This is a genomic window from Kitasatospora sp. NPDC005751 (assembly GCF_040630835.1).
Classification (GTDB): Bacteria; Actinomycetota; Actinomycetes; order Streptomycetales; family Streptomycetaceae; genus Kitasatospora.
The window spans coordinates 1-457,665 of the sequence record NZ_JBEXYC010000001.1; the positions used below are offsets into that span (position 1 = coordinate 1).

A 457,665-nucleotide genomic window follows, 5' to 3' on the forward strand; every position below is an offset into this window, starting at 1 on the left:
CACCATCTGGATGTTGCGCCGCACCGCCTTCAGGGCGGAGCCGGAGAGCCGGGAGATCTCCTCCCCCTTGTAGCGCACCGATCCGCCGGTGACCGCCGACGGCGGCTCAGGGCGCCGCCGCCGCGGCGTTCGAGCGGTCCGCCACGAGCCGCACCGCGAAGCCGGCCAGCGCCGTGCCCATCAGGTACCGGTGGACCCGCTGCCAGGTCGGGCGACGCGCGAAGAAGGCCGACACCGAGCCCGCCATCAGCACGAAGACCGCGTTGCCGGCCACGCCGACCGCGATCTGCGTCAGGCCCAGCAGCAGGCTCTGCACCGCGACGTGGCCGCGGTCCGGATCGACGAACTGCGGCAGCAGCGAGACGTACAGGATCGCGATCTTCGGGTTCAGCAGGCAGGTCAGCAGGCCCATGCCGAACAGCCGGGCGGGCCGGTCGGCCGCCAGTTCCTTCGGCGCGAACGCCGAAGTGCCGCCCGGCCGGACGGCCTTCCAGGCCAGCCAGAGCAGGTAGCCCGCGCCCGCCAGCTTGAGCGCCAGATAGACCTCCGGCACCAGCGCGAACACCGCCGCGATCCCGGCCGTCGCCGCGACCAGGTAGACCAGGAAGCCGACGAAGACGCCCGCCAGCGAGGTCAGCCCGGCCCGGCGGCCTTGGGCGACCGAGCGGGACACCAGGTAGATCATGTTCGGACCGGGGGACAGGACCATCCCCAGTTCCACCATCGCGATGCCGGCTATCGCGCCGAGACTCACCATCGTGCCGCGCTCCCCGTTCCCTTCGTGGCCGCGGTGCGGACACCGCGGGCCGGCGGCCGGCCCGCCGCGAGGCCGCGACGCGCAACCGCCTCGATCCCGCCGCGCACCGCGCCGCGGGCTCGCAGCACATCCGCCGCGATCAAGGTCTCATCCTACGAATAATGCGATCTCACTTGTCGGGCGCAGCCGCTACAGTCCTCACCACCGCCCGGGGGCGGCACCGCGGCGGGCACGCCGGTCCGCGTCCGGCCTCCCCGGCGGGCCCTGGTCCTGGTCCTGGCCCTGGTCCTGGTCCTGGTCCGGCCCTGGTCTGGTCCTCGTCCTGGTCCGGTGGCACGACGGCAGGCGCACCGCCCGCTCGCCTCCGGCCGCGACCACCGGGGCGCCGCAGCGCGGACATCCCAGCACAGGGCATCCCAGCGCAGGGCACCGCAGCACAGGGCACCGCAGTACAGGACAGCGCAGCACACGGCATCGCAGCACAGCGCACGAGGGGGAGGACATGACGGTCCGGAGCGACGAGCGGACAGCGGCCGACGAGATAGGCCCGGAGGAGCTGGCGGCCTTCGGCCGCACCCTCGGACGCCTGCGCGCCCTCCCCGCCGACCACTCGGTCCGCCGGCACGCCGAGCGCCAACTGGAGTCCTTCGTCCGGGAGAGTCGCAAGCGCCGTCGCCAGGACGCCCGGGACGAGGACCGCCTGGCCGATGCCGGCCTGCTCGCCGCCACCGCCACCGGCGCGCCGGACCGCCGCGAGGACGCGCCGCTGACCGCCGCCGCCTCGGCCGCCCCGCTCGGCGAGCTCCGGCTCGGCCGCCGCTGCTACGTCTGCAAGCAGCACTACCGCCGGGTGGACGCCTTCTACCACATGCTCTGCCCCGACTGCGCCGTCGACAACACCGCCCGTCGCGGCCTCAGCACCGACCTGCGCGGGCGCCGGGCACTGCTCACCGGCGGCCGGGTGAAGATCGGCTTCCAGCTCGCCCTGATGATGCTGCGCGACGGCGCCGAACTGATCGTCACCAGCCGCTTCCCGCACGACACCGTACGGCGCTTCCACGCCGCCGCCGGCAGCGCCGAGTGGCGCGACCGCCTCACCGTGGTCGGCATCGACCTGCGCGACCCGCGCCAGGTGCTCGGCCTCACCGAGCAACTCCGCGCCGACGGCCGCCCGCTGGACATCCTGGTCAACAACGCCGCGCAGACCCTGCGCCGCCCGCCCGGGTCCTACGCCCTGCTGGCCGCCGGTGAGCGGGCCGCCCTGCCCGCCGCGCCCACCGCGGTCGTCCACGCCCCGGGGTTCCGACCGATGCCCGCCCTCGCCCCGGCCTGGCCCGCCGCCGAACTCGACACCGCCGCCGACCGGTCGGCCCTCGCCCTGCCCTCCGAGTGGGCCGACGAGGCGGGCCTGCTGCCCGACCCCGCGCCGGTCAACTCCTGGTCGGCCCGGCTCGGTGCGCTGGATCCGGCGGAGCTCCTGGAGACCCAGCTGGTCAACGCGCTCGCGCCCGCGCTGCTCTGCGACCGCCTGCTGCCGCTGCTGCTGGCCGCGCCGCACGCCCGCCGCTACATCGTCAACGTCACCGCGGTGGAGGGCCGGTTCGCCGTCCGCAACAAGACCGCCGGCCACCCGCACACCAACATGGCCAAGGCCGCCCTCAACATGCTCACCCGCACCAGCGCCGAGGAACTCGCCGCTCAGGGCGTCCACATGTGCGCGGTCGACACCGGCTGGATCACCGACGAGAACCCGGCCCCCAAGAAGGCCCGGCTGGCCGCCGACGGGTTCCGCACCCCGCTCGACATCGTCGACGGCGCCGCGCGCGTCTACGACCCGATCGTCCGCGGCGAGGCCGGGGCGCCGGTGTCGGGCGTCTTCCTCAAGGACTGCCGCGAGGCGGCTTGGTGACTCCCGGGGGCCGGCCGGCCACCGGGCCGGACCTCACCCGTGCGCGGCGCGGGCCGGCCGGACCTCGCCCGCCCGCACGACAACTCGCCCGCCGCTGACGGCCGGAGGTGCGACCGCGCGCCGTCGCGGGGCTGGGCAGGGCGGGCCGATCTCTCCACAATGGACATGCCATTGTCGTGATCCGGCCACCACACCCGACGGGGGTACCAGACCGTGCCCGTGACCTCGCACGCGCCGATCAGCCGGCGCACCTTCACCCGAACCGCCCTGCTGGGCGCCCTCACCGCCGCCGGCCTCGGGGCGGCCACGCCCCGGGCCGGCGCGCTCGCCGTCCCGGCGGGAGCCGACTGGCTGGCCGCCGTCGACGGCGGAGCCCCGCTCTCCCGGCTCACCCTCCCCGGCACGCACGACAGCTGCGCGCTGTACGGCGGCCCGCTGACACAGACCCAGACGCTCGCCCTGCCCGACCAGTTCGCGGCCGGCGTGCGCTTCCTGGACATCCGCTGCCGCGCGATCGACGGCGTGCTCGCGATCCACCACGGCCCGGTCTTCCAGCAGATCTTCTTCGGCGACGTCCTCAACCACTGCCTGGCCTTCCTCGCCGCCCACCCGGGCGAGACCCTGGTCATGCGGGTCAAACAGGAGTACTCCACGGTCTCCGACAACGAGTTCGGCGCACTCTTCGCCGGCTACCAGGCGCGCTGGCCGGGCCTGTTCTGGAGCGAGGACCGGATCCCCCGGCTCGCCGAGGTGCGCGGGCGGGTGGTCCTGCTGGCCGACAACTCCGGTCTGCCCGGCCTCCGTTGGGGCGGTACCCGGACGGACATCGAGGACGACTACGACATCGGCACCATCTTCGAGCTCAACTCCCGCAAGTGGCCCGAGGTCTCCGCCCACCTGGACGCCGCCCGCGCCGCCGCCGACCCGGGCCGCCTGTTCCTCACCTTCACCTCCAGCTCCGGCTGGGGCCTCTGGCCGCGCCAGGCCGCGGACGCGATCACGCCGAAGCTCCGCTCCTACCTGGGCGCCCTCGACCGCCCCGCCCGCCCGGTGCTCGGCACCGTCCCGCTGGACTTCGTGACCCCGGACCTCGCGCGCTCGCTGTACGCGCTCAACTTCGGCGGCTGACCGGGCGGGGCGCGCCCGACCGCCCGGGCGCGCCCCGCTCGCCCGGGCATCCGCGCGCCCTCAACTCCCGCATATCGCACGACAATCATCAATCTCGCTCGATCGAGCGAACTATCTTCCTTATCCACATTTTTGCCTTTCCATGGGGGAACATCAGCACGTCCGCGCCCGAACGATCCCCCGGTCGGGCGGCACCAACTCCGGCCATTGGGATAACCCGTGACTACCTCCGCCCCCGTGTGGGACTGCCCCTTCAACCACACCGAAGGCCTGGAGTTCGACCCCCTCCTCAAGCGACTGCTCACCGAGGACCCGGTCGCCAGGATCCGGCTGCCGCACGGCGAGGGCGAGGCCTGGCTGGCCACCCGCTACGAGGACGTCCGCGTCGTCACCACCGACCGCCGGTTCAGCCGCGCCGCCGGCATCGGCCGCGACCTCCCCCGGATGACGCCCGCCCCGATCGCCCAGGCCGAGGCGATCAACCTGATGGACCCGCCGGCCCACAACCGGCTGCGCCGGCTGGTCGCCAAGGGGTTCACCAACCGGCAGGTCGAGCAGTTGCGGCCGAATACCCAGCGCACGGTCGACGGCTTCCTGGACGAGATGGCGGAGCACGGCTCCCCCGCCGACTTCGTCCACCACCTCGCCTCCCGGCTCCCCATGGTCACCATCTGCGAGCTGCTCGACATCCCCGAGGAGGACCGCGCCGAGCTGCGCGGCCACGCCGTCGCGATGATGTCGATGGGCCCCGGCAGCGGCGACGGCCAGGTCCGGGCCAAGGCCGCACTGCGCGCCTACTTCTCCGAGCTGACCGCCGCCCGCCGCCGCTCCCCCGGCGAGGACCTGATCAGCGCCCTGGCCACCGCCCGGGACGAGGAGGAGCTGCTGGACGACCAGGAGCTCGCCGTGATGGCCATGGTCCTGCTGGTCACCGGCCACGACACCAGCACCTACCAGCTGAGCAACATCACCTACACCCTGCTCACCCACCCCGAGCAGCTCGGCAAGCTCCGCGCCCAGCCGGAGCTGCTGCCGCGCGCCATCGAGGAGCTGCTCCGCTTCATCCCGTTCCGCCAGGGCGTCGGCATCGCCCGGGTCGCCACCGAGGACGTCGAACTCGGCGGCGTGCGGATCAGGGCCGGCGAGGCCGTCCACGTCTCCTACCTGGCCGCCAACCGCGACCCGGAGATGTTCGAGCGGCCCGACGAGCTGGACCTCGACCGCGGCTCGGCCAACCACATGGCCTTCGGCTACGGGACGCACCACTGCGCGGGCGCCCACCTCGCCCGGATGGAGCTCCAGGTGGCCATCGGCACCCTGCTGCGCCGCTTCCCCGACCTGCGGCTCGCCGTGCCGGCCGCCGAGCTGGACTGGCGGACGGGCTCGATCTGGCGCTATCCGCGGACCCTGCCGGTCGCCTGGTGACCAGCTCCCCGCCGCGCCGGCCCGGCGCCCCTCCGACGCACCCGTAGGCCCTCCAGGGGAGATCCGTACCCATGGCAACACTCTGCCGACCCGCCATCGCCGTCCCCGAACACGTCATCACCCTGGAGCAGACCCTCGACCTGGCCCGCGGCCTGCACGCCGACCATCCACAGCTCGGCCTCGCCCTGCGTCTGATCGAGAACACCGGCGTCCGGACCAGGCACCTGGTCCAGCCCATCGACGAGACCCTGCGCCACCCCGGCTTCACCGGCCGCAACGCGGTCTACGAGCGGGAGGCCAAGCGCAGGGTCCCCGAGGTGGTCGAACGCGCCCTGGCCAACGCCGAGCTGTCCGCCCGCGAGATCGACCTGATCATCTACGTGTCCTGCACCGGCTTCATGATGCCGTCGCTGACCGCCTGGCTGATCAACACCATGGGCTTCCGCTCCGACACCCGCCAGGTGCCGATCGCCCAGCTCGGCTGCGCGGCCGGCGGCGCCGCCGTCAACCGGGCGCACGACTTCTGCCGCGCCTACCCCGGCGCCAACGTGCTCATCGTGGCCTGCGAGTTCTGCTCGCTCTGCTACCAGCCGACCGACCTCGGCGTCGGGTCGCTGCTCTCCAACGGCCTGTTCGGGGACGCCGTCGCCGCCGCCGTGATGCGCGGCCGAGGCGGCACCGGCGTGCACATCGAGCGCAACGGCTCGCACCTCGTCCCGCACACCGAGGACTGGATCTCCTACGGCGTCAGGGACACCGGCTTCCACTTCCAGCTCGACAAACGCGTCCCCGGCACCATGGAGATGCTCGCGCCCGCCCTGCGCACGCTGGCCACCGAACACAGCTGGGACATCTCGGGCCTGGGCTTCTACATCGTGCACGCCGGCGGCCCGCGGATCCTCGACGACCTCTGCCACTACCTCGACCTGGAGCCCGCGGCCTTCCGCTTCAGCCGCGCCACCCTCACCGAGCGCGGGAACATCGCCAGTGCGGTCGTCTTCGACGCCCTCGCCCGGCTCTTCGATGAGGGCGGGGTCGCGGACGGCACCCACGGCCTGATCGCGGGCTTCGGACCGGGCATCACCGCCGAGATCTCGCTCGGCAGTTGGGCCGGCGTCCCGATCGAGGCGACCATCCCGCGCCGCCCCCGGGCGATCGACGTGGCCGACCTCGCACTCGTCCAGGCGACCACCCCCCTGCTGCGTCCGGCCGGGACTACGATCACCGAATGACCGACACCACGGACCGATCCGACGTCTCTGCCAGAGCGGCCGAACTGGCCGCGCGCTTCCCCGCGTTGCACGCACCGCAGTACTGGCCCTGGGGCCGGTACGACGCGCAGTTCTCCCTCGCGCTGCCACCGGACGAACTCATCACCAACATCCACCTGGTGGGCTTCTCCGCCGGGCTGGTGGTGCTCTGCCGGGACGACCGCGACCACTGGTTCCTGCCGGGCGGGACGCGGGAGAGCGGCGAGTCGATCGAGTCCTGCCTGGTCCGCGAGCTGCGTGAGGAGGCCGGCGCGCGCCTGCTCGGCGAGCCGTCCTGGCTGGGGGCCCACCGCTGCGTGACGGACAGCGCGGAGCCGTACCGGCCGTGGCAGCCGCACCCCGAGAAGGCCTGGCTCTGGGGCTGGGCGGAGGTGTCGGTGGACTCCACCCCGACCAACCCGGACGACGGCGAGCAGGTGGTCGAGGTCCGTGCGGTGGAGCCGGCCGAGGCGCAGCGGCTGCTGGTCGGCAGCCACGAGCCGTGGTGGGGCGAGCTGGTCGGCCTGGCCGTGGAGCTGCGCGGGCGGACGTCCGCCGGATAGCGAAGCGGAGCGGCGGCCGGGGCGAGCCGGGGCCGGGGCGTGGGCCGGGGCACGGGCGCGGGTGGGGCCCGGGCGGGGCTCACACCCGGCGGCGGCGAAGATCACTGGGATGGCCGATCACAGCGGCGCCATGCTCTTCATGCGGTGATATGACTCGTTTGACCTGGGTCGTCACCGACGGGAGCGTCATGGACAACTACCCGCTGCTCAACATCTTCTGGACGATGTTCGAGCTGTTCCTCTGGATCCTCTGGTTCTTCCTGCTGTTCAAGATCATCACGGACATCTTCCGCAGCCAGGACCTCAGCGGTTGGGGCCGGGCCGGCTGGCTGATCCTGGTGATCCTGCTGCCCCTGATCGGCGTCCTCGTCTACGTGATCGCCCGTGGCACGTCGATGAGCAAGCGGGACGTGGCCGAGGCCCGGCAGAACGAGGCCGCGTTCAAGGCGTACATCCGGGAGGCAGCCGCCGAGGCGCCCGGGAGCGGTCCGCCGGGCGCGGGTGCCCCGGGTGCCACGGGCTCGACGGGTTCCACCGCGAGCGCCGCCGCGGCCGGCGGGCGCAGCCACGTCGACGACCTCGCCAAGCTCGCCGACCTCAAGGCCGGCGGTGCGATCACCGAGGTCGAGTACCAGCGGGCCAAGGAGAAGCTCCTGGCCTGAGCGGCGACCGGCCTGAGCCGGGACCGACCGGGGCGGCGGGCCGGTGGACCGCACGTCCACCGGCCCGCCGCCGCGTCACGTCCGAACGGCGGAACCGGGCCCCGGCGACCCCAGCAGGGGCGGCTGCCTCAGCGGCGCCCGGAGCGCCGGCCGCCCTCGGAGCCGGACCCGCCCGCCAGACCGGCCCGGCGCAACGCGTCCGCCATCGCCCCGCTGCCCAGCGGGGCCTGGCCGCCCGAACCGGAGCCGCCGGAGCCCGCACCCGAGCCACCGCCCGAGCCCCGCCGGTCCTGGCGCGGCGGACGCGCCTGCCGGCCGCCGCGGTCGCCCCCGCGGTCGCCGCCCCGGTCACCCCGGTCACCCCGGTCACCCCGGTCACCCCCGCGCTCCCGGCCGACCTCGTCGTCGAGGCGCAGCGTCAGCCCGATCCGCTTGCGCGGCACGTCCACCGTGGTCACCCGCACGGTGACGATGTCACCCGGCTTGACCACCTCGCGCGGGTCCTTGACGAAGTTCTTCGACAGCGCCGAGACGTGCACCAGCCCGTCCTGGTGCACGCCCACGTCGACGAAGGCCCCGAAGGCCGCGACGTTGGTGACCACGCCCTCCAGCACCATGCCGACCTCCAGGTCGCCGATCTTGTCGACACCCTCCTTGAAGGTGGCCGTGCGGAAGGCCGGGCGCGGGTCGCGGCCCGGCTTGTCCAGCTCGCCGAGGATGTCGGTCACGGTCGGGATGCCGAAGGTCTCGTCGGCGAAGTCCCCCGGCCGCAGGCCCCGCAGCGCGGTGCTGTTGCCGATCAGCTCGCGCAGCTGACCGCCGGTGCCGGCGAGGATCCGGCGCACCACCGGGTACGCCTCCGGGTGGACCCCGGAGGCGTCCAGCGGGTCGTCGCCGTCCGGGATCCGCAGGAAGCCCGCGCACTGCTCGAACGCCTTCGGACCGAGCCGGGCGACGTCCTTGAGCGCCTTGCGGGTCCGGAACGGGCCGTTGGCGTCGCGGTGCGCGACGATGTTGTCCGCGAGCGTGCCGGTGATCCCGGAGACCCGGGTGAGCAGCGGCGCGGAGGCGGTGTTGACGTCCACCCCGACCGCGTTGACGCAGTCCTCGACCACCGCGTCCAGCGAGCGGGACAGCTTCACCTCGCTGAGGTCGTGCTGGTACTGGCCGACCCCGATCGACTTGGGGTCGATCTTGACCAGCTCGGCCAGCGGGTCCTGGAGGCGGCGGGCGATGGAGACCGCGCCGCGGATCGACACATCCAGCTCGGGCAGCTCCTGGGACGCGAACGCCGAGGCCGAGTAGACCGAGGCGCCGGCCTCGCTGACCATCGCCTTGGTGAGGTTCAGCTCCGGGTGGCGCTTGATGAGGTCCTCGGCGAGCTTGTCCGTCTCGCGGGAGGCGGTGCCGTTGCCGATCGCGACCAGGTCCACGCCGTGCTTCCTCGCCAGCGCCGCCAGGGTGGCCAGCGCGGCGTCCCACTTGTTGGCGGGCTGGTGCGGGTAGATCGTGTCGAACGCGACGACCTTCCCGGTGGCGTCCACGACCGCGACCTTCACGCCCGTCCGGAAGCCCGGGTCCAGGCCCATCGTGGCGCGGGTGCCCGCCGGTGCGGCGAGCAGCAGGTCGCGCAGGTTGGCGGCGAAGACGCGCACCGCCTCGTCCTCGGCCTCCTGCCGGAGCCGGCCGCGCAGGTCGATGCCGAGCCGCACCAGGATGCGGGTGCGCCAGGCCCAGCGGACGGTGTCGCCGAGCCACTTGTCGGCCGGACGGCCGTGGTCGGCGATGCCGAAGCGGGCGGCGATCCGCTGCTCGTAGTCGCTCGCGCCGGGGAGGTCACCGGCCTCCTCGCCGTCGTAGGGGGAGAGTTCGAGGTCCAGCACCTCCTCCTTCTCGCCGCGCAGCATCGCCAGGATCCGGTGCGAGGGGAGCTTGGTGTACGGCTCGGCGAAGTCGAAGTAGTCGGCGAACTTGGCGCCTTCCTGCTCCTTGCCCGCACGGACGGTGGCGACCACCCGGCCCCGGGTCCACATCCGCTCGCGCAGCGAGCCCACCAGGTCGGCGTCCTCGCCGAACCGCTCGACCAGGATGGACCGGGCGCCCTCCAGCGCGGCGGCCCGGTCGGCCACCGCCTCGTTCAGATAGGCGTCCGCCACCGCCGCCGGGTCCTGCGTCGGGTCCGCGAGCAGGGTGTCGGCGAGCGGCTCCAGACCGGCCTCGCGGGCGATCTGCGCCTTCGTCCGACGCTTCGGCTTGAACGGGAGGTAGATGTCCTCCAGGCGGGCCTTGGAGTCGGCGGCGAGGATCTGCCCGCGCAGCGCCTCGTCGAGCTTGCCCTGGGACTCGATCGACTCCAGGACGGCCGTGCGCCGCTCCTCCAGCTCCCGCAGGTAGCGCAGCCGCTCCTCCAGGGTGCGCAGCTGGGTGTCGTCGAGCGAGCCGGTCGCCTCCTTGCGGTAGCGGGCCACGAACGGCACGGTCGCGCCGCCGTCGAGCAGATCGACGGCCGCCTTCACCTGCCCGCCGCGGACACCCAGCTCCTCGGCGATCTTGCGCTCGATCGCCTGCTGGGCCTGCTGGGCCACCTGTTCGTCTGGCGTGCTCACGAAGCCGGTCACCTTCTCCAGAGTTGCTTTCCCCGTACCCCCGCATTCTGGCACTGACCGGCGACACCTCCCGGCCGCCCCCGGAGCGAGCGGGCGTGGCGCGGCGGCGGAGTTCAGCCGTTGACGGTCGGGGAGGGGCGGCCGTCGGCGGCGATCCGGACGACGTCGGTCCGGCCCGCCGCGGCGGCACCCACCGCGCGACCGCACCGCCGAGCGCCCCCACCCGACCCGACGTCCCCACCTGATCGTCACCGCCCCACCCCGGTGTTCGAAATACGGTGAACGGCCGTGGAACCCGGGAGTACAGTGCCGGGCATGTGCGCTGCAGCCCGGATGCATGACGACGAACCGGACATCGACACCGCCCTGGTACGGCGGTTGCTCGCCGCCCAGTTCCCGCACTGGGCCGGGCTGCCGCTCGAACGGGTCGCCTCCTCCGGGACGGACAACGCGATGTTCCGGCTCGGTCCCGAACTCGCCGTACGGCTGCCCCGGGTGGGGTGGGCGGCCGGGAGCGTCGAACGCGAGCAGCGTTGGCTGCCGAAGCTGGCACCGCACCTGCCGCTCCCCATCCCCGCCCCGCTGGCACTCGGCCGGCCCGCCGCCGGCTACCCGTGGGCGTGGTCGGTGCTGCGCTGGATCGACGGTGCCAACCCGGTGGTCGGCGCGACCACCGCGCCGATCCAACTCGCCCAGGACCTCGCCGGGTTCATCACCGCGCTGCGTGCGGTCGACCCGGCGGACGGCCCACCGGGCTCCCGGGGCGTGCCGCTGGCCTCCCGTGACGCCTCCACCCGGGCCGCCATCGGCCGGCTCCGCGGATCGATCGACACGGAGGCGGCAACCACCGTGTGGGAGAAGGCACTTCGCCTGCCGGAGCACGCCGGGAGACCCGCCTGGATGCACGGCGACCTGTCCCCCGGGAACCTCCTGCTCGGCAACCGCCGGCTGCGCGCCGTCATCGACTTCGGCGTCATGGGCGTCGGCGACCCGACCGTGGACCAGATCGTCGCCTGGAACCTGCTCCCCGCCGCGGCCCGGCCCGCCTTCCGCGCCGCACTCGCCGCCGACGACGCCACCTGGGCCCGCGGCCGCGCCTGGGCCCTGTCCATCGCCCTGATCCAACTCCCCTACTACCGCACCACCAACCCCGCCCTGGCGGCCAACGCCCGCCACGTGATCCGCGAGGTCCTCGCCGACCGCAGCGTGTGAAGCGGCGCGCCGACGCCCGTACCGGTCAGAGTTCGGCCCGCGCCTCGTCGATCGAGTGCAGGACGGCCTTCGCCCCGGCGCCGGCGGCCAGTTCGGCGGACTCGTCGAGCAGCGCCCGCGCATCGGCGGGGCGGTTCTCGGCGGCGGCGAGGTACGCGAGACCGACCAGGTTGGCGGCCACCCCCTCGGGGAACGCGAGTTCGCGGCGCAGCCGGGTCGACTCGTCCAGCAGGTCACGGGCGGCCGGCAGGACATCCGCCTCGCCCCCGAACACCGGGTGACGGCAGAGACGTCGCGCGTGCTCGATTCGTTCGTCCGCGCGGCGGACGCGGAGGAGAGATGACGCGGGAGGGAGCAGACTCGGTCCCCAGGCGTGCTGTCAAGCGATTCGGGCATGACGATGCCACCTTCTGATGCATTGGGGGGTCCGTGCGCGGGCAGGGCGCTTCGTGCACTCACTAGCGCGGGCGCCCGTTCCGTTCCACGCTTAGCGTCGACGGTTCCGAATTCGGTGACGAGCGATCAGCCGGTTCCAGGGAACGTCTTGACACAGGGGGGCCTGAACCATGACTCGTCAGAAGTCCGTCCATCCGGACCTGCGGTCGAGCGCGGGAGCGGTGTTCGGTGCCGTCCTGCGGCGATTCCGCGACGCGAAGGGAATCTCGCAGGGTGAGCTCGCCGCACTCGTCCCGTGCAGCCGCCCGCACATCTCCCGCATCGAGGCGGGCACCCGCAACCCGCAGGAGGACTTCGTCCTCGCGGCCGACCGGCTGCTGGACACCGGCGGACAGCTGATGGACCTCTGGAGAGAGATCGACTGGTACGCCCGGGTGGAGCACCCGGACTGGTTCCGGCGCTACGCGGGGTTCGAGGAGCGGGCTTCGACGATCTGCGAGTTCCAGGTCGCCCACATCTCAGGCCTCCTGCAGACCGAGGCCTACGCCCGTGCGCTGCTCGCATCGGGCGACGCCGCGGGCAACCCCGACCTGATCGAGGAACGCGTCGTCTCTCGACTGGCTCGCCAGCACCGCCTGACCGCGCCGGACGGCCCTCTCTTCAAGGTCGTCCACTCCGAGGCCGCGATCCGCTCACTCGTGGGCGGCGAGGCGGTCATGCACGAACAGCTCGGACGCCTGCTGACGCTCGGACAGCTCCCCAACGTCGTCCTCCAGGTCGCGCCCCTCAGCCTCGGCGAACGAGTACCGTTCGCCACCATCGTCTCGCTGGTCACCTCACCCGACGGCAGGACTCGGATCTACTCCGAGAGCCTGGATCAGGGCCACTTCATCGAGGATCCGAGAGTCGTCCAACGCAGGCAGCGCGCCTATGATCTGCTCCAGGCGGACGCGCTCTCCCCCCGCGAGAGCGCCGCGCTGATCCGCAGTGTGAGGGAAGGACTTCTCAACGTCATGCCTGCCAACCCCACCATCTCGTGGCGCAAGTCCAGCTACAGCGGGAACAACGGCGGCAACTGCATCGAGGTGGCCGAAGGCCACCCCTTCCTGCTCGTCCGCGACTCCAAGGACCCCGAGGGCCCCGTCCTCTCCTTCCCCTCCACCACCTGGCACTCCTTCATCGACGCCGTCCGCACCGACACCTTCCCGACGCCCGGCCGCTGAACGACCGCATCCGAATCCCCTCCTCCGGGCCACCGGGGAGGGGATTCGCCCGTTCTCGCCGGGAGGCGCCCGGCCGGCGGTCGGTAGGGTGCGGCCATGACGCGACACATCGCCTTCGACGCCCTGCACAACTTCCGTGACATGGGCGGATACCGGAACTCTGACGGATTGTCGGTCCGGTGGGGCCGGCTCTACCGGTCGGACTCGCTGGGCAAGCTCTCCTCGCCCGAGGACCTCGCGGTGTTCCGGGGCCTCGGCATCGGCACCGTGATCGACCTGCGCTACCCGTGGGAGATCGCCGCCAAGGGGCGGATACCCGTGCTGGACGGCGTGGCCTACCACAACCTCTCGATCGAGCACCGGCCGTACGACCAGGCGGAGATCGACCCGGACGTCGATCCCTGGCGCTACCTCGCGGACCGGTTCGCCGAGGTGACCGAGGACGGGGTGGCGGAGATCCGCCAGGTGATCGAACTGGTCGCGGCCGCGGACCACCCGGTGGTCTTCCACTGCGCCTCCGGCAAGGACCGCACCGGGCTGATCGCCGCACTGCTCCTCACCCTGCTCGACGTCCCCGAGGCCGACATCGCGGCCGACTTCGCCCTCACCGAACTGGCCACGCCGCACCTCGTCGCCGACTGGCACGCCGCCCACCCCGGGCGCACGCTGCGCTGGCCGGGGTACGGGCGCGCGCCGGAGGACGTGATCCGGCACGTGCTCGCCGACCTCACCGCCGCCCACGGCTCGGTGCGTGCCTATGCCACCGGCACACTCGGTGTCGACGAGGAACTGATCGGCGCACTGCGCTCCCGGCTGCTCACCGAATAGCCGACGGGCGGCGGGAACTGGCCACCCCATTTTGCAAATGACAATCCTACAAAATCAGACCCGAACAACCTTTCGCTCATCCGAGGACATCTGCGGAAATGCTTGGCCGACTTCCCGTCAGCCAAGCAAATCTTCGAGCACTTCGTATCACCGACTTGCCAAACCCCGGCCCCATCAACCCCACCCTCCGAATGGCCGGAAATAATAGTTCTTGGCAGCTGTTCGTGCACGCTAAGGTCGTTCCCGCGGCGGCTCGTCCGATCGGGTGATCAAGGCCGATGGCAGTCGAACCTCCGCTCGCTTCTTTTTGCCTGTATGACGCCCCCCGTGGCGTCACCGAAAAGATCGGACGGGATATGCACGCAAAGCACCGCACGCTCGTGCGCGGCATTCTGGTGGCCGGCGCGCTGCTCGGGTTCGCCGGCGCGACGCCGGCCCTCGCCGAGGGCTCCTGGACGTCCCACATCAGCAACTGGGGGCCCGGCTCCGAGTCCCGCCGGTGGACGGACTACGACCGGGACGACGCCGTGACGACGGTGTCGTTCAAGGGCTGCACCACCGACACCAACGAGTTCAAGAACGCCGATCTCCAGCTCTACAAGGACGTCGTCGGCCCCGACCGGGCCTACGGGTACCGGCTGAACCGGTGCGACACCTCCGTCTGGGGCGACCAGAGCTCCGGCGAGTACTACTTCGCGCTGGAGGGCGTGCGCGCCGGCGGCAAGCTCTGGGTCGACTCGGTGAGCACCCAGTACTGAGCCCGGCCCACCCACCGGCGTCCCGGGAAGTCCGGGCGTTCCCCGACTTCCCGGGACTCCCCGGCCTCCCGACGACCCGGTGGGCCGGTGGAGACCCCGCCCGCCGACCCGCCTCCCTCCCCTCCCCGGTATCGCCCCGCACCCACCGAGCGAAATGCGTCGACCCCGCCATGTCCCTTGAGTTCCACCACGTCGACTTCCAGTACAGCCGGAAAGCCGGACTCTTCGCCGGCTTCGCCCTGCGGATCGACGATCCGGCCACCGTCCTGCTCGGCCCCAACGGCGCCGGCAAGTCCACCCTGATGGCCCTGGCCTCCTCCCAACTCGCCCCGCGCCGGGGCTCGGTCTCCTGGCGCGGACGCACCCCGACCGGGCACGGCGACCGGGCGGCCTACCGGCGGGCGGTGGCCTGGCTGCCGCAACAGGTCACCCCGGTCCCGGGGCTCAGCGTGCGCGAACAGGTCGCGTACAGCGGGTGGTTGAAGGGCATGTCGCGCGCCGACGCCTGGCACGCGTCGGCCGGCGCGCTGGACCGGGTCGGGCTGGCCTCGCTCGCCGACCGGCGCAGCCACCGGCTCTCCGGCGGGCAGCTGCGCCGGCTGGGCATCGCCGGCTGCCTGGCGCACCGCAGCGAACTGATCCTGATGGACGAGCCGACCGCCGGGCTCGACCCGGCGCAGCGCGGCATGTTCCGCACCCTCGTCGAGGACTTGACCACCGAGGTGAGCGTGATCGTCTCCACCCACCAGACCGAGGACCTCGCCACGAGCTACCGGCACGTGGTGGTGCTGGACCAGGGCCGGGTCCGGTTCCAGGGCGGCATCGACGAGTTCCACGCCGTCGCCCCCGGCCGGGGCGAGGGCGCCGAGGCCGCCTACACGCACCTGGTCGAGCGGGAGGCCTGACGTGCTGCTGCGCACCGTCCTCCGCACCTCCGCCGGACTGCGGGCACTGCCGTTCCTGGTCGGATTCCTGCTCGTCGCGCTCGGCGACGAGATCACCGACTGGGTCACCCCCGGCTACGGCCTCTCCGCCACCGGACACGCGAGCATCGCGCTGCCGTTCGCCGGCGCGGCCTGCGCGGCCGCCGGGGCCTGGGAGGGCGGCCGACTGCACCGGGGGCGGGTCTTCGACCGCTCACCGGTCCGGTCGCCGCTGGCGATCACGGCGCCCGTCCTGCTCCCGGTGGTGGTGATGGGCGGACTCGGCATGGCCGCGGCCGTCGGCGCCGCCGCGGTCGCCGGCGGCACGGCGGCCGGCACGCCGCAGCCCGGCCTGTTCGCCGCCTGGGCCGGGCTGCTGCTCGCCAACACCCTGGTCGGCTCGATCGTCGGGCAGGTCCTGGTACCGGTGGTCGCGGTGCCGCTGGCCCTGGTCAGCAGCTTCGTGCTGAACGCCTACCCGGCCTCGTCCACCACCTACTGGTTGCGGCACCTGGTCGGCGGCGGGCTCTCCGACTGCTGCGCCGTGGACCAGGTCCTCGACCAGAAGGCCGTGCTCAGCGCCCTGGCGTTCTCGGGCGCGGTGTGCGCGGCGGCCGTCCTGGTGATCCGGTACCGCGGCGCGCCGGCCGCGCTCGCCGTCGCGCTGGCGGTGACGGCCGGCGGGATCACGCTCGCCACCCACCTCGCCCGGGGGCTCGGACCCGAGCCCGTACTGGACCGGCCCGGCACCGCACTGGTCTGCGACCACGGCCGGCCGCGGATCTGCCTCTGGCCGGAGCTGGGCACCGCCCGTGCGGACCTGGTCCGGACGGAGGCCCGACGGGTCGTCACCACCCTGGCCGAGCGGGGCGTCCCGGTACCCGCGACGCTCACCATGGCGGCCCGGCCGGGGCCGGGCGAGGCCAAGCTGGGCGTCCCGACCACGGCCCGCGCGCAGGACGTGGCACCCGGCGTGGTCGGCGGGCTGCTCCCCCGCACCCCGGACTGCGCCCGGGCGGGCGCCCCCTACCCGGCCGCCGCGGCCGCCGGACCGGTGGCCGCGTGGCTCACCGCCGAGGCCGCCCCGGACGGAGCGGCGCCCGCCGCCCGGGGTCGGTTCGGCGCGGAGGACGCCGCGCTCGCCGGGCACCTGCTGCGGCTCCCCCGGGAAGCCCAACTCGACTGGTACCGGGCGGCCACCGAGGCCCTGCGCCACTGCGACACCCCGGCACCCGCACTGCCCCCGGGCGGTGACCGGTGATCTGGTGGTGCAAGGCACGCGCGGTACCCGCCGTCGTCGCCGCCCTGGCCGGGACGTTCGCGGTGGGCCTGCTCATCGGCGACGGCGAACTGCCGGTGCCCGCACTGCACGGGCATGCGGGCCACTTCCTGGTGGGGCACATCATCACGCTGCTGCCCGCCGCGTTCCTGCTGCACGGCCTCGGCCGGGGCGACCTGCGGACGGAGGCCGTCGCCGGACGCTTCCTGCGGGGGCTGGACACCGCACTCGCCCTGGCCGTCGCGACGGCGGGCGCGGCGCTGGGCCTGCTCACCCACGCGGCCGGCCAGGACGACCTCGCCCTCGTCCTCGCCCGCAACATCGCCGGCTACCTCGGTGCGGCGCTGCTGCTGCACCCGTTGATCGGTCACCGCCCGGCCGCCGCCGCGATCGCCGCCGTCCCGCTGCTCTGCGCGGCGGCCGGCTGGCACCCCGACGGCCGCCCCCAACCCTGGGCCTGGCCCCTCCACCCCGCCGCATCCACCCAGGCGCTCACCGCCGTCACCCTCACCCTCCTGGCCGGCACCACCTGCGCCCTCCTGCGCCCCCGCCCCCTGACAGACCAGAACGTCCTGACCTGACACCCCGCGCAGGAAATCGGCCCGTCCGACTTCCTGCGCAGTACTGACCAGGAATCCCGCCCTCCGGCCGTCCACGTCCGTGCGTGGGAAGTCGACCCACTCGACTTCCCACGCACCACCGATCAGAGCGAAGCACCCGCACTCGGAGCCGCGACGAAACACTCCCGCCGCGACGATCCGGCTCCGGTACCGGCACCCGCACCGGGCCTCTGCATCAGGATCCCGTGCGCAGCCGGTCGGCCCGCTCGACGTTCCGTGCCCGCGCCCGTCGCCCCCCGGCTGGCCGTCAGCGGCGGCGGGGGCGGCTGCCGGGGCTGCCGGGGCGGGGCTTGCGCGGGGAGCGGCGGTCGGCGGCCGCCGGGGTGGTGGCCGTGGCGGGCCAGTGGGTGGGGCGGGCGAGGGCGGGGGGCAGCTTGGTGGCGGCGTCCCCGCGGGCCGCGTTGAGCTGGGCCTGGGTGAGGAAGAGCGCATCGGTGAGGTCGGCGCCGGCCAGGTTGGCGTCCCGCAGGTCCGCGCCGATCAGGTCGGCGGTCCGCAGGTCCGCGCCCGAGAGGTCGGCCGCGACGAGCAGCGCCCCGCGCAGGTTGGCGCCCCGCAGGTCGGCGCCGCGCAGGCGGGCACCGAAGAGGTCCGCGCCCCGGTGCTCCTTGCGGCGCGGGACGGCGGCCCGGACCAGCTCGCTCGCCTTCAGCAGCAGCTCGCTCACCTCCTGGCGGTGGGCGGGCACGTCCACCGCCAGGATCTCCGCCGGGGTGCCGGCCGCGAGCCGGTCGGTCTCCGCGAGCGCCCGGCGCAGCTCGGCACGGAGCGGGCGGGCGGGCTCGTAGGAGAGCGCCTCGGTGAGGTACCAGAGCAGTTCGTGCAGCTGCCGCACCACCGGGAACACGTCGGTCATCCGCCGGGTGTCCTCCGGTGCCTCGCGCCAGCTCCGGCCGCCGAAGGTGACCTGGGAGACCCGCTGACCGGCCCCGAAACAGTCGTAGACCGTGCAGCCCTGAAAACCGCGGTCGCGCAGCTGGGCGTGGATGCCGCAACCGAAGTCGGTCCGCAGGTTGCGGCACGGGGTGCCGGCCGCCTTGGCGACGGCGAAGTCGGCGCCGGCCGCGAACGGCAGCGCGACGCAGCACAGCCCGAAACAGCTCCCGCAGTCGGACAGCAGGCTGATCGGGGCGGGCGTGGGCTCGGTCACTGTGCTGGTGTTCCTCCGTACGGCGGCGCCCGGGCGGTCCGGGTCCGCGGGGCGGCAGGGGCGGCCAGGGGCTGCCGGGCCTGCCGGGGGCTCGCGCGCAGTGCGTGGGGCCCGTCGTAGAGCGTACCGACACCGGCGCCGGGGCCGGGGCGGCCCGGGAACCGGGGGGCGGTGAGCGGCAGTCCGTTAGTGTGGTCGGCCGGTGTCGGTTCGGGATCTGTACGAAGGTCCGTACGAATCGGGGGCACCGCAGGCACCGGAGCAACCGAACAGTGGAGGAATCAGGCATGTCCCGGCACGACGTCACGCCGTACCCGGACACCGAGAGCGAGGACGCCCGCACCGCGGGCGACCCCGCCCCCGCGAAGGCGGCGGCGGCCCTGCGCCTCCCGCCCCGCGCCCGTACCGCCGCCCTCACCCTGCTCTGCTTCGCCGTCTGCCTGGCGATCGGTGCCCAGCAGTGGATCACCGCCCAGCTGGGCGGCTTCGACCTCGGCATCTTCGACCAGGGCGTGCGCGGCTACGCGCACTTCGGTCTGCCGGTGTCGTCGCTGAAGAGCTTCCACCACGAGTTCCCGCCGGACTTCTCGCTCCTCGGCGACCACTTCTCCCCCGTGATCGCGCTGCTGTCGCCGCTGTACTGGCTCTGGGACGACCCGCGCTCGCTGCTCGTGGGCCAGGCACTGCTGTTCGCCACCGGGGTCCCGCTGGTCCGCCGGGTCGCCGACCGCTGCTTCGCGGACGCCGACCCGCGCACCGCCCGCCGCGCCGCCGACCTGGCGGGCCTCGCCTACGGGCTGGGCTGGCCGCTGCTGGTGGCCTCGCGCGGCGGCTTCCACGAGGTCGCCTTCGCCGTCCCGCTCACCCTGCTGATGCTGGAGCGCGGGCCGGCCCGCCGCTACGGCACGGCGGCGCTGGCCGGTCTGCTGCTCTGCTGCACCAAGGAGGACCTGGGGCTGGCGGTCGGCGCGTACGGGCTGGTGCTGCTGCTGCGGGCCCGCCGGGACGAGGACCGCGACCGGCGCCGGCGGACCCTCCGCTGGGGCACCGGCTTCCTGCTCGGCGGACCGCTCGCCTCGGTGGTGGCGATCGCCTGGCTGGTACCGGCGATGGGCGGGGTGCCCGGCTACTACTGGAACTACGGCTCGCTGGGGACGGACGCCGGCGACGCCGCCTCCAGCGTGCTCGCGGACCCGACGCTGCTGGTGTCGGCCGCCTTCGACGCCCCGCTGAAGCCGCTGCTGCTGCTCTGGATCTTCGGCACCCTGTTCCTTCTGCCGCTGCGCTCCGCCACGGTGCTCTGCGCCCTGCCGCTGCTGGCGGAGCGGGTGCTCTCCAGCAACCCGAACCACTGGTCGATCGCCCGGCACTACGACGCGTTCCTCTGGCCGGTCCTGCTGGTCGCGGCACTGGAGGTGCTGGGCCGCCGGCACGACCGCGTGCGCACCCGCCGCCTCGGCGTGGCGGCGGCCGCCGTGACGATCGCGGCCGCGCTGCCGCTCGGGGCGGCCGGCCTGTTCGTCCCCGCCTACTGGCAGGCGAAGCCGAGCGAGGCGGCGCTGATCCGGGGCGCCGAGCGGATCCCGGACGGCGTCACGGTCGAGGCCGACAACCAGGCCGCCCCCCGGCTGACCGCCCGCACCGACGTGGTGCTGGTGGACGGCACCCCGCGCGGGCGCGAGTACGTGCTGATCCGCGCCGACAAGCGCGCGTTCCCGTTCAAGACCGACCGCGAGCAGGCGGCCCGGATCGAGCTGCTGCTGGCACACGGCTACCGGCAGGTCTGGTCCGAGGACGGCGTGGTGCTGCTGCACCGGGAGAGCTCCGAGCCGGTCCCCGGCGAGCACGTGCCCGGCCCGGGCAGCACGGGGTACCAGGACGAGGTGCCGTCGGACGTCGGCCACAACCTCTTCCGGGGCTGACCGGGTTCCGGGGCCGACCGGGCCGACCCCAGGAGGCCGCGGCGGCCCCGCCTGCGGTCGTCCGGTGAACCGGGACCCCTCCCCGGCGGACCTCGAACCCGACCGCGACCCGACCGCGAACCCGACCGCGAGAGCGGCCGTGGGCCGGACCTCCCGGTCGGCGCGACCCGGCTGGTGGCGACCGCGCACGCCCCGCGGCGCAAGCCGGTCGGCGAGCTGACCGTCGAGGACCTGCGTCTGCTGATCCGGCAGGACGTGGGCCTGCCGCACCTCCTGCCACGGGCGCTGGACGTCCTGCGGGACGACCCGATGGTGGCGGGCGACCTCTACGAGGGCGACCTGCTCCACGCCGTGCTCACCAGGAGTCCGGGCGTCTGGAGCCGTCAGCCCGCACTCGGGCACCGGCTCCGGCGGATCCTCGCGGAATCGGTCGGGCTGCCCCCACCGCTCCGTCGGGAGGCCGAGCGGTTCCCGGCCTGGTCGGTGCCCGGGGAGCCGGGAACCGCTCAGCCCTCGTAGCGCGACCGCTCCGCACGCTCCGGCGCCCGGCCGCCACCCGGCCGCCACCCGGGCGGCGGCCGGGCCACGGCCGGTGCGGCGACGGCCGACCCGGGTGCCCGGGCACCCGGGAAACGCTCAGCCCTCGTACGGCAGCAGCTCCGCGCGCTTCGGCGGGCGGCCGTCGCCCGAGGAGCGGCCGGTGATGCGGCGGCCGATCCAGGGGCCGAGGTGTGTCCGGGCCCAGCGGGCGTCGGCGGCCAGCTTCTCCGCCCGGCCTGGCAGGGCGGCGGCCGGCAACGGGGCGCGCCAGTCGAAGGCGGCGGGGCGGCCGAGCGCCTCCAGGACGGCCTCGGCGACCCGGCGGTGGCCCTCGGGGCCGAGGTGCAGGCGGTCCTCGGCCCAGAGGCGGCGGTCGTCGAAGCACGGTGCGGAGAAGAGGTCGACCACCGCGATCCCCCGGTCCTGGCCGAGCTCGTGCACGAAGGCCTTCATCCGCAGGATCGCCGGGAGCAGCCGGGTGCTGCCCGCCATCCGGCGGGTGGGGTCGGTACTGGTGAACAGCACCACGGTGGCGCCGGTGGCGCGCAGCGCGGTGGCGGAGCGGCCGAGCAGGTCCTCGACCTGGGCGATGTCGCAGCGCGGCCGCAGCACGTCGTTGAGGCCGCCGGCCAGGGTGACGAGGTCGGCGCGCATCGCGGCGGCGGTGGCCAGTTGCTCGTCGTGGATCTGGCCGATCAGCTTGCCCCGGACGGCGAGGTTGGCGTACCGGAAGGCGCCGGCCGGCTGCTCGGCGGCGAGCCGGTCGGCGACCCGGTCGGCCCAGCCCCGGTAGTGGCCGTCGGGGAGCAGGTCGTCGCACATGCCCTCGGTGAAGGAGTCCCCGACGGCGACGTAACTGGTGTACCCGGTGGGCTCGGTGGGCGCGCCGGGCGCGCTCTTCTCCATTGTGTTCTCCATGGCCCGACGATCGTACGCGCACCTCCACCGGCTGCCGGGGACACCCCCGGCACCGCGCAAGCCCGACAGCCGGACCGGGGCAACGGACCGGACCGGCCCGAATCAACGGTGGCGGCAACCGAACGCCGACCGGCCGTTTATCGGCCGGCGCCAGAGTGGGTCGGGCCGGGAGGGGACGCCCGGCAGGCACCGCCCGCCGAGGAGGGCACCCGGAGCGCAGGACCGGCCGCAGCCCGTGCACCACAGCGGCCGCACTCGTCCGGGTCACCCGACCGCCGGCGCGGAGCGACGACCAGCAACGGGGGAGCTGGTCGCCGGAGCCGTCACGGATCCGCCGCCGGTACGGAGGGGTTCGCGCAGCTCTCGCGGAGAGCTGCGCGAGCCCGGTCCGTGACCGGGCTCCGCCGGACCGGGAGGTCGGCCGGCAGCCACGCGTCGTCGGGGATCCGGTACCCGGTCGCGTACCCGCCCTCCTCCGTCAGCGGCCGGCGGAAGCCGTCAGCGCGGGCGTCGACGGGCTTGAGGGGCGAAGGCGCCGTCCACGCGAGGTGCGCCGGGACGGCACCCGCGGATCGCCTCCCGCGGCACCCTAGCCCGCCACCACCGCGCCGTCCGCCGACAGTTCGCGCCCGCCGTCCGGTCCGGCCACCCCGCCGGCCGCCTCCGCGCCACCCGCGCCGTCCGCACCCGTGACCCAGTGCTCCCGCACCGCGTCCGTCGGCCGCTGCTCGCCGAGCAGGTCGAGGCCCCAGGCACCCAGGGCGTCGACCACCCGGCGCAGCGTCGCGCCCCGCTCGGTGAGCTCGTACACGGTGGCGTTGGCCGGCCGTTCCAGCCGCCGGCGCAGCACCAGGCCCTCGCCCTCCAGCTGCTTGAGCCGGGCGGCGAGGATGTCGGTGGAGACGCCGGGCAGGTCGGCGTGCAGGTCGGTGTAGCGGCGCGGGCCGGCGAGGAGTTCACGGACGATCAGGAGACTCCAGCGCTCCCCCACCGCGTCCAGGGCGCGGGCGACGGCGCAGTACTGGTCGTAGCTTCGGCGTGACATGTGGATCAGCATAGCCAAAAGGTTGGACTTTCCAAGTGCTTACTTGGTAGAACAAAGCGAGCAGAACGTGCGGGTTGACCGGTCGGGAGGCCTCAGATGGAGTTTCGGCAGTCCAGCAAGCTGACGGGTGTGTGCTACGAGATCCGGGGCCCGGTGGTCGACCAGGCCAATGCGCTGGAGGCGGCCGGGCACAGTGTGCTGCGTCTGAACACCGGCAACCCGGCGCCGTTCGGCTTCGAGGCGCCGGAGGAGATCCTCCAGGACATCATCCGCAACCTGCCCAACGCCCACGGCTACAGCGACTCGCGCGGCATCCTGCCGGCCCGTCGCGCGGTGGTGCAGTACTACCAGCAGCGCGGCGTCGCCGGAGTGACCGTCAACGACGTCTACCTCGGCAACGGCGTCTCCGAGCTGATCCAGATGGCCGTCACGGCCCTGGTCGACGACGGCGACGAGGTGCTCGTCCCGATGCCCGACTACCCGCTCTGGACGGCCGTGGTCCGGCTGGCCGGCGGCAAGGCCGTCCACTACGCCTGCGACGAGCAGGCGGACTGGTACCCGGACCTCGACGACATCGCGGCCAAGATCACCCACCGCACCAAGGCCATCGTCGTCATCAACCCCAACAACCCGACCGGCGCGGTCTATCCGAAGGAACTGCTGGAGGGCATCCTCGACCTCGCCCGCCGGCACCAGCTGATGGTGCTGGCCGACGAGATCTACGACAAGATCCTCTACGACGACACCGAGCACCACTGCCTGGCCGCACTCGCCGAGGACGTGCTGACGCTCACCTTCAACGGCCTCTCCAAGTCCTACCGGGTGGCCGGCTTCCGCAGCGGCTGGCTGGTCGTCTCCGGGCCCAAGCAGCACGCCACCGACTACCTGGAGGGCCTCACCATGCTCTCCGGCATGCGGCTCTGCCCCAACGTCCCGGCCCAGTACGCCGTCCAGGCCGCACTCGGCGGCCACCAGTCCATCAACGACCTCGTCCTGCCCGCCGGCCGGCTCACCGAGCAGCGCGACGTCGCGTACAAGGCGCTGAACGAGATCCCCGGCGTCAGCTGTGTGAAGCCCAAGGGCGCGCTGTACGCGTTCGCCCGGCTGGACCCGGCGGTGCACCGGATCGTCGACGACGAGCGGTTCGTCCTGGACCTGCTGCTCCGCGAGAAGATCCACGTCGTCCAGGGCACCGGCTTCAACTGGCCGCGCCCGGACCACTTCCGCTTCGTCACCCTCCCCCGGGCCGACGACCTGGAGACCGCGATCAACCGGATCGGCCGCTTCCTCGCCACCTACCGACAGACCTGACGCCCCGGTCGCCGGCTGACCTGACGCCCCGGCCGCCGGCGGCCCGGGAGCCCCCGCACCCCCGGCGACGCGGGCACGGCCCCGCCCGCCGCGGCTCGTAGGCTTGGCGACCATGACGGTCCTGCGCTCCGCCGCCCTGTTCGCCCTCGCCGCCCTCGCCGAGATCGGCGGCTGCTGGCTGATCTGGCAGAGCGTGCGGGAGGAGCGGCCGTGGTGGCTGGCCGGCCTCGGGGTGGTGGTGCTCGGCGGGTACGGCTTCGTCGCCGCGCTCCAGCCGGACAGCGACTTCGGCCGGGTGCTGGCCGCGTACGGCGGCGTCTTCGTGGCCGGCTCGCTGCTCTGGGGCATGGCGGTGGACGGCTTCCGGCCCACCCGCTACGACGTGGCCGGGGCGCTGGTCTGCCTGGCCGGGGTCGCCGTGATCATGTACGGCCCCCGGCGCTGAGCGGCGGCGCTGCCGCACAGCACCGGGGCGGGCGGACGCCGGCGGACGCCGGCACCCCCGCCTACTTGACGCCGGCCGCCGCGCAGGCGTCCGCGAACGGCGCGGTGCAGATGTCGGCCGCCTTGTACAGGCCGCCGCCGACCACCGTGGCCTGCACCTTCGCCTTGGTCACCACGATCGGGGTGAGCAGCAGCGAGGGGATCCGCTGCCCGCCGCTGTCGACCCCCGCGTTGGCCGCCGCGTTGATGTCCATCCCCTTCAGCAGCTGGACGGCGATGCTCCCGGCGGCGTCCGCCTCGGGCTTGTACGGCTTGTAGACGGTGAAGGACTGCTCGCCGGTCAGCACCCGGCGCACCGCGTCGATGGAGGCGTCCTGGCCGCCGACCGGGACGTTCTTGATCCCGGCCGCCTTGAGCGCCTCGATGACGGACGCGGCCATGCCGTCGTTGGCCGCGTACACGGCCTGGAAACCGTCCTTGCCGAGGGCCTGGATGGCCTCGTTGGTCTTCGCCAGGGCCACCTCCGGCTTCCACTCGCCGGACTGCTCGTAGCCGATCTTCTTGACCCGGCCGTCGAGCGACCGGTGCGCGCCGGCCTTGAACATCGCCGCGTTGGGGTCGGACTCGGCGCCGTTGATCATCACGACCGTGGCGGCGGCGGCCTTCGGGCCGAGCGCGTCGAGCAGGGCCTGGCCCTGGATCTCGCCGGTGCGCTGGTTGTCGAAGGACACGTAGGCGGCGACCTTGCCCTCCGCCAGCCGGTCGTAGGCGACGACCTTCACGCCCTTGGCGGCGGCGGCCTCCACCCAGGGGGCGGTGACCTTGGCGTTCACCGGGTCGAGCAGGACGACCTTGACGCCCTTGGCCAGCAGGTCGTCGAACTGCCTCTTCTGGACGGTCTCGTCGCCGTCGGCGTTGGCGTAGTCGACGACGCAGCCGGTGCAGAGGGACTCCACCGTGGCCTCGATCAGCGGCTTGTCGAAGGCCTCGTACCGGGTCGAGGAGGTCTTCTCGGGCAGCAGCAGCCCGATGGTCTTGCCGGCGACGCCGTCCGAGTGCGGTGCCGCTCCGTCGCTCTGGCCGCAGGCTGCGAGGGCGAGGGCCAGCGCGAGCGTGGCCGTGCCCGCGCCCGCGCGACGGGTCGTTCTGTTCATGGTGGGTGCTGCCTCCTGACTGCGCCGCGGCTTTGCGGCAGAGGTCGGAGTCAAGCCGCGCTCGGCGATTCCGTCAATAACTGAATGGAAACTCGATACCTTGCTGCTCGATTCGTTATGAAGTGAAGGTCCGTCGGATATTCCCGCACGACAGTCGCGAAGCCTTCGCAGACCGGCGTCAACTCTTCAACATCACGAGCCCGGCCGCCACCCGGGCATAGGGTGGGCGGCGACCCCCCCGCCCACCCGTGAGGACCGCACAGCGATGGCCAAACCCCCCGAAATCGGCTCCCTCGCCCCCGAGTTCACCCTGCCCGGCCTGCTGTTCGACGAGCAGGCCGGCACCGCCGAACGCCGCGAGTACCGCCTCGCCGAAGCCAAGGGCGCCCCGCTGCTCCTGGTCTTCTACCCCGGCGACGACACCGCGGTCTGCACCAAGCAGCTCTGCTCGTACAGCTCCGACCTGGACCGCTTCCGCGGCCTGGGCGCCACCGTGTGGGGCATCAGCCCGCAGGGGCTGGACAGCCACGAGCAGTTCGCCCGCAAGCACCGCCTGGGCTTCCCGCTGCTCGCCGACCCGGACCGGACCGTCGTCCGCGCCTACGGCATCGCGGTGCCCGGGCTCGGGCTGCGCCGCTCGGTGTTCGTCCTGGACGGCGACGGCACGGTCCGCTGGAAGCACGTCGCGCTCGCCGGGCTGACCTTCCAGCACAGCGACACCCTCGCGGCGCAACTGGCCGCACTCGGCTAGACCGGCCCGCCGGCGGGGAGCCCGGGCGGCGCACGCGGCAGTCCCCGGGCCGGGCCGGACACGCCGGTGGCCCGGCCGGGAGTTCCCGGCCGGGCCACCGGGCCCCGTGGGGCCGGTCTCCGCGCCCCCTGGCGCGCGGGACGGACTACCAGCCCCAGCCGCCGCCCTCGCCGTCGTCGTCGGTGGTGCCGTCCCAGCCCTCGCCGACCTTGCGCAGGATCGTGTAGTGGTCGACCTGCGTGCCGTTCTCGGCGAGCGCGGTGACCTTCATCGACGACTTCTGCCCCAGGTGCGCCGGGGTGACGTCGACCTTGATGAACGAGTAGCCGGTGTAGCGGACCCGCGACCACTCGACCTTCTCGGTCACCTTCACCCCGCCCTTGGCGAAGTGGTAGGTGTCCACCGAGTCCAGCCGGTTCTCGTGGCCCTCGTAGGTGTCCGGGGCGTCGAAGCTGTACAGGCTGCGGCCGGCCGCGCCCGCCGTCACGTACACCACGCCGTCGGTGGCCGGCTCGACGGTGGCGCCGCTCGGCACCGCCTTGGAGACCTTGTTGCCGAGGATCGCGTCGGTCCGCTCGTAGACGTGGTTGTGACCGTTGATCACCAGGTCCACCCGGTACTTCTCGAACAGCGGCACCCACGCCTCGCGCACCCCGCCCTCGGAGGCGTGCTGGTGGGTGGTGGAGAAGGCGCAGTGGTGGAAGAAGACCACGACGAAGTCGACGGTCTCGTCGTTGCGGAGGTCCTTCAGGGTGCGCTGCAGCCACGCGGTCTGCTTGCCCGCCGAGATGCCCAGGTTGGCCGGGATCTCGTAGGAGACGTCGTTGGCGTCCAGCGAGATGACGCCGACGTTCTTGTAGCGGAAGCTGTAGACGCCGGGGACGGTCCGCGGGTCCGGGCCGTTGTCCGGCAGGAAGAAGCGGTTGTTCTCGCCGCCGTACCCGTGGTGCGAGTACCAGGCCTCCATGTCGTGGTTGCCGTAGGAGACCATCCACGGGACCTTCGAGGCGACCGTCTCGGTCTGGACCAGGAAGTCGTCCCAGGTGCGGGCGTTGTACACCGACTTGTCGGCGTCCTGGCCGGAGCCGGCCGGGTCGGCGTAGCAGATGTCGCCGGCGTGCAGGTGGAAGGCCGGGTTCTGGGCCAGGATCACGTGGTCGTTGCCGGCCGCGTGCGCGCTGACGCCCTGGTCACCGAAGGCGGTGAAGGTGAACGGCTCGTACACCTTGCCCCAGCGGTGGTCGCGCGAGGGCGCGGTGCGGAAGGTGCTCAGGGTGGAGATCGCCTGCTGCGAGGCCGGGTCGAAGCCCTGGTGGCCGACGCCGTAGTAGTACGTGGTGTCGGGCTGGAGGTCCTCCAGTGCGACGTGCAGGTAGTACTGGTCCACCGGCTGGCCGGTCGGGGTCAGCGCGGGGGTGTGCAGGGCGCGCACCTCGGCCTGGACCTTGTGGCCGAGGTCCCACGGGTTCCTGCCGTAGCGCAGGAACGGCTTCTTCACCGGGGCCGGGACCTGCCAGGAGACCCGGAACTGGGTGTCCGGCTCGGGGCCGAACGCGAGGTGACGGCCGATCGGGGCGACGAGCGAGCCGTCGACGCCGTCGGCCGTGCCGCCGGTCAGCAGCTGCGGGGAGGCCGGCGCGGCCGTCGCGACACCGCTGCCCAGCGAACCGCCCACGGCCAGGGCGCCGACGCCGACGGCACCGGCGGTCAGCATCCGGCGGCGGGAGAAACGGGCCCGCAGGTACTCGTGCTGCTCGGCCATGCTCATGCGGTCGGCGAGCTTCGCGGGCACGCCCATGTGGGGGATATCCATGGGCGGGACTCTTCCAGCGCAGCGTTGACCGCACACCTACAGGCGGTGAACGCACCCCGGCGTGCCGGTCAGTCGAACGCCAATGTTCGACCATGTCTCGGCAAAGTCGCCCCGGGCGGCCGGAGGCCGCCGGATCATCCGGCCCGGCCCGGGTCCTGATCCCCCGGGTCCTGATCCCCCGTCGCCGGCTCCGCCGTACCGGCCGGGGCGCACGCGGACCGGCCGGGGCCCTGCGCTACCGGCCGGGGCCCCGGCAGACGAAGGGCTCCGCCGGCCGACGGCCTCAGCGCGGCGGCGGGGCGATCTCGTCCCAGGTGGAGGGGGCGCGGTTGCCGGTGCCGTCGCACGTCCGGCAGACCTCGTCGCGGTAGGCGTGCTTGGCGCCGGCCGCGTCGACCCGGTAGCGGACGTAGACACCGGTGCCGTCGCAGAGGAAGCAGTTGCCACCACCGCCGCCGACCTCGGTGGTGCCGGTGCCCTGGCAGGTGCGGCAGCTGAGACCGGCGGTGCGGCCGGTGCCCGCGCAGATGCGGCAGACCGTGGTCACGTCGTGATTCCTCCCAAGCCGGGGCGCCCGGTAAATGGTAGTGCCCCGGCCCGCCGGACGGACCGCCCCGGAGCCGGGCACCCGCACCGGGCCCGGTGCGGGCCGCCGGACCGGGCTCCCGGCGCCTCAGCCCGGGAGGCCGTCGCGGATCCGGCGGGAGACGGTGACCTGCTGGAGGTCGAGCAGCCCCGGCGGCTCGGCCAGGCCCGGGCCGCCGGCGTGCACCCACTCGGCTATCTCCTCGACCATGTCGTCCGCCAGCACCCAGCCCAGCCAGACCGGGCGGCCGCCGGCCGCGCGGCCCTCGCTGGACGGGCCGACCACCACGACGTTGGAGTGCGCGCACGCGTCCAGGCACTTGACCGCGCGGACCTTGCCCGCTCCACCGACGGCCTCGCGCAACCGCTCGTACTGGCCCGCGTGGTCGACGCCCGGGTGCTTCTCCTGGGTGCCGCAGCAGCAGCCCCGGCAGACGGTGACGGTCACCGGGGCCGCGGGCCCCTTCCCGCCACCGCGCTCGCGGTCTCGACGGCTCATCGGCTCAGCGCTCCTCGTGGTTCCCGGCCCCGGCGCCCGGGGCTTCCTGGTGGAGGGCCCGCAGCCACGCCCGTTCGCGCAGCAGCCGCAGGCCGTTGAGGCCGACGATCACGGTGGAGCCCTCGTGCCCGGCGACACCGAGCGGCAGTGGCAGCGTACCGGCCAGGTCCCAGACCACCAGGACGGTGATGAACGCCCCGGCGATCGCCAGGTTCTGCACGACCAGCCGGCGGGCCCGCCGGGAGAGCGCCACCACGGCCGCCACCGCGGTCAGTTCGTCGCGCACCACCACCGCGTCCGCGGTCTCCAGGGCGAGGTCGGACCCGGCCCGGCCCATCGCGACGCCGCTGTGCGCGGCGGCCAGCGCGGGGGCGTCGTTGACGCCGTCCCCGACCATCAGCACCCGGTGCCCGCCGACGGCCAGTTCGCGGACCGCCGCCACCTTGTCCTGGGGCAACAGCGCGCCCCGGACGTCGGTCAGACCGACCTCCCGGGCGAGGTGCTCGGCGGCGAGCCGGTTGTCGCCGGTGAGCAGCACCGGTGGGCGGCCGGTGAGCGCGGCCAGGCCCCGGACGGCGGCCGCGGCCTGCTCGCGCGGGCGGTCGGCGAGGCCGAGCACGCCGACCGGCTCCCCGTCGCGCAGCACCAGGACGGCGGTGCGGCCGGCCGCCTCCAGCTCGGCGACCGCGGGGTGCCCGCGGTACGGACCGGGGGCGCCCACCGCGACCACCGCGCCGCCGACCACGGCCCGCACGCCGATCCCCGGGGTGGCGGTGAAGTCGGTGGCCGCGGGCGGCACCAGGCCGCGCTCGCGGGCGGCGGCGACCACCGCCCGGGCCAACGGGTGCTCGCTGGGGTGCTCGGCACCGGCCGCGAGGGAGAGCAGCTCGGCCTCGGTGACGCCCAGCGGGCGCAGCTCGACGACCTTCGGCGTGCCCTCGGTGAGGGTGCCGGTCTTGTCCAGGGCGACGGTGTCCACCTGGCCGAGCCGCTCCATCACCACGGCGGACTTGACCAGCACGCCGTGCCGGCCGGCGTTGGCGATGGCGGAGAGCAGCGGCGGCATGGTGGCCAGTACCACGGCGCACGGCGAGGCGACGATCATGAACGTCATGGCGCGCAGCAGGGTGGCGGTCAGCTCCGCGCCGAGGGCGAGCGGGACGGCGAAGAGCAGCAGCGTGGCGGCCACCAGAGCGGCGGCGTAGCGCTGTTCGACCTTCTCGACGAAGAGCTGGGTGGGCGCCTTGGTCTCGGAGGCCTCCTGCACCATGGCGACGATCCGGGCGATCACGGAGTCGGCGGCGTCCCGTTCGACCCGGATCCGCAGGGCGCCGCCGCCGTTGAGGGTGCCCGCGTACACCTCGTCGCCGGCGGACCGGGCGGCGGGCAGCGGTTCGCCGGTGATGGTGGCCTGGTCGACCTCGCTGCTGCCGTCGAGGACCCGGCCGTCGGCGCCGATCCGCTCGCCGGGGCGGACCAGCACGGTGTCGCCGACGGCGAGTGCGGCGGTGGGGACGGTCTCCTCCCGGCCGTCGGCGGTGAGCCGGCAGGCCGTGGCGGGGGCGAGGTCGAGCAGGCCCCGGACGGAATCGGCGGTGCGGGCGGTGGCCAGCGCCTCCAGGGCGCCGCTGGTCGCGAAGATCACGATCAGCAGGGCGCCGTCCAGCGGCTGACCGATGGCCGCGGCGCCGAGGGCGGCGACCACCATCAGCAGGTCGACGTCCAGGGTCCGCTCGCGCAGCGCCCGCAGCCCGGCCAGGGCGGGTTCCCAGCCGCCGGCCAGGTACGCGGCCGCGTACAGCGCCCCGGACGCCCACCCGGGGCCGTCGAGCAACCGCACGGCGAGGGCGGCCAGGAAGGCCGCGGTGGCGGCGGCCGCCCAGCGGGCCTCGGGCAGCGCGAGCACCCGGGTGCGGCGCGGGGGCGCCGTCGCGGGGGCGGTGGGGACCGGCGGTCGGGTGAGCACGGTGGCGGACATGTCCGCCACGATACAGGAACATATGAACACACTTTCATTCGTTCCTGCGTGCCGGGCCCCGCCTGAGCCCCGACCCGTAGGATGCCCCCATGGGACACGCAGCCGCCGAGAACGCCGTGCCGCAGATGCGCCTGGACGCGTCGAACGCGGCCAAGGTGGCGAACACCCTCCAGGCCCTGGCCACCCCCTCCCGCCTGCTGATACTCGCCCAGCTGCGGGAGGGCCCGCGGGCCGCCACCGAACTCGCCGACGCCGTCGGCATGGAGCAGTCCGCCTGCTCCCACCAGCTCCGCCTGCTGCGCAACCTCGGCCTGGTCGTCGGCGAGCGCCGCGGCCGCTCGGTGGTCTACTCCCTCCACGACGACCACGTCGCCGCACTCCTCGACCACGCCGTCTACCACGTCGACCACCTGCGCCTCGGCGTCACCGACGACCGGTAGGGCTCACTCCGGAGCCCCGCGGCTCAGGGCATCCGCCACTGCTGGTAGGCGTTGCCCGGCGTGCAGGCCGTCATGGTGGCCTGCCTGCCCGCGCCGTTGTCGGTCAGGCAGGTCGACCCCATGTAGTCCTTGAGGTAGTAGACGCCCTGGGCGCCCGCGCCGACCACCGACCAGTTGGCCATGAAGCTGAACCCCGGTGAGAGCAGCACCTTCTGACTCGACGTGTTCGAGAAGTCGGTGTCCTGGACGAGGGCCGGCCCGCTCAGGCCGCACGCGTGGATCTCGTACCAGCCGCCCGGGTTCGGGTCCGAGCGCACCCAGCCGTAGGCGGTCGTCCCGCCCACCACGACGGCGCCGCCCGGCGACGGGCCGGCGGCGGCCAGGCCGAGCTTCTGGCCGTCGGCCACGTTGACGATGTCGCCCCACCGGCTGCCGCCGCACCCCGCGGGCACGGTCGGCGCCGACGGCTTGGGCTCCGGCGGCTTGGGAGCCTCGGGGCTGGGCGCCGGCTGGTTCGGCGCGGGTGCCGACGGGGCGGGCTGGTTGGGTGCGGGGGCCTGCGGCGCGGGCTGGTTCGGCGCGGGAGCCGCCCCACCGCCCCCACCGCCCCCACCGCTGCCGCTGCCGCCCGTCTTCGGCGAGGTGCCGCCCGACCCGCCGGAGGACCCGCCGGCCGACCCCGTACCGCCCGACCCCGTGCCGCCGCCCGGCTTCGGTGCCGCGCCCGGTGCCGGGACCTCCGGCACGCCGCCGGCGGGCGGCACGGGCGCTCCGCCGGCCTCGGGCTCCGCGGCCGGTGGAGCGCCCGGCGCGGGCTCCGCGCCCGGCGCCGGCGTGGCCGGGAGCTCCCCGGTCGGCGAGGCGGTCGCCGCCGGGCTGTCGGTGAGCGGGCCGGCGGACACCGACACCGCCGGCTGCGCACCGGGCTGTTGCGTCTGCGTCTGCGTGTGGAACGGGCCCCGCTCCACCAGCACGACCGTGGCCGCGCCACCGGTGATGACCACCGGAATGATGACGGGCACCAGGAGGCGGCGCCACCGCCGGCCCGCACCGGGCTCGGCGCCGGTCCGGCGTGCCACCCGGGCGACCTCGGCCGCCGGGGCGCCGGCCACCGGAGTCCCGGGCACGGCGGGCGGGACGGGGCGCACCACCGCGGCGACCGGCGCCGACCTGTCGCCGACCGCCTCCCGTGCCGCGGCCGCCATCGCGGCCGCGTCGGCGAACCGGTCCCCCGGCTGCTTGGCCAGCGCCCGGGCGACGAACTCCCGCACGGCCGGCGCGAACTCACCGGGCAGCTCCGGCGCCGGCTGCTGGACGTGCTTGAGCGCCACCTCGACCACGCTCTCGCCGGTGAACGGCGGCGTGCCGGTCAGCAGTTCGTAGCAGACCACACCGAGCGAGTAGAGGTCCGAGGCCGGCGTGACTCCGCCGCCGCCGGCCTGCTCCGGGGCCATGTACAGGGCGGTGCCGACCACCACGTTGGTCGCCGTGAGCGTGGTGCTCACCAGCGCCCGCGCGATGCCGAAGTCCGTCACCGTCACCCGGCCGTCGTCCCCCAGCATCAGGTTGGACGGCTTGACGTCCCGGTGCACGATCTCCTGCTGGTGGGCGGCGTGCAGCGCGTCGAGCGCCCTGGCGAGCAGGCTCAGCGCCCGCTCGGGCGGCATCGGGCCGTCCTCGGCGAGGGCCTTGTCCAGCGGCCGCCCCTCGACGAGCTCCATCACGATGTAGGCGATCCGCTCGCCCTCGGCTCCGTGGCCGGCGTCGCCGCCCTGCTCCCCGTAGTCGTGGACCTCCACGATGCCCGGGTGGCTGATCGCCGCGAGCAGTTGGGCCTCGCGCCGGAACCGCGACGCGAACGTCCCCTCCTCCAGCAGTCCCGCGTGCAGGACCTTGACGGCGACCTGCCGCTCCAGCACCCGGTCGTCGGCGCGCCAGACGGCGCCCATGCCGCCGCCACCGATCCACTCGGTCAGCGCGTACCGACCTCCGAGTACGGTCCCCCGACCATTCATGCCCCGCCCCTTCGCAGTGCCCCGCCCCAACGGGTCGTCACCAACACGGCCTGTGCTGCCACCACTCTCCCCCGCCCGCCGCGCCACCGGTACCGGTCGGACCCGGCCGTTCGGGCCGCGGCGAGCATCAGACGCTACCGGGCAGGGTCGGCACGGCCCCGCCCGGGGCCGGGTGGTGGCCGCCGAACGGCCGTCGAACGGCCGGTGACGGGCGCGTGGGTGCGGGCACCCGGGACCGACCGGTGCAGCCCGGATCCACGCCGGCCGCAGCACGCTCCCGGGCCGACTCGACGGCGGTCCTGGCACGTTGAGGTGCGACGGACCCGCTTCCGCCCGTTACGCCGTCGCGGCCGCCGCCGCCCGGCCCGCCGTGCGGCCGGAGAAGAGGCAGCCCCCGAGGAAGGTCCCCTCCAGCGAGCGGTAGCCGTGCACCCCGCCGCCGCCGAAGCCGGCGGCCTCGCCGGCCGCGTACACGCCCTCCAGCACCTCGCCGCCGGGCCGCAGCACCCGGGCGGAGAGGTCGGTCTCCAGCCCGCCGAGCGACTTGCGGGTCAGGATGCTCAGCCGGACGGCGATCAGCGGGGCGGCCGCCGGGTCGAGGATGCGGTGCGGAGCGGCCGTGCGGATCAGCTTGTCGCCCAGGTAGCGGCGGGCGCCGTGGATGGCGGTGACCTGGAGGTCCTTGGCGAACGGGTTGGCGAGCTGCCGGTCCCGGGCCTCGACGGTGCGGCGCAGCTCGTCCGGGTCGATCAGCGCCTCGCGCGTGCGGGCGTTCATGCCGCGGGCGAGGTCCGCCAGGTTGCCGGCGACCACGAAGTCGGGTCCGTGCCGCAGATGGGCGCGGACCGGGCCTGGGGCGCCGGGCAGCGCGCGGCCGAGCACGCCGCGCACCGAGCGGCCGGTGAGGTCGGGGTTCTGCTCGGAGCCGGAGAGGGTGAACTCCTTCTCGATGATCTTCTGGCTGAGCACGAACCAGGTGTGGTCGTGCCCGGTGGTCCGGAGGTGTTCGAGGGTGCCGAGGGTGTCGAAGCCGGGGAAGAGCGGGACGGGCAGCCGGCGGCCGCGGGCGTCCAGCCAGAGCGAGGACGGGCCGGGCAGGATGCGGATGCCGTGCCGGGCCCAGATCGGGTCCCAGTTCTCGATGCCCTCGGTGTAGTGCCACATCCGGTCGCCGTTGATCAGGTTGCCGCCCGCCTCGCCGGTGATGCCGAGCATCAGGCCGTCGACGTGGGCGGGGACGCCGGAGAGCATCCGCTCGGGCGGGGTGCCGAGCCGGGCGGGCCAGGCCTTGCGGACCAGGTCGTGGTTGCCGCCGATGCCGCCGGAGGTGACGATCACGGCCTGCGCGCGGAGTTCGAACTGGCCGGCGACCTCGCGCGAACTGGCTTCGCCGCGCGCCGCGTTGCTGGGCACCAGCACCTCGCCGGCGACGGTGTCGGTGACCCCGGCGTGCGCGGAGAGGCCGGTGACGCGGTGGCGGAACCGCAGGTCGACCAGGCCGCGTTCGGCGGCGGCCCGGACCCGGCGGACGAAGGGTTCGAGCAGGCCGGGACCGGTGCCCCAGGTGATGTGGAAGCGGGGGACGGAGTTGCCGGGTCCGTCGGCCAGCAGCCCGCCGCGCTCGGCCCAGCCGACGACCGGGAAGAACCGCACGCCCTGGGCGCGCAGCCAGGCCCGCTTCTCCCCCGCCGCGAAGTCGACGTAGGCCTCGGCCCAGCGGCGCGGCCAGGCGTCCTCGGCGCGGTCGAAGCCGGCGGTGCCCTGCCAGTCCTGGAGGGCGAGCGCGTGCGAGTCGCGGATCCGCATCCGGCGCTGCTCGGGCGAGTCGACCAGGAAGAGACCGCCGAAGGACCAGTGCGCCTGCCCGCCGAAGGAGGCCGCGGGCTCCTGGTCGAGCAGGATCACCCGCCGTCCGGCGTCGGCGAGTTCGGCGGTCGCGGCGAGGCCCGCGAGACCGGCTCCGATGACGATGACATCGGCGTCCAGGGCCATGCGCTCTCCTCCATCAGTGGTCCGGCGGTGCGGCCGGTGGTCCTGCGGTGCGGCGTTCGGGCGGTGCGGCGTGCGCCCGATACTGCGGCCTGCGGCGGGGCGCGTCAACCGGTGGGTAACAAGCTGCGGCGGCAATTCCGCTCCGGGGCGTTTCGGAAATACCTCCGATACACGGTGGAGCGTTATTCCGAAATGCTTCTGACGGGTTTTCGGGAATTTCCGCGCCGGGCATGGACGCATTCGAAACCTGGCGGTAACTTACCTGTCAGTAGTAAAGCTGTGGCCCGGCTGGCGCGACCCCCCACTCGTTCTCTCTCCCCCAGGAGGAACCCGTGCTCAGCCCTGCCCGGAAACGCCGTACGACCCGGACTTCCCGGAAGCCCGCCCTGCTCGCCGCCGCCGCACTGGGCGCGGCCCTCGCCCTGACCTCCACCAGCGCGCAGGCCGCCACGCCCGCCCCCCGCCACTACGTCGCCCTCGGCGACTCCTACGCCGCCGGCGCCGGGGTGCCCGGCCAGTCGGCCGGCCTGTGCCTGCGCTCCGACCGCAACTACGGCCACCTGGTGGCGGCCGCCCTCAAGGCCACCGCCTACACCGACGTCACCTGCGCCGCCGCCAAGGTGAAGGCGATGACGCAGCCCCAGTACGACGCGTTCATCCGGGTCAACGACCCGCAGTTGGACGCCGTCACCGCCGACACCGACCTGGTGACCCTCGGCATCGGCGGCAACGACCTCGGCGCCACCGACCTCGGCCTCGGCGAACTGGTCGGGGTCTGCATCGCCGGCGCGGCGGTCAACCCGCTGGGCACGCCCTGCAAGGACGTCTTCCACCACGGCTACTGGGACTGGTCCAGCTGGTCCTGGCAGTACGGCAACGACGACCTGGCCGACCGGATCGCCGCCGCCCGGCCGCAGATCGCCGACACCCTGAAGCGCATCCACGCCAAGGCCCCCGGCGCCAGGGTCCTGCTGGTGGGCTACCCGTCCGTGCTGCCGGCCGACGGCTCCGCGTGCTTCCTGCGCCAGCCCGTCACGGCGGGGGACGTCGAGTACATGTACGGCGTGCTCGGCCGGTTGAACGCCATGCTCAGGTCCACCGCGGCCGCGGGCGGCGCCACCTACGTGGACACCGCCACCCCGACCGCCGGCCACGACGTCTGCTCGGACGACCGCTGGATCGAGGGCGCGCTGCCGGGCTCCCCGGCCGTCCCGTTCCACCCCAACGCCACCGGCGAGAAGGTGATGGCGGACGCCGTGCTCGCCGCCCTGAAGTAGCCGCGGGCGCGGGCGGGAACCCCGAGGGGGCGGTGACCGGACTCCGGTCACCGCCCCCTCGGTCGTGCCGCGGGCCCTACGGCTTGATGCGGACCACCTGCGGGTCGTGGTCGCTCGCCTGGACGGCGAACTCGCTGTTGATGTGCACCACGTCGTACTTGGCGTACCCGACCTCGGGGCTGACCAGGACGTGGTCCAGCACCTGCGAGTTGCCCTGGTAGACGTAGGAGTACTGCTCCTTCTCCGGCAGCTCGTTCACCAGGTCGCGCAGCACGCCGTCCTTGGTCAGCGCGGCCAGCGCGGGCGAGAACTGGTAGTCGTTGAAGTCACCGAGCGAGACCACCTTGGCCTCCTTGTCGGCGGCCAGCAGCTTGGCGACGAAGGCCTGCTCGACCGTGGCCTGCTTGAGGCGCTGCACCTCGGAGCTGCGGGCCGGGGCCTGGAAGCGGCTGTCGATGCCCTGGTCGCCGCCCTTGCTGTTGAAGTGGTTGGCGATGACGAAGACCTTCTTGCCGCGGAAGGAGAACTGGCCCACCAGCGGCTTGCGGCTGTTCACCCAGGCCTCGTCGGCCGGGGCGATCCGGCCGGGCGAGGCGGTCAGCGCGGTGGCCGCACCGGTGCCGGCCACGTCCACCGCGGCGGTGGCGCTGCCGCCGGCGATGTCGGTGAAGGAGACCCGCTGCGGGTTGAAGAGGAAGACCTGGCGGATGTTGCCGCCGGGCTCGCCGCCGTCCTTGCCGTCCTCCGGGTCGATCGAGCGCCAGTCGTACGCCGGACCGCCGGCCGCCTTGATGGCGGCGACGAACTTGGCGACGGTCTGGCTCGCGTCCACCGTGCCGTCGCTCTTGGCGCCGTTGTTGTCCTGGATCTCCTCCAGGGCGAGGACGTCGGGCGAGCGCAGGTTGGTGACAACGGCCTGGGCCAGCTCGGCGAACTTGGCGTCCGGGTTGCCGGGCGCCAGGTTCTCCACGTTGTAGGTGGCGATGGTCAGCTCGCGGTCGGCCGGCTGCGCGGTCACCTCGCGGGCCAGGTGGTTGTCCTGGAGCGCGCCGAGGGCACCGGCGACCAGGGTGTAACCGCCGAAGCCGTTGTAGTCCAGCGGGCCGTCGGTGGTGCCGGTCAGCACGTCGCCGACGTTGGCGACCGGGAACGGCTGCTGGGCGGCCGGCGCCTGCTGCTGCACCATCAGGCGGCCGACGTTCGGCTCCTCGTACGACTCGTACAGCACGCCGCCGCGCCGGCTCTTCTGGTCCTGCTTGTCGGCCGCGACCCAGAGCTCGTTGTACTTGTCGGTCGCCTGGATCACCCGGACGTCCTTGACCTGGACGCGCATGCCCTCCAGCGACTCGTAGAAGTCCAGGGTGTACTTCTCCGGCTGGAGCGGCAGGGACTCGACGGTGCCGCCGGCCGGGGCCTGCGGGGTGTAGGTGCCGGGGATGTTGCGGGTGTCGACCTCGACCGCGGCCGGCAGCGGGTTGCCCGAGGAGAGCACGGTGACGGCCGGGCCGCTGAGCTGGGTGAGCGACTGCGAGCCGCCGTTGAAGTTCGGGTAGTACTCCGTCACCTTGCCGGTGACCAGCACCGAGTCGCCGACCTTGACGGTCGGGTTGGCGCTGCCGGTGTAGACGAAGACGCCCTCGCTGGTGGCCGGGTCGGCGTCCGGGTCCGGGTCCTGGATCCAGAAGCCCTTGGAACCGTAGCCGCGCACGCCGGTGACGATGCCGGGCACGCCCGCGACCGTCTTGCCGGTCCGGCTCGACAGCCGGGTGGTGCCCTGGATGTCGTGGATCCGGACGGTGCCCGGCTCGGTCGGACCGGTCGGGGTGGAGCCCTCGGCGACCTCGCCCTTGCTGTTGGTCGGGCTCGGGGCGCCGGCGGCGAGGTCCGCCGCGTTGTCGTCGGTGTCCGCGAGGCCCGCCTTGCGGGCCACCGAGGCGGTGTTGGAGGCGCCGGCGGCGGCGGCCGAGCCCTCGTGGACGACGGCGGTGCCGAAGCCGACCAGGTCCCGCACGCGCGGGTCGGCGGCGCAGTCGGCGGCGGTCCTGCAGGTCAGCGGGTCGGTGCCGCGGACCAGCGCGACGGTGCCGCTGGTGCCCGACAGGGCCAGCGAGCCGGCCGCGTCCGGGGTGGGCAGGTCGACCGTGCCGGCCGCGCCGGCCGCCTCGGCGACCAGGTAGCGGGTGCCGGGGGCGATCGCACCGGTCAGCGGGGTGACGCCCCACTGGGAGTTCGCGCCGGGCGTGCCGGATATGTACTGCACGCTCCAGCCGTCCAGGCCGAAGGCGGCGCCGCCCTTGTTGGCCAGCTCGATGAAGTCGTTCTTCAGCGTGGCACCCGAGTTGCCACCGCCGCCGTACACCTCGGCGATCACCGCGTCGGCCGAGGGCGCGGCCACCGCGGCCGGCAGCGGGACGAGCACCAGCGAGACGGCCAGGCCGGCCGGAAGGAGGGTCGCGCGGAGCAGGGTGCGGCGCGACCGCGGGCGGGAAGCGGGGGAGGTGGTCACCTGGACGGGACTCCTTGGTTCGTCGTGGCGCGCAGCGGCACGGCAACGGGGGTGGCACGAGTGGCCCGGCAGTCGTGGGGCTGCCGGGACGTGAGGGTGGGTCAGACGGGCGCGAGTGCGCTACCCGCGTAGAGGCGCGGGCCCGGGGATCCTGGACGGCCCCCCGCAGCGCCTTAAGATACGCGCGTAGAAAATGACGCGACAAGACCTCGGCGGTGAACAATCGAGACCGTCGGCGAGATCACACCCGAAGCTGTGACGCGCGCGACAGGTTGGGCGCCCGACGGGGTCCCGCCGCCGCCCTGACGGTCACTCCCGGGGCCGAGGGGATGCCGCTCCCGGCACTGCCGGGCCGCCCCGGCCGACGGGCCACCCCGGCGGCCCGTCACGGTGGGGCCGACCGCCGCGACCGCGACCGCCGCTACAGCCAGCCGCGCTGAGCGGCCTTCAGGCCCGCCTCGAACCGGCTGCCCGCGTCCAGCCGCTCCATCAGCGCGGCCATCTGCCGGCGCACCGTCCGCACCGAGACCCCGAGCCGCTTGGCCGCCGCGTCGTCGGTGAGCCCCGTGGAGAGCAGTCGCAGCAGTTCCCGCTCACCGGCGCTCAGGCCCGTGCCGGCGTCCTCGGCCCGGTGGGTGCCGAGCGGGACGGCCGTCTCCCAGGTCTGCTCGAAGAGCGCGACCAGCGAGGCGACGATGCCCGGCTCCTCGGTGCACAGGGCGCCGAGCCGGGTGTTCTCCGGGTCGATCGGCACCACGGCGGTGGAGCGGTCGAAGACCAGCATCCGGGGCGGCAGCACCGGCGCGGTGCGCACCCGCCCGCCGAGACCGGTCATCCACTGCGCGTACCCGAGGGTCTCCGGGTCGTTGCGGACGCTGTCCTGGTAGATGGTGCGCAGGCTCACCCCGCGCACCAGGGCGTCCTCGTCCAGCGGCCGGGAGGCGGCCAGGCTGGCCGCGGACTGCGCGCCGCCGGGCATCACCGCGAGGCACTCGGAGGTCAGCCGGGCCGTCAGCACCTCCAGCTTGGCCTGGATGGCGTCCAGGCCGACCAGCCGCTCGCCGCCGTCCACCAGGGTGCTGGCGCGCAGCGTCGCGTACTCGGCCACCGCCCGCGCCACGGCCGCCTTGGAGACGGCCAGCTCCTGCTGGCGCCGGGCGAGGTCCTCCTCCTGACGGCGCAGCAGGAGCTCCAGTCCGCGTTCCGGGCTGACCGGCCAGAACGCCCCGGGGCGGTCCCGCGAGGCGCGCAGCAGGGTGAGGTCGGCGAGCCGGTCGAGTGCCTCCCGGACGGCGCGTTCGGGCAGCCGGAGCCGCTGGCACAGTTCGACCACGCCACCCTCGGGGTCGGCCAGCATCTCGCGGTAGACGGCCTCCGCGGTGGTGTCGAGGCCCAGCAGTTCCAGCACTTCAATGACCCCTGCTCGTCGCAATGGGATTATCGGGCGATCTGCGGCTCGATCCTTGCGCCGTGGCACCGGCCTCACAAGGCATGATCCGGTCAAGCGACTCGGGTGTACGCCGGTCCCCGGCGGGGAACCACGCCGACAGCCCCGCCGGAACGGTACCGGGGGTGTCGCCCGAGGGGCACCGGCAGCGGCCCTGGCGAGCGGCACGCTACCGCGCCCACGGCCCCGCCGGCGGACCGGCCCACGGGGGCGGGCCGGCCGGTGGGCGCATCCGCGGGGATTTCGCCAGGAGGTTGCAGCTTGCTGCCTGGCCTGTTGCTGCCCGCCGCCGCCCCTCCCGCCCGGGGGCCGCCACCGGGGAGGATTCCCCGTGCGTGCACCCTCCCCCGCGCTCCAACGCCCCGCGCTCGCACACCTCCCCCGCGCTCTGCCCCTTCGCGCCCTGAACCACTGTGCCCAGAACAGGAACCGCCGTGCCCAAGACCGTCCGGCTGCTCGCCGCCGCCGCCCTCGCACTCTCCCTCGCCGGCATCTCCGCGCCCGCCTTCGCCGCCCAGCCGGCCGCCGTCACCGCCGGCGTGGCCGCCGACACCGGCATCGGCTGGGACCACCCGCTGCCCGCGGCGATCGGCTGGGACACCACCCCTACCGGGAACCCGGGCATCGGCTGGGACTGACCCTTCGGTGTTCCCCGTCCACCTGACCCTCCTGGACGTCTCCGCCGCGCCGACGGGCGAGGCGGGGGCCGCCGACGTCCAGGCAGCTGTGTGGGGGTGCGCGGGGCCGGGCGACGGTCTGGAGCACGTGCGCGCCTGCGCCGTCCCGGGGGGTGTGGGACTGGTGCTGTACGTCCGCGCGCCGGACCAGGGCGTGGCCGAGCTGCGGGCGCTGTCCCTGCTCGACCGCACCCTGGCGGCCGGCCCGACCGGCCGCTTCGCGCCCGCGATGCCCTGACGGCACCGCCGGCGCCGCTTTCCGGCCTTCCGTAGGGGTTTCCACCGATCCCCATCCCTCGTAAATTTGGCCGATTTCGAGCGCTCGCCGCTCCGCCCGGGTGCCCGGCACCCGCGCTCCGTCCCCCGGGGCGGGTCGGCCGGCCGGTCCGGGCAGGCTGCGAGCGAGCTCCGGGCGGGCTCCGAGCGGAGCCGGGACGATGCGGACGGACACAGCCGGTCAGACAGACGGACGGACGGACCGAACGACGAAACGGCGGGCCGGTCCGGGGGAGAACCCCGGACCGGCCCGCCGTTCGCGCGCTCCGGGCGGCCGGCGCCGACCGCCCACCCGCGGAGCCCCGCCGCTACTCGGCCTTCTCCGCCGCGCTCGCCAGGCCCGCCGACCACTTCTCCTCGACCCGGCCGAGCTTCCAGTAGGCGATCGCCGCCGCCCAGGTGAGCACGAAGAGGCCGACGATGGCGTAGCCGACGAAGTTGAGGTCCAGCTCACCGATCCAGGCGACCGGCCCGCTGGTGATGTCCAGCTTCTCGCCGAGCAGCCCGATCAGCTCGATCGAGCCGATGACCAGCGCGACCAGGACGGAGAGACCGGTGACGGTCAGGTTGTAGTAGATCTTGCGGACGGGCTTCGAGAACGCCCACTCGTAGGCGAAGTTCATGAACGAGCCGTCGATGGTGTCCAGCAGGCTCATCCCCGCCGCGAACAGCACCGGCAGCACCAGCAGCGCGTACCAGGGCAGCTGGAACGCGGCCGCGCCGCCCGCCAGGACCAGCAGCGAGACCTCGGTCGCGGTGTCGAAGCCGAGGCCGAACAGCAGGCCGACCGGGTACATGTGCCAGGGCTTGGTGACGGCCCTGGTCACCCGGCCCAGGATGCGGTTCATGAAGCCGCGCTTGTCGAGCTGCTGCTCCAGCTCGGCCTCGTCGAACTCGCCCTCGCGCATCTTGCGGAAGACCTTGAGGATGCCGTTGAAGGCACCGAGGTTGATCAGGCCGATGAGCAGCAGGAACGTCCCGGAGACGGAGACGCCGATCAGGCCGGTCGTGTCGTGCAGGGTGGAGTCGTCGGACTCGACCTGGCCGGCCAGCGACTGGATGCCGAAGGCGAGCAGCGCGCAGAGGCCGAAGACGATCGAGGAGTGCCCCAGCGAGAACCAGAAGCCGACCGAGAGCGGTCGCTTGCCCTGGCCCATCAGCTTGCGGGTGGTGTTGTCGATGGCCGCGATGTGGTCCGCGTCGAAGGCGTGCCGCATGCCGAGGGTGTAGGCGGTGAGGCCCATCCCGGCGCCGAACACCTGCCCGCCGACGTCGTAGTGCTCGGGTGCGATGACCGCGAGGAGGGTGAACCAGCCGATCACGTGCAGCGCGAGGATGAAGCCGCCCATGCCGGCCAGGCGGATCCACTCCTCACGGGTGAGCCGGTCGCGCCATCTGACGGCGGTGGCACCTGCGGCGGGGCTGGACATCGTGTCGTCCTTTCGGGGGAGCGGGCGGAGCTGGGCCATCTTTCCCTCGGCGAGGAAGTACTTGCAAGTCATACGCAAGTACTGGTCCGGGGCGGTCGGGACGTGACGGCGCGCGGAGGGCGCATTCCGGAAGCGCTCCGGTCCTCCCAAAGATCGCCATGTACCGTACAAATACCCGTAACCTCCGGAGGCTTTCACCGGACGGACCGCACGCGGATACTCGGATCTACGCGCGAATACTCGGGCGCCGACACCTCAACTCCCCACGGAGGAACGGCACATGATCCGCATGAGAACGGCTGCCGCCCTGGTCGCCCCGGCCCTCCTCGCGGCCGGCCTCTCCGGCCTGGCCCCCACCGCCTCGGCCTCCCCCACCGCCCGCACCGCGGCCGGCCTCGCACCCGCCCCCACCGCGGCCACCGCCGCCGCCCCCCACCGGGTGCTGTTCGACAACACCAAGGCCGAGACCGCCGGCAACGCCGACTGGATCATCTCCACCAGCCAGCCCGACCCGCTGGCCCAGAACGCCAGTCCCAGCACCGAGAAGAGCTGGACGGGCGCGCTCTCCGCCTGGGGCGTCGCCCTGCAGAAGACCGGCCAGTACAGCCTCAAGACCCTCCCGGCCGGCTCCACCATCAGCTACGGCACCGGGGCCGCGCTCGACCTCGCCAATTTCGACACCTTCGTGGTGCCCGAGCCGAACGTCCGCTTCAGCGCCGCCGAGAAGGCCGCCCTGATCCGCTTCGTGCAGAACGGCGGCGGGCTCTTCCTGATCTCCGACCACAACCAGAGCGACCGCAACAACGACGGCTGGGACTCCCCCGCCGTCATCAACGACCTGCTCACCAACAACGGGGTGGACAACAACGACCCCTTCGGCTTCAGCGTCGACGTCAAGAACATCTCCACCGACAACCCTCGCGCCGTCAACGACCCCGCCGACCCCGTCCTGCACGGCGCCTTCGGCACCGTCACTGGCTCGATCCTGCGCTCCGGCACCACCTTCACCCTGAAGCCCGCCGACAACCCCTCCGTCAAGGGCCTGCTCTACCGGACCGGCTACAGCGGCACCACCGGCGCCTTCTTCGTCACCAGCGGCTACGGCAGCGGCCGGGTCGCGATCTGGGGCGACAGCTCCCCGGCCGACGACGGCACCGGGCAGTCCGGCAACACCCTCTTCAACGGCTGGAACGACCCGGCCGGCACCAACGCCGCCCTCGCCCTCAACGCCACCGCCTGGCTCAGCAAGGCCTGACGCCCCCGTCGCGCCCCCGCCGGGGCCCGCTCACCAGGACAGTGCCGGCATCCTCCCCCAGGGTCGGACTGCCGACGCCTGCGGCGTGGGCGGGCTCCGGCCCGCCCCGCACCGTGGCCCGCGGAGCGGGCCCCGGCGAGACGGCCTACGCCGACCGGCCAGGCCAACGCGTCTGCAAAACAAGGAACTTGGGCGGCACTCCGACCCCCGGGCCGGTCTCGGGCGGTACCCTGGCTCACCCGCGGCGGGCGCGGGCGGCAGGGGGGACGTATGGGAGTCAGGAATCCGTCGATCGAGGAGCGGTACTCGATCGCGCTGGGGTGCCGGGTGAGCGTCGAGGCCGGGTTCACCGCCACGAGGGTCAACTGGAACATCGGCATCATCTCGGGCGAGGACCGCAAGCGCCCTCAACAGGGCAGCGCGGTGGCGTCGTTCACCTGCGACCGGTGCCGGCGGGCGTTCTGCGCCAGGGTCGAGAGCCGCCCCACGGCGCGCCGGAAGCGGTGGATCTACCTGGTGGTGGGGGCGGTGCTGCTGCTCTCGCTGGCGGTCGTCGTTCCGATGCTGGTCCAGCTGGGCGGGCAGACCGTGGACGAGAACGACCCGGACGCGACGGACGGCTTCGGCCTCCTGTTCCTGTGGGCCTTCCTCGCGTTCGTCTTCGGGCTGAGCTTCTTCCGGGTCGGCTGGTCCTACCCCGGCATCAACAAGTTCCGGCTGGTGGGCGCCGACGGCAGGCGCAGCGTCTGGGTGAAGGGGCACCGGCTGTTCTGACCCGCGAACGGCCGCCCGGTCGGGGACCGGGCGGCCGAGGGGACTACGGCGCAGGCGTCAGCTGGTCTGCAGCGCCGTGTCGTCGATCACGAAGCTGGTCTGCAGCGAGGCGTCCTCGGTGCCCGCGAACTTCACGGTGACCGTCTGGCCCGCGTAGGACGAGAGGTCGAAGGTCCGCAGCTGGTAGCCGGCCGCCGCGTCCACGTTGGAGTAGGTCTTCAGCGCGGTGCCGTTCACCGAGACGGTCAGCTTGTCGTACGCCGTCGAGCCGGTCTCCGCCGTGTCGATGTGCAGGTAGAAGCTCAGCGACGCCTTGCAGCCGGCCGGGACGGCCACCGCCTGCGAGAGGTTGTCCGAGTGGGCGGAGCCGTAGCCGTTCAGCCAGGACTTCCACGAACCGCCGTGCGCGGCCTGCGAGGCGCTGTTGTCCACGACACCGCTGGACGCCGTCCAGGGCGCGGCGCTGCCGGTCTCGAAGCCCGCGTTGCCGAGCAGCTGCGCCGGGGTGCAGGTGCCGCCACCGCCGCCGGTGACCGTCCAGGTGAAGGAGGCGGTGCCGGTCTTGTTGGCGGCGTCCTTCGCGGTCACGGTCACGTTGTAGGTGCCCGCGGCCGTGGCGGTGCCGGTGATCTTGCCGCTGGAGCTGATCGACAGGCCGGTCGGCAGGCCGGTGGCCGTGAAGGTCAGCGGCGCGGTGCCGCCGGAGGCCGAGATCTGCAGGTTGACCGAGCCGTTCAGCGCGGTGCTCTGGCTGCCCGGGTTGGTCACCGAGACGCTGGTGCCGGCCGGCTTGGTGAGCAGGCAGCCGCTGACGTTGAGGTCGATGACCCGGCCGGCACCGAGGCAGGTGGTGAACCAGTACGTCTCCTGGCCGTAGCTCTGGCCCTTGGTGGCCTTGGTGGTGCCGTCGGCCGCCACCTCGCACGGGTTGTTGAGGGTGCACATCTGGCCGTCGTCGTTGCCGGTGTTGTTGATGCCGACGACCTTCTTCGTGGCGGCGTCGACGATCGGCGAACCGGACGTGCCGTGCGTGGTGTTGCAGCCCGCGCTGTAGCGCAGCGAGTCGTGCCAGGTCCACTCGTCCTCGCGCAGCGTGTCGACGAACCCGTTGACCGAGCAGTTCCACACCTGCTTCCAGTACGACGAGGGTATGTACATCGCCGAGCCGTCGGCCGGGTGCGTGTCACTGATCGTCAGCGCCGTGGCGCTGAACTTCGAGGTGATGGACGCGAAGGTGTCGGTCAGCTGGTACAGGGCGACGTCGGTGCCGGTCATGGTCGCGTAGAGGACCTTGTCCGCCTGGACGGTGCCGAGCGAGTTGCCCGAGGAGCCGAGCAGCGTGCCGCTGCGGCTGGCGCTCTGGTTCTGGATGACCTGTCCGGCCGACGGCATCGTCGGCAGGCAGTGGCCGTTGGTGAGCATCAGGGCCCGGTCGGTGTCCACCGACGAGGGGTAACGGACCAGCGAGGCCGAGCAGTTGCTCAGCGCGATGGTGGACGTCAGATCGCCGGCCTGAACCGCCTGGGCGGGGGTGGCGGCGAGGGTCAGCCCACCCGCGACGACGGCGCTTGCGCCGACGAGGGCGGCAAGTCTCTTGAACATGCTTCTCCTTGTGGGGGATTGCGGGGCGTACGACCGGTCGCGGACGCCCGCGCCGCACGAAAGTGCCATGACCACCTCAACGGGTCAACCATGCCGACAGAACTCGCGCCACCGATTCCGCGCCGCTGCCACGGCCTTCGCCGCCTCAGGCCCCATCACCCGAGGTCGCAGCACGCGCCCCGGCCCAAACCTGCTACCCGGGAGGCAGGTTCGAGATGTGCACCACATGTCCGCGGCGCCACCCGCGAGCCTGCCCGGCGGTGCGACGGCAGGACCGGTGCCACCGGGTGAACCGTCAGGTGTCGCGGATTCCGAGGCCCACCCGGGACCTGCCCGCCCCCGCCGGCACCACCTGCACCTGGATCTGCCCGTCCTCGTCGGCACACCGCTCGCCGCCCTGGCGCGCGTCGCCCGCGACCCGGGACGGCGCCCCACGCAGGACAACGCCGCCGGCCGGATCGGCCGACGGCGCCGCGGGCTCCCGGCCCGCCGCGGGTACTTCTTCCGCTACGGCTGCGGGAAGGTGTCCTCGTCCACGTCGCTGGTCTTGGCGTTGCCGCCGACCGCCGGCTGGAGGGTGATGGACCACGAGGTGTAGGTGCGACCGGTCTCGAAGGCCATGCTGTCGTCGAACTTGCTGAAGTCGCAGCTCTGGGTGAACGCCTTCAGGGTCGGGTCCCAGTCGACGCCACCGGCGAAGTAGACGTCGTAGGTGCCGTCCTCGACACCCTCGATGGACGCCTTCTTCCCCTTGCCGACGTAGACCGAGTGGATCGACTTGCCGTTCTGGGCGAGCGAGACCACCGCGTCGGAGCTGCCGCCGTTGTCGACGTTGAGGACGCCCTCGCCCTTGAGGCGGCCCGAGCGGACCATGGTGCCGCTCTCCAGCGACCGGGTCTGGAGCTGCGGGGTCTGCGGGACGTTGAAGGTGGTGGGATACCCGGCGGCGGCCATCTGGGCGAGGGCGGGGGGCACCGCCTTGAGGCCCTCGGAGAGGCCGACCTGGGCGAAGGCCGAGGTGGTGGCGCAGAGGTTCTTCGCCTTGATGTCGCTGCGGACCTTGGTCAGGTCGGTGGAGAGCTGGCCGAGCGCCGTCACCAGCTGGCGCCGCGCCGTGCTGACGGCCGCCGGCTCGCCCGCGAGGCCCAGGCCGCTGCCGGCCGAGGACGCGGCGGTGGCCGCCTCCTGGAGCGTGGTGGCGAAGGCGTCCAGACCGGCGGAGGCGTTGAGCTTGCCGAGCGCGGCGCTGACCGGGTCGATGTAGCTCACCAGGACCGGCCCGTACGGCGGCTTGGTCGGCGTCGGGGTCGGGGTGGGTGTCGGGCTGGGGCTCGCACTGGCGCTCGCCGACGCCGGGGCGCTCTTGCCCGGGCCCAGGCCGAAGGAGTCCGCCCCTCCGGACCCTCCACTGGAGCACGCCGCCAGCAGCAGCGTTGTGCCGGCCGCCAGGCCGACCTTGACGAAGGACTTCATGCCCGCTCCCCCGGTGATCTCTCATGCACGCTCCGTGCATTCCCCGCGGACATGATCCCGAGCCTTTGTCACGCGGTCAACAGGGCGCACAAGAGGCGTGTTGAGGCGCAGGCGGGGCGCAGAGAGGGGCGCACGGGACGCCACCGCGCGTCAACTACGATCGGTCACGTGCTCAGGCTTACGGGACTCCCCCTCCAGATCATCGCGTCCCTCCTCGCGATCGGCGTCTTCGCCGCCACGATGTGGCTCTGGCCGAGATTCGGCGGGCGCGGCTGGCAGGCCTGGCTCGGGCGGATCGGCGCCTTCCTCGCCACCCAGATCTCGGTGCTGGTCGCGATGGGGCTGATCGCCAACGGCTACTTCGGCTTCTACAGCTCCTGGACCGACCTCCTGGGCACCAACGGCGGGCCGGGCACGGTGGTCGACCACCAGCCGAACGCCTCCGTCGCCATCACCGGCGAGCAGAAGTTCTACGCCCAGCAGGGCTCCAACCCGGAGCGGGTCGGCCTGATCCACAAGGTCTCCGTCAAAGGAGCGGGCAGCGGCCTGAGCACCGACGGGTTCGTCTACCTGCCGCCGCAGTACTTCCAGCCCGACTTCGCGCAGCAGAAGTTCCCGATGGCCCTGGTCCTGGCCGGCTACCCCGGCACTCCCGAGAAGCTGATCTCGCTGATGCAGTACCCGGCCTCCGCGCTGGAGGCGATCGACCAGAAGAAGCTCCCGCCGACCATCCTGGTGATGATGCGGCCGACCCTCGTCAACAACCGGGACACCGAGTGCGTGGACGTCCCGAACGGCCCGCAGGTGGAGACCTTCTTCACCAGCGACCTGCCCAAGGCGCTCGGCACCACCTACCGGATCGGCACCGACCCGGCCAACCGGGCCGTGATCGGCAACTCCACCGGCGGCTACTGCGCGCTGAAGTTCGCGCTGCGCAAGCCGGACGCCTACCGGGCCGCCGTCTCCCTCTCCGGCTACTACACCGCGCCGATCGACGAGACCACCGGTGACCTCTTCGGCGGCGACAGCCGGCTGAAGCAGGAGAACGACCTGCTGTGGCGGCTGCAGAACCAACCGGCCGCGCCGGTCTCGCTGCTGCTGGCCACCGCCCACGACGAGAACAACTACGCCGCCACCCAGGACATGGTGAAGGCGTTCAAGGCGCCGACCAAGCTCTCCACGATCACCCTGGACACCGGCGGCCACAACTTCCACACCTGGACGCGGGAGATCCCGCCGGCGATGGAGTGGCTGGGCAAGCACCTGACGATGCCCCAGGCCGCGTAGCACCCGCCGCGCACTCCCCGCCGCGCACCGACCCGCCGCGGCCGCCGGGGGCGTGCGCACGCGGCCGTCCGCACGGCCCCCGGCAGGATTAGAGACGGCTCACAGCCCGGTCTCACGGTCCTCTCAGCCGGGCGGCCGAGCGTAGCGTCCATGACCACGACCAGCTTCTCCCCTCCGGCCGGCGAACCGTGGCCGGAGGCCGCGAACTATCCGCCGCCGGAGGTGCCGCAGCCGGCCCCCGGGCTCCCCGGCCCCGCCCCCGTCCCCGGAGCGGCTCCCGCCCCCGCGCCGGCCGAGGCGCTCTTCCCGCCGTGCCCGCCACCCGCCGCCGGTCCCAAGGGCCCGGCGTCCTGGGCCGGCCGGCTGCGCACCCTGGCGGCCCGGTCCTGGCGCGGCCGCGCCGACGACCCGCGCTGGGTGCGCCCCGCGCTGCTGGCGCTGCTGGCCGCCACCGCCGTCCTCTACCTCTGGGGCCTGAGCGCCTCCGGCTGGGCCAACTCCTTCTACTCGGCGGCCGCCCAGGCGGGCAGCCAGAGCTGGAAGGCCTTCTTCTACGGCTCCTCGGACGCCGGGAACTTCATCACCGTCGACAAGCCGCCGCTCGCGCTCTGGCCGATGGCGCTCTCCGCCCGCCTCTTCGGCCTCTCCTCCTGGTCGGTGCTGGCCCCGCAGGCGCTGATGGCGGTCGCCACGGTGGCCACCCTGTACGCGACGGTGCGCCGCCGGTTCTCGCCGCTCGGCGGCCTGCTGGCCGGGGGTGCGCTGGCGCTGACGCCGGTGGCGGCGCTGATGTTCCGGTTCAACAACCCGGACGCGCTGCTGGTGCTGCTGCTCACGCTGGCCGCGTACGGCCTGCTGCGGGCCACCGAGGCGGCCGGTACCCGGTGGCTGGTGTTCACCGGGGTGATGTTCGGGCTGGCCTTCCTCACCAAGACGCTCCAGGCCTTCCTCGTGCTGCCCGCGTTCGCGCTGGTCTACCTGGTGGTCGCGCCGACCGGGCTCTGGCGGCGGGTGCGGCAACTGCTGGCCGCCGGCCTGGCCATGGTGGTGGCGGGCGGCTGGTGGGTGGCGGTGGTCGAGCTGGTGCCGGCCTCGGCCCGCCCGTACATCGGCGGCTCGCAGGACAACAGCTTCCTCTCGCTCACCTTCGGCTACAACGGCTTCGGCCGGCTCAACGGCGACGAGACCGGCAGTGTCGGCGGCGGTGGCGCCCGGCTGATGGGCGGGGCCGAGGCACCGCCCGGCGGCGGCCGCGCGATGGGCGGCGGCGGCTGGGGCGAGACCGGCATCACCCGGCTGTTCGACGGCGACATCGGCGGGCAGATCGCCTGGCTGATGCCGGCCGCGCTGATCCTGCTGCTGCTCGGGCTCTGGGCGACCCGCCGCTACGCCCGCACCGACACCGCCCGGGCGGCCTTCCTGGTCTGGGGCGGCTGGCTGGTCTGCACCGCGCTGACCTTCAGCTTCATGTCCGGCATCTTCCACCAGTACTACACGGTGGCGCTGGCCCCGGCGGTCGCGGCGCTGGTCGGCATGGGCGTCGACGGCCTCTGGCGGGTCCGGCACCGGCTGCCCTACGCCGCGGTGCTGGGCGCCACGCTGGCGGTCACGGCGGTCTGGGCGTACGTCCTGCTCGGGCGCAGCGCGGACTTCCTGCCGTGGCTGCGCTGGGCGGTCCTGGTCGGCGGGCTCGCCGCCGGGGCGGCGCTGCTGCTGGCCGGGCGGCTGGCGGCCCGACTCGCCACGACGGTCGGGCTGGTGGGTCTGGCGGCGGCGCTGGGCGGTCCGGCGGCGTACGCGGTGGACACCGTGAACACGCCGCACACCGGCTCGATCGTGACGGCCGGTCCGGCGGTCGCGGGCGGGCGGGGAATGGGCCCGGGCGGGATGCGCGGGATGCCGCCCGGCGGCGACGGCCGGTTCTTCCTCAACGGGCAGCAGGGCTCGCCCGGTCAGGGCGGCGCGCCCGGGCAGCTGCCCGGCGGCGCCGCGAACGGCGCGGGCGGCACGGGCAGCGACGGAACGGGCACCGGCGGAACGGGCGGCGGCCGCAACGGACGCGGCGCCGCCGGCGGCTTCGGCGGCACGGGTGGCTTCGGCGGCGGCGGAATGGCCGGCGGCGCCCCCGGCGGCATCGGCGGGCTGCTGAACGGCGCCACCGTGAGCGACGAGGCCGCCGCCCTGCTCCGGCAGGACGCCGACCGCTACACCTGGGCCGCCGCGACCGGCGGCTCGCAGACCGCCGCCAGCTACCAACTCGCCTCGGGCGAACCGGTGATGGCCCTAGGCGGCTTCAACGGCACCGACCCGTCGCTCGGCCTGGACGCCTTCCGGCAGTACGTCCGGGAGGGCAAGGTGCACTGGTTCATCAGCGGCGGCTCCCGCCGGACGGCCGGCCCCGGGACGGGCACCGGGACCGGCACCAGCACCGATCCCGCCGCGACCGCCGGTGCCGACGGCGGCGCCCAGGAGTCGCAGACCGCCCGGATCGAGACCTGGGTGGCGAGCCACTTCACCGCGAAGACGGTGGGCGGCACCACCTTCTACGACCTGACACAGACGCCCGCCCCCTGAGCAGCGCCCCTGAGCCAGGAGCCGCGGGAGGACGACGGAGGGGACGCGCCGCCGCTGGGCGGTGCGTCCCCTCCGTCGCCGTTCGGCGCGGATCAGTCGGTCGGGCAGCGCGTTCCGGCGGCCGGCGCGGTGCCGTCCGTCAGGAAGGCGTCGACCGCGGCCCGGACGCACGTGCTCCGCCCGTAGCCGATGTGGCCCTCGCCCTCGCGGGTGAGCAGGACGGCGTTGCCGAGCTGGGCGGCGAGCTTCTCGGCCGAGGCGTAGGGCGTCGCCGCGTCACCGGTCGAGCCGACCACCACGATCGGGGCCTCGCTCTTCGAGACGATCGGGTGCGGCTGCTCGGCGGAACGGAACGGCCAGGCACGGCAGTCGGGGTCGAACAGCGCCAGGCTCGGCTCGTGCCGGGTGATCAGCGGGGCCTTCGCCGCCAGGTCGGCGTACGCGGCCTGGAGGGCCTCGCCGGTCGGGACGGCGGTCGCGCCGTCGGCGCAGTGGATGGCGGTGTAGGCGTCGGCGGAGTCTCCGTAGTGGCCCTTCTCGTCACGGCCGTAGGCGCCGTCGGCGCGGGCGAGCAGGTTGTCGCCCTTGCTCCGGACCATGGCCCAGCCGAGGTCGTCGCGCAGCGCGTCCCAGGTCTTCTCGTCGCCGTAGAGGCTGTCGAGCACGCCGGCCCAGGCGGCGTTGGCGGTGAGGGCGCGCCCGCTCGTGGTGGTGAGCGGCTTCGCCTTGAGCCCGTCGAGGAACTCCGCGAGCTTGTCGGCCGCCTTGGCCGGGTCCTTGCCGAGCGGGCACTGGTCCTGCTTAGCGCAGTACGCGGCGAAGAGCCGCAGCGAGCGCTCGAACCCCGCGTACTGCACGGTGTTGTGCTGGGCCAGCGGCACGGACGGGTCGACCGCACCGTCCAGCACCAGCCGCCCGACCCGGTCGGGGAACTCCTCGGCGTAGAGGCTGCCGAGGTAGGTGCCGTAGGACATGCCGAAGTAGTTGAGCTTCTGGTCGCCCAGCGCGGCGCGCAGGACGTCCATGTCGCGGGCGGTGTCGCGGGTGCCGATGAACGGCAGCAGCTTGGCGAACTTGGCCTGGCAGGCGTCGGCGAGCACCTTGCCGTGGTCGTCGCCCGGGGTGTCGGTGGCGAGCCACTCGTCGCGGGCCTTGTCGTCCAGGCAGTTCAGCGGCGTGGTCAGACCGACGCCGCGCGGGTCGAAGCCGACCACGTCGAAGCGGTCGTGCATCGGGCCGTCGAACTGCGCGGGGGCGGCCTTGACCATGCCGACGCCGGAGCCGCCGGGCCCGCCGGGGTTGACCAGCAGGGAGCCGAGCCGCTGGTCCTGCCTGGCGACGGGGACCCGGACGACGGCCACGGCCAGCGGGTCGCCGGCCGGATGGGCGTAGTCCAGCGGGACGTTGAGCGAGCCGCACTGCAGCACCGACTCGTCGACCTTGGCGGTCTTCGGGTCGTCGGCGCAGGGCGCCCAGGCGATCTGCTGGCCGTAGAAGGGCTTGAGTGCCGGGTCGGCCGCGCCGGTGGGCCTGGGCGTCGGCGTGGGCGGGGTGGTCGGCGACGCGCTGGGCGCGGCCGGGGCGGCGGCCGGTGACGGCGTGCCGGAGGCCGCGTCGGTGGCGGTGGATCCGCCCGAGCCGGCGCAGCCGGCCAGGAGGGCGGCGGCGACGGCCGCGGGCAGGGCGCGCCGGGAGAACCGGGTGATCATCGAATGCACCGCACACGAATATCACCTGACCGTCACACCGGTCATCTCGTGATCGACCGGCGGACGGCGAAGGGGGGGGCAAAGCGTGACGGAACGTTTCCTCAACCGCCGCACTGCTGGAGCATGGCCTTCTTGTCCGCCTCGGTGACGGGCAGTCGGTACTTCAGCGAGACCTGGGCGAAGCGCACCGCGTACGAGCAGCGGACGGCGGTGTTGGCCGGGAGCCAGGCGGCCGGACCGGAGTCGCCCTTGGAGGCGTTCTGCGAGCCGTCGGCCGGGACGAGGTTGAGCGGATCGTTGGCGATCTGCACGCGCTTGGCCTTGTCCCACGTCGACGCGCCCATCTGCCAGTCGTAGGACAGCGGCATCACATGGTCGATCTGGATCTTCGAGGCCTGCTGTTTGCTCCACCGGACGGTCTTCCCGGTGTACGGGTCGTCGATGGTCATCGCGGTGACGGTGCAGGCCGAACCGTCCTTGCGCTCGACCGAGCGGCCGTCCCGGGCCAGCAGGTCGTTGCGGGTGTCGCAGTTGTTGTGGCCGCCCGGGACGCCGTCGACGTTGTCCGTCCAGGCCGGGCCGAACTCGTCGCGGTCGTAGCCGTCCTTGGGTCCGGCGGCGGCGGTGGCGACCCCGGCGATGATGTCGCGGCCGGCCTTCCGTTCCTCGGGCGTGGTCAGCGGCGCCAGGCCGGGCCTGGTGCCGTCGGGATTCTGCAGCGGGCTGGTGCCCGCGCCGGCGGGCCCGGCCGCCTCGGTGGCCGGCTTCCCGGCACCCCCGGTGCAACCGGCCAGCGCCGGCGTGGATATCAGGAAGGCGGCGGCGGCGAGCAGGGCGGTGCGGCGGGCGGGCACGGGGACTCCCGGACTGGGGGGTGGCTGACGGCGCCCCAGCAGACCAGTCGCCCCACGGGCCGTCAAGGCGGCGCGGCACGGAGCGTTCGAGCATGTCGAAGCTCACACCCCGGCGCCCGCCCGGGCCCCGCCCCGCCTCCTCCCGCCGGGCTCAGCCCCCGATCGCGGACATCGGCCGGTCCGGCTGGACGAAGTCGGCCGAATTGATCGCGTGGCCGGGGCCCTTGCGCCCGATGGTGGCCCGCCAGGCGGCCTCGATCCGGTCGTCGTCCGCGCCGCCGCGCAGCAGTGCCCGCAGGTCGGACTCCTCGGTGGCGAACAGGCAGTTGCGCAACTGGCCGTCGGCGGTGAGGCGGACGCGGTCGCAGCCGCCGCAGAACGGGCGGGTGACGGACGCGATCACACCGACCACGGTGCCGGTGCCGGCGATCCGCCACTCCTCGGCCGGCGCGTTCCCGTGCCGGCCGACCGGGACGAGGTCCCACCGGGTGCCGAGGACGGCGAGGATCTCGTCGGCGGTGACCATCGTCGCCCGGTCCCAGGCGCCCTGCGCGTCCAGCGGCATGGACTCGATGAACCGCATCCGGTAGCCGTGCTCGGCGGCGAACTCCACCAGGTCGAGGATCTCGTCGTCGTTGACCCCGCGCACCGGCACCGCGTTGACCTTCACCGGCGCGAGCCCGGCGGCCTGCGCGGCGGCCAGGCCGGCGAGGACGTCGGCGAGCCGGTCCCGGCGGGTGATCGCCGCGTACCGCTCGGGGCGCAGGGTGTCCAGGCTGACGTTCACCCGGTGCAGGCCGGCCCGGTGCAGCGCGTCGGCGGTGCGGGCCAGGCCGATGCCGTTGGTGGTCAGCGAGACCTCGGGGCCGAGGGCGGTGATCCGCCGGACCAGGTCGGGCAGGCCGCGGCGCAGCAGCGGCTCACCCCCGGTCAGCCGGACGGAGCCGATGCCCAGCCGCCCGGCGGCGATCCGCACCAGCCGGACCACCTCGTCGTCGCTCAGCACCTCGGCCTTCGGCAGCCAGTTCAGGCCCTCGGTCGGCATGCAGTAGGTGCAGCGCAGGTTGCAGCGGTCGGTGAGGGAGACCCGCAGGTCGGTGTGGACCCTGCCGAAGCGGTCCGACAGCGGGCGCGGTGCGGTGTTCATCGGCCCAGTACAGGGGCAGCCGGGCCGGGATACCAGCGGCCGAACCACCGGGGAGCTGCCCCGACCTGCGGGTTCTCCTTGTGCGTTCGTCCAACTGTGGCTTCCTACGGCTGCGCCGGGGCACCCCGGACGGGCAGGCTGGGTCCATGCGCGACAGCACGGGGACCAGCGGCCGGACGGGGAGCAGCGGCCCGACGGGGACCAGTGGCCGGACGGGTGGCGATCGGCCGGTCGCCGCCCTGGTGCTGGCCGCCGGGGGCGGGCGGCGGCTCGGCGGCCGGCCGAAGGCGCTGATCCGGTACCGGGGCCGGCCGCTGGTCGAGCACGCGGCGGGGGTGGTCCGGGCCGGCGGCTGCGCCTCGGTGACGGTGGTGCTGGGCGCGGCCGGGGACCGGGTCCGCTCCACCGCCCATCTGCCGGGCTGCCGGCTGGTGGCCAATCCGGACTGGGCCGGCGGGATGGGCTCCTCGCTGCGGGCCGGGCTGGCCGCCCTGGCGCCGGAGGCCTCGGCCGTCCTGGTGATGCTGGTGGACACCCCCGGTGTCACCCCGGCGGCGGTGGCCCGGCTGCTCGCCGCCCACCGGGCCGGCGCCGAGCTGGCGGCGGCGGCCTACGCGGGGCGGCGCGGGCACCCCGTCCTGATCGGCGCCCGGCACTTCGCCGAGGCTGCGGCGGGCGCCACCGGCGACTCCGGCGCGCGGGCTCTGCTGGCGGCGCACGCCGACGGGATCACGCTCGTCGAGTGCGCCGACATCGCCGTCCCCGACGACCTGGACACCCCCGCCGACCTCGCCCGTTGGACGACGGGGTGATCCTCTCCCGGTCCGGACCGGCGGCCGGTCCCCCCACGGGGTGGGGCGGGCTCCTCCTCCCCGACGAGGGATCGACCGCACACCCCTGATCTGTCCCTGAGGATTGCCCCATTCCGCGCCGCGGCCCCCGCGTTTCGGGGAGCATGGGACACGTCCTTCCCCTCGATTCGAACGGACGGTGCCCGCGATGTCCGGACTGCCCGACGACTTCACCGGACGCGACCCCGCACAGCACGGGCCGGTGGCGGGTGGTGGCGCCCGGGCGATCCGCTGCCCCGCCTGTCGGCGCGAGCACCTGTACGAGCCGCCGTCGCTGCCCTGCCCGTGCGGCGCCTCGCTCAAGGTGCCGCTGCTGCGCGGCGGCGTGCCGGTCCAGGTGCGGTTCCGGTCCTGGGAGGACTCCTGGCTGAACATGCGCTGCCCGCACTGCGGCCGCTCCGACCAGTGGCCGCAGCCCGAGTTCACCTGCAACTGCGGCGCGACCGTGCGACTGCCGGTGGACCGCACCACCCGCCTCGGCGGCAGCGCGACCACCGGCCAGCTCGGCACCGCCGGCCCGCAGAACTCCCGCCCGCACCCCGCCCACCCGCTCAACGCGCCCGTCCCGGCCCCGCCCGGCGGCTCCGGTGCCGCGGCCACCCCCTGGCGGCGGCGCGCGCCGTTCCGCCCGCACCCGGTGCGCACTTCGCAGGACGCCGTGTTCACCGCCGCCCGCTACCTGGAGTGGCTGGGCTTCGACGACCTTGAGCTGACGGAGGCCCAGGAGCGCGACGGCGTCACCCTGCTCGGCAGCCGGATGGTCGCCCAGGTGGACACCTGGACCGAGCCGGCCGACGTGAAGTCGGTGGAGTGCCTCTGGCTGCAGACCCTGCACGCCGAGGAGATGGCCGCCGCGATGTTCACCCTGGCCGGCTACTCGCACCAGGCCACCGTGCGCGGCGAGCAGTTGCTGGTCGCCCTGTTCAGCCTCGACCTCGCCGGAGTGCCCCAGCCCGCCAACGGCGCCGCCGAGGCGCTGATGGAGACCGGCTGGACGTCCTGACCCCGCTCCGACCGGCCCGGCCCGCCTGACACCGTCCGCCCGCGGCCCGGGCCGTCGGCCTGCCCGGCCCACCGGCCCCGGCCGTCCCGGTGGCCCCGCCCGCCCCCGGGAGCGATCGGCGCGGAACCGGTTCGCCCGCAACAACCTGCGCTCGTGATCTGGTGCACAAGCTCACCCCCGTGTTGAATTGCCGCCACAACGCGGGCCTTGGGGGCAGAGGCCGGCGTCCTGCTGGATGGCGCACACAAGGAGGTGGCGTTGTCGGAGCACGGATGGGGCCCGAGTGGCCAGGGCGGGCGCGACGGCCGGGGGCGGCCGGCGCCCCGCGAACCGGGGGACACCGTATGGCGGCTGCGGTCCCGGGCGTGCTGGCAGGAGGCCGCGGAGCTGTTACGCCCGGCCGCCGAACGCGACCCCGAGGCCGCCCTCGGCCGGGCCGAACTCCTCATCGAGCAGTGCCTGTTCACCGCGGCCAACTGGACCCAGGCGGAACAGGCGCTGCGCCTCGCCGAGGCGTTGGTGACCAGCACCGAGCAGCGCGCGGGCGCCTCCTGCGCCCGCGGGTTCCTCGCCTACGTCTCCAGCGTGCTCGGCGCACGCGACCGGCTGGACGAAGCACAGGCGGCGCTCGGACGCACCTCGGCGCTGCTGCCGCCGGACGCCCCCGGGCGTCCGCTGCTGGACTTCCGCCGGGGGCTGGTCGCGGAGAACCTGCTGCGCGACCCGACGGCGGCCTGGATCGCCTACCGCCGCGCGCACGAGGGGGCCGACGAGCGCGGGGACGAGCTGCTGCGCTCCTACACCTGGCGGCACCTGGCCGCACTGGCCCAGGCCGCCGGGGACCACGACCGGGCCCGGGAGGGGTTCGACGCCTCGCTGCGGCTGCGCGAGCAGCTCGGCTTCACGGTCGGGGTGGCACCCGCGCTGGCGGCGCTTGCCGAGGTCTCCGAACCGGACGAGGCGGTCCGGCTGCGGGCCGAGGCGACCAGGCTGGTCCAGGCGCTCGGGGGCGTACCGGTCTGGCTCGCGCGCCAGTTGAGCGCGGTGCGTACGCCGGGCGCTCCCCCGGACGGACGCGTCGAACGGGAACCCCGGGGAACAATCAGCTAAGGTGAGCCTAACCTGGCCGGGGTGAGCAGTACTCCGGCCAGGTTCGCCTTGCCGTTCCCGGGCTCCGCCAGGCCCCGGCCGGCCGGGCCCGGCCGCCGCCGAACCCGGCCGGGTACGGGTCGGACGGTCCGGCACGGGGCCGGTCGACCCGATAGGGCCCGCACCATGACCGCGAGCAGCACCCGACCCGGCCCCGCGCCGTACGCCCCCCGCACCACCCCCGCGCACGCTGTCACCCGCACGCCGGCGCCATGCACGACCAGCTACCGCAGACTCGGCCGGCTCTTCCCGGCACTGCGGGTGCACAGCGCCCCTCCCCGCACCGGCGACGGCTGGATCAGCGGCGCCGACCTCCTCACCGACCCGGACGCACTGGCCGAACTGATCGCCCACGACGCCCGGGAGGGGATCGCCCGGTACGGCCGCCCGCTGCGCCCCGACGTCGCGGCCGGCTTCGGCCTGCACCGCTTCAGCTGGCCGACGGCGCTGCTGTTCACCCTGCCCTGGTTCCTGGAGCGCCGGGTGCCGCTGCTCACCCCCGAGGACGTCTCGATCCGCCGCGCCACCGGCGAACTCACCGCCCGCCCGGGGGTGTTCGTCTGCCTGCCGGACGACCCGGCGGCCGGGCTGCCCGGCGCCCGGACGGTGGCCGACGAGGCGGCACTGGCCGCCGAACTGCGCACCGCGCTGGCCGGCTTCCTGGCCCCGGTGCTGACCGCCTTCCGCCCGGCGGTGCGGCGCAGCCCGCGGATGCTCTGGGCGATGGCGACCGACGCGGTGGTGGAGGGCCTCTGGTACGTCGGCGGGCTGCTCGGCGAGGAGGAACGGGCCCGGGCGGAGCTCTCGGACCTGCTGGCACCGGACCGGGCGGACGACGGGCCAGCGGCAGCCCCGGCGCTCCCGGTGGCCAGGGCGTGCACGCCCGGCGTGTGCGCGCCGTCCTTCACCCCCGGCGCGGGCTTCGCGACCGGAGGTGCTTCGGGCACCGACCGTGCCCGGGCCAGTTGCTGCCTCGTCTACACCGTGCGGCCGGAGGAGATGTGCGGCGGCTGCCCCCGCGTCACGCGAAGTTGACGGCATCGGCCTTCGGACGGCCCCCGGAATCCCCGGAATTCCGGGGAATAGCACCCCTTAATTAATACGACAATGGGACTTCTCCCACGTCAGAAATCCCTCTCCTCAGCGCATTGACGGAGAATCGGCCATTCTCGGGCCGAGCATCCGCCATGATGGTCCCCGCCATCACGACGCAGGAAAGCGAGGCTGGTCCAGGCGATGAAATTGTCCGACATACCGCTCGGTTGGGCCGTCACCGGCGTTGCGGTGCTGCTGGTCACCGCCCTGCTGGTGGCCCTGGTCCGAAATCGGGGATCCGCCGGCCCGCGCGGCTCGGATTCCTGGGAGCGTTCCGAGGAACGCCGCCGCCGCAAGGAATCCCTGTACGGCGCGGCCTCGTACACGCTGCTGTTCTGCTGCGCCGGCGTCGCGGCCGCGCTGTCGTTCCACGGCCTGGTCGGCTTCGGGATGCAGAACCTCAACCTCTCCGGTGGCTGGGAATACCTCGTCCCGTTCGGCCTGGACGGGGCGGCGATGTTCTGCTCGGTGCTCGCCGTCCGCGAGGCCAGCCACGGTGACGCCGCACTCGGCTCGCGCCTGCTGGTCTGGCTGTTCGCCGGTGCCTCCGCCTGGTTCAACTGGGTGCACGCCCCGCGCGGCTTCGGCCACGCCGGTGCCCCGCAGTTCTTCGCGGGGATGTCGCTCTCGGCCGCCGTGCTGTTCGACCGGGCGCTCAAGCAGACCCGCCGGGCCGCGCTGCGCGAGCAGGGCCTCGTCCCGCGCCCGCTGCCGCAGATCCGGATCGTCCGCTGGATGCGCGCCCCGCGCGAGACCTACGCGGCCTGGTCGCTGATGCTGCTGGAGGGCGTGCGCAGCCTGGACGAGGCGGTGGACGAGGTCCGCGACGACAAGCGGGAGAAGATCATGGAGAAGGAGCGCCGCAGGCTGGCCGGGCGCCGCGAACGGGCCGAGATCCGGGCCATCAACCGCTCCAACAGTGCCTGGCGCGGCCGCGGCGCCGCCCGGCAGCTGGAGGCCGGCCAGGAGTCCGCCATAACCGGCGGGCCCATGGCGGAGCGCCCCGCCGTGGAGCCGCCCGCCGTGGAGCCGCCCGCGCCGGCCGCCGAGGGCCCGGTGGTGCAGACCGGGCTGCCGGCCCGCCCGGAGCGGCGCACCATCGACCTCACGATGGAGGAGGACACCGTCGCGCTGCCCCGGCTCGACTCGCTGGAGCGCAAGCTGAAGGACCTGGAGCAGCAGTTCGGCTGAGGCCGCCCGCCGGCCGGCGCTCCACCGGCCGGCCCCGGGCCGCTCGGACGCCGCAGGGCCGACGGTCGTGCGCCGGACGGCAGCGCCCGGCGCACGACCCGCGCCCGGCTCAGGGGCGCCGGGCGGCCCGGGGCCGGCCGGCGCCGGTGAGCCGGGCCGGTCAGGCCGTCGGCGTCGTCGCGGTGAGCTCGAACCACATCCGCTTGCCCGAGCCGCGCGGCTCCACGCCCCAGCCGTCCGCCAGCGCCTCGACCAGCATCAGCCCGCGCCCGGAGGAAGCCTGCTCCCCCGGTGTCCGGCGGGTCGGCCAGAGGTCGGACTCGTCCTCCACCTCGACCCGCAGCCGGGCCCGGCCGCCGTCCGCCGCCGCCTCGCGGTAGAGCCGGGCGGTGAACATGGCGTCCCGGTCGGTGTGCCGGATCGCGTTGGTGACCAGCTCCGAGGCGAGCAGCTCGGCGGTGTCCACCAGCTCGGCCACGCCCCAGCGGCGCAGCGCGTCCCGCAGCTCGGCCCGCACCTCGGAGATCCGTTCGAGGTCGGCCTGCCCGATCCGGCGGCGCAGCTGCTGGGCGGCGAGGCCGCCCTCCGGGCCGTCCCAGCGCAGCAGCAGGAGCGCTATGTCGTCCTCGCGCTCGCTGGAGTCGGCGACCTGGGAGGAGATCCGGTCGGCCAGTTCCTCCAGCGGGTCGGCGTGGCCCTCCCGGCGCTCGGCCAGCGGGCCGGCGACCACCTCGGCCAGCCGGGCGATCCCGTCGTCGAGGTCCATGCCGCGCGCCTCGACCAGGCCGTCGGTGCAGAGCAGCACCGTCTCACCCGGGTCCAGGCTGAACCGGGTGACCCGGTACTCCTCGTCCGGGGCGATGCCCAGCGGCAGCCCGCCGGCCACCTGGACCACGGTGGCGGTGCCGTCGGCCCGGCGGACCAGCGGGTCGAGGTGGCCGGCCCGGACGGCGTAGACCACGCCGTAGTCGACGTTGACCTCGGCGTAGGTACAGGTGGCGAAGTGGTCGGTGTCCAGGTCGGCGAGGAAGCGGGAGGCGCGGGCCATCACCGCCGCCGGCGGGTGGCCCTCGGCCGCGTACGCGCGCAGCGCGATCCGCAGCTGGCCCATGATCCCGGCGGCGTGCACGTCGTGCCCCTGGACGTCGCCGATCACCAGTCCGACGTGCCCGCCGGGCAGCGGGACGACGTCGTACCAGTCGCCGCCGATCTGCAGGCCGGAGCCGGCCGCCAGGTAGCGGACGGCGGTGGTCACGCCGGGCACCGACGGGACATTGCGCGGCAGCATCACCCGCTGCAGGCCGGCCGCCAGCTCGTGCTCGGCGTCGTGCAGCCGGGCCCGGGCCAGCGACTGGGCGACCAGGCCACCGAGGGTGGAGAGCAGGGTGCGCTCGTCGGTGTCCAGCTGGCGGTCGTCGTCGAAGCTGACCAGGCAGACGCCGATCGGCCGGCCGCTGGCGACCAGCGGCAGGAAGGCCCAGGAGCTGCGGCCGGTCCGGCTGGTCGGCGTCCAAACCTTCGCGTAGCGCTCCAGGAACTCCTCGCGGCTGGCGATGAAGACCGGCGCCCGGTTGCGCAGCGCCTCGGCCGCCGGATGGTCGGCGGGCAGCACCGAGCGGTCCCAGAAGGTGAGCTCCTCGGGCCGGTAGCCGGAGGCGCCGAGGATCTGTACCCGGCCGGACTCGAAGGAGGCCAGCACCAGGCCGTCCGGCGGCAGCCCGGGCAGCGGGAGCTCCGTGAAGACCCGGGCGACGTCACGGACGGTGACGGCTTCGGAGAGCGCGCGGGCGGCCTCCTTGATGAACCGCGAGCGCTCCTCCCGCAGCAGGGCCATCCGGTCGGCGCGGTCGCGCTTGCGCAGCTCGACCGTGGCGTCCCAGATGAAGCCCACCATCCGCGAGGCCCGGCCGAAGGCGTCCGCGAGGACCCGGCCGCGGAACCGCACGGCACGCATCGTCCCGCTCGGCCCGACGGTGCGGTAGTAGGCGCCGCACTGGCCCAGCTCGGCGACCGCGCGCTCGACCCGGCGGCGCACCACCGGCGCGTCCTCGGGGTGCAGCAGGGCCAGGAAGGAGGACGAGGTGCGGTCGAAGCGGTCCCGCTCGGCCGCGTCCAGGCCCATGATCGCGCAGGCCCGCTGGTCGCCCTCCAGGACGTCGCGGCGGATGTCCCAGTCGAAGGAGCCGATGCCGTTGGCGGCCATCGCGGGCTCCAGCCAGTCCGGCGTGGAGTCCCCGGAGGCGACGGGCAGGCCACCCGAGAGCATCGGCGCCAGCCGGCCCCCGGCGAGTCCGGGCGTCGTCCGCAGTGCGTGCCTGCGCACCGCCTGGGCGGGTGGTCTCGCCCGCCCCGACCCGGCCGTGGACTGACCGGGAGGAAGCGCCGGCCCCGGCGACTCGGGCTCAGTGGGCATGCTGCTCCTGCCGCTGCCGTGGCGAGCCGCGCCGGGTGTCCGGCCTGGCCGCGGGGCAGTGTGAGTGGGTGGTGCTCGATCGGACCGTGCGGCCGGGCGGCGACCAGTCGAGGTGAGGTCTCCCCGCTGTTTGCCGCACGTGGACACACATTCCCACCATCCTCGCCAATGTTCGGCCGAGCGGCAATGGCACCGGACCGGGAATCTTCGGCTCGCCCTTCGCCCGGAGGTGCCGTTCGGCGGCGAACGACCTGGTCCTCCCGGCTCGGACGCCGGGTCGGCCGGGGTCCGGAACTGCGCCGAACGGGTGGAGCCGGGGCCACCGGAGCGGCGCGGCGGCGGGCGGGCGCGGAGGCGCGGCGACGGCGGGCGCGGAGGCGGGCGGGCGTCACGCGGCGGGAGCGCGGGCGGCGACCAGCCCGAACAGCTCAGGCGGTGACCAGCTCGAACCAGGTGACCTTGCCGTCCCCGCGCAGCTGGACCCCCCAGGAGTCGGCCAGCGCCTCGACCAGCAGCAGCCCGCGCCCCGAGGTGGCGTACTCGGCGTCCGCGTCCCGGCGCCGGCCGGGCAGCCGGGTGACGCTGTCCTGGACCTCGATCCGCAACCGCAGGTCGGCGGTGAGCACCGCGTCGAAGACCGCACCCTGGCCGGTGTGCAGCAACGCGTTGGTGACCAGCTCGGAGGAGAGCAGCTCCGCCGTGTCGGCCAGCTCGGGCACCCCCCAGTGGCCGAGCGCGGAGCGCAGCCGCCGGCGGACCGCGCCGACCGCGACCAGGTCGGCCGCGTCGAGCGTCACGTGCAGCCGGCGGTTCAACGCACACCCCGGGGCCGGAATGCTCGGCAGTGCCTGGCCCGCCGTGCCCGTGGCCGCCGACGCACCCGGCGCACCCCCCTGGGGCCTGGCTCGGAAGGCGTCCCCCGAGCCCGTCCGCTGCCGCGGGAATCGCGACTGACCGTCCATCACCACTTGCCCCCGCCCTCAATCCGGGCACCCGCTGCCGGATCCCCCGCCGGTCGGGTGGCCGCCTCGTTCTGACCACCATCCTCATGCCCAGCTTTCGCCGTTTGGAACAGTGTGCGTCCGATCACCTGGGGTGAAAGGGGCACGGCGCGGCACTCGTGATCCAACTGCCCGCGCCGGACAGGTTTGCGATGCGTACGAGTCGTTTTCGGGCAACGCTGGACAGAGCGGCCGGGTCCGGGTTCAATGACCCGAGATGTTTGAACGCCGTTCTAACTTCACCCCCAGTACCCCCAGCACCCCCAGCACCCATCGGCACCCCCCCCGGCGACCGCGAGCGAGGAACCGTGCGACTGACCCCCACCGAGCGGGACCGGCTGCTGATCTTCACAGCAGCCGAGCTGGCCCGCGCCCGGCGCGCCCGAGGCGTACGCCTCAACGTCCCCGAAGCGCACGCCCTGATCGCCGACACCGTCTGCGAGGCCGCGCGCGACGGCCGGCGGCTCGCCGAGGCCATCGAGGCCGGGCGCAGCGTGCTCACCGCCGACGACGTGCTCCCCGGCGTCCCGGACGTGGTCACCGTGGTCCAGGTCGAGGCGGTGTTCGACGACGGCACCCGGCTGGCCGTGGTGAACGACCCGTTCAAGGGCGCCGGCTCGCTCGGTGACGACGCGCCCGGCGGCGCGCTGATCGGCGCGGGCACGGGCTACGACCCCGTCGAGGAGACGGTGGTGCTGCCCGTCCACAACACCTCCGGGGTGCCGATCTCGGTCACCTCGCACTTCCACTTCTTCGAGGCCAACCCGCGCCTGGCCTTCGACCGCGCCGCCGCCTACGGGACCCACCTCGCGGTACCGGCCGGCTCCTCGGTCCGCTTCGACCCGGGCGCCACCGTCGAGGTCGGCCTGGTGCCGATCGGCGGCGAGCGGGTCGCGATCGGCTTCGCCGGGCTGGTGGACGGCCCGCTGGACGCGCCCGGCGCCAAGGAGGCCGCCCTGGCCAAGGCCCGCGCGACCGGCTACCTGACCAACTTCGACGACGCCGAGGTGGAATCGTGACCGCCATCACCCCGCACGACTACATCGCGGTGCACGGTCCGCGCGCCGGGGACCGGATCCGGCTCGGCGACTCCGGTCTGATCGTCCGGGTCGAGTCCGACTCGCAGGCGCCCGGCGAGGAGTTCCTGGCCGGCTTCGGCAAGACCGCCCGGGACGGCCTGCACCTCAAGGCCGCCGCCGTCCGCGACACCTGCGACGTGGTGATCAGCAACGTGCTGGTGATCGACGCGATCCAGGGCATCCGGAAGACCTCGATCGGTCTGATCGACGGCCGGATCGCCGCCATCGGCCGCGCCGGCAACCCGGACACCCTGGCCGGCGTGGAGGTCGTCGTCGGCACCGGGACGACCATCGTCTCCGGCGAGGGCATGATCGCCACCGCCGGCGCCATCGACACCCACGTCCACCTGCTCTCGCCGCGGATCATGGAGGCCTCGCTCGCCTCCGGCGTCACCACGATCATCGGCCAGGAGTTCGGCCCGGTCTGGGGCGTGGGCGTGAACTCGCCCTGGGCGCTGCGGCACGCCTTCAACGCCTTCGACGCCTGGCCGGTCAACATCGGCTTCCTCGGCCGCGGCTCCTCCTCCGACCCGGCCCCGCTGGTCGAGGCCCTCGCCGAGGGCGGCGCCTCCGGCTTCAAGGTGCACGAGGACATGGGCGCCCACACCCGCGCCCTGGACACCGCCCTGCGGGTCGCCGAGGAGTACGACGTCCAGGTCGCCCTGCACACCGACGGCCTCAACGAGTGCCTCTCCGTGGAGGACACCCTCAAGGTCCTGGCAGGCCGCACCATCCACGCCTTCCACATCGAGGGCTGCGGCGGCGGGCACGTCCCCAACGTCCTCAAGATGGCGGGCGTCGAGAACGTCATCGGCTCCTCCACCAACCCCACCCTGCCGTTCGGCCGCGACGCCCTCGGCGAGCACTTCGGCATGATCGTCTCCGCCCACGACCTCAAGGTCGACCTCCCCGGCGACGCCGCGATGGCCCGCGACCGCATCCGGGCCGGCACCATGGGCGCCGAGGACGTCCTGCACGACCTCGGCGTCATCGGCATCACCTCCTCCGACGCCCAGGGCATGGGCCGGGCAGGCGAGACCGTGCGCCGCACCTTCGCCATGGCCGGCAAGATGAAGGCCGAGCTCGGCGCCCTCGACGGCACCGGCTCCTACGGGACGGCCGAGGGCGGCGACGACAACGAGCGCGTCCTGCGCTACATCGCCAAGCTCACCATCAACCCGGCGATCGCCCACGGCCTGGCCCACGAGGTCGGCTCGATCGAGGTCGGCAAGCTCGCCGACATCGTCCTGTGGCGCCCCGACCACTTCGGCGCCAAGCCGCAGCTCGTCCTGAAGGCCGGCTTCCCCGCCTACGGCGTCGTGGGCGACCCCAACGCCTCCACCGACCGCTGCGAACCCCTCGTACTGGGCCCCCAGTTCGGCGCCCACGGCGCCACCGCCGCCGACCTCTCGGTCGCCTTCGTCGCCCAGGCCGCCGCCGACGGCGCCTACCTGGACCGGGCCGCCGACGGCATGCCCACCCGGCGCCGCCGGGTCGGCGTCCGCAACACCCGCGGCATCGGCCCGCGCGACATGGTCCGCAACGCCCGGATCGGCGACGTGCAGGTCACCGAGACCGGCCTGGTCTCGCTGGACGGCGACCCGCTGCGCTCCGAGCCCGCCGACAGCGTCTCGCTCAGCCGCCTGTACTTCCTCTGACCCACCCTCACCTCCCCTCCAAGGACGCGAAGATGACCCCCACCCCCGCCTCGCTCGGCTACCGGATGCCCGCCGAGTGGCACCCGCACGAGCGGACCTGGATGGCGTTCCCCACCACCAACCCGACCTTCGACAGCCCGGAGCACCTGCACGCCGGGCGCGAGGCCTGGGCCGCGGTGGCCAACACCATCGTCCGGTACGAGCCGGTGACGCTGGTGGTCAACACCGGCGAGACCGAGGAGGCGCGCAAGTACGTCGCCCCCGAGGTCGAGATCGTCGAGCGCCCGCTGGACGACGCCTGGATGCGCGACATCGGCCCGTCCTTCCTGATCGACGGCAAGGGCTCGCTGGCCGCCGCCGACTGGATCTTCAACGGCTGGGGGGCGCAGTCCTGGGCCCGCTGGGACAACGACCAGCACATCGCCGAGCACATCAGCGAACTGACGGGTGTTCAGCGTTTCGCCTCCCGCCTGATCAACGAGGGCGGCGGCATCCACGTCGACGGCGAGGGCACCGTGCTCGTCACCGACACCGTGCAGCTCGGCGAGGGCCGCAACTCCGACTGGACCCGCGAGGAGGTCGAGGCCGAGCTGCACGCCCACCTCGGCACCACCAAGGCGATCTGGCTGCCGCGCGGACTCACCCGCGACTACGACGAGTTCGGCACCCGTGGCCACATCGACATCGTCGCCTCCTTCGTCCGCCCCGGCGTCGTGGTCGCCCACGTCCAGCCGGACCCGGCCCACCCCGACCACGAGGTGTGCCAGGAGCTGGTGGCGATCCTGCGCGCGTCCACCGACGCCCGGGGCCGCGCCCTGGAGGTCATCGAACTCCCCGCCCCCACCGTCCTGTCGGACGAGGACGGCGAGCCGGTCGACTACTCCTACATCAACCACTACGTGGCCAACGGCGCCGTGGTGCTCTGCGCCTTCGACGACCCCCGCGACCAGGAGGCCGCCGCCGTCCTCGGCCAGGCCTACCCCGGCCGCACCGTCGAACTGGTCGACGCCCGCGAGATCTTCGCCAACGGCGGCGGCATCCACTGCATCACCCAGCAGCAGCCCAAGGTGTGACGTTCCGGCAGGTCAGAGCACTGGCCTGGGACTTCCCCGTTTCGTGACCCACTAGGATCCAGCAGTAGCCAGCAGCGGTTCACGAAGATCATCTCCCACTATTCTCCCACTTGATCTTGGCAGGAGCCGGAGTCGGGCCGCCGCGCACTTCTTGGGAGTGCCTGGTTAGAGCTCGACTCCGGCCGCCTGCGTTACGGAACTGGGAGTGACCGATGCGGCCGCGCGCCTCGGTATGGCCGAGTTACGGCGTGCCGGAGAACTCGAAGGAACTCGGCGGACGCGGCTCTTCGTAGCGCATCCTCCTGCTGTGTGCGCACTCTCCTCGACCCGATGGAGCCTGGCCCTACCCCCGCGGGAAAGGGCCACCGGCAGCTGCCGAGCAGACGCCGGCCTTGCCAGCCGGCTCGACCTGCCCGAGCGAACCCGGCTTCGCTGGCACCGCGAGGAGATGCTCGACCCAGACCTCAGACCCAGCCACCTCATCACCACCTGGTGGGCCGGAGAACGCGCCAGCGCCTGGCACGAGTGCCGCGCGGACGCACAGCTACACCACCTGACAGGCCCCGAAGCAGACCAGCTCGGCCTGCCTCAGGGCGTGCCCGCCTGGCTGATCCAGCGCACCCGGTACACGGCCTCTGGTCGACCGGTGGAGACCGCCGACATGGTGCTCCGCGCTGATCGGTGGCGAGTGAGGCTGCGGTAGCCCTGGCCGGCGCACCGCCGTACGCCGGCCAGGGCGATCAGGAGACGGCGATCCGATGGTCCGGGTGGTGCCAGGACTGGTGTCCGCGCATCCAGATACGCACGTCCACGGCCGCCGAGTAGTCGAACCGTTTCGAGGCGTCGGCGTGCTGCCGCGTCAGCTCGGCGCAGGTCTGGCACCCGTCGCACGCGGCCGGCATCTCCCCGGGGTCCTCGCGCTCGATCGCCTGGCCGCTGGCAGCGCTCACGCGGCACCGCCAGCTGCGATGCTGCGGGTCGACTGGTAGCCGGCCAGATTGCTCTGGCGTGCAATCCACCCGCGGGCGCCGTCCTCGATGCCGAACCGGAGCTCGGCGTCGTCCTCGACCTCGCGGACCAGGCGGCCGGTCTGCGTGTCCTGTACGGCCCACAGGCCCGGGCAGCGGCTGGTCCCCGGCAGCTGCACCGGGACGTACCGGTCGCCTATGCGCTGCTGCGGCGATCGCGCGCCGGGCCGGGACACCCGCATCACCAGCCGGGCGCCGCGGCGGAGATCCAGCGTCCAGTCCATGCTGCCCTCGACGGCCAGCGCAGGCAGGACTCCAGGGTTGTCCCCGCAGAGCTGCCGCCGCATCGCCTCGTGCTGGGTCTCGCACAGGTCCAGCTCGACCACGATCCGCCACAACCTGCGGAGCGCCTCATCCTGCACAAGGGTCTGCGAGGGCAGCCGCCCCGGTACCTCGATCGTCAGGTCACTGCTCACTGCTCCTCCTCAGGGGCGGTTCGGCAGTCAGGGTGTGCGACGACAGGCCAACCGAGCGGCGACGTCTTCTCACCGGTCTTTGTGTAGCGGTGGCCGGCCGGCACCAGCGGCGGTTCCGGAGAACCGCAGGTGATACACGCCTCCCCATGCAGCCGCGCGGGGCTGATCGTTCCCGGTTCAACCGCAGCCGGGACCTGTGTCTCTGTCACGCCCACTACGATCCCCACCTGGAACCCCCAGAAGTGCCACAACCTGTGGCACTCCGGCGTCCTGCCTCAGACGGCCTTCGCCCAGCGGGCCAGAGCGAGCACCTTCTGGTCCCGCCCCCGTGTCAGCCGCACCATCGTGGCCAGCTCCGCCCGCACCTGCCCGTGCTCCCGGACATGCTGCGGCGCAATCTGCCTCGCCACCAGCAGACTCTCGGCAGCGTGCTGCGGGCGGCCGAGTTGCACCTGGGCCCTGCCGAGGTCGATGTAGTAGTGGCTACGGCGCTCAGCCGGAAGACCGCGGGGCGGCGCCCACCTCGCAGCCGCGTCCACCGCAGCGCGCAGATCCCCCGGCTCGCCCAGCTCAACGGCCACCGACAGACGGTGGATCTCCAGCGAGTCCGGGCCCACTGCGGTGCCGTCGTAAAGCCGCTCCCGCACCTCGGCCGCGAGCCGCTCGGCCTCCCGAAGGTGAGCCCGGGCATCGTCCGCCTGCCCCATCCGGCCCGCAGCTACAGCGGCCCGCATGTGCAGCGCTGCAGCGGCTGCGGCCAGCGGCTCAGTGGTGGGGGCCGGCATACGGTCCACCGCCGCACGCAGAGACCGCAGCCCCGGGCCGAGCCGATTCGCCGAGAAGAAGATCTCCATGCGCACATAGTCCGCAGCCGCCGATAGCGCCCGGTCGCCTGCCAGCTCAGCTGCCCATCTCATCAGCTCCACCAGGCGGCCGCTGAGGTCGCGGTAGCCGTACTTGTAGGCGACGGCATCCGCCGACCGGACGGCCAGGGCCAGGAGGTGCGCGGCCCGCTCCCGATCGCGGCCACTGGCCTGATCGACCGCGCGGAACAACTCCTCCAGCAGCCCAGTCACCTGCTGAGCGAGGCGGGCGTACTGGGACTGGACGCGGTCTTCCACCACCGCGACGACGGCCGTCGCCAGTTCGTCGAGCGGGCGGGTGGGCCCGTCCTCAGGCAGGTCGTAGCCAGCGATCGCACGCTGCAAGGACGGAATGGCGAGGTGAACGCGACTGTCCGTCCGGGCTGGCCCGCCTGTCAGTTCCTCCGGGCTGGTGCGCATCGTCCGGGCCAGGGCCCCCAGGACATCGTCGCTCGGGGCCCGCTCTCCCGTCTCGACCTTACGGAGCATGCTGACGCTGACACCCGATGCGTCGTACACCTGCTGCCGCGTCAGACCAGCGGCAAGCCGGGCGGTTTTGATGCGCAAGCCGAGTGCGGTAGCGCTGGTGCCGGGCATACTGGACTCCGTTCCGTGGTCGCACTCGGAACGGTACCGGCGCCCGCGCAGCGCCGGGCTTGATCGCCCCGACGACCACGCCGTCGGGGCGATCCTGCTATCGACTGACCAGCAGATCGGCCAGCTCGGTGAGCGAGGAGACCGTCCAGTTTGCGTCGGGCGCCGAGGTGGTCAGCCCGATCGGACCGCGACGGAGGTGCGCGGTCCGCAGCCCGGCGCGCGCTGCCGGGGCCACGTCGTTGGCGGGGTGGTCGCCGACGTACACGATCTCGCTGGGGTCCCCCGGCGCCCAATCGATGACCCGCTCGAAGAACCCGGGCGCCGGCTTGGACACGCCCCACTCACCCGACGTCGCAATGGCGTCGGCAGGCAGGGCAAGACCACGTAGCAACCCTGTCACCTGCTCGTTCTGGTTTCCGGCGATGCCCACCCACCAGCCGCACGACTGCAGCCGAGCCAGGGCCGGACGGACATCGGGGTAGAGGTCCGACTCGTCGAGGAAATCGCCTCGGCCGGCCGCCTGGCGGGCCCGCCACTCCGCGCCGACATCTATGCCCGGCCTGATGATCCGAATCGCGTCGGCGTTGTCCCGGCCCTCCGCCACCACCGCTCCGACCAGAGCCGACATGGTGTGCGCCGGCACTCCAAGCCACCGGGCCCAGTCCGCCCAGTAGCGGGTGTCACTGGTCAGGGTCTCGCCGATGTCGAACACCACGGATCTCACCATGCGCCGAGCCTATCGGCCCTGTCGGTGGCCTCTCGTACGATGGCGGCATGCCCAGCCGTTGCCGCTGCCCGACGAACTGCCGCCCCTCCACGTCGCCGTCGTTCAGGCCGACCGCGGCATGACCGAGGCCCGGCTCGCCGACGGGGACGTCGACGCCGCCCGCGACCTGTACGTCCAGGCGATGCTCGCCCTACGCGCGCACCCCATCTGGGAGCAGGCCCGCACCGCGGCCGAGCCCTGCTACGCGCAGACCTGGCAGGCCTCGCTCGACCGCGCGAAGCGGCAGCTGGACGGGCAGGCGGCCGCAGCGTAGGCGCTACCAGTCCAGGCCAGCCGCGCGGAGCACGACCACCAGGGCGCAGGCGTTCTCCGCAGTCGGCCGCTGCATCACCTCGCGGATCGCGGCGGTCACCTGGGCCCGCGGCTCTGGCGCCAGCCCTTGTGCCATGTTCGACAGCTCGCCGAGCCGCCAGGCGGAGGCCGGTGACAGCGGATCATCGAAAGCCATGCCGCCATGATGCCCACCGCTGCTGTCGCGGCGGGCCGAAATGCGAGAAGCGCCCCGCCATCCTGGAGGAGGGCGGGGCGCTACGTCATCGACTGACCACCCGGAAGACTCGCTGGCTGATGCCAGCAGTAGCTACGAGAGTCGTTTCGCCTACTTCCCTCCAGTTCCGCCAGTAGGCAGCGCCACCGTGGTTCTCGCCCATGCACTGGCAATCGCAGTCGTCACCCTCCGCATCGCGGCAACGGTCGTCGCATCGGCTGTTCGTGCGGAAGTCGATGGTCACGTCCACTGAGCCGAAGCGTTCCGCGAGGGCCTCAACCAGCGTGCGCATGTGCTGGCGCGAGATGTCCCAGGACTTGTCCTCCCGGTTCCACTCCGGTCGGGTCAGATCCCCGAGAATGCTGTGGATCCACGCCCGGTTGCCGACGGCATAGGGCAGGCGGACCTTGATCCGGGCGGTGCCAACGGGCCGATAGACCGTGGCTGCTGTCACGATGCCTCCTTGGCGAGGAGGTGAGCGAGGGCTGCAAGGGCATCGGGGGTCAGGTGTTTCCGCAAAGCGCGCGCGGTTGCCTCGGCGTCGTCAACGGGCACGCTCACGGTCCGGCGCCGGAACCCGGCCTGGATCATTGCTGCGTGCGCGGACAAGCGGCCAGCCAGCACTTCGGCATGTAGCTCGGGGGTGTCCTTCCGGAGACGGCGGAGTGCGGCTGCTCGTGAAGTGCCGTCCGGTTGAGCAAGGTTGATAATATCAACCTTGCTTCTGTCGCCCCCATGCTGCACTTGCAGGGCCTGGTCGAGCAGGTCGAGTGCCACCGGGTCGTCGTCCACCACCCGACGGACCAGGGCCACTGTCGCGCCCAGTCCCTTCAACGGTGGAGTGGTCACGAAATCGGCGAGCCGCTCATACTCCACCAGCTCGCCGCGAACGGTGACGAAGGACCGCCAGGACCCGTCGGTCAGCAACCGCCGCAGCAGTTCCGGAGCGTTGTCCAGGCCGCTGCCGCCCCGATCCAGTGCCGAGGACAGCGCCTCCACGAGCGTTCCCCGCGCGCGGCCCTCTTCCTGGGCGGTCACTGCGCCTCACGGAGCATCTGCTCCACGAACTCCAAGCCCTTCTGGAGCTGCTGGACACTTGCATCGGCACGCTTTCGCACGCCCATGATCTGGTTGACCCGCCACTGTACGTCCATGTGCTCCAGCCCGAGCTTGAACACCGCATGGCGTGACCGCTTCGTCAGCTGGTCCGCCAACGCCTTCCGCTTCCGGTGGAGCGGCTCGTCTGCGGCCCCAGCCGCCAGCTGGGTGCCCTGCGCCGGAATAGGCATCGGCACGGTCCCCACCTTGGTCAGCTCGCTGAGCTCCTCCCGTACGAGCTTGCGCATCGACGCCAGCACGCTCGGCGGGAAGTCGTGCTTCTTCAGCAGTTCCTCGGCGCGCTCGTTCTCCTCCGCAGTCCACTCGGTCCCGCCATGGATTGCACCATGAAACGTGGGCTGGGACGCCGCGAGCGGGATGCGTGCGAAGAGGTCCAGCATCTGCTGCCCGTTGCCATCGCTCAGCTCGCGCTCGATCTCCTCGTCTTCGAGTTCGAGTTCGTGCCGAATCTCCTGCTCGATCTGTGCCGCCATGATCCGGAGACCTGAGAGGGCCGGGGCGAAGACCATCGCAATCTGCTCGTCATCCTTGCCCTGGCGTCGGACGAACCGCCCCACGGCCTGGCGAAAGAACATCTCCGTCTTCGTCTTCGTGGCGTACACCCCGAGCGCCAGCCGCGGGACATCGACACCCTCCGACACCATGCGCACCGCGACCAGCCACCGCTGATCGCCGTCGGAGAACCGGTCGATGCCCAGCTTGGCCTCCGGCCCGTCCTCGGACAGCACCACCACGGGCTCCTCCCCGGTGATGGCCTTCAGCATCTTGGCGTAGGCCTTTGCCTGAGGAGCCCGGTAAGCGATGACCAGCCCGCCAGCCCGGGGCGCCTCGACCCGCATGGCGGTGAGGGTGCTGTCAGCCTTGATCAGCAGCCCCTTCATCCAGCCGGTCACCGGGTCGAGTGCAGTTTCCAGGACGGCAGAGACGTCGCCTCGCTCAAGCTCGGCCGAGAGGTTGGCGCTGGAGGTCACCGACCCCGAGTCCATCCACTTCATCTCGCCGTCGTAGAAGTGGAAGTCGACTTGACGGCACACCTTGTCCCGGATCGCCCGGCCGTAGCCATAGGTGTAGTCGGCGATCGAACGCGGCACCCCGTCGCTGTCTTTCTCGTACCGTACGAAGGGGATGGGGTTGTTGTCGGATCGGAACGGCGTGCCGGACAGTGCGAGCCGGCGGGTGGCTTCCCCGAAGGCGTGCTTGACGGCGGCGCCCCACGCCTTCTCGTCTCCCGCGTGATGGACCTCGTCGAGAATCACCAGCGTGCGCCGGTTGCAGCCCATTCGGTGCAGGTCTGGCTGGGCGGCGACCTGGGCATAGGTGACAGCCGCTCCACGGTAGTCGGTCTGATTCTCCAGGCCATTGCCGTTCTTGGTCGTCGGGTCGATCGCCATCCCGCACTCGTGGGCGGCGCCAGCCCACTGGACCTTAAGGTGATCGCTGGGTACGACGATGACCACCCGCTGGATCTGGCCGGACTCAAGGAGGTCGCTCGCCAGACGAAGGGCGAACTTCGTCTTGCCGGCGCCCGGGGTCGCCACCACCAGAAAGTCGCGGGCGTCACGCGTGACGTATGTCGTCAGGGCAGCACGCTGCCACTCGCGGAGGTCCGGGCCAGTCCATGCCATGCGCTTTGAGCCCTTCTGCAGGTTGCAGTCTCGGCAGAGTGCCTGCCCGTTGATCACATCGGTGGGGCCGTCGGCAGACCAGGGGGTGATGTGGTCGCCGTGCCAGCCAGGGAGAAGCTTGGTGCCGCACTTCGTGCAGTTGCCGCCAGCAGCTAGGTACATGGCCACGCGCTCGGAGGAGTTGAAGCGGCGTCGTTCAGCGGGAGGGGTCACCACGCGGTGGCGGTGGCGCGGAGGACGGCGTTACGTTGAGCCTGAGCCATGGGAGGTTGCTCTCCTCTGGTCGGCGCCCTCGTCGGGAATCGGAAGTTCCCGGTCGGGGGCATCGTTGTGCCTTCACCGAGTCGACGTGGACTCGGCATGGACAGATTACTCCGAGTGTCTGACAATCTGACGAAATGTCACTCTGTGCCACTGCTAGTCATATGCCGCAGCCCACAGTGACACCCAGTGCCGCCCTGACCCCCGGCATGACGAAGCGCCCCCGCCCGGGAGTCCGGGCGGGGGCGCAGTCGATCAGCGGTCGTCGTCGGGAGGGTGATCGGACCGGTCGGGTTGGTCGCGCTGGGTGTCCGTCATCAGCATGACCCGGGTTCCCACCGGACCACGGGACCCCCGTTCGATCCGGCTCGCCCCGGGGCACCCGCCCGCGCCACGAGGGCCGGGGGCAGGGCGTCGGCCCGGTGGGCTCCTGGTCAGGGGGGCTTCGGGCGCCGCCGGTATCGTGGGTGCCGCTGCGGCGCGGTCGCAGCGGCACAGAGGAGAGCAGCACATGGCGGACGCCCGCCCGCGCCGGCCGGCGCGGCCCCGCGAGGAGGTCTTCGCCACCGCGCGGGCCGCCATCGCCGAACACGGGCTCGCCAAGCTGACCATGGCCGGCCTCGGCAAGCAGCTGCAGATGAGCGCCGGTCACCTGCTCTACTACTTCGGCAGCAAGGACCAACTGCTGCTGGAGACGCTGCGCTGGAGCGAGGACCAGCTCGGGGCCCGCCGCCGCACCGCGCTGGCCGACGGCGACCGGGACGTCTGGGAGCGGCTGGGCGACTACACCCGGCTCTACCTGCCCGAGGGCGCGGGCGATCCGCGCTGGATCCTCTGGGTGGAGGTGTGGGGGCGCTCCCCCGCCAGCGAGGAGCTGCGGCAGGGGCAGTTGGAGATCGAGGCCCCCTGGGACGCCGACCTGGTCGCCCTGCTCGACGAAGGCGCCGCCTCCGGTTCCTTCGCCGCGGCGCCCGGAGCGACCACCGAGCGGGCCGCCCAGATCCGCGCGCTGCTGGACGGTCTCGCCGTACCGCTCGCGCTCGGCCTGCCCGGCGCGCTCCGCGCGAGGGCCCTGCACCTCGCGGAGTCGGCCTGCCGGACCCTGCTGGCGCCCGCCTGACGGAGGGACTCCGGCAGCGTCACTCCGTCCAGATCGCGGCCGCCGTGCGGTCGTCGGCGTACCCCTTGGCACGGACCTGGACCTGGCGCAGGAAGTCCACGGTGCCCGGCGGGTGCGGGTGTGCCCAGTGGGCGGCGAGGAAGTGCGCGACGGCCGGCTCGTCGGCGATCGGCCGGGCCAGACCCGGGGTGCAGAGCAGCAGGATGTCGCCCGGAGTGGCCGGGACCATCCGGAACCGGAACGGGCGGGGGTCCGGCGCCGGACCGTCCGGCAGCGGGGGCTGACCGTCCGGGTGGTGCAGCAGCCGGGCCGCGTAGGCGTCGATCCAGTGACCGGAGCGCAGCAGGTAGAGCCCGCCGGGGCCGACCCCGAAGGCCGCCCGGTAGGAGGCCGACGGGTCGAGCGAGAGCAGCAGGCAGTGCAGCGAGGCCGGGAAGACCGGGTCCTCGCCGGCCGCCCGGGGGGCCAGGCCGCGCAGCGGGGCGGCGGCGGCCGTCGCGAGCCGTTGGAGGCCGTAGCGGAGGCGGTCCCGCGCGCCGTCGCGCAGGTCGGCGGCGAGGCCGGCCCGACTGCGGCCGATCGCGGCGGCGAGCTGGCGGCACGCCTCGGCGGAGGCCGTCGCGACCGCCTCCGGGGCGATGTCGGCGAGGCCGGCAAGCGTCTCGGCGGAGCCCGCGCCCGTGCGGTCGAAGCCGCCGAGCACGGCGAGCAGCAGGCCGTCCGTGCCCTCGCCGAACCTGGTCACCAGCAGCGCGTCCCGGCGGGGCTCGCCGCGGTAGCGGGCGGAGTCGCCGCGGACCGAGACGGCGCGCACGGTGGCGGTGGCGTACTGGGCCCCCTCCAGCACGGTGTCCGGCACCACGGCGCCGAGCGAGCCCGGGTCGGCCTCCGGTACGGCGGTCGGCTCGGGCCCGTACGTGGGCGGGCGCTCGCCGACGTGCGGGACGGCGGGCCCGGCGTCGGCGAGTACCGACCGGGCGGCGGGGCGGGCGACGGCCACCGCCGCAGCCGGGGGGACGGGGTCGGGTTCGGGCTCGGGCGCAGGAGCGGGCTCGGGCTCGGGCTCGACGGCGGGCTCGGGGCCGGCACTCGTCGGCTCGGGCTCGGGCTCGGGCTCGGGCTCGGGCTCCACCACGGGGTCCGGCTCCGGTGCCGGCTCCGGGCCCTTCCGGAGAACGGGCTCCTCCACCGCCTCCGGACCCGGACCCGGCTCCGGCTCGGGCCCCGCCTCCGCCTCGGGCGCGGCCGCCCAGGCCGGGGCCGGGAACCGGTGCGTCTCCTCCGGCCCGCGCTGCTGCCCGATCACCCCGACCGCGGTGTCGAACCAGTCGTCGATGCTGTCCCGCTCCAGCAGGTCGGGCTCCGGCACGGCCCGCTCCGACGCCTCGGGGGCCGACCCCTCGGGCACCGGCGCCGCCGGCGCCGCAGGTTCCGCCACCTCGGGCGCCATCGCGGGCTTCGCCTCGCCCTCCGGCCCACCCGTGCGCTGCTGGCCGATCAGCCCGGCCGCCGTGTCGAACCAGTCGTCGACGCTACCCTCCCCCGGTACCGCGTCCGGAGTGTCGGGGAGGGTGCCCGCCGGCCCTTCGTAGACCGTTTCCCACCAACCGTCGTCCGGTCGGGGCTGCTGTGCGGGTGCACCCTTTTTGCTCATCTGGCGGCTCCTGGTCGGTCCGTGGTCGCGCCGCCCCCGGCGGGGCCGGACTCGACGTCATTGTCTCCGAGTGCAACGACGGTGTCCGGGTTTCGGCGACAACCGCACACTGATCGGATGATCCCAATGACCGGGTTCGCCCCATGTTTCGTTTCCGTTCCGTCCGCGCTTGCCGGAACTGCCCCGAGCAGGGCGTTTCCGGGGTATTCAGGAGGTTCGGGGGCCGAAAATGGGGGCCTAGGAGGGGCATCGCTTCACCCGTTCGGCTGATTAAATGTGCGCATGACCGCGTCGGCCCCCAGATCGCTCCGACCGGGGAGGACCGCGTTCGCGGGCCGCCCGGTGGGCGCCCTGTGGTTCCTCCTGCTGGTCGGGCTGCTGGCGGCGCTCCCGTGCGCGGGCCAGGCCCAGGCGGTCTCGGTGGACCGGTCCGCCCCCGCGTCCGTTCCGGACGGCGCCGCCGGCCCGGCCCTCGCGGCCGCCCCGACGACGGGGACACCGCGGACCGCCGGGACACCTCCGACCGCCGGAGCGCCGCGGACGCCGGCGGCGGAGCACGCGTCCCGGCAGGCCGGAGCCCCGCGCACCGGTCCGGCCGGCACGCTCGCCGACCGGCTCGCCGAGCAGAAGCGGCACCGGACGTGGTGCTCCGCCGACGGTGAGCCGCCGCACCGCGACAACGGCTGCTCCGGTCACCCGTACTGCGCCCAGGACGCCCAGCTGCCCAATCCGCCGCCCCAGCAGCAGCCCGCCCTGACGCCCCGCCCGGAGACTCCCGGGGCCCGGCCCCGGATGCTTCCGCGCGGGCTCCCGGACGGTCCGCGCCCGGCACCCGACCTGCACGAGCTCCAAGTTCACCGGTCCTGAGCGGAACCCACCGCCGGTCCTCCCCCCGCCCGTCCGAACGGACGGCGGCCGGGGCGGCACCGACGGATCCGCCCCTCCGCCCTCTCATCTGACCGCCGCGCCCGAAGCGCGCGGCGGGGACAAGGACACCTCATGGGTTCCGCCTCGAAGCAGTCCAACAAGCCGAGCGGCAAGCAGGCCGGTCTCGACCGTCGTGCCCGGATAGCCGAGCTGCGCGCCGCCGAGCAGCGCCGCGACCGCCGCAACAAGATCATCGCCTCGGTGGTCGCCGGGACCCTGGTGATCGCCGCGATCGCCACCGGCACCTGGATCGTGGTCGACGCCAACAACGACAAGAAGGCCAAGGAGACCGCGGCCGCCGCGCCGATCGACGGCGTCCAGACCTTCGGCGACCTGAGCCGCAACCACGTCAAGGAGAAGGTCACCTACCCGCAGACCCCGCCGGTCGGCGGCGACCACAACGCGATCTGGCTGGACTGCATGGGCCACGTCTACGACCAGCCGGTCGAGAACGAGCGCGCCGTCCACTCGCTGGAGCACGGCGCGGTCTGGGTGACCTACAACGGCAAGGCCACGCCGGACGACATCAAGACCCTCTCCGACAAGGTCAAGGCCACCCCGTACTCGCTGATGAGCCCGTACCCGGACGAGAAGGGCACCATCACCCTCAGCGCCTGGAGCACCCAGCTGGTCGTGGACAGCGCCAGTGACCCCCGGGTGGGCGAGTTCTTCACCAAGTACGTGCAGGGCAAGCAGACCCAGGAGCCGGGCGCGTCCTGCACCATGGGGGCGATGTGACCGCCGACGCGGCGGTGTCCGGGGCGCACGACGACGGCCGGGACACCGGCCACGGCGACGCCCTGGACGACACCCCGGACGCGGCGCCCCGGCCCGGCCGCAAGCGGCTCTGGTGGCCGGCGGCGCTGGCCGCCGCGCTCGCCCTCGCGCTCGGGGTCCCCGCGCTGGTGGCGAGCGGGACGTCGGCGTCCGGCTCGTCCTCGATCGCGGCACCGGCGGACGACTCGCCCGAGGCCGGGTTCGCCCGTGACATGGCGACCCACCACCAGCAGGCCGTGGACCTGTCGTTCATCGTCCGGGACCGGACCGGCGACGCGTCGGTGCGCACCCTCGCCTTCGACATCATCAACACCCAGGCGAACCAGCGCGGGATGATGATGGGCTGGCTCGACCAGTGGGGGCTCCCGCAGCACTCGGCGGCCAAGCCGATGGCCTGGATGAAGATGGGCCACGACTATGCGGCGCACGACGGTTCGCTGATGCCCGGCATGGCCACCAACACCCAGCTCGCCAAGCTGGGCTCGCTCAGCGGGCGGGACGCCGAGGTGCTCTACCTGCAGCTGATGCTGGAGCACCACAAGGGCGGGGTGGAGATGGCCCAGGGCTACGTCGACCTGGCGAAGAACGAGACCGAGAAGCGGCTCGCCCAGTCGATGGTGGTCGGGCAGACCTCGGAGATCCAGCTGATCACCGACATGCTCACCGAGCGCGGCGCCACCCCTGGTGTGCCCGCGTCCTGATCGACCCGCAGCACCCGGCCGGGGGCGGTGGACGGATTCCGTCCACCGCCCCCGGCCGTCTCAGCCCTGGCCGTCTCAGCCCCGACCGTCTCAGCCCCGGCCCTCTCGGAGGGTGTTCGACAGGGGATTCCCCCCAACTGTCCGGCTTTGATTCTTGGGGCACGGACTCGGTTCCAGGATCTCGTGGCGGCCGGATCCGTGTCCGCGACATTGATCAGTTGTGACGGAACGACGCAGGTCTCCCTGGGACCTGAAGGGCGGTCAGGGGGGAGCTCATCGAGCCGATGCTGGTGGAGTGGCGACGCAGCCGCGCTGAAGGCATCACCCAACACCCCGGCCGACAGCCAGGGTTACGACGGCGGCAAGCGGGTCGAGGGCCGCAAGCGGCACATCGCCACCGACACCCTCGGCCTGCTCCTGGTCCTGATCGTCACCGCCGCCGGTGTCCAGGACTCTGCCGGCGGCAAGCAGGTCCTGGACACCCTCGCCGGCCAGTGACCCACGGTGACGAAGGTCTGGGTGGACGCCGGCTACCACAACGCCGTCGTCAGGCACGGCGCCGCGCTCGCCTTCGCGCTGGTCCTGAGCGCGGGCGCGCTGCGCCGCGCCGAACGTCCCGCCGTGCCGGCCGGCTCCGGCCGCCCGCACCCCGCCCCGGTCCTGACAGAGTGAAACACGCTTCCCGCCCGTCCCCGCGGTGTGATCCAATACGCGCGGCCGTGCAGGGAGCACGCCACCGATCCACAGGGGGGCCATTGATCAGAGCCATCGACACCAGACGCATCGCCTCCGCCGCCGCGGTGCTCGCCGCGACCGCGGGGCTCGCCGTGGCCGCGCCCGCCGCCCCGGCCCGGGCCGACACCCCGAGCGTGTTCCAGCTCGTCAACGCCGCCAGCGGTAAGTGCCTGGACGTCTCCGGCGGGTCCACCGCCGACGGCGCCGCGGTGATCCAGTGGAGCTGCCACGGCGGGGCCAACCAGAAGTGGACCTGGGACCGGGGCCTGCTGGTCAACGTCCTCACCGGCAAGTGCCTGGACATCCCCGGCGGAAGCACCGCGTGGGGCACCCAGGCCGTCCAGTGGACCTGCCACGGCGGCGACAACCAGTGGTGGTTCGAGGAGTCCGACGGCACCAACGACTCCGCCCGCCGGTTCCCCAACCTGAACAGCGGGCTGCTGCTCGACGTGTCCGGCGCCAGCACCGCCGACGGCGCCGCGGTGATCCAGTGGGCCCGCACCGGCGGCACGAACCAGGGCTGGCACTACGTGGCCTCCTGATCCGGAACACCACCGGAGCCCCGGCCGAAGGGCGCCGTCGGCCGGGGCTTGCGTCTGTCGCGCACCCACCGGTCCGCCGACGGCCGGCAAATCCACCGGAGCGACGCACAACCTTTTCGAACGACGCACGTCCAATCACATGACGCCTCCGGCCACCCGGCGCCCGATCCGCGCAACCGGCCGCCGGCCGGACCGGGGCGGTCCGTCCTGCCCGATCTCTGCACAGCTCCGTCCCAGGGGGACTCATGAACAGCATCAAGCGACACCTCGGCTCCGCCGCCGCAGCCCTTCTCCTCGGCGCGGCAGGCACGGCCGGCATCGCCGCACCCGCCTCGGCCACGACCGCCTACCGGCCCGTCAACAGCACGGGCGACGTCGAGATCCGGGCCACCTTCAGCGACAAGTGCCTGGAGGTGGCCGACTGGCGCACCGACGACGGCGCCCCCGTCCGCCAGTGGACGTGCACCGGCGGCGACAACCAGAAGTGGCGCTTCACCGACGGCTACGCCGTCAACGTGCACAGCGGCAAGTGCTTGGAGGTCCCCGGCTGGAGCACCGCCCCGGCCGCCCCGATCGGCCAGTGGACCTGCACCGGCGGCGACAACCAGCGCTGGGGGGCCGTCAACGTCGGCAACGGGGGCCTGGGCGTCAGCGACCGGAGCATGGCCGTCGTCAACTTCCACAGCGACCTCGTCCTGGACGTCAACGGCGGGGACTTCGCCGACGGCGCCCCGGTGATCCAGTGGTACTCGACCGGGGTGCGCAACCAGCGCCTGCTCCTCACCCCGCCCGCGACCGCCGCGCGCTGATCCTGAACGTCCGGGGTGGGGAGTCGGCGGACTTCCCACCCCGGACCCACCCCGCCCCTCCTGCCGCCCGGCTGCCACACACACCCTGCCGCCCTCCTCGTGCCCCGTCACCAGGAGGAAAGCCATGACCACCCGCCTCACCCCCGCCCGCCGACGTCTCGGCGCCGCCGCCGTCCTCGCCCGCCCCGGCCGTCGCTCCCATCGGACGGGGCCGCCCGGTGGGCGGGCGTCACGAGGTGAGGGAGGCCACCTCGGCGGCGTAGAGCAGCTCCGGGTCGAGGTCCATCCCGGTGAAGTGGCCCGCCAGTTCCAGCGAGAGCGTGCCGTGCAGGCGGGTCCAGAAGGCGAGCGCGCGGCGCAGCTCGGCCGGGCGGGCGCCGGGGTGTCCGGCGGCCCAGGGGCGGTGGTGCTCCAGGTGGGCGTCGAGCGCGGCGGCCGGCCCCGCCGGCTCCGGCCCCGGACCGGCGGCGACACAGGCGTCGAGCAGGGTCGACATGATCTCCGAGGCGATCACGGTGGTGTCCTCGGGAGCGTGGTAGCCCGGGACCGGGGTGCCGTAGACGAGGAAGTAGCGGTGCGGGTCGGCCAGCGCCCAGCGGCGCAGGGTCCGGGTCAGCTCCAGCAGGTCCGCCGGGTGGGTGCCCCCGGCGGAGCCGGTGGCCAGCAGGGCGTCGGCGAGGCTGCGGTAGGCGTCCCGGACGAGCTCCGTGATCAGCTCGTCGCGGTTGGCGAAGTACCGGTACAGCGCGGGTCCGCTCAGGCCCATCTGCTTGGCGATCGCGTTCAGTGAGAGCGCGGACGCGCCCACCCCGGCGATCTGCTCCCAGGCCCGTTCCTTGACCTCCGCGCGGACCTGCTGCCGGTACCGCTCGCGTGGGGTCGGCGCCTTGTCGGCCATGTCTGTCTCCTTCTTCCGCTCGCCCCGGGATCCGCCCGTCCCGGGATCGGTCCCTCCCTGGATCAATCCGTCCCGGGATCGGTCCGTCGCCGTACCCGGCCGCCCGCCCCCGTCCGGCCCGCTCGCCCGCCCCCGCCGCCCGCCGGGTACGGGGACCACAGCACGGGTTAGACGGTATCACTCACGGCAGAGGCGCTCACGATCGATGGATTCGCTCGCTTGACACGACCCTCGGCGGCATTCATTCTAGTTATAGCTTCTAACGGAAGCGAGACCATCAAACGCAGAGGAGATCACCATGGTTGCCACCGAGTACGTCGAGGTCGTCCTGCCGGGCAAGGTCGAGCCGGAAGGCCTGGAGGTTCGTTCGGGGCTGCCGCTCCCGGTGCCCGCCGCCGGTCAGGTGCTGGTCGGGGTGGAGGCCACCGGGGTCTCGTTCGCCGAGCAGCAGATGCGGCGCGGCCGCTACTACGACCAGCCGGCGTTCCCCTTCGTCCCCGGGTACGACCTGGTCGGTACGGTCCTGGCGGCCGGCCCCGGCGTCGGGCCCGAGCTGGTCGGCCGTCGGGTCGCCGCCATGACCAAGACCGGCGGCTGGGCGAGCCACGTCGCGCTGGACGCCGCGGACCTCGTCGAGGTGCCGGACGGCGTCGGCGCGGCGGAGGCCGAGACCGCGGTCGTCAACGGCCTGACCGCCTGGCAGATGCTGCACCGCAAGGCCCGGGTGCGGGCCGGTCAGACCGTCCTGGTCCACGGCGCCAACGGCGGGGTCGGCTCGGTGCTGGTCCAGCTGGCGCTCGGCGCCGGCGCCCGGGTGATCGGCACCGCCTCGGGCCGCCACCACGACGCCCTGCGGGCCCTCGGCGTCACGCCCGTGGACTACCGCCGCGAGGATGTCCCCGCCCGGGTCCGGGAGCTGGCCCCGGGCGGCGTGGACGCCGTGTTCGACCACGTCGGCGGCCCCGGCATCACCGACTCCTGGCGGCTGCTCGCCCCCGGCGGCACGCTCGTCTCCTACGGCAGCGCCGCCACCCGCGACGCCGAGGGCTCCAAGCAGCTGCCCGTGCTCGCGCTGCTCGGCCGGGTGTGGCTGTGGAACCTGCTGCCCAACGGGCGCCACGCCTACTTCTTCAACGTCTGGGCCGGCCGCGCGTTCGCCCCGAACCGGTTCCGGGCCCGCCTGCGCGCCGACCTCTCCCAGGTGTTCGCGGCCCTGCACCGGGGCGAGATCACGGCCCGGATCGCCGCCGAACTGCCGCTGGCGCGCGCCGCCGAGGCGATGCGCCTGGCGGAGTCCGGCACCGTCGCCGGAAAGGTCGTCCTCGTCCCGTAGGCGCGGCCCCGCCCGATCGCCCCCAGGCATCCCCCCTAGGCATCCCCCTCAGGCACCCCGACCAGGAGACCCACCGTGTTCACCACCCTCGCCGCCAGGGCCGCCGCCCTGCCCGTCGCCGTCGTCACCGGGCTCTGCGGAGGCGGCGGGCAGCAGCCTGCCGTCCGGATCGACCCCCGGGCCCCGGTGATCACCCGCGACGACATCGTCATCCACGCGCCGCTGGAACGGATCTGGCGGATCCAGACGGACATCGGGGCCTGGCCGTCCTGGCAGCCCGACGTCACCCGCACCGAGTGGCTGACTCCCGGCCCGCTGCGCACCGGCTCGGTGTTCCGCTGGTCGGTGCACGGCCTGAGCGACATCACCTCCACCGTCCGGGAGGTGCGCCCGCCGCACCGGATCGTCTGGGGCGGCCCGGCCCAGGGGATCACCGCCGTGCACGTCTGGACCTTCACCCCGGTCCGGGACGGCGTGCGCGTCCACACCGAGGAGTCCTGGGCCGGGGCGCCGGTGGAGGCCGCCCGGCCGGAACTCCAGGCGGCGCTGGATGCCTCGCTGGACGCCTGGCTGCACCACCTCAAGGCCCGGGCCGAGGAGTGACGGGCCACCGGGGCCGGCGCCCCGGGCCCCCTCCGCGGCGCCACCGGTCAGGCCCCGCCCGGCTCCGGCCGCCCCGGCGTGCGCCCGGCCGGGCGGACCAGCGCCACCGCGAGGACGGCCACGGCGGCGAGCGCGAGCAGGACCGTCCGCCCGCCGGACGCCGCGCCCGCCAGATGGACACCGAGGACGGGCAGCGCGGTGCCGAGCGCCGTCCCCAGGCTGCGGGCCATGTTGACCATGCCGCCGCCGACCGCCGAGCACTGCGGCGGGACCGCCCGCATCACCAGCGCGTTGTTGGCCGGCAGCAGCAGCCCCAGCCCGTACCCGGCGACCAGCAGCGGGCCCGCCGCCGTCGCCGCCCCCACCGGCAGCAGCGCGAGCAGCAGCAGCCCGGCGCCCGCGACGGCGGCGCCCAACCGGCAGCGGTCGACGTCCGACCAGCCCCGCGGCAGCAGCGCGCCGCCGACGGTCGCGGCGAGCGCGAAGGCGGCCGGGAGCAGGGTGATCACCAGGCCGGCCCGGACCACCGGGACGCCCGCCCCGGCGAGCAGCACCGGGCCGAGCACCAGCGGGCAGAACAGCAGCAGATAGCCGATCAGCGCGACGGCCAGCCCGGGCCGCACGCCCGGGGTGTTGACCAGCCCCGGCGCCAGGATCGGCCGGGCGGCCCGCCGCTCCTGGCGGACCAGGCCGAGGGTGAGCAGCGCCGAGGCGAGTAGCAGGGCCGCCGCGGCCCAGCCGGGCAGGGGCAGGCCGGAGGCGGTGGAGAGGGCGAGCAGCAGCGCGGTGGTGGCTCCGGTGAGCAGCAGCAGCCCGGACAGGTCGAACCGGCCGCCCCCGGTAACGCCCCCGCCCCCGCCCCCACCCCCGTCGCCGTCGGCGACACCGGGGACCCACGCCCGGGCGCGGGTGCGGGGCAGCAGGAACCAGCCCGCCAGGATGCCGAACAGTCCGATCGGCACATTGATCCAGAACACCCAGCGCCAGGAGGCGTGTTCGACCAGCAGCCCGCCGAGGCTGGGCCCGAGCGCCAGGCCGAGGCCCTGGGCGGCCGCCTGGATGCCCAGCGCCCGGCGCATCGCGTGGCCGGGGACGCCGCGGGCCACCAGGGCGACGCTGTTGGCCTGCATCATCGCGCCGCCGACCGCCTGCACGGCCCGGCAGGCCACCAGGATCCAGAGGCCGCCGGCGAACCCCGCGCCGAGTGAGGCCAGTGCGAAGACGGCGAAGCCGCCGAGGTACATCGTCTTGCGCCCGACCAGGTCGGAGAGCCGGCCGACCGGGGCCAGCAGGGCCACCAGCACCAGCAGGTAGGCCAGCGCGACCCATTCCACCGCGGCGAAGTCGGCCCGGAAGTGCCCGCCGAGCGCGGGCAGCACCAGGGCGGTGATGCCGGCGGTGAGCTGGCCGAGGAACGCCCCTAGGCAGACGGTGCCGACGGCCAGCCAGTGGGCGTGCCGCCACCCGGCGATGCCGCGCGGCCGGGGGCGCTCGGCGAGCAGCCTGGCGGCGAGGGCGGTGGCGTTCATACGGCGAAATATATCGGATGCAGATATGTTCCTTCTACGAGCTGATCGGCCACCGATGGGTGTCGGCCCGGTGTCGAGACGGTACGCGACCGGCGGCCGCGGCCTCCGGCGGGCGGCCGGGGGTGGGCGGTCGGTGGGCGGCCTGGGGTGGGCGATCGCCCCCTTCTCGGCAGGTGATCGGGCCGACGGCGCGGCCGCCACCAGGCGCTACGCTGTCCGCCATGCCGTTGTCACCCCCCGTTCCCGACCCCGCCGCCGCGCCTGCCGACACCCAGGCCGCCCCCGGGGTCCCGGCGGAGCTCCCCGCTCCGGCGATCGAACGCGCCCGGCGGCTGACCGACGTGGTCACCCGGCTGCGCCGCGCCCTGCGCAGCAGCATCCGTACCGAGTACCCGTGGGAGTCCCTGCCGATGGCGCAGGTCGAGCTCCTCCAGACGCTCGCCGCCGCGCCGCTGCGGGTCGGCGAACTCGCCGCCCGCCAGCGGCTGGCCCCGAACACCGTCAGCGGCCTGGTCGGCAAGCTGCTGGAGGCCGGCTTCGTCGACCGCCAGGCCGATCCCGGCGACCGCCGCACCGCCCGGATCGCGCTCACCCCGGCGGGCCTGCGCCAGCTGGACGACTGGCGGCACGCCCACGAGCGCCGCATCGCCACCGCCCTCGCCACCCTGACCGCCGCCGACCGCGAGGCCGTCATGCAGGCGCTCCCCGCCCTCGACCGGCTCGCCCGCGCGCTGGCCGACCCGGGTGCGCCCGAGCAGCGGACCGGGCCCGAATAGTCGGGTGACGAGCGGGCCCGGCGGCGGCTACCGTCCGTGGGTGGAGAGCACTCGGGCGGACGCCGCACGGATACGGATCGAGCCCTGGACGGACGCCGATCTGGCGCTGCTCCGCCAGGTCAACACCCCGGAGATGAAACGGCACGTCGGCGGCCCGGAGACGGAGCGGCAACTCCTCCACCGGCACCGCCGCTACCTCGACTTCGTCCCCTCCGGCGTCGGCTGCATGTACCGCATCGTGCTGCTCCCCGGCGGCGAGCCGGTCGGCACCGTCGGCTACGGCACCCGGACGTGGCAGGGCGCGACCGTCCACGAGATGGGCTGGAACGTCCTGCCCGCCCACCAGGGCCGGGGCATCGCGGTGGCCGCCACCAGGGCCGCCGTCGCCGCGGCCCGCCGCGAGGCCCGCCACCCCCATCTGCACGCCTTCCCCGACGTGGCCAACCCCGCCTCGAACGCCGTCTGCCGCAAGGCCGGCTTCACCCTCCTCGGCGAGACCGCCTTCGAGTTCCCGCCCGGGCGCCCCATGCGCAGCAACGACTGGCGGGTGGACCTCCGCGCGGACCCCGCCTAGCCCCGCCCACCGGGGAGTTGCGGACCCCGCCTAGCCCCGCCCGCCGGGGAGTTGACGGGTGCGGTAACGGCCCGGGGTCTCGCCGACGAGAGCGGCGAAAGCCTCGATGAAGGTCGTCGGATTGGCCCAGCCGCAGGCGAGAGCGGTCTCGGTGACGGACTTCCCCGCGGCGAGCCGGGTGAGCGCGTGGTGGACGCGGAGCTGAGTGCGCCACTGGTGGAAACTCATCCGCAGCTCCTGCCCGAAGAGCCGGCTGAGCGTGCGCTCACTCGCCCCGACCCGCGTCCCGAGCTCGGCGAGCGTCTGCTGGTTGGCCGGGTCGGCGTAGAGGATGCCGGTCAGCGCCCGGAGCCGGTCGTCGGCCGGCTCGGGCAGGTGCAGCGGCTGCTCGGGCGCCAGGGCGAGCTCGTCGACGACGACGGCGTGCAGCCGGTCGACCGCCTCCGGCGCCCGCCCGCCGGCGGCAGCCTCCTCGGCCGTGAGGGCGAGCAGGGCTTCGCGGGCGAGCCCGGAGACGCTGAGCACGGCCGGGCGCGCGGGCAGCCGGGCGGCGAGCGCGTCGACCAGGAACAGGATCCGCATGTCCGCGTTGCCGTGCGCGGTGTGGTGGTGCTCGAAGGCCGCGGGAGTCCACGCCACCCGGGTCGGCGGGGCGATCCACGTGCCCCCGACGGTGGTCACGGACAGCACGCCGGTGGCCGGATAGACCAGGTGACCGCGGTCGTGGGCGTGGACGGGCAGCCGCTGCCCGTGCGCCAGGGCGATGCGGCCGCGTGCCGCGGGATCGAGATGGCGGGTTTCCCTCATAGCTTGGCATCCTATCGGTGGCCCGCCACGCCGGCTCCGCCCGAGAGTGGACGGCATGACCAGCCCAGTGACCCATCAGGCCCCGGCGGCCCACCCGTCGGCGTCCCGGCGGCCGTCCCTCCCCGGACCGGCCGGAGCACGCGCCGTACAAGCCGCTCTCGCGTTCAGCCTGGCCGCGCTGAACCTGCGCATCGCCGTCGCGTCCCTGTCCCCCGTCCTCGCGGAGGTCGAGCACGACGAACACCTCTCGTCCTTCGGCGCCGGAGCCCTCTCGACGGTGCCGGTCGTCTGCTTCGGGGCGTTCGCGTTCCTCGCGCCCCGGCTCACCCGCCGCTTCGGCCCCCACCACCTGCTCTGGTACGCGCTGCTCGCGCTGGCCGGCGGCATCGTGCTGCGCTCCGTCCCGGGAGTGCCCGCCCTGTTCGGCGGGACCCTGATCGCCGGGGTGGCGATCGCGGTCGGCAACGTCCTCATGCCGCAGCTCATCAAGCACGACTTCGCCGGCCGCGCCGGGCTGATGCTCGGCTGCTACTCCCTGGCCCTGTCCGGCGGAGCCGCGCTCGCCGCGGGCCTGGTCGTCCCGCTGGTGTCGGCCACCGGCTGGGGCTGGCGGCCGGTGCTCGCGCTGTGGGCGGTCCCCGCCCTCCTGGCCGCTCTCGCCTGGCTTCCCGAACTGCTCGCGCCGGACCGGCGTTCCGCGAACCGCCGGCGACCGGAGCCGGTGCAGCGGGGAGGAGCCGATACCGCCGCACGCGGGTCGCTGTGGCGCGACCGGACCGCCTGGGCGGTGACCCTGTACATGGGTCTGCAGTCCCTCGGCTACTACGCGATCCTCTCCTGGCTGCCGACGCTCCTGCGGGACCACGGCATGAGCGACAGCCAGGCCGGATGGATGCTCTCCTTCTCCAGCTTCCCCGGGATGGCCGCGTCCTTCGCGGCCCCCTGGCTGCAGCACCGCCTGCGCCCGGCCTTCATCCCGCCCCTGGCGGCGTCCCTGCTGTGCGCCACCGGCTTCGTCGGCCTGCTCACCTCCCCCGTGTCGGGCGCCTACCTCTGGATGACCGCGCTCGGGCTGGGCCAGGGCCTCGCCATCGGTCTCGCCCTCGGCTACATCGTCGCCCGCTCGCCCGACGCGCACCACACCGGCCGGCTCTCGACCATGGCCCAGGGGATCGGCTACCTCGTCGCCTGCCTGGGCCCGCTCGGTCTCGGCCTGCTGCACTCCGCGAGCGGGGGATGGTCGCTGCCGGTCGCCGCGCTGCTCGCCGTGCTCGTCGCCCAGACCGTCGCGGCCTTCGGCGCGAGCCGTGACCGCCACGTCCTGGCGTCCTCCTGACGGACCGGAGCGGTCCTCCTGAAAGACCGGAGCGGTCCTCCTGACGGACCGGGCCCGGCGGGGACCGCGCCGGGCACGGTCCCCGCCAGGCTCAGAACAGCGTGCCGCCCTCCAGCTCCAGCAGCCAGCGCTTGCGGTCCACCCCGGCGGCGAAGCCGGTGAGGGAGCCGCTGGCCCCGATCACGCGGTGGCAGGGCCGGACGATCAGCAGCGGGTTGGCCCCCACGGCGCCGCCCACCGCGCGGACGGCGTTCGGCGAGGCACCGGCCAGCTCGGCGAGCCGGCCGTAGGTGACCGTCTCGCCGTACGGGATGCCGTCCAGCGCCGCCCAGACGCTCCGGCGGAAGTCGGTCCCGACCGGGGCCAGCGGGAGGTCGAAGGCGGTGCGCTCACCGGCGAAGTAGGCGGTGAGCTGGGCGACCGGCTCGACCAGCGCGTCCGGGTCGTGGACCCAGTGGTCGGCGGGCTCGGCCAGCGCGTACTTCTGGCCGGGGACGGTGACGGTGGACAGCGCGGCCGGTCCGCCGTCCGTCGGCAGGACGCCGCTGAGCAGCAGCCGGCCGAACGGGCTCTCCATGAAGGTGAAGACGGTGGTGCTCATGCTCGGGTGTTCTCCGTTCCAGTGCTGAGGTCACTCGCGGCGCCCGCCCAGAGGCGGTGGACGGCGTAGGAGCGCCAGGGGGCCCAGGCCTCGGCGGCGCGGTCGGCGGATCTCGGGTCGCCGGGGGCGCCGAGCCGGACGAGGCCGTGGCGCACGCCGACGTCGCTCGGCAGGAAGACGTCCGGGTCGGCGAGGGCCCGCATCCGCAGGTAGCCGACGGTCCAGGGGCCGATGCCGGGGAGGGCGAGCAGCTGCGCCGCCGCCTCCTCCCGGTCGACGCCGCCGTCCAGCCGGACGACGCCCTCGGCCAGCGCCGCGCAGAGACCGGTGAGCGCCCGGCGGCGGGCCGCCGGCATCGCGAAGTCCTCGGGGTCGGCCACCGCCAGGGCGGCGGCGGTCGGGAAGAGCAGCCGCAGCCCGCCGTTCGGCTCAGGAAGGACGGCGCCGTACTTCTCGGCGAGCCGCCCGGCCAGGGTGCGGGCCGCGCCGACGGTGATCTGCTGGCCGAGGACGGCGCGGACCGCCAGCTCGTGCGGGTCGACGTGACCGGGCGAACGCAGCCCGGGGCGGGCGCGGACCAGCGCGCCGAGCACCGGGTCGGTGCCGAGCCGGCCGTCCACCGCGTCCGGGTCGGCGTCCAGGTCGAACAGGATCCGCAGCCGCTGGACGGCGGTCGGCAGGTCCCGCAGGTCGGTCAGGAAGAGGCGGCAGTCCAGCCAGCCGCGGGTCCGGGGTTCGTCGGCCGCCAGCCCGTCCACCTCGGCGATGCCGTGGCCGTACGGAAGCGTGAGGGTGCGGCGGTAGGTGCGCAGGCCCGGGCGCGTGCCGGTGACCACCTCCTCCACCCCGGGCACGGCGCGCAGGGCCAGGAAGCCGATCAGGTGGTCGCTGTCCAGCGCGCCCCGGTAGGCCAGCCGCAGGGTGAGCCCGCCGGCCGGGGTCGCGGTGCGCCGCCCCGCCGTGACCTCGGCGCGCAGCCCGCTGGGGGTGCGGTCGTAGACCTCGCGGACGGTGTCGTTGAACTGCCGGACGGAGGCGAACCCGGCCGCGAAGGCGATCTCGGTGACCGGCAGCTCGGTGGTCTGCAGCAGCAGCCGGGCGGTCTGGGCGCGGCGGGCCCTGGCCAGCGCGATCGGCCCGGCGCCGAGTTCGGCGGTGAGCTGGCGCTGGAGCTGGCGGGAGCTGTAGCCGAGGCGGTGGGCCAGACCGGCGACGCCCTCGCGGTCCACGATGCCGTCGCCGATCAGCCGCATCGCCCGGCCGACCAGGTCGGCGCGGTGGTTCCACTCGGGCGAGCCGGGCACCGCGTCGGGGCGGCAGCGCCGGCAGGCGCGGAAGCCCGCGCCCTGGGCGGCGGCGGCGCTGGGGTAGAAGGTGCAGTTGACGCGCTTGGGGGTCACGGCGGGGCAGCTCGGCCGGCAGTAGATGCCGGTCGAGGTGACGGCCGTGAAGAAGACGCCGTCGAAGCGGGAGTCCCTGCTGTCCACGGCTCGGTACCGGATGTCGTCGTCAATCACGCTGTCCAGTCTGCGGCACTCGGCGGGGTGGGACTGGCGGGAATCGGACATGGGCGTGCGGGTCCGCCGGAGCGGCTTCCGACCGCTCGCCCGCGCCGGGAAAACCACGAGCCGTGCGGCCGGGCCCGCGGCTACCCTGGCCGGGCCGGGCACCCGATCCGCCCGACCGACTGACCCATTCTCCCCGCGACTAGGAGCCTCCCGTGACCGAGCAGCCGTACACCGGCCCGGACGATCCCCGGGTCACCGCGCTACGGGTGGAGCAGTTCGCCTTCCCCGGGCCGCTGCGCGACCGGCTGGTCGCGGCCGTCGTCAGCGGCGCCAAGACCAGCACCACCGGCCTGCTCGCCGAGTACGAGCACGAGGACGAACCGCTGCCGAGGGTGGGCGTCCGCTCGGCGGTGATCGACTCGGACGGCCGGGCGGTGGCGGTGACCGAGACCACGGACGTCCGGGTCGTCCCGCTCGCGGAGGTCGACCTGCGGCACGCCGTGGACGAGGGCGAGGGCTTCACCACGGTGGCCGCGTGGCGCGCGGGCCACGAGGACTTCTGGCACAGCGAGGAGCTGCGGGCGGCGCTGGGCGATCCCGGCTTCACCGTCGACGACTCCACTCCCGTCGTGCTGGAGCGGTTCCGCGTGGTGGCCGACCTCCTGCGCTGACGGAGCTCCGACCGGCCGCCGACGCCGCCCGCTCGGCGTCGCGCCGCACCGGCCGCCGACCGCTACGCCGCCGGGCCGCCGTCGCCCGTCAGCCGCTGCAGCGCCCGGTCGAGCCGGTCCCGCCGGGCCAGCGGGGTGAGCGCCTGGAGCAGCGGGAGGACGAGCCGGTAGCGCGCCGTCCGGTCGAGTGCCTCGAACGCCCGCCGGGCCCGCGGGTCCGCCTCCAGCGCCGCAGCCGGCTCCGGCGGCACGGTCGCGGCCCGCTGCGAGGCGTAGGCCGCCGCCCACCGGCCGTCCGCCTGGGCACGGCGCACCTCGGCGGGCCCGGGTCGGCGCATCCGGCCCTCGGCCGTGAGGGCCGCCACCCGGTCGACGTTCACCTGCGACCAGAGGCTCCTGGGCCGGCGCGGTACGTACTTCTGCAGGTAGTACCGCTCGTCGAGCGCGCGGCGCTGCCCGGAGATCCAGCCGTAGCAGAGGCCGATGTCGACCAGTTCGTCGTCGGTGACCGACGCGATGCCGGACTTCCGCCTGGCCATCCTGATCCACACGCCTTCGTGGCGCGGGTGGTTGGCGGCCAGCCAGTCCTCGAAGGCCCGGGCGTCCACGAAGGCGAGGACCTCCACCCCGTCGATCTCGTCCACGCGGTCGAGCGTAGCGGCACGCGCCCGGCGGGGCGACGGGCCGCCGCAGCGCGCCCGCCGCCCCGCCGGTCCGCCGTCACCGCTTGACGACGCCCCGGGCGCGCACCGACTTGGTGATGGTCTTCCACTTCTTCAGCCGGGCCGAGGCCAGCCGGGCGTCCGAACGGGAGGCGATCCACTCGCTCTCGCGCTGGAGCTTGAGGTAGCTGTCCATCCGCCGCTGCGGGAGCGTGCCGTCCTCCAGCGCGGCCCGCACCGCGCAGCCGGGCTCGGTGTGGTGACCGCAGTCGTGGAAGCGGCAGCCCTCGGCCAGCTCCTCGATGTCGGAGAAGGCCATCGCCACGCCCTCGCCGCCGTAGAGGCCGACCTCGCGCAGGCCGGGCGTGTCGATCAGCACGCCGCCGCCGGGCAGCGGGATCAGCTCACGGGTGGTCGTGGTGTGACGGCCCTTCTGGTCGACCGCCCGGGCCTGCTGAACGGTCATCACCTCGGCACCGGCCAGCACGTTGGTGAGCGTGGACTTGCCGACGCCGGACTGGCCGATCACGGCGGTGGTGCCGGGCGTGCAGGCGCGCAGCACGTCCACCCCCTCGCCGGTCTCGGCGCTGACCACCAGCACCGTGACGCCGGGGGCGATGGCCTCGACGTCGGCCCGGATGAAGTCGGCGTCGTCCACCAGGTCGGCCTTGGTGAGGACGACCACCGGATCGGCGCCGGACTCCCAGGCCAGGGCCAGGAAGCGCTCGATCCGGCCCAGGTCGGGCTCGGCGGCGAGCGAGGCGGCGATCAGGACGGTGTCGACGTTGGCCGCCAGCACCTGGCCGTCCGAACGCTTGCCGGCCACCTTGCGGATGATCGCGGTGGAGCGCGGCAGCAGCGCCGCGACGGCCGGCATGGGCTGGGCCGCGAGGTCCACGGCCGCCCAGTCGCCGGTGCAGGGGCAGTTGATCATGTCGACGTCGCCGACCGACCGGGTGTCGGCCCGGACGGTGCGCGGCTCGCCGGTCGACGGGTCGGCCAGGACGACGTCGCACTGGCCGCGGTCCACCCGGACGATCCGGGCGGGCGTCAGCCCGGCCTCGGCGAGCGGGGCGAAGAGCTCCTCGGACTCGGCCGTCCAGCCGTAGTCGGCCAGCGGGAAGTCACAGGAGTCGGAATCGGAGGAGAGGAGGGACGAAACGGAGGCAGCGTTGAACAACGCAGTGGGCCCTTCGGGAGGAAAGTGATCCCGCCGGGCTACGGCTGCGCGCGCGAAGGCGGCGTCAGCCGACGGCCGGGAGGGAGAGGTGGTGGGTGCGAGCGCTGCCCAGGGCAGCCGTGACGGCAAAGACGGTCACAAGGCTCACCTCGCTTCTCTTCTCCGTGGACCGGTACAGCGGTCCCCTCAAACCGAACTGGTCACACCGTAGCGGCCGTCTCCGGCGCTGCCAACCGGTTTTTCACCTGCGCCGATCCGGTCGCCGACGACCCGGTCGCCGACGGCCGGCGCCGCGCCGACCGCCCGGCGCCGCGGCGCGTCAGCGCTGTTCCCACGGCGGCCGCGGCGGGTGGCTGGGCAGCGTGCGCTCGGGCGGCGGCGCGGTCGGCCGGTCGCTGTCCGGCGGGGGCGGGGTCGGCCGGTGGTGCGGACCGCTCCGGCTGGTGAGCCGGGCCCGGACGTTGTCGGCGGCGAGCACGTCGGCCCAGCGCTCGGGGTACTCGGAGGGCACGTCGACGTCATCCCCCTCCTCGGCGTACTCCTCCTCGGCCCCCTCGGCGAGGCCGAGCTCGCGCGCCCGCCGGGCGCGCTCGGCGGCGCGCCGGGCGGCCACCTCGCGGACCACGGCGGCGGCGGCCTCCTCCTGCGCGCGCTCGTTCTCGGCGCGGGCGTCGGCGGTCTCCAGGGTCGGCCAGCGGCGGTCTATGGCGGCGTTCATCGCGGCGCCGATCAGCACCGCGAGCGCGACCACGAAGATCCAGAGCAGCACGGCCACCGGCGCGGCCAGCGAGCCGTACACCGAGGGGCCCTCGACCGAGCTGACCAGGTACAGCCGCAGTCCGACGCTGCAGAAGACCAGCACCACCAGCGCGACCAGCGCGCCCGGGATGTCCTCCCGCCAGGGCGTCGAGACGGGTACGGCCAGGTGGTACAGGGTGGTCAGGAAGACGATCAGCAACAGGATCGCGACCGGCCAGTAGAGCGCGTTGACCACGGTCGCGAGGTCCTGGACGGTGTTCTGGACCAGCCCGGGCCCGACCAGCAGCAGCGGCAGGACCAGGGAGCCGATCACCAGGGCGCCGAGGTAGAGGCCGAGCGACATCAGCCGGGTCTTGACGATGCCGCGCTTCCCGTCGAGCCCGTACATCACGGTGATGGTGTCGATGAAGATGTACAGCGCCCGGGACCCGGACCAGAGCGAGAGCAGGAAGCCGATCGAGACCAGGTCCGGGCGGGTGTGCTTGAAGACCTCGTCCAGCAGCGGGATCACCACGTCCTGGATGGACGAGTCCGAGAGGACCGTCCCGGAGGCCTTGAGGATGTCCTGCTTCAGCTTGTCGATCGTGCCCGCGCCGAGGAGGTCGTCCAGGTAGCCGAGGGTGCCGGCCAGGCAGAGCAGCAGCGGCGGGATGGACAGCAGGGTGAAGAACGCCGCCTCCGCCGCGAGCCCGGTGACCCGGTACTCGACGCAGGTGTTGGTGGTGTCCCTGACCAGCGCCCAGGCCGTCGTGCGCCAGGTGGCCTTGGCCGCCCGTCGGGAGCCCTTGCCCCGACGACGGGAGGGCCGCTCCGGGTTCGGTCTCGTCGTTTCGCCTGCTGCTTGCACAGGGCTAACGGTATCGGGCCGGGGCAGGTCCGTTGATCTCCCGTGTCGCGGGCCGTTCGACGGGGGTCCGATCCGGGGAGCGGCGGGAACGTCTCGGCATCTCGGTATGCGAAACCTTTGCGTCCATCATTCGGACGTTAGTGGACCTCGCGTCGTGCTCCGTGCGAATCTCTTGCCATGCCTAGCGCCGGAACCACCCTAGTAGGTCGACTCCACGTCGATCTCCTTCGCGTGTCCAGCGCCATCTGTCCGGTGATCTGAGCCCCACCCCGCCGCCACCCACCGCACCCGGCGCCACCACCCCGCCATCCCCGCCGACGCGGATGCGCAGGCGCCCGCCCGGCCACGGTCACTGCTCTCCCGGCCTTGAGAAACCCGCAGGTCACAGCAGCAGCGCCCGGCCGAGCACGCCCAGCGACCGATCCGGCGTCAGAGCCACCTGCCCCGAAGGACTTCACCATGGCCACCACCCCCGAGACCGCCGAGCCGACGGCCGATCGCGCCGAGGCACGCCGCCCCGCCGCGCCTCGCAAGGTGACCCGCCACCGCGGTGAGGGCCAGTGGGGCATGGGCCACTTCACTCCTCTGAACGCCAACGAGCAGTTCAAGAAGGACGACGACGGTCTCAATGTGCGGACACGTATTGAGACGATCTACTCGCAGCGCGGCTTCGACTCGATCGACCCCGCCGACCTGCGCGGCCGGATGCGCTGGTGGGGCCTCTACACCCAGCGCAAGGAAGGCATCGACGGCGGCAAGACCGCGATCCTGGACCCGCACGAGCTGGACGCCGAGTACTTCATGCTCCGCGTCCGCATCGACGGCGGCCGGCTGACCGTCGCCCAGCTCAAGGCGATCGCCGAGGTCTCCGAGCTCTACGGCCGGAACACCGCCGACCTGACCGACCGGCAGAACGTCCAGTACCACTGGATCCGGATCGAGGACGTCCCCGCGATCTGGCAGAAGCTGGAGGCCGTCGGCCTGTCCACCACCGAGGCCTGCGGCGACACCCCGCGCGTCATCCTCGGCTCCCCGGTGGCCGGCATCGCCGAGGACGAGATCATCGACGGCACCTCCGCCATCGAGGAGATCCAGCGCCGCTTCATCGGCAACAAGGACTTCTCCAACCTGCCGCGCAAGTTCAAGTCCGCCGTCTCCGGCTCCCCGCTGCTGGACGTCGCGCACGAGATCAACGACGTCGCCTTCGTCGGCGTCGAGCACCCCGAACACGGCCCCGGCTTCGACCTCTGGGTCGGCGGCGGCCTCTCCACCAACCCCAAGCTCGGCGTCCGCCTGGGCGCCTGGGTCCCGCTCGACGAGGTCGCGGACGTCTACGGCGGCGTCATCGGCATCTTCCGCGACTACGGCTACCGCCGGCTGCGCAACCGCGCCCGGCTGAAGTTCCTGGTCGCCGACTGGGGCGTGCAGAAGTTCCGCCAGGTCCTGGAGGACGAGTACCTCAAGTACCAGCTGGTGGACGGCCCCGCACCGAAGGAGCCCGCCGGCCGCTGGCGCGACCACGTCGGCGTGCACCGGCAGAAGGACGGCAACTACTACGTCGGCTTCGCGCCGCGGGTCGGCCGGGTCGACGGCGCCCTGCTCGGGCGGATCGCCGACCTCGCCGCCGCCCACGGCAGCGACCGGCTGCGCACCACCGCCGAGCAGAAGATGCTCGTCCTCGACATCGCCGAGGACCGGGTCGAGTCGCTGGTGGCCGGCCTGGAGGCGCTGGACCTGCGGGTCACCCCCTCGCCCTTCCGCCGCGGCACCATGGCCTGCACCGGCATCGAGTACTGCAAGCTCGCCATCGTCGAGACCAAGGAGCGCGGCCGCACGCTCATCGACGAGCTGGAGAAGCGCCTGCCGGACTTCGAGGAGCCGCTGACCATCAACATCAACGGCTGCCCGAACGCCTGCGCCCGCATCCAGGTCGCGGACATCGGCCTCAAGGGCCAGCTGGTGACCGACACCGACGGCCGGCAGGTCGAGGGCTACCAGGTGCACCTGGGCGGCGCGCTCGGCCTGGAGGCCGGCTTCGGCCGCAAGGTCCGCGGCCTCAAGGTCACCAAGGACGGCCTGCCGGACTACGTCGAGCGGGTGCTGACGCGCTACCAGGCCGACCGCGCCGAAGGCGAGCGCTTCGCCCAGTGGGCCGCCCGCGCCAGCGAGGAGCAGCTGTCATGAGTGAGCGGGCGGCACCGTTCTTCTGCCCGTACTGCGGCGACGAGGACCTTCGCCCCTCCGAGGCCGGGCACGGCGCCTGGGAGTGCCACGGCTGCCGCCGGGCCTTCCAGTTGAAGTTCCTCGGCCTGCTCTCGGCACCCGACAGGACCACGGCGACCGACGGGGGTACGTCACATGACCGGCACGACGACTGACTACGAGGCGATCGCGACCGCCGCCGGCCGCGAGCTGGAGGAGGCGACCCCCCAGGAGATCCTGGCCTGGGCCGCAGACACCTTCGGCGCGCGGTTCTGCGTCACCTCCTCGATGGAGGACGCGGTCGTCGCCCACCTCGCCTCCTCGGTCCTCCCCGGCGTGGACGTGGTCTTCCTGGACACCGGCTACCACTTCCCCGAGACCATCGGGACCAGGGACGCGGTGGCCGCGGTGATGCCGGTCAACCTCATCACCCTCAAGCCGCTGCAGACGGTCGCCGAGCAGGACGCCCAGTACGGGCCCGCCCTGCACGACCGCGACCCGGACCTCTGCTGCTCGCTGCGCAAGGTCGAGCCGCTGAACCGCGGCCTCGGCGGCTACGACGCCTGGGCCACCGGGCTGCGCCGCGACGAGTCGCCCACCCGGGCCGGCACCCCGGTGGTCGCCTGGGACGCCAAGCGCCGCAAGGTCAAGATCGCCCCGATCGCCCGCTGGACGCAGGAGGACGTGGACGCCTACGTCAACGCCAACGGCGTCCTGCTCAACCCGCTGCTGTGGGAGGGCTACACGTCGGTCGGCTGCTCGCCGCTGTCGTGCACCCGCAAGCCCGAGGAGGGCGAGGACGCCAGGGCCGGCCGCTGGTCCGGCTCCGGCAAGACCGAGTGCGGCATCCACCTCTGAGCGAGCCACCGCCCCACCACCGATCCACCGTCACTACCCGTCTGGAGAACCCACCGTGAGCACAGCCACCACCCTGGCCGCCGACGGAGCCGCGGAGGCGGCCCCCGCGGCCGCCCCCTGCGAGCGCGGCGCCACCGTGTGGCTGACCGGGCTCCCGAGTGCGGGCAAGACCACGCTCGCCTTCGCCCTGGCCGAGCGGCTGCGGGCCGAGGGCCACAAGGTCGAGGTCCTGGACGGCGACGAGATCCGCGAGTTCCTCTCCAAGGGCCTCGGCTTCACCCGGGAGGACCGGCACACCAACGTCACCCGGATCGGCTTCGTCGCCGAGAAGCTCGCCGCCAACGGCGTCAAGGTGCTCGCCCCGGTGATCGCCCCCTACGCGGACTCCCGGGCGGCGGTCCGCGAGCGGCACGCCGCCCACGGCACCGGCTTCCTGGAGATCCACGTCGCCACCCCCGTCGAGCTCTGCGCCGAGCGCGACGTCAAGGGCCTGTACGCCAAGCAGGCGGCCGGCGAGCTCTCCGGCCTGACCGGCGTCGACGACCCGTACGAGGCCCCCGTGGACCCGGAGCTGCGGCTCCAGACCCAGGGCCGCGAGGTGGCCGAGAGCGCCGCCGAACTCCACGCCTTCCTGACCGAGAGGGGTCTCGCGTGACCACCGCGACCGACAGCCTGGTCCCCACCGAAGAGAGCGGCTTCGCGCTGTCCCACCTGGACGCGCTGGAGGCCGAGTCGGTGCACATCTTCCGCGAGGTCGCGGGGGAGTTCGAGCGCCCGGTGATCCTGTTCTCCGGCGGCAAGGACTCCATCGTCATGCTGCACCTGGCGCTCAAGGCCTTCTGGCCGGCCGCCGTCCCGTTCTCGTTGCTGCACGTCGACACCGGCCACAACTTCCCCGAGGTCATCGAGTACCGCGACCGGGTGGCGGCCGAGCACAACCTGCGCCTGCACGTCGCCCACGTCCAGGACTTCATCGACGACGGCCGGCTGCGCGAGCGCCCCGACGGCACCCGCAATCCGCTGCAGACCGTCCCGCTGCTGGACGCCATCGAGCGCAACCGCTTCGACGCCGTCTTCGGCGGCGGCCGCCGCGACGAGGAGAAGGCCCGCGCCAAGGAGCGCGTCTTCTCCCTGCGCGACGAGTTCGGCGCCTGGGACCCGCGCCGCCAGCGCCCCGAGCTCTGGTCGCTGTACAACGGCCGGCACGCGGTCGGCGAGCACGTGCGCGTCTTCCCGCTCTCCAACTGGACCGAGCTGGACGTCTGGCAGTACATCGAGCGCGAGGGCATCGAGCTCCCGGAGATCTACTACGCGCACGAGCGCGACGTCTTCTCCCGCAGCGGCATGTGGCTGACCGCGGGCGAGTGGGGCGGCCCCAAGGAGCACGAGCCGGTCGAGCGGCGCCTGATCCGCTACCGCACGGTCGGCGACATGTCCTGCACCGGCGCCGTCGACTCCGACGCCGCCGACATCGGGGCCGTGATCGCCGAGATCGCCGCCAGCCGCCTCACCGAACGCGGCGCCACCCGGGCCGACGACAAGCTTTCCGAGGCCGCGATGGAAGACCGCAAGCGCGAGGGATACTTCTAAATGAGCACCACCACCCGGACCAGCGCCACCGCCCTGCTGCGCTTCGCCACCGCCGGCTCCGTCGACGACGGCAAGTCCACCCTGGTCGGCCGGCTGCTGCACGACTCCAAGTCGGTGCTCGCCGACCAGCTGGAGGCCGTCGAGCGCGCCTCCCTGAGCCGCGGCCAGGAAGCGCCCGACCTCGCACTGCTCACCGACGGCCTGCGCGCCGAGCGCGAGCAGGGCATCACCATCGACGTCGCGTACCGCTACTTCGCCACCCCCCGCCGGCGGTTCATCCTCGCCGACACCCCCGGGCACGTGCAGTACACCCGCAACATGGTGACCGGCGCCTCCACCGCCGAACTCGCCGTCGTCCTGGTGGACGCCCGCAACGGCGTGGTCGAGCAGACCCGCCGGCACGCCGCCGTCGCCGCGCTGCTGCGGGTGCCGCACGTGGTGCTGGCCGTCAACAAGATGGACCTCGTCGAGTACGCGGAGCCCGTCTTCGCCGCCATCGCCGAGGAGTTCACCGCCTACGCCGCCTCGCTCGGCGTCCGGGACGTGGTCGCGGTCCCGATCTCCGCCCTCGCCGGGGACAACGTGGTCGAGCCGTCCGCCCACATGGACTGGTACGGCGGCCCGACCCTGCTGGAGCACCTGGAGACGGTGCCGGTCGGCAGCGACCCGAGCGTCGAGCCGGCCCGCTTCCCGGTCCAGTACGTGATCCGCCCGCAGAGCGACGAGCACCCCGACTACCGCGGCTACGCGGGCCAGTTGGCCTCCGGCGTGCTGCGGGTCGGCGACCCGGTGACGGTGCTGCCCTCGGGCCACACCACCACCGTCGCCGGCATCGACGCGCTCGGCGCGGAGACCGACCTCGCCTGGGCCCCCCAGTCGGTGACCGTCCGCCTCGCCGACGACATCGACGTCTCCCGCGGCGACCTGATCGCGGCCGGCCCGGTCCCGGTGCCCACCAAGGACATCGAGGCCACCGTCAGCCACCTCAGTGAGCGCCCGCTGCGCGCCGGTGACAAGGTGCTGCTCAAGCACACCACCCGCACCGTGCGCGCGCTGGTCAAGGCGATCTCCTACCGCATCGACATCGACAGCCTCGAACAGCGCTCCGGCGCCCAGGGGCTGGAGGTCAACGACATCGGCCACGTGGTGCTGCGCACCGCCGAGCCGCTGGCCCTCGACGACTACCGCGTGAACCGCCGGACCGGTTCGTTCCTGCTGATCGACCCGGCCGACGGCACCACCCTCACCGCCGGCATGGCGGGCGAGGCCTTCGACACCGTGCGCCCCGACGCGTCCGGCGCACCCGACGAGGAGGACTGGGTCTGATGCCCCGCGAGGCGTTCTCGGGCATGGACAAGGAAGGCGGCCGCATCGGCAGCGGCGTCCTCGGCAGCGGCCAGGGCGGCCTGACCCGATGTGCGGGCCGACAGGGCTGACCGGAGCCCTGTCACCGGGCCGGCCGCTGTCCCACCCCACAGCTGGTGCGGCGCACCGACCCGGCTTGCCCGGCATCCCCCGATGCCGCGAGCACGACCCGCCCCTTCCCGCCCGGGACCGTCCCCGCGACGGTCCGCCCGTGAACAGGACTTCGCCCATGGCACCGAACCACGCACTCGCGCCCGCCACCCTCCCCGATCGGCCGACACACCCGGCCGCCGGCCGGATCAGACGCTCCGCCGCGGCCGCCGTCGCCGGCCTCACCGCGGTGGCGCTGCTCTCCGCCTGCGGCTACGGCTCGAAGAGCGAGGACGACAAGCCCGCCGCGGCCGCCGCCGCCGGCGGTTCCGCCTCCGGCGTGAAGCTCTCCGCCGACACGGTCAAGATCGGCTACTTCGCCAACCTGACCCACGGCACCCCGCTGGTCGGGCTCCAGGAGGGCCTCTTCCAGAAGGAGCTCGGGACCACCCAGATCAAGACCCAGGTCTTCAACGCGGGTCCGGCCGAGATCGAGGCGCTGAACGCCGGCTCCATCGACATCGGCTGGATCGGCCCCTCCCCCGCGATCAACGGCTACAGCCAGTCCAACGGCGAGTCGCTGAAGATCATCAGCGGTTCGGCCTCCGGCGGCGTCAAGCTGGTGGTCAACCCCGAGAAGATCCAGAGCCTGGACGACCTCAAGGGCAAGAAGATCGCCACCCCGCAGCGCGGCAACACCCAGGACGTGGCGCTGCTCAACTACCTGGCGGGCAAGGGGCTGAAGGTCAACCCCGACACCGGCGCCGGCGACGTCTCGGTGGTGCGGAGCGACAACAAGGTCACCCCGGACGCCTACAGCTCCGGCTCGATCGACGGCGCCTGGGTGCCCGAGCCGACCGCGTCCAAGCTGGTCACCCTCGGTGCGAAGGTCCTGCTCAACGAGAAGGACGTCTGGCCGGACAAGAAGTTCGTGATCACCAACATCATCGTCTCGCAGAAGTTCCTCAAGGAGCACGCCGACGTGGTGGAGGCCGTGCTGCGCGGCTCGGTGAACACCAACACCTTCATCAAGGCCAACTCCGACAAGGCCAAGGCCGACGCCAACGCCGCCATCAAGAAGGAGGCCGGCAACGCCCTGCCGGCCGAGATCCTCGACCCGGCCTGGGCCGACATCGACTTCCTGGACGACCCGCTGGCCGGCACCCTGCAGGCCGAGGCCGACCACGCCGTCACCGCCGGCCTGCTCAAGAAGCCGAACCTGGCCGGGATCTACGACCTGACGCTGCTCAACAAGGTGCTCAAGGAGAAGGGCCAGGCTCCCGTGGCGGACGCCGGGCTCGGCGCCAAGTAGCACCGCGCGGCACCCGCGCCACCCACGGCGCACGGAAGCCCCGCCGCACCCAAGCCCCGAGGTCCGGTTCCCCGCCCGCCCGGTCGATGCCCGATCGATGCCCCCAGAGCACACGGGACGGGCGGGGCCGGACCCCGGCCCCGATTCCTTCGCCACCCGCCCTCCTCGCCCGCCGACCGGCAGGAGGGGCCCATGACCGCCCCCGGCCCCCGGCCGGGAGCTGCCCCCAGATGCAGGAGGTGCCCGGATGACCCCGGCACTGACCACCTCGGACGACGCCGTCGGCGTCGACACCCGCGGCGGCTCGCCCGCCGTCCGGATCTCGCACGTGCACAAGTCCTTCGGCCGCCCGGGTGCCGCCACGCACGTCCTGGACGACATCACGCTCGATGTCGCGCCCGGCGAGTTCGTCACGCTGCTCGGCGCCTCGGGCTGCGGAAAGTCCACCCTGCTCAACCTGGTCGCCGGCCTCGACAAGCCCACCGCGGGCTCGATCGAGGTGACCGGCGGACGCCCCGCGCTGATGTTCCAGGAGCACGCGCTGTTCCCCTGGCTCACCGCCGGCAAGAACATCGAACTCGCGCTCAAGCTCGCCGGCGTGCCCCGCCCCGAGCGCCGCCCCGAGGCCGAGCGGCTGCTCGAACTCGTCCGGCTGGGCGGCTCCTACGGCAAGCGCGTGCACGAGCTGTCCGGCGGCATGCGCCAGCGCGTCGCACTGGCCCGCGCGCTCGCCCAGGGCGCCTCGGTCCTGCTGATGGACGAGCCGTTCGCCGCGCTCGACGCCATCACCCGGGACGTGCTGCACGACGAGATCACCCGGATCTGGGCCGAGCACAAGCTCTCCGTCCTGTTCGTCACGCACAACGTGCGGGAGGCCGTCCGGCTCGCCCAGCGCGTGGTGCTGCTCTCCTCGCGCCCCGGCCGGGTCGCCCGCGAGTGGCGGATCGACCTGCCGCAGCCGCGCCGGATCGAGTCCGCCGGCGTCGCCGACCTGTCCATCGAGATCACCGAAGAACTGCGTGGGGAGATCCGCCGCCATGGCCAGCACTGACAGCACCACCACCCTGGCCAAGGACCGGCCGGCGGACATCGCCGACGTCGGCGCCGGCCTGGACGCGCTGGACGCCGTCCAGGTGCGGCGCGTGCCGCTCGGCGAGATCCTGCGGACGAAGGCGCTGCCGCCGCTGCTCGGGCTGCTGCTCGTGCTGGCGCTCTGGCAGGGCGCCTACAGCCTCGAACTGACCTCCTCCTACAAGCTGCCCAGCCCGGCCGACGTCTGGCGCTCGCTGGTCGAGCTCTGGGAGGCCGGGACACTGTTCAGCATCATCTGGACGAGCGTCTGGCGCGGTATCTCCGGCTTCCTGATCGCGGTCGTGATCGGCACCCCGATCGGTCTGCTGGTCGCCCGGGTCAAGCCGGTCCGGGCCGCGCTCGGGCCGGTGCTCTCCGGCCTGCAGTCGCTGCCCTCGGTCGCCTGGGTGCCCGCCGCCGTCATCTGGCTCGGCATCAACGACTCGATGATGTACGCCGTCATCCTGCTCGGCGCCGTCCCCTCCATCGCCAACGGCCTGGTGGCCGGCATCGACCAGGTGCCGCCGCTGTTCCTCCGGGCCGGCCGCACCCTGGGCGCCACCGGCCTGTCGAACGCCCGCCACATCCTGCTGCCGGCCGCCCTCCCCGGTTACCTGGCCGGCCTCAAGCAGGGCTGGGCGTTCTCCTGGCGCTCGCTGATGGCCGCCGAACTCGTCGCGTCCTCCCCCGACCTGGGCCTGGGCCTGGGCCGGTTCCTGGAGAACCAGCGGGAGTCGGCCAGCATGTCCGGCGTCCTCCTCGGCATCATCCTCGTCCTGTTCGTCGGCATCGCCATCGACCTCCTGCTCTTCGCCCCGCTGGAGCGCCGGGTGCTGCGCAACCGGGGCCTGGTGGGCACGGCCCGCTGACCATCGAGGTTCCTGTGATCATGTCTGCACCGGATCGACCGCTCCTGCTGATCGCCCACGGCAGCCGCGACCCCCGCCACGCCGCGACCGTGGCGGGGGTGGTCGAGCAGGTCCGGGCGCTGCGCCCCGGGCTGGAGGTCGCCACCGCGTACCTGGACCACTGCGCGCCGCGGATCCCGCAGGTGGCCGGCCGGCTGCCGGCGGCCGTGGCCGTTCCGCTGCTGCTGAACCGGGCCTTCCACGCCAAGCACGACATCCCCGCCGCCCTGCGCGCCGCCGGCGCCGACCTGCCGGTCGCGGACGTGCTGGGCCCGGCGCGACCGCGCGTCGCGGACGCGGCGCCGGCGACCGGGCCGCTCCCCGTCCCCTCCCCACTGCTGCTCGCCGCGCTGGACCGCCGCCTCGCCGGGGCCGGGCTGGCCGTCGGCTCCCCCGCCGTCCGCGCCCGCACCGGTGTCGTGCTGGCCGCGGCCGGCTCCTCCGACCCGGCCGCCGACGCCGCCACCCGGGCGGTGGCCGCCGAGTGGCGCCGGACCCGCGGCTGGGCCGGCGTCGAGGTCGCGTACGCCTCCGCCGGCGGCCCGCGCGTCCCCGCCGCCGCCGCCGCGCTGCGGGCGGCCGGGGCCCGCCGGGTGGCCGTCGCGCCCTACCTGCTCGCCCCGGGTCTGCTGCCGGACCGGATCGTGGACGCCGCGGCCGAGGCGGAGGCGGACGTCCTCGCCGAGGTCCTCGGCGCCGCCCCCGAGATCGCCCGCCTGGTGCTCGGGCGCTACCTCGGGGCCTGCCGCGAGGCCGTCGCCGCACCGGCGCTCAGCGCCAGCGCCTGAGCGGCCCGGCCGGCACGCCCCCTCCGGCGCACGCGAACGGCCCGGCTCCCCCACCGAGGGGAGCCGGGCCGTTCGTCCTCGTCCGCGTCCGGAAGGACTCAGTCGGTCTTGCGGCGCTGGCGGCCGGTGCCGTAGTTGGCGCCGGTCTTGGAGCCCGAGCCGGGCGCCGGGCGGCCGGAGGAGCGGCCGATGAAGCCCGCGGCCTGGCGGCTGCCACCGCCGCCCTGGCCGCCGCCGGCACCGCCGAGGCGCTGCTTCGGACGGGGGCGGCGCGGGTTGCCGTTCATGTCGACGTCGGTGGGCAGGCCCGAGCGCTTGGCGGGGCGGCGGCGCGGGGCGCCGGCCTTGGCCTCGGCGGCCGGAGCGGCGGCCGGGGCCGGGACGACCACCGCGACGGGTACGCCGCTGGGAGTGCGGGCACCGGTGATCCGGGTCAGCTCGGCGTCGCCCGGGCGGATCTTGGTCGTGGTCGGGCGGATGCCGGCGACCGTCATCAGCCGGTTGACCTCGCGCCGCTGGTCGGGCAGGACCAGGGTGACGACCGTGCCGGACTCGCCGGCCCGGGCGGTGCGGCCGCCGCGGTGCAGGTAGTCCTTGTGGTCGATCGGCGGGTCCACGTTGACGACCAGGTCGAGGCCCTCGATGTGGATGCCGCGGGCGGCCACGTTGGTGGCGATCAGCGCGGTCACCAGACCGTCGCGGAACTGGTCGAGCACCCGGTTGCGCTGGGGCTGGGACTTGCCGCCGTGCAGGGCCGCCGCCTTCACGCCGTTGGCCAGCAGCTGCTTGGCGAGGCGGTCGGCGCCGTGCTTGGTGTGCACGAACATGATCACGCGGCCGTCGCGCGAGGCGATGTGCGCGGTCGCGGAGGCCTTGTCGGCCGGGTCCAGCTGGAGCACGTGGTGGTCCATGGTGGTCACCGCGCCGGCCGACGGGTCGACCGAGTGGGTGACCGGGTCGGTCAGGAAGCGCTTGACCAGCCGGTCGACGTTGCGGTCCAGGGTGGCGGAGAACAGCATCCGCTGCCCGCCCTCGGCGACCTGCTCCAGCAGCTTGGTGACCTGCGGCAGGAAGCCCATGTCGGCCATCTGGTCGGCCTCGTCGAGGACGGTGATGGCCACGTCGCCCAGTCGGACGTCGCCGCGGTTGATCAGGTCGTCCAGCCGGCCCGGGGTGGCGACCAGGACCTCGGCGCCCCGGCGCACGGCGTTGGCCTGCCGGGTGATCGACATACCGCCGACGACGGTGGCGATCCGCAGGTTCACGGCGGTGGCGTACGGGGTGAGCGCGTCGGTGACCTGCTGGGCCAGCTCACGGGTGGGCACCAGGACGAGGGCCAGCGGGTGCCGGGAGTCGGCGCGCTTGCCGGCCGTGCGGGCCAGCAGCGGCAGGCCGAAGGCGAGCGTCTTGCCGGAGCCGGTGCGGCCGCGGCCGAGCACGTCGCGGCCGGCGATGGAGTCCGGCAGGGTGGCGCCCTGGATCGGGAACGGCTCGGTGACGCCCTCGCGGGTGAGCGCGCTGAGGATGCCCTTGGGCAGGTCCAGCTCGCCGAAGGTGGCCGCCGGGGGCCGCGGCGGGGTGCCCCCCTGGACGACGGTGAAGTCGGCGGGCGCCTGGGCGGCGCGCGGGGCGCTGTTGCGCGGGGCGCCGCCGCGGGAGGCACGGGGGGCGCCGCCGTTGCGGGCGCCGCCGCCGGTGCGGGGCTTGCGCGAACGGTCGCCGCCGCGCTCGTTGTCACGGGGTGCGCGGGCAGGGGTGGTCATGGATTCTCCATCCGATGGGAGGCACAGCCCGGTCGGGGCTGGTCGGCCGTCGGGTGGGAATTCGCCGCCCCGGCCGTTCGGCGGCATGCACGAGGGCCCGCACCGTGCGGTACGGGCCCTCGCTACGCGAGATCGCGAGTCAGCTCGGAAGCTGGACTCAGATGACGCGGATGTTCTCGGCCTGCGGGCCCTTCTGGCCCTGCGTGACGTCGAACTCGACCTTCTGGCCCTCGACGAGCTCACGGAAGCCCTGAGCGCTGATGTTCGAGTAGTGGGCGAACACGTCAGCGCCGCCACCATCCTGCTCGATGAAGCCGAAGCCCTTTTCGCTGTTGAACCACTTCACGGTGCCGGTAGCCATAACCGTCTCCTCAAAAAACTGGGGCATCAGAGCCCACACTTCGTGGACCCCAAGTAGCCGCGATCCCCATCCGGAGACTGAAACACCGGACAAAACAAATGCGCCTGTTGGGTTGAACCAGCAGGCGCACACAAACGTTCATGGGAACCAAAACTGCAACTGAGTCGACTGTAGCACGGCGCCACCCCGATTGACCGGGGACTTTTTGCCTGGCACGTCACGTTTGCCCGCGCCGCAAAGCGGGCACGCGGCGCCCGCCGAAGCGGACGCCGCGTGCCGTGCGGTGCGACGGGGCGGTCAGTGCCGTCCGGCCGGCTCCGGCACACCGTGCGAACCGGCCACCGGGGCCGGGCCGGACTGGTGCTGGTCGTCGGCGCCGTGGCCGGGCCACCAGGCGGCGCGGCCGATCAGCGCGGTGAGCGCCGGGGTGAAGAAGAGCGCCATCACGAAGGCCGCCAGGGCGATGCCGAAGGCCATCGCGAAGCCGAACTCCAGCATGAACACGTTGCCCGCGAGCATGAAGGTCGCGAACGACGCCGCCAGGATGAACCCGGCCGCCGCGACGGTCGGGCCGCCGTGGCGCAGCGCCTCACGGGCCGCCTCACGCGGGTTGCGGCCCGCGCGGGCCTCCTCCCGCAGGCGGGCGATGATCAGGATGTTGTAGTCCGTCCCGATCGCCACCACGAAGAGGTAGATCAGGATCGGCAGCATGAACATCAGACCGCTCTCGCTGCCCAGCTTCTGGAAGAGCAGCGTGGCGGAGCCGAGGGTGGCCGTGAAGCCGAGCCCGACCGAGACCATCAGGTACCACGGGGCGACCACGCTGCGCAGCTGCAGGCCCAGGATCAGCAGGATCAGCAGACCCGCGACCGGGAACACCAGCTTGTAGTCGTGGTTCATCGCGAGGTTGATGTCCTTGTAGACGGCGGTCAGACCGCCGACCTTCGCCTCCGTGCCCGTCGGCGCCTGGCTGTGCGCGACCTCCCGCAGCTCGGTGAGCGAGTCGATCGCCGCGTTGCTGGACGGCTCGTTGTTGAGCAGCACGGTGAAGTCGGCCGTCGTGCCGTCCTCGCTGAGCTGGGGCTTCGCCGCGACCGGGGACACCCCGTGGACGCCGCCGAGCTTGGCCGCGAAGCCCTCGAACGCGGCCGGGTCGAGCTTGGCGCCCGCGGTGCTGGTCAGGTAGACGTGGCTCGGGTCGGCCGCGCCGGCCGAGAAGCCGTTCATCAGCTTGTCCTGGACGACCATCGACTCCTTGTCCTTGGGCATGGAGCTGCCCGCGAGGTCGAAGGTGCCGTTGTAGCCCAGGGCGCCGGCCGACAGCGCCACCAGCACGCCGCCGGAGGCCAGGGCGACCAGGGCGGGGCGCTTCTCGACCATGCGGCCGAGCGCGGTGAAGCGGGCGTTGCCCGGCTCGTTCATCCACTTCTTGCCCGGCCAGAACACACCGCGCGCCGGGATGACCGCGAGCACGGCGGGGGCCAGGGTGAGCGAGGCGAGCGCGGTGACGATCACCGCGATGGCCAGCGCCGGGCCGAGGGCCTTGAACATGCCGAGGCTGGAGAGGATCAGCACCGCGAAGGCGACGGTGACGGCGCCGGCCGCCGAAGCGATCGCCTCACCGACCCGGCCGACGGCGTTGGCCACGGCCTCCTTGCGGTCGTCCCCGGCCCGCAGCCGCTCGCGGTAGCGGAACGCCAGGAAGAGGAAGTAGTCGGTGCCGACACCGAGCACGACGACGATCAGGATCGCCGACAGCACCGGGGTGCTCTCCAGGCCGAACGCCTTGGTGGCGTAGGCGATCACGCCGTTGGCGGTCGGCATGGCGACCACCAGCGAGATCAGGATCGGCAGGAGTCCGGCCAGGACGCTGCGGAAGATGATTCCGACGATGAGCGCGACCAGGACGACCGTGGACATCGCGATGAGCGCGTCGGCCGAGCCGGAGGACTCCTTCTGGTCCAGCGCCTGGGCGGCGGCGCCACCGAGCTGGAACTTCAGGTCGGTCCCCGAGGTGAGCGACTTGCCCTCCTCGCGGAGGTGCTTGGCGGCCTCGCCGAAGTCCTCGGACTGCTGCTTGGCCTTGTCGATGGCTATCGGCGCGAGCGCGTACTTGCCGTCCTTGGACGTCGTCTGCTCGCTGACCGGGATGACCTTCTCGACGTCCGCGATCTTCTTGTCCGAGAGACCCTGGACGATCTTGGCCATGGCGGCCTTGTCGGCGTCGTTCATCGCGGCGCCGTCGTTGCGCTCGAAGAGCACCATCGCGGAGGGCGTGAAGTTGGCCGGGAACGCCTTCTCCTGGAGCGCCGAGGCCTGGATGGACTCGTAGTGCTTGGGAAGGAAGGAAGCCTCGTCGGTCTGTGCGGTGATCGTCGGCGCGCCGGCCACGATCGCGATCATCGCGACAACCCATGCCGCGATCACCCACCAGGCGCGACGGACGACGAAATGTCCGAGTCGGTGGAACATGCTCGTGATGCCTCCTGGGCATGGTTCACCGCCAGCCCTTGGGGGACGGGACTCCGGGCGACGGAGGACCGGGCAGGGCATGGCGACGAGGCCCGCCCCTAGCCGGTCGGCAGGTAAGTGAGATGAGGACATCATCATACGAGAACTTGCTTGCCGACCGGCAAGCAAATATCCCCCGTAGACCAACCCCCTCAGGGACGCCGTCCAGCCGCCCCGCACCATCTTCACCCGCCGGGCGGCCCTCTCACCTCGTGCTCGGGGTGGAGACCACTCCCCCTCAGGGTGGAGTTCGCACCCACTCTGAGGGAGGAGAAGTCAGGGTTCCCCGGTAGGGATGACCCCACCCCGTTCCCGTGGCCGACCCCCCGGACGACTCCCCCGCCAGCCGGATGCCTGCTCAACGGCCCCTTCCCGGCCAGGTCTCCCGAGCCGCGCGGATCCTCGACGACGCGGGGCTGACCGCCCCGGCGAGCGAGACCGTGCTGGTCCAGGGTGCCACCACGACCGCCGACGCACCGGCCTTCCGTGCCGCCGTCGACCAGGTGCTCGCCGGAGTGACCGGCACCGGCCGGGCCACCTACGTCCGCTCCCCGTACGACACCGGGGCGGTCTCGGCGGACGGCCGCTCCGTCCTCGTCCGGTTCGACGTCGCCGGCGGCGACGAGGTGCCTGTGAAGAACGTCACGGCCGTGCTGGACGCCGTCGCCGCCGCCGCCAGCCGCCGGGCCGTGCTGGTCTCCGGGGTCGCCGTGGTGGTCGCGATGGCCGGCATGTTCCTCACCGGCATGGCCGAGTTCCAGGCGATGGCCTACGCCACCATCGTGGTCGTGGTCACCGCCGTGCTCGGCTCGCTCACCGTGCTGCCCGCCCTGCTGTCCATGCTGGGCGACCGGGTCGAGAAGGGCCGCGTCCCGCTGCTCGGCCGGCTGCGCCGCCCCGGCACCGCCGGGGTGGTCACCAGCGCGGTAGTGATCATGGTCGCGGTGTTCGCGGTCTTCGGCACCCTCTCCATGCGGGCGATGAAGCAGATGGGCGCCGGCCTCGCCGTCGCGGTACTGATCGACGCGACGGTGGTCCGCGCGGTGCTGCTGCCCGCGGTGATGACCCTGCTCGGCGAGCGCACCTGGTACCTGCCGACCTGGCTGCGGTGGCTGCCCGGGCTCTCGCACGGCGGGAGCCTCCCGCCGGTCGGCGCAGCGGTCCACGGCCCCGGAACCACCACCGGGCCGGCCGAACCCGAGCGGCCCCGGCACCGCCGGGTCGGGGTCTGACACCACCGCCGGCACCCCGCCGTCCACCGGCCGCCACCCGCCCGTCGCCCGCCGGCCGCCGGCCGTGACCGGGCCCCGCGTCGCGCGGGGCCCGGCCCGCGTGCGTCATGATGATCACCGTCCAGGCGTCCCGCGGAACGGAGCAGCCCCATGATCCCCTTCGACGAGGGCCGCGCCCGGCTGCTGCTCGCCCGGGCCTGCGCGTCCGCCGGCCTGCCCGAGCCCGGCGGCGCCCGGCTGCTCGCCCTGGGCGAGAACGCCGTCTTCGACCTCGGCGACCCGGCCGTGGTGGCCAAGGTCGGCCGCGGCCCCGAGCTGTCCGACCGGGCCGGGCGGGAGCTCGGCTTCGCCCGCTGGCTGGCCGACCGGGGCATCCCGGTGGTCCGCCCGTACGACGCCGTCCCGCCCGAGCCGAACGTCGTCGACGGCCACCCCGTGACCTTCTGGGAGCGGCTGGCCCCCGCCGAACGGCCCGCCCGGCCGGTGGACCTCGCGCCGCTGCTGCTCGCCCTCCACCGGCTGCCGCTGCCGCCCTTCCCGCTCGCCCGCCGGGACCTCCTCGCCCCTGTCGAGCGCTGGCTGGCCTCCGCCGAGGGGCACGTCGACCCCGCCGACGTCGCCTTCCTCCGGGACCGCCGCGACGACTTCGCCGCCGCGCTGCCCGGCCTGCCCGCGCAGCTGCCGACCGGCGTGATCCACGGCGACGCGCTGCCGCGCAACGTCCACATCGGGGCCGACGGGCCCGTCCTGCTCGACCTGGAGTACGCCTCGCACGACCTGCGCGAGCACGACCTGGTGGTGCTCGCGCTCAGCCACGACCGGTACGGCGTCCCGGCCGAGGAGTACCGGGCGTTCACCGAGGCGTACGGCTGGGACGTCCGGGAGTGGGCGGGCTTCGCGGTGCTGCGCGGCGCCCGCGAGACGGCGAGCGCCTCCTGGGTGGCCCAGCAGGCGCCGGGCAACCCGGCCGCGCTGGCGGAGTTCCGCCGGCGGGTCGATTCGCTGCGCGAGGGCGCCACCGGGGTGCGCTGGTACCCGTTCTGAGCCTGCCGTCTTCCGCGTGGGATCGGCGGCTCCGGCGTGCAACCGGGGCGGTCCGACGGGCGTCTTGTCGGACAGTCTCCCTGATCGGGGACCGGTAGCCGCCCAGTGCCTCAGGAGCCGCAGCCATGCCGGAGCACACCACCTCGCAGCGTCCCTCCCCCTCCGTCCGACGCCGCCGCCGGCTGCTCGCGGGCTGCGTGGCGGTGGTCGCCTCACTCGCCCTGGCCGCCTGCGGCACCGCCAACGGGGCGCTGCAGCCGCAGCCGGACACCACCGCGTCGGGGAACGCCTCGGGCACCACCGCGTCGGGCACCGGCGCCCCGGCTCCGTCCGCCTCGCCCGCCGGGTCCCCCTCCGGCTCCTCTTCGGCGTCCTCCTCCCCGTCCTCGTCCCCGCCGTCGGGCAGCGCCCCCGCCGCCACCCCGCCGGGCGACGCCGTGCCGGCTTCGAAGCCCGCGACCGGCGGACCGGCCACGCCCAAGCCACCGGCTCCTCCCCGGACCCCGGCTCCCTCGAAGACCCCGGTGCCCGCCAAGACCCCGTCCACCGCACCGGCCGCCCGGCCGCCCACGACGACACCGGCCCCGCCGGCCCCGCCCGCCCCGCCCGCGACCGGGGTGTCCACCTCGGTCGTCCGCTCCACCGCCTCCGGCGGGCGGACGGTGGCGCTCACCTTCGACGACGGGCCGGGCCCCGCCACCGGCGAGGTCCTGGACCTGCTGGCCCGGTACGGCGTCAAGGCGACGTTCTGCCAGATCGGCCAGCAGGCCGCCGCCCAACCCGCCATGGTCAAGCGGATCCGGGCGGCCGGCCACCGGCTCTGCGACCACACCGTGAGCCACCCGCTGCCGTTCGCCCCGCTCTCGCACGACAACGCCGCGTCCCAGATCTCCGGCGGCCGGGACATGATCGTGCGGGCCGGCGGGCCGGGCACCGAGGTCGCCTGGTTCCGGGCCCCCGGCGGCGGGTTCACTACCGACAACCAGCACCTCGCCGCGGCCGAGGGCCTGCGCCCGCTCGGCTGGTCGGTCGACCCGCGCGACTGGTCCCGCCCGGGCGTCGCCTCGATCGTCTCCACCGTGCAGAGCCAACTCCGGCCCGGCGGCGTGATCCTGATGCACGACGGCGGCGGCGACCGGAGCCAGACCGTCGCCGCGCTGAAGCAGCTGCTCCCCTGGCTGATCGCCCAGGGCTACCGCTTCGACCTCCCCGCGCGCTGACCCGGCCGACCGGCCGAACACCTCGCGACAGCCCGGCCGGTGATCACCGGGCCGCACCGGGCGACCGATCAACCCGACGCGCCCGGACAGCGGTTGACCACCGGGTACGGGGTGCGACGGCCTCCCCACCGCCGGCCACCCGGTCGGCGGACCTGATCACCGTCCCGCACGACCGGCCGGTGCCCGACGCGGCGCGAGGCCCGGTCGGCCCGGCCCGCGCGGCCGGGTGCTCCGGCGGTCAGGCCCTCAGCGCAGGGGCCAGCGCGGGTCGATGACGGCCTGCGGGTCCTTGCCGCGGCGGAGCCAGGCCTCCAGGCCCTCCGCCCAGCTCCGGTACCAGTCGATCTGGCGGGTGTGCAGGACGGCGAGCGGCACCTCGCCGACCTCGGCCGGGTACCGCTCCGCGAGGGCGACGGCGACCCGGACGGCGGCGAGGGCGTCGCTGCCGGCCTCGTGGGCGTCGGTCAGCTCGACCCCGTACACCTCGCAGACCCGCTGGAGGGTGCGCGAGCCCTTGCGGTACTTGTCGACGGCCCGGTCGATGACCAGGGCGTCGAGGACCGGCGCGACCGGACCGCCGAGGCGCTCGGCCAAGGGGGCCAGGCCGTGGCGGCGCAGCTCGGCGTCGAGCAGCGAGAGGTCGAAGGGGGCGTTGAAGGCGACCACCGGGTGACCGGCCGCGAGCCGCTCGCACAGGGCGGTGGCTATCTCGTCGACCGCCGCCTTGGCCGGGCGGCCCTTGCTGCGGACGAGCTCGTCGCCGATGCCGTGGATCGCCTCCGCCTCGGCGGGGATCGGGACGCCCGGGTCGACCAGCCAGCCGGTGGCGCTCAGCCGGCGGGCTCCGACGGTGTCCACGAGGGCGGCCGTGACGATGCGGTCCACGGTCGGGTCGGTGCCCGTGGTCTCCAGGTCGAAGCCGACCAGTGGCTGCTGCCACCAGCTCATAGGGGTGCGTCCTTCCGTCCTGCTGGTCGAAACAGCCCCTATCATCGCCCGGGCCACCGACAACGCCGCCGGTGGGGCGGTCGGGCACCGCCCCCGGGCCCCGCCGGGCAGGCTCCGGCCCGGCCCGCCGGCACCGTCCCGGGCCCGGTGGAGACCGGCGAAGTGCCCAGCGGCGGTGGCCCGCCGCGAGTGGCCCGGCGACCGGTCCGGACCGCCGCTGACCGACGCGGGCCATGACGGCTCCGCCCCTGGCCCAGGGCCGGTCGACAGCCCGCCGGGACCGACGCGGCGGCGGCGCTTCGGCGGTGGTGGCGGGACGCCCGGCGCCCGCGGGTCAGTTCGCCGCCGCGGCCGACGCCCCGGCCGCCGCCCCGGCCCCGGCCCCCGCGTGCGCGGTCAGCCGGCGGGCCTCGGCCCACACCTCCTCGTCGAGTTCGCCGGGCGTCCGGGTGCTGCGGCCGAGCAGGTCGTAGTCGTCGTCGAGGAGGGCGAGCGCCTCGGCCGGCCCGTCCTCGTGCCCCCACCGCCGGTGCGCCGCGTGCGCCAGCTCCCTCGGCGTCAGCTCGCCGGTCAGCAGCCGGGCGGCCAGCGCCACCAGCCCCGCCCGCTGGGCGGAGCGGCTGTCGACCGGCGGGAGGTCGAGTCCGAGCTCCGCGAGCGCCGGCGCCAGCAGCTCGGCGACCGAGGCGTCCGCCTCCCCGTAGGTGCGGGCGGCGAGGGTCCGCAGGGCCGGGGTGTCGAGCCCGGCGGCCAGGGCCCCGCAGGCCGCCTCCACCACCTCGCGGGCCCGCAGCTCACCGATGGTCCAGAGCAGGGCCCGGTCCCGCAGCCGGGCGGCGGCGGGCGAGCCGACGGGCCGGCGGAGCAGCCGGACGTCGACCGGGTCCTCGGAGACCAGGGTGAAGCCGTGCCGCTCGTAGAGGCGGCGGGCGGGGCTGCCCCGGAGGACGTCGAGCCGCACCGGCTCGCCGGCGGCGTCGGCCTCGGCCAGGACGGACCGCAGGACGCCGGAGCCGACGCCCCGGCCCTGGAGCTCCGGGGCGAGGTAGAAGTGCTCCAGCAGCCGCCCGCCCAACCCGTCGGGGCGGACGGTGACGCAGCCGGCGAGGGCGCCGTCGACCAGCACGGCCGACGTCCAGCGGGTGGAGAAGGAGTCGCGCAGCCGCCGCCGGACCCGGTGCTCGTCGTAGCGGCCGAGCCGTTCGAGGTCGGGGCGCAGCACCACGGCGCGCAGCTCGACCAGGGGTTCGAGGTCGGCGGTCGTGGCGGGGCGCTTCGTCCAGGCGGGGGTGGTGGTCACCGGGGCAGTCTTCCAGCGGCCCGGCCGGCCGGGCCAGCCGGTTTCGCGGCGGCCCCTGCGCGCCAACCGGCCCGCCGGCCGCTCAGGAGACCGGCCGGGAGTCCCCCCAGATGCCCTCGAACTCCTCGCGGTAGACCTCCAGCAGCCCGGCGTCGGTGCCGCCCGGCTGCTGGCCGGCGCCGCCGCGCAGGACCAGGGCGGGCGACTCCATGCCGCGGGCCCGGCGCAGGTAGGGCTGGACCACCCCGAGGTCCCGGGTCTGCCGGCGGGGGCCGCCGGTCTGGCCGGACGGGCGCGGGCCCTCGACCAGGTAGGCGGTGAAGCGCGGGGTCTCGTCGAAGACCCGGATCTCGAAGCCGCCCTGGTCGCGCAACCGGGCCCGGACCCGGCGCACGTGCATGATGTTCATCTCGATCGAACGGGCCAGCTCGCCGCGGCCGAGGCCCAGTTCGCGTTCCCGGCGGCGGACGGCGCTGCTCGCCGGGTTGAGGAAGAGCAGCCGGACCCGGCAGCCGTCGGTGGCGAGGCGGACCAGGCGCTTGCCGGTGTAGTTCTGGCAGAGCATGCCGAGGCCGATGCCGAGCGCGTCCAGCCGCCGGGCGCCGTCCAGCAGGTCCTCCACCGGCAGGTCGCGCTGGAGCCGGACCCGGTCGGCGTGCACCGCGACCACGTCCGCGTACCGGCCGGCCACCAGGGACTCGACGACGTCGGCGGGGACGCCGCCGGTGCCGCCGTCCAGCACGGCGAGCAGCCGGGCGGCGGCGCGTTCGGTCTGGGCGAGCACGGTCGGGGTCAGGACGCGGTTGCGGGAGACGACGTGCCGGGCCACCTCCAGTTCGTCCAGCGCCAGCTCGATCTCCCGGCGGTCGGCCAGGTAGGGGTCGAAGCAGGGCCAGTGCTGGACCATCAGCTCGCGCAGCTGGGGCAGGGTGAGGAAGACCAGCGGGTCGTCGTCGGCCGGGTCGAGCAGGTAGCCCTTGCGGCGGCTGACCTCGCGGACGGCGCCGGCCCGGTGGGCCCACTCCTCGCCGGCCGGGCCGGCCGCGGCCGTCACCCAGTCCTCGCCGTGGGCGGGCGCGTAGATGGGGTAGAGCACCTCGTCGACGAGGGAGCGCAGCCGCTGCTCGACCAGGTTGAGCCAGACGTACGCCCGCCCGGCCAGCCGGACCCGCTGGTAGGCGTCCTCCCACTCGGCGCCGGACCAGGCGAGGGCCGGTATCTCGACCGGGCCGCCCTGGGCCGGCACCACGGCCCGGCCGGTCATGGCGGGGCGCATGACGACCGTCGGGGCCTCGCTGCGGGCGCCGCCCCGGTCGGGGCCGCCGGGCCCACCGCCACGGCCGCCGGCGGGGTACACCATGCGCCACCTCACCTGGTTGCTGCCGGAGCCGGTGGTCTGCCGGATCGTCTGTCGGGTCTTCTGTCGGGTGCTGCCGGTCCTGCCGCGTCCGCCGGCGCCGCACTCCCTGATGGATCGCCACGGCGCGGGAAGCGGCCGGACGATCAAGGGTACTGCCCGCCGCGAGGCGCCCGCAGCCGGTTGGCCGAGGGGGGCGCGTGCGCCCCGGCCGCCCCGTGCGTCCCGGCGGCCCCGGGGGTACCCGGCGGACACCCGTTCGGGCGAACACGCGGCGAATGGCCCCGCCCTCGGGGGCGGCGTCGGGGAGTATGCGGACTGTGCCGTGCGTCACGGCGCGCGACCGTCGCACATGCCCGGCCGCCCAGCCGGGAAGAGAGCGTCGGGGTCCGGGCTGATAGTCGGACTACCTGTCAGTTTCCCTTCGACACAAGGAAGTTGAGGACTCATGCAGGTCTGGCCAGGGAAGCCCTACCCCCTCGGTGCCACCTTCGACGGGGCCGGTACCAACTTCGCGGTGTTCTCCGAGAGCGCCGACCGCATCGAGCTCTGCCTGCTCGACGAGGACGGGTCGGAGACGGCCGTCGAGCTGCGCGAGACGGACGCCTTCGTCCGGCACGCCTACCTCCCCGGGGTCCAGCCCGGCCGGCGGTACGGCTTCCGCGTCCACGGACCGTACAACCCGGGCCTCGGCCAGCGGCACAACAGCGCCAAACTGCTGCTGGACCCGTACGCCAAGGCGATGAGCGGGAACATCGACTGGGACGAGTCGGTCTACGGCTACCACTTCGGCGCGCCCGAGCGCCGCAACGACCTCGACTCCGCCCCGCACACCATGCACTCGGTGGTCGTCAATCCGTACTTCGACTGGGGCACCGACCGGCCGCCGCGCACGGACTACCACCGCACGGTGGTCTACGAGGCCCATGTGAAGGGCCTCACCAAGCTCCACCCCGGCATCCCCGAGGAGATCCGCGGCACCTACGCGGGGCTGGCCCACCCGGCGGTGATCGAGCACCTGGCCAAGCTCGGCGTCACCGCGATCGAGCTGATGCCGGTGCACCAGTTCGTCCGCGACCACCGGCTGCGCGACCTCGGCCTGGCCAACTACTGGGGCTACAACACGGTCGGCTTCTTCGCCCCGCACTCCTCCTACTCCTCCACCGGGGACAGAGGCCAGCAGGTGCAGGAGTTCAAGTCGATGGTGAAGGCGCTGCACGCGGCCGGCATCGAGGTGATCCTGGACGTCGTCTACAACCACACCGCCGAGGGCAACCACCTCGGGCCCACCCTCTCGCTGCGCGGCCTGGACAACGTCTCCTACTACCGGCTCGCCCAGGACCAGCGGTTCTACGAGGACACCACGGGCACCGGCAACAGCCTGCTGATGCGCAGCCCGCACGTCCTCCAGCTGATCATGGACTCGCTGCGCTACTGGGTCACCGAGATGCACGTCGACGGCTTCCGCTTCGACCTCGCCGCCACGCTGGCCCGGCAGTTCCACGAGGTGGACCGGCTCTCCTCGTTCTTCGACCTCGTCCAGCAGGACCCGGTGGTCTCCCAGGCCAAGCTGATCGCCGAGCCGTGGGACCTCGGCGAGGGCGGCTACCAGGTGGGCAACTTCCCTCCGCTGTGGACGGAGTGGAACGGCATGTACCGGGACACCGTGCGCGACCTGTGGCGCGGCGAGAACGCCACGCTCGCCGAGTTCGGCTCCCGGCTCACCGGCTCCTCCGACCTCTACCAGGACGACGGCCGCCGCCCGATCGCCTCGATCAACTTCGTCACCTGCCACGACGGCTTCACCCTGCGCGACCTGGTCTCCTACAACGACAAGCACAACGAGGCCAACGGCGAGGACAACCGGGACGGCGAATCCTTCAACCGCTCCTGGAACTGCGGCGCCGAGGGCCCGAGCACCGACCCGGCCATCGAGGAACTGCGCGCCCGCCAGCAGCGGAACCTGATCGCCACCCTGATGCTCTCCCAGGGCGTGCCGATGCTCTCGCACGGCGACGAGCTCGGCCGCACCCAGGAGGGCAACAACAACGCCTACTGCCAGGACAACGAACTCGCCTGGGTGCACTGGCCCGAGGGCGACGGCCCCGAGTCCCGGCTGCTCGAATTCACCCAGGGCATGATCTGGCTCCGCCGCGACCACCCCGTCTTCCGGCGGCGCCGCTTCTTCCACGGCCGCCCGGTCTCGGGCCGCCCGGCCAACGGCCTCTACGAGGACCTCACCGACATCGCCTGGTTCACCCCCGGCGGGGAGGAGATGACCAAGCGCAACTGGGGTGCCAGCTACGCGAAGTCGCTCACCGTCTTCCTCAACGGCTACGCCATCTCGGAGCCGGACCGGCGCGGCGGGCGGATCGTCGACGACTCCTTCCTGCTGATGTTCAACGCCCACTTCGAACCGCTGGAGTTCACCGTCCCGGCCGACCACGGCCAGGAGTGGCAGGTCGTGGTCGACACCGCCCAGCCCCGGCTGCCCGCCCCCGGCGCCGGCGCCCGGGTCAAGGCAGGGGACGCGCTCTCGCTCGTCGACCGCTCGCTGATGGTGCTCCAGCGGCCGGCCTAGGCCGGGCGCCGGACGCCCGGCCGCGGGGCGGCGCTCGGGGTCCGCGGACGGGCCCCACGGCGTGCCGCGGTCACCACGTTCACCTGTTCGGATCAGCAACGGGTCTTGGCCGCGGGCTCGCACGGGTAGTCATGGACACATGACCTACGCCGCCGAGCCCGCCCAGCCCCGCCCGGCCGCAGTACCGTCCGCCACCTACCGCCTCCAGCTGCAGCCCGGCTTCACCCTCCACGACGCCACCGCCGCGGTGCCCTACCTCGCCGCCCTCGGCGTCTCCCACCTCCACCTGTCCCCGCTGCTGGAGGCCGCCCCCGGATCCACCCACGGCTACGACACCGTCGACCACGGCCGGATCAGCGCCCAGCTCGGCGGCGAACCGGCGTTGCGCGCGCTGGCCGCCGAAGCCCACCGGCACGGCCTGCGGCTGCTCGCCGACGTGGTGCCCAACCACATGGCCGTCCCCGTCCCCGAACGGCTCAACCGGCCGCTCTGGCACGTCCTGCGGGACGGCCCCGACTCGCCGTACGCACCCTGGTTCGACATCGACTGGACCGCCCAGCCGGGCCCCCCGGACTCCCCCGGCCGCGGCCGGGTGCTGCTGCCGCTGCTCGGCGACCGGCTCGGGGCCGTCCTCGGCGACCTCGTGGTCGACGGCGAGGAGCTCCGCTACCACGACCACGCCCTCCCGCTGCGGCCCGGCACCGCCGGCCTCCCGCTCCCCGAGCTGCTCAGCCGGCAGTGGTACCGGCTCGCCTGGTGGCGGCTGGCCCGCACCGAGCTGAACTACCGGCGGTTCTTCACCGTCAACGAGCTGATCGCCGTCCGGGTCGAAGTCCCCGAGGTGTTCGAGGCGACCCACGGCGTGCTGCTGCGGCTGCACCGCGAGGGCGTCCTGGACGGGTTCCGGATCGACCACCCGGACGGCCTGGCCGACCCGCGCGGCTACCTGCGCCGGCTCGCCGGGGCCACCGGCGGCGCCTACACGGTCGTGGAGAAGATCCTCACCGGTGAGGAGCGCCTCCCCGGGGACTGGCCGTGCGCCGGCACCACCGGGTACGACGCGCTGCGCCGCATCGACGGCGTGCTCACCGACCACGCCGGCGCCTGCCGGCTGGCCGGCGCCTACGAGCACGCGGTCAGCGGGGCCGGGTCCGGCGGGGAGCCGTGCGCCGACCCGCACCCGGCCGTCGCCGCCGCCCGGCGCGGGCGGGCCGACATGACCGGCCCGCGCGGCGAGCTGGCCGCCGAGGTCGAGCGGCTGGTCCGGCTCGCCGTGCGGATCGGCGCCGCCGAACCCGCCCACGCCGACCACGCGCCCTGGCAGCTGCGGGACGCCCTGCGGCGGGTGCTCACCGGCTACCCCGCGTACCGCCCGTACGTCCGGCCCGGCGAGCCCGCCCCGGCGGTCTCCGAGGAGCAGGTGCGGGCGGCCCTCGACGGCTCCGAGGACGCCACCGGGCGGCTGGTCGCCGACCTCGCCCTCGGGCGGCTCGGCAGCGGGCCCGAGAAGGACGAGTTCTGCGCCCGCTTCGCGCAGACCGCCGCCGCCGTCGCCGCCAAGGGCGTCGAGGACACCGCCTTCTACCGGTGGAACGCGCTGCTCGCGCTGAACGAGGTCGGCGGCGAGCCGGCCCGGCCCGGGCTCCCGCCCGCCGCGTTCCACGCCTGGTGCCGATACGTCGAGGAGCACTGGCCGGCCACCATGACGGTGCTCTCCACCCACGACACCAAGCGCAGCGCCGACGCCCGCGCCCGCCTCGCCGTGCTCGCCGAGCAGCCGCGGGCCTGGGCCGACGAGGCCGCCGCCTGGTCCACCGCCGCCGGCCCGGGCGGCGACCCGAACAGCGACTGGCTGCTCTGGCAGACGCTGGTCGCGGCCTGGCCGATCACGCCGGACCGGCTCGTCCCCGCGCTGCTCAAGGCCGCCCGCGAGGCCAAGCTGCGGACCTCCTGGACGGCCCCCGACGCCCGCTTCGAGCAGGCCCTGGCCGACCGGGCCCGGGCCGCCTACGCCAACCCGGGGCTGCTCCCGCGGATCGAGGGCTTCGTCCGGGCCCTCGCGCCCCACGCCCGGGCCAACACCCTCTCCGCCGCCCTGCTGCACCTGACCGTGCCCGGCGTGCCGGACCTCTACCAGGGCAGCGAGGAGCCGCTGTACACCCTGGTCGACCCGGACAACCGGGGCGTGGTGGACCTCGGCGCGCTCGCCGTCCGGCTCACCGACTCGGCCACCCCCCGGGCGGGCGACCTCGCCCGGGAGAAGCTGCACCTGACCGCGACGGCGCTGCACCTGCGCCGCCGCCGGCCGCTGGGCGCCTACCGGCCGCTGGCCGCCCGGGGCCCGGCCGCCGACCACCTGCTCGCCTTCGCCCGCGGCGACGACGTGATCACGGCGGTGACCCGGCTGCCGTACGGGCTCGCCCGGGCCGGCGGCTGGCAGGACACCGCGCTGGACCTGCCGGCCGGCGGCGCGTGGACGGACGAACTGACCGGGCACCGCCACCCGGCCGGCCCGGTACCGGTGGCGGAGCTGCTGACCGCGCAGCCCGTGGCGCTGCTGACCAGGAGGGGCGAGGCGTGACGACGCACGAGGTCCGGACCTACGGGGTGTGGGCCCCGGCGGCCACCGAACGGGTCGAGGTGGAGGTCGACGGCGCGCGGCACCCGCTGGCCCGGGACGACGGCCGGCCCGGCTGGTGGCACGGGCCGGCGCCGGCCGGGGACTACGCGTTCCGGCTGGACGGCGGCCGCCCGTTGCCCGACCCTCGCTCGCCCTGGCAGCCGCACGGACCGGACGGGCCCAGCCGGTCCGTCGACCACGCCGCGTTCCGCTGGTCGCAGACCGGCTGGCGCGGCCGCCCGCTGCCCGGCGCCGTGCTGTACGAACTGCACGTCGGCACCTTCACGGCCGCCGGTACCTTCGACGCCGCCGCCGAACACCTCGACCACCTCGTCGAGCTGGGTGTCGACTTCGTCGAACTGCTGCCGGTCTGCCCGTTCCCCGGCCGGCACGGCTGGGGCTACGACGGGGTCTCGCTCTGGGCCGTGCACGAGCCCTACGGCGGTCCGGAGGGGCTGAAGCGCTTCGTGGACGCCGCGCACCGCAAGGGCCTCGGCGTCGTGCTGGACGTGGTGCACAACCACCTCGGCCCGTCCGGCAACCACCTGCCCGCCTTCGGGCCGTACTTCACCGACCGGCACCACACGCCGTGGGGCTCGGCGGTCAACCTGGACGCCCCCGGCTCGGACGAGGTGCGCCGGTACCTGATCGGCAGCGCGCTGGCCTGGCTGCGCGACTACCGGATCGACGGCCTGCGGCTGGACGCCGTGCACGCCCTCGCGGACGACCGCGCCGTCCACTTCCTGGAGGAACTCTCCTGCGAGGTGGACCGGTTGGCGACCGCCACCAACCGGCCGCTGTTCCTGGTCGCCGAGTCCGACCTCAACTCCCCCCGCACCACCACCCCCCGCGAGGCCGGCGGCCAGGGCCTCACCGCCCAGTGGAGCGACGACTTCCACCACGCGCTGCACACCGCGCTCACCGGCGAGTCCCAGGGCTACTACGGGGACTTCGCCCGCGCCCCGCTGGCCGCCGTGGCCCGGACGCTCACCCGCGGCTTCTTCCACGACGGCACCTGGTCCTCGTTCCGGGAGCGCAGCCACGGCCGGCCCTTCCCGCCCGCGCACGGCCACCGGCTGCTCGGTTACCTGCAGACCCACGACCAGATCGGCAACCGGGCCCTCGGCGACCGGCTCTCCCCCGGTCTCTCCCCCGGGCGGCTCGCCTGCGGGGCCGCCCTGGTGCTCGCCTCGCCGTTCACCCCGATGCTGTTCATGGGCGAGGAGTGGGGCGCGGCCACCCCGTGGCAGTACTTCACCGACCACACCGACCCGAACCTGGCCGAGGCCGTCCGCCAGGGCCGGCGGCGGGAGTTCGCCGAGCACGGCTGGCGGGCCGACGCGGTGCCGGACCCGCAGGAGCCGGCCACCGTGCTGCGCTCCGTCCTCGACTGGACCGAGCCGGGGCGCGCCCCGCACGCCGAACTGCTCACCTGGTACCGGACGCTGATCCGGCTGCGGCGCACCCGGCCGGAGCTCTCCGACCCGGACCTCGCGGCCGTCCGGACCGAGTACGACGAGGCGGCCCGGTGGCTGGTGCTGCACCGGGGGGCCCACCGGGTGGCGGTCAACCTGGGCGGCGCCCCCGCCGCGCTGCCGCTCGGGGGGCCGGGGCGGGAGGTGGTGGCGTCCTTCGGCGAGTGCGCGCTCGACGGGACGGCGGTGCGGCTGGGGCCGGACTCCGTCGCGGTCGTCCGGCTGTGAGCGGCGCGGCCGGGGCCGGCCCGCGCCTCGGTCCGCCCGCCGGATCACCAGAGGAAGGTGCCGATCCGCTCCCGCAGCCCGGGCGCGTCCAGGCCGTAGGCGGCCAGGTGCTCGGCCATCGAGCCGTAGTGCCGGTGCTCCGCGCGCGGCACCCCGAGGGCGAGCACCCGGTGCGCCCGGTCCGCCAGCGCCGCGTGCACCTCCCCGGCGGACGTCCCGGCCAGGTAGGGCTCGACCACCACCACGTCCGCGCGTCCGCCGACCACCGCCCGGAGCCCGGCCGCGTCGAACGGCCGCACGGTGGCCGCGTACAGCACCGAGACGTCCAGCCCCTCGGTGGCCGCCAGCACGGCGTCCAGCATCGGGCCGACCGCGAGCACCACGCCCTTGGCGCCCCGGCGCAGGACGGTGAACCGCCCCGCCTCGACCGGTACCGCCGAGGCGTTGCGGTGCTCGGACAGCCGCACGTACACATTGCGGTCGCCGTCGGCCACCGCGTGCCGCAGCAACCGCTCCGCCTCGTCGGGGTGCCCCGGGACGTGGACCGTCCAGTCCGGCAGGGTGTCCAGCAGCGCGACGTCGCCCGGCGACATGTGGGTCCGGCCGCCGGCGGGCCAGTCGTAGGAGCCGACGGCGCTCACCAGCACCGCGCCGACGCCCTGGTGGACGAGGTCCAACTTGACCTGCTCGAAGGGGCGTTCGATCAGGAAGCTGGCGAAGGTGTGGGCGATCGGCCGCATCCCGGTGAGCGCCAGTCCGCCGGCCGCGCCGATCAGCAGCTGCTCGCGGATGCCCACGTTGACCACCCGGTCGGGGTGGCGCTCGGCGGCGGTGGCGAAGCCCGAGGCGCTGATGTCGGCCAGCACGACGGCCAGCCGCGGGTCGTCGTCGAGCAGCCGGGCGGTCACGTCGACGAAGCGCTCGCGCATGGTGTCCATGGAGGTGAAGTCCCTTACTGGTGAGAGGTCTTGTCGGGGCGGCGGACGGACGCGGCGCTCAGGGGTTCTTCGGCTCCACCCGGGCCACCACGACGCGCGGGCGCCCCGGGTGCTCGGCGGTGAACGCCGCGTACAGCGCCTCGTGGTCGCGCCCGTCCACGGTCTCGGCCGACCAGCCCTCGCCCGCGAAGCGCGCCGCGATGCCGCCCCGCCACCCGTGCGTGGCCGAGGAGTTGTCGATGACGACGACGTGCAGCCGGTCCAGCCCGTACGCGCCGGCGAAGGCCAGCGCCTCGTGGTTCGAGCCCTCGTCGAACTCCGCGTCCCCGAGCAGGACCCAGACCGCCGGGTCGTCGAGCCCCTGGGCGCGCAGCCCGAGCGCGGTCCCGACCGCCAGCGGCAGACCGTGCCCGAGCGAGCCGGAACTGATCTCCACCCCGGGGATCAGCAGGCGGTCCGGGTGGTGGCCGAGCGGCGAGTCGTAGGCGCCGAAGCTCGGGAGCAGCTCCGGGTCGATGAAGCCCTTCGCCGCCAGCACCGCGTAGTACGCCATCGGGCCGTGGCCCTTGGAGAGCAGGAAGCGGTCCCGCTCCCGGTCCTCCGCGGTGCCCGGGGTGACCCGCAGGACGCGGTCGTACAGCACCCAGAGCACGTCCAGGGTGGAGGTGGCGGCCGGGCCGTGCTTCTCGGCGCCGGTCATCCGCCCGATCAGGTCCGGGAGTTGCTCGAAGCCGGCCGCGGTGGCGGTGTTCGTCGTCATGCCCACGATCCTGCAACTTGAAGTCAGCTTGAAGTCAAGCGGCTACAGTGAGCGGCATGACCGCCCCCGCATCCGCCCGCGGCGAGAACTCCGGAGCCTCCACCGGACCGAGCCGGCACGACCTGCTCACCATCGGCCAGCTCTCCGAACGCAGCGGCCTCGCCACCTCCGCGCTGCGCTACTACGAGAAGCTCGAACTGATCCACGCCACCCGCACCACCGGCGGCCAGCGCCGCTTCACCCGCGGCACGCTGCGCCGGATCGCGTTCGTCCGCGCCGCCCAGCGCGTCGGCCTCTCCCTCGACGAGGCCAGGGTCGCCCTGGACCGGCTCCCCGAGCACCGCGCCCCCACCGGCACCGAGTGGGACGGCGTCGCCCGGTCCTGGCAGAACCGGATCGACGAGCAGATCGCCGAGCTGGAGCGACTCAGGGCCAAGCTCACCGGCTGCATCGGCTGCGGCTGCCTCTCGCTCTCCCGCTGCGCCCTGTACAACGCCGCCGACCGTGCCGCCGCGGCCGGCCCGGGCGCGCGCTACCTGCTCACCCGCGACCCGGCCACCGGCCCCGAACCGGGCACCGACGACTGACCGCGCTCCCACTACGCACGCCGAGGGCGGCCGCACCGGGCGCCGTGACGGCGAACGGCCCGGGCCTCACCCTCCGAGCAACCGCTCCAGGTCGGCGCGGCCCGGCACGGCGCCGCGGGCGCCGAGCGCGGTGACGGCGAAGGCCCCGGCGGCCACCGCGGTGGCCGCCGCCCGGGCGAGCGGGAGGCCGCGGGCGAGTTCGGCGGCGAGCGCGCCGCAGAAGACGTCACCGGCGCCGGTGCTGTCGACGACGGCCACCGGCGGCGCCGTCACGCGTTCGCCGCGGCCGTCCTCGGCGACCAGCGCGCCGTCGCCGCCGAGGGTGACCACCGCGGCCCCGCCGAGCGCCGCCAGCGCCCGGGCCGCCCCGGCCGGATCGTCGTCGCCGGTGAGCTGCCGGGCCTCGACCGCGTTGGCGACGAGCAGGGTGCCCGGTCCGGCCGCCCCGGCCGGGAGCGTCCCGGCCGGCGCGGCGTTGTGCACCCATCGCGCACCCGGCACCGCGGCGACGGCCGCGGCCGCCGCTTCGAGGCACGGCGGCGGGACTTCGCCGCTGGTCAGCACCACGTCGCCGGCGCGCAGCCGCAGCGCGGCGAGGGCGTCGGTGACGTGCCCGGCCGAGAGCAGCGCGTTCGCGCCCGGCAGCACCAGGATGCTGTTCTCCCCGCCGGGATCCACCATGACCAGGGCCTGCCCCGTCGCGGCCGCGCCCTCGGTGCCCACCGTGCCGGTGCCGACCACGCGGCGCCGCAGCTCGGCGAGTGCCCGGCGGCCGGCGTCGTCCGCGCCGACCCTCGCGACCAGGTGGGTGGCGGCCCCCAGCGCGGCGGCGGCGACCGCCTGGTTGGCACCCTTGCCCCCGAAGCCCTCGTCGACGGAGGTCACCAGCACCGTCTCACCGGGCGCGGGCAGGACGGGACAGCGCAGGATCCGGTCGGCGTTCACCGATCCGACGGCCACCACACGGCCGGGAGTCTCTCTGTTCACCCCTCCTGTCTAGACGGTCGGACGCCCGCGTGCCAGGCCGCCACGGACGGGTCGCGTGCGGAGTGAATATCCGGGCCGGCCGACTTCCCACTCCCGGCACGACCACCACCCCGGCATTCCGGCTATTCACCGGCATCACTCCCGCCGGAATTCCGCCGAACCCCGAGCCTTCCGCACATTCGCACGCATGGAATTGCGCGGACTGGTAAGACTCTTGTGATCACGAGAGGAGGTGGCAGACTGTGACTCGACGTCAACTGACAAGGAGCGGCCAGAGTGGACAGCCCGACCGTGCTCCGGCGTAGGCTCGGATCCGAGTTCCGCCGCCTGCGCGAGCAGACCGGGCTGCAGGCGAAAACCGTCGCCGACACCCTGGGATTCAGCGCCGCAAAGGTCTCGCGCATCGAATCGGGCCAGACCACCCTGAAGGAATCGGACGTCCGCGCACTGCTCGAACTGTACGGCGTCCGGGACGATTTCGAGCGGCGGCAGTTCATCTCACTGACCCGCCGCAGCACCCAGCGGGGTTGGTGGCACGACTACGGGGACGCCCTCCCCGACTGGTTCCAGACCTACGTCGGGCTGGAGGCCGATGCCGCCCGCATACGCGCCTACGAGACCGAGTTGATCCCCGGGCTGCTGCAGACGCCGGACTACGCCCGCGCCATGTTCCGGATCTCGCCGTCGGAGCAGGGGCACGGTGAGATCGAACGCCGGGTCAGACTCCGGATCCAGCGCCAGGAGGTCTTCCAGCGCGCCGATCCGCCGGTCGTCCAGGCGGTCCTCAACGAGTCCGCCCTGCGCCGCGCGGTCGGCGGGGCAGAGGTCATGCGCGCCCAGGTGCGCCATCTCGCCGAGTTGGCGCACAAGCCCAGCGTCACGATCCAGGTGCTTCCCTTCAGCACCGGAACGCACCCCGCCATGAGCATGGCCTTCCACATTCTCTCCTTCGCCGACGTACCGGGCGACATCGTCTATGTCGAGGCATTGACGAGCAGCCTCTACCTGGAGAAGGAGTCGGACATCGCGCGTCATGTGCTCGTGTTCGACCAGCTCGCGTCGACCGCCATGAACGCCGAGGAGTCCCTGTCCTGGATGCACGATCTCGTCGCGGAGGGGTACGGAAATGACGACTGACCTGGTGTGGCGCAAGAGCAGCTTCAGCGGCAGCGAGGGCGGGAACTGCGTGGAGGTCGCGGACGGTGCCCCCGGTGCGGTGCCGGTGCGGGACAGCAAGGACCCGTACGGCCCCTCCCTCACCTTCACCGCCGACGCCTGGTGCTCCTTCCTGACCGCCCTGCACAGCGGTGAGCTGCCCGTCCGGCCCTGAAGTCGCCGGCGACGCCTGTGGTCTACTGCCGGTCATGCCGCTGCTGATGCTGGACCTCGACAACACCCTGATCGACCGTGATGCCGCCTTCCTGGCCTCCGCCCGGGCGTTCCTGGCCGAGCACGGCCTGCCCGGCAGCGACCTCGGCTGGATCGCGGAACTCGACGCGAGCGGGTACACCCCGGAGGACCGGATGGCCGCCGCCCTGGCGGCCCGGTACGGGAGTTCGGTACCGGCGCGCGCCGTCGACGCCCTGCTCGACAACGGTGGAGCCGACCTCGTGGAGGTCGCCGCTCCCACCCGCCGGGCACTGGCCCGGGCCCGGGCCGACGGCTGGGCGTGCGTCATCGTCACCAACGGCCGTACCGGGCAGCAGGAGGCGAAGATCCGCCGTACCGGGCTCGACCGGATCGTCCAGGGCTGGGTGGTCTCCGAGGCCGTCGGCCACAAGAAGCCCGCTCCGGAGATCTTCCGGGCCGCGGCCGAGACGGTGGGGCAGCCGCTCGGCGGCGCCTGGATGGTCGGCGACTCGGCGCACGCCGACATCGCGGGCGCGCACGCGCTCGGCCTGGGCAGCGTCTGGGTGTCGGCCGGCCGCCCGTGGGCGCAGGACGCGTACCGGCCCACCCTGGTCGCCGAGGACGTCGCCACCGCGATCGGCCACGCGCTCGACCACGCCTGCGGCGGGGCGACCGGCGGCGGGGCGACCGGCGGCCGGTGACGGCCCGGAAAGCTTTACCTCCTGCTGGGGAAACGGCCCCCTCCGCCGAGCTCCCCACGCCCCCTCGACGGCCGCCGGAGGCACCCCCGGCGGGCGGACGCGGCGGGCCGCGAGGGGTGGGGCCAGAGCCGTCCGACGGGCCGTCGGGGCCGCCCCGGCGGGCTTCCGGCACGGCCTCCACCGGCCGGGAAATGGCCTCTCACCAGCCACTTTCTCTCTTCCGGCGACTAGAATCGAGGGGACCGGACGGCCCCGCGTCCGCCCGTGGAGAGGACCAGATGCACCGCGACATCCGCACCACCGACGACGTCCTGGACCTGCTGGACCAGCTCTTCCTCCCCGCCGCCGACCGGTGGACGGACCAGGCCCGCGACTGGTGGGACCAGTTCTACGCGGACCGCTCCGCGCCGCGCCCCTTCTTCGTCCCCAAGCCCGACGAGAACCTCGTCTCCTACCTGGACCGCGGCCTGCTCACCCCCGGCCGTGCCCTGGACCTCGGCGCCGGCCCGGGACGCAACGCCATCCACCTCGCCTCGCAGGGCTTCGAGGTGGACGCCGTCGACCTCTCCCCCACCGCCGTCGCCTGGGCCGGCGAACGGGCCCGCGAGGCCGGCGCCGACGTGCGCTTCCACTGCGGCAACATCTTCACCGTCGAACTCCCGCACCGGCAGTACGACCTGGTGTACGACTCGGGCTGCCTGCACCACCTCCCGCCGCATCGGCGGATCAGCTACCTCGCCCTCCTGGAACGGGTGTTGAAGCCCGGCGGGCACCTCGTCGTGAACGCCTTCGCGGCCGGCGCCATGGGCTCCGAACTCCCCGACCGGGAGCTCTACCGCAACGGCCGGCTGGACGGCGGCCTCGCCTACACCCCGGACGAACTGCGCCACCTTTTCTCGGAGTTCACCGAGATCGAGATCCGCCCGATGGTGCCGCACGGGCCCGAGTCGCCGCTCTTCGGCATCCCGGTGCTGCTGAGCGCCCTGTTCCGGCGCCCGGCCGAGTAGGCCCGGGCGCCGGGGTTCGCGTGGTGCCGGGGGCGCGTGGTGCCGGGGGCGCGTGGTGCCGCTACGCCACGACGGCGAGCGGCATCACCCGCCCACCGTCGGTCAGCAGCATCGCCACCGCGCTCACCGCGCCGGTGGCGAGGTCGACCCGCAGGACCAGCACCCGCTGCCCCTGGTCCTCCGAGCCGTGCTGGACGGTGGTGTACGCCGCGTTGGCGGCGCGGTCGACCACGAACGCCTCCTCCTGGACGGCGGGCCCCCAGAACTGCTCGGGGATGGTGGCGAGCGGCTTGAGCGCGATCCGCGGGTGGGCCGGGTCGGCGGTGTCCACGGTGGCCAGCGCGAGTTCGCGCCCGTCGGCGCTGAGCACCTGGCGGTCGCCCACCAGCGCCTTGGGGTTGAGCACTCCGCCGCTGACCTCCGCGACCGGGTTGGCGGCGAGCGTGGCCACCGGGCCGACCCGGACGGTCCGCCGGTCGTCCGCGGCGACCGTCAGCGAGCCGTCGCCGTTGGCCACCGCCCGCTTCGCCACCTGCGCCGACACCACCCGGCCGCCGAGGAAGGCGAGCGCCTCGGGGGCGCGCACGCCGATCCCCTCGACCGGGTGCTCCCCGGTGCCGTCCGGCCGGACGGCCCGCAGGCGCCCGTCGGCCGCCGGACCGCTCGACTCGGTCCAGTGCACGACCTCGCCGCTCACCGGGTCGACGACCGGGGCGCTCTGGCGGGTGCCCGCACCGGCGGCGGGCAGGCCGGAGATGTCCTTGAGGTCGGCCGGGCCGCCCTGGCCGAGCACGGAGACGCGGGGCTCACCGGGGTGGTCCGCGTCCTGGAAGCCGTACTGCGCGGTGCCGACCATCCCGGCGAAGCCGGCGGTGAAGCCGGCCGGGGTCGCACAGCCGCGGATGTTGGTCGGCGGCTTGGCGAGCCCGTTGCTGACCGCGAAGCTGCGCACCTTCCGCGCCGCGCCGTCCGCGCCGACGGTGACCAGGACGCAGCGCTCGTCCGGCGTCCCGGCGTGCGTGCTCACCGAGAGGACCAGCCCGCCGACCTCGGTCGCGGTGGGCAGCGTGTCGAGGAGCACCTTCTCCGGGAACCGCACCTCGGCCGTCGGCCCGCCGGTGCCCGTCGTGGCACCCGCCGACGGGGTGGCCTCCCCCGTCCCCGTACCGCCGCTCTGGCACGCCGTCAGCGCCAGCAGCGGCACGGCGGCCGCCGCCAGGACAGCCCTGCGCAAGGGCTTCATGCCCCCCACCTCCACCCGTTCGGTTCCGGCCCAGGGTAGCCGGGCCCGGTTCCGGGCCGTACGGCGGCGGCCGGTCGGTCCGGCGGGCGGCCGGGGGCGGTCCCGCCGACCACCGGGCGCGGGCGCGGCCGCGGCAGCTCAGGACCGCGCCGGGGCAGTGGTCCCGCGAGGGGTACCGGAAGGCGGACTCCTCGTCGCCGCCCCCCTGGCCGTCGCCGGACGCCGATGCCCTACGGTGGGCGCCGGAAGGGGTGACACATGACCGACGACCGACCGACGAACTCGGCTCCACCGCCCGCGCCTTGGCCGCTGATCGGGACCGGGAAGCCGTTCGCCGACCGGGTCGGCGACCTGGTCCGGGCCTGGGAGGCCGGCGGGCGGGCCCCGGACCGGCTGGTGGACGGGAAGCCGTTCTTCGCCCTGTACTGCTGGCACCTGTGGACCATCCGCGAGGGCCGGCCGCACGACGCCGCCACGGCCGCGTACGTGGCGAGCGCCCACCGGGCGAACGGCGGCGCGGCCGGCTGGGACGCCCTGCTGCGCGGCCGGGCGTACTGCTCCTGCCACGGCGAGCGCTGGCGGCTGGAGAACCTCTCGATCTGCCTCGGCTGCCTGGAGTACGTCTGCTTCGAGCTCGGCCGGCCGTGCTGCCACGGCGCGCCGGTCGTCGGCTGAGACTCGGCCGGGACCGGACCCGCCGGACCGCCCCACCGCCAAGCCCGCCCGGGTTCCGCCCGGGTTCCGCCCGACCGACAGTCCGTCAGCCGGCCAGCAGCCGGGCCAGCAGCGCCGCCGGACCCTCCGGCAGGCTGCCGTGCACCAGCTCCGTCCGGTGGACCAGCCGCGGCTCCCGGACCGGCACGGCGACGACACCCGCCGCGCCCTCCGCCGCCGGGGCCGGGAGGACGACCAGGCCGTGCCCGGCGGCGACCAGGGCGAGCAGGCCACGGACGTCCGTACCCAGGTAGCGCGCGGCCGGGCGGAACCCGTCGACGGCGGTGGCTGCCCGCAGCCGGGCCGCGTCCGGCGCCAGGTCGGGAGCGTCCAGCCAGCGCGCGGCGGACCTCCCTCTTCCAGCCCGAACTGGCCGGGGACGGCACCCGGGCGCACCCCTTCGTCCGGGCGCTGGCCGCCGCGGCGGCCGAGCACGCCGGCGAGGCCGCCCGCGCCTGAACCGCCCGCGCCTGAACCGGCCGCCGGGGTGCGGGCGGGAACGGCGGGCTCACATCGGCAACGACCGCAGCCGCACCGGCCCGTCGGGCAGCCGCGCCCCCTCGGTCAGCGGTGTCCACATGGTCCGCAGCGGCATCGGCACGACCCGCCCGCCCGGCTGCTCCACCAGCACCTCACCCGCCGCCTCCCGCCAGCCGAGCCGCTCGTAGAGCGCGACCAGCGGCGGCCGGCAGAACAGCAGCGCGTACCGCGGGCCCAGCGTCCGGGCGTGCGCCAGGGCCGCGCCGACCACTACCCGGGCCAGGCCCCGGCCCCGGGCGTCGGGGGCGACGGCCACGCCGCCGACCCCCACCGCCTCGGTGTCCGTCCCGCCGACCGTCAGCGGCAGCGGCAGCAGGCCGGCGTGGGCGACCAGGCGGCCGTCCGCCGCCCGGACGCCGAAGTGGATCTCCTTCGGCAGCCAGGTCAGGCCGGTGTGCGCGACCCCGAAGGGATCGTCACCGGCGCCCAGGATCTCTTCGAGGTCGCGTCGGGCGTACTCGGCGAGGCGAACGGCAGCGGGTGCGGATGCGGCGGCGGGTGCGGCAGCGGCGGCGGGAGCGGGGTGATCGGCCATCCCCCCATGATCGCCTTCCCGGCCGGCTTCGAGAAGGGTCAGCCCTGACGGGTCTTCAACGCGTTCCAGACCTCGTCGACCCGGGGGGCGAGTGCTTCCAGCGGTCCGCTGTTGTCGATCACCACGCCCGCGACGGCCAGCCGGTCGGCCCGGGAGGCCTGCGCGGCCATCCGGGCCCGGGCCTCCTCCTCGGTCATGCCGCGCAGCCGGACCAGCCGGTCGATCCGCACCTCGTCGTCGGCGTCGACCACCAGGACCAGGTCGTACAGCGGGGCGAGACCGTTCTCCGCCAGCAGCGGGACGTCGTGCACCACCACCGCGTCCGGGGCGGCGGCCGCCTCCAGCTCGGCGGACCGGGCCCGGACCAGCGGGTGGACGATCGCGTTCAGCGCCCGCAGCCGCTCGGGGTCGGCGAAGACGACGGCGCCGAGCGCCGGGCGGTCCAGCGCACCGTCCGGCCGCAGCACGCCCTCGCCGAACTCGGCCACCACGGCGCCCAGGCCGTCCGTCCCGGGGGCGACCACCTCACGGGCGATCACGTCCGAGTCCACGATCACCGCGCCGTGGGCGGCGAGCAGCCGCGACACCTCGCTCTTGCCCGCACCGATGCCACCCGTCAGTCCGATCTTCAGCATGGCGCCAGGCTACCGGCGGCCCCGGCCCGCGGTCAGCCCCGACCCGGTTCAGTCCAGGTCGAGGCTCTCGCCGTCCCCGAGGGTGCGCAGCTCGGCGCCCGTCCCCGGGCCGCCGGGGCCGACCAGGCGGGTGTGCACGGCCAGGCCCGCCGGGCTGAGCACCGCGTCGTGGATCGGCAGCGCCCGGCGCGGGCCCGCCTCCCGGACGTAGTCGACCAGTTCGGAGACCTTGGTCCAGGGGGCGGCGATCGGGAGCAGCAGCGTCTCCACGACGTGCGGCGGCACGGTCAGCGCGTCACCGGGGTGGAAGAGCCGGCCGTCGAAGAGGAAGCCGATGTTCTTCACCGGCGGGATGTCCGGGTGGATCACCGCGTGCCACTCGCCGTGCACGGAGACCTCGATCCCGCCGATCTCGAAGGCGTCGCCCTCGCCGACCACCGCGACCCGAGGGGCGACGCCCTCCAGCTGGTCGGCGACCGCTCGGTTGGTCCAGACCCGCAGCGCCGGGTCGGCCTCCAGAGCGGCGCGCAGCCGGGCCTCCTCGAAGTGGTCGGCGTGCTCGTGGGTGATCAGCACCGCGTCCGCGCCTATGAAGGCGGCGGGGTCGGTGAACATCCCGGGGTCGACGACGACGGTGGTGCCGCCGTGCTCCAGGCGGACGCAGGCATGGCCGAACTTGGTGATTCGCATGGGAAAACCGTACAGCAAGGCTGTGCAGTTTCGCTGCACACCTGAGCGATAGACTTCTCCCATGACCAGCGACACCGCAGGCGGCCGCGACACCGCCGCCGCTCCGCGTCCGGAGACCCTCGAACTGGCCGCCGACCTCCGCGCCGCCGTCGGCGACCTGGTCCGCGCGCTCCGCCCCGGCGACACCCTGCCGCAGAACCAGGCGGGCGTCCTCGGCCTGCTGATCCGCGACGGGCAGGCCCTCACCGTCAGCGAACTCGCCACCCGCCAGCGCGTCCGCCACCAGTCGATGGCCCGCACGGTCGCGCTGCTCACCGGGGCCGGCCTGGTCACCCAGGAGCCGCACGCCACCGACGGACGCAAGCTGCTCGTCTCCCCCACCGGGGCCGGCCGCGCCGCCCTCGCCGAGCAGCGCGCCCGCCGCGAGGCCCGGATCGCCACCGCCATCGAGGCCCGACTCACCCCCGGGGAGCGGGAGACCCTCCGCGACGCCGTCGCCCTGCTGCGCCGCCTGCCCTGACCGCCGCGCACGGCGGCGGGCCGCCGCTGGCCGCCGCCTCCTCCGACGCGCGCCAGCGCTTCGCCAACCTGGTCGACGTCTGCTGCGACCGAGACACCCGCCTGGTGCTGATCGGCGCCGACCCGCTCGCCGGACTGCCCGCCGGCTCCGGTCCGCTGCGCGACCTCGACCGCACCGCCGGCCGGCTCGCCCTGCTCCGGCAGCCCGGCTGATCAGGTGTTCGCGGCCACCCCGGCGCCGGCCAGGTCGTGGACGGGGGTCCGCTGCACCGGCAGCACGGCCGGCTCGATGGCCGGCAGTTCGACGTGCTCGCTGAGGCCGAACCGCCGGTGCAGCCGCCGTAGCGGAGCCGGGGCCCACCAGTTGAACTCGCCGAAGAGGCTCATCGCGGCGGGCACCAGCAGGCAGCGGACCAGGGTGGCGTCCACCGCCACGGCGACGGCCAGCGCGATGCCCATCTGCTTGACCATCAGCATGTCGCCGAGCGCGAATCCGGCGAAGACGATCACCATCAGCAGGGCCGCCGAGGTGATGATCTTCCCGCTGCGCTGGACGCCCAGTTCGACCGCCCGGGTACAGCTGTGCCCCTTGTCCCGCAGTTCCTTGATCCGGGCGAGCAGGAACACCTCGTAGTCCATCGACAGGCCGAACGCGAAGGCGAAGACCAGCACCGGGATGAACGTCTCCAGCCCGCCCGTGGGGCTGAAGCCGAGCAGACCGCTGAACCAGCCGTCCTGGAAGACCAGGGTGAGCGCGCCCAGGGAGGCGCCGAGCGAGAGCAGGTTCATCAGCAGGGCCTTGACCGGCATCACCAGCGATCCCGTCATCAGGAAGAGCAGCACCAGCGTCCCGAGCGCCACCAGGCCGAGCGCGATCGGGCCCCGGGTGAGCAGTTCGTGCTGGAAGTCGACCACCGAGGCGGCCCCGCCCGTGACGTAGGTGGCGAGCCCGCTCCGGTCGGCGCGCAGCTCCTTGACCACCTGTTCGGCCTCGGCGCCCTGGGGATCGCCGTGCACCAGCACGTCGATGGTGGAGAGCCGGTCGCCGACCGGGGTCACCGCCCGGACGCCGTCCACTCCGGGCAGCTTGGCGACCACGTCGTCCGCGTACGCCTGGGCCACCGGCGCGCCGCCCTCGACGACCACGGTGATCGGGGCCTGGGCGGACTGCGGGAAGCGCTGGTCGATGGTCTCGGCGACCTGCCGGCCGGCCGAGGAGGCGGGCAGCACGGCGGCCCCGGAGGTCCGCATGTCGGCGTGCAGGAACGGCGCCCCGGCGGCCATCAGCAGCGCGGTGCAGGCGAGGGCGACGGGGACGGCGCGCTTGCGGACCCGGCGGACGGTGCGACTGAAGAAGCCCTCGTCGGGGACGGGCGCGCTCGGTGCCTTGATCCGGCTCCCGGCGAAGCCGAGCAGCGCGGGTATCAGGGTCAGCGCCGCGGCCACGGCGATCACCACCACGCTGACTCCGGCGGCGGCGACCGCGCCGAGCACCGGGCTGGTGAAGACGAAGAGGCCGGAGAGCGCCACGGCGACGGTCAGTCCGGAGAAGGCCACCGTCCGGCCCGCGGTGGCGGCGGTCCGTTCGACGGCGGCGGCGATGCCCGCGCCGTGCCCGCGTTCCTCGCGGAAACGATTCACCATGAGCAGTGCGTAGTCGATCGACAGGCCCAGTCCCAGCACGGTGGCGATCGGCAGCACGCTGGTGTCGATGTCCATGATCCTGCTGAACCCGAACATGGCCAGCAGCGCGCCGCCCACCGAGGCGACCGCGCCGATCACCGGCAGGCTGGCGGCGGCCAGGCCGCCGAAGACCAGCACCATGACGACCAGGGTGAGCGGCAGGGTGACGATCTCGCCGAACCGGGTGTCCTTCTCGGTCTGCTTCTTGACCTCCTGCTCCAGCACGAGGTCGCCGCCGACGGTGACCTCGGCCCCGTCCGCCCGGATCCCGGCGAGGCGCCGGCCGACGGCGTCGGTCTGCGCGGCGGTGCTGTCGTCGGCCATCCGGACCGAGACCAGGCCGGCGTCGCCGTCGGCCGAGCGCAGCGCGACGGCGGCCGGGCCGGGGCCGTAGGCGTCGCTGACCGAGGAGACCCCCGGCAGTGCGGCGATCTCGGCGGTGGCGCGGGTGACGGCGTCCCGGACCCCCGGGTCGTCGACGGGCCTGCCGTCCACCACCGCGGTCACCGTGCCCCGGGCCGGGTCGGCCGCGGTGACCACCGCGCTGCCGCGGTCGGCCTCGGAACTGGCCGAGGAGGCACCGGCGACGGACCCCTCGAACACCCGGCCGCCGATCAGGACCCCGACCACCAGGACGACGGCCCAGAGACCGAGGACCCACCGCCGGTGCCGGAAGCAGAACCGGCCGAGGGCAGCGAGCCGCCCGTCGACCTGACGGCCGACGGACGTGCGGGTGGGGGGCGTCACTGCGGTGCTACGGCGCATGTGCGGGGGGTGCCTAGCGTGTGGGGCCGGAGTGAACGACCCGTCGGGCAACTCATCCCAAGGTAGGGCCTAGGTCCCGAATCACCCATAGGCACCCGATGAGCCCCTTATCACAAAAATCCAGCGGATAAGGAACAAATAAGTGAATGCCCAAAACAATGAGCCCCACCCGGAGTTCCGGGTGGGGCTCATCGATCAAGCGGCTATGCGCAGGGCACTAGCGAAGGGCGAGAGCTCAGCTCTGGCCGCCCGCCAGCTTCTCGCGCAGGGCAGCCAGGGCCTCGTCCGAAGCGAGAGCGCCGGAGCCCTCGTCGCTGCTGGAGGAGTACGAGCCACCGGCGGCGGCGGCGACAGCGTCGCCACCCTCGGCAGCGGCCTCGGCGTCGGCCTCGCGGCTCTTGATGACCTGGGCCTGGTGCTGCTCGAAGCGGGACTGCGCCTCGGCGTACTGGCGCTCCCACTCCTCACGCTGCTTCTCGAAGCCGGGCAGCCAGTCGTTCGCCTCGGGGTCGAAGCCCTCCGGGTAGATGTAGTTGCCCTGGTCGTCGTACGAAGCGGCCATGCCGTACAGGGTCGGGTCGAACTCGACCTCGGCCGGGTTGGCACCGAGGGCCTCGTTGGCCTGCTTCAGCGAGAGGCTGATGCGACGACGCTCGAGGTCGATGTCGATGACCTTGACGAAGATCTCGTCGCCGACCTGGACGACCTGCTCCGGGATCTCGACGTGGCGCTCGGCCAGCTCGGAGATGTGGACCAGACCCTCGATGCCCTCGTCCACGCGGACGAACGCACCGAACGGAACCAGCTTGGTGACCTTACCCGGAACGACCTGGCCGATCTGGTGGGTACGGGCGAACTGCTGCCACGGGTCCTCCTGGGTCGCCTTCAGCGACAGGGAGACGCGCTCGCGGTCCATGTCAACGTCGAGAACCTCGACGGTGACCTCCTGGCCGACCTCGACAACCTCGGACGGGTGGTCGATGTGCTTCCAGGACAGCTCGGAGACGTGAACCAGACCGTCGACGCCGCCGAGGTCCACGAACGCACCGAAGTTGACGATCGAGGAGACGACGCCGGAGCGCACCTGACCCTTCTGCAGGGTGGTGAGGAAGGTCTGGCGGACCTCGCTCTGGGTCTGCTCCAGCCAGGCACGGCGGGACAGGACCACGTTGTTGCGGTTCTTGTCCAGCTCGATGATCTTGGCCTCGAGCTCCTTGCCCACGTAGGGCTGGAGGTCGCGGACGCGGCGCATCTCGACGAGCGAGGCCGGCAGGAAGCCACGGAGGCCGATGTCGAGGATGAGACCACCCTTGACGACCTCGATGACGGTACCGGTGACGATGCCGTCCTCTTCCTTGATCTTCTCGATCGTGCCCCAGGCGCGCTCGTACTGAGCACGCTTCTTGGACAGGATGAGACGACCCTCCTTGTCCTCCTTCTGGAGAACCAGGGCCTCGATGTTGTCCCCGACGGAGACGACCTCGTGCGGGTCGACGTCGTGCTTGATCGAGAGCTCACGGGACGGGATGACGCCCTCGGTCTTGTAACCGATGTCGAGGAGCACCTCGTCACGGTCGACCTTCACGATGACGCCCTCGACGATGTCGCCATCGTTGAAGTACTTGATGGTCTCGTCGATCGCGGCGAGGAACGCTTCCGCGTCGCCGATGTCGTTGACCGCGACCTGCGGGGTGGTGCTGAGGGAGGAGTCGGTGGGGCTCGTCATTAGGAAAAGGGCTCCGGTGCGGACATGAAGTCGTAGGTAATGCCACGCGGAGGGCCCGTATCGCTCCCACCGAAAGCCGGACAGCCAAGAACACGGCGCACCGAAACATCCCGCACAGCGAGAAATCGGTGTCCGTCTTGCGACCGTGGGGTCTTCGACAGATGCGAGCGCGACCTGCTCCGTCCGAGGCGCGCAGGCCCGCAGCGCAACTTGTAGCATACGGGGACGGCCAGGCACGGTCAACGCCAAGGGCGCCAAGACGGTGGAGGCCGGTATGGATCAGGCCATATCCTCCGATTGCGCACCTATGGTGGCGTCCGCAGGAAGCCCTTCCCCGGATGCCACCGCCTGGATCCGGGCCCTGACGGGCCGGCTCGCGGCAGCGGCGCTTCCGCAGACCACACCCTACGCGATGGGCTCTATCACCGTGGCCACCACCCCCCTGTCCGACCCGCATGATCTTGACGACGACGGCGACGACGCGCTAAGGCGCGAGGCCGAGGCCGGCGAGAGCAGCCGGGCCAGCCGGCACTGGTGGGACCGCAACGCGGACGAATACCAGGACGAGCACGGCGAGTTCCTCGGCGACGACCGCTTCACCTGGTGCCCGGAGGGCCTGGACGAGGCCGACGCGCGACTGCTCGGGGAGGTCGCGGACCGCCGCGTCCTGGAGATCGGCGCCGGCGCCGCCCAGTGCTCCCGCTGGCTGGCCGCCCGGGGCGCCCGGCCGGTCGCGCTGGACATCTCGCACCGCCAGCTCCAGCACTCCCGCCGGATCGACCTCGCCCGCGGCGGCACGCCCGTACCGGTCGTCCAGGCCGACGCGGCGGTGCTGCCGTTCGCCGACGGCGCCTTCGACCTGGCCTGCTCGGCGTACGGGGCGGTGCCGTTCAGCGCCGACACCGGCGCGCTGATGCGCGAGGTGCACCGGGTGCTGCGGCCCGGCGGGCGCTGGGTGTTCTCGGTGACCCACCCGATCCGCTGGGCGTTCCCGGACGAGCCCGGCGTCGAGGGGCTGACCGCCACCGCCTCGTACTTCGACCGCACCCCCTACGTCGAGCAGGACGAGCGGGGCCGGGCCACCTACGTCGAGCACCACCGCACGATCGGGGACCGGGTGCGCGAGCTGGTCGGCGCCGGGTTCCGGCTGCTGGACGTGGTGGAGCCGGAGTGGCCGGCCGGACTCGACCAGGAGTGGGGCGGCTGGTCGCCGCTGCGCGGGCGGCTGATCCCGGGCACGGCGATCTTCGTCTCCGAACGGGACTGAGCGGGCCGCCGGGGCCGTCGGACCGGCACCCGTCGCGGCCGGGCCGGGGAATCGGGGCCGCCGCGGCCGGGCCGGGCCGGGGCGTCCGGGAGTCGGGGAGACTGTCCGGGTGAACCCCGCCTGGCGCGATCTGCCCGTCCGTACCGCCCTGCCGGCCCTGCACCGCGCGCTCGACCGGCGCGGGGTGGCCGCGCTGGCCGCCCCGCCCGGCACCGGCAAGACCACCCTGGTGCCGCTGGCCCTCGCCGGGCTGCTCACCGAGGAGGGCGACCGCCCGGTCCGCCGGGTGCTGGTCGCCGAGCCGCGCCGGCTCGCGGTGCGGGCGGCGGCCCGGCGGATGGCCTGGCTGCTCGGCTCGACGGTGGGGGCCGAGGTCGGCCACACCGTGCGCGGCGAGCGCCGGGTCGGGCCGGACACCGTGGTCGAGGTGGTGACCACCGGCGTCCTGCTCCAGCGCCTCCAGCGCGACCAGGAACTTCCCGGGGTGGACGTGGTGGTGCTGGACGAGTGCCACGAACGGCACCTGGACGCCGACACCGCGCTCGCCTTCCTGCTGGACGTCCGGGCGGCGCTGCGGCCGGAGCTGCGGATCGTCTGCGCCTCGGCGACCTCGGACACCGCCGCCTGGGCCGAGCTGCTCGGCGGCGCCGAGGGCCCGGCACCCGTCGTCGAGGCGCACGGCGTCTCGCACCCGGTCGACGTGGTGTGGGCGCCGCCGCCCCGGGCCGTCCGGCCCGCGCACGGCACCCGGGTCGACCCGGCGCTGCTGGAGCACGTCGCGGCCACCGTCCGGCGGGCGCTCACCGAGTGCCGGGGCGACGTGCTCTGCTTCCTGCCGGGCGTCGGCGAGATCACCCGGGTCGCCGGGCTGCTCGCGGACGCCCCGGCGCAGGTGCTCCAGTTGCACGGCCGGGCCCCGCAGTCGGTGCAGGACGCGGCGCTCGCGGCGGGCGAGGGCCGCCGGGTGGTGCTGTCCACCGCCGTCGCCGAGTCCTCCCTGACCGTGCCGGGGGTGCGCGTCGTGGTCGACGCCGGCCTGGCGCGCGAGCCGCGCACCGACCACGCGCGCGGCCTGGCCGGCCTGGTGACCGTCCGGGCCTCGCTGGCCGCCGCCCGGCAGCGCGCCGGGCGGGCCGGGCGCGAGGCGCCGGGCACCGTCTACCGCTGCTGGGCGGAGGCCGAGGACGCCCTCGCCGCACGCTGGCCGACGCCCGAGATCGCGCTCGCCGACCTGACGCCGTTCGCCCTCCAGGCCTCCTGCTGGGGCGACCCGGACGCGACCGGGCTCGCGCTGCCCGACCGGCCCCCGGCCGGGGCGATGGCCGCCGCCCGGCAGACCCTGCGGGCGCTCGGCGCGGTGGACGCCGACGGCCGGGCCACCGCGCGCGGCGTCCGGCTGGCCCGGACGGGGCTCCACCCCCGGCTCGCCCGCGCCCTGGTGGACGGCGCACCGGCGGTCGGCGCGCGGCGCGCCGCCGAGGTGGTGGCCCTGCTGTCGGAGGAGCCGCCGCGCGCCCTCGGGGACGACCTGGGCGCCGTGCTGCGGACCGTCCGGGACGGCCGCGACCCGTACCCGGGCCGCTGGCGCGAGGAGGTGCGGCGACTGCTGCGCGGGGTGGACGGGAGCCCGGCGACCCCGCTGCCGGACGCGACGGCGGTCGGTCTGGTGGTGGCGCTGGCCTTCCCCGAGCGAATCGCCCGGGCCCGGGTGGAGAAGCCCGAACCGGGAGCCCGCAGCCCGTACCTGATGGCCTCGGGCACCGCCGCCGAGCTGGCGCCGGGCACCGCGCTCGGCTCGGTGCCCTGGCTGGCCGTCGCGGCGGCGGACCGGCCGGCCGGCTCGCCGTCCGCGCGGGTGCTGCACGCGGCCGCACTGGACGAGGAGACGGCCCGGCTGGCGGGGGCCCCGCTGCTGACCACCCGGGAGGAGGTGCGCTGGGACGTCCGGCGCCGCGAGGTGACCGCCCGACGGGTGGAGTCGCTGGGCGCCGTCGAGCTGGCCGCGGCGACGCTGGACCGGCCCCGGCCGGCGCTGCTGCGGGCCGCGCTGCTGGAGGGGCTGGCCCGGGAGGGCGTCGGTGAGCTGCTGAGCTGGCCGGCCGGGGCGGCCGGCCTGCGCGAGCGGCTGGCCTTCCTGCACGCGGCGCTCGGCGAGCCCTGGCCGGCGGTCTCGGACGAGGCCCTGCTGGCCCGGGCGGACGACTGGCTGGAGCCCGAACTCTCGCGCGCCCGGCGGCGCTCCGACCTCGCCCGGATCGACACCGCGGGCGCCCTGCAGCGGCTGCTGCCCTGGGCGGGCGGCGCGGCCGGGCGGCTCGACGAACTGGCGCCGGAGCGGATCGCGGTGCCGTCCGGCTCCCGGATCCGGGTCGACTACAGCGGCGAACGGCCGGTGCTGGCGGCCAAGTTGCAGGAGCTGTTCGGCTGGGCCGCCGCGCCCGCGCTGGCCGGCGGGCGGGTGCCGCTCACCGTCCACCTGCTCTCCCCCGCCGGGCGCCCGGCCGCCGTGACCGGCGACCTCGCCTCGTTCTGGCGCGAGGGCTACCGGGCCGTCCGGGCCGAGCTGCGGGGCCGCTACCCGCGCCACCCGTGGCCGGAGGACCCGAGCACCGCCGAGCCGACCCGGCGCCTGAACGCCCGGCGCTGACCGGCCGGGTGGCCGCCCGCGGGGTTGCGCCCCGCGGGCGGCCGCCGGTCGGAACCGTCGGAACGTCAGAACTGCTCGACGAAGTACGGCTCGACGGTCATCCAGCCGTTGCCGCGGGCCCCGTTGAGCCGGCCCGAACTGGTCCGGGCGAGGGTGTACCAGGACTCCACGTAGTCCGGGTCGTCGACCCACCAGGAGGTCGGCAGGGCCGCCAGGACGGCGTTGACCAGCGGGATGTAGGCACCCTGGTCGGCGATGGTGAGCAGGACGGCGGCCACCGCCTGGGCCAGCGCCAGGTAGTTGGTGTCGCCGTCGTCCTCCATCAGGACGACGTCGGCCAGGTTGTACTTGTAGTTCGACCAGTTCACCAGGATCTGGTTCGGGTAGTACACCGTGCCGTCGTACTGGAGGTACGGCATGGCGACCGAGTCGACCCGGACCTTGCCGTCCTGGCCGAAGCCGGTCACCAGGCCGAACATCTCGGCGGCGCCCTTGAACCAGGGCTCCTCGTCGTCGGCGACCTCGATGCCACTGATCTTGGTGGCCCACCAGCCGCCGGCCGCCTGCGCCGCGCCCGGTCCCTGCGCCGTCGCCGGTCCGTTCGCCGCCCCCGGCCCGTTCGCCGCGGCGGCACCGCCGGCGGTGTCGAGACCGCGTGCGGCGAACTCCCGCTGGAGGACGGCCATACCAGCGGCCAGCGTCCTGGCGGTGTCGATGTCCACCAGGTAGACCGGCTGCCCGGGCACCGCCGCGGCGTCGAGCGCGTGGGCCCGGCCTGCGGTGTCGTAGGCGCGGACGGTGCGGGCGTGGTCGTCGGCGACGGCGGTGGCCACCAGCGGCGCGGCGCCCGCGTCCAGCGCGGCCCGCATCGACGGGTCGGCCAACTGGACGCGCAGCAGCGGGCCGAGGTCGCCGAGGCCCTTGGCGGCGGCGATCCGGCGGTCCGCCTGCGCGGTGGCGGCGGCGAGCCGGCCGGCGGAGCCCTGGGCGGCCGCGGCCAGCGGGCCGAGGTCGGCGGCGCCGGAGGCCGCGTCGGCGGTCGCGGACCGCAGCCGGTCACGCAGCGCGGCGTCGGTGAGGGCGCCGGCCAGCGCGCGGGCGACCTCGTCCTCGATCGCGGACACCTGGGTGGCGGTGGCGATGGCCCGGGCGGCGGGCGCCTGGGCGGGAGCGGTGGGGTTCGGTGCCGGGGCCGGGGCGGCCAGCGCCTGGCCGGCACCGAGCGTCAGCAGCGGCAGGGCCGCGAGCGCCACGACGGCGCGCCGCAGAGGGGGCACGGACATGAGGGGATCTCCAGACTCGTCGGGTGAGGCGTCGGAGCGGGTGGAGCGGCACGGCGCGCGGATCATGGACGTCGGTGCCATGACAAGTGAAGAGCTCTCCTGACGCCGGATCAACCCCCGGTACGAAGCAATCGCCCGCCGGGCGGCCCGGTCGGCCGCCGGACGGCGAGAAGGCGGTGGGCGCGGCCCGATCCGGACCGCGCCCACCGCCTTCTCGCCGGCCGTCAGTGCGCGGCGGCCTCCCAGTTCGCGCCAACGCCCACCGAGACGTCGAGCGGGGCGCGCAGCGGGTAGGCGCCGGCCATCTGCGCGCGGACGATCGCCTCGACCTGCTCGCGCTCACCGGGCGCCAGCTCCAGCACGATTTCGTCGTGCACCTGGAGCAGCATCCGGGAGGTGAGGCCGGCGGCGGTCAGCGCCTCGTCCACCCGGAGCATGGCGATCTTGACGATGTCGGCGGCCGAGCCCTGGATCGGGGCGTTGAGGGCCATCCGCTCGGCCATCTCGCGGCGCTGGCGGTTGTCGCTGTTGAGGTCCGGCAGGTAGCGGCGGCGGCCGAGCAGGGTCTCGGTGTAGCCGGTGGCGCGGGCCTCGTCGACGACCCGGCGCAGGTAGTCGCGCACGCCGCCGAAGCGCTCGAAGTAGGTGTCCATCAGGCCCTGGGCCTCGGCGGGCTTGATGCCGAGCTGCTGGGAGAGCCCGTACGCGGAGAGCCCGTACGCCAGACCGTAGGACATCGCCTTGATCTTGCGGCGCATCTCGGCGTCCACCGCGTCGCCGGGGACTTCGAAGACCTGGGAGGCGACGGTGGTGTGCAGGTCCTCGCCGGTGGCGAAGGCCTCGATCAGGGCCTCGTCCTCGGAGAGGTGGGCCATGATGCGCAGTTCGATCTGGGAGTAGTCGGCCGTCAGCAGCGCCTCGTAGCCCGCGCCGACGACGAAGGCGCGGCGGATGGCGCGGCCCTCCTCGGTGCGGACCGGGATGTTCTGCAGGTTCGGGTCCTGCGAGGAGAGCCGGCCGGTGGCGGCGACCATCTGGTTGAAGGTGGTGTGGATCCGGCCGGCCGGCGAGACCGTCTTGAGCAGGCCCTCGACGGTGGTGCGCAGCTTGGCCTGGTCGCGGTGGCGGAGCAGGATGACCGGCAGCTCGTTGTCGGTCTGGCCGGCCAGCCAGGTGAGCGCGTCGGCGTCGGTGGTGTAGCCGGTCTTGATCTTCTTGGTCTTGGGCAGGGCCAGCTCGCCGAAGAGGATCTCCTGGAGCTGCTTGGGCGAGCCGAGGTTGAACTCGTGGCCGGCGGCGGCGTGCGCCTCCTCCACCACGCGCTGGATCTCGGTGGCGAACTGGGCCTCCAGGCCGGTGAGCCAGGGGCGGTCGGCGGCGATGCCGGTGCGCTCCATCCGGGCCAGCAGGGCGGCGATCGGCAGCTCCATGTCGCGCAGCAGCTCGGTGGCGCCGACCTCGGCGAGGCGGGTGTCGAAGAGGACGGCGAGGTCGAGCACGGCGCGGGCCTGGAGCATCAGCGCCTGGGCGCGGGCGGCCACCGCGTCGACCTCGTCCGGCTCCTCGGGGGCGTCGAAGGCGAGCTGGCCGCTCTCGGCGACCGCGGCCGGGGCGAGCGAACGGGCCAGGTACTCCTCGGCGAGCACCTCCAGGGTGAAGGTGCGGCGGCCGGGCTTCTCCAGGTACGCGGCGAGGGCGGTGTCGGCGACGACGCCCGCGATCGTCCAGCCGCGCTCGGCGAAGGCGCGCATCACCTGCTTGGCGATGTGCAGGGCCTTGGGGGCGGCCGGGTCGGCCAGCCAGTCGGCGAAGGCGCGTTCGTCCTCCTCGGCGAGCAGCGCCGGGTCGAACCAGGCGGCGGTCTCGCCGGCGGCCAGCGCGATCTCGGTGACCTCGCCGGTGCCGAGCGCCCACCGGTAGACGGCGGCCAGCGCGACCGGGGCCTTGCCGTCGGAGTGCCCGCGCAGCCACCCGGCCAGCGTGCCCGGGTCGGTGAGCAGTTCGCCGTCCACCTCGACGCCGGGGGCGAGTTCGACGGCGGCTTCGGGCTCGGCGGCGGCCGGGTCGATGCCGAAGACCCGGTCGCGGAAGTTGGCGTTGCGGAACTCCAGCGACTCCATCAGACCGGCGACCGCCTCGCGGTCGAACGCGGCGCGCTCCAGGTCGGCGACCGCGAGCGGGAGTTCGACGTCGCGGACCAGCTCGGTGAGGACGCGGTTGCGCTTGACCGAGTCCAGGTGGTCGCGCAGCTTCTCGCCGATCTTGCCCTTCACCTCGTCGGCGCGGGAGACGAGTTCGTCGAAGGAGCCGAACTGGTTGACCCACTTGGCGGCCGTCTTCTCGCCGACGCCCGGGATGCCGGGCAGGTTGTCGGACGGGTCACCGCGCAGCGCCGCGAGGTCGGGGTACTGGCGGGGGGTGACGCCGTACTTCTCGGCGACCTTCTCCGGGGTGTAGCGGGTGAGCTCGGAGACGCCCTTGGTCGGGTAGAGGACGGTGATGTGGTCGGTGACCAGCTGGAGCGAGTCCCGGTCGCCGGTGACGATGTCGACGTCGAAGCCGGCCGCCTCGGCGGCGGTGGCCAGGGTGGCGATGATGTCGTCGGCCTCGAAGCCCTCGACCGTCATCCGCGGCACCCGCATGGCGTCCAGCAGTTCGCCGATCAGGCCGATCTGGCTGCGGAACTCGTCCGGCGTCTTGGCCCGGTTGGCCTTGTAGTCGGGGAACTCGACGGAGCGGAACGTCTGCCGGGAGAGGTCGAAGGCCACCGCGAGGTGGGTGGGCCGCTCGTCCCGGACGGTGTTGGCGAGCATCGAGGCGAAGCCGTACACCGCGTTGGTGGGCTGGCCGGTGGAGGTGTTGAAGTTCTCCACGGGCAGCGCGTAGAACGCCCGGTAGGCCATCGAGTGCCCGTCGAGCAGCATCAGCCGGGGCCGCGCCCCGCCGCCACCCGCCGCGCCCTTGTCCGTACTCTGCGTAGCCACGTCAACGTCCGTTCCTGCCGATTCCACTACCGGCCACCGATCCTATGGCCCGGCACCGACAAAAAGGGCGCCGCGCGGTCCGGGCGCCGGGCCCGGGGGCGTGCCTGGGCGGGCGCGCACCCGCGCGGGCGCGCCCGTGCGCGAGCAGCCGGGTCCGACCGGCGGGGGGCGGGTCCCGGCCGACGGGGGTCGGCCCGGGCGCACCCGCCACGCCAACTCCCCCACGCGATCACTACCGCCGAGTAGGACGGTCGTACGATCGCAGGCAGCACGACGACGTGACACCCGAGCGGCAGGAGCTCCCCCATGACCGAAGCGGCCCCCGGCGCGACCACCCCCGAACCGGCCCCCGCCCTGAACATCCCGCAGGAGGTGCTGGACCACTTCGCGAAGCTCGGCGTCGACCCGGCCACCTTCTCCGGCGGCCACCTCGGCGACAAGCTCGGGATCCGGGTCGTCGAGGCCTCCGGCGACCGGGTGGTCGGCACGATGCCGGTCGAGGGGAACCAGCAGCCGTACGGGCTGCTGCACGGCGGCGCCTCGGCGGCGCTGGCCGAGACCCTCGGGTCGGTCGGCGCGATGCTGCACGCCGGCCCCGGCCGGTACGCGGTGGGCGTGGACCTGAACGCCACCCACCACCGCTCGGCCACCTCCGGCCTGATCACCGGGGTCGCCACCGCCGTGTTCAAGGGACGCACCGCCGCCACCTACGAGATCGCGATCACCGACGACACCGGCAAGCGGATCACCAGCTGCCGCCTGACCTGCATGCTCCGCGACCTCTGACGCCCCGTCGGCCCGGCCGACCCGTCAATGGCCCGCCGGTCGGGCCGACCGATCATCAATTCCCTTGTCCGCCCCCTTGTTTGACCTTCGACTGCCCTGGGCAGGCGTTGGTCCAGACAAGGGGGCGGACGCGTTTGCGCGCACTGCGAGGGATGTAACACTGCGTAACAAGCAGGAAATCCGAACTTTCGACCGCTTCCGGACCCACATCGACCCGGGGGTGCTTCGCCATTCCCGGGAATGTCCGATATTCGGACGCACACGCCCGACACCAGCACGGCGGACAGTCGCGTCCGATTATCGGTGAGGCCAGGAGTCACCCGCAATTCTGGCCCTTACATGCACCTACCAGCGAGTAGACGCCCGTCAGTACAGGATCGATCGGGCCAGAACGACCACATAGTGAGACGGTCGCTCCGTGTGCTCATAACAAGAGAATCACAGCCTCGCCACAGCACTGCCCGAGCCGCCCAGAGGCATCTAGAGTCACGGCCAGTCACCGCGCCACCGGATTGGGCCAGGCCCATTGCGCATCCCGGCTCCCGCCACTCAGGCGCGGCGCCCTCCTGAACCGAAGGGGACCCCTGTGCGTCACCGTTCAGCAGTTGTCGTGAGCATTGCCGTGATCGGCGCCCTCAGCATCAGCGCCTGCGGATCCCGCGGCGAGAAGAAGTCCGGGGACGGCAACGCCGGGGCCACCACCGTCACCATCGGCGTGGACGCGCCGCTCACCGGCGACCTCTCCGCCCTCGGCCTCGGCATCCGCAACTCCGTCGAGCTCGCGGTCAAGCAGGCCAACGAGAAGAACGAGGTCCCCGGCGTCAAGTTCGAGATCAAGGCCCTCGACGACACCGGCAAGCCCGCCCCGGGCCAGCAGAACGCCACCCAGCTGGTCGCCGACAAGAACGTCATCGGCGTCGTCGGCCCGCTGAACTCCAGCGTCGCCCAGTCGATGCAGCAGATCTTCAACGACGCCAACCTCGTCCAGATCTCCCCCGCCAACACCGGCGTCGCGCTCAGCCAGGGCGAGAAGTGGGCCAGCGGCGACAAGGCCCGCCCCTTCAAGTCCTACTTCCGCACCGCCACCACCGACGCCGTCCAGGGCCCCTTCGCGGCCCAGTTCCTGGCCAAGGACGCCAAGAAGACCAAGGTCTTCCTCATCGACGACCAGAAGACCTACGGCGCCGGCCTCGCCGCCACCTTCAAGGGCGAGTTCGTCAAGCAGGGCGGCACCATCGTCGGCGAGGAGCACGTCAACCCCGACGACCGCGACTTCGCCGCCGTCGTCACCAAGGTCAAGAGCTCCGGCGCCGAAGCCGTCTACTACGGCGGCGAGTACCCCGCCGCCGGCCCGCTCTCCCTCCAGCTCAAGGACGCCGGCCTCACCATCCCCCTGATGGGCGGCGACGGCATCCAGAGCGGCGACTTCATCAAGCTCAACCCCAAGAGCGCGGGCGACTACGCCACCGCCGTCGGCCTGCCCGTCGAGGCGCTCCCCACCGCCGCCAAGTTCATCGCCGACTACAAGACCGCCGGCTACAAGGACGCCTACGAGACCTACGGCGGCTACTCCTACGACAGCGGCTGGGCGATCATCGAGGCCGTCAAGAACGTCGTCAAGGACAACGGCGGCAAGCTCCCCAGCAACCCCCGCGCCAAGGTCGTCGAGGCCGTCCAGAAGGTCTCCTTCGACGGCGTGACCGGCAAGGTCTCCTTCGACGAGTTCGGCGACACCACCAACAAGCAGCTCACCGTCTACACCGTCAAGGACGGCAAGTGGGCCGTGGAGAAGTCCGGCACCTTCAGCGGCTGACCTGACCACCCGTCAGGCACAGTCCGGAACACCGGAGTCATCCCGCGCGGGGGCGCCACCAGTGCCCCCGCGCGCGCCCACATCCCCCACCCACGCGGACTTCACGCAACGCACAACGGAGGCCCAGCGGTGCACGACCTACCGCAGCAGCTGGCCAACGGCCTGATCCTCGGCGCCCTCTACGGGCTCGTCGCGATCGGCTACACGATGGTCTACGGCATCGTCCAGCTCATCAACTTCGCCCACGGCGAGATCGTCATGGTCGGCGGCTTCGGCGCCCTGACCGCCTACCTCGCCCTCCCCGGCGGCACCACACTCTGGCTGGCCCTACCGCTGATGCTGATAGCCGGCATCCTGGTCTCCACGCTCACCGCCGTCGCCGCCGAGCGCTTCGCCTACCGGCCGCTGCGCACCGCGCCCCGACTGGCCCCCCTGATCACCGCGATCGGCCTGTCGATCGTCCTGCAGCAGCTCGTCTTCTCGTTCTACCCCGACGCGAAGAAGGCCCGGGTCTTCCCGAAGATCCCCGGCGACCCGTTCGAGCTCGGCTCCGTCACCGTCCAGCGCAGCGACATCTTCCTGATCATCGCCGCCCCGCTCTGCATGCTCGCCCTCGGCTGGTTCGTCACCCGCACCCGCTCCGGCCGCGCCATGCAGGCCACCAGCCAGGACCCCGACACCGCCAAGCTCATGGGCATCGACACCGACCGGATCATCGTCATGGCCTTCGCCATCGGTGCCGCGTTCGCCGCCGTCGCCGCCGTCGCCTACGGCCTGCGCAGCGGCCAGATCGACTTCCGGATGGGCTTCCTGCTCGGCCTCAAGGCCTTCACCGCAGCCGTCCTCGGCGGCATCGGCAACATCTACGGCGCCATGCTCGGCGGCGTCGCCCTCGGCCTCGCCGAAGCCCTCGCCACCGGCTACATCCAGCACCTGCCCGGCATGCACCTCTTCGGAGGCGGCGCCTGGAAGGACGTCTGGGCCTTCGTACTCCTCATCCTCGTCCTGCTCGTCCGACCCCAGGGCCTGCTCGGCGAACGCGTCGCGGACAGGGCGTGAGCACCATGACCACCACCTCGACCACCGAGACCACCCCGGTCATCCCGCTGCCGGCCCGCGCCGCCGCCCTCCTCACCGGCCTCGGCGCCCTCGCCACCGCCGGCTCCGCCCTGATGTCCTGGACGTACACCGACGAGTTCCCCGGCGACCTCACCTACTACGGCTCCCCCGCCGGCCTCCAGTGGCTCGCCCTCACCGCGGGCCTGCTCACCCTCGCCCTGCTGCTCGCCACCCACGGCGTCCGCGGCCTGCGCTGGGCCGCCCCCACCCGCAGCCACAACGCCGTCCTGCTCGCCGCCGCCGGCGCCTTCGCCGTCAGCTGGTTCTCCGTCATCGCCATCGCGGTCGACCTCGGCGGCCTCGCCAACCTCGACCCCGGCGGCTGGGTCGCCGCCCTCGGCTCGCTGCTCGCCGTCGTCGGCACCCTCGGCCTGCCGCTCGACCGGCGCACCCACGTCCCGGTGCGGATCCTCGACCGGCGGCTGTTCCTGCTCCTCCCCGCCGCCCCGGTCGTCTGGTTCGCCACCCACGCCGTCCCCGAGGACAAGCCCGTCGCCCCGGTGCTGACCGCCCTCGCCGGCGCCCTGGTGATCGCCGCCGCCGTCGTCCTGCTCCTGCAGATCGGCCACCTCGCCAACAGCGGGCTCCGCCTCGGCACCGTCGAGCGGCCACTGCCCGCCGCCCGCGAACTGCCCTCCTGGGCCGAGGTCCTGCTCATCGTGCTGGCCTTCGCCATCGGCCTGTTCGCGATCACCTTCGGCATCGACACCGAGTACGGCGAACTCTTCACCGCCTACCTGCTGCTCGCCGCCGCCGTCGTCCCCGCCCTGGCCAAGGGCGGCCTGCTGGCCCGGCTGCGCGCGCTGACCGTCAAGTACCGCCCGGTCACCACCGGCGCCGCCTTCGCCGCCGCCGCCAGCTTCCCGTTCACCCAGACCAGCGACCAGTACACCTCGGTCGCCGCCAACATCCTGATCTTCGCCACGGTCGCCCTCGGCCTCAACATCGTGGTGGGCCTGGCCGGCCTGCTCGACCTCGGCTACGTCGCCTTCCTCGGCGTCGGCGCCTACGCCGCCGCCCTGGTCTCCGGCTCCCCCGCCTCGCCGATCCACGTCCAGTTCCCCTTCTGGGCCGCGATGCTGACCGGCGCCGTGGTGTCGATGATCTTCGGTGTGCTGATCGGCGCCCCCACCCTGCGGCTGCGCGGCGACTACCTCGCCATCGTCACCCTCGGCTTCGGCGAGATCTTCCGCATCACCATGCTCAACCTCAACGGCACCACCGGCCCCAAGATCACCAACGGCTCCAACGGCATCCCGCGGATCCCCGACCTCCAGATCCTCGGCTTCGACCTCGGCAAGCCGCACACCGTCCTCGGCGTCGAACTCGGCCGGTTCTCCAACTACTACCTGCTGATGCTCCTGGTCACCGCCCTCGTCGTACTGGTCTTCGCCCGGGTCGGCAACTCCCGCATCGGCCGCGCCTGGGTCGCCATCCGCGAGGACGAGACCGCCGCCGAGGCCATGGGCATCAACGGCTTCCGGCTCAAGCTCCTCGCCTTCGCCCTCGGCGCCTGCCTCGCCGGCCTCGCCGGCACCGTCCAGGCCCACGTCAGCTACACCGTCACCCCCGACCAGTACACCTTCGCCGAGGCCCTGCCGCCCAACTCCGCCTTCCTGCTCGCCGCCGTCATCCTCGGCGGCATGGGCACCATCAGCGGCCCGCTGGCCGGCGCCACCCTCCTCTTCCTCATCCCGAAGAAGCTGGAATTCCTCTCCAACTACCAGCTGCTCGCCTTCGGCATCGCCCTCATCGTGCTGATGCGCGTCCGCCCCGAAGGGCTCATCCCCAACCGGCGCAACCAGCTGGAATTCCACGAGGCCGCGATCCCCGCGCAGCTCTCCGGCGACACCGTCGCCCTCACCAAGGCAGGGGCGTGACCAGCCAGATGACCACCACCGACGCCCCCGCCGCCGTCTCCGGGCCCGGCCCCGCCAAGCCCCTGCTCGAAGTCTCCGGCGTCACCATGCGGTTCGGCGGCCTCACCGCCGTCAACAACGTCTCCCTCACCGTCGGCGAAGGCGAGATCATCGGCCTGATCGGCCCCAACGGCGCCGGCAAGACCACCTTCTTCAACTGCCTCACCGGCCTCTACGTCCCCACCGAGGGACGCGTCGCCTACCGCGGCACCGTCCTGCCGCCCAAGCCCCACCTCGTCACCCAGGCCGGCATCGCCCGCACCTTCCAGAACATCCGGCTCTTCGCCAACATGACCGTCCTGGAGAACGTCCTCGTCGGCCGGCACAGCCGCACCAAGGAAGGCATCTTCTCCGCCATCCTGCGCGGCCCCGGCTACCACCGCGCCGAAGCCGAGAGCCGCGCCCGCGCCATGGAACTGCTGGCGTTCACCGGACTCGCCGACAAGGCCGACCACCTCGCCCGCAACCTCCCCTACGGCGAACAGCGCAAGCTGGAGATCGCCCGGGCCCTCGCCTCCGACCCCGGCCTGCTGCTCCTCGACGAGCCCACCGCCGGCATGAACCCGCAGGAGACCCGGGCCGCCGAGGAACTCGTCTTCGCCATCCGTGACAAGGGCATCTCCATCCTCGTCATCGAGCACGACATGCGGTTCATCTTCAACCTGTGCGACCGCACCGCCGTCCTGGTCCAGGGCCAGAAGATCGTCGAAGGCGACCGCGAGACCGTCCAGAGCGACGAACGCGTCATCACCGCCTACCTCGGCGCACCGCTCGAAGGCACCGCCCCCGCAGCAACGGAGACCGACCAGTGACCGCACTCCTCGAGGTCAAGGACCTCCGCGTCGCCTACGGCAAGATCGAAGCCGTCAAGGGCATCAGCTTCACCGTCAACCAGGGCGAGGTCACCACCCTGATCGGCACCAACGGCGCCGGCAAGACCACCACCCTGCGCACCCTGTCCGGCCTGCTCAAGCCCACCGGCGGCACGGTCACCTTCGACGGCCAGGCCCTCACCACCGTCCCCGCCCACAAGATCGTCGCGCTCGGGCTCGCCCACTCCCCCGAGGGCCGGCACATCTTCCCGCGGATGACCATCGAGGAGAACCTGCTGCTCGGCGCGTTCCTGCGCACCGACACGGCCGGCATCGCGGCGGACGTCGAGCGGGCCTACGGCCTCTTCCCGATCCTCGGCGAGCGGCGCAAGCAGGCCGCCGGCACCCTGTCCGGCGGCGAGCAGCAGATGCTCGCCATGGGCCGGGCACTGATGTCCCAGCCGAAGCTGCTGATGCTGGACGAGCCCTCGATGGGGCTCTCCCCGCTGATGATGCAGAAGATCATGGCGACCATCGTGGAGCTGAAGGCCAGCGGCACGACCATCCTGCTGGTCGAGCAGAACGCCCAGGCGGCGCTCTCGCTGTCCGACCAGGGCTACGTGATGGAGACCGGCCGCATCGTGCTCAAGGGCACCGGCGCCGACCTCCTGCACGACGAGTCCGTGCGGAAGGCCTACCTCGGCGAGGACTGACCTCCCGCCCGGGCGGCACGTGGAAGGGCCCGGCAGCGTGCGCTGCCGGGCCCTTCCACGTGCCTGTCGGCCCACGGGCCGCTACTGCTCGCCCTTGGCCTCGTCGGCCTTCTTCTTGTCCTGGGCCTCGCCCTCTTCGATCACGGCCTCCGCGACCGCGGCCATCGTCATCCGACGGTCCATCGAGGTCTTCTGGATCCACCGGAACGCGGCCGGCTCGTTCAGCCCGAACTTGGTCTGCAGCACGCTCTTCGCCCGGTCCACCAGCTTCCGGGTCTCCAGCCGCTGGGTGAGGTCCTGGATCTCCTCCTCCAGCGTCCGCATCTCGGTGTACCGGGAGACGGCCATCTCGATCGCGGGGACCAGGTCGCTCTTGCTGAACGGCTTCACGATGTACGCCATCGCGCCCGCGTCCCGCGCCCGGTCCACCAGCTCGCGCTGCGAGAACGCTGTCAGCATCAGCACGGGCGCCAGGTGCGCCTCGTGGATCTGCTCGGCGGCGGAGAGCCCGTCCAGGACGGGCATCTTCACGTCCAGGATCGCCAGGTCGGGCCGCAGCTCCTCGACCAGTTTCAGCGCCGTCGCCCCGTCCCCGGCCTCGCCGACGACCGTGTACCCCTCCTCTTCGAGCATCTCCTTCAGGTCGAGGCGGATCAACGCCTCGTCCTCGGCGATCACAATTCGGGTGATCTGGGGCATGTCGGTCTCAAGCGGCTCTGCCTGCTCGTCGGCGGTGCTCACGGGGCTCCTCGTTCCGGCGGGGTACTGCATGCACGAGGGTACCCAGACACGGTATGTTTGACTTCAAGCAGGGTCGGGGGAAACCTTCGAATCTGTGGGCGCCCCGGTAGCCCAGCGGAAGAGGCAATGGTCTCAAACACCATCCAGCGTGGGTTCGAATCCCACCCGGGGTACTTTTCCTTCGATTAAAGGCTGAGACGGCGAGCGCCGGATCTCGACCCCGACACAGGTCCCGCACTCGCGACCCCTCCGCACGGTCAGCCCGCCTTGTCCAAGGGCTCCAACTCGACCGTGAGACGCATCCCCAGTGCCGAGGCCAACCGTTCCAGGACGACGATGGTGGGCATCGTCCCGCCCGCTTCGAAACGGGCCACCGCTGGCTGCTGCATACCGGCCGCCGCCGCGAGTCGGGACTGGGTCATACCGAGGGCCTCCCGGCGAAGTCGCACCTTCTCCCCGAGTTCGAACCTGATCCGGGCGGCCTCGTAGGCCGCACCGGCACCTGGACGGTCGAGGATCTCCTCCCGCATCGCACGCCAGGACGTCCGCTCACTCATGTCGCCCACTCCTCCTCGTCGTCGACGGTGTGCTGCTCGGCCGCGCAGCGGCGCAGCGCACGCCGGGCCCGGTCGACCTCGGAGCTCTCGCGCATCCGCGTCTTGCGGAACACCGTGAGCAGGATGATCCTTCTGCCGGTCGCGATCCAGTAAGTGATCCGCATGTCGAGCTCACCGAGATGGAAGCGGAGCTCACGGAGCTTCCCGTCCAGTTGCCTGGTGTAGGGCTCCCCGAGCAGCGGGCCACGGTCGGCGAGCAGGTCCACGTAGAAGGCGACCGTTCCCCGCCCGTCCGACCCGAGGCCGAGGATCCAGTCCCGGACTTCCGGTTCGAGCTCTACTTCTCCCCAAGTCATAACACGGATGGTATGAAGGCGCCAGAGCGCGTCGGGTCGGGAGGAACGGCGAACGGGCGGCATTCCCCAGGATGGGGGATGCCGCCCGTGGACCCGTGTACGAAGCCCGGTCAGCTGTCCAGTGTTCCCACGTGGTGGACGCGGACGAGGTTGGTGGAGCCGGCGAGGCCGGGTGGGGAGCCGGCGGTGATGACGACGATGTCGCCCTTGCGGCAGCGGCCGAGGGAGAGCAGCGCGGCGTCGACCTGTTCGACCATCTCGTCCGTGGTGGCGGCGAAGGGGCCGAGGAAGGTCTCCACGCCCCAGGTGAGGGCGAGTTGGCTGCGGACGGCCGGTTCGTAGGTGAAGGCGAGCACCGGGATCGGCGAGCGGGAGCGGGAGAGCCGGCGGGCGGTGTCGCCGGACTGGGTGAAGGCGATCAGGTACTTGGCGCCCAGGAAGTCGCCGATCTCGGTGGCCGCGCGGGCGACGGCGCCGCCCTGGGTGCGCGGCTTGGTGCCGGCAGTGAGCGGCGGGAGGCCGTCGGCGAGGACGTCCTGTTCGGCGGCCTCGATGATGCGGCCCATGGTCCGGACCGTCTCGACGGGGTACTTGCCGACGGAGGTCTCGCCGGAGAGCATCACCGCGTCGCTGCCGTCGAGGACGGCGTTGGCGACGTCGGAGGCCTCGGCCCGGGTGGGGCGGGAGGCGTTGATCATCGAGTCCAGCATCTGGGTGGCGACGATGACCGGCTTGGCGTTGCGCTTGGCCAGCTTGACGGCGCGCTTCTGGACCATCGGGACCTGTTCGAGGGGCATCTCCACGCCCAGGTCGCCGCGGGCCACCATGATGCCGTCGAAGGCGTCCACGATGGATTCCAGGTTCTCGACCGCCTGCGGCTTCTCGATCTTGGCGATGACCGGGACGGAGCGCCCCTCCTCCGCCATCACGCGGTGGACGTCCTCGATGTCGCGGCCGCTGCGGACGAAGGAGAGCGCGATCAGGTCGGCGCCGGTCCGCAGGGCCCAGCGCAGGTCGGCGATGTCCTTCTCGCTCAGCGCGGGCACGGAGACGGCGACGCCGGGGAGGTTGAGGCCCTTGTGGTCGGAGACCAGGCCGCCCTCGACGACGGTGCAGCGGACCAGCGGGCCGGCCACCTCGACGACCTCCAGGGTGACCCGGCCGTCGTCGACGAGGATCCGCTCGCCGCTGGTGACGTCGGCGGCGAGGCCCGGGTAGGTGGTGCCGCAGAGGTTCTGGTCTCCGACGACGCCCTTGTCGGTGGAGATCGTGAACTCGTCGCCGCGTTCGAGAAGTACCGGACCTTCGGCGAAGGTCTCCAGTCGGATCTTCGGGCCTTGAAGGTCGGCGAGCACGCCGACGCTGCGGCCGGTCTCGTCGGCGGCCTTGCGGACCCGGCGGTAGCGCTCCTCGTGCTCGGCGTGGGAGCCGTGGCTCAGGTTGAAGCGGGCGATGTCCATCCCGGCGTCGACCAGCGTCTTGATCTGGTCGTACGAGTCGGTGGCTGGCCCGAGAGTACAGACGATTTTTGCTCGGCGCATACCCCTGAGCGTAGGCATTACCGGCGCGTAACATCGACGCCCGTCCGACCGGCGGGATGACCTTTGCAGGAAGGTGAGTTGAACAATCTGACACCCGCTCGGACTGGTGTGCGCGCGGCGCCCCGCGGGCGTCCGCCGATGCGATTCCGTGAAGGGGTGTTCACCCCCGGTTCACCACGCCTTCGACCGCCGCTCGCGGCCCGGCGGGACGCTCGTCACCCGGGTGGGAGCCCGGACACGGGTCCGACGAGGGGGAATCGCCCGGTATGAAGCGTGCGTTCGGGGTGATCGCGGCACTGGTGCTGCTCGGCGGGGTGGCGTTCGCGCTGCTCAAACCCACCGGCCGGGACGATCCGGGCTCGAAGGTCGTCACGGTGACCGGCGTGATCGGCTCCGAGAAGCGAGACTTCTTCAAGGATCCGGACGTCGTGGCCGCGCTGGCGGAGCAGGGCCTCAAGGTCGATGTGCAGACCACCGGATCGTGGCTGATGAGCGAGAGCGACCTCGGCCGGCTCGACTTCGCGTTCCCGGCCAGCCTGTCGCCGGCCGAGGCGATCCGCCGGCAGCTGCAGCTCAAGGACGGGCCGGTCCGCCCGTTCTACTCGCCCCTGGTGGTGCTGGCCCACCAGTCGACGGCCAAGGTGCTGGCGCAGAACGGGCTGGCCTCCCAGGACCAGAACTCCCGGGTGTGGACGTTCAGGATGGACGAGTACGTCAACGTGGTCAGGGCCGGCCGCCGGTGGGAGGAGCTCACCGGCGCGAAGGACCAGGCGGACCTCAGCGGTGCGGTCTTCATGACCACCACGGACCCCGCCGAGTCCTCCTCCGGGGCGCTGTACCTCGCGCTGGTCTCCTACCTGCTCAACAACCACCAGGTGGTGTCGAGCGACGCCGAGGTGCAGCAGGTGAAGGCCGTGCTGTCCTCGCTGACCAGCAAGCAGGGCATCCAGAAGAGCAGCAGCGACGAGCCGTTCCGGGACTTCCTCTCGAACGTGGGCAATCCGCTGGTGCTCGCCTACGAGTCGCAGGCGGCGCAGCTGGCGGTGGAGGGCAAGGGCACCGGCGACATGGTGGTGCTGTACCCGGACACCACCATCTCCTCCGACCACACCATCGTCGGGCGCACGGCGGCCGGGCAGAAGCTGGCCGCGCTGCTGAACGACGACCAGAAGCTCCGCAAGCTGGAGGCCAGGTACGGGTTCCGGCCGCAGTCGGATCCGGCCGCCTTCGGTCTGCAGACCGCCGGGCGGGAGAATCCGGCCTTCGCGGCGGACCTGACGGCGGCGCGGGTGAAACAGGCGCCGGTGCCGTCCTCGGAGGCGCTGGCCAAGCTGGTCGACGCGGCGAAGGGGAAGTGACCGGCCGATGGCGGGCGGGACGGTGGCGGGGCGAACGGGACCGCCCGAAGCGGTACACGACGGCACGACGGACGGGGCGACGATGAGGACGACCAGGGTGGGGGCCGCGGCGGGGCGCGGCGGGCGGGTGCTGGTGGCGGGGCTCGCCCTGCTGGTGGCGGCGACGGCGTGCACGTCCTCGCCGGCGCCGGCTCCGCAGCAGAGCGACGCGCCGGCGCCGACCGCGCGGGCGGGGGTGCTGCGGGTGCTGGCCGGCAGCGAACTGCAGGACATGGCGCCGGTGCTGGAGGAGGCGCAGAAGGCGACCGGGGTGACCGTCCAGTTCGCCTGGACCGGGTCGCTGGACGGTGCGGACGCCGTGGCCTCGGGCCGGGCGGACGGCAAGTACGACGCGGTCTGGTTCCCCTCGAACCACTATCTGCGGCTGGACGACGCGGGGAAGTCGAAGCTGCTGTCGGAGACGCCGGTGATGGTGTCGCCGGTGGCGGTGGGTGTGCGGTCGTCCGCGCTCGACGAGCTGGGCTGGGGCGACGGTTCCAAGGTGAGCTGGGGGCAGCTGGCGGACGCGGCGTCGACCGGCAGGCTGGCGTACGGGATGGCCGACCCGTCGCGGTCCAACTCGGGCTTCTCGGCGCTGGTGGCGGTGGCGGCGGCGTTCTCGGGGGCGGATTCGGCGCTCACCGAGGCGGACGTGCGGAAGGCGACGCCGTCGTTGAAGCAGTTCTTCACGGGGCAGAAGCTGACGTCGGGTTCGTCCGGCTGGCTGGCGCAGGCGTACGCGCGGGCGGAGCAGGGCCGGGTCGGGGCGCTGGTCAACTACGAGTCGGTCCTGCTGTCGATGAACAAGACGCTGGCGGCGGACCAGCAGCTGACGGTGATCCGGCCGACCGACGGCGTGGTGTCGGCGAACTATCCGCTGACGCTGCTCAGTTCCTCGGCCGAGCGGGAGCGGGACTCGTTCCGGCGGCTGACCGACTACCTGCTGAAGGACGATGTGCAGAAGCGCGTCTCGGAGTTGACGCTGCGTCACCCGGTGTCGGCGGGGGTGGCGGCGGCGCCGTCGCTGCCGGCCGACCGGCGGCACGAGTTGCCGTTCCCGGGCAGCAAGGCGGTCGCGGACGGCCTGTTGGCCTCGTACCAGGACGAGCTGCGCCGGCCGTCGCGGACGGTGTACGTGCTGGACACCTCGGGGTCGATGGCGGGGGCCCGGCTGGCGGCGCTGAAGTCGGCGCTGGGGCGGCTGACCGGGGCGGAGGACACCCGGGGGGTGCGGCGGTTCCGCAACCGCGAGGAGGTGACGCTGCTGTCGTTCGCCTCCAAGGTGAAGTCGACGAAGACGCACACGGTGCCGGCGGCCGGTGCGCAGCAGGAGCTGGCGTCGATCAACGCGGATGTGCAGGCGCTGTCGGCGGACGGCGGGACGGCGGTGTACAGCTCGCTGCAGGAGGCGTACCGGTTCCTGGACCGGCAGCAGGCGGCGGCGCAGGACGACCGGTTCACGTCGATCGTGGTGATGACGGACGGTGAGAGCAACGAGGGCGCGTCGGACAAGGACTTCCGGAACTTCTACAACGGGTTGTCGGCGGCGCAGAAGGCGGTGCCGGTGTTCCCGATCCTGTTCGGGGACGCGGCGAAGAACCAGTTGCAGGGGATCGCGGAGCTGACCGGGGGCAAGCTGTTCGACGGGACGGCGTCGCTGGACGGGGCGTTCGAGGAGATCCGTGGGTACCAGTAGCCGCGGGGGTCCCGGCGGGCGGCGGATGGTGGGGTATCTGGAGTCCACCCGCAATCTGGTCGGCTGCGGGGGCGGGGCGGTCGGGCTGGGGCTGCATTTCGCGGGGCTCGGCGGTGCGTGGTGGCCGGGGATCGTGGCGGCGTTGTACGTCGTGGGTGTGCTGCTGGCGCCGGCGCCGCGCCCGGTGACCCCGGGGCGGGTGCCGGACGTGCCGGTGCCGGACGTGCCGGTGCCCGCGCCGCCGGTGCGCTGGGTGGAGCTGGACGCGCTGGCGGGTTATCTGGGGACGGTGGCCCTGCCGTCGTCGGTGAAGCTGGACGACCTGGTGGAGCGGTTGCGGGTGGTCGGTCCGGGGCCGGTGGCGGAGCGGATCGTGCTGCGGCGGCTGCCGGTGGCGGTGGACGGCTATCTGCGGGCGCGGACCTGGGAGCGCTGGACGCCGGACGGGGAGGATCCGGGGGTGGCGCTCGCGCGGGAGGTGGAGCGGATGGCGGCGGTGCTGGCGGGTTGAGCGAGGGAGGCCCGCGCCGGGTGTCGGCGCGGGCCGGTCACGTCTCCAGGGCGCCGGCGAGTTCCGCCCGGCGGCGGACGCCGAGTTTGCGGAAGCTGTTGGTCAGGTGGGTCTCCACGGTCCGGACGGCCAGGTGCAGCATGGCGGCGATCTCGGCGTTGGAGTGTCCGGCCGTGGCCAGGCGGCAGATCCGCAGTTCGCTGTCGGTGAGTGCCTCGGCGCCGGCGTGCTCGCCGCGGCCGCGCCGGGCGCCGCTGGCGCGGAGCGCCTCGACGGCGACGGCCCGCAGTCGTATCGCGCCGAGCCGTTCGGCGCGGCCGGCGGCCTCGCGCAGGGCGCGGCGGGCGGCGCCGCGGCGGCCGCCGTCGGCGAGCAGGCGGCCGTGGGTGATCAGTGCGGGGATGAGTTCGGTCTCGATCTCGGCGGTGCGCAGGAGCTCGACGGCCTCGGCGGCGAGGTCGAGTCCGTGGCGGCCGCCGGTGGCGGCGCCGAGGGCGCGCAGGGCGCGGCCGACGGTGCGCGGGGTGCCCCAGATCCGGGCGAGCCGCAGTTCCTCCTCGGCGAGGGCGACGGCGGGGCCGGGTTCGCCGAGGGCGGTGTGGCAGTCGGCGGCGGCGGAGCGCCAGGGGGTGACGATGGGGCTGAGGACGTGCCGTTCGCCTTGGCGGCGGCCGCATTCCATCAGGTCGACGAGGGCTTCGGCCGGTTCGCCGGTGGCGAGTCGGAGCAGGCCGCGGGCGTACAGGTACTCGTTCCACTCCCAGGAGCCCTGGGCGCGGTCGGCGGCGACGGCGCGGGCGAGGCCGTGGGCCTGCCAGTAGCGGCCGGTCTCGGTGAGGGCGATGACGGCCTGGGCGACGAGGTGGGCGTTCTGCTGGCCGAGCAGGCCGGCGTAGGTGGCGGGGGCCTGCGCGTCGGCTTCGGCCGGTTCACCGGGCGCGGTCGCGGCGCCCGGGGTGGTGACGTCGCGGTCCACGAGGTGCGGGTCCGCGGTGCCCGGGGCGCAGGCGCCCGGGTGGCCCGGTCCGGTGGCGCCCGGGCCGGTGTCCGCCGGTGTCCCGCACCACCAGGACCAGACGGAGCGCTCGTGGCGTTCGGGCCGCTCGGCGCTCTCGCCGCCGGACCGGCCGCGGGCGCCGGTCCGCAGCCCCTGACGGACGGCCTGGGCGGGGGCGGGCGGGGCCGCCTGGGCGGGGGCGGGCGGGGCCGCCTGGGCGGGGGCGGGCGCCGGTCCCGGGAGCGCGGCGGGCCCCGCGCAGGCGGCGGGCGCGGACGCGGCGGCGGCCGACGCGGCGGACGATCCGGTCAGCGCGAGGTCGTCGAGCAGCGCCTGGTACTCGCCGCGCATCACCCGGCTCTCGGCGCGCACGCTCAGCAGGCACTGGTAGCCGGGGTCCAGCGAGGGCCCCCGGTACGCGGCCAGGCCGCGCGCCACCAGCCGGTCCGCCTCGGGCAGCAGGTCCGCCCACTGGGCCAGGGTGGCGGCGGAGACCAGGACGTAGGAGCGGCAGAGCGGGTCGACCGGGGCGTCGAGCAGGTCCTTGACCCGGGCGGCGACCTCGGCCGCGGAGAGCACCCCGCTGGTCGAGTCGAACTCGGTGAGCAGCGCGTACGCGGGCGGTGCGAGCCGGTGCTGGGTGCGGGCGGCGAACCGCTGGACGCCCTCGACCACCTGGAGCCAGCTGTGGCCGTCGTGCGCGGCGATCAGTGCGGCGGCGGCCTGGACGGCGTGGACGAGGTCGTCGCGGTCGGCGAAGCGTTCGGCCAGTTCCTCCATCAGTTCCAGCGCCGCGGGGGCGTCGCCGCGGGCGGCCAGTACGGCGCCGAGCGTGTTGGCGGTCTGGAAGACGCCTTCGTCGGACTGCTGGAGGTGCACGGCCTCGGCGAGGTGGCGGACGCCCGCGGTGCGCTCGGCCGGGCCGAGGGTGACCTCCAGGCCGCCGAGCTCGGTGAGCAGCAGGCCGCGCCGGCGGTCGTTGAGCGGCTCGGTGAGGACCCGGCGCAGCAGGGTGACGGCGTCCTCGGGGCGGTCGGCCTCGGCGGCCTTGCGGGCGGCGCGGCGCAGGGCTTCCGCGGCCCAGCGCGGGGCGGGGGCGGGGGTGAGCAGGAGGTGTCCGGCGACGCGTTCATCGGGTGCTCCGGTGCGGTGCAGGAACTCGGCGGCGGCGCGGTGGACGCGGGCGCGGTGGCCGGGTTCGTGGCCGGCCAGGACGGCGTCGGTGAGCAGCGGGTGGGCGAAGCGGGGCCAGCGGCCGGGGCCGGGGTCGTCGAGCAGCTTCTGGGTGGTGAGCTCGGCGAGCCAGCCGGTGATCTGGTCGGGGTCGGCGCCGGCGAGTTCGGCGAGCATCGGTACCGGGTCGAAGTCCCCGGCGCCGGGCAGGGGGGCGGTGCGGGCGGCGGGGTGTTCCTGCATCCGGGCGAGGACGCGGGCGGCGGTGAGGGCGCGGTCGCCGCCGCCGCGCAGCCACTGTTCGACGGCCTCGGGGAAGGCGCCGCCGGGCATCCGGGCGCAGCTGTCGGGCAGGGCGCGGAGGGTGGTGAGGGCGCGGGGCGCGGGCAGGGCCGGGAGGGCGACGAGGGCGGGCGGGGCGGGCAGGGCGGTGAAGGCGGCGGGGCAGCACTCGTCGGGGTGGTCGCGCAGGTCGGCGAGGAGTGCGGTGAGCAGCAGCGGGTTGCCGCCGGTGGCGCGGACGCAGTCGTCGGCGAGGGCGGGCGGGGCGCCGAGGCCGAGGTGGAGTTCGGCGAGCCGGGTGGCGGCGGTGGTGTCGAGGGGGTCGAGCCGGGTGGTGTCGGCCAGTCCGGGGGGCAGGCCGCGGCCGAAGCGGGCGGGCGGGCTGCCGAGGGCGCTCTGGCGGCGTTCGGTGGCCAGCAGGAGGACGGGCAGCCGGTCGATCCGGCGGGCGAGCTGGAGCAGCCAGTCCCGGGAGGCCCGGTCGGCGAGGTGGATGTCGTCGACGGCGAGCAGGACGGGGCTGTGGGCGGCGTGCAGGCGCAGCAGGGCCCAGAGGTCGGTGTCGGTGTCGGTGTCGGTGCCGGGGGCGGTGCGGCCGGCCCCGGGGGGCGGTGTGCCCTGGCCGGGGGCGGCCTCGAACAGCTGGCGGGCGGCGGCGTAGGGGGTGGTGGCCTCGTCGACGGAGCAGCGGGCCCACAGCACGGTGGTGCCGTGGGCGGCCTCGCGACGGGCGGCTTCGGCGAGCAGGGCGCTGCGGCCGGTGCCGGCGGCGCCGGTGACCAGCAGGACGCCGCCGGTGCCGGTCCGGGCACGGGTGGCGAGGGCGGCGATCCGGCGCAGCTGGGGGTCGCGGGCCGCGAGGTGCGGTGGTGCGGCGACGGTCCGGTCCTGCTGGTGTCGGCGCGTCCTGACGGTACTCATCTGCTTCCCTCCCGCGACGCCCGCCGATGACCGGACGGGCACTTTTCCCCGTTGTGCAGGGAAACGGCTTGACGCCGTGTCAGCGGCTCGGTTAGAGCTGTGATTCTCGTCGCACCCCTTTCGGAGCCGCTCCGCACCCCACCCCCGCCCGATCCGTCCGGCTGCCCTCCGCGCCCCGCACCGCCCCCGCCCGGGCCGGGGCCGCGCCCGTCGTCCGCGTGTCCGCGCGGCGCTGCGCTGCTCCGTTGCCGTCGGGTGGCCGATCTCGTGGTGGACCACGATGGCCGTGGCCGCCCGTGGCGGGGACCATGGAGCCTACCGGGGGGCCGTCGTCGTTCCCGCATCGCACGCCGCACGCCTGTGCCCGCCGGGCCCGCAAGGGCCTGGTCGCGGCGCACCGCCGTCCGGCCGCGAGCCGGGGATTTTCCAGGAGGGGGCCAGCTTGACTGTCCTGCACACCGACCACGAACGCCGGGCCGTGCCCAGGCACGCTCCCGCGTCGGCGGGCCAGCGGATGGTGCCGCCGCAGCGTCCGATGTCCGCCCGGCACGTCGCCCCGTCCGCCGCTCCCCCGTCCAGCGGTGGCCGGACCAGCGTCGTCGTCCAGGCCGCGGACCCGATCTCGCGGGCCGGGGCGGAGGCGCAGCTGCGCCGTCACCCGGGGCTGGAGCTGTTGGATCCGGCGCCGGGTGCGCCGACCACACCGGGGGCGGTCACCGTGCTGCTGGCCGAGTCGGCGGACGCCGCCGTGATGGCGAACCTGCGGCGGCTGGTGCGCGGTGCCGAGCAGCGGGTGGTGCTGGTCGTCGAGCGGATGCGCGAGGCCGAGCTGCTGGAGGCGGTGGAGTGCGGCGTGGCCGCGATCATCTGGCGCCGGGAGGCCACCGCCGAGCGGCTGGGCCGGGCGGTGCTGGCGGCGGCCCGGGGTGACGGTGATCTGCCGGCGGACCTGCTGGGGCGGCTGATCAGCCAGGTGGGCCGGTTGCAGCGGAGCGTCCAGGGGATGCCGGGCCATGCGCCGTCGGGGCTGTCCGAGCGGGAGTCGGACGTGCTGCGGCTGGTCGCCGAGGGCTGGGACACGGGTGAGATCGCGGCCCGGTTGTCGTACTCCGAGCGCACGGTCAAGAACGTCCTGCACGGGTTGACGACCCGGCTGCAGTTGCGCAATCGGGCCCACGCGGTCGCCCACGCGGTCCGCGAGGGGTACATCTAGGCCCCGCGCCCGTCCTTCGGCCACCCGCCCGCCGCGTCCCGTCCGCCGGCGCGGCGGGTGGCCGCCTTTCCGGCCGCGGCGGGTGACCTGTTCTGCGGCCGCGGCGGGTACGGTGCGCGATGCCGGTGCGGGGGTGTCACGAACGAGTCGCCAAGATCTCACCTGCTGGAAACGTTTCGGGGCTACCCATCGGCCGGGTCGCGCGGCACACTTCTACGCGCGTACCTCTACGCGCGTCACCACACCTGACGACCCATTCGCCGTCCCCACCCGGGAGAGCCGTCCATGCCTCTGAACCGTCGTGACTTCGTCGCCCGGTCCGCCGCCACCGCCGCCGGCGCCGCCCTGGCCGGCGGCGCCGGCCTCGTCGCCGCCACGCCCGCCGCGGCGGCGGGCCCGGACGAGGCCCGCGCCAAGGGGCGGGCCAAGAAGCAGGCCTTCACCGTCATGGGCACCACCGACCTGCACGGCCGGGTGCTCAACTGGGACTACTTCACCGACGCGGTCTACGCCGACAAGGCGCACAACGAGGTCGGCCTCGCCAAGATCTCCACGCTGGCCAAGCAGGTCCGCGAGGAGAAGGGCTGGGACCGCACCCTGCTGATCGACGCCGGCGACACCATCCAGGGCACCCAGCTGACCTACTACTACGCCCGGGTCGACCCGATCGCCACCGAGGCCGACACCGCGCCCGAGCACCCGATGGCGCTCGCCATGAACACCATGGAGTACACGGCCGCGGCGCTCGGCAACCACGAGTTCAACTACGGCATCGACACCCTGCGCGCCTACGAGGAGCAGCTGGACTTCCCGCTGCTGGGCGCCAACGCGCTGAACGCCCGCACCGACAAGCCGGCCTTCCCGCCGTACGTGATCCGCAAGCTGCGGCTGGGCAACGGGCCGGCCCTCAAGGTCGGCATCCTGGGCCTGACCAACCCGGGCATCGCGATCTGGGACAAGGCGAACGTCGCCGGCAAGATGACCTTCCCCGGCATCGTGGAGACCGCGAAGGTCTGGGTGCCCAAGGTCCGCGCGGCCGGCGCGGACGTCGTCGTGGTGGCCTGCCACTCCGGCATGGACGAGGCCACCTCCTACGGCGACCAGCTGCCGTGGGCGGAGAACGCCTCGGTCGCGCTGGCCGAGCAGGTCGCGGGCATCGACGCCGTCCTGGTGGGCCACGCGCACAAGGAGATCCCGCAGCGGCTGGTCGTCAACAAGGAGACCGGCCGGACGGTCGTGCTCTCCGAGCCGCTCTGCTGGGGCCAGCGGCTGACCTGCTTCGACTTCGAGGTGGAGCTGGACAACGGCGCCTGGAAGGTGGTCTCGCTCTCCTCCCGGGTGCTGAACTCCAACACCGTCCCGGAGGACCCGGAGATCGTCGGCCTGATGACCGACCAGCACAAGAAGGTGGTCGAGTACGTCAACCAGGTCATCGGCACCGCGAAGATCGAGCTGTCGATCGCCGAGGCGCCGTTCCGGGACGTCCCGATCATCGACCTGATCGGCCGCGTCCAGGCCGACGTGGTCAAGGAGGCGCTGGCCGGCGGCCAGTACGCCAAGCTGCCGGTGCTCGCGCAGGCCGCGCCCTTCAACCGCACCGCCGTGATCCCGTCCGGCCAGGTCAAGCTGCGCGACGCGGCGGGCCTGTACATCTACGAGAACACCCTGGAGGCCCGCATCCTGACGGGCGCCCAGCTCAAGGACTACCTGGAGTTCTCGGCCCGGTACTACAACCAGCTCGCCCCGGACGCGCCGGTCGACAAGGCCACCCTGACCAACGCGCAGAACACCCCGGACTACAACTACGACTCGGTGTACGGCCTGGGCTACGACATCGACATCGCCCAGCCGGCCGGCTCGCGGATCGTCAACCTCACCTTCGAGGGCAAGCCGGTCGACCCCGCCGCCCAGTTCGTCCTCGCGGTGAACAACTACCGTGCCAACGGCGGCGGCAACTTCCCGCACGTCGCGGCCGCCCCGAAGGTGTGGGCCAACTCGGACGAGATCCGCAACGCGATGATCGCCTGGGTGAAGGCCCGGGGCGTCATCGACCCGGCCGACTTCGCCGCCGAGTCCTGGCGCCTGGTCCGGGCCGGCCGCCCGGTGTTCTGACCCCGCCCGCCCCACGACCGCCGCGACCGCCCCGCCACCCCTTCCCCGGTGGCGGGGCGCCCGCGTCCGGCCCGGCGGGCCCGTCGCGGTGGGAGGATGGCGGCATGACCGAGTTCCGTGTCCCCGAACGACATGCCCAGCTCCTGGCGTACGCGCAGGGCCTGACTCCGCCGTCGGGGTGGAAGATCGAGATCTCCGGCGACGAGATCATCATGATGGCGGGGCCGTCGGTGATCCACCAACGCAACCTGCTGATCGTCCGGGAGCAGTTCGACGCGCACCGGCCGTCCGACCTGATGCCCAGCGAGAACACCGACCTCGCCTCGCCGAACGTCGGCAAGCTGCGCAATCCGGACCTCACCTACATCCCGGTCTCGGTGGTCGAGCTCGGCGGCAACGACGTCCCGGCAGAGCTGGCGGCGATCGCGGTCGAGATCGTCTCGCCCTCGAATCCGGAGAACGACCTGGTCGGCAAGGTCCGCGACTACCCGCTGATGCAGATCCCGCTGTACCTGGTGATCGACCCGCGCGACGGCACGCTCACCCTCCACTCCGAACCCGGCAACGGCGTCTACCGCCGCCGGTGGAGCGGCGGGTTCGGCGACCGGGTGCCCGTCCCGGAGCCGTTCGCCTTCGAGCTCACCACCACCGAGCTGATCCGCTACCCCCGCTGAGCCCGGGCGCCCGCGCGGCGGGTTGGGCCCCCGCCACCGGTGGTCCGGGTGGCGGGGCGCCCGCGTCCGGCCCGGCGGGCCCGAGGGGTCAGAACGGGAAGCGGCTGCGCCCGTGCTGGATGGAGATCCACTTCACCGTGGTGAAGGCGTCCACCGTGGACTCGCCGTTGAGGCGGCCCACCCCGGAGTTCTTCTCGCCGCCGAACGGCACCACGGCCTCGTCGGCGATGGTCCCGTCGTTGACGTGGATCATGCCGGTCTCGATCCGCTGCGCCACCCGCACACCGCGCTCCACGTCCGCCGTGTGCACGGCGCCGCTGAGCCCGAAGGGGGTGTCGTTGGCGATCCGGACCGCCTCGTCCTCACCGTCGAACGGCACCACCAGGACGACCGGGCCGAAGAGTTCGCGCTGCAGGATCGGCGCGCCGGCCGGCAGGCCGCCGAGCACGACCGGGTCCATCAGGCTGCCGTTGGTCTCACCGCGCAGCAGGGCGGTGGCCCCGCCGGCGATCGCCTGGTCGACCTGGGCGGTGATGGCGTCGGCCTGCACCGGGTTGATCAGCGGGCCGATCTGGGTGGCCGGGTCCTTCGGGTCGCCGACCCGCAGCGTGGCGACCTTGCGGACGAACCGCTCGGTGAACTCCGCCTCGACGCTGCGGTCGACCAGCACCCGGTTGGCCGCCATGCAGACCTGGCCCTGGTGGGCGAAGCGGCTGAACACCGCGGCGTCGACCGCGTAGTCCAGGTCGGCGTCGTCGAGCACGATCAGCGCGCTGTTGCCGCCGAGCTCCAGCACCGTGCGCTTGAAGTGCGAGGCGGCGACGGTGGCGACGTGCCGGCCGACCTTGTCCGAGCCGGTGAAGGAGATCACCTTGGGGACGGGGTGCTCGATGAAGGCGTCCCCGATCTCGGCGATGTCGGTGATGACGACGTTCAGCAGACCGGCCGGCAGGCCCGCCTCCTCGAAGATCCTGGCGATCAGCGTGCCACCGACCACCGGGGTCTCCTGGTGCGGCTTGAGCACCACGCCGTTGCCGAGCGCGAGGGCCGGCGCGACCGCCTTCAGCGACAGGAACAGCGGGAAGTTGAACGGGCTGATCACACCGACCACGCCGACCGGGAGGCGGTACAGGCGGTTCTCCTTGCCCTCCACCGGCGAGGGCAGCAGCCGGCCCTCGGCGCGCAGCGACAGCTGCATCGACTCGCGCAGCATGTCCTTGGTGAGGGAGAGTTCGAACCCGGCCTTGAGGGCGGTGCCGCCCAGCTCGGCCATGATCGCCTCGGTGATCTCCGCCTCGCGCTCCTCGACGATGCGCAGCGCGCGCTCGAAGACCAGCCGGCGCGCGTAGGGGTTGGTGGCGGCCCACTCCTTCTGCGCCCGCTCGGCCGCGCGGTACGCCCGGTCGACCTCCTCGACGGTGGCGACGGTGATGGTGGCGAGCTTGTCGCCGGTGTAGGGGTCGACGTCGACGATGTCCCAGGAGCCGCTGCCGGTCCGCCACTCGCCGTCGATGTACTGCAGCACCAACTCGGAAAGGTACGACATCTGATCCCTCTCGTGCTGATTCGGGAAAGCTGCGGGAAAGCCCGCAGGCTCTCCTCGATCAGATCTGATCAGGGCTCATCGTACTGACGCCTCACAGTTCTTGGCGTACGGAGCGAAGAAGTTCCCGGGTCAGCTCGGGGGTGAGGCTGTCGGCCACCAGACCGTCCGCCGCGCCGGAGTACTCGGCCACCTCGGCGGGCTTGTCCAGGTAGAGCGCGGTGGTGAACTGCTCCAGGTAGACGACGTCCGCGAGCTCCGGTTCGGCGAAGCTCAGTACCGAGAAGGCGCCGCCCTCGGCGCGCAGCCCGCCGAAGCGCAGCGGCATCACCTGGAGCACGACGTTGGGCAGTTCGGTCAGCTCCAGCAGCCGGTCGATCTGCGCCCGCATCAGCTCGGGCCCGCCCCAGGGGCGGCGCAGTGCGGCCTCGTCCAGGACGGCGAGCAGTCGCGGCGCCCGGTCGGCGGTGAGCACCCGCTGGCGTTTCAGCCGGACCTCGACCCGCCGCTCGACCTCGTCGGCCTCGGTGACGTGGCCGCCGTGGGTGATCACCGCCCGCGCGTAGTCGGCGGTCTGCAGCAACCCGTGGACGAACTGCACCTCGTAGCTGCGGATCTCGGTGGCGGCCTCCTCCAGGCCGAGGTAGGTCTGGAACCAGCCCGGCAGCACGTCGCCGTAACCGTGCCACCAGGACGTCGCGTTGGCGTCGCGGACCAGCCCGAGCACCGAGGCCCGCTCCTGCTCGGCCTCGACCCCGTACAGCGTGAGCAGGTCGGCGACGTCGCGCTCCTTGAAGCCGACCCGGCCGAGTTCCATCCGGCTGATCTTCGACTCGGAGGCGCGGATCGAGTACCCGGCCTCCTCCCGGCTGACGCCTCTGGCCTCCCGCAGCCTTCGCAGTTGGGACCCCAGTAGCAGGCGCCGTACCGTGGCACCTCCGCCTGCCTGAGTCATGCTCATCGCGTCACCCTCCGCACGTCGCGCAGCCCCCCGGCCGTCGGCCGCAGTCTGCCATCTGACACGGACAAACAACAGTCCGTCAGCGATCGCGTTCCAGGCGTAGCAGCCCGGGTACCGCGGCCAGGCTCAGGACCAGCAGGAACAGCCACGGCCAGGCGGCGCCGCGCCCCAGCAGCAGGGTGAGCAGGGCGGGAGCGACGGCCTGGCCGATGTTCCAGGACAGTTGGTAGACCGCCAGGTAGCGGCCGCGCAGCCCGGGGTCGGCGAGCGAGACGCTGAGCTCCTCCCGGAAGGGGGTGGCCATGGTCTCGGCGAGGTTGTAGAGGAACATCGCGGCGTAGAGCGCGGCGAGGACGGCCCAGCCGGGGGCGGCGGCCACCAGGGCGAAGGCGCCGAAGGCGAGGGCGTTGAGGAGCGAGGCGGCGGCGAGCACCCTGGTCGGCCGGAACCGCTCCAGCCGCCCGGCCACCAGGTTGCCGGTGAGGACGACCTGGAGGCCGTTGAGCACCAGCAGCGAACCGGCCACCCAGGCCTCGCGGTGCAGGCCCTCGGTGAGGTAGACGGCGAGCAGCATGCTCAGGATCATCGAGCCGAAGACGAAGGTGAGGTTGACGGCGACCAGCAGCAGGTACCGGCGGTCGCGCAGCACCGCGCGGTAGCCGCCCGCCTCCTCGGCCGGGGCCGTCTCCTCCGCCGGGGCCGTCTCCTCCGCCGGCGCGGCCGCCGGGGCCGGCCGCCAGGTGGCCAGCAGGACGGTCGCGACGACGTAGCTGACGCCGTTGAGCGCCACCAGCAGCCGCAGGCTCCCGGTGCCGCCGCCGGCCACCAGGAGGGCGCCCAGCGCCCCGCCGAGGCCGAGCCCGGCGTTGCGCAGCGTCTGCACCAGCGCGAACCAGCGGGTCCGCTCCCCCTCGGCGGAGGCCAGCACCACCAGGCCGGTGCTGGCGGTCCAGTAGGCGACGTGGCCGATCTGGGCGAGCAGGCAGACCAGCACGATCTGCCAGAGCTGCTGGGCGAGCAGGTAGCCGCCGAAGGCGAGCGCGGAGAGCGCGTTGCCGGCGGCCGCCACCACCCGGGCCCCGTAGCGGTCGATCAGCGGGCCGACGCCGATCGCGGTGGGCAGGGCGAGCAGCCGGGCGGCGGTGATCGCGGCGCCGACGGCGGCGACGGCCAGGCCGGTGGTGCGGGCGAAGTAGACGAGGGTGAAGGCGAGGATCAGCCCGGTGCCGAGGCTGTCGATCAGGTGGGCGCCGACCAGCCCGGTCCGGCCGGAGGTGTCCGGCAGGCCCAGTCGGTCGCGCAGCGGGGCGGGTGTGGCGGTCGCGGTGGTCATGGCCCCAGGTTCTCGGGCATGATCATCCCTGCCCAGAGATTCCATCCTGCTCGAATCCTCGCCGGAGGCCGCCATGCTCGTCTGGGAGTTCTCGGCCCAGGACCTCGCCCGGACGCGCTTCGCCTGCTCCCCGCTGTCCGAGGTCGCCACCAGCGTCGAGGTGCTGAAGGAGCCGGGCCGGCACGCCGTCCACCTGCCGTGGGTGCGGCAGGCCCGGCGGCGGCTGGAGGGCGTCGGCTGGGAGCTGCTGTCCGAGCTGATCCGGCTGCCCACGGTGTACGTACCGGACTTCCTGACCCCGGTGCCGACCCACTCCTCGCCCACCATCGAGCAGTCGGTGGCCGCGCTGGCCGCCACCGACCCGGCCGTCGTCCGCCGGGACCTCGACCGGCTCGGCGGGGAACTCCCGCCACTGGTCGCCGAACTGCGGGCCGATCCGGAGGCGGGCACGGCCCGGCTGGCCGCCGAGGTGCGGGCCTACTGGACGGCGGCGATCGCCCCCCACTGGCCGCGCATCCAGCGCCTCACCGAGGGCGAGATCCTGCGGCGGGCCCGCCAGATGTCGACGGGCGGCCCGGCCGCGCTCTTCGCCGACCTGCACCCCCAGGTGAGCTGGGAGCGCGACACCCTGCGGATCGACCACCGCCGGGTGGACGTGCAGCGACGGCTGGACGGCGAGCGGGGCCTGGTCCTGGCCCCCACCGTGTTCGCCTGGCCGGGCGTCTTCTCCCAGCAGAACCCGCCCTGGCAGCCCGGCCTGGTCTACCCGCCGCGCGGGGTGGCCACGCTCTGGGAGACCTCCGGCGCCACCGTGCCCGACGGCCTGGCCCGGGTGATCGGGCGGACCAGGGCCCGGCTGCTCGCCGAACTCGACGCCCCCGCCTCGACCACCGAACTCGCCGCCCGGACCGGCCTGTCGGCCGCCAACGTGTCGCACCACCTCACGGCCCTGCGCGGAGCGGGCCTGGCCGCCCGCCACCGCGCCGGCCGCACCGTCCTCTACCTGCGCACCGAGGCCGCGGAACTGCTGCTGCGCGGCTGAGCCCCGAGAACCGCCGCCGCGCGGCTGAGGCACGAAGACCGCCGCGCGGCCGGGGCCCGGAACCGCCGCGGCCCCCGGCCCGTCCAAGCGCCATGCGCCGACGCCGCCCGAGCCCCGCCGCCCTGCTGCTCACCGTGCTGGCCCTCACGGCCCTGGTGTTCGCCGTCCTGACGGTCACCGCTGGGGGGAACAACCGGGGGCTGCCGCCCCGGCCCGGCGATCCGGGCCTCCCCCGCCCCACCGTCACGATCGCCCCGGCGACGCCCCGGGTCTGAACCGCCACCGCGGCGGGCGCACGAAAGCGGCACCTGCCCTCAACTTGGTCGGGGAGAGGGCAGGCGCCGTGGGACCGCGTTTGGCCCGGCGACACTGGCGGGAGGAGCGGCTCGTACTCCCGGCGTTGCGGTGCCGGGCGCTCTGGGGGTGGACGGGTCCACCGGCGGGAGTGGCCGCCGGCGGTCCGGCCGGGGGTCAGACCACCAGCGGGCGGTCCGTCGGGCGGATCGGGGCGGGCAGCGGGGTCTTGCCGCCCAGGTACTTGTCCACCGCGGCGGCGGCCGAACGGCCCTCCGCGATGGCCCAGACGATCAGCGACTGGCCACGACCGGCGTCCCCGCAGACGTAGACGCCATCGACATTGGTGGCGAACTTCCCGTCCCGGGCCACATTACCCCTAGCGTCCAGGTCGACGCCAAGCTGCTCGACCAGGCCGTTCTTCACGTCCGTGCCGGTGAAGCCCATGGCCAGGGTGACCAGCTGGGCCGGGATCGCCCGCTCGGTGCCGGGGACCGGCTCGAAGCGGCCGTCCCGGAACTCGACCTCGACCAGGTGCAGCTCCTGGACGTTGCCGTCCTCGTCGCCCGTGAAGTGGGTGGTGTTGACGGCGTAGACCCGCTCGCCGCCCTCCTCGTGGGCCGAGGTGACCTTGTAGGTCATCGGCATGGTCGGCCAGGGCTGGTGGCCGGGGCGCTCGTCGCTGGGGCGCGGCATGATCTCCAGCTGGGTGACCGAGGCCGCCCCCTGGCGCAGCGCGGTGCCGAGGCAGTCCGCGCCGGTGTCGCCGCCGCCGATGACGATGACGTGCTTGCCCTTGGCGCTGATCGGCGAGTCGACGAAGTCGCCCTCCTGCACCTTGTTGGCCAGCGGCAGGTACTCCATCGCCTGGTGGATGCCCTTGAGCTCGCGCCCGGGCACCGGCAGGTCGCGGGCGGTCGTCGCACCGGCGGCCACGACCACCGCGTCGAAGCGCTCGCGCAGCTGCTGGCCGGTGATGTCCTCGCCCACGTGGACGCCGGTGCGGAACCGGGTGCCCTCCGCCCGCATCTGCTCGATGCGGCGGTTGATGTGGCGCTTCTCCATCTTGAACTCGGGGATGCCGTAGCGCAGCAGGCCGCCCACGCGGTCGGCGCGCTCGTACACCACCACGGTGTGCCCGGCCCGGGTGAGCTGCTGGGCGACGGCCAGGCCGGCCGGGCCGGAGCCCACCACGGCGACCGTCTTGCCGGAGAGCCGCTCGGGGATCTGCGGCGTGACGCCGCCCCGGTCCCAGGCCTTGTCGATGATGGTGACCTCGACGTTCTTGATGGTCACCGCGTCCTGGTTGATGCCCAGCACGCACGCGGACTCGCAGGGAGCCGGGCAGAGCCGCCCGGTGAACTCCGGGAAGTTGTTGGTCGCGTGCAGCCGCTCGATCGCGCCGACGAAGTCGTCCCGGTAGGCCAGGTCGTTCCACTCGGGGATGAGGTTCCCGAGCGGGCAGCCGTTGTGGCAGAACGGGATGCCGCAGTCCATGCAGCGGCCGGCCTGCTTGCTGATGATCGGCAGGAGGCTGCGTTCGACGTAGACCTCGTTCCAGTCCCGCAGACGGACGTCCACGGGCCGGCGCTCGGCCAGCTGCTTGCCGGTGGTCAGGAAGCCCTTGGGGTCAGCCACGTGCCGCCTCCATCATCTTGCGAGTGGTCTCGGACTCGGAGAGTCCATCGCGCTCAGCGGCGTCCTTGGCGGCGAGCACAGCCTTGTAGTCGGTCGGCATGATCGTGGAGAAGCGGGAGACCCCGCTGCCCCAGTCGGCCAGGAGCTCGGCGGCGACGGTGGAGCCGGTCTCCTCGTAGTGCTGCTGCACGGTCTCCCGCAGCCATTCGCGGTCGGCGGCACTCGGGGCCTCGATGCCCACCATGCCGTCGTTGACGTTCGCGGGCCGCAGGTCCAGCACGTAGGCGACGCCGCCGGACATGCCCGCCGCCAGGTTGCGCCCGGTCTCGCCGAGGATGACGACCCGGCCGCCGGTCATGTACTCCAGACCGTGGTCGCCGACGCCCTCGACCACCAGGGTGGCACCGGAGTTGCGGACGGCGAAGCGCTCGCCGGCCTTGCCGCGCAGGTGCACGCGGCCGCTGGTGGCGCCGTAGCCGATGGTGTTGCCGGCGATCACGTGGCTCTGCGCGTCGGCGCCGATCGCGGCCGCCTCGCGGGCCGGGCGGACGATCACCACGCCGCCGGAGAGGCCCTTGCCGACGTAGTCGTTGGCGTCGCCCTCCAGGCGCAGCGTGATGCCCTTCGGCAGGAAGGCGCCGAACGACTGCCCGGCCGAGCCGGTGAAGGTGACGTCGATGGTCCCCTCCGGCAGGCCCTCGCCGCGGTACCGCTTGGTCACCTCGTGGCCGAGCATGGTGCCGACCGTGCGGTTGACGTTGCGGATCGGCAGCTGGATGCGGACGGCGTCGCCGCGCTCCAGGGCGTCCTGGGCGAGGTCGATCAGCTGGTTGTCCAGCGCCTTGTCGAGCGCGTGGTCCTGCGTGGTGGTGCGGTGCAGGGCCGCGCCCTCGGGCAGCTCGGGGACGTGGAACAGCGGCGCCAGGTCGAGCCCGGCGGCCTTCCAGTGCTCGATCGCGGCCTGGGCGTTGATGTGCTCGGCGTGGCCGACCGCTTCCTCGATCGAGCGGAAGCCCAGCTCGGCGAGGATCTCGCGGACCTCCTCGGCGATGAACTCGAAGAAGTTGACGACGAACTCGGGCTTGCCGGAGAAGCGCTCGCGCAGCACCGGGTTCTGGGTGGCGACGCCGACCGGGCAGGTGTCCAGGTGGCAGACGCGCATCATGATGCAGCCGGAGACGACCAGCGGGGCGGTGGCGAAGCCGAACTCCTCGGCGCCCAGCAGCGCGGCGATGACGACGTCGCGGCCGGTCTTCAGCTGGCCGTCGGTCTGCACCACGATGCGGTCGCGCAGGCCGTTGAGCAGCAGGGTCTGCTGGGTCTCGGCGAGGCCGAGCTCCCAGGGACCGCCCGCGTGCTTGAGCGAGGTGAGCGGCGAGGCGCCGGTGCCGCCGTCATGGCCGGAGACCAGCACGACGTCCGCGTGCGCCTTGGAGACGCCGGCCGCGACCGTGCCGACGCCGACCTCGGAGACCAGCTTCACGTGGATGCGGGCCGCCGGGTTGGCGTTCTTGAGGTCGTGGATCAGCTGGGCGAGGTCCTCGATGGAGTAGATGTCGTGGTGCGGCGGCGGGGAGATCAGGCCGACACCCGGGGTGGAGTGCCGGGTCTTGGCGACCCACGGGTAGACCTTGTGGCCGGGCAGCTGGCCGCCCTCGCCGGGCTTGGCGCCCTGGGCCATCTTGATCTGGATGTCGTCCGCGTTGACCAGGTACTCGGAGGTGACGCCGAACCGGCCGGAGGCGACCTGCTTGATCGCCGAGCGGCGCTCGGGGTCGTAGAGGCGGTCCGGGTCCTCGCCGCCCTCACCGGTGTTGGACTTGCCGCCGAGCCGGTTCATCGCGATGGCCAGCGTCTCGTGCGCCTCCAGCGAGATGGAGCCGTAGGACATGGCACCGGTGGAGAAGCGCTTGACGATCTCGGAGACCGGCTCGACCTCGTCGACGGAGATCGGGGTGCGGCCGAGGGTGTCGAGGCGGAACAGGCCGCGCAGCGTCATCAGGCGCTCGGACTGCTCGTTCACCCGGTCGGTGTACTGCTTGAAGATGTCGTACCGGCGGTTGCGGGTGGAGTGCTGCAGCCGGAAGACGGTGTCCGGGTCGAACAGGTGCGGCTCTCCCTCGCGGCGCCACTGGTACTCGCCGCCGATCTCCAGCGCGCGGTGCGCGGCGGGGATGCCGGAGGCGGGGTACGCCTTGGCGTGGCGGGCGGCCACCTCCTTGGCGATCTCGTCGAGGCCGATGCCGCCGAGCTTGGTGGTGGTGCCCGCGAAGTAGGAGCCGACCAGCTCCTGGGAGAGGCCGATCGCCTCGAAGACCTGCGCGCCGCGGTAGGAGGCGACGGTGGAGATGCCCATCTTGGACATGACCTTGAGCACGCCCTTGCCGAGCGCCTTGATCAGGTTCTTGATGGCCCGCTCGGGCTCGACGCCCTCGATGAAGACTCCCTGGGCGACGAGGTCCTCGACGGACTCCATGGCCAGGTACGGGTTGACCGCGCCGGCGCCGTAGCCGATCAGCAGCGCGACGTGGTGCACCTCGCGGACGTCGCCGGCCTCGACCAGCAGCGACACCTGGGTGCGCTGCTTGGTGCGGATCAGGTGGTGGTGGATCGCGGAGGTGAGCAGCAGCGAGGGGATCGGCGCGTGCTCGGCGTCCGAGTGCCGGTCCGAGAGCACCACGATCCGGGCGCCGTCGGCGATCGCGGCGTCGGCCTCGGCGGCGATCTCGGCCAGCCGCGCGGCCAGGCCCTCGCCGCCGGTGGCGACCTTGTACAGGCCGGAGAGCGTGACGGCCTTGAGGCCGGGCTGGTCCCCGTCGTGGTTGATGTGGACGAGCTTGGCCAGCTCGTCGTTGTCGATCACCGGGAAGGTGATGCCGACCGAGCGGCAGGAGGCGGCCTCGGCGGTCAGCAGGTTGCCCTCGGGGCCGAGGTTGCTCAGCAGCGAGGTGACGAGCTCCTCGCGGATGGCGTCCAGCGGCGGGTTGGTGACCTGCGCGAAGAGCTGCACGAAGTAGTCGAACAGCAGCCGCGGCTTCTCGGAGAGCGCCGCGATCGGGCTGTCGGTGCCCATCGAGCCGAGCGCCTCGCCACCGGTGCGGGCCATCGGCGCGAGGATGACCCGCAGCTCCTCCTCGGTGTACCCGAAGGTCTGCTGGCGGCGGGTCACCGACGCGTGGGTGTGCGCGATGTGCTCGCGCTCGGGCAGCTTGGCGAGCTGGATCTGGCCGCCGTCGACCCACTCCGCGTAGGGGTGCTCGGACGCCAGCGCGGACTTGATCTCCTCGTCCTCGACGATGCGGTGCTCCGCGGTGTCGATGAGGAACATCTTGCCGGGCTGCAGCCGGCCCTTGCGGGCGACCTTCTCCTGCTCGATGTCGAGCACGCCGACCTCGGAGGAGAGGACGACCAGGCCGTCCTCGGTGATCCAGTAGCGGGCCGGGCGCAGGCCGTTGCGGTCCAGCACGGCGCCGATCTGGGTGCCGTCGGTGAAGGTGACGCAGGCCGGGCCGTCCCAGGGCTCCATCAGGTTGGAGTGGTACTGGTAGAACGCGCGGCGGGCCGGCTCCATGGTGGCGTGGTTCTCCCACGCCTCCGGGATCATCATCAGCACCGAGTGCGGCAGCGAGCGTCCGCCGAGGTGGAGCAGCTCCAGGACCTCGTCGAAGGAGGCCGAGTCGGAGTGGTCCGGGGTGCAGATCGGGAAGATCCGGTCGAGCCCCTGCCCGTTCTTGTTGGCCGGGATGAGGTCGGTGGCGAGCTGGGACTCGCGGGCGGTCATCCAGTTCCGGTTGCCCTTGACCGTGTTGATCTCGCCGTTGTGCGCGACGAAGCGGTACGGGTGGGCGAGCGGCCAGCTCGGGAAGGTGTTGGTGGAGAAGCGCGAGTGCACCAGACCGAGCGCGGAGGCGTAGAGCCGGTCCGACAGGTCGGGGAAGAAGGGCTCCAGCTGGCCGGTGGTCAGCATGCCCTTGTAGACGATGGTGCGCGCGGAGAGCGACGGGAAGTACACGCCGGCCTCGCGCTCGGAGCGCTTGCGGACGACGAACGCGAGCCGGTCGAGGGTGATGCCCTCGCTGCCGTCCTTGGCCAGGAACACCTGGCGGAAGCGCGGCATCACCGAGCGGGCGGTGGCGCCCAGCAGGTCGGGGGTGACCGGGACGTCGCGCCAGCCGAGGACGGTGAGGTCCTCCTCCGCGGCGATGGCCTCGATCTGCGCGACGGCGGCGGCGGCGGCCTCGTCCTCGTCGGGCAGGAAGGCGATGCCGACCGCGTAGGAGCCGGCGGCGGGCAGCTCGAAGGAGACCTTGGCGCGCAGGAAGGCGTCGGGGACCTGGGTCAGGATGCCCGCGCCGTCACCGGAGTCCGGCTCGGCGCCGGTGGCACCCCGGTGCTCCAGGTTGCGCAGGACGGTGAGCGCCTGCTCGACGATCGTGTGGTCGGCGATGCCGGTCAGCGTGGCGACGAAGCCGACGCCACAGGCGTCGTGCTCGTTCCTCGGGTCGTACAGGCCCTGAGCAGCAGGTCGCGCATCCGGAACGAGCGCGTACGGCGGGCGGGCGGCGCCGGCCTGGGGCTCGTTGGCGGAGTGCATGGATGCAGACAGCATCGGCTCTCCCGTCGTCGTCTTGAGCAATGAGCTTCGTGCAATAGGGACGACGTTGGCCCTCTGCGATTTCGTGCAGGTTACATGATGCCGGAGATCCCGAGAAGTGGAACATCTCGTCCATATGGCGGACATGACCCCAGGTCAGGGGCTATTACCGGCGAGTAGTGCGAGCGGGAGGAGTCGGTTTGCCGACTGCGCGCTCCCTCCAGTGTGCCCGTGCCGCGGAGGACCGAAACGGGACCGAAATCCCCCGTCGACAAGATCGCCACGAGCGCGCCTGCGATTCGATCCTCCGAGGCCGATCGGACCGAAGGAATCCTCGGACCGGCGGCTCTTCGGCCGATACTAGGACGACCGCGCATCCGGGCCCATGTGCGGAACGTCACGCGCTGCACGGCATAACCATGCAGCCTGCTGTAGCAATCGACGATTCCCCCGCCCCGGCCGCCACAGAGCCCCGGCAGGCCCCGGTCAGCGGCCCCCGGCGCGCCCCGGTCAGCCGACCTGCCCGCCGATGAGCATGCCCAGCAGATACGTCACCGCGGCCGCCGCCCCGCCCAGCACCAGCTGCCGCAGCCCGCTGAACCACCAGGTCCGCGCCGTCACCCGGGCGACCACCGCACCGCAGAGGAAGAGGCCGCCCGTCGCGAGCAGCACCGCGGGCAGCAGCGAGGTCGCGCCCAGCAGGTACGGCAGCAGCGGCAGCAGCGCGCCGACCGCGAAGCAGACGAACGAGGACCCGGCCGCGACCCACGGCGAGGGCAGGTCGTTGGGGTCCACCCCCAGCTCCTCCCGGGCGTGGACCTCCAGGGTCCGCTCCGGATCCGCGGAGAGCTGCCGGGCCACCTCGCGCGCCAGCTCCGGATCGACCCCGCGCGAGGCGTAGAGCTCGGCCAGCTCGGCCAGCTCCCCCTGCGGGTTGCGGCGCAGCTCCAGCCGCTCGGCCTCGATCTCCGCCTGCACCAGCTCGCGCTGCGAGGCCACCGAGGTGTACTCCCCCGCCGCCATCGAGCAGGCACCGGCCGCCAGACCGGCGAGGCCGGTGATCACCACCGTGCCGCTGGAGGCCGCGCCCCCGACGACGCCGGTCATCAGCGCGAAGTTGGAGACCAGCCCGTCCATCGCACCGAACACCGCCGGCCGCAGCCAACCGCCGTTCACATCGCGGTGGTGCCCTGCGGCGGGCACGCGGGGGTGTTGCCCGGCCTCGGGTTCAAGGGTGGTCACGCTCACGGTCCCGGCTCTCCGTCCGATCGTCCGACGACCCGAACGTAGTCCTTCCGGCCTGGGCACTTCCAGCAAAGTAAGGCTGTCCGAACACACCTCCGGCCGCCCTCCGCGGAAGTCGGGAGAGCGGCCGGTGGCAGGGGAAAGAGCTGGTCAGGTGAGGTTCTTGGCGTCCTTGTCGGCACTCCCGGCGACGGACCGGGCCGACTCGCCGTCCACCTTTTTGTCCGAGGGGCGAGACGCCGCCGGGCTGTCACCCGAGGAACCCGGAGCCTCCACGGGCTCGGCGGCGTCGGACGGGCCGGTCGCGGTCGGGTCGATGGTCGCCGGGTCCTCCCGGCCGGGGTGCTTCTTGCCGACGATCACGAGGTAGACGACGGCGGAGATGAAGACCGCGATCGCCACCCAGTCGTTGAGCCGCAGCCCGAAGAAGGTGTGCGCCTCGTCGATCCGCAGCCACTCGGTCCAGAACCGGCCGACCGTGTACGCGGCCACGTACAGCGCGAAGGCCCGGCCGTGGCCGAGGGTGAACCGGCGGTCCGCCCAGATCACCAGCGCCGCGACGCCCACGCACCAGAGCGACTCGTAGAGGAAGGTCGGGTGGTAGATCCCGGTGACCACCTCGCCGTTGGGCAGCGTCTTGTCGATCTCCAGGCCCCACGGCAGCGTGGTCTCCCGGCCGTACAGCTCCTGGTTGAACCAGTTGCCCCAGCGGCCGAGCGCCTGGGCCAGCGCGATGCCCGGCGCGATGGCGTCGGCGTAGGCGGGCAGCGGCACGCCCCGGCGGCGGGCACCGATCCAGGCACCGACCGCGCCGAACGCGATCGCACCCCAGATCCCGAGGCCGCCCTCCCAGATCTTGAAGGCGTTCCAGGGGTTCTTCCCCTCGCCGAAGTAGAGCTGGTTGTCGGTGATCACGTGGTAGAGCCGGCCGCCGACCAGGCCGAACGGCACGGCCCAGACGGCGATGTCGCCGACCGTGTGCTTGCCGCCACCACGGGCGACCCAGCGCTTGCTGCCGAGCCAGACGGCGACGACGACACCGAGGATGATGCAGAAGGCGTAGGCGCGCAGCGGGATCGGTCCGATGTAGAGGACACCCCGCGACGGGCTGGGAATGTAGGCGATATCCATGGCAGCTCCGACGCTACAGGGTCGGCGGCCCGCCCCGGTCACCCCGCGGGTCACAGATCCCGAACAACAGGGTGCCGGACGCCGGGCCGGACGCCGGACGCACCGCCGCCCGCTCCGGACGGGGAGGGGCGGCGGGCGACCGGCCGGGGCCGGCCTCAGCCGGCTTTCGGCGACGGGTTGTTGCTCTCCGGCGCGGTGCCGGTCGGCGCAGGGGACTGCCCGTGCGAACCCGGTGTGCCCAGCTTCTTGCCCTGGTTGGCGGCGTCCACCCACGTGACCAGGTTCTGCGGGGTGATCTCCTCGTTGCCGTTCTTCGGGTAGATCGGCTGGCCGTTGAGCAGCACCGTCGGCGTCGACTTGTAGCTGGACTTGTCGAAGTCCTGCTGCACCGCGGAGACCCAGCCGCCGTAGGTGTTGTCGTTGACGCAGGCCTCGAAGGCCGGCGTGGCCAGGCCGTCGACCTGCTTGGCGAGGTTGATCAGGGTGGCCTTGTCGCCGAAGGCGTCGTTGGTCTCGTCCGGCTGGTTGCGGTAGAGCACGTCGTGGTAGTCGCGGAAGTGCCCGGCCTGCTGGGCGCAGCCCAGCGCGTTGGCCCCGTACTTGGAGCCCTTGCCGGGCACCGCCCGGTCGATGAACGAGACGATGTGGTAGTTGGTGTAGATCTTGCCCGCGTCTTCCAACTGGTCGATGGTGGAGGCGAATTCACGCTCGAAGGTGCCGCAGGCGGGGCAGCGCGGGTCCTCGTAGACGGTGAGCACGGCCGGGGCGTCGGCGGCGCCCACCGGGACGACGAGGTTCTTGTCGCCGATGGTGCCGGCCGGCGCGGCGGTCGGGGTCTCCGGCTTGGAGCGCTCGTTCTGCACCACGACGCCGGTCACCACGGCGGCGGCGATCACCGCCAGCACCACACCGCCGATCACCAGCTTCTTCTTGCGCCGGCCGCGGGCCTCGTCGGCCGCCCGGTCCGCCAGCATCCGCTCGCGGGCGGTGCGCTTGCCTTCTCGGTTCTTCTCGCTCATCGCCTTGACATCCACTGTTCGCCTTGACATCCACTAGCGGGGAAAGGGGTGTGGGGATGGGTGCCCGCGGCCGCTCAGGCCGCCAGCCAGCCGTCCACCGAGAACTTGGTGCGGGGGCGCCAGATCAGCCAGCCGGCCAGGAGCAGGAACCCGGTGTCGCGCAGGATCTCCTGGAGGTACTCGGTCTGCGAGGCGTCCACCGCCCCGCCGCCGCCGAAGCAGCCGCAGTCGATCGAGATGCCGCGCGCCCAGGCCGAGGCGATCCCGGCGATGAAGGCGAGCAGCAGCAGCGCCGACACGCCCGCGACCAGCCGGACACCGAGCCCGATCACCAGCAGCAGCGCGAGCGCCAGCTCCAGGAAGGGCAGGGCGTAGCCGACCGGCTTGACCAGCGACTCGGGCAGGATCTCGTACGCGCGGACCGCCTGGGCCGCCTCCGCCGGATCGGCGATCTTGGCCAGTCCGGCCCAGCCCCAGACCACGGCGAGGCCGAGCCGGGCGGCGGTGCCGATCCACTCCGTCCAGGCCGGCCACGGACGCCGGGCCGCCGGCTCGGTCTGGCTGAGGTGCGCTGCCGGGCCGGCCATCGGGAAACCCCCCTCGGGAAACACGTTCACTTCCTGAGGAACCGTAAGGGATGAAGGGTGGTTCCTCCATATTCAGGAATTAAGCCGGATGAGTGACGTCTGATGGCGTTCTGCCCGAATGTGTTCTAGTGCCCGTTCGGGTCGCAGCCCGGCGGGCGCCCGGGGTCGTGGAGGTCCGGGCGGCTCTCGTGCGCCGAGCGCGTCGCCCGCGCCACCGCGTCCACCCGGGCCGCCTCGGCGCAGACGTACGCGTCCCGCTCGGCCCGCTCCGCCCCCCGCCTGGCCAGCGCGTGTCCCACCGCGGTGTCCGCCCCGACCGCCGCGGACAGGGCCAGCACGGCGGCCGCCGCCCGCAGCAGGACGGCTCGCTGCAGACCCGGCACCGGCGGACCCCTTCCGTTCGCTTCACGCCCGCGTACACGTGGTTCGTGCACTCGTCCCTCCACTCAACGCCGGTCAACCCCACCTGATGCGTCGGAGCCGCCTTGTTCACCCGTTCGGGTCCGGCCGGGCACGCCGACGGCCCGCCGCCCCCTCCGGTGGGGGCGACGGGCCGTCGGTGTCGGACGCGGGTGCCTACCGGCGGCGGACGCCCCGGGCCAGCTCGCCGGCCAGCTCGCGGACGGCGGCCAGCGCGGCCGGCTCGTCCCCGTCGGCGTCCAGGATCCGCTGGACGAAGGCCGAGCCGACGATCACGCCGTCCGCGAAGCCCGCCACCTCGGCGGCCTGGGCGGCGGTCGAGACGCCGAGGCCGACGCAGACCGGCAGGTCGGTGGTGGCCCTGGTCCGGGCGACCAGGTCCTCGGCGAGGTTGCCGACCTGCGCCCGGGTACCGGTCACCCCCATCACCGCGGCCGCGTAGACGAAGCCGGAGCCCGCCGCGGTGACCTCGGCGAGGCGCTTGTCCCTGCTGCTGGGGGCGACCACGAAGACGGTGTCGAGGCCGTGCTCGCCCGCCGCCTTGCGCCACTCCTCGGACTCCTCGACCGGCAGGTCCGGCAGGATGCAGCCGGCCCCGCCGGCGGCGGCCAGGTCGGCGGCGAAGCGCGCCGTGCCGTAGCGGTCGACCGGGTTCCAGTAGGTCATGACCAGCACCGCCGCCGCGGGGTGGGCGGTGGCCACCTCCTGGACGGTGCGCAGCACGTCCTTGATCTTCACCCCGGCCCGCAGCGCGATGTCGTCGGCGGTCTGGATGGTCGGGCCGTCCAGGACCGGGTCGGAGTGCGGCAGACCGATCTCGACGACGTCGCAGCCGCCCTCGATCAGCGCGTTGACGGCGCGCACGCCGCCGTCGACGGTCGGGAAGCCGGCCGGCAGGTAGCCGATCAGCGCGGCGCGGTTCTCCGCCTTGGCCCCGGCCAGGACGTCACTGAGCTTCGAAGCCATGGTCACTTACCCCCGTTGCCGGTGCCGTCGCCGGCGTTGCCGGCCGCCTTGCCGCCGGTCTCGTCGTACAGGCCGAAGTACTCGGCCGCGGTGTGCATGTCCTTGTCGCCGCGCCCGGAGAGCGAGACCAGGATGGTGGCCTCCGGTCCGAGTTCGCGGCCCAGCTCCAGGGCGCCGGCCAGCGCGTGGGCGCTCTCGATGGCCGGGATGATGCCCTCGGTGCGGGACAGCAGCCGCAGGGCCTGCATGGCGGCGTCGTCGGTGACCGGGCGGTACTCGGCCCGGCCGGTGTCCTTCAGCCAGGCGTGCTCCGGGCCGACGCCCGGGTAGTCCAGACCGGCCGAGATGGAGTGCGACTCGATGGTCTGGCCGTCCTCGTCCTGCAGGACGTAGGTGCGCGAGCCGTGCAGCACCCCGGGGTCGCCCTTGGTGAGGGTGGCGGCGTGCTTCGGGGTCTCGGCGCCCTCGCCGGCCGCCTCGCAGCCGATCAGGCGCACCGCGGCGTCCGGGATGAACTCGTGGAAGATGCCCATCGCGTTGGAGCCGCCGCCGACGCAGGCGACCACGGCGTCCGGCAGCCGTCCGGTCCGCTCCAGCACCTGCTCGCGGGCCTCGACGCCGATGACCCGGTGGAAGTCGCGGACCATCATCGGGAACGGGTGCGGGCCGGCCACCGTGCCGAACAGGTAGTGGGTGGAGTCCACGTTGGCGACCCAGTCGCGGAACGCCTCGTTGATGGCGTCCTTGAGGGTGCGGCTGCCGGAGGTCACGGACACCACCTCGGCGCCGAGCATCCGCATCCGCGCCACGTTCAGCGCCTGGCGCTGGGTGTCGACCTCGCCCATGTAGATGGTGCAGTCGAAGCCGAACAGCGCGCAGGCGGTGGCGGTGGCCACGCCGTGCTGGCCGGCGCCGGTCTCGGCGATGATCCGGGTCTTGCCCATCCGCCGGGTCAGCAGGGCCTGGCCCAGCACGTTGTTGATCTTGTGCGAGCCGGTGTGGTTGAGGTCCTCGCGCTTGAGCAGGACGCGCGCGCCGCCCGCCTCGGCGGAGAAGCGGTGCACATCGGTCAGCGGGGAGGGGCGGCCGGTGTAGTCCTTCAGCAGCCCGTCCAGCTCGGCCGCGAAGGCCGGGTCGGCCTTGGCCTTCTCGTACTCGTCGGCGACCTGTTCGACGGCGGCGACCAGCGCCTCCGGGATGAAGCGGCCCCCGTAGGCGCCGAAGTAACCGCGGGCGTCCGGCACCTCGGCGCCGGGCAGGTAGTCCTTCTCGGACATGGTGGAGTCCTTCTCGCAGATGACGGCAGTGACGTCGGAACGGCCTAGCGGCCGTGCGTCCTGCGCCATCGGCGGCCCTGCACCTGCCCGGGCTCGCAGCCGATCACGTAGCGCACCCGCCTGCCCAGCACCCGGCGTGCGGGCGCGCGGCAGCCGCGCGGGCGGCAACCGGGAGCGAGACGGGAGGCGAGTTTCATGGCGGCGGGATCAGTCCTTGTGCCGCAGGGCGGGGTGCGCACCGGCGGCGACCAGGTCGGCCACCGCGGCGCGCGGGTCCCGGCCGGTCACCAGGGTCTCGCCGACCAGCACCGCGTCGGCGCCCAGGTTGGCGTAGGAGATGACGTCCAGCGGGCCGCGCACACCGGACTCGGCGATCTTGACCACGTGGGACGGGATCGCGTGCACGATGTTGCCGAAGGTGTTGCGGTCCACCTCAAGGGTCTTGAGGTTGCGGGCGTTCACGCCGATGATCTTCGCACCGGCGTCCACCGCGCGGGCGATCTCCTCCTCGTCGTGCACCTCGACCAGCGGGGTGAGGCCGATCGACTCGGCACGCTCGATCAGCGACACCAGGGCCGGCTGGTCGAGCGCGGCGACGATCAGCAGCGCGAGGTCGGCGCCGTGCGCGCGGGCCTCCCAGAGCTGGTAGGCGGTGACGATGAAGTCCTTGCGCAGCAGCGGGGTGTCCACCGCGGCGCGGACGGCGTCCAGGTCCGCCAGCGAGCCGCCGAAGCGGCGCTGCTCGGTCAGCACGCTGATCGCCGCGGCGCCGCCCGCCGCGTAGTCGGTCGCCAGGGCGGCCGGATCGGCGATGGCGGCCAGCGCTCCCTTGGACGGGCTGGAGCGCTTGACCTCGCAGATCACCCGCACCCCGTCGCCCTTGAGGGCGGCGACGCCGTCCTTGGCGTCCGGGGCCTTGGCGGCGAGCTCCTTGAGCTGGTCCAGTGAGACCTCGGCCTGCCGCTCGGCGAGGTCCTCGCGGACCCCTTCGATGATCGTGTCGAGCACACTCACGCGAGCGCCCCCATCAGTTCTGCTAGTTCTGCTAGCGAGGAGCCGGACGGCCAATGGGCCCGCCGGCCCTTCGATGGTATCGGCACCGGGGAGCGCGAGGCGCATCCACCCGGCGCGCGTCTCGCGGAACGGACGCCCCCCGACATGCCCCCCGACACGCCTCCCAACTGCGGCTTCACACCGTCCACACCGCGCCGGGTCAGATCAGCGGCGGCGCCAGCCCCACGCCCACCGACAGGTTGCGCACCACGGTGAACACCAGGACCAGCAGCGCGACCAGCGCCCAGCGGCGGGCGCCCAGCGCGACCCGGGGCGCCGGTCCCCCGGTCAGCGCCGCCCACACCCAGCGCACCCAGAGCAGCGCCAGCACCGCGAAGAGCAGCACCGCGGCCGCGTTGTCGTGCAGCGCGCCGCTGAGGTCGCCGTGGGCGAGGGCGTGGACGCAGCGCAGGCCGCCGCAGCCCGGGCACCACCAGCCGGTGGCCGCCAGGAACGGGCAGGTCGGGTAGTGGCCGGGGGCGTTCGGGTCGACCACCGCGAGGTACACGGTGGGGACGGCCGCCGCGGCCAGGGCGGCCAGCGGCGGACCGAGCCGGCGCAGGACGGACGGCCGGGCGGAGACGAGGGGTGCGGCGTTCACGCCCACGATTGTGCCGGTACGACGCGGCCGCCGGGGGCACGAAACGGCCTCCGGCGGCGAAACGTTCCGGCCGGGACGACGAAACGGCGGGCGTGGCGCCCGCCGTTCGGTACCGCGCGGGGCTTCGTCAGGCGGCGGCGACGACGGCGGCGGCCGCGGCGCGGTCCTCCACGGTCTCGACGTGCGGGCTGGGCTGCTTGCCCATGCCGGCCATCGACATGGCCTTGCCGATCACGCCGCCCAGCACGACGACCGCCAGGCCGCCCCAGACGACCGGCACCGACGGGAGGATCATCGCCACGCCCGCGATCGCGAAGCCGACGAAGGAGATGGTCACGCCGGTCCAGGCGGCGGGGTTGTGGCCGTGTGCTGCTGCCGACATCTGCGGTGCTCCTTGGTTCTCCGGGGCCCGGCCGGGCCCCGGCGGGCCCCTGGCGGGTTGACGTGTTCCATTGTGCCGGGCCACACACCGTCGGCCCAAAGGGGGTGCTCGTCTATCGGGTCACATCGGGGGCGGGGCGGGGGCGGGTCAGCCCGCGGTCGGGTCCTCGCCGCGGTCGAGCGCCTTCCAGAGGTCCGCCGGCGTCTCGGCCGCCTTCGCCGGCGCCGTCCGGGTGGGGGCGTCGTAGCGGCTGCCCATGGCCGGCCAACTCCGCCCGTACCGGACGACCAGCAGCCCGGCCAGGGCCAGCAGCAGCCCGCCGACCAGGGCCACCCAGGGCCAGCCGGTGTGGCCGACCTCGGTGGCGGTGGTGCCGGAGAGCGCCAGCTTGCGGGCCGCCTCGCCGTCCAGCGCGGCGCTGTCGCCCGCCCCCGCGGCCGCGGTCGCCGCCGCGCCGAGGCCGGCCAGCAGGGTGAGCAGGCCGACGGCGATCCGGCCGGCGCCGCGCACCGCGAACACCGCCAGCGCCGCCGCCATCGCCACCAGGGCCAGCCCGCCGGGCAGTTCGGAGATCCGGCTGCCGGTGACGGACACCTCCAGGGTGCCGGCCACGCCGTCGGCCCAGACCCGGCCGACGGCGGTCAGCACCAGCACCGCGCCCAGCACGGTCAGCAGCAGCATCAGGCCGAGCGTACGGCGCCCGGACCTGGCGGGGGCGGCGGATACGGCTTCGGCACGCGACTGGGTAGGAACGCTCACCCGTCCACTATCCCCCGGCCGCCGCCCGGCTCCGCACCCGGGGTCGGCGACTCGACCGGAAAGTCGTCGGTCCGCAGCACCAGGGTCCGCCCCGCCAGCGGCAGGAACAGGTCGTTGCCGAACGGCACCCGCTCCGCCTCCCGGTACGTCCCGGCCGGCTGCGGCGCGCTGTACACCGTGCAGACCGCCTCCGCCGGGTCCACCAGCACGTACAGCGGGATCCCGCACTCCGCGTAGAAGCGGTGCTTGCGCACGAAGTCCTCGTCCTGCTGACCGCGCGGGACGGCCTCCAGCACCGCCTCCAGGTCGCGCCAGCCGTACCGGCCCCCGGCCCCGGGGCGCGCGCCCGGGGCGACCAGGGCCACGTCCGGCGCGTAGCCGTACCGCGCGGACGGGAAGTCCACGACGGCCTGGGCCAGCACCGTGCCGCGCCCGGCCGACTGCTCCCCGGCCTGCGCGGCGACGGCCCGCGCGATCGCCGCCGAGGCGGCCGTGCGCGGCGTCATGGTGACCTTCCCGGCGGTGATCTCCACCCGGTGGCCGGGCGGCAGCCGGGTGCCCGCCAGGACGTCCCAGGCCGATCCGGTGGGCTGCCGGTCGTCCGACATCGTGGCCTCCTCGCTGCTGGGCGTCGCTAGAGCGTCGGCGTGCGCAGGGTGTTGGCGGTCGCCACGGCGCGCAGGACGGCGGCGGCCTTGTTGCGGCACTCGGTGTCCTCGCCGTGCGGGTCCGAGTCGGCGACCACGCCCGCGCCCGCCTGGACGTAGGCGGTGCCGTCGCGCAGGACGGCGGTGCGGATCGCGATCGCGGTGTCGGAGTCCCCGGCGAAGTCCAGGTAGCCGACGCAGCCGCCGTACAGGCCCCGACGGGTGGGCTCCAGCTCCTCGATGATGCGCATCGCGCGCGGCTTCGGCGCGCCGGAGAGCGTCCCGGCCGGGAAGCAGGCGGTCAGCACGTCGAACGCGGTCCGGCCGGGCGCCACCCGCCCGGTGACCGTCGAGACGATGTGCATGACGTGGCTGTACCGCTCGATCTGCATGAAGTCGACCACCTCGACGCTGCCCGGCTCGCAGACCCGCCCGAGGTCGTTGCGGCCGAGGTCGACCAGCATCAGGTGCTCGGCCCGCTCCTTGGGGTCGGCGAGCAGCTCGGCGGCCAGCTCGGCGTCCTCGTGCGGGGTGGCGCCGCGGTGCCGGGTACCGGCGATCGGGTGCAGCATCGCCTCGCCCTCGGTGACCTTGACCAGCGCCTCGGGGCTGGAGCCGACCACGTCGAAGCCGCCCTCGGCGGCGCCGTCCGGACCGGGGAAGCGGAACAGGTACATGTAGGGGCTGGGGTTGGTGGTGCGCAGCACCCGGTAGACGTCCAGCGCGGAGGCCGGGCAGGGCGCCTCGAACCGCTGCGAGGGCACCACCTGGAAGGCCTCGCCGGCCCGGATCCGCTCCTTGATCTCCTCCACGGCCGCCCGGTACGGCGCGCCGCCGAACGGCGAGCGGACCTCCCCGGGGCCGGCCGGGGTGAAGGTGGCGAGGCCGGGGTCGACCGGCTTCAGCAGGTCGGCCTCCATCACGTCGAGGCGGGCCACCGCGTCCGCGTAGGCCTCGTCCACGCCGCTGGCCAGGTCGTTGTGGTTGACCGCGTTGGCGATCAGCAGCACCGTGCCGTCGGCGTGGTCGAGCACGGCGAGGTCGGTGGCGAGCAGCATGGTCAGCTCGGGGAGCCGCAGGTCGTCCGGGTTGAGGTCGGGCAGCTTCTCCAGCCGGCGGACGACGTCGTAGCCGAGGTAGCCGACCAGGCCGCCGGTCAGCGGGGGCAGGCCGTCGTCGGTGCGGCGCGGGGTGTGCAGCGCCTCCAGCGCGGCGCGCAGCACCTGGAGCGGGTCGCCGGTGGTGGGGATGCCGACCGGCGGGGCGCCGAGCCAGCGGGCGTTGCCGTCGGCGCCGGCGGTCAGCGTGGCGGCGCTGCGCACGCCCACGAAGGAGTAGCGGGACCAGCTGCGGCCCTGCTCCGCGGACTCCAGCAGGAAGGTGCCGGGGCGCTCGCCGGCGAGGCTGCGGTAGAGGCCGATCGGGGTGAGGCCGTCCGCGAGGAGCCTGCGGGTGACCGGGATGACCCGGGTGTCGACGGCGAGCTTGCGGAAGGCTTCGAGGTCCATGGCGGGCGGCACCTTCTGGTCGTGGTGGGCTGGGGGATCAGGCGAGCGGGAGCACGTCGGCGTCGAAGCAGGTGCGGTCGCCGGTGTGGCAGGCCGCGCCGCTCTGGTCGACCTTGACGAGCAGGGTGTCGCCGTCGCAGTCCAGCGCCACCGAGACGACCCGCTGGACGTGGCCCGAGGTGTCGCCCTTGACCCAGTACTCCCGGCGGCTGCGGCTCCAGTAGGTGCAGCGGCCGGTGGTGAGGGTGCGGTGCAGCGCCTCGTCGTCCATCCACCCCAGCATCAGCACCTCGCCGGTGTCGTACTGCTGCGCGACGGCCGGGAGCAGGCCGTCGTCGGTGCGCTTGAGCCGGGCGGCGATCTCGGGGGCCAGGGCGGTGGAGCCGGGGGCGGCGGGTGTGGTGGACATGGGGCCATTGTGTCAGCCCGGCCCCGGCCGCCGGGCCGCCGTCCGGATCGCGGCCCGGCCCGCGCGGCGGCGCGCCCGGCCCGCCCCCGGCCGCGGCTCAGGCGGGCCGCTCGCAGCCCTGCGGCCAGATCCGGTGGACGAACAGCCCGGCCCGCCGGGCCAGTTCGGCGACGTGGGCGGGCTCGCTGCCGGGCTCGCCGTCCCAGACCGCGATCACCTCGTCGACCATGCCGACCAGGGCGCGGGCGGTGTCGTCGCCGAGGCCGCCGTGCTCGACGGCGGCGAGCCGGTGGACGGCGCCGGCCTCGTTCATCAGCCGCAGCCGGGTGCCCCGGTGCCGGTCCTCGGCGCGGCCCACCGGCGCCGCCCCGGCGGGGACGATCACCTCCAGCTTGCCGCCGTGGTCCAGCACGGACCGGGCGAACCAGCTCTCCGGGCCCTCGCCGGCGCAGGTGACGCCGACCAGGTCGTAGGAGCCGAAGGTGGTGACGAGGTTCCAGAGGTCCCCGCGGACCAGCATCTCGGTGATGCCACCCGACAGGCCGTGGTGACCGGTGATTCCGACGCGCATCCGCAACTCCTGGGATCGTGTCGTGCCGGGGCGAGCCTAACCGACCCCCTCCGCGGCCGGGCTCCGCTCGGCCGCACCGGACCGGTCTGCTCGTACGAGTTGTGCCAACCGCCTGTCACCGGGCCCCGGAGTGGGCCATTCTCGTGGCCATGACCTCCGAGCAGCCCCCCGCAGCCGCCTCCCGTCCGTCGCGGGGCCTGGTCCTCGCCGTCTCGGCGGTGCTGGCCGTCCTGCTCGCGGTGGTGGCCACCGTGCTGCTCTGGCCCGAGAAGAAGCCGGTCGCGCCGGCGCCGCCGCCCGCTCCCAGCACGGCCGCCCCGACGCCCACGCCCACCCCGACCCCCACCCCGACACCGACCAGGACGGTGCCGTACACCTTCCTCCCGGTGGGCTCCTGCTTCGACCACCCGCAGCTGAACAAGACGGTCACCAAGCCGGAGGCCCGCCCCTGCGAGGGCGAGCACGACGGCGAGGCGATCGCCGACCTGCTGCTGCCGGACGGGCTGACCGGCGACAGCCAGATCGGCAAGGCGATGCGGGAGGGCTGCCAGCCGGCGCAGGCCGCCGCCGAGGCCCGCCAGGGCGGCGGCGGCCCCTACTACGGGTACCCGTTCGGTCCGTCCATGACCTACTACCAGCAGGGCTGGCGGGACTTCACCTGCACCCTGACGGCGAGCAACCGCCCGGGCGGCGTCCGGCTCTCCGGACACCTGCGCTGACGGCCCGGCCCGGGGCCGGGCCCCTAGGCTGTCCGCATGTCGAACCACGCCCTCGCCGAGCGCCACCGGCTGGCCGGACTCCTCGCCGCCGCCGGACCGGACGCCCCCACCCTTTGCGCCGGGTGGACCACCCGCGACCTCGCCGCCCACCTGGTCCTGCGCGAGCACCGGCCGGACGCCGCCGCCGGCATCCGGATCGGCCCGCTGGCCGGCTGGACCGAGCGGGTGCGCACCGGCTACGCCGAGCGCCCGTACGAGGAGTTGCTGCGGACGTTCCGCGCCGGCCCGCCACTGCTCTCCCCCTTCGCGCTGCCCGGCGCCGACGAGGCGGCGAACACCGTGGAGTACTTCGTGCACGCCGAGGACGTCGTGCGGGCGGGCGACCCCTGGCAGGCGCGGCCGGTGCCGCCCGGGCGGGGCGAGGCGCTCTGGCGCCGCCTGCCGCTGCTCGCCCGGCTGGAGGGCCGCCGCTCCCCCGCCCGGCTGGAGCTGTGCCACCCGGACGGCCGGAGCCTGACGGCCGGCCCCGCGGGGGCGCCGACGGTGCGGATCACCGGCGAGCCGGGCGAGCTGGTGCTGTTCGTCCACGGCCGGGGCGCCCGCACCGAGCTGTCGGTGGACGGCCCGCCGGACGCGCTCGCCGCGCTGCACCACCTGTTCCCGCTGCCGGCGGCCCGGGGGTAGGGCCCGGGCGGGCGGCCGCGGGGACGTGCCCGCGGCCGCCCCGGCTGCGGATGTCAGTGGCGGGGTGCAGACTCGCAACGGGCCGGGAAGAGGCGCGGCCGCGCCTCCGGAACGCCGCCCGGCCGTCTTTCCGTCGAAGGAGCACCACCTCATGCTCACCACCGACTTTCCCATCGGCTCGCCCTGCTGGATCGACCTCGGCAGTCCGGACCCGGCCGCGGCCGCCGCCTTCTACGGCGCGGTGTTCGGCTGGACGTTCCAGGACCTCGGCCCGGAGACGGGCGGCTACGGCTTCCTGCAGGCCGACGGCAAGACCGTGGGCGCGATCGGGCCGCTCACCGAGGAGGGTGCGAAGTCCGCCTGGACGACGTACTTCAAGACCGCGGACGCGGACGCCACCGCCAGGGCCGTCGAGCAGGCCGGCGGCACCGTCCGGGCCGCGCCGTTCGACGTCATGGACGCCGGGCGGATGGCCCAGCTGACCGACCCGCAGGGCGCGCAGTTCGCGATCTGGCAGGCCGGCACCACCAAGGGCCTGGACGCGGTGTCCGCGGACAACGCGCTGGTCTGGTCCGAGCTGCACACCACCGACACGGAGGCCGGATTCGGCTTCTACGAGAAGGTCTTCGGCTGGCGCAACGAGAAGTTCCCGGCCCCGGGGATGACGTACCTGGTGCTCTCCCCCGCCGAGGGCGACCTGCGGGCCACCAGCTTCGGCGGCGTCGCCCCGGTGAGGGACGAGGGGCAGCCGCCGTCCTGGACGCCGTACTTCGCCACCGACACGGTGGACGAGCTGGTGCGCCGCGCCCAGTCGGCCGGCGGCGCGGTGCTGATGCCCGCCGCGGACGTCCCGGAGGTCGGCCGGATCGCGTGGCTGGCGGACCCGTTCGGCGCGCCGTTCGCCCTGATCAAGGGCGACCCGCGGCAGGACGCCTGAGCGGAGCCGCCCGGGCCGGCCGCGCACCCGGGCGGCCCGGGCGGCGCGTCCTCAGCGGACGGGGTGCCCGGCCGCCCGCAGCGCGTCCTTGACCTCGCCGATCCGCAGGTCGCCGAAGTGGAAGACGCTGGCGGCCAGGACGGCGTCCGCGCCGGCCTCCACCGCCGGGGCGAAGTCGGCGAGCTTGCCGGCGCCGCCGGAGGCGATCACCGGGACGGCCACGGTCTTGCGGACGGCCCGGACCAGCTCCAGGTCGTAGCCGTCCTTGGTGCCGTCCGCGTCCATCGAGTTGAGCAGGATCTCGCCCGCGCCCAGCTCGGCCGCGCGGCCCGCCCACTCGACGGCGTCCAGGCCGGTGCCGCGGCGCCCGCCGTGCGTGGTGACCTCGAAGCCCGAGGCGGTCTCGGTGCCCTCGGGGCAGCGCCGGGCGTCCACCGACAGCACCAGCACCTGCCGGCCGAAGCGCTGGGCGATCTCCCGGACCAGCTCCGGGCGGGCGATGGCCGCGGTGTTGACGCCCACCTTGTCCGCCCCGGCCCGCAGCAGCCTGTCGACGTCGTCGACGGCCCGGATGCCGCCGCCGACGGTGAGCGGGATGAAGACCTGCTCGGCGGTGCGGCGGACCACGTCGTAGGTGGTCTCGCGGTCGCCGGAGGAGGCGGTGATGTCGAGGAAGGTCAGCTCGTCGGCACCCTCGGCGTCGTAGAGCTTGGCCATCTCGACGGGGTCACCGGCGTCGCGCAGGTTCTGGAAGTTGACGCCCTTCACCACCCGGCCGGCGTCGACGTCCAGGCAGGGGATGACACGTACGGCGAGGGTCACGGCTGTTTGCCTTCCAGAGTGCGTGCGAGCCCGGCGCGGTAGGCGTCGAGTTCGACCTCGACCATCATCCGGGAGTCGATCAGGCCGTCGACCACCACCATGGTGGCCGCCGGGCGGGCGGCGTCGAAGAGCGCGCGGTGGGCGCGGCCCACCTCGTCGGCGTCGCGGGAGTGGGTGATGTACATCCGGGTACGGACCACGTCGTCCGTCGTCAGGCCGTACGCGGCCAGGGCCTTGAGGCCCACGCCGAACGCGGCGAGGGTCTGCAGGTACGGGTCGCCCTCGTGCTCGATCTTCCCGTCCACCCAGGCGGTGGAGCCGGCCACGTGCACGTGGTCTCCCGCGGCGACCGCCCGCGAGTAGCCGAACTCGTCCTCCTTGGGGGAGAACCCGGCCACCCGACCGCGTACGACCTGACGTTCCGTCATCCTGAAACCGCCTCCAGGGCCTCTTCGAGGGTGAACTTCTGCTCGTAGAGTGCCTTGCCCACGATGGCTCCCTCGACACCCTCGCCGACGAGAGTGGCGATGGCGCGCAGGTCGTCCAGCGAGGAGACGCCGCCGGAGGCGACCACCGGCTTGTCGGTGGCGGCGCAGACGTCGCGCAGCAGCCGCAGGTTGGGGCCGGTCAGGGTGCCGTCCCGGTTGACGTCGGTGACCACGTAGCGGGCGCAGCCCTCGGCGTCCAGGCGGGCCAGCACGTCGAAGAGCTGGCCGCCGTCGCGGGTCCAGCCGCGGCCGCGCAGGGTGGTGCCGACCACGTCCAGGCCGACGGCGATCTTGTCGCCGTGCTCGGCGATGACCTTGGCGACCCACTCGGGGCTCTCCAGGGCGGCGGTGCCCAGGTTGACCCGGGTGCAGCCGGTGGCGAGGGCCGCGGCCAGCGACTCGTCGTCGCGGATGCCGCCGGACAGCTCGACCTTGATGTCCAGCGCGGCGGTCACCTCGCGGAGCAGGTCGCGGTTGCTGCCGGTGCCGAACGCGGCGTCCAGGTCGACCAGGTGGAGCCACTCGGCACCGGCGTTCTGCCAGGCGAGGGCGGCGGCGAGCGGCTCGCCGAAGGAGGTCTCGGTGCCGGAGGCTCCCTTGACCAGGCGGACGGCCTGGCCGTCCCGGACGTCGACGGCGGGGAGCAGTTCGAGGCGGCTCATGATGGTGGCAACTCTCAGATCGTCAGAGGGTGTTGACCCAGTTGGTCAGGAGGGCGGCGCCGGCGTCGCCGGACTTCTCGGGGTGGAACTGGGTGGCCCAGAGCGGGCCGTTCTCGACGGCCGCGACGAACGGCTGCCCGTGCGTGGCCCAGGTCACCAGCGGGGCGTGCAGCCGCGCGCTGTGGACCTCCAGCTCCCAGCGGCGCACCGCGTAGGAGTGCACGAAGTAGAAGCGGGTGTCGGCGTCCAGGCCGGCGAAGAGCCGGCTGCCCTCGGGGGCGTCGACGGTGTTCCAGCCCATGTGCGGGACGACCGGCGCGTCCAGCGGCTCGACGGTGCCCGGCCACTCGTCGCAGCCGGGCGTCTCCACGCCGTGCTCGACCCCCTTCTCGAAGAGGATCTGCATGCCGACGCAGATGCCCAGCACCGGGCGGCCGCCGGCGAGGCGGCGGCCGATGATCTGCTCGCCGCGGACGGCCTTCAGCCCGCGCATGCAGGCCTCGAAGGCCCCGACGCCGGGGACGAGCAGGCCGTCCGCGTCCATCGCGGCCTGGAAGTCCGACGTGACGGTGACGGTCGCGCCGGTGCGCTCGACGGCGCGCTGGGCCGAGCGGAGGTTGCCCGACCCGTAGTCGAGTACGACGACGTTCTTGCCCATGTTCAGGTGTCCAAGTCTCTCGGCTGTTCCGAAGCGGCTCTGTGCGGCGCCGTCCCGCGGGGCGGCGCCGGGGGCGGGTCTACAGCCGCATGAGGCCGGAGGCCAGGCAGAGCACCGAGCCTATGGCGAGCACGGCGATGACGCCCTTCGGGATCTTCTGCTTCCAGAACGAGATGACGCCGCCGGCCAGGAACAGGCCGACGAAGAGGAGGACGATCGCGGACTTGCTCACAGCGCACCCTTGGTCGAGGGGAGGATGCCGACCGCGCGCGGGTCGCGCTCGGAGGCGTAGCGCAGGGCCCGGGCCAGCGCCTTGAACTGGCACTCCACGATGTGGTGCGCGTTTCGCCCGTACGGCACGTGGACGTGCAGGGCGACCTGCGCCTGGGCCACGAAGGACTCCAGGATGTGCCGGGTCATGGTGGTGTCGTAGCTGCCGATCATCGGCGCCATCGACTCCGGCTCGGTGTGCACCAGGTAGGGGCGGCCGGAGAGGTCCACCGTGACCTGGGCGAGCGACTCGTCCAGCGGCACCGTGCAGTTGCCGAACCGGTAGATGCCGACCTTGTCGCCGAGCGCCTGCTTGAAGGCGGCGCCCAGCGCGAGGGCGGTGTCCTCGATGGTGTGGTGGGTGTCGATGTGCAGGTCGCCGTCGGTCTTCACGGTGAGGTCGAAGAGGCCGTGGCGGCCGAGCTGGTCGAGCATGTGGTCGTAGAACCCGACGCCCGTGGAGATCTCGGTCCGGCCGGTGCCGTCGAGATCGATCTCGACCAGGACCGAGGTCTCCTTGGTGGTGCGTTCAACGCGTCCGATGCGGGACATGCGGGTTACAGCTCCTGACTGGCCGCGCGCGCGGAGCGCGCCGCTGCGGGGGTGGGGGCGGGCGACGGGAGGGCGGAGCGGACGGCGTCCAGGAAGGAGTCGTTCTCGGCCGGGGTGCCGGCGGTGACGCGCAGCCACCCGGGCACGCCGTTGTCCCGGACCAGGACGCCCCGGTCGAGGATCGCCTGCCAGACGGCGTGGGTGTCCGCGAAGCGGCCGAACTGGACGAAGTTGGCGTCCGACTCGGTCACCTCCAGGCCCAGCCCGCGCAGCGCGTCGACCAGCCGGTCCCGCTCGGCCTTGAGCCGGCCCACGTACCCGAGCAGGGTGTCGGTGTGCTCCAGGCAGGCCAGCGCGGTGGCCTGGGTGACGGCCGACAGGTGGTACGGCAGCCGGACCAGCTGCACCGCGTCCACCACAGCCGCGTCGGCGGCCAGGTAGCCCAGCCGCAGGCCCGCCGCGCCGAAGGCCTTGGACATGGTGCGGGTGACCACCAGGTTGGGGCGGCCCTCCAGCAGCGGCAGCAGCGAGGCGCGGTGCGAGAACTCGACGTACGCCTCGTCCACGACCACCAGGCTGGGCCGGGCGGCCTGCGCGGCGTCGTAGAGCCGCAGCACCACGTCGGCGGCGACGGCGGTGCCGGTCGGGTTGTTCGGCGAGCAGACGAAGACGACGTTCGGCCGGTGCTCGGCGATCGCCGCGACGGCGGCGTCCACGTCGATGGTGAAGTCCGCGTTTCGCGGCCCGGAGAGCCAGCCGGTGCCGGTGCCCCGGGAGATCAGCGCGTGCATCGAGTAGGAGGGCTCGAAGCCCAGCGCCGTGCGGCCGGGGCCGCCGAAGGTCTGGAGCAGCTGCTGCAGGATCTCGTTGGAGCCGTTGGCGGCCCAGACCTGCTCGCGGGTGCGCGCGAAACCGGTCGTCGTGGTCAGGTAGGCGGCCAGGCCCTCGCGCAGCTCGACCGCGTCCCGGTCGGGGTAGCGGTTGAGGCCGCGGGCGGCCTCGGCCACCCGCTCGGCGATCCGGGCCACCAGCTCCGCGGGCAGCGGGTACGGGTTCTCGTTGGTGTTCAGCTGGACGGGGACGTCCAACTGCGGTGCGCCGTACGGGGACTGTCCGCGCAGTTCGGCGCGGATGGGGAGGTCGTCGATCTTCACGAGCGGGGAACCGTCCAGTCGCTGTGCCAGTTCTGTTCGTCTCCCACGAAACGTGCCTTGACGGCGTCGCCGTGACCGGGGAGGTCCTCGGCGTCCGCGAGGTTGACGACGTGCGCGGCGATGCCGGCCAGCGCCTCCCGGTCGTACTCGACGACCTGGACGCCGCGCAGGAAGGTCTGCACGGAGAGTCCGGAGGAGTGGCAGGCGCAGCCGCCGGTCGGCAGCACGTGGTTGGAGCCGGCCGCGTAGTCGCCCAGCGAGACCGGGGTGTAGCGGCCGATGAAGATCGCGCCGGCGTTGCGGACCCGGTCGGCGACCGCGTGGGCGTCCCGGGTCTGGATCTCCAGGTGCTCGGCGGCGTAGGCGTTCACCACCGCCAGGCCCTGCGTCAGGTCGTCGACCAGGATGACGCCGGACTGCCGGCCGCCCAGCGCCTCGGCCACCCGCGCGCTGTGCTTCGTCCGGGCGACCTGCGTCTTCAGCTCGGCTTCGACCGCCTCGGCCAGCTCGGGCGAGTCGGTGACCAGCACCGAGCCGGAGGTCGGGCCGTGCTCGGCCTGGCTGATCAGGTCGGCCGCGACCTCCGCCGGGTCGGCGCTGTCGTCGGCGAGGACGGCGATCTCGGTCGGACCGGCCTCGGAGTCGATGCCGATCCGGCCCGCGAAGTACCGCTTGGCCGCCGCCACGTAGATGTTGCCCGGACCGGTGACCATGTTGACCGGCTCGCACTCCTCGGTGCCGAGCGCGAACATGGCGACCGCCTGGGCGCCGCCGACCGCGTACACCTCGGTGACGCCGAGCAGCGCGCAGGCCGCCAGGATCGTCGGGTGCACCCGGCCGCCGAAGGCCTTCTGCGGCGGCGAGGTCACCGCGATGCCGGTCACCCCGGCCTCCTGCGCGGGCACCACGTTCATCACGACGGAGGACGGGTAGACGGCGAGGCCGCCCGGCACGTACAGGCCGACCCGGTCCACCGGCACCCAGCGCTGGGTGACCGTGCCACCCGGCACGACCTGGGTGGTGTGCCCGGTGCGGCGCTGGTCGGCGTGGACGAGGCGGGCGCGGCGGATCGACTCCTCCAGCGCGGCGCGGACCTTCGGGTCCAGCGTCTCCAGGGCCTCGGCGAGCTGCTCGGCGGGCACCCGGGTGGACTCCAGCCGCACGCCGTCGAAACGCTCGGTGATGTCGATCAGCGCCGCGACCCCGCGATGATGCACGTCCTCGGCGATCGGGCGCACCGTCTCCAGGGCGGCCGCGACGTCGAAGTCGGCACGGGGCAGCAGGTCGCGCGGGTCGTCGAGGGATCCGCGCAGGTCGATTCGAGAGATCACGCCACCCAGTGTAAGGAGTGGCCGGAACCGGCGGCCCCGCATTTCAGTCCGTGATACGAAAGGCGAGACGACCGGGGGAGACGGGGGAACGATGGCGGAGCGTGCGCCGGACGGCTGGACGCGGACCGAGCAGGGGCTCTGGGAGGCGTTCCGCCAGGGCGAGGTGTACGACCTGCGGGCCCGCGGCGCCGAACCGGAGAACGGCGCCGGCGGCCGGACCGGCACCCCGCTGGACGACCCCTTCGGCGACGCGCCCTGGGGCCCCGGGCGCACCGTCCGCGCCGAGGTCCTGGCCCACCTGCTGCTGGACGGCCCGCCGGCCGCCCCCGGCCGGGTCGCCTCGCTCAAGCTGACCGGCGCCCGGGTCACCGGCCCGCTGGTGCTGGCCGGCGGCACCATCGGCCACTACGTCGAGGTGCACGACTGCCGCTTCGAGCGGAAGGTCCTGGTGTCCGAGGCCGACGCCGGCACCCTGCGCTTCGTCAGCTGCGCGATCCCCCGGCTGGAGGCCTCCCGCCTGACCACCTCCGGCGACCTGCACCTGGCCCGCTGCCGAATACCGGGCGGCGTCCGGCTCACCGACTCCCGGATCGGCACCGACCTGCTGCTCAACCAGGCCGTCCTCGGCGGCGACCGGTTCGGCCGGGCGCTGTCCGCCGACGGCCTGGCCGTCAGCCAGGACTTCGAGGCGGACCGGCTGGAGTCGCGCGGCGAGGTCAGCCTGCGCTCCGCCCGGATCGGCGGCCGGCTCTCGCTGCGCGGCGCCCAGCTGTACGCCGTCCCGGAGAACCCGAACGCCCTCAACGCCGTCCGGGTCACCGTCGGCCACACCCTGTACCTCAGCGGCTCGGCGGACGGCGGCTGGTCCTCCTCCGGCTCGTACTACGGCTCCGGCTACGGCCAGGTCGTCACGGCCGGCGTGGCCGGCACGCCGTTCCGCGCGCACGGCGCCGTCCGGCTCTCGGACAGCCGCTTCGACAACGCCTGCCTGATCTCCGACGCCGAGTTCCATCTGGGCACGGACGACGAGCTGGCGCTGCGCCGGATCCAGACCCCCGAGCTGCGCTTCACCTGCCGCACCCCGCCCACCGGCAAGGTCTCGCTCTCGCGCGCCCGGGTGGGCAACCTGGTCGACGCCCCGGACTCCTGGCCGCACGGCAGGCACCTCGGCCTCACCGGCTTCACCTACGAGTGCCTGCGCCCGGCCGCGCCCTTCACCGTCCCGCAGCGGATCGCCTGGCTGGAGGGCTCCTCGGTGGAGTTCCAGCCCGAGTCCTACGAGCAGCTGGCCGCCGCCCTGCGCCGCGACGGCGCCGACGACGACGCCCGCGAGGTGCTGTACGCCAAGCAGCGCCGCCGCCGGCAGACCCTGCCGCTGCCGGCCCGGCTCTGGGGCCGGGTCCAGGACGTCACCGTCGGCTACGGCTTCCGCCCCGGCCGGGCCGCGCTCTGGCTGCTGCTCGCCTGGGCGCTCGGCAGCGGCTACTTCGCCGCCCACCGGCTCCAGCCGCTCAAGGCCGACGAGAGCCCGCACTGGAACCCGGTGCTGTACGCGCTCGGCCAGCTGCTGCCGGTCGTCGACCTCGGTCAGCAGGGCTGGAACCCCGGCGGGTTCAGCCAGTGGGTGGCCTCCGGGCTGGTGATCGTCGGCTGGATCCTCGCCACCACGGTCGCCGCGGGCGCGACCCGGATGCTCCAGCGCGGATAACCCGGGCGCGAGGCGGCCGTCCGGGGAACTACGCTGTCGGCCGTGACAGAACGGCTGCCGCTCTTCCCGCTGAACACCGTGCTCTACCCGGGCCTGGTGATGCCCCTGAACATCTTCGAGGAGCGTTATCGCCGTCTGGTCGCCGACCTGCTCGCCCTCCCCGAGGACCAGCCGCGGCGGTTCGGCGTGCTCGCCATCAAGGACGGCCGCGAGGTCGCGCCGGTCCGGCCCGAGGAGGGCCCGGCCGGTCCGCTGGACGGCCTGGGCACCGTCACCGGGGACCCTCTGGAGGCGCTGTACCACGTCGGCTGCGTGGCCGACGTCGCCTCGGCCCAGGAGCAGCCGGACGGCCGGTACGAGCTGCTGGTCACCGGGACCACCCGGTTCCGGCTGCGCTCGGTGGACACCGGCGGCGCGTACCTGAACGGCGAGATCGAGACGCTCGAGGAGTTGCCCGGCGAGGGCGCCGGGGCACTGGCCTCCGGCGTCGAGCGGGCGTTCCGGGCGTACCAGAAGCGGCTGGCCGGCGCCCGCGAGGCCAGCACGGTCGGCCGCCAGGAGCTGCCGGACGACCCGCAGGTGCTCTCCTACCTGGTGGCCGCGGCCTCGGTGTTCGGGACGCCGGTCAAGCAGGAGCTGCTGGCCTGCCCCGACACCGCCCGGCGGCTGACCTCCGAGCTGGAGCTGCTGCGCCGCGAGACGGCGGTGCTCAGCTGGCTGCCGTCGCTGCCCGCGGTCGATCTGACCCGGCAGTCGTTCAGTCCCAACTGATTACGCTCACCCACGCGTTCGAAGAGGTCCCGATGGCCAGGAAGCCGAAGAAGGCCGGCGGGGGAACGCCCGCCACCGTCGCCCTGGAGAACGCCGCGGTGGCGTTCACCGTGCACTCCTACCCGCACGATCCGGCCGCCGCCTCCTACGGCGGCGAGGCCGCCGAGGTGCTCGGCGTGCCGCCCGAGCGGGTCTTCAAGACCCTGGTCGCCGATGTCGACGGGGTGCTCACGGTGGGCGTCGTCCCGGTCGCGGGCCGGCTGGACCTCAAGGCGCTCGCCACCGCCGTCGGCGGCAAGCGGGCCGCGATGGCGGACCCGGCGGCCGCCGAGCGCAGCAGCGGCTACGTCCTCGGCGGGATCTCCCCGCTCGGTCAGCGCCGCCCGCTGCGCACCGTGGTGGACGACAGCGCGCTCGCCCACGCCACGGTGTACGTCTCGGCCGGCCGGCGCGGGCTGGAGGTCGAGCTGGCCCCGGCCGACCTGGTCGGCGTCACCGGCGCGCTGACCGCCCCGATCGGCCGCTGACCGCCGGGGCGCACCGGGCGGGTCCGGCGAAGGCCGCCCCCGCCCGGTGTGCCGTCACGGCGTGCGGCCCTGCGGCGGCTGGTCCTGCGACGGCTGGTCCTGCGACGGCTGGTCCTGCGGCGTGCGGTCGCCCGGGTGCTCCCCCGCCGGGCCCGGGTGGAACGGCCCGCCGGGCAGCGGACCGGCCGCGCCGGGCGGCCCGGCCACCGGCCGCTGCGGGTCGTACGGGCCCGCCCAGTACGGCGGCGGGTCCTCCTCGCGCTTGCCGAAGGCGGCCGAGAGCGCCAGCAGCACCACCATCGCGGCCATCGGCCAGGCCAGCAGCGCGCCGTAGGCCCCGAGGTCGATGTCCGCGTCGAAGTGGCCGCCGTTGCCGACCCGCCGCGCCTCGGCGACGAGGTCGCTCGCCGGGCCGAGCCGCCGGCCCAGGCCCCAGGCGCCCACCGAGGCCAGCAGGCCGCCGACCGCGAGGCCGGTCGCCACCGCGATCCCGCCGCCGCGCCGCCGGGTGAACAGGAAGGCGCCGAGCGCGGTCACGATGCCCATGCCCAGCCCGATCAGCACGAAGACGCTGTCCGCCCCGGCCCGCTGCTCGCCCTCCGGGTCGCCGTAGAGGATCTTGTTGCCGTCGACCACCAGCGGCACCTTCGGCGCCAGCCAGGCCCAGAGCACCGCCATCAGCAGACCCAGCGCCAGACAGGCCAGCACCGTGACCGCACCGACCTTCAGCTCGGGCAGCAGCCGCTCCAGCGGCGCCCGCCGGTCCGCGGCCCGCACGACGGCCTGGTCCACGGGCGGCGGCGCGTACGGGTCCCGGCCGGCGGCCGGACCAGGGGCGGTGGCGTCCGCGTCGGTGCCCGCGGCGGCACGCAGGGGGTCCGGAGGTGTGTTCGGTACGGTCACGGGCCCCATCGTTTCACGACCGCCGCCCGAACGGACCCGCCACCCGTACCGGCCCGCGCCCGGAGCCCGCCCGGCCTGGCGCGGCGGGACCGTCGCACGGGCCCGGGGCTTGCCCGGCACCTCCCGCCGCCCGCCGGTGCGACGCGAATTGATCGGAGAAGCCCTAGCGGGTGGTGGCCCGCCGGTACGCCCAGGTGGCCACCGCGAGCGACGCCACGCCGACCCCGGCGCAGACCGCCAGGTCGCCCGCCACCGCCGCCCAGTCCGGGTCGGCCGCGAAGGTCCGCGCGAACGCCTCCACGCCGTACGTGGAGGGCAGCAGCTCGCGCAGCCAGAGCACCGGCTGCGGCAGGTTGTCCACCGGGAGCACGCCCAGCAGCAGCGCCGCCGACATGCCGAGCTGCCCCAGCATGGTGGCGATCTCCTGCTTGGGCGCCAGCAGCCCGCAGGCCGCGCCCAGCCCGGAGAGCGCCGCCCCAGCCAGCGGCACCACCGCGAGCAGCGCCCAGAGCTGCCCCATCGGCAGCCCGAACATCCAGGCCCCGGCGACGGCCGTCACCAGGGTGCCCGGCAGCGTGAAGGAGGCGTACGCGGCGGCCGCGCCGAGGACCACCGAGGCCGCCGGAACGGGCAGCGTCGCGTAGTGGTCGAGGCCGCCGGTGGCCCGCAGCCGGCCGAAGTACTGGGCCAGCAGGTTGAGCGCGACGAAAGCCACCACCAGCACGCTGGAGCCGGCCACCACCGACCGCGCGGCCGAGGTCTGCCCCGGGTCGACGACGCCCCGCATCATCACCAGGATGCCGAGCGACTGGAAGGTCGCCACGAACAGCAGCGGAATGCGGGCCACCTTGGCCCGGGCCAGCTGCGCCCGGTAGACGGCGGCCAGCGCGGGCAGCAGCCGGGCGGCGGGGGCCAGCGGGGCGGGCCCGCCGGCCAGGGCCCCGGCGGTCTGCGGCGGCACCGAGAGCAGCGTCACTTGGCCAGTCCTCCATGGCGGCCGCCCAGCTTGAGGTAGGCGTCCTCAAGGCTCGGGGTGGCCAGGGTGAAGTCGTCCAGCGCGGCGAAGGCCGGGCCGGTGGTGACGGCGGCGACCAGTTCGCGGGCCCGCTCGGGGCTGGTGCGCACGGTCCAGCGCCGGCCGGTGCGCTCGGCCCGCTCGGCGAGCGCGGCGACGGCGGGCACCGCCATCGGTGCCTCGTCCCGCCAGACCAGGTCCAGCCGGACGTCACCGTCCACCAGTGCCTTGAGTCCGCCGGGGGTGTCGCAGGCGATCACCCGGCCCTCGTCCACGACCGCGACGCGGTCCAGCACGGTCTCGGCCTCGATGACGTTGTGGGTGACCAGCAGCACGGTGGTCCGCCGTTCGGCGCGCCGGCGGTCGACGGCGCTCCAGACCGCGCGGCGGGCGACCGGGTCCATGCCGGTGGTCGGCTCGTCCAGCACCAGCAGCGGCCGCTCCCCCACCAGCGCGGCGGCGAAGCAGGCGAGGCGGCGCTGGCCGCCCGAGAGCTTGGCGAGCGGCCGGTGGGCGAGCGGTTCCAGGGCGAGTTCGGTCAGCACGTCAGCGGCCTCGGCCCGGGCCCGGGCCCGGCTGAGGCCGCGCAGCCGGCCGGTGGTCTCGGCGGCGAGCGCGACGGTCAGCTCGTCCAGCGCGCTGGACTCCTGGCCGAGGTAGCCCAGCAGGCGGGCGGCCCGCTCGGGGTGGCGGACGACGTCGTGGCCGAGCAGCTCGATGGAGCCCGAGTCGGGCCGCAGCAGGCCGGTGAGCTGGCGGACCAGCGTGGACTTGCCGGCTCCGTTCGGCCCCAGCAGCCCGAAGATCTCGCCCTGCCGGACGGTCAGGCTGATGCCGTCGTTGGCCCGGATCCCACCGGCGGCCCCGGTGCCGCGTCCGGCGCGGTAGGTCTTGACCAGGTCGCGTACGGCACAGCACGGCGAGGCCTCCCCGGGTGCCCGCCCGGCCGTCTCGCTCATCCGCCCGCCTCGCTCCACCGAGCGGTCGCACCACGGATCGCGTCCCTGTCGACGCTCCGCTCCTTGCCCTCGCTCACGAGCGAAGACTCTACGCGGTGGACGCGGTCGGCCGGACAAGGGGGCCCGGCCGCCCGGGGCGGTTGGGCGGGTCAGTCGTCGACGACGAGGTCCCCGCCCGGCACCCGGCCGGCGAGCTCCTTCCAGAATCCCGCCCGGATGGCGTACCGGTCGTGCTCGTCGATCTGGTCGTCCTTGTGCGCGAGCAGCCCGAACCGGGCCGCGTAGCGGAGCAGCTCGCCGTCGACCCGGTGCGGGATGCGCGGGTAGTCGGGCCAGAGCACGGTGAGGCGTTCGACGTCGCCGAGCCGCTCCGTCCAGCGGCGGGCGAACACCTGGCCGACCTCGTGGGCGTCCCCGCCGATGGTGGTGATGTCCTCCTCGCGGTCGGCCCAGCGCTGCTCGGCGGTGGTCAGCTGGGCCAGCGTGGGCAGGCCGTCCCCGGCGGTGACGGCCTGTTCGGCGGCGGGCCGCTCGACCCAGCCCCGGTCCGACGACCAGCGCAGCACCGGGCCGGTGGGGTGCGCCGCCGTCGCCGGCAGCTGGGGGGTGCGCCCGGCGAGGTCCTTGGGCGTCGGCACGACCTTCAGCGCGGTGGCCGTCCCGGTGGCGCGCCCGTTCGCCACCGGCACCTGCTCGGCCGCGGGGACGGCGGCGGGCCGGGCGGCGGACGCGACGGCGGCGGGCGGGGCGGCCAGGATCTTGGCGATCTCGTGGCGCGGCCCGGGGGCGGGGAAGGCGGTGGCGGTGTCGCGCAGGGTGAACGAGCCCTCGATCCACTCCCGGTCGAGCACCCGCCGCTCGTCCGCCTCGCCGACCAGGTCCTCGGACTGGTTGAAGTCGCCGTCGGCGGCCTGCAGCGCCCAGAGGTGCACGACCACGCCGTGCTCCTTGGCGGACATCATGCCGGGCAGCAGGTCCCCGTCGCCGGTGATCAGGACGACGTCCGCGCAGGCCCGGTTGCGGGCGAGCTCGGAGAGCTCGGCGTGCATCGCGGCGTCCACGCCCTTCTGCACCCAGCGGCCCTCCGCCCTGGTCAGGGCGCCCAGCCGGACGGTGACCCGCGGCAGGACCCGGAGCCGGCGGTGCTCGGGCATCGGGCGGCGGTCGGGGGCGGCGTCGAACCAGTAGATCCGCAGCAGCGGCAGCCCGGTCTCGGCCTCGGCGCGCTCGCGCAGCGCGGTGATGAGCGCGGTGTGGTCGACACTGACCCGGGAACGGCTCGGGTCGCCGGCGAGCAGGCTGGCGGCGGCGCCCAGCAGGTAACCGGCGTCCACCAGGACGACACAGCGGTCCATCGCGCACCTCTTTTCGCTCGCCCTCGGGGATCCGGCGGCGCCGGTGTGCGGCGCTGCCGGGTGGGCGCGGTCGGCCCGGCGCTCGGGCCCGTGGGGTGAGGGTGCCCGTGGCCGCCCGATCGTTGGGTCACCTTTACCCCTGGTTCGCCCGCCGAATCTCGGCGGATGTCGCGGTCCGGCAACATCCGGCGGCGGTGCGGCCGGGGCGCGGGCGAGGTGCGCGCGAGGTGAGGCCGGGGCGCGGGCGAGGGCCGGGAACGCGCGGCGGGCCCCGTCCGAGGACGGGGCCCGCCGCGTGCGACCGCGTGCTCAGCCCTTGAGCTCGGCGGCGACGAGTTCGGCCAGCTGGACGGCGTTGAGCGCGGCGCCCTTGCGCAGGTTGTCGTTGGAGACGAACAGCGACAACCCGTTCTCCACCGTCTCGTCGACGCGGACGCGGCCGACGAAGCTCGGGTCCTTGCCCGCGGCCTGGAGCGGGGTGGGGATCTCGCTCAGCTCGACGCCGGGGGCGGCGGCGAGCAGCTCGACGGCGCGCTCGGGGCTGATCGGGCGCTCGAAGCGGGCGTTGATCTGCAGCGAGTGGCCGGAGAAGACCGGGACGCGCACGCAGGTACCGGCCACCTTCAGCCCGGGGATGCCGAGGATCTTGCGGCTCTCGTGGCGGAGCTTCTGCTCCTCGTCGGTCTCGTTGGAGCCGTCCTCGACGATGGAGCCGGCCAGCGGCAGCACGTTGAAGGCGATCGGGCGCTTGTAGACCTTGGGCTCGGGGAACTCGACCGCGGAGCCGTCGTGGGCGAGCGCCGAGGCGCCGTCGACGACCTTGGCGGCCTGGTCCTGGAGCTCGGCCACCCCGGCCACGCCGCTGCCCGAGACGGCCTGGTAGGTGGAGACGACCAGCCCGGCGAGGCCGGCCTCGTCGTGCAGCGGGCGCAGCACCGGCATGGCCGCCATGGTGGTGCAGTTCGGGTTGGCGATGATGCCCTTGGGGCGGTTCGCGATGGCCTCGGGGTTGACCTCGGAGACGACCAGCGGGACGTCGGGGTCACGGCGCCAGGCCGAGGAGTTGTCGATCACGACGGCGCCGGCCGCGGCCGCCTTGGGGGCGAGTTCCCTGGAGGTGGAGCCGCCCGCCGAGAAGATCACGATGTCCAGGCCGGTGTAGTCGGCCGTGGCCGCGTCCTCGACGGTGATGTCGGTGCCCTGCCAGGGCAGCGTGCGCCCGGCCGAACGGGCCGAGGCGAACAGCCGCAGCTGCTCCACCGGACCCACGCCTCCGGGAAGTCCTGCGCGCTCCGCCAGGATCTCGCGGACCACGCCGCCGACCTGGCCGGTGGCCCCGACAATGCCGATCTTCATTCCGAGTACTCCTCTTGATGGTGCTGGTCACAGCCGCCCTCCGCCCATCATGCCTTGTGACCCGGGCGGGGCGACCTGGTATTCCACGGTGTGAGAGCCCGGCCCCGGTCCGGCAGGTCCCGCTGGGCGCCGATCCGGCCGGATCGGCCCGGGCCGGACTAGTGGTCCAGACCGGTGGCGAGTGCGAGCGCCACCGCCACCTCGTCCGCCCCCGCCGGCAGCAGCGGCAGCCGGACGTCCGGGGTGGGGATCCGGCCCTGCGCGTGCAGCACGCCCTTGACCACCGCGGGGTTGGGCGCGGCGAAGGCGGCCGTCGCCAACGCGGTCAGCCGGTGCCCCAGGGCCCGCGCCCGCGGTACGTCCCCGCGCTCCCAGGCGTCGGTCAGCTCGACGAACCGGGCGGTGGCCAGGTGGGCCGAGGCCGGGATGCCGCCGGCGCCGCCGAGCGCCAGCACCGGCGCGAGGAAGGCGTCCTCGCCGGACAGCACCGCGAACCCGTCCGGGGCCTGCGCGAGCAGCTCGACGGCCGCCTGGTCCAGCCCGCCGGTCGCGTACTTGACGCCGACCACGCCGTCGATCGCGGCGAGTTCGAGCAGCGCGCCGGCCGACAGCTGCTGCCCGGTCCGGTACGGGATGTGGTAGACGACCAGCGGCACCGCGCTCGCCGCGGCCAGCGCCCGGAAGTGCGCGACCGTCCCGGCCTCGCCCGGGCGGACGAAGGCCGGGACGGTGACCAGCGCGGCCGCCGCCCCCGGCACCCGCGCGCCCAGCCCGGCCAGCTCCTCGGCGGCGGCCCGGGTGTCGGCCCCGCCCGCGCCGACCACCAGCTGGGCGCCGCGATCGGCGCAGACCGCCGCGCAGACGTCGACCACCGCGCGCCGCTCGGCCGCGTCCAGCGTGGCCGGTTCGCCGGTGGTGCCGAGCGCGACCAGCCCGGCCGCGCCGTCGTCCAGCAGCGAACCGGCCAGCTTCTCCAGTGCGTCCAGCGCCACCGAGCCGTCCTCGGCGAACGGGGTGACCAGCGGGACGTAGATGCCCTTGAGAACCGTGTGTTCCATGGCCACGATCCTGCGGCCCGGTCATCACTCAGGTCCAGTTCACATTTCTGACGCTTCTCGTAAGCTGGGCCGATGCTCGATGTCCGACGCCTGCGCCTGCTGCGCGAACTCGCCCACCTCGGCACCATCGCCGCCGTCGCCGAGTCGCTCTCGTTCAGCCCTTCGGCGGTCTCCCAGCAGCTGTCCGTCCTGGAGAAGGAGGCCGGTGTCCCGCTGCTGGAGCGCACCGGGCGGCGGGTCGCGCTGACCCCGGCCGGGCTGGGCCTGGTCCGGCACGCCGAGGCGGTGCTGGCACGGCTGGAACAGGCCGGCGCCGAACTCGCCCACGCCAGGGAGGGGCTGGCCGGTCCCCTGCGGATCGGCACCTATCCTTCGGCGGCCCGGGCGGTGATCCCGGCGGTGCTCGCCGAGCTGTCCGGCTGGCACCCGGGGCTGGAGCCGATGGTGGCGGAGGTGGACCCGGCGGACGTGGCGGCGGCGCTGCGCGCGGGCGAGCTGGACGTCGCGCTGGTGCACGAGTACGACCTGGTGCCGACCGACCCGGAGCCCGGCCTGGCGGTGACCCGCCCGGTGTTCACCGAGCCGATGTACCTGGCGGCCCGGGCGGCCGGCACCGTCGCCGAGCAGCGCGCCGCGCCCTGGATCATGGCGCCGCGCGGCACGCTCTGCCACAGCATGGCCGTCCGGGCCTGCGAGAGCGCCGGCTTCGCCCCCCGGATCCGGCACCAGATCGACGACTTCGCGACGGTGCTGGCCCTGGTGGCGGCCGGCCAGGGGGTGGCGCTGGTCCCGCAGCTGGGCACGGAGCGGACCCCGCCCGGGGTGGTGCTGACCCGGCTGCCGATGTACCGCCGGACCCGCGCCGCCTTCCGGGCGGGCGCGGGCTCGCACCCGGCGATCTCGGCCTTCGTCTCGGCCCTGCACACCGCCGTCCCGCCCGCCCTCGGCGGCGCGGTGCTCTGACCTCGCCCCGGGGCGTCTCCCGGGGCCGGTCTCAGTTCGCCAGGCAGCTCGGCCCGAGCAGCTGCTTGAGGTCCCCGAACAGCGCCGGGTCGGACTTCACCCGGTGCCGGTCCAGCCGCAGCACCGTGGTGGTGCCGCCGCGCCGGAGGTGGACGTGCACCTCGGTGGTCCCCTTGTGGTGGGCCAGTACCTCGCCGAGCCGGGTCACCACCTGCGGGTTGAGCCGGCTCTCCGCGATGGTGAGGGTGATCGGGAGCTGGGCGGCGACGTTCGACAGGTCCGGCACCGACAGCTCCATCCCCATCAGCCGCGGCACGTCCTCCCGCTTGTCCAGCTTGCCTCGGACGAACACCACGGAGTCCTCGACGAGTTGCGAGGAGACCAGCTGGTAGCTGGCGGGGAAGAACATGCAGTCGATCGAGCCCGCCAGGTCCTCGACGGTGGCGATCGCCCAGGCGTTGCCCTGCTTGGTCATCTTCCGCTGGAGGCCCGAGATGATGCCGCCGATGGTGACGATCGAGCCGTCCGGCCGCTCCGCGAGGTCGGCCACCGCGCAGTCCGCCCTGTCGGCGAGGAGGTGCTCGATGCCGTGCAGCGGGTGCGAGGAGACGTAGAGGCCGAGCATCTCCCGCTCCTGGGTGAGCAGGAAGGCCTTGTCCCACTCCTCCTCGGAGAAGACCACGTCCAGCCCGAAGCTCGGCTCGTCGGCGACCGCGTCGCCTCCGAACAGGTCGAACTGGCCCTCCGCCTCCTTGCGCTTGACCCCGACCACGTTGTCGATCATCGGCTCGAACTCCGCGGTCAGCCCCTTGCGGGTGTGCCCGAGCGAGTCGAACGCGCCCGCCTTGATGAGCGATTCGACGGTCCGCTTGTTGCAGACCACCGACTCCACCTTCTCCAGGAAGTCGGGGAAGGAGGTGAACTTCCCCTTCGCCTTCCGGGTGCGGATCATCGACTCCACCACCGGCCCGCCGACGTTGCGGATGGCGGTGAGACCGAACCGGACGAGGGTGTCCCCGTGCGGGGTGAAGTCGGAGTCGGACTCGTTGACGTCCGGCGGGAGCACCTGGATGCCCATCTTCCGGCACTCGTTGAGGTAGACCGCCGACTTGTCCTTGTCGTCCTTCACCGAGGTCAGCAGCCCGGACATGTACTCGGCCGGGTAGTTGGCCTTGAGGTACGCCGTCCAGTACGAGACCAGCCCGTACCCGGCGGTGTGCGCCTTGTTGAAGGCGTAGCCGGAGAAGGGGACGAGGACGTCCCACACCGCCTGGATCGCCGCGTCCGAGTAGCCGCGCTCGCGGCAGCCCCGCTGGAACGGGACGAACTCGGCCTCCAGGATCTCCTTCTTCTTCTTGCCCATCGCGCGGCGCAGCAGGTCGGCCTGGCCGAGCGAGTAGCCGGCCAGGATCTGGGCGGCCTTCTGCACCTGCTCCTGGTAGACGATCAGGCCGTACGTCGGCTTGAGGATCTCCTCCAGGGGCTTCTCCAGCTCCGGGTGGATCGGGGTGATCTCCTGCTGGCCGTTCTTGCGCAGCGCGTAGTTGGTGTGCGAGTTGACGCCCATCGGGCCCGGTCGGTACAGCGCGAGGACGGCGGAGATGTCCTCGAAGTTGTCGGGCTTCATCAGGCGCAGCAGCGAGCGCATCGGGCCGCCGTCGAGCTGGAAGACGCCGAGCGTGTCGCCGCGGGCCAGCAGCTCGTAGGCGGGCTTGTCGTCCAGGGGCAGGTCGAGCAGGTTGATCCTGACGCCCTTGTTCCGCTCGATCGCCTTGACGGCATCGTCCATGATCGTCAGGTTGCGCAGGCCGAGGAAGTCCATCTTGAGAAGGCCGAGGCCCTCGCAGGTGGGGTAGTCGAACTGCGTGATGGTGACGCCGTCGGTGTGCCGGGTCCAGACCGGGATGTGGTCGGTGAGCGGCTCGGCGGACATGATGACGCCGGCCGCGTGCACCCCGGGCTGGCGGATCAGGCCCTCGATGCCGCGCGCGGTGTCGATCACCTTGCGGACGTCCGGGTCGTTCTCGTACAGCCCGCGGATCTCGCCGGCCTCGCCGTAGCGCGGGTGCGAGGGGTCGGTGATGCCGGAGAGCGGGATGCCCTTGCCCATGACGTCCGGCGGCATCGCCTTGGTGATCCGGTCGCCCATCGCGTACGGGTAGCCGAGGACGCGCGAGGAGTCCTTGATGGCGGCCTTCGCCTTGATGGTGCCGTACGTGACGATCATGGCGACCTTGTCGGAGCCCCACTTGTCCGTCACGTACCGGATCACGTCACCGCGCCGGCGCTCGTCGAAGTCGATGTCGACGTCGGGCATGGAGACGCGCTCGGGGTTGAGGAAGCGCTCGAAGATCAGGCCGTGCGGGATCGGGTCGAGGTCGGTGATGCCCATCGCGTAGGCGACCAGCGAGCCGGCCGCCGAGCCGCGGCCCGGGCCCACCGCGATGCCCTGCTCCTTGGCCCACATGATGAAGTCGGCGACCACCAGGAAGTACGCCGGGAACCCCATCTGGATGATGGTGTCCATCTCGTACTCGGCGAGCTTCTTGTGCTCCTCGTCGTACCCGCCCGGGAAGCGCCGGTCCATGCCCTGCCAGACCTGGGCCTTGAAGAAGTCCGCCTCCGACGCGAAGCCCGCCGGGATCGGGAAGCGCGGCATCAGGTTCTTGAACTCGAACATGCCCTCGGTGTCGACCCGCGAGGCGACCAGCAGCTGGCTGTTGCGGCAGCCCTCCTGCCAGGCGTCCGAGGAGTCCAGCGCGTACATCTCGGCGGCCGACTTGATGTAGTAGCCGGTGCCGTCGAAGCGGAAGCGGTCCGGGTCCGAGAGGTTCTTGCCGGTCTGGACGCAGAGCAGCAGGTCGTGCGCGCCGGCGTCGGACTCGGTGGTGTAGTGCGAGTCATTGGTGACCACCGGCGGGATGTCCAGCTTCCGGCCGATCTCCAGCAGCCCGTCGCGGACCCGCTTCTCGATGTCCAGGCCGTGGTCCATCAGCTCCAGGAAGTAGTTCTCCCGGCCGAAGATCTCCCGGTAGTCGGCGGCGGACCGGAGCGCCTCGTCGAACTGGCCGAGCCGCAGCCTGGTCTGCACCTCGCCGGAGGGGCAGCCGGTGGTGGCCATCAGGCCGGCCGCGTGCTCGGCGATGATCTCCTTGTCCATCCGGGGCCACTTCACCAGCCAGCCCTCGGCGTAGGAGCGCGAGGTCAGCTTGAAGAGGTTGTGCAGGCCCTGCTTGTTGCGGGCCCAGATGGTCTTGTGGGTGTAGGCCCCGGACGCCGAGACGTCGTCCCGCTTCTGGTGCGGCTGCCCCCAGAGGACGCGCTTGGTGTTGGTGCGCGACTCGGGCGCGACGTACGCCTCGATGCCGATCACCGGCGTGATCCCGGCGGCGGTGGCCTGCTTGTGGAACTCCGCCGCGCCGTACATGTTGCCGTGGTCGGTCATCGCGACATGGGTCTGGCCCAGCCGCTCGACCTCCTTGAAGAGCTGCTTCAGCCGGGCGGCGCCGTCCAGCATCGAGTACTCGGTGTGGACGTGCAGGTGCGCGTACGGCTGGTCGCTCAAGGCGGGGCCTCCGGAGGCTGGTGCTGTCTGTTTGGCCGGCGAACGCACAGGTCACGGAGGTGCCTGGAAACAGCTGTGGTCCGAGCCGCCATCGGGGCCCGGACCAGCTCTCACACGTTCACGGTCCTACTCTAGCCTCCGGCCCCAGAAGTGCCCGGCCGCCCACCACGCCGCAAAGGACCCTTCCATGTCCCACCCGCAGCCCATCGCCGACCACCGCGCCGAGACCGTCCTGAGCGTCTTCGACACGGCCTTCGGCGACCTGCTCGCCAAGGACCCGGCGGCGTTCCGGGTGAAGTTCCGGAAGATGGCCGCCTCGGCGTTCGCCTTCTACCGCGGCACCGCCGGGCTCTACTACGCCGACCTCGCCGACGGCCCGTTCGCCGGGTACGGCGCCACCTTCCTGGACGAGCGCACCAGCCGGGTCTGGATCCACGGGGACCTGCACGCCGAGAACTTCGGCACCTACCTGAACGCCGAGGGCCGGCTGGTCTTCAACGTCAACGACTTCGACGAGGCCTACGTCGGCGCCTTCACCTGGGACGTCCAGCGCCTCGCCGCCTCGCTGGCCCTGATCGGCTACGCCAAGGCACTGTCCGACACCACGATCACCCAGCTGGTCACCGCCTTCGCCACCGCCTACCGGGCCCAGATCGCCGCCCACGTCTCCTCCGGCGACGCCGACCCCTTCACCCTGGACACCGCCACCGGCCCGATCCTGGACACCCTGCGCCGGGCCCGGCTGCAGACCCGGGTCGCGCTGCTCGACGGCGACACCGTCGTCGAGGGCTACGAGCGCCGCTTCCGCCTCGGCGGAGGCGCGATCGAGCTGGACGAAGCGACCCGCGCCGAGGTGCTCGCCGCCTTCGAGGCGTACGTCGCGACCCTGCCGCCCGCCTCCCGCACCCGGCCGGAGTCGCTGAAGGTCAAGGACGTCGTCGGCCGCCGCGGCATCGGCATCGGCAGCGCCGGCCTGCCCTCCTACAACCTGCTGTTGGAGGGGCACACCGACGCGCTGGAGAACGACGTCGTCATCTACATGAAGCAGGGCCAGACCCCGGCCGTGTCGCGGCACGTCACCGACCCGGCGATCGCCGGGTACTTCGCGCACGAGGGCCACCGCACGGTCATCTCCCAGCGCGCCCTCCAGGCGCACAGCGACCCGTGGCTCGGCCACACCACCCTGCGCGGGCGCGGCCAGCTGGTCGCCGAGGTCTCCCCCTACACCACCGACCTCGACTGGACCGACCTCAACGAGCTGTCCGACCTGCTCGCCGTCACCGAGTACCTCGGCCGCGCCACCGCCACCATGCACGCGGCCGCCGACGAGTCCTCCAGCGGCCACACCCTGGTGCCGTTCTCCACCGAGCACGCCATCGACGCCGCCATCACCCGCGACGAGGCCGGCTTCACGGCGATGCTGGTCGACTTCGCGCACGCCTACGGGGCGCAGGCCCGCCAGGACCACCAGCTCTTCGTCGACCTCTACCGCAACGGCCGCATCCCCGGCCTGTAGGGCTACCCGGCCAGGGCCGCCAGCCGTTCCCCGGCGGCGGCCCTGACCTCCGCCTCCTCCATCGGGTCGTCCCGCAGGTAGGCCAGCCGCTCCCGCACCTCCGGCCCGTCCGGCGCCTGCCCGACGGCCAGCAGCCGCGCCGCCGCCTCGCAGTCCCGGAGCGACTCGGTGTACACCGCGCCCAGCCCGGCCGGGCCGATCGCGGCCAGCGCCTCCAGGTAGGCGGTCCGCTCGTACGAGTGCGGCGTCCACAGCCAGAACCGGCGCAGCAGCGAGACGGCGTCCCCGGCCTCCGCCGGCCCGAACCGGGCGAGCGCCTGGGCCTGCCTCCCCGGCCCGCACCAGTGCCGCCGCACCCAGTGCCGTTCCAGCTCCGCCACCAGCACCGGGACGTCCTCGGCCGCCCCGTACTCGGCCAGTACCCACTGCCCCTGCGCCCGCAGCCAGTCCGGCTCCGTGACCGCGGCCCACTCCCGCGCGGCGGGCACCGCCCGGGCGCCGAGCTTCTCCAGCACCCCGGTCAGTGGCCACAGCACGTACCTGCCGTCCGCCGTCCCCAGCGACGGCACCAGCGGAAGCACCCCGGGCTCCGGCCCCCGGTCGTCGAGCACGTCCAGCGCGGCGGTCCGGCGCTCCTGCGACTCGGCCGGATCCGCCAGCAGCTCCAGCAGCTCCGCGTTCCCCGTCCTCGCCAACGGCTTCGCCTCCCGGGGCCCGTGCACCGGCCCCGGCCCCGGCCGGACCCACCCCCAACGCGTCCACGGCTCGCCCCACCGGTCCGCCGGATCCCGCCGCGCCCGTTCCCCGGCCGTCTCCGCCAGGTCCTCCCACCACTCCACCGGCCACCGGTCCGCCATCGCCTCCAGCACCGGCGCCCAGTGCCGCCCCACCCGCACATACGCCCGCAGCGCCTCCCGGGCCTGCGCCGACCCGTCGAGCGCCAGCAGCACCAGCACCGCGCCGGCCCGCTCACAGGCGTCCTCGTCCCCCGCCAGCAGCTCGACCACCGGCCCGACCGGCAGCGCGAGGTCCCTGACCAGTCGTGCCAGGTAGAGCGCCCGCTGATCGACGGGCTCCCATCGCCAGTCCCACCGCACGCACCCGTACACCAGCTCGGCGGCCGCCGCCGGGTCCTCCTCGGCCATCCGCGCCCCGAGCCCCCGGCCCCGCTGCAACAGCCCCGGCAGCGTCGCCGCCGGTGCGTACTCGTATCTCCGCTGTGTCACCCCGCCATCCTCCCCCAGCCCCCGCCGAGGAGGGGTTCCTCCACGTCCGGCGCACCCAGCACCCCACGAAGGGCACCTGGACGACCAGGGTCCTCGTCAGCAGCGTGCCGCTCACGGAGCCCGAGCAGATCGACGCGGCGTGGCGAAGCACGGTCCGGAACCCGGCACTCGGTGAAGGGGAAGGCCGGGGCCTCGGCACTTCCCTCCAGGGGGAGAAGAACGAGGGGAAGACCCCCCTCCCTGCCGAGGCCCCCGCCGAGAACTCCGCCGAGAACGGCGACGGGGAGGCCCGGGCCGCTGCGGCCGGGCTGCTGGGGAGGCTGACCGCCCGCGACGGTCGCCTGCGGCTCGGCGCGCTCGAAGCCCTCGATCTGGCGCCGCTCGTGGCGGACCGGCTCGCCAGGGATCCCGATGTCGAGCGGCTGCGGGCGGCGCTCCTGGACGGCCTGCCCCCGCAGGTGCCCGCGCCGGCGGGCTTCCTGCGGTCGCGCCTGGAACGGAAGATGCCGGAGCCGACCGGCCCCACTCCCCCGGCCGCGATCGGGGAGTGCGTCCGTTGCGCGGCCCCGGTGACGCCCGGCGGCGGGACGATCTGCCGCCGCTGTGCGGGGCTCATGCCTCCTGCCGCAGCGCCGGACAGGGCCGCCGCCGAGCGGAACCGGATCGGCGCCGAGTTCGCGCGCGGCCTGCTGCGCGGCGCAGCGCCGGTGCCGGTACCAGCGCCGGTGCCGTAGCAGCCGAGCCAGGCTCGATACACAGGAAGTCGGCCGGGCCGACTTCCTGCGCACGGGGCGCGTCTCAGGCCGCCTGGTCGTCCAGCTCGGCGAGGAAGTCCAGGGCCACCGCCCAGGTCCGCTCGGCCGCCTCGGCGTCGTAGTCGGGCAGCTCGGGGTCTGTGTAGACGTGACCGGCGCCCCGGTAGCGGTGGACCTCGACGTCGGCGCCGGCCCGGCGCAGCTGCAGGTACCAGGCGTTCAGCCAGTCCTCGGACTCGAACGGGTCCGGCTCGGCCACGTGCAGCTGGACGGGGATCGAGGTCGCCGCGTCCTCCCGGATGTCCGAGGTGCCGTGCAGCAGGAGCAGCCCGAGCGCCTTCTCGTCGGCCAGCGCGAGGTTCTGGGCGAGCGAGCCGCCGAGCGAGAGGCCCGCGTAGACGAGCGAGGCTCCCGACCCCAGCAGCGGGGCGGCGGCGCCGACGGCCCGGCGCAGCAGCTCGTCACTGCCGAGCTCCTCCTTGTACGCCATGCCCTCCTCGACGTCGTCGAAGGTCTTCCCGTCGAACAGGTCCGGGGTGTGCACGGTGTGCCCGGCGGCGCGCAGCCGGTCGGCGGCGTCGTGGACGGCGGGGCGCAGTCCGTAGACGGAGTGGAGGAGCAGGATCTGGGCCACGGTCGGACTTCCTTGCAGGGCGGGCGGAGACTCCCCCCATCATCGCTCATGGCCACCGGGTGGCCTCGCGCCCGCGCGGCGGTGGCGGAGGCCACGCGTCGGTGAAGCGGCGACGAACAGTCAGTCCGACCTATGGAGCGGCGCGTTACCGACCGGTAGCCTGTCCGCCGTGACTGACCTTGTCGATGACATGACCGCTGCCCGCCCGCACCGCCGCCAGGTGCTGAAGGCCACCGCGATCGTGGCGGGCGCCGCCGCCCTGCCGCTCGCCCTCGGCTCCGCGGCCTCGGCCGCGACCGCCCCGCAGTTCCTGCACGGCGTCGCCTCCGGCGACCCGCTCCCCGACGGCATCCTGCTCTGGACCCGGGTCACCCCGACCCCCGACGCCGTTCCCGGCTCCGCCACGGGCCCGGCCACCGAGGTCCGCTGGGAGCTCGCCACCGACAAGGGCTTCACCCGGATCGCGGCGAGCGGCACGGTGACCGCCACCGCCGCCTCCGACCACACCGTCAAGGCCGACGTCCGCGGCCTGACCCCGGACACCCTCTACTGGTACCGCTTCACCGCCGGCGCCGCCGTCTCCCCGGTCGGCCGCACCCACACCACCCCGGCCGCCGACGCCGCCCTCTCCCGTCTGCGCCTGGGCGTCGCGTCCTGCGCCAACTGGGAGGCCGGCTACTTCTCCGCCTACCGCCACCTCGCCGCCCGCGGCGACCTGGACGCCTTCCTCTTCCTCGGCGACTACATCTACGAGTACAAGACCGGCGAGTTCTGCGCCCGCGGCTCGGTCGTGCGCCCGCACGCCCCCACCCACGAGATCCTCACCCTCGCCGACTACCGGACCAGGCACGGCCGCTACAAGACCGACGAGGACCTCCAGGGGCTGCACGCGCAGGTCCCGACCATCGCGATCTGGGACGACCACGAGTTCGCCAACGACGCCTGGTCCGGCGGCGCCGAGAACCACACCCCCGGCACCGAGGGCGACTGGGCCGACCGGATGGCCGCCGCCAAGCAGGCCTACTTCGAGTGGATGCCGGTCCGCCCGTCGATCGCCGGCACCACCTACCGCCGCCTGCGCTACGGCAAGCTCGCCGACTTCCACCTGATGGACCAGCGCTCGTTCCGCTCGGAGCAGGTGAAGGTCGGCAACGGCGACGTCGACTCGGCCGACCGCAGCATCACCGGTCGCGCCCAGATGGACTGGCTGAAGGCCGGGCTCACCGCCTCCGACGCCACCTGGCGGCTGATCGGCAATGAGGTGATGATCTCCCCGGTCGCCTTCTTCTCGCTGCCGGACTACCTGCTGCGCCCGCTGGCCAAGCTGCTCGGCCTGCCGGGCGAGGGCCTCGCGGTCAACACCGACCAGTGGGACGGCTACACCCACGACCGCCGCGAGCTGCTCGGCCACCTCAAGACGAACGGCATCACCAACACCGTCTTCCTGACCGGTGACATCCACTCCGCCTGGGCGTCGGACGTCCCCAACGAGGCCGCCACCTACCCGCTCTCGGGCAGCGCGGCCACCGAGTTCGTGGTGACCTCGGTGACGTCGGACAACATCGACGACGTCCTCAAGGTCGCCCCGCAGACCCTCTCGCTGGTGGCGGCCGCGGCGATCAAGTCGGCCAACCCGCACGTCAAGTGGGTCGACCTGGACTCGCACGGCTACGGCGTCCTGGACATCACCCCGAGCCAGACCCAGATGGACTACTACGTCCTCTCCGACCGCACCCGCAAGGACGCCACCACCAAGTGGACGCGCTCCTACCGCACCCGGTCCGGCACCCAGCAGATCGAGCGGGTCTACTCTCCCGTCAAGTAGGCCGCGCCCCGGAGGGGGTACGCCACCCAGGCGCACCCCCTCCGCGGACGCCCTTCCGCAGGCTCCTCAGGACACCACGTCCTTGCGCGCGAACCCGCGGAACGCCAGCGCCAGCAGCACCACCGCGTAGGAGAGCGACAGCGAGACGCCCTGCACCATGCCGCCCCACTCCAACTGCGGCTGCAGGGCGTCCGCCCAGGCGTACTGCCAGTGCGCGGGAAGCCATTCCCGCAGGTCACCGAGGGCGGTGACGGCGTCCAGCACCCCGGTGACGATGGAGGCGAACACCGCGCCGCCGACCGCGCCCAGCGGCGCGTCGGTCGCGGTGGAGAGCCAGAACGCCAGCGCCGCGATCACGACCTCGCTCAGGAACACGAACGCCACCGCGAGCGCCAGCCGCGGCAGTGCCTCCGTCGCCGACAGGGTCGCGCCGGTGGGCAGCTTCAGGTCCCCCCAGCCGTACGCGGCGGTGCCGACCAGCAGCCCGATCGTCGGCAGCAGCACCACGGCCGCCGCCGAGAAGGCCAGCCCCACCACGAACTTGCGGGCCAGCAGCCGGGCCCGGGGCACCGGCGCGGCCAGCAGGTAGCGCAGCGAGGACCAGCTGGCCTCCGAGGCCACGGTGTCCCCGCAGAACAGCGCCACCGGGATCACCAGCAGGAAGCCGGTGCCCATGAAGAGCAGGGTGGTCGCGAAGTTCGGGCCGGAGGCGGTGGCCAGCTCGATGAAGCTGGTCCGGTCGGCCCGCCCCGGCGTGCCGCCGATCTGGAACGCCGCCAGGATCACGAACGGCATCGCGGCCAGCACCCCGCCGATCACCAGGGTGCGCCGGCGCCGCAGCTGGCGCAGGGCCTCGATCCGCAGCGGCAGCGTCCGCCCGGGCCGGTACCCGGGCGCGTGGTCCGGTGAGACGTGGTCCGGTGACACAACGGCGCTCACGCCGCACCTCCGATCAGCGACAGGAACGCGTCCTCCAGCCGGCGGTGCGGTCCGGCCCGCTCCACCGGCACTCCCAGGCGCACCAGCTCGGCCAGCAGTTGGCTGGCCGCCATGCCGTCCAGCCGCACCAGCAGCCCGCCCTCGACCACCTCCACCGAGCCCACGCCGGCCAGCGCGCCCGCCTTGTCGGCGGCCACCGCCAGCTCCGACGGCCCGAACGAGTCGGGTGTGCCGATCAGCAGGTGCTCGCCCGCGCCGATGATCTCGGCGACGGCGCCCGCCGTGACCAGCCGGCCGCGGTCCATCACCACCAGGTCGGTGCAGCTCTGCTCGACCTCCGCCAGCAGGTGGCTGGAGACGATGACGGTCCGTCCGGCGGCGGCGTAGCGCACCATCACCTCGCGCATCTCACGGATCTGCGGCGGGTCGAGCCCGTTGGTCGGCTCGTCCAGGATCAGCAGGTCCGGCAGGCCGAGCATGGCCTGGGCGATGGCCAGGCGCTGCCGCATGCCCTGCGAGTAGGTCCGCACCGCCCGGTCCAGCGCCTCGCCGAGCCCGGCGATGGCGAGCGCCTCCGCCAGGTGCGCGTCCGCCTCCGGGCGGCCGGTGGCCTGCCAGTACAGCCGCAGGTTGGCCCGACCGCTCAGGTGCGGCAGGAACCCGGCGCCCTCGACGAAGGCCCCGACCCGCGACAGCACCGGCGCGCCGGGCCGCACCAGGTGGCCGAAGATCCTGATCTCGCCGGCGTCGGGCCGGATCAGGCCCATCAGCATCCTCAGCGTGGTGGTCTTGCCGGCGCCGTTGGGCCCGAGCAGCCCGAGCACCTGGCCCTGCTCCACCCGGAAGCCCACGTCCCGGACGGCGTACCGGTCGGTGGCGCCCTTGTAGCGCTTGCCGAGGCCGGTGATCTGCAGCGGCACCTCGGCCAGCGCCGGGTCGTAGGCCGGCCCGCGGGCGGTCCGGCCGCGCCGGCGCAGCCGCGGCAGGAGCAGCAGCGCGGCCGCCACCGCGACGGCGATCAGCGGCAGCACCCAGGTCCGGGCCGGCAGCGGGGTGGCCTCGGTGACCAGCTCGGCGACGGTCGGCGCGGTGACCGGGCCGGCCAGGGAGACCCGGTAGGTGGCCGGCTCGGCCGGCGAGGCGTACGCCAGGTCGGTCGCGGCGAGCACCAGCCGCAGCCGGTGCCCGGCCGCGAAGGTGTGGTCGACGGTGGGCAGCGCCACCGTGACGGTCCGGCCGCCGGGCGCGTCCGCGCCGGTCACCCGGAGCGGGGCGGACAGCTGCTGCGGCAGGGTCTGCTTGCCGTCCGGCGCGACGTCGTACAGCTTGGCGAAGAGCACCGCGTCCGGCCGGTCGGCCGCGACCTTCACCGTGACCGTCGGCTGCCCGGTCAGGTGCAGTTGCCCGTCCAGCGGCGCCGAGTCGAACCCGGCGTACTGTCCGGGGAAGTCGAGCGAGAGCCCGGCCCCGAGCGAGGCGGCCTGGCTGAGCGCGCCGATGCCGGGCAGCGCGGAGATGTTGGGCGGCGCGCCGCCGGGCGGGTTGGCGAAGGTCTGCTCGGCGCCCGCCTTGCCGCCGGTCAGCTCCACCTGCCGCGAGCCGGTGCCCGCCAGACCGGGGTAGGCGTCGGCGGAGGCGCCGCGCAGCACGGCCTGGAAGCCGGTGGAGTCCACCCCGCCGGTGCGGGTCACCCGGAACGCCGGCCCGGTGGAGCCGGCCGGGTCCTGCCCGGCCGGCTCCTTCAGGTACCGGTCGAACCAGGCACCGACCCGGTCGTCCACCCGGGCGCTGGTGTCGGTGCCGCCGTCGTGCCCGCCGGCGAACCAGTCCACCGCGACCGGCGCGCCGTTGGCCGCGACCGCCCGGGCGATCGCATCGCCCTGGTCGAGCGGGAACAGCGAGTCCTGCTGGCCCTGGACGACCAGGGTGGGCGCCTTGAGCCGCCCGGCCACCGAGGACGGGCTGGAGCGGTCCAGCAGGGCCACGGCTTCCGGATCGGCGTGACCGGCGGTCGCCACCCGGTCGTACATCCGGCAGAGCTCGTCCAGGAAGCGGCCGCAGCCGACCGTCGCGTCCGCCGAATCGCCCGGGGCCTGCTGCGGCCCGGTGCCACCGCGCGGGGCCTCGCCCGAGGGGCCGAGGTCCCCCGCCGAGCCGGTGGTGAAGAAGATGCCGGCCCAGAGCTTCTTGAACACGCCGTCCACCGCGCCCGAGCCCCGCACACCCTGCGGGAACAGCGCGTCGGCCAGGTTCCACCAGGTGATCTGGCTGGCCACCGCGTCGATCCGGGTGTCGTAGGCGGAGCCGAGCAGCGACACCGCCCCGCCGTACGAGGCACCGGTGATGCCGACCCGCGGGTCGCCCGGCCCGTCGAGGCGCACCTCGGGCCGCTGGGCCAGCCAGTCGACCAGGTGCCGGACGTCCTCGACCTCGCGGTCGGGGGCGTTGAGGCCGATCCGGCCGCCGGAGTGGCCGAAGCCGCGCGCCGACCAGGTCAGCACCGCGTAGCCCTGCCGGGCGAGCTGCTGGGCGCGCTCGCGCTCACCCTCCTTGGAACCGCCGAAGCCGTGGGCGAGCAGGACCGCCGGGCGGGGGGCCGTCCCGGTCGTGAAGAACGAGGTGTCCAGCTGGACCGTGGCGTCGCTGCCGGGCGTCTCCGGCATGCTGAGGAAACGATCCTCCTGCCGGACGGGCTCGTCCCCGCCGGCGGCCACCGCCACCGCCGTGCCGACTCCGGCCACCACCAGGGCCACCGCCGCGGCCAGCACTCTTCGTCCGACAGCCGTTCCGCGGCCGCGCCACCGACGCCACGCCCCACCGAGCTCCATGGTCGGTGATCGTATCCGCCGTGCCGGTAGGCGTCCGATAAGGCCGCCCGGGCCGTGCCGTACCGAAACGCCCGATTCATCCGACTATGCCCGGGTGTCGTCCGCCCGTCCCGTCCCACCGCCCGACGACGAGGTGTCTGTGCTCCGGCCGCTGACCGCCCTGCTCGCCGCCATCGCCGCCTCCCTGGTGGTCGGCCGGATCGTCGACCAGGTCCTCCAGCGCGTCGCCGCGCGCCACCCGGACGACGCCGTCTGGGCACTGCTGCGCCGCTGCCGGATCCCCCTGTAGCTGGGGGCCGGTCGGCGCTGACGCTCGCCGCCGCCCCGCGGGAGCGGATCTTCCACCGGCACGACGACGGCCTGCACCACCTGGTGCCGCCGTTCCTGCTCGGCTCCGCCGGCCGGCTCACCGTCCGGGTGGTGGCGGCCGGCCTGGAGGCGGTGCTCAGCCGGTACGAGACGGCGCCGACGACTGCGCACGGGGAGCACCCCGGTCCCGGCGCGGCCCGGGACCGGGACCGGGACCGGCCCTAGAGCACCCGGGTCATGGTCCGGTGCGGGATCCCGGCGTCGTCGTAGACCGGCCCCTCCGCCGTGTAGCCGAGCCGCTCGTAGAAGCCCAGCGCCTGCACCTGCGCGTGCAGCTCGACCTCACGGGCGCCCCGCCCGCGCCCGGCCGCCTCGACGGCGCGGACCAGCTCGGCGCCCAGCCCGGTGCCGCGCGCCGCCTTCACCACCGCGAGCCGGCCGAGCAGCACCCGGCCCGCCGTCCCGCCGGTGAGGGCGAGCGCCTGCGGGCCGTGGATCAGCCGGGCGGTGCCGAGCGGCTCGCCCTCCGGGCCGACCGCCAGCAGGTGCTCGGAGGTCGCGTCGAGGTCGTCGTACTCCAGTTCCTCGGGCACGCCCTGCTCGGCGATGAACACCTCGTGCCGGACGCCCCGCACCAGTGCCAGGTCGTCCGCGCCCTCGGCCACCCGGATCCGCGCCGCGAAGGAGCTCATGTCAGCTCTCCGCCGAGATGATGTCCAGCGCCCTGCGCAGGTCCTCGGGGTACTCGCTGCCGAACTGCACCCACTCGCCGTCGGCCGGGTGCTCGAAGGCGAGCGAGACCGCGTGCAGCCACTGCCGGGTCAGCCCGAGCCGCTTGGCCAGCGTCGGGTCGGCGCCGTAGGTCAGGTCGCCCACGCAGGGGTGGCGCAGCGCCGACATGTGCACCCGGATCTGGTGGGTCCGGCCGGTCTCCAGCTTGATGTCCAGCAGCGAGGCGGCCCGGTAGGCCTCGATGAGGTCGTAGTGGGTGACGGAGGGCTTGCCCTCCTGGATGACCGCCCACTTCCAGTCGGAGCTGGGGTGGCGCCCGATCGGCGCGTCCACGGTGCCGCTCATCGGGTCCGGGTGGCCCTGCACCAGCGTGTGGTACTTCTTCTCGGTCACCCGGTCGTGGAACTGGCGCTTGAGGTCGGTGTAGGCGCGCTCGGACTTGGCGACCACCATCAGCCCGGAGGTGCCCACGTCGAGCCGGTGCACGACGCCCTGGCGCTCCGCGGCGCCCGAGGTGGAGATCCGGTAGCCGGCCGCGGCCAGGCCGCCGATCACGGTCGGACCGGTCCAGCCGGGGCTGGGGTGGGCGGCGACGCCGACCGGCTTGTCGACGAGCACGATGTCCTCGTCGTCGTGGACGATGCGCATGCCCTCGACATGCTCGGCGACGATCCGCACGGGCGCGGCGGGGGCCGGGATCTCGACCTCCAGCCAGGAGCCGGCGGTGACCCGGTCCGACTTGCCGGCCAGGGCGCCGTCGAGCGTCACCTTGCCGTCGGCTGCCAACTCGGCGGCCTTCGTCCGGGAGAAACCGAACATCCGGGCGAGGGCGGCGTCGAGACGCTCGCCCTCCAGGCCGTCGGGTACGGGGAGGCTGCGGATCTGCGCTGCGGTACTCACCCGTACGAGTATGCCGGACGCGGGAGCCGCCCCTTACGCGGTCGGGCCGGGCCGGTCCCCGTCGGCGTCGCCCCCGGCCGCCCCTGCCACCCCGTCCTTACCGCTCGCGTCCTTGCCGGCCGGCTGGTGGACCGTGCCGTCCGGGTTGCTGCCGCGGAAGGAGAGCAGCACCACCAGGATGCCGCCGCAGACGATCGCCGAGTCGGCGAGGTTGAAGACGGCGAAGTGCTGGACGGAGATGAAGTCCACGACGTGGCCGCGGAAGGCGCTCGGCGAGCGGAACAGCCGGTCGGTCAGGTTGCCCAGCGCCCCGCCGAGCAGCAGCCCGAGCGCGATCGCCCAGGGGAGGCTGTACAGCCGGCGGGCGATCCGCCAGATGACCACGATGACCGACGCCGCGATCACGGTGAAGACGATGGTCAGCGCCTGGCCCATGCCGAACGCGGCGCCGGAGTTGCGGATCACCTGGAAGGTCACCACGTCGCCGATCACCTTGATCGCCGCGTGGTTCTCCAGGCGGGCGACCACCAGCAGCTTGGTCCCCAGGTCGATCAGGAAGGCGACCAGCGCGACGCCCAGCAGGACACCGATCCGCCGGCGCCCCTTCGATGCCTCCTGCTCGACCGGAGCGGTCACCTCACCGGGCTCGGCCACGGCCTCCTCCAGGGCTTCGGCGGGGGTCGGGACGGACTCGTCCCGCGTCTGGGGGGAACCTTGCGTACTGATGATCCGCTCCGCTGCCGATGAGGGTCCCCCGGGGCCGAAGGTCGGGGGAGAGTGGGCCGGTGGTCGCCGACCTCGACGAGTCAGGCGACGTTACGGGGTCGAGCGTACGGCAAGCCCGACCCCCCGCGTCGCCCCGGTCAGCGGCGTTCCTGCTTGGCCTTGCACTGGACGCAGAGCGTCGCCCGGGGGAAGGCCTGCATGCGGGCCTTGCCGATGGCCTGGCCGCAGGACTCGCAGGTCCCGAAGCCGACGCCCTCCAGTCGGCCCAGGGCCCGCTCGACCTGCGCGAGGCTCTCCCTGGCGTTGTTGGCCAGCGCCAGCTCGCTCTCCCGCGAGATGTTCTTCGTACCGGCGTCGACCTGGTCGTCGCCGGCTCCGTCGTTGGAGTCCCGCATCAGCCCGGTGATCGCGGCCTCGGCGGCGCCGATCTCGTTCTGCAGCCGGTCCAGCTCGCTGATCAGCTCGGCGTGTAGTTCGTGCACCTCCTGCGAGGTCCACGGGTCCTCGCCCGGGCGGACGGGAAGCTCGGCCGGGTCCACGGCCTCCGCGCCGCCGCCGCGGACCGCCGCGGCGGGGGTGCGGGTGCGGCCGGGGGCCACGAGCGCGGAATCGTTGCTGGTCTTGTGCCGTGCGGTAGTGGTCACGGTCCCCTCCCCTGGTTCGCCTGCCACGGCCTTGCGGGCCCGCTTGGTGGCGGTACCCGCGCCGGTTGCCTCATCAGCCATGGCTTCGACCCCATCTACGAACGAATCGAGCCGCCGGTTCCCGGCGGCCTCCAGTGCCGGAACGATAATCCCCATCAAAACCGGTCACAACATGACATACCGACGCCTCACAATGATCCCACCCAGGCAGCCGTCACAACCGCCCCGCCCCGCGCGCTGACCTGAGTTGTGCCCAGAACACCTCCGCCTAACCGCCTCCGCGCGCCGTCGCGGCGGCGGACAAACCGACTTGCGGCTGCCGATAGACTGGGCCGGCAAGGCGCAGATGGGACGAGTACCGACGTACGCAGCCACCAGCGACCCGGGGACGGTGCGAGCCCGGGGGTGTGCGCGGCGGGAAGATCACCCCGGAGCCGCCGGAAGAACGGCCGCTGGTCAGCCCAGCGGCCCGGTAGAACCGGCAGCAAGCCCAAACAAGAGGGTCGCAGCAGCACCGCGGCCAAGGAGGGTGGTACCGCGGGGCGGCTCGCCGTCTCGTCCCTCCGTCGGATCCAGCCGATATCCGCCGGAGGTTTGACACCGCGATGACCACCTACAACGCCGTCCCCGCGCAGGTGGACCTGCCTGCCCTCGAACACCAGATCCTCTCCTTCTGGCAGGACAGCAAGATCTTCCAGCGCAGCCTGGAGCAGTCCGAGGGCCGCCCCGAGTGGGTGTTCTACGAGGGCCCGCCGACCGCCAACGGCATGCCCGGCGCCCACCACATCGAGGCCCGCGTCTTCAAGGACGTCTTCCCCCGCTACCGGACGATGAAGGGCTACCACGTCGCCCGCAAGGCCGGCTGGGACTGCCACGGCCTCCCCGTCGAGCTGGCCGTCGAGAAGGAGCTGGGCTTCTCCGGCAAGCAGGACATCGAGGCGTACGGCATCGCCGAGTTCAACGCCAAGTGCCGCGAGTCGGTGACCCGCCACACCGACGCCTTCACCGAGCTCACCACCCGGATGGGCTACTGGGTCGACCTCGACGACGCCTACCGGACGATGGACCCGTCCTACGTCCAGTCGGTCTGGTGGTCGCTCAAGCAGATCTTCGACAAGGGCCTGCTGGTCCAGGACCACCGGGTCGCCCCCTGGTGCCCGCGCTGCGGCACCGGCCTGTCCGACCACGAGCTGGCCCAGGGCTACGAGACCGTCGTCGACCCCTCGGTCTTCGTCCGCTTCCCGCTCACCTCCGGCCCGCTGGCCGGCGGGGCCGCGCTGCTGGTCTGGACGACCACGCCGTGGACCCTGGTCTCCAACACCGCCGCCGCCGTCCACCCCGAGGTCACCTACGTGGTGGCCACCGACGGCACCGAGCGGCTGGTCGTCGCGGAGCCGCTGCTGGCCAAGGCGCTCGGCGAGGGCTGGGAGGCCACCGGCGAGTCCTTCACCGGCGCCGAGATGGAGCGCTGGGCGTACCGCCGCCCCTTCGACCTGGTCGAGATCGAGGACGCGCACTACGTCCTCAACGCCGACTACGTCACCACCGAGGACGGCACCGGCATCGTCCACCAGTCCCCCGCCTTCGGCGCGGACGACCTCGCGACCTGCCGCCGCTACGGCCTGCCGGTGGTCAACCCGGTGCTCGCCGACGGCACCTTCGCGCCCGAGGTCCCGCTGGTCGGCGGCCAGTTCTTCAAGAAGGCCGACGAGGCCCTGGTCGCGGACCTCCAGGAGCGCGGCCTGCTCTTCCGCCACCTGCCGTACGAGCACAGCTACCCGCACTGCTGGCGCTGCCACACCGCGCTGCTCTACTACGCGCAGCCGTCCTGGTACATCCGGACCACCGCCGTCAAGGACGCGATGATCCGCGAGAACGAGGCCACCAACTGGTACCCGGAGACGGTCAAGCACGGCCGCTTCGGCGACTGGCTGAACAACAACATCGACTGGGCGCTCAGCCGCAACCGCTACTGGGGCACCCCGCTGCCGATCTGGCGCTGCGAGGAGAACCACCTCACCTGCGTCGGCTCGCTGGCCGAGCTCTCCGAGCTCACCGGCACCGACCAGAGCGGCCTGGACCCGCACCGCCCGTACATCGACGACGTCACCTTCGCCTGCCGCGAGTGCTCCGGCACCGCCACCCGGGTGCCCGAGGTGATCGACGCCTGGTACGACTCCGGCTCGATGCCCTTCGCCCAGTACGGCTACCCGTACCAGAACAAGGAGCTCTTCGAGAAGCGCTACCCGGCGCAGTTCATCTCGGAGGCGATCGACCAGACCCGCGGCTGGTTCTACACGCTGATGGCCGTCGGCACCCTGGTGTTCGACAGGAGCAGCTACCAGAACGTCGTCTGCCTGGGCCACATCCTGGCCGAGGACGGCCGCAAGATGTCCAAGCACCTGGGCAACATCCTGCAGCCGATCCCGCTCATGGACCAGCACGGCGCGGACGCGGTGCGCTGGTTCATGGCGGCCGGCGGTTCGCCCTGGTCGGCCCGCCGGGTCGGCCACGGCACCATCCAGGAAGTGGTCCGCAAGACCCTCCTCACCTACTGGAACACCGTCGCCTTCCAGGCCCTGTACGCCCGTACCTCCGGCTGGGCGCCGTCCGCGAGCGACCCGGCCCCGGCGGCGCGGCCGCAGCTGGACCGCTGGGTGCTCTCCGAGCTGAACACCCTGGTCCGCGAGGTCGACGCGGCCTTCGAGGCGTACGACACCCAGCGCGCCGGCAAGCTGCTCTCCGGCTTCGTCGACGACCTCTCCAACTGGTACGTCCGCCGCGGCCGCCGCCGCTTCTGGCAGGGCGACGCCGCCGCGCTCGCCACGCTGCACGAGGCGCTGGAGACGGTCACCCGGCTGATGGCCCCGCTGACGCCGTTCATCACCGAGCGGATCTGGCAGGACCTTGTCGTCCCGGTCGCCCCGCAGGCCCCAGCCTCGGTCCACCTGGCGGGCTGGCCGGAGGCCGACGAGGCGCTGATCGACGCCGACCTCTCGCGCCACATGGCGCTGGTGCGGCGGCTGGTCGAGCTGGGCCGGGCCACCCGCGCCGAGTCCGGCGTGAAGACCCGTCAGCCGCTCTCCCGCGCGCTGATCGCCGCCCAGGGCTGGGAGGAGCTGCCGGCCGACCTGCGCGCGCAGATCGCCGAGGAGCTCAACGTCTCCACCCTGGAGTCGCTGGCCGAGGTCGGCGGCTCGCTGGTCGACACCACCGCCAAGGCGAACTTCCGGGCGCTCGGCAAGCGCTTCGGCAAGGGCGTGCAGGACGTGGCCAAGGTGGTCGCGGCCGCCGACGCCGCGGTGCTCGCCGCCGAGCTGCGCGCCACCGGCAGCACCGGGGTGGAGCTGAACGGCGAGCGGATCGAGCTGGGCCCGGACGAGGTGATCATCACCGAGACCCCGCGCGAGGGCTGGGCGGTCGCCAACGAGTCCGGTGCCACCGTCGCCCTCGACCTGGCCATCACCCCGGAGCTCAAGCGCCTCGGCATCGCCCGCGACGCGATCCGGCAGATCCAGGAGGCCCGGAAGAACTCCGGTCTGGAGGTCTCCGACCGGATCGTGCTGCGCTGGCAGGCCGCCTCCGACGAGACCACCGAGGCGATCACCGAGCACGGCTCGCTGGTCGCCGAGGAGGTGCTGGCCACCGACTTCGCGGCGGGCGCCGCCGACTGGGAGTCCGAGACCTTCTCGGACGAGGGCCTCGGCCTGACCTTCCGGCTCCGCAAGGCCTGACCCGCACGGCCCGACCCGCACGGCGAAGCCGCCGCCGCCCCACCCGGGGTGGCGGCGGCTTCGCCGTCTCCGGAGCCCGCGCCCCGGCGCCCGGTCGCACCGGCGCTCACCCGGGCGGGCACACCGACGAGGGCGCCCCCGTCATGACCCGGAAGTCACGGCAGGGGCGCCCTCGAAATGCCTGGCTACAACCTCAGTTGTCGCCGTCCTCGTCGATCAGGAAACCGCGCATCGGCGCCGGCGCCTGCTGCATCGGCTGCGGCGGCTGCGGGCGGACGGCGGCCATCGGCTGCGTCATCCCGGCCGGCTGCATCTGCGGGGCACCGGAGTTGCCACCGGAGGACTGCCCGCCGAAGCTCGGCGCACCGTTGTTGCCGCCGAAGGAGCTCTGGCCGCCGAACGAGGGCTGGTTCCCGCCGAAGGACGGCTGGTTGCCACCGAAGCCCGGAGCACCCCCGCTCATCGCGGACGCACCGGCCGGAGCCATCGACGACGCGGCCGGCGGCAGCGAGGCGGTGGCCGGGATGCGCGGCGGAGCGAGCGAGTCGTCCGCCTGCGACTCCAGCTGGCGCAGCTGGGTCTCCAGGTAGGACTTCAGACGCGTGCGGTACTCACGCTCGAACGCCCGCAGGTCCTCGACCTTGCGCTCCAGCGTGGCCCGCGCGGACTCCAGGGAGCCCATCGCGACGCGGTGCTTCTCCTGCGCGTCCCGCTCCAGGGCGTCGGCCTTGGCACGGGCGTCGCGCTCCAGACCCTCGGCCCGGCTGCGCGCCTCGCCGACGATCTTGTTGGCCTCGGAACGGGCCTCCGAGATCGCCTGGTCCGCGGTCTGCTGGGCGAGCGCCAGCACGCGGGCCGCGCTGTCGCCGCCGGGGCCCTGCTGCTGCTGCATCGGAGCGCCCATCGGGCCGCCCATCTGCTGCGGCTGGCCCATCGGGCCACCCATCTGCTGCATCTGCTGCTGGCCCATGCCCTGGCCCATCGGGTTGCCCATCTGCTGCGGGCCACCCGGACCGCCCATGGGCTGGAGCATCTGACCGCCCATCGGCTGCACCAGCTGCTGCTGGCCGCCCATGGTCTGGTTCATCTGCTGCTGCTGGCCGCCCATCGGGCCGCCCTGGCCGGACGGGAGCTGCGGGGCACCGGACGGCAGGCCGAGGGGCTGGTTGCCCATCTGCTGCTGCTGCTGCGGGCCGCCCATCTGCTGCGGACCGCCGGGGCCGCCCATCTGCTGCGGGCCGGGGCCCTGCTGCTGCCCGGGCACCGGCGGGCCGGATATGGCGGCCGGCACCGGGGCGCCGGGACGCGAGTCCTGCGGCGGCTCCTTGCGCATGTTGGCCTGGTTCTGCGCGGCGGCACGGGTCGCGGCGGCCAGCTTGGCGCGCAGGTCCTCGTTCTCGCGGAGGAGGCGGGTCAGCTCCGCCTCGACCTCGTCGAGGAAGGCATCGACCTCGTCCTCGTCATAGCCTTCGCGCAGGCGGACGGTCGTGAACTGCTTGTTCCGAACGTCCTCGGGGGTCAATGGCATCTCTTCACCTCAACGTGATCGTCGGCACACCGGCATCCTGTCGCATCGCTCACCTACGACTAGGGCCGCACAAGCGAGATCAGGACATACACAATGATCATCAGTACGAAGAAGGACAGGTCGAGCGCCACGCCCCCGAGACGCAACGGCGGAATGAACCGCCGAAGAAGCTTGAGCGGCGGATCCGTGACAGTGTACGTGGCCTCCAGGACCAGGACCATGGCCTTGCCGGGCCGCCACGAACGTGCGAACTGGAAGACCCAGTCCATCACCAGCCGCACAAGCAGGAACACCAGGAAGACGGTCAGCGCGTAATAGAGCACCGCCCACACGATCCCCATCGCGCTTCCCTCTCCCCGGTTCTCGGCCCTACGGCCGTGCCGCCTGTCACTAACTCACTGTCGATCAGATCCACACGTAAAGTCGTGGCCGGGTCAGCTCTGGTTGAAGAACCCACCCTCGGCGATCCGAGCCTTGTCCTCCGCCGTGACATCGACGTTAGCAGGCGACAGCAGGAACACCTTCTGTGTCACGCGCTCGATACTGCCGTGCAGACCGAAGACGAGTCCAGCGGCGAAGTCTACGAGCCGCTTGGCATCGGTGTCGTCCATCTCGGTGAGATTCATGATCACCGGGGTCCCGCCACGGAACTGTTCCCCGATCGTACGGGCCTCGTTGTAGGTCCGGGGGTGCAGCGTGGTGATGCGGTAGGGCTCTCGTTCGTTCACTACCTTGGGCATGATCACCGGGGCGCTCTTCTCCAGGTTGTGGCGGCGTTCGGGTGTGATGGACGACACTGGGGCCATCCTCGGGGTCTCCTGGCGGATCGGGACCGCGGCCGGGACCGGCTGCGGCGTGATCGAGGAGACCGGGGCGGGTGCCGCGGCGGGCCGGGGGATGTCCTCCGTCCGCCCCGTTCGGATCGGCTCGGGGTCCGCGTCGTAGTCGTCGTCGGGGTCGTACCCCTGGCCGTCGTACGTCTCGTCCTCCACGAGGCCGAGGTAGACCGCCATCTTGCGCATTGCGCCGGCCATGCTCCTGTCTCCTCCGCTCATGCCCACCTCGCTGTCCGCGCGGTGGTCGCTTCGCGAACGCGCGCCTCTCGATGGTCGCTCGCCCTGCCCGCTCCGTGGTGGACCGGCGCTCCGTACCGACGGCCGGGCCGTCCGGCCCCGGCTGCGGATTCCGCGGTCCGCCCACGACGAGCCGACGGGCCGACGGCCGGTCAGAACTCGTGGGTGGGGGCCGCGGAGCTACGATCCACGGTTCGCCAGCGCTCTGGAAAGCTGCTAGCTTCTGTCCTATTTTGTCCTGCAGTCTGATCTACTACCCGGTGACGTTACCCGAGGGGTGACCGCACTCCGAGTACCGCCGTTCCGACGCGCACATGTGTCGCCCCGGCGGCAACGGCCTGCTCCAGGTCACCGCTCATTCCTGCGGAAACCATGGTGGCAGCAGGATGGGCCGCCCGTACGGCGGTTGCGATTTCCGTCAACCGCTCGAAGGCCCGGGCCGGATCGCCGGCGAGCGGACCGGAGAGCGGAGCGACGGTCATCACACCGTCCAGTCGCAGCCCGGGCGCGTCGGCGATCGCGTCGGCCAGCGCCTCGACCTCCGACGGGGTCGCCCCGGCCCGGCCCTCGCCCTCGCCGTGCTCCTTCTCCAGCGCGACCTGCACCAGGCAGCCCAGCTCGGGCCGCTCGGCCTTGAGCACCGCCGCGGAGAGCGACTCCACCAGCCGCGGCCGGTCCACCGAGTGCACGTGGTTCGCGTACCGGACCACCGAGCGGACCTTGTTGGTCTGCAGCTGGCCGACGAAGTGCCAGTCCAGCGGAAGGTTTCTGCACTGCTCCGCCTTGGGCGCCGCGTCCTGGTCGCGGTTCTCCGCGACGTCGGTGACGCCCAGTGCGGCCAGCAGTGCGCTGTCCTGAGCCGGGTAGGTCTTGGTGACGACGATCAGCCGCACCTCGTCACGCGCCCGCCCCGCGGCCGCGCAGGCGTCGGCGATCCGGCGTTCGACCACGTCGAGGTTGGTCCCGAGTTCCTCGTACCGGGCCCGCTGGCCCGGCGTCAGGGCGGCGAGGAAATCCGCACCGCCCGGGAACGGTCCGTAGATGTCGTTCGTCATGAGTGATCAGAGCCCAACCAGACGTAGCTCGCGAGCCGGCCCGTGCGCCGCTCGCGGCGATAGGAGTAGTGATCGGCGGATTCGAGGGTGCAGACCGATGATCGCACCAACTCGGTGACGCCCGCAGCGGTCAGCTGCGCCGCCACTCCCTCCGGCACGTCCAGGGCCGGGGTGCCCCAGGAGGTCTCGGCGTGCGCGGCCGGCACCAGCCGGGCCACCTCCGCACGCAGTTCCGCCGGCACCTCGTAGCAGCGGCCGCAGACCGCGGGCCCGGTCGCGGCGGCGATCCGCCCCGGCTCGGCGCCCAGTTCCACCATCGCCCGGACCGCCGCCGGCACCACCCCGGCCGCGAGGCCGGGCCGGCCCGCGTGGGCCGCGCCCACCACGCCCGCCACCGGATCGGCCAGCAGGACGGGCGTGCAGTCCGCGGTCAGCACCGCCAGCGCCAGCGGCCGGTCGGTGACCACCGCGTCGACGGTCGGCGCCTCCCCCGCGGACTGGCGCCGCGTCACCACGGCCACCTCCGCGCCGTGGACCTGGTTCATCCAGACCACGTCCGCCGGGTCGAGGCCCAGCGCGCCGGCCGCGATCGCCCGGTTGCGCCGGACGGCGGCCGGGTCGTCCCCCACCGCGCCGCCGAGGTTCAGCTCCCCGTACGGCGAAGTGCTCACCCCGCCCCACCGGTCGGTGAAGGCGAAGTGAGCACCGTTGCGTACTGCGTGATCGACCACTGCTTACTTCAGGAAGTCCGGCACGTCGAGCTCCTCGGCGGGGCTCTCCACGTACGGCTGGCGGGCCGGCTGCACCTGCGGCGGCACCGGAGCGGCGGTCGTGGTGGCCGGGCTCTCCGTCGAACGCGCCGGGGCGTCGCCCTCGGAGCGGGCCGTCACCGACCCGATGCTCCCGTACGAGGGCCGGGTCGCCGGACGCTCGGGGGCGGCCGGCGGCGGCGTGGCCGGGGTGGCCTTGACCACCGGGTCGCGGACGATCGCCGGGGGCTGGCCGCCGTCGAAGCCGGCCGCGATCACGGTGACCCGCACCTCGTCGCCGAGCGCGTCGTCGATCACCGCACCGAAGATGATGTTGGCCTCGGGGTGCGCGGCCTCGCTGACCAGCTGGGCGGACTCGTTGATCTCGAACAGGCCGAGGTCGGAGCCGCCGGAGATGGACAGCAGCACGCCGCGGGCGCCGTCGATCGAGGCTTCCAGCAGCGGCGAGGAGATCGCCATCACGGCGGCCGCCTTGGCGCGGTCCTCGCCCCGGGCCGAACCGATGCCCATGAGCGCCGAACCGGCCTCCGACATGACGGACTTGACGTCCGCGAAGTCGAGGTTGATCAGACCGGGGGTGGTGATCAGGTCGGTGATGCCCTGGACGCCGGAGAGCAGCACCTGGTCGGCGGAGCGGAACGCGTCCAGCACGCTGACCTGGCGGTCCGAGATGGACAGCAGGCGGTCGTTGGGGATCACGATGAGGGTGTCGACCTCTTCGCGCAGGCCGGCGATGCCGTCCTCGGCCTGGTTCGCGCGGCGACGGCCCTCGAAGGTGAAGGGGCGGGTGACCACGCCGATGGTCAGCGCGCCGAGCGAGCGGGCGATGTTGGCGACGACCGGCGCGCCGCCCGTGCCGGTACCACCGCCCTCGCCCGCGGTCACGAAGACCATGTCGGCCCCCTTGAGGACCTCCTCGATCTCCTCGCGGTGGTCCTCGGCGGCCTTGCGGCCGACCTCGGGGTTGGCGCCGGCGCCGAGGCCCCGGGTGAGTTCACGGCCCACATCGAGCTTGACGTCGGCGTCGCTCATCAGGAGGGCCTGCGCATCGGTGTTGATCGCGATGAACTCGACGCCCTTGAGACCGACCTCGATCATCCGGTTGATGGCGTTGACACCACCGCCGCCGATGCCGACAACCTTGATGACTGCGAGGTAGTTCTGCGGTGCTGCCACGTCGAAGGCCTCTCGCCTCGAATTTCCGGGTCGGCCGGCCCCGGTGGGGTGCCGTACCGACGGATGTCGATGGGTAGGGAGCCTGGTTTCTGACTGAATGTCCGAAATGCCGACCGCCGACCCCAACCCTAAACTTGACGTTTAGGGTTAGTGCTGTGCCTCCGTCACATCACCAGGAAGCACAGTCTGGTGACACAGGACACTAGGTGGCCCCGGGCACGTGTTTCAACGAACACGCCGAGCTTCCCTTTTTCTTTTGAGCCTATGTGATCATCAACCAGCTTATGAAACCGGGGTGACCACCAAGGGTCGGGCCGTCACCGAAAGGCGTCAACCCCTCCCCCAGGGAGAGAACCTACCGGATCATCCCGACACCGCCGGCGCGTCCGGCGCACTGACGTCGAAGTTCGTACCCTTCTGACTCATCAGTGCCACCAGCACCCGGGCTTTTCGATCGATCTGGTCCGGACTCCCCCAGCGGACCGTGACACCCCCGCCGAGCTGCAGCTGGATGTCGTCGTAGGAGTGCACCAGCACCGCCCCGGCCCGCTGCCGGACCTCGGCGGGCAGCCCGGCGGCGACCGCCACCGCCCCCTGGACCAACTGCGGACGGGAAATCACCCCGGCCGCGTCGTTCGCCTGCTGACTGAGCCGCAGTTCGACCACCGGCACTCCGGCCGGGGCGGCGTCCTCGGTGGCGAAGCTCACGCCACCTGCGTCCACCTGGGTGAATCTGCCGTCGTCCCCCTTGACGGCGGCCACCGCGGTGCGCTGGGTGATCTTCACCCGCAGGGTGTGCGGCCAGCCCCGCCAGACCTCGGCCCGGGCCACCCGCGGGATCGCCTCCACCCGCCGGGTGGCGGCGTCCAGGTCGACCCGGGCCAGCGGGCCGGCGCCGACCGTGCCGATCGCCGCGCGGACCTGGTCGACCGTCAGCCGGTCGTCCTGCGCCCCCTGCACCGCGACGCTGCGCACGTCCAGGGCCGAGGAGAGGAAGACCAGCCAGGCCAGCCCGCCCAGCACCGAGGCGCCGAGCGCGGCCAGCACCGCGATGCCCCGCCGGGAGAGCCGGAGCCGGGGCGAGTACTCCTCGTCCCCGAACTCCACCTCCTCCCGCGGGTACCCCCGGCCGGAGGCCGGGGGTTGATCGGCGGGCCGACCGTCAGCCACGGCGGCGGCCACCCCTGGCGGCCTCGATCGCTTCGTAGACCATGCCGACCAGCAGGTCGTCGGCGTCCCGGCGGCCGAACTCGGCGGCGGCCCGGCTCATGTCCCAGAGCCGCTGCGGGTCGGTGAGCACCGGCAGGACGTTCTGCAGGACCCACTCCGGGGTCAGTTCCGCGTCGTCGACCAGCAGCCCGCCGCCGGCCTTGACCATCGGCTGGGCGTTCAGCCGCTGCTCGCCGTTGCCGATCGGCAGCGGGACGAAGGCGGCCGGCAGGCCCACCGCCGCCAGCTCGGCCACCGTCATGGCGCCGGCCCGGCAGAGCATCAGGTCGGCGGCGGCGTACGCGAGGTCCATCCGGTCCACGTACGGCACGGCGCGGTAGGGCGGCATCCCGGGGATGTCGTCCACCTGCGGCAGCTCGTTCTTCGGCCCGACCGCGTGCAGGATCTGCACGCCGTACTGCTGGAGCCGGGGCGCGATGGCGGTGACGGTCTCGTTGAGCCGGCGGGCGCCCTGCGAGCCGCCGGAGACCAGCAGCGTGGGCAGCCGCTGGTCGAGGCCGAAGTAGTGCCGGGCCTCCGGCCGGGCCGCGTTGCGGTCCAGGGTGGCGATGGTCCGGCGCAGCGGGATGCCGATGTACCGGGAGTCGCGCAGCTTGCTGTCCGGCGTGGAGACGGCGACGAAGTCGCTGTACCGGGCACCGATCTTGTTGGCCAGGCCGGGCCGGGCGTTGGCCTCGTGGACCACGATCGGCACCCCGGCCCGCTTGGCGGCCAGGTAGGCCGGCATCGCGACGTAGCCGCCGAAGCCGACCACGACATCCGCCTTGACCCGCTCGATGATCTCCTGGGCGGCCCGGACGGTGCCGCGCAGCCGGCCCGGGACGGTGATCAGCTCGGGGGTGGGCTTGCGGGGCAGCGGAACGGCCGGGATCAGCTCCAGGTGGTAGCCCCGCTCGGGCACCAGCCGGGTCTCCAGGCCGCGCTCGGTGCCCAGGGCGGTGATCCCGATGGACGGGTCGTGCCTGCGGAGGGCGTCCGCGAGGGCGAGGGCCGGCTCGATGTGACCGGCGGTCCCCCCGCCGGCGAGTACGACATGCACCGAAATTCACCGCTCCCTGCGTGCCGGCACCGGGGCCGGGCGCGCTGTGGTTCGTCGTCGTGGCAGCACCCGGGCCAGTCGTCTCCTGATCCGGGAGTTCTTGCTCCGGGCGGCCAGGGCCGCCTTCGCGCCCGAGGTGCTGCGCGCGAGGCACAGCAGCACACCGATCACGGACATGGCCGACAGCATGGCGGAACCGCCGTAGGAGAACAGCGGGAGCGGGACGCCCGCGATGGGCAGCAGTCCCAGTGCCGACCCCAGGTTGATCACGGCCTGCGCCATGATCCACGTGGTGGCGGCCCCCGCGGCGTACCTGACGAAGGGGTCCTTCGTACCGATGGCCACACGGATACCCGCGTAGCCTAGTGCCGCGAAGAGACCGATCACCGACAGCGTCCCCACCAGACCGAGTTCCTCGCCCGTCGTGGCGAAGATGAAGTCGGTGTGCGCCTCCGGGAGCTGGCCCCATTTCTCGACGCCGGCGCCAAGGCCGGAACCGAACAGACCGCCCAGTCCGAACGAGTACACCCCGTGCAGCGCCTGGAAGCACGCGCCGGCCGGGTCGAGCTTGGTCACCCCGATGCAGGAGAGCCGTTCGGCCCGGTGCGGGACGGTGACCACCAGGGCGGTGCAGACCACGACGGCGACGCCGAGGGTGGCGACGAACAGCCGCATCGGGGCGCCGACCATCCAGAGCAGGCCGAACAGCATGGCGACCAGGATCATCGAGGTGCCCATGTCGCCGCCGAGCATGATCATCGCGAGCAGCAGCAGCGCGCCCGGCACCAGCGGGACCAGCAGGTGCTTCCACTGGTCGAGGGTGCCGGTCCGCTGCTTGCGGGCGAGCAGGTCGGCCCCCCAGAGCACCAGCGCGAGCTTGGCGAACTCGGACGGCTGGAACTGGAAGAAGCCCAGATCCAGCCAGTTCCGGTTGCCGTTGACCTCCACCCCGACCCCGGGGATCGCGACCAGCGCGAGCGCACCGATCACGCCGAACATCACGGGGTAGACGATCACCCGGAGCACCGCCACCGGGACCAGCGCGAAGCCGACCAGCAGCGAGAAGCCGAGCAGCACCGCGACCAGCTGCTTGAAGAAGTAGAACTGGGTGGACCGGTGCTGGCCCAGCGCGAGGATCTGCGAGGCCGAGAAGACCATCATCAGGCCGAGCACCACGAGCAGCAGCGTCGCGCCGATGATCAGCAGATAGGGCGTGAGCGGCCGGTCCAGGGTGTACCGCAGACGGGCCCGGAAGGCCTGCAGACGGGCCAACGGGCCGGCCGACTTGTAGGCGGTCGTGGTCGCCGAGAGCACCCGCCACGGATCGCCGGAGCCCTTTCCCGGCGTACCGGAACCGCCCTCCCTGCCCTGCCCCGCCACCACGCTGCCCCTCATTCCTTATCGAGGCTCGGCGCGCCCCTTCGGCTCGCTCGCCCGTGCACCGGTCGGCGGGCCGAGCCGGACGTCCGTTCGAACGGGACGGGCCGCCGTGCACGGGCGGATGAGCCGAGTCGGGCGTCCGGGCGAACGGGCCGGCCGGCCGGCCGTCAGCTGTCCGCGAGCTCCCGGACCGCCGCGGCGAAGAGGTCGCCGCGCTCGCCGTAGTTGGTGAACATGTCCATCGAGGCGCAGGCCGGGGCCAGCAGCACCGTGTCACCCGATCGGGCGAGTGACGCGGCCGTACGGACCACCTCGGTCATCGCCACCGCGCCAGTCTGGCCCTCGGCCGCCTCGATCACCGGGACATCCGGCGCGTGTCGCGCCAGCGCGTCCCGGATCACCCCGCGGTCCTCGCCGATCAGCACCACGGCGCGCAGCCGCTCGGCCGCGCCCTGGACCAGGTCGTCGAACGCGGCGCCCTTGGCCAGCCCGCCGGCGATCCAGACCACCGGCCGGTACGCGGCCAGCGAGGCCGCGGCGGCATGGGTGTTGGTGGCCTTGGAGTCATCGATGTACGTGACCCCGGCGACCACGCCGACCTCGGCGATCCGGTGGGCGTCCGGGCGGAAGGCCCGCAGCCCCTCCCGGACGGCCGCGGCGTCCACCCCGTACGCCCGGGCGAGGGCGGCGGCGGCGAGCGCGTTGGCGATGTTGTGCGGGGCCGGCGGGTGGACGTCGGCGACCGAGCCCAGCTCGGCGGCGTTCTTGTCCCGGTCCGGCACGAAGGCGCGGTCCACCAGCAGGCCGTCGACGACACCGAGGTTCGACAGGCCGGGCGAGCCGAGGCCGAATCCGATCGCCCGGCAGCCCTCCTCGACGTCGGCCTCGCGGACCAGCGCCTCGGTGGCCGGGTCGGCCAGGTTGTACACGCAGGCGACGACGTTGCCCTCGTAGATCCGGCCCTTGTCGGCGGCGTACGCCTCCATCGAGCCGTGCCAGTCGAGGTGGTCGGGTGCCAGGTTGAGCACGGCCGCCGCGTACGGGCGCAGCGAGGGCGCCCAGTGCAGCTGGTAGCTGGAGAGCTCGACGGCGAGCACGTCGTACGGCTCCTCGGCGAGCACCGCGTCCAGCACCGAGACCCCGACGTTGCCGACTGCGGCGGTGCGCCGGCCGGCGGCGGTGAGGATCGAGGCGAGCATCTGGACGGTGGTGGTCTTGCCGTTGGTGCCGGTGACGGCCAGCCAGGGGGCCGGCTCGCCGGTGGACGCCAGCGGCGCGCGCAGGCGCCAGGCCAGTTCGACGTCGCCCCAGACCTCGACGCCGGCCGCCTCGGCGGCGGCGAACAGCGGGCTGCTGGGCGGCCAGCCCGGCGAGGTGACGACCAGCCGGGTGCCCTCGGGCAGGCTGTCGCCGTCGCCGAGGCGGACGGTGACGCCCAGTGCCCGCAGCTCGGCGGCGCGGGCCTCCAGGCCCGGGCCGGAGCCGCCGTCCACGACCGTGACCAGCGCGCCGAGGCCGTGCAGCACCCGGGCGGCGCTGATGCCGGAGACGCCCAGGCCGGCGACGGCGACCGGCAGTCCGGCCCACACCGGTCCGGTCATCCCGTCACCCATCCCGCGTAGAAGAGGCCGAGACCGACGGCCACGCAGAGGCCCTGGATGATCCAGAACCGGACCACGATCAGGACTTCGGTCCAGCCCTTGAGTTCGAAGTGGTGCTGCAGCGGGGCCATCTTGAAGACCCGCTTGCCGGTCATCCGGAAGGAGCCGACCTGGATGATCACCGAGAGGGTGATGATCACGTAGAGGCCGCCGAGCAGCGCGAGCAGCAGCTCGGTGCGCGAGCAGATCGCCAGACCGGCCAGGGCGCCGCCGAGGGCGAGCGAGCCGGTGTCACCCATGAAGATCTTGGCGGGCGAGGTGTTCCACCAGAGGAAGCCGAAGCAGGAGCCCATCAGGGCGGCGGCGACCACCGCGAGGTCCAGCGGGTCGCGGACGTCGTAGCAGCTGGAGGTGGCCGAGATCGCGTAGGCGCAGCTCTGGCCGTACTCCCAGACGCCGATGAAGGTGTAGGCGCCGAAGACCATCACCGAGGCGCCGGTGGCCAGGCCGTCGAGACCGTCCGTCAGGTTCACGCCGTTCGACATCGCGGCGATCATGAAGTACGCGAAGATGACGAACAGCACCGGGCCGATCGACCAGCCGAAGTCCCGGACGAAGGAGAGGTGCTGGGAGGCCGGGGAGAGCCCGCGGTCGTCGCTGAACTGCAGCGCGAGGATCGCGAAGGCGAGGCCCACGAACGACTGGCCGAAGAGCTTGGCCTTGGCCCGCAGGCCGAGCGAACGGCGCTTGACGACCTTGATGTAGTCGTCCAGGAAGCCGACCAGGCCCAGACCGACCGTCAGGAACAGCACCAGCAGACCGGAGGCGGTCGGCGAGTCGCCCGTTATCGCCTTGGTCGCGAAGTAGGCGATCAGCGTCGCCAGGATGAAGGCGATGCCGCCCATGGTGGGCGTGCCCTTCTTGCTGTGGTGCGCCTTGGGGCCGTCGTCGCGGATGTACTGGCCGTAGCCGCGCTTGGCGAGCAGCTTGATCAGGGCCGGGGTCCCGAGCAGCGAGAGGACGAGGCCGATCATGCCGGAGAAGAGGATCTGCTTCATTACTCGGCCGCACCGTCCGCGAGCAGTGCCTCGGCCACCTTCTCGAGCCCCACCGAACGGGAAGCCTTCACCAGGACCACATCCCCCGGCCGAAGCTGACTGCGCAGCAGTTCGACCGCCGCGTCCGCGTCGGACACCAGCACCGACTCCTCACCCCACGAACCTTCGTTCCTAGCGCCCAGTTCCATGCAGGCCGCCTCGCGTCCGCCGACCGCCACCAGCTTGGTGACGTCCAGCCGTACCGCGAGCCGCCCGATGGCGTCGTGCTCGGCCAGGCTGTCCTCGCCGAGCTCCCGCATCTCGCCGAGCACCGCCCAGGTGCGGCGGCGCTCCGGGCCGCGCCCTCCGATCGAGACCAGCGCCCGCAGCGCGGCCCGCATCGAGTCGGGGTTCGCGTTGTAGGCGTCGTTCACGACGGTGAGACCATCGGCCCGGTCGACGACCTCCATGCGCCAGCGGGACAGCGCACCCGCCTCGCTCAGCGCTTCGGCGGTGTCATCGACGGACATCCCGAGCTCCACCGCCACCGCTGCGGCGGCGAGGGCGTTCGAGACGTGGTGCTCACCGTACAGGCGCAGCTGCACGGGTGCGGAACCGGCCGGGGTGGTCAGCGTGAACGATGGCCGTCCGGTGGAGTCCAGGCGAACATCCTGTGCCCGGACGTGCGCCTCGCGGGACTCCCCGAAGTACACCACCCGGGCCCTGGTGCGGGAGGCCATCGCGCGCACCAGCGGGTCGTCGGCGTTGAGGATCGCCGCACCGTCCGCCGGCAGCGCCTCGACCAGCTCGCCCTTCGCCTCGGCGATCGCCTGCTGGGAGCCGAACTCGCCGACGTGGGCGGTGCCGACGTTCAGCACCAGGCCGATCCGGGGCGGGGTGATCGAGGTGAGGTACTCGATGTCGCCCTTGTGCCGGGCGCCCATCTCCATCACCAGGTGCCGGGTGCCGGCCTCGACCCGCAGCGCCGTCATCGGGTGCCCGATCTCGTTGTTGAGCGAGCCGGGCGGGTAGACGGTGTCGCCGAGCCGCTGGAGCAGCTGGGCGATCAGGTCCTTGGTGCTGGTCTTGCCGGCCGAGCCGGTCAGCGCGACCACGGTGGTGGATTCGGCGCGGGCCACCACCGCCCGGGCCAGCTTGCCGAGTGCGTCCACCACGCTGTCGACCAGGACGGCGGGCACCCCGACCGGGCGGGCGGCCAGCACCGCGACGGCGCCGGCGGCGACCGCCTTCTCGGCATAGTCGTGGCCGTCCACGTGTTCGCCGGCGAAGGCCGCGAACAGGCAGCCGGGGCGCACCTTGCGGGAGTCGACCTCGACCGGGCCGGTGACCGGGGTGTCGGGGTCGGCGCCGTCCAGGGTGCCTCCGACGGCTGCGGCCACCTCGGCGAGGGTCAGTGCGATCACGGCTGCTCTACTCCTCCGGTGCCCCGGGCGGCCGTGGTCCGCGTGATCGAGTCCCGCAGTACCTCCCGGTCGTCGAAGGGGCGGATCTCGTCTCTTACGTACTGGCCGAGCTCATGGCCCTTGCCGGCCACCAGCACGGTGTCACCGGCCTGGGCGCGGGCCACCGCGAGGTGGACCGCCTCGGCCCGGTCGGGCACGACCAGGACGGCGCCGCGCTCGGCCTCGGGCACCGAGGCGGCGCCCGTGAGCATGGTGGCGAGGATCGCCAACGGGTCCTCGCTGCGCGGGTTGTCGCTGGTCAGCAGGGCGGTGTCGGCGAGCTCGGCGGCGATGGCGCCCATCGGGGCGCGCTTGTGCGGGTCGCGGTCGCCGCCGCAGCCCACCACGACGTGCAGCCGGCCCTTGGTGACCTCGCGCAGCGAGGCGAGGACGGCGCGCAGGGCGTCCGGCTTGTGGGCGTAGTCGACCACCGCGACGAACGGCTGCCCGGCGTCCACCCGCTCCAGCCGGCCCGGCACCCCGGGCACCTCGGCGATCCCGGCGACGACCTGCTCCAGCGGCAGCCCGGCGGTCACCAGCACGGTGATCGCGGCCAGCGCGTTGGCGACGTTGAACGGGCCCGGCAGCGGGACGGACGCGTCGGCCTCGGCGCCGTCCGGTCCGAGCACCCGGAAGGTCGAGCCGATCGGGCCGAGCTGGACGTCCACCGCGCGCCAGTCGGCCTCGGCCGCACCGGTCGCGGAGAACGAGGTGACCGGGATCTTCGCCTCGGCGACCAGCCGGCGCCCGTAGGCGTCGTCCAGGTTGGCCACGCCGAGCCGGGACTTGCCGGGCTGGAAGAGCCGGGCCTTCGCCTGGAAGTAGTCCTCCATGTCCGGGTGGAAGTCGAGGTGCTCCGGCGTGAGGTTGTTGAACAGCGCGACGTCGTAGACGACGCCGTCGGTCCGGCCGAAGACCAGCGCGTGGCTGGAGACCTCCATGGTCACCGCGTCCGCGCCGCGCTCCCCCATCACGCCGAGGATCGCGTGCAGGTCGGTGGCCTCGGGGGTGGTGCGCTCGCTCTTGATCCGCTCGTCGCCGACCCGCATCTCGACGGTGCCGATCACGCCGGGGCTGTGCCCGGCGCCGCGCAGACCGCCCTCGACCAGGTAGGAGGTGGTGGTCTTGCCGTTGGTACCGGTCAGCCCGATCATCAGCAGCCGGTCGGCGGGGCGGCCGTAGACCGCGGCGGCCAGTTCGCCCATCCGGGCCCGCGGCCGGTCGACCACCAGCGACGGCAGACCGCTGCCGGCCGCCTGTTCGGCACCGGCCGGGTCGGTGAGCAGCGCCACCGCGCCGGCGGCCGCGGCCTGGGCCGCGAAGGCCGCGCCGTGGTGGTTGGCGCCCGGGAAGGCCACGTAGACGTCGCCGGGGCGCACCGCGCGGGAGTCGTGGGTGACGCCGGTGACCGGGCCCCCCTCGACCGGCGCGAGGCCGAGCAGACGGGCCAGCTCGGCGAGCGGCAGGGCCTTCACCCCGGCGGGGCGGGGCGGGCTCACGGTGATTTGATCGGGTTTCGGCACGGCGGGCAGGCTATCCGCCGAAGGGCGTCCAGGGCCAAACCGGGCCCTCGCCGTGCCGTCGTCCCGCCCGGCCCGCTCGTTGCTCATGGTCGATCACGGCTTCCACTCGACGGGCAGGTTGGGTGCCTCGCTGCCGCTCGGCGGCACCTGCAGGGTCTTCAGGGTGAACTCCATCACCTGCTTGAACACCGGACCGCAGAGCTGGCCGCCGAAGTGGCCGTTGACCGGGTCCTGGATCACGCAGGAGACGGTGACCCGGGGCGCGTCGGCCGGCGCGAAGCCGATGAACGAGGCGGTGTACCCGCGGTATCCGCCGGTCTTCGGGTCCACCCGGTTGGCGGTGCCGGTCTTGCCGGCCACCCGGTAGCCGGGGACGGCGGCCTTGCCGCCGGTGCCCTGCTCGTCGGTGACGACCGACTCCAGCATCTCGGTGAGCGTCTTCGCGGTCTGCTCGCTGACCACCCGGGTCTGGGGCCCCGGCGCGGCCGGGGTGTACCTGCCGTCCGGCGAGATGGTGCCTTGGACCACGCTCGGCGCCACGCGCACGCCCCCGTTGGCGATCGTGGAGTAGACCGAGGTGGCCTGGAGGGCGCTGAGGGTCATCGGGCCCTGCCCGAAGGTGATGTTGTACTTCTCCGAGGCCACGAGGTCCTCCGGCTTCTTCAGCTTCCCGGCGGCCTCGCCCGGGAAGCCCAGCCCGGTGGGCTGCGCCACCCCGAACTTGCGCAGGTAGCCGTCGAGCACCCGGTTGGCCTCCGGCTGGTCGGCGCCGAGCGTCTCGAAGGCCTCGATGGTGCCGATGTTGGAGGACTTGGCCAGCACCCCGGCCAGGGTCAGGTACCAGGTGCCGTGGTCGACGTCGTCCTGGAAGTTGACGTCGGCCCGCTGGAGCCGCCCGGGCACCGTCACCTTGGTGTCCCAGGTGGCCTTGCCGCTGTCCAGCACCGCGGCCATCGTCATCAGCTTCGCCGTGCTGCCCGGCTCGTAGGAGTCCTGCAGGGCCGGGTTGCCGAGCTGGGAGGACTTGGCCGTGCTCAGGTCGTTGGGGTTGAAGCCGGGCGAGGTGGCCATCGCCAGGACCTGACCGGTCTTCACGTCCTGGACGACGACGTAGCCCTTCTCCGCCCCGGCGTTGGCGACCTGGTCGGTGATGGCGCGCTGGGCGGCCCACTGGATGTCCCGGTTGACGGTCAGCCGCAGGTCGGTGCCGGGCACGGCCTGGTCCAGCGAACCCCCGGCGGTGGGCACCAGCCGGCCGCCCGCCTGGGCGTAGCTGCTGTGGCCGTCCTTGCCGGCGAGCTGCTTCTGGTACTGCTGCTCCAGGCCGCCGGCGCCCTCGCCCTCGGCGTTGACGAAGCCGACCAGGTTGGAGGCCAGCCCGTCCGAGGGGTAGACGCGCTTCTGGGTGTCCCGGTTGAAGACGCCGGCCAGCGGGTTGGCGCACTCGTTGTCCACCCTGGTCCGGCCGCCCTCCTCGGCCGACTTGGTCAGCAGGCGCTTCTGGGCCAGGCAGGCCTTGGAGTTCGCCTGCTTCTCCAGACCCGACTTGAGGTCGCTGATCTGGTTCTTGACGTCCGGGCTCTGCTGGGCGGCGAGCCGCTTGTAGCGGGTCTTGGGGGTGTGCAGGTCGGCGGCGAGCTTCTCCTTGGACAGGCCGAGGATCGGCGCGAGCAGCGCGGCCGCCTGCTCGGGGGCGTCCGGGACGCCCGCGGCCTCCGGGGTGAACATGGCCGGGTCCGCGGTGATGTCGTAGGCGTCGACGGTGGTGGCGAGGGCGACGCCGTCGGCGGACGTTATCGAGCCGCGCTCGGCGGTGATCGGGATGCTCAGGTAGCGGTTGGTGTTGGCGTCGGCGGCCAGCGCGTCGGAGTCCAGCAGTTGGAGCTGGACGAGGCGGCCGGCGAAGACCGAGAACACCAGGAACAGCGCGACGGTGACCACCCGCAGCCGGCGGCGCGGGTCGGCCAGCCGGATCGCCCTGGCCTGGGGGCGCTGCGGCGGGCGGGACTTCGGGCGCGGGCGGCCGGGCAGCCGGCCCTCCGGGCGGCGCTGGCCCGGGGTGCGGAGCGGTCGGCGGGCGGCCTTGGGGTCGCCGGTCCCGGCCGACTGCGCCCGCGGGGGCCGCGGCATAGCCGACTGGGCCTTGACGGACTGGGCCTTCCGGGGTGCTGCCGCCTTCGGCGGCTGGGCCTTCGGGGGCTGCTTCGCCCGGGCGGGCTGCGGCTTGGCGGGCTGTGGCTTGGCCGGCTGTGCCTTCGCGGGCTGCGCCTTGCCGGGCTCGGCCCGGCCGGCCTGGCCGCGCGGGGTCTGCCGCGGAGCGGCGCCCTTGGCGACGAATCGGCGGCCACCGGCGCCGCCGGTCCCGCCGGTGGGCTGTCGGGGCGTGCTCATCGGCCCGCACCTCCGGTCGCGGTCGGCGCCGGCTGGGGCGCGGCCGGCGAACCGGCGGGGGCGGGGGCGGCCGGAGCGGCCGGGTTGATCTGGACGGTGGTGTCACCGCCGGGCGCCGGCGCGGCCGGCGCACCCGGCTGGGCACTCGGCGACGGCTGCTTCCCGGGCCACGGCTCGGCGGTGGACCGTTTCACCGGGGGGCTGTCCTGGGCCGGTCCGGGCGTGCCGAGCACCTTGCCGCCGTTCGGGACGTCCAGGAAGGCCATCCCCCCGGCGGGCACCATGCCCAGCTCGGTGGCCCGGCGGGCGAGCGCGTCCGGTGCGGAGTTCTGGTCGATCTGGTGCTGCAGGCCCTGCTGCTCGTCGGTGAGCACGGTGGTCTGCCGCTGCAGTCTGGACAGCTCGAAGGAGCCCTCGTTGAGGGCGGTGTTCAACGCCAGCAGGCCGAGCAGCCCGGCCGCGAGCAGCACCACGACCAGGACCGCGAACGGTGTCCTCCCCCGTACCGGGCGCCGCCCGGGCCGCACCGTGATCCGCGCCCTGCCGCCCTGCCCGGGGAGCACCGCGCTCCTCGCCCCGCCTCCGGCCACCGGCCCCACGCTGTTCCCTCCGCCCTTCGGACCGCCCCGTGAACCTGGTCAGCCCCGGGTGCTTCGGTCCCTGATCCTCTCCGCCACCCGCAGCCGCACGGGCGCGGCGCGCCGGTTCTCCTCGATCTCCTGCTCGGTGGCCAGCTCGGCACCGCGGGTGATCAGCTTCAGCCAGGGCTGGTGCTCCTCCGGGACGAACGGCAGCCCGGGCGGGGCGGTGGTGGTCGCGCCCGCCGCCAGGTACTGCTTGACCAGGCGGTCCTCCAGCGACTGGTAGGACATCACCACGATCCGCCCGCCCAGCGCCAGCGCGTCCAGGGCGCCCGGGATCGCCCGGTCCAGCACCTCCAGCTCGCCGTTGACCTCGATCCGCAGCGCCTGGAAGGTGCGCTTGGCCGGGTTCCCGCCGGTGCGGCGGGTCGCGGCCGGAATGGCGTTGCGCACCAGATCGACCAGACGCGCGCTGTTGGTGAACGGTTCCTTCTCCCGCTCGCGCAGGATCACCGAGGCGATCTTCCCGGCGAACCGCTCCTCGCCGTACACCTTGAGGATCCGGGCCAGCTGCCCGTGGGTGTAGGTGTTGAGCACCTCGGCCGCGCTGAGGCCCCGGGTCTGGTCCATCCGCATGTCCAGCGGGGCGTCCTGGGAGTAGGCGAAACCGCGCTCGGCCTCGTCCAGCTGCATCGAGGAGACCCCGAGGTCGAACAGGACGCCCTGCACCCGGGGGATCTCCAGGCGCTCCAGCACCTCGGGGATCTCGTCGTAGACGGCGTGCACCAGGGTGGCCCGGTCGCCGAACGGGGCGAGCCGCCGCGCGGAGAGCTTCAGGGCCGCCGGGTCACGGTCCACCGCGACCAGCCGGACCTCCGGGAACTGGGTCAGCAGGGCCTCGCTGTGCCCGCCCAGGCCGAGGGTGGCGTCCACCACCACCGCGCCGGGCTGCGAGATCGCCGGGGCCAGCGCGTCCATGCACCGCTGCAGCATCACGGGGACGTGCTTGGGGGCCGGATCGTTGGTGCTCATGCGCGGTGGCGCCCTTCTTCGGTGCGGAGCAGCCCGACGTCCGGGAGCTCCGACCTATTTTGGCCCACTGTGCGCCGGAGTCGCCGCGTGGGGCGGCGGGTGGCAGCCGCCGGCGGCCGGAACGCGGCCCGTGGTCCCCGCCCGCTCAGGGGGAAGATCGTGACCGCCCGGCGCCGGGGAAGGTGCGCCAGGTGGCACGGGAGCGGGTGGAGGCCACCGGCCGGTTGACGGGCGCCGGCGGGTGTGCTTCTACTTCTTCTCCACTGCGCCGCAACTCTATCGCGGACACCCCGTCAGTCAACGGTCCGCTCCGGCGCACCACCCGGGCGGCGGTACGGATCACCGCAGGTCGCGGCCGTCCGGCGGGCTGCCGGGGGCACCGTCCGGGGGTCGCGCGGCACGGCCGCGCGCCCCGACCCCGACGAGGCCGGACAAACCCGCTCGGAACACCTCGGCCACCGGCACGCCGCTCCACCCGGTTGTCGATATGCACTCGGTCACAGCCGCCCGGTCTGTAGCCCTCCGCCCCACCACGGAAGCCGGATTCGCACTAACGTCTTCACCATGACAGTGACCCCCGACCGGCCCACGCCGACAGCCGCTGCCGACACCACCGAACCGAAGATCATCGACCGCTTCGTGGCGGCCAACCGCGAGTACGCGGTGACCTTCCGCGACGGCGGCATGGACGCCCGCCCCGTCCAGCGCATCGCCGTGGTGGCGTGCATGGACGCCCGACTCGACCTGTTCGCCGCACTCGGCCTCGAACTGGGCGACGCCCACGTCATCCGCAACGCGGGCGGTGTCGTCACCGACGACACCATCCGCTCGCTCACCATCAGCCAGCGTGCCCTCGGCACGCGCTCGGTCGCGCTGATCCACCACACCGGCTGCGGTCTGCTCGGCCTCACCGAGGACTTCCGGCGCGAGCTGGAGCTGGAGGTCGGCCAGCGCCCGCAGTGGGCGGTGGAGTCCTTCATCGACCTCGACGGCGACGTCCGGCAGTCCATGCAGCGGGTCCGCACCTCCCCCTTCCTGTTGCACACCGACGACGTCCGGGGCTTCGTCTTCGACGTCCACACCGGTCTGCTCCGCGAGATCGACTGACCCACCCCGTCCACCGGCCGTCTCCGGCCCGGCCAACGTCGTCCGGGCCCCCGCCGGCACGCCCGCCGACGGCCTCCGTACCCGTCCCGAGCCCCCGCGCGGGCGCCCCACCTCCCCGCGGCTTCCCGGGCGCTTTCGGCCGGGTGGTGACTTCTGGTCACCACCCGGGGGAGAATGCGCCTGCCGGTCGGACCCCGAACCACCTGGGGCGGCCGGCCGCAGGCCCCCACGACGGCACCGGCTCCCGCCACGGAACCGCTTCCCGAGGAGCCGCGTCCAGCATGGGGTGGGGGCCCGCCTCGGGGTGAGGCGGGCGCAGTGTGCCAGGGAGCGTACGGGTGACGAGCTACAACGATCAGGCCGGTCTCGAAGGTCGTCCGGGGGGCGACCGGGGGACGAAGGGGTACCACCCGGTCGGCCTGCCCGAGCTCGCCGCCGTGGTGGAACGGGTCCGGGCCAACATCGAGAGCGTGATCGAGGGCAAGCCGGAGGCCGTCCGGATCGCGCTGACGGTGCTGCTCGCCGAGGGCCACCTGCTGCTGGAGGACGTGCCCGGCGTCGGCAAGACCATGCTGGCCAAGGCACTCGCCCGGTCCGTCGACTGCACGGTGCGCCGCATCCAGTTCACGCCGGACCTGCTGCCCTCCGACGTCACCGGCACCAACATCTTCGACCAGCACCAGCGCGACTTCGAGTTCCGCCCGGGCGCGATCTTCGCGCAGATCGTGGTCGGCGACGAGATCAACCGGGCCTCGCCGAAGACCCAGTCCGCGCTGCTGGAGTCGATGGAGGAGCGCCAGGTCACCATCGACGGCACCAGCTACGAGCTGCCGTCGCCGTTCATGGTGGTCGCCACCCAGAACCCGGTCGAGATGGAGGGTACCTACCCTCTCCCGGAGGCCCAGCGGGACCGCTTCATGGCCCGGATCTCGATCGGCTACCCGAGCCCCGAGGCCGAGTTCGCGATGCTCGACGTGCACGGCGGCGCCAGCCCGCTGGACGACCTCCAGCCGGTCGCGCACGCCGCCGACATCCTCAAGCTGATCGACCTGGTGCGCACCGTGCACGTCGCCGACCCGGTCCGCCGCTACGCCGTCGACCTGGTCGGCGCCACCCGGAACAGCCACGAGCTGCGGCTCGGCGCCTCGCCGCGCGCCACCCTGCACCTGGTGCGGGCCGCCCGCGCCGCCGCCGCGCTGGACGGGCGCGACTACGTCACCCCGGACGACATCCAGCGCCTGGCCGTCCCGGTGCTCGCGCACCGCCTGATGCCGACCGCCGAGACCCAGCTGAGCCGGCGCACCGCCGAGCAGATCGTGACCGACCTGGTCGCCCGGCTGCCGCTGCCGCGCCCGCAGGGCCAGGCCGGCCCGGCCCTGCGGAGGGGCTGAGGTGGGACCGTCCGACGCACCGTCGGGCCTGCGCGCCGGCCTGAACGGCCTCACCACCCGGGGTCGCTCCTTCCTCGCCGCCGGGGCCACCTCGGTGGTCTGCGCCTACGTGCTCGACCAGGACGCGCTGCTGCGCGTCGGCGTCCTGCTCGCGGCGCTGCCGCTGGCCGCCGCGCTGCTGCTGGCCAACACCCGCTACCGGGTGGCCAGCGGACGCCGGCTCAACCCGCGCCGGGCCGTCGCCGGCCACGAGGCCCGCGTCCACCTGCGGGTGGACAACGTCTCCCGGGTGCCCACCGGCCTGCTGCTGCTGGAGGACAAGGTCCCGTACGTGCTCGGGCCGCGCCCGCGCTTCGTCCTGGACCGGGTCGAGCCGCACGGCCACCGCGAGGTGTCCTACCGGGTCCGCTCCGACCTGCGCGGCCGCTACCCGCTCGGCCCGCTCCAGCTGCGGCTCTCCGACCCGTTCGGGATGTGCGAGGTCAATCGTTCCTTCACCGCCTCGGACGTCCTCACCGTCGTGCCGCAGGTGCAGCAGCTGCCGCAGGTGCGGCTCAGCGGCGAGTGGGTCGGCCAGGGCGAGAGCCGCACCCGCACCCTGGCGCTGGCCGGTGACGACGACGTCATCCTGCGCGAGTACCGGCACGGCGACGACCTGCGCCGGGTGCACTGGAAGTCCACCGCCCGGTACGGCGAGCTGATGGTCCGCCGCGAGGAGCAGCCGAAGAAGGCCCGGGCCACCGTCCTGCTGGACACCCGGGAGTCCGGCCACCGGGGCAGCGGCCCGGCGTCCTCCTTCGAATGGGCGGTCGGCTGCGCGGCCTCGGTCGCCGCGCACCTGCTGGAGCGCGGCTACCAGACCCGGCTGCTCACCGACACCGGCCACTGCGTGCCCGGCCCGGACGCCGGCGGCGGCAACACCGCCGCCGACGCCTCCGGCCTGATCCTGGACGCGCTCGCGGTGGTCGACCTCTCCGACGGCGGCGGGCTCTCCCGGGCCGAGGAGCCCCTGCGCAGCGCCGGCGAGGGCCTGCTGGTCGCCGTGCTCGGCGAGCTGGACGAGGCCCAGACCGCCCGGCTGGCCCGGTTGCGGGGCCGGACCGGCGGCGCCGTCGTCTTCCTGCTCGACACCGGCACCTGGTCCGGCCTGCGGATGCTCGCGCCCGACACCGGCGGGGACGAGTTCCGTGCCCGGGTGCGGCAGCTGCGCGAGGCCGGCTGGACCGTCCTGCCGGTCCGCGCCGGGGACTCCGCGCCGGAGCTCTGGCAGGCCGCCGACCGGACCGAGTCGCCCTCCCCCTACCGAGATGAGGCCGGCGCGTGACCACCCGGGCCAAACTGACCGTCTACTCGGCGCTGGCCACCGCCCTGGCCTCGCTCTGCCTGCTCCCGCTGCTCACCACCAAGGGCTGGATCACCCACGCCTACCTGGTCGTCACCGTGGTCGCGGCGGCCGGCGCGGGCCTGCGCCGGACCCCGTTCTACCGCTGGACGGTGCCGCTCGGGCAGCTGCTCGTGCTGACCGTCCTGCTGCTGGTCGGCTTCGCCAGCTCGACCGCGCTCTGGGGCGGCGTGCTGCCCGGCACCCAGTCGGCGCACACCCTGGCGCAGGTCCTCGGCCAGGGGCTGGACGACATCCGGGAGTACAGCATCCCCGCGCCGCCCAACCCGGGCCTGCGGCTGATCCTGGTCGCCTCCGTCGGTCTGATCGCCATCGCGGTGGACACCGTCGCGGTCACCTACCGCCGCTCCGCGCTGGCCGGGCTGCCGCTGCTGGCGCTCTACTCGGTGGGCAACGGGCTGGCCGGCGACGGCGGCAGCTGGGCCTGGTTCGGCCTCGCCGCCGCCGGCTACCTGGTGCTGCTCTTCGCGGAGGGCCAGGACCGGGTCTCCCGCTGGGGCCGGATCTTCCGCGGCACCTCGCGCCAGGGCGAGGGCTCCGGCGCGCTCAGCCAGGGCGGCCGCCGGATCGGCGTCCTGGCCCTCGCGGTGGCCATACTGGTCCCGGCCTTCCTGCCGCGCTGGGAGGGCGGACTGATCCACACCGGTCCGTCCGGCGGCACGGCCGCCGGCGGCGCCGGCGGCGGCATCACCACCCTCGACCCGCTGGTGACCCTGGAGGCGGCCCTGGCCACCCCCAGCAACGTCGAGCTGCTCACCTACCGGATGGACAGCAGCCTCGCCGACACCGCCTACCTGCGCACCGGCTCGCTGGACGAGTTCGACGGCACCGCGTGGAAGCTCAGCAACCCCGGGGTGACCGAGCTCAAGACCACCTTCGCCCCGCCGGAAGGCCTGGCGAGCACCAACGTCCCGTCGGAGTCGGGCGACTTCCAGGCCTCCGACAAGCTGGAGTCGGGCTGGCTGCCGCTGCCGTACCCGGCCGCCGGCGTCAGCGTCCCCAACCCCGGCGACTGGCGGGTGGACACCCTCACCGGCACCGTGCTCCCGGACCGGGACAAGGCCATCAAGGGCCTGCGCTACCAGGCCACCGCACTCGACATCCGGCCCACCGCGGCCGAGCTGCGCAGCGTGGGACCGGTACCGCCGAAGATCTCCGACCACTACACCCAGCTGCCCAAGGACCTGCCGGCGTCGGTCCGGGAGAAGGCGCAGGAGGTCACCCGGAACGCGTCCACCGCGTACGACCGCGCGCTCGCGCTGCAGGACTGGTTCACCAGCTCCGAGTTCACCTACAGCACCAAGATCAAGGCCGGTACCGGCAGCACCGCGATCGAGACCTTCCTGCGCGACCGCAAGGGCTTCTGCGTGCACTTCGCCTCCACGATGGCGGCGATGTCCCGCACCCTGGGCATCCCCGCCCGGGTCGCGGTCGGCTTCACCCCGGGCGACGCCAAGGGCAACGACCGGTACTCGGTGAACGGGCTGATGTACCACGCCTGGCCCGAGCTCTACTTCCAGGGCTTCGGCTGGCTGCGCTTCGAGCCCACGCCGACCCGCGGCGTGCAGCCCCGCTACACCGCGCCGGTCGCCGCACCCGCCACCGCGCCGACCCAGCAGCCGACCGCCGCCGCGCAGAGCACCGCGCCGGTCGCGGCGCCCTCCAGCAGCAGCGACTGCGACCCCAAGCTGCGCCGGATGGGCGAGTGCGGGAACGACGGCAAGGCCGCGGCCGGCGCCCACCAGGACTCCTGGCTGCTGTCCTGGCAGGTGCTGACCACCCTGGCCGCCGTGCTGGCGCTGCTCGCCCTGCTGTTCACCCCGATGATCTGGCGGGAGCGGCTGCGCCGCCGCCGGCTCGGCACGGGCGGACGGCGCCGGCCCGGCGAGGACGGCCCGGCCGGGCCGACCGACGCCCAGGTGCTCGCCGCCTGGGACGAGCTGATCGACTCCGCCTGGGACCTCGGCATCCCGCCGGTCGATTCGCAGACCCCGCGCGCCGCCGCCCGCCGGATCGCCGAGGCCGCCGAGCTGGACGAGGCCTCGGCGGCCGCCGCCGGGCGGGTGGCGCTGGCCACCGAACGGGTGCTCTACGCCCGCTCCGCCGAGGTGTCCGAGCCCCTGGCGGCGGACGTCCGGACCGCCCGGGACGGCCTGCGGGCCGGCGTCGGCAGGGTCGGCCGGACGAAGGCGGCGCTGCTGCCGCCGTCCGCCGCCACGCTCTGGTGGCGGTTCTCGGACGCGGTCGTGGCCGCCCGGCTCGCGACGCGCGGCCTGGCCTCCCGGGCGGCCGCGCCGTCGCGGCGGGTGCTGGGCCGGCTGCGCCGCCGCGGCGGGGGCGACCGGACGCCGTCCTGACACCGGACGCACACGGAACGCCGACACCGGGCACACGAGGGGAACGCCGAGGGCGGGCAGTCGGATCGACTGCCCGCCCTCGTGGCGTTACGGTTCGGCCGGTGGCTCAGAAGCCGCCGGTCTGTTCGTCCCGGCGGCGCTGCCAGCGCTGCTCCACCCGGTCCATCACCCCCGCCTTGCGGCGCGGTGCCGCGGCCGGCCGCGGGCCGGAAGCCTGTCCCGCGGGCCCGCGCCGCCAGCCGGTGACGGCGAAGACGGCGCACCCCAGCATCACCAGGAACCCGACCACGCTGACCCAGATCTGGTCCGGCACGACCATGCCGCCCATCAGCAGCCCGATGCCCACGACGAAGCCGCCGACAGCCAGGTAGACCCGCCGACGGGTGTAGGCGCGCAGCCCGGTTCCCTCAAGCGCCGTCGCGAATTTGGGATCTTCGGCATACAGCGCTCGCTCCATCTGGTCGAGCAGTCGCTGCTCGTGCTCCGAGAGCGGCACGGAGTCCTCCTACTCGTCGGTCGCCGGTGCGACCGGTCCGCCGCCCCGGTCGGGGAGGCAAAGTCCAATCAGCCTTCAGAACACGCGGTCGGACGCCTGTACGGGGGCCCAGGCCCGTGTCGTCCATATGCCCCATGCATCCGGCTGTCATGCTTTCCGGCTTTACCCAGATCATACGGTCCACGGGCTCGTTGCGGGGCGGTCGGCCACGCGTGGGCCGGGCCGTACCGGGCCGTACCCGGCCGCACAGGGCTCAACGCGGCCGACACCGGACAAGTGCCCGACGGCGTGGAATCGGCCGGGACCTGGGGAGCTCCCGCGCGGATCGCGAGGAGACCCGCCGGAGAACGGCGGGAGGAACCGGGGTCAGGCCAGCGTGGCCAGCAGGTGGAGCTGGGTCGCCACGGCGTGGAAGGCCGGCTGCTCGGCGGCGGCCTCCTCCAGCTTGAGCAGCGCCTCCAGCGCGCCCGGCTCGGTGTCCACCAGGACGCCGGGCACCAGGTCGGCGAAGACCCGGACGCCGTGCACCGAGTCCACCCGCAGGCCGGCGCCGGCGGCCAGCCGGCCGAGCTCCTCGCCGCTGAAGCGGCGCGGCATCGGGTCGCTCGCGCCCCAGCGGCCGTCGTCGGCCTCCAGGACGGTACGGGCGTCGGTGAAGTGGCCGGCCAGGGCGCGGGCCAGCACCGCGCCGTTGCGGTTGGCGGCGAGCAGGCTGACGAAGCCGCCGCGGCGCAGGGCGGCGGCCAGGCTGCCGAGCGCCTCGGCCGGGTCGTCCACGACCTCCAGCACCCCGTGGCAGAGCACCGCGTCGACGGTGCCGGGGGCGACCAGCTCGGGCAGCGTCTGGGTGTCGCCCTGGACGGCGCGGACGAGGTCGGTGACCCCGGCCTCGGCGGCCCGGCGCTCCAGCGCGAACAGCGCGTCGGGGCTCGGGTCGACCACGGTGACCCGGTGGCCGAGCCGGGCGACCGGCACCGCGAAGTTGCCGGTGCCGCCGCCGGTGTCGACCACGTCGAGCACGGGCTGGTCCAGCTCGGCCGCCCGCTTCTCCAGGGCTGCCCGCACCACCTCCCACACCACGGCGGTACGCAGGGCGCTGCGGGGACGCGTCGGGTACAAGGTCGGGCTCCTTGGCACGTGCAGATGGATCAGGATGCCTCCACCTTAGACCGGGCCGGGAGCCGGACCGTTCCGCCGGTCACCGCCGCGGCCCCGGGTCGCGGCCGTCGCCCGGGCCGTCGTCCAGGGGCAGCCGCGGGGCGGGCGGCACCGGGTGCAGGCCGAGCAGCCGTTCGACCAGCCGCAGGAAGAGCGCGGAGTTGCGGATCAGGTCGTCGGCCTCGCGGGCCGAGGCGGCGCCCCGGATCCCGGCCTCGGCCGCGGCCCGGCGGCGGGCGCCGGCCGCGTAGTACACCGCCCATTCGGCGAGCTCCGGGGCGATCTCGGGCAGCACCTCCCAGGCGCTGCGGATGGCCTGGCGGCGCCGGGCGTTCTTCTCCGGCCGGCCGCGCGCGGCGAGCACCGCGGCGACGGTGCGCAGCGCGGCGAGGTGGGCGGCGGCGTACCGCTCCAGCGGGTCCTCCCGGGCGCGGGCTCCGGCGAGGGTGCGGTGCGCGTCGGCGAGCAGGTCGAGGGCGGCGGGCGGCGCGGCGATCCGGCGCACCACCGGGTGGACGTCCCCGGTGGCGGGGCGGTGGGCGTCCGGGCGGTGGGCGGCGGAGTGGAGGCGGGTGGTGACGGGCTCAGGACGGCTGATGGTCATGGTCTCCCCCGGTCCGAGGCAGCGCGCGGACCGGGTGGTCCGTGCTCCTCCATCGTGACCGGGGCCACTGACAACGCGGCCGCGCGGCGGATCCGCGTGCGGGCGGCGGCCCGCCGGCCGCCCCCGTCGGCCCCGCGCCCCACCGCCCCGCACCCCGCCGGAGCGCCGCCCCCCACGGTCGCCGCTCCGGAGCCCCCTCCGGGTCACCGGTTCCCCCCTGACCGCGCTCCGCCGCCCCGTGTCGGCGGTGCGCGGCCTGCGACCGGCTCCCGTACGGACCTTCCGGTGACGTCCGCGGCCCCCGTGCCCGCTGGACGGCACCTGTCCGCCGTCCCGGGACCTCAGCGCCCGACGCGCCGTCGTCCCGGTGCCCCTACTGTCCCGTCTCCGCAGGTCGGGGGCCATCCGTTCAGGTACTCAACCGGGTTTCTGAGTATCCGTACTCAGTCCGTCCGGGGCGGGAACCGCGGGCCGCCCGGCCGGCGTCCCGGTACGGTACGGCGAGCCGGGCGGATCCGGCGGGCGCCACGAGGAGGAACGGATGACGATCGTTCCGCTGATCTTCACCAGCGGGCTAGCGAGCGGGATCAACGCGTACGCGGTGGTGCTGCTGCTCGGGCTGCTCGGCCGGTTCGGCGGCGCCGAGTCGGTGCCGGCCGCGCTGGAGCGCACCGATGTGCTGGCCGCCGCCGCGGTGCTGTTCCTGCTGGAGGCGGTGGCCGACAAGATCCCGTACGTGGACAGCGTCTGGGACGGCGTCCACACCGTGATCCGCCCGATCGCGGGCGCCACCGTCGGCGCGCTGCTGGCCAGTGCCGACCCGGGCTCCCTGGGCGAGGTCGCGGCGGGGGCGATGGGCGGGACCACGGCGCTGGTCAGCCACCTGGTGAAGGCCTCGCTGCGGATGGCGGTCAACACCTCGCCCGAGCCGGCCAGCAACATCGTGGTGAGCCTGGCCGAGGACCTCTCGGTCGCCGGTCTGGTCACGCTGGCGATCTTCCACCCGTGGGTGGCCGCCTCGATCTCCGCCGTGCTGCTGGCCGTCGGCCTGCTGCTGGTCTGGTTCGCGATCAGCCGGATCCGCCGCTTCCGGGACCGCCGCCGCGAGCGCCGGGCCGCCCGTGCGGCGGGCGTGCGACCGGCGCGGGAGGTGCCCGTCCCCCGGCCGTAGGATGCGGTCCATGGCACGGATCGTCATCATCGGCGCAGGAATGAGCGGGCTCGCGACGGCCTCCCGGCTGGCGACGCTCGGCCACCGGGTGACGGTCTGCGAGGCGACCGGGACGTACGGCGGCATGGTCGGCCGCTACGAGCGGGACGGCTTCGCCTTCGACACCGGACCCGGGCTGCTCACCCTTCCGGCCGTCTACCGCGACCTCGCGCTGAAGACCGGCCGGGAGCCGCTGGAGCAGCTGGTCGAGCTGGCGCCGGTGGATCCGGAGAGCCGGCACCTGCTCCCCGACGGCACCGACCTGCTGCTGCCCAACGCCTCCCGCGGCGGGGTGATCCAGGCGCTGGACACGGCGTTCGGCACCGGCGCGGGCGCCCGCTGGGCCGAGGTGATGAACCACGGCCGCACGGTCTGGGAGGCCACCCGCCGCCCGCTGCTGGAGGAGCCGCTGCCGGCCGACACCGCGCCGCTGCGCACCGATCCGTACCCGGCGCCGCGGCCCGGACGCCTCGCCCGCCTGTTCGGTGCCAGGGCGTGGACCCTCGCCGACGTGGCCGCCCGTGGACTCGGCGGCCACGACGGGCTGACCGCCCTGCTGCACGAGCACGCCCTGCGCTTCGGCCTCGACCCGCGCACCGCGCCGGCCGGGGCCACCGTGCTGCCGTACATGGAGCAGTCCTTCGGCGTCTGGTACGTCCGGGGCGGCATCCGGGCGCTGGCCGACGCGGTGTACCGGCGGTGCGAGCGGCGCGGGGTGGAGTTCCGCTTCGACACCCGGGTCGAGGAGGTGCTGGAGAAGGACGGCCGGGCCTGCGGCGTCGATACCGCGGCCGGCCGGATCGACGCCGACGTGGTGGTCTCCGCGATGGACGCCCGGGTGGTCTTCTCGGAGTACCTCGGCACGGCCGGCTCCCAGGACGACTGGCCGTCGTCGATGGAACGGCTGCACGACGCCCCCGGCCGCGTCGTGGTGCTGCTCGCCCTGCGCGGGGAGCGCCCCGCCGGGACGGCGCACCGGACGGTGGTGCACGCCGCCGACCGCGCCGCCGAACTGGACGGGATCTTCCGCGCCGGCGCCCCGCTCGCCCAGCGGCCGACCGTCCAGGTGCTGCGCCCGGACGACGCCTCGCTGCACCCCGCCGGCCACGAGGCCGTGGTGCTCACCGCGACCACGCCGGCGATGGGTTTCGACTGGACCGGACCGGGCGTCGCCGAGCGCTTCGCCGACCGGATGGTCGCGCAGGCGGACGCGGCCGGTCTGGGCCTCGGTGAACGGGTGCTCTGGCGGGTGGTGCGGACCCCGGCGGACACCGCGCGGGAGACCGGTTCCTTCCTCGGCTCCGTCCCGCTGCCCGCCCTGGCGGGCGCGCGCGGCGCCTACCTCCAGGCGCCGACCGAGGAGGCGCCCGGCTTCTACCTGGTGGGCGGCGCCGCCCACCCCGGCGGCGGGCTGGCCCGGGTCGGCATGTCGGCCTGCATCGCGGCCAACCTCATCGGCCCGGCCTGAGCCGCTCCGGGCCGGCCCGGCGGGCGGGGGCTCAGCCCTGCTGCTGCCAGGTCGGCTGCTGCTGGTAGCCGTACTGGTCGTACTGCGGCTGCTGGGGGATGCCCTGCTGCTGCGGGTAGGGCTGGTGCTGCTGGTCGGCCTGCTGCTGCCACTGCTGCTGCTGGGCCTGCTGCGCCTGCTGCGCCTGGTCGTAGCCGTACTGGTCGGGCTGCTGCTGGTAACCGCCGTACGCGTCCACCTGCGGCTGCTGCTGGTAGCCCGCGTACGGGTCCGGCTGCTGCTGGTAGGTGCCGTAGCCCTGGTCGTAGGCGAAGGCCGGCTGCTGCTGGGCCTGCCACTGCTGCTGGCCGTTCGCGTCCCAGCCGGGCTGCTGCTGCGAGGTGTCGTAGCCGGCCTGGTAGGCCTCGGCGTACGGGTCGGGCTGGGCCTGTGGCGCGGGCTGCTGCTGCTCGTAGTAGCCGGGGGTGTAGACGCCGTCGGCGGCGATCTCCTGCATCTCGAAGGCGGCGGTCTGCTCGACGGCCGGGACGTCCTCGGCCACCGGGGCCGGGGCCGGGCTCTCCTCGACCGCGCTGACCGTGCCGATCCGGTCGGCCGCCACCGCGGTGGCCACCACCGCGCCACCGGTCAGCGCGCCCAGCAGGGGCACCCTGGCCAGCGGGCCGGGCAGTCCGCCGTCGGACCGGCGCAGCGACCAGCCGGCCGCGTAGCCGCGTTTCACGGAGAGGGTGACGAGGGTCTGGCCGACCGCGAAGAGGGCCGCGCCCGCGCCGATCAGCGGGACCGAACCGGCAGCCATCCCGGCCGGCACGCCGAGGAAGCCGGTCAGGGCGAGGGCGCGCCAGTGCACCGGCGCGCGGTTCTGCAGCAGCAGCTCGGCCAGCAGCCAGAGCGCCACGACCGCCAACGCGCCGTACAGCAGCAGGTATCCGATGCCCATCCGCCCGCTACCTCCAGTCGCGTGCCCGCGCGCGCCGCGCGTGTTCGGCGACTGTACCGGTTGAACGGTCCGGGTACCGCATTGCGTTCCCGGCCGGAACGGCGGGCCCGGCCGGCCGGGAACGGCGGCCCGCTCAGCGCTGGTGCAGGCCGAGGTTCTGGTAGATCTCCAGCGTCGCGGTCGAGTGGTTGAGCGTGATGAAGTGCAGCCCGGGGGCGCCCTCCGCCAGCAGCCGCTCGGACATCGCGGTGGCGTGCTCCATGCCGATCGCGCGCAGCGCGGCCGGGTCGTCGATCGCGGCGCGCAGCCGCTCCTCCAGGTCGGGCGGGAAGGCCGAGCCGCTCAGCTGGGGGAAGCGCTCCAGCTGCTTGGCGTTGGTGACCGGCATGATCTCCGGGATGATCGGCGCCTCGCAGCCCGCCGCCGCGACCCGGTCACGCAGCCGCAGGTAGTCGTCGACCTCGAAGAACATCTGGGTGATCGCGTAGTCGGCCCCGGAGCGGATCTTCGCCACGAAGTGCCGGATGTCCTCGTCCCAGTCGGTCGAGCGCGGGTGCATGTTCGGCGAGGCCGCGACGCCCACGCAGAAGTCGCCGATCCCCTTGATCAGCTCCACCAGCTCGTAGGCGTAGGTGACGCCGTCCGGGTGGCTGACCCACTCGCCCGTCGGGTCGCCGGGCGGGTCGCCGCGCACCGCGAGGACGTTGCGCACGCCCTGGTCGGCGTACTGGCCGATGATGTTGCGCAGCTCGGCGACCGAGTGGTCCACCGCGGTCAGGTGGGCCACCGGGGTGAGGGTGGTCTCGGTGGCGATCCGCCCGACCATGTTGACCGTGCGCTCGCGCGAGGAGCCGCCGGCTCCGTACGTCATGCAGACGAAGTTGGGGTCGAGCGGTTCGAGGCGGCGGATGGCGTCCCAGAGGCGCTGCTCACCGACCTCGGTCCGCGGGGGCATGAACTCGAAGGAGAAGGACCGCTTGCCGGCCGCCAGAAGCTCGCGGACCGTCGAAGCGCGGTCTGTTCTGGTGGAAGCGATGCCGAGTGCCATGGGGGCAGGTTAACCGTCGGCCGAAGGACACGGACAACCCGGTTCCAGGTATTGAGACAACTGGTGGACGACCGTCCGCTTTCCGTCCGAACGGGTGCACGGCCCTGCCCGACGGCCGTTCGCGGCCGTCCGGCTAGGCTTGCCGGACCCCCAGCGAACCCTCCGGAGCCTCATCGTGACCTCGTCCAGCAACCGGCCGGCCAACCCGATCGACGTGGAGGACGTGCGCGAGCGCGTCAACGCCGCGCTCGCCGGGTTCATGGACGGCCAGTCGGCCCTGCTCGGGAAGATCTCCCCGCAGCTGGCGCCCGCCGTCGAGGCCCTGCGCGACTTCCTGCTGGACGGCGGCAAGCGGCTGCGCCCGGCGTTCTGCTACTGGGGCTGGCGCGGCGCCGGCGGCCCGGCCGCCGGCGAGGCCATCGCGCACGCCGCGGCCGCCCTGGAGCTGCTGCAGGCCAGCGCGCTGGTCCACGACGACCTGATGGACCGCAGCGACACCCGGCGCGGCCTGCCCTCCGTGCACCGCCGCTTCGAGGCGCTGCACCGCGCGAGCGGCTGGCGGGGCGACCGCGAGCAGTTCGGCGCCTCGGCGGCCGTGCTCCTCGGCGACCTGCTGCTGATCTGGTGCGACGAGCTGTTCCTGCGCTCGGGCCTGGACCCGGCGGCCGTGCTGGCCGCCAAGCCGGTGTTCGACCTGATGCGCACCGAGGTCATGGTCGGCCAGTACCTGGACGTCCTGGAGCCGGTCGCCGGGGACTCCACCGACGAGGGCGCGCTGGACCGGGCACGGACCGTGCTGCACTACAAGTCGGCCAAGTACACGATCGAGCGGCCGCTGCAGGTCGGCGCACTGCTGGCGGGCGCCGGGCCGGAGCTGGTCGAGGCGTACGGCGCGTTCGGCCTGCCGCTGGGCGAGGCCTTCCAGCTCCGTGACGACCTGCTCGGCGTCTTCGGGGACCCGGCGGTCACCGGCAAGCCGGCCGGTGACGACCTGCGCGAGGGCAAGCGGACGCTGCTGGTCGCGCACGCCATGCGGGGGCTGCCCGCCGCCGACGCCCGCCACCTGGACGACCGGCTCGGCGCGCCGGACCTGGCGCCCGAGGAGGTGTCCCGGCTGCGCGAGCTGGTCGGGCGCAGCGGCGCGCCCGAGCTGGTGGAGTGGCGGATCGAGGAGCTGATGCGGCAGTCGCTGGCCGCGCTGGAGGCGGCCCCGCTGGCCGACCGGCGGGCCCGCGAGGTGCTGCTGGCACTGGCCGAGGCCGCCACCGTCCGCAAGTACTGAGCCGGGTGTCCGAAAAACGGGCACCCGGACGTACCGGGAACGGCGGCAGCCGTCCGGGTCAGACCGCGCGCAGCCGCCGGGCGAACGCGGCGGCCGCCGCCCGCGGGTCGTCCGCGGCGGTGATCGCGCGGACCACCACGACCCGGCTCGCCCCGGCCGCCAGCACCTCGTCCAGGTTGCCGAGGTCGATGCCGCCGATCGCGAACCACGGCCGGTCGGTGCTCTGCTTCGCCGCGTACGAGACCAGGCCGAGGCCGGGCGCGTGGCGGCCCGGCTTGGTCGGGGTGGGCCAGACCGGGCCGGTGCAGAAGTAGTCGACGCCGGGCTCGACGACCGCCGCGTCCACCTCGGACTCGGCGTGGCAGGACCGGCCGATCAGTACGTCCTCGCCGAGGATCGCCCGGGCGGCGGGCACCGGCAGGTCGTCCTGCCCGAGGTGCAGCACGTCGGGCCGGGCCGCGTGCGCGACGTCGGCGCGGTCGTTGACGGCGAGCAGCTTGCCGTGGCGGCGGCAGGCGTCGGCGAGGACCTCCAGGGCCGCCAGTTCCTGCTTGGCCTCCAGGCCCTTGTCGCGGAGCTGGACGATGTCCACCCCGCCGCCCAGCGCCGCGTCCAGGAACGCGGCGAGGTCGCCCTGCTCGCGGCGCGCGTCGGTGCAGAGGTAGAGCCGGGCGTCGGCGAGGCGCCGGCGCGGTGTGTCCGCCGCCATCAGATCAGCATCGCCTGGGCGCGGCGCTTCACCTCGGTGCCGCGGTTCTCCTGCAGCGCCTGGATCGGGCTGCCGGGCAGCGACGGGTCCTCGGTGAAGAGCCACTCCAGGATCTCCGCGTCGTTGTACCCGCAGTCGCGCAGCACCGTCAGGGTGCCGGACAGGTGCTTGACCAGGCCCGGGCCGTCGATGAAGGCGGCCGGCACCTGGAGCGACCTGTTCGGGCCGCGGCGGACGGCGATCAGCCCGCCGTTCTTGACCAGGTCGCGCACCTCGGTGACCCGGACCCCCCACTGCTCCGAGATGTCGGGCAGGTACATCCAGTCGGTGACCAGGGATTCAATCTTGCTTTCGATCTCACTCACGTCACCAGACTGCCACCTCCAGGGCCCGCCGCGCACCAACCGGCCCCGCGGACTACCCCGCGACGGCCGACTTCAGGGCCACCGCCGGGTCCGCCGCGCGCACCGGATCGAGCACCGCGGCGCGCTCGACCAGCCGGCGGCCCTGGGTGAGATCGCGCGGGCGGTCCACCGTCAGCAGGGCCCGCAGCACGCCGTCCCGCAGCCAGAGCACCGCCCAGGACGGGTCCTGCGGGGAGCCGCGCCAGAGCAGTTCGTCACCCTCGCCGTGCCGCCCGGCGTACTGCACCGTCCGGCCGAACTGCTCCGACCAGAAGTAGGGCACCGGGTCGTACGCCACCTCCGCGCCGAGCACGGCGGCGGCCGCCGCCGCACCGGACTGCAGCGCGTGGTCCCAGTGCTGGACGGTCAGCCGGGCGCCGGCGCGGGCCGACGGGTAGCTCACGCAGTCGCCGGCCGCGTGGACGCCCGGCAGCGTGGTGCGCAGCCGCTCGTCGACCAGGATCGCGCCGGCGGCGTCCAGCGCGACCCCGGAGCCGGCCAGCCAGCCGGTCGCCGGGCGGGCGCCGATGCCGACCACCACCTCGTCGGCGGGCAGGTGCGAGCCGTCCGCCAGCAGCACCGCGCCGGGCTCGACCGCCGCGACGCCCACCCCGCAGCGCAGCTCCACCCCGGCCTCGGCGTACCAGGCCGCCATCGCCCCGCCGATCACGGCCGGCAGCGCGCCGGGCACGGGCGCCGGGCCGGCCTCGACGACGGTGACCTCGCAGCCGGCCGCCCGGGCGGCGGTGGCCACCTCGGCGCCGATCCAGCCCGCGCCCACCAGGACCAGGCGCAGGCCGGGCCGGAGCAGGGCGCGCAGCGCCAGCGCGTCGTCCAGGGTGTGCAGCAGGTGGGCGCGCTCGGCGCCGGGCAGGGCGCGCGGGGCGGCGCCGGTGGCGATCACCAGGGCGTCGTACGGCAGGTCGCCGCCGTCGGTGCGCAGCACGCCGGGGGTGAGGCCGGTGGCGCGGCGGCCGGTGAGCAGTTCGACGCCGAGCTGCGCGAGGTCGAGGTCGAGCGGGGTGGCGTCGGCCTTGCCGAGCAGCACCTCCTTGGAGAGCGGCGGCCGGTCGTACGGGGTGTGCGGCTCCTCGCCGACCACCACGATCCGCCCCCGCCAGCCGCCCTGCCGCAGGCCCGCGGCGCAGTGCGCCCCGGCCAGCCCGGCCCCCACCACGACCACCTGATCCGTCCCGCTCAGCTCTGCCACGCCCGTCACTGTACTGGCGGGCGCACGGGGCGCCAGAGGGCCTCGGGCGCCCCGCGTCCGCCCCTCGTACTCGCCTTCGGTGGCGGCGACCCCCGGAGTTATGGTGGGGGCACCATCACGGGAGCCCGGCGGACCGGGCTGAGAGGCGGGCTTGCACGGCCTGCGACCGTCCGAACCTGATCCGGGTCATACCGGCGAAGGGAGAGCAGCGACTTTGACACGCATGGCAGCAGGTACCCATGCCCACGTGCTGGTCGTCGGCGGCGGCATCATCGGCCTCGCCGTCGCCTGGCGGGCGGCCCGGCGCGGACTGACGGACATCGCGGTGGTCGACCCCGACCCGGGCGGCGGGGCCGCCCGGGTGGCCGCGGGCATGCTGGCCCCCGTCACCGAACTCCAGTACGGCGAGGAGCCGTTGCTGCGCCTCGGGATGGCCTCCAACGAGCGGTACGCGGCCTTCGCCGACGAGCTCACCGAGGCTTCGGGCGGCCGGGACACCGGCTACCGCCGGTGCGGCACCGTCGCCGTCGCCCTCGACTCCGACGACCGCGAGGAGCTGCGCGAGCTGCACGCCTTCCACGGGCGGCTCGGCCTCGACTCGCAGTGGCTGACCGGCCGGGAGGCCCGCAAGCTGGAGCCGATGCTCGCCCCCGGCGTCCGCGGCGGCCTGCACGTCACCGACGACCACCAGGTGGACGGCCGCCGGCTGGCCGCGGCGCTGGTCCTCGCCTGCGAGCGGGCCGACGTGCGGCTGCACCGCACCGAGGCCACCGAGCTGCTGGTCGAGGGCGACCGGGCCGTCGGCGTCCGGCTCGGCACCGGGGAGACCCTGACCGCCGACCGGGTGGTGCTCGCCGCCGGCTCCCGCAGCCATCTGCTGCCCGGCCTGCCCGCCGGTGTGCTGCCGGCGATCCGCCCGGTGAAGGGCCAGATCCTGCGGCTGCGGATCCCCCCGGCCTACCGGCCGTTCCTCTCCCGCAACGTCCGCGCGGTGGTGCGCGGCCAACACCTCTACCTGGTGCCGCGCGAGGACGGCGAGCTGGTGATCGGCGCCACCAGCGAGGAGCAGGGCTACGACACCACCGTCACCGCCGGCGGGGTGTACGAGCTGCTGCGCGACGCCCACGAGCTGGTCCCCGGCATCACCGAGCTGCCGCTGGTGGAGACCTCCGCCGGGCTGCGGCCGGGCTCGCCGGACAACGCACCGCTGCTCGGGCCGACCGCCCTGCCCGGCCTGGTCGCCGCCACCGGCCACTACCGCAACGGCGTGCTGCTCACCCCGGTGACGGCCGACCTGCTCGCCGAGTACCTGGTCACCGGCACGACGCCCGCGCTCGCCGAGCCGTTCTCCCCCACCCGCTTCACCACGAAGGTCCCCGCATGAGCGAGATCGAACTCACCGTCAACGGCGAGCCCCGCCGGGTGCCCGCCGCCACCACCCTGGCCGAGGTGGTGACCACCCTCAGCCGGGCCAACTCCGGCGTCGCCGCCGCCCTCAACGAGGCCGTGGTGCCGCGCGGCTCGTGGCCGCTGACGCGGCTGGCCGCGGGCGACCGGGTCGAGATCCTCACCGCCGTCCAGGGAGGCTGACCATGGCCGACGACGTGTTCACCATCGCCGGGACGGCCTTCGGCTCACGCCTGATCATGGGCACCGGCGGCGCCCCCAGCCTGGACGTCCTGGAACAGGCGCTGCGGGTCTCCGGCACCGAGCTGACCACCGTGGCGATGCGCCGGGTCGACGCCACCACCCAGGGCTCCGTCCTGGACGTGCTGACCCGCAACGGCATCCGCGTGCTGCCCAACACCGCCGGCTGCTTCACCGCCGGTGAGGCCGTGCTGACGGCCCGGCTGGCCCGTGAGGCGCTCGGCACCGACTGGGTGAAGCTGGAGGTGATCGCCGACGAGCGGACCCTGCTGCCCGACCCGATCGAGCTGCTGGACGCGGCCGAGACGCTGGTCGACGACGGCTTCACCGTCCTGCCCTACACCAACGACGACCCGGTGCTGGCCCGGAAGCTGGAGGACGTCGGCTGTGCGGCGATCATGCCGCTGGGCTCGCCGATCGGCTCCGGCCTGGGCATCCGCAACCCGCACAACTTCCAGCTGATCGTGGAGAGCGCGACCGTCCCGGTGATCCTGGACGCGGGCGCCGGCACCGCCTCGGACGTGGCCCTGGCGATGGAGCTGGGCTGCGCCGCGGTGATGCTCGCCTCGGCGGTGACCCGGGCCCAGGAGCCGGTGCTGATGGCCGACGCGATGCGGCACGCCGTGGAGGCCGGCCGGCTCGCCCACCGGGCGGGCCGGATCCCGCGCCGCTTCCACGCCGAGGCCTCCTCGGCGATGGCCGGCCGGGCCGCGCTGGACACCCGCGAGCGCCCGGCGTTCTAGGCGGTGTCACAAGCCGGGCACAGAGCGCCCCGGGAGCGGTGTCCCCCGGGGCCGGTGCCGGGCGCCCCCACTACACTCGCCGGGTGGACATGGCACTGGACGACCCGCTGATCGGTACCCTGCTCGACGGCCGGTACCGGGTCGAGCAGCGCATCGCGGCCGGCGGGATGTCCACCGTCTACCGGGGCACCGACACCCGGCTCGACCGGGTCGTGGCGGTCAAGGTGATGCACCCCTCGCTCGCCGGCGACGAGGACTTCACCGGCCGGTTCATCCGCGAGGCCAAGGCGGTCGCCCGGCTCGCGCACCCCAACGTCGTCAACGTCTTCGACCAGGGCGCGGACGGCGCCCACGTGTTCCTCGCGATGGAGTACGTGCCCGGCCGGACCTTGCGCGACCTGCTCCGCGACCGGGGCGCGCTCTCCATCCGGGCCGCCCTGGACGTCCTGGAGCCGGTGCTCGCCGCGCTCGGCGCCGCCCACCGGGCCGGTCTCGTCCACCGCGACGTCAAGCCCGAGAACGTGCTGATCACCGACGGCGGCCTGGTGAAGGTCGCCGACTTCGGCCTGGTCCGGCTGCTGAACGCCGCCGACGGCGCGGCGAGCTCCGGCACCGCGACCACCGGCACCGTCCTCGGCACCGTCTCCTACCTGGCCCCCGAACAGATCCGACCCGGCGCCGGGACCGACCAGCGGGTGGACGTCTACGCGGCCGGCATCCTGCTCTACGAGCTGCTCACCGGCCACCGTCCGCACACCGGCGAGAACCCCGTCCAGGTCATGTACCGCCACCTGCACGAGGACGTCCCGGCGCCCTCGCTGACCGTGCCGGGGGTCGTTCCCGAGCTGGACGCGATAGTCGCCGCGGCCTGCGCGCGCGACCCGCGGGACCGCCCGTACGACGCGGTCGAGCTGCTGGCCGCCCTGCAACGGGTCCGCCGCGCGCTCACCCCCGCCCAGCTCGACGCCGAGCCCCCGGCCTCCACCCGGCCCAGCCCGCGGTACCCGACCAACGAGCCGACCTCGGTGATCCGGCCGGCCCTGGTCGCGCCCCCGGTCGAGCGCACCAGCGTGCTGGACGTGCCGCCGGAGGTGATGGAGCAGCTGCTCATCGAACCGCGCCCGTACGACGAGCCCGCGCCGGTGCGCACCCGGCGCCGCCCCGGCCCGTGGCGCCGGCTCCCGCGCAAGCCGCTGATCTGGACCTCCGTCCTGGCCGCGCTGGTGCTGCTGGTCGGCGGCACCACGTACGCGCTCTCCGGCGCGCTGTACACGACGGTGCCGGGCGTGATCGGCAAGGACCGCGGCGAGGCGCAGCGGATCCTGGACGGCGCCGGGATGCACGGGCGGTTCACCGAGGTGTACAGCGAGAGCGTCCCGGCCGGTCAGGTGATCTCCACCGACCCCGGCGTCGGGGCGCGGGCGCGCAAGAGCGACGCGGTCGGGGTCACCGTCTCCCGGGGGCCGAAGCGGATCGCCGTGCCCGAGCTGGTCGGCCGGCCCGCCGAGCAGGCCGCCGCCGCCCTGAGCGGCGTGCAGCTGGCGCGCGGCGGCGTCACCGAGACGTACAACGACACCGTGCCGGAGGGCTCGGTGATCAGCAGCTCGCCGGTGGCCGGCCAGCAGGTGCCGGAGAACACCCCGGTCTCGCTGGTGGTCAGCAAGGGCATGGTGGCCGTCCCGGACGTCACCGGGATGTCCAAGGACGACGCCGCCAAGGCACTGCAGGCCGCCGGGTTCGCCATGCAGAGCAGCGGGGTCAACCTGTTCGGCACCGGCAAGGTCTCCAGCCAGTCCCCGGCCCCGGGCGAGCGCCGCCCGCAGCGCACCGTGGTCACGGTCAACTTCCCGTTCATCTAAGGATTTTGCCCAGCCTTGGGGTCACGCGACGTAGCGTGGAACCAGGCCTGCCCGGCCCCGCCTGCCACCGCCAGGAGGGCTGCGGCGCCGGGATCTCCGGACGGGGCTGCGCGGCGGCCGGTACCCGAGGATGTGGTCGTCATGGGCGGACCCGCCGTCGACGGCTTGAGGGAGCGTGTACGGGGCGCGGTGATCACGCCCGACGACGAGGGCTACGAGCAGGCCCGCCGGGTCTACAACGGCACGGTGGACCGCCGGCCGGCGGCGGTCGTCCGGGTGGCCAACGCCGGGGACGTGATGGCTGCCGTCGACTTCGCCCGGGAGACCGGCCTGGAGCTCGCGGTGCGCGGCGGCGCCCACAGCGCGCCCGGCTACGGGACCTGCGACGGCGGCCTGGTGATCGACTTCTCCGACCGGCACGGCGTCCGGATCGACCCGGTGGGCCGGACGGCGCGCTGCGAGGGCGGCGTCACCTGGGGCGACCTCAACGACGCCGGGTACGCCTTCGGGCTCGGGGTGACCGGCGGGATCATCTCCACCACCGGCATCGCCGGGCTGACCCTCAACGGCGGCTTCGGCCACCTCGCCCGGGGGCTGGGGCTGAGCTGCGACAACCTGGTCTCGGCCGATGTGGTCACCGCGGACGGGCGGTTCCGGACGGTGAGCGAGGAGCAGGAGCCGGACCTCCTCTGGGCGCTCCGCGGCGGTGGCGGCAACTTCGGCGTGGTGACGTCCTTCGAGTACCGGCTGAGCCCGGTCAAGGACGTGGTCGCCGGGCCGTTCGTCTACGAGCTGGAGCACGCGGCCGAGGTGCTGCGGTTCTACCGCGAGTACGTCCGGGAGGCCCCCGAGGAGCTGGGCATCTTCCCCGGCTTCCACGTCGCGCCGCCGCTGCCGTTCCTCCCCGAGGACCGGGTCGGCGACTCCTTCATCCTGCTGGTGCCGTGCTGGTCCGGGCCGCCGGACCGGGCCGAGGCGGTACTGGCCCCGCTGCGGGACGCCGCGCCGGTGGTCGCCGAGGGCGTGGACACGGTGCCGTACCCGGCCTTCGCCGCCGCCTTCGACCCGCTGCTGCCGCCCGGCCTGCGGCAGTACTGGAAGGGCGCCTTCGCGACCGAGCTGACGGACGCGGCGATCGCCGCGCACACCGAGCACGGCCCGCGGGTGCCCACGGTCCACTCGGCGGTGCACATCTACCCGATCAACGGCGCCTGCCACCGGGTGCCCGCCGACGCGACGGCCTTCGCGCACCGGGAGGCGACCTTCGCCACCGTGATCCTCGCGGCCTGGACCGACCCGGCCGACGACGCGGCCGACACCGCCTGGGTGCGCGGCTACTACGACGCGCTCGCCCCGCACTCCGACGAGGGCGGCTACATCGGCTTCATGGACCACGACGACCAGCACCGGATCGAGGCCAACTACCGGGGCAACTACGCCCGTCTGACCGAACTGAAGCGGCGGTACGACCCGGGCAACCTGTTCCGGCTGAACCAGAACATCCGGCCCTGAGGGGCCGCTACCGCAGCGGCCCGTCGCCCGGCTCCTCCTGGTAGGAGTAGCGCTGCTCGCGCCAGGGGTCGGCCAGGTTGTGGTACCCGCGCTCCTCCCAGAAGCCGCGCCGGTCCGCCCGCATGTACTCCACCGCCCGCACCCACTTGGGCCCCTTCCAGGCGTAGAGGTGCGGGACGACCAGCCGGACGGGGAAGCCGTGCTCGGCGGTGAGCGGCTCGCCGTTGCGGTGGGTGGCGAAGAGCGTCGCGGGGTCGGCGAAGTCGGCCAGCCGGAGGTTGGCGCTGTAGCCGTACTCCGCCCAGACCATCACATGGGTGACACCGGGCGCCGGAGGCACCCGGGCCAGCACTTCGGAGGCCGACACGCCGGTCCACTCGCTGCCGAGCACGGAGAACTTGGTCACGCAGTGGAAGTCGGCGCGGACGGTCGCCCGGGGCAGGTCGTTGAAGCCGGCGAAGTCCCAGCGGTGCTTCGCCGCCGAGGTGGTGGCGCCGAACACCTGGAAGTCCCAGGTCAGCGGCTTGAAGCGGGGCACGGGGCCGTAGTGCAGGGCGGGCCAGCCGCGTTGCGTCCGCTGGCCCGGCGGGAGTCTCGGGTCAGACGGCGGAGGTGGTTCTTGCTCGGACTGACCCATGGCTCCATGGTGACAGACGGCGGACAACGCCTGGCGCGCGCCCCTTTCGGGTGCCGTGCGCCCCGCCCGTACGGCCCATTGGGCCACCAAATCGGATATTCCGACACATGTCCTAGTGAGTGTGAACTTACTGGAATTCGGCCCCGGCGCGGTGCCAGGATGCGTGCAGCCGGAGGGTACGGCCGTGAGTCCCGGACGCGAAGCAGGAAGGCACCGCCATGAAGGGCGACACCGAGGTCATCGAATTCCTCAACGAGCAGCTCACCGCCGAGCTGACCGCCATCAACCAGTACTTCCTGCACGCGAAGATGCAGGAGAACAACGGCTGGACGAAGCTCGCCAAGTACACCCGGCACGAGTCCTTCGACGAGATGAAGCACGCCGAGGTGCTCACCGACCGGATCCTCTTCCTGGACGGGCTGCCCAACTACCAGCGGCTCTTCCACGTCCGGATCGGCCAGACCGTCAAGGAGATGTTCGAGGCGGACCGCCAGGTCGAGGTCGAGGCGATCGACCGGCTGAAGCGCGGGATCGTGGTCATGCGGGCCAAGAACGACGTCACCTCGGCGAACATCTTCGAGGACATCCTGGCCGACGAGGAGCACCACATCGACTACCTCGACACCCAGCTGGAACTGCTGGAGAAGCTCGGGGAGGCGCTCTACCTCGCCCAGCTGATCGAGCAGCCGGAGTCCTGAACCCGGCCGTACCCTCAGGCCGCGCGCAGCGGCCGGGCCGGCAGGACGGCCGGCGCCTGGGCCCCGTCCCGCGGTTCGGCCTCCTGGTCGTCGGCCAGCCCCAGCTTGGCCGCCAGCCGGGCGGTCGGGCAGGGGCGTGCGCCGTGCTCACCGAGCAGCGCCTGGATCCGTCGGACGCAGGAGCCGCAGTCGGTACCGGCCTTGCAGCCCCGGGCTATCTGGCGCGGGGTGTTGGCACCCGCGTCGATCTCCTTCTTCACCTGGGCCTCGGTGACCGCATGGCACATGCACACGTACATCGCGGTCTCTCCCTGCGAAGCGACTGGCTCGAAATCGATCTTGACTAAGGCATGCCTTAGTTCACTAAGCCTCACCTTACCCGGGGATCCGGGCATGAAAAAGCCCCTCCGGGTTCGGAAATCCCGAATCCGGAGGGGCTTTCGTCACATCCGGGTCGGCCGCACGGCCCGCCCGGGGGCGACGGCTCAGTTGCCGCCGCGGTACATCTCGGCCACCAGGAAGGCCAGGTCCAGCGACTGGCTGCGGTTGAGCCGCGGGTCGCAGGCCGTCTCGTAGCGCTGGTGCAGGTCGTCCACCAGGACCTCGTCGCCGCCGCCGACGCACTCGGTGACGTCGTCGCCGGTCAGCTCCACGTGGATGCCGCCCGGGTGGGTGCCGAGGCCGCGGTGCACCTCGAAGAAGCCCTTGACCTCGTCGAGCACGTCGTCGAAGCGGCGGGTCTTGTGGCCGCTGGAGGCCTCGAAGGTGTTGCCGTGCATCGGGTCGCAGATCCAGACCGGCTGGGCGCCGGAGGCGGTGACCTTCTCCACCAGGGTGGGCAGGTGCTCGCGGATCTTGCCCGCGCCCATCCGGGTGATGAAGGTGAGCCGGCCGGGCTCGCGCTCCGGGTCCAGCTTCTCGATCAGGGTGAGCGCCTCGTCGACCGAGGTGGTCGGGCCGAGCTTCACCCCGATCGGGTTGCGGATCCTGGACGCGAACTCGATGTGCGCGTGGTCCAGCTGGCGGGTGCGCTCGCCGATCCAGACCATGTGGCCGGAGACGTCGTACAGCTCGCCGGTCCGCGAGTCCACGCGGGTCAGCGCGGTCTCGTAGTCGAGGATCAGCGCCTCGTGCGAGGAGTAGAACTCGACGGTCTTGAACTCCTCCGGCGCCACGCCGCAGGCGTTCATGAACGCCAGCGCGTTGTCGATCTCGCGGGCGAGCTGCTCGTAGCGCTGGCCGGCCGGCGAGTTTCGCACGAAGTCCTGGTTCCAGGCGTGCACCTGGCGCAGGTCGGCGTACCCGCCGGTGGTGAAGGCGCGGACCAGGTTGAGCGTCGCGGCGGAGGCGTTGTACATCCGCTTCAGGCGCTCCGGGTCCGGGTTCCGGGACTCGGGAGTGAAGTCGAAGCCGTTCACCGAGTCGCCCCGGTAGACCGGCAGCGTCACGCCGTCGCGGGTCTCGGTCGACTTGGAGCGCGGCTTGGAGTACTGGCCGGCGATCCGGCCGACCTTCACCACGGGGACGGAGGCGGCGTACGTCAGCACGGCCGCCATCTGCAGCAGGGTCTTCAGCTTGTTCCGGATGTGCTCGGCCGAGACACCGTCGAAGGCCTCGGCGCAGTCACCGCCCTGCAGGAGGAACGCCTCACCACGCGCCACGGCACCGAGCCGGGCGCGCAGCTGGTCGCACTCGCCCGCGAAGACGAGCGGCGGATAGGAGGCAAGCTCCGCAAGGGTCTTGCGCAGAGCCTCGTGGTCCGGCCATTCAGGCTGCTGCGCCGCGGGCAGGGACTGCCAGGGGTGGGGATTCGTCACGGTCACACGGCAAGGCTACGGGGTGGGACAACCGAATTGTGACCGCCGCTCGCTGGGTGAGACACCCGGTGGACAATCGTGTGAGGCGGCTCACGGCGCCCGCCGGATCCGCTACGCTCGACGCATGAACGCGCCGCACACCTTTTCCTGGTGGTGGGCCGACCCCTCGGGTGGCCCACCGATCGCGCGTTCCTAGACGAACACGACGGCCGCCCCTCGGGGCGGCCGTCGGCGTTTCGGCGCAGACGGCCCTCCCGGGAGCGGAACCCCGAACCACCGCACCCGCCCTCCCGGAAGGAAGCCGCACCGTGAACCTCGCAGCCGACCTGCTCGCCCGCCTCACCGGCCCCGACGCCCCGGCGTTCGCCCTGCTGCACCGCCGCGCCCCCCGGCTCGCGCCGGACACCGTCGAGGTCCTGCTGGGCACCGTCGACAGCTACGAACGGCTGGCCGACCTGCCGGTCCGCGCGGGCGTCCCGGCCGACGGCCCGGTGCACGACCTGCTCGCCCTCGTCCCGTTCCGGCAGATCCGCGAGCGCGGCTTCGAGGCCGTCGACGACGCCACCCCGCTGCAGGCGCTCTCGGTCACCGAGCAGTACGCCCTCCCGCTGGCCGAGCTGCTCCCGGCGCTCCCCCGGCGGCCGGTCGCCCTGACCGGCGGCGCCTTCGACATCGACGACCAGGAGTACGCCGGGATCGTCCGCCGGGTGATCGCGGACGAGATCGGCCGGGGCGAGGGCGCCAACTTCGTCATCCGGCGGGACTTCACCGCCACCCTGGAGGACTACTCCCCCGCGCTCGCGCTGACGCTCTTCCGCCGGCTGCTCGAACAGGAGCGCGGCGCCTACTGGACCTTCCTGGTGCACACCGGGGAGCGGGTCCTGGTCGGCGCCTCCCCCGAGGTGCACGTCCGCCAGAGCGGCGGCACGGTCGTGATGAACCCGATCTCCGGCACCTACCGCTATCCGGCGGGCGGCTCCGACATCGACTCGCTGCTCGCCTTCCTCCGCGACCCCAAGGAGCTGGAGGAGCTGACCATGGTGGTCGACGAGGAACTCAAGATGATGTGCACCGTCGGCGACCTCGGCGGCCAGGTGCTCGGCCCCCGGCTCAAGGAGATGTCCCACCTCGCGCACACCGAGTACGAGCTGCGCGGGCGCACCTCGCTGGACGTCCGCGAGGTGCTGAAGGAGACCATGTTCGCCGCCACCGTCACCGGCAGCCCGGTCCAGAACGCCACCCGGGTGATCAGCCGGTACGAGCGCGGCGGGCGCGGCTACTACGCCGGCGCGCTCGCCCTGATCGGCCGCTCGGCCAGCGGGGGCCAGCAGATGGACTCCCCGATCTGCATCCGCACCGCCGACATCGACCCGGCCACCGGCCGGCTGGTCGTCCGGGTCGGCGCGACCCTGGTCCGCCACTCCGACCCGGACTCCGAGGTCGCCGAGACCCACGCCAAGGCCGCCGGGGTGCTCACCGCGATCGGCGCCCGCCCGGCCCCCGCCCGGCTCCCCAACCCGTCCGGCCCGCGACTCGCCGAGGACCACCGGGTCCAGGCCGCGCTGGACGCCCGGCGGGCCGACCTCGCGCCGTTCTGGCTCCGGATGCAGGAGCCGGCCCCCGTCACCCGGAGCGAGGAGACCCTGGTGGTGGACGGCGAGGACACCTTCACCTCGATGCTCGCCCACCTGCTGACCTCGCTCGGCCACCGGGTCACCGTGGCGCGCTTCGACGAAGCCGGCCTGCGCGAGCGGGTCGCCGCCCACCCCGGCCCGCTGGTGCTCGGCCCCGGCCCGGGCGACCCGGCCGCCGCCGACGACCCCAAGATGGCCGTCCTGCGCCCGATCGTCGCCGACGCGCTGGCCGCCGTCCGCTCCGGTGCCCGCACCGCGCCCCTGCTCGCCGTCTGCCTGAGCCACCAGCTGCTCGCGGAGCGGCTCGGACTGCCGCTGGCCCGCAAGGCCGTGCCCCACCAGGGCGCCCAGGAGACGGTCGAACTCTTCGGCGCCCGGCACACGGTGGGCTTCTACAACACCTTCACCGCGCGCTGCTCGGACCAGGACGCCGCCCGGCTCGCCGCCGAGGGCGTCGAGGTCTCCCGGGACCGGCTGACCGGCGACGTCCACGCGCTGCGCGGCGCCGGGTTCGCCGGGCTGCAGTTCCACCCGGAGTCGGTGCTCACCCGGGACGGCGTCGGGATCGTCGCCGAACTGCTGCGGTCGGCCGCCGCCGTCCACGGCTGAGACCCCGGGCGGGGCGCGCCCGTTCGGCCGGCGCGCCCCCGCCCCGGGGCGTCAGGCCTCGTCGTCCAGGCCCTGCTGGATCGCGTACCGGACCAGTTCGACCCGATTGTGCAGCTGGAGCTTGCCGAGGGTGTTCTGGACGTGGTTCTGCACCGTGCGGTGGGAGAGCACCAGCCGGTCGGCGATCTGCCGGTACGACAGGCCCTTCGCGACCAGCCGCAGCACCTCGGTCTCCCGGGCCGTCAGCTGCGGCGCGGCGGGGGCCGTCGGGGCGGCCGGCTCGGCGGCCAGCCGGCGGAACTCGCCGAGCACCAGCCCGGCCAGGCCCGGGGTGAAGACCGCGTCGCCGACGGCGGTGCGGCGCACCGCGTCCAGCAGCTCGTCACGGCCGGCCGACTTCACCAGGTAGCCGGTCGCCCCGGACTTCACCGCCTCCAGCACGTCCGCGTGCTCACCGCTGGCGGAGAGCACCAGGACGCGCACCGAGGGATCCTGGGCGACCACCTGGCGGCAGGCCTCGGCGCCGGACAGGCCGGGCAGGTTGAGGTCCAGCACCACCACCTGCGGGGCGCAGGCACGGGCCCGGCGGACGGCCTCCTCGCCGTCCCCGGCGGTGGCCACCACGTCCAGCCCCGCCTCGGCGAGGTCGCGCGACACGGCGTCGCGCCACACCGGGTGGTCGTCCACGACCATCACCCGCACCGGCGGCCGGTCGGTCATCGGCTGGTCAGCCATCGGAACCCCTCCTCGGGACGCGCAGTTCGACCTCGACGCCCTCCCCGGGCACCGAGTACAGCTCGGCCGTACCGCCGAGGTCCAGCAGCCGGCCGCGGATCGACTGGGAGACGCCCAGCCGGCCGGCCTGTTCCGCCTCACCGAGCCGCCCGGCCGCGAAGCCCGGACCGTCGTCGCGGACGCTGACCGTGACGGCCTCCGGCTCGTCCTCCAGCAGGATCCAGGCATGCGCCCCGGGCCCGGCGTGCCGGCGGACGTTGTCGACCGCGGCGCCCACGGCCGCCGCCAGCTCGCCGGCCGCCGGGCCGGGCAGCAGCACCGGGGTGCCGGGGGCGGAGAGGGTGATCCGCTCGTCCGTGTAGGGGCCGAGCAGGGTGCGCAGGTCCTGCGGCTCCAGCGACGCGCGCTGCGCGGGCAGCGGTCCGCCGCTCATCAGGGCCCGCAGCGCGCGCTCCTGCTCGCCGGCCAGCCGGCCGAGTTCGGCGAAGTCCGCGCCCCGGCCGGGGCCCTGCTCGCCGCCCCGGCGCTGGACCAGGGCGAGCACCTGGAGCACCCCGTCGTGGATGTCCCGGGAGAGCCGCTCGCGCTCCCGGTTCGCGGCCTCGACCTGGAGCGCCCGGGTCAGCGTCGCCTCGCTGGCGCGGGCCAGTTCGATCACGTAGCCGATCGCGCAGCCGGCCACCATCAGCAGCACGATGTTGTGGATGTTGTCGCCGGTCGGACCGCCGTGGCCGAGGATGTTCGCCACCCCGATCACCGATCCGGCCGCCGCCGCCCAGCGCCAGCCGCCCCGGCCCGCGAAGCCCAGGACGGTGCCGGCCGCCCAGATGGTGGGCAGCGTGGGCGCGCCGTGGGCGATCCGGGCCGGGTCGTCGGTCATCCCGCTCATCACGATGCCGGTGACGACCAGGGTGAGGTCGGTGCCGAGCACGTACCAGGTGCAGCGCAGCGGCCCGGCGAAGGCGCGGGTGCTGGCGAGCGTCCAGAGCGTCAGCGCGCCGAGGTAGATCCAGCCGGCGACGGGGTGCAGGAACTCCAGGTACGAGTCGAGGTAGCGCAGCACCGCGTAGCAGAGCGCCAGCACCCGGAAGAACGAGATGGCCCGCCAGAGCGGCAGTTCGACGGACATGCCGCCGGCCGCCACCGCCGCGCCGACCGCTCCGGGTCTGTTCCCGTCCGACATCTCCGTGCCCCTCCCCCTGCGGGCGGATCCGGCCTCCCGGCCTAGGCTGACCCGCTGTCCTTCTGCTCCTGCTCGGCGGCCTTCTGCGCCTTCTCCGCCTCCGCCTTCTCGGCCTTGGCGGCGGCCTGCTCGGCCTTCTGGACGGCCTTGCGCTCGGCGTCGGCACGCTTCTTGTCGTCGGCGATCTGCCGCTTGGCGGCGGTCGCGTAGACGTCCACGTACTCCTGGCCGGAGAGCCGCATGATCTCGTACATCACCTCGTCCGTCACCGAACGGAGGATGAAGCGGTCGTTCTCCATGCCGTGGTAGCGGGAGAAGTCCAGCGGCCGGCCGATCCGGATGCCCGGACGGATGCCGAAGTTGGGGACGACCTGGCCGGGCGGCTGCACCTTCTCGGTGTCGATCATCGCGACCGGGATCACCGGCGCGCCGGTGGCCAGCGCGACGCGGGCCAGGCCGCCGACCTTGCCGCGGTACAGCTTGCCGTCGGGCGAACGGGTGCCCTCCGGGTAGACGCCGAACAGCTCGCCGCGGTCCAGCACGGCGATCGCGCTGCGGATCGCCGCCTCGCCCGCGCCGCGCACGCCGGAGCGGTCCACCGGCAGCTGTCCGACGCCCTTGAAGAAGGCGGCCGTCAGCTTGCCCTTCAGGCCCGGCGTGTTGAAGTACTCCGCCTTGGCGATGAAGGTCACCCGACGCCTGATCAGCGCGGGGAAGAAGAAGGAGTCCGAGAAGGAGAGGTGGTTGCTCGCGATGATCGCGGCACCCTCGGCGGGGATGTTCTCCTCACCCTCGATCCACGGCCGGAAGAAGATCCGTAGCAGTGGCGCGACGATCATCTTCATCAGTCGGTAGAACAACGCCGGGCCTCCTGTTATGCGGACCGGTCGATCCTAATGCCCCGCGGCCACCGCCCGCGCCCCGCCCCGCCCCGCCGGGGTGTCCGGCAGGGGTGTACGACGCGTGCGGGCGCGTGGGACGATGCGGTTTCCGCAGCCCGCCGTTCCGCCCTCCCCCGTCCCAACGCGCCGCCGCCCGCGAAGGAGCCCGTCATGCCGCTGCTGCCCGGTGCCGAACCGTACCGCCACCGGGGCGGGCCGGTGGGCGTAGTGCTCTGCCACGGGTTCACCGGCTCGCCGCAGTCGCTGCGCCCGTGGGCCGAGGAGCTGGCGGCGGCCGGGTACACCGTCTCGCTGCCGCTGCTGCCCGGCCACGGCAGCCGCTGGCAGGACATGCAGGTGACCCGCTGGGAGGACTGGTACGCGGAGGTCGAGCGGGAGTTGCTGGCGCTGGCCGCCGAGTGCGAGCGGGTCTTCGTCCTCGGGCTGTCGATGGGCGGCGGGCTGGCGCTGCGGCTGGCCGCGCTGCACGGCCCGGCGGTCTCCGGACTGGTGCTGGTCAACCCGTCGGTGCGTTCCGACAACCCCGCGAGCGTGCTGCTTCCGGTGCTGCGCCACGTGGTGCCGAGCCTGCCCGGGATCGCCAACGACATCGCCCGCCCGGGCTCCGTCGAGGTCGGCTACGACCGGACGCCGCTGCACGCCGCCTGGTCGCTGGCCCGGCTCTGGAAGGACGTGCAGCGCCGGCTGCCGCAGGTGACCCAGCCGGTCCTGCTCTTCCACAGCCCGCAGGACCACGTGGTCTCGGCGGCCAACTCGGAACTGGTGCTGGCCCGGATATCCTCGACCGACGTGACGGAGCGGTTGTGCCAGCGCAGCTACCACGTCGCGACGCTGGACCACGACGCGCCGGAAATATTCGCGGCCGGCCAGGACTTCATCCGACGGCTGGCTCCCGCGCACGCGGCGGGCGTCACCCGGATCGAATCCGACGATCACCAAGGCTGAAGGGCCGGAAGTGCACGAGAGCAGCACGGCGGGCGGCGAGGACGAGGCGCCCCGCGAGGACGCGGAGAACACCGAGGCGGACGCCTCGAAGGCCGAGGCCGCCAAGGCCGACGGCGTGAGGACCGAGGCCGCCAAGACCGAGAGCGCGAAGACCGACGGCGTGAAGACCGAGGGCGCCTCGGGTGAGGCCGCCCCGGCGCCCGAAGCGCCCCGGGTGCGGCGGGCGCCCGAGCGCAGCCAGGCCGAGCAGGACGAGATCTTCGCCGCGCTGGTCGCCCAGTTCGACGACCCCGTCGACCTCAACAACCCGGACTGGCCGGAGGTCGAGGACCTCCGGGCGCGCGGCGAGCTCAAGGGCGGGTTCAAGGAGGGCACCGACCCGGACGACCTCGCCGACCTGGCACCGCAGCCGCGGCCCCGCTCCACCCGCCCGGTGATGCCGGCCGCCGGATCGGGCCCGCGCGACTTCGAGCTGACCGAGGAGACGGACGAGGGCCACTTCGTCCCGCCGGAGCCGCCGCCGCTGCCCGCCGCCGACGTCACCGCCAAGTTCGCCTGGCTCGCCGTGCTCGGCGGCCCGGCCCTGCTGCTGTTCGACGCGGTGGTCTGGCGCGAGGTGTCCGGCTGGCCGGCCTGGGTCGGCGTGACCGCGTTCCTCGGTGGCTTCGTCACCCTGGTGGTCCGGATGAAGGAGCGCGACGAGGACGAGCCGGACGACCCGCACGGCGGCGCCGTCGTGTAGGGCCGGCGGCCTGTGGCCGGGCCGGTCACCCCGGCCCGGCCACGGAGTTCAACCGGCCGGGAGCTCCAGGACGGCGAGCAGCGGCAGGTGGTCGGTGGCGGCCCGCAGATCGCCCTCGGTGACCCCGGGCAGGCCGTGCGGCACCCCGCACGCGAGCACCCGGACGCCGGGGGTCGCGAAGACGGCGTCGATCCGCTGGTAGGGGTTCTCCGGGACGGACGTGAAGGTGCCGCCCCAGGGCGCCGCGACATGGCCGTCCTGCAGCCGGCCGGCCAGCAGCTGCCAGCCGGCGCCGTCCGGGTGTTCGTTGAAGTCCCCCGCCACCACGCCGAGTTCGGTGATCTTCAGCTGGTCCAGCAGCAGCTCGAACTGGCCGCGGCGCTCCTCGGCGTCCAGGCTCAGGTGGCAGCTGGTGACGCCGAACGGCGCCGAGCCGGCGATCCGGACCAGCGCGCTCGCGAAGCCGCGCGCGTGCAGCCCGCGGGTCTTGGGCAGCAGCCGGTCGTGGACCGCGAGCAGCTCCACGCCCGGGCCGCCGAGCAGCAGCGGCCCCGCGGCGATCCGGCCGCCGCCGGCCAGCACCTCGGTGCCGGTCGCCCGCGCCAGCCAGGCCGCCCGGCCCCGCGGGCGCCAGTAACGCGGCGACTCCTGAACGCAGACCACGTCCGGTTCACAGGCCCGGATCACCCGAACGAGGGCGCGCCGGTCGTCGCGGAGCGAGCGGATGTTGTAGCTGAGCAGCCGCAGCCGCCGCGGCCCGGGCGGCGGCAGGTCGGTCGGTCCGGTGGTCAAGGCGGTCCTCCCCTTCGTCCGGTGTCGACCGTACGACAGGGGCGGGCGGCCGGGGCGGAACACGACGGCGGCGGCGCGGCCGGGCCACGAGGGCTCCGGTCGCGCCGCCGCCGTCGGCGGGTGCGGGGTGGGTCAGACGGTGCGGGCGAGGTCCGCCGCGCCGGCGATGCCGGAGGCGGAGCCCATCGAGGCGAGCACCACCTCGGCGCGCGGGCGGTGCACCCCGCCGGTCAGGTAGTGCTCGAAGGCCTTGGCGACCGGGTCGAGCAGCAGCCGGCCGGAGTCGGAGACCCCGCCGCCCAGCACGAAGACCGCCGGGTCGAAGAGCGCGGCGAGGTCGGCCATGCCGCGGCCCAGCCAGTCGGCCAGCTCGTTGTAGCAGTCCAGGGCGAGCGGGTCGCCCGCCTCGGCCGCCTCGGTGATGTGGATGCCGCGGATGGTCTCGGCGACGCCGTCGTTGAGATCCAGCATCCGTCGGCCGCGCACCGGGTCGGCGGCGGCCATCTCCCGGCCGTAGCGGCGCAGCGCCCGGCCCGAGCCGTACTGCTCCCAGCAGCCCTTGCCGCCGCAGCCGCAGGGCAGGCCGTCGGGGACCATGTTGAGGTGGCCGATCTCGCCGGCCACGCCGAACCGGCCGCGGTGCAGCCGGCCGTCCAGGACGATCCCGCCGCCGATGCCGGTGCCGACGGTGATCAGCACCATGTCCGAGTACTCGGCGGCGGCGCCGAAGCGGAACTCGGCCCAGGCGGCGCAGTTGGCGTCGTTCTCGACCACCGTGTCCAGGCCGGTGAGCTCCTCGATCCGGCCGCGCAGCGGCTCGTCCTCCCAGTCGATGTTGGGGGCGAAGATCACCGTGGAGCGGTCGCGGTCGACGAAGCCGGGGGCTCCGACGCCGGCCGCGACCACGTCGGGGTACTGCTCCTTGAGCTCGCGCACGGCCTGCGCGATGGCATCGACCGCCCACTGCGGGTCGGCCGGGGTGGGCACCCTGGTCCGGGCCAGGATCTCGCCCGCCTCGTTGACCACGCCTGCCGCGATCTTGGTCCCGCCGACGTCGACGCCGATGGTCAGAGCCATGTGTCCCTCAGCTATTCACTCGTTCCCGCTGGACGGAACGGTACCGTCCAACCCTGCCCCCGTACACACCGTCGCCTACATTAACCGAAGACAATTCGCGACCAAGCTCGCCGAGCAGCTTCAAAAGTCGTACATTCCGCCCCGCTCCGTCACAGCAGGGGTCCGCACGGTCACTTCCCGGGAGTCCGGGCTTCACTGCTTGTCGGACGGCCCGTCAGGTGTGTCGAGGTCGATCCGCTCGCTGCGCGCGGCGTCCCCGGCGGTCCAGCGGTGCTCGTGGCCGGCCACGGCGGCCCGGTAGGCGGCCATCAGCTCCCCGCCGGCGGCGGCCAGGCCGGTGCCGGCGGCGGACAGATGGCCGTACACCTCGGGCTGCTTCTCGCGCAGGCGCTCGGCGAGGCCGGCCAGCGAGATCAGGGTGTCGGCGCTCGCCTCCTGGGCCTTCTGGCCGACGACGGACGCGAACCGGCGCACCTCGTCCACCAGCGGGCCCAGCTCCGGGCCGAACGGGTGCTCGGCGGCCTGCTCGGTGCGGTCGTCGGCAGTGGTCATCGCGGGCGTCTCCTCAGCTCCGGCCGCGCCTGCGGCCCCTGACCCCGACGCTACCGGACGGGCCCGACCGCCCCGACGGCCCGCCATCGGGGCCGGCGCACGGTCACCGGGCGGCGCGGGAGACGAACCGGCGCACGGTCACCGGGCGGCGCGGCAGGCCCGGCCGCGTCCGCGCAGGGTGCTCAGCCGCGCGGCCAGAGCGCCGGATCGGGCGCGAAGCGGACGGCGAGCGCTCCGTCGTGCAGGCCCGCGCCCGCCACCGTGCAGCGGCGCAGCGCCGAGGGCAGCGTGAGCACCCGCCGGTGGGCACCGAGGCCGACCACGAGTTCGTCGCCGCGCCGCACCAGGTCCAGGTCGGCCCGCTCGGCGCCGGGCAGCGCGAGGTGCCAGACCAGCAGTCCGTCCTCGGCCAGCCGGTCCTCGACGCTCCACGGCTTCGGGTCGAGCGGGGCCGGGCCGGCGCCCGCGCCGTAGAGGCGGTCCGCGACGGCCTCCAGGGTGACCTCGGCGAACCCGGTGACCAGCACCGGGACGTCGCTCGCGGCGGTCAGCGCGGCCAGCTCCTCCTGCCGGCGCCGGGCCAGCCCGGCCAGCCAGGGGTCGGCCGAGTCGGCGGCGGCGTCCGGCAGCGCGCCGTGCACCACCACGGCGTCCGGCCGGTGGCCGTGCAGCGCCAGCCCGGCCCGGATCCGGCGCAGCTCCCCGTACGGGTGGGCGTCGGCGGCGGTGACCAGGCGGACGCTGGTGCCGGGGGCGGCGAACGCCGCACGGGCCTCGGCGAGCGCGGCGGCCGCCTTGGTCCGGCCCTCGTAGAGCCAGTCGGCGGGCATCGGCACCCCGGCCAGGCCGGCCAGCAGCGGGCGCAGCGCCCGGGCGGCCTGCCGCTGCTCGGGCACCAGCCGGGCCAGGTAGCGCTCCAGCTGCTCGGGCAGCGCGAGCGCGGCGATCAGCTCGGCGGGCGGCGGGGCGAGCACCACCAGGACGTCGGCCTCGGCGGCGGGCAGGGCCCGGAGCAGGGCGAGCCGGGCGGTGCCGGGAAGGGCGGTGAGCTCCTCGGGGTCGAGCGGGTCGGCGCCGAGCAGGTCGAGCGCGGGCTTGATCCGGCCGCCGATCTCGCCGAGGGCGTGCCGGAACGCGGCCTGCTCGTCGATCCGGGCCACGGTCAGGCCGGGGGCGTACGGGGCCGGTTCGGGCTCCAGCCGGGCGCCGAGGACGGCGTCCAGGGTGCGGTGCGGGTCGTCGGCGGCCAGCAGCAGGGTGCGCCGCCCCTGCCGGGCGGCGTGCAGGGCGGTGGCGGCGGCCACCATGGGCGCCGCCACGTCGCCGCTGACCAGGATGGTGCGTGTCGCCGTCATGCCGTCCAGCCCCGCTTTCCCGGCGTCAGCCCTCGACCCGCTTCTTCAGTCCGGCCAGCGCCCGGTCGATGATGACCTTCTCGGCCTTGCGCTTGATCATCCCGAGCATCGGGATCTTGACGTCGACGGCCAGCTGGTAGGTGACCTCGGTCCGGCCGCCGTCCAGCGGGGCGAGCGAGTAGGAGCCGTCCAGCGAACGGAGCATCTGGCTGCGCACCAGCGTCCAGCCGACCTCGCGGTCGCCGTCCCAGGTGTAGGCCAGCACGTGCTCGTCGCGGATGGCGCCGGCGTCGAGCAGCAGGCGCACCTGGGCGGCGCGGCCGTTCTCGGCGGTCTCCAGCACCTCGACCTCCTTGACCTCGCCGGTCCAGGCCGGGTAGGCGGCGAAGTCGGCGATCACGGCCATGACCTTCGCCGGGGTCGCGTCGATGGTGATGCTCGACCTGGTGTGCTCCGCCATGGGTATGGCCCTCCGCGTCGTCCCTTGCTGCCGGCCCGGCCGAGCCTGCTCGGTCGGGTGCGCCCGGAGCAGGCTATCGCGCCCGGCGATCCCTCAGGTCCGGGGCTCGGAGGGTGCGCGGCCCCGGGCTCGGGGGGGCGCTCGCAGGCTACCCGCCGGTCACGTCCGGGCTGCCGTAGGGTGCCATTCGAACGACCCGGTCACGGCCTGGTCGGACCGGGTAAAGGTGTGACACTTCGAACACCGGAGCCGACCCCCCTGGTCGAAGCTGCCTACCGGGCAGTAACGTCCTGCCGTCCCGCAGCGTCGCGAACGAGGAGCAGTCTTGCTCGACTTCAGCCTTCCGGCCCTCTACCAGGTACCGAGCGGCGGTAACCTCTCCGACCTCGTGCACCAGAACGCCGAGCGGCACCCGGACGTCGTGGTGCTCAGTCGCAAGGTGGACGGCCGGTGGCAGGAGTTGACCGCCGCCCAGTTCCTGGTCGAGGTGCACGCCGCCGCCAAGGGTCTGATCGCCGCGGGCATCGAGCCCGGCGACCGGGTGGGCATCATGTCCCGCACCCGCTACGAGTGGACGCTGCTGGACTTCGCGATCTGGACGGCCGGCGCGATCACCGTGCCGGTGTACGAGACCTCCTCCGCCGAACAGGTGGAGTGGATCCTCGGCGACTCCGGGGCGGTGGCCGTCCTCACCGAGACCGCCCAGCACGCCGCGGTGGTCGAGGAGGTCCGGGGGCGCCTGCCGCTGCTGCGGCAGACCTGGCAGATCGAGGGCGGCGCCCTGGCGGCGCTGGCCGGGGCGGGCCGGGACGTCACCGACGCGACCGTGGCCGAGCGCCGGTCGCTGGCGACGGCCGACTCGATCGCCACCGTCGTCTACACCTCGGGCACCACCGGCCGCCCCAAGGGCTGCCAGCTGACCCACGCCAACTTCATGGCCGAGTGCGGCAACATCGTGGAGCGGCTGGCCCCGCTGTTCCGCACCGGCGAGAGCTCGGTGCTGCTCTTCCTGCCGCTGGCCCACGTGCTCGGCCGGATCGCCGAGATCGCCCCCGCGATGGCCCCGATCAAGCTCGGCCACGTCTCGGACATCAAGGACGTCACCGCCGAGCTGGCGGCGTTCCGGCCCACCCTGATCCTGGGCGTGCCGAGAGTGTTCGAGAAGGTCTACAACACCGCCCGCACGAAGGCCCAGGCCGACGGCAAGGGCAAGATCTTCGACAAGGCCGCCGACACCGCGATCGCGTACAGCCGGGCGCTGGACGCCGGCGGCGCGGGCCTGGGCCTGCGGATCAAGCACAAGATCTTCGACAAGCTGGTCTACAGCAAGCTGCGCGCCGCGCTCGGCGGCCGGGCCACCCACGCGATCTCCGGCGGCGCCCCGCTCGGCGAGCGGCTCGGCCACTTCTACCGGGGCATCGGCTTCACCGTCCTGGAGGGCTACGGCCTGACCGAGACCTGCGCGGCCACCGCCTTCAACCCGTGGGACAAGCCGAAGATCGGTACGGTCGGCCAGCCGCTGCCCGGCGCCGCCGTCCGGATCGCCGAGGACGGCGAGGTCCTGTTCAAGGGCCCGCAGGTGTTCACCGGCTACTGGAACAACCCGCAGGCCACCGCCGAGGCGCTGAAGGACGGCTGGATCTCCACCGGCGACATCGGCTCGCTGGACTCCGAGGGCTACCTCACCATCACCGGCCGCAAGAAGGAGATCATCGTCACCGCGGGCGGCAAGAACGTCGCCCCGGCGGTGATCGAGGACCGGATCCGGGCGCACGCGCTGATCGGCGAGGTGATGGTGGTCGGCGACCGCAGGCCGTTCATCGGCTGCCTGGTCACCGTGGACGAGGACTTCTTCCCCAAGTGGAAGGAGCTGAACGGCAAGCCCGCCACCGCCACGGTGGCCGAGCTGCGCGAGGACGCGGACCTGCTGGCCGCCGTCCAGGCCGCCGTGGACGACGGCAACGCCGCCGTCTCGCACGCCGAGGCGGTGAAGAAGTTCCGACTGCTGGACACCGTCTTCTCCGAGGAGAGCGGCCACCTCACGCCGTCGCTCAAGCTCAAGCGCAACCTGGTGCTGAAGGACTTCGCGGCCGACGTCGAGGCGATCTACCAGCGCTGACCGTACGGTGCGGGCCCCGCCGCGGTGGCGGGGCCCGCACCGCTTCGTCAGCCCGCCAGCAGCGAGGTCAGCCGCCCGGCCAGCAGGTCCCACCGCCAGGAGCGGTCCACCCAGCGCCGCCCGGCCTCGCCGAGCCGCCGGCGCAGCTCCTCGTCGTTCAGCAGCCGGACGATCCGCTCGGCCGCGGCGGCCGGCGAGCCGCCCGGCACCACGTAGCCGGTCTCGCCCTCCAGCACCGCGTCCGGCGCGCCGCCGGAGTCCCCGGCCACCACCGGCAGACCGGTCGCCGAGGCCTCCAGGTAGACGATGCCCAGGCCCTCGACGTCCAGCCCACCCCGCCGGGTCCGGCAGGGCATCGCGAAGACGTCCCCGGCGCCGTAGTGCGCGGGCAGCTCCGACCACGGCACCGCGCCGGTGAACCGCACCGCGTGGCGCACGCCCCGGGCGTCGGCGAGCTTCTCCAGGTCCGCCCGGTAGGGGCCGTCGCCGACGATCAGCAGCACGGCGTCCGGCACCTCGGCGAGGATCTGCGGCATCGCCTCGATCAGGGTGTCCTGGCCCTTGCGCGGCACCAGCCGGGAGACGCAGACCACCACCGGCCGGTCGGCCAGCCCGAGCCGGCGGCGCAGCTCGGCGCCGCCCGAGTCGGGGTGGAAGGTCTGCTCGTCGACCCCCGGCGGCAGCTGCACCATCCGGGCGGCCGCCTCCGGGCCGACCGCGTCGGCGATCCGGGAGCGGGTGTACTCGCCGAGGTAGGTGAGGGTGTCGGTACCGGCGCCGATCCGGCGCAGCAGCTGCCGGGCCACCGGGAGCTGGGCCCAGGCGGCCTCGTGGCCGTGCGTCATGCCGAGCAGCCGCCCGCCGGCTCCGGCCCGGCGCAGCGCGGGCGCCATCAGCCCGAGCGGGGCGGCCGCGCCGAACCAGACCGAGTCGCACTTCTCGGCGCGGAGGATCTCGGCGGCCCGGCGGGTGACGCGCGGTGTGGGAACCATCACCTTCGCCCGGTCGCGGATCACCGGGAACGGCTGTTCGGCGTCGAAGCGGGCGACCTCGGCGCCGTCGCGCCAGGTCGACGCGTAGACCACGATGCTCCCGGCGGGCTGACGGACAGCCATGTTGTGGACGAAGGCCTGGATGCCGCCGGGTCGCGGCGGGAAGTCATTGGTGACGATCAAGGTCTTGTGCATCTGGCCACGGCTCGCTCGGTCGGGGGGTGCTCGGTGTACCGCTGGGTGATCCGTACGATAGGTCAACACCACGACCCGCCGGGAACGGATCCGCGCACGGCAACCGTTTCTCCCCCGGGTCTGTCCTAGAACCTAGGCAGCCGGTGCGGCCCCGCCGAACGTGGCGCCGCGCCCGGCACCGGCCGCCCGGGCGTCCGTCGCGCGACGCCTCCGGTGGGACGTCCGAGACGAACGAGGGAGCGCAGTGGAGTTGGCCCCGGCCACCAAGTCCGGTTCACCCAGCGGCGCCGACGGCCCCGGCACGGCGCTGGCCGTCCGCCAGGAGCCCGTACCGGCCCCCACCGGCCCCTCCCGGCGTACCGGGGCGCTCTGCGCGCTCGGCGGGACGTGGCTGGCCTCCCGGGCACTGCTGCTGCTGCTGGTGACCGGCGTGCTGCGGATGGCCGGCGGGGACATCACCACGGACGTCTGGCTGATCTACCACGGCTGGTACGGCGTCCTGCAGACCGGCACCTTCCCGCTGGACGACGTGACCTGGCAGTACCCGCCCGGCGCCGCCCTGGTGATCATGCTGCCCGGGCTGCTGCCCTGGTCGTACCTGGTCTCCTTCTGGGTGATCTGCGGGCTGGCCGACGCGGTCGCGATGGCCCTGCTGGTGCGTACCGGCCTGCGCAGGGGCCGGGCCCTGACCGGCGCCTGGGTCTGGGTGGCCGGCGTGCCGCTGCTCGGTCCGATGATCTACAACCGGTACGACGTCATCGTCACCGCCGTCGCGGTGGCCGGCCTGCTGGCGCTGATCCGCCGCCCGGCGATCGGCGGCATCCTGCTGGGGCTGGGCGGGATCATCAAGATCTGGCCGCTGATCGGCCTGATCGGCACCCCGTCCGGCCGCCGCACCCGCCGCTCCTGGACCGCCGCCGCGGCCACCGCCGTCTCGGTGGGCTTCCTGCTGGCGGCCGGGATGAACGGCGCCTTCGAGTTCCTGACCTTCCAGAAGGACCGCGGCGTCGAGGTGGAGTCGGTCGGCGCGCTGCCGCTGCACTTCGCCCGGATGGCCGGCGCCTGGGACGGCAGGGTGACGATGAACTACGGCTCGGTCGAGATGCTCGGGCCGTGGGTGAACGTGGTCGGCAAGGTGATGCTGGCCGGCAGCCTGCTGGGCTTCGCCTGGCTGCTGCTCTGGCGCTTCACCGCCAAGCGCCGCAACGCGGCGACCATGTACGACGCGGCGCTGGCCGCGCTGCTGATCTTCACCGTGACCAGCCGGGTGATCAGCCCGCAGTACCTGGTCTGGCTGGTCGGCGTGGCGGCGGTCTGCCTGACCGTGCGCGGCACCAGCCAGCGCCCGGTGGCGCTGCTGGTCCTGGCCGCGACGCCGCTGACCGTGGTGGAGTTCCCGCTGCTCTTCAGCGAGCTGGTGGGCAGCGAGCCCTGGGCCGTCACCGCGCTGACCCTGCGCAACCTGCTGCTGCTGGCCGCCACCGGGCTCTCCTGCGTCCGGCTCTGGCGCTCGACCCGCGGGGCCGCCCAGCTCCCGCCGACCGTCGTGCTGGACCGCGCGGAGCCGGAGCCGGTGTCGGCGAACGGCTACCCGGTGCGCCCGGGGATCGCGTACGAGCAGGACCTGCTGGACGGCATCGACCGGCCGCCGGCCCAGCGGCGGCGCTAGGCCGCCAGTCGGCGGACCTCGGCGACCCAGAGCGCGGTGAACTCGGCCAGTCCGAGGCCCAGCTCGTCCCGCAGGACGCGGTCCGACTGCTCCTCCCGGCCCGCGCCCGCGCCCGCCGCGCCGACCGCCCGGTAGTAGCCGACCAGCCGGTCCGGCCCGAAGCGGCGGGCGATCAGGTCGCAGGCCAGCCAGGCCTGCTCGTAGGCCTGGGCGATGCCGTCGGCCCCGGCGGTGAAGTCCCGGTCGGCGGGGAGCGCCGAGGGCACCCGGCCGGCGGCGACGTCCCGGGCCAGCTCGGGGGCGATCTGCCGGGGCGAGCGGCCGGAGTCCCGGTAGCCGGTCCAGTCGGCGACGCCCTCGGAGAGCCAGAGCGGCGTCCAGGCCCGGGTGTCGGCCCGGGTCGCCACATGCACGGCCTCGTGGGTGATCACCACCTGGCGGCCGAAGTCGCTGAGCCCCCGGTAGGCTCCGGGGTTGACCAGCACCCGGTCGGCCGGGGTGTGCCGGGGGGCGCCGGGCGCGGCGGTGGTGACCGCCACCATGCCGGTCCAGCCCGCCGGGTCGGCGTCCAGCAGCCGGCCGAACTGCTCCTCGGTGGCGGGCAGCTCCAGGAGCAGCCGGCCCGGCCAGGCGGTGCCCCAGAGCGCGGTGACGGCCGGGACTGCCCGGTCGGCCACGGCCGTGAGCTGCGCCGGGTCCGGGCCGTCGGCCAGGCCGAGCACCAGGCAGTGCGCGCCGGCCGCCGCCCGGACGGTCCCGAAGTCCCAGAGCGGCGCCGGCCCGTCCGGGCCGTCCTCGCGTTCGACCCGCCAGCCCCCGCCGGTCCGCCACAGCTCCAGCCGGCGCGGGTGGACCACCGGGTAGGCGTCGTAGCCGGTCACCCGGACGGTCAGTTCGGCGGTGGCGGTGAGCCGGTCCGGCCGACCGGCCGGACCGAGCACGAGGTTGCGGTAGGCCGCCTCCACCGGGGGCGCGGACGGTGGGGCGGTCAGCGTCCGGGCCCGCTCGGCCAGCAGCGCGACCACCTCGGCCCGCTGGTCCGCCACCGCGGCCACGGAGGCCGCCGGAGCCGCCCGGGGCAGCGACAGCTGGGCCAGTCCCCCCGCCGCGAGCAGCAGGGCCCCGCGCCGGGACAGTGCGCGGCGGCGTGTCACGGCGTCGGCGGGAGGGGTCGGGACGGGCCGGCTCAGAGCCGGATCACCTCCGCGACGGGCATCGCGTTGACGCTCTCGTAGCGGACCTTGGCGCCCGGGTAGGGGGCGTGCACGATCACCCCGCCGCCGGCGTACATGCCGACGTGGTGCCTGTCCCGGTAGAAGATCACCAGGTCTCCCGGTCGCGCGTCGGAGATGCTGACCCGCCGGCCGGCGTACGCCTGGGCCTGCGAGGTGCGCGGCAGGGTCACTCCGGCCTGCCGCCAGCTCCAGTACATCAGACCGGAACAGTCGAACGCGCGGGGCCCGGCGGATCCGTACACATAGGGCGAACCGATCATCCGCACGGCGGCGGCCAGCGCGGCCGCGCCGCGTTCGGAGGCGGGCGGGGCCGTGCCCAGGTCGAGGCGGTCGGTGCCGCGGGTGGCCCGCTGCTCGGCCTCGCGGGCGTCCTGGGCCACCATCCGGGCCCGCTCGCCCGCCCCCAGGCTGTTGAGCAGCCGCTGCGCCTTGGCCAGCCGCTGCTGGATCTGCTGCTTGCTCTCGGCCAGGGCCCGGCGGGTCTCCTCCAGCTCGGAGAGCTTCATCGAGGCCTCCGACCGGCGCTGGTCGAGCCGGCGCTGACGGGCCACCACCTCGTGCAGCGTCTCGTTCTGCCGCTCGGCGGCCTGGTCCAGGCTGCGGGCCTTGGAGAGGTAGCCCTCCGGGTCGGTGGAGAGCATCAGCTGGACGGTCTGCGCCATCCCGCCGCCCCGGTACTCGGCGCCGGCCACGGTGGCGAGGTCGCCGCGGAGCTCGTTGAGCTCGCCCTGGGCGACGGCGACCTGCTGCTGGAGCGTGCCGGTCTCGTGCTGGAGGCGCTGCTGGACGTCCAGTGCGGCGTTGTACTTCTCCGAGGCCTGCTCGGCCTCGTCGTACAGCTGTTCCACCTGCGCCTTGACGTCCTTGCGGTTCGACGGCCCGTCCGGCGTGCCCGGGGCGGCCTGGGCGGCACCCCCCGTGGCCACCCCCAGCGCGGTGGTGGCCGCGGCGGTCAGCACCAGCGCACGGGCGAACGCGCCCGGCAGGGGGGAACGGCGGTGCACGGCCATACGACGGTAACTCCGATCCTGCGACCCGGCCCCGCCGCCGCACCGGTGCGGGCGGCTGTCGAGCGGGAGTCCGGTGGCAGACGTTAGCGAGTCCGGGCGAGCGAGTCCAAACCCCTCCCAACCCGAATATTTGACCCGCAATCGGACATCAGCACGGTCCAGCACGAAAGCCGCAGGCCCGGCCTCCCGCGAGGGGAGACCGGGCCTGCGGGAGCAGACGTCGGATCAGACGCGCACGATGGCCGAGATCGGCAGCATGCTGGCGGTCTCGTACCGGACGTTCGCGCCGGGCTTCGGCGCGTGGATGACCTGGCCGCCGCCGACGTAGAGCGCGACGTGGCTGCGGTCGGCACGGTAGATGATCAGGTCGCCGGGCTGGGCGTTGGCGATGTTGGTGCCCACGTTGGTACCGGCGGTGGCCTGGGACTGCGAGGTACGCGGCAGCGACACGTCCGCCTGGGCGTAGGCCCAGCTGGTCAGGCCGGAGCAGTCGAAGGAGCTCGGACCGGCCGCGCCGTAGACGTACGGGGCGCCCAGCTTGCTCTCCGCGGCGGCGATCGCGGCGGCGGCGCGCGAGCCGTTGGCGGCGGGCGCGGACGGCGCGGCGGCCGCGGCGGCGGGCTTGGCGGCCGGCGCCGACGGGGTGGGCAGCTGGTCGCGGGTGTTGTCGCGGGAGGCGCGGTCGGCGTCCGCCTTGGCCTTGGCCTCGGCCTTGGCGGCGTCCGCCTTGGCCTTCGCCTCGGCGGCGGCCTTCTCCTCGGCCGCGCGCATCGCCTGGCGCTCCTGCTCGGACAGCGAGTTGTACAGGTCCTGGGCCTTGGCCAGCTTGCCCTGGACCTCCTCCTTGGAGGCCTTCAGCTGCTGGGTGGTGGCTTCGAGCTCGCCGAGCTTGCCCTGGGCCTCGTTGCGGTCCTGGTCGAGCCTGCGCTGCTGCTCCTGGAGGTCCTTCAGCGCACCGGACTGCGTGCTGCCGGCCTGGTTGATGGCGCCGGCCTGGCTGAGGAAGCTGTCCGGGCTGGACGAGAGCATCAGCTGCACGGTCGGCGATATGCCGCCGTTGCGGTACTGCTCGCCGGCGATCTCGGCGAGACCGCCCTGGGCCTCGGTCACCGCGGCCTGCTGACGGGCCACCTTGTCCTGCAGCTCACCGACCTGCTTCTGCAGCTCCTGCTGCTTGGCCTGGGCACCGTTGAGCTTCTCGGTGGCCTGCTCGGCCTGCTCGTTGAGCTGGTCGATCTGCTCCTTGACCTGATCCTTGGTCGGCGTCGGGTCGGCGTGGGCGCCGGACTGCGCGGAGAGCGCGACCGCCGCGGCGGCGACACCGGTCAGAATCGAGACCCGGGCGCGGCCGGCGGGCTTGGGACGACGATGGGACGCCACGAAGGCGGACTCCTTCTTCCTACGTCCGCCTACCGGGTGAGCTGACGGGTTCGGGCCGGAAGCGTGCCCTACGACGCCTCACCGACCGCACGACGGTCGACCTGGCGCCGATTCACCCCGGAGGAACATGGTTCCCCGGCTCCGCTCCACAGCGCCCCCGACCACTGGACTCCCCGACGGGCAGATGCTCTGCCCCGCTGCTTCACGAACTCGGCGGTAAACCTCCGCCGCCACCCCTGCTGGGTGATCGACTGTGCGGTGGTTCGAGGCACGACCCTAGTAACAGAACCGTGATCCGTTCAAATCCTTGTCAGAAAAATGCCGGAAGAATATCCAAGTTCATTTGTGAATATGACCGGGTGTGATCACGCGCCCACATGGAGCTGATCGTTTGTCATGATGCGGCCGCAGACACCGGCGCCACCCCCGGTTCCGGGGGTGGCGCGGATCACAGGGCCGGATCCCGGCCCGTGGGCATGTCGGTCCGTCAGACCCGGCGGATCGCGTTGATCGGCATCGCGTCGGCCTTCATCACCTTCACCACGTCACCGGTGTGCGGCGCGTGGACCACCATCCCGTTGCCGATGTACATCCCGACGTGGCTGCGGTCCGGGCGGTAGATGATGAGGTCGCCCGGCTGGGCGTCGGCCAGCGAGGCCACCTTCGAGCCGTAGTTGGCCTGCGCCTGCGAGGTGCGCGGCAGCGAGACGCCGGCCTTCGCGTACGACCAGACCATCAGACCGGAGCAGTCGAAGGAGTTCGGGCCGACCGCGCTCCAGACGTACGGCGAACCCTGCTTGCTCATCGCGTTGGCGACGGCCTGCCCGGCGAAGCCGCTGCCCTGCGGGAGGCTGCTCAGGTCGGTGCGCTCGCTGCCGCGGGAGGCCCGGTCGGCCTGCTGCTGGGCGGCCTTCAGCGCGGCCCGGTCGGCGGCGCTGAGCGAGTTCAGCAGGTCCTGGGCTTCCTTGAGCTTCTTGTTGACCTCGGCCTTGGACTGGTTCAGGTCCTTGGTCGTGCTGTCCAGCGAGGCGAGGACGGCGGCCGCCTCGGCCTTCTGCTGGTCCAGCCGGCGCTGCTGGTCCTGCAGGCCCTTGAGCGCCTCGGTCTGGCTGGAGCTGGCCTGCTGGACGCTGGCGGCCTTGTCCAGGTAGCCGGACGGGTCGGAGGCGAGCATCAGCTGGACGGACGGGTCGATGCCGCCGGTCCGGTACTGCTCGGCCGCGACCTCGGCCAGCCCGCCCTGAAGCTGGGTCATCTGGTCCTGGCCGCGAGCCACCTGGTCCTGGAGCTGGTCCGCCTGCTTGCGCAGCTGGTCCGCCCGCTCCTTGGCACCGTTGAACTTCTCGGTGGCCTGCTCGGCCTCCTCCTGCAGCTGGTCGACCTGCGCCTTCACGTCCTCCTTCTTGGGGGACGGGCTGGGCGCGGCGTGGGCGCTGACCTGGGCCGAGAGGGCGACCGCGGTCGCAGCGGCAGCGGTCAGCACGGTGACCCGTGCACGGCTCGACTGCTTGGGACGGCGGTGGGTGGCCAAGTGACCGGCTCCTTCTTCCAACGGACTCACCCGAACGAGTGAGAATCCGGAAAATAGGTTTGACGCCAGACCCTAGTGAAGATCCACGCTTTGCGCCACTCCCCCGATGGCGTGAACTCCCGCCCCCCGCCATGACTTCACGGGATCCACACATCCCCGCAAACCGGGCGCTGACCAGGCGTCATCCCCTGCCGGCCGACCCCCGGCCGAGGTCAGGGCCGGGCCAGTCGGTTCAGCAGCAGCACCGAGGCTACAGGGCGCGCGCCCGCCTTCCGCACGCCCTCCGCGACCTCCCGGTCGGTGGAGACCACCACCACCGGCCGGCCCTGCGGCTCGGCCCGCACCAGGCGGCGGATCAGTTCGTCGGCGGTCTCCCCGGTCCGGCTGAACCGCACCCGGACCCCGCGCGGCGGCGCCAGGATCACCGGCACGTCGAGGTCCTGGCCGTCGAACACGCAGGTCACCTCCGCCTGCGTGCGTTGGGCCAGCATCGCCAGCCCGCCCAGCAGCCGGATCCGCTGCTGCTCCAGCGGGAGCGCCGGGTAGCCGGTCTTGGTCACGTTGTAGCCGTCCACCACCAGGTGGACCTGCGGGATCGCCAGCAGCTGGTCCAGCAGCGCCGGGTCGTCCTCGGCCAGCCCGCGCCGCGCCACGTCGTGCGGCGAGGCCGAACCCGGCACCACCGCCTCGACCAGGTCGGCCGGGCGGATCTGGGAGACCGGCAGGGCCAGCTCCCGCTGGAGCCCCTGCGCCGACTGCAGCACGGTGTCCAGCAGCAGCCGCAGCCGCATGTCCTCGACGCTGCGCCCCTCGCGGGCCGAACGGCGGCCCTGCTCGGCGGCGTTCTCCAGCTCGGAGATCCGGTGCCGCAGCCGCCGCGCCTCGCTCTCGGCGGCGCCGCGCTCGACGCCCGTCTGCGCCTTCAGGGCCTCCAGCTCCCCGGTGACCCGGCGCGTCTCGGCCTGGGCCCGCCGGGTGTCGCTCTCCAGCGAACGCACCTTCTTGCGCAGCGACTCCACCTCCTTGCGGACGTCCTCCGACTCGGCCCGCTGCCGGTCCAGGTCCGCCCGGGCGGCCGCGCGCACCTCGGCCAGCTCCGCCTGCAGCTTCTCGGCCAGCCGGGCCGCCTCGGCCGCCGCGCCCTCGGCGCCGGCCCGCTCGGCCTCCTCGCCGGCCTCGACGACCAGGCGGCTCCAGCCCGCCGGCCGGACCAGGTAGGCGGCGGCCGCCACGTCCATCGGATCGGCCGCGCCCGGCACGCTGCCCGACTCCAGCGCCCGGACCAGGTCCGGCTGCCCGAGCCGCAGCCGCTCCGCTATCCGCACCCGGAACGCCGGCTCGGACTCCAGCGCCGCGGCGAGCGCGGTGGCGGCGTACTTGGCCCGGCGCGCCGGGGTGAACTTGGCGTACGGGCGCAGCGTCTGCGGCAGCTCCGCGACCGGCAGCCCGCCGAGCGCGTCGGCGGCGAGGCCCACCACACGCCGGCGCACCCCCTCGGGCAGCGGCCGGTCGAGCCTCTCGGCCGCGCGGGCTGCCGCCGGCTCCTCACCGCCGGAGCCGCCGGCCTCCTCGCCGTCGACCTCCTCGGCGGGGGCGCCGGTGCCGGGCGCGGCGGCCTCGACCGCGTCCGGCGCCTGCGCGTCCACAGCGGGCTGCCGCCCCTGCGGCCCGGCGGGCTCCTGCGCTGCGTCCACCACGTCCTCGGCTCCGATCCTCGCCAGCGGGGTACGGCCGTCGGCCGTACCCCTGGTCGTCACGCTCCGTGCGCTCTGTCTGTATTGTCCCGCGCGGCGGACGGCCGTGCCGCGCACCGTCCACCGCGCGGGGCGGGCATCAAGCCTGCTCGGCGGCCTCGGCGCCCGGACGGGCCACCAGTTCGACCTGGTCCACCGCGTTGCACCAGCGGCAGCGCACCGACTCGATGGTCTCGCTGTGCACCTCGGTCTCCTCCACCTTGGACTCGCCGGCCAGGTCGAAGTGCAGGAACTCGGTCACCCGGGCGGTGCGGGTGACGTCGAAGCGGGTCAGGTTGCCGCACAGGGTGCAGCGCCAACGCGTCTCTGCGGTCAGGGCGGGGACGGTCATCGGGGGTCCTCTCGGGTGGTCCCTGGGTGGGCTCAGGCGCTCCCCCCGGAGCCCCGGCATCGGCGGCGGGAGGCGGGATTGCCCGCCCCAAGCCTATTGCCTGGGGCAACCACCCCGGCCACCGGTCACGGCGATCGCGGGGGTGGTCCACCTGCCGTACAGCACGGTGTCGCCCGGGCCGGACGGAGGGATGCTTGGTCGCATGGCGATCCCGGTCCTCGACCACACCGGCACGCGGGACGGCCCCCCGGCCGCGCCCGTCCCGGCCGTCAGCTACGCACTGATCGCGCTGAACGTGCTGGTCTTCCTGCTCGGCCCGGCGGCCGGGCTCAACCCGCTGTACGGCCGCGGGCAGGACCGGGTCTGCGCGGAGCAGCGGTACGAGCAGCGCTGGGGCGCCGTCCCGGCCGAGCTACTGGCCGGACGGCCGCTGAGCGCCGAACAGGTGGCCGAGGCCCCCGATCCGGTGCCGGGCTGCCCGGCCGCCCCGACCCCCGGCAAGCACCCGGCGATGTCCGTCCTCAGCGGGCTCTTCGTCCACGCCGGCTGGCTGCACCTGCTGGGCAACCTGCTCTTCCTCCAGGTCTTCGGCCCCACCGTCGAGGCCCGCTTCGGCCGGGCCCGGTTCGCGCTCTTCTACCTGGCGGCAGGCTCGCTGGCCACCTACGGCTTCGCGCTGGCCGAGGCGCACTCGGCGGACTACACCCGGGTCCTGATCGGCGCCTCGGGGGCGATCGCCGGCGTGCTCGGCGCCTACCTGAGGCTGCATCCGCGGGCCCGGGTGACCACGCTCGTCCCGCTGCTGCTCTTCCTGCCCCTGCGGTTCCCGGCCTGGCTGGTGCTCGGCCTCTGGTTCGCGCTCCAGTGGTGGTCGGTGCACTCGGCGGGGCCGGGCGTCGCCTACCTGGTCCACGTGATCGGCTTCTCGGCGGGGTTCCTGTACGCCTGCACGCTGGCCACCCGCCCCTCGCGACGGCCCCGCTGACGCCCGATACCCTGGCGGCACCTCACAAAGGAGCCCGAACAGTGATCACCGCCATCGTCCTGATCAAGACCAGCGTCGACCGCATCCCGGAAATCGCCGAGGCGATCGCGGCCATCGAGGGCGTCAGCGAGGTCTACTCGGTCACCGGCGGCTACGACCTGGTGGCGATGGTGCGGGTGCGCCGGCACGACGACCTGGCCGAGGTGATCCCCGGCCGGCTGAACAAGGTCCCGGGCGTGGCCCACACCGAGACCCAGATCGCCTTCCGCACCTACTCCCAGCACGACCTGGAGACCGCCTTCGCGCTCGGCCTGGGCGAGTAGCCTCCCCCGTTCAGCCCTCGCGCCGGGTGTCCGCGACGCAGCGGCCGCCCTCGTTGCGGTAGTTCCAGGCCGCGCCGTCCGTGACCAGCTCGCGGACGGCGGTCAGGAACCGGTCGATGTGCTCGTCCGGGGTACCCGCGCCGAAGCTGACCCGGATCGCGTTCAGGCTGCGCTCCCCCGGCAGCGACGCCTCCGGCGCACCGCACTCGGACGGCGCCACGTCCTCGTCGCCGAGCAGGGTGCGCACCAGCGGGTGCGCGCAGAACAGGCCGTCGCGCACCCCGATGCCGTACTCGGCGGAGAGCGCGGCCGAGAAGTGCGAGCTGTTCCAGCCCTGGACGACGAAGGAGAGCACGCCCACCCGGGCCGAGTCCGCGCCGAACAGGTTCAGCACCCGCACCTGCGGGACCTCCGCCAGCCCGGCCTTCAGCCGGGCGATCAGCTGCTGCTCGCGGGCCTCCAGCGCGTCGAAGCCGGCCTCGGTCAGGGCCCGGCAGGCCGAGGCGATGGAGTAGACGCCGATCACGTTCGGCGAGCCGGCCTCGTGCCGGGCCGGGCCGGTGTGCCACTGCACGGCCACCGAGCCGTCGGCCTCCCGGGCGACCGTGCGGGTGGCGCCGCCGCCGGCCAGGTACGGCTCGGCCGCGTCCAGCCAGTCGGCCCGGCCGGCCAGCACCCCGGCGCCGAACGGCGCGTAGATCTTGTGGCCCGAGAAGGCGATCCAGTCCACGCCCAGCTCGCGCACCGAGACCCGGTGGTGCGGGGCGAGCTGCGCGGCGTCCAGCACCACCCGGGCGCCGTGCCGGTGGGCGGTCTCGGTGAGCTCGGCGACCGGCCAGAGCTCGCCGGTGACGTTCGAGGCGCCGGTGACGCAGAGCAGCTTGGGGCCCTCGGGGGCCTCGGCCAGCGCGGCGTCCAGCGCGGCGACGGCCTCGGCGTGCGAGCGCGGGGCGCGCAGGTAGGTGACGCTCAGCCCGGCGTGGCGCCAGGGCAGCAGCGAGGCGTGGTGCTCGGTCTCGAAGGCGAACACCCGGGTGCCGGCCGGGACGGCGCCCGCCAGCAGGTTCAGCGAGTCGGTGGTGGCCCGGGTGAAGACCACCTGGTCGCCCTCGCGCAGGTCGAGGAAGTCAGCGACGGTCCGGCGGCTCTGCTCGAAGAGGTCGGTGGAGAGCTGGGAGAGGTAGCCGGCGCCCCGGTGCACGCTGCCGTAGTAGGGGGCGTAGGCGGCGACGTCGTCCCAGACCCGCTGCAGCGCCGGGGAGCTGGCGGCGTAGTCGAGCGCGGCGTAGGTGACCTTGTCACCGTTGACCAGCGGGACCTCGACGTCGTGGCCGAGGACGGGGAGCGGGGCGCAGATCTCGGTGGCGACGGACATGGGGGTGCACTCCTTCGACGGGTAAGGACCCCGGAGGTGCGTGTCAGCCGGCGTCCGCGCTTGTCACGCGGACGGTTCGCCGCGAGACCCGGTCCTCACCCAGGGCACCCCGCCACGGACGGAGGGTTGCCGGACAGCCAGCTGGGGCTTGACGCTGTCACTCATGACCTGGCGAAGACTCTAGGTCGCGTCCGCCGAGTGGTCAAACAGGGGTCCGCCATCCGGACAGCGGTCCACAGCCGGGGCCCGGCGACGCCCCCGCCGGACGCGCGAAGGGCCCGCGGGAGGCGTCCCCCCGCGGGCCCGACCGCCGCTTCACACCCGGGTGGTGGCCTCGGACCAGCGCCGCAGCAGATCCTGCGCGGCGCCCGAGTCGATGGCCGCCGCGGCCCGCTCCATTCCGGCCGCCAGCTGCTCGGCGAGCGGCGCGTCGGTGAGGTCCAGCGCCACCAGCGCCGTCGCCGTGTTCATCAGGACGGCGTCCCGCACCGCCCCGCGCTCCCCGGCCAGCAGCCGGCGCGCGACGTCCGCGTTGAAAGCCGGGTCCCCGCCGCGCAGCGCCTCGATGCCCACCAGCTGGACGCCGACGTCGCGCGGGTCGAAGGAGGTCTCGGTGACCTCGCCGTCGCGCACGATCCAGACCCGGGAGGTGGTGGTGACGGTCAGCTCGTCCAGGCCGTCGTCGCCGCGGAAGACCAGCGCGGTGGACCCCCGGCGGGCCAGCACCCCGGCGATCAGCGAGGCCAGCCGGGTGTCGAAGCAGCCGATCGCGTGCGCGGTGACCTTGGCCGGGTTGGTCAGCGGGCCGAGGGTGTTGAAGGCGGTCGGCACCCCGAGGCCGCTGCGGGCCGGGGCGGTGTGCCGCATCGCGGGGTGGAACCTGGCCGCGAAGCAGAAGGTCAGCCCGACCTCCTCGGCCACCTCGGCGACCCGCCGGGCCGAGAGGTCCAGATTGACGCCGAGCTTCTCGAGCACGTCCGAGGAGCCGCTCGCCGAGGAGGCCGCCCGGTTGCCGTGCTTGACCACCTTGGCACCGGCCGCCGCGGCGACGATCGCCGACATGGTCGAGATGTTGACGGTCTTCGCCCGGTCGCCGCCGGTGCCCACGATGTCGACCGCCGGGCCGGGGATGGAGAGCGGTTCGGCGTGCGCGTACATCGAGTCCACCAGGCCGACGATCTCGTCCACCGTCTCGCCCTTGGCCCGCAGGGCGACCATGAAGCCGGCCATCTGCACGGCGGAGGCCTCGCCGCTCATGATCCGGTCCATCGCCCAGGCGGTGTCCGCCCGGTCGAGGTCCTCGCCCCGCAGCAGCGCCGACAGGATGTCCGGCCAGGTGCGGACCACCTGCACGGGGTCCTTGCCGCCGTTCGCAGGGTTCACGTTCACCATGGCTGACTCCAGCTCTTGTCGGTTCCCCGAGGGGTTCTCCGTAAGGATGGAGCCAGCCTATCGAGCGGCGGGACGCCTCCGCCCCGCCGTCGCCTTCACTTCTCTCCCACTGAGACGCGGTCCTACCGGGCGGCCGGCGCCCGCTTCGCCAGCCGGGCTCGGAGCAGCGTGGCGGCCGCCTCGGCCAGCGCCACCGGGTCCACGGGGTGGGAGATGGCCGCGTCGGCCCGGCTCCAGGCGGCCAGCCAGGAGTCCTGCGGCCGGCCGATCACCACCAGCACCGGCGGGCAGCCGTAGATCTCGTCCTTCAACTGCCGGGCGAGCCCGAGGCCGCCGGCCGGGACCGCCTCGCCGTCCAGCACGCAGAGGTCCACGCCCCCCTTCTCCAGTGCCTTCAGCACCGCGGGGGTCGTCGCGCACTCCAGGTAGGTCAGCTCCGGCAGATCCTCCGCGGGCCGGCGGCCGAGGGCCGTCAGCACCTGCTCGCGGGTGTTGCGGTCGTGGCTGTAGACGAGAACGGTCAGCGTCTCGTCGGTGGTGTACGCCATGGGCCCTGCTCCCTCAAGTGTGATCCGGACCACGTTCGTCTCAACCCGGATGCTACTCCCGATCACCGCCCGCCGAGCCACTCCCGCGCGATCCGTCTCAAGCCGCCGCGCCCGCGACTCACCCGCCCGGAGGACAGGCCGTCACCCCCGCGGTCGCGGTCCACCCGTACGGCCGACCCGAGGGCCTTTCCCTTACTCCCGGCGGACCCCGAAGGAGTGGAGCGACACGCTGGGCATCAGGGTCGAAGATGCCTTCGAAGAACCGTCAGAAAAGGGACACACCCCTGCTCAGCCGCCATCCGGGCGTCCCGGCGGGCCCCACCGGGGCATACCGCACGCACCGGACACTCCGAGGGACACCCCCCGGCGTGAAGACGGAATAAGGGACCGACATAATGTCCGTCGTGGCGACAGCAACAGCAGTAGAAACCGGGCACGCGCACGGATCGGTCAACCGGCCGAACATGGTCAGCGTCGGAACGATCGTCTGGCTCAGTTCCGAGTTGATGTTCTTCGCGGCCCTCTTCGCGATGTACTTCACGCTCCGCTCCGTCAAGGGAGCCGAGTTCTGGAGCGAGAAGGCGCACGCCCTCAACGTGCCCTTCTCCTCGGTCAACACCACGATCCTGGTGCTCTCCTCTCTCACCTGCCAGCTCGGCGTGTTCGCTGCCGAGCGCGGGGACGTGAAGAAGCTCCGCTCGTGGTTCGTCATCACCTTCGTGATGGGCGCGATCTTCATCGGCGGCCAGATCTTCGAGTACACCGAGCTGGTCAAGAAGGACGGCCTCTCGCTGTCCTCCGACCCGTACGGCACGGTGTTCTACCTGACCACCGGCTTCCACGGTATGCACGTGACGGGTGGTCTGATCGCCTTCCTGCTGGTCCTCGGACGGACGTACGCAGCCAAGCGCTTCACGCACGAGCAGGCCACCGCCGCCATCGTGGTGTCGTACTACTGGCACTTCGTCGACGTCGTGTGGATCGGCCTGTTCGCGACCATCTACCTGATCAAGTAACCAGCTGATCAGGTCGCTGGCCACCGGCTCCGGGTCCCGCCCTCACCGGCGACGGCCCGATTTGCCGGTGCCTACGCTCCCAACCGACCGACCGCGCGCGCAGCCCTAGACAGGCAGCCTCGTGCCGGCCAGACCGGCCGCCGGGTGCACCCACCAGTCGACCAGATCCTGACACCGGGGTTATTCCGTGAAAAAGCTCTCCGCACGACGGCGCCACCCATTGGCGGCGCTGGTCGTCCTACTTCTCGCCCTGGCGGCAACCGGGGGGCTGTACGCCGCGTTCGCGCCCGCCGACAAGGCGCAGGCCGACGTCGCCGCGCAGTCGCTCGCGATCGATGAGGGCAAGAAGCTCTTCGCCGTGGGCTGCTCCTCCTGCCACGGCCTGAACGGCCAGGGCAGCAGCGACGGTCCGAGCCTGGTCGGCGTCGGCTCAGCCGCGGTCGACTTCCAGGTCGGCACCGGCCGCATGCCGGCCCAGCAGCCCGGCGCCCAGGTGCCGCGCAAGAAGAACATCTACTCGCAGGCGGAGATCGACCAGCTCGCCGCCTTCGTGGCTTCGCTCGGCCCCGGCCCGGTCATCCCGACCGAGGAGCAGTACACCTCGACCAACCCCGAGGACCTCTCCAAGGGTGGCGAGCTGTTCCGCACCAACTGCGCCCAGTGCCACAACTTCGCCGGCCAGGGCGGTGCCCTGACCCAGGGCAAGTACGCCCCGTCGCTGGAGGGAGTGGACGCCAAGCACATCTACGAGGCCATGCAGACCGGCCCGCAGAACATGCCGTCGTTCCCGGACACCACCATGCCCGAGGAGCAGAAGAAGCAGATCGTGGCCTTCGTCCGCCACACCACCAACGATGAGCCGAACCCCGGCGGTCTCACGCTCGGCAGCCTCGGTCCGGTGACCGAGGGCCTGTTCGGCTGGATCTTCGGTCTCGGCACGCTCATCGCGGTCGCGATCTGGGTCGCCGCCCACACCACCAAGGCCAAGAAGTCATGAGCCACGACATGTCAGAAGAGAAGCTCCCGGAGTCACACGGCTCCGCCGGACACCACGAGGTGGCCGCCCACGGCGATCCGTTCGCCGACCCGGGCCTGCCGGCCCACCAACCGCGTCGCACCGACATCGACGAGCGGGCCGCCCAGCGGGCCGAGCGCCAGGTCTCGCTGATGTTCGTGGTCTCGATGCTCGCCACCGTGGGCTTCATCGCCTCCTACGTGGCCATCGACCCGGACAAGATCGTCTACATCTTCCCGCTGGGCCACGTCAGCGCGCTGAACTTCGCGCTGGGCATGACCCTGGGCGTCGCGCTGTTCTGCATCGGCGCGGGTGCGGTCCACTGGGCCCGCACCCTGATGTCGGACCACGAGATCCCGGCCGAGCGTCACCCGATCGAGGCCGACGACGAGGTCCGCGCGGACGTCATCGAGCAGTTCAGGACCGGCGCCGCCGAGTCCGGCTTCGGCCGCCGCAAGATGATCCGCAACACCCTCATCGGTTCGATGGCCCTGGTGCCGCTGTCCGGCGTCGTGCTGCTGCGCGACCTGGGCCCGCTGCCCGAGGACAAGCTGGAGCACACCGGCTGGCGCGAGGCCACCGATGTGAAGCCGCTGCAGCTGATCAACATGAACACCAACCAGCCGATGAAGGCCGAGGACGTCATCGTCGGCTCGCTGACCTTCGCCATGCCGGAGGGTCTCAGCACGCACGACGAGGACTTCCAGCAGCAGATCGCCAAGGACGCCCTGATGCTGGTGCGCATCGCACCGGAGGACATCAAGGACACCGAGTCCCGGGAGAAGGGCTTCGAGGGCATCCTCGCCTACTCCAAGATCTGCACCCACGTCGGCTGCCCGATCAGCCTGTACGAGCAGCAGACCCACCACGCGCTCTGCCCCTGCCACCAGTCGACCTTCGACCTGGCGGACGGCGCGCGCGTCATCTTCGGCCCGGCCGGCCACCCGCTGCCGCAGCTGAAGATCACCACTGACGAGAAGGGCTTCCTGGTCGCCACCGGCGACTTCGACGAGCCCGTCGGCCCGAGCTACTGGGAGCGTGCTCGATGAGTAGCGCGAGCAGCACCACCTCCGGTGCCGCCAAGCCCGCCGGCAGCACGCGTGCCAAGCCCGCCAACAAGTGGGAGCAGGCTGCTGACTGGACGGACGGCCGGCTGGGGATCTACTCCCTCGCCAAGGCCAACCTGCGGAAGATCTTCCCGGACCACTGGTCCTTCATGCTGGGCGAGATCTGCCTCTACACCTTCGTCATCATCATCCTGACGGGCGTGTACCTGACGCTGTTCTTCAAGCCCAGCATGGGCGAGGTCATCTACGACGGCTCGTACATCCCGCTCAAGGGCATCCCGATGTCCGAGGCGTACGCGTCGACGGTGGACATCAGCTTCGAGGTCCGCGGCGGCCTGCTGGTCCGCCAGATCCACCACTGGGCCGCGCTGGTCTTCGTGGCCGCGATGCTCGTGCACATGATGCGCGTGTTCTTCACCGGCGCGTTCCGCAAGCCGCGCGAGATCAACTGGGTCTTCGGCTTCCTGCTGCTGGTCCTGGGCATGTTCGACGGCTTCTTCGGCTACTCGCTGCCCGACGACCTGCTCTCGGGCACCGGTATCCGCTTCATGGAAGGCGCGATCCTCGCCGTCCCGCTGGTGGGCACCTACATCCAGATGTTCCTGTTCGGCGGCGAGTTCCCCGGCCACGACATCGTGCCGCGGTTCTTCACCATCCACGTGCTGCTGATCCCCGGCATCATGCTCGGCCTGCTGGTCGCGCACCTGATCCTGGTCTTCTACCACAAGCACACCCAGTGGGCGGGCCCGGGCAAGACCGAGAAGAACGTCGTCGGCATGCCGCTGATGCCGGTCTACATGGCCAAGGCCGGTGGCTTCTTCTTCCTGGTCTTCGGTCTCATCGCCGCCGTCTCGGCGATCGCCACGATCAACCCGATCTGGGCGTACGGCCCGTACCGCCCCGACCAGGTGTCCACGGACGCCCAGCCGGACTGGTACATGGGCTTCTCCGAGGGCCTGATCCGCGTCATGCCGGGCTGGGAGATCGGCCTGTGGGGCCACACCCTGAACCTGGGTGTCTTCGTCCCGCTGATGATCTTCCCGCTGGTCCTGGTCGCGATCGCGGTCTACCCGTTCATCGAGTCCTGGGTCACCGGCGACAAGCGCGAGCACCACATCCTGGACCGCCCGCGCAACGCGCCGGTCCGCACCGCGCTGGGCGCCGCCTGGATCAGCCTGTACCTGGTGCTGCTGGTCGGTGGTGGCAACGACCTGTTCGCCACCCACCTGCACCTGTCGATCAACGACATCACGTACTTCGTCCGCGTGGGCTTCTTCGTGGTGCCGGTGCTGACCTTCATCGCCACCAAGCGCTGGTGCCTCGGCCTCCAGCGCCGGGACAAGGAGAAGGTGCTGCACGGCCGCGAGACGGGCGTCATCAAGCGCCTGCCGCACGGCGAGTTCATCGAGGTGCACGCCCAGCTGCCGCAGGCCGACCTGCACAAGCTCACCTCGCACGAGCAGCCGCCCGTGTTCGAGCTGCCGGCCGAGACGGACGAGAACGGCGTGGCCGCCAAGGCCGGGCTGATCCCCCGTACCCGGGCGAAGCTCTCCCGCGGCTTCTACGGCGAGGGCAGCCGGATCCCGAAGCCGACCGCCGAGGAGCACCACGAGATCACCAGCGGCCACGGCCACCACTGATCCCGTACGCATCCCCCGCGTCACCCCCGAGGGCCGCCGACCAGAGTTCTTCCTGGTCGGCGGCCCTCGGGCTTTCCCGTCCGCCCCACCGTCAGGAGCCCCCGTGGAGCTGTCCGTCGACCCCGCCGCCGCCACGCCCCCGTACGAGCAGATCCGGGAGCAGATCGCCGAGCGCGCCCGCACCGGTGACCTGCCGACCGGGCTGCGGCTGCCCACCGTCCGGGCCCTGGCCGAGCAGCTCGGGCTGGCGGCCGGGACGGTGGCGCGGGCCTACCGCGAGCTGGAGACCGACGGGGTGGTGGAGACGCACGGCCGGCGCGGCACCCTGATCGCCGCCACCGGGGACACCGCGCACCGGCTGGCCGCCGCCGCGGCCACCGAGTACGCCGAGCGGGTCCGGCGGCTCGGCGTGCCGGAGGCGGACGCCCTGGCGGCCGTGGCGACGGCGCTGCGGCTGGCCCACCGGGAGCCCGGCCGGGAGGGCTGAGCGGCCCGGGCCGGGGCCGGGAGGGGCGTCAGAGCTCCGGGCGGATCATCCCGGTGGCGGGGGCCCGGGAGGCCGGCGGCGTGGTGTTGACGGGCTGTCCGAGGGCGCTGTGCTTGACCCAGTCGGTCCAGGCGATGTTCCAGTCCCCGAAGCCGTTGCCGAAGGACTCCATGCTCGGACCCTGGCTGTTGACCACCGTGACCAGGTCCCCGATCCGGGTGTTCTGGTAGAACCACTTCGCGTTCTCGGTGCTCATGCCGGTACAGCCGTGGCTGACGTTCGCCACCCCCTGCGAGCCCACCGACCAGGGCGCGGCGTGCACGTACTCGCCGCTCCAGGTCACCCGGGTGGCCCACTCGACGTTGAGGTCGTAGGCCTCCGAGCTGCCGGCGGCTATGCCGATCGTCTCGCCGCTCATCCGCACCTGGCGCTCCTGTCCGAGCACCACCTTGACGCCGTTGCGGGTGTCGAAGCCGGGCTTGCCGGTGGTCACGGGTATCGTCCGGACCACCTCGCCGCCGCGCGTCAGGGTGAGCTCGTGGGTGGCGGCGTCCACCACCGACTCCACCCGCTCGCCGATCCGCAGGGCCAGCGCGGCGCGGTCGCCGCCGTAGAGGCCGTCCGCGATCCGGCTGCCGGTGCCGTCGTAGACCAGGCTGACGGTGGTGCCGGTCGGCCAGTACTCCTCCGGCCGGAAGTGCAGGTTCTTGTCGTCCACCCAGTACCAGCCGCCGGTGACGGCGGGCTGCGAGGTGACGGTCAGGGCGCGCTCGACCTCCTGGCGGGCCTGCGGGTCCTTCACCGCCTCCGAGAGCTGGACGGTGAGCGGCTGGCCGACGCCGTAGAGGCCGGTGCCGGAGGAGTCCGGGCCGAGCTTGGCGGTGAGCAGGCGCTGGCCCGCCACCGTGCTGAAGCCGGCGGTGGTCTCGCCGCGACCGCCCTTGCCGTCGTCGGCGGCGATCCTGACGGTGTAGGCGGTGGCCGCCTTGAGGCGCCCGGTGGTCTGCCAGCTGAGCTGGTCCGCCGAGAGCTGTCCGGCCACCACCCGGCCGTCCGGACCGACCACCGTGACGTCGGTGAGCCGGCTGCCGGGTACCGCCGTCACCGTCACCGGCTGGGACGGATCCACCGTCCCGGTCGCCGAGAGGTGCACCAGCGGGGCCGCGTCGACCCGGTGGACGGCGCCCGGGGCGTCGTCCTCACCGGACGAGCAGGCGGCCAGTGGGGCCAGTACGACGAGAGCCAGCGAGATGCTGCCGATACCTGCGGTTCCGCGCCTGTCGGCCATGACCGCCTCCGAGGGTTCGCACGATTGATCAGATCGTAGGAACGTGAAGCGGCGGAGCGACATCCGAGCGACCCCCCGTTCGCCCAGGGGGGTGAGGCCGTCACTCCGGGGACGCAAAAGGGCCGGGCATCCTTTGCGGAATGCCCGGCCCTGTGCGAGGGAGACCTACTGGTTCTGGTTCTCGCCCCGGTAGAACTCGAAGACCCAGCCGAACAGGCCGATCAGGATGATCGGGATCGACCAGTACAGCAGCCACCAACCGAAGATCACGCCCATGAACGCGAGCGCGCCACCGATCGCCAGCGAGAGCGGCTGCCAGCTGTGCGGGGCGAAGAAGCCCAGCTCGCCGGCGTCGTCCGCGACCTCGGCCTCGGGGTTGTCACCGGCGCCGCTGTCCACCCGGCGGGCGGTGAAGGCGAGGTAGTACCCGATGAAGGCGCAGAGGGCGAAGGCGAGGAACAGCGCGGTGGTACCGGCGGCCTCCACCCCGAGGTCGGAGTGGTTGGTCCAGACGCCGTAGGTGATCGCCATCGCGAGCGTGAAGACCGCGAGGCCCAGGAAGATCTTGCCCTGTTCCTTCATCAGGCGTCGCCTTCCTTCTTGCCCTTGCCCAGCTGCGGGACGTCGTACTTGGCCGGGGTCACACCGGCGAGGTGCTTGGCCGGCTCACCGTGGTTCTCCAGGTAGTCCAGCGCGGCGATCTCCGGGTAGTGGAGGTCGAAGGCCGGCGATTCGGAGCGGATCCGGGGCAGCGTGAGGAAGTTGTGCCGCGGCGGCGGGCACGAGGTCGCCCACTCCAGCGAGCGGCCGTAGCCCCACGGGTCGTCCACCTCGACCTTCTCGCCGTACTTGGCCGTCTTCCAGACGTTGTACAGGAACGGCAGGATCGACAGGCCGAGCAGGAACGAGCCGATGGTCGAGACGGTGTTCAGCGTGGTGAAGCCGTCCGCGGCCAGGTAGTCGGCGTAGCGGCGGGGCATGCCCTCCGCGCCGAGCCAGTGCTGCACCAGGAAGGTGGTGTGGAAGCCGATGAAGAGCGTCCAGAAGGTCATCTTGCCGAGGCGCTCGTCCAGCATCTTGCCGGTCATCTTCGGCCACCAGAAGTGGAAGCCGGCGAACATCGCGAAGACGACGGTGCCGAAGACCACGTAGTGGAAGTGGGCGACGACGAAGTACGAGTCCGAGACGTGGAAGTCGATCGGCGGGGAGGCGAGCAGGACACCCGTCAGACCACCGAAGAGGAAGGTGACCAGGAAGCCGACCGTCCAGAGCATCGGGGTCTCGAAGCTCAGCGAGCCCTTCCACATGGTGCCGACCCAGTTGAAGAACTTCACACCGGTCGGGACCGCGATCAGGAAGGTCATGAAGGAGAAGAACGGCAGCAGCACTTGGCCGGTGACGTACATGTGGTGGGCCCACACCGTCACGGACAGACCGGCGATCGCGATGGTGGCCGCGATCAGGCCGGAGTAGCCGAACATCGGCTTGCGGCTGAAGACCGGGATGATCTCCGACACGATGCCGAAGAACGGCAGCGCGATGATGTACACCTCGGGGTGGCCGAAGAACCAGAAGAGGTGCTGCCAGAGCAGCGCCCCGCCGTTGGCCGGGTCGAAGACGTGTGCCCCGAATTTGCGGTCCGCCTCCAGGGCGAACAGCGCGGCGGCCAGGACCGGGAAGGCCAGCAGGACCAGCACGGCGGTCAGCAGGACGTTCCAGACGAAGATCGACATCCGGAACATCGTCATGCCGGGCGCGCGCATGCAGATGATCGTGGTGATGAAGTTGACCGCACCGAGGATGGTGCCGAAGCCGGAGAAGGCCAGGCCCATGATCCACATGTCGGCGCCGATGCCCGGCGAGCGGACGGCGTCCGACAGCGGGGAGTAGGCGAACCAGCCGAAGTCGGCCGCACCCTGCGGGGTGACGAAGCCGGCCACCGCGATGGTCGAGCCGAACAGGTACAGCCAGTACGCGAACATGTTCAGACGCGGGAACGCCACGTCCGGGGCGCCGATCTGGAGCGGCATGATCCAGTTCGCGAAGCCGGCGAAGAGCGGCGTCGCGAACATCAGCAGCATGATCGTGCCGTGCATCGTGAACGCCTGGTTGAACTGCTCGTTCGACAGGATCTGGGTCCCGGGACGAGCCAGCTCGGCGCGCATGACCAGGGCGAGGATGCCACCGATCAGGAAGAAGGCGAACGACGTGCCCAGGTAGAGCGTGCCGATCGTCTTGTGGTCAGTGGTGGTCAGCCACTTGATGATGGTCGAACCCGGCTTCCGGGTCCGCTGCGCCCCGACCGTGACGGCCCCGGCGCCCCCGCCGGCCGCGGCGGGCTCGTTGAGGATGGTCACTTCTCTTCACTTCCCATGGTCGTGATGCCGGAGGGCACCGCGCCGGTCTGGCCCTTGGCCCGGAGGTCCGCCAGGTGCTTGTCGTACTCCGCGCGGTCGACGACCTTCACGTTGAAGAGCATGCGCGAGTGGTCGACGCCGCAGAGCTCGGCGCACTTGCCCATGTACGTGCCCTTGACGGTCGGGGTGACCTCGAACTTGTTCACCACACCCGGGACGACGTCCATCTTCATCATGAAGTTGACGGGCCAGAAGTCGTGGATGACGTCACGAGAGGTCAGCCGGAACTGGACCGACTCGTTGACCGGCAGGTACAGGGTCGGCACCTCCTTGGGGGTGCCCACGTCGTACGCGGCGTCCTTGTTGGCCGGGTCGGGGTTCTCGGTGTTCTCGTAGTTGAACGCCCAGCTCCACTGGAAGCCGACCACGTTGACCGTGTGCTGCGGCTTCTCGGAGACGGAGATCAGCCTCGACTCGTCGCGGGCGACGAAGTAGAAGAGAACCGACACGATGATGATGGGGACCGCGGTGTAGAGCGCCTCGATGGGCACGTTGTACCGGGTCTGCGGAGGGACCTGCACACCGGTGCGGCTGCGCCGGTGGAAGATCACGCTCCAGATGATCAGACCCCACATCAGTACGCCGACCACCAGCGCCGCGATCCAGGACCCCTGCCACATGTGGAGGACCAGCGGCCCTTCCTCGGTGACGGGGCTCGGGAGGCCAAGCCTGGGGAGGTCGTTGGCCGAGCAGCCGGTGGCGGTCGCGATGACGAGGCCCAGTGCCAGCGCCTGAGGCAGCTTCCGCCGCATCGTGCGCCGCGGCGAGCGGTCGGAGCCGTTGGGACTCACGTAGCGCCTTCCCGAAGTCTCGCCCGCCTTCGCGTCGCCCCGCGGAGGTTTGTGAGCCTCCCCGGCGACCCGTCCACGGGCACGGTTTGAATGCTTATGCGGGCCAAACCCTACTCCAGCCTTATGCGCTGCTGACGGGCAGGTCCCGGTAACGCGCCGCCCGGTCGCCCGATCAGGCCCCGCAAGGGCTGCGCCGCAGGTCATCGTAGGCATTAGAGGTCCGTACGCCCGATCGGGGGATGACCTCGAACAACGTGGGTGACGGCCCGTCGGACGAGGACGAATCGGACATTCGGGTTGATCGTCTGACGGTCGGTGAGCGTGGCCGACGGCCGGAATGCGACCGGGAGTGTCGTTAAATGTGACCGTGTACTTCGATGTGGCGTCCACGGCCCCGCTCCACCCCGTCGCGCGGCAGGCGCTGACCGCCGCGCTGGACGAGGGGTGGGCCGATCCGGCCCGGCTCTACCGCTCCGGGCGGCAGGCCCGGATGCTGCTGGACGCCGCCCGCGAGACGGTCGCCGAGGCGCTCGGCGCCCGGGCCGACGAGATCTCCTTCACCACCAGTGGGACCCAGGCCGTCCAGACGGGCATGCTCGGCGCGCTGGCGGGCCACCGGCGCCGGGGCGCGCACCTGGTGCACTCCGCGGTGGAGCACTCCAGCGTGCTGCACACCGCCGAGCGCTGGGAGCACTCCCGGCCCGGGGCCGGCGGCGAGGTGGGCGTGGTACCGGTCGACCGGTACGGGCGGGTGTCGCCGGAAGGGTTCGCGGCGGCGCTGCGGCCGGACACCGCGCTGGCCGTGCTCCAGTCGGCCAACCACGAGGTGGGCACGGTGCAGCCGGTGGCCGAGGTGGCCGAGGTCTGCGGTGACGTCCCGCTGCTGGTGGACGCCGCGCAGAGCGCCGGGCGGGTGGACGTCCCGGGCGGCTGGTCGCTGCTGACGGCCAGTGCGCACAAGTGGGGCGGCCCGGCCGGGGTCGGCGTCCTGGCGGTGCGCAAGGGGGTCCGGTACGCCTCGCCGCTGCCGGCCGACGAGCGCGAGGGCGGCCGGGTGCCGGGCTTCGTGAACGTCCCGGCGATCGTGGCCGCGGCCGCCTCGCTCCGGGCGGTGCGGGCCGAGGCCGAGCGGGAGAACGCCCGGCTGCACGCGCTGGTCGAGCGGATCCGGGCCCGGGTGCCGCGGTCGGTGCCCGAGGTCGAGGTGGTCGGCGATCCGGTGCGACGGCTGCCGCACCTCGTCACCTTCTCCTGCCTGTACGTCGACGGCGAGGTGCTGCTGACCGAGCTGGACCGGGCCGGCTTCGCGGTCTCCTCCGGCTCGTCCTGCACCTCCTCCACCCTGACGCCGAGCCATGTGCTGGCGGCGATGGGCGTGCTCACCGAGGGGAACGTCCGGGTCTCGCTGCCGTTCGGCGCGGCCGAGGCCGACGTCGAGCGGTTCCTCGCGGTGCTGCCGGAGCTGGTGGCCCGGGTCCGCGCCCCGCTCGGGCTGGACCTGGCGCTGCCCGGGCCGGCCGGGGAGCCGGCGGGCGCCCCCGGGCCGCAGAGCGGCGCGCCGGCGACCGGCGCGCTGGTGATCGACGCGCTGGGCAAGCGCTGCCCGCTGCCGGTGATCGAGCTCGCCAAGCGGATCGGCGAGGTGCCGGCGGGCGGGACGGTCGCGGTGCTGGCCGACGACGAGGCGGCCCGGCTGGACGTCCCGGCCTGGTGCGGCATGCGCGGCCAGGAGTACCTGGGCGAGGCCCCGGCCGCCGACTTCGGCGGCGACCGGGGCTCGGCCTACCTGGTGCGGCGCACCGCCTGAGCGGGTACGCCGGACCGCTCGGCTACTTGACCAGGTGCGCCCGGACCTCGGCGGCGGCTGCGGCGCCGTACGCGGCCTCGAAGCGCTGCAGGAAGGCGAGCGGACGCAGCTCGTACTCCTGGGTGCCGACGGTCTCGATCACCAGGGTCGCGAGCATGCAGCCGAGCTGGGCGGAGCGCTCCAGGTCCAGCTCCCAGGAGAGACCGGCCAGGAAGCCGGCCCGGAAGGCGTCGCCGACGCCGGTCGGGTCGACCTTGGCCTCCTCGGGCGCGCAGCCGACGACCACCGGGGCCTCGCCCTTGCGGTCGATCCGCACGCCCTTGCTGCCGAGGGTGGTGATCCGGGTGCCCACCCGGGTCAGGATCTCCTCGGCGTCCCAGCCGGTCTTGGTCTCGATCAGCGCGGCCTCGTACTCGTTGGTGAACAGGTACGCGGCGCCGTCGACGATCTCGCGGATGTCCTCGCCGTCCAGGCGGGCCAGCTGCTGCGACGGGTCGGCGGCGAAGGCGTAGCCGCGGGTCCGGCACTCCTGGGTGTGGCGGACCATGGCCTGCGGGTCGTCGGCACCGATCAGCACGAGGTCCAGCCCGCCGACCCGGTCGGCGATCGGCTTGAGCTCGATGTTGCGGGCCTCGGCCATGGCACCGGTGTAGAACGAGGCGATCTGGTTGTGGTCCTCGTCCGTGGTGCACATGAAGCGGGCGGTGTGGCGGGTCTCGGAGATGTGGACCGAGCGGCAGTCCACGTTGTTGCGCTCCAGCCAGCTGCGGTACTCCCCGAAGTCCGCGCCGGCGGCGCCGACCAGGATCGGGCTCAGCCCGAGGACACCCATGCCGAACGCGATGTTCGGCGCGACACCGCCGCGACGGATGTCGAGGGTGTCGACCAGGAAGGACAGCGACACGGTGTGCAGCTGCTCGGCCACGAGCTGGTCGGAGAACCGACCGGGGAACGTCATCAGGTGGTCGGTCGCGATCGAACCGGCGACGGCGATACGCACGGGAGGTCTCCTCAGGAGGGCGGCATGGGCCACGGGAAAAGCAGGGGGCGGAACCCACCCACGGTACCGGGCGGGGGGCGGGCGGCAGCAAGAGCGCCCCTCCTGGCACCGGTCGCCGTCGAACGTGTACTACCCCCGGGTAGCTCTGGTGGGGGCCGGACGGGCGGCCTAGGGTCGCTGGCAGGGGCCGGTCCGGCCCTGACCGAGCCGTGGCAGTGCGGCCGCGGCACCGTGGATCGGAGCGATGCCCGATGATGCCAAATCACCACCCGCTGCGTGTTCCGCCCGCCCTCAAGGGCGACGCCGACGGCGAGACGCTGGACGCGCTGGTGGACTCCTCCCGGCAGCTGCGCCGCTTCTGGCCGCTGCTGGCGACCGGCCCGGAGCCCAGCGCTCCCGCCCCAGTCGGATTCAGCGTCTCCTCCGGGGCCCAGCGCCTGGTCGCGGGGATGGCCGAGTACGGCATGTGATCCTCCCCGGCGGCGGGCGGGAACCGGATTCGTCCGAGGCACGTCACATCCGCGCGGTGCGGCCGTGGAGGCGGCGCCGCCGAAACCCTCGGGAGGATGTCAGATGGACCTGGAGACGATGCCCCGGCGTACCGGTGGAGCACGGCCCGCCCGGCCGGGCCGACGGCGGGCGGCGGCCCTGGCGGGTCTGCTGCTGGCGGCGGCCGCGCTGGCCGGCTGCGGGGACGGTGACGGCAGGGCGGCCGCGGATTCGGCCACCGGTTCGGCCTCGCCGTCGGCGAGCGCGACGCCCTCGCCCGGGTCCCCCGCCCCGACGACCGCCACCACCGCGCCGTCGGCCCCGGACTCGCCGCCGGCGGCGACCCCGCCGACCGATCCGACGGCGAGCACCCCCGACCCCCGGCCGACCGGCCCCGCGCCGGGCACCGGCCCGGGCCAGACGCCCACCCCGGTGCCCACTCCCCCGCGGGAGGGCATCGCGGTCGGTGAGCCCGACCCGAACGGCCGGCCGGCCCACCCCGCGATCACCTACCGGGTGGACGGGACCAAGCTGACGGTCTGGTTCTACGGCGGGATCTGCGAGAAGTACGCGCTGAAGGCGGACGAGTCCAAGCCCGGACGGGTGGACGTCCGCGTCACGGTGGCGGCGCCGATGCCGGCCGGGCAGGCCTGCGCCGAGCTGGCCAAGCGGCAGACGGTGACCGCCGACCTGAAGCAGCCGCTGATGGGCCGGGCGGTGACGGACCTCGCGACCGGTCAGCCGGTGCCGCTGGAGAGCGACCCGCACGTCGGCCCGGACCCGGCCGGCCCCGGCCCGGAGATCGGCGGGAAGTAGGGCCCGTGGCCCGGTACGGGAGAACGGCGAGGGCGGCCCCGGAGAATCCGGGGCCGCCCTCGCCGTCTGCCGACTAGCTGAACGAGTCGCCGCAGGCGCAAGAGCCCGTGGCGTTCGGGTTGTCGATCGTGAAGCCCTGCTTCTCGATGGTGTCCACGAAGTCGACGGTGGCGCCGCCGAGGTACGGGGCACTCATCCGGTCGGTGACGACCTTGACACCGTTGAAGTCCTTGAGCACGTCGCCGTCGAGCGAGCGCTCGTCGAAGAACAGCTGGTAACGCAGGCCGGAGCAACCACCGGGCTGGACGGCGACGCGAAGCGCAAGGTCGTCGCGGCCCTCCTGCTCCAGCAGGCCCTTGACCTTGGCCGCGGCGGCATCGGTAAGGAGGATGCCACTCTCGACGGTGGTCTCGTCCTGGACGGTCATCTGCTTTCTCCCGGTCTTGACGACGGTCTGCCGCCAGTGCCAACCAACGGCCGTCCGGATTCATTTCCCGGACGGCGGTGTAATTTCGGCGGCTTTCGGCGGCGGAATTTTCGTGGGCCGGGTCTACCACCCGCTCCCCTACGCTCCCCATGCTCGCACAACCGGCGCGGCTCGGACACCGCCCCGACCGCGGATCCGGCGGAACCGGCCCCGGGCGACCGGTGCGACGGCCAGGATGGTGGGCATGATCCTGCGCCTGGTCCAGGACACCGCCGCCGACGCGGAGGCCGTCCAGCACATCGCCCGCGCCTCGTTCGCGCCGCTCGCCGACACCCCCGGCCCGGCCCCGCAGGACGGGCCCCCGGTGGGCCGGCTGGCCAGGACCAGACACCTCGTCCGGACCGACCCGCAGGGCTGCTGGCTGGCGGAGCGCGACGGCGAACCGGTCGGCGCGGTGCTGTCGCTGCGCCGCGAGGGCCTCTGGATCCTGGCGCTGCTCGTGGTGCGGCCCGAGGCGCAGGGGCACGGCCTCGGCCGGCTGCTGCTGGAGCGGGCCGCCGCGTACGGGCGCGGCTGCCTGCGCGGGATGCTCTGCGTCCCGCCGTCCCCGGCGGCGGCCCGCCGGTACCGGCTGGCCGGGTTCACCCTGCACCCGGCGATGGCGCTGACCGGCCGGGTGGACCGGGCCGGACTGCTCGACCCCGGTGACATCCCGGTGCACCCCGGCAACGCCAGCCACCGGCACCTGCTGGACTCGGTGGACCGCCGGCTGCGCGGCGCGGCGCACGGGCCGGACCACGAGCTGATGCTGGGCCACTGCGAGGAGCTGCTGATCGCCGACGCGCTGGCCGGCAGCGGCTACTGCTACCGCGACGGCGGCGAGGTGCGGCTGCTGGCCGCGACCTCGAAGCGGATCGCCGCCCGGCTGCTGCGCGAGGCGCTGGCGCGGGTGCCGGACGGCGTGGACGCCCATGTGGGGCACCTGACCGCCGAGCAGGAGTGGGCGCTGGACGTCGGCCTGGAGGTCGGGCTGAGCCCGCGGACCGTGGGCTTCCTGGGCCTGCGCGGGATGCGCCCGCCGGCGCCGTACCTGCCCGACGGCGCGCTGCTGTGACGCGACGGCCCCCCGCCGGTCGGCCGGCGGGGGGCGGGGCGTTCGCGCGGTCGGCCGCAGGGGCTCAGACCATGGTGTCCAGGATCTCCCGGACCATCGCCATCGTGGTGCCCGGGTGCAGGAAGGCGAAGCGGGCGACCGTCTCGCCGTCCCAGCCGGTCGGGGTGACGAAGCCGATCTGGTCCGCCAGCAGCTGCTGCGACCAGCGGTAGTAGTCGTCGTTGGTCCAGCCCTTGCGGCGGAAGCAGACCGCCGAGAGCTGCGGGTCGAACAGCAGCTCCAGGTGCTCGGTGTCGCGGATCAGCTGCGCGGTGTCCCGGGCCAGCGTGAGGCCGGTCTCGATGGCGTCGGTGTAGGCCTGGGTGCCGTGCACGGCCAGCGAGAACCAGAGCGGCAGGCCGCGGGCGCGCCGGGTCAGGTGGTAGGCGTAGTCGGTGGGGTTCCACTCGTCGCCCTCGGTGTGCAGCACGTCCAGGTAGGAGGCGTCCTGGGTGTGCACGGCGCGGGCGAGCTGCGGGTTGCGGTAGATCAGCGCGGCGCAGTCGAACGGGGCGAACAGCCACTTGTGCGGGTCCACGACGAAGGAGTCGGCGTGCTCGATGCCGTCGTAGCGGGCCCGGACGGAGGGGGCGAAGAGGCCCGCGCCGCCGTAGGCGCCGTCCACGTGGAACCAGAGGTCGCGCTCGCGGGCCACCTCGGAGAGGCCCTGGAGGTCGTCGATGATGCCCTCGTTGGTGGTGCCGGCCGTCCCGACGACGGCGATCACCGTCTCCGGGTTCGGGTCGGCGGCGAGGGCGGCGCGCAGCGCCTCGCCGGTGAAGCGGCGGTCGACGGTGGGGACCTTGAAGGCCTCCACGCCGATGATGTTGAAGGTGTTCTTGACCGAGGAGTGCACCTGGTCGGCGACGGCGATCCGCAGCCGGGCCTCCGGGCCGACGCCGAGCCGGCGGCGGGCGGTGTCGCGGGCGACGACCAGCGCGGAGAGGTTGCCGGCCGAACCGCCGGAGACGAAGGTGCCGCCGGCCGACTCGGGCATCCCGGCCCGGTCCGCGATCAGGCGCAGCACCTGGTTCTCGGCGGCGATGGCGCCGGCCGCCTCCAGCCAGGAGATGCCCTGCAGCGAGGCGCAGGAGACGACCATGTCGAAGAGCAGCGCGGCCTTGGTCGGCGCGCACGGGATGAACGAGAGGTAGCGCGGGCTGTCGGCGGAGATCACCGCGCGGGAGAGTTCGTGGTCGTAGAGCTTCAGCACGTCGGCCGGGTTGTTGCCGTCCGCGTTGAGCAGACCGGCCAGTTGGGTGCGCAGGTGCTCGCCGTCACCGGGGTGGTCGAGCGGAACGGGGTCGTACTGCAGCCGCTCCCGCATGTAGTCGAAAACCAGGTCGACCAGCTCGTTGTCTGGCCGGTGCATGCGGTCGGGTGCTGCGGACACGGGGGTCCCTCTCGGCTGTGGGGTGTCGGGGGAGGTCCGGCGGCGCGGGACGTCTCACCGCTCCGCCGGATGTGATCAGCCTAGGCAGCACCGCGCCCGCGCCGCGCGTCCGAACGCGGCTGGTCAGGCAGGATTCGAGCGTCTTGGCCGGGGCCTGCGCAGGATTCCTGCGCAGGCCGCCGGGCGGCCCCGGGGGGCGGCCGCGCCGGCCCCCGGAGGGAGCGGACTGGGCCGTTCGGATTCAGCCGATGAGCTGGGAGAGCACGACCGAGGAGCGGCTGCGCTGGACGCCGGGCTCCCGCCGGATCCGCTCGATCACGGCCTCCAGGTGCCGGGTGTCGGAGGCCCGCAGGTGGACCAGGGCGTCCGGGTCGCCGGTGACCGTCCAGGCCGCGACCACTTCGGGGAACTGGCGCAGGCTCGCCAGGATCTCCTCCGGGGCGGTCCGCTCCCGGCAGTACACCTCGACGAAGGCCTCGGTCTGCCAGCCGAGCACCGAGGGGTCGAGGACGACGGTGAAGCCACGGACCACCCCGCGCGCCCGCAGCCGGTCGATCCGGCGGCGGACGGCGGTGGCGGAGAGGTTCACCTGCACGCCGATCTCGGCGTAGGAGGCCCGGCCGTCGCTGCCCAGCCGGGCGAGCAGGAGACGGTCGGTCTCGTCGAGGGTCGCCCCGACCGTCTCGTGTGCTCGACTGCTGGTCATCGGTGCGGGGCTCCACGGGTCGTACGGGGGTCGGCGGGACGGTGGCCGCCGAAACGGTTCTGCACCATTCTGGCGGATGACAGGACCGAGTCCACCGCTGGCAGATGACGGCTCGCGGACCGTTCTCAGTCCACCAGGAGCACGATCTTCCCCCGGGTGCGGCCCTCCGCGCTGAGCGCCTGGGCGGAGCCGGCCTGCGCGAGCGGGAAGGTGGAGGCGACGGTGACGGTGAGCCGCCCGTCGTCGGCGAGCGCGGCCAGCTCCGCCAGCCCGGCGGCGTCGGGGCGGACCCAGACGTAGTGGCCGCCGAGCGCCTTCACCCGGTAGTCCGTCACCGAGGCGATCCGGGACGGGTCCGCGACCAGGGCGGCCGAGACCTCGACGGCACCGCCGCCGACCAGGTCGAGGGCGGCGTCCACCCCGCCGGGCGCCAGGGCCCGGACCCGCTCGGCCAGGCCCTCGCCGTGGGCCACCGGCTCGGCGCCGAGGCCGCTCAGGTAGTCGTGGTTGCGCTCGCCCGCGGTGCCGATCACCCGGGCCCCGAACGCCTTGGCGATCTGCACGGCCAGGTGGCCGACGCCGCCGGCCGCGGCGTGCACCAGCACGGTGTCGCCCGCGGCCACCCGCAGCGCCCGCAGGCCCTGGAGGGCGGTCAGGCCGGCCAGCGGCAGGCCGCCGCTCTGCGCCCAGTCCAGGGCCGCGGGCCGGCGGGCCAGCGTGCGGACGGGGGCGGCGACCAGCTCGGCGTAGGTCCCGTGCTCGACGGAGTCCTTGCGCACGTAGCCGTATACCTCGTCGCCGGGGGCGAACTCGGTCACCCCGCCGCCGACCGCCCGGACCACCCCGGCCGCGTCCCAGCCCATCACCAGGGGGAAGTGGACGTCCAGCAGGCCGTCCAGAGCGCCGTCCCGGACCCTCCAGTCCACCGGGTTCACCCCGGCCGCCCTGACCTCCACCAGTACCGAGTCCGGCCCGACCTTGGGGTCCGGGAGGTCGGTGTACTCCACCACCTCGGGGCCGCCGTAGCGGCGGATCGCGATTGCCTTCATGGACCCAGCCAAACCCGGCCGGGCCCGGATACCGGTTCGGCCACGCCGAACCGCCCCATATCGTGCTTCCGGCGCCGCCGAACGGGCCCGAAGCGGGAAGCGGTTCTCGTCACATCGACAGAATGGCCATCGTCAGTCTGACGCTAAGCGGTTATCATAGATAGCGTCAGATAGACGAGAAGGCTGCACCGACTGATCGGCCGCACAGAAGGGCACCCGCCCGTGACCACCACCATCACCGAGACCTACGGCGTCGACCCCACTCCGACGCCGCTCGCTCTGCTGCTGCTCGGCCGTGAGGCCGACCCGAACAGCGAGCGCGGCGTCGAGTGCCCCGGCGACCTTCCCGCCGCCTCCGACCCGGACCTCGTCGCCCGTGCGCGGGCCGCGAAGGAGGCGCTCGGGGATCGCGTCTTCATCCTGGGCCACCACTACCAGCGCGACGAGGTGATCGAGTTCGCCGATGTCACCGGCGACTCCTTCAAGCTCGCGCGCGACGCGGCCGCCCGCCCGGAGGCCGAGTACATCGTCTTCTGCGGCGTGCACTTCATGGCCGAGTCCGCGGACATCCTCACCGGCGACGCCCAGCAGGTCGTCCTGCCGGACCTCGCGGCCGGCTGTTCGATGGCCGACATGGCCACCGCCGAGCAGGTCGCCGAATGCTGGGACGTCCTGACCGACGCCGGCATAGCCGACGTCACCGTCCCGGTCTCGTACATGAACTCCTCCGCCGACATCAAGGCCTTCACCGGCAGGCACGGCGGCACCATCTGCACCTCGTCCAACGCGAAGCGGGCCCTGGAGTGGGCCTTCGAGCAGGGGCAGAAGGTGCTCTTCCTGCCCGACCAGCACCTGGGCCGCAACACCGCGGTGCGCGAGATGGGCTTCTCGCTGGACGACTGCGTGCTCTACAACCCGCACAAGCCCAACGGCGGCCTGACCGCCGAGCAGCTGCGGAACGCCAAGATGATCCTCTGGCGCGGCCACTGCTCGGTGCACGGCCGGTTCTCGCTGGACTCGGTCAACGACGTCCGCGAGCGCATCCCCGGCGTCACCGTGCTGGTGCACCCCGAGTGCAAGCACGAGGTCGTCGCGGCCGCCGACATGGTGGGCTCGACCGAGTACATCATCAAGGCGCTGGACGCCGCCGAGCCCGGCTCCAAGTGGGCCATCGGCACCGAGCTGAACCTGGTCCGCCGGCTCGCCAAGGCGCACCCGGACAAGGAGATCGTCTTCCTGGACCGGGCGGTCTGCTTCTGCTCCACGATGAACCGGATCGACCTGCCGCACCTGGTCTGGGCACTGGAGTCGCTGGTCGAGGGCCGGGTGCCGAACGTGATCCGGGTCGACCCGGAGACCGAGAAGCACGCCAAGGCGGCGCTGGACCGGATGCTCGCCCTGCCGTAGCCACCGCACGCCGAAGGGCGGGCTCCTCCGCACTGGAGGAGCCCGCCCTTTCGTCTGGCGCGAGACGGCCGCTACTCGGGCAATCCGGGGATCAGGCCGTCACCCTCGGCCCGCAGCAGCTCCCTGACCTGGTCGATCGTCGATTCGGCAGCCGGGAGGATCAGGTCGGAGGGCTCCAGCGAGGCGTCCGGCAGCGGGGTGCCGAACTCCTTGACGGCGCCCAGCAGCTCCCCGAGCGCTCGGCGGAACTGCTCTTCGTCCCCCGAGTCCAGTGCGGTGACGAGCTCGTCGTCCAGCTCGTTCAGCCGGTTCAGATGGGCGTCGCCCACCTCGAACTGGCCCTCCCCCATGACCCTCATGATCATGCCGTGCGTCTCCTGGTTCGTGGGGTGAAGCTCAGGTCACTTGTTGTAGTTGATCCGCGGGGAGTCCGGCTGGGCGTCCTGCGGCTGTCCCTTGCCCGGCTCGATGGCCTGCGGACCGGAGGCCGGCGAGCCGCCCGTCAGTTCTGCCTTCATCCGGGCCAGCTCCAGCTCGACGTCCGAACCGCCGGCGACCCGCTCCAGCTCGGCCTCGATGTCGTCCTTGCGGCCGAGACCGCTGGCGTCGTCGAGCGCGCCGGAGGCCAGCAGCTCGTCGATCGCACCGGCCCGGGCCTGCATCTGGGCGGTCTTGTCCTCGGCCCGCTGGATCGCCAGACCGACGTCGCCCATCTCCTCCGAGATGCCGGAGAAGGACTCGGCGATCCGGGTCTGCGCCTGGGCCGCGGTGTAGGTGGCCTTGATCGTCTCCTTCTTGGTGCGGAAGGCGTCGACCTTGGCCTGCAGCCGCTGGGAGGCGAGCGTGAGCTTCTCCTCCTCGGCCTGGAGCTGCTGGTACTGCGTCTCCAGGTCGGTGATCTGGGACTGCATGTTCGACTTGCGGGTCAGGGCCTCGCGCGCGAGGTCCTCCCGGCCGAGCGAGAGGGCCTTGCGGCCCTGGTCCTCGTACTTGGCGGACTGCTGCTGCAGCTGGGTCAGCTGGAGCTCCAGGCGCTTGCGCGAGGTGGCCACGTCCGCGACACCGCGACGCACCTTCTGCAGCAGCTCAAGCTGCTTCTGGTACGAATAGTCGAGCGTCTCACGGGGATCCTCCGCCCGGTCCAAGGCCTTGTTCGCCTTGGAGCGGAAGATCAACCCCATACGCTTCATGATTCCGTCGCTCATGGGCCTCGGGTGCCCCCTTCTCCGGCCTGCGGTCTTTATCTCGTTACCAGACACGACGAGTGTATGTGCAGCGAGCCCTTCGCCGCAGTGCACCTGCCTGCAACAAGACTGCTACAGCGTCCCCCTCCCGGGCCTCATCCCCGGGGTGGATCCGCCCCTCATCCCACCCATCGTCCGAAGCGGTGATCCCCTACGGGAAGACCCCCGGAAACCCGGCCGAGGGCCCGGACCGGCGCGATCGATATGCGTTTGGGTCCGAGGACACCCGTGGAAGCGGTCGCGCACCCCGTACGCTGGGGGTGTGTTCCGACGCCGTTCAGATGATGCCGCTGCCTCCGCCGCCGTGCTGGAGAAGCAGGACGAGACGACCCAGACCCGCGATCCGCAGGCGAAGAAGGGCCGGCCGACGCCCAAGCGCAGTGAGGCCGAGGCCCACCGGCGGACCAGGGTGACCGTGCCCAAGGACCGCAAGGAGGCCTCCCGCCAGGCGCGCGAGCGCATGCGCAGCGAGCGCGAGAAGCAGCGCACCGCGCTGCTGGAGGGCGACGAGCGGCACCTGCCGGCCCGTGACAAGGGCCCGGTGCGCAAGTTCACCCGCGACTACGTGGACGCCCGCTGGTCGCTGGCCGAGTTCTTCCTGCCCGCCGCCGTGGTCATCCTGGTGCTCAGCATCGTCAAGGTGCCCGCCCTCCAGCTGCTCTCCACCCTGCTCTTCCTGGCCTTCTTCGTGCTGGTGGTGCTGGACTTCGTCCGCCTCGGGTTCGGTCTGCGCAAGTCGCTCACCGAGCGGTTCGCGGGCCAGAACACCCGCGGCGCGGTCGCCTACGGCCTGATGCGCATCCTGCAGATGCGCCGGCTGCGCCTGCCCAAGCCGCAGGTGCGGCGCGGAGAGAAGCCCTGACCGCCGAACCGGTGGACTCCGGCTGGGCCCCTCCCTCCTGGGAGGGGCCCGGCCTGTACGCGCTTCCGGGCCAGGGGGACGGCGGCCACGACCGGCTCGCCCAGGAGCGCCGGCTGCCCTCGCGCAGCGGTTCCTTCGCCGGCGGCACCGGCCCGTGGCTGGACCGCCTCGGCAGCCTGCGCAACCTCGTCCGGCAGGAGCTGGTCGCCCGGCAGCTCGCCGAGCAGCTGACCGGCCGCGCCGAACAGCGCGTCCTCGACATCGGCTGCGGCCAGGGCACCCAGGCCCTGCGGCTGGCGCGGGACGGCCACTACGTCACCGGGATCGACTCCGACCCGGTCGCGCTCGGCGTCGCCCAGGGGGCGCTCGCCGAGGAGCCGCCCGAGGTCCGCGGCCGGATGCAGCTGCTCAGCGGCGACGGCCACCAGTGCGGGCGCTGGTTCGGGCCGCGCAGCTTCGACGTGGTGCTCTGCCACGGCGTCCTGATGTACCTGCCGGACCCGGATCCGATGATCGCCTCGCTGGCCCGGCTGCTGGCCCCGGGCGGACTGCTCTCGCTGCTGGTCCGCAACCGTGACGCGCTGGCCCTGCGGCCCGCCGCCGCCGGGGACTGGCGGGCCGCCCTGCACGCCTTCGAGAGCGACCGCTACTACAACCGGCTCGGGCTGGCCGCCCGGGCCGACCGGCTCGCCGACCTCGCCGTCACCCTCTCCGAGGTGTCCGTGCCGCTGCGGCACTGGTACGGCGTGCGGGTCTTCACCGACAGCGCGCCCGACGACGCGGCGCCGCCGGTGGACGGCCGGCAGCTGGCCCAGCTGCTGGAGGCCGAGGAGCGGGCCGGCCGCACCGACCCGTACCGGCAGGTCGCCGCGCTGCTGCACGTCTTCGGGGCCAAGTAGCGGCCGCTCCCGAAGGCGTGCGGGCGGGCTCAGGCCTCGTGCAGGCTCATCGAGTAGATCTCCCGGCCGTCGTCGAGCAGGACCGCGGTGTCCACGCCGTCCTCGGCCAGCTGCTTCCAGCTCTCCCCGATCCAGGTCTCGGCGTCCCCCTGGCCGGCGAACTCCTCCTCCTGGCCGCCGCCCGGGGCCACCACGGTGCCGTCCGCCTTCTCGTACCGCCACGTCCAGACCATGCCCGGTTCCTCCCACTGACGACCTGTGCGCTGCCTGCTGCTGCGCGCACCTTAGCCTGCCCGGCCCGATCTTCCGTATGCCTGACCGGGGCCGCGTTGTCGGCCGGGTCGCGGCTCCCCGGCCGGCCGGGCCGGGCCCGCGCGGGGCGGGGGGCCACCGCCTTGGCAGGATGGACGGCATGGCAGCCCACCCCGCACTCCCCCGCACCCTGCTCCTCGGCGGTGCCCGCTCCGGAAAGTCCACCAGGGCCGAGCAGTTGCTCGCCCGGTACCCGGACGTGCTGTACGTGGCCACCGGCGGCGCCCGCGACGGTGACACCGAGTGGGCCCAGCGGGTGGCGCTGCACCGCGACCGGCGGCCGGCGAGCTGGCGCACCGCCGAGACCTGCGACCTGGCGGCGGTCCTGGCCGACCCCGCCGACCCGGCGCCGGTGCTGATCGACTGTCTGGCGCTCTGGCTGACCGCGGTGATGGACGAGTGCGGCGCCTGGGACGACGCGGTCTGGGCGGACGGCGGCGAGGCGGCCGTCCAGCGGCGCTGCGAGGAGCTCGCCCGGGCCTGGGCGGCGACCCGGCGCCCGGTGGTCGCGGTGAGCAACGAGGTGGGCATGGGCGTCGTCCCGGCCACCGCCTCGGGCCGCCGGTTCCGCGACACCCTGGGCCGGCTGAACATGGCGGTGGCCGACGCCTCGGAGCGTGTGCTGCTCGTCGTGGCGGGGCAGGTTCTGACGGTCAAGCCCGCCGCGGGCTGAACACCCGCGGCGTGTAGCCTTCCGATCGATGGACACGACCGTGGATCTCGATACGTTCTCCTCGCTCGTCGAGCGCCCCGACGAGAGCGCCCGGCGGGCCGCCGAAGAGCGCTGGCAGGCGCTGGACCGCCCGCGCGGCGGCCTCGGCAGGCTGGAGGAGCTGGGCAGTTGGCTGTCGTCCGTGCAGGGGCGCTCCCCGGTGCGGCCGCTGTCGGCGCCCAAGGTGCTGCTGTTCGCCGCCGACCACGGGGTGGCGGCCCTCGGGGTGTCCCGGCTGCCCGCGCAGGGCGGCACGGCCGCCCGGGTGCGGGCGGTGCTGGACGGCACCGCGCCGGTCGCCCTGCTCGCCCGGCGCTTCGGCGCCGAGGTGCGGGTGGTGGACGTCGCGGTGGACGCGGACCCCTCCGACTTCCCGGACGAGGTCGTCGCCCACCGGGTGCGGCGCGGCTCCGGCCGGGTCGACGTCGAGGACGCGCTGAGCCCCGAGGAGACGGTCAAGGCCTTCCGGGCCGGGATGGCCGTCGCCGACGAGGAGGCCGACGCCGGGACCGACCTGATCGTCCTGGGCGACCTCGGGGTCGGCGCGACCACCGTGGCGGCCGTCCTGGTCGGCGCGCTCTGCGGCACCGACGCGGCCGCGGTGACCGGGCGCGGCTCGGGCATCGACGACCGGGTGTGGATGGTCAAGTGCGCGACCGTCCGAGACTCGCTGCGGCGGGCCCGGCCGGTGCTGGGCGACCAGTTGGCGCTGCTCGGCGCCACCGGTGGTGCCGACTTCGCGGCGATCACCGGCTTCCTGCTGCAGGCCGCGGTGCGCAAGCTCCCGGTGGTGCTGGACGGTGTGGTCTCGGCGGCCTGCGCGCTGGTCGCGCAGCGGATCGCGTTCCGGGCGCCGGAGTGGTGGCGGGCCGGGCAGTCCACCGGCGAGCCGGCCCAGGCCAAGGCCTACGACCGGCTGACCCTGACGCCCCTGCAGGAGCAGGAGATCACCATGGGCGAGGGCGTCGGCGCGCTGATGGCACTGCCGCTGCTGCAGGCCGCGGCGGACGCCCTGGCCGAGCACGCGCCCGCCCCGAGCACCCCGGCGGCCCCCAAGGAGCAGCCGAAGCTGCCCTCGGCCGCGGAGCTGCTCGGCCGGGTCTGACCGCCCCGGGGCCCGGACGGGGGCGGGTCGTCGCGGTGCGCGGCGCACCACGGTACGGATACGAGGAGCGGCGGCCCATGCAGGACGCTTCGGCACGGGAGCCGGCCCGGTGGGGTGAGGGGCTGCGGTTCGCGTTCGGCACGCTCTCCGTGCTGAGGGTGCGGGTCGAGCGGTGGGACCGCCCCACGGCGGGCCGGGCGATGACGGCGGCGCCGGTGGTCGGCCTGACGCTCGGGGCACTGGCCGCGGGCGCGGGAGCGCTGGTGGCCTGGCGCGCGGGCGGGCCGCTCGGCGCGGTGACCGCCGTCGGCGTGCTGGCCGCGCTGACCCGGGGCCTGCATCTGGACGGCCTGGCCGACGTCGCCGACGGCCTGGGCAGCGGCAAACCGGCCGAGGACGCCCTGCGCATCATGAAGCAGTCCGACATCGGGCCGTTCGGCGTACTGACCCTGGTGCTGGTGCTGCTGGCCCAGATCGCCGCACTGGCCGGCCGGTTCGACGCGTCGCCGGCCGGCGGCGCGCTCGCGGTGCTCGCCTCGGCGACGGCCGCGCGGTGCGCACTCGGCTGGGGCTGCCTGCGCACGGTGCCGGCCGCCCGGCCGGGCGGGCTCGGCGCGATGGTGGCCGGCACCGTGCCGCCGGCCGCGGCGGTGGCGGCGACGGCCGGCTCGGCGCTGCTGCTGGCCGCCCTCGGCCTGCTCGACGGCTCGTCAGTCCTCCGGCTGCCGCTGGCCGTTGCGGTCGGCCTCGGCTGCTCCTGGCTGCTGCTGCGGCGCTGCGTACGCCGGTTCGACGGCATCACCGGGGACGTCCTCGGCGCGATGGCGGAGACCGCCGCGACCGGCACCCTGGTCACCCTCGCGCTGATGGGCTGAGACCCGCCGCCGGCCCCCGCTCCCGGCGTTGGGACACCGGGCGGCGCGTGATCCCAGCATGCGGACTACCATGCGTGGAGCACCGCAGCCCTGCACCGTCGCAGGTCCGGCCCGGCCGACGCGCGTCGAGGAGCCGGGGCTTCTGGTGTGTGCGGCCGCCGTGACCGGTGGACGCACGCGCCAGGGGCCCCGGACCCGGCCCGCTCCGGCGGGACGGCCCGCAGTGGCGGCCCCGGGCTGCGCCGGTGCGGCAGCCGTGCCGTGACCGGTGCCGTGGACCGCGATAGAACAGGACGCATTACGTGACTGCATTGTCTGTGAGCACCTCCTCCGCCGCCTCGCTGCGCGCGGACGCCGTGGTGATCGGTGTGGCGAAGGGCCCGAAGGGCATCGTGCTGGCGCCGGGCGCCGAGGCCGTGAGCGAGGCGTTCGAGGGCAAGCTGGCCGAGGTCCTCACCACCCTGGGCGCGACCGGCGCCGAGGGCGAGGCCGTCAAGGTCCCCTCCCCCGCCGGCCTGAAGGCCGCGCTCGTGCTCGCGGTCGGCCTGGGCGAGGCCGCCGACGCCGGCTACGGCCTGGAGACGCTGCGCCGCGCCGCCGGTGTCGCCGCCCGCACCCTGGGCGGCAGCAAGAAGGCCGCGCTGGCCCTGCCGGCCGAGTCCGCCGACGAGGTCGAGGCGGTCGCGCTGGGCGGCCTGCTCGGCGCCTACTCCTTCGGCACCTACAAGGGCAACGGCAGCGCCAAGGAGCCGGTCGGCGAGCTCGTGCTGCTGACCGTCCGCAAGGGCAGCAAGGACGCCAAGGCCGCCGTCGAGCGGGCCGTCGTCCTCGGCGAGGAGATGAACCGCGCCCGCGACCTGGTCAACACCGCGCCGAACGACCTGAACCCCAAGGGCTTCGCCGCGATCGCCCAGGCGGCCGGCAAGGAGCACGGCCTCAAGGTCGAGGTGCTGGACGAGAAGGCGCTGCTCAAGGGCGGCTTCGGCGGCCTGCTCGGCGTCGGCAACGGCTCGGCCAACCCGCCGCGGCTGGTGAAGGTGGCCTACACCCACCCGAAGGCCAAGGCGAGCCTGGCGTTCGTCGGCAAGGGCATCACCTACGACTCGGGCGGCATCTCGCTGAAGCCGGCCGGCCACAACGAGACCATGAAGTGCGACATGGCCGGCGCGGCCGCGGTGTTCGCCGCCGTCGTCTCCGCCAAGCGCCTGGGCCTCGCCGTCAACGTCACCGCCTGGCTGGCGCTGGCCGAGAACATGCCGTCGGGCACCGCCACCCGCCCGGGTGACGTGCTGCGCATGTACGGCGGCAAGACCGTCGAGGTGCTGAACACCGACGCCGAGGGCCGCCTGGTGCTGGCCGACGCCATCGTGCGCGCCGGCGAGGAGAACCCGGACGTGATCGTCGACGTGGCGACGCTGACCGGCGCGATGATGCTGGCGCTGGGCAGCCGCACCTTCGGCGTGATGGCCAACAACGACGAGCTGCGCGAGACCCTGCACACCGTCGCGGGCGAGGCCGGCGAGCAGTCCTGGCCGATGCCGCTGCCGGCCGAGCTGCGCAAGGGCATGACCGAGTCGACCATCGCCGACCTGGCCAACATGGGCGAGCGGATGGGCGGCGGCCTGGTGGCCGGCCTGTTCCTCAAGGAGTTCGTGGCCGAGGGCATCGACTGGGCCCACCTGGACATCGCCGGCCCCGCCTTCCACGAGGGCGCGCCGTTCGGCTACACCCCCAAGGGCGGCACCGCGAGCGCGGTGCGCACCCTGGTCCGCTTCGCCGAGCGGACCGCGGCGGGCGACAAGGCCTGATCCGGGGTTCGGACGGACGGGGTCCCGCGCACTCGCGCCGGACCCCGTCCGCCGTTCCCGGGGCCGGCCCGCCCCCGGCGGGTGTCCGCCCGCCCGCGGCGCTGTTACCTGCGAGTAGAAGGCGGGAGCCCGTCCGCACCTCTGTTCGCTGCGGGCGAAACTTTGTTCCACGGTGCGGAACCGGGGGCGGGCCGGACCGCGCCAAAGGCCGCTCCCGCCGCTGTCAAGCCCGCATTGAGCTGCGATGATGCCCTTCGGTCGGGGCTGTTCCCGCCCCTGTGACCACCCTTTGGGACGCCCCTGGGGTGGACCCGGACATCAGCTGCCGTGAACAAGTGCGAAGATGTATTTCCGGCACGACTGGGCGCCCCACAAAGGCTTCCGACCCACCGGACCGCGACCGGCCCGGCGACCCACCCCATTGCATGGAGGACGTGACGTGGCGAACGACGCCAGCACCGTTTTCGACGTAGTCATTCTCGGAGGCGGAAGCGGCGGTTACGCCGCGGCGCTCCGCGCCGCTCAGCTGGGTCTGAGCGTCGCCCTGGTCGAGAAGGGTGAGCTGGGCGGCACCTGCCTGCACCGCGGCTGCATCCCGACCAAGGCACTGCTGCACGCCGCCGAGATCGCGGACGAGACGAAGGAGGCCGCCGAGTTCGGCGTTCTGGCCACCTTCCAGGGCATCGACATCAACGGCGTCCACAAGTACAAGGACGACGTCATCGCCGGCCTGTACAAGGGCCTGCAGGGCCTGGTCGCCTCCCGCAAGGTGACCTTCATCCAGGGCGAGGGCAAGCTCTCCTCGCAGACCTCGGTGGACGTCAACGGCCAGCGCGTCGAGGGCCGCCACATCGTCCTCGCCACCGGCTCCGTGCCGAAGTCGCTGCCGGGCCTGACCATCGACGGCGACCGCGTGATCTCCTCGGACCACGCCCTCAAGCTCGACCGCATCCCGAAGTCCGCCGTGATCCTCGGCGGCGGCGTGATCGGCGTCGAGTTCGCCTCGGTCTGGAAGTCCTTCGGCGTCGACGTCACCATCGTCGAGGCGCTGCCGCACCTGGTCCCGCTGGAGGACGAGAACTCCTCCAAGCTGCTGGAGCGCGCGTTCCGCAAGCGCGGCATCAAGTTCGAGCTGAAGGCCCGCTTCTCCGGTGTCGAGTACACCGAGACCGGCGTGCGCGTCTCCACCGAGAACGGCAAGCAGATCGACGCCGACCTGCTGCTCGTGGCCATCGGCCGCGGCCCGGTCTCGGCCGGCCTCGGCTACGAGGAGAACGGCGTCGCGATGGACCGCGGCTACGTGCTCGTCGACGAGTACATGCGCACCAACGTGCCCACCATCTCCGCCGTCGGCGACCTCGTCCCGACCCTGCAGCTGGCCCACGTCGGCTTCGCCGAGGGCATCCTGGTCGCCGAGCGCGTGGCCGGCCTCAAGGCCGTGCCGATCGACTACGACGGCGTCCCCCGCGTGACCTACTCCAACCCCGAGGTGGCCTCCGTCGGCATCTCCGAGGCCAAGGCCGTCGAGCTGTACGGCAAGGAGAAGGTCGTCACCCTCAAGTACAACCTGGCCGGCAACGGCAAGAGCAAGATCCTGAAGACCGCCGGCGAGATCAAGCTCGTCCAGGTCAAGGACGGCGCCGTGGTCGGCGTCCACATGGTCGGCGCCCGGATGGGCGAGCAGGTCGGCGAGGCGCAGCTGATCTACAACTGGGAGGCTCTGCCGGCCGAGGTCGCGCAGCTCATCCACGCCCACCCGACCCAGTCCGAGGCCCTGGGCGAGGCGCACCTGGCGCTGGCCGGCAAGCCGCTGCACGCGCACGACTGATCACGCCCCACTCCCCCATTCCAGTACGCAAGACTTGATAGGAGTCGCTGAAACCATGGCGGTCTCAGTAACACTGCCCGCGCTGGGCGAGAGCGTTTCCGAGGGCACCGTCACCCGTTGGCTGAAGGCCGAGGGTGAGCGTGTGGAGGTCGACGAGCCGCTGCTCGAGGTCTCCACCGACAAGGTCGACACCGAGATCCCGGCCCCGGCCTCGGGCATCCTGGCCTCGATCAAGGTCGGCGAGGACGAGACCGTCGAGGTCGGCGCCGAGCTGGCGGTCATCGACGACGGCTCCGGCGCGCCGGTCCCCGCCGCGGCCCCGGCCGCCGAGGCCGCTCCGGCCGCCGCCCCGGCCCCGGTCGCGGAGGCGCCCGCCGCCCCCGCGCCGGCCGCCGAGGCTCCGGCTCCGGCCGCCCCGGCCGCCGCGCCGGCCGCCGACGCCACCCCGGTGCTGCTCCCCGCGCTGGGCGAGTCGGTCACCGAGGGCACCGTCACCCGCTGGCTGAAGGCCGAGGGTGAGACGGTCGAGGTCGACGAGCCGCTGCTCGAGGTCTCCACCGACAAGGTCGACACCGAGATCCCGTCGCCGGTCGCCGGTGTCGTGGTGAAGATCCTGGTCGGCGAGGACGAGACCGCCGAGGTCGGCGCCCAGCTCGCGCTGATCGGCGCCCCAGGCGCGGCCCCGGCCGCTCCGGCTGCCGCTCCCGCCCCGGCTCCGGCCGAGGCTCCGGCTCCGGCTCCGGCTCCGGCCGCCCCGGTGGCCCCGCCGGCCCCGGCCCCCGCCGCGGCCCCGGCCCCGGCCCCCGTCGCCGCTCCGGCTCCGGCCCCGGTCGCGCCGGCTCCGGCCGCTCCGGTCGCCGCCCCGGCTCCGGCCGCCGCGCCGGCCGCCGACAGCGGTGACGCCTACGTCACCCCGCTGGTGCGCAAGCTCGCCGCCGAGCAGGGCGTCGCCCTGGCCTCCGTCACCGGCACCGGTGTCGGCGGCCGCATCCGCAAGCAGGACGTCATCGCCGCCGCCGAGGCCGCGAAGGCCGTTCCGGCCCCCGCCGCTGCCGCCCCGGCCGCCGCGCCGAAGGCCGCCGCCGCGCCGTCCCCGCTGCGTGGCCAGACGGTCAAGATGACCCGCATCCGCAAGGCCATCGGCGACAACATGCTGAAGGCCCTGCACGAGCAGGCCCAGCTGACCAGCGTCGTCGAGGTGGACGTCACCAAGGTCATCTCGCTGCGCGGCAAGGCCAAGGACGCCTTCCTCGCCCGCGAGGGCGTGAAGCTGTCCCCGATGCCGTTCTTCGTCAAGGCCGCCGCCCAGGCGCTGAAGAGCCACCCGGTGATCAACGCCCGCATCAACGAGGCCGAGGGCACCGTCACCTACTTCGACTCCGAGAACATCGGGATCGCGGTGGACTCCGAGAAGGGTCTGATGACCCCGGTCATCAAGGGTGCGGGCGACCTCAACATCGCCGGCATCTCGAAGAAGACCGCGGAGCTGGCCGGCAAGGTCCGCGGCAACAAGATCACTCCGGACGAGCTGTCCGGCGCGACCTTCACCATCAGCAACACCGGTTCGCGCGGTGCGCTGTTCGACACCGTCATCGTGCCGCCGAACCAGGTCGCCATCCTGGGCATCGGCGCGACGGTCAAGCGCCCGGTCGTCATCGAGGCCGACGGCGGCACCGCCATCGGCATCCGTGACATGACCTACCTGTCGCTCTCCTACGACCACCGCCTGGTGGACGGCGCCGACGCCGCCCGCTTCCTGGTGGCCGTCAAGGAGATCCTGGAGGCCGGCGAGTTCGAGGTCGAGCTCGGCCTCTGAGCCGGCCGCCACGGCAGCCCACGCAGTGCGGAACCCCGCGTCGTCCCCGGACGGCGCGGGGTTCCGCGTTGGCGCCCGGCCGCCCGGCACCGGCCTCGTTACCCGTACTCCCCCGGCGCGGCCCGCGTTTCGCCGGGCCCATCGCATGCGATCGCGCGGGCGAACAGGGATGCTGGAGCGGTGATGGACGAGACCGACTTCTGGCAGATCATCGACGACACCCGGGAGGACGCCGACGGCGACCCCGACGAGCAGGCGGAACGGCTGGTGGAACGGCTCGTCCAACTGACCCCGGACGACGTCATCGACTTCGCGCGGCTCTTCGAGGCCCGGTTCCAGCGCGCCTACCGGACCGACCTGTGGGGCGCGGCCCACCTGCTGCTGGACGGCGCCTCCGAGGACACCTTCGACTACTTCCGCTGCTGGCTGATCGGCCAGGGGCGGGAGGTGTTCGAGGGCGGCCTGCACGAGCCGGACGATCTGGCCGACCTGCTCCCGGAGTTCGACGAAGAGGAGGACGGCGAGGCCGAGGACCTGGGCTACGCGGCCGACGAGGCGTACGAGCAGTTGACCGGGCTGCCGCTGCCCGAGGTGGGCGACCGGCAGCCCGCGCGGCCGGCCGGCGCCGCGCTGGACTTCGAGGACCCGGACACGATGGCGAAACGGTTCCCCAAGCTCTGGGAGCGGTACGGGGACTGACCCGGGAGCGGTACCGGGAGCGGCCCGGCGAAGGGTCCGGCCCGGCGGAAGGTCCGGCCCGGCGGAAGGTCCGGCCCGGCGAAGGGTCCGGCCCGGCGAAGGGTCCGGCCCGGCGGGAGGTCCGGCCCGGTGGCGGCCGGAACGCCGGAGCGGGTGCCCGAGCGAGTGGCTCGGACACCCGCTCGGGGTGCCGGTGGCGTCGGACGCCCGGGCTCAGGTGCCGGAGCCGGAGCCGCTGCCGTCCTGCTTGATGCCCTTGAGGATCTGGTCGAGCACGGTGGGATCGGGTGCGCCCGCGGCGTCGTCGACCCCGCCCTCGAAGGCCACGAAGCCACCGCCCTTGGCCGGGACGGCCGCCAGCAGGATGTAGCCCTTGGTGCCGTCCGAGGTGGTGATGTGCCACCGCACCGCGTAGCCGGAGACGCCCGCCACGGTGGTGTTGGCGGAGCCCGCGTCGGTGTGCGAGGTGATCCCGGTGAAGATCGCCGCCGCGTAGGTGGGCATCGCCGCCTCCGCCGCCGCCCGGGCCGAGGCTCCCGCGATGGTGTCCTTCTCCACCGAGAACTGGCCCCTGATGCAGGAGCCGCCGCTCGGGCAGGTGTAGCGGCCGCTGCCCAGGAAGACCGTCGAGTGCGTGGTGTCGGTCTGCGAGTCCCAGCCCTGGAAGATCGGCACCGTGATGGAGTGCTGGGCGTCCGCGGCGGTGTCCTTGACCACCGGCACCGGCGGCAGGCTGGGGGCCGGCGTGGGCGTGGGCGCGGGTGTGCGCGTGGTCGGGCCGGGGCTCGGCGTCCGGCTCGGGGTGTCGGTGACGGTGACCGTCGGCACCGGCTCCGGGTCGGCCTTGGGATCGCCGCCGCTGTTGAGGGCGATCGCGGCGACCACGCCGACCACGGCCAGCACGCCGACCACGATCCCCACGACCGCGCCCGGCTTCATCCGGCCGGGCGGCGGCGGCGACGGCGGATAGCCGCCCTGCGGGTAGCCGTAGGCCTGCTGGTCCGGTGTCGGGTAGCCGTAGCCGGGCGTGCCCTGCTGAGGCGCGCCGTAGCCGTACGCGGGCGGCGGGGAGACGGGGGCGGGCTGCTGCGGGGTCTGCCAGGAGACCTGGGTCGGGGCGTCGGCGAGCCCGCCGCCGCCCGCCTGGAGGGGGCGGACGTCGCTGGTCCAGGCGTTGCCGTCCCACCAGCGCTCATGACCGGGCGTGCCGTCCGCACCCGGTACCGGGTACCACCCGGGAGGCGTCGAGTTGCTCACGGCCGTACGGTACCCGGCGCGGCACTGCTCCAGACAGGTTGGGTTTGTCACGAGTCTGCACCACCCCGGGGACCCTGATCTGACGCCCCGTCAGCGACTCGGGCCCCGGGAGGCGGCACGCGACCCACCCGCCGCGCCGGAGGGGGCGACGGGCGACCCGCCAGGCGCGGGAGGGCGGAGCGCGGGGTCAGCCGAGCAGTGAACGGGCCATCCAGATGTCGTCCACGTACCGGCCGTCGATCAGGAACTCCTCGGCGAGCGAACCCTCGACCACGAAGCCGCAGGCCTCGTAGAGGCGGCGGGCCGGGGCGTTGTGCCCGAGCACCCGCAGGGTGATCCGACGCGCCCCCTGCTCCGCGGCGGCCGCACAGCCCGCCTCCACCAGCGCCCGGCCGACGCCCCGGCCGCGGACCCCGGCGGAGACCGCCAGCCCCTGGATCTGCCGCACGTGCCCGTTACTGGCCAGCGGAGTGGGCGGAACCACCCGGATGTAGCCGACGATCCGGCCGCCCAGCAGGGCGAGCAGGAACTGGTCCGGGGTGTGGCGCTCGTCGAACACGGTGTCCCCCTCGGCCGGCTGCGGGGCGACGTCGCTCTGCCAGGACCAGGCGGCCCGGTTGAGCGCGGAGAGTTCCTTCTCGTCCTCGGTCTGCGCGGGACGGATGATCAGATCTTCGGCGTGCATGCGCGCCATGCTAGTCAGCCGCGCCCGGGGTGGATACGGAGTTCCGGCCGCCGGAAACTGCGAGGATGGGCCCATGCGCATCGCGGTCACAGGATCCACGGGATTGATCGGCTCGACACTCGTCCGCTCGCTGCTGGCCGACGGCCACGAGGTGGTCCGGCTGGTCCGGCACCGCTCCAGAACCGGTCCGCGGCCGGACGGGACGACGGCGATCGGCTGGAACCCGCTGCTGGGCCAGGTGGACCGGGCCGGGCTGGCCGGCGTCGAGGCGGTGGTGCACCTGGCGGGCGCCGGGGTCGGCGACCGCCGCTGGACCGACGCGTACAAGCGGGAGATCCGGGAGAGCCGGGTGCTCGGCACCGAGACGCTGGCCGTCGCGATGGCCGAACTCGACAAGCCGCCCCGGGTCTTCGTCAGCGCCTCGGCCGTCGGCTACTACGGCCAGACCGGCGACCGGGTGATCGACGAGGACTCGCCCGCCGGGGACGACTTCCTCGCCGAGGTCTGCGTCGAGTGGGAGGCCTCCGCGCGGCCCGCCGAACGGGCCGGGATCCGGGTGGTCCACCCGCGCACCGGGCTGGTGCTCTCCGCCGCGGGCGGGGCCGGCGGCCGGCTCTTCCCGCTGTTCCGCCTGGGGCTCGGCGGGCGGCTCGGCGACGGCCGGCAGTACTGGAGCTTCATCTCGCTGGCGGACGAGGTCGCCGCACTGCGGTTCCTGATCGACCGCGACGACCTGAGCGGCGCGTTCAACCTCAGCGCGCCGGAGCCGGTCACCAACGCCGAGCTGACGGCGGCGCTCGGCCGGGTGCTGAAGCGGCCGACGCCGTTCCCGGTGCCGGAGGCGGCGCTCAAGACGGTGCTGGGCGAGCTGGCCGTCGAGGTGACCGGCAGCCACCGGGTGGTACCGCGGCGGCTGCTGGAGGCCGGCTTCCGCTTCGAGCACCCGGACGTGGACTCGGCGGTGCAGGCGGCAGTGTAGCGGCGGGGCGGCGGGGCGGCGGTTCCGCGAGTGGCGGAGCTGTCGCGGCGGTGCCGTGCGGTCGCGGCGGTGCCGTCGCCGCGGGGCGGCATGGTGGCGGCCGCTCCGGGCGGCCGCGGGGTGCGCGCGGAGCGGGCGCGTCCGGTAGGGCGCCTGCGGTAGGCCGAGTGGTCCGGGCGCGGATGCCCCGCCCGGGCCGCCCGCGTACGCCCGCTACGGCGTCAGCCCTGGCCGGGGGCATATGCCGAGCGGGGGTCGGGAGGGGCTCCGGGAGGGGGCGCACGGGAGCACGAACCAGGCGCGCCGCACGCCCCTGGTGACGGTGCGCGCCCGTGGAGCCCGAACCGGACCACTTGCGGGCACCGTGTGTGACCGCGCCCCCACCGCATGCTGTCGAACCCTCCCCGGGACCCGGATAGGGCCCGGTGTGCTTGTCTGACGCTCGTACTGACTGGGCATCACACCGTCGGACCGTGTCCCGGCACCCCGCTGCCTGCGTCGGCCGAAGCTCCGGGACCAGGGAGGGAGCACGCCAGTGCCCACATACGACTTCACCCGCCGCACCCGCCGACAGTCCGATCCGGACGTCGTCGTGGTGGGGGCCGGACTCGCGGGCCTGGCCGCCGCCCGCGCGCTCACCGGCTACGGCCTGACCGTCCAGGTCCTGGAGGCCTCGGGCCGGATCGGCGGCCGGATGGCCACCCGCGAGCTGGACGGCTTCCGGCTCGACCACGGCAGCCAGTTGCTGAACACCGCGTACCCCGAGCTGAGCCGGGCGCTCGACCTGGACCGGCTCGGCCTGCACCCGCTCGCGCCCGGCGTGCTCGTGCACGGCGGGGGCCGCCGCTACCGCGCCGGGGACCCGCAGTTGACCGCCGCCCGCCAGGCGGCCTCCCGGGCCCCGCTGGGCAGTCCGCTGGACAAGGCCCGGCTGGGCAGCTGGCTCAGCCGGCTGGCCGCCACCCCGGCCGGCCGACTGCAGGCCCGGCCGGAGACCACCACCGCCCGCGCGCTCGGCGAACGCGGGCTCGCCCCGCGCACCGTCGACGGCTTCCTGCGGCCGCTGCTCGGCGCCCTGCTCAGCGATCCGGCCCTGGGCACCAGCAGCCGGATCGCCGACCTGGTGCTGCGCTGCTACGCGCGCGGCCGCCTCTGTCTGCCCGCCGACGGGATCGCGGCCGTCCCGGCCCAGGTGGCCGCCGCCCTGCCGGCCGACACCCTGCGGCCCGGCGTGCGGGTCACCTCGATCGCGGCCGACGGCGTGGAGACCGCCGGCCACGGCCGGATCGGCGCCCAGGCCGTCGTGGTGGCGACCGACGCACGCTCGGCCGCCGCGCTACTGCCCGGGCTGCGGCTGCCGGACTTCCACCCCGTCACGACCTTCTACCACGCGGCCGACCGGGCGCCGATCGGCGAGGCCGTCCTGCTGCTGGACGGCGACCGGCCGAACGGCCACCCGCCGCTGGTCTCGCACTCCCTGGTGCTCAGCGAGCTGCACCACTCGTACGCCCCGCCCGGCCAGGCCCTGATCGCCACCACCGTGCTGGGGCGGCGCTCCTTCGACTCCGGCGGGCCCGCCGCGCTCGAACCCGCGGTGCGGGCCCGGCTGGCGGAGCTGTACGGCGTCCCGACGAAGGGCTGGCAGTTCCTGAGCGTGCGCCACGTCCCGGACGCGGTGCCGGCCATGCCGCCGCCGCACAACAACCGCCGCCCGGTGCGCCTGCTGGCCGGGCTGTACGTCTGCGGCGACCACCGGGACACCAGCAGCGTCCAGGGCGCCCTGGTGTCGGGGCGGCGGGCGGCCCTGGCCGTGGCGCGCGACCTCGGGCTGCCGGTCTCCGCCCGGGAGGCGGAGGCGGCGGCGTAACACGCGGCCGCCGGGCTGCCGGGACGGCACGTCACGGCGTGCCAGTATGCCGATATGACCGCTAATCGGACGTTTTCCGTCCAGGACCCCGGGCCCCTCGCCCGGTGAGCGCCGACTGCCGGATCGACCCGCTCGCACTGATCCTGATCCCGGCCGCCGCCGTGGCCGCCCCGCTGCTGGCCGACCGGCTGCTGCGGTGGGTCGCCGTGCCCACGGTGGTGTTCGAGATCGTGCTCGGCGTCCTGATCGGCCCCGACGTCCTGGACTGGGCGCAGGTCGACGGGCTGGTCGACGCGCTCTCCGAGTTCGGCCTGGCGATGCTGATGTTCCTGGCCGGTTACGAGATCGACTTCGCCAAGCTGCGCGGCGGCCCGCTGAAGCGGGCGGGCGCCGCGTGGCTGGTGTCCCTGGTGGTGGCCCTCGGCGTGGGCGCCATGGTCAACCGGGACCCGCTGAACGGCGCCTTCGCCGGGCTCGCGCTCACCACCACCGCGCTCGGCACCATCCTGCCGATCCTGCGCGACTCCGGGGAGTTGCCGACGCCGTTCGGCTCGCTGGTGATGGCCACCGGCGCGGTCGGCGAGTTCGGGCCGATCATCGCGGTCGCGATCCTGCTCAGCGGCAACGGCCCGGCCAGGACCGCCGTCATCCTGGCCGTCTTCGCGGTGATCACGACGGCCGCCGTCGGCTTCGCCCGGCGGCCCCGGCCGGACTGGGTGACCCGGCTGATCCGCCGCACCCTGCGCACCTCCGGCCAGTTCGCGATCCGCACGGTGATCCTGGTACTGACCGCGATGGTGTCCGCCGCGGTCTGGCTCGACCTGGACATGCTGCTCGGCGCCTTCACCGCCGGGATCGTCTCCCATCTGCTGCTGACCGACGTGCCCGAGGCCACGGAGGAGGTCATCGAGGCCAAGCTGGAGGGCATCGGCTTCGGCTTCCTCGTGCCGGTGTTCTTCGTGGTCAGCGGGATGAAGTTCGACCTGGAGGCGCTGCTCCGGGACCCGGGCAGCCTGCTGCTCGTCCCGGTGTTCCTGCTGCTGCTCCTGGCCGTGCGCGGACTGCCGGCGGCCCTCCTCGCCCCGATCGGGCTCGGCCGCCGCGACCGGGCGGCGCTCGGCCTGTACGGCGCGACCGCGCTGCCGCTGGTCGTGGTGATCACCACGATCGAGGTGGACGCCGGGCACCTGCCGTCCTCCACCGCGGCCGCGCTGGTCGGTGCGGGCATGCTCTCCGTCCTGGCCTTCCCGCTGCTCGCCCAGCGGCTGCGCGGGAGCGCCCGCCCACCGGCCGCCGGGGGCGACCGGCAGCGGGTCAACGCCGAGAGCTGGTAGCCGCCGCGGCGGGCCGGCCGCCGGGCCCGGCCGGGCGGCCCCGGCGCGGGCCGCCGTCAGATCACCCCCGCCTGGCGCGCCGTCTCCTCGAAGGCGCGGGCCACCGGACTGCCCCGGTAGGGGGTGAGCCGGCGGTGGAAGTCCCGGACGTACTCCAGCGAACGGGCCGAGCGCATCTCCCCGGCCGCCCGCAGCGCGTCGGTGGCCATGGTGCACGCCTCGTCCAAGTCCCCCATGCCGAGCCGGGCGGTGGCCAGCACCATCCGGCAGAAGATCCGGCTGCGGGCGTAGGCGGGCGAGCGCAGCCGCAGGGACTTCTCGGCGTGCTGCGCCGCCGTCCGCCACTGCTGGAGGTCCCGGTAGCAGTGGGCGAACTCGTCGGAGAGCTGCGCTTCGTCGAAGTAGCGCGCCCAGGAGGGCAGTTCATCGCCGGCCCGGGCGCCGGCCAGGGCCCGCTCGGAGCGGACCAGGGCGGTGGTGCAGGAGCGGACGTCGCCCAGCAGGCCGTGGCCGCGCGCCTCGGCGGCGTGCAGCAGCGACTGCACGGTGGGCGGCACGGCGGTGCCCACGCCCTGCTGGGCGACCCGCGCCAGCTGGACCGCCTCCCGGCCGTGGCCGAGATGGACGGCCTGCTGGCTCATCGTCACCAGGATGTAGCCGCCGAGCGCGCGGTCCCCGGCGGCCTGGGAGAGCCGCAGGGCCTGGACGAAGTAGCGCTGGGCCAGGCCGTGCGCGGCGATGTCGAAGGACGTCCAGCCGGCGAGCCTGGTCAGGTCGGCGACGGCCCCGAAGAGCGCCCGCCCGATCTGCTCGCCGTAGCGGCCGCGCAGCATCGGCTCGGCCTCGCTCTCCAGGTAGCGGACCAGCGCCTGGCGGGCGTGCCCGCCGCCGTAGGCGTGGTCCAGCGCGCGGAAGAGGTCCCCGACGGCGCGGATGGCGGCGATGTCGCCCCGGCCGACGCGCAGCGCGGGCCTCGGCTCGCGGGCCGGGTCGGTGTACGGCGGTTCGACGGCGGTCGGCGGCCGACGGCTCTGGGTCGGCACCCGGCCGAGCGCGGCGGCCGAGGCGGCCGGGGCCGGCGGTGCGCCGGCGCCGCCGCGGGCCGGGCGCGCGGGGGACGCTCCGGGCGCCGCAGCGCGCGCCTGGGGTGCGGACGGCCCGCCGGGCCCGGCCGGACCGCCGGGCGCCGGGCCGGCGGCGGTGTCCGGCCGGGGCAGCGTGGAACCGTCCCGGGCGACCCGCTCGTCGGTGCGGCCGATCAGCCAGTCCCGGCTGGGGACGACCAGGCCGGCCGGGGTGAAGGCGATCCGGCGCAGCTCGGACTGCGGGCCGTTGTCCTTGCGCCACATGCTCGCCACGATGTCCACCGCCTCCTGCGGCGTCTCGGCGAACTCCAGGCCGGCGTAGACCGGGGCGCAGGCGTCCAGGCCGAGGTCCTGGGCGGTGAGGCGGCGGCCGAGCCGGCGGGTGAACACCTCGGCGATCAGCGCCGGGGTGGCCCCGCGCGGCTGCTGGCCGCGGAGCCAGCGGGTGACCGAGGTCTTGTCGTACCGCAGGTCCAGGCCGTGCTCCAGGCCGAGCTGGTCGACCCGGCGGGCCAGGCCGGCGTGCGAGAAGCCGGCCTCCTCGATCAGGGCGGCCAGCTGGCCGTTCTGCGGAGCCGGACCGGTGCTCGCCGCGGCCGGTGGCGGGGCGGGCGCGGGTGCGACGGGCGCGTCCGCGGGCGCCGGGGCGCTCCGGTGCGGTGCGGTCGTGACCTGCGCGGGCAGCCGCATATCGTCGGCGGCCGGGGCCTCGGGGGCGTCCGGAAGGGCCCGGCCGACCGGACCTCGGTGCTGGTCGAGCGGGTCGAGCGGTCCGTACGCCGGGCTGTCGGTTGCAGGCCGTTGGGGCATAGTCAGTCAACACCTCTCGGACGCCGTACCGGCTCCACCAGCACTTCGGCTGCCTGTGGCGGCGCCCCCTGTCGGGAATCGGCGTGAATGTAGCGAGCATTCGGGCGCTATGGGCGGTTCTGACCGAGCAATCCTCCGAACGGGTGAAGCATCGGCGCCCATTGTGGGGAAGCCCGAGCGGCACGGGTTTGGCCCGGGGCGGCTGAACCGCCGATCGGCCCTCGTAGCGGTGACCACCACAGGGCGCCCGGCCGCTGTGGTGCGCCATCACATGGGAGCCGGGCCGCCGGCTTCCTACCGTTCTCGGCCATGGACACCACTTCAACCCGCCCGCTCGAAGGCCGTACGGCCCTGGTCACCGGGGCCGCCTCGGGCATCGGCCGGGCCTGCGCCGAAGCCTTCGCGGAGGCCGGCGCCCGGGTCTACGTCGTCGACCTCGCGGCCGCCCCGGCCCGGGAACTCGCCGGGCGGATCGGCGGCGTGGCGCACGTCGCCGACCTCGCCGACCCGGAGGCGGTGGAGGCGCTGCCGGACGACGCCGACATCGTGGTCAACAACGCCGGCCTCCAGCACGTCGCGCCCGTCCACGAGTTCCCGATCGAGCGCTTCACCCTGATCCAGCGGGTGATGGTCGAGGCCCCGTTCCGCATCCTGCGCCGCACCCTGCCCCACATGTACGCGCGGGGCTGGGGCCGGGTGGTCAACATCTCCTCCGTGCACGGCCTGCGGGCCAGCGCCTTCAAGTCGGGCTACGTGACGGCGAAGCACGCCCTGGAGGGTCTGAGCAAGACGGTCGCGTTGGAGGGCGCGCCCCACGGCGTCACCAGCAACTGCGTCAACCCGGGGTACGTGCGCACCCCGCTGGTGGAGCGGCAGATCGCCGACCAGGCGCTCGCGCACGGCATCCGCGAGGACGAGGTGGTGGAGCAGATCATGCTCGACCGGCCCGCCGTCAAGCGGCTGATCGAACCCGACGAGGTGGCGCAGCTGGCCCTCTGGCTCTGCTCCGCGCACGCCTCCTACATCACCGGCGCCAGCCTCCCCGTCGACGGCGGCTGGACGGCCCGCTGATGCCCCCGCACCCCACTCCCCCCTTCGAGGTGACCCCGCCCATGGCCAGTTCCCCCGCCGTCGCGAGACCAGGCTCCCCCCTCTGGAAGGTGGTCGGTGCCAGCCTCATCGGCACCACCATCGAGTGGTACGACTACTTCCTCTACGGCACGGCCGCGGCGCTCGTGTTCGGCAAGGTGTTCTTCCCGGCGAGCGATCCGCTGACCGGGACCCTGCTCGCCTTCCTCACCTACGCGATCGGCTTCGCCGCCCGGCCGCTGGGCGCGCTGGTCTTCGGGCACTTCGGCGACCGGGTCGGCCGCAAGCGGCTGCTGGTGGTGAGCCTGCTGCTGATGGGCGGCTCGACCACGCTGATCGGCCTGCTGCCGACGTACCACCAGATCGGCGCCGCCGCGCCGGTGCTGCTGACCGTGCTGCGGCTGGTGCAGGGCTTCGCGCTCGGCGGCGAGTGGGGCGGCGCGGTCCTGCTGGTCTCCGAGCACGGGGACGCGCGCAGGCGCGGCTTCTGGGCGTCCTGGCCGCAGGGCGGCGCCCCGGCGGGCAACCTGCTGGCGGCGGGCGTGCTGTCGCTGCTCACCACCGTGCAGTCGGACGCCACCTTCCTGTCCTGGGGCTGGCGGGTGCCGTTCCTGCTGTCGGCGCTGCTGGTGGCGGTCGGCATGTGGATCAGGCTGGCGGTGGACGAGTCGCCGCTGTTCCAGCAGGCGCTGGCGGCCGCCGAGGCCCGGAAGGCGGCCGGCCGGGCGGTGGAGCAGCCCCCGCTGGTGGCGGTGTTGCGCCACCACTGGCGGGAGGTGCTGGTGGCGATGGGCGCCCGGATGGCGGAGAACATCTCGTACTACGTGATGACCACCTTCGTGCTGGCCTACGCGGTGACCCAGGTGCACCTGCCGAAGCAGACCGCGCTGAACGCGGTGCTGATCGCCTCGGCGATCCAGTTCGCGCTGATCCCGGTGTTCGGGGCGCTCTCCGACCGGGTCGGGCGCAAGCCGGTGTACCTGGTGGGCGCGGTGGGCGTCGGGGTCTGGGCGTTCGTCTTCTTCGGGCTGGTGGACACCCGCTCGTTCGGCTCGCTGCTGCTGGCGGTGACCGTCGGGCTGGTCTTCCACAGCGCGATGTACGCGCCGCAGGCGGCCTTCTTCTCCGAGATGTTCGCGACCCGGATGCGCTACTCGGGCGCCTCCATCGGCGCCCAGTTCGCCTCGGTGGCGGCCGGCGCCCCGGCTCCGCTGATCGCGACGGCGCTGCTGAAGGACTACGGCAGCTCGACGCCGATCGCGGTGTACGTCGCCGTCGCGGCGGTGATCACCGTCCTCGCGGTGCTCTGCGCCCGGGAGACCCGCGGCCGCGACCTGACCGAGGCCGACCCGGAGGCCGGTGCGCAGGCCGGTGCGCAGGACCGGGTGGCGGGTGCGCCGGAGAGCGCCGCCGTCACCAAGACCGCGCGGGCCTGACGGACCGGTGGCCGGCGCCCACGACACCGTGCGCGCCGGTCACCCGCGCCGGCCACCCGCACCGGCCACCCGCGCCCGCCGGGCCGAGCGGCTACGATCGCGCTTCCGTCCCTGGGGTAGCGACCCACTGCCGATTGGCGGCCGTACCGTGAACGACCCCCGTCCCGAGACCGGCGCGGCACCCGCGCTACGGCGGTTGCTCGACCTCCTGGCCTCCGGGGCCGCCACCGAGGACTTCGCCGAGGTCCTGGCCGACGCTCGCCGCCGGGGGGCGCCGGCCGCCGTGCTGAGCGCGATCGACGACGCCACCTGGCAGGCGCTGCGGGTGCACCGGACGCTGCGTCAGCACCGCCGCCGCGAGGCCGAGCTGACGGCGCTCTTCGACACCGCCGGGGACCTCGCCGCCTCCCGGGACCTGGACACCGTGCTCCAGGCGATCGTCCGCCGGGCCCGGCTGCTGCTCGGCACCGACACCGCCTATCTGACCCTCCCGGACGAGGCCGCCGGCGACACCTACATGCGGGTCACCGACGGCTCCGTCTCGGTGCTCTTCCAGACCCTGCGGCTGAGCCTGGGCGACGGCCTCGGCGGCCTGGTCGCCCAGACCGCCCGCCCGTACGCCACCCCCGACTACCGGACCGACGAGCGGTTCCACCACACCGGCACGATCGACGCCGGCGTGCTGGACGAGGGCCTGGTGGCGATCATCGGAGTGCCGCTGCTGCTCGGCGGGCGGGTGATCGGGGTGCTGTTCGCCGCAGACCGCGCCCCGCGCGCCTTCTCCCCCGACGAGGTCGCGCTGCTCTGCTCGCTGGCCGCGCACGCCGCGATCGCGCTCGACACCGCCAAGTCGCTCGCCGACACCCGGGCCGCGCTGGCCGGGCTGAACAGCGCCAACGAACTGATCCGGGCCCACTCCGCCGCCGTCCAGCGGGCCGAGCAGGGCCACGACCGGCTCACCGACCTGGTGCTGCGCGGCGCCGAGGTACCGGACGTCGCCGCCGAGGTCGCCGCCCTGCTGGGCGGCGAGGTGGCGGTCCTGGACACCGAGGGCGACCCGCTGGCCGGCCGGGCCGGACCCGCCGAGGGGCTGGCCGGGGCCGTCGCCGCCTCCCGCGCCGAGGGCCGGTCGGTGCGGCACGGCGAGGACTGGGTCTGCGCCGTGCTGGCCGGCCAGGAGCCGCTGGGCACCCTCGTGCTGCGCGGGCGGCCGGGCCTGGAGGACGCCGACCGGCGGCTGTTCGAACGGGCCGCCGTGGTCACCGCGCTGCTCCTGCTGCTGCGCCGCTCGGTGGCCGAGACCGAGAACCGGGTGCGCGGCGAGCTGCTGGCCGACCTGCTGACCGCCCCCGACCGCGACCCGGCCGGCCTGACCGCGCGCGGGCGCCGGCTCGGCGTGGACCTCGGCCGCCCGCACCTGGTGCTGGTGGCGGAGCCGGCCGGCGCCCCCGGCGCCGCGGCGACCGACCGCGGCCGGCTGGCGGGCGCGGCGGGGCGCTACCTGTTCGGCTCGCGAGGCATCAGCGCGGAGCACGGCGAGGCCGTGGTCCTGCTGCTCCCGGAGGACGCGCCGACGGGCCCCGCGGGTACGGCGGGCCCGGCGTCCGCCCAGCAGGCGGCCGAGCTGGCCGCCGAGCGGCTGGCCCGGCTGGCCGGCTTCCCGGTCACCGTGGGCGTCGGCCGTCCCGCCGCCGGGCCGGTCGCGCTGGCCTCCTCGTACGCCGAGGGCCTGCGCTGCGTCCGGGCCCTGCGGGTGCTCGGCCGGGCCGGGGACGGCGCCTCGGCCCGCGACCTGGGCTTCCTCGGCGTGCTGCTCGGCGACGGCCACGACGTCGACGGCTTCGTCGGCGCGACCCTCGGCCCGCTACTGGAGTACGACGCCCGGCGCGGCACCGAACTGGTCCGCACCCTGCGCGCCTACTTCGACTGCGGCGGCAGCCTGACCCGGGCCAAGGACGAGCTGCACGTGCACGTGAACACCGTGGTGCAGCGGCTGGACCGGGTCGAGGCGCTGCTGGGCCCGGACTGGAACCGTCCCGAGCGCGCGCTGGAGCTCCAGCTGGCGCTGCGCCTCCAACTGCTCGCCGGCGCCTGAGCCGGGGTGCTCCCGGGGCCTTCCCGGGGGCGCTCCCGGGGGTCGCTGCGGGCGGTTCGGGTTGGTCGTCCACCGCATTCGGGCACCTGAACGACCGGCCGGGGCTCGGGCGTACAGTGGCGAGGTTGGTCTCGAACGCCGGGCAAGGAGCAGCAGTGGCCACAGAGCGCGACGAGGTGGGCGCATGAGCGGGAACGTACGGTTCGTGCGCCTGGGCACCGGCGAAGGTGCCGTCCCCTACCAGGAGGCCTGGGAGGAGCAGCAGCGGCTGCACGCCCTGCGGGTCGCGGACGAGATCCCCGACACCGTGCTGCTGCTGGAGCACCCCCCGGTGTACACCATGGGCCGCCGCACCAACCCGGCCGACCTGCCGCTGGACGGCACGCCGGTGGTCGAGGTCAACCGGGGCGGCGAGATCACCTGGCACGGCCCCGGCCAGCTGGTCGGCTACCCGATCGTGAAGCTCCCCGAGCCGATGGACGTCGTCGCCTACGTGCGCCGGCTGGAGGAGGCCCTGATCCGGGCCTGCGGCGAGTTCGGCGTGGAGACCACCCGGATCGAGGGCCGCAGCGGGGTCTGGGTGCTCGGCGCGAGCATCCCGGACGCGGTGGTCGACCCGGCGCAGGTGGTGGACATCGGCAAGCTCACCCTGCGGATGGGCCTGCCACTGGGCATCGACCCGCGGCTGGCCGGTCCCGAGTACGCGCCGTCCAACGCCGGGCAGCGCGGCGACGACCGCAAGCTCGCCGCGATCGGCGTCCGCGTCTCGCGCGGGGTGACGATGCACGGCTTCGCGCTGAACTGCAATCCGGACATGACCTGGTTCGACCGGATCGTGCCCTGTGGCATCCGGGACGCGGGCGTGGCCTCGCTCTCCGGTGAGCTGGGCCGCGACTTCGAAGTCGGCGAGGCGCTGTCCGTGGTCGAGAAGCGCCTGGCGGAGGTGTTCGCCGAGCTGCCGGAACCGGCACTCGGCCGCTGAGCCCGCCCCCGGGGGCCGACCGACCTCGCCACCCGGGAATCTACCGGCCGGTAGCACTGTTGCCCTGCGTTTGCGGGCCACGGGCCCGCGAAGGCCGTACAAGCACAGGCGTACCCTGGGGGTACCCCGTCTAGTTCTAGGAGTCGCACGTGTCCGCTGTCGCACCCGACGGCAGGAAGCTGCTCCGCCTGGAGGTCCGCAACAGCGAGACCCCCATCGAGCGGAAGCCCGAGTGGATCAAGACCCGCGCGAAGATGGGGCCGGAGTACAACGCCCTCCAGTCGCTGGTGAAGAAGGAGGGGCTGCACACGGTCTGCCAGGAGGCCGGCTGCCCCAACATCTTCGAGTGCTGGGAGGACCGCGAGGCGACCTTCCTCATCGGCGGTGACCAGTGCACCCGCCGCTGCGACTTCTGCCAGATCGACACCGGCAAGCCCGCCGACTTCGACCGTGACGAGCCGCGCCGCGTCGCCGAGTCCATCGTGACCATGGACCTCAACTACGCCACCATCACCGGCGTCGCCCGCGACGACCTGGCGGACGGCGGCTCCTGGCTGTACGCCGAGACGGTGCGCCAGGTGCACGCGCTGACCGCCGGCCGCGAGAGCGGCCGCACCGGCGTCGAGCTGCTGATCCCCGACTTCAACGCCGTCCCGGAGCAGCTGGCCGAGGTGTTCTCGTCCCGCCCCGAGGTGCTGGCGCACAACGTCGAGACGGTGCCGCGGATCTTCAAGCGGATCCGCCCGGCGTTCCGCTACGAGCGCTCGCTGGACGTCATCACCCAGGCCCGCGCGGCCGGGCTGGTGACCAAGTCCAACCTGATCCTGGGCATGGGCGAGACCCGCGAGGAGGTCAGCCAGGCGCTGGCCGACCTGGTCGGCGCCGGCTGCGAGCTGATCACCATCACCCAGTACCTGCGCCCGTCGCTGCGCCACCACCCGGTCGAGCGCTGGGTGAAGCCGCACGAGTTCGTCGAGCTGCAGCAGGAGGCCGAGGAGCTCGGCTTCGCCGGGGTCATGTCCGGCCCGCTGGTGCGGTCCTCGTACCGCGCCGGGCGGCTGTACCGGCAGGCGCTGGAGCACCGCGAGCGGACCGCGGCGGTCTGACCGCGTCCGGTCGTGTTCCGGCCGCGGGGCCGCGGTCCGGTCCGGCCGCCGTCCGGTGTGAGCCATCTGAGGGGCGGAGCTACGGCTCCGCCCCTTCGGGTTCACCGGGCTTTGACTGACGGGTCACGGGCTGGTAACACGGAGTGGTGAGGATGGAAGCGTTCGAATCATTTCCGCCACACGATCCACCCTGTGATCCACCACGAGATCCGCGACGAGATCCGCGACAGGATCCGCCACAAAAGGAGCTGTTCGACATGCAGGTCGGCATCCGGTCGGTGGGCACCGCGCTGCGGCTGGCCGAGAGCGTGCTGCTCGCGGGCGGGCAGCGACAGGCCCGGCGCAACGCCTGGGCCGCGGTCTGCGAGAACCGCCGCTACGCGGCGGACCGCGAGCGCGACACGGTGCCGGGAGGCCCCGTGGTGGAGTCCGCGCGCCGTTAGGGCCCCTCCGGCGCCGCCCCCGCGCGACCACTGTGCGCGACCGTCCCGGGGCACCCGGGTCACGGTTCGGTGCGAACGGGTACCCGGGCTTGGTTATCCCGTACCGACGGCACGTACCATGAGCGTTATGGCGAGGGAAACATCCGAGAACCCCGGGCGACTGAAGCAGATCCGCCTGGCATACACCATGACCAAGAAGGTCGACACCAAGATCGGCCTGATCATCGCCGGCGTCGGCCTGCTGACCTTCGGCGTGTTCCTCGCCATCGGCTTCGCGATCGACCACCCGATCTATCTGGGCATCCTGGGCTTCATCGTGGCTTTCCTGGCCATGGCGATCGTCTTCGGGCGCCGGGCCGAGCGCGCGGCGTTCGGGCAGATGGAAGGGCAGCCGGGGGCCGTGGCGGCGGTGCTGAACAACATCAAGCGAGGCTGGAGCGCGAGCTCCACCCCGGTGGCGGTCACCCGTAACCAGGACGCGGTCTACCGCGCCGTGGGCCGGGCCGGCATCGCGCTGATCGGCGAGGGCAACCCGAACCGGGTCCGCCAGCTGCTGGCGTCCGAGAAGAAGAAGATGGCCCGGGTCGTCGGCGACGTGCCGGTGCACGACATCGTGGTGGGCACCGGCGAGGGCGAGATCCCGCTCAAGAAGCTGCAGGTCCACCTGATGCGACTGCCCCGCGCGATCACGCCCGCCCAGGTCACCGAGACCAACGACCGCCTCCGCGCGCTGGGCGACCTGCTCTCCAAGGCGCCGATCCCCAAGGGCCCGATGCCCAAGGGCGCCCGGATGCCCAAGGGCGGCCAGGTCCGCTGACCCCCTCCCCCATCGACGCGAACGGCCCCGCCGCGGAATCTCCGCTGCGGGGCCGTTCGTCGTTCCGGGGGGGGTGCCGTGGGGCGGCGTCCGCTAGATGCGGACCTCGACCGTGCCGACCGCCTTGTCGTGCAGGCCGCGGGTGTCGCGGTCCCACACCAGGGCCGGCACCACCAGGCAGAGCAGCAGGGTGCGCAGCAGCACCTGCGGGATGGTCGCGCGGCGGCCGTCCAGGCGGACCACCCGCAGACCGAACAGCCGCTTGCCGACGGTCGTGCCCGTGGTGGCGAGCAGCAGCACGGTGACGGCGAAGAACAGCGGGGTGGTCCACAGGTTCGCCGAGGCCGGCGAGCCCTTGCCCAGCAGCCCGTAGGCGACCAGGGCGATCAGCCAGCCGTCGACGAACAGCGCGCCCAGGCGCCGGCCCGGGCCGCCGATCGAGCCGGTGCCCTCCTTGGGCAGTCCGCGGCGCTCACCGCGGTGGCCGAAGTCGGCACCCATCTTCTCGGCGGCCGCCTTCGGGCCGTCGATCCACGATCCCAACGCTTCTCTGGTGTCCACGAATCCACACTAACCGGGCGGACGGCGCGGCTCGGCACCGGCTCCCCCGGAGGGTGAATCGCGTCTCCCGGGGCTTCCCAAGTGGTCCAGACCACTCGTGGGGCGCGATCCGGGCCGGCGAAGCGTTTTGCCCCGGAGCGTACGACTTTGCCGCCCGCCCGGGGGCGGCGGTTAACATTCAGGAAACGAGCGGGTCACCGGTCGGAAACGGCCTGTTCCTAGGGTGAGCCCCATTCGCACGCCGAGGAGGATGGATGTTCAACAACGCCGCCGAAGTGAAGCAGTTCATTCAGGACAACGATGTGAAGTTCATCGACGTCCGGTTCTGCGATCTCCCGGGCGTCATGCAGCACTTCTCCGTACCCGCGGCGACCTTCGACCCGTCCGAGACCCTGATGTTCGACGGCTCGTCGATCCGCGGCTTCCAGGCCATCCACGAGTCCGACATGGCACTCGTCCCGGACCTGGCCACGGCCCGCCTCGACCCCTTCCGCAGGGACAAGCACCTCAACATCAACTTCTTCATCCAGGACCCGGTCACCGGCGAGGCGTACAGCCGTGACCCGCGCAACGTCGCGAAGAAGGCCGAGGCGTACCTCGCCTCCTCCGGCATCGCCGACACCGCGTTCTTCGGCCCCGAGGCCGAGTTCTACGTCTTCGACTCGGTGCGCTTCGACACCAGCGCCAACGCGTCGTACTACCACATCGACTCCGAGGCCGGCGCCTGGAACAGCGGCTCCGCCGAGGGCGACGTGCGCGGCTACAAGGTCAAGTACAAGGGCGGCTACTTCCCGATCCCGCCCGTCGACCACTTCGCCGACCTGCGCGCCGAGATGTCGCTGGAACTGGCCGCGGCCGGGCTGGAGGTCGAGCGCCAGCACCACGAGGTCGGCACGGCCGGCCAGGCGGAGATCAACTACAAGTTCAACACGCTGCTGCACGCCGCCGACGACCTGATGCTGTTCAAGTACATCATCAAGAACGTCGCGTGGCGCAACGGCAAGACCGCCACCTTCATGCCGAAGCCGATCTTCGGCGACAACGGCTCGGGCATGCACGTCCACCAGTCGCTGTGGACGGAGGGCTCGCCGCTCTTCTACGACGAGCAGGGCTACGCCGGCCTGTCCGACACCGCCCGCTACTACATCGGCGGCCTGCTGAAGCACGCCCCCTCGCTGCTCGCCTTCACCAACCCGTCGGTGAACTCCTACCACCGGCTGGTGCCCGGCTTCGAGGCCCCGGTCAACCTGGTCTACTCGCAGCGCAACCGCTCGGCGGCCATCCGGATCCCGATCACCGGCTCCAACGCCAAGGCCAAGCGCATCGAGTTCCGCGCGCCGGACCCGTCGTCCAACCCCTACCTCGCGTTCGCCGCGATGCTGATGGCCGGCCTCGACGGCATCAAGAACAAGATCGAGCCGCTGCAGCCGGTCGACAAGGACCTGTACGAGCTGGCGCCCGAGGAGCACGCCAACGTGCCGCAGGTGCCGTCCTCGCTCCCGGCCGTCCTGGAGGCCCTGGAGGCCGACCACGAGTACCTGCTCGCGGGCAACGTCTTCACGCCCGACCTGATCGAGACCTGGATCGACTTCAAGCGCACCAACGAGATCGCCCCGATCGCCCTCCGCCCCCACCCCCACGAGTTCGAGCTGTACTACGACCTGTAGGACCCCCTCTGACCTGCGGAAATGCAGTTCGGTCTCTCATCGTTTCCGCAGGTCAGGCAGGGTCCTGACCTGCGGAAACGCATGGAGAAGAGTCGGCTGCAGTACCTCTGGGGCTCGCGATGTGAAATGAGTGTGAAATGAGCAGGGGCGGATCGAAGTCGCGATGATGCCCTCTTGCCCTTGCCAGCACTGGGCAGTACGCCATCTCGCTACTTTCAGTAGTCATCATTCGCGGCTGCCGACTCAACGGGTTCGATCTCTTACCGGCACTGCCGGCCTCCTCGGGCGTGCGGCGGGGCGCCCCTGCCGGCCGAGCGCCGCAGTGCGGTGGTCGGCTGACCCGGGGCCCGCCGAGGCACTCAGTCCGGCGGCTTGCTGCCCAGGTAGCGGACCACCGAGTCGTCCTGGGCGAGTAGGAGCCGGACGGCGGCCGCGCCCTCCTCGTCGAACTGACGCCGGGCCTGGGGCAGGTTGAGGACGCGCTCCACGCGGATCTCCTCGACCATCGGTCCCAGGTCGATCCGGTTGCCGCCGAAGTCGTAGGCGATGCCTTCGTAGACAGCCACCATGCGCAGCGGCCCGGAAGTGTCCGAGAAGCGGTCGAGGGCTTCGCGTCTGACGACCACGAGGGATGCCGTGCCGCCGTGGGACCGGGTCCGGCCGCCGTCGGGGACCGGGAGGAAATGGCCGGTGAGGCTCTGGAGGCGTGCGAGGTCGTCGAATGCGTCGGCCCACCGCCGTGCCTCTTCGGGAGCCATCGGGCAGACAGCGTCCGGGATGAGTTCACTGAGTTCGGGTCTGTCCTGGTCTCGCGTGACGAGTTCCGTCGAGCGGCCGGGAGGCAGCTGCGCCCCTCCGCCCGGTTTCGGAGGCACCGGTCGAGTCGGCAGCGTGGAGGCGCCCTCCGCTGGTGCCGATGGACCGCTGGGTGAACCTGACCCGGAGGTCGGAGGTATCTCGTCGCTGGTGCTGTGCAGGCTGTGGCGCAACAGGTCGTGGTGAAGGCGGGTCCGGTCCAATCGCCGTGGCCGAGCGGACGCCACTCCTCCGGTGAATGACGTTCTCTGGGTGTTCAGCGGGGGCGTCGTGGGTGGCGGCCCCGCTGACCTGGCTTCTCCTCCTCAGCGGCGGCCGTTTTCAGAGCGGTGGGCACGTCCCTGTTCCGGTGCATCCCGGCGGCGTCGTGGTGAGCGCGCGTGCATACCATGGTGCCGATGGCCTCGACCCGGCCTTCAGATCCCCTGCCAGTGGCATTCCGCCGGGCCGCCTGGTCCCGCGAGGACACGGAGCTTTCGGGTGCTGGGACGGCACAGAGAGACGGAGTGAGACATGCAACGGCGGGCGCTGCTGGGTCGGGAGGCGGAGCGTCGCGCGCTGGCTGCCCTGATCGAGCAGGGGGCCAGCGGCTCGGGTGGCGCGACGGTGATCGTCGGCGCGCCGGGGATCGGCAAGTCGGCGCTGGTCGCCGAGGCCGCGGCCGCGGCGGCGCGCGGCGGGACCCAGGTGATCACTGCGGTGGGGGTCCAGTCCGAGGAGAACCTGCCCTGTGCCGGCCTGCACCAGCTGGTCCACCAACTACGGGACAGGATCGACGACTTGCCGGCGCGCCAGCGCACTGCGCTGCTCGCGGCCGTCGGGCTCGTCGACGAGGCCGTCCCCGATCTGTACCTCGTCGGCCTGGCCGCGCTGACCCTGCTGACGGACGCGGCAGCGAAGGCGCCGCTCCTGGTGGTCCTCGAGGACGCCCACTGGATGGACCGTGCCAGCCTCGACGTGCTCGGGTTCGTGGCGCGGCGGATCGAGTCCGACCCCCTCGTCCTGGTCGCCGTCACCCGGAGCCTGGACGACCGTCTCAGCAGCGCCGGCCTGCCCGTGATACACCTGGGTCCGCTGACGGACGAGGTGTCGGGCGAGGTGCTGGACGCGGTGGCCCCCGGCCTGGGACAGCAGGTCAGACGGCGGCTGCTGGAAGAGTCCGCCGGGAACCCGCTGGCGCTGACCGAGCTGCCGGTCGCGCTGCAGTCGATCGGTGGGGCTTACGCGCTCAACCCGGGTCCGCTGCCGCTGACCGCGCGGCTGGAGCGGACCTTCGCGGCGCGGATCTCCTGCCTTCCGGCCGACACCCGCGCGGTGCTGCTCCTTGCGGCCCTCAACGGCGACGGAACGATGGACGAATGCCTCGCCGCGGCGGCCCGGATGCTCGGGACGGCGGTCGGCGTCACCGCCTTCGACGCAGCGGTCGACGCCGGTCTGGTAGAGGCCCAGGGGCTGGCCCTCAGGCACCCGCTCATCCGCTCGGCGATGTACCACGCCGCCACCGCCGCGGAACGACAGGCCGCACACGCCGCTCTGGCCGCCGCGCTCCACGGTCAGCCCGACCGGCAGGCGTGGCACCGAGCCGCCGCCACCGCCGGTTTCGACGAACGGGTGGCACGGGAGCTGGACTCCACGGCCGACAGAGCCCTGCGGCGCGGCGGTGTCGCCGCTGCCCTCGCCGCGCTGAGGCGGGCGGCGGAGCTGACGAAGGACCCGTCCGCGCGGGCGGACCGGCTGCTCCGGGCGGCGGAACTCGCCTTGGAGTCGGGCCAAGGGGCCGTCGCGGCGCACCTGCTGGCCCAGGCACGCTACCTGGACCTTTCCGTCCGAGACCGAGGCCGCGCGGCCTGGGTCAGCATCGCGCTGGCCGAGGGAACGCGAGGCGAGGGCGTCGCGACCGCCGAACTGGCCGAGCTGGCGGTCGAGATCGCCGCCGGAGGCGAGTCGACACTGGGGCTGCGCATGCTGTGGAGCGCGGTCCTGCAGTGCTTCTGGGGCGAGCCGGGACCGGCCGCCCGCGAGCGCGTCGCCGCCGCCGCCGACCGGATGCCCGTGGACGCAGACGACGCCGACCTGGTCGCCCTGCGGGCGTACTCGGCGCCGGTCGACCGGGGAGGGGCGGTCATGGAAGGACTGGCGGGTCAGCTGCGGCGCGCGTCCGAGAACGCGGAGGGGGACCAGCTCCTGGGCGCCGCCGCCGTGACGGTGGGCGCGCCCGCCCTGGCGAACCGGTTGGCGGCGAGATCGCTGGACGCCCTACGGGCGCAGGGCAGGCTGTCCATGCTGGCCCGCGCCCTCTGCGTCCAGGCGGGGAGCGCCGCACGGCTGGGTGACGTGCGCGCCGGTCTCCTCGCTGCGGAGGAGGCCGCGTCACTGGCCCTGGAGACCGGTCAGCCCCTCGTGCACGCGATGGTGAACGCCATCCGTGCGCAGCTGGCCGCCGTCAGCGGTGACCCGGCGGCGCAGGCGTGGGCGGCGCAGGCCGAGCGCGCGGCCCTGCCCAGCGGAGGGCGCCCGGTGCTGGCCATCCTGCAGACGGCCCGCGGGCAGGCTGCGCTCTGCGAGGGCCGTTACGGCGACGCGTTCGGCCACCTGCACCGGGTCTTCGACCCGGCTGACCCCGCCTTTCACCCCTGGCTTCGCTTCTACGCGGTCGCGGAGTTGGTAGAGGCGGCTGTGCGCAGCGAATCCGCGGAGGCGGCACGCGACGTCATGCAGGAGCTGACCCCGCTCGGGGAAACGACTCCTTCGCCCGCCCTGCTCTGCGGGTTGCGCATGGGTCAGGCCCTGCTGAGCCCGCAGGATGACGCCGAGCCGCTCTACAGGGCGGCCCTCGACGCCGTCCCCACCGACTGGCCGTTCGAGCGGGCGCGGGCGCGCCTGGCCCTGGGCGCGTGGCTGCGGCGTCACCGGCGGCCCGCAGAGTCCCGCGTCGTCCTGCAGGCCGCGCGCGAGATCTTCGACGCCCTCGGCGCGTCGGCGTGGGCGGAGCGGGCACGGCAGGAGCTGCGCGCCGCGGGGACGTCGTCCCCTCGTCAGGATCCGGCCGCGGTCGACCGGCTGACCTCGACCGAGTTGCACGTTGCCCAGCTCGCCGCGCAGGGCCTGACGAACCGGGAGATCGGCGAGCGGTTGTACGTCTCGCCCCGGACGGTGAGCACCCATCTCCAGCGGATGTTCCCCAAGCTGGGGGTGGCGTCCCGCGGCGAGCTCGCCGCGGTGCTGGGTGGCACGATGACGTACCCCGAAGGCGCAGCATCATGACGTACGCCGAAGACGTAGCCTGACGGACGCGGTCCGACCTGCTCGTTTCCTAGGTTTGTGCCATGCCCGGCCCGCACACGGCGGACGGGCGGGAAGGCACACCATGGGTACCGTCACCGTCGGCGCCGAGGGCTCGACCGACATCGAGCTCTACTACGAGGACCACGGGTCGGGGCAGCCGGTCGTCCTGATTCACGGTTACCCGTTGGACGGGCAGTCGTGGGAGAAGCAGACCGATGCGCTCGTCAAGGCCGGCTACCGCGTCATCACCTACGACCGCCGCGGCTTCGGCCGGTCGAGCAGGACCATGACGGGCTACGACTACGACACCTTCGCCGCCGACCTGGACGCCGTACTGACGCAGTTGGACCTGCGTGACGTGGTGCTCGTCGGGTTCTCGATGGGCTCGGGCGAGGTCGCCCGCTACCTCGGCGCCTACGGCTCGCAGCGGGTGGCGAAGGCGGCTTTCCTCGGTTCGCTCCAGCCGTTCCTGTTGCAGACGCCGGACAACCCCGCCGGTGTACCGCAGAGCATCTTCGACGGCATCGCGGAACAAGCACGGGCCGACCGCTACGCCTGGTACGAAAGCTTCTTCGTCGACTTCTTCAACTCCGACGAGACGCTCGGGACGCGGCTCAGCGAGGCCGCGGTACGGGCGAACTGGGCCACCGCCGTCGGCTCGGCGCCCATGGCGGCGTACGCGTGCGTCCCGACGTGGCTGACGGACTTCCGGGCCGACGTGGAGCGCATCGACGTGCCGTCGCTGATCCTGCACGGGACCGCCGACCGCATCCTGCCGATCGACGCCACGGCCCGCGAGTTCCGCCGCCGCCTGCCCGACGCGCGGTACGTCGAGATCGACGGCGCTCCGCACGGGCTGCTGCTCACCCATGCGGCCGAGGTCAACGCCGCCCTGATCGACTTCCTCGCCTCCTGAGAAGCCGGCGTTCCCCATCGCGGGAAGCACGTGTGCGGCTGTTCTGCGCACATGCGACCGAGCACGCCACGGAAGACTCGAACAGGATTGGGCGCCTCTCATGAACGGGCTCATGGAACCCGAAACCACTGACCCCGCCCCGGCCCGGTCGGACGCCCGGAACCCCGCATCCGACATGGACTGCGACGCCTTCACCAGGGACATCTACGACCAGTACGGCCCGCTGCTCGTCCGCTACGCCACGCGCCTGCTGGACGGTGACTGGCACAAGGGCGAGGACATCCTCCAGGAGACCGCCACCCGCGCCTGGAAGCACGCCGGGTTCCTGGGCGGCAGCAACGAACGCCTCAGACCGTGGTTGTTCACCGTGGTCAGGAACCTCGTCATCGACCATCACCGGGCTCGCCGGACTAGGCCGCTGGAGCTCGTGCCCGTCGAGGCGCTGGACGCCTCGTTCGACAGCACGACCTCGACGATCAACTCCCACGTGGTGGTGCAGGCCCTGGGCGAGCTGAACGAGCAACAACAGACCGTCATACGCCTCATGTACTACCTGGAGTGCAGCGTCAACCAGGCCGCCGAGCACCTCGGCATCCCCCCGGGCACCGTCAAGAGCCGCGCCTTCTACGCCGTGCGGGCGTTGCGCAGAGCACTGGAGAAGCAGGGAATTCGAGGGTCGTCGTAGTCGGGCAGCGCCCGCAGCGCGGCGTCGTCCGTTCGCGGCGCGGCGTGAACCAGTGTCAAGTCCCCGCCGTGGTGCGAGGGAACGGTCGTAGTCACGAGTGAGGAAGTGTCTTGGTCACGGTAGAAGGAAAGAACACGGACCGGTTCGAACCGGTCCGAGCGGCGCTGGCAGCGCACCTGGAGTCCGGCGAGGAGCTGGGGGCATCGATCGCCGTCGACGTGGACGGAGTGATGGAAGTCGACCTGTGGGGTGGGTACACCGACACAGCGAGGACCGTTGCGTGGCACCGGGACACGCTGGTCAACCTGTGGTCGACCACCAAGACCCTCAGCAGTCTGGCAGCCCTCGTCCTCGTCGACCGGGGCGCGCTGGACCTTCACCGCCCGGTCGCGCACTACTGGCCCGAGTTCGCCGCACAGGGCAAGCAGGACATCGAGGTGCGGCACGTCCTGGCCCACACCTCGGGGCTCTCGGGCTGGGAGCAGCCCTTCACCGTGGACGACCTGTACGACTGGCCCACCGCGAGCGCCAGGCTGGCCGCGCAGGCGCCCTGGTGGGAGCCGGGCAGTGCCTCGGGCTACCACGTGCAGACGCAGGGGCAGCTGATAGGAGAGCTCGTCCGGCGGGTCAGCGGCCGGACCCTGAGCGCCTTCGTCGACACGGAGATCGCCGAGCCGTCCCAGGCCGACGTCCAGATCGGTGCGCGGCAGGTCGACTGGCCGCGCATCGCCGAACTGGTGACCCCCTCACCGCTCTCCGGGATACCCGCCGGCCTGGACCCGGATGGCGTTTTCGCGAAGACGCTGCTCGGCAGCCCCGCCCGGGACGAGCACGTCGACACCCCGCAGTGGCGCCGTGCCGAACTCGGAGCCGTCAACGGGCACGGCAACGCACGGGGCATGGCCCGCGCCCTCTCCGTGATCTCACGACGCGGCCGGGTGAACGGCCGCCGGCTCCTCTCCGCGGACACGGTCGACAAGGTCCTCGACGTGCAGTCCGACGGAGTCGACCTGTTCCTGGGCGTCCCCCTGCGCTGGGGCCTGGGCTTCGCGCTGGCCGACGCGCGGACGATACCGCACATGCCCGGTGGGAGGGTCTGCTTCTGGGTCGGCCGGGGCGGGTCGATCGTCGTGATGGACCTCGACCGGCGCGTCACGTTCGCGTACACGATGAACCGGCTGGGCGACGGCCTCCTCGGTTCGGAACGCACTCACAGCTACCTGAGGCGGGTCTACGAAGCCCTGGCCTGCACAGCCTGAGAGCCGCCGCACCGCATTCGCCGCCTGCGACGGTACGGCGCCGTTCTCGGGGTGAACCGAGCCTCTCCTTCCGTCGTAGGACAGGACGTAGGACACCCCACCCCGCCGGCCGGGGTCGATGGCGCCCGAGCGGGGCCGCAGCCGGACAGCCGCCCTTCTTGTCGCGGCGACGCACCACTCGCCACTCTCCGGTCCGCGCCCGCCAGCCGGCGCGGACCGAACACGCCAACTCATTTTCCTGTCAAGGAAATCGGTGCTTCGTCTCTCGAACGCACCGCCCCATTTCGCCGGGCCCGGTCAGGGCCGACGGCCGAGGAAACAAGGACGTTCACGCATGCGCACCACCCTTCTCAACCGCCGATCCGCCCTGCTCGGTGTCACATCGGCCGTGGGGTTGGCCCTGGCCGCCGTCACCCTGCCCGGTGCGGCCGGTGCGGCACCCCTCCGCCCGGAACGACCGACGATCGTGCTGGAGCACGGGGCGTTCGCCGATGCCGCGAGCTGGGACGGTGTCGTCACGCGACTGCAGCGTGCGGGCTACCCGGTGGTGGCCGTGGCCAACCCGCTGCGCGGTCCGGCGACCGATGCCGCCTACCTGCGCAGCGTCGTCGACCACATCGACGGGCCCGTGGTCCTGGTCGGCCACTCCTACGGCGGCACCGTCATCAGCCAGGCCGCCGCGGGCCTGGAGGGCAAGGTGAAGGCGCTGGTCTACATCGCGGCATTCTTGCCCGACACCGGTGAGAGCTCGATCGGGCTGACCAACAAGTTCCCCGGCAGCACCCTCGGCGACGCGGTCGAACCGGTGAACTACACGCTGCCGGACGGCAGCCAGGGCACGGATATCTACATCAAGGCCGACAAGTTCCGCCACCAGTTCGCCGCGGACGTGCCGGCCGCCAAGGCCCGGCTGATGGCCGCCGGGCAGCGCCCGGTCGCCGCCGCCGCTCTGGAGGAGAACTCCACCCTGGCCGCCTGGAAGACCATTCCGTCCTGGTCCCTCGTCACCACCCAGGACCTCAACATCCCCGTGGCCGCCCAGCGGTTCATGTCGGAGCGGGCGCACGCCCGAACCACCGAGATCGACGCCTCCCACGCGGTGTCCGTCTCGCGCCCCGATGCCGTCACGCGCATCGTGGAGGACGCGGCCCGGGCCGTTCGCTGACCGGAGTCCGGCCGGCGACCTGCACCATCCACCACCCCAGCACCCACCATTACCGGAAGGCAATAATCACCATGGCGTTCATCACCGTCGGCCAGGAGAACTCCACCGACATCGAGCTGTACTACGAGGACCACGGCACCGGGCAGCCGGTCGTGCTCATCCACGGCTACCCGCTCGACGGCCACTCCTGGGAGAAGCAGTCCGCCGCCCTGCTCAAGGCCGGCTACCGCGTCATCACCTACGACCGGCGCGGCTTCGGCCGCTCCAGCCAGCCCACCACCGGCTACGACTACGACACCTTCGCCGCCGACCTCGACACCGTCCTGACCACCCTCGACCTCACCGACGCCGTCCTCGTCGGCTTCTCCATGGGCACCGGCGAAGTCGGCCGCTACCTCGGCACCTACGGCTCGGCGCGCATCGCCAAGGCCGCCTTCCTCGCCTCGCTCGAGCCGTTCCTGCTCAAGACCGACGACAACCCCGGCGGCGTCGACGGCACCGTCTTCAGCGGCATCGAGCAGGCCGTCACCGCCGACCGCTACGCCTACTTCACCGCCTTCTACCAGGACTTCTACAACCTCGACGAGAACCTCGGCACCCGCATCAGCGAGGAGGCCGTCCGCAACAGCTGGAACGTCGCCGCCGGCGCCTCCTGGTACGCCTCCCTGGCGTGCGTAGCGACCTGGACCACCGACTTCCGCACCGACATCGCCAAGATCGACGTCCCCGCGCTGATCCTGCACGGCACCGCCGACCGCATCCTGCCCATCGAGGCCACCGGCGAGCTCTTCCACCAGGCCCTTCCGAAGGCTGACTACGTCGTCGTGGACGGCGCCCCGCACGGCCTGCTGTGGACCCACGCCCAGGAGGTCACCGACGCCCTCCTCGCCTTCCTGGCCAAGTAACCGCACCGTGGGCCCGCTCCGCCTCCTCACGGCGGAGCGGGCCCGCGGCGTTTCCGGAGAGCGCCCGATCAACGGCTCTGTGACGGTCGCCGATCGCCGAAGACACAGCGGACGGCGACCGACATGCCGTGGGCAGGCCCACCCGGGCTCCGGCCGCGGCCGTCGCCACGCCACCGCCCTGCATCTGCGCGGGCGCGTTCCCCACGCCCGCGCAGATGTCTGTGGTGCGGGCACGCGGAAGGGGGCCAGGCACTGTGTGCCTGGCCCCCTTCCGGGAGCGGTCGCCCGAGGCGGGTCAGCGGCTGGCAGCGCCCATCATCCAGGCGTGCTTCTCCAAGGTGCTGATGACCGCATGGAGGAGATCGGCCGTGGTCGGGTCCTCTGCGTCGATCCCGTCGTGCAGGGTGCGCACGGTGTCCGTGACGGCGTACAGGCGGTCGGTGATCAGGGCGACGACGGCTGAGGTCGGGTGCTCCCCGCCGGGGAAGGCCGGCAGCGTAGTGGTGGTCGCGACGGTGTCCGAGCGGCCGTCGGGTACGGCTCCCAGGGCACGCATCCGCTCCGCGATGGTGTCGCCGGCCTCACGAGCGTCGTCGACGACCTGGTCGAGGTGCAGGTGCAGGTCCCGAAAGCCGGGGCCGACCAGGTTCCAGTGCGCCTGTTTCCCCTGGAGGTGCAGTTCGACGAGGTCGGCCAGGATCGCTTGCAGCGCCGCGGCGAGCGTCGTTGAGGCGGTGAAACGCGCGGCGACAGCCGCGTTCACGCGCCTGTGGTCGGGAGACACTGAGGTAGTCATGTTCTGTCCTTGAGGTTGAACCTGTGACGGTCGGCCAGCAGCCTTTTCCTGCAAGCGCCGTGGTCGGCGCCGCCGCGGGCGCGGGGGGCCGGCGGGGCGGCCGTCAACGACGAGGCCCGCCGCGTCGGCCGGCGTCACTACTTCTCCAGTTCCGCGGCGACGGCCAGGCCCATGGCGAGCTGGCCCGTCAGGTTCGGATGTGCCGCCATGGTGCTCGGCGCAGGGGTCAGCGACTCGATCCACCGCGCCTCCCGCGGTGCACACATGTCGTGAGCGATGGTGGAGGTGTAGGTGTCGACGTAGGACACGCCCGCGCCGCCACCCACCCCGCGCCGCTCCAGGGCCCGGTTGAGCTTCTTGGCCATGTCCCGCAGCCAAACGAAGTCGCCCTTGGCGAAAGGTACTTCCGCGCAACCGGCACCGCTGTCAGGCAGGATGGACGGATAGCCGACCACCAGCACCCTGGCGCCCGGCGCGCGTCGCTTGACGTCGGTGATGACGTCGCGGATACGACCCTCCATGATGTTGATGCGTTCGCTCACCACATCGGTGCCGCCCGCGTTGTAGTGGTCCTTGCACGGGCTGCCGGCAGGGTTCGAGGACGCGACGAGTACGCACGTGGTGAGAATCGAGGTGAAGCCGACATCGTTGCCACCCAGGGTCAGCGTGACCACCTTGGTGGCCGGGGTGACGGCGTTGGCCTGTGGCGGCTTGGCACCCTGGTAGTTCCAGACGTGCCGCGTGGTGGCGCCACTGCACGTGACGTCCTTGAACACCGCGCCGCCGGTGAACGCCTTGGCGAACGTCGGGTAGCTGTAGCCGGTGCGGTCGCAGTAGGCGTCGTTGACCAGGGGCATCCCCGCCCCGGACGCGTAGGAGTCGCCCATGGCAACGTATTCACCTCCGGTCGTCTGCTGTATCTGCACCGCCGCGCTGACAGGGGTGTCCGCCGCTGCCGGCTCTGCCAGGGAGAACAGGGCGAGGGGCATCACGATCCCCAGCACGGCCCTGCTGCTTCGCGGCCTTGTGATTCGAGCCATGTTTCTCCATGAATGTCGGATTGCCGTGCGTGGCCGGTGCGGTCCGCCCGGACACGCTTCTCACCGCATTACGGTGGCGGGGGCGCGCTGGTTCACCTCTGTCGGCAGCGGCTGTAACGCGGCTCTGGCACGGAGAGTGGTGGTGGACGGCTTCGCCTCCCGGCCGCGCCGGCGGCCTGTGCCGACACGGGTTCTCGTCGTCGCCCGTCCTGCGATGCAGGCGTTCCGACGGACGGGGACGGGCCGACCTCAGGTCGGGGCGTCGAGAGCTTCGTAGACGTGCCGGATGTAGCTGTGGGTGCGTTCCGCACCTACAGGCTGATCGCAACGGAGGGCGGCCAGGTCGGCTCGACGGTCGAGGGTGTCTCTGGCCTTCAGCGAGCGGTCGGCTCAACCTTCCGACTTGGAGCGGGCTGTCCAGAGCCTCGCTTCCCGACCGTAGCGGGTGAGGAAGCGCGCGAACTGCAGGCGGTCCGCACTGTCCCAGTGCGCGGTGATCTCCTCGAAGGCGCGACGCTGCTCAGTGGCATAGGCCTTGCGCGCCGACTCCCCCGCGTCGGTGAGTTCGAGCAGGCTGCTGCGCCCGTCCTGCTGATAGGCGACGCGGCGGAGCAGGCCCTCCGCTATGCACGCGGCGACGGCACGGCTGGCGACCGGCTGAGCGACGCCCATTTCCTCGGCAACGCCCCCCACCGTGATCTGGCCTGCCGCGTCGCCGACAACGTTCAGGACGATGTTGCGGGTCAGGTCTCCACGTCCGGAGCCCACGCGCCTGCGCAGCCGGGACAGTGCCGGCCCCACGTCATCGAGGAGCGCGTCGTCGTCGTCGGGTACTGGCTGCCCTTGGCTGGTCACACCCATAATCTACGACACTCCAGATGGACATACGAAACGCATGTATATTACTTAAGGTATTGATTGCTGGATTGGTCCACCGAAGCGAGGCACGATCATGAGTACTACCGCCATCACCGGCGCACAGGTCTTCGACGGGGAGAAGCCCCTCGGCGTCACCACCGTCGTGATCGAAGGAGGCCGGATTGTCCAGGTCGGCGGCGACGCCCCGGACGGGGCCCGGATCGTCGACGGAACCGGGGCGACGCTGCTGCCGGGGCTGATCGACGCACATGTCCACACTGACCGCGCCTCCCTCGCGCTGGCCCTGAAGTTCGGTGTCACCACCGAATTGGAGATGCAGGGAACGAACACCCGCGAGCGGCGCGCATCGATCAGCGAGGACGACTCGGTGGCCGACGTGCGTTCGTCCGGCTTCGCGCTGACCCCGCCCGGCGGGCACCCGAGCGAGCTGTTCCCCGAGGGCTTCCACCCGGGCAAGGCCAGTGGCCCGGGCGGCGGTCACCGGGGCGAGCCGCCCTACCGCCCCGACGCAACCAGCCCCGAGGCAGCGGCGGCCTCCATCCCGCAGCTGATCGCGCACGGCTCCGACTACATCAAGTTCATGATCGACGACGGCAGTGTCGAGGGGCACCCGGGCCTGCCCATGCTCGACCAGGCCACCTTGAACGCCGGGGTGACCGCGGCCAAGAAGCACGGCGCGCTGACCGTCGCCCACGTCCTGACCCTCGACGCCACCCGCATGGCCATCGAGGCCGGGATCGACGGTCTGGTGCACCTGTTCGTCGAACCGGCGACCGACGAGATCGTCACCATGATCAAGGGCGCCGGAGCGTTCGTCGTGCCCTGCATCGTGCTGAACGCCTCCATGATGGGCATCACCGGCGACCAGCTGGCCGACGACCCGCGTGTGGCCTCCCGCCTGGACACCGACTGGGACGCCACCTTGCGCTCCTGCTTCGGCCACTACCCCCAGGGCAAGCTCCAGCACGTTCTGGACAGCGTCAAGGCCCTCGCCGACGCGGGGGTTGACTTGCTGGTGGGCACGGACGCTTCCCAGCCCATGCCGTTCCTCGGCGGCCTGGCCCACGGCGCCAGCGTCCACCAGGAGTTGCAGCGCCTCGTGGCAGCCGGCCTGTCCCCCGCGGCAGCGCTGCGCGCGGCCACCGCCACGACCGCCCGCCGTTTCCACCTCTCCGACCGCGGCCGGATTGCCGAGGGCCTGCGCGCCGACCTGCTCCTGGTCGACGGCGATCCCACCGTCACCATCTCCGACACCCTCAACACCCGCGCCGTGTGGCGCCGCGGCACCCGCCTGGCGGCCTGAACCCTCACCTGATCCAGGACCGCGCCATGACTGGTCGTCTCATCCCTGGGCCTGGGGCTCATGTTCCACGCCAGGCCGGGGTTGATTCGCCGGTGAGTCGGCGGGTCATCGAGACGTGCACCATGGCTTCGGAGCGAGCCGGGAGGGCTTTCACCCTGACGTGATCACCCGCGAGCGGCTCCTCTTCCGAACCTACTGTCGACACCATCCGATCAACGAGACAGGAGCCGCCTACAGCGGGTAGCTCCACGCCGCGAGCCGCCAGCTCGACCTCGCGGTCTCCTTTCAGCGCTTCTCGGCGCATCTCGTCATCATCACCGCCGCGTGTGCACTAGTTGTGAAATGATCTTCCTTGAACGTTGCATTTCCGCAGGTCAGAGGCATGTTCGATCAGAACTACGACCTCTAGAAGGCCCTCGCCGCACGGCGGTTCGGCCTCGCGCCGTGCCCTGGGGGTCAGCGTTTCGCTGACCCCCAGGGCACGGTGCGTTCCGGGCTCGGCGGGGTCAGCGGATGGTGACGGGGAGGGTGTCGAAGCCGCGGAGGACGAGGCGGTCGCGGCGGGTGGGGACGCCTCCGGGGGCGAGTCGCTGGAAGCGGTCGAGGAGCGCCGGCACGGCGAGCTCGGCCTCCAGCCGGGCCAGCTGGGAGCCGAGGCAGAAGTGCGCGCCGCCGCCGAAGCTGAGCGGCTGGCTGTCCGTCCGGGTGGGGTCGAAGAGTTCCGGGCGGTGGTAGCGGGCCGGGTCGTGGTTGGCCGCGGCCAGCAGGACCAGCACCACCGTGCCGGGCGGCGTCGGCACACCGGCCACGTCGAGCCCGGCGGCCAGCGCGATCCGGGTGGTGAGCTGGACCGGCGAGTCGTGGCGCAGCACCTCGTCGGTGAACCGCGCCGGGGCGAGCGCGCCGGTGCGCAGCCCCGCCATCGCGCGCGGGTGCCGGAAGAGCAGCGAGAGCCCGTTGCCGAGCAGGTTGGTGGTGGTCTCGAAGCCGGCCACCAGCAGCAGCACCAGATTGGCCAGCAGCTCGCGGCCGGAGATCCGCTCCGGGGCCTCGACGGCGATCCGGGCGAGGTCGCTGACCAGGTCGTCCTGGGGACGGGCCAGGCGCTCGGCGGCGAGCGCGGTGAAGTAACCGGACAGCTCGTCGGCGGCGGCGTCGGCGACGGCCAGCTCGGCGAGGTCCTGGACCAGCTCCAGGGCGACGGTCAGGTCTCCCGCGAGAGCGCGGAACCGGTAGCGGTCCGGCTCCGGGACGCCGAGGAGTTCGCAGATGACCTCGACCGGCAGCCGGAACGCGAAGGCGTCCATGAAGTCGACCGGCGAGCCGTCCTCGCCCTGCTCCGCCATCGCGTCCAGCAGCCGGCCGACCGCGGCCTCGACGGCCGGCCGCAGCGCCGCCACCCGGCGGGCGTTGAAGGCCGAGGCGATCAGCGAGCGGACCCGGGCGTGGTCGGGCGCGTTGCGCTGCAGGATCGAGCGGCCGAGCAGGGTCACCGACGAGTGCCGGGCCACCTCGGCGTTCGCCTCCGCCAGCAGCTCGATGTCCTCCAGCCCGAAGCCGGGGTCGCGCAGCACCCGGTTGGCCGCGGCGTGGCCGGCCACCAGGATTGTGCCGGGCCCGGCGGGCACGGCGGGGCCCAGCTCGTGCAGCCGCGCGTACAGCGGGTACGGGTCCGCCATGCCCCTGTCGGCCGTCAGCCGCTCGATGATCGACGCGCCGTCCACCCGGTGCTCCCCTCCGCGATCCGCTGCCGAGACCGCGTTGCCGGGGCCTCGCTGCCGATTCGTAAACCGCCGGTGGACGCACGGTAGTTCCCGGGAGCCCGGGTTCACCCGGCCGGGGACCGGCAGTCGGTACCCTGGCGGCATGGAGATCTGGATCAACCCCCGCTGCGGGAAGTGCCGCACGGCACTCGGCGCACTGGAAGCCGCCGGCGCCAAGTACACCGTGCGGCGCTACCTGGAGGACCCGCCGACCGCCGCGGAGCTGGAGCAGGTCCTGGAGCGGCTGTCGCTGGAGCCGTGGGACATCACCCGGCTCGACGAGCAGGCGGCCCAGGACCTGGGCATGAAGCGCTGGACCAGGGAGCCGGAGGACCGGGCGCGCTGGATCGCGGCGATGGCCCAGCACCCGATCCTGATCCAGCGCCCGATCATCACCGCGGAGGACGGCCACGCCGTCGTGGCCCGCACGCCGGAGGTCCTCAAGTCGGTCCTGCCGTAGGGCCCGCGAGCGGACGGTGCCGCCACGACCGGGCGGCCGGCGCCGGTCAGTGCCGCTCGATCCGCCGCACCGGCTCTCCCGGCCGCCAGGACGCGATCCACAGGTGGTCGTCGCCCACGGTGGTGTGCACCGCCTGCTCCAGCTCCAGCCGGAAGGCCTGGAACGGGCCGGGCGGCGGCTCCGGCAGGTCAGCCGCGTAGGCGGCCAGCTCGGTCTCGTCGGTGATCTCGACGGCCCGGCCGGAGAGCTTGGAGTCACCGCCCGCCAGGGTCTCGTCGCTCGGGGTGCTGTGCAGCGCGAAGCGGGGATCGCGCTGGAGGTCGCGCGCCTTCCGCGCGCCCCGCATCGACCCGAGCGTCAGGTCCGCGCCGAGGAAGTCCACCTCGATGCCGCTCACCCGGGGCGAGCCGTCCGCGCGCAGCGTCGCCAGGACGTGGTGCTTGTTCGCCTCGAAACGTCCCCGCACGGCGAGGGCCAGCTCCGGTGCCTCGCGCTCGAAATCCTGCCAGGTAGCCATGGCCTCCAGTCTGGCACCGGGCACCGACCGTGCCCGGGAGGCGCTGTCGAAGGCGCGGTCGGTGCCCGGTGCCAGACTGGACGGGTGACCACCACGACCACGTACATCGCGTTCCTGCGGGCCCTCAACGTCGGTGGCCGGACGGTGAAGATGGAGCGGCTGCGCGCCCTCTTCGCCGAGCTGGGCCTCGACGACGTGCGGTCGTACATCCAGAGCGGCAACGTCTTCTTCCGCACCGCGGAGCCGGACCGGGCCGCGCTCACCCGGCGCATCGAGGAGCACCTGGCCGAGGCGCTCGGCTACCCCGTCCCGACGATGCTGCGCACCGTGGACGAGGTGGCGGCGCTGCTCGACGCCGAGCCGTTCGCGGGCATCGAGGCCACCCCGGACATCCGTCTGGTGGTCAACTTCCTCTCCGAGCCGCTGCCGGCGGACTTCCCGGTCCCCTACACCTCGCCCAAGGGCGACTACGAGGTGATCGGCGCCGACGCCGGCGCCGCGTACGTGGTGATCCACCTGCGGGACGGCAAGTGGCGGACCGGCAGCAAGCTCTTCGGCGCGTCCTACCGGGGCTCGGCCACGGCCCGCTTCCTGCACACCACCGTCAAGATCCTGGCCGCCGCCAGGAAGGCCTGACCCCGGGCCGGCGGACGGCCGGGTGGACGGACCGGTGGACGGCCGGGTGGACGGGCCGGCGGACGGGCCGGGTGGACGGCCGGGTGGACGGACCGGTGGACGGGCCGGCGGCCGCCGGTCCGACCGGCGCGCCCGGCAATCTGGACAGGCACGGGCGGGTGACCCGACAATCGGGCCATGACGTCTCCTGAGATCCGGACGCACGTGGTCCGGCCGTCCGAGGCCGAGCGCGACCAGGCGCTCGGGGTGCTGCGGGAGGGCGCGGGCAGCGGCCGGCTGTCCCACGACACCTTCCTCGGCCGGATGGAACTCGTCCTGCACGCCGGCAGTCGGGCCGAGCTCGACCGGGCGATGGCCGACCTGCCGACCGGCAATCCGTTCGGCCGCTTCGTCCTGCGGACGGTGGGTCAGCTCTCGGCCTTCGGCGTGCGGTTGCGCGGGGCCTGGCGGATCGAGCGGCTGCCCGGACTGAGCCTGCCGCACCCCGCCGCACGGCAGTTGACGATCGGCCGGGTGCCGGGCTCGGGGCTGCGGCTGCACGACGCCTCGGTGTCGCGCCACCACGCCGAACTGCGGCGGGAGGGCGAGGACTGGGTGCTGTACGACCTCGGCTCGACCAACGGCACGCACGTGAACGGGCTGCGGGTCGCGGGCGGCGTCCGCGTCCGCCCGGGCGACCAGGTCCGGTTCGGGAACCTGGAGTTCCGGCTCGCCTCGGGCTGAACGGGCGCCGGGGCCCGGCGCACCCGCCGCCGTCAGTGCGGGAACTGCCGGGGCGGGCGCCGAACCGGCAGGGTGTCGCGGAACTCCTCGATCACGCTGCTAATCTGGCGGGTCAGCACGGTCCGCTCGATCAGGTGCAGGTAGCGGTGCTCGGCGGCCAGGGCCTCGACGGTGACGCCGAAGTACAGCGTCATCAGGGGATTGACGAAGAGCGGGCTGCCCTTGGTGCGGTCGGTGAACCGGACGTCGCCGAACTCGCCGCGCAGGGCGGCCGCCACCGAACCGTTGACGATGCTGGGGTACTCGGGGAACGCGGCCCTCGCGTACTCGACGGCGTCCAGGTAGAGCGCGCCCTCCCGGCTGTCGCGCGGGATCGAGAACGCCCCGAGGTAGCCGCCGGCCCGCTCCAGCGCGGCGAGGTTCTCCAGCACCAGCGCGTGGTTGACGCCGTGGAAGGCGTCGATGCCGAAACCCAGGCAGGCGACCAGGCGTTCGGGGACCTCCGTCAGCCCGGCGACCGCGCCGAGGCTGGCCATGTCCTCCTCCGGCGTGCCCAGGCCGGCCTCGTCGCCGCGCATCAGGATGTCGGTGCCGCCCCGTCGACCAACAGCAAGGCGTCGACGGCGAGATGGGCGGTGAGAGCCCGGTAGGCGTCGCGCAGCGGCCGCACCCCGACCTTCGGGAACGCCCACACCGTGTCGGGCATGCCCTGCCGGTGCAGCCAGCGGGCCAGCGTCCGCTCGGGGAAGTAGCCGTCGGGGGCCGCGGTGTCGGGGCGGATCCGGGCGACGTCGGGCTCCAGCCAGACCTCGGCGGGGAGGCCGTGGAGGTGGCTGAAGGAGAGGTTGGCCAGGTGCACCTCCTTGCCGGCCGCGCGCAGCGCGAGTGCCAGCGGCAGGCCCGCGTACACGTCGAATCCACCGCCGGCGCCGGCGATCAGGATGCGGTCGGCCGCCAGCAGACGGGTGATCAGAGGCGGTTCGAGAAGGGAGGGCACCGGGGGACGGTAGCACCGGGGGCGGCCGGCGGGACTGTCGGTGGTCGGTGCGAGGATGCGGGCATGAACCAGGAGACCGAGCTCAGCTTCGAGGTACGGCGCGAGGCGGAGGAGCGTGCCCGCGAGTTGATCCGCTGCGGGTTCCAGGAGTCGGACGAGATAGCCGAGTCCCTGGTCGACGAGTTCGAGGACCAGGGGCTGGAGCCGGAGGACGCCGAGGAGATCGTCGCCCCGCTCTGGCAGGAGCGGCTGGCCGAGCAGGCTTCGTGGCCGGAGACCACGGACGTGGACCGGCTGGAGGAGGCCTTCGACGCGCTGGAGGAGCAGGGCATCGTCGCGGCGATGGACTTCACCTGCTGTGCGAACTGCGGCTATGCGGAGATCGGCGGCGAGGCGGACGAGGATTCGCGCGGCTTCGTCTTCTTCCATCAGCAGGACACCGAGGGGGCGGCCGCCGGGCGTGGACTGATGCTGCGCTACGGCGGATTCCGGGCCGACGGCGGGAGCGCCGAGTCGGCGGAGCTCAGGACGGTGGAGATCGGCCGCGCGGTGGTCGCGGCGCTGGAGGCGGCCGGCCTGCCGGTGGAGTGGGACGGCTCACCGGAGAAGGCGATCTGGGTGACTCCGCTGACCTGGCTCAACCGCCTGCCCGAGTAGCGGGCCACGGTCGTGGCTCGGTACCGGCCCGCGGCGGCACCCGGCCGATGGCGGCGACGGGCGACTGCGGCACCCGGCGCGTGGCGGCGACGTTCGACCGCGGCGACGGTCAGCGGCTGACGTGGAGTTCGGCGTAGTGGTCGTGGGCGTTGGCGTCGCGCAGGGTGATCTCGGCCGTGCCGATGGTGGTCTCGGCGCCCTCGGCGACGGTCCTGGTGTCGTCCCCGAGTCTCACCTCGGCCGCACTGTGCGTAATGTGACTGATGATCAGTTCGACGGTCCGGTCCCCGCCGAAGACCTCGACGGTGTGGGTGGAGTCGCCGCCGGCGGTGCGGACGACGACGTCGCAGCTGTTGTCACTGGTGCAGAACACGGCGCCGCCCTCGCAGGCGGTCAGCCCGGCACCGAGCAGCAGCACGGCGGCCGCCGCGAACAGGGTCGGGCGGCCCGGTACGGGCCGGCGCGCGGGGCGCGCGGTGGTGGTCGCTGTGGTCATGGTTCCGACGGTAGGCGGCGGCCCGGGCCCCGCCATCGGCCCCCGGCGGTACCCTCCCCCTGGCCGCCCCCGGACTGTCCGGACCATCCCGCCCCCCTACAGCACCGGGGTCAATCCCGCAGGGGCCACGGGGCGTTGAGACGCCCAGCGCGCCCGACGCGGGCCCGGCGCCGATCATCGCACACCGTCGCGGCATAGGCGCTGGGCATATGCCACGCGCGTAGATCGAGGGCCCGCGAAAGGCCCGCCGCTCACTCGGCGGAGCCGTCCAGGGCCTCCGCCGGGCCCCAGAGCAGGCCGGTGCAGCGCTGGTAGGTCGCGTGCCAGTGCGGCCAGTTGCGCGCCACATCGTCGTCGCACTGGGCCAGCAGGGACTCGACCACCGCCGGCTCGACGCCGTCCAGCAGCCAGGCGAGCGCGTCGGCGGTACCGGGGCCGTCGGCGGAACGCAGCAGGTCCAGCAGCTCCGGCAGGCTTCCCACCCGCGAGGACCGCGCGAAGACCCGCTCCATCCGCGGCAGCAGTTGGCGCTCCTCGATCCGCAGGTGGGTCTCCAGCCGGGCCGCCAGGTCGTCCATGGCGTAGGCGACCGGCCAGGTGCTGCCCGCGTCCCGGCTGGCGATCCGGACCAGGGTGGTGACCCGGGTGAAGGAGTGGTCCAGGTTGTGGTGGTCGCTCTCCAGCCAGTTGAGCAGCAGGCGCAGCTCGGGCGCGAAGCGGCGGACCAACGGCCAGACCCGGATGTCCTGCTGCTCGTGGTGGCAGGTCAGCATCGCGGTGACGAAGGTCCAGTGCCGCAGGAGCGCCTCGCCCTTCTCGTCCTCGCCGGGCTGGAGCAGCCGCAGGGCGTTGGGCAGTCGGGCGAGGTCGCGACGGAGGGCGTTGTGCACCAGCCGCAGCCCGGCGAACCGGATGGCTTGCGGCTCCTCGTCGGCGGCCCGCTGACACTGGGAGCCCGCCTGGGCGGGCACGGAGGAGGACGCTAGGGACAGCAGACGGCTCGGCATGGCACTCTCTTCACGACTTGGCACGGCGGGCTTGCACGGCATGGCACGACCGGTCCTCCCGGACCGGTTCCGTGGCTGGCGGCACTGGCGGAATGCGGTCCCACCACAGTGGCCGTAGTCGATCAGAGGCGAATCAATGTCCGATTGACGCGCAGGTCAGCGGCCTGCCGCTGACTTGGCGGCAGCCGTCCGCGCCGTCGGCGACGGGCGCGCCGACGGGGACGAAGACGGAGGCGGGGCCCCGACCCGGCGTCCGGCGGCCCGCGCCGGGGCGGCGCCACCGGACGCGTCCACGGCGGCGCCTCCCCGGCCGGGTCAGTCGCTCTGCGGCCCCGCGAGGTTCCTGGTCAGCCACTGCAGCGTGTCCGGGATCATCTTCTTGAAGTCGCTGGTGAGGTGCTTGCCGCCGGCCTGCTCGTAGTACTCGACCGAGAGCGGCGGTGCGGCCTTGGCGACCCACGCCTTGACCAGCTTCATCTCGAACGGGTTGGCGCCGCCCGCGGTGGCGAGCAGCTTCACCTCGGCCTTGCCCTGGGTGACCAGCAGATCGGGGCTGTTGGCCTGCCGCTCCGCCTCGTGACCCTTCCAGAGCGGCGAGTCCGGGTTGAAGTAGCCGTCGATCGGGACGGCGGCCTTGAACTTGTCCGGGTGCTGCAGCGCCAGCTTGGCACTGCAGAACGCACCCGTGGAGGCACCCATCAGGCCCCAGCCGTCGCGGCCCTTCACCGTCCGGAAGTTGGCGCGGACGAAGTCCGGGATGTCCTCGGCCATCCAGGTGCCCATCTTGGGCTGGCCCGGGATGTCGGCGCACTCCAGGGCCTTGGCCTCGTTGGAGTCGAGGTTCTGCACCGGCATGATCATGATGAACGGGTGCGCCTTGCCGGCCTTCGCCAGATCGGCGTCGATCTCCTGGATCGGCAGCTGGTTGTCGGTCCAGGTGTTGTATCCCGCGCTCTGGCCGCCCGCGTAGAGGGTGAGCACGGGGAAGCCGGTCCGGGCGTACTTCGGGTCGTTGTACTGGGGCGGCAGCCAGACCCAGACCTTGCCGGAGACGCCCGACTTGGGCCCGTTCAGCGTGGTCATCAGGATCTGTCCGGCCGCGGTGTCCCGGGCCTTGCCGAAGCTCGCCTCCGGGCCGGTGGGCATGAGGACCTTGCCGGCCGGGTTCGGGGCCGTCGTCGTCGGGGTGCCGGGGGCGGCCGTCGGGCTGCCGGGTGCGGGGGTGCCGCTCGCCGTACCGGCGCCGCCCTTGGCGCTGCTCGCCTTGGCGGCGTCCCCCTTGCCGCCGGCATCCGTACTGCCGCACGCCGCCAGCGAGGCGGCCAGGGCGAAGGCGGCGGCGCCGGTCAGGGCGGCACGGACACGGGTGGACTGCGGCTGCACGGTGAGGACTCTCCGACCGATGTCACGCCCGGCCCCTCGGGAGCCGGCCGGCGGCCCCCGGGTGGGGCCGGACAGACCCGGGGTGCGACGTCACGCCGGTCCCCGGGGCGGCGGCGCGCCGCCCCTCGCGGGAGCGCGCCGTCCTGCGATCTTATGACGTGGACCCGGGCGGCCCGGTTGCGCTGCGGCCTGCGCCGATTCAAGGTTTGTCCCCGATCGGGTCAAGCCCCGCAGGCGCCCCCGCCATCCGGCGGGTGGCCCGCCCCGCCGGGTGGCGGGGGGCTCCCCCGGGTCCCCCACAACCGACGGCGCGCCGGACGGGAGGGGGCCGGACTTTGGGACCTTCCACCAGTGACTCGGGGCGGCGGATCGGGAACGATCGCACCTGCCGTCGACCGACGGGCCGCCCGAAGACCCTCCGAGGAGTACCGCCATGCCACAGCAGATCGCCGTCGTCACCGGAGCCGGCAGCGGGGTGGGGCGCGCCGTGGCCGTGGAGCTGGCCGCCGCCGGGTGGCTACCCGTGCTCGCCGGACGGCGGGAGGAGCCGCTGCGCGGGACGGCCGAACTCTGCGCGGCGGCCGGACCGGGCGGCGGGGCGGCCGTCGTGGTGCCGACCGACGTCACCGACCCGGCGGCGGTGGACGTGCTCTTCGCGGCGGCCGCCGAGCCGTTCGGCCGGGTCGACCTGCTGTTCAACAACGCCGGGACGTTCGGCGCGCCCGCCGCGGTGGACGAGCTGGACATCGCCGAATGGCGGGCGGTGGTCGACCTCAACCTGACCGGCGCCTTCCTCTGCGCCCGGGCAGCGTTCCGGCAGATGAAGGCCCAGGACCCGCGGGGCGGCCGGATCATCAACAACGGCTCGATCTCCGCGCACGTGCCGAGGCCGCACTCGATCGCGTACACCGCGACGAAGCACGCCGTCACCGGGCTGACCAAGTCGCTGTCGCTGGACGGGCGTCCGTACCGGATCGCCTGCGGGCAGATCGACATCGGCAACGCGGCGACCGAGATGACGGCGGCGATGAGCACCGGCGTGCGGCAGGCGGACGGGCGGATCGCGGTGGAGCCGACCATGGACGTCGCGGACGTGGCCCGCACGGTGCGGCACATGGCGGAGCTGCCGCTGGAGGCCAATGTGCAGTTCGCCACGGTGATGGCGACCGCGATGCCGTACATCGGACGCGGCTGACCCGGGCCGCGGGGGCACCCGGCCGACGCGGGCCGCGGGGCACCCGGCGCTACTCGTCGTGGGAGTGGCGGTAGCGCCGTCGGCCGCCGGTCTCGTCCAGCCGGTAGACGCTGGTGGTCGGCCAGTACTCGCCGGCCTCCGCGGCGGGCAGTTCGGCCCGCAGCACCATCCGCAGCGAGGGCGGCGGAGCCGCGGCGTGGACCCGCTTGCGGTGACCGTCCCAGCGGCCGCCGCACAGTTCGACGTCCAGGACGGCGGGGGTGGTTCTCATCCCGTGATGCTGACAGCGTTCACCCGTACCGGGGCGGCGAAGCGGCGGGATCCACTCGCCCGGGGTAGTTGCCGGGCGGCGCGCTGACGGCCGCCCGGGGAGGGTGGCACGCTGACGGCCGCCGCCCTCCCCGACGCAGGGCGGAGGGTGGCGGCCGTCGGCGCGGGTCAGCCGCGCCAGGTGTCGTTCAGGACCAGGCCGCCGGAGGCCGGCACCGTCGCCGTGCGGTTGGCGCCGGACTCCCAGGTCACGGCCCCGGAGGCGTCCTTGCGGACGTACTTGTACTCGAAGGACGTGCCCGCCGGCATCGTCACGTCCAGCTTCCAGACCGGGTACGCGGCCGAGGAGAGCGGCAGCGCCCGGGCCGGGTCCCAGCCTCCGAGTGCGGCCGTGCCGCCGACCACGAAGATGTTCTGCCCGGGCACGGTGCTCGCGTTGACCGCGAAGGAGGCGCCGCCGCTCACCGGCGTCCCGCCGCCGGAACCGCTGGAACCGCCCGAGCTGCCCGCGCCGCCGGGAGCGCCCACGTACAGCGCCACCGCGTCGCCCGCGCCGACGGTCGCGGTGAAGCGGCCGTCCGGGCCGACGGTGTAGGACGGGCCGCCGCAGCCACCCGCCGCCGGGTCGCCGTGCTGGACGTCGCAGTAGGAGCCGGCCGGCAGCGAGGTCTGGAAGGTCTGGGTGACCGGCCCGCTCTCGCGGTTGATCGCCACGAAGCCCTTGCCGCCGCGCCCGAAGGCGATCGCGTTGTTGCCGTTGGACCACCAGTTGGTGATCCCGGTGCCCGCCACCGCGTTGCGGAAGCCCACCATGTTGGCGACCTGCCGCCAGGCGTGGGTGCAGTTCCAGCCGTCGCTGTAGCAGGCGTTGACGGTGCCGCCGTTGGGCGGGCCGTCGTCGTGGCCGGAGAAGGCGTAGCCGGAGTAGACGTTGGGCGAGCCGTAGGGGTCGGCCAGCATGAAGACGTTGGCCAGGGTGTAGGCGGAGCCGTCCTTGTAGGTCAGCGTGGAGCCGTTGCGCTCGGTGTCCCAGTTGTCGACGAAGGTCCGGGCCTTGTCGCCCGGCAGCAGACCGGAGCCCCAGGAGGCGAGGTCGGCGATCCGGCCGCCCTGGAAGGCGCTCTTCAGCCAGGTGCCGGAGCGGAACTCGTCGACGTCGCCGGTGCCGGTGTACTCGGTGGGCTGGATCGGCTCGCCCGCGCCGTAGATGACCTCCTGCACCCAGTACGCGTTGGGGTTGGCGGTCTTCGCCTTGATCGCGGCGAGGTCGGCGGCGGCGATGTGCTTGGCCGCGTCGATCCGGTAGCCGTCGACGCCGAGCGAGGCCAGGTCGTTCAGGTAGCCGGCGATGGTCTGCTGGACGTAGGAGCTGCCGGTGTTCAGGTCGGAGAGGTTGACCAGTTCGCAGTTCTGCACGTTCGAGCGGTCGGCGTAGTTGCTGATCGCGGTGCGGCAGGAGTGGAAGTCCTGGTCCTGGTAGTACCCGGGGTAGGTGTACTTGCTGTAGTTGGTTCCACCGGTGCCGGTCCCGGAGCCGGCCGACATGTGGTTGATCACCGAGTCGGCGATCACCTTGACGCCCGCCGCGTGGCAGGTGTCGATCATGCTCTTGAAGGACGCCCGGTCGCCGAGGCGCCCGGCTATCCGGTAGCTCACCGGCTGGTAGGACGTCCACCACTGGCCGCCCTGGATGTGTTCCTGGGGCGGCGAGACCTCGACGAAGCCGTAGCCCTTCGGGCCGAGGGTGTCGGTGCAGGCCTTGGCGACGGAGTCGAAGCGCCACTCGAAGAGGGTGGCCGTGACGTCCTTGCCGTTGCCGGGTGGGGCGGCCTGGGCGGTGGGGGCCGCGCCGAAGGCGGCGGTGAGCGAGAGCGCGAGCGCCGCGGAGGCGGCGAGCGCGCCGGCCGTCCGGGCAGGCCGGCGGACGGGGGCGGTGGTGACCACGATGTCTCCTGGGGGCTGGGGTGGGGCAGCCTGGGGTACCGCGCGTGAAAGGTTGCTGAAACTTGCAGGAAACTTGCAGCGCTGAACCTAAGGTCACACCGAGAGCCCGTCAAGACCTTGGGAACAACGTTCCCGCAGCCCGGGAAACCTCGTATACGACCTTCCACTCGTCGCGCGGCGCGGCGATGCCCCCGCGCGGTCTCGCACGGGGGCATCGCCGTAGTGTCTCCAGGGCAGCTCAGGGCCACTCAGCGCCGCTCAGGACGGCGGGGCGGGCCTCAGACGGCGTCCGGCCCGCGCTCGCCGGTGCGGACCCGGACGACGGTCTCCACCGGCACCGCCCAGACCTTGCCGTCGCCGATCTTCCCGGTCCGGGCGGCCCGGACGATCTCCTCGATCACCTGGTCCGCGTCGGCGTCCTCGACCACCACCTCGATCCGGGCCTTGGGGACCAGGTCGATCCGGTACTCGGCACCCCGGTAGACCTCGGTGTGCCCGTGCTGGCGCCCGTACCCACTGGCCTCGGTGACGGTCAGTCCGTGCACCCCGATGGCCTGCAGGGCGTTCTTGACCTCGTCCAGCTTGAACGGCTTGACGATCGCGGTGATCAGCTTCATGCGGAGGGGGTCCTGTCGGAGGAGTGCGTGAGCACGGTGGTGGCATGGGCGGTCGTACCGTGGCCCAGGACGCCGTGATCGTACGCGGTCTCGGCGTGCACGGCGAGGTCCAGGCCGGTGAGTTCGTGCTCCTCGTCGGCACGGAAGCCCATCACCCGGTCGACCGCCCGCCCGATCCCGTACGTCATGGCGAACGCGTAGACGGCGACGGTGGCCACCGCGGCCAGCTGCTTGCCGAGTTGGCCGAGGCCGCCGCCGTGCACCAGCCCGACCGGGCCGCCGGTCATCGCGGCGCTGGCGAAGAGGCCGATCAGCGCGGTGCCGATGACCCCGGCGACGAAGTGCACACCCACCACGTCCAGCGAGTCGTCGAAGCCGAAGCGGAACTTCCAGCTGACCGCGTACGAGCAGACCACGCCCGCCGCCAGCCCGATCACCAGCGCACCGAGCAGGTCGACGCTCCCGCAGGAGGGGGTGATGGCGACCAGGCCGGCCACCGCGCCGGAAGCGGCGCCCAGGGTGGTGGCGTGGCCGTCCCGGCGCTTCTCGACCAGCAGCCAGCCGAGCAGCCCGGTGCAGCCGGCCGCCTGGGTGTTGAGCAGCGCGGACGCGGCCAGGCCGTTGGCGCCCAGCGCCGAGCCCGCGTTGAAGCCGAACCAGCCGAACCAGAGCAGGCCCGCGCCGAGCAGCACCAGGGGCAGGTTGTGCGGGCGCATCGCCTCCTTGCGGAAGCCGATCCGGGGGCCGAGCAGCAGGGCCAGGGCCAGTCCGCTGGCCCCGCAGTTGACCTCGACCACCGTGCCGCCGGCGAAGTCGAGCGCGCCGAGCTTCGACAGGATCCACCCGCCGGGCGCGAACACCCAGTGCGCCACCGGGACGTAGACCAGCAGCGTCCAGACCGCGGTGAAGGCGACCCAGGAACCGAACCGCGCGCGGTCCGCGATGGCGCCGCTGATCAGCGCGGCGGTGATGATCGCGAAGGTCAGCTGGAAGGTGGCGAACAGCACGGTGGGGACGTGGCCGGTGAGCGAGGAGGGGGTGATTCCAGCCATCCCGAGGTGGTCCAGGCCGCCGATCAGCCCCCAGCCGCCGACGTCCGGGCCGAACGCGAGCGAGTAGCCGGCCAGCAGCCAGACCACGGTGACCACGGCGATGGAGACGAAGCTCATCATGATCATGTTGAGCACGCTCTTGGTGCGGACCATGCCGCCGTAGAACAGCGCCAGGCCGGGGGTCATCAGCAGGACGAGTGCGGTACTGGCCAGCAGCCAGGCGGTGTCTCCGGTGTCGAGGCCGGGCGACGGGTCAGCCAGGAACATAGGGGCGTGCCTTCCCACGGGCCCGCGCCAGGGAGGAGCGCGGGTCGGTTGGGAGAGTGTCGCGAGGGCGGATTTCTGGTTGCGGACGGACACGTTTCGCCCGTGTTTCGTGTTGCCCGGCGGTTGCCCCGCGGTTGCCGGTCCGTTTCCGGAAGCTCACGCCCCGCGCCCGCCGGGCGGGCCCCCGGACGGGCCGCCCGCCGCACCCACGACGCAGGGCCCGGCAGCCGTGGCTGCCGGGCCCTGCTCCCTGTCCTACTTGGTTCTACTGACCGCCGGAGCGGGTCAGCTGGTGGCGATCGAGGTGTCGTCGATCACGAAGCTGGTCTGCAGCGAGGCGTCCTCGGTGCCGGCGAACTTCAGGGTGACCGTCTGGCCCGCGTAGGACGAGAGGTCGAAGGTGCGGAGCTGGTAGCCCGCGGCGGCGTCCACGTTCGAGTAGGTCTTCAGCGCGGTGCCGTTGACCGTGACCGCCAGCTTGTCGTACACCGTCGAGCCGGTCTCGGCCGTGTCGATGTGCAGGTAGAAGCTGAGCGAGGCCTTGCAGCCGGCCGGGATGGTCACCGTCTGCGAGAGGTTGTCCGAGTGGGCGGAGCCGTAGCCGTTCAGCCAGGCCTTCCAGGTACCGCCGTGCGCGGCCTGCGAGGCGCTGTTGTCCACGACACCGCTGGAGGCGGTCCACGGGGCGGCGCTGCCGGTCTCGAAGCCGGCGTTGCCGAGCAGCTGCGCCGGGGTGCAGCTGCCGCCGCCGCCGAAGACGGTCCAGGTGAAGCTGGTGGAACCGGTCTTGTTGGCGGCGTCCTTCGCGGTCACGGTCACGTTGTACGTGCCCGCGGTCGTGGCGGTGCCGGTGATCTTGCCGCTGGAGCTGATCGACAGGCCGGTCGGCAGGCCGGTGGCCGTGAAGGTCAGCGGGGCGGTGCCGCCGGTGGCGGCGATCTGCAGGTTGACCGAGCCGTTCAGCGCGGTGCTCTGGTTGCCCGGGCTGGTGACGGTGACGCCACCCGGGTTCGGAGCGGTGCCCACGTTGACGCCCGCCCAGGCGGTGCTGACCGCGTTGAGCTCGGCGCTGCCGGCGCCGTACAGGTCGGTGGCCGCCTTCTCCGTCGCGGTGCGCGCCGCGGCGTAGTTGGTGGTGGAGGTCATGTAGGTGGTCAGCGCGCGGTACCAGACCGCCGCCGCCTTGTCCCGGCCGATGCCGCTGACGGCGATGTTGCCCTGGGTCGGCGAGTTGTAGCTGACGCCGTTGATCACCTTCGCGCCGCTGCCCTCGGACAGCAGGTAGAAGAAGTGGTTGGCGACACCGGACGAGTAGTGGACGTCCTTGTTGCCGACCGTGGAGGACCAGTAGTCGGCCGAGCCGCCGTCCTTGGAGGGCTTGTCCATGTAGCGCAGCGGGGTGCCGTCCCCGTTGATGTTGATCAACTCACCGATCAGGTAGTCGGGGTTGTCGGTCGGGATGTTGGCGTAGAACTCCACCATGGTGCCGAAGATGTCCGAGGTGGCCTCGTTCAGGCCGCCGGACTCACCCGAGTAGTTCAGGTTGGCGGTGGCCGCGGTGACGCCGTGGCTCATCTCGTGGCCCGCGACGTCGAGCTCGGTGAGCGGGTGGGTGTTGCTGTCACCGTCGCCGTAGGTCATGCAGAAGCAGGAGTCGTCCCAGAAGGCGTTCACGTAGTTGTTGCCGTAGTGGACGCGGCTGTAGGCGCCGACACCGTCGTTGCGGATGCCGTTGCGGCCGAAGGTGTTCTTGTAGTAGTCCCAGGTGGCCGCGACGCCGTAGTGGGCGTCGACCGCGGCCGACTCGCTGTTGGCGACGGTGCCGTCGCCCCAGCTGTCGGTCGACTTGGTGTACAGGGTGCCGGTGCCCGAGGTCCCGTGGTTCAGGTTCGTGGTGTACATCCCACCGCGAGCCCCGTCCTTCATCTGGTACGAGGAGCCCGACTGGGTCGTACCGATGGTGACGTTGCCGACGAAGACGCCCTTGCCGGTGCCGGTCTGGATGCCCTCGAACTTCTGGATGACCTGGCCGGAGGTCGCGTCGGTGACCACGTGCAGCTTGCTCGGGGTGCCGTCGGCCTCGGTGGAGGAGACGACCGTCTCCCACGCGAGGCGCGGGCTGTTGTCGGCGGCCCAGACCACCAGGCGGGGCGCGGACTCCAGCGCGGCGCCCGACTCGGCGGCCAGCGCGGCGGACTGCGCGGCCGGCGCGGCCAGCTTCGGCGTGGTGCTCACGCCGGTCAGCGGGGCGGTGCTGGCGCGGTCCACGCCCTTGGTCGCACCCGTGGCGCTCTGGTGCACGACCAGGTCGCCGCCGAGAACCGGAAGGCCGTTCAGCGTGCGCTCGTACCGCAGGTGGCGAGTACCGTCGGCGTCCTGGGAGACGTCCTTGGTGACCAGCTTCTCCTCGCTGCCCAGGCCCAGGGTCTGGGCGAGGGCGGCGGTCTGCCCGGTCGCCGAGGCGATCAGCTGGGCACGGCTCGCCTGCTGGGCGGCGACCGCGGCCGGCGCGTCCGGGGTGGCGGCCTGCGCGATGACGGGGATGCCGGTCACCAGAAGCGCGGTGGAGGCGGCCATGACAACCGCTGCCTTCCGAGCCTGGGTGTAACGGGACATGCGGACTCCTTTTCCGACCGACGCGGGGTGCGCGTGCGGTGGAGAGAACCTGGCCGCAGGGTTGCGGCGCAGTGGGGGCCCCCGCCGCCGGGTGCGCGGCGCGGGTGCGGTTGCGGAGCAAAGACCGAGCAGTTGCTGGCAGGAAGAGGCGCTGAACCTGACCTGGGACAGCCGCACCGGGGGGTGGGGCCCCCTCGTCTGCAGCCGGGGGAATCGTGGCAGTAAACGAGCCGTGAATGACAGATGCATGCCACTGATTGGCCGATTAGCTACCGGGACCGTTCATCCGTCGGACCCCCGTCCGTGTTACAGGCGCGGGAACTACCGACGACGGTTTTCATCGCCACCCGGAAGGTTCGATCACTTCCGGCGGGCACTGACCAGCGCTCAGGGCCCGCTCGGCGTCCGCATGGTGGACCGTGCTGCCGGGCGGATCCGTCACCTCACCTTTCCGGCCGTGCCAACGACGGTTTTCGGCCACCCGCGTGCCGGGCAGCGGCGGGAAATACCACGGCCCCGCGCCGCCCGAGGGCGGTGCGGGGCCGGGTACGGCGGAGCGTCAGTTCTGGACGAAGACCGCCACGGTGCGGCCCGGCACGGTGAAGGTGCCGGTGGCGGCGGCGAAACCGGACTGCCGGACCACCGGATCGGCCCCGCCCGCCTGGACCGGGTGCAGCGCCTGCGCCGTCCCCTTCAGGGCGGCCACGGTCTGGCTCTGCGCGGTGGGCGTGGCGTTGAACACCACGGTGATGCCCTTCTGCGCCCCGGCCAGCCCGGTGCCGTCCAGGTGCAGCGTGATCACCCCGGGCGTCTCGCCGGGCGTGCCGGAGAGCGGGTAGGAGAGCCGCTGCTGGACGGCGGCCAGGGTGGGCAGCGAGAACAGCGGCGAGCCCTGCTTGATCCGCAGGAACTGCTGGTACTGCGCGGTGGTCGCCCGGATGTCGGCGGCCCCCATCGCCAGCTTCGGATCGGCCAGCAGCGACTTGGCGGCCGGCCACATCTGCTTGTTGTCGGCCGCCGTCGGCACGCCGCGGCCCCAGCCGTTGCCCTGCGCCGGGTCCCACTGGATCGCGTTGAACCAGTCGCCCGAGTCGTAGGAGTTGGCGTCCAGCGACTTGGAACGCAGCAGGTCGGTGCCGGCCTGGACGAAGCCCGGCCCCTGGGTGAGCGCGGTCAGCGAGAGCGCGAGCGCCTGCATCCGGGCCCGGTCGGCGGGCGCGGTGGTGGCGGGCAGCTTGTAGGCCAGCGCGTCGAACAGGTCGGTGTTGTCGTGCGCGTCCACGTACTCCACCGCCTCGCCCGGCACGGCCGCGTACCCGGTCGGGGCGCCGTTGTAGTCGACGCCCGCGCCCGTGACGGCCCGGCCCGCGCTGTCGGTGAACGCGTAGCCGGCCAGGTTGCCGGTGAGCGCCACCTTGAGCTGGTCCATCTGCTTGAGCAGCCGGTCCTTCTGCTCCTGCGGCGTGCCGTTGGCCGGCGAACCGTTGGGGTCGGAGTACAGGCCCGAGGCGAAGCCCTGCTGCGGGGCCGAGGAGAGCTGGAAGTTGCCGCCGCGCGCCGCGTCCCGGATCCGGTCGTCGAACGTGGCGATGCCGGTGCCGGCCATGTTCAGCTGGGTGGCCTGCGCGAAGCGGGCGTCATTGGCCACGACGCCGAAGTTCCAGCCCTCGCCGTAGAGGAAGACGTTCTTCCCGTCGACGCCGTCCGAATCCGGTGTCATCCTGCGCAGTGCGGCCTGCACGTCCAGCATGGTGGACCTGGGATCCAGGCCCATCAGGTCGAAGCGGAAGCCGTCGACCTTGTACTCACGCGCCCAGGTGGTCACCGAGTCCACCACCAGGCGGTTCATCATGGCGTGCTCGGGCGCGGTGTCGGCGCAGCAACTGTCGGTCGTCACCTTGCCGTTGGCGTCGAGCCGCTGGTAGTAGCCGGGGACGACCCGGTCCAGCACCGAGTGCTCGGCCTGGCCGGCGGCGGCGGTGTGGTTGTAGACCACGTCCAGCACCACGCGCAGCCCGGCCTGGTGGATCGCCTGCACCATCTGCCGGAACTGCACCGTCCGGGCGGTGCCCTCCGGGTCGGTGGCGTACGAGCCCTCCGGCACGTTGTAGTGCAGCGGGTCGTAGCCCCAGTTGTAGGCGTCCTCGGCGGCGACGGCCGCCACGCACTCCTGCTGCCGCTCGCTGTCCGCCGCCAGGGCCTTGAGGTCGCAGGCCGGCAGCTTCTGCTGGGCCCGGTTCTCCCGGATGGTGGCGATGTCGAAGGTCGGCAGCAGGTGCACGGTGGTGACGCCGGCCTGGGCCAGCTCCCGCAGGTGCCGCATGCCGGCCGACTGGGACTCGGTGAAGGCCAGGTAGGTGCCGCGCTCGGCGGCCGGCACCGTGCCGTCCTCGACCGAGAAGTCCCGGACGTGCAGCTCCTGGATCTGCTGCTGCGCCGGCGGGACGGCCTTCGGGACGGTGTGGTCGTCCCAGCCCTTGGGCTTCAGCGCCTTGGCGGCGAGGTCGGCGACCAGGCTCCGCCCGGAGTCGGCGGACAGCGCCACCGAGTACGGGTCGGTGACGGTGTTGACCACCAGCTGCTGGACGGACGGCGCCCAGACCTTCACCTGGTACAGGTAGTACTTGCCGTCCAACTCGGCCTTGTCACGGACGAGTTCCCAGACACCGGTCTCGTCGTCCAGCTTCAGCGGGACGGTCTTCGGGGTGCCGCCGGCCGGTCCGTCGAAGAGCTGGACGGAGACCTCCCGCGCGGTCGGCGCCCAGACCGAGAGCGCCACCTTGCCGTTGTAGTAGGCCGGTCCGAAGTCCACCCGGCCGGTGCGGCGGGCGTACAGGTCGTCCAGCACGCCGGGGGTCTGCACCCCCGTCGCGGCCAGCGCGGCGCCGCTGGGCAGGTGCTCGGTGAAGAGCAGCTGGCTGCGGAGCGCGGCGGGCACCCGGGTCGCGTCGCGGGCGTCCACGGTGAAGGCCCGGTAGCCGGCCAGGTGCGGGAAGGCGGCCTTCTGGGCGTCGGTCAGCCCGGCGGCGGGGGTCAGCCGGATCCACTGCCCGGCCTTGCTCAGCACGCCCTTCTCGGCGCGGATGCCGCCCTCGGGGTCGTACACCAGTTGGGCGCTGGTGCCGCCGGCCAGTGCGGCGTCGTTGGCGCCGTACCCGGCGGGCACCACGACCGTGCGGGCGTCGATCCACTGGGCCTTGGCGGAGCCGGGGTCCAGCTGCGAGGCGGCGGCGGCGTTCTGCGGGAGCAGGTAGCCCTCCCGGCCGCCCAGGATCCAGACCTCGTGGCCGTTGGCGGCGAGGTCCAGCGACTGGTCGGTCGGCAGGTCCTTGTCGTTGCCCCGGTGCAGGACGTAGCTGAGGCTGGTGGCTCCGGGAGCCAGCGGCACCTCGAAGACGGCGCCGAAGGCGTCTCGGCGGACCGGCAGCAGCGGGTTGCCCCAGTCGGTCGGGGTGGCGGCGCCGGTCCAGTCGTGCAGGCCCCAGCCGGTGTAGTCGCCGTCGGCCCGGTTGTAGTGGATGACGGCGGTGCCGGCGGGCTGGGTGTTGGCGGGCCCGGGGTTCGCCGTCCGGACGGTCGGGTCACCCTCCTTGAGCCAGACCTCGCCGGTCGCGCCGACGTCGAGGTGGCGGTCGGTGTCGACGTCCTTGACGCCGTCCTTCTCGACGACGAAGCCGACGTCCGAAGCCCCCTCCTTCAGCTTCACGTAGGCGAAGGCGCCGTAGGCGTCCCGGCCGGTGAAGCCGTGCCCGGCGGGCCAGGGGGTGGCCTCGCCGTCCGCGAGGTCGCCCCAGGCGTAGAGGTTCCAGCCGTCGTAGTCGCCGTCCTCGCGCTGGTAGTGCACGACGGCGTACGGGCGGGCGGTGGCGCTGGGCGCCGGGGCGGGGACGGGGGTGCCGGTGGTGAAGCTGCCGGTGGCCGAGCGCAGGTGGCCACTGGAGTCCTGGACCACGGCCTTGTAGCGGACCACCGTGCCGGGCTGCACGGCGCCGAGGTCCTGGGTGACCCGGTACGTCCCGTTGTCGGCGGTGCCGAGGGTCCGCCAGGGCGCGTCGCCGATCTGCGCGGCGAAGGTGACCCGGTCGAAGCCGCCGCCGTCGACGTCCGCGCCGACGGTGACGGTGCCGGTGGAGCCGTCGGCCGGGGTCCGCAGCGCGAGCGTCGGCGCGGCCGCGACCGGCGCCAGCTTCCCGGCGGCCTTGAACACCACCGAGGAGAGCGCGGGCACGGTGACGGTGACCGCGCGGTCCGCGCCACTGGTCAGCCGCTCCCCCGCGGCCGGGTAGATCCGGTCGAAGCCCTGGCCGGCCGAGAAGGTGTCCAGGGTGACGGTCTTCGCCTCGGCCGCGTTGTTGACCGCGACCAGGTACTCGACCTGCTGCCCGGCGTCGATCCGGGAGAAGGCGTAGACGCCCGCGCCGTCGGCGGCGTACCGCTCGATCTGGGCGCCGTCGGCGAGGGCCGGGTGGTCCCGGCGCAGCGCGGCCAGCCCGGCGATGCCCCGGTAGAGCTCGCCGTCGCGCCCGTAGCGGTCGGCGGAGCCGGAGGGGCCGCCGAGCACCCGGTCCGTGTTGTAGGAGGGGGTCCGCGAGGCGAAGAGGTCCTGCCGGGCGTCCTTGTCGCCGCCGGCGCCGGTGAAGCCCTGCTCGTCGCCGTAGTAGACGACCGGCTGGCCCCGGGTGAGGAACTGCAGCTCGGAGGCGAGCCGGTCCTTCTTCAGCAGGGTGGCGTCGTCGGCGCCCGGGTTGTCGCCGAGCAGGAAGGACCCGAAGCGGCCCATGTCGTGGTTGCCGAGGAAGGTCGGCAGCTCGTAGGCGTCGGTGTCGGCGGAGGTGTAGCGGTAGTCCTGCCCGTACACGTCGGCGAGGCCGCGGGCCGAGCCGCCCTGCGAGACGTAGGAGCGGGCGGCGCTCTGGAACGGGAAGTCCAGGGTGGCCTGGAGCCGGCCCTTGGTGACGTACGGCGAGGTGACCGCCGGGTCGCTGGAGAGGATCTCGCCGAACATGAAGAACTTCTTGTTGCCCTGCTTGGCGGCGAAGTCCTTGAGCGCGGGCGCCCACTGCTGCCAGAAGGCCATGTTGACGTGCTTGACGGTGTCGATCCGGAAGCCGTCCACGCCGGCGTCCTTGACCCACTGCTGGTAGACCTTCTCGAAGCCCTGGACCACCTTGGGGTTCTGGGTGTCGAGGTCGTCCAGGCCGGAGAAGTCGCCCTCGGTGGCGGACTCGCCGACGAAGGTCGAGTCGCCCCGGTTGTGGTAGAGCGCGGGGTCGTTGAGCCAGGCCGGGGCCTTGGCGGCGGTGTCGGCGGGCTTGCGGAAGACCGGGCTGTAGGGGAACGAGTCCTTGGTCAGCTTCGGCCAGGCGGCCGGGGAGCCGGCGCCCGCGTCGGCGACGGCGGTCTCGTCGACCGGCCGGCCGTCGGCGTCCAGCACCGGGTAGGCCCCGGTGGAGCGGTAGCCGTACTGCTGCTGCGCGTAGTCGATGACGTCGGCGGTGTGGTTGGTGATGACGTCGAAGAAGACCTTGATGCCCTTGGCGTGCGCCTTGGCTATCAGCTCCTTGAGCTGGTCGTTGGTGCCGAAGTGCGGGTCGACCTGGGTGAAGTCGGTGATCCAGTAGCCGTGGTAACCGGCCGAGGCCTGGTCGCCGGCGCCCTGGACGGGCTTGTTCTTGAAGATCGGGGCCATCCAGATCGCGGTGGTGCCGAGGTCCTGGATGTAGTCGAGCCGCTGGAGCAGGCCCGCGAGGTCGCCCCCGTGGTAGAAGCCCTTGTCGGCCGGGTCGAGGCCGTGGTCCAGCCGGCTGCCGGTGATGCCCCCGGTGTCGTTGCCCGGGTCGCCGTTGGCGAAACGGTCCGGCAGGACGAAGTAGAACTGCTCGCGGGAGAGGTCGTGCCGCCCGGCGGTGGCGGCCAGCGCGGCGTCCGAGGGCGGGCCGGGCGGGACCGCGGCGAAGGCCGCGGGAGCCGCGCCGCCCAGGGTGGCGGCGGTCAGCGCGGCGGCCAGCAGCACGGCCGTGCGGCCGGGTCTGCGGATCGGGGTGGTGCTCCGTCGGCGTGTGCGGCGGGGCGGGACATCGGCCACTGAGGGCTCCCTTGCGGGGGTAAGGGTGTCGAGTTGCCAGGACGCTAGCGGTCTGCAATCTGTTTCAGCAAGATGCAGAAGGGGTTTCGGTCCCGGAAATTTCGGCCCCCGGCGTGCCGCTGCCCGCCCCCGATTGCGCCACCCGGGGCACTCGGCGTGAGAATAGGACGTATGCCCGTCCCGCCGGTTCGTACCAGATCCCACAGCACCCCCTACCCCGGTGGGAGCAGTCCCCTAGCCCTCAAGGGGGACAGTCGGTGAAGAATCCACTTCCAGAGGATGAGCAGACGGCTACGGGACGTCTGGCAGACTTCTCGTCCATGGGGGAACCGACCGAGATCCAGCAGACCGGCGCCGAGCGCGCCGCGGCGGCGGCGCACGGTGGCAGTTCCGCAGCGGGCCCGGCCGGCTCCGGCCGGGTGCCCGACGGAGCCACCCGCGTCGCCCAGTCCCGCGCGGCCGCGCTGCGCGGCCGCATCCGTGACCAGCGCCGTTCACCGGCGCGACCGCGGATCTGGTTCGAGCTGGCGCTGATCGGGATCAGCTACTGGGTCTACTCCCTCGTCCGCAACGCCGTCCCGGAACAGGAAGCGATAGCCCAGAAGCACGCGGGCTGGATCTGGGACTTCGAGCAGAGCCTCGGCGTGGCCGTCGAGCGCTCGGTCAACCACGCGGTCGACAAGTTCTCGTGGCTGATCGTCGGGATGAACTACTACTACGCGACGCTGCACTTCATCATCACCATCGGCGTCCTGGTCTGGCTCTACCGGCGCCACCCGGGCCGCTACGCCGCGGCCCGCACGGTGCTGTTCGTCACCACCGGCATCGCCCTGGTCGGCTTCTACTTCTTCCCCCTCGCCCCGCCCCGGCTGATGACGGACGGCGGCTTCATCGACACCCTGAAGGTCCACAACACCTGGGGTTCGATGGCCTCCGGGCCCGCCACGCACGTCTCCAACCAGTACGCGGCGATGCCCTCGATGCACATCGGCTGGTCGCTCTGGTGCGGCCTGGCCATCTTCTTCCTGGCCCGCGCGGCCTGGGTCCGCGCGCTCGGCCTGCTCTACCCGGTGGCCACCCTGGTGGTGATCGTCTCGACCGCCAACCACTTCTGGATGGACGCCGTCGGCGGCGTCGCCTGCCTCACGGTCGGCTTCGTCGTGGCCCGGCTGATCTACCACGTCTGGGTCTACCGCCTGCCGAAGGTCCCGGCCCGGGGGGCGGCGGACGAGCCGATCACGGTGCCCGAGCAGTGGAGCGAGCCTGCGGTGAGCGCCGGACGGCGCTGAGACCGGTACGGCGAAGGGCCCGCGGAGCTTTCCGCGGGCCCTTCGCCGTACCCGGGGGCCCTTGCCCAGGGCCCCTTCGCCGGACCTCCGGGGGCCGGGGCGCAGCGATCCTCCGGTGGCCGGGGCGCAGCCGGTCGGGGATCAGCCGTAGAACAGCCGCTCCACCACCGCCCGGGCCCGCCGGGTGGTGCGCCGGTAGTCGTCCACCAGCTCGCCGCTGTGCCCGGCGCCGTACCCGAGGTAGCGGGCCACCGCGGCCAGCTCCCGGGCCTCCCCGGGGAAGCTGTCCCCGGGCCGGCCGCGGACCAGCATCACCGCGGAGCGCACCCGGGAGGCCAGCACCCAGGCGGCGTCCAGCACCGCCGCGTCCTCCGCCCCGACCAGCCCGGCCTCGGCGGCGGCGGCCAGCGCGGGCCTGGTCCGGGTGGTCCGCAGCGCCGGCAGCTCGTGCCCGTGCTGGAGCTGGAGGAGCTGGACGGTCCACTCCACGTCGGCCAGTCCGCCCCGGCCGATCTTGGTGTGGGTGGTCGGGTCGGCGCCGCGCGGCAGCCGCTCGGCCTCGATCCGGGCCTTGATCCGGCGGATCTCCACCACGTCCCGCTCCGGCACCCCGGAGCCCGGGTAGCGCAGCGGGTCGATCAGCTGCCGGAACCGCTCCCCCAGCTCCGCGTCCCCCGCCACCGGGTCGGCGCGCAGCAGTGCCTGGCTCTCCCAGGCGTGCGACCAGCGCCGGTAGTACGCCGCGTAGGAGGCGAGGGTGCGCACCAGCGGGCCGTTGCGGCCCTCCGGGCGCAGATCGGCGTCGACCACCAGCGGCGGCTCGGTGGACGGCCCGGAGAGCAGCGTGCGCAGCTCGTGGCAGACCGCCTGGGCGGCCCGGGCGGCGTCCTGGTCGAGCGAACCGAGCAGCGGCTCGTGGACGAAGAGGACGTCCGCGTCGGAGCCGTAGCCGAGTTCGTGCCCGCCGAACCGGCCCATCGCGATCACCGCGATCCGGGTCGGCAGCTCCCCGTGCCGGGCCTCCCAGCCGGCCGTGCAGGCGCGCAGCGCGCCCTGGAGGGTGGCCGCGTTGAGCGCGGTGAGCGCCTCGCCCGCGACGTCCAGGGCCTCGGCCGGGTCGTCACCGAGCCGCCCGAGGACATCGGCGGCGGCGGTCCGGAACAGCTCCCGGCGCCGCACCGAACGGGCGGCGGCGACGGCCGCGGGGGCGGAGTCGGCGCGGCCGACGGCGGCCAGTATCTCCTGCTCCAGGGCGGGCCGGCCGCGCGGCGCCAGGCCCTGCGGGTCGCCCAGCATGGCGACCGCCTCGGGGGCCCGCAGCAGCAGGTCGGGGGCGAGCCGGCCGGCCGAGAGGACCCGGGCCAGCTGCTCGGCGGCGGCGCTCTCGTCGCGCAGCAGCCGCAGGTACCAGGGGGTGCGGCCGAGCGCGTCGGAGACCTGGCGGAAGTTGAGCAGCCCGGCGTCCGGGTCGGCCGAGTCGGCGAACCAGCCCAGCAGCACCGGCAGCAGGGTCCGCTGGATGGCGGCCTTGCGGCTGACGCCGGAGGCCAGCGCGGTCAGGTGGCGCAGCGCGGCGGCCGGGTCGGCGTAGCCGAGCGCCTCCAGCCGGGCCCGGGCGGCGTCCGGGCTCAGCCCGGTCGCACCGGTCGGCAGCTCGGCGACGGCGTCCAGCAGCGGCCGGTAGAACAGCTTCTCGTGCAGCCGGCGGACCTCGACGGCGTGCCGCTTCCACTCCCGCTGGAGGGCGGCGACCGGGTCGGCCCGGGTGTCGTCGTTGATCAGCGGGGCGAGCGAGCGGGCCAGCCGGCGCTGGTCCTCCTCGCCGGTGGGCATCAGATGGGTGCGGCGCAGCCGGTGCAGCTGGATCCGGTGCTCCAGCGAGCGCAGGAAGCGGTAGGCGGTGTCCAGCGAGGCGGCGTCGGCCCGGCCCACGTACCCGCCCCGGGAGAGCGCGCCGAGTGCCTCCAGGGTGTTGCCGCTGCGCAGTGCCGGGTCGGTGCGGCCGTGCACCAGCTGGAGCAGCTGGACGGAGAACTCGACGTCGCGCAGGCCGCCCGGGCCCAGCTTGAGCTGGCGGTCGAGCTCGGTGACGGGGATCGAGTCGATCACCCGGCGGCGCATCTGCTGCACGTCGGTGACGAAGTTCTCCCGGGCGGCTGCCTGCCAGACCATCGGTTCCAGCGCCGCCAGGTAGGCGGCCCCGAGCTCGGCGTCCCCGGCGACCGGACGGGCCTTGAGCAGCGCCTGGAACTCCCAGGTCTTGGCCCAGCGCTGGTAGTAGGCCTGGTGGCTGGCCAGGGTGCGGACCAGCGGGCCGTTGCGGCCCTCGGGGCGCAGGTTGGCGTCCACCGGCCAGATGGTGCCCTCGCCGGTGGTGTCCGCGCAGAGCCGGGTGAGCGCGGCGGCCAGCCGGGTGGCGGCCTTGACCGCCTCCTGCTCCTCGACGCCCTCCCGCGGTTCGGCGACGAAGATGACGTCCACGTCGGAGACGTAGTTGAGTTCGCGCCCGCCGCACTTGCCCATGCCGATGACGGCGAGGCGGCAGGCGCCGGCGGCCTCCGGGTCCTCCTCGGCGGCGATCTCCAGGGCGGTCTGCAGGGTGGCGCCGGCCAGGTCGGCCAGTTCGGCGGCGGTCTGCGCGAGGTCGGTGGTGCCGGTGAGGTCGCGGGCGGCGATGGCCAGCAGGCAGCGGCGGTAGGCGATCCGCAGCGCGTCCGCCGGGCTGACGGCGGCGTCCGCCCGCAGGCCCTCGCGCAGCGCGCGCCGGAAGTCCTCCGGGCCGGGGTGCATGTCGCGCAGTTCGAAGGTGACCAGGACGTGCCAGTCGTGCGGGTGCCGGGCCAGGTGGTCGGCGAGCGCGGTGGACGCGCCGAGCACGCCGAGCAGCCGGTCGCGCAGCGGCTTGGAGGTGGTGAGGGTGTCGCGCAGGGTGTGCCGCTCGGTCTCGTCGGCGCCCTCCAGCAGCCGGGCCAGGCCGAGCAGGGCGAGGTCCGGGTCGGCCGTGGCGCCGAGCGCGTCCAGCAGCACCGGGTCGTCGGCCAGTCCCTCCAGACCGGGCCCGGCGAGCAGCCGGACGGCCTGCGCCGGGTCGGTGAACCCGCGCCGGACCAGCCTGATCTCCGGCCGGCTCACCCGGCTCCCGGCCCGCTGCTCCTCCATGACCCCTCCATCCGCCCGTTCAGCAGGTTACGCGCCCGCACGGCGCCGCGCCGGGCGCGACCGCGGACCGGTCCCGCCCGGCCACGACCGGGAGCCTCACGGTCGCCCGGCGGACGGGCCCCGCCGCCGAGCGCCTTCACCGGCGCCGGTCGCCCCCGGCGCCGGCAGCCCTCCGGCCGGCAGCACGGACACCGCCGTCCTCTCCTCCTTCGAGGCGGACGGCGGCATCGGCTTCCTGTACGTCGAACGGGTGAAGGCCGGACGCAGAGCGCCGGGCGGCCGCTCACGGCGCACCGCCCTGTCGCCCGCAACGCCCGACCGGGTGCCCCGCCGGACGGTCACGCTGTCCGGCCCCGGCGCACTGTCCGGCAGCCCGCGGGGACGGACCCGATCATGCGCGCCGTCGGCCGAGCCGCATCGCCGCCACACCCGCCGCGAGGAAAGCGGCCGAGAGGCCGATCAGGATCGGCGTCCCCCGGGAGCCCGTCTCGGCCAGCTCCCCGTGGGGGTGTTCGGCCGGGTGGTGCTCGCCCGCACCGTGCTGGCCGGACGCGTACCCCCCGCCCGAACCGTAGTGCCCGCCCCCGCCGTGCCCGGTCTGCTCGCCGTGCTCGCCGTGCTCTCCGTGCTCGCCGCCGCCGTGGTGAGCCGACTTGCCCGGCGCCTGGCCCTTGGCGACGAGGGTCGCCTTGTTCAGGTTGTGCGAGGCCTGGTGGTTGGACTGGCTCTGCTGGTTGGAGAGGTTGTTGGCCTGCGAGGCCGACTGGTTGTTCTGCGCCGAGTTCTGCGCGCTGTTCTGCGCGGAGTTGTTCGAGTTGCTGGCGGCGCTGTTGTTCGCACTGTTGTTGAGGTTGTTCGTGACGACGTTCTGCACGTTGACGGTCACCTGGACGTGCTGGTCCTGACCCTGGTTCTGCGAGCCGCTCTGGCTCTGCCCCTGGTCCTGACCCTGAGCCTGGCCCTGCCCCTGCTCGTTGCTCTGGCCCTGCCCCTGCCCCTGGCCCTGGCCCTGGCCCTGGCCCTGACCCTGGCCCTGACCGTGGCCCTCGTGGCCACCGTGGCCCTCGTGACCCTCGTGGCCGCCATGACCCTCGTGCTCCCCGTGCTCCCCGTGCTCTCCGTGCTCTCCGTGCTCGCAGTCGCAGCCGGCGGGCCCGTGGTCGCCGGGGTGGCCCGGCGCGTTCTCGTCGCAGTGCTCGCCGCCACCGGCTGACGAGCCCTCGGAGCGCACGAGCTCCGACGACTGGGCCGTCGGAGCTCGTTCGCCCTCGGCCCGCCGAGCCGCGTCGCCCTGCTCGACGGCGTCGCCCTCGGCCACCTCCGAGAGGTCGGCGTCCGAGGCCTCGACGGCCTCGCCGGCCTCGCTGTCCTCGCTGTCCTCACCGTCGCCGTCGTCCGCCCGGTGGGCCGGGCGAAGCCCCGGTGCGGAGTAGACGGTGCTTCGCCCGTCGAAGGTCCAGGTGCTGGTGGTGGAGCCGCTGTCCTCCTCGGCCAGACGCAGGAGGTTGTCGACCCATGCGCCCTGGGCCTCGACCGATTCGGCGGCTGCGCCGTGGTCGACGACGGGCGAGGCGTAGGCCGTGCCGCCGGCGCCCAGGGTGAGGGCGGCCGAGGCCAGTCCGGACAGGACCAGGGTGGTGATTCGAGTACGCATGACACTCCAGGATGATCCGCAAAACGGATCTTCTGAATACGCTCCCGCGTCACCTGGTCACGGCTCGCACCGCTGCAGGGTAACCGCATTGGCCCAACGAATTAGCGTGCGCGGGGGACCCCTGCCCGGACGCCCGCACCGCCCGCTCCCGCCGGAGACCGGCGGGAGCGGGCGGACCCGCAGAACGGAACGGGCCTGCTCCGACCGGAGCAGGCCCACTCGCGCGGTTGACGGCCTGTCAGAGCACCTGGAGGTTCTTCCGCAGCTCGAAGGGGGTGACCTCGGAGCGGTACTCCTCCCACTCCTGGCGCTTGTTGCGGAGGAACTGACAACCCGCCGGAACCCTCACTGAAGCACCCTCACCCTGCCAGCGCAGAACCGCCGCAGAGCGGTCAGTAGTGAGTGCCATCGGCCATCACTGGCCACCGCCGCACGGCCCACAGACGGCCCAGGGTCTGACGCCCGCCTTGCAAGGGCAAGGGATGGGGCCACCAGTCCCGGCCGGCACTGCGCCCAATCTTCCCGCCCACGACCACCGCACCGGCTGACGCCACAACGGAGCACCATATACGTCCGCCCTGGAGCGCCTATGCCACAGCCCCAGCCCCTGCGGTGGCGCCAGCAAACGGGGACGCCTCGCATCACCGTGCTGGCTCAAATCGACCACGTACCCGAAGGAGACCACGCTTCCCAGCGGGCGGCCCATCCATGATCTAGATCATTCCCCAAACGAGCCTGGGCCTCCATCGCCCCCAAGCCCCCACACTTCACTAATCTTCGAGTTTTCCCAGACAGGACACATCACCGGCGGGCAGCATGAACTGAGACAGCTAAGCCGAGGGTGGGAGACAGTCGAATGGCCGACGGCCAGCGTTCAGGGCAGGAGATCAGCATCCGCGAGGATTTGATCAACTCCTGGATGCGCACACATCCAGGAGCACCTCGCCCTGCCAATATGCGATCACTAGCCAAGGAGTGGATTTCAGAAGAGATCTCCGAAATTAGATCGCTACGCCAAAAGAGAATCGCACTCCTTGAGGACTCGTCAGAGAATCGAGCAAACCTCATAAATCTAGTTCCCGAAATCCCAGAGGAGCATCAGGAAAGAGTCTACAGTGCGGTCTATTCTGCGCACTGGTCAGTCAATTCTCAAGGCAGCTGGACTGCCGCCTTTGCCGATCTTACAGACAGGAGGCCATGGCTTCTGATTCCCGTATTCGGCATACTTATTGGAGTGCCAATATGGGTCGCCAATGACTATTTCTTTGGATGGGGGGCAAGCTTCAAAGGCGGAGAATCTCTAATTACTATTGGTGCGATCTTGGCACTTTCCATCACATATAGGCGAGTAGTTTCAATATCCTCCAAGATCCACCCACGAGCAGGCGATGTGTGGCGCATAATAGCACTAACAGGATTCGCCTACGTGGGATCCTACCAATACGTCAAGTCCATCACCCCTGGGCCGATCAGCGAAACTTGGCAGAGGAATATTTCGGCCCACCTATCGGGGCTCGGGAGTAGTCAGGCCGCCCACTGCATCCAGTATTCGTGTCGATATATGACTGCTATCATTTCACTCTATTTCATCGTCACCTTTTTTGAATGGCTTACTTTCAGGGCGGGGCCAAAAGAGGCTCCAGGTGTCGTGGCATCCGCCCGGATAATCCTCGCCCTCCTAGACCTCGCCGTGGCCACTCAACGATCATCAGATAATCCAAGGCTATTCATGGGGTCGACAGCCCGAGACTGGAATAGAACGCCAGGACTCAGGCCATATATAGCGAGCCCTGCCAGAAAAGAAGCAATTGCGGCGCTAGACGCGATTGCCTCAATCTCGACAGGTAGTTGGAGGCGCTCACTAAAGACCGGCGACACGTCGGCCGATGCACGTCTTAGGGAAATTTCCACAGGGATATCTGTCGCCGCCGAGCGATGGAAGTCCGTGGTGTCAGTAGGTGGCGCGCGGGTGCCCGAAATGAAAGAAGCATTTGCCCTGGCACTAGCCCACGCCTGCCTTGGTCAATGGGAGCTGTTGGCTGCGGAAGTCAGCACAAGAGAACTCTTCAGAAGGAAGCTTGTAAGAGCCGTGCGGAGGATCGCTGCCGTCAGCGTTATATGCGGCTCGATTCTCCTAGTTACTGTCAAGCCGACCTGGGCCAACTACCCGTCCAACTCCGCGGTAGATGCGCTAATACTTGGGCTCGCAGGAATGGTCTGCCTTGGAATAGATCCAAGCATCGGAGAGAAGGTCGCTAGCGGCACCAAAGTCCTCAGTGGATTTGGCAGTGCCTCAAAGCAATAAGCTAGCCCGAAATCGTGAATGCTCGACATAGATCTCAAGTCAGGACGCGGGTGAATCGCGGAGCCCGACCATCACCGGCCACGGCCGATAGCGCCCGCGCCCGTCCCCTCTGGCCCGATGCCGGCTCAGCCAGCTGACACCAAACGGGGCACAAGCAGAAGCGGCTGAGCTCGATGCTGGCGCGCTGTCTGTGAATCTGCGGATAGGGTCTATAGCCATTTCGGGCTCACGAAGCTGCCGGAACGCCCCACGCACCCTCTGCAAGGCTGGCCGCAGCCTGGCATCGTCGTACATCCTGTCTAGGTATCAGCCCTATGAGAGGAGCAGCCAGTGCCCGAGCGGAGTCCGCGCGGCACGTACCTTCGGATTGCCGACGCCCTGCGCGAGCGGCTCAGTGGCGATGCCACTGTCGCGTCACTTCCTTCAGAGGCGGGCCTGATGGCGACGCACAGCGTCTCCCGCACAACGGTGAAGCGTGCGCTGGACGTGCTCGCCGCCGAGGGGCTGATCCGGTCGAGGCCCGGCGTCGGGTGGGTCGTCGTGGGACAGGACGAGAAGCCTGCGGTGCTCGATCAGATCACCGCGTTGGCCGCGGAGCTCAGCATCGGCGACCCGTTCCCCTCGGAGATGGAGCTGACCAAGCAGACCGGGGCGTCACGGGGCACCGTACGGCGGGCCCTCGCCCAGCTTGAGGGCGCCGGGATTCTCGAAGTTCGCCACGGAAGAGGCCGGCAGGTCCGATCGCTGCCCTCTGCCCAAGCCTGACCGCAACCACCTAGGAATGGACGCCACCGTGTGGGCCTACGACCTTGCCGAATCCCTCCTCTCCGCTGACCTGCCGCGCCGCTGGGCCCACTCCAAGGGGGTGGCCGGCAGGGCCCGATCGCTGGCCACGATCCTCGGCCCCGACGCCGAGCTGCTGGAGGCGGCCGCGGTTCTCCACGACGTCGGCTACTCGCCCCGCCTCACCGACACTGGCTTCCACCCGCTGGACGGTGCCCGCTTCCTGCGCTCGGAGAACGTGGACGAGCGGGTCGTACGGCTGGTCGCGCACCACTCGTGCGCGCTCCTCGAAGCTGAGGAGCGCGGTCTGCGGGACGAGCTGGCAAACGAGTTCCCCTTGGAACAGCCTCACCTGATCGATGCGCTGATCTACTGCGACATGACCACCACTCCGGACGGCACGCCGACGACGACGCCGGAGCGGATCGCCGAGATCGTCGGCCGCTACGGACCGGAGAGCATCGTCGGCAGGTTCATCCGCCGGGCCGAGCCGGAGATCGATGCAGCTACTCATCGGGTTCAGCAGCGGCTGTCCACGATCAGCGCCACCGCCTAACCGATGTACGGCTGCGGCCGGTTCGGCTCCAAGCCGTGCCTGATCCGCAGCCGCATGGACGGGTGGATATCCAAGTCGTCGAGGTCCGCCGGGTTCACCCAGCGGACCTCCTTCGACTCGGAACTCGTCCGCAGGGTGCCACCGACGGGCCGGGCCTTGAAGCAGATCGAGAACTGCTGCCGGACTTCGCCGTCGTCGTACGCCATGACGTGGCCCGGGTCCGTGTACAGGCCTACGACGGAGTCAACCTCGACGTCGATTCCCGTTTCCTCGCGCACCTCGCGGATCACCGTGTCCGCCACCGATTCCCCGATGTCGTGCCCACCGCCGGGAAGCGCCCAGAGGTTGTTGTCCGTCTTGTGGATCAGCAGCAGTCGTCCGGTCTCGTCCGTGACCACCGCGGTGACCGAGGGCACGACGGAGTTCGCCTGCGGAGCGGCCGGATCGTGGAAGTAGTCGACGCGACTCATGCCGCAGCCTCCCTTTCGAGCTGGGGCGAGGTAATGGTCCGGGCCCCCTCCCAGATTCGCTCGATACTCGCTGCGTAGGTGCTGAACAGCTCTCCGCCGGGGACCTGGGAGAGATGCAGCACCGGGGCCAGATAGGCCCCGACGCCGTAGACGTGCCCATTGACGAGCAGGTCGTCGTCGGCGCGGTAGAGCGAGTTGTAGAGCGTGGTCGAGTGGAGGCGGAACTCGACTCCGGGGAGGCCGAACAGCGGCGCGTAGTTGGCCAGCGCGTTGCGGATCTTCCCTGCCATCGCAGGCCCGATCCCCTCGTCCTCGCCGCGTTGGGCGACTCCAGCGCAGTCGGGATCGCCCAACACGAGCCGTACGGATACGCCTGCCTGCGCCTTTTCCCGGACGAGTCGGAAGAACAGCGGGTCTTCCGAGAGCCAGAAGCCGGCATAGACCACCAGGTCGAAGTGACGTGTGGACTTCGCATAGAGCGATGTCCACAGCTCCTTCGGCACGACGGCTCGGTGTGGGTAGAGCTTGACCAACTCGGCTCGGCCGGCCTCAGCGGTCTCACTACTCGTCTGCTCATCCGACCAAAGGTCCGACAGATCGCGCTGCAGCAGGTTGGCGAGCGCGTACTGAAAGCGCCTGTACGGCCGGCGCCCGTCCTTGGCCTCGACCCAGCGTTCCACGGTCCGAGGACTCGTGCCCAGTCGCTCGGCGATCTGCTCGACCGTCAACTTGCTTGCGAGGATCGCCCCTCGCAGTCTCTCGTTTGCCATCTCGCCCTCCGTTGGACGACGTTGCTGACTCGGACGATCTGGGACGACTCGACCGTAGCGAAGTCGGTCCGTAGCCGTCCAGGCACGCCGTGTTCTGACATGGCCGGAGAGCCGAATCTAGTGATGCGAGGTCGGGACTCTCCGACCGCAACAAGCGAAGGACTTGACGCAGCGTCGGCTTGTCGGCATCGTAAGAGACATGTTCAACATGTCTCGCAAGACGGGGCGGACGAACTGATGGCCCTTCTTTGGGCTGCCCTGAGCTGCGTAGATGTGCCGCCCCCTCTCGTGACGCTCCGCTGCCTGTCCAGGAGGCTTCGTTATGACCACCACGCCCCGCACCGTCGCCGCTGCACCGATCGTGACCGGTCGCTCCTACGCCCGCCGCATGGCGTCGCTGACCGGTGGTCCGGGCCGGATGTCGGCGGGTGCGTGGGTGGCGGAGGCACGGGGCGACGAGCGACGTCGACGGGCGGTCGCGTGCCGGCTCGGCCGACTGACCGGGAAGCGGGCACCGCGGTGGACCGGAGAGATCGGCGACCGGGACTGGCGGACTGTCCTGGCAGCCGGCGCCGCTGCCCTAGCGCAGGCCACAACGACGCCCGCGGCCTCCGCGAAGGGGGAGCCCGCCACCTGCTCCCGGTGCGGGGCGCGCCTGAACCGGGCCAACACCGACCGCCTGTGCAACCCGTGCCAGGGCATCGTCCTCGACACCGGAGCCGAGCCCCAACAGGAGCCCGCCACCGGGCGAGCGACGAGGGGCGAGCGCTCTGAGCAGGGGCGGGAGGACTTGGCCGCCACGGCGCGGGACTTCGCCCGGGAGGCCGCCGGGAGTGGGGCCGGTGGTGTGGTCGACCGGACCCGCAACGGTCGCGTCGAGGCGCTGGTGAACGACCTGTTGGCCGCCTGCCCGCCGAACCCGCTGGACCTGGTCGGTGAGGACGAGCGCCGCCTGGTCACCACGTGGAGCCCGTTCCGGGACGGCCCCCGCCACATCGTGCGGTGCGCCGACGGCTCCCGCCGCTACGGCACCGGCGAGCCGGTCCCGGAGCACTAACCCCCAGCTCAACCCCGCTACTGCCCGATGCGCGGCGGACGGCTCCCAATCTCCTTGCCCGGAACCAGGAGCCGTCCCCGCCGGGCCCACCCACCAACAAGGAAGAGGTAGACCCGTGAGGTCGATTGTTGCAGGACAGACGGCCCTGACCGAGGACGAGTTCGCCGAGCTGGCGCTCGGCCTCGCCGCCGACTCGGAGTTCGCCCGCCTGTTCACCGGGGGCCCCGGCGAGAGCGAGACCGAGCGCGCCGCCCGGACGGACGCCGCGGCCGACGTCCTGGCGGACCTGCGCCGGGAGGACCCGGAGCTGGCCGCCTTCGCCGAGAAGCTGCTGAGGAAGGCGCCGGTGCCGCTGCGGCGCCCGGCCGTCATCCGCCGCACCGCGAGCACCGAGCGGGTGGCGGCGTGATCACTCACCCCGTACTCATCCCGCTCACGAAGGCGCCCGGCCTGCTCACCGGCCGCTCGTCGCAGTGCCGGGGGTGGTCGCTGTGAGGGGGCCGGTGTCCTTGGAGCAGGTTCGCTCGGCGGAGCGGTCGCTGACCGTCGGGACGTGGACGATCACGGTCGGCGCGGTGCTCTACAGCGTGCTCACGGTGACCCCGCTCATGGCCGGCCACAGCCCGGCCGGGTGGAAGTGGACGGCGCCGATCCTGCCGCTGGTCGTCGACGCGGCGGTGGTGATTGTGGTCCGCATGGACAGCACGCTCGCCCGGCTCGGCGGGGACGGCGGCCGCTGGCCGGTCGTGCTGCGCTGGATGACCGGCCTCATGACCGTGCTGCTCAACGTGGGTCAGTCCGCCCTGGACCATGATCTGGTCGGGGTGGCGGTCCACTCGGTAGCGCCGCTGCTGCTGATCGTCTCGGCGGAGGCGTCGCTGGCCTACCGGAGGGCGATCGGCGCCGCACTGGCCGGCCGTGAGGCCCGTGAGCGCGACGAGCGGGCGGGGCGCGAACGGGCCGCCGAGGAGAAGCGCCGGCGCGAGCGTGAGGAGCGTCTGGCCGACTTCGAGGCGGCCGAGCGGCGCGAGGAGAAGCGCGCCGAGCGGGCCGAGCGCGAGGCCCGTGAGCAGCGTGAGCACGAGGCCCGGATGCGGCGCGAGGAGCGGGACGAGCAGGCTCAGCGGGAGCAGGCCGCGCGCGACGAGCAGGCCCGCCGGGACGATGCCGCCCGGGTCGAGCGTGAGGCCCGTGAGCGCGAGGTGAGCGAGCGTGAGCGCCGTGAGCGGGCCGAGCGCGAGGAGCGGGAGCGGCAGGCCCGCGAGGCGGCCGAGCAGCTCCGGGAGCGGCTTCTCTCCGGCCCGCCCGTGACCGAGCGACTGCCCGAGGGCACGGCCCGGCTGACTGTGGAAGCCGCCGTCGCCCTCGGCCTGCCGCAGCGCCGAGCCGTCGAGCTGACCGGCTGGTCGGCCGGATGGATCGCTGCCCGCTACCAGGAACTGCGCGACAAGCGGCCGGAGCGCCCCGCCCTGCACTCGGTGCCCGCCACCACCGGAGCCTGACATGGGACGCCCGCGCTTCTGGGACCCCACCGGTGACCGGCACGGCGGCACCCCCACCTACCCGTGGCGAATGGCCCCCACCGGGCTGCTCACCCGCCGACAGCTGCGCGCCCGGGGCCTGCGCCCCGGCGGTCAGCCCGTCGCCGGGCAGATCCTCTGGCGCTCCCGCCGCACCAACGGCGTGCGGACCGCCTACCTCTACCGCCTCACCCTGGCCAAGCCGGTGCGGCCGATGACCCCCGGCCGGACCGCCGCCCTCGCCAAGGCCAACGCCGCCCGCCGGACCTGCCCCGGCTGCGGCCGCGACGCCGGATACGTCCTGCCCGCGCACCTCGGCACCTGCCTCCCGTGCGCCGACGGCACCGCCCTCGCCGCCTGAACGACCCAATCCGCCTGCATCACAGTCTCTTTGGAGATCCCATGACCAGCGTTCGCGCTGCCCGGTTCGCCGCCGTCTACGCCCTGCTGCGGGCGTCGGCGGACGTGGCGGACCACTGGATCCAGACCGACCACCAGGCCGCCACCAAGGGCCAGCACGACCACACCGACGGGCAGTCCAGCGCGGCCGGGCGCCGTGCCTGCGCCGCCCACGTCGCCACTTACACCGCCACCCAGGCCGCCGTCCTGCTCGGCGGCGCGCGGCTGCTCGGCGTCCGGCTGCGGCCCGGCCCGGTCGCCGCCGCCCTCGCTCTCTCCGCCGTCACGCACTACGCCGCCGACCGGCGCGAGCCCCTGCGCCGCCTCGCGGACGCCACCGGCGGGAGCCGGTTCGTGCGCCTCGCCGACCACGGCCTGAACGGCGGCTACCTGCTCGACCAGTCCTGGCACCACGCGTTCGAGACCTGCGCCGCCTTCATCGCCTCCGCCTGAGAACAGGAGCCCTGCCATGTCCGTGACCGAAGTCCGCGTCGTCAGCTTCGGCTACCTGCACGGCGACCCGCCTGCGGGCGCGAACCTCGTGCTGGACCTGCGCCACCACTTCCGCGACCCGCACGTCGACCCGGCCCTGCGCCACCAGAGCGCCGAGGACATGCCGGTGCGCCGGGCCGTCCTCGCCACCCCCGGGATCCGGGAGGCCATCGTGGGCGTCGCGCTGGTGGTCGACGCGTTCGACGCCGGGCCGGCCGACGCGCCGCTGACCGTGGCGGTCGGCTGCGCGGGCGGCCGCCATCGTGCCGCGACCGTCGCCATGGCGCTCGCCCGGCGCCTCGCCAAGACCGGCGCCCCCGTCCACCTCACCCACCGCGACCTGACCAAGGCCGTCGTCGAGCGCACGGCCGAGGGCACCGTGGTCGCCCCGGCCCGCGCCTGAGAGGAGCCACCCGGTGTCCGACACCCTCGCCCCGGCCCTCGCCGGGACACCTCCGGAGATCCCCGCGCCGCCGCCCGGCCCGCCGGCCGGGCGGCACTTCGCTCCGGCGGACGAGCCCCGGCAGCGTCCGCGCCTCGCCCACACCCGGGGCGGTCTGCCCGTGATCCCGCTGGCGGTGGCCACGGGCAACACCACGGTGGCCGCCGTGTCCGCCGCCACGCTGGCGGGCGGGCCGCTGGCCCTGGCCCTGCTCGCGGGCGGCGCCGCCACCGGGGCGGGCGTGGCCGCGCTGCGGGCCCGCTCCCGCCGCTCTGCCGCCGCCAAGCGCGCCGGCAGCGCCAACACCACCCCGTCCGGCCGCACCGGTCCGACGTCCCGGGCCGCCGGTGGCGGCGGGTCCCGCTCGCCGATCGCCGGGGCGGGTTCGGGCGGCCGGGGTCCGGCGGGCCGTCACCAGCGCGGCCCTTCCACCGGTTCGGCTCGTCCGGCTGGGTCGGCGGCGGGTGCGGGTAGCCGGTCCGCCGCGCACCGCACACCCGCCGCGCCCGCCGCAGCGGGCCGCGGGTCCCGGCAGAAGTCCCCCGGGGGCACCGGCGGGCCGGGGCGGGCCGGGGGTCCGGCCGGCGCCCGGGTCCCCTCGCCCCGCTCGACCGGGTCGACCCGCCCGCCCGGGGCCTCCGGGTCGGGTGCGGGGGTCCGGGCCGCGCAGGTGCGGGCCGCCCGTGCCGAGCGGTCCGCCGCCGCGCCGACCCTGCGGGAGCGCCGCCACCAGGACGCGGCCGCGCGCCGCACCGTGGGCGAGACCCGCCGCACCGCGAAGCAGGCCGCCCGCGACGGACGCCGCGCCGCGAAGACCCAGGCCCGGGAAACCGCGGCGGCCGACCGGGCCGGCCGGTCCGGCCGCAAGGGCGCGACGGCCGGTGCTCCGGCCGCCCGATCCGTGAAGGAAGCGGCCCGGGAGGCGAAGCGGCAGGCCCGCGCGGACCGACGGGCCGCGAAGCACGCCGCCCGGGACGGGCGGGCCGACCAGAGGGTGAGGGAGCGCCGGGTGGCGATGCGCAAGGGCGCGGCCGCCCGCACGGCCCGCCGCAGGCTCCGCCGCTCGGCCTGGCGGTACTGGGCCCGGTGGACCGGCGCCGCGCTGCTGGCCGGCGCGGTCGGCCTGCTCGGCACGGTCACCACCCCGATCGGCCGCCGCCTGGGAATGCCCTGGCTGATGTACCCGGGCCGGCGCCTGTTCGCCCGCCTGCTCGACCGCGCCCGCGCCGAGCGCGCCGCCCGCGACCAGGCCATCGCCGCCGCCCTGGACGCGGACCTGGAGGCCGCCGAGGTCCTGGACCGCGTCGACGCCCCCTCCGGCGCGGTCCAGGACACGGTCCCCCGCGCGCCCCGCAACCACAACGCCGCCGACAGCACGGCCCCGTCGTCCCTGGGAGGGTCCATGACCGCCACGTTCAGCTTCGCCGCCGTCGCCGCCGAGATGGAGGCCCTGGCCCACACCTTCGAGCCCGACGGGATGATGGCCGTCCTCCAGATGTGCGAGGAACTGCCCGAAGCCCTCCAGTCGATCGCCAACGTCTTCAAGATCCTGGCGGAGAAGGCCGACACCGAGTTCCCGCTGGAACCCGCCGTCGGCGAGGCGTTCAACGAGGTCTACATCACCATCCAGATGGCGTCCGTCGCCGGCGGCGAGGTCGGCCCCGTCTTCCGCGACGTCCACGAGCAGGACATCCGCCGCCACGAAGACCCCCGCAACGGCGAGGACAAGTGGGACACCACCAACAACTAGCCCACCAGCACCGCTAGTTCCACCACCTCATGCTTCTCCCGCCCGGGGCGGGCCGCGACCGTGCGGCCCGCCCCGGCCCACACCTGGAGTCCTCCGTGGTCGAGAACCTGAACCTCACCAACCTCCCCAACGACACCCCCACCCGCGACCGGCCGAAGCAACCCAAGGCTCCCCAGCCGGCGAAGGGCGTGCCGCTGGACTGGTCCGCGCCGCACGGCCCGGTCACCGGCGCCCTCTCGGCCGCCACCGGCGCCGGAGCGCTCGCCCTGCTCGGCGCCGCGACCGGCATGCCCGAGGCCCTGCCGCTCGCGGTCGGCGCGGCCGGCGCGCTCGGCCACGGCATCGGCTGGAGCGTGCGCCGCCGCCTCACCGCCATGTCCGTCACCACCCGCTCCGCGTCCTGGCTGCTCGCCGGCGGCTGGACCACGTGGGCCATCCACACCGGCCCCCTCTCGTGGGCGGCCGCCGGGACCCTCGCCGGACTCGGCGTCGGCATCGGCGCGATGGCCTCCACCGCCGCCGTCCACGAGGAAGCCGCCGAGGAGGAGCGCCTCGCACTCTCCCCGCAGGCCGCGAAGGCCGCCGACGCGCTCGACCACCGCCGCCGCGCGATCGCCCGCGACTGGGAAGAGCGCATCCGCCGCGTGGCCGGCGTCGACGTGCGGGTGTTCGCGGTCGAGTTCTGGACCACCGGCGGCGGCTACTCCCTCGCCGCGGAACTGCCCGGCGGGACCGCGACGTGGGACCAGATCGCGGCGAAGGCCCGCGCCATGGCCGGCGACGCCCGTCTCCCCCTCGGCTGCGTCATCGCCGTCGAGGAAGGCAACATCCAGGGCCGGGTGGTCTTGGACGTCCCGACCGTCAACGGCATGGCCGAAGCCCAGAACTACCCGGCGGACTACTCGCCGCTGTCCGTCATGACCGGCATCCCGTGGGGCATGCTCCCCAATCTCGACCCCGTCAGGGTCTACCTGCGGGAGGCGTGCGCGCTGCTGCTCGGCCCGCCCGGCTCCGGCAAGTCCACCCTGGTCGACGGCGTGCTGACCGGCTTCGCCCGCTGCACGGACGTCATCACGCTCGTCATCGACCTCAAGGCCGGCGCCGTCGGCATCCCATGGATGCGCCCCTACCTGGAAGCGCAGGGCCTCAAGGCGCCCCAGGCCGGGACCGCCCGCGCACCCAAGGGCACCCGGCCCGGCGTCGACTGGATCGCCTCCACCCCCGCCGAGGCCCTACGGCTGATGGAGGCGGTGCTGAGGATCAACGCGGCCCGCCAGCAGCAGTACCAGGACCTCCTCGACCGCGAGGACACCACGCTGCTGCCCGTCTCCGCCGACCTGCCGCAGATCATGGTGGTCGTCGACGAAGGCGCCGAACTCCTGTCGATCAAGCCGACCGCGCCGCAGGTCATGAAGGACCTGCGCGAAGCCGTCCGCAAGGCCATGCGCACCACCCGCGCCATGGGCATCCGGTTCGTCCTCACCGCCGTCGACGGCAACGTCTCGGCGCTCGGCGACACCGAGATCCGCAAGTTCTCCCCGGTCGGGGTCGCCCTCACCTCCGGCGAGAGCGCCGGGAACAACCTCCTCAAGATGTTCCCCCGCGCCAAGGTCGACACCCGCCAACTCAGCGCTAAGGGCACCGGCGTCATCGGCGCGAGCGGCGCCGACGGCTTCGCACCCACCCCGTTCAAGACCTGGAAGACCAGCCCCTCCCAGGTCCGCGAAGCCGTCCTCGCGACCAACCACCTGCGGCCCACCCTGGACGCCGTGTCCGCACGCGCCGCCGGCGACGACTACGCCCACCGCTGGGACCACGACCGCGCCGGCTGGCTCTGGGGCAAGCCCGCCCACACCGACGACACCGGCACCACCGACCAGACCGGGACCGGGACCGGCGGCAGCGACCGCCCGCGGCCGCAGGGCCTCAACCTCTCCTACAACCAGGACGGCGACCCGCGGCCCGCCCGCGAACGGCTGCGCGACCGCAGCACCGGACTCGGCCTCAACCTCTCCTACAACCGCACCACCCCCAAGCCCCCGCCGCCCTCCGAGCCGGCCCCCGCGCCGGACGGCGACCCGGAGGGCGACGCGAACAGCGTGTACGAGGCCGTCACCGACCCCGCCCCCGGACTACTCGTCCGCGCCCACGCCGCCGTCCACGCCGCCGGTGGTCGTATGTATGCCTCCGCCCTCGCCGACGTCCTCGGCGTCGACGCGCAGACCCTCGGCATCGACCTGAACGAACTCCTTCGCGCCGTCGGCGTCGAACGCCCCGGGCAGGGAACCCTGCGCGTCGACGGCGGCCCAGCCCGCTCCGGCTATTACGCGAGCACCCTCGCCGACGCCCTCGCCCGGTACAGGCAGTAACCGACGGGGACCATGCAGCCCCATACGGGCAGCCCCATACAAGCCCCATACGGCCTGTATGGCCCATACAGGCCGTATGGGGCCCTGACCTGCCCGTGTGGGCGTATGGCCCATACAGCGAGCCCCATACACGGCCCCACTTCAAGACCCCGCGACCCCGCGAAGCCGCACAGGGCGGCCGCTGTATGCCCCATACACGCTCATGACGCTCAGTCACCGAACCAGGACCGGAAGGACGCCGCCATGGCCGTCACCGTCAGCATCACCATCCTGCTCGCCCTCGCCGCCGCCCTCCTTCTCAAGGGCCGCCGGGTCGGCCCGGGCACCGCCGCGATCCTCTGGCTGTCCGGCTTCACCACCGCCTCGACCGGCCTCGCCGACCCGGTGAACACCTTCCTCGCCGCCATCGCCGGATTCATCACCGGCCACTGACACCAGCCACCCGGCACCGAAGGATTTCCGGCCGCACCGGCGGAGCTCCGCTCCCATGACGGGAAATCCTTCGGCCCCACCTCCTCTCGGGAGTGCACCGTGGACCACATCGCCAGCCAGCAACCGCCGCTCGCCGCACCGGTGTTCTACGCCCCGGACGGCACCCCCTACTACGCCGCCCCCACTCCGCTCACCGCCCCGCTCGCGCTCTACCAGCCGCCCGCCCCGCAGCCGATACCCGCCCAGCACGCCACACCGGCGGTGGTCTACCTGCCCCAGCAGCCCCAGGCGCTTTCTCCCGTGCCGGGGCCGGTGCGGGACCCGTGGCCCGCTCGGCTGGTCGCCGGAGGCGTCGCCCTCGGCGCGGGCGGACTCGGCATCGGCTTCGCCGCCCAAGCCGTCGCCGCAGCCGTCGGCAGCGTCGGTGGCCTCGCCGCCCTCGGCGTCGGCGCCTACTGCCTCGCCAAGACCACCGGAGGCAACGGTGGCAGCCGGGGCGGGCAGGGCGCCGTGAACGTCAACGTCACCGTCTCCAACCGCAACCGCTGAACCGGAGGAACCCCGCCATGGCCCGCATGCGACTGCGCTTCAACCCCTGGCCCCACCCGGCGATCGAGCTGACCGACGCCCCCAACCCGAAGTGTCCCGACTGCGACGGCGAGGGCGAGTGGACCGAGGACTTCGCCGACGCCGACGGCGAGTACGGCGGCAGTGAGTACTGGCACTGCATGTGCTGGGACCCCGGCCGCGCCCGGCGTCTGCTCCCCATCCCCCGGTGGATCGCCCACCGCCTCTTCGGCTGGACCCCGCCCATCTACTCCACCGAGCCGCCGTTCTAGCCCGGCCTGCCCGACCGGCCGTGCCGCCCGAACCCCGCCGCAACCCGCAGCGGGGCCCGGACTGCGCGGGGGACCGGCAGACCCGCTCCCGGACAGCACGAAGCCCCGCACCAGCCGCCAGTTCTTGGCAGAGAGCCGACTGCTGCGGGGCCATCCAGTCCCTTCTCAGAGACCAGAGGACTCCAGCATGCCCCAGTTCGACCATCACACGCTCGCCGTCATCGACGACACCCACGACCGGGAGCAGGCCAGCGACGGCCGCTCCCGCTACGGCGCCTACCTCACCCGGCACGCCCACCGGCTGAACGACGACGGCCGACCGCTCACCCCGGCCGCGTTCGCGGTCGCCGCGTGGCGGATCGCCACCGCCCCGATCATGGCTCCCGGCTACGTCCGCGTCCGCCCCGACCTGCACGCCCTGACGGTCGAGACCGCCGAGGACGACCCCGCCGGCATCGTCCTGCGCATCACCGCCCCGCTGCGGCACCGCGCCCTCGCCCACCTTCCGGAGCCCGGGCACTGGCAGGACTGGGAGGCCGACCGCTGGGCCGACGGCCCGTGGCCGACCCTGGCCGAGCCGATCCCCGGCCGCCGGCCGGTCCTGGCCGTCACCGCCACGATTCTGCTCCCGGTCCCCGCCGTCCTCCTCCCAACCCCCGCCAGCACACGGCCCGGACCGGGCCTGCTCCGCGACGCCCAGCACACCGTCACCGTGCTCGCCGACTACGCCAACCGCCACGGCGCCCCGGAGGTCGCCGACCTGATCGGCGGCGACCGGTGACCGGCCGGACCCCGCCGCTGGTCGGGGCCGGTCTGTGGCAGGCCGTCATGGCCGCTGCTGCCGGCCGCTGCCAGTGCCGCGGCACCTGCGGCACGTCCCACGCGAAGGACGGCGGCCGCTGCCCGCGCGAACACGACGGCTACCGCCAGCACCACGGCGGCGGGCGCGTGCACCTGCTCGCCGCCCCCGCCGAACCGGCCGCCCTGCTGCTGCCCCCGCACCACGTCGCCGCCCTCCCCAAGCAGGCCCTGGCCGCCTGGTGCGAGCGCTGCCACGACGCGACCCGCACCGCCACCTGTAAGGCCCAGCAGGCCACCGCCCCGGCCGCCGAGCCGGACGTCCTGTTCTGACCACCCGCCCTCCGCGCGGCCCGCACCCGTCTCGCCGGGCGCGGGCCGCGCCGCTCCGACCGACAGGAGCCCCGTATGAGCCCCGAGTTCGCCCGCCCGAACGGCAACGGCACCGTGATCCCGTTCAGCCCCGAGCCCGCCGAGGTGGTCACCGCCGAGCAGGCCGTCATCGGCTCCGCCCTGCTCGACCCCGCCCGCATCCCCGCCCTCGCCGAACTCCTCGGCCACCCCGGCGTCTTCTACCGCCCTGCCCACGAGACCATCTGGCGCACCATCACCCGCATGGCCGCCGCCGGCCGCCCCGTCGACCCGCTGCTGCTGACCGACGTCCTGCGCGCGAGCGGCGACCTGAACCGCGTCGGCGGCCCCGCCTACCTCCACACCTGCATCGAGGCCACCCCCACCGCGGCGAACGGCGACTACTACGCCGATCTCGTCCGGACCGGCGCCGAACGCCGCCGGATCAACGCCGCGACCAGCCGCCTCGCCCACCTCGCCGGCGACGAGCACACCGACCTCGCCGACGTCCGCACCGCCGCCCTCGCCGCCCTCACCGACCTCGCCTCCGGCGACACCTGGCCCGACCCCGTCCCGCTCGGCTCCCACGGCACCCTGCCCGGCTTCCCCGTCCACGCCCTCCCCAACTGGGTCGGCGCCTACGTCGACGCCGTCGCGGAGTTCACCCAGACCCCGCCCGACATGGCCGCCACCATGGCCCTCGCCGCCCTCTCCACCGCCGCCGGCGGCCGGGTCGGCGTGGAGATCCGGCCCGGCTGGCGCGAGCAGTCCAACCTCTACCTCGTCTGTGCGATGCCCCCGGCCAGCCGCAAGTCCGACGTGTTCGCGCTCATGACCGCACCCGTCTACCGGGTCGAGGACGAGCTGAAGACCGAAGCCCGGGCCCGGATCATCGAGGCCGAGACCGCCAAGGAGACCGCCCTCGCCGAGGTCGAGGCGCTCATGGCCAAGGCCCGCAAGAATCCCGACCTCGACCGCGCGCAGCTGGTCGCCGAGATCTCCGGCGCCCGGATGCTCGCCGACGACATCCACGTCCCGCCCACCCCCCGCCTCACCCTCTCCGGGGACATCACCCCCGAGGCCGTCACCTACCAGCTCGCCGTGCACCGCTGCCTGGCCGCGCTGAGCCCGGAGGGCGACCTGTTCGACAGCATCGCCGGCCGCTACAGCAGCAAGCCCAACCTCGGCGTGTTCCTCCAGGCCCACAAGGGCGAGCGCCTCCAGGCCGACCGCACCGGCCGCGAGCAGCCCACCGTCGACAAGCCCGCGCTGACCATCGGGGTCACCCCGCAGCCCGCAGTCCTCCAGGAACTCGGCTCGGCCCCCGGGGCCCGGGACCGCGGCCTGCTCGCCCGCTTCCTCTACTCCCTGCCGCCCTCGAACCTCGGCTACCGCAAGATCCGCACCACCCCGGTCCCTGCCCCGGTCGCCACCGCCTACGACCTGCGCCTCACCGCGCTGCTGCACGCCCTCACCGTGCTGGACGAGCCGGTCACCGTGACGATGGCCGAGGCCGCCGACCTCGCCGTCGAGAAGCTCCAGGAGAAGCTCGAACTCCAGCTCCGCCCGGACGAGCCGCTCGCCCACATCAAGGACTGGGCCGGCAAGCTCGTCGGCCACATCGCCCGCATCGCCACCCTGCTCCACCTCGCCGACCACGTCAACGGCGACTGGCGCGCACCCGTCCAGGCTGCCACCGTCGAACGCGCCGCCGAGATCGCCGAGTACTACACCGCACACACCCTCGCCGTGTTCGACCTCATCGCCGCCGACCCCGCCACCGACGACGCCCACGCCCTCCTCCAGTGGCTCCGCCGGCCGAGGAACGACGGCACCCACCGCACTCACATCAAGGCCCACGACGCCGTCGCCAGCAGCCGCCGCTTCAAGAAGGTCGCCGACGTCGAACCCGCCCTCACCCTCCTCGAACAGCACGGCTGGCTCCGCACCGACCAGCCCCCCGCCACCGGCCAGCGAGGCCGCCAACCGGCCGCTACCTACCGTGTCCACCCCGCCGTGAGCACCCACACGGACAGGGCGGAAGCCCCGTAACCGTCAGGGATGTCAGGGCAAATCCCTGACCAGCCAAAACGAGCCCTGCCCGCGCGTCAGGGATTGTCAGGGATGTCAGGGAATCTCGCCTTTCCCCTGACATCCCTGACAATCCCTGACGCCCTGCAAGGAGCCAAACCCGCAGGTCAGCGATTTCCCCTGACATCCCTGACACTTTCCGCCCTCCGCCTCCGTCCACGCGAGGGCCCCGTAACACTCCGCAACCACCGTCCGCACCCGCCGCGGGAGACATCGCCATGCCCAGGCAGCACCTCTCCAAGCACTCGGAATCGAACACCAGCGGCGACGTCCTGCCGCTGCCGAACAGCTACCTCGAACCCGAGGACATCGCCCGGATCTTCCAGGTGCCACTGGAGACCGTCTACCAGTGGCGCCGCAAGCGCACCGGCCCGCCCGGCTTCCGAGTCGGCCGGCACGTGCGCTACCACCCCGACGCCGTCGCCCAATGGGTGGCGGACCAGAGCCGAGAGGCGGCCTGACCCATGGCAGGACACATCCAAGACCGCTGGTACAAGACCGAGGTCGGGCCCGACGGCAAGACCCGCCGGATCCGCAGCGACCGGTACGGCAGCGGCATGCGCTACCGGGCTCGCTACGTCGGGCCGGACGGGACCGAGAAGAGCAAGTCCTTCCCCGACCGTCAGAAGAGGCTGGCGGACGAGTGGCTGGCCCGGATCGAGGCCGACATGTCGCGCGGCCAGTACACCGACCCGAAGGCAGCACGGGTCACCTTCAAGCAGTACGCGGAGAAGTGGCTGGCCTCCCAGCACACCGATCTCAACACCCGGGCCTCGGTGGATGCGCAGATCCGGCGGCACGCCATCCCCTACCTGGGCTCGCGCCCGATGGACTCGTTCCTGCCCACGCACATCCGCGAGTGGCTGGCGGAATTGGAGAAGGCAGTCCCGGCGTCGTCGTACCGCCGCGTCATCTTCGGGAACGTCTCCGGCGTCTTCACCGCGGCCGTGGAGGACCAGCTTCGGACCACGAACCCGTGCCGCTCCCGCTCGGTCGTGGCGCCCAGTCGGGCTCCGGGACGGGTGCGACCGTGGCCGGCCGATCGAGTGGCCGCCGTCCGATCGGGCCTCCCGGAGCACTACCGGCCCATGATGGACGCCGGCGGTGGGTGCGGCCTGAGGCAGGGTGAGATCTTCGGACTACCGGTGGACGAGATCGGGTTCGACACCGGGTGGTTGCACGTCGGATATCAGATCAAGGTCATCGGGGGCCGCCTGGTGTTCGCGCCTCCCAAGCGTGGGAAGGTCCGGGACGTTCCGCTCCCGGAGCAGGTCTCCCACATCTTCAGGGCGCACATGGAGGAGTTTCCGCCCAAGGAGGTCACGCTGCCGTGGCTCACCCCGGACGGCGCGCCGGTCACCAAGCGACTGCTGTTCACCCGAGCGGAAGGCGGGCCCGTCCGGCGGAGCGACTTCAACACCTACGCGTGGAAGCCCGCTCTCGTCGCGGCCGGCGTCCTCCCGCCTCCAGAGAAGGGCAAGCGGCACCAGGCGTCCCGCGAGGACGGCATGCACGCCCTGCGGCACTTCTACGCTTCGGTCCTGCTGGACGCCGGCGAGAGCGTGAAGGCGTTGAGCGGGTACCTCGGGCACAGCGACCCCGGGTTCACGCTCCGGGTCTACACGCACCTGATGCCGAGCAGCGACGGCCGCACTCGCCGGGCCGTCGACAAGCTCTACGAAGCCCTCGGGTGGACCACCGATCCGACGGCTGACGGCCCCCAGACGGCCCAGGGCGAGTGAAGCGCGTCCCGGGTCGGCGGTTGACTACCGCCGGCCCGGGGCCCTCACCCGCCCTGGGAAGTGCTCTGACCTGCCGTTACAGCACCTGGAGGTTCTTGCGCAGCTCGAAGGGGGTGACCTCGGAGCGGTACTCCTCCCACTCCTGGCGCTTGTTGCGGAGGAAGAAGTCGAACACGTGCTCGCCGAGGGTCTCGGCGACCAGCTCGCTGCGCTGCATCAGGTCGATGGCCTCGCCGAGGTTCTGCGGCATCGGCTGGATGCCGAGGGCGCGGCGCTCCGCGTCGGTGAGCGCCCAGACGTCGTCGTCCGCGCCGGGCGGGAGTTCGAGGCCCTCCTCGATGCCCTTCAGGCCGGCCGCGAGGGTGACGGCGTAGGCGAGGTAGGGGTTGCAGCCGGTGTCCAGCGAGCGGACCTCGATCCGGGTGGAACCCTGTTTGCCGGGCTTGTACATCGGGACACGGATCAGGGCCGAGCGGTTGTTGTGGCCCCAGCAGATGTACGACGGCGCCTCGCCGCCGGCGCCCGCGGTGCGCTGCGAGCCGCCCCAGATCCGCTTGTAGGAGTTGACCCACTGGTTGGTGACGGCGGCCGTCTCGGCGGCGTACTTGAGCAGTCCGGCGATGAAGGAGCGGCCGACCTTGGAGAGCTGGTACTCCGCGCCGGACTCGTGGAACGCGTTGCGGTCCCCCTCGAAGAGCGAGAGGTGGGTGTGCATCCCCGAGCCGGGGTGGTCGGAGAACGGCTTCGGCATGAAGCTGGCGTGCACGCCCTGCTCCAGCGCGACCTCCTTCATGACCAGACGGAAGGTCATGATGTTGTCGGCGGTGGAGAGCGCGTCGGCGTAGCGCAGGTCGATCTCCTGCTGCCCGGGCGCGCCCTCGTGGTGGGAGAACTCCACCGAGATGCCCATCGACTCCAGCATCGTGATCGCCTGGCGGCGGAAGTCGTGCCCCACCCCGCGCGGGGTGTGGTCGAAGTAGCCGGACTGGTCGGCGGGGATCGGCGCGGTGCCGTCGCCGGGCAGGTTCTTCAGCAGGAAGAACTCGATCTCGGGGTGGGTGTAGAAGGTGAACCCGAGCTCGGAGGCCTTCTCCAGGGTGCGCTTGAGCACGAACCGCGGGTCGGCGAAGGACGGGGAGCCGTCCGGCATCAGGATGTCGCAGAACATCCGGGCCGTCCCGGGCGTCTCCGAGCGCCAGGGCAGGATCTGGAAGGTGGTCGGGTCCGGCTTGGCGATCATGTCGGACTCGTAGACGCGGGCGAAGCCCTCGATCGCCGACCCGTCGAAGCCGATGCCCTCCTCGAAGGCCTGCTCCAACTCCGCCGGCGCCACCGCGACCGACTTCAGGAACCCGAGCACGTCGGTGAACCACAGTCGGACGAAACGGATGTCACGCTCTTCGAGCGTCCGGAGCACGAACTCCTGCTGCTTGCCCATGGGGACAGTCTCACCTCTGCTCTTTACGTTCGTGTTACGCCCGGAAACCACCCGAAAGCGACTGTCCCCATCATGGCGGATCGCGGCCGCCGAGGGCAGTGGCAACCCTCGGACGCGACATCGCGTCAGATCGACGATTAGACTCGCGGCATGCCCCATCTCCGTCTCGCCCTGTGCCAGACCGACCCCTGGGTCGGTGATCTCGACCGCAACGCGGACGAGGTGGTACGCCGGACGGCCCAGGCCGTCGAGGCCGGTGCCCGGCTGATCGCCTTCCCCGAGATGGCCCTGACCGGGTACCCGGTGGAGGACCTCGCCCTGCGCCGCTCCTTCGTCGAGGCCTCCCGGTCCGCGCTGGTCGCCCTGGCCGCGCGGCTGGCCGGCGAGGGGCTGGGCGACGTGCCGGTCGTGGTCGGCTACCTGGGCCGGTCCGACCAGGCCTCGCCGCGGTTCGGCCGCCCGGCCGGGTCGCCGCAGAACTGCGCCGCGGTGCTGCACCGCGGCGGGGTGGTCACCCGGTTCGCCAAGCACCACCTGCCCAACTACGGGGTGTTCGACGAGTACCGCTGGTTCGTCCCCGGCGACCAGCTGCCGGTGCTGCGGCTGCACGGGGTGGACGTGGCGCTCGCGATCTGCGAGGACATCTGGCAGGACGGCGGCCGGGTGAGCGCCGCCCGCGAGGCCGGGGCCGGCCTGCTGCTGGTGCTCAACGGCTCGCCCTACGAGCGGAACAAGGACGACGCCCGGCTGGAACTGGTCCGGCGGCGCGCCGCCGAGGCGGGCTGCGCGCTGGCCTACGTCAACATGGTCGGCGGCCAGGACGAGCTGGTCTTCGACGGCGACTCGATCGTGGTCGGCGCGGACGGCGGGGTGCTGGGCCGCTCGCCGCAGTTCGCGGAGCACCTGCTCGTCCTCGACCTCGACCTGCCGGCCGCGAGCAGCGACCACACCGACGGGCTGCTGCTCACCGACGGCCTGCACCTGGTCCGCCGCGAACTGGGCGGCGAGCCGCTGCCCGCGCCCGCCGCGCCGCTCCGGGCCGAGGTGGCGCCCAGGATCTCGGACGAGGCCGAGATCTGGGCCGCGCTGGTCTCCGGCACCGAGGCGTACGTGCGCAAGAACGGCTTCCGCTCGGTGCTGCTCGGCCTCTCCGGTGGCATCGACTCCGCGCTGGTGGCGGCCATCGCGGTGGACGCGCTGGGGGCCGGGAACGTGCACTGCGTCTCGATGCCGAGCCGGTACTCCTCCCAGCACTCCCGGGACGACGCCGCCGAGCTGGCCCGCCGGACCGGGCTGCACTTGCGGACGGTGTCGATCGCCCCGATGGTCGACGCCTACCTGGCGGCCACCGAGCTGACCGGCCTGGCCGAGGAGAACCTGCAGTCCCGACTGCGCGGCACGCTGCTGATGGCGATCTCCAACCAGGAGGGCCACTTGGTGCTCGCGCCGGGCAACAAGAGCGAGCTGGCGGTCGGCTACTCCACGCTGTACGGCGACTCGGTCGGCGCGTTCGGTCCGATCAAGGACGTCTACAAGTCGCTGGTCCTCCGGCTCGCCCGCTGGCGCAACGAGGAGGCCGCGCGGCGCGGCGAACCGGCGCCGATCCCGGAGCACACCATCGACAAGCCGCCGTCCGCCGAGCTGCGGCCGGACCAGGTGGACACCGACTCGCTGCCCGACTACGACCTGCTGGACACCGTGCTCAGCCGCTACATCGAGGGCGACGAGGGCCGGGACTCGATCGTGGCGGCGGGCTTCGACCCGGCGGTGGTCGACCGGGTGGTGCGGCTGGTCGACACCGCCGAGTACAAGCGCCGGCAGTACCCGCCGGGCCCGAAGATCTCCGCCAAGGGCTTCGGCCGGGACCGCCGGCTGCCGATCACCAACCGCTGGCGCCGGGGCTGATCACCGGCCGGCCGGCGCCGGGGCTGATCACCGGCCGGCCGGCGATCAGCTCCGGTCCCGGCCGCCGGTGGTCACCCCTGGTAGCGGTAGGTGGCCGCGATCGCGAGGTGGTCGCTGCCGTCGTGGCCCAGGGTGCGGGAGTCGGTGGGCTTCAGACCGCCCTTGCTCATGATCTGGTCGATCCGGGCCATCGGGAAGGACGCCGGCCAGCTGAAGCCGAAGCCGTCACCGGCCGCGCCCTGGGCCGAGCGCATCTGCGAGGTGACCGGCGCCAGGCTGCGGTCGTTCATGGTGCCGTTGAGGTCACCGAGCAACAGCACCTTCTTCAGCGACTCGGCCTCGATCGCGTCACCCAGGGCCTGGGCACTGGCGTCCCGCTGGTTGACGGTGAAGCCGCCCTCGGCCTTCAGCCGGACGGACGGCAGGTGCGCGACGTACACCGCGACCGGGCCCTGCGGGGTGCCGACCTGGGCGCGGAAGGCCCTGGTCCAGCCCATCTTGATGTCCACCACCGAGACGCCGCTGATCGGGTACTTCGACCAGAGCCCGACCGTGCCCTCCACCGCGTGGTACGGGTAGCTGTCGGCCAGCCCGGTCTCGTAGGCGCGCAGCGGCCGGCCGGCCAGCTCCTGGAGCGCGACGATCTGGGCGCCCGAGTCCTTGAGCAGCTGCACCGTGCGCTGCGGATCGGTGTTGGCGGCGGCCACGTTGTGGCTGACCACCGTCCAGTCCCCGGCGCCGCCGCTCTTGTCGCTGAGCAGCCCGCCGAACATGTTGAACCAGATCACCACCGGCAGCAGCAGCGCGATCAGCGCGGTGGCGGAGCGGCGCAGCAGGGCCGGCACCAGCAGGACGGGTACGGCCAGGCCGACCCAGGGCAGGAAGGTCTCCAGCAGGCTGCCGAGATTGCCGACGGTGTTGGGCACCTCGGCGTGGAAGGCCAGCAGGGCGGCGGCGAGCAGGGCGAGGGCGGCGAGGAGCAGGCCGCGCCGCCAGGGGTTGCTGCCCCGGGCGTCCCGGCCCCAGCCGCGCAGGCCGAGGAACCCGGCGCCGGAACCGGACCGGCCGGCACCCCCCGGACCACCGGGCCCGGGACCCCCGAGGCCGGGGCCGGGGCCGGGGCCGCCGAGGTCACCGGCGCCATCGGGGCTACCGGCGCCGTCCGGGCCGGTGCCGGTGCCGGTGCCGGTGCTCCCGACGGTGGCCGGGGCCCCGCCTCCCGCCGCCGGTGCCGTCCGGTCCGTCCAGTCCGCCTGCGCCATCCCGTGGCTCCCGTTCGTTCGTGCCGTCTGCCGGTCCGACGCGCGACCCCGCCGGAGGGCGGGCACGGTGCCGGACTGGTGCCGGTTTGATCGGATTCCCGGCTCAGCCTATGCCGGGACAGACGCGGGCTCCGGGGAGCGGGTTCCGGCGTGGCCCGGTTTGGTGAGCCAGGCCACGCCGGGGAGCCGCACGGAGGCCCCCGGGCAGGTCGGTCGCGGCAGGCCGGTCGCGACGGAGCGCGGCGGGGCGGGGCGGGACGGGTCAGTCGCGGGCGGCCGGGCCGGCCAGGCCCTGGAGCAGCGCGTCGATCATCGTGGTGGCGAGCTCGGGATCGTCGAGGTCGGACTCCTCCCACAGGATGCTGCGGGTGAGGATCGGACCGATCAGCAGGTCGGCGAGGAGTTCCTCGCCGAGGTCGCCCCGGAGCACGCCCTCGGCGACGCCCCGGCGGATCAGGTCGCGCGCCATCGCCCGGCGCGGCCCGATCACCCGTTCCCGGTAGGCCGCGTGCAGCTCGGGCCAGCTGTGCATCTGGCTGAGCGCGGCCTTGAGCACCCAGCGGGAGCGCTTGGCGAGGCCGCGGATGCGCATGTACTCGACCATCGCGATCAGGTCGTCCCGGACGGCGCCGCCGGTGCTCTCCGGGACGGGCGCCTCCAGCCGGCTGACCATGTCGACCAGCAGGGCCTCCTTGTTGGGCCAGCGCCGGTAGATGGTGGCCTTGCCGACGCCGGCGGCGGTGGCGATGCCCTCGATGGTCAGCTCAGCCAGACTGCTGCCGGCCGCCATGAGCTCCTCGACGGCGGTGAAAATGGCCTGCTCGGCCGCCTCGCTGCGCGGGCGGCCCCGCCGCGGGCTCGTGCAGTCCGGCGCGACCGTGGTGTCCGTCTTCATCCCCGCTGGTCTCCCTCGATGGTCGCGGGCGCGCGGCGCCGTTCCAGTACCGATTGTCGTCCGCACTCCGGCCCGGTGGAAGCCGCCGTACGCACATGGCCCCGGCCGCCCGGACGGGTCCGGGCGGCCAGGGGCCCATTCTCGCTCAGCTCGGCCGCAGCTCAGCCGGGGTCCGGCCGGCCGCGGCCGGTCAGGCGTCGGCCGCTTCGGTCTCCCGCACGGGGCCGGCCGCCTTCGCCGGGGCGGGTGCGCCCCCCGGCGCGCCGCCGGGGCCGCCCGCCGTGATCCGGCCGGGGAGCAGGAACCAGGCGAGCAGTGCGCCGATCGCGGTGACTCCGGCCGAGAGGCCGGCCACCACGTGCATGGCGTCGATGAAGGAGGCGTTCGCCGGGCCGATCAGCTCGGCGCCCTGCGGCCCGAGCCGGCCGGCCACGGCCATGGTGGCCTCCAGGGACTCACCGGCCTTCTCCCGCAGCGCGCCGGCCGGCAGCTTGTCCAGCTGGTCGGACATCCCGTTGCGGTAGACGGTGGAGAGCACCGCGCCGAGCACGGCCACCCCGAGCGAGCCGCCGACCTGGCGGAAGGTGTTGTTGATCGCCGAACCGGCACCGGCCTTCTCGCGCGGCAGCGAGCCCATGATCGCGACGGTGACCGGCGGCATCACGTGCGCCATGCCGCTGCCCATCAGCAGGCCGAGGACCACCAGCACCCAGATCGGCGTGTCGACGTCGAGCAGCAGGTAGCCGAGGAAGCCGATCGCGATCAGGGCCATGCCGCCGGCGCAGGTGGCGCGGACGCCGAAGCGGTCCACCACCAGCCGGGCCCGCGGCGCGAACAGCAGCTGGGCGGCGGCCAGCGGCAGCATCAGCATGCCGGCCTGCAGGGCGCTGTAGCCGCGCACGCTCTGGGTGTAGAAGACGCCGAAGAAGGAGACGCCCATCAGCGCGAAGAAGACCACGCCGACGACGACCACGGAGGCGCTGAACACCTTGTTGCGGAACCAGCTGATGTCCAGCGCGGGGTACGCGGTGCGGCGCTCGAACCAGACGAAGGCGACCAGCGCGACCACGCCGACCAGCACCGGCCCCCAGGCCTCCGGGGAGGTGAAGTCGGCCAGCTCGCCGCCCTTGATGATGCCGAAGATCAGCGCGACCAGGCCGATGATCGAGAGCAGCACGCCGATCGGGTCGAGCCGGCCCGGGTTCGGGTCCTTGGACTCGGGCACCAGCAGCACCATCGCGATCACGGCGACCACCACGATCGGGACGTTGATCAGGAAGACCGAGCCCCACCAGAAGTGCTCGATCAGCAGGCCGCCGGTGATCGGGCCGATCGCGATGGCCAGGCCGACCGCGCCGGCCCAGATGCCGATCGCCTTGGGCTGCTCGGCGCGCTCGAAGACGTTCATGATGATGGCGAGCGTGGCGGGCATCGCCAGCGCGCCGCCGACCCCCATCAGCGCGCGGTAGCCGATGAGTTCACCCGGCGAGGCGGCCATCGCGGAGAGCAGCGAGGCGATCCCGAAGACCACCATGCCGGCCAGCAGGGCGCGCTTGCGGCCGAACCGGTCACCGAGCAGGCCCGCCGTGAACAGCAGCCCGGCGAAGACCAGGGTGTACGAGTTGATCGACCATTCCAGGTCGCTCTGGCTGGCGCCGAGCCCGGTGGGCGCGGGTGACGCGATGGTCTTCATCGCGACGTTCAGGATCGAGTTGTCGAGGACGACGACGAGGAGGGCGAGCACCAGGGTGCACAGGATCGCCCAGCGTCGGCGGTGGATGGCTTCCGGCACCCGAGGTGGCGCGGCTGCGGTGGTCATTGCGGTCTTCCCGTCCGTGGTGGCGTGTCACTGGCGGGCATTTGCGAGTCGTGTGCGTCTCGTAACCCCCGCGATCACCCTAGCGCGACTTTCGATACGAGACGAATCCGTTTCGTAAAGCTCGGGCAAAGGCTCGGCGCCGGGCCGGCGCGGCGAGCCGCACCGGGCCGGCCGCGTCGGTCGGCCGGGCCGGGTGCCGCACCGGGCGCCCGGCCGGTGTGCCCTAGATCGCAGCGCGGTCCGGGCACGCCTCTTTGCGCCCGCGCCGGGGCGTGCAAGCATGGAGGGGATCCGGGGACGCCACACGGCGCCACGAGACGACAACCCTTCAGGAGCCTGTTCGATGAACGCTTCTTCGCCTTCGCCTGCCCAGAACCAGGCGTCGACCGCGACCCTCTACGGCGGGGTCACCAACCGCCGCGTCACCGTCCGCGACCTCGCCGCCGCCAAGCAGCGCGGCGAGAAGTGGTCGATGCTCACCGCCTACGACGCGCTCACCGCGGGCGTCTTCGACGAGGCCGGCACCCCCGTCCTGCTGGTCGGCGACTCGGCGGCCAACTGCCACCTCGGCTACGAGACCACCGTGCCGGTGACCATGGATCAGATGGTGATGCTCTCCGCCGCCGTCGTCCGCGGCACCAAGCGCGCCATGATCGTCGCCGACCTGCCCTTCGGCTCCTACCAGGAGTCCCCCGCGCAGGCCATGCACAACGCCGTCCGGCTGATGAAGGACGCCGGGGTCGGCGCGGTCAAGCTGGAGGGCGGCGAGCGCAGCGCCCGTTCGATCGAGCTGCTGGTCGAGGCCGGCATCCCGGTGATGGCCCACATCGGCCTCACCCCGCAGTCCGTGCACGCCTTCGGCGGCTACCCCGTCCAGGGCCGGGGCGACGAGGCGGCGCACCGGATGCTGCGCGACGCCAAGGCCGTCCAGCAGGCCGGCGCCTTCGCCGTCGTCCTGGAGGCCGTCCCCGCCGAGCTGGCCGCCCAGGTCACCGAGCAGCTGGCGATCCCGACCGTCGGCATCGGCGCCGGGGTGGACACCGACGCGCAGGTGCTGGTCTGGACGGACATGGCCGGCATGACGGCGGGCCGGGTCCCGAAGTTCGTCAAGCAGTACGCCGACCTGCGGGCCGTCCTCGGCGAGGCCGCCCGCGAGTTCGCCGCCGACGTGCAGTCCGGCGCCTTCCCGGCCCCGGAGCACACCTTCCACTGACCCGGGGCACACCCTCCACTGACCGGCCGGTACGGGCCCCGCTCCGCTCGGAGCGGGGCCCCACCCGTGCTCGGGACGCCGCACCGGGAGCGCCGCGACAGCGGGATGACAGCGGGCCGCCCGGGCCCGGGCACACCGTGACAGCAGACTGTCAGTGGGGTCGGACAGTCTGGGGGGCATGACACGAATCGCCACTGCCCCGAACGACCGGGGGCCCGCCGCGGGCAATGCCGTAGAGGTGCGCGGCATCGTCAAGCACTACGGCGCGACCAAGGCACTCGACGGTGTCGACCTCACCGTCCGCGAGGGCACCGTGCTCGGCGTGCTCGGCCCGAACGGCGCCGGCAAGACCACGCTCGTCCGGGTCCTCTCCACGCTGATCAAGCCGGACGCCGGCACGGCCTTCGTCGGCGGCTACGACGTGCTGCGCCAGCCCAAGCAACTGCGCCGCACGATAGGCCTGACCGGCCAGTACGCCTCCGTCGACGAGATGCTCTCCGGCTACGAGAACCTCTACCTGATCGGCCGGCTGCTGGACCTCTCCCGCAAGGACGCCAAGGCCCGCGCCACCGAGCTGCTGGAGCGCTTCTCGCTCACCGAGGCCGCCAAGCGCGTCGCCAAGACCTACTCCGGCGGCATGCGCCGCCGCCTCGACCTGGCCGCCAGCATGATCGGCCGGCCCCGGGTCCTCTACTTGGACGAGCCCACCACCGGCCTGGACCCGCGCACCCGCAACGAGGTCTGGGACGAGGTGCAGCGGATGGTCGGCGAGGGCACCACCGTGCTGCTCACCACCCAGTACATGGAGGAGGCCGAGCAGCTCGCGAACGAGCTGACCGTGATCGACCGCGGCCGGGTGATCGCCTCCGGCGGGGTGGCCGAGCTCAAGGCCCAGGTCGGCGGCCAGACCCTGCAGGTCCGCCCGGCGCACCCGGGCGAGCTCTCCGAGATGGCCCGCTGCCTGCGCGAGAGCGGCATCGCCGGGGCCACCGTCTCGGCCGACACCGGCCTGCTGTCGGTCCCGATCACCGACGAGGCGCAGCTGACCGCCGTGGTCGGGGTGCTCGGGACCCGCGGTTTCGCCATCGCCGGCATCGACACCCTGGTCCCCAGCCTGGACGAGGTCTTCCTCACCATCACCGGCAAGCCCGCGACCGTCGCGGCCGCCGCCCCGAGCCTCGCCAAGGAGCCCGTCGCATGACCACCGCAACGCTCGCCCCCGCCCGGGTGGAGGACACCCGGATCGGCCTGGCCGGCACCTTCCGGCACATCGGGGCGCTGACCCGCCGCAACCTGATGCGGATCAAGGCGGACCCGGAGTCGATGTTCGACGCGGTGCTGATGCCGATCATCTTCACCGTGCTCTTCGTCTACGTCTTCGGCGGGGCGATCTCCGGCGGCCAGGACGCGTACAAGCAGTACATGATCCCCGGTCTGCTCGGGCAGACCGGCCTCACCCTGGCGATGGCCGTCGGCACCGGTCTGAACAGCGACTTCCAGACCGGGGTGATGGACCGCTTCCGCACCCTGCCGATCGGACGCTCCGCCGTCCTGCTCTCCAAGATCGCCGCCGAGACCTGCCGGGCGCTGGTCTCCTTCGCCATCCTGATCGGCTTCGCGCTGATCCTCGGCTTCGAGGTGAAGACCGGACCGCTGGAGGCGCTGGCCGCGGTCGGCCTCTCGCTGGTCTTCGGCATGTCGATCGTCTGGATCTCGATGCTGCTCGGCATGGCGATGAAGAGCGCCCAGGCCGTCCAGGGAGTGTCCATGCTCGTCCTGATGCCGATGCAGTTCGGCAGCTCGATCTTCGCGCCGACCGACACCATGCCGGGCTGGCTGCAGTCCTTCACCAAGGTGAACCCGCTCTCGGCGCTCGCCGACGCCTGCCGCGCGCTGCTCAACGGCGAGGGCGCGGTGGCCCACCCGGTGCTCATCGTGCTCGGCTGGTCGATCGGCATCACCGCGGTCTTCGCGCCGCTCGCGGTGGCCCGGTTCCGCAAGCGGACCTGAGGGCCCGCACCACCTGGTCCGCCGGCCGGCCGACCCCTGGGACGGGGGGTCAGCCGGCCGGCCAGTCGATCATCCGCTCCAGCAGCGCGTTCGCCTCGGCGATCGAGCGGCAGGCGCCCAGCGCGCGGGCCTCGGCGAAGGCGTCCTCACCCAGCCGGGCCCGCAGGCCCGCCTCGGTCCGCTCGCTCTCCACCCGCTCCAGGTAGCCGCCCTTGGGCCCGGTCAGACCGACGTGCGCGCCGAGCAGGACCGCCGCCCGGCGGGCCGCCTCGTCGTCGTCGTCCCGCTCGGCGTACGCCCACAGGACACCGACCGCCGGGAGCACCATCATCACGGACATCTGCTCCGCGAAACCGCTCGTGGTGTCCGTCAGCTCGCGCAGCAACCGCCGCCCCTCCCGCAGGAGTTCCATCCCGCGGTCCGGGTCCCCGGAACGGGCCACCATCCAGCCCCGGGTGACCGTCAGCAGCCCGCCGACCAGGCCGGGGGCGAAGCCGCCCACCTTGGTCCCGCTCAGCTGGTCCAGCTCGCGCAGCGCGGCGTCGAACTCACCGCGCTGGGCGTGCACCGCGCAGAGCATCAGGTGCCCGAAGAGCAGCGCGCCGTTGGCCGCGTGGCTCTCGCCCGGCTCGACCGAGGCCAGGGCCTCCCGGATGTGCCGCTCGCCGGCGTCGAGGTCGATGCCGAGCATCGCACCGCCGAGCTGTACCTGCAGCATCGGCACCTCCTGCGGGGCGCCCAGCAGTTCGGCCAGCTCGATGGCGCGCTCGTACGCGACGACGGCCTCCTCGGACCGGCCCTCGTTGGACATCGACTCGCCGCGGGCCGCGTAGGCCTGGGACATCCCCCACCGGTCGCCGCAGCGCCGGAACAGCTCCAGCGACTCCTCGCCGTCGCGCAGGGACTGCTCCATCCCGCCGGGCCAGTCGTTCATCATCTTGGCCCGGATCTGCAGGATGAACGCCAGGTCGTTGTCGCTGCCGTGCACGCGGCAGCCGTCCACCGCGTCGTTCAGCAGGTCGCGCAGCAGCTCCAGCTTGCCGGCCAGGAACGCCCCGAACACCCGCATCAGGCCCGGGAACCGGTAGGCCTGCGGGAGGTCCGGGGTGTACGCGTCGAGCAGGTTCCGGGAGAGCCGCAGCGCCTCCGGGTCGCCGAGCACCTCCAGGTTGCCCTCGAAGAGCCCGACCAGCCGGTACATCACCACCTCGCGGCGGGCCTCCTCGGCCACCCTCGGCGGCAGCGGCATGCCGTACTCCAGCACCGGCCGCTCCAGCGGCCGCAGCGGCAGGGTGGCCGGGTCGAAGGGGTCCGGGCCGAGCGCGGCCACCGCCTCGTACCACTCCCGGGCCTCCAGCCCGAAGCCGCGCAGCGACCAGTACCAGCTCATGCCGAGCACGAGGACCAGTGCCTCGTGCTCGTCGCCGCGGTCGACCGCCCGCCGCAGCGCCGCCCGGATGTTCTCCTGCTCCCGCTCCAGCACCGCCAGCCAGGTCAGCTGCTCCGGTCCGTGCAGGCGCAGTTCGGCGGTCCGGACCAGCTCGCGGAAGTGCTCGACGTGCCGGCGCCCGGTCTCGCTCCGCTCGGCCGCCTCGGCCAGCCGCTCGGTGGCGTACTCGTGGATGGTCTCCAGCATCCGGTAGCGGGGCAGGCCCTCGCCGCCCAGGTCGGCCACCAGCAGCGACTTGTCGACCAGCGAGAGCAGGGCGTCCGCGACCTCCTCGCGGGGCACCTCGGCCTCGTCGGCGCAGATCGCCTCGGCGTCCTCCAGCCGCCAGCCGCCGGCGAAGACCGAGAGCCGGCGCAGCACCGCCCGCTCCTGCTTGCCCAGCAGGTCCCAGCTCCAGTCGACCACCGCGCGCAGGGTCTGCTGACGGGGCAGCAGGGTGCGGCTGCCGCCGGTGAGCAGCGCGAAGCGGCCGTCCAGCCGGTCGGCGATCTGGCGGGCCGTCATCACCCGCAGCCGGGCGGCGGCCAGTTCGATGGCGAGCGGCAGGCCGTCCAGCCGGCGGCAGATCTCGGCACAGGCGGCCGGATCGCTCTGCGGGTCGAAGCCCGGGCGGGCGGCGGCGGCGCGCTCGACGAGCAGCCGCAGCGCGACCGGGTCGGGCAGCGGCTCGACCGGCAGGACGCTCTCCCCGGGGACACCGAGCGGTTCGCGGCTGGTGGCGAGGACGGTGAGGCCGGGGCACTCGGCGAGCAGCTGGTCGGTGAGGTCGGCGGCGGCCTGGATCAGGTGCTCGCAGTTGTCCAGCACGAGCAGCATCCGGCGGTGGCCGCAGTACTCGACCAGCCGGCGGAGCGGATCCTCCGCGCGGCTCTCCAGCGCCTCGGCGACCAGGCTGCCGGTGTGCAGCAGCGTCTCGCGCAGCCCGAGCGCGGAGACCACCGCGGCCGGGACGGCGAGCGGGCTCTCCAGCGGGGCGAGTTCGGCCAGCCAGACGCCGTCCGGCCAGTGGCCGGCGGCCTGCTCGACGCGGCCGGCCTCGATCGAGAGCCTGGTCTTGCCGGAGCCGCCGGGGCCGGTCAGGGTGACCAACCGGCTGCCGGCCAGGGCGGTGCGCAGTGCGCCGAGGTCGTCCTCCCGGCCGACGAAGCTGGTGAGCCGGCCGCGCAGATTGCCCGCGCCGCGGGTCGGCGCCGCCGGCGGTGCCTGCTCGGGAGCCGGCGGCGGCCCGGACGGCCTTGGCGCCCCGACCGGGGCCAGCAGTTCGGCGTGCAGGTCCTGGAGGCGGCGGCCCGGATCGACGCCGAGCTCGTCCGCCAGGGCGTGCCTGGTCCGCTCGTAGTGACGCAGCGCCTCGGCGGTGCGCCCGCTCTCGTGCAGGGACCGGATCATCAGGTACTGCAGGGGCTCGTCCAGCGGCTGCCGCTCGCAGAGCTCGGCGAGTTCGGCGGTGAGTTCGGCGGCCCGGCCGAGACCGAGGTCGGCGGTGATCCGGTGCCGGCGGGCCTCGTCCCGCTGGGCCTCCAGCCGGGTGGCGGGGCCGCCGCGGTCGGGGAGGTCGGCGAGGGCCGGTCCGCGCCAGAGCGCCAGGGCGGCGCGCAGCCGCTCGGCGGCCAGCGCGTGGTCGGCCTCCTCCAGTGCCCGGCGGCCCTCGCCGGCCAGCCGCTGGAAGTCGCCGAGGTCCGTCCGCGGCTCGGTCAGCCAGTAGCCGGCCGGGCCGGAGCCGACCTGGTCGCGGCCGACGGTGCGGCGCAGCCGGCCGACCAGGGTCTGCAGCGCGGCGGAGGAGTCCTGCGGTGGCTCGGTGTCCCACACCTCGTCCACCAGGAGGTCGGCCGGCACCGGCCGTCCCTGCCGCAGGACCAGCGCGGCGAGCAGCGCCCGCAGCCGGGCACCGCCGAGCGGGACCGGCGTGCCGTCGTCGTGGTGGGCGGTGGTGGTACCGAGGATGCCGTAGTGCACCCGCCCATTCTGGTCGATGAAGGGTCGTGCCACGCACGCATTTCCGGGCCGGCCCCGGAGACCGGAACCGGGACCGCTGCTCCGGACGTTCACCGGGGACGGCTTGTCCGGCAACGGGCCCGCCGGGCATGATCGGTCCCCTGCCCGCACCCCAGACCCCCGGAGCGACCACGTCATGACCTTCGCCGCAACGCAGCGCTCGCGCCGCGAGGACCGACGGATCAGCCCGGTGTTCTGGGCCATGCTGGCCACCCTCGCGACCTCCGGCTGGGCGGTCTACGCGGGCTACGGCAACGCCCGGTTCGGGATCTTCCTGTTCGTGGTGGCGGGCTGGATGGTCTCGCTCTGCCTGCACGAGTACGCGCACGCCCGCACCGCCCTGCACGGCGGCGACATCACCGTCGGTGCCAAGGGCTACCTCACGCTCAACCCGCTCAAGTACGCGAACGCGCTGCTCAGCTTCGTGCTGCCGATCGTCTTCGTGCTGCTCGGCGGCATCGGCCTGCCCGGCGGGGCGGTCTGGATCGAGCGGCACCGGATCAACGGGCGGCTCAAGCACAGCCTGATCTCGGCGGCCGGCCCGCTGGTGAACCTGGCCGCCGCGGTGCTGATCCTGGTCCCGGTGGGCGCCGGCTGGCTGGACGGCACCGAGGTGCACGCGGTCTGGAACGGCTACGAGCTGAGCGTGTCGCCGCTGGCGCTGGCCCTGGGCTTCCTCGGCATGCTGCAGCTCAGCGCGACCCTGCTGAACCTGCTGCCGGTGCCGGGTCTGGACGGCTACGGGATCATCGAGCCCTGGCTGTCCCACAAGGCCCGCCGGGCGGTCGAGCCGTTCGCCCCGTACGGGATGCTGGCGATCTTCGCGCTGCTCTGGCAGCCCGAGGTGAACCACTACTTCTTCGAGGCCGTCTACGGCGTGATGGACCTGCTCGGCGTCGACCGGCTGTACGCCCAGGTCGGCCACGACCTGTTCACCTTCTGGAAGAACTAGCCGGCCGGCTTCAGGAGGCCGCGGCGCGCTCGGCCGCGGCCTTCGCCAGCTTCGCCCGGCGCAGGTTCAGCCAGAGGACGTTGCTGGCCACGCCGGCCAGCGGGATCCAGACCAGGCCCACCCAGTCGCCCCGCACCAGGGAGACCACGGCTGCGGCCAGCGCGAGGACGACGACGATCGAGGCGAAGAGGGACGTGCGGGGCATGGCGGGGGGCTCCTAGGGCCGGGTGACGGACGGCCCCCATTCTCGCCGATCTCACCCCCGGGCCGGGCCCGGGGGTGAGATCGGCGCGCCCCGGCGCCGGTCAGACGTCGGTGATCCGCAGGCCCGCGTGGGCCTTGTAGCGGCGGTTGACCGAGATCAGGTTGGCGACCAGGGACTCCACCTGGTGGGCGTTGCGCAGCCGGCCGGCGAAGATGCCGCGCATCCCGGGGATCCGGGCGGCCAGCGCCTGGACCAGGTCGGTGGCGGCCCGCTCGTCGCCCAGCACCATCACGTCGGTGTCGATCCGCTCGACCGACTCGTCCTGGAGCAGCACCGCCGAGAGGTGGTGGAAGGCGGCGGTGACCCGGGAGTCCGGCAGCAGCGCGGCGGCCTGCTGGGCGGCACTGCCCTCCTCCGGCACCAGCGCGTACGCGCCCTGCTTGTCGAAGCCGAGCGGGTTGACGCAGTCCACCACGATCTTCCCGGCCAGCTCTTCGCGGAGGGCGGTGAGGGTGGCGGCGTGCCCGTCCCAGGGCACCGCGACGATCACGATGTCGCTCTCGCGCGCGGTGGTCGCGTTGTCGGCGCCGCGCACGCCGAGGCCGAGTTCGGCCGCCGAGGCCTCGGCGCGCGCCGCGTCGCGGGAGCCGATGATCACCTGCTGGCCGGCCTTGGCGAGCCGGTGGGCGAGCCCCCGCCCCTGGTCGCCGGTGCCACCGAGGACACCGACCACCAGCTGCGAGACGTCCGGCAGCTCGTGGGCCGGGTTTGTCGCTGAATCGAGGGAAGTCATGGGCCGATCCTGCCAAACGCCCGGCCCGCCGCGACATTCTGTGGCCCATGGACGAGGTGAGAGTTTCGGCACTCCGCGAGCGCCTGACCGGCACGGGCTGGCTGGAGGCGGTCGGCGGCTTCGCCGGCTCGCTGCGCCACGCCGTCTCCCGGCGCGGGGCGGGCGCGCTGCTGCTGGTCGGCACCGAGGAGTACGAGCCCTGGCACCTGGCCGCCCATCTGGACGACGAGGCGGCCTGGTCCGACGTCCCCCGGCTGGCGCCGACCCTGCTGCGGCACCGGGTGCCCGCTCGGGCGCCGGCCCATCTGGCGCACGGCCTGCGGCGGCTGACCGAGGCCGGGCGCGGGGCGACGGTGCTGGTGGTGGCGCCCACGGCGGCCGGGGCGCCGCTGCTCGAACGGGTCCACGACGCGCGACGGGGCGGGGCGACCGTGCTCGCCCTGGACGGCCCCGCCGAGCGGGGCGAGCTGGCGGGGCTGGCGCACGAGCGGCTGGCGGTCGGCACCGGCGAGGAGGAGCCGTTCGACCTCGCGCAGCACCTGGTCAGCGCCGCTGCCGGGCAGGCGCCGGCCCGGCGCGGCGCGCTCGGCCGGCTGGCGGCGCTGGCCGGGCGGCTCGGCTCGGGGCCGGGGCTCAGCCGCTGGTAGCGGCGGGCGGGGGCAGACGGCACCCGAAGCGGTGGGACGGGCGAAAATCCGTTGCGGCCCCGAGGGGGCGGCGCCGAGGATGGTCGTTCGTGAACGACGCCGAACCACCTCCGTCCGGGCGAGTCCGGACACTGCTGACCTCCCTGCGCCCCGACCTGGCACCCTGGCACTCCTCCCGGGACTTCCGGCTGCTCTGGCTCTCGGGCTGCATCACCAGCCTCGGCAGCTTCCTCACCTACGTCGCCGTGCCGATGCAGATCAAGGACCTCACCGGCTCCTCCTTCGCGGTCGGCCTGGTCGGCGCCTTCGAGCTGGTGCCGCTGATCGTCTTCGGCCTCTGGGGCGGCGCCCTGGCCGACGCGCTGGACCGGCGCAAGCTGGTGCTGTTCTCGGAGGCCGGGCTCGGCCTGCTCACCGGTCTGCTGCTGATCAACGCGCTGCTGCCGACACCGGTGCTCTGGCCGGTCTACCTGGTGGCCGCCCTGGTCGCCGCGACCGACGGCCTGCAGCGCCCGGCCTTGGACTCGCTGACCCCGCGGATCGTCCCGCACGACCAACTGACCGCCGCTTTCGCGCTCAACTCGCTCTACCGCAACGCCGGTTCGGTGGCCGGCCCGGCGCTGGCCGGGATCATCGTGGCCTTCGCCGGGGTCCAGACCGCCTACGCGCTGGACGTGCTCACCTTCGGCGCCTCGCTGCTGCTGCTCGCCCGGATCCGCGCGGTGCCGCCGCCCACCGGCGCCGAGAAGCCGTCCGTGCGGGCCGTCCTGACCGGGGTCCGCTACGCCTGGAGCCGCAAGGACCTGCTGGGCACCTACGCGATCGACGTCTGCGCGATGCTGTTCGCCTTCCCGGTGGCGATCTTCCCCTTCCTGGCCTCGGAGCTGGGCGCCGACTGGGCGCTCGGCCCGATGTACGCGGCCTCGGCGGTGGGCGCGCTGGCGGTCTCGGCGACCAGCGGCTGGACGTCCCGGGTCCACCGGCACGGCCGGCTGCTGGTGGTGGCCGCGCTCGGCTGGGGCGCGGCGATGGCCCTGGCCGGTCTCTGCGGCGCCGTCTGGCCGGTGCTGCTCTGCCTCGCCCTGGCCGGCGGGGCCGACCAGATCAGCGGGATCGCCCGCTCGACCATGTGGAACCAGTCCATCCCCGACGAGGTGCGCGGCCGGATGGCCGGTGTCGAGCTGCTCAGCTACTCGGTCGGCCCGCAGCTCGGCCAGGTCCGGGCGGGCGGGATGGCCGGTCTGGTCGGCGTCCGGGCCTCGGTCTGGGCCGGCGGTGTGGCCTGCGTGGTCGGCGTGCTGGCGCTCGCCGCCGCGCTGCCCCGGCTGCTCTCGTACGACGACCGCACCGACCCGCACGCGGCGGCGGTGCGCGCCGAGCACGCGAAGGCCGAGGAGGCACGGGCCCGGGCGGCGGTCTGACCGGCCCGGTCCGGTGCCACGCTCCGAGAAAGTAAGTGACACGGGTGGCTTGAGACTATTACTCTGGACTCCGTTGACGTCCGGCGAGCGGAGGGTGGCCATGCTGGAGACCACGGCGGAGAACGTCGTACGGAGCTGGGTGGACGGCTGGGTCGTGTCGCGGTCGGCCGCGCCGCCGATCGTGGAGCCCTGGGGCTACACCGTCGACGTCGGCCTCACCGACCACGTGACCCGGCACGTCCTGGACGCCACCGGGGACGCCGTACGGGAGGCCGACGTCCGCAAGGTCGCCGGCGCGGTGCGCGCCCGGGGGACGTGGCTCAAGGTCTTCGCGGAGCCCGCCGTCATCGCCCCCTGGCTCGGACCCGACTGGTGGGTCGACGACGAGCCGGCCTACCTGATGACCGTCCGGCTGGCCCCCGCCCCCGGGCTCACCGCCCCCGCGGGCTACCACCTGCGCACCTGGGCCCGCGGCGAGGTCGTCCGCGCCCTGGTCACCGCCGAGGACGGCGCACTGGCGGCCCGCGGCCAGATCGGCGTCTGCGGCGCGACCGCCGTCGCGGACCAGATCGAGACCTCCGCCGAGCACCGCCGCAAGGGCCTCGGCTCGCTGGTCATGCGGACGCTGGCGGGCGCGGCGCACGACCGGGGCGCCCAGACCGGGGTGCTGGCCGGGACGCCGGACGGGCGCGCGCTGTACCGCACGCTGGGCTGGCGGGTGCTCGCCCCGCTGACCAGCGCCAAGTACGTCGGCCCGCAGGGCGCCTGACACGGCGCCGCCCCTGACCCGCCGCGGTGGCGGGCCAGGGGCGGGGCAGCGCCGGTCGCGGGGTCAGCCCTCGGTCGGCCGTCCGTCGAAGCGCTCGTCGTCGTTCTTCCACTCCCGGTTGCGCTCCTCGGCGGTCTCCAGCGCGTGGGCAGCCTCCTCACGGCTGGCGTACGGGCCGAGACGGTCCTTGGCGGGGCACTCCGGCCCCTCCTCCACCTTGGCGTGCTTGATGCAGTAGAACCACTCGCCCGGCAGTCCGGTCGGCTTGCGGTGGAATCCCAGGGGCATGGCGCTCACTCCCGTTCGATGGACCTGTCGTCACTGATCATCGCGCGCGGCCGCCCGTCCCGCACACCCCCGGAGGGCCGGGGACCGGCGGATAGACTCGCGACCATGGCTCTCGTACCCGGCATCCAGTCCCCCACCCGCAAGGTCCCGGCGCACATCGCTCGCCCCGAGTACGTCGGACGGCCCGCGCCGGCGCCGTACACCGGGCCCGAGGTGCAGACCGCCGAGACCATCGAGAAGATGCGGATCGCGAGCCGGATCGCCGCCCGGGCGATGGCGGAGGCCGCCAAGCTGATCGCGCCGGGCGTCACCACCGACGCGCTGGACGCCGTCGCCCACACCTACATGTGCGACCACGGGGCCTACCCGTCCGACCTCGGCTACCGGGGCTTCCCGAAGTCGATCTGCACCTCGATCAACGAGGTGATCTGCCACGGCATCCCCGACTCGACCGTGCTGCAGGACGGGGACATCGTCAACATCGACGCCACCGCGTACATCCACGGGGTGCACGGCGACCTCAACGCCACCTACCTCTGCGGCGACGTGGACGAGGAGTCCCGGCTGCTGGTGGAGCGCACCCGGGAGTCGCTCGCCCGGGCGATCAAGGCGGTCAAGCCCGGCCGGCAGATCAACGTGATCGGCCGGGTCATCGAGTCCTACGCGAAGCGCTTCGACTACGGCGTGGTGCGGGACTTCACCGGGCACGGCATCAACACGTCGTTCCACTCCGGCCTGATCGTCCCGCACTACGACAGCGAGCGGGCCACCGAGGTGATCAAGCCGGGGATGACCTTCACCATCGAGCCGATGCTGACCCTGGGCACCTACGACTACGAGATCTGGGCCGACGGCTGGACGGTCGCCACCAAGGACCGCAAGCGGACCGCCCAGTTCGAGCACACGCTGGTCGTCACCGCCGACGGCGCCGAGGTCCTCACCCTGCCGTAGCCCGCTCCCCCGGGTGGGCGCGCTAGCCGATCAGCCACTGCTCCTCGGCGACCGCGCCCACCTCGGTGCAGGCGTCGGTGAGCACGTCCAGGACGCGCAGCGGATCCGGCAGCGGCTGCTCGGGCCCGCGGAGCCAGCGCACCTGCGAGCCGTCCGGCAGCGCGGCCGGCGGCAGCAGGGTGTACGAGCCGCGGCAGTGCCAGCGCAGACCGGGGTGCTCGGACATGGTGTCCGGCGTGGAGTCCAGCGCGCTCGGCCACCACTCGTCCTCGTCCACCGGGGTGCCCCTGGTGGCGGTGAAGAAGAGGTAGCGGTCCTCGCCGACGGCGGCCACCGGACCCTCGACGCCCTGCGCCGCGAGCCGCTCCAGCGCCAGCCGGCCGGCCTCGGCCGGGACGTCCAGGACGTCGTGGGCGCGGCCGGTGGCGGTGATGAAGTTGGCCAGTGGGTCCCGCGAGAGCCAGCGGGCGACCTGCTCCGGCTCGGTGGTCGCCTGGCTCTGCCAGGCGAAGGAGACCGGGTGCTGCGCGGGGGCCGGACAGGCCACCCGGTCGCAGGAACAGCGGTAGCCGGCCGGATGGGCGGCGGGTGCGAGCGGGAAGCCGGCGCGCACGGCGCCCAGCAGCTGATCCAGTCTGGCGGCGGGGCTGTCCGCGTCGGCCGACCGGGCCCGCTGACGTTCACGCTTCTGCCACCAGGTCGTCCACCTGCTGCCGGCTTCCATCGGGCCCCTTCCGCGCATTGCCGTGCCTGGTGTGACACAGCATTCGACGTACCACTCCGACGCAACGCACAGCGCCCCCCGCTGCTTCCCGGGACGGTGCTCGGCCCTGCTGTCCGCGCCCCGTCGGCCGGAGCCGGGGTTGCCGGACGGCCGACGCCCGGGTCACGGCACGGAGTCGCGGCAGTGCGGAGACTGCGGCTCGGCGGCCCGGCGGGCACACCGCTGTGCGCCTCACCCGGCCCGTACGGGGCCCGCTGACCCGGGTGAACCCCGAGGGCGTAACAGGAAGGATAAGGGTGCGCGGGCCCTTCGGATGACCGGGGGCGGTGCCTCTCCGGTCACACTCCCGGCACCCGGCCCTCACAGTGCCTCCCCGCGCCGCCGTACCGCCCCGCCCGCGGTCGGCCACCGGTCGGCCGCCGGTCCGCCGCGGCGGGGTGAGACCCTGGTGGGGTGAAGAGCGCGGACACCGAATTCGTCGGCGGCCCCCTGGACGGCCGGATCCTCCCGATCCCGTTGGGGCCGATGTACGGCGTGCCCAAGACCTACAAGGTGCCGGTCCCCGCGCACGGGGAGACTCCCGCGCGCACACTGGTGTACGTCCGGGTCAAGGAGCAGCGGGGCCTCCGCTGGTTCTGGCGCTACGAGTACGACGAGACGGCCACCGCCCGCACCTCCGGGTGACGGCCGCTCCCCCCGGGAGGACGGCGATGGCGAAGACCGTACGGACCCGCACCCGGCGCCGGCCGCAGGCCGTGACGCAGCACAACCGGCAGGTCGCGGTGGTCACCGCCGCCCTGCTGGTGGTGGTCAGCCTCTACAGCGCGGCGCTCGGGCCGAACGCCTGGCTCTGGTTCGGCTGGACGGTGCTGCTGCTCGCCTGCGTGGCACTGTTCGCCGTCCGCGGCTGAGCGGCGGCACCGTCCGCCGTCCCCGCCCCCCTCGGGGCGGTCAGGCATCCTCGGCGAGGATCAGGTAGAGCTTCTTGCGGGCCTCGTTGAGCACCGCGAGGCCCTTGGCGCGCTGCGCCTCCGTCCCCGTCGCCATCACCTGCCGGATCGCCTGGTCGACCGCACCGAGCGCCTGGCCCACCTCGTGGACGGCCTCCCAGTCGACCTCCCGGCCGGCCTCCGCCCACGGCTCGGCGGGCCCGGCCTCGGCCTCGGCCCGGCCGGCCTCGGTGAGCGAGACCAGTCGCTTACCGCCCACCTCCTCGGCGGTGATCAGGCCCTCCTCCTCCAGCAGTTGGAGGTTGGGGTAGATCGAGCCCGGGCTCGGCCGCCAGGCCCCGCCCGTCCGCTCGGCGATCTCCGCGATCATCTCGTAGCCGTGCATCGGCCGTTCCTTGAGCAGCGCGAGCAGCGAGGCCCGCACGTCCCCGCGCCGGGCCCGCCCGCCGCGCCGGCCGCGCGGACCGTGCCCGCGCCCGCCGTGCCCGCCGAAGCCGTGGCCGAACGGCCCGCCCGGCGGCCGCCCGGGACCGCCGCCGAACGGCGGCCCGAACGCGCCGAACGCCCCACGGCCCTCTCCGCCCTCACCGGGGAACTCCCCGAACTCCGGGCCCCGCCCGCGGCGCCGACCGCCGCGCGGACCCTCTTTCCCGTATCGCGTTCCGGAGCGCATCGCGCTCACCTCCTGGTAGACCGGACAGTGTTCACGTCACTGTCTCAATAGCTCGACGATATATCGCCGACTGTCGCTCGTCAATCGTTGACGACTGGGCCACCCGCGTGTGCGGCCGGCGGGGACGGGCCACCGCCGCCGGGGCGTCTCCCGGCGCGCTGCCGACCGGTCACCGTGGGGCCGGGCCGGACCGGCCCGGTGAACGGGCCGGTGAACGGACGGCACTGTCACGGGAGTCGGGGCGGCCGGTACCGGTCGCGGGCGGCCCGCCGGTGGTGAACCCGGGCCGGTGCGGGGGCCGTCAACCGTGGTGTCGGCCCTCCGGGCCGGCCGGTTCGACCCCGCTCGCCGTGGGCGCGCGGGGCCGAACGACGGCTCACCCCGGTCAGACGGCTGACCGATGCCCAGGAGGTCCGCGCATGGCGCCGAAGAAACCCGTGAAGGTCCTGCTCGGAAGCACGACGCTGGCCTGTCTCAGCGCCGGCGTGATCGCGGTCGCCGGCGTGGCGTCCGGGACGGAGGGGACGGGGGCGACCGCCTCCGTCGCGGCGGTCGGCAAGGCCCGCCCGGCCCTGACGTTCAGCAGCCTGGACGGCCCCGTCACCCCGGACGAGATCAAGTCCTTCACCGCGTACATCAAGACGCTCACGCCGGCCGCCGACAACATCGGCAACCAGTGGGCCCAGGGCCACAGCGGCGAGGACACCAAGGCGATGGGCCTGGTGTACGAGGTCTCCGCCGACCGCGCGATCCTCGACCGGATGATCGTCTTCTGCGACGCCGTCCTCTCCGAGCGCAACGACCTGGCCAAGCGCCCGGTCGGGCAGCACGTGCTCTGGACCGGCAAGGTCGACCCCGCCTGGCCCAACGACGTCACCACCAAGCCCGTCGGCACCGGCGGCGAGCAGGGCGACCCGGTGGGCCACCTCGCCAACTGCGCCCGGCTGATCCTGCGGACGCCGGCGCTCTGGCAGACGCCGGTGACCACCGGCGACCCGCACGGGTACGGCGCCACCTACCTCGACCGGGCCAAGCGGTTCGTCGCCGAGGCGGACACCGCCGTCGACCGGCACATCCTGGCCCGGCTGCTGGACGTCTCCAAGGGCAACCGCCAGTACTTCGCCGCGGACTCGCCCTACAAGGGCGGCCAGCCGGTGCCGTGGAACCAGCAGATGATGTTCGACTACGCCTTCCAGAACCTGGCGATCGCCCACCAGCTCCTCGGCGACGACCCGAAGCGGGTCAAGCGGTACGACGCCCTGGTGCAGAGCAGCGTCGACTGGTTCTTCTCCTCGGTGCGCACCTACACCGACCACGCCGGCAGGCCCGCCTACGACTGGGGGTACGCCCCGGCGACCAACGGCAAGGAGGACAACAACCACGGCAGCCTGGACTGCGCGGGCCTGTACCGGGCCTACCTGTCGGGCCGCTACAAGATCACCCCGGCCATGCTGGCCCCGCTCGCGAACACCTTCGTGGACGTGATGAGCAAGCCGCCGCACCACTACGCGGGCAAGATCGACGGCACCGACGGCGCCGGGAACAGCGCGCCCACCGACTACGTCCGCAGCGGCTGGCTGCTGATGGCCGAGTTCCGGCCCGACGCCTACCAGAAGCTGATGAACGCCAACTTCCCCAAGCGGACCACCACCGCGGACGACCAGTTCTCGCGCGCCCTGATGCTCAAGAGCCGGCGCCACAAGACGCAGGGCTGACCGGGGGCCGGGCCCGGGCACCGACACGCCGCGACGGCGGGCCGGTGCCCGCCCCCCAGCCGTTACGGTGGCGGGCATGGCCGGAGAACGAGATCTTGCGACCCTGCTGCGCGGCATGCGCCCGCGGCTCAACCCGGGGCGCTACGTGTACTGCACGCTGCCCGCGAAGGTGCCCGCCGGGATGCGGCCGGTGGTGACGGTCGCCGAACCCGAGGGGGTGACGGTGGTGGTCGCGCAGGAGGAGGCCGACGCGCTCGGCCTGCGTTACGAGTACGTGGCGGCCTGGATCACCCTGCACATCCACTCGGCGCTGGAGGCCGTCGGCCTGACCGCCGCCGTGGCGGTGCGGCTCGCCGAGGAGGGGATCAGCTGCAACGTGGTGGCCGGCTTCCACCACGACCACCTGTTCGTCGGCGCCGACGACGCCGACCGCGCGGTGCGCGCCCTGGAGGAGCTGTCCGCCCGGTCCGCCTGACCGGGTGCGCCGAGTGGCCGCTCCCCCCGGGGGCTCCGAGACTGGGAGGGCTGAGCGCCCGCCAGGTCGGTCAGCCCCCCGACAGGAAGGGAGACGGCCCCATGGCGGTCTGCGACGTCTGCTCCAACGACTACTGGCTGTCCTTCGAGATCAAGACGATCACCGGCGACGTGTACACCTTCGACAGCTTCGAGTGCGCGATGGAGAAGCTCGCCCCGCGCTGTGAGCACTGCCAGGTCCGGATCGTCGGCCACGGCGTCGAGGTCGCCGGCCGGTTCTTCTGCTGCGCGCACTGCGCCCGGGTCAACGGCGGCCTGGGCGAACAGATCCGCGACGCGGTCGGGGCCCACCCGGCCTGAGCGGCGCACGGACCGGTCGCTCCCGGCACGGGCGGGCGCTGCCCGCGCCCGTGCCGGGGCGGGCAGGAGCGGAGAGGGGCGGAAGAGTCGGCCTGTACGCCGGGAACAGTCTCCGCACCAGCAGCTACCTGCGGAAACGCTCTTTCCGGCGGTCCGATCGCCACCTGATCGCCACACCTTCGGCGACCGCCACTCATCGGGCCTCTTCAGCGGCTCCTCGTCCGTCGTGAGCCTCTCGTCAGACGGTGGTGGTGCAGACGAATCCGAGGTCGGCCAGGCCCTCGCTCTGGCACAGTCGGTCGGATGAGCCCCCGGCAGCTGTCTGCAAGAGCTGGTAGTCGGCGCCGTATTCCTTACCCCAGTGCATCGCCGAGCGCCAGAGGAGCCGACCGAGGCCGAGGCCTCGGTATTCCGGCAGAACACCGAAGTACTGCGGAAGAAGTCGTCGCCTACCGATGGGGTCGGCCATGGTCTCCATGGGGCCGATTGCGCCTACTACGCGCTCGTCCCGGACAGCGACCAGCACAGGGCCGGTGCTGTCGATCCGGGAGTGCAGGAACACGAAGCCCTCGCCGGCCAGCTTCTCGGCGAACTCGGGGAAGGTGGTCCGGATGGCTTCGGGCTGTTGGCCGAGAGCCTCGATTCCCTCGACGGCTGGTGCGTCCTGGTCGAAGGTACGGAGCTGTACGCGGGTAGAGGCGGCCACTGGGTCGGCGGCGTCCTGGAACCACACCACACGGGCTTTAGCCCCGTCATGCTCGGCGGCAAGCTTGGCGGCGAGTTCCTCGGCCTCCTGGCGATACTCGCGGGCACCGTAAAGATGGACGCGCAGGATGCCGCGACCGGTGATGGTGGGAATCAGCGTGCGAGCCTGGTCCTGAACGACGGCGTCCAGCAGGACATGCTCGTCCTTGTAGTCGGACCACCGCCGGTCCTTGTCGTACGGCAAGAATTCTCCAGTGCCGGCGACGGCGAACACCTCGGCCAGAAGCTTCGCGGAGATAGCGTCGGAGTGGAGCGGCCCGAGCGTCGGAAAATAGGGGACGCACATCACGGGGCGCAGCAAGTCCCAGCGCAGATCCATAGCCGCACCCTACTCGCCCGCCCCGCACGGCTCAGGCCCCGACGCGGAGAGCGCCGGGGCCTGAGCGTTACTGATCAGGTGCGATCAGCGGGTGGTTCAGTGCGGGTTGTCGTCGCCCGCGTTGCACGAGCACTTCACGCTGTCCATGACGTCGTCCAGGTCGCCGACGGCGATGATCTCGGTGACGGGCGAGGTCGGGGCCGCGATCGGCCGCGTGAGGTACGGCAGGCGCTGGGCCGGGCCGTCGTCCGGGAGCGGACGCCTCGGGAAGAGTTCGACAGCTACAGCGGTCATGTCACCCTGCTTTCTTGATCCCGTGCTGGCAGTAACTTGCGAGTGGTGCCTTCGCCTCCTGGTAGTGCTTGGCCAGCGGCCGGCACACGGTGCACACGCCGGAGAGCTGGCAGCCGGAGCATCCACCGGTGCGAAGCATGAGGCGGTCGGCGATGGCGCCGAGCCGGGCGAGGCCGTTGATCCCCTCGATGGGGAGGCTGACTTGGTCGTCACGGCCGATCTTGCAGATGGACACCAGCCCGTGTGGGTCGGCGTGGAAGAAGGTGTGCCCGGCGTTGCAGCCGCCGAACGGCTTGCGCATCCGCAGGTGTTCCTTGGACTGCGCGGTCAGCGACTCCGCCCCGCCGTAGATCGTCGGAGTCATGTTGGTGAAGACGTTGTACTCCAGCCCCCAGCCTTCACACAGGTCGATCATCGCCAGTTCCTCCGTGGCGTTGTCCTCGGTGACGATGATGCTCATCCGAAGCGGCAGCTTGGCCCGGCGGCCGGCGTTCATGCCCTGGATGAACAGGTCCCAGGCACCTTGTCGCTGGGTCAGCTCGTCGTAGCTGGCCTTGGTCGCCCCGTACATCGACACCGTGACCCGATAGGGCGGGCACTCGCGGAACATCTCCAGCAGGTTCTCCCGCCACAGCAACGAGGCGTTGGTGGAGACGGTGATCATCATGCCCAGCTCGAACGCACGGCGATACGAGGGCATGAAGTCCCGGTCCACGGTGGGCTCGCCCCCGGTGATCTGGAGCCAGAGGACGCCGGCTTCGGCCATGATGCCCAGGCAGGTGAGCTTGTCCGCGAGCGGCATGCCCGAGTTGACCTTGAGCCCGAGATAGCAGTGTTTGCACTTGTAGTTGCAGCCGAGGTTGATCTCCCAGCTGGCTCGCGAGTATCCCCACGTGGAGGGCTGTCGGACCAGCAGGACGTCACCCGCAGGACGACTGGTCACGTCCAGGTCCGCCCACTGGGCGCGCACGGCGTCCGCGAGCCACGAGGGAGCTGCCTGAGCGGGGTTATGGGCGCGCAGATCCTCGTAGTTGGCCTGCGGGAGCCGGAGACCACCCCGGCCACCGGGGCGCACCAACAGGTATTCGTCCAGGAACGGACTGGCGATCAGGTTGTGCACGTGTTCCCTTCCTTCGCTGAGCGGTATTTGGTGGCTGTGACGCCCTGAGCTCCTGCCTGCGACAGGGTTTTCGGTGGGCAGCCGATCTCGGCCCAGACCCATTTGCCGAACGGGGCTTCGTCGACACCCCAGCGGTTGGCGATGCGGTCGACCATGCCGCGCCCAGACGTCTCGGTGACCCCGGTCTTGACGACCACGGGCAGGGCGCGTGACGAATCGCGGACCGCCAGTCTGAGCCGGTCACCGTCCAGGCCGAGTGCCGCACACAGCCAGGTGCAACCGGTATGCCGGGCTGCGTTGCCGACCAGTTCCGAGACAATCAGCCGAGCATCTTCCAGCAGATCGAGACGGCCCCAATCGGTCAGCTTCTCCTGGACCAGGTGTCGGGCGCTCCTCGCCGACTCGGGGGCGCAGGGCATGTGCCGCATGCAGCGGTGGCGGCGCTGCATGGTGGGCACGTCAAGTGCGGTTATCACCGCAGCCCCCGGTACTGCCGGAGCCACCGGCCGCGTTGGAGCTGCCATAGGCGGATCTCCGGAAGGAGCGCCCAGCTCTCGGCCGGGACATAGAGCGCGGTGACCCTACCTGCCTCGTCGGTGTCGGCATGGATCAGGCCGCGCTCGGTGAGCAGCAACGTCGTCATGGTCGTCAGGGCGGCCTCCGGTAGTCAGGGGCCGCCCGGCGCTCTTCCACGGAGCCGAGGGGGATCGGTGATTCCTCGCGCCGGGCGGCTGTTAGTCATTGAACGGCGCGGGCATGCCGTAGGAGAGGGGCCACGAAGGGGTGCATTTTCCACCAGGGGACCGCCAAGGGGGCCAGAATTGTGGACCTGTCAGCTATGAGCTAGGAGGCCGCAGGTGAGCGGTGTCAGCCTGGACGGGATCGGCCGACTGTTGCGGGAGATCCGCGAGGCGCATCCGAAGAAGACGCGCGCCGAGCAGGCCGCGTTAGTCGCCACCGCAAGTGGCGAGTGGTGCGACTGGGAGACCATCAAGCGGTGGGAAACCGAGAAGCGAATTCCGCAGAAACCCTCGTACCAGGGGATCGCCGACGCCTACGGTCTGACCGTGGGCCAGGTGGCCGAGGCCGCCGCCGCCTCCCGGCGGTACCGGAGTGAGCGCAGCGCGAAGGGCAACAGCGTGGACAGGCGGAAGTTCATCGGAGCAGGAATAGGAGCAGCCACCGGCCTCGTCGCGCTGCCCGGCATGGCACAGGCCCACGAGGGGATCACCGCCGCGCTCAGGTCATCCGGAGAGGGCGATCTCGCCTACTTGGAATCGGCGTTCGAGCGACACCGGGGTGGCTACCGTGGCCGGGCCCCGGAGGCGGTGCTGGCCGAGATGATGAGCGATCTCGATCTGCTGGGTGAGGTGCTGAACCGCCCTCACCCGGCGCGTACCCGCGCAGACCTCGCCCGGACGGCAGCAGGCATTGCGGGCTTGGTGGCGATCGTCCAGCACGATCGCGGTGACCAGCGCGACGCGTACCGGTGGTTCGCCACCGCCGAGCAGGCCGCGCGGGAGTCCGGTGATCAGCGGATGATCGCGTGGGTGCTGGCCCGGCATGCCATGGTCCCGCTCAACTACGGCGCTCCTGGGGCTGCCGCTCGGATCGCCGAGCAGGCTCGGCGGGAGGCGGGGAGCAGCCCGACGGCGGCCGGAGCACTCGCTGCAGCCGTCACAGCGCGGGCTCTGGCAGCCTCCGGCGACCGCGAAGCGGCCCGGCGAGCAGTGGACGACGTGCGGAATCTGGCGGAACGGCTGGAGGGCGCCGAGGCGGCTGACACCTGGTTCGGCTACCCCGGGCAGAAGCACCACGTGCACCTGTCGCAGGCGTACACGCTGCTGGGCGACACGGGCAGCGCCTACCAGGCACAGGAGGACGCCCTGGCGCTCACGGACTCTCCGTCGGTAATGGCGCGCGCCCTGCTGGCAGTGGACACCGCCGCATGCCTCGGCGTCGACGGCGACCCGACCGGTGCGGCGGAGATGGCGTCCGGGGTGTGGGAGCGGCTGCCGGCCGCCTACCGTGAGGGCCTGATCCGATCCCGCACCGAGACGCTGCATCGCCGGCTCACCGGTCGGCCGTACGCGCTGCTCGGGGAGGCGCTGGCCAGCTAGCTGCGACGAGGTTACCGGGGGCTCTTGGGCGGCTGCTTCGACCGTTCTCACCGCCACTCAATCGCCACACAGCACCCAGAAAGAGGCCGCAATGGACACGAAGGGTCAGCGGGCGATTACAAGGCTTTGAGATGCGAAAAGGCCCTCTGACCTGCGAGATTGCAGATTAGAGGGCCTTTTCTAGGTCAACGACGGAAGAGTCGGCCTGTACGCCGGGTTCTGTCTCCTGGGCTGCTCGCGCGGCCCGGGGAGGCGGTCATCCATCTAGGACTGCCGTTGCCGACAGCCTCGTGCGGTCTACCCGCGGACTCGGGCGAGCAGCCCTCGAACATCCGCGCACGGTGCCCGGGGGCACCGATCTTGACCTTGCTCCAGGTGGGGTTTACCGAGCCGGCCGAGTCACCCCGGTCGCTGGTGGTCTCTTACACCACCGTTTCACCCTTACCCGCCGCCGAAGCGGTGGGCGGTCTGTTTTCTGTGGCACTGTCCCGCGGGTCACCCCGGGTGGGCGTTACCCACCACCCTGCTCTGTGGAGCCCGGACGTTCCTCGGCGGGCCCTGAGGACCCGTCGCGACCGCCCGGCCGGCTCTTCCGCCGTAGTGGTCATCGTAACCGCTCGGGCGGGGCGTCCCGTACCCCGGCCCGGACGAGGGGCGGGTCGCCGCCGAGGCGGGCGGCCACCCGAGTGGCGGTGCCGGTGGCCCAGGCCGTGGTGGTGACCAGCCCGAGGAGGAGGATCGCGAGGCCCAGCCCGGTCACGATCCACCAGCCGGCGTGGCTGGCCGGGGCGAAGCCGGTGGCGACCGGGCCGACGACGGCCGAGGTGACCACCGTGCCGATCACCGCGACGCCGAGCGACTGACCGACCTGCCGGCTGGTCGAGGCGACCGCCGCCGCCACCCCCGCCTGGGCGCGCGGCATCCCGGAGACGGCGGCGTTGGTGATCGGCGCGTTGACCATGCCGAAGCCGAAGCCGAACAGCGCGTAGGCGGCCAGCAGCAGGCCCGGCGGGGAGTCGGCGGTGAGCCGGGTGAGCAGCAGCCCGCTGGCGGCGAGGCCGAGACCCGCCGCGACCAGCGGGCCGCGCGGCCCCCGGCCGCCGACGATCCGGCCCGAGAGCGGCGCGCAGACCAGCATCATCCCGGCCATCGGCAGCGTCCACAGGCCCGCCTCGACCGGGCTGTAGTGCCGGACGTTCTGCAGGTACAGGGTGTTGAGGAAGAGGAAGCCGCCGAGCGCGGCAAAGGCGCAGACTGCGGTGACGGTGGCTCCGGTGAACGGCGCACTGCGGAAGAACCGCGGGTCGACCAGCGGCTCGGTCACCCGCAGCTCCCAGAACGGGAAGGCCACCAGCGCGGCCACCGCGGCCGCGCCGAGCCCGAGGATCAGCGGAGACGTCCAGCCGTGCTCGGGGCCCTCGATGATCGCGGCGGTGCCGCAGCCGAGCAGCACCACCATCAGCACCTGGCCGACCGGGTCCAGCCGGCGGGGCCGCGGCGAGCGCGACTCGGGGACGTAACGGGCGGTCAGCAGGCAGGCGACCAGCCCGACCGGGACGTTGATCAGGAAGATCGCCGGCCAGCCGGCGATGTTCACCAGGAACCCGCCGAGCAGCGGGCCGAGCGCCATCGAGATGCCGACCACCCCGCCCCAGACGCCGATCGCCCGGGCCCGCTCGCGCGGTTCGGTGAAGGTGTTGGTGATGATCGACATCGCCACCGGGTTCAGCATCGAGCCGCCGACGGCCTGCACCGCCCGGAACACCACCAGCCACTCCAGGCTGGGTGCCAGGCTGCAGAGCAGCGAGCCGAGCACGAAGAGCAGCAGACCGGTCTGGAACACCCGGCGGCGGCCGAAGCGGTCGGCCACCGAGCCGAACAGCATCAGCAGCGAGGCCAGCACCAGGGTGTAGGCATCGATGATCCACTGCAGGCCGGAGGCCGGGGCGTCGAAGTCCTGCTGGATCGCCGGGAGGGCGATGTTCACCACGGTGTTGTCGAGCCCGACGATGAACAGGCTCAGGCAGCAGATCCCGAGGATCAGCAGCCTGCGGCGCCGGCCCGGGTCGGCGGACGGCGCGGGGAGGGAGGTCGGTTCGGCCACGGGTCGATCCTCCCACCCGGGCGCCCCGGGGCGGCGGTGGATCGGCCCGTCCGGGTGGCGCGGCCCCGGGCGGTCCGGGCGGTCCGGGCGGTCCGGGCGGTCCGGGCGGAGGCCCGGGCGCGGGGGTCCGGCGCGGGGGGGGCGTCAGAACGCGCGTCAGAACGCCTCAGGGCGCGGCGAAGCGGACGGTGCGGGTGGCCGGGTCGGCCTGCGTCAGGCGGGCGGCGATCCGGCCGCCGAGCGGGAGCACCGCCCCGCCCGCCGCCTCGCAGCGCGCCCGGACGGCGGGTTCGCGCAGCTGGACGGTGCCGCGCGCGGGCCGCTGCTCGTCCACGTCGATGACCACCGCGGGGAAGTCCTCGCCCTCCCGGCCGGCCAGCAGCTCCGCCTCGACCAGGTCCACGCAGGCCCGTTCGACCTCGGCCGAGCGGCGGTCCCCGGCCGCCATCAGGGCGGGGACGCCGGGCAGTGCCTCCCGGACCCAGTCCGGCACCTCCTCGCCGGCGGCCACGGCCGCGCAGACCTCCTGGGCGAAGCGGTCGCCGAGCCGGCGCAGCGGCGCGGTGCAGTGCGCGTACGGGGCGGCCAGCGCGGCGTGCACCGGGTCGGCCGGGGCGGGCAGGCCACGGGCCTCGTCGAAGGCCCGGTAGCCGGCCCCGCGCAGCAGTCCGGTGCACTCGTTGAGGAAGGCCGCGTGCAGCGGGGCCCGCGGGTCGAGCGAGCGGACGAGGTCCGGGTAGGGAAGGTCGTCCGGCCAGGTGATGTCGAGCGCGCGGGCGGTTCGGCGCAGCCGCTCGTACGCGGCGGCGGGCGCGGCGGGCAGGGTGCGCAGCAGGCCCACCCCGGCGTCCAGCATCAGGTCCGCCGCGGCGGTCCCGGTGAGCAGGGAGATCTGGGCGTTCCAGCCGTCGGCGGGACCGAGCGCGCGGTAGCCGAGGACGTACCCGTGCAGGGTTTCCTCGATCTCCTGCTCGGGGACGGGCAGGCTGATCCCGCCGCGGGCCCGCTCCTGCTCCTCGCGGAGCCGGCCGACGGCGGCGAGCAGGGCGAGCTGCTCGTCGGCGCCGCCGGCGTCCACGGCCCGCTGGACGTCGTCGTAGTCGAGCCGGCGGTGCGAGCGGACCAGCGCGCGGCGCAGGTCGGCGAGGACGACGGCGCCGTCGGTGTCCAGGTCGAGCTGCCAGAGCAGGGCCGGGCGGGTCTCGCCGGGCAGCAGGCTGGCGGCGTCCTCGCTGAGCCGGGCCGGGTGCAGCGGGACGCGGTGGTCGGGGAAGTAGAGGGTCTGGACGCGGCGGCGGGCCTCGGCGTCGATCGCGCCGCCGGGGCGGACGAAGGCGGCGACGTCGGCGATCGCGTAGTGCACCCGGTAGCCGCCGCCGGGCCGGTGGGCCAGGTGCATGGCCTGGTCGAGGTCGCGGGAGCCGGGCGGGTCGACGGTGAAGAGCGGGAGGTCGGTCGCGTCGTACTCCGGCAGCCGCGGCGACTCGGCGGCCCGCTCGGCCTCCGCGAGCACGGCCTCCGGCCACCCGGTACGGATCTCCAGGCGGGCGCGCAGCTCGGCCAGTTCGGCGTTGATCCGGGCCGAGTCGGCGGCTTTGACGCGCAGTTTTCGGCGTGGCATGCAGGCAGCGTAGGGCGAATCGGGTGATTCCGGGCGGACGTCGGCGGCCGGGCGCGCCGACGTCCGCGCCCGGGCCGCCGGGGCCGCCCCCGCTCAGCGGCCGAGCAGGGCCCTGAGGTCCTTGGCGGCGAGAGCCACCGCGTCGTCGTAGCCGCCGGTGGCCAGGCGGAGCACGAAGGCGACGGCGTCGTCCGGGTGCGGGTCGGTGTAGGGCTCGGCGTTGTAGTCGAGGAAGAGCAGCATCGCCTCGAAGGCGGTGCGCTTGTTCCGGTCGATCAGCGGGTGGTTGCGGGCGAGGCTCTGGCCGAGCGCGGCCGCCTTGGTCCAGAGGTCGGGGTAGGCGTCCGCGCCGAACACGGTCGCCCGCGGGCGGCCGAGCGCCGAGAGCAGCGCGCCCTCGTCGCGGATGTTCTCCGGGCCGCCGGCGAGGTAGCTGACGTCCGCCAGGTCGAGGTACTCGACGTGGTCGCCGGGCCGCTGCCCGGTCACAGGTCCTTCAGCCGCTCAAGCGTCTCCGCGTTGGCCGCGCGGATCCGGGCGACCATGGCGGCCCGGCGCTCCTCCCGGCCGGCGGACGGCCGCTCGGCCAGCGCCTCGGGCAGCTCGGACTGCCGCACGTCGAAGGCCAGCTCCGCGCGGTCCGGGCCGGACGCCCCGGTCACCCGCACCCGGCCGGCCAGCACCGCCTGGGCCGCCGCCCGGAGCGCGAACTCCAGGGCCTGCCGGGTCCGCGGCGGCAGGTCCGCGGGCAGCCGGACCGGCAGGGACTCCTCCACCGCGTCGTCGTCGCCGGGCACCAGGTCCAGGGGGCGCATGGTCATCTCGTCACTCTCCTTCGGTGCCACCGTATGCCGCGGCCGGGCGGCGGCCCAACGGGTTCTCCGTAAGCGCTCGTAGGGTGGCCTCATCGATCGGACGCGGAAGGGGGCTCGGGGGATGGACGCGGTACGGGTGACGGGGGCGGCGGTGGCCGGGGGGCTGGCGGTGACGGGGGCGCTGCACGCGCTCTGGACGGTGACGCCGTGGCCGGCGCGGTCGCGGCAGGAGTTCGCGGACACCGTGATCGGCACCGGCGAGGGCGTGCCGCCGGCGGCGGCCTGCCTGGCGGTGGCGGGGCTGCTGGGCTCGGCGGCGTACCTGGTCGGCGCGGAGGCCGGGGCGCTGCCGGCGGTCGGGCCGCGCGGGGTGCGCCGGGCCGGCGTCCGGACGGTCGCGGGGGTCCTGCTGGCGCGCGGGGCGGCCGGGCCGCTGGTCTTCGGCGTGCTGAACGAACGGACGGAGCGCTTCAGGCGGCTGAACGCGCGCTACTACTCGCCGCTCTGCCTGGCGCTCGGCGCCGGGGCGGCGCTGGTCGCGGCGGCGCCCCCGCGGCCCGGGCGGTAGCGGGGTTACCCGCCGCCGGGCCGGCTTGCGTAGGGTGGCGGGGTTCGCCCGCCACAAAATGTTGAGGAGTCCGCTGTGCTGGTGCTGTTGCCGCCCTCGGAGGGCAAGGCCGCGTCCGGGGACGGCGTTCCGGTGGCGCTCGACGCGCTGTCGCTGCCGGGGCTGACGGCGGCGCGGGCGCGGGTGCTGGAGGCCCTGGTCGGCCTCTGCCGGGGGGACGAGGAGGCCGCCGCCGGGGTGCTCGGCCTGAGCCCCGGGCTGCGCGGCGAGGTGGCCCGGAACGCGGGGCTGCCGACGGCCGGTGCGCGGCCCGCCGGCGAGGTGTACACCGGCGTGCTCTTCGACAACCTCGGTCTGGCCACCCTGGACGAGGCCGCGTACGACCGGGCCGCGCGCTCGCTGCTGGTCTTCTCCGGCCTCTGGGGCGCCGTCCGGATCGGGGACCGGATCCCGCCCTACCGCTGCTCGATGGGTGTGAAGCTGCCCGGCCCGGGCGCCCTCGGCCCGTACTGGCGCGCCGCGACGGCGTCCGTGCTGCCGGAGGTGGCCGACGGCCTGGTGCTGGACCTGCGCAGTTCCGCGTACGCGGCGGCCTGGAAGCCGGCCGGGGAGCTGGTGACCCGGACGGCCACCGTGCGGGTGCTCCAGGAGCGCGACGGCAAGCGCTCGGTGGTGAGCCACTTCAACAAGGCCACCAAGGGCCGGCTGGTCCGTGACCTGCTGGTGGCGGGGGCCGAGCCGAAGACGCCCGGCGAACTGGTGGACGCGCTGCTCGGACTGGGGCACCGGGTGGAGGTCGCGGCCGAGGGCACCGCCCGCAAGCCCTGGCAGCTGGACGTGGTGGTCACCGAGGTGCACTGAGCCGCGCCGAACGGCGCCGGCGGCGGGCCCCGGTGGGCCCGCCGCCGGGGCGTCAGCGCAGGTGCCCGGTGTCGTTGAGCAGCCGCACCGAGGCGTTGCCGTCCGCGTAGTACTGGACGGCGCAGAGCGAGGCGGCGGACAGCTCCATCCGGTAGAGCGAGTCCGGCGGGGCGCCGAGCGCCAGCCGCACCAGGGTCTTGATCGGGCTGACGTGCGACACCACCAGGACGGTCCGGCCGTGGTGGCGGGCCAGGATCTTGTCCCGGGCGACGCCGATCCGGTGGGTGAGCGCGGTGAAGCTCTCGCCGCCGCCGGTCGGCTTGGCCTTCGCCGAGCCGAGCCAGGCGTTGAGGTCCTCCGGGTGGCGCTCCTGCACCTCGGCGAAGGTCAGCCCCTCCCAGGCGCCGAAGTCCACCTCGCGCAGGCCGTCCTCGTAGCGGACCTCCAGGCCGAGGCGGGCGGCGACGGTCTCGGCGGTCTGCCGGGTACGGAGCATCGGCGAGCTGACCACGGCCTGGACCGAACCGCGGGAGGCCAGCGCCTCGGCCGCCCGCTCGGCCTGCCAGCGGCCCTTCTCGGAGAGCTCCGGATCGCTGCCGCCGCTGCCGGAGAAGCGCTTCTCCGGGGTGAGGTGGGTCTCGCCGTGGCGGAGCAGGACGAAGGTGGTCGGCGTGCCGAGGTCGGCGGCGGCCGCCCAGCCGGCCTTGGGCGCGGCGGTCTCCAGCGGGGGCTCGTCGGCGACGGCGGGCCGCTCGGCCCCGGCCGCCCTGGGCTCCCACTGCCGGCCGGCCTTGCCCGCGTCCATCGCCTCGTTGGCCAGCCGGTCGGCGTCCTTGTTCCGCTCGCGCGGGATCCAGGTGTACTTGACCTGGCCGCGCGGCAGCACCGCCCGGGCCTCGGCGGCGAGCGGCTGCATGTCGGGGTGCTTGATCTTCCAGCGCCCGGACATCTGCTCGACCACCAGCTTGGAGTCCATCCGGACGTCCACCGAGGCGTCCGGGTCCAGCTCCCGGGCCGCCTTCAGACCGGCGATCAGGCCCTTGTACTCGGCCACGTTGTTGGTCGCGTGGCCGATGAACTCGGCAGCCTCGGCGATGATCAGGCCGGTGTCGCCGTCCCGGACCACCGCGCCGTAGCCGGCCGGCCCCGGGTTGCCCCGGGAGCCTCCGTCGGCCTCGACGACGAACCTGCGCCCCGCCATCGGCTCAGATGCCCGAATCGGCGGTGCGCACCAGGATGCGGCCGCAGTTGTCGCAGCGGACGACCGCGTCCTTGGGCTCGGCCTTGATGGCGTTCAGGTCGGAGACGGCGAACTCGACCCGGCAGCCCTCGCAGCGGCGCTGGTAGAGACGGGCCGCGCCGACGCCGCCCTGCTGCTCGCGCAGCCGGGTGTAGAGCTTCAGCAGGTCGGCCGGAACGACGGCGACGACGGCCTCGCGGTCGCGCTTGACCTTGTCGGCCTCGGCGTCGATCTCGGCGAAGGCGGCGTCCCGGCGGGCCTCGGCCTCGGTCAGCACGACGGTGGAGTGCTCCAGGCGCGCAGTCAGCTCGGTGACCCGGGTCTGGGCGGACTCCAGGCGCTCCATGATCTCCAGGACGACGTCCTCCAGGTCCCCCTGGCGCTTGGCGAGCGAGCCGATCTCGTGCTGGAGGTTCTCCAGGTCCTTCGGCGAGGTGATCGCGCCGGAGTCCAGGCGCTGCTGGTTGCGGGCGGAGCGGCTGCGGACCTGCTCGACGTCCTGCTCGGCCTTGGTCAGCTCGCGGGTGGTGTCGCCCTGCTGGGCCTGGGCGGCCACCACGAGGTCCTTGAGCGCGGTGTGGTCGGCGGTGGCCTTGTCGATCTCGGCGTGCTCGGGCAGGCTGCGACGCCGGTGGGCCAGCTGGTCGAGCTTCGAGTCGATGGCCTGGAGGTCGAGCAGGCGGATCTGGTCGGCGGGCGCGGCGTTCAAGCGGAGAGCTCCTGTGAATCGGGTCAGGCGGTGAAGGACATGGGGGCGTGCGCGGTCCACGGGTCGGTGACCCGGTGGGAGACCTTCGTCTCCACGGCCCAGCCCCGCTGCTCGGCGGCGCCGTGCAGCGCCCGCTCGGCCAGGGTGAGCCAGGGCCACTCGGTGGCCCAGTGCGCGGCGTCGACCAGTGCGACCGGCGCCGCCTCGGCGGCCTCGGACGCCGGGTGGTGGCGCAGGTCGGCGGTGACGTACGCGTCGACACCGGCCTCGCGCGCCTGCGCGAGGAAGCTGTCGCCGGCGCCGCCGCACACCGCGACCCGGCCGATCAGGCGGTCCGGGTCACCGGAGACACGGACGCCGGCGGCGGTGGCCGGCAGGCCCCCGGCGACCTTGGCGGCGAACGCGGCGAGGGTCAGCGGCGGTTCCAGCAGGCCGATCCGCCCGCTGCCGCGCCGGCCCAGCGGGTCCGTCGGGTCCGGCACCAGCGGGCCGGTGACGCGCAGGCCGACGGCCTCGGCCAGCGCGTCCGAGACGCCCGGGTCGGCGTGGTCGGCGTTGGTGTGCGCCACGTGCAGGGCGATGCCGGCGCGGATCAGCGTGTGCACCACCCGGCCCTTGGGCGTGGTGGCCGCGACGCCGGTGGTGCCGCGCAGGTAGAGGGGGTGGTGCGTGACCACGAGGTCGGCGCCCCACTCGACGGCCTCGTCGACCACCGTCTGCACGGGGTCGACGGCGAAGAGCACGCGGCGGACCTCGGCCCGAGGGTCTCCGCAGACCAGGCCGACGGCGTCCCAGGACTCCGCCCACTGCGGCGGATAGATCTCTTCGAGCGCGGTGATGACGTCGGACAGTTTCGGCACCTGTCGAGACTACCGTGCGCGCGGGGGCGCCCGGGCCGCCCGGGGCCCGGCCCGGGGGTCCGCGGCCCGGCGTCAACCTGCGGTTCCGGGCGTTCGAGCGGCCGCCGGGGGGCTCGTTCGGAGCGCTCGGGGCGCCCGCGGGCGCGGTCGCGGGCCGGGACACGGGCCGTGCGGGCGCCGTGGCCGCCCGGCCACACGGGGGCACCGCACACATCGGCCGGCTCGCACATATTCGAAACCACGCCCAGATCACCCTTACGAGTGAAGTGACCCGCTACGCGTTGAGTCCGTCCGGAAACCGAAAGTAACTTCACTTCTGCGAACGGGAGTTGCCTCGGCCAGGGAGCCGGAAGGGCACTCGGCCGGGATGCGGGCCAGGTCGGACCGGCCCGCGGCGGACGCGGCAGGGCCGCGCTCCCGTACTTCCGAGAGACCGATCAGGCCGCCGGCGTGCGTCGCGCGGTGCCGGAGCAGTGGGCACCGGCGGGCGCCGGCCGAGACGAAGGGATGTGAATGCGGATGGGGGCGGGCACATCGCTGCGTACGGCCGGGGGGAACGGATCGGCGGGCCACCGGCCGGATGCGGCCGGCGGGTGGCCGGAGGTGGCGCGGGCGGCACTGGCCGGCGCCGGGGGCCGGGGAGGCGACGGGGACTGGGAGGTCAGCGTCGAGGGCTTCTGGTGCACGGCCGGGCCGGCCGCGGCGGAACTGGCCGACGAGGGCTGGAAGATCCATGTCAGCGCGGCGTCGGCGGTCGGCCGCGCCGTCCTGACCGCCGTCACCGGGGTACTGGCCGGTGACCCGTGCACCTTCAAGTTCGCCGCCGGACCGGAGCAGCTGCACGAGATCAACTCGCGCAACAGTGACCGGGGTTCGGCGGGCAAGTTCATCACCGTCTATCCGGCGGACGCGGAGCAGTTCCGGCGGCTGGCCGCCGCGCTGCACCGGGCCACCGCCGGCCTGCCCGGGCCGGTGGTGCTCTCCGACCGCCCCTACCGGCCGGGCAGCCGGGTGCACTACCGCTACGGCGCCTTCGCGGCTCGCGCCGAGCTGGGGAACGACGGCGGCTACCGGTCGATGCTGCGCGGGCCGGGCGGCGAGCGGGTCGAGGACGTGCGCGGAGCCTCGTACCGCTGCCCGCCGTGGGCGCGCGACCCGCTGGCCGAGGGGCCGGCGGCTCCCCCGCGGGACGGCACGGCGCCGGGGCGCGGACCCGGGGCGACCCGGCCGGCGGCGCCCCGGCGCGGCACCGGCGGGGT

The 457,665-nt window shown here is 73.4% G+C and carries 405 protein-coding genes, 1 tRNA gene, 1 other RNA gene, 7 pseudogenes and 3 riboswitches (1 of these 417 only partly in view); of the genes and pseudogenes, 204 read left to right on the forward strand and 210 right to left on the reverse strand.

Translation table 11 applies throughout. From position 1 onward, the window contains the following. Positions 1-106 precede the first annotated feature (106 nt). Positions 107-757, reverse strand: coding sequence for a LysE family translocator (locus ABZ497_RS00005; protein WP_359802215.1), 651 nt, complete (start codon positions 755-757; stop codon positions 107-109). Between the two features lie 502 nt (positions 758-1,259). On the opposite strand from ABZ497_RS00005, the gene ABZ497_RS00010 reads away from it, so the two are divergent. The 6 genes from ABZ497_RS00010 (at position 1,260) to ABZ497_RS00035 (ending at position 7,694) form a co-directional block, all read left to right on the forward strand. Then, positions 1,260-2,666, forward strand: coding sequence for an SDR family NAD(P)-dependent oxidoreductase (locus ABZ497_RS00010; RefSeq protein WP_359802217.1), 1,407 nt, complete (start codon positions 1,260-1,262; stop codon positions 2,664-2,666). Positions 2,667-2,885: 219 nt separating this feature from the next. Continuing rightward, positions 2,886-3,794, forward strand: coding sequence for a phosphatidylinositol-specific phospholipase C (locus ABZ497_RS00015; protein WP_359802219.1), 909 nt, complete (start codon positions 2,886-2,888; stop codon positions 3,792-3,794). Positions 3,795-4,013: 219 nt separating this feature from the next. Next, a complete protein-coding gene (locus ABZ497_RS00020) occupies positions 4,014-5,219 on the forward strand; it encodes a cytochrome P450 (RefSeq protein WP_359802221.1) in 1,206 nt (401 codons plus the stop codon). A gap of 71 nt (positions 5,220-5,290) precedes the next feature. Next, on the forward strand, positions 5,291-6,451 hold the full coding sequence (locus ABZ497_RS00025; RefSeq protein ID WP_359802223.1) for a type III polyketide synthase: 1,161 nt from the start codon (positions 5,291-5,293) through the stop codon (positions 6,449-6,451). Further along, positions 6,448-7,032: an NUDIX hydrolase gene (locus ABZ497_RS00030; protein ID WP_329487080.1), complete on the forward strand. Its 585-nt coding sequence runs from the start codon at positions 6,448-6,450 to the stop codon at positions 7,030-7,032. The genes ABZ497_RS00025 and ABZ497_RS00030 overlap by 4 nt, the downstream gene beginning before the upstream one ends. 188 nt (positions 7,033-7,220) lie before the next feature. Continuing rightward, positions 7,221-7,694 (forward strand): SHOCT domain-containing protein, encoded by a 474-nt coding sequence (locus tag ABZ497_RS00035; RefSeq protein WP_329492062.1) that lies wholly within the window; start codon positions 7,221-7,223, stop codon positions 7,692-7,694. A gap of 128 nt (positions 7,695-7,822) precedes the next feature. Here ABZ497_RS00035 and ABZ497_RS00040 read toward each other — a convergent pair whose 3' ends face one another. Next, on the reverse strand, positions 7,823-10,300 hold the full coding sequence (locus ABZ497_RS00040) for a Tex family protein (RefSeq protein ID WP_359802225.1): 2,478 nt from the start codon (positions 10,298-10,300) through the stop codon (positions 7,823-7,825). 315 nt (positions 10,301-10,615) lie between these two features. Between ABZ497_RS00040 and ABZ497_RS00045 the strand changes: the two genes are divergently transcribed. Then, entirely contained in the window at positions 10,616-11,512 is an 897-nt protein-coding gene (locus ABZ497_RS00045; protein ID WP_329487082.1) for an aminoglycoside phosphotransferase family protein, read from the forward strand. Positions 11,513-11,537: 25 nt separating this feature from the next. Here ABZ497_RS00045 and ABZ497_RS00050 read toward each other — a convergent pair whose 3' ends face one another. Beyond that, positions 11,538-11,786: a hypothetical protein gene (locus ABZ497_RS00050; RefSeq protein ID WP_359802228.1), complete on the reverse strand. Its 249-nt coding sequence runs from the start codon at positions 11,784-11,786 to the stop codon at positions 11,538-11,540. Between the two features lie 292 nt (positions 11,787-12,078). On the opposite strand from ABZ497_RS00050, the gene ABZ497_RS00055 reads away from it, so the two are divergent. From ABZ497_RS00055 to ABZ497_RS00080, 6 genes are all read left to right on the forward strand, one after another. Beyond that, complete coding sequence (locus tag ABZ497_RS00055; protein ID WP_359802230.1) at positions 12,079-13,131, forward strand: Scr1 family TA system antitoxin-like transcriptional regulator; 1,053 nt, start codon at positions 12,079-12,081, stop codon at positions 13,129-13,131. 96 nt (positions 13,132-13,227) lie between these two features. After that, on the forward strand, positions 13,228-13,959 hold the full coding sequence (locus ABZ497_RS00060) for a tyrosine-protein phosphatase (RefSeq protein ID WP_359802233.1): 732 nt from the start codon (positions 13,228-13,230) through the stop codon (positions 13,957-13,959). Between the two features lie 356 nt (positions 13,960-14,315). Further along, positions 14,316-14,717, forward strand: coding sequence for a hypothetical protein (locus tag ABZ497_RS00065; protein ID WP_329487087.1), 402 nt, complete (start codon positions 14,316-14,318; stop codon positions 14,715-14,717). A 170-nt stretch (positions 14,718-14,887) separates the two neighbouring features. Further along, a complete protein-coding gene (locus tag ABZ497_RS00070; RefSeq protein ID WP_359802235.1) occupies positions 14,888-15,622 on the forward strand; it encodes an ATP-binding cassette domain-containing protein in 735 nt (244 codons plus the stop codon). A 1-nt stretch (position 15,623) separates the two neighbouring features. Continuing rightward, complete coding sequence (locus ABZ497_RS00075) at positions 15,624-16,901, forward strand: hypothetical protein (protein WP_359802238.1); 1,278 nt, start codon at positions 15,624-15,626, stop codon at positions 16,899-16,901. After that, positions 16,898-17,500 carry a hypothetical protein gene (locus ABZ497_RS00080; protein ID WP_359802241.1) on the forward strand — a complete coding sequence of 201 codons (603 nt, stop codon included), beginning with the start codon at positions 16,898-16,900 and terminating at the stop codon, positions 17,498-17,500. The genes ABZ497_RS00075 and ABZ497_RS00080 overlap by 4 nt, the downstream gene beginning before the upstream one ends. Before the next feature lie 286 nt (positions 17,501-17,786). On the opposite strand, the gene ABZ497_RS00085 is transcribed toward ABZ497_RS00080, so the two are convergent. Beyond that, entirely contained in the window at positions 17,787-18,689 is a 903-nt protein-coding gene (locus ABZ497_RS00085) for a pentapeptide repeat-containing protein (protein WP_359802242.1), read from the reverse strand. Positions 18,690-18,976: 287 nt separating this feature from the next. On the opposite strand from ABZ497_RS00085, the gene ABZ497_RS00090 reads away from it, so the two are divergent. Together ABZ497_RS00090 and ABZ497_RS00095 are read left to right on the forward strand one after the other, a co-directional pair. Next, positions 18,977-20,611 carry a DUF2079 domain-containing protein gene (locus tag ABZ497_RS00090; protein WP_359802245.1) on the forward strand — a complete coding sequence of 545 codons (1,635 nt, stop codon included), beginning with the start codon at positions 18,977-18,979 and terminating at the stop codon, positions 20,609-20,611. A gap of 171 nt (positions 20,612-20,782) precedes the next feature. Continuing rightward, positions 20,783-21,130, forward strand: coding sequence for a contact-dependent growth inhibition system immunity protein (locus tag ABZ497_RS00095; RefSeq protein WP_359802972.1), 348 nt, complete (start codon positions 20,783-20,785; stop codon positions 21,128-21,130). Positions 21,131-21,247: 117 nt separating this feature from the next. Here the strand turns inward: ABZ497_RS00095 and ABZ497_RS00100 are convergent, their stop codons facing one another. Continuing rightward, positions 21,248-22,069, reverse strand: coding sequence for an SGNH/GDSL hydrolase family protein (locus ABZ497_RS00100; RefSeq protein WP_359802247.1), 822 nt, complete (start codon positions 22,067-22,069; stop codon positions 21,248-21,250). A gap of 694 nt (positions 22,070-22,763) precedes the next feature. Beyond that, positions 22,764-23,114 (reverse strand): annotated as a pseudogene (locus ABZ497_RS00105) (helix-turn-helix domain-containing protein); the annotation flags it as partial. A gap of 96 nt (positions 23,115-23,210) precedes the next feature. Between ABZ497_RS00105 and ABZ497_RS00110 the strand changes: the two are divergent. Continuing rightward, on the forward strand, positions 23,211-24,425 hold the full coding sequence (locus ABZ497_RS00110) for a pyridoxal phosphate-dependent aminotransferase (RefSeq protein WP_329487096.1): 1,215 nt from the start codon (positions 23,211-23,213) through the stop codon (positions 24,423-24,425). Between the two features lie 112 nt (positions 24,426-24,537). Beyond that, positions 24,538-24,870, forward strand: coding sequence for a YnfA family protein (locus tag ABZ497_RS00115; protein ID WP_359802249.1), 333 nt, complete (start codon positions 24,538-24,540; stop codon positions 24,868-24,870). Between the two features lie 61 nt (positions 24,871-24,931). Here the strand turns inward: ABZ497_RS00115 and ABZ497_RS00120 are convergent, their stop codons facing one another. Then, positions 24,932-26,023 carry a substrate-binding domain-containing protein gene (locus tag ABZ497_RS00120; protein ID WP_359802251.1) on the reverse strand — a complete coding sequence of 364 codons (1,092 nt, stop codon included), beginning with the start codon at positions 26,021-26,023 and terminating at the stop codon, positions 24,932-24,934. A gap of 265 nt (positions 26,024-26,288) precedes the next feature. Between ABZ497_RS00120 and ABZ497_RS00125 the strand changes: the two genes are divergently transcribed. Next, positions 26,289-26,774: a peroxiredoxin gene (locus ABZ497_RS00125; RefSeq protein ID WP_359802253.1), complete on the forward strand. Its 486-nt coding sequence runs from the start codon at positions 26,289-26,291 to the stop codon at positions 26,772-26,774. A gap of 145 nt (positions 26,775-26,919) precedes the next feature. On the opposite strand, the gene ABZ497_RS00130 is transcribed toward ABZ497_RS00125, so the two are convergent. The 4 genes from ABZ497_RS00130 to ABZ497_RS00145 form a co-directional block, all read right to left on the reverse strand. Then, a complete protein-coding gene (locus ABZ497_RS00130) occupies positions 26,920-28,587 on the reverse strand; it encodes a metallophosphoesterase family protein (RefSeq protein WP_329487100.1) in 1,668 nt (555 codons plus the stop codon). A gap of 283 nt (positions 28,588-28,870) precedes the next feature. Beyond that, the gene (locus tag ABZ497_RS00135) at positions 28,871-29,134 is read right to left on the reverse strand and encodes a hypothetical protein (protein WP_329487101.1); all 264 of its coding nucleotides are present in this window, start codon (positions 29,132-29,134) and stop codon (positions 28,871-28,873) included. A gap of 126 nt (positions 29,135-29,260) precedes the next feature. Continuing rightward, positions 29,261-29,671, reverse strand: coding sequence for a (2Fe-2S) ferredoxin domain-containing protein (locus tag ABZ497_RS00140; RefSeq protein ID WP_329487102.1), 411 nt, complete (start codon positions 29,669-29,671; stop codon positions 29,261-29,263). 4 nt (positions 29,672-29,675) lie between these two features. After that, positions 29,676-31,649, reverse strand: a complete 1,974-nt coding sequence (locus tag ABZ497_RS00145) for a heavy metal translocating P-type ATPase (RefSeq protein ID WP_359802257.1) — start codon at positions 31,647-31,649, stop codon at positions 29,676-29,678. An 89-nt stretch (positions 31,650-31,738) separates the two neighbouring features. Here ABZ497_RS00145 and ABZ497_RS00150 point away from each other — a divergent pair, with 89 nt between their 5' ends. After that, positions 31,739-32,089 carry a metalloregulator ArsR/SmtB family transcription factor gene (locus tag ABZ497_RS00150; RefSeq protein ID WP_329487104.1) on the forward strand — a complete coding sequence of 117 codons (351 nt, stop codon included), beginning with the start codon at positions 31,739-31,741 and terminating at the stop codon, positions 32,087-32,089. Positions 32,090-32,112: 23 nt separating this feature from the next. Here ABZ497_RS00150 and ABZ497_RS00155 read toward each other — a convergent pair whose 3' ends face one another. Both ABZ497_RS00155 and ABZ497_RS00160 read right to left on the reverse strand, forming a co-directional pair. After that, the gene (locus ABZ497_RS00155; protein WP_359802260.1) at positions 32,113-34,104 is read right to left on the reverse strand and encodes a serine/threonine-protein kinase; all 1,992 of its coding nucleotides are present in this window, start codon (positions 34,102-34,104) and stop codon (positions 32,113-32,115) included. Positions 34,105-34,440: 336 nt separating this feature from the next. Continuing rightward, on the reverse strand, positions 34,441-36,096 hold the full coding sequence (locus ABZ497_RS00160) for an FAD-binding dehydrogenase (RefSeq protein WP_329487106.1): 1,656 nt from the start codon (positions 36,094-36,096) through the stop codon (positions 34,441-34,443). Between the two features lie 332 nt (positions 36,097-36,428). On the opposite strand from ABZ497_RS00160, the gene ABZ497_RS00165 reads away from it, so the two are divergent. Beyond that, positions 36,429-37,373, forward strand: a complete 945-nt coding sequence (locus ABZ497_RS00165) for an SGNH/GDSL hydrolase family protein (RefSeq protein ID WP_359802262.1) — start codon at positions 36,429-36,431, stop codon at positions 37,371-37,373. Between the two features lie 76 nt (positions 37,374-37,449). On the opposite strand, the gene ABZ497_RS00170 is transcribed toward ABZ497_RS00165, so the two are convergent. Continuing rightward, on the reverse strand, positions 37,450-39,837 hold the full coding sequence (locus ABZ497_RS00170; RefSeq protein WP_359802973.1) for a lamin tail domain-containing protein: 2,388 nt from the start codon (positions 39,835-39,837) through the stop codon (positions 37,450-37,452). Positions 39,838-40,300: 463 nt separating this feature from the next. Further along, the gene (locus ABZ497_RS00175) at positions 40,301-41,287 is read right to left on the reverse strand and encodes a helix-turn-helix transcriptional regulator (RefSeq protein ID WP_329487108.1); all 987 of its coding nucleotides are present in this window, start codon (positions 41,285-41,287) and stop codon (positions 40,301-40,303) included. Between the two features lie 473 nt (positions 41,288-41,760). Between ABZ497_RS00175 and ABZ497_RS00180 the strand changes: the two genes are divergently transcribed. Both ABZ497_RS00180 and ABZ497_RS00185 read left to right on the forward strand, forming a co-directional pair. Then, entirely contained in the window at positions 41,761-41,964 is a 204-nt protein-coding gene (locus tag ABZ497_RS00180; RefSeq protein ID WP_359802264.1) for a hypothetical protein, read from the forward strand. A gap of 7 nt (positions 41,965-41,971) precedes the next feature. Beyond that, the gene (locus ABZ497_RS00185) at positions 41,972-42,241 is read left to right on the forward strand and encodes a hypothetical protein (protein WP_329487110.1); all 270 of its coding nucleotides are present in this window, start codon (positions 41,972-41,974) and stop codon (positions 42,239-42,241) included. 346 nt (positions 42,242-42,587) lie between these two features. On the opposite strand, the gene ABZ497_RS00190 is transcribed toward ABZ497_RS00185, so the two are convergent. Continuing rightward, positions 42,588-43,709, reverse strand: a complete 1,122-nt coding sequence (locus ABZ497_RS00190; protein WP_329492064.1) for a HoxN/HupN/NixA family nickel/cobalt transporter — start codon at positions 43,707-43,709, stop codon at positions 42,588-42,590. A gap of 280 nt (positions 43,710-43,989) precedes the next feature. Here ABZ497_RS00190 and ABZ497_RS00195 point away from each other — a divergent pair. Both ABZ497_RS00195 and ABZ497_RS00200 read left to right on the forward strand, forming a co-directional pair. Then, positions 43,990-44,961 (forward strand): annotated as a pseudogene (locus tag ABZ497_RS00195) (hydrolase); the annotation flags it as partial. A gap of 273 nt (positions 44,962-45,234) precedes the next feature. After that, positions 45,235-45,738 carry a hypothetical protein gene (locus ABZ497_RS00200; protein ID WP_359802266.1) on the forward strand — a complete coding sequence of 168 codons (504 nt, stop codon included), beginning with the start codon at positions 45,235-45,237 and terminating at the stop codon, positions 45,736-45,738. A 57-nt stretch (positions 45,739-45,795) separates the two neighbouring features. Here the strand turns inward: ABZ497_RS00200 and ABZ497_RS00205 are convergent. From ABZ497_RS00205 to ABZ497_RS00215, 3 genes and pseudogenes are all read right to left on the reverse strand, one after another. Beyond that, positions 45,796-46,521, reverse strand: a pseudogene (locus tag ABZ497_RS00205) (putative Ig domain-containing protein); the annotation flags it as partial. A 201-nt stretch (positions 46,522-46,722) separates the two neighbouring features. Then, positions 46,723-47,409, reverse strand: a pseudogene (locus ABZ497_RS00210) (serine protease); the annotation flags it as partial. Positions 47,410-47,847: 438 nt separating this feature from the next. Then, a complete protein-coding gene (locus ABZ497_RS00215; RefSeq protein WP_359802269.1) occupies positions 47,848-48,813 on the reverse strand; it encodes a hypothetical protein in 966 nt (321 codons plus the stop codon). A 168-nt stretch (positions 48,814-48,981) separates the two neighbouring features. On the opposite strand from ABZ497_RS00215, the gene ABZ497_RS00220 reads away from it, so the two are divergent. Further along, positions 48,982-50,100, forward strand: a complete 1,119-nt coding sequence (locus tag ABZ497_RS00220; RefSeq protein ID WP_329487115.1) for an alpha/beta hydrolase-fold protein — start codon at positions 48,982-48,984, stop codon at positions 50,098-50,100. A gap of 150 nt (positions 50,101-50,250) precedes the next feature. Next, positions 50,251-52,674: a glycosyltransferase family 39 protein gene (locus tag ABZ497_RS00225; protein WP_359802272.1), complete on the forward strand. Its 2,424-nt coding sequence runs from the start codon at positions 50,251-50,253 to the stop codon at positions 52,672-52,674. 92 nt (positions 52,675-52,766) lie between these two features. Here the strand turns inward: ABZ497_RS00225 and ABZ497_RS00230 are convergent, their stop codons facing one another. The 3 genes from ABZ497_RS00230 to moaA all read right to left on the reverse strand — a co-directional run bounded on the left by ABZ497_RS00230 (position 52,767) and on the right by moaA (position 56,384). After that, on the reverse strand, positions 52,767-54,383 hold the full coding sequence (locus ABZ497_RS00230) for an alpha/beta hydrolase (protein WP_359802275.1): 1,617 nt from the start codon (positions 54,381-54,383) through the stop codon (positions 52,767-52,769). Positions 54,384-54,484: 101 nt separating this feature from the next. After that, positions 54,485-55,177, reverse strand: coding sequence for an HNH endonuclease family protein (locus ABZ497_RS00235; RefSeq protein ID WP_359802975.1), 693 nt, complete (start codon positions 55,175-55,177; stop codon positions 54,485-54,487). Positions 55,178-55,388: 211 nt separating this feature from the next. After that, positions 55,389-56,384 carry a GTP 3',8-cyclase MoaA gene (moaA, locus tag ABZ497_RS00240; RefSeq protein ID WP_359802278.1) on the reverse strand — a complete coding sequence of 332 codons (996 nt, stop codon included), beginning with the start codon at positions 56,382-56,384 and terminating at the stop codon, positions 55,389-55,391. A 239-nt stretch (positions 56,385-56,623) separates the two neighbouring features. Here moaA and ABZ497_RS00245 point away from each other — a divergent pair, with 239 nt between their 5' ends. The 5 genes from ABZ497_RS00245 (at position 56,624) to ABZ497_RS00265 (ending at position 61,673) form a co-directional block, all read left to right on the forward strand. After that, the gene (locus tag ABZ497_RS00245; protein WP_352290404.1) at positions 56,624-57,196 is read left to right on the forward strand and encodes a nucleotidyltransferase family protein; all 573 of its coding nucleotides are present in this window, start codon (positions 56,624-56,626) and stop codon (positions 57,194-57,196) included. A 187-nt stretch (positions 57,197-57,383) separates the two neighbouring features. Further along, positions 57,384-58,238 carry a hypothetical protein gene (locus ABZ497_RS00250; RefSeq protein ID WP_359802280.1) on the forward strand — a complete coding sequence of 285 codons (855 nt, stop codon included), beginning with the start codon at positions 57,384-57,386 and terminating at the stop codon, positions 58,236-58,238. Between the two features lie 258 nt (positions 58,239-58,496). Then, on the forward strand, positions 58,497-59,348 hold the full coding sequence (locus ABZ497_RS00255; RefSeq protein WP_329487121.1) for a hypothetical protein: 852 nt from the start codon (positions 58,497-58,499) through the stop codon (positions 59,346-59,348). Between the two features lie 165 nt (positions 59,349-59,513). Then, positions 59,514-60,422 carry a (2Fe-2S)-binding protein gene (locus tag ABZ497_RS00260; RefSeq protein ID WP_359802283.1) on the forward strand — a complete coding sequence of 303 codons (909 nt, stop codon included), beginning with the start codon at positions 59,514-59,516 and terminating at the stop codon, positions 60,420-60,422. A gap of 201 nt (positions 60,423-60,623) precedes the next feature. Beyond that, complete coding sequence (locus ABZ497_RS00265) at positions 60,624-61,673, forward strand: DUF2637 domain-containing protein (RefSeq protein ID WP_359802286.1); 1,050 nt, start codon at positions 60,624-60,626, stop codon at positions 61,671-61,673. A 160-nt stretch (positions 61,674-61,833) separates the two neighbouring features. Here ABZ497_RS00265 and ABZ497_RS00270 read toward each other — a convergent pair whose 3' ends face one another. Further along, complete coding sequence (locus ABZ497_RS00270) at positions 61,834-63,996, reverse strand: SpoIIE family protein phosphatase (RefSeq protein WP_359802289.1); 2,163 nt, start codon at positions 63,994-63,996, stop codon at positions 61,834-61,836. Between the two features lie 518 nt (positions 63,997-64,514). Beyond that, positions 64,515-64,901: an ATP-binding protein gene (locus tag ABZ497_RS00275; protein WP_359802292.1), complete on the reverse strand. Its 387-nt coding sequence runs from the start codon at positions 64,899-64,901 to the stop codon at positions 64,515-64,517. A 494-nt stretch (positions 64,902-65,395) separates the two neighbouring features. Between ABZ497_RS00275 and ABZ497_RS00280 the strand changes: the two genes are divergently transcribed. The 4 genes from ABZ497_RS00280 (at position 65,396) to ABZ497_RS00295 (ending at position 69,600) form a co-directional block, all read left to right on the forward strand. Beyond that, positions 65,396-66,106: an urease subunit gamma gene (locus tag ABZ497_RS00280; RefSeq protein WP_359802295.1), complete on the forward strand. Its 711-nt coding sequence runs from the start codon at positions 65,396-65,398 to the stop codon at positions 66,104-66,106. Between the two features lie 5 nt (positions 66,107-66,111). Next, the gene (locus ABZ497_RS00285) at positions 66,112-67,824 is read left to right on the forward strand and encodes an urease subunit alpha (RefSeq protein ID WP_359802977.1); all 1,713 of its coding nucleotides are present in this window, start codon (positions 66,112-66,114) and stop codon (positions 67,822-67,824) included. A gap of 32 nt (positions 67,825-67,856) precedes the next feature. Continuing rightward, on the forward strand, positions 67,857-68,897 hold the full coding sequence (locus ABZ497_RS00290) for an agmatine deiminase family protein (RefSeq protein ID WP_359802298.1): 1,041 nt from the start codon (positions 67,857-67,859) through the stop codon (positions 68,895-68,897). A 448-nt stretch (positions 68,898-69,345) separates the two neighbouring features. Continuing rightward, a complete protein-coding gene (locus ABZ497_RS00295; RefSeq protein WP_359802300.1) occupies positions 69,346-69,600 on the forward strand; it encodes a UTRA domain-containing protein in 255 nt (84 codons plus the stop codon). Between the two features lie 37 nt (positions 69,601-69,637). Here the strand turns inward: ABZ497_RS00295 and ABZ497_RS00300 are convergent, their stop codons facing one another. The 4 genes from ABZ497_RS00300 to ABZ497_RS00315 all read right to left on the reverse strand — a co-directional run bounded on the left by ABZ497_RS00300 (position 69,638) and on the right by ABZ497_RS00315 (position 72,528). Further along, complete coding sequence (locus ABZ497_RS00300; RefSeq protein WP_359802303.1) at positions 69,638-69,847, reverse strand: hypothetical protein; 210 nt, start codon at positions 69,845-69,847, stop codon at positions 69,638-69,640. Then, positions 69,844-70,341: a hypothetical protein gene (locus ABZ497_RS00305; RefSeq protein WP_359802305.1), complete on the reverse strand. Its 498-nt coding sequence runs from the start codon at positions 70,339-70,341 to the stop codon at positions 69,844-69,846. Before ABZ497_RS00305 ends, ABZ497_RS00300 begins: the two co-directional genes overlap by 4 nt. Before the next feature lie 275 nt (positions 70,342-70,616). Next, complete coding sequence (locus ABZ497_RS00310) at positions 70,617-71,801, reverse strand: helix-turn-helix transcriptional regulator (RefSeq protein WP_359802308.1); 1,185 nt, start codon at positions 71,799-71,801, stop codon at positions 70,617-70,619. Positions 71,802-71,898: 97 nt separating this feature from the next. After that, on the reverse strand, positions 71,899-72,528 hold the full coding sequence (locus ABZ497_RS00315; protein ID WP_359802310.1) for an HAD family hydrolase: 630 nt from the start codon (positions 72,526-72,528) through the stop codon (positions 71,899-71,901). Between the two features lie 58 nt (positions 72,529-72,586). Between ABZ497_RS00315 and ABZ497_RS00320 the strand changes: the two genes are divergently transcribed. Next, positions 72,587-72,841 (forward strand): hypothetical protein, encoded by a 255-nt coding sequence (locus ABZ497_RS00320; protein WP_359802312.1) that lies wholly within the window; start codon positions 72,587-72,589, stop codon positions 72,839-72,841. 3 nt (positions 72,842-72,844) lie between these two features. On the opposite strand, the gene ABZ497_RS00325 is transcribed toward ABZ497_RS00320, so the two are convergent. The 4 genes from ABZ497_RS00325 to ABZ497_RS00340 form a co-directional block, all read right to left on the reverse strand. After that, on the reverse strand, positions 72,845-73,036 hold the full coding sequence (locus tag ABZ497_RS00325) for a hypothetical protein (RefSeq protein ID WP_359802315.1): 192 nt from the start codon (positions 73,034-73,036) through the stop codon (positions 72,845-72,847). Positions 73,037-73,121: 85 nt separating this feature from the next. Next, positions 73,122-73,529, reverse strand: a complete 408-nt coding sequence (locus ABZ497_RS00330) for a hypothetical protein (protein ID WP_359802317.1) — start codon at positions 73,527-73,529, stop codon at positions 73,122-73,124. Then, positions 73,526-74,113: a hypothetical protein gene (locus ABZ497_RS00335; protein ID WP_359802319.1), complete on the reverse strand. Its 588-nt coding sequence runs from the start codon at positions 74,111-74,113 to the stop codon at positions 73,526-73,528. The genes ABZ497_RS00330 and ABZ497_RS00335 overlap by 4 nt, the downstream gene beginning before the upstream one ends. Further along, complete coding sequence (locus ABZ497_RS00340) at positions 74,110-76,035, reverse strand: DEAD/DEAH box helicase family protein (protein ID WP_359802322.1); 1,926 nt, start codon at positions 76,033-76,035, stop codon at positions 74,110-74,112. Before ABZ497_RS00340 ends, ABZ497_RS00335 begins: the two co-directional genes overlap by 4 nt. A gap of 556 nt (positions 76,036-76,591) precedes the next feature. Here ABZ497_RS00340 and ABZ497_RS00345 point away from each other — a divergent pair. Next, positions 76,592-77,200, forward strand: a complete 609-nt coding sequence (locus tag ABZ497_RS00345; protein WP_359802324.1) for a TetR/AcrR family transcriptional regulator — start codon at positions 76,592-76,594, stop codon at positions 77,198-77,200. A 19-nt stretch (positions 77,201-77,219) separates the two neighbouring features. Here ABZ497_RS00345 and ABZ497_RS00350 read toward each other — a convergent pair whose 3' ends face one another. Next, positions 77,220-78,854, reverse strand: a complete 1,635-nt coding sequence (locus ABZ497_RS00350; RefSeq protein WP_359802325.1) for a hypothetical protein — start codon at positions 78,852-78,854, stop codon at positions 77,220-77,222. A gap of 282 nt (positions 78,855-79,136) precedes the next feature. On the opposite strand from ABZ497_RS00350, the gene ABZ497_RS00355 reads away from it, so the two are divergent. The 7 genes from ABZ497_RS00355 (at position 79,137) to ABZ497_RS00385 (ending at position 83,345) form a co-directional block, all read left to right on the forward strand. Further along, positions 79,137-79,721 carry a hypothetical protein gene (locus ABZ497_RS00355; RefSeq protein ID WP_359802328.1) on the forward strand — a complete coding sequence of 195 codons (585 nt, stop codon included), beginning with the start codon at positions 79,137-79,139 and terminating at the stop codon, positions 79,719-79,721. A 132-nt stretch (positions 79,722-79,853) separates the two neighbouring features. After that, positions 79,854-80,519, forward strand: coding sequence for a DUF3105 domain-containing protein (locus tag ABZ497_RS00360; RefSeq protein ID WP_352290346.1), 666 nt, complete (start codon positions 79,854-79,856; stop codon positions 80,517-80,519). 164 nt (positions 80,520-80,683) lie between these two features. After that, positions 80,684-81,259 carry a DUF305 domain-containing protein gene (locus tag ABZ497_RS00365; RefSeq protein WP_359802979.1) on the forward strand — a complete coding sequence of 192 codons (576 nt, stop codon included), beginning with the start codon at positions 80,684-80,686 and terminating at the stop codon, positions 81,257-81,259. A 198-nt stretch (positions 81,260-81,457) separates the two neighbouring features. Then, positions 81,458-81,757, forward strand: a complete 300-nt coding sequence (locus ABZ497_RS00370; protein WP_359802331.1) for a transposase — start codon at positions 81,458-81,460, stop codon at positions 81,755-81,757. A 6-nt stretch (positions 81,758-81,763) separates the two neighbouring features. Beyond that, positions 81,764-81,931, forward strand: a complete 168-nt coding sequence (locus ABZ497_RS00375; protein WP_359802333.1) for a hypothetical protein — start codon at positions 81,764-81,766, stop codon at positions 81,929-81,931. An 83-nt stretch (positions 81,932-82,014) separates the two neighbouring features. Next, positions 82,015-82,536, forward strand: a complete 522-nt coding sequence (locus ABZ497_RS00380; RefSeq protein WP_359802335.1) for an RICIN domain-containing protein — start codon at positions 82,015-82,017, stop codon at positions 82,534-82,536. A gap of 245 nt (positions 82,537-82,781) precedes the next feature. Further along, the gene (locus ABZ497_RS00385) at positions 82,782-83,345 is read left to right on the forward strand and encodes an RICIN domain-containing protein (protein WP_359802337.1); all 564 of its coding nucleotides are present in this window, start codon (positions 82,782-82,784) and stop codon (positions 83,343-83,345) included. A 229-nt stretch (positions 83,346-83,574) separates the two neighbouring features. On the opposite strand, the gene ABZ497_RS00390 is transcribed toward ABZ497_RS00385, so the two are convergent. Further along, positions 83,575-84,243, reverse strand: a complete 669-nt coding sequence (locus ABZ497_RS00390; protein ID WP_352290338.1) for a TetR/AcrR family transcriptional regulator — start codon at positions 84,241-84,243, stop codon at positions 83,575-83,577. A gap of 298 nt (positions 84,244-84,541) precedes the next feature. Between ABZ497_RS00390 and ABZ497_RS00395 the strand changes: the two genes are divergently transcribed. Both ABZ497_RS00395 and ABZ497_RS00400 read left to right on the forward strand, forming a co-directional pair. Beyond that, a complete protein-coding gene (locus tag ABZ497_RS00395; protein WP_359802339.1) occupies positions 84,542-85,576 on the forward strand; it encodes a medium chain dehydrogenase/reductase family protein in 1,035 nt (344 codons plus the stop codon). A 75-nt stretch (positions 85,577-85,651) separates the two neighbouring features. Next, the gene (locus ABZ497_RS00400; protein WP_359802341.1) at positions 85,652-86,179 is read left to right on the forward strand and encodes an SRPBCC family protein; all 528 of its coding nucleotides are present in this window, start codon (positions 85,652-85,654) and stop codon (positions 86,177-86,179) included. A gap of 47 nt (positions 86,180-86,226) precedes the next feature. Here the strand turns inward: ABZ497_RS00400 and ABZ497_RS00405 are convergent, their stop codons facing one another. Beyond that, a complete protein-coding gene (locus ABZ497_RS00405; RefSeq protein ID WP_359802343.1) occupies positions 86,227-87,708 on the reverse strand; it encodes an MFS transporter in 1,482 nt (493 codons plus the stop codon). Positions 87,709-87,929: 221 nt separating this feature from the next. Between ABZ497_RS00405 and ABZ497_RS00410 the strand changes: the two genes are divergently transcribed. Together ABZ497_RS00410 and ABZ497_RS00415 are read left to right on the forward strand one after the other, a co-directional pair. After that, positions 87,930-88,484, forward strand: coding sequence for a MarR family transcriptional regulator (locus ABZ497_RS00410; RefSeq protein WP_359802344.1), 555 nt, complete (start codon positions 87,930-87,932; stop codon positions 88,482-88,484). A gap of 40 nt (positions 88,485-88,524) precedes the next feature. Further along, on the forward strand, positions 88,525-89,058 hold the full coding sequence (locus ABZ497_RS00415; RefSeq protein ID WP_359802347.1) for a GNAT family N-acetyltransferase: 534 nt from the start codon (positions 88,525-88,527) through the stop codon (positions 89,056-89,058). Positions 89,059-89,088: 30 nt separating this feature from the next. Here ABZ497_RS00415 and ABZ497_RS00420 read toward each other — a convergent pair whose 3' ends face one another. Next, complete coding sequence (locus ABZ497_RS00420) at positions 89,089-89,865, reverse strand: helix-turn-helix transcriptional regulator (protein WP_359802349.1); 777 nt, start codon at positions 89,863-89,865, stop codon at positions 89,089-89,091. Between the two features lie 55 nt (positions 89,866-89,920). Between ABZ497_RS00420 and ABZ497_RS00425 the strand changes: the two genes are divergently transcribed. Beyond that, complete coding sequence (locus tag ABZ497_RS00425; RefSeq protein WP_359802351.1) at positions 89,921-91,201, forward strand: MFS transporter; 1,281 nt, start codon at positions 89,921-89,923, stop codon at positions 91,199-91,201. A 91-nt stretch (positions 91,202-91,292) separates the two neighbouring features. On the opposite strand, the gene ABZ497_RS00430 is transcribed toward ABZ497_RS00425, so the two are convergent. Both ABZ497_RS00430 and ABZ497_RS00435 read right to left on the reverse strand, forming a co-directional pair. Next, complete coding sequence (locus ABZ497_RS00430; protein WP_359802352.1) at positions 91,293-91,802, reverse strand: methylated-DNA--[protein]-cysteine S-methyltransferase; 510 nt, start codon at positions 91,800-91,802, stop codon at positions 91,293-91,295. Then, a complete protein-coding gene (locus ABZ497_RS00435) occupies positions 91,799-93,370 on the reverse strand; it encodes an AlkA N-terminal domain-containing protein (protein WP_359802354.1) in 1,572 nt (523 codons plus the stop codon). The genes ABZ497_RS00430 and ABZ497_RS00435 overlap by 4 nt, the downstream gene beginning before the upstream one ends. A gap of 206 nt (positions 93,371-93,576) precedes the next feature. Between ABZ497_RS00435 and ABZ497_RS00440 the strand changes: the two genes are divergently transcribed. Beyond that, entirely contained in the window at positions 93,577-93,981 is a 405-nt protein-coding gene (locus tag ABZ497_RS00440; RefSeq protein ID WP_359802980.1) for an ASCH domain-containing protein, read from the forward strand. Positions 93,982-94,043: 62 nt separating this feature from the next. Here the strand turns inward: ABZ497_RS00440 and ABZ497_RS00445 are convergent, their stop codons facing one another. From ABZ497_RS00445 to ABZ497_RS00455, 3 genes are all read right to left on the reverse strand, one after another. Next, positions 94,044-94,625 (reverse strand): YdeI/OmpD-associated family protein, encoded by a 582-nt coding sequence (locus tag ABZ497_RS00445; protein WP_359802357.1) that lies wholly within the window; start codon positions 94,623-94,625, stop codon positions 94,044-94,046. 76 nt (positions 94,626-94,701) lie between these two features. Then, the gene (gene rsgA, locus ABZ497_RS00450) at positions 94,702-95,760 is read right to left on the reverse strand and encodes a ribosome small subunit-dependent GTPase A (protein WP_359802981.1); all 1,059 of its coding nucleotides are present in this window, start codon (positions 95,758-95,760) and stop codon (positions 94,702-94,704) included. A gap of 382 nt (positions 95,761-96,142) precedes the next feature. Then, positions 96,143-97,429 (reverse strand): YihY/virulence factor BrkB family protein, encoded by a 1,287-nt coding sequence (locus ABZ497_RS00455; RefSeq protein WP_359802359.1) that lies wholly within the window; start codon positions 97,427-97,429, stop codon positions 96,143-96,145. A 177-nt stretch (positions 97,430-97,606) separates the two neighbouring features. Here ABZ497_RS00455 and ABZ497_RS00460 point away from each other — a divergent pair, with 177 nt between their 5' ends. From ABZ497_RS00460 to ABZ497_RS00510, 11 genes are all read left to right on the forward strand, one after another. Continuing rightward, positions 97,607-97,690: a putative leader peptide gene (locus ABZ497_RS00460; RefSeq protein WP_329492070.1), complete on the forward strand. Its 84-nt coding sequence runs from the start codon at positions 97,607-97,609 to the stop codon at positions 97,688-97,690. 198 nt (positions 97,691-97,888) lie between these two features. Then, on the forward strand, positions 97,889-99,613 hold the full coding sequence (locus tag ABZ497_RS00465) for a nitrite/sulfite reductase (RefSeq protein WP_359802362.1): 1,725 nt from the start codon (positions 97,889-97,891) through the stop codon (positions 99,611-99,613). After that, complete coding sequence (locus ABZ497_RS00470) at positions 99,610-99,807, forward strand: hypothetical protein (protein ID WP_329487146.1); 198 nt, start codon at positions 99,610-99,612, stop codon at positions 99,805-99,807. The genes ABZ497_RS00465 and ABZ497_RS00470 overlap by 4 nt, the downstream gene beginning before the upstream one ends. Beyond that, entirely contained in the window at positions 99,788-100,489 is a 702-nt protein-coding gene (locus tag ABZ497_RS00475) for a phosphoadenylyl-sulfate reductase (protein WP_359802364.1), read from the forward strand. The genes ABZ497_RS00470 and ABZ497_RS00475 overlap by 20 nt, the downstream gene beginning before the upstream one ends. Positions 100,490-100,562: 73 nt before the next feature. After that, on the forward strand, positions 100,563-101,144 hold the full coding sequence (gene cysC / locus ABZ497_RS00480) for an adenylyl-sulfate kinase (protein ID WP_329492071.1): 582 nt from the start codon (positions 100,563-100,565) through the stop codon (positions 101,142-101,144). Then, the gene (gene cysD, locus ABZ497_RS00485; RefSeq protein WP_359802366.1) at positions 101,141-102,079 is read left to right on the forward strand and encodes a sulfate adenylyltransferase subunit CysD; all 939 of its coding nucleotides are present in this window, start codon (positions 101,141-101,143) and stop codon (positions 102,077-102,079) included. Before cysC ends, cysD begins: the two co-directional genes overlap by 4 nt. Next, positions 102,080-103,405: a GTP-binding protein gene (locus ABZ497_RS00490; RefSeq protein WP_352290309.1), complete on the forward strand. Its 1,326-nt coding sequence runs from the start codon at positions 102,080-102,082 to the stop codon at positions 103,403-103,405. Positions 103,406-103,673: 268 nt separating this feature from the next. Further along, positions 103,674-104,846, forward strand: a complete 1,173-nt coding sequence (locus ABZ497_RS00495; RefSeq protein ID WP_359802369.1) for an aliphatic sulfonate ABC transporter substrate-binding protein — start codon at positions 103,674-103,676, stop codon at positions 104,844-104,846. A gap of 247 nt (positions 104,847-105,093) precedes the next feature. Next, a complete protein-coding gene (locus ABZ497_RS00500; RefSeq protein ID WP_329487151.1) occupies positions 105,094-105,897 on the forward strand; it encodes an ABC transporter ATP-binding protein in 804 nt (267 codons plus the stop codon). Then, a complete protein-coding gene (locus ABZ497_RS00505) occupies positions 105,884-106,786 on the forward strand; it encodes an ABC transporter permease (protein ID WP_329487152.1) in 903 nt (300 codons plus the stop codon). The genes ABZ497_RS00500 and ABZ497_RS00505 overlap by 14 nt, the downstream gene beginning before the upstream one ends. A 20-nt stretch (positions 106,787-106,806) precedes the next feature. Continuing rightward, positions 106,807-107,613, forward strand: coding sequence for a CbiX/SirB N-terminal domain-containing protein (locus ABZ497_RS00510; protein ID WP_359802372.1), 807 nt, complete (start codon positions 106,807-106,809; stop codon positions 107,611-107,613). Between the two features lie 98 nt (positions 107,614-107,711). Here the strand turns inward: ABZ497_RS00510 and ABZ497_RS00515 are convergent, their stop codons facing one another. The 3 genes from ABZ497_RS00515 to ABZ497_RS00525 all read right to left on the reverse strand — a co-directional run bounded on the left by ABZ497_RS00515 (position 107,712) and on the right by ABZ497_RS00525 (position 112,209). Beyond that, complete coding sequence (locus ABZ497_RS00515) at positions 107,712-109,376, reverse strand: DEAD/DEAH box helicase (protein WP_329487153.1); 1,665 nt, start codon at positions 109,374-109,376, stop codon at positions 107,712-107,714. A 157-nt stretch (positions 109,377-109,533) separates the two neighbouring features. After that, on the reverse strand, positions 109,534-109,737 hold the full coding sequence (locus ABZ497_RS00520) for a cold-shock protein (protein ID WP_329487154.1): 204 nt from the start codon (positions 109,735-109,737) through the stop codon (positions 109,534-109,536). A 297-nt stretch (positions 109,738-110,034) separates the two neighbouring features. Continuing rightward, positions 110,035-112,209 (reverse strand): MMPL family transporter, encoded by a 2,175-nt coding sequence (locus ABZ497_RS00525; protein ID WP_359802374.1) that lies wholly within the window; start codon positions 112,207-112,209, stop codon positions 110,035-110,037. A 389-nt stretch (positions 112,210-112,598) separates the two neighbouring features. On the opposite strand from ABZ497_RS00525, the gene ABZ497_RS00530 reads away from it, so the two are divergent. The 3 genes from ABZ497_RS00530 (at position 112,599) to ABZ497_RS00540 (ending at position 115,744) form a co-directional block, all read left to right on the forward strand. Next, positions 112,599-113,480, forward strand: a complete 882-nt coding sequence (locus tag ABZ497_RS00530) for an MMPL family transporter (RefSeq protein WP_359802983.1) — start codon at positions 112,599-112,601, stop codon at positions 113,478-113,480. 150 nt (positions 113,481-113,630) lie between these two features. After that, on the forward strand, positions 113,631-114,524 hold the full coding sequence (locus tag ABZ497_RS00535) for an aminoglycoside phosphotransferase family protein (protein ID WP_359802375.1): 894 nt from the start codon (positions 113,631-113,633) through the stop codon (positions 114,522-114,524). 125 nt (positions 114,525-114,649) lie between these two features. After that, the gene (locus ABZ497_RS00540) at positions 114,650-115,744 is read left to right on the forward strand and encodes a polysaccharide deacetylase family protein (RefSeq protein ID WP_359802377.1); all 1,095 of its coding nucleotides are present in this window, start codon (positions 114,650-114,652) and stop codon (positions 115,742-115,744) included. Between the two features lie 246 nt (positions 115,745-115,990). On the opposite strand, the gene ABZ497_RS00545 is transcribed toward ABZ497_RS00540, so the two are convergent. From ABZ497_RS00545 to ABZ497_RS00555, 3 genes and pseudogenes are all read right to left on the reverse strand, one after another. Next, positions 115,991-116,692 (reverse strand): exonuclease domain-containing protein, encoded by a 702-nt coding sequence (locus ABZ497_RS00545; protein WP_352290295.1) that lies wholly within the window; start codon positions 116,690-116,692, stop codon positions 115,991-115,993. Positions 116,693-117,545: 853 nt separating this feature from the next. Further along, positions 117,546-117,992: pseudogene (locus tag ABZ497_RS00550) on the reverse strand (GNAT family N-acetyltransferase); the annotation flags it as partial. 82 nt (positions 117,993-118,074) lie between these two features. Continuing rightward, complete coding sequence (locus tag ABZ497_RS00555) at positions 118,075-119,352, reverse strand: SAV2148 family HEPN domain-containing protein (RefSeq protein WP_329487159.1); 1,278 nt, start codon at positions 119,350-119,352, stop codon at positions 118,075-118,077. Positions 119,353-119,797: 445 nt separating this feature from the next. On the opposite strand from ABZ497_RS00555, the gene glgX reads away from it, so the two are divergent. The 3 genes from glgX (at position 119,798) to treZ (ending at position 126,253) form a co-directional block, all read left to right on the forward strand. After that, positions 119,798-121,930, forward strand: coding sequence for a glycogen debranching protein GlgX (gene glgX, locus ABZ497_RS00560; protein ID WP_359802380.1), 2,133 nt, complete (start codon positions 119,798-119,800; stop codon positions 121,928-121,930). A 139-nt stretch (positions 121,931-122,069) separates the two neighbouring features. Then, positions 122,070-124,511, forward strand: a complete 2,442-nt coding sequence (treY, locus tag ABZ497_RS00565) for a malto-oligosyltrehalose synthase (RefSeq protein ID WP_359802382.1) — start codon at positions 122,070-122,072, stop codon at positions 124,509-124,511. Continuing rightward, a complete protein-coding gene (treZ, locus tag ABZ497_RS00570; RefSeq protein WP_359802385.1) occupies positions 124,508-126,253 on the forward strand; it encodes a malto-oligosyltrehalose trehalohydrolase in 1,746 nt (581 codons plus the stop codon). The genes treY and treZ overlap by 4 nt, the downstream gene beginning before the upstream one ends. 44 nt (positions 126,254-126,297) lie before the next feature. Here the strand turns inward: treZ and ABZ497_RS00575 are convergent, their stop codons facing one another. Beyond that, positions 126,298-127,191, reverse strand: coding sequence for a transketolase C-terminal domain-containing protein (locus tag ABZ497_RS00575; protein WP_359802388.1), 894 nt, complete (start codon positions 127,189-127,191; stop codon positions 126,298-126,300). Between the two features lie 58 nt (positions 127,192-127,249). Further along, complete coding sequence (locus ABZ497_RS00580; protein WP_329487164.1) at positions 127,250-127,951, reverse strand: thiamine pyrophosphate-dependent enzyme; 702 nt, start codon at positions 127,949-127,951, stop codon at positions 127,250-127,252. Between the two features lie 56 nt (positions 127,952-128,007). Here ABZ497_RS00580 and soxR point away from each other — a divergent pair, with 56 nt between their 5' ends. Beyond that, complete coding sequence (gene soxR / locus ABZ497_RS00585) at positions 128,008-128,538, forward strand: redox-sensitive transcriptional activator SoxR (protein ID WP_329487165.1); 531 nt, start codon at positions 128,008-128,010, stop codon at positions 128,536-128,538. Positions 128,539-128,604: 66 nt separating this feature from the next. On the opposite strand, the gene ABZ497_RS00590 is transcribed toward soxR, so the two are convergent. After that, positions 128,605-129,525, reverse strand: coding sequence for a PfkB family carbohydrate kinase (locus ABZ497_RS00590; protein ID WP_359802391.1), 921 nt, complete (start codon positions 129,523-129,525; stop codon positions 128,605-128,607). Positions 129,526-129,801: 276 nt separating this feature from the next. Between ABZ497_RS00590 and ABZ497_RS00595 the strand changes: the two genes are divergently transcribed. From ABZ497_RS00595 to ABZ497_RS00610, 4 genes are all read left to right on the forward strand, one after another. Then, positions 129,802-130,662 (forward strand): helix-turn-helix transcriptional regulator, encoded by an 861-nt coding sequence (locus ABZ497_RS00595; protein ID WP_329487167.1) that lies wholly within the window; start codon positions 129,802-129,804, stop codon positions 130,660-130,662. Then, positions 130,652-130,855, forward strand: coding sequence for a DUF397 domain-containing protein (locus ABZ497_RS00600; protein WP_329487168.1), 204 nt, complete (start codon positions 130,652-130,654; stop codon positions 130,853-130,855). The genes ABZ497_RS00595 and ABZ497_RS00600 overlap by 11 nt, the downstream gene beginning before the upstream one ends. Before the next feature lie 34 nt (positions 130,856-130,889). After that, the gene (locus ABZ497_RS00605) at positions 130,890-131,576 is read left to right on the forward strand and encodes an HAD family hydrolase (RefSeq protein ID WP_359802394.1); all 687 of its coding nucleotides are present in this window, start codon (positions 130,890-130,892) and stop codon (positions 131,574-131,576) included. Between the two features lie 278 nt (positions 131,577-131,854). Further along, positions 131,855-132,583 carry a methyltransferase domain-containing protein gene (locus ABZ497_RS00610; protein WP_359802397.1) on the forward strand — a complete coding sequence of 243 codons (729 nt, stop codon included), beginning with the start codon at positions 131,855-131,857 and terminating at the stop codon, positions 132,581-132,583. A gap of 61 nt (positions 132,584-132,644) precedes the next feature. On the opposite strand, the gene ABZ497_RS00615 is transcribed toward ABZ497_RS00610, so the two are convergent. Then, a complete protein-coding gene (locus ABZ497_RS00615; RefSeq protein WP_359802400.1) occupies positions 132,645-133,826 on the reverse strand; it encodes a hypothetical protein in 1,182 nt (393 codons plus the stop codon). 258 nt (positions 133,827-134,084) lie between these two features. Between ABZ497_RS00615 and ABZ497_RS00620 the strand changes: the two genes are divergently transcribed. Beyond that, entirely contained in the window at positions 134,085-134,501 is a 417-nt protein-coding gene (locus ABZ497_RS00620; protein WP_359802402.1) for a hypothetical protein, read from the forward strand. Between the two features lie 547 nt (positions 134,502-135,048). Here ABZ497_RS00620 and ABZ497_RS00625 read toward each other — a convergent pair. The 3 genes from ABZ497_RS00625 to ABZ497_RS00635 are packed head-to-tail and all read right to left on the reverse strand — an operon-like array spanning position 135,049 to position 136,940. Continuing rightward, a complete protein-coding gene (locus ABZ497_RS00625; RefSeq protein WP_359802405.1) occupies positions 135,049-135,615 on the reverse strand; it encodes a GNAT family N-acetyltransferase in 567 nt (188 codons plus the stop codon). A 38-nt stretch (positions 135,616-135,653) separates the two neighbouring features. Further along, positions 135,654-136,250 carry a dephospho-CoA kinase gene (coaE, locus tag ABZ497_RS00630; protein WP_359802408.1) on the reverse strand — a complete coding sequence of 199 codons (597 nt, stop codon included), beginning with the start codon at positions 136,248-136,250 and terminating at the stop codon, positions 135,654-135,656. 48 nt (positions 136,251-136,298) lie between these two features. Next, the gene (locus tag ABZ497_RS00635; RefSeq protein ID WP_359802409.1) at positions 136,299-136,940 is read right to left on the reverse strand and encodes an MBL fold metallo-hydrolase; all 642 of its coding nucleotides are present in this window, start codon (positions 136,938-136,940) and stop codon (positions 136,299-136,301) included. 61 nt (positions 136,941-137,001) lie between these two features. On the opposite strand from ABZ497_RS00635, the gene ABZ497_RS00640 reads away from it, so the two are divergent. After that, complete coding sequence (locus ABZ497_RS00640; RefSeq protein ID WP_359802412.1) at positions 137,002-137,460, forward strand: MarR family transcriptional regulator; 459 nt, start codon at positions 137,002-137,004, stop codon at positions 137,458-137,460. Between the two features lie 212 nt (positions 137,461-137,672). Here the strand turns inward: ABZ497_RS00640 and ABZ497_RS00645 are convergent, their stop codons facing one another. Together ABZ497_RS00645 and rpsA are read right to left on the reverse strand one after the other, a co-directional pair. Beyond that, positions 137,673-139,907 (reverse strand): MMPL family transporter, encoded by a 2,235-nt coding sequence (locus tag ABZ497_RS00645; protein WP_359802415.1) that lies wholly within the window; start codon positions 139,905-139,907, stop codon positions 137,673-137,675. Positions 139,908-140,142: 235 nt separating this feature from the next. Next, positions 140,143-141,633 carry a 30S ribosomal protein S1 gene (gene rpsA, locus ABZ497_RS00650; protein ID WP_329487183.1) on the reverse strand — a complete coding sequence of 497 codons (1,491 nt, stop codon included), beginning with the start codon at positions 141,631-141,633 and terminating at the stop codon, positions 140,143-140,145. A 412-nt stretch (positions 141,634-142,045) separates the two neighbouring features. Here rpsA and ABZ497_RS00655 point away from each other — a divergent pair, with 412 nt between their 5' ends. Together ABZ497_RS00655 and hrpB are read left to right on the forward strand one after the other, a co-directional pair. Then, positions 142,046-142,900, forward strand: coding sequence for a class I SAM-dependent methyltransferase (locus ABZ497_RS00655; RefSeq protein WP_329487184.1), 855 nt, complete (start codon positions 142,046-142,048; stop codon positions 142,898-142,900). Between the two features lie 109 nt (positions 142,901-143,009). After that, positions 143,010-145,547 carry an ATP-dependent helicase HrpB gene (gene hrpB, locus ABZ497_RS00660; protein WP_359802419.1) on the forward strand — a complete coding sequence of 846 codons (2,538 nt, stop codon included), beginning with the start codon at positions 143,010-143,012 and terminating at the stop codon, positions 145,545-145,547. 65 nt (positions 145,548-145,612) lie between these two features. Here hrpB and ABZ497_RS00665 read toward each other — a convergent pair whose 3' ends face one another. After that, complete coding sequence (locus tag ABZ497_RS00665) at positions 145,613-146,830, reverse strand: DUF3103 family protein (protein ID WP_359802421.1); 1,218 nt, start codon at positions 146,828-146,830, stop codon at positions 145,613-145,615. A gap of 224 nt (positions 146,831-147,054) precedes the next feature. Then, positions 147,055-149,754: a DNA polymerase I gene (gene polA / locus ABZ497_RS00670; protein ID WP_359802984.1), complete on the reverse strand. Its 2,700-nt coding sequence runs from the start codon at positions 149,752-149,754 to the stop codon at positions 147,055-147,057. Between the two features lie 366 nt (positions 149,755-150,120). On the opposite strand from polA, the gene ABZ497_RS00675 reads away from it, so the two are divergent. The 6 genes from ABZ497_RS00675 to ABZ497_RS00700 all read left to right on the forward strand — a co-directional run bounded on the left by ABZ497_RS00675 (position 150,121) and on the right by ABZ497_RS00700 (position 156,976). Next, positions 150,121-150,600, forward strand: coding sequence for a hotdog fold thioesterase (locus ABZ497_RS00675; protein ID WP_359802424.1), 480 nt, complete (start codon positions 150,121-150,123; stop codon positions 150,598-150,600). Between the two features lie 586 nt (positions 150,601-151,186). Beyond that, positions 151,187-152,413: a branched-chain amino acid ABC transporter substrate-binding protein gene (locus ABZ497_RS00680; RefSeq protein WP_329487188.1), complete on the forward strand. Its 1,227-nt coding sequence runs from the start codon at positions 151,187-151,189 to the stop codon at positions 152,411-152,413. 129 nt (positions 152,414-152,542) lie between these two features. After that, the gene (locus ABZ497_RS00685; RefSeq protein WP_329487189.1) at positions 152,543-153,472 is read left to right on the forward strand and encodes a branched-chain amino acid ABC transporter permease; all 930 of its coding nucleotides are present in this window, start codon (positions 152,543-152,545) and stop codon (positions 153,470-153,472) included. Positions 153,473-153,477: 5 nt separating this feature from the next. Further along, positions 153,478-155,412, forward strand: coding sequence for a branched-chain amino acid ABC transporter permease (locus ABZ497_RS00690; RefSeq protein ID WP_359802986.1), 1,935 nt, complete (start codon positions 153,478-153,480; stop codon positions 155,410-155,412). Between the two features lie 8 nt (positions 155,413-155,420). Beyond that, complete coding sequence (locus ABZ497_RS00695) at positions 155,421-156,263, forward strand: ABC transporter ATP-binding protein (protein ID WP_329492074.1); 843 nt, start codon at positions 155,421-155,423, stop codon at positions 156,261-156,263. Then, a complete protein-coding gene (locus tag ABZ497_RS00700; protein WP_329487190.1) occupies positions 156,260-156,976 on the forward strand; it encodes an ABC transporter ATP-binding protein in 717 nt (238 codons plus the stop codon). Before ABZ497_RS00695 ends, ABZ497_RS00700 begins: the two co-directional genes overlap by 4 nt. Before the next feature lie 81 nt (positions 156,977-157,057). Here the strand turns inward: ABZ497_RS00700 and ABZ497_RS00705 are convergent, their stop codons facing one another. After that, a complete protein-coding gene (locus ABZ497_RS00705; protein ID WP_329492075.1) occupies positions 157,058-157,675 on the reverse strand; it encodes a response regulator in 618 nt (205 codons plus the stop codon). Positions 157,676-157,817: 142 nt separating this feature from the next. Between ABZ497_RS00705 and ABZ497_RS00710 the strand changes: the two genes are divergently transcribed. Then, a tRNA-Leu gene (locus ABZ497_RS00710) sits at positions 157,818-157,890 on the forward strand. Positions 157,891-157,974: 84 nt separating this feature from the next. Here ABZ497_RS00710 and ABZ497_RS00715 read toward each other — a convergent pair. From ABZ497_RS00715 to pyk, 3 genes are all read right to left on the reverse strand, one after another. Continuing rightward, positions 157,975-158,274, reverse strand: coding sequence for a helix-turn-helix transcriptional regulator (locus ABZ497_RS00715; protein WP_359802427.1), 300 nt, complete (start codon positions 158,272-158,274; stop codon positions 157,975-157,977). After that, positions 158,271-158,630 carry a type II toxin-antitoxin system RelE/ParE family toxin gene (locus tag ABZ497_RS00720; protein ID WP_359802429.1) on the reverse strand — a complete coding sequence of 120 codons (360 nt, stop codon included), beginning with the start codon at positions 158,628-158,630 and terminating at the stop codon, positions 158,271-158,273. Before ABZ497_RS00720 ends, ABZ497_RS00715 begins: the two co-directional genes overlap by 4 nt. Positions 158,631-158,740: 110 nt before the next feature. Further along, a complete protein-coding gene (gene pyk / locus ABZ497_RS00725; protein ID WP_359802431.1) occupies positions 158,741-160,171 on the reverse strand; it encodes a pyruvate kinase in 1,431 nt (476 codons plus the stop codon). Between the two features lie 266 nt (positions 160,172-160,437). Between pyk and ABZ497_RS00730 the strand changes: the two genes are divergently transcribed. The 3 genes from ABZ497_RS00730 (at position 160,438) to ABZ497_RS00740 (ending at position 163,775) form a co-directional block, all read left to right on the forward strand. Beyond that, a complete protein-coding gene (locus ABZ497_RS00730; protein WP_359802434.1) occupies positions 160,438-161,529 on the forward strand; it encodes a hypothetical protein in 1,092 nt (363 codons plus the stop codon). An 82-nt stretch (positions 161,530-161,611) separates the two neighbouring features. After that, a complete protein-coding gene (locus ABZ497_RS00735; RefSeq protein WP_359802436.1) occupies positions 161,612-163,264 on the forward strand; it encodes a VWA domain-containing protein in 1,653 nt (550 codons plus the stop codon). Then, positions 163,251-163,775 carry a hypothetical protein gene (locus ABZ497_RS00740; RefSeq protein ID WP_359802439.1) on the forward strand — a complete coding sequence of 175 codons (525 nt, stop codon included), beginning with the start codon at positions 163,251-163,253 and terminating at the stop codon, positions 163,773-163,775. The genes ABZ497_RS00735 and ABZ497_RS00740 overlap by 14 nt, the downstream gene beginning before the upstream one ends. A 37-nt stretch (positions 163,776-163,812) precedes the next feature. Here the strand turns inward: ABZ497_RS00740 and ABZ497_RS00745 are convergent, their stop codons facing one another. After that, positions 163,813-167,148, reverse strand: coding sequence for an AAA family ATPase (locus tag ABZ497_RS00745; RefSeq protein ID WP_359802441.1), 3,336 nt, complete (start codon positions 167,146-167,148; stop codon positions 163,813-163,815). Positions 167,149-167,683: 535 nt separating this feature from the next. Between ABZ497_RS00745 and ABZ497_RS00750 the strand changes: the two genes are divergently transcribed. The 3 genes from ABZ497_RS00750 (at position 167,684) to ABZ497_RS00760 (ending at position 171,147) form a co-directional block, all read left to right on the forward strand. After that, on the forward strand, positions 167,684-168,361 hold the full coding sequence (locus ABZ497_RS00750) for a response regulator transcription factor (RefSeq protein ID WP_329492076.1): 678 nt from the start codon (positions 167,684-167,686) through the stop codon (positions 168,359-168,361). Between the two features lie 285 nt (positions 168,362-168,646). Further along, the gene (locus ABZ497_RS00755) at positions 168,647-170,473 is read left to right on the forward strand and encodes a 5'-nucleotidase C-terminal domain-containing protein (protein ID WP_359802444.1); all 1,827 of its coding nucleotides are present in this window, start codon (positions 168,647-168,649) and stop codon (positions 170,471-170,473) included. Positions 170,474-170,577: 104 nt separating this feature from the next. After that, a complete protein-coding gene (locus ABZ497_RS00760; RefSeq protein WP_329487197.1) occupies positions 170,578-171,147 on the forward strand; it encodes a Uma2 family endonuclease in 570 nt (189 codons plus the stop codon). A gap of 88 nt (positions 171,148-171,235) precedes the next feature. On the opposite strand, the gene ABZ497_RS00765 is transcribed toward ABZ497_RS00760, so the two are convergent. The 3 genes from ABZ497_RS00765 to ABZ497_RS00775 form a co-directional block, all read right to left on the reverse strand. Next, positions 171,236-172,693 (reverse strand): aldehyde dehydrogenase family protein, encoded by a 1,458-nt coding sequence (locus ABZ497_RS00765; protein WP_359802447.1) that lies wholly within the window; start codon positions 172,691-172,693, stop codon positions 171,236-171,238. A 91-nt stretch (positions 172,694-172,784) separates the two neighbouring features. After that, on the reverse strand, positions 172,785-173,651 hold the full coding sequence (locus ABZ497_RS00770; RefSeq protein WP_359802450.1) for a helix-turn-helix transcriptional regulator: 867 nt from the start codon (positions 173,649-173,651) through the stop codon (positions 172,785-172,787). A gap of 79 nt (positions 173,652-173,730) precedes the next feature. Beyond that, on the reverse strand, positions 173,731-174,984 hold the full coding sequence (locus ABZ497_RS00775; RefSeq protein ID WP_359802452.1) for an MFS transporter: 1,254 nt from the start codon (positions 174,982-174,984) through the stop codon (positions 173,731-173,733). 73 nt (positions 174,985-175,057) lie between these two features. Between ABZ497_RS00775 and ABZ497_RS00780 the strand changes: the two genes are divergently transcribed. Together ABZ497_RS00780 and ABZ497_RS00785 are read left to right on the forward strand one after the other, a co-directional pair. Next, entirely contained in the window at positions 175,058-176,026 is a 969-nt protein-coding gene (locus ABZ497_RS00780) for a DUF5937 family protein (RefSeq protein ID WP_359802455.1), read from the forward strand. Between the two features lie 92 nt (positions 176,027-176,118). Next, positions 176,119-176,301 (forward strand): hypothetical protein, encoded by a 183-nt coding sequence (locus tag ABZ497_RS00785; RefSeq protein WP_359802457.1) that lies wholly within the window; start codon positions 176,119-176,121, stop codon positions 176,299-176,301. 196 nt (positions 176,302-176,497) lie between these two features. On the opposite strand, the gene ABZ497_RS00790 is transcribed toward ABZ497_RS00785, so the two are convergent. The 17 genes from ABZ497_RS00790 to ABZ497_RS00870 all read right to left on the reverse strand — a co-directional run bounded on the left by ABZ497_RS00790 (position 176,498) and on the right by ABZ497_RS00870 (position 195,127). After that, positions 176,498-177,958: a glutamate synthase subunit beta gene (locus tag ABZ497_RS00790; RefSeq protein WP_329487202.1), complete on the reverse strand. Its 1,461-nt coding sequence runs from the start codon at positions 177,956-177,958 to the stop codon at positions 176,498-176,500. Beyond that, positions 177,951-182,552, reverse strand: a complete 4,602-nt coding sequence (gene gltB / locus ABZ497_RS00795; protein ID WP_359802989.1) for a glutamate synthase large subunit — start codon at positions 182,550-182,552, stop codon at positions 177,951-177,953. The genes ABZ497_RS00790 and gltB overlap by 8 nt, the downstream gene beginning before the upstream one ends. A 510-nt stretch (positions 182,553-183,062) precedes the next feature. Further along, a complete protein-coding gene (locus ABZ497_RS00800) occupies positions 183,063-183,794 on the reverse strand; it encodes a VIT1/CCC1 transporter family protein (RefSeq protein ID WP_329487203.1) in 732 nt (243 codons plus the stop codon). Between the two features lie 153 nt (positions 183,795-183,947). Then, positions 183,948-184,928, reverse strand: coding sequence for a prolipoprotein diacylglyceryl transferase (gene lgt, locus ABZ497_RS00805; RefSeq protein ID WP_359802459.1), 981 nt, complete (start codon positions 184,926-184,928; stop codon positions 183,948-183,950). 155 nt (positions 184,929-185,083) lie between these two features. Next, positions 185,084-185,947, reverse strand: coding sequence for a thioredoxin domain-containing protein (locus ABZ497_RS00810; protein WP_359802460.1), 864 nt, complete (start codon positions 185,945-185,947; stop codon positions 185,084-185,086). A 74-nt stretch (positions 185,948-186,021) separates the two neighbouring features. Then, positions 186,022-186,534, reverse strand: coding sequence for a MauE/DoxX family redox-associated membrane protein (locus ABZ497_RS00815; RefSeq protein ID WP_329487206.1), 513 nt, complete (start codon positions 186,532-186,534; stop codon positions 186,022-186,024). A gap of 125 nt (positions 186,535-186,659) precedes the next feature. After that, a complete protein-coding gene (locus ABZ497_RS00820) occupies positions 186,660-186,917 on the reverse strand; it encodes a hypothetical protein (protein WP_359802462.1) in 258 nt (85 codons plus the stop codon). 193 nt (positions 186,918-187,110) lie between these two features. Further along, complete coding sequence (gene trpA / locus ABZ497_RS00825) at positions 187,111-187,920, reverse strand: tryptophan synthase subunit alpha (RefSeq protein ID WP_329487208.1); 810 nt, start codon at positions 187,918-187,920, stop codon at positions 187,111-187,113. 2 nt (positions 187,921-187,922) lie between these two features. Continuing rightward, entirely contained in the window at positions 187,923-189,197 is a 1,275-nt protein-coding gene (trpB, locus tag ABZ497_RS00830) for a tryptophan synthase subunit beta (RefSeq protein ID WP_359802465.1), read from the reverse strand. 207 nt (positions 189,198-189,404) lie between these two features. Then, entirely contained in the window at positions 189,405-190,211 is an 807-nt protein-coding gene (trpC, locus tag ABZ497_RS00835) for an indole-3-glycerol phosphate synthase TrpC (protein ID WP_329487210.1), read from the reverse strand. A 199-nt stretch (positions 190,212-190,410) separates the two neighbouring features. After that, positions 190,411-190,851 (reverse strand): DUF2752 domain-containing protein, encoded by a 441-nt coding sequence (locus ABZ497_RS00840; RefSeq protein WP_352287203.1) that lies wholly within the window; start codon positions 190,849-190,851, stop codon positions 190,411-190,413. Between the two features lie 127 nt (positions 190,852-190,978). Further along, positions 190,979-191,233 carry an HGxxPAAW family protein gene (locus tag ABZ497_RS00845; protein ID WP_352287201.1) on the reverse strand — a complete coding sequence of 85 codons (255 nt, stop codon included), beginning with the start codon at positions 191,231-191,233 and terminating at the stop codon, positions 190,979-190,981. A gap of 147 nt (positions 191,234-191,380) precedes the next feature. Then, positions 191,381-191,992, reverse strand: coding sequence for a TIGR02234 family membrane protein (locus ABZ497_RS00850; protein ID WP_329487213.1), 612 nt, complete (start codon positions 191,990-191,992; stop codon positions 191,381-191,383). Next, positions 191,989-192,600, reverse strand: coding sequence for a Uma2 family endonuclease (locus tag ABZ497_RS00855; protein ID WP_359802469.1), 612 nt, complete (start codon positions 192,598-192,600; stop codon positions 191,989-191,991). The genes ABZ497_RS00850 and ABZ497_RS00855 overlap by 4 nt, the downstream gene beginning before the upstream one ends. Before the next feature lie 26 nt (positions 192,601-192,626). After that, a complete protein-coding gene (locus ABZ497_RS00860; RefSeq protein WP_359802472.1) occupies positions 192,627-194,147 on the reverse strand; it encodes an anthranilate synthase component I in 1,521 nt (506 codons plus the stop codon). Positions 194,148-194,184: 37 nt separating this feature from the next. After that, on the reverse strand, positions 194,185-194,556 hold the full coding sequence (hisI, locus tag ABZ497_RS00865; RefSeq protein WP_329487216.1) for a phosphoribosyl-AMP cyclohydrolase: 372 nt from the start codon (positions 194,554-194,556) through the stop codon (positions 194,185-194,187). A 97-nt stretch (positions 194,557-194,653) separates the two neighbouring features. Further along, positions 194,654-195,127, reverse strand: coding sequence for a hypothetical protein (locus tag ABZ497_RS00870; protein ID WP_329487217.1), 474 nt, complete (start codon positions 195,125-195,127; stop codon positions 194,654-194,656). 149 nt (positions 195,128-195,276) lie between these two features. Here ABZ497_RS00870 and ABZ497_RS00875 point away from each other — a divergent pair, with 149 nt between their 5' ends. From ABZ497_RS00875 to ABZ497_RS00885, 3 genes are all read left to right on the forward strand, one after another. Next, the gene (locus ABZ497_RS00875) at positions 195,277-195,846 is read left to right on the forward strand and encodes a hypothetical protein (protein ID WP_359802475.1); all 570 of its coding nucleotides are present in this window, start codon (positions 195,277-195,279) and stop codon (positions 195,844-195,846) included. A gap of 36 nt (positions 195,847-195,882) precedes the next feature. Then, complete coding sequence (locus ABZ497_RS00880; protein WP_359802478.1) at positions 195,883-196,530, forward strand: TIGR03085 family metal-binding protein; 648 nt, start codon at positions 195,883-195,885, stop codon at positions 196,528-196,530. Between the two features lie 151 nt (positions 196,531-196,681). Further along, positions 196,682-197,467, forward strand: a complete 786-nt coding sequence (locus ABZ497_RS00885) for a VOC family protein (protein WP_359802480.1) — start codon at positions 196,682-196,684, stop codon at positions 197,465-197,467. Between the two features lie 51 nt (positions 197,468-197,518). Here the strand turns inward: ABZ497_RS00885 and hisF are convergent, their stop codons facing one another. From hisF to hisD, 8 genes are all read right to left on the reverse strand, one after another. After that, positions 197,519-198,289 carry an imidazole glycerol phosphate synthase subunit HisF gene (gene hisF / locus ABZ497_RS00890; RefSeq protein WP_329487221.1) on the reverse strand — a complete coding sequence of 257 codons (771 nt, stop codon included), beginning with the start codon at positions 198,287-198,289 and terminating at the stop codon, positions 197,519-197,521. Then, complete coding sequence (locus ABZ497_RS00895; protein ID WP_329487222.1) at positions 198,286-198,717, reverse strand: Rid family hydrolase; 432 nt, start codon at positions 198,715-198,717, stop codon at positions 198,286-198,288. Before ABZ497_RS00895 ends, hisF begins: the two co-directional genes overlap by 4 nt. Next, positions 198,714-199,439, reverse strand: coding sequence for a bifunctional 1-(5-phosphoribosyl)-5-((5-phosphoribosylamino)methylideneamino)imidazole-4-carboxamide isomerase/phosphoribosylanthranilate isomerase PriA (gene priA / locus ABZ497_RS00900; RefSeq protein ID WP_329487223.1), 726 nt, complete (start codon positions 199,437-199,439; stop codon positions 198,714-198,716). The genes ABZ497_RS00895 and priA overlap by 4 nt, the downstream gene beginning before the upstream one ends. Positions 199,440-199,461: 22 nt before the next feature. Next, positions 199,462-200,097, reverse strand: a complete 636-nt coding sequence (hisH, locus tag ABZ497_RS00905; protein ID WP_329487224.1) for an imidazole glycerol phosphate synthase subunit HisH — start codon at positions 200,095-200,097, stop codon at positions 199,462-199,464. 79 nt (positions 200,098-200,176) lie between these two features. Next, positions 200,177-200,329, reverse strand: coding sequence for a hypothetical protein (locus tag ABZ497_RS00910; RefSeq protein WP_329487225.1), 153 nt, complete (start codon positions 200,327-200,329; stop codon positions 200,177-200,179). Beyond that, positions 200,326-200,919 carry an imidazoleglycerol-phosphate dehydratase HisB gene (gene hisB / locus ABZ497_RS00915; protein ID WP_329487226.1) on the reverse strand — a complete coding sequence of 198 codons (594 nt, stop codon included), beginning with the start codon at positions 200,917-200,919 and terminating at the stop codon, positions 200,326-200,328. The genes ABZ497_RS00910 and hisB overlap by 4 nt, the downstream gene beginning before the upstream one ends. A gap of 5 nt (positions 200,920-200,924) precedes the next feature. Next, positions 200,925-202,073 (reverse strand): histidinol-phosphate transaminase, encoded by a 1,149-nt coding sequence (locus tag ABZ497_RS00920; RefSeq protein WP_359802484.1) that lies wholly within the window; start codon positions 202,071-202,073, stop codon positions 200,925-200,927. Continuing rightward, on the reverse strand, positions 202,070-203,404 hold the full coding sequence (gene hisD, locus ABZ497_RS00925; RefSeq protein WP_352287180.1) for a histidinol dehydrogenase: 1,335 nt from the start codon (positions 203,402-203,404) through the stop codon (positions 202,070-202,072). The genes ABZ497_RS00920 and hisD overlap by 4 nt, the downstream gene beginning before the upstream one ends. Positions 203,405-203,495: 91 nt before the next feature. Here hisD and ABZ497_RS00930 point away from each other — a divergent pair, with 91 nt between their 5' ends. Genes ABZ497_RS00930 through ybaK form a run of 3 tightly spaced genes read left to right on the forward strand, consistent with a single transcriptional unit; the run spans position 203,496 to position 206,410 of the window. Next, a complete protein-coding gene (locus ABZ497_RS00930; protein ID WP_359802487.1) occupies positions 203,496-205,112 on the forward strand; it encodes an oxidoreductase in 1,617 nt (538 codons plus the stop codon). 42 nt (positions 205,113-205,154) lie between these two features. After that, complete coding sequence (locus tag ABZ497_RS00935) at positions 205,155-205,883, forward strand: LON peptidase substrate-binding domain-containing protein (RefSeq protein ID WP_329487230.1); 729 nt, start codon at positions 205,155-205,157, stop codon at positions 205,881-205,883. A gap of 32 nt (positions 205,884-205,915) precedes the next feature. Beyond that, positions 205,916-206,410: a Cys-tRNA(Pro) deacylase gene (ybaK, locus tag ABZ497_RS00940; RefSeq protein ID WP_329487231.1), complete on the forward strand. Its 495-nt coding sequence runs from the start codon at positions 205,916-205,918 to the stop codon at positions 206,408-206,410. Between the two features lie 54 nt (positions 206,411-206,464). Here the strand turns inward: ybaK and ABZ497_RS00945 are convergent, their stop codons facing one another. The 6 genes from ABZ497_RS00945 to ABZ497_RS00970 all read right to left on the reverse strand — a co-directional run bounded on the left by ABZ497_RS00945 (position 206,465) and on the right by ABZ497_RS00970 (position 213,056). Further along, complete coding sequence (locus ABZ497_RS00945; protein WP_359802491.1) at positions 206,465-207,313, reverse strand: hypothetical protein; 849 nt, start codon at positions 207,311-207,313, stop codon at positions 206,465-206,467. A 163-nt stretch (positions 207,314-207,476) separates the two neighbouring features. Further along, positions 207,477-208,289, reverse strand: coding sequence for an ABC transporter permease (locus ABZ497_RS00950; RefSeq protein ID WP_359802494.1), 813 nt, complete (start codon positions 208,287-208,289; stop codon positions 207,477-207,479). Continuing rightward, positions 208,286-209,287, reverse strand: coding sequence for an ABC transporter ATP-binding protein (locus ABZ497_RS00955; RefSeq protein WP_359802497.1), 1,002 nt, complete (start codon positions 209,285-209,287; stop codon positions 208,286-208,288). Before ABZ497_RS00955 ends, ABZ497_RS00950 begins: the two co-directional genes overlap by 4 nt. Before the next feature lie 149 nt (positions 209,288-209,436). Further along, positions 209,437-210,642: an NYN domain-containing protein gene (locus tag ABZ497_RS00960; protein ID WP_329487235.1), complete on the reverse strand. Its 1,206-nt coding sequence runs from the start codon at positions 210,640-210,642 to the stop codon at positions 209,437-209,439. Between the two features lie 309 nt (positions 210,643-210,951). Then, positions 210,952-211,998: an aspartate-semialdehyde dehydrogenase gene (locus tag ABZ497_RS00965; RefSeq protein WP_359802500.1), complete on the reverse strand. Its 1,047-nt coding sequence runs from the start codon at positions 211,996-211,998 to the stop codon at positions 210,952-210,954. Between the two features lie 158 nt (positions 211,999-212,156). Further along, a complete protein-coding gene (locus ABZ497_RS00970; protein WP_359802503.1) occupies positions 212,157-213,056 on the reverse strand; it encodes a dihydrodipicolinate synthase family protein in 900 nt (299 codons plus the stop codon). Between the two features lie 72 nt (positions 213,057-213,128). On the opposite strand from ABZ497_RS00970, the gene ABZ497_RS00975 reads away from it, so the two are divergent. Beyond that, positions 213,129-214,019: a LysR substrate-binding domain-containing protein gene (locus ABZ497_RS00975; protein WP_352287160.1), complete on the forward strand. Its 891-nt coding sequence runs from the start codon at positions 213,129-213,131 to the stop codon at positions 214,017-214,019. Positions 214,020-214,050: 31 nt separating this feature from the next. On the opposite strand, the gene dnaE is transcribed toward ABZ497_RS00975, so the two are convergent. Beyond that, positions 214,051-217,584 carry a DNA polymerase III subunit alpha gene (gene dnaE / locus ABZ497_RS00980; RefSeq protein WP_359802506.1) on the reverse strand — a complete coding sequence of 1,178 codons (3,534 nt, stop codon included), beginning with the start codon at positions 217,582-217,584 and terminating at the stop codon, positions 214,051-214,053. A gap of 187 nt (positions 217,585-217,771) precedes the next feature. Here dnaE and ABZ497_RS00985 point away from each other — a divergent pair, with 187 nt between their 5' ends. Continuing rightward, on the forward strand, positions 217,772-219,100 hold the full coding sequence (locus tag ABZ497_RS00985; RefSeq protein WP_359802509.1) for a DUF2252 domain-containing protein: 1,329 nt from the start codon (positions 217,772-217,774) through the stop codon (positions 219,098-219,100). Positions 219,101-219,102: 2 nt separating this feature from the next. Here ABZ497_RS00985 and ABZ497_RS00990 read toward each other — a convergent pair whose 3' ends face one another. Then, positions 219,103-220,326 (reverse strand): hypothetical protein, encoded by a 1,224-nt coding sequence (locus tag ABZ497_RS00990; RefSeq protein WP_359802512.1) that lies wholly within the window; start codon positions 220,324-220,326, stop codon positions 219,103-219,105. On the opposite strand from ABZ497_RS00990, the gene ABZ497_RS00995 reads away from it, so the two are divergent. Beyond that, entirely contained in the window at positions 220,320-221,060 is a 741-nt protein-coding gene (locus ABZ497_RS00995) for a hypothetical protein (RefSeq protein ID WP_359802515.1), read from the forward strand. The two genes, ABZ497_RS00990 and ABZ497_RS00995, sit on opposite strands and share 7 nt — an antisense overlap. 64 nt (positions 221,061-221,124) lie before the next feature. Here the strand turns inward: ABZ497_RS00995 and ABZ497_RS01000 are convergent, their stop codons facing one another. Next, positions 221,125-221,715 (reverse strand): dienelactone hydrolase family protein, encoded by a 591-nt coding sequence (locus ABZ497_RS01000; RefSeq protein ID WP_359802518.1) that lies wholly within the window; start codon positions 221,713-221,715, stop codon positions 221,125-221,127. Positions 221,716-221,905: 190 nt separating this feature from the next. On the opposite strand from ABZ497_RS01000, the gene ABZ497_RS01005 reads away from it, so the two are divergent. Beyond that, the gene (locus tag ABZ497_RS01005) at positions 221,906-223,540 is read left to right on the forward strand and encodes an alkaline phosphatase D family protein (RefSeq protein WP_359802991.1); all 1,635 of its coding nucleotides are present in this window, start codon (positions 221,906-221,908) and stop codon (positions 223,538-223,540) included. Between the two features lie 66 nt (positions 223,541-223,606). Here the strand turns inward: ABZ497_RS01005 and ABZ497_RS01010 are convergent, their stop codons facing one another. Next, positions 223,607-224,479, reverse strand: a complete 873-nt coding sequence (locus tag ABZ497_RS01010; protein WP_352287147.1) for an ABC transporter permease subunit — start codon at positions 224,477-224,479, stop codon at positions 223,607-223,609. Further along, complete coding sequence (locus ABZ497_RS01015; protein ID WP_359802520.1) at positions 224,476-227,307, reverse strand: alpha/beta fold hydrolase; 2,832 nt, start codon at positions 227,305-227,307, stop codon at positions 224,476-224,478. The genes ABZ497_RS01010 and ABZ497_RS01015 overlap by 4 nt, the downstream gene beginning before the upstream one ends. Before the next feature lie 94 nt (positions 227,308-227,401). Here ABZ497_RS01015 and ABZ497_RS01020 point away from each other — a divergent pair, with 94 nt between their 5' ends. After that, complete coding sequence (locus tag ABZ497_RS01020; protein WP_359802523.1) at positions 227,402-227,596, forward strand: hypothetical protein; 195 nt, start codon at positions 227,402-227,404, stop codon at positions 227,594-227,596. Positions 227,597-227,679: 83 nt separating this feature from the next. Then, complete coding sequence (locus tag ABZ497_RS01025; RefSeq protein ID WP_359802526.1) at positions 227,680-227,841, forward strand: hypothetical protein; 162 nt, start codon at positions 227,680-227,682, stop codon at positions 227,839-227,841. On the opposite strand, the gene ABZ497_RS01030 is transcribed toward ABZ497_RS01025, so the two are convergent. The 4 genes from ABZ497_RS01030 to ABZ497_RS01045 form a co-directional block, all read right to left on the reverse strand. Further along, positions 227,838-228,308, reverse strand: coding sequence for a GNAT family N-acetyltransferase (locus tag ABZ497_RS01030; RefSeq protein WP_329487245.1), 471 nt, complete (start codon positions 228,306-228,308; stop codon positions 227,838-227,840). The genes ABZ497_RS01025 and ABZ497_RS01030 overlap by 4 nt on opposite strands. A gap of 1 nt (position 228,309) precedes the next feature. Then, complete coding sequence (locus ABZ497_RS01035) at positions 228,310-229,248, reverse strand: RluA family pseudouridine synthase (protein ID WP_329487246.1); 939 nt, start codon at positions 229,246-229,248, stop codon at positions 228,310-228,312. A 33-nt stretch (positions 229,249-229,281) separates the two neighbouring features. Beyond that, positions 229,282-229,914 (reverse strand): signal peptidase II, encoded by a 633-nt coding sequence (gene lspA, locus ABZ497_RS01040; protein ID WP_359802993.1) that lies wholly within the window; start codon positions 229,912-229,914, stop codon positions 229,282-229,284. Positions 229,915-230,111: 197 nt separating this feature from the next. Next, positions 230,112-230,618, reverse strand: coding sequence for a TraR/DksA family transcriptional regulator (locus ABZ497_RS01045; RefSeq protein WP_359802530.1), 507 nt, complete (start codon positions 230,616-230,618; stop codon positions 230,112-230,114). A gap of 605 nt (positions 230,619-231,223) precedes the next feature. Here ABZ497_RS01045 and ileS point away from each other — a divergent pair. Then, positions 231,224-234,352 carry an isoleucine--tRNA ligase gene (gene ileS / locus ABZ497_RS01050; protein WP_359802533.1) on the forward strand — a complete coding sequence of 1,043 codons (3,129 nt, stop codon included), beginning with the start codon at positions 231,224-231,226 and terminating at the stop codon, positions 234,350-234,352. A 193-nt stretch (positions 234,353-234,545) separates the two neighbouring features. On the opposite strand, the gene ABZ497_RS01055 is transcribed toward ileS, so the two are convergent. From ABZ497_RS01055 to rsmH, 16 genes are all read right to left on the reverse strand, one after another. Continuing rightward, positions 234,546-235,880: a DivIVA domain-containing protein gene (locus ABZ497_RS01055; RefSeq protein ID WP_359802536.1), complete on the reverse strand. Its 1,335-nt coding sequence runs from the start codon at positions 235,878-235,880 to the stop codon at positions 234,546-234,548. Positions 235,881-235,939: 59 nt separating this feature from the next. Beyond that, positions 235,940-236,221, reverse strand: coding sequence for a YggT family protein (locus ABZ497_RS01060; RefSeq protein WP_148645520.1), 282 nt, complete (start codon positions 236,219-236,221; stop codon positions 235,940-235,942). A gap of 93 nt (positions 236,222-236,314) precedes the next feature. Then, positions 236,315-236,914: a cell division protein SepF gene (sepF, locus tag ABZ497_RS01065; RefSeq protein WP_329487250.1), complete on the reverse strand. Its 600-nt coding sequence runs from the start codon at positions 236,912-236,914 to the stop codon at positions 236,315-236,317. A 305-nt stretch (positions 236,915-237,219) separates the two neighbouring features. Further along, positions 237,220-238,008 carry a YggS family pyridoxal phosphate-dependent enzyme gene (locus ABZ497_RS01070; protein WP_329487251.1) on the reverse strand — a complete coding sequence of 263 codons (789 nt, stop codon included), beginning with the start codon at positions 238,006-238,008 and terminating at the stop codon, positions 237,220-237,222. After that, on the reverse strand, positions 238,005-238,739 hold the full coding sequence (gene pgeF, locus ABZ497_RS01075; protein WP_359802541.1) for a peptidoglycan editing factor PgeF: 735 nt from the start codon (positions 238,737-238,739) through the stop codon (positions 238,005-238,007). The genes ABZ497_RS01070 and pgeF overlap by 4 nt, the downstream gene beginning before the upstream one ends. Before the next feature lie 3 nt (positions 238,740-238,742). Beyond that, positions 238,743-239,954 carry a cell division protein FtsZ gene (gene ftsZ / locus ABZ497_RS01080; RefSeq protein ID WP_329487253.1) on the reverse strand — a complete coding sequence of 404 codons (1,212 nt, stop codon included), beginning with the start codon at positions 239,952-239,954 and terminating at the stop codon, positions 238,743-238,745. Between the two features lie 363 nt (positions 239,955-240,317). Further along, positions 240,318-241,061 carry an FtsQ-type POTRA domain-containing protein gene (locus ABZ497_RS01085; protein ID WP_359802544.1) on the reverse strand — a complete coding sequence of 248 codons (744 nt, stop codon included), beginning with the start codon at positions 241,059-241,061 and terminating at the stop codon, positions 240,318-240,320. Positions 241,062-241,116: 55 nt separating this feature from the next. Beyond that, positions 241,117-242,223, reverse strand: coding sequence for an undecaprenyldiphospho-muramoylpentapeptide beta-N-acetylglucosaminyltransferase (gene murG, locus ABZ497_RS01090; protein ID WP_329487255.1), 1,107 nt, complete (start codon positions 242,221-242,223; stop codon positions 241,117-241,119). Positions 242,224-242,229: 6 nt separating this feature from the next. Next, on the reverse strand, positions 242,230-243,618 hold the full coding sequence (ftsW, locus tag ABZ497_RS01095) for a putative lipid II flippase FtsW (RefSeq protein ID WP_352287125.1): 1,389 nt from the start codon (positions 243,616-243,618) through the stop codon (positions 242,230-242,232). A gap of 152 nt (positions 243,619-243,770) precedes the next feature. Then, positions 243,771-245,204 carry a UDP-N-acetylmuramoyl-L-alanine--D-glutamate ligase gene (murD, locus tag ABZ497_RS01100; protein ID WP_359802548.1) on the reverse strand — a complete coding sequence of 478 codons (1,434 nt, stop codon included), beginning with the start codon at positions 245,202-245,204 and terminating at the stop codon, positions 243,771-243,773. Then, on the reverse strand, positions 245,201-246,262 hold the full coding sequence (gene mraY / locus ABZ497_RS01105) for a phospho-N-acetylmuramoyl-pentapeptide-transferase (RefSeq protein ID WP_329487257.1): 1,062 nt from the start codon (positions 246,260-246,262) through the stop codon (positions 245,201-245,203). The genes murD and mraY overlap by 4 nt, the downstream gene beginning before the upstream one ends. Continuing rightward, the gene (murF, locus tag ABZ497_RS01110) at positions 246,262-247,665 is read right to left on the reverse strand and encodes a UDP-N-acetylmuramoyl-tripeptide--D-alanyl-D-alanine ligase (protein ID WP_329487258.1); all 1,404 of its coding nucleotides are present in this window, start codon (positions 247,663-247,665) and stop codon (positions 246,262-246,264) included. Before murF ends, mraY begins: the two co-directional genes overlap by 1 nt. Beyond that, positions 247,662-249,227 carry a UDP-N-acetylmuramoyl-L-alanyl-D-glutamate--2,6-diaminopimelate ligase gene (locus ABZ497_RS01115; RefSeq protein ID WP_359802552.1) on the reverse strand — a complete coding sequence of 522 codons (1,566 nt, stop codon included), beginning with the start codon at positions 249,225-249,227 and terminating at the stop codon, positions 247,662-247,664. Before ABZ497_RS01115 ends, murF begins: the two co-directional genes overlap by 4 nt. 93 nt (positions 249,228-249,320) lie before the next feature. Continuing rightward, positions 249,321-251,618, reverse strand: a complete 2,298-nt coding sequence (locus ABZ497_RS01120) for a penicillin-binding transpeptidase domain-containing protein (RefSeq protein ID WP_359802555.1) — start codon at positions 251,616-251,618, stop codon at positions 249,321-249,323. Beyond that, positions 251,615-252,181 carry a cell division protein FtsL gene (locus ABZ497_RS01125; protein ID WP_359802557.1) on the reverse strand — a complete coding sequence of 189 codons (567 nt, stop codon included), beginning with the start codon at positions 252,179-252,181 and terminating at the stop codon, positions 251,615-251,617. Before ABZ497_RS01125 ends, ABZ497_RS01120 begins: the two co-directional genes overlap by 4 nt. 75 nt (positions 252,182-252,256) lie before the next feature. Further along, positions 252,257-253,231, reverse strand: a complete 975-nt coding sequence (rsmH, locus tag ABZ497_RS01130; RefSeq protein ID WP_359802560.1) for a 16S rRNA (cytosine(1402)-N(4))-methyltransferase RsmH — start codon at positions 253,229-253,231, stop codon at positions 252,257-252,259. A 564-nt stretch (positions 253,232-253,795) separates the two neighbouring features. Between rsmH and ABZ497_RS01135 the strand changes: the two genes are divergently transcribed. The 4 genes from ABZ497_RS01135 to ABZ497_RS01150 all read left to right on the forward strand — a co-directional run bounded on the left by ABZ497_RS01135 (position 253,796) and on the right by ABZ497_RS01150 (position 259,488). Next, a complete protein-coding gene (locus ABZ497_RS01135) occupies positions 253,796-254,338 on the forward strand; it encodes a carbonic anhydrase (protein WP_329487263.1) in 543 nt (180 codons plus the stop codon). A gap of 419 nt (positions 254,339-254,757) precedes the next feature. Beyond that, the gene (locus ABZ497_RS01140; RefSeq protein WP_329492080.1) at positions 254,758-255,729 is read left to right on the forward strand and encodes a MoxR family ATPase; all 972 of its coding nucleotides are present in this window, start codon (positions 254,758-254,760) and stop codon (positions 255,727-255,729) included. A 1-nt stretch (position 255,730) separates the two neighbouring features. Further along, complete coding sequence (locus tag ABZ497_RS01145) at positions 255,731-257,053, forward strand: DUF58 domain-containing protein (protein ID WP_359802563.1); 1,323 nt, start codon at positions 255,731-255,733, stop codon at positions 257,051-257,053. Beyond that, positions 257,050-259,488, forward strand: coding sequence for a DUF3488 and transglutaminase-like domain-containing protein (locus ABZ497_RS01150; RefSeq protein ID WP_359802566.1), 2,439 nt, complete (start codon positions 257,050-257,052; stop codon positions 259,486-259,488). Before ABZ497_RS01145 ends, ABZ497_RS01150 begins: the two co-directional genes overlap by 4 nt. Before the next feature lie 106 nt (positions 259,489-259,594). Here the strand turns inward: ABZ497_RS01150 and ABZ497_RS01155 are convergent, their stop codons facing one another. The 3 genes from ABZ497_RS01155 to ABZ497_RS01165 form a co-directional block, all read right to left on the reverse strand. Further along, positions 259,595-259,984 carry a DUF3040 domain-containing protein gene (locus ABZ497_RS01155; RefSeq protein ID WP_359802568.1) on the reverse strand — a complete coding sequence of 130 codons (390 nt, stop codon included), beginning with the start codon at positions 259,982-259,984 and terminating at the stop codon, positions 259,595-259,597. Between the two features lie 366 nt (positions 259,985-260,350). Further along, on the reverse strand, positions 260,351-261,103 hold the full coding sequence (locus tag ABZ497_RS01160) for a methyltransferase domain-containing protein (RefSeq protein WP_329487267.1): 753 nt from the start codon (positions 261,101-261,103) through the stop codon (positions 260,351-260,353). Positions 261,104-261,182: 79 nt separating this feature from the next. Further along, positions 261,183-261,746, reverse strand: coding sequence for an SAV_6107 family HEPN domain-containing protein (locus tag ABZ497_RS01165; protein WP_359802571.1), 564 nt, complete (start codon positions 261,744-261,746; stop codon positions 261,183-261,185). A 541-nt stretch (positions 261,747-262,287) separates the two neighbouring features. Here ABZ497_RS01165 and ABZ497_RS01170 point away from each other — a divergent pair. Then, positions 262,288-262,917 carry a DUF4126 domain-containing protein gene (locus ABZ497_RS01170; RefSeq protein WP_329487269.1) on the forward strand — a complete coding sequence of 210 codons (630 nt, stop codon included), beginning with the start codon at positions 262,288-262,290 and terminating at the stop codon, positions 262,915-262,917. Positions 262,918-262,927: 10 nt separating this feature from the next. Then, positions 262,928-264,424 (forward strand): NAD(P)/FAD-dependent oxidoreductase, encoded by a 1,497-nt coding sequence (locus tag ABZ497_RS01175; protein WP_359802574.1) that lies wholly within the window; start codon positions 262,928-262,930, stop codon positions 264,422-264,424. Between the two features lie 31 nt (positions 264,425-264,455). On the opposite strand, the gene ABZ497_RS01180 is transcribed toward ABZ497_RS01175, so the two are convergent. Both ABZ497_RS01180 and metF read right to left on the reverse strand, forming a co-directional pair. After that, positions 264,456-265,364, reverse strand: a complete 909-nt coding sequence (locus ABZ497_RS01180; RefSeq protein ID WP_359802577.1) for a hypothetical protein — start codon at positions 265,362-265,364, stop codon at positions 264,456-264,458. Positions 265,365-265,497: 133 nt separating this feature from the next. After that, positions 265,498-266,412, reverse strand: a complete 915-nt coding sequence (gene metF, locus ABZ497_RS01185) for a methylenetetrahydrofolate reductase [NAD(P)H] (RefSeq protein WP_329487272.1) — start codon at positions 266,410-266,412, stop codon at positions 265,498-265,500. A gap of 175 nt (positions 266,413-266,587) precedes the next feature. Here metF and ABZ497_RS01190 point away from each other — a divergent pair, with 175 nt between their 5' ends. Further along, on the forward strand, positions 266,588-267,694 hold the full coding sequence (locus ABZ497_RS01190) for a polyprenyl synthetase family protein (RefSeq protein ID WP_359802580.1): 1,107 nt from the start codon (positions 266,588-266,590) through the stop codon (positions 267,692-267,694). Positions 267,695-267,752: 58 nt separating this feature from the next. Here the strand turns inward: ABZ497_RS01190 and thiE are convergent, their stop codons facing one another. Genes thiE through ABZ497_RS01205 form a run of 3 tightly spaced genes read right to left on the reverse strand, consistent with a single transcriptional unit; the run spans position 267,753 to position 270,026 of the window. Continuing rightward, a complete protein-coding gene (gene thiE, locus ABZ497_RS01195; RefSeq protein WP_359802582.1) occupies positions 267,753-268,403 on the reverse strand; it encodes a thiamine phosphate synthase in 651 nt (216 codons plus the stop codon). After that, entirely contained in the window at positions 268,403-268,768 is a 366-nt protein-coding gene (locus ABZ497_RS01200) for an Rv2175c family DNA-binding protein (protein ID WP_329487275.1), read from the reverse strand. The genes thiE and ABZ497_RS01200 overlap by 1 nt, the downstream gene beginning before the upstream one ends. A 52-nt stretch (positions 268,769-268,820) precedes the next feature. After that, on the reverse strand, positions 268,821-270,026 hold the full coding sequence (locus ABZ497_RS01205) for an FAD-dependent oxidoreductase (protein WP_359802585.1): 1,206 nt from the start codon (positions 270,024-270,026) through the stop codon (positions 268,821-268,823). A 98-nt stretch (positions 270,027-270,124) separates the two neighbouring features. Further along, positions 270,125-270,237, forward strand: a riboswitch (TPP riboswitch). A gap of 3 nt (positions 270,238-270,240) precedes the next feature. Here ABZ497_RS01205 and thiO point away from each other — a divergent pair. From thiO to ABZ497_RS01230, 5 genes are all read left to right on the forward strand, one after another. Further along, entirely contained in the window at positions 270,241-271,401 is a 1,161-nt protein-coding gene (thiO, locus tag ABZ497_RS01210) for a glycine oxidase ThiO (RefSeq protein ID WP_352287089.1), read from the forward strand. Continuing rightward, positions 271,398-271,607 (forward strand): sulfur carrier protein ThiS, encoded by a 210-nt coding sequence (gene thiS / locus ABZ497_RS01215; RefSeq protein WP_329487278.1) that lies wholly within the window; start codon positions 271,398-271,400, stop codon positions 271,605-271,607. Before thiO ends, thiS begins: the two co-directional genes overlap by 4 nt. Positions 271,608-271,609: 2 nt before the next feature. Continuing rightward, positions 271,610-272,407: a thiazole synthase gene (locus ABZ497_RS01220; RefSeq protein WP_352287088.1), complete on the forward strand. Its 798-nt coding sequence runs from the start codon at positions 271,610-271,612 to the stop codon at positions 272,405-272,407. Between the two features lie 89 nt (positions 272,408-272,496). Further along, positions 272,497-274,266, forward strand: coding sequence for a Stk1 family PASTA domain-containing Ser/Thr kinase (gene pknB, locus ABZ497_RS01225; protein WP_359802994.1), 1,770 nt, complete (start codon positions 272,497-272,499; stop codon positions 274,264-274,266). 141 nt (positions 274,267-274,407) lie between these two features. After that, positions 274,408-275,778, forward strand: coding sequence for an FAD-binding oxidoreductase (locus ABZ497_RS01230; RefSeq protein WP_359802590.1), 1,371 nt, complete (start codon positions 274,408-274,410; stop codon positions 275,776-275,778). 7 nt (positions 275,779-275,785) lie between these two features. Here ABZ497_RS01230 and ABZ497_RS01235 read toward each other — a convergent pair whose 3' ends face one another. Continuing rightward, positions 275,786-276,415: a molybdopterin-dependent oxidoreductase gene (locus tag ABZ497_RS01235; RefSeq protein WP_359802593.1), complete on the reverse strand. Its 630-nt coding sequence runs from the start codon at positions 276,413-276,415 to the stop codon at positions 275,786-275,788. Between the two features lie 218 nt (positions 276,416-276,633). Here ABZ497_RS01235 and bfr point away from each other — a divergent pair, with 218 nt between their 5' ends. Next, positions 276,634-277,113: a bacterioferritin gene (bfr, locus tag ABZ497_RS01240; RefSeq protein ID WP_329487282.1), complete on the forward strand. Its 480-nt coding sequence runs from the start codon at positions 276,634-276,636 to the stop codon at positions 277,111-277,113. Positions 277,114-277,127: 14 nt separating this feature from the next. On the opposite strand, the gene ABZ497_RS01245 is transcribed toward bfr, so the two are convergent. Together ABZ497_RS01245 and ABZ497_RS01250 are read right to left on the reverse strand one after the other, a co-directional pair. Next, positions 277,128-277,412 (reverse strand): (2Fe-2S)-binding protein, encoded by a 285-nt coding sequence (locus ABZ497_RS01245; RefSeq protein ID WP_329487283.1) that lies wholly within the window; start codon positions 277,410-277,412, stop codon positions 277,128-277,130. Between the two features lie 186 nt (positions 277,413-277,598). Further along, a complete protein-coding gene (locus ABZ497_RS01250) occupies positions 277,599-278,936 on the reverse strand; it encodes a class II 3-deoxy-7-phosphoheptulonate synthase (protein WP_329487284.1) in 1,338 nt (445 codons plus the stop codon). Between the two features lie 302 nt (positions 278,937-279,238). On the opposite strand from ABZ497_RS01250, the gene ABZ497_RS01255 reads away from it, so the two are divergent. Then, complete coding sequence (locus ABZ497_RS01255; RefSeq protein WP_359802598.1) at positions 279,239-281,173, forward strand: anthranilate synthase family protein; 1,935 nt, start codon at positions 279,239-279,241, stop codon at positions 281,171-281,173. 51 nt (positions 281,174-281,224) lie between these two features. Here ABZ497_RS01255 and ABZ497_RS01260 read toward each other — a convergent pair whose 3' ends face one another. From ABZ497_RS01260 to ABZ497_RS01270, 3 genes are read right to left on the reverse strand one after another with little or no spacing between them, the layout of a single operon-like run. Then, positions 281,225-281,893, reverse strand: a complete 669-nt coding sequence (locus ABZ497_RS01260; RefSeq protein WP_359802996.1) for a response regulator transcription factor — start codon at positions 281,891-281,893, stop codon at positions 281,225-281,227. 7 nt (positions 281,894-281,900) lie between these two features. Further along, positions 281,901-283,091, reverse strand: a complete 1,191-nt coding sequence (locus tag ABZ497_RS01265) for a DUF5931 domain-containing protein (RefSeq protein ID WP_359802601.1) — start codon at positions 283,089-283,091, stop codon at positions 281,901-281,903. Between the two features lie 41 nt (positions 283,092-283,132). Beyond that, the gene (locus ABZ497_RS01270) at positions 283,133-283,951 is read right to left on the reverse strand and encodes a lysophospholipid acyltransferase family protein (RefSeq protein ID WP_359802604.1); all 819 of its coding nucleotides are present in this window, start codon (positions 283,949-283,951) and stop codon (positions 283,133-283,135) included. Between the two features lie 192 nt (positions 283,952-284,143). Here ABZ497_RS01270 and ABZ497_RS01275 point away from each other — a divergent pair, with 192 nt between their 5' ends. Together ABZ497_RS01275 and ABZ497_RS01280 are read left to right on the forward strand one after the other, a co-directional pair. Then, positions 284,144-284,938 carry an alpha/beta fold hydrolase gene (locus ABZ497_RS01275; protein WP_359802607.1) on the forward strand — a complete coding sequence of 265 codons (795 nt, stop codon included), beginning with the start codon at positions 284,144-284,146 and terminating at the stop codon, positions 284,936-284,938. A gap of 10 nt (positions 284,939-284,948) precedes the next feature. Next, positions 284,949-285,680: a hypothetical protein gene (locus ABZ497_RS01280; protein ID WP_359802609.1), complete on the forward strand. Its 732-nt coding sequence runs from the start codon at positions 284,949-284,951 to the stop codon at positions 285,678-285,680. Positions 285,681-285,728: 48 nt separating this feature from the next. Here the strand turns inward: ABZ497_RS01280 and ABZ497_RS01285 are convergent, their stop codons facing one another. From ABZ497_RS01285 to ABZ497_RS01305, 5 genes are all read right to left on the reverse strand, one after another. Continuing rightward, positions 285,729-286,472: an endonuclease/exonuclease/phosphatase family protein gene (locus ABZ497_RS01285; RefSeq protein WP_359802610.1), complete on the reverse strand. Its 744-nt coding sequence runs from the start codon at positions 286,470-286,472 to the stop codon at positions 285,729-285,731. Between the two features lie 132 nt (positions 286,473-286,604). Further along, positions 286,605-287,549, reverse strand: a complete 945-nt coding sequence (locus tag ABZ497_RS01290; RefSeq protein ID WP_359802613.1) for an ROK family glucokinase — start codon at positions 287,547-287,549, stop codon at positions 286,605-286,607. Positions 287,550-287,741: 192 nt separating this feature from the next. Continuing rightward, positions 287,742-288,101 carry a DUF5304 family protein gene (locus ABZ497_RS01295; protein WP_329487292.1) on the reverse strand — a complete coding sequence of 120 codons (360 nt, stop codon included), beginning with the start codon at positions 288,099-288,101 and terminating at the stop codon, positions 287,742-287,744. A gap of 182 nt (positions 288,102-288,283) precedes the next feature. Continuing rightward, positions 288,284-289,456 carry an ArsA-related P-loop ATPase gene (locus ABZ497_RS01300; protein ID WP_359802616.1) on the reverse strand — a complete coding sequence of 391 codons (1,173 nt, stop codon included), beginning with the start codon at positions 289,454-289,456 and terminating at the stop codon, positions 288,284-288,286. 25 nt (positions 289,457-289,481) lie between these two features. Then, the gene (locus tag ABZ497_RS01305; RefSeq protein ID WP_329487294.1) at positions 289,482-289,916 is read right to left on the reverse strand and encodes an SRPBCC family protein; all 435 of its coding nucleotides are present in this window, start codon (positions 289,914-289,916) and stop codon (positions 289,482-289,484) included. Positions 289,917-290,241: 325 nt separating this feature from the next. Between ABZ497_RS01305 and ABZ497_RS01310 the strand changes: the two genes are divergently transcribed. Then, positions 290,242-292,035: an AMP-dependent synthetase/ligase gene (locus tag ABZ497_RS01310; RefSeq protein ID WP_359802619.1), complete on the forward strand. Its 1,794-nt coding sequence runs from the start codon at positions 290,242-290,244 to the stop codon at positions 292,033-292,035. 47 nt (positions 292,036-292,082) lie between these two features. On the opposite strand, the gene ABZ497_RS01315 is transcribed toward ABZ497_RS01310, so the two are convergent. Beyond that, positions 292,083-293,222 (reverse strand): glycosyltransferase family 4 protein, encoded by a 1,140-nt coding sequence (locus tag ABZ497_RS01315; RefSeq protein WP_359802621.1) that lies wholly within the window; start codon positions 293,220-293,222, stop codon positions 292,083-292,085. Between the two features lie 244 nt (positions 293,223-293,466). Between ABZ497_RS01315 and ABZ497_RS01320 the strand changes: the two genes are divergently transcribed. Next, complete coding sequence (locus ABZ497_RS01320) at positions 293,467-294,891, forward strand: glycosyltransferase 87 family protein (protein ID WP_359802625.1); 1,425 nt, start codon at positions 293,467-293,469, stop codon at positions 294,889-294,891. Here ABZ497_RS01320 and ABZ497_RS01325 read toward each other — a convergent pair. The 6 genes from ABZ497_RS01325 to ABZ497_RS01350 form a co-directional block, all read right to left on the reverse strand. Beyond that, positions 294,888-296,045 carry a hypothetical protein gene (locus tag ABZ497_RS01325; protein ID WP_359802628.1) on the reverse strand — a complete coding sequence of 386 codons (1,158 nt, stop codon included), beginning with the start codon at positions 296,043-296,045 and terminating at the stop codon, positions 294,888-294,890. The genes ABZ497_RS01320 and ABZ497_RS01325 overlap by 4 nt on opposite strands. A 32-nt stretch (positions 296,046-296,077) precedes the next feature. Next, positions 296,078-297,136 carry an NlpC/P60 family protein gene (locus ABZ497_RS01330; protein ID WP_359802630.1) on the reverse strand — a complete coding sequence of 353 codons (1,059 nt, stop codon included), beginning with the start codon at positions 297,134-297,136 and terminating at the stop codon, positions 296,078-296,080. A gap of 225 nt (positions 297,137-297,361) precedes the next feature. Continuing rightward, complete coding sequence (locus ABZ497_RS01335; RefSeq protein ID WP_359802633.1) at positions 297,362-298,516, reverse strand: NlpC/P60 family protein; 1,155 nt, start codon at positions 298,514-298,516, stop codon at positions 297,362-297,364. A gap of 10 nt (positions 298,517-298,526) precedes the next feature. Next, positions 298,527-298,680, reverse strand: a riboswitch (cyclic di-AMP (ydaO/yuaA leader). A gap of 323 nt (positions 298,681-299,003) precedes the next feature. Beyond that, positions 299,004-300,047, reverse strand: coding sequence for an NlpC/P60 family protein (locus ABZ497_RS01340; protein ID WP_329487301.1), 1,044 nt, complete (start codon positions 300,045-300,047; stop codon positions 299,004-299,006). Between the two features lie 212 nt (positions 300,048-300,259). After that, the gene (locus ABZ497_RS01345; protein ID WP_359802635.1) at positions 300,260-301,804 is read right to left on the reverse strand and encodes an NYN domain-containing protein; all 1,545 of its coding nucleotides are present in this window, start codon (positions 301,802-301,804) and stop codon (positions 300,260-300,262) included. 76 nt (positions 301,805-301,880) lie between these two features. Next, positions 301,881-302,132 carry a hypothetical protein gene (locus ABZ497_RS01350; protein ID WP_329487305.1) on the reverse strand — a complete coding sequence of 84 codons (252 nt, stop codon included), beginning with the start codon at positions 302,130-302,132 and terminating at the stop codon, positions 301,881-301,883. Positions 302,133-302,334: 202 nt separating this feature from the next. Between ABZ497_RS01350 and ABZ497_RS01355 the strand changes: the two genes are divergently transcribed. Together ABZ497_RS01355 and ABZ497_RS01360 are read left to right on the forward strand one after the other, a co-directional pair. Further along, complete coding sequence (locus ABZ497_RS01355) at positions 302,335-303,117, forward strand: rhomboid family intramembrane serine protease (protein WP_359802638.1); 783 nt, start codon at positions 302,335-302,337, stop codon at positions 303,115-303,117. Between the two features lie 41 nt (positions 303,118-303,158). Next, entirely contained in the window at positions 303,159-303,440 is a 282-nt protein-coding gene (locus ABZ497_RS01360; RefSeq protein ID WP_329487307.1) for an Lrp/AsnC ligand binding domain-containing protein, read from the forward strand. A 10-nt stretch (positions 303,441-303,450) separates the two neighbouring features. On the opposite strand, the gene ABZ497_RS01365 is transcribed toward ABZ497_RS01360, so the two are convergent. The 3 genes from ABZ497_RS01365 to ABZ497_RS01375 all read right to left on the reverse strand — a co-directional run bounded on the left by ABZ497_RS01365 (position 303,451) and on the right by ABZ497_RS01375 (position 306,755). Beyond that, entirely contained in the window at positions 303,451-304,815 is a 1,365-nt protein-coding gene (locus ABZ497_RS01365; RefSeq protein ID WP_359802640.1) for an aminotransferase class V-fold PLP-dependent enzyme, read from the reverse strand. Between the two features lie 51 nt (positions 304,816-304,866). Then, a riboswitch (SAM riboswitch) is annotated at positions 304,867-304,984 on the reverse strand. Between the two features lie 146 nt (positions 304,985-305,130). Next, entirely contained in the window at positions 305,131-306,207 is a 1,077-nt protein-coding gene (gene trpD / locus ABZ497_RS01370; RefSeq protein ID WP_329487309.1) for an anthranilate phosphoribosyltransferase, read from the reverse strand. Positions 306,208-306,329: 122 nt separating this feature from the next. Continuing rightward, complete coding sequence (locus tag ABZ497_RS01375) at positions 306,330-306,755, reverse strand: hypothetical protein (RefSeq protein ID WP_329487310.1); 426 nt, start codon at positions 306,753-306,755, stop codon at positions 306,330-306,332. Positions 306,756-307,150: 395 nt separating this feature from the next. Here ABZ497_RS01375 and ABZ497_RS01380 point away from each other — a divergent pair, with 395 nt between their 5' ends. The 5 genes from ABZ497_RS01380 (at position 307,151) to ABZ497_RS01400 (ending at position 311,980) form a co-directional block, all read left to right on the forward strand. Next, a complete protein-coding gene (locus ABZ497_RS01380) occupies positions 307,151-307,771 on the forward strand; it encodes a heme-copper oxidase subunit III (protein WP_073923280.1) in 621 nt (206 codons plus the stop codon). 187 nt (positions 307,772-307,958) lie between these two features. Continuing rightward, complete coding sequence (locus ABZ497_RS01385) at positions 307,959-308,768, forward strand: c-type cytochrome (protein WP_359802645.1); 810 nt, start codon at positions 307,959-307,961, stop codon at positions 308,766-308,768. 8 nt (positions 308,769-308,776) lie between these two features. Next, positions 308,777-309,835 carry a Rieske 2Fe-2S domain-containing protein gene (locus ABZ497_RS01390; protein ID WP_329487312.1) on the forward strand — a complete coding sequence of 353 codons (1,059 nt, stop codon included), beginning with the start codon at positions 308,777-308,779 and terminating at the stop codon, positions 309,833-309,835. Continuing rightward, positions 309,832-311,493: a ubiquinol-cytochrome c reductase cytochrome b subunit gene (locus ABZ497_RS01395; protein ID WP_329487313.1), complete on the forward strand. Its 1,662-nt coding sequence runs from the start codon at positions 309,832-309,834 to the stop codon at positions 311,491-311,493. The genes ABZ497_RS01390 and ABZ497_RS01395 overlap by 4 nt, the downstream gene beginning before the upstream one ends. Before the next feature lie 103 nt (positions 311,494-311,596). Beyond that, positions 311,597-311,980: a GntR family transcriptional regulator gene (locus ABZ497_RS01400; protein ID WP_329487314.1), complete on the forward strand. Its 384-nt coding sequence runs from the start codon at positions 311,597-311,599 to the stop codon at positions 311,978-311,980. Between the two features lie 28 nt (positions 311,981-312,008). Here the strand turns inward: ABZ497_RS01400 and ABZ497_RS01405 are convergent, their stop codons facing one another. From ABZ497_RS01405 to coxB, 4 genes are all read right to left on the reverse strand, one after another. Continuing rightward, the gene (locus ABZ497_RS01405) at positions 312,009-313,268 is read right to left on the reverse strand and encodes an Ig-like domain-containing protein (RefSeq protein WP_359802647.1); all 1,260 of its coding nucleotides are present in this window, start codon (positions 313,266-313,268) and stop codon (positions 312,009-312,011) included. Positions 313,269-313,433: 165 nt separating this feature from the next. Continuing rightward, entirely contained in the window at positions 313,434-313,850 is a 417-nt protein-coding gene (locus tag ABZ497_RS01410; RefSeq protein WP_329487316.1) for a cytochrome c oxidase subunit 4, read from the reverse strand. Further along, a complete protein-coding gene (gene ctaD / locus ABZ497_RS01415; protein WP_329492083.1) occupies positions 313,850-315,535 on the reverse strand; it encodes a cytochrome c oxidase subunit I in 1,686 nt (561 codons plus the stop codon). Before ctaD ends, ABZ497_RS01410 begins: the two co-directional genes overlap by 1 nt. Positions 315,536-315,621: 86 nt before the next feature. Next, positions 315,622-316,476, reverse strand: a complete 855-nt coding sequence (gene coxB, locus ABZ497_RS01420; RefSeq protein ID WP_329487317.1) for a cytochrome c oxidase subunit II — start codon at positions 316,474-316,476, stop codon at positions 315,622-315,624. Between the two features lie 367 nt (positions 316,477-316,843). Between coxB and ABZ497_RS01425 the strand changes: the two genes are divergently transcribed. Then, the gene (locus ABZ497_RS01425) at positions 316,844-318,283 is read left to right on the forward strand and encodes an aminotransferase class V-fold PLP-dependent enzyme (protein WP_359802650.1); all 1,440 of its coding nucleotides are present in this window, start codon (positions 316,844-316,846) and stop codon (positions 318,281-318,283) included. A gap of 22 nt (positions 318,284-318,305) precedes the next feature. Here the strand turns inward: ABZ497_RS01425 and ABZ497_RS01430 are convergent, their stop codons facing one another. Then, positions 318,306-319,283, reverse strand: coding sequence for a carbohydrate kinase family protein (locus ABZ497_RS01430; protein WP_329487319.1), 978 nt, complete (start codon positions 319,281-319,283; stop codon positions 318,306-318,308). 251 nt (positions 319,284-319,534) lie between these two features. Between ABZ497_RS01430 and ABZ497_RS01435 the strand changes: the two genes are divergently transcribed. Together ABZ497_RS01435 and ABZ497_RS01440 are read left to right on the forward strand one after the other, a co-directional pair. Next, positions 319,535-319,753 carry a hypothetical protein gene (locus ABZ497_RS01435; RefSeq protein ID WP_329487320.1) on the forward strand — a complete coding sequence of 73 codons (219 nt, stop codon included), beginning with the start codon at positions 319,535-319,537 and terminating at the stop codon, positions 319,751-319,753. Between the two features lie 103 nt (positions 319,754-319,856). After that, complete coding sequence (locus ABZ497_RS01440; RefSeq protein WP_359802653.1) at positions 319,857-320,588, forward strand: hypothetical protein; 732 nt, start codon at positions 319,857-319,859, stop codon at positions 320,586-320,588. Positions 320,589-320,661: 73 nt separating this feature from the next. Here the strand turns inward: ABZ497_RS01440 and erpA are convergent, their stop codons facing one another. Continuing rightward, positions 320,662-321,015, reverse strand: coding sequence for an iron-sulfur cluster insertion protein ErpA (erpA, locus tag ABZ497_RS01445; RefSeq protein WP_329487322.1), 354 nt, complete (start codon positions 321,013-321,015; stop codon positions 320,662-320,664). A gap of 244 nt (positions 321,016-321,259) precedes the next feature. Here erpA and ABZ497_RS01450 point away from each other — a divergent pair, with 244 nt between their 5' ends. Then, on the forward strand, positions 321,260-322,129 hold the full coding sequence (locus ABZ497_RS01450) for a GNAT family N-acetyltransferase (protein WP_359802656.1): 870 nt from the start codon (positions 321,260-321,262) through the stop codon (positions 322,127-322,129). Between the two features lie 64 nt (positions 322,130-322,193). Here ABZ497_RS01450 and ABZ497_RS01455 read toward each other — a convergent pair whose 3' ends face one another. From ABZ497_RS01455 to ABZ497_RS01465, 3 genes are all read right to left on the reverse strand, one after another. Continuing rightward, positions 322,194-323,561 (reverse strand): pyridoxal-dependent decarboxylase, encoded by a 1,368-nt coding sequence (locus ABZ497_RS01455; protein ID WP_359802659.1) that lies wholly within the window; start codon positions 323,559-323,561, stop codon positions 322,194-322,196. Between the two features lie 241 nt (positions 323,562-323,802). Next, on the reverse strand, positions 323,803-324,267 hold the full coding sequence (locus ABZ497_RS01460; protein ID WP_329487325.1) for an Lrp/AsnC family transcriptional regulator: 465 nt from the start codon (positions 324,265-324,267) through the stop codon (positions 323,803-323,805). A gap of 125 nt (positions 324,268-324,392) precedes the next feature. Continuing rightward, positions 324,393-325,316 carry an NADP-dependent oxidoreductase gene (locus ABZ497_RS01465; protein WP_359802662.1) on the reverse strand — a complete coding sequence of 308 codons (924 nt, stop codon included), beginning with the start codon at positions 325,314-325,316 and terminating at the stop codon, positions 324,393-324,395. Between the two features lie 222 nt (positions 325,317-325,538). On the opposite strand from ABZ497_RS01465, the gene nadA reads away from it, so the two are divergent. Next, positions 325,539-326,723, forward strand: a complete 1,185-nt coding sequence (nadA, locus tag ABZ497_RS01470; protein ID WP_352287028.1) for a quinolinate synthase NadA — start codon at positions 325,539-325,541, stop codon at positions 326,721-326,723. 71 nt (positions 326,724-326,794) lie between these two features. On the opposite strand, the gene ABZ497_RS01475 is transcribed toward nadA, so the two are convergent. Together ABZ497_RS01475 and ABZ497_RS01480 are read right to left on the reverse strand one after the other, a co-directional pair. Then, positions 326,795-327,088: a hypothetical protein gene (locus ABZ497_RS01475; protein WP_359802664.1), complete on the reverse strand. Its 294-nt coding sequence runs from the start codon at positions 327,086-327,088 to the stop codon at positions 326,795-326,797. A gap of 36 nt (positions 327,089-327,124) precedes the next feature. Further along, complete coding sequence (locus ABZ497_RS01480) at positions 327,125-327,928, reverse strand: PspA/IM30 family protein (protein WP_352287024.1); 804 nt, start codon at positions 327,926-327,928, stop codon at positions 327,125-327,127. A gap of 301 nt (positions 327,929-328,229) precedes the next feature. Here ABZ497_RS01480 and ABZ497_RS01485 point away from each other — a divergent pair, with 301 nt between their 5' ends. After that, positions 328,230-328,829: a DUF3043 domain-containing protein gene (locus ABZ497_RS01485; protein ID WP_329487329.1), complete on the forward strand. Its 600-nt coding sequence runs from the start codon at positions 328,230-328,232 to the stop codon at positions 328,827-328,829. A 158-nt stretch (positions 328,830-328,987) separates the two neighbouring features. Next, on the forward strand, positions 328,988-329,728 hold the full coding sequence (locus tag ABZ497_RS01490) for a methyltransferase domain-containing protein (protein WP_352287237.1): 741 nt from the start codon (positions 328,988-328,990) through the stop codon (positions 329,726-329,728). A 29-nt stretch (positions 329,729-329,757) separates the two neighbouring features. On the opposite strand, the gene ABZ497_RS01495 is transcribed toward ABZ497_RS01490, so the two are convergent. Continuing rightward, the gene (locus ABZ497_RS01495) at positions 329,758-329,961 is read right to left on the reverse strand and encodes a hypothetical protein (protein ID WP_359802666.1); all 204 of its coding nucleotides are present in this window, start codon (positions 329,959-329,961) and stop codon (positions 329,758-329,760) included. 191 nt (positions 329,962-330,152) lie between these two features. Here ABZ497_RS01495 and cobU point away from each other — a divergent pair. The 7 genes and pseudogenes from cobU to ABZ497_RS01530 form a co-directional block, all read left to right on the forward strand. After that, positions 330,153-330,713, forward strand: a pseudogene (cobU, locus tag ABZ497_RS01500) (bifunctional adenosylcobinamide kinase/adenosylcobinamide-phosphate guanylyltransferase); the annotation flags it as partial. Between the two features lie 28 nt (positions 330,714-330,741). Beyond that, on the forward strand, positions 330,742-331,857 hold the full coding sequence (locus ABZ497_RS01505) for a nicotinate-nucleotide--dimethylbenzimidazole phosphoribosyltransferase (RefSeq protein ID WP_359802669.1): 1,116 nt from the start codon (positions 330,742-330,744) through the stop codon (positions 331,855-331,857). 77 nt (positions 331,858-331,934) lie between these two features. After that, positions 331,935-332,732, forward strand: coding sequence for an adenosylcobinamide-GDP ribazoletransferase (locus tag ABZ497_RS01510; RefSeq protein WP_359802671.1), 798 nt, complete (start codon positions 331,935-331,937; stop codon positions 332,730-332,732). Positions 332,733-333,034: 302 nt separating this feature from the next. Continuing rightward, a complete protein-coding gene (locus ABZ497_RS01515) occupies positions 333,035-334,540 on the forward strand; it encodes a leucyl aminopeptidase (protein WP_329487333.1) in 1,506 nt (501 codons plus the stop codon). Positions 334,541-334,979: 439 nt separating this feature from the next. After that, complete coding sequence (lpdA, locus tag ABZ497_RS01520; RefSeq protein WP_329487334.1) at positions 334,980-336,368, forward strand: dihydrolipoyl dehydrogenase; 1,389 nt, start codon at positions 334,980-334,982, stop codon at positions 336,366-336,368. A gap of 55 nt (positions 336,369-336,423) precedes the next feature. Continuing rightward, positions 336,424-338,184, forward strand: a complete 1,761-nt coding sequence (gene sucB, locus ABZ497_RS01525; protein ID WP_359802673.1) for a 2-oxoglutarate dehydrogenase, E2 component, dihydrolipoamide succinyltransferase — start codon at positions 336,424-336,426, stop codon at positions 338,182-338,184. A 183-nt stretch (positions 338,185-338,367) separates the two neighbouring features. Then, positions 338,368-338,883: a DUF4240 domain-containing protein gene (locus tag ABZ497_RS01530; protein ID WP_329487336.1), complete on the forward strand. Its 516-nt coding sequence runs from the start codon at positions 338,368-338,370 to the stop codon at positions 338,881-338,883. A gap of 213 nt (positions 338,884-339,096) precedes the next feature. Here the strand turns inward: ABZ497_RS01530 and ABZ497_RS01535 are convergent, their stop codons facing one another. Next, positions 339,097-340,140 (reverse strand): DUF2510 domain-containing protein, encoded by a 1,044-nt coding sequence (locus ABZ497_RS01535; protein ID WP_359802676.1) that lies wholly within the window; start codon positions 340,138-340,140, stop codon positions 339,097-339,099. A 187-nt stretch (positions 340,141-340,327) separates the two neighbouring features. Continuing rightward, positions 340,328-340,834, reverse strand: a complete 507-nt coding sequence (locus tag ABZ497_RS01540) for a GNAT family N-acetyltransferase (protein WP_359802679.1) — start codon at positions 340,832-340,834, stop codon at positions 340,328-340,330. Between the two features lie 64 nt (positions 340,835-340,898). Here ABZ497_RS01540 and ABZ497_RS01545 point away from each other — a divergent pair, with 64 nt between their 5' ends. The 3 genes from ABZ497_RS01545 to ABZ497_RS01555 all read left to right on the forward strand — a co-directional run bounded on the left by ABZ497_RS01545 (position 340,899) and on the right by ABZ497_RS01555 (position 345,005). Next, positions 340,899-341,804, forward strand: coding sequence for a TIGR01777 family oxidoreductase (locus ABZ497_RS01545; protein ID WP_359802681.1), 906 nt, complete (start codon positions 340,899-340,901; stop codon positions 341,802-341,804). A 535-nt stretch (positions 341,805-342,339) separates the two neighbouring features. Beyond that, entirely contained in the window at positions 342,340-343,671 is a 1,332-nt protein-coding gene (locus ABZ497_RS01550; RefSeq protein WP_359802684.1) for an FAD-dependent oxidoreductase, read from the forward strand. Between the two features lie 104 nt (positions 343,672-343,775). Next, complete coding sequence (locus ABZ497_RS01555; RefSeq protein WP_359802686.1) at positions 343,776-345,005, forward strand: cation:proton antiporter; 1,230 nt, start codon at positions 343,776-343,778, stop codon at positions 345,003-345,005. A gap of 56 nt (positions 345,006-345,061) precedes the next feature. Here the strand turns inward: ABZ497_RS01555 and ABZ497_RS01560 are convergent, their stop codons facing one another. After that, a complete protein-coding gene (locus ABZ497_RS01560) occupies positions 345,062-346,900 on the reverse strand; it encodes a regulator (protein WP_359802689.1) in 1,839 nt (612 codons plus the stop codon). Positions 346,901-347,209: 309 nt separating this feature from the next. Here ABZ497_RS01560 and ABZ497_RS01565 point away from each other — a divergent pair, with 309 nt between their 5' ends. From ABZ497_RS01565 to ABZ497_RS01595, 7 genes are all read left to right on the forward strand, one after another. Further along, positions 347,210-347,971: a 3-hydroxybutyrate dehydrogenase gene (locus ABZ497_RS01565; RefSeq protein WP_359802691.1), complete on the forward strand. Its 762-nt coding sequence runs from the start codon at positions 347,210-347,212 to the stop codon at positions 347,969-347,971. 41 nt (positions 347,972-348,012) lie between these two features. Continuing rightward, positions 348,013-349,425, forward strand: a complete 1,413-nt coding sequence (locus ABZ497_RS01570; protein ID WP_359802694.1) for an MFS transporter — start codon at positions 348,013-348,015, stop codon at positions 349,423-349,425. A 148-nt stretch (positions 349,426-349,573) separates the two neighbouring features. Beyond that, on the forward strand, positions 349,574-351,520 hold the full coding sequence (locus tag ABZ497_RS01575; protein WP_359802697.1) for a GAF domain-containing protein: 1,947 nt from the start codon (positions 349,574-349,576) through the stop codon (positions 351,518-351,520). A 184-nt stretch (positions 351,521-351,704) separates the two neighbouring features. After that, on the forward strand, positions 351,705-352,502 hold the full coding sequence (lipB, locus tag ABZ497_RS01580; protein ID WP_329487347.1) for a lipoyl(octanoyl) transferase LipB: 798 nt from the start codon (positions 351,705-351,707) through the stop codon (positions 352,500-352,502). A 149-nt stretch (positions 352,503-352,651) separates the two neighbouring features. Next, entirely contained in the window at positions 352,652-353,608 is a 957-nt protein-coding gene (locus ABZ497_RS01585; protein WP_329487348.1) for a lipoyl synthase, read from the forward strand. Positions 353,609-353,865: 257 nt separating this feature from the next. Next, positions 353,866-354,051: a hypothetical protein gene (locus ABZ497_RS01590; RefSeq protein WP_329487349.1), complete on the forward strand. Its 186-nt coding sequence runs from the start codon at positions 353,866-353,868 to the stop codon at positions 354,049-354,051. A 127-nt stretch (positions 354,052-354,178) separates the two neighbouring features. Further along, positions 354,179-354,868, forward strand: coding sequence for a DUF4191 domain-containing protein (locus ABZ497_RS01595; RefSeq protein WP_329487350.1), 690 nt, complete (start codon positions 354,179-354,181; stop codon positions 354,866-354,868). A 93-nt stretch (positions 354,869-354,961) separates the two neighbouring features. On the opposite strand, the gene ABZ497_RS01600 is transcribed toward ABZ497_RS01595, so the two are convergent. After that, positions 354,962-355,429: an RDD family protein gene (locus tag ABZ497_RS01600; RefSeq protein WP_359802702.1), complete on the reverse strand. Its 468-nt coding sequence runs from the start codon at positions 355,427-355,429 to the stop codon at positions 354,962-354,964. Between the two features lie 254 nt (positions 355,430-355,683). Here ABZ497_RS01600 and glnA (ABZ497_RS01605) point away from each other — a divergent pair, with 254 nt between their 5' ends. Continuing rightward, positions 355,684-357,096: a type I glutamate--ammonia ligase gene (gene glnA, locus ABZ497_RS01605; protein ID WP_329487352.1), complete on the forward strand. Its 1,413-nt coding sequence runs from the start codon at positions 355,684-355,686 to the stop codon at positions 357,094-357,096. 359 nt (positions 357,097-357,455) lie between these two features. Here glnA (ABZ497_RS01605) and ABZ497_RS01610 read toward each other — a convergent pair whose 3' ends face one another. After that, on the reverse strand, positions 357,456-357,722 hold the full coding sequence (locus tag ABZ497_RS01610; protein ID WP_359802705.1) for a hypothetical protein: 267 nt from the start codon (positions 357,720-357,722) through the stop codon (positions 357,456-357,458). Between the two features lie 703 nt (positions 357,723-358,425). Between ABZ497_RS01610 and ABZ497_RS01615 the strand changes: the two genes are divergently transcribed. From ABZ497_RS01615 to ABZ497_RS01640, 6 genes are all read left to right on the forward strand, one after another. Beyond that, entirely contained in the window at positions 358,426-361,176 is a 2,751-nt protein-coding gene (locus ABZ497_RS01615; protein WP_359802707.1) for an AAA family ATPase, read from the forward strand. Between the two features lie 103 nt (positions 361,177-361,279). Beyond that, positions 361,280-362,113, forward strand: a complete 834-nt coding sequence (locus ABZ497_RS01620) for an alpha/beta hydrolase (protein ID WP_359802710.1) — start codon at positions 361,280-361,282, stop codon at positions 362,111-362,113. Positions 362,114-362,225: 112 nt separating this feature from the next. Next, on the forward strand, positions 362,226-362,798 hold the full coding sequence (locus ABZ497_RS01625; protein WP_359802712.1) for a sigma-70 family RNA polymerase sigma factor: 573 nt from the start codon (positions 362,226-362,228) through the stop codon (positions 362,796-362,798). 110 nt (positions 362,799-362,908) lie between these two features. After that, complete coding sequence (locus ABZ497_RS01630; RefSeq protein ID WP_359802714.1) at positions 362,909-364,057, forward strand: serine hydrolase domain-containing protein; 1,149 nt, start codon at positions 362,909-362,911, stop codon at positions 364,055-364,057. Positions 364,058-364,391: 334 nt separating this feature from the next. Beyond that, a complete protein-coding gene (locus ABZ497_RS01635) occupies positions 364,392-365,222 on the forward strand; it encodes an alpha/beta hydrolase (protein ID WP_359802717.1) in 831 nt (276 codons plus the stop codon). Positions 365,223-365,293: 71 nt separating this feature from the next. Next, positions 365,294-366,127, forward strand: a complete 834-nt coding sequence (locus ABZ497_RS01640; protein WP_359802719.1) for an alpha/beta hydrolase — start codon at positions 365,294-365,296, stop codon at positions 366,125-366,127. A 295-nt stretch (positions 366,128-366,422) separates the two neighbouring features. Here the strand turns inward: ABZ497_RS01640 and ABZ497_RS01645 are convergent, their stop codons facing one another. From ABZ497_RS01645 to ABZ497_RS01655, 3 genes are all read right to left on the reverse strand, one after another. Beyond that, on the reverse strand, positions 366,423-366,890 hold the full coding sequence (locus ABZ497_RS01645) for a DNA starvation/stationary phase protection protein (protein ID WP_359802721.1): 468 nt from the start codon (positions 366,888-366,890) through the stop codon (positions 366,423-366,425). Between the two features lie 170 nt (positions 366,891-367,060). Next, entirely contained in the window at positions 367,061-367,927 is an 867-nt protein-coding gene (locus ABZ497_RS01650) for an SGNH/GDSL hydrolase family protein (RefSeq protein WP_359802723.1), read from the reverse strand. A gap of 426 nt (positions 367,928-368,353) precedes the next feature. After that, positions 368,354-368,818, reverse strand: a complete 465-nt coding sequence (locus ABZ497_RS01655; RefSeq protein WP_359802726.1) for a MarR family winged helix-turn-helix transcriptional regulator — start codon at positions 368,816-368,818, stop codon at positions 368,354-368,356. Between the two features lie 97 nt (positions 368,819-368,915). Here ABZ497_RS01655 and ABZ497_RS01660 point away from each other — a divergent pair, with 97 nt between their 5' ends. Then, complete coding sequence (locus ABZ497_RS01660; RefSeq protein WP_359802727.1) at positions 368,916-370,145, forward strand: amidohydrolase family protein; 1,230 nt, start codon at positions 368,916-368,918, stop codon at positions 370,143-370,145. 506 nt (positions 370,146-370,651) lie between these two features. Here the strand turns inward: ABZ497_RS01660 and ABZ497_RS01665 are convergent. Next, positions 370,652-371,869, reverse strand: a complete 1,218-nt coding sequence (locus tag ABZ497_RS01665; protein ID WP_359802729.1) for a cytochrome P450 — start codon at positions 371,867-371,869, stop codon at positions 370,652-370,654. A 142-nt stretch (positions 371,870-372,011) separates the two neighbouring features. On the opposite strand from ABZ497_RS01665, the gene ABZ497_RS01670 reads away from it, so the two are divergent. Continuing rightward, positions 372,012-372,368, forward strand: a complete 357-nt coding sequence (locus ABZ497_RS01670) for an ArsC/Spx/MgsR family protein (RefSeq protein WP_359802731.1) — start codon at positions 372,012-372,014, stop codon at positions 372,366-372,368. A 46-nt stretch (positions 372,369-372,414) separates the two neighbouring features. Here the strand turns inward: ABZ497_RS01670 and ABZ497_RS01675 are convergent, their stop codons facing one another. After that, on the reverse strand, positions 372,415-372,885 hold the full coding sequence (locus ABZ497_RS01675; RefSeq protein ID WP_359802734.1) for a pyridoxamine 5'-phosphate oxidase family protein: 471 nt from the start codon (positions 372,883-372,885) through the stop codon (positions 372,415-372,417). Between the two features lie 84 nt (positions 372,886-372,969). Here ABZ497_RS01675 and ABZ497_RS01680 point away from each other — a divergent pair, with 84 nt between their 5' ends. Further along, entirely contained in the window at positions 372,970-373,521 is a 552-nt protein-coding gene (locus tag ABZ497_RS01680) for a DUF1697 domain-containing protein (RefSeq protein ID WP_359802736.1), read from the forward strand. Positions 373,522-373,698: 177 nt separating this feature from the next. Then, positions 373,699-374,244: a DUF1707 and FHA domain-containing protein gene (locus tag ABZ497_RS01685; protein WP_329487357.1), complete on the forward strand. Its 546-nt coding sequence runs from the start codon at positions 373,699-373,701 to the stop codon at positions 374,242-374,244. Positions 374,245-374,276: 32 nt separating this feature from the next. On the opposite strand, the pseudogene ABZ497_RS01690 reads toward ABZ497_RS01685, so the two are convergent. Beyond that, positions 374,277-375,241 (reverse strand): annotated as a pseudogene (locus ABZ497_RS01690) (DUF1152 domain-containing protein). Between the two features lie 63 nt (positions 375,242-375,304). Between ABZ497_RS01690 and ABZ497_RS01695 the strand changes: the two are divergent. Next, the gene (locus ABZ497_RS01695) at positions 375,305-375,898 is read left to right on the forward strand and encodes a hypothetical protein (protein WP_359802738.1); all 594 of its coding nucleotides are present in this window, start codon (positions 375,305-375,307) and stop codon (positions 375,896-375,898) included. 109 nt (positions 375,899-376,007) lie between these two features. On the opposite strand, the gene ABZ497_RS01700 is transcribed toward ABZ497_RS01695, so the two are convergent. The 3 genes from ABZ497_RS01700 to ABZ497_RS01710 all read right to left on the reverse strand — a co-directional run bounded on the left by ABZ497_RS01700 (position 376,008) and on the right by ABZ497_RS01710 (position 378,784). Continuing rightward, positions 376,008-376,394, reverse strand: a complete 387-nt coding sequence (locus tag ABZ497_RS01700) for a hypothetical protein (RefSeq protein ID WP_359802740.1) — start codon at positions 376,392-376,394, stop codon at positions 376,008-376,010. A gap of 251 nt (positions 376,395-376,645) precedes the next feature. Further along, positions 376,646-377,401: a hemerythrin domain-containing protein gene (locus ABZ497_RS01705; RefSeq protein ID WP_359802741.1), complete on the reverse strand. Its 756-nt coding sequence runs from the start codon at positions 377,399-377,401 to the stop codon at positions 376,646-376,648. Positions 377,402-377,716: 315 nt separating this feature from the next. Further along, positions 377,717-378,784 (reverse strand): alpha/beta hydrolase-fold protein, encoded by a 1,068-nt coding sequence (locus ABZ497_RS01710; RefSeq protein ID WP_359802742.1) that lies wholly within the window; start codon positions 378,782-378,784, stop codon positions 377,717-377,719. 433 nt (positions 378,785-379,217) lie between these two features. Between ABZ497_RS01710 and ABZ497_RS01715 the strand changes: the two genes are divergently transcribed. Then, positions 379,218-379,979, forward strand: coding sequence for an SDR family oxidoreductase (locus ABZ497_RS01715; RefSeq protein ID WP_359802743.1), 762 nt, complete (start codon positions 379,218-379,220; stop codon positions 379,977-379,979). Between the two features lie 49 nt (positions 379,980-380,028). Here the strand turns inward: ABZ497_RS01715 and ABZ497_RS01720 are convergent, their stop codons facing one another. The 6 genes from ABZ497_RS01720 to pulA form a co-directional block, all read right to left on the reverse strand. Next, positions 380,029-380,250, reverse strand: a complete 222-nt coding sequence (locus ABZ497_RS01720; protein ID WP_329487364.1) for a hypothetical protein — start codon at positions 380,248-380,250, stop codon at positions 380,029-380,031. A 167-nt stretch (positions 380,251-380,417) separates the two neighbouring features. Next, complete coding sequence (locus tag ABZ497_RS01725) at positions 380,418-382,196, reverse strand: carbohydrate-binding module family 20 domain-containing protein (protein ID WP_359802998.1); 1,779 nt, start codon at positions 382,194-382,196, stop codon at positions 380,418-380,420. Between the two features lie 275 nt (positions 382,197-382,471). Continuing rightward, positions 382,472-382,810 carry a P-II family nitrogen regulator gene (locus ABZ497_RS01730; protein WP_329487365.1) on the reverse strand — a complete coding sequence of 113 codons (339 nt, stop codon included), beginning with the start codon at positions 382,808-382,810 and terminating at the stop codon, positions 382,472-382,474. Further along, entirely contained in the window at positions 382,807-384,129 is a 1,323-nt protein-coding gene (locus tag ABZ497_RS01735) for an ammonium transporter (RefSeq protein WP_359802745.1), read from the reverse strand. Before ABZ497_RS01735 ends, ABZ497_RS01730 begins: the two co-directional genes overlap by 4 nt. Positions 384,130-384,414: 285 nt before the next feature. After that, positions 384,415-386,745, reverse strand: a complete 2,331-nt coding sequence (locus ABZ497_RS01740) for a M4 family metallopeptidase (protein ID WP_359802746.1) — start codon at positions 386,743-386,745, stop codon at positions 384,415-384,417. Positions 386,746-387,304: 559 nt separating this feature from the next. Next, the gene (gene pulA, locus ABZ497_RS01745) at positions 387,305-392,758 is read right to left on the reverse strand and encodes a pullulanase-type alpha-1,6-glucosidase (RefSeq protein WP_359803000.1); all 5,454 of its coding nucleotides are present in this window, start codon (positions 392,756-392,758) and stop codon (positions 387,305-387,307) included. Positions 392,759-393,150: 392 nt separating this feature from the next. Here pulA and ABZ497_RS01750 point away from each other — a divergent pair, with 392 nt between their 5' ends. Next, positions 393,151-394,119 (forward strand): phosphatase PAP2 family protein, encoded by a 969-nt coding sequence (locus tag ABZ497_RS01750; RefSeq protein WP_359802748.1) that lies wholly within the window; start codon positions 393,151-393,153, stop codon positions 394,117-394,119. A 141-nt stretch (positions 394,120-394,260) separates the two neighbouring features. Here the strand turns inward: ABZ497_RS01750 and ABZ497_RS01755 are convergent, their stop codons facing one another. Further along, complete coding sequence (locus ABZ497_RS01755; protein ID WP_359802750.1) at positions 394,261-397,278, reverse strand: bifunctional [glutamine synthetase] adenylyltransferase/[glutamine synthetase]-adenylyl-L-tyrosine phosphorylase; 3,018 nt, start codon at positions 397,276-397,278, stop codon at positions 394,261-394,263. 391 nt (positions 397,279-397,669) lie between these two features. After that, positions 397,670-398,932 (reverse strand): hypothetical protein, encoded by a 1,263-nt coding sequence (locus ABZ497_RS01760; protein ID WP_359802752.1) that lies wholly within the window; start codon positions 398,930-398,932, stop codon positions 397,670-397,672. 856 nt (positions 398,933-399,788) lie between these two features. On the opposite strand from ABZ497_RS01760, the gene ABZ497_RS01765 reads away from it, so the two are divergent. From ABZ497_RS01765 to ABZ497_RS01775, 3 genes are all read left to right on the forward strand, one after another. Continuing rightward, entirely contained in the window at positions 399,789-401,237 is a 1,449-nt protein-coding gene (locus ABZ497_RS01765) for a hypothetical protein (RefSeq protein WP_359802754.1), read from the forward strand. Positions 401,238-401,567: 330 nt separating this feature from the next. Continuing rightward, positions 401,568-402,002, forward strand: coding sequence for a GntR family transcriptional regulator (locus ABZ497_RS01770; protein WP_359802755.1), 435 nt, complete (start codon positions 401,568-401,570; stop codon positions 402,000-402,002). Positions 402,003-402,018: 16 nt separating this feature from the next. Beyond that, positions 402,019-402,576 carry an HD domain-containing protein gene (locus ABZ497_RS01775; RefSeq protein ID WP_359802756.1) on the forward strand — a complete coding sequence of 186 codons (558 nt, stop codon included), beginning with the start codon at positions 402,019-402,021 and terminating at the stop codon, positions 402,574-402,576. Here ABZ497_RS01775 and ABZ497_RS01780 read toward each other — a convergent pair. Next, a complete protein-coding gene (locus tag ABZ497_RS01780) occupies positions 402,573-403,046 on the reverse strand; it encodes an NUDIX domain-containing protein (protein ID WP_359802757.1) in 474 nt (157 codons plus the stop codon). The two genes, ABZ497_RS01775 and ABZ497_RS01780, sit on opposite strands and share 4 nt — an antisense overlap. After that, complete coding sequence (locus ABZ497_RS01785) at positions 403,043-403,816, reverse strand: helix-turn-helix transcriptional regulator (RefSeq protein WP_359802758.1); 774 nt, start codon at positions 403,814-403,816, stop codon at positions 403,043-403,045. The genes ABZ497_RS01780 and ABZ497_RS01785 overlap by 4 nt, the downstream gene beginning before the upstream one ends. Positions 403,817-404,606: 790 nt before the next feature. Here ABZ497_RS01785 and ABZ497_RS01790 point away from each other — a divergent pair. From ABZ497_RS01790 to ABZ497_RS01865, 16 genes are all read left to right on the forward strand, one after another. Then, positions 404,607-404,873 (forward strand): hypothetical protein, encoded by a 267-nt coding sequence (locus ABZ497_RS01790; protein WP_359802760.1) that lies wholly within the window; start codon positions 404,607-404,609, stop codon positions 404,871-404,873. Between the two features lie 115 nt (positions 404,874-404,988). After that, positions 404,989-405,282, forward strand: a complete 294-nt coding sequence (locus tag ABZ497_RS01795) for a hypothetical protein (RefSeq protein ID WP_359802762.1) — start codon at positions 404,989-404,991, stop codon at positions 405,280-405,282. A gap of 94 nt (positions 405,283-405,376) precedes the next feature. After that, positions 405,377-406,375, forward strand: coding sequence for a DUF2637 domain-containing protein (locus tag ABZ497_RS01800; RefSeq protein WP_359802763.1), 999 nt, complete (start codon positions 405,377-405,379; stop codon positions 406,373-406,375). A 1-nt stretch (position 406,376) separates the two neighbouring features. After that, positions 406,377-406,754, forward strand: a complete 378-nt coding sequence (locus ABZ497_RS01805; protein ID WP_359802764.1) for an RRQRL motif-containing zinc-binding protein — start codon at positions 406,377-406,379, stop codon at positions 406,752-406,754. Between the two features lie 41 nt (positions 406,755-406,795). Continuing rightward, entirely contained in the window at positions 406,796-407,245 is a 450-nt protein-coding gene (locus ABZ497_RS01810; protein ID WP_359802765.1) for a hypothetical protein, read from the forward strand. A 16-nt stretch (positions 407,246-407,261) separates the two neighbouring features. After that, positions 407,262-407,687, forward strand: coding sequence for an RNase adapter RapZ (locus ABZ497_RS01815; protein ID WP_359802767.1), 426 nt, complete (start codon positions 407,262-407,264; stop codon positions 407,685-407,687). A gap of 13 nt (positions 407,688-407,700) precedes the next feature. Next, entirely contained in the window at positions 407,701-409,476 is a 1,776-nt protein-coding gene (locus tag ABZ497_RS01820) for a hypothetical protein (protein ID WP_359802769.1), read from the forward strand. A gap of 95 nt (positions 409,477-409,571) precedes the next feature. Continuing rightward, entirely contained in the window at positions 409,572-411,845 is a 2,274-nt protein-coding gene (locus ABZ497_RS01825) for a hypothetical protein (RefSeq protein WP_359802771.1), read from the forward strand. A gap of 243 nt (positions 411,846-412,088) precedes the next feature. After that, positions 412,089-412,277 (forward strand): hypothetical protein, encoded by a 189-nt coding sequence (locus ABZ497_RS01830; protein ID WP_359802773.1) that lies wholly within the window; start codon positions 412,089-412,091, stop codon positions 412,275-412,277. 99 nt (positions 412,278-412,376) lie between these two features. Beyond that, on the forward strand, positions 412,377-412,826 hold the full coding sequence (locus ABZ497_RS01835; protein ID WP_359802775.1) for a hypothetical protein: 450 nt from the start codon (positions 412,377-412,379) through the stop codon (positions 412,824-412,826). A 17-nt stretch (positions 412,827-412,843) separates the two neighbouring features. After that, positions 412,844-413,116: a hypothetical protein gene (locus ABZ497_RS01840; protein WP_359802777.1), complete on the forward strand. Its 273-nt coding sequence runs from the start codon at positions 412,844-412,846 to the stop codon at positions 413,114-413,116. A gap of 187 nt (positions 413,117-413,303) precedes the next feature. After that, complete coding sequence (locus ABZ497_RS01845) at positions 413,304-413,897, forward strand: hypothetical protein (protein ID WP_359802778.1); 594 nt, start codon at positions 413,304-413,306, stop codon at positions 413,895-413,897. Beyond that, on the forward strand, positions 413,894-414,247 hold the full coding sequence (locus tag ABZ497_RS01850) for a hypothetical protein (protein ID WP_359802779.1): 354 nt from the start codon (positions 413,894-413,896) through the stop codon (positions 414,245-414,247). Before ABZ497_RS01845 ends, ABZ497_RS01850 begins: the two co-directional genes overlap by 4 nt. Before the next feature lie 75 nt (positions 414,248-414,322). After that, positions 414,323-416,317: a DUF3987 domain-containing protein gene (locus tag ABZ497_RS01855; protein WP_359802781.1), complete on the forward strand. Its 1,995-nt coding sequence runs from the start codon at positions 414,323-414,325 to the stop codon at positions 416,315-416,317. Positions 416,318-416,574: 257 nt separating this feature from the next. Beyond that, positions 416,575-416,817, forward strand: a complete 243-nt coding sequence (locus ABZ497_RS01860) for a helix-turn-helix domain-containing protein (protein WP_359802783.1) — start codon at positions 416,575-416,577, stop codon at positions 416,815-416,817. 3 nt (positions 416,818-416,820) lie between these two features. After that, positions 416,821-418,098 (forward strand): tyrosine-type recombinase/integrase, encoded by a 1,278-nt coding sequence (locus ABZ497_RS01865; protein WP_359802785.1) that lies wholly within the window; start codon positions 416,821-416,823, stop codon positions 418,096-418,098. Positions 418,099-418,174: 76 nt separating this feature from the next. Here ABZ497_RS01865 and glnA (ABZ497_RS01870) read toward each other — a convergent pair whose 3' ends face one another. Then, positions 418,175-419,536 (reverse strand): type I glutamate--ammonia ligase, encoded by a 1,362-nt coding sequence (gene glnA / locus ABZ497_RS01870; RefSeq protein WP_329487371.1) that lies wholly within the window; start codon positions 419,534-419,536, stop codon positions 418,175-418,177. Positions 419,537-419,686: 150 nt separating this feature from the next. Between glnA (ABZ497_RS01870) and ABZ497_RS01875 the strand changes: the two genes are divergently transcribed. After that, complete coding sequence (locus ABZ497_RS01875; protein ID WP_359802787.1) at positions 419,687-421,441, forward strand: NAD+ synthase; 1,755 nt, start codon at positions 419,687-419,689, stop codon at positions 421,439-421,441. A gap of 71 nt (positions 421,442-421,512) precedes the next feature. Here the strand turns inward: ABZ497_RS01875 and ABZ497_RS01880 are convergent, their stop codons facing one another. The 3 genes from ABZ497_RS01880 to ABZ497_RS01890 form a co-directional block, all read right to left on the reverse strand. Further along, the gene (locus ABZ497_RS01880; RefSeq protein WP_359802789.1) at positions 421,513-422,703 is read right to left on the reverse strand and encodes an endonuclease/exonuclease/phosphatase family protein; all 1,191 of its coding nucleotides are present in this window, start codon (positions 422,701-422,703) and stop codon (positions 421,513-421,515) included. Positions 422,704-422,965: 262 nt separating this feature from the next. Then, complete coding sequence (locus tag ABZ497_RS01885) at positions 422,966-423,598, reverse strand: TetR/AcrR family transcriptional regulator (protein WP_359802790.1); 633 nt, start codon at positions 423,596-423,598, stop codon at positions 422,966-422,968. Between the two features lie 190 nt (positions 423,599-423,788). Continuing rightward, positions 423,789-425,417 carry an MFS transporter gene (locus ABZ497_RS01890; RefSeq protein ID WP_359802792.1) on the reverse strand — a complete coding sequence of 543 codons (1,629 nt, stop codon included), beginning with the start codon at positions 425,415-425,417 and terminating at the stop codon, positions 423,789-423,791. A gap of 343 nt (positions 425,418-425,760) precedes the next feature. On the opposite strand from ABZ497_RS01890, the gene panB reads away from it, so the two are divergent. The 3 genes from panB to ABZ497_RS01905 all read left to right on the forward strand — a co-directional run bounded on the left by panB (position 425,761) and on the right by ABZ497_RS01905 (position 428,640). Continuing rightward, on the forward strand, positions 425,761-426,630 hold the full coding sequence (gene panB, locus ABZ497_RS01895; RefSeq protein ID WP_329487377.1) for a 3-methyl-2-oxobutanoate hydroxymethyltransferase: 870 nt from the start codon (positions 425,761-425,763) through the stop codon (positions 426,628-426,630). Between the two features lie 178 nt (positions 426,631-426,808). After that, entirely contained in the window at positions 426,809-427,831 is a 1,023-nt protein-coding gene (locus ABZ497_RS01900) for an ATP-binding cassette domain-containing protein (protein ID WP_329487378.1), read from the forward strand. After that, positions 427,828-428,640 (forward strand): ABC transporter permease, encoded by an 813-nt coding sequence (locus tag ABZ497_RS01905; RefSeq protein WP_329487379.1) that lies wholly within the window; start codon positions 427,828-427,830, stop codon positions 428,638-428,640. Before ABZ497_RS01900 ends, ABZ497_RS01905 begins: the two co-directional genes overlap by 4 nt. 49 nt (positions 428,641-428,689) lie before the next feature. On the opposite strand, the gene ABZ497_RS01910 is transcribed toward ABZ497_RS01905, so the two are convergent. Then, positions 428,690-432,082: a BTAD domain-containing putative transcriptional regulator gene (locus tag ABZ497_RS01910; RefSeq protein ID WP_359802794.1), complete on the reverse strand. Its 3,393-nt coding sequence runs from the start codon at positions 432,080-432,082 to the stop codon at positions 428,690-428,692. A 142-nt stretch (positions 432,083-432,224) separates the two neighbouring features. Between ABZ497_RS01910 and ABZ497_RS01915 the strand changes: the two genes are divergently transcribed. Then, complete coding sequence (locus tag ABZ497_RS01915) at positions 432,225-433,040, forward strand: site-2 protease family protein (protein WP_329487382.1); 816 nt, start codon at positions 432,225-432,227, stop codon at positions 433,038-433,040. A gap of 10 nt (positions 433,041-433,050) precedes the next feature. Here the strand turns inward: ABZ497_RS01915 and ABZ497_RS01920 are convergent, their stop codons facing one another. Beyond that, positions 433,051-433,245, reverse strand: coding sequence for a hypothetical protein (locus ABZ497_RS01920; protein WP_329487383.1), 195 nt, complete (start codon positions 433,243-433,245; stop codon positions 433,051-433,053). A gap of 100 nt (positions 433,246-433,345) precedes the next feature. Further along, positions 433,346-434,038: an NADPH-dependent F420 reductase gene (gene npdG / locus ABZ497_RS01925; RefSeq protein WP_329487384.1), complete on the reverse strand. Its 693-nt coding sequence runs from the start codon at positions 434,036-434,038 to the stop codon at positions 433,346-433,348. A gap of 47 nt (positions 434,039-434,085) precedes the next feature. Here npdG and ABZ497_RS01930 point away from each other — a divergent pair, with 47 nt between their 5' ends. The 3 genes from ABZ497_RS01930 to ABZ497_RS01940 all read left to right on the forward strand — a co-directional run bounded on the left by ABZ497_RS01930 (position 434,086) and on the right by ABZ497_RS01940 (position 436,875). Beyond that, a complete protein-coding gene (locus ABZ497_RS01930; protein ID WP_329487386.1) occupies positions 434,086-434,685 on the forward strand; it encodes a hypothetical protein in 600 nt (199 codons plus the stop codon). Between the two features lie 89 nt (positions 434,686-434,774). After that, the gene (locus ABZ497_RS01935) at positions 434,775-436,106 is read left to right on the forward strand and encodes an MFS transporter (protein ID WP_329487387.1); all 1,332 of its coding nucleotides are present in this window, start codon (positions 434,775-434,777) and stop codon (positions 436,104-436,106) included. Between the two features lie 100 nt (positions 436,107-436,206). Further along, positions 436,207-436,875 carry a GNAT family N-acetyltransferase gene (locus tag ABZ497_RS01940; RefSeq protein ID WP_359802795.1) on the forward strand — a complete coding sequence of 223 codons (669 nt, stop codon included), beginning with the start codon at positions 436,207-436,209 and terminating at the stop codon, positions 436,873-436,875. 63 nt (positions 436,876-436,938) lie between these two features. Here ABZ497_RS01940 and ABZ497_RS01945 read toward each other — a convergent pair whose 3' ends face one another. Next, positions 436,939-437,163 carry a hypothetical protein gene (locus ABZ497_RS01945; protein WP_329487389.1) on the reverse strand — a complete coding sequence of 75 codons (225 nt, stop codon included), beginning with the start codon at positions 437,161-437,163 and terminating at the stop codon, positions 436,939-436,941. Between the two features lie 105 nt (positions 437,164-437,268). On the opposite strand from ABZ497_RS01945, the gene map reads away from it, so the two are divergent. Next, complete coding sequence (gene map / locus ABZ497_RS01950; protein WP_359802797.1) at positions 437,269-438,114, forward strand: type I methionyl aminopeptidase; 846 nt, start codon at positions 437,269-437,271, stop codon at positions 438,112-438,114. Between the two features lie 22 nt (positions 438,115-438,136). Here map and ABZ497_RS01955 read toward each other — a convergent pair whose 3' ends face one another. Beyond that, entirely contained in the window at positions 438,137-438,838 is a 702-nt protein-coding gene (locus ABZ497_RS01955) for a bifunctional DNA primase/polymerase (RefSeq protein ID WP_359802798.1), read from the reverse strand. A 453-nt stretch (positions 438,839-439,291) separates the two neighbouring features. Between ABZ497_RS01955 and ABZ497_RS01960 the strand changes: the two genes are divergently transcribed. Further along, positions 439,292-439,522, forward strand: coding sequence for a hypothetical protein (locus ABZ497_RS01960; protein WP_329487392.1), 231 nt, complete (start codon positions 439,292-439,294; stop codon positions 439,520-439,522). A 26-nt stretch (positions 439,523-439,548) separates the two neighbouring features. Beyond that, positions 439,549-439,749, forward strand: coding sequence for a hypothetical protein (locus tag ABZ497_RS01965; protein WP_329487393.1), 201 nt, complete (start codon positions 439,549-439,551; stop codon positions 439,747-439,749). 40 nt (positions 439,750-439,789) lie between these two features. Here ABZ497_RS01965 and ABZ497_RS01970 read toward each other — a convergent pair whose 3' ends face one another. Further along, positions 439,790-440,461 carry a PadR family transcriptional regulator gene (locus ABZ497_RS01970; RefSeq protein ID WP_359802801.1) on the reverse strand — a complete coding sequence of 224 codons (672 nt, stop codon included), beginning with the start codon at positions 440,459-440,461 and terminating at the stop codon, positions 439,790-439,792. Between the two features lie 419 nt (positions 440,462-440,880). Here ABZ497_RS01970 and ABZ497_RS01975 point away from each other — a divergent pair, with 419 nt between their 5' ends. From ABZ497_RS01975 to ABZ497_RS01985, 3 genes are all read left to right on the forward strand, one after another. Next, positions 440,881-442,176 (forward strand): hypothetical protein, encoded by a 1,296-nt coding sequence (locus ABZ497_RS01975; RefSeq protein WP_359802802.1) that lies wholly within the window; start codon positions 440,881-440,883, stop codon positions 442,174-442,176. A 76-nt stretch (positions 442,177-442,252) separates the two neighbouring features. Beyond that, complete coding sequence (locus ABZ497_RS01980; RefSeq protein ID WP_329487396.1) at positions 442,253-442,651, forward strand: ACT domain-containing protein; 399 nt, start codon at positions 442,253-442,255, stop codon at positions 442,649-442,651. 101 nt (positions 442,652-442,752) lie between these two features. Continuing rightward, complete coding sequence (locus ABZ497_RS01985) at positions 442,753-443,010, forward strand: Prokaryotic metallothionein (protein WP_329487397.1); 258 nt, start codon at positions 442,753-442,755, stop codon at positions 443,008-443,010. Positions 443,011-443,248: 238 nt separating this feature from the next. On the opposite strand, the gene ABZ497_RS01990 is transcribed toward ABZ497_RS01985, so the two are convergent. From ABZ497_RS01990 to ABZ497_RS02010, 5 genes are all read right to left on the reverse strand, one after another. Beyond that, positions 443,249-444,094 carry a GNAT family N-acetyltransferase gene (locus tag ABZ497_RS01990; protein WP_359802804.1) on the reverse strand — a complete coding sequence of 282 codons (846 nt, stop codon included), beginning with the start codon at positions 444,092-444,094 and terminating at the stop codon, positions 443,249-443,251. Between the two features lie 96 nt (positions 444,095-444,190). Further along, positions 444,191-444,388, reverse strand: coding sequence for a hypothetical protein (locus ABZ497_RS01995; protein WP_359802805.1), 198 nt, complete (start codon positions 444,386-444,388; stop codon positions 444,191-444,193). Between the two features lies 1 nt (position 444,389). After that, positions 444,390-445,508, reverse strand: coding sequence for a radical SAM protein (locus ABZ497_RS02000; RefSeq protein ID WP_359802807.1), 1,119 nt, complete (start codon positions 445,506-445,508; stop codon positions 444,390-444,392). Continuing rightward, positions 445,496-445,966, reverse strand: coding sequence for an ATP-binding protein (locus tag ABZ497_RS02005; RefSeq protein ID WP_359802808.1), 471 nt, complete (start codon positions 445,964-445,966; stop codon positions 445,496-445,498). Before ABZ497_RS02005 ends, ABZ497_RS02000 begins: the two co-directional genes overlap by 13 nt. A 14-nt stretch (positions 445,967-445,980) precedes the next feature. Then, complete coding sequence (locus ABZ497_RS02010; RefSeq protein WP_359802810.1) at positions 445,981-446,151, reverse strand: hypothetical protein; 171 nt, start codon at positions 446,149-446,151, stop codon at positions 445,981-445,983. A gap of 214 nt (positions 446,152-446,365) precedes the next feature. On the opposite strand from ABZ497_RS02010, the gene ABZ497_RS02015 reads away from it, so the two are divergent. Continuing rightward, complete coding sequence (locus ABZ497_RS02015; protein ID WP_359802811.1) at positions 446,366-447,628, forward strand: transcriptional regulator; 1,263 nt, start codon at positions 446,366-446,368, stop codon at positions 447,626-447,628. Positions 447,629-447,820: 192 nt separating this feature from the next. Here the strand turns inward: ABZ497_RS02015 and rnpB are convergent. The 5 genes from rnpB to ABZ497_RS02040 form a co-directional block, all read right to left on the reverse strand. Beyond that, an RNA gene (gene rnpB, locus ABZ497_RS02020) (RNase P RNA component class A) lies at positions 447,821-448,219 on the reverse strand. A gap of 13 nt (positions 448,220-448,232) precedes the next feature. Further along, positions 448,233-449,732, reverse strand: a complete 1,500-nt coding sequence (locus tag ABZ497_RS02025) for an MFS transporter (protein ID WP_359802813.1) — start codon at positions 449,730-449,732, stop codon at positions 448,233-448,235. Positions 449,733-449,898: 166 nt separating this feature from the next. Continuing rightward, a complete protein-coding gene (locus ABZ497_RS02030; RefSeq protein WP_359802815.1) occupies positions 449,899-451,353 on the reverse strand; it encodes an RNB domain-containing ribonuclease in 1,455 nt (484 codons plus the stop codon). Between the two features lie 93 nt (positions 451,354-451,446). Further along, positions 451,447-451,842 carry a Fic family protein gene (locus ABZ497_RS02035; protein ID WP_359802817.1) on the reverse strand — a complete coding sequence of 132 codons (396 nt, stop codon included), beginning with the start codon at positions 451,840-451,842 and terminating at the stop codon, positions 451,447-451,449. Continuing rightward, complete coding sequence (locus tag ABZ497_RS02040) at positions 451,839-452,174, reverse strand: hypothetical protein (protein ID WP_359802818.1); 336 nt, start codon at positions 452,172-452,174, stop codon at positions 451,839-451,841. Before ABZ497_RS02040 ends, ABZ497_RS02035 begins: the two co-directional genes overlap by 4 nt. Before the next feature lie 115 nt (positions 452,175-452,289). Between ABZ497_RS02040 and ABZ497_RS02045 the strand changes: the two genes are divergently transcribed. Together ABZ497_RS02045 and yaaA are read left to right on the forward strand one after the other, a co-directional pair. Continuing rightward, a complete protein-coding gene (locus ABZ497_RS02045) occupies positions 452,290-452,736 on the forward strand; it encodes a DUF3995 domain-containing protein (protein ID WP_359802819.1) in 447 nt (148 codons plus the stop codon). A gap of 75 nt (positions 452,737-452,811) precedes the next feature. Further along, positions 452,812-453,597, forward strand: a complete 786-nt coding sequence (gene yaaA, locus ABZ497_RS02050; RefSeq protein ID WP_352286912.1) for a peroxide stress protein YaaA — start codon at positions 452,812-452,814, stop codon at positions 453,595-453,597. Positions 453,598-453,649: 52 nt separating this feature from the next. Here yaaA and ABZ497_RS02055 read toward each other — a convergent pair whose 3' ends face one another. The 3 genes from ABZ497_RS02055 to ABZ497_RS02065 are packed head-to-tail and all read right to left on the reverse strand — an operon-like array spanning position 453,650 to position 456,406. Continuing rightward, entirely contained in the window at positions 453,650-454,798 is a 1,149-nt protein-coding gene (locus ABZ497_RS02055; RefSeq protein WP_329487402.1) for a bifunctional RNase H/acid phosphatase, read from the reverse strand. Between the two features lie 4 nt (positions 454,799-454,802). After that, positions 454,803-455,546 (reverse strand): C4-type zinc ribbon domain-containing protein, encoded by a 744-nt coding sequence (locus tag ABZ497_RS02060; RefSeq protein ID WP_329487403.1) that lies wholly within the window; start codon positions 455,544-455,546, stop codon positions 454,803-454,805. A gap of 23 nt (positions 455,547-455,569) precedes the next feature. Continuing rightward, complete coding sequence (locus tag ABZ497_RS02065; RefSeq protein ID WP_359802822.1) at positions 455,570-456,406, reverse strand: Nif3-like dinuclear metal center hexameric protein; 837 nt, start codon at positions 456,404-456,406, stop codon at positions 455,570-455,572. 603 nt (positions 456,407-457,009) lie between these two features. Between ABZ497_RS02065 and ABZ497_RS02070 the strand changes: the two genes are divergently transcribed. Then, positions 457,010-457,665, forward strand: partial view of a lanthionine synthetase LanC family protein gene (locus tag ABZ497_RS02070; RefSeq protein WP_359802824.1) — the 5' end (the start) only. It continues 2,524 nt past the right edge of the window; 656 of the gene's 3,180 nt are visible here — the first part of the coding sequence; the start codon lies at positions 457,010-457,012; its stop codon lies beyond the right edge, outside the window.

Coding starts and splice junctions, on each gene's coding strand:
- ABZ497_RS01235 (WP_359802593.1), bottom strand. CDS start 276,415: ATGGGTCAGTCCGAGCAAGAACCACCTCCGCCGTCTGACCCGAGACTC.
- ABZ497_RS01245 (WP_329487283.1), bottom strand. CDS start 277,412: ATGTACGTGTGCATGTGCCATGCGGTCACCGAGGCCCAGGTGAAGAAG.
- ABZ497_RS00895 (WP_329487222.1), bottom strand. CDS start 198,717: ATGACGGAACGTCAGGTCGTACGCGGTCGGGTGGCCGGGTTCTCCCCC.
- ABZ497_RS00625 (WP_359802405.1), bottom strand. CDS start 135,615: ATGGCCGATCACCCCGCTCCCGCCGCCGCTGCCGCACCCGCCGCCGCA.
- ABZ497_RS01880 (WP_359802789.1), bottom strand. CDS start 422,703: ATGGCGCAGGCGGACTGGACGGACCGGACGGCACCGGCGGCGGGAGGC.
- ABZ497_RS01845 (WP_359802778.1), top strand. CDS start 413,304: ATGCCCCAGTTCGACCATCACACGCTCGCCGTCATCGACGACACCCAC.
- ABZ497_RS01495 (WP_359802666.1), bottom strand. CDS start 329,961: ATGGTCTGGACGTGGCGGTACGAGAAGGCGGACGGCACCGTGGTGGCC.
- ABZ497_RS00770 (WP_359802450.1), bottom strand. CDS start 173,651: ATGAGCATGACTCAGGCAGGCGGAGGTGCCACGGTACGGCGCCTGCTA.
- ABZ497_RS01540 (WP_359802679.1), bottom strand. CDS start 340,834: ATGGCGCGCATGCACGCCGAAGATCTGATCATCCGTCCCGCGCAGACC.
- ABZ497_RS00390 (WP_352290338.1), bottom strand. CDS start 84,243: ATGGCCGACAAGGCGCCGACCCCACGCGAGCGGTACCGGCAGCAGGTC.
- ABZ497_RS01980 (WP_329487396.1), top strand. CDS start 442,253: ATGGCCGGAGAACGAGATCTTGCGACCCTGCTGCGCGGCATGCGCCCG.
- ABZ497_RS00225 (WP_359802272.1), top strand. CDS start 50,251: ATGACCACGACCAGCTTCTCCCCTCCGGCCGGCGAACCGTGGCCGGAG.
- ABZ497_RS01945 (WP_329487389.1), bottom strand. CDS start 437,163: ATGCCCCTGGGATTCCACCGCAAGCCGACCGGACTGCCGGGCGAGTGG.
- treY (WP_359802382.1), top strand. CDS start 122,070: ATGACCTACGCCGCCGAGCCCGCCCAGCCCCGCCCGGCCGCAGTACCG.
- bfr (WP_329487282.1), top strand. CDS start 276,634: ATGAAGGGCGACACCGAGGTCATCGAATTCCTCAACGAGCAGCTCACC.
- thiS (WP_329487278.1), top strand. CDS start 271,398: ATGAGCGAGATCGAACTCACCGTCAACGGCGAGCCCCGCCGGGTGCCC.
- ABZ497_RS00970 (WP_359802503.1), bottom strand. CDS start 213,056: ATGGAACACACGGTTCTCAAGGGCATCTACGTCCCGCTGGTCACCCCG.
- ABZ497_RS00110 (WP_329487096.1), top strand. CDS start 23,211: ATGGAGTTTCGGCAGTCCAGCAAGCTGACGGGTGTGTGCTACGAGATC.
- ABZ497_RS00870 (WP_329487217.1), bottom strand. CDS start 195,127: ATGCGCGTCGGAATCACCGGTCACCACGGCCTGTCGGGTGGCATCACC.
- ABZ497_RS01955 (WP_359802798.1), bottom strand. CDS start 438,838: ATGGAAGCCGGCAGCAGGTGGACGACCTGGTGGCAGAAGCGTGAACGT.
- ABZ497_RS01990 (WP_359802804.1), bottom strand. CDS start 444,094: ATGGATCTGCGCTGGGACTTGCTGCGCCCCGTGATGTGCGTCCCCTAT.
- ABZ497_RS00735 (WP_359802436.1), top strand. CDS start 161,612: ATGAGGACGACCAGGGTGGGGGCCGCGGCGGGGCGCGGCGGGCGGGTG.
- ABZ497_RS00495 (WP_359802369.1), top strand. CDS start 103,674: ATGGCACCGAACCACGCACTCGCGCCCGCCACCCTCCCCGATCGGCCG.
- ABZ497_RS01390 (WP_329487312.1), top strand. CDS start 308,777: ATGTCAGAAGAGAAGCTCCCGGAGTCACACGGCTCCGCCGGACACCAC.
- ABZ497_RS01545 (WP_359802681.1), top strand. CDS start 340,899: ATGCGCATCGCGGTCACAGGATCCACGGGATTGATCGGCTCGACACTC.
- ABZ497_RS01295 (WP_329487292.1), bottom strand. CDS start 288,101: ATGACCACTGCCGACGACCGCACCGAGCAGGCCGCCGAGCACCCGTTC.
- soxR (WP_329487165.1), top strand. CDS start 128,008: ATGACCGCCCCCGCATCCGCCCGCGGCGAGAACTCCGGAGCCTCCACC.
- ABZ497_RS01480 (WP_352287024.1), bottom strand. CDS start 327,928: ATGAGCGACGGAATCATGAAGCGTATGGGGTTGATCTTCCGCTCCAAG.
- polA (WP_359802984.1), bottom strand. CDS start 149,754: ATGCTGCTCGACGGGCACTCGATGGCCTACCGGGCGTTCTACGCGCTG.
- ABZ497_RS01405 (WP_359802647.1), bottom strand. CDS start 313,268: ATGGCCGACAGGCGCGGAACCGCAGGTATCGGCAGCATCTCGCTGGCT.
- ABZ497_RS01750 (WP_359802748.1), top strand. CDS start 393,151: ATGGGGGAACCGACCGAGATCCAGCAGACCGGCGCCGAGCGCGCCGCG.
- trpA (WP_329487208.1), bottom strand. CDS start 187,920: ATGGCTTCGAAGCTCAGTGACGTCCTGGCCGGGGCCAAGGCGGAGAAC.
- ABZ497_RS01180 (WP_359802577.1), bottom strand. CDS start 265,364: ATGGGCATCGGATACCTGCTGCTGTACGGCGCGTTGGCGGTCGTGGCG.
- ABZ497_RS01260 (WP_359802996.1), bottom strand. CDS start 281,893: ATGACCGACCGGCCGCCGGTGCGGGTGATGGTCGTGGACGACCACCCG.
- ABZ497_RS00520 (WP_329487154.1), bottom strand. CDS start 109,737: ATGGCTACCGGCACCGTGAAGTGGTTCAACAGCGAAAAGGGCTTCGGC.
- ABZ497_RS01615 (WP_359802707.1), top strand. CDS start 358,426: ATGCAACGGCGGGCGCTGCTGGGTCGGGAGGCGGAGCGTCGCGCGCTG.
- ABZ497_RS00620 (WP_359802402.1), top strand. CDS start 134,085: ATGACCGACGACCGACCGACGAACTCGGCTCCACCGCCCGCGCCTTGG.
- coaE (WP_359802408.1), bottom strand. CDS start 136,250: ATGCTGAAGATCGGACTGACGGGTGGCATCGGTGCGGGCAAGAGCGAG.
- ABZ497_RS00785 (WP_359802457.1), top strand. CDS start 176,119: ATGCGCCGACGCCGCCCGAGCCCCGCCGCCCTGCTGCTCACCGTGCTG.
- ABZ497_RS00265 (WP_359802286.1), top strand. CDS start 60,624: ATGAAATTGTCCGACATACCGCTCGGTTGGGCCGTCACCGGCGTTGCG.
- ABZ497_RS00130 (WP_329487100.1), bottom strand. CDS start 28,587: ATGGATATCCCCCACATGGGCGTGCCCGCGAAGCTCGCCGACCGCATG.
- ABZ497_RS00960 (WP_329487235.1), bottom strand. CDS start 210,642: ATGGACCGCTGTGTCGTCCTGGTGGACGCCGGTTACCTGCTGGGCGCC.
- ABZ497_RS00155 (WP_359802260.1), bottom strand. CDS start 34,104: ATGAATGGTCGGGGGACCGTACTCGGAGGTCGGTACGCGCTGACCGAG.
- ABZ497_RS00885 (WP_359802480.1), top strand. CDS start 196,682: ATGCTCACCACCGACTTTCCCATCGGCTCGCCCTGCTGGATCGACCTC.
- ABZ497_RS01560 (WP_359802689.1), bottom strand. CDS start 346,900: ATGCCCCAACGGCCTGCAACCGACAGCCCGGCGTACGGACCGCTCGAC.
- ABZ497_RS00955 (WP_359802497.1), bottom strand. CDS start 209,287: ATGAGCGAGACGGCCGGGCGGGCACCCGGGGAGGCCTCGCCGTGCTGT.
- thiO (WP_352287089.1), top strand. CDS start 270,241: ATGGCAGCAGGTACCCATGCCCACGTGCTGGTCGTCGGCGGCGGCATC.
- ABZ497_RS00500 (WP_329487151.1), top strand. CDS start 105,094: ATGACCCCGGCACTGACCACCTCGGACGACGCCGTCGGCGTCGACACC.
- lipB (WP_329487347.1), top strand. CDS start 351,705: ATGAGCGGGAACGTACGGTTCGTGCGCCTGGGCACCGGCGAAGGTGCC.
- trpD (WP_329487309.1), bottom strand. CDS start 306,207: ATGGTGAACGTGAACCCTGCGAACGGCGGCAAGGACCCCGTGCAGGTG.
- ABZ497_RS00090 (WP_359802245.1), top strand. CDS start 18,977: ATGTCCCGGCACGACGTCACGCCGTACCCGGACACCGAGAGCGAGGAC.
- ABZ497_RS01595 (WP_329487350.1), top strand. CDS start 354,179: ATGGCGAGGGAAACATCCGAGAACCCCGGGCGACTGAAGCAGATCCGC.
- ABZ497_RS00930 (WP_359802487.1), top strand. CDS start 203,496: ATGGCGGAGCGTGCGCCGGACGGCTGGACGCGGACCGAGCAGGGGCTC.
- ABZ497_RS00615 (WP_359802400.1), bottom strand. CDS start 133,826: ATGAAGCCCTTGCGCAGGGCTGTCCTGGCGGCGGCCGCCGTGCCGCTG.
- ABZ497_RS00765 (WP_359802447.1), bottom strand. CDS start 172,693: ATGTCGTACCTTTCCGAGTTGGTGCTGCAGTACATCGACGGCGAGTGG.
- ABZ497_RS00760 (WP_329487197.1), top strand. CDS start 170,578: ATGACCGAGTTCCGTGTCCCCGAACGACATGCCCAGCTCCTGGCGTAC.
- ABZ497_RS01395 (WP_329487313.1), top strand. CDS start 309,832: ATGAGTAGCGCGAGCAGCACCACCTCCGGTGCCGCCAAGCCCGCCGGC.
- ABZ497_RS00510 (WP_359802372.1), top strand. CDS start 106,807: ATGTCTGCACCGGATCGACCGCTCCTGCTGATCGCCCACGGCAGCCGC.
- erpA (WP_329487322.1), bottom strand. CDS start 321,015: ATGACCGTCCAGGACGAGACCACCGTCGAGAGTGGCATCCTCCTTACC.
- ABZ497_RS01510 (WP_359802671.1), top strand. CDS start 331,935: ATGCAGGACGCTTCGGCACGGGAGCCGGCCCGGTGGGGTGAGGGGCTG.
- ABZ497_RS01565 (WP_359802691.1), top strand. CDS start 347,210: ATGGACACCACTTCAACCCGCCCGCTCGAAGGCCGTACGGCCCTGGTC.
- ABZ497_RS01785 (WP_359802758.1), bottom strand. CDS start 403,816: ATGGCAAACGAGAGACTGCGAGGGGCGATCCTCGCAAGCAAGTTGACG.
- ABZ497_RS00190 (WP_329492064.1), bottom strand. CDS start 43,709: ATGTCCAGCCCCGCCGCAGGTGCCACCGCCGTCAGATGGCGCGACCGG.
- ABZ497_RS01365 (WP_359802640.1), bottom strand. CDS start 304,815: ATGTCCGTCGCCACCGAGATCTGCGCCCCGCTCCCCGTCCTCGGCCAC.
- ABZ497_RS00880 (WP_359802478.1), top strand. CDS start 195,883: ATGTCGAACCACGCCCTCGCCGAGCGCCACCGGCTGGCCGGACTCCTC.
- ABZ497_RS01220 (WP_352287088.1), top strand. CDS start 271,610: ATGGCCGACGACGTGTTCACCATCGCCGGGACGGCCTTCGGCTCACGC.
- trpB (WP_359802465.1), bottom strand. CDS start 189,197: ATGTCCGAGAAGGACTACCTGCCCGGCGCCGAGGTGCCGGACGCCCGC.
- ABZ497_RS00640 (WP_359802412.1), top strand. CDS start 137,002: ATGACCAGCGACACCGCAGGCGGCCGCGACACCGCCGCCGCTCCGCGT.
- ABZ497_RS01590 (WP_329487349.1), top strand. CDS start 353,866: ATGCAGGTCGGCATCCGGTCGGTGGGCACCGCGCTGCGGCTGGCCGAG.
- ABZ497_RS00350 (WP_359802325.1), bottom strand. CDS start 78,854: ATGAGCAAAAAGGGTGCACCCGCACAGCAGCCCCGACCGGACGACGGT.
- ABZ497_RS00295 (WP_359802300.1), top strand. CDS start 69,346: ATGCTCGACCCAGACCTCAGACCCAGCCACCTCATCACCACCTGGTGG.
- ABZ497_RS01030 (WP_329487245.1), bottom strand. CDS start 228,308: ATGAGCTCCTTCGCGGCGCGGATCCGGGTGGCCGAGGGCGCGGACGAC.
- ABZ497_RS01375 (WP_329487310.1), bottom strand. CDS start 306,755: ATGGCGTACACCACCGACGAGACGCTGACCGTTCTCGTCTACAGCCAC.
- ABZ497_RS02010 (WP_359802810.1), bottom strand. CDS start 446,151: ATGACGACGTTGCTGCTCACCGAGCGCGGCCTGATCCATGCCGACACC.
- ABZ497_RS00535 (WP_359802375.1), top strand. CDS start 113,631: ATGATCCCCTTCGACGAGGGCCGCGCCCGGCTGCTGCTCGCCCGGGCC.
- ABZ497_RS01875 (WP_359802787.1), top strand. CDS start 419,687: ATGCCCCATCTCCGTCTCGCCCTGTGCCAGACCGACCCCTGGGTCGGT.
- ABZ497_RS02040 (WP_359802818.1), bottom strand. CDS start 452,174: ATGACCATGCGCCCCCTGGACCTGGTGCCCGGCGACGACGACGCGGTG.
- ABZ497_RS01380 (WP_073923280.1), top strand. CDS start 307,151: ATGTCCGTCGTGGCGACAGCAACAGCAGTAGAAACCGGGCACGCGCAC.
- ABZ497_RS00310 (WP_359802308.1), bottom strand. CDS start 71,801: ATGCCCGGCACCAGCGCTACCGCACTCGGCTTGCGCATCAAAACCGCC.
- ABZ497_RS00435 (WP_359802354.1), bottom strand. CDS start 93,370: ATGTCCGATTCCCGCCAGTCCCACCCCGCCGAGTGCCGCAGACTGGAC.
- ABZ497_RS00525 (WP_359802374.1), bottom strand. CDS start 112,209: ATGTTCCACCGACTCGGACATTTCGTCGTCCGTCGCGCCTGGTGGGTG.
- ABZ497_RS00030 (WP_329487080.1), top strand. CDS start 6,448: ATGACCGACACCACGGACCGATCCGACGTCTCTGCCAGAGCGGCCGAA.
- ABZ497_RS01855 (WP_359802781.1), top strand. CDS start 414,323: ATGAGCCCCGAGTTCGCCCGCCCGAACGGCAACGGCACCGTGATCCCG.
- hisH (WP_329487224.1), bottom strand. CDS start 200,097: ATGGGCAAGAACGTCGTCGTACTCGACTACGGGTCGGGCAACCTCCGC.
- ABZ497_RS01265 (WP_359802601.1), bottom strand. CDS start 283,091: ATGTCGGACGGGAACAGACCCGGAGCGGTCGGCGCGGCGGTGGCGGCC.
- ABZ497_RS01315 (WP_359802621.1), bottom strand. CDS start 293,222: ATGCACAAGACCTTGATCGTCACCAATGACTTCCCGCCGCGACCCGGC.
- metF (WP_329487272.1), bottom strand. CDS start 266,412: ATGGCACTCGGCATCGCTTCCACCAGAACAGACCGCGCTTCGACGGTC.
- priA (WP_329487223.1), bottom strand. CDS start 199,439: ATGAGCCGCCTCGAACTGCTCCCCGCCGTCGACGTCCGGGACGGCCAG.
- ABZ497_RS01675 (WP_359802734.1), bottom strand. CDS start 372,885: ATGGCTACCTGGCAGGATTTCGAGCGCGAGGCACCGGAGCTGGCCCTC.
- ABZ497_RS01890 (WP_359802792.1), bottom strand. CDS start 425,417: ATGACCACCGCAGCCGCGCCACCTCGGGTGCCGGAAGCCATCCACCGC.
- ABZ497_RS01290 (WP_359802613.1), bottom strand. CDS start 287,549: ATGGCTCTGACCATCGGCGTCGACGTCGGCGGGACCAAGATCGCGGCA.
- ABZ497_RS00100 (WP_359802247.1), bottom strand. CDS start 22,069: ATGGAGAACACAATGGAGAAGAGCGCGCCCGGCGCGCCCACCGAGCCC.
- ABZ497_RS00605 (WP_359802394.1), top strand. CDS start 130,890: ATGCCGCTGCTGATGCTGGACCTCGACAACACCCTGATCGACCGTGAT.
- ABZ497_RS00410 (WP_359802344.1), top strand. CDS start 87,930: ATGCCGTTGTCACCCCCCGTTCCCGACCCCGCCGCCGCGCCTGCCGAC.
- ABZ497_RS00065 (WP_329487087.1), top strand. CDS start 14,316: ATGCACGCAAAGCACCGCACGCTCGTGCGCGGCATTCTGGTGGCCGGC.
- ABZ497_RS01865 (WP_359802785.1), top strand. CDS start 416,821: ATGGCAGGACACATCCAAGACCGCTGGTACAAGACCGAGGTCGGGCCC.
- ABZ497_RS01830 (WP_359802773.1), top strand. CDS start 412,089: ATGGCCGTCACCGTCAGCATCACCATCCTGCTCGCCCTCGCCGCCGCC.
- ABZ497_RS00315 (WP_359802310.1), bottom strand. CDS start 72,528: ATGGTGAGATCCGTGGTGTTCGACATCGGCGAGACCCTGACCAGTGAC.
- pknB (WP_359802994.1), top strand. CDS start 272,497: ATGGCACTGGACGACCCGCTGATCGGTACCCTGCTCGACGGCCGGTAC.
- ABZ497_RS01355 (WP_359802638.1), top strand. CDS start 302,335: ATGGCGATCCCGGTCCTCGACCACACCGGCACGCGGGACGGCCCCCCG.
- ABZ497_RS01275 (WP_359802607.1), top strand. CDS start 284,144: ATGCCGCTGCTGCCCGGTGCCGAACCGTACCGCCACCGGGGCGGGCCG.
- ABZ497_RS01740 (WP_359802746.1), bottom strand. CDS start 386,745: ATGTCCCGTTACACCCAGGCTCGGAAGGCAGCGGTTGTCATGGCCGCC.
- ABZ497_RS01005 (WP_359802991.1), top strand. CDS start 221,906: ATGACCGCTGCCCGCCCGCACCGCCGCCAGGTGCTGAAGGCCACCGCG.
- ABZ497_RS00690 (WP_359802986.1), top strand. CDS start 153,478: ATGACCACCACCTCGACCACCGAGACCACCCCGGTCATCCCGCTGCCG.
- ABZ497_RS00730 (WP_359802434.1), top strand. CDS start 160,438: ATGAAGCGTGCGTTCGGGGTGATCGCGGCACTGGTGCTGCTCGGCGGG.
- ABZ497_RS01230 (WP_359802590.1), top strand. CDS start 274,408: ATGGGCGGACCCGCCGTCGACGGCTTGAGGGAGCGTGTACGGGGCGCG.
- ABZ497_RS01965 (WP_329487393.1), top strand. CDS start 439,549: ATGGCGAAGACCGTACGGACCCGCACCCGGCGCCGGCCGCAGGCCGTG.
- ABZ497_RS01350 (WP_329487305.1), bottom strand. CDS start 302,132: ATGACCGTCCCCGCCCTGACCGCAGAGACGCGTTGGCGCTGCACCCTG.
- ABZ497_RS01465 (WP_359802662.1), bottom strand. CDS start 325,316: ATGAAGGCAATCGCGATCCGCCGCTACGGCGGCCCCGAGGTGGTGGAG.
- ABZ497_RS00755 (WP_359802444.1), top strand. CDS start 168,647: ATGCCTCTGAACCGTCGTGACTTCGTCGCCCGGTCCGCCGCCACCGCC.
- ABZ497_RS01305 (WP_329487294.1), bottom strand. CDS start 289,916: ATGGCGGAGCACACCAGGTCGAGCATCACCATCGACGCGACCCCGGCG.
- ABZ497_RS01300 (WP_359802616.1), bottom strand. CDS start 289,456: ATGACGGCGACACGCACCATCCTGGTCAGCGGCGACGTGGCGGCGCCC.
- murD (WP_359802548.1), bottom strand. CDS start 245,204: ATGACCGGACCGGTGTGGGCCGGACTGCCGGTCGCCGTCGCCGGCCTG.
- ABZ497_RS00290 (WP_359802298.1), top strand. CDS start 67,857: ATGACCCCCACCCCCGCCTCGCTCGGCTACCGGATGCCCGCCGAGTGG.
- ABZ497_RS00115 (WP_359802249.1), top strand. CDS start 24,538: ATGACGGTCCTGCGCTCCGCCGCCCTGTTCGCCCTCGCCGCCCTCGCC.
- ABZ497_RS00965 (WP_359802500.1), bottom strand. CDS start 211,998: ATGAAGATCGGCATTGTCGGGGCCACCGGCCAGGTCGGCGGCGTGGTC.
- ABZ497_RS00540 (WP_359802377.1), top strand. CDS start 114,650: ATGCCGGAGCACACCACCTCGCAGCGTCCCTCCCCCTCCGTCCGACGC.
- ABZ497_RS01930 (WP_329487386.1), top strand. CDS start 434,086: ATGGACGAGGTGAGAGTTTCGGCACTCCGCGAGCGCCTGACCGGCACG.
- ABZ497_RS00035 (WP_329492062.1), top strand. CDS start 7,221: ATGGACAACTACCCGCTGCTCAACATCTTCTGGACGATGTTCGAGCTG.
- sepF (WP_329487250.1), bottom strand. CDS start 236,914: ATGGCCGGCGCAATGCGCAAGATGGCGGTCTACCTCGGCCTCGTGGAG.
- ABZ497_RS01060 (WP_148645520.1), bottom strand. CDS start 236,221: ATGGGGATCGTGTGGGCGGTGCTCTATTACGCGCTGACCGTCTTCCTG.
- ABZ497_RS00515 (WP_329487153.1), bottom strand. CDS start 109,376: ATGACCACCCCTGCCCGCGCACCCCGTGACAACGAGCGCGGCGGCGAC.
- ileS (WP_359802533.1), top strand. CDS start 231,224: ATGACCACCTACAACGCCGTCCCCGCGCAGGTGGACCTGCCTGCCCTC.
- ABZ497_RS00025 (WP_359802223.1), top strand. CDS start 5,291: ATGGCAACACTCTGCCGACCCGCCATCGCCGTCCCCGAACACGTCATC.
- ABZ497_RS00010 (WP_359802217.1), top strand. CDS start 1,260: ATGACGGTCCGGAGCGACGAGCGGACAGCGGCCGACGAGATAGGCCCG.
- ABZ497_RS00475 (WP_359802364.1), top strand. CDS start 99,788: ATGACCGGCACGACGACTGACTACGAGGCGATCGCGACCGCCGCCGGC.
- ABZ497_RS00120 (WP_359802251.1), bottom strand. CDS start 26,023: ATGAACAGAACGACCCGTCGCGCGGGCGCGGGCACGGCCACGCTCGCG.
- pyk (WP_359802431.1), bottom strand. CDS start 160,171: ATGCGCCGAGCAAAAATCGTCTGTACTCTCGGGCCAGCCACCGACTCG.
- rpsA (WP_329487183.1), bottom strand. CDS start 141,633: ATGACGAGCCCCACCGACTCCTCCCTCAGCACCACCCCGCAGGTCGCG.
- ABZ497_RS01985 (WP_329487397.1), top strand. CDS start 442,753: ATGGCGGTCTGCGACGTCTGCTCCAACGACTACTGGCTGTCCTTCGAG.
- ABZ497_RS00555 (WP_329487159.1), bottom strand. CDS start 119,352: ATGGTGTACCCCGCCGGCGGCCGTGGCGGTGGGCCCGGCGGCCCCGAC.
- ABZ497_RS01135 (WP_329487263.1), top strand. CDS start 253,796: ATGACAGTGACCCCCGACCGGCCCACGCCGACAGCCGCTGCCGACACC.
- glgX (WP_359802380.1), top strand. CDS start 119,798: ATGCAGGTCTGGCCAGGGAAGCCCTACCCCCTCGGTGCCACCTTCGAC.
- ABZ497_RS01735 (WP_359802745.1), bottom strand. CDS start 384,129: ATGTTCCTGGCTGACCCGTCGCCCGGCCTCGACACCGGAGACACCGCC.
- ABZ497_RS00405 (WP_359802343.1), bottom strand. CDS start 87,708: ATGAACGCCACCGCCCTCGCCGCCAGGCTGCTCGCCGAGCGCCCCCGG.
- ABZ497_RS00855 (WP_359802469.1), bottom strand. CDS start 192,600: ATGTCGGACGACCGGCAGCCCACCGGATCGGCCTGGGACGTCCTGGCG.
- ABZ497_RS00815 (WP_329487206.1), bottom strand. CDS start 186,534: ATGGCCGGCCCGGCAGCGCACCTCAGCCAGACCGAGCCGGCGGCCCGG.
- ABZ497_RS01670 (WP_359802731.1), top strand. CDS start 372,012: ATGGAGATCTGGATCAACCCCCGCTGCGGGAAGTGCCGCACGGCACTC.
- ABZ497_RS01900 (WP_329487378.1), top strand. CDS start 426,809: ATGACACGAATCGCCACTGCCCCGAACGACCGGGGGCCCGCCGCGGGC.
- ABZ497_RS01810 (WP_359802765.1), top strand. CDS start 406,796: ATGACCAGCGTTCGCGCTGCCCGGTTCGCCGCCGTCTACGCCCTGCTG.
- ABZ497_RS01475 (WP_359802664.1), bottom strand. CDS start 327,088: ATGATCATGAGGGTCATGGGGGAGGGCCAGTTCGAGGTGGGCGACGCC.
- ABZ497_RS01640 (WP_359802719.1), top strand. CDS start 365,294: ATGGCGTTCATCACCGTCGGCCAGGAGAACTCCACCGACATCGAGCTG.
- ABZ497_RS00750 (WP_329492076.1), top strand. CDS start 167,684: ATGTCCGCCCGGCACGTCGCCCCGTCCGCCGCTCCCCCGTCCAGCGGT.
- ABZ497_RS00360 (WP_352290346.1), top strand. CDS start 79,854: ATGGGTTCCGCCTCGAAGCAGTCCAACAAGCCGAGCGGCAAGCAGGCC.
- ABZ497_RS01920 (WP_329487383.1), bottom strand. CDS start 433,245: ATGCCCCGCACGTCCCTCTTCGCCTCGATCGTCGTCGTCCTCGCGCTG.
- ABZ497_RS01840 (WP_359802777.1), top strand. CDS start 412,844: ATGGCCCGCATGCGACTGCGCTTCAACCCCTGGCCCCACCCGGCGATC.
- hisI (WP_329487216.1), bottom strand. CDS start 194,556: ATGTCCACCACACCCGCCGCCCCCGGCTCCACCGCCCTGGCCCCCGAG.
- ABZ497_RS01625 (WP_359802712.1), top strand. CDS start 362,226: ATGGAACCCGAAACCACTGACCCCGCCCCGGCCCGGTCGGACGCCCGG.
- ABZ497_RS01775 (WP_359802756.1), top strand. CDS start 402,019: ATGGACGCCACCGTGTGGGCCTACGACCTTGCCGAATCCCTCCTCTCC.
- ABZ497_RS00695 (WP_329492074.1), top strand. CDS start 155,421: ATGACCACCACCGACGCCCCCGCCGCCGTCTCCGGGCCCGGCCCCGCC.
- ABZ497_RS01705 (WP_359802741.1), bottom strand. CDS start 377,401: ATGCCGAGCCGTCTGCTGTCCCTAGCGTCCTCCTCCGTGCCCGCCCAG.
- glnA (WP_329487371.1), bottom strand. CDS start 419,536: ATGGGCAAGCAGCAGGAGTTCGTGCTCCGGACGCTCGAAGAGCGTGAC.
- ABZ497_RS01765 (WP_359802754.1), top strand. CDS start 399,789: ATGGCCGACGGCCAGCGTTCAGGGCAGGAGATCAGCATCCGCGAGGAT.
- ABZ497_RS00645 (WP_359802415.1), bottom strand. CDS start 139,907: ATGCGCCGTAGCACCGCAGTGACGCCCCCCACCCGCACGTCCGTCGGC.
- ABZ497_RS00460 (WP_329492070.1), top strand. CDS start 97,607: ATGCCTAGCGCCGGAACCACCCTAGTAGGTCGACTCCACGTCGATCTC.
- ABZ497_RS01070 (WP_329487251.1), bottom strand. CDS start 238,008: ATGACGAACGACATCTACGGACCGTTCCCGGGCGGTGCGGATTTCCTC.
- ABZ497_RS00780 (WP_359802455.1), top strand. CDS start 175,058: ATGCTCGTCTGGGAGTTCTCGGCCCAGGACCTCGCCCGGACGCGCTTC.
- ABZ497_RS00530 (WP_359802983.1), top strand. CDS start 112,599: ATGCCTGCTCAACGGCCCCTTCCCGGCCAGGTCTCCCGAGCCGCGCGG.
- ABZ497_RS00060 (WP_359802233.1), top strand. CDS start 13,228: ATGACGCGACACATCGCCTTCGACGCCCTGCACAACTTCCGTGACATG.
- ABZ497_RS01695 (WP_359802738.1), top strand. CDS start 375,305: ATGAACCAGGAGACCGAGCTCAGCTTCGAGGTACGGCGCGAGGCGGAG.
- ABZ497_RS00745 (WP_359802441.1), bottom strand. CDS start 167,148: ATGAGTACCGTCAGGACGCGCCGACACCAGCAGGACCGGACCGTCGCC.
- gltB (WP_359802989.1), bottom strand. CDS start 182,552: ATGCACTCCGCCAACGAGCCCCAGGCCGGCGCCGCCCGCCCGCCGTAC.
- ABZ497_RS01995 (WP_359802805.1), bottom strand. CDS start 444,388: ATGACCGCTGTAGCTGTCGAACTCTTCCCGAGGCGTCCGCTCCCGGAC.
- ABZ497_RS00055 (WP_359802230.1), top strand. CDS start 12,079: ATGACTCGTCAGAAGTCCGTCCATCCGGACCTGCGGTCGAGCGCGGGA.
- ABZ497_RS00070 (WP_359802235.1), top strand. CDS start 14,888: ATGTCCCTTGAGTTCCACCACGTCGACTTCCAGTACAGCCGGAAAGCC.
- ABZ497_RS00580 (WP_329487164.1), bottom strand. CDS start 127,951: ATGACGACGAACACCGCCACCGCGGCCGGCTTCGAGCAACTCCCGGAC.
- ABZ497_RS01440 (WP_359802653.1), top strand. CDS start 319,857: ATGGACCTGGAGACGATGCCCCGGCGTACCGGTGGAGCACGGCCCGCC.
- ABZ497_RS00385 (WP_359802337.1), top strand. CDS start 82,782: ATGAACAGCATCAAGCGACACCTCGGCTCCGCCGCCGCAGCCCTTCTC.
- ABZ497_RS02030 (WP_359802815.1), bottom strand. CDS start 451,353: ATGCCACGCCGAAAACTGCGCGTCAAAGCCGCCGACTCGGCCCGGATC.
- ABZ497_RS00810 (WP_359802460.1), bottom strand. CDS start 185,947: ATGAGCGAGAAGAACCGAGAAGGCAAGCGCACCGCCCGCGAGCGGATG.
- ABZ497_RS02045 (WP_359802819.1), top strand. CDS start 452,290: ATGGACGCGGTACGGGTGACGGGGGCGGCGGTGGCCGGGGGGCTGGCG.
- ABZ497_RS01055 (WP_359802536.1), bottom strand. CDS start 235,880: ATGCCATTGACCCCCGAGGACGTTCGGAACAAGCAGTTCACGACCGTC.
- ABZ497_RS01620 (WP_359802710.1), top strand. CDS start 361,280: ATGGGTACCGTCACCGTCGGCGCCGAGGGCTCGACCGACATCGAGCTC.
- rsmH (WP_359802560.1), bottom strand. CDS start 253,231: ATGAGCACCAACGATCCGGCCCCCAAGCACGTCCCCGTGATGCTGCAG.
- ABZ497_RS00775 (WP_359802452.1), bottom strand. CDS start 174,984: ATGACCACCGCGACCGCCACACCCGCCCCGCTGCGCGACCGACTGGGC.
- ABZ497_RS01570 (WP_359802694.1), top strand. CDS start 348,013: ATGGCCAGTTCCCCCGCCGTCGCGAGACCAGGCTCCCCCCTCTGGAAG.
- ABZ497_RS01170 (WP_329487269.1), top strand. CDS start 262,288: ATGACGATCGTTCCGCTGATCTTCACCAGCGGGCTAGCGAGCGGGATC.
- ABZ497_RS00490 (WP_352290309.1), top strand. CDS start 102,080: ATGAGCACCACCACCCGGACCAGCGCCACCGCCCTGCTGCGCTTCGCC.
- ABZ497_RS01720 (WP_329487364.1), bottom strand. CDS start 380,250: ATGAGAACCACCCCCGCCGTCCTGGACGTCGAACTGTGCGGCGGCCGC.
- ABZ497_RS01165 (WP_359802571.1), bottom strand. CDS start 261,746: ATGACCATCAGCCGTCCTGAGCCCGTCACCACCCGCCTCCACTCCGCC.
- ABZ497_RS00260 (WP_359802283.1), top strand. CDS start 59,514: ATGACCGCGAGCAGCACCCGACCCGGCCCCGCGCCGTACGCCCCCCGC.
- ABZ497_RS00575 (WP_359802388.1), bottom strand. CDS start 127,191: ATGGACACCATGCGCGAGCGCTTCGTCGACGTGACCGCCCGGCTGCTC.
- ABZ497_RS00125 (WP_359802253.1), top strand. CDS start 26,289: ATGGCCAAACCCCCCGAAATCGGCTCCCTCGCCCCCGAGTTCACCCTG.
- ABZ497_RS01730 (WP_329487365.1), bottom strand. CDS start 382,810: ATGAAGCTGATCACCGCGATCGTCAAGCCGTTCAAGCTGGACGAGGTC.
- ABZ497_RS01410 (WP_329487316.1), bottom strand. CDS start 313,850: ATGAAGGAACAGGGCAAGATCTTCCTGGGCCTCGCGGTCTTCACGCTC.
- ABZ497_RS00145 (WP_359802257.1), bottom strand. CDS start 31,649: ATGTCCGCCACCGTGCTCACCCGACCGCCGGTCCCCACCGCCCCCGCG.
- thiE (WP_359802582.1), bottom strand. CDS start 268,403: ATGGCGGCGGACACACCGCGCCGGCGCCTCGCCGACGCCCGGCTCTAC.
- ABZ497_RS00860 (WP_359802472.1), bottom strand. CDS start 194,147: ATGGACCTCGAAGCCTTCCGCAAGCTCGCCGTCGACACCCGGGTCATC.
- ABZ497_RS00150 (WP_329487104.1), top strand. CDS start 31,739: ATGGGACACGCAGCCGCCGAGAACGCCGTGCCGCAGATGCGCCTGGAC.
- ABZ497_RS00420 (WP_359802349.1), bottom strand. CDS start 89,865: ATGAGGGAAACCCGCCATCTCGATCCCGCGGCACGCGGCCGCATCGCC.
- ABZ497_RS01805 (WP_359802764.1), top strand. CDS start 406,377: ATGGGACGCCCGCGCTTCTGGGACCCCACCGGTGACCGGCACGGCGGC.
- ABZ497_RS01970 (WP_359802801.1), bottom strand. CDS start 440,461: ATGCGCTCCGGAACGCGATACGGGAAAGAGGGTCCGCGCGGCGGTCGG.
- ABZ497_RS01175 (WP_359802574.1), top strand. CDS start 262,928: ATGGCACGGATCGTCATCATCGGCGCAGGAATGAGCGGGCTCGCGACG.
- ABZ497_RS00635 (WP_359802409.1), bottom strand. CDS start 136,940: ATGCGAATCACCAAGTTCGGCCATGCCTGCGTCCGCCTGGAGCACGGC.
- ABZ497_RS01915 (WP_329487382.1), top strand. CDS start 432,225: ATGACCTTCGCCGCAACGCAGCGCTCGCGCCGCGAGGACCGACGGATC.
- ABZ497_RS02055 (WP_329487402.1), bottom strand. CDS start 454,798: ATGGCGGGGCGCAGGTTCGTCGTCGAGGCCGACGGAGGCTCCCGGGGC.
- ABZ497_RS00005 (WP_359802215.1), bottom strand. CDS start 757: ATGGTGAGTCTCGGCGCGATAGCCGGCATCGCGATGGTGGAACTGGGG.
- hisB (WP_329487226.1), bottom strand. CDS start 200,919: ATGTCCCGCATCGGACGCGTTGAACGCACCACCAAGGAGACCTCGGTC.
- ABZ497_RS00345 (WP_359802324.1), top strand. CDS start 76,592: ATGGCGGACGCCCGCCCGCGCCGGCCGGCGCGGCCCCGCGAGGAGGTC.
- ftsW (WP_352287125.1), bottom strand. CDS start 243,618: ATGAGGGGCAGCGTGGTGGCGGGGCAGGGCAGGGAGGGCGGTTCCGGT.
- ABZ497_RS00875 (WP_359802475.1), top strand. CDS start 195,277: ATGACCTCCGAGCAGCCCCCCGCAGCCGCCTCCCGTCCGTCGCGGGGC.
- ABZ497_RS01905 (WP_329487379.1), top strand. CDS start 427,828: ATGACCACCGCAACGCTCGCCCCCGCCCGGGTGGAGGACACCCGGATC.
- map (WP_359802797.1), top strand. CDS start 437,269: ATGGCTCTCGTACCCGGCATCCAGTCCCCCACCCGCAAGGTCCCGGCG.
- ABZ497_RS00215 (WP_359802269.1), bottom strand. CDS start 48,813: ATGAAGTCCTTCGTCAAGGTCGGCCTGGCGGCCGGCACAACGCTGCTG.
- ABZ497_RS01530 (WP_329487336.1), top strand. CDS start 338,368: ATGGACGAGACCGACTTCTGGCAGATCATCGACGACACCCGGGAGGAC.
- ABZ497_RS01815 (WP_359802767.1), top strand. CDS start 407,262: ATGTCCGTGACCGAAGTCCGCGTCGTCAGCTTCGGCTACCTGCACGGC.
- ABZ497_RS01755 (WP_359802750.1), bottom strand. CDS start 397,278: ATGGAGGAGCAGCGGGCCGGGAGCCGGGTGAGCCGGCCGGAGATCAGG.
- ABZ497_RS00230 (WP_359802275.1), bottom strand. CDS start 54,383: ATGATCACCCGGTTCTCCCGGCGCGCCCTGCCCGCGGCCGTCGCCGCC.
- ABZ497_RS00975 (WP_352287160.1), top strand. CDS start 213,129: ATGCTCGATGTCCGACGCCTGCGCCTGCTGCGCGAACTCGCCCACCTC.
- moaA (WP_359802278.1), bottom strand. CDS start 56,384: ATGAACACCGCACCGCGCCCGCTGTCGGACCGCTTCGGCAGGGTCCAC.
- ABZ497_RS01700 (WP_359802740.1), bottom strand. CDS start 376,394: ATGACCACAGCGACCACCACCGCGCGCCCCGCGCGCCGGCCCGTACCG.
- ABZ497_RS00250 (WP_359802280.1), top strand. CDS start 57,384: ATGTCCGGACTGCCCGACGACTTCACCGGACGCGACCCCGCACAGCAC.
- ABZ497_RS00045 (WP_329487082.1), top strand. CDS start 10,616: ATGTGCGCTGCAGCCCGGATGCATGACGACGAACCGGACATCGACACC.
- ABZ497_RS00505 (WP_329487152.1), top strand. CDS start 105,884: ATGGCCAGCACTGACAGCACCACCACCCTGGCCAAGGACCGGCCGGCG.
- glnA (WP_329487352.1), top strand. CDS start 355,684: ATGTTCAACAACGCCGCCGAAGTGAAGCAGTTCATTCAGGACAACGAT.
- ABZ497_RS00720 (WP_359802429.1), bottom strand. CDS start 158,630: ATGACTTGGGGAGAAGTAGAGCTCGAACCGGAAGTCCGGGACTGGATC.
- ABZ497_RS00140 (WP_329487102.1), bottom strand. CDS start 29,671: ATGAGCCGTCGAGACCGCGAGCGCGGTGGCGGGAAGGGGCCCGCGGCC.
- panB (WP_329487377.1), top strand. CDS start 425,761: ATGAACGCTTCTTCGCCTTCGCCTGCCCAGAACCAGGCGTCGACCGCG.
- ABZ497_RS00705 (WP_329492075.1), bottom strand. CDS start 157,675: ATGCCCCAGATCACCCGAATTGTGATCGCCGAGGACGAGGCGTTGATC.
- mraY (WP_329487257.1), bottom strand. CDS start 246,262: ATGAAGCAGATCCTCTTCTCCGGCATGATCGGCCTCGTCCTCTCGCTG.
- ABZ497_RS00465 (WP_359802362.1), top strand. CDS start 97,889: ATGGCCACCACCCCCGAGACCGCCGAGCCGACGGCCGATCGCGCCGAG.
- ABZ497_RS01760 (WP_359802752.1), bottom strand. CDS start 398,932: ATGCGTACTCGAATCACCACCCTGGTCCTGTCCGGACTGGCCTCGGCC.
- ybaK (WP_329487231.1), top strand. CDS start 205,916: ATGGCCAGGAAGCCGAAGAAGGCCGGCGGGGGAACGCCCGCCACCGTC.
- ABZ497_RS00675 (WP_359802424.1), top strand. CDS start 150,121: ATGACCGAAGCGGCCCCCGGCGCGACCACCCCCGAACCGGCCCCCGCC.
- ABZ497_RS01940 (WP_359802795.1), top strand. CDS start 436,207: ATGCTGGAGACCACGGCGGAGAACGTCGTACGGAGCTGGGTGGACGGC.
- ABZ497_RS00200 (WP_359802266.1), top strand. CDS start 45,235: ATGGGAGTCAGGAATCCGTCGATCGAGGAGCGGTACTCGATCGCGCTG.
- ABZ497_RS01015 (WP_359802520.1), bottom strand. CDS start 227,307: ATGGAGCTCGGTGGGGCGTGGCGTCGGTGGCGCGGCCGCGGAACGGCT.
- ABZ497_RS01330 (WP_359802630.1), bottom strand. CDS start 297,136: ATGGCCGTGCACCGCCGTTCCCCCCTGCCGGGCGCGTTCGCCCGTGCG.
- ABZ497_RS00325 (WP_359802315.1), bottom strand. CDS start 73,036: ATGGCTTTCGATGATCCGCTGTCACCGGCCTCCGCCTGGCGGCTCGGC.
- ABZ497_RS01435 (WP_329487320.1), top strand. CDS start 319,535: ATGATGCCAAATCACCACCCGCTGCGTGTTCCGCCCGCCCTCAAGGGC.
- ABZ497_RS01885 (WP_359802790.1), bottom strand. CDS start 423,598: ATGAAGACGGACACCACGGTCGCGCCGGACTGCACGAGCCCGCGGCGG.
- ABZ497_RS00160 (WP_329487106.1), bottom strand. CDS start 36,096: ATGGCCCTGGACGCCGATGTCATCGTCATCGGAGCCGGTCTCGCGGGC.
- ABZ497_RS01780 (WP_359802757.1), bottom strand. CDS start 403,046: ATGAGTCGCGTCGACTACTTCCACGATCCGGCCGCTCCGCAGGCGAAC.
- ABZ497_RS00430 (WP_359802352.1), bottom strand. CDS start 91,802: ATGAGCACCACCGTCTTCACCTTCATGGAGAGCCCGTTCGGCCGGCTG.
- ABZ497_RS00355 (WP_359802328.1), top strand. CDS start 79,137: ATGACCGCGTCGGCCCCCAGATCGCTCCGACCGGGGAGGACCGCGTTC.
- ABZ497_RS00545 (WP_352290295.1), bottom strand. CDS start 116,692: ATGAGCTGGTGGCAGCAGCCACTGGTCGGCTTCGACCTGGAGACCACG.
- ABZ497_RS01975 (WP_359802802.1), top strand. CDS start 440,881: ATGGCGCCGAAGAAACCCGTGAAGGTCCTGCTCGGAAGCACGACGCTG.
- ABZ497_RS01120 (WP_359802555.1), bottom strand. CDS start 251,618: ATGAGCACGCCCCGACAGCCCACCGGCGGGACCGGCGGCGCCGGTGGC.
- npdG (WP_329487384.1), bottom strand. CDS start 434,038: ATGACTTCCCTCGATTCAGCGACAAACCCGGCCCACGAGCTGCCGGAC.
- ABZ497_RS00470 (WP_329487146.1), top strand. CDS start 99,610: ATGAGTGAGCGGGCGGCACCGTTCTTCTGCCCGTACTGCGGCGACGAG.
- ABZ497_RS00610 (WP_359802397.1), top strand. CDS start 131,855: ATGCACCGCGACATCCGCACCACCGACGACGTCCTGGACCTGCTGGAC.
- ABZ497_RS00600 (WP_329487168.1), top strand. CDS start 130,652: ATGACGACTGACCTGGTGTGGCGCAAGAGCAGCTTCAGCGGCAGCGAG.
- ABZ497_RS01450 (WP_359802656.1), top strand. CDS start 321,260: ATGATCCTGCGCCTGGTCCAGGACACCGCCGCCGACGCGGAGGCCGTC.
- ABZ497_RS01660 (WP_359802727.1), top strand. CDS start 368,916: ATGAGTACTACCGCCATCACCGGCGCACAGGTCTTCGACGGGGAGAAG.
- ABZ497_RS00845 (WP_352287201.1), bottom strand. CDS start 191,233: ATGTCGGCAGCAGCACACGGCCACAACCCCGCCGCCTGGACCGGCGTG.
- ABZ497_RS01685 (WP_329487357.1), top strand. CDS start 373,699: ATGACGTCTCCTGAGATCCGGACGCACGTGGTCCGGCCGTCCGAGGCC.
- ABZ497_RS01860 (WP_359802783.1), top strand. CDS start 416,575: ATGCCCAGGCAGCACCTCTCCAAGCACTCGGAATCGAACACCAGCGGC.
- lgt (WP_359802459.1), bottom strand. CDS start 184,928: ATGGATATCGCCTACATTCCCAGCCCGTCGCGGGGTGTCCTCTACATC.
- ABZ497_RS00395 (WP_359802339.1), top strand. CDS start 84,542: ATGGTTGCCACCGAGTACGTCGAGGTCGTCCTGCCGGGCAAGGTCGAG.
- sucB (WP_359802673.1), top strand. CDS start 336,424: ATGGCGGTCTCAGTAACACTGCCCGCGCTGGGCGAGAGCGTTTCCGAG.
- ABZ497_RS00425 (WP_359802351.1), top strand. CDS start 89,921: ATGACCAGCCCAGTGACCCATCAGGCCCCGGCGGCCCACCCGTCGGCG.
- ABZ497_RS00655 (WP_329487184.1), top strand. CDS start 142,046: ATGGGCTCTATCACCGTGGCCACCACCCCCCTGTCCGACCCGCATGAT.
- ABZ497_RS00665 (WP_359802421.1), bottom strand. CDS start 146,830: ATGTCCGTGCCCCCTCTGCGGCGCGCCGTCGTGGCGCTCGCGGCCCTG.
- ABZ497_RS01460 (WP_329487325.1), bottom strand. CDS start 324,267: ATGACCAGCAGTCGAGCACACGAGACGGTCGGGGCGACCCTCGACGAG.
- ABZ497_RS01715 (WP_359802743.1), top strand. CDS start 379,218: ATGCCACAGCAGATCGCCGTCGTCACCGGAGCCGGCAGCGGGGTGGGG.
- ABZ497_RS01505 (WP_359802669.1), top strand. CDS start 330,742: ATGGACACGACCGTGGATCTCGATACGTTCTCCTCGCTCGTCGAGCGC.
- ABZ497_RS00715 (WP_359802427.1), bottom strand. CDS start 158,274: ATGAGTGAGCGGACGTCCTGGCGTGCGATGCGGGAGGAGATCCTCGAC.
- ABZ497_RS01635 (WP_359802717.1), top strand. CDS start 364,392: ATGCGCACCACCCTTCTCAACCGCCGATCCGCCCTGCTCGGTGTCACA.
- ABZ497_RS00985 (WP_359802509.1), top strand. CDS start 217,772: ATGTCCCACCCGCAGCCCATCGCCGACCACCGCGCCGAGACCGTCCTG.